The organism is Kribbella sp. NPDC056951, assembly GCF_042674205.1.
Taxonomy (GTDB): domain Bacteria; phylum Actinomycetota; class Actinomycetes; order Propionibacteriales; family Kribbellaceae; genus Kribbella; species Kribbella yunnanensis.
The window spans coordinates 501,988-948,387 of the sequence record NZ_JBHUQZ010000003.1 but is presented as its reverse complement, the minus strand read 5'-3'; the positions used below and the strand labels follow the sequence as shown (position 1 = coordinate 948,387).

Annotated in this window: 456 protein-coding genes, 4 tRNA genes and 1 riboswitch (2 of these 461 cut by a window edge); of the genes, 202 read left to right on the top strand and 258 right to left on the bottom strand. The window is 67.4% G+C overall.

Annotation, left to right across the window (positions count from 1 at the left end; all coding sequences use genetic code 11):
- The 6 genes in view from ACFTSF_RS17590 to ACFTSF_RS17565 are tightly spaced (at most 58 nt apart) and all read right to left on the bottom strand, a layout consistent with a single transcriptional unit that may run on beyond the window.
- A protein-coding gene (locus ACFTSF_RS17590; RefSeq protein WP_380154735.1) for a GH92 family glycosyl hydrolase crosses the window boundary here: on the bottom strand, window positions 1–73 show its beginning. Its footprint begins 2,993 nt before the window's first position; 73 of the gene's 3,066 nt are visible here — the first part of the coding sequence; its start codon is at window positions 71–73; the stop codon falls past the left edge of the window.
- Window positions 74–92: 19 nt separating this feature from the next.
- A complete protein-coding gene (locus tag ACFTSF_RS17585; protein ID WP_380154734.1) occupies window positions 93–962 on the bottom strand; it encodes an NAD-dependent dehydratase in 870 nt (289 codons plus the stop codon).
- Window positions 959–1,786 (bottom strand): phosphotransferase family protein, encoded by an 828-nt coding sequence (locus ACFTSF_RS17580; protein WP_380154733.1) that lies wholly within the window; start codon window positions 1,784–1,786, stop codon window positions 959–961. The genes ACFTSF_RS17585 and ACFTSF_RS17580 overlap by 4 nt, the downstream gene beginning before the upstream one ends.
- 33 nt (window positions 1,787–1,819) lie before the next feature.
- On the bottom strand, window positions 1,820–2,818 hold the full coding sequence (locus ACFTSF_RS17575) for a hypothetical protein (protein WP_380154732.1): 999 nt from the start codon (window positions 2,816–2,818) through the stop codon (window positions 1,820–1,822).
- A 58-nt stretch (window positions 2,819–2,876) separates the two neighbouring features.
- Window positions 2,877–3,899: a hypothetical protein gene (locus ACFTSF_RS17570; RefSeq protein ID WP_380154731.1), complete on the bottom strand. Its 1,023-nt coding sequence runs from the start codon at window positions 3,897–3,899 to the stop codon at window positions 2,877–2,879.
- Entirely contained in the window at window positions 3,899–4,924 is a 1,026-nt protein-coding gene (locus ACFTSF_RS17565) for a LacI family DNA-binding transcriptional regulator (RefSeq protein ID WP_380154730.1), read from the bottom strand. The genes ACFTSF_RS17570 and ACFTSF_RS17565 overlap by 1 nt, the downstream gene beginning before the upstream one ends.
- Before the next feature lie 264 nt (window positions 4,925–5,188).
- On the opposite strand from ACFTSF_RS17565, the gene dapD reads away from it, so the two are divergent.
- The 3 genes from dapD to ACFTSF_RS17550 all read left to right on the top strand — a co-directional run bounded on the left by dapD (window position 5,189) and on the right by ACFTSF_RS17550 (window position 7,781).
- Window positions 5,189–6,124 (top strand): 2,3,4,5-tetrahydropyridine-2,6-dicarboxylate N-succinyltransferase, encoded by a 936-nt coding sequence (gene dapD, locus ACFTSF_RS17560; protein WP_380154729.1) that lies wholly within the window; start codon window positions 5,189–5,191, stop codon window positions 6,122–6,124.
- Window positions 6,125–6,275: 151 nt separating this feature from the next.
- The gene (locus tag ACFTSF_RS17555) at window positions 6,276–7,247 is read left to right on the top strand and encodes a hypothetical protein (protein ID WP_380154728.1); all 972 of its coding nucleotides are present in this window, start codon (window positions 6,276–6,278) and stop codon (window positions 7,245–7,247) included.
- A gap of 39 nt (window positions 7,248–7,286) precedes the next feature.
- Window positions 7,287–7,781, top strand: a complete 495-nt coding sequence (locus ACFTSF_RS17550) for a hypothetical protein (protein WP_380154727.1) — start codon at window positions 7,287–7,289, stop codon at window positions 7,779–7,781.
- A 45-nt stretch (window positions 7,782–7,826) separates the two neighbouring features.
- On the opposite strand, the gene fdxA is transcribed toward ACFTSF_RS17550, so the two are convergent.
- On the bottom strand, window positions 7,827–8,153 hold the full coding sequence (gene fdxA, locus ACFTSF_RS17545) for a ferredoxin (RefSeq protein ID WP_171676019.1): 327 nt from the start codon (window positions 8,151–8,153) through the stop codon (window positions 7,827–7,829).
- A gap of 155 nt (window positions 8,154–8,308) precedes the next feature.
- Between fdxA and ACFTSF_RS17540 the strand changes: the two genes are divergently transcribed.
- On the top strand, window positions 8,309–9,205 hold the full coding sequence (locus tag ACFTSF_RS17540; RefSeq protein ID WP_380154726.1) for a GNAT family N-acetyltransferase: 897 nt from the start codon (window positions 8,309–8,311) through the stop codon (window positions 9,203–9,205).
- Between the two features lie 11 nt (window positions 9,206–9,216).
- The gene (locus tag ACFTSF_RS17535; RefSeq protein WP_380154725.1) at window positions 9,217–9,654 is read left to right on the top strand and encodes a type II toxin-antitoxin system PemK/MazF family toxin; all 438 of its coding nucleotides are present in this window, start codon (window positions 9,217–9,219) and stop codon (window positions 9,652–9,654) included.
- Here the strand turns inward: ACFTSF_RS17535 and ACFTSF_RS17530 are convergent, their stop codons facing one another.
- The 5 genes from ACFTSF_RS17530 to ACFTSF_RS17510 form a co-directional block, all read right to left on the bottom strand.
- A complete protein-coding gene (locus ACFTSF_RS17530; protein WP_380154724.1) occupies window positions 9,655–11,421 on the bottom strand; it encodes a VanW family protein in 1,767 nt (588 codons plus the stop codon). It lies immediately after the preceding gene.
- Window positions 11,422–11,568: 147 nt separating this feature from the next.
- Window positions 11,569–12,087: a flavin reductase family protein gene (locus ACFTSF_RS17525; protein ID WP_344151799.1), complete on the bottom strand. Its 519-nt coding sequence runs from the start codon at window positions 12,085–12,087 to the stop codon at window positions 11,569–11,571.
- 58 nt (window positions 12,088–12,145) lie between these two features.
- The gene (gene mshB, locus ACFTSF_RS17520; RefSeq protein ID WP_380154723.1) at window positions 12,146–13,075 is read right to left on the bottom strand and encodes an N-acetyl-1-D-myo-inositol-2-amino-2-deoxy-alpha-D-glucopyranoside deacetylase; all 930 of its coding nucleotides are present in this window, start codon (window positions 13,073–13,075) and stop codon (window positions 12,146–12,148) included.
- A gap of 52 nt (window positions 13,076–13,127) precedes the next feature.
- Entirely contained in the window at window positions 13,128–13,424 is a 297-nt protein-coding gene (locus ACFTSF_RS17515; RefSeq protein ID WP_344151793.1) for a LuxR C-terminal-related transcriptional regulator, read from the bottom strand.
- 166 nt (window positions 13,425–13,590) lie between these two features.
- Window positions 13,591–13,959: a (deoxy)nucleoside triphosphate pyrophosphohydrolase gene (locus ACFTSF_RS17510; protein WP_380154722.1), complete on the bottom strand. Its 369-nt coding sequence runs from the start codon at window positions 13,957–13,959 to the stop codon at window positions 13,591–13,593.
- 61 nt (window positions 13,960–14,020) lie between these two features.
- On the opposite strand from ACFTSF_RS17510, the gene ACFTSF_RS17505 reads away from it, so the two are divergent.
- The 9 genes from ACFTSF_RS17505 (at window position 14,021) to ACFTSF_RS17465 (ending at window position 24,409) form a co-directional block, all read left to right on the top strand.
- On the top strand, window positions 14,021–14,647 hold the full coding sequence (locus ACFTSF_RS17505) for a hypothetical protein (protein WP_380154721.1): 627 nt from the start codon (window positions 14,021–14,023) through the stop codon (window positions 14,645–14,647).
- Between the two features lie 107 nt (window positions 14,648–14,754).
- On the top strand, window positions 14,755–15,048 hold the full coding sequence (locus tag ACFTSF_RS17500; protein ID WP_380154720.1) for a hypothetical protein: 294 nt from the start codon (window positions 14,755–14,757) through the stop codon (window positions 15,046–15,048).
- A complete protein-coding gene (locus tag ACFTSF_RS17495) occupies window positions 15,048–15,848 on the top strand; it encodes a hypothetical protein (RefSeq protein ID WP_380154719.1) in 801 nt (266 codons plus the stop codon). Before ACFTSF_RS17500 ends, ACFTSF_RS17495 begins: the two co-directional genes overlap by 1 nt.
- A gap of 13 nt (window positions 15,849–15,861) precedes the next feature.
- A complete protein-coding gene (locus ACFTSF_RS17490) occupies window positions 15,862–17,745 on the top strand; it encodes a fumarate reductase/succinate dehydrogenase flavoprotein subunit (protein ID WP_380154718.1) in 1,884 nt (627 codons plus the stop codon).
- Window positions 17,746–17,814: 69 nt separating this feature from the next.
- On the top strand, window positions 17,815–18,564 hold the full coding sequence (locus ACFTSF_RS17485; protein ID WP_380154717.1) for a succinate dehydrogenase/fumarate reductase iron-sulfur subunit: 750 nt from the start codon (window positions 17,815–17,817) through the stop codon (window positions 18,562–18,564).
- A 1,276-nt stretch (window positions 18,565–19,840) separates the two neighbouring features.
- Window positions 19,841–21,817 (top strand): ABC1 kinase family protein, encoded by a 1,977-nt coding sequence (locus ACFTSF_RS17480; RefSeq protein WP_380154716.1) that lies wholly within the window; start codon window positions 19,841–19,843, stop codon window positions 21,815–21,817.
- A gap of 27 nt (window positions 21,818–21,844) precedes the next feature.
- Window positions 21,845–22,699 (top strand): alpha/beta hydrolase, encoded by an 855-nt coding sequence (locus ACFTSF_RS17475; RefSeq protein WP_380154715.1) that lies wholly within the window; start codon window positions 21,845–21,847, stop codon window positions 22,697–22,699.
- A 17-nt stretch (window positions 22,700–22,716) separates the two neighbouring features.
- Window positions 22,717–24,111, top strand: a complete 1,395-nt coding sequence (locus ACFTSF_RS17470; RefSeq protein WP_380154714.1) for an MFS transporter — start codon at window positions 22,717–22,719, stop codon at window positions 24,109–24,111.
- 10 nt (window positions 24,112–24,121) lie between these two features.
- Window positions 24,122–24,409 (top strand): 4a-hydroxytetrahydrobiopterin dehydratase, encoded by a 288-nt coding sequence (locus ACFTSF_RS17465; RefSeq protein WP_344151766.1) that lies wholly within the window; start codon window positions 24,122–24,124, stop codon window positions 24,407–24,409.
- A 5-nt stretch (window positions 24,410–24,414) separates the two neighbouring features.
- Here the strand turns inward: ACFTSF_RS17465 and ACFTSF_RS17460 are convergent, their stop codons facing one another.
- On the bottom strand, window positions 24,415–25,335 hold the full coding sequence (locus tag ACFTSF_RS17460) for a tachylectin-related carbohydrate-binding protein (RefSeq protein WP_380154713.1): 921 nt from the start codon (window positions 25,333–25,335) through the stop codon (window positions 24,415–24,417).
- A gap of 125 nt (window positions 25,336–25,460) precedes the next feature.
- Between ACFTSF_RS17460 and ACFTSF_RS17455 the strand changes: the two genes are divergently transcribed.
- Entirely contained in the window at window positions 25,461–26,285 is an 825-nt protein-coding gene (locus tag ACFTSF_RS17455; protein WP_380154712.1) for an acyltransferase domain-containing protein, read from the top strand.
- Here the strand turns inward: ACFTSF_RS17455 and ACFTSF_RS17450 are convergent.
- From ACFTSF_RS17450 to ACFTSF_RS17395, 12 genes are all read right to left on the bottom strand, one after another.
- A complete protein-coding gene (locus ACFTSF_RS17450) occupies window positions 26,282–27,424 on the bottom strand; it encodes a hypothetical protein (protein WP_380154711.1) in 1,143 nt (380 codons plus the stop codon). The two genes, ACFTSF_RS17455 and ACFTSF_RS17450, sit on opposite strands and share 4 nt — an antisense overlap.
- Before the next feature lie 90 nt (window positions 27,425–27,514).
- A complete protein-coding gene (locus tag ACFTSF_RS17445; protein WP_344151755.1) occupies window positions 27,515–28,144 on the bottom strand; it encodes a DedA family protein in 630 nt (209 codons plus the stop codon).
- A gap of 98 nt (window positions 28,145–28,242) precedes the next feature.
- Window positions 28,243–29,424 carry a cytochrome P450 gene (locus ACFTSF_RS17440; protein WP_380154710.1) on the bottom strand — a complete coding sequence of 394 codons (1,182 nt, stop codon included), beginning with the start codon at window positions 29,422–29,424 and terminating at the stop codon, window positions 28,243–28,245.
- Between the two features lie 321 nt (window positions 29,425–29,745).
- Window positions 29,746–30,537: an ABC transporter permease gene (locus ACFTSF_RS17435; protein ID WP_380154709.1), complete on the bottom strand. Its 792-nt coding sequence runs from the start codon at window positions 30,535–30,537 to the stop codon at window positions 29,746–29,748.
- Window positions 30,521–31,336: a 2-aminoethylphosphonate ABC transporter permease subunit gene (locus ACFTSF_RS17430; RefSeq protein ID WP_380154708.1), complete on the bottom strand. Its 816-nt coding sequence runs from the start codon at window positions 31,334–31,336 to the stop codon at window positions 30,521–30,523. Before ACFTSF_RS17430 ends, ACFTSF_RS17435 begins: the two co-directional genes overlap by 17 nt.
- Window positions 31,336–32,370, bottom strand: coding sequence for an ABC transporter ATP-binding protein (locus ACFTSF_RS17425; protein ID WP_380154707.1), 1,035 nt, complete (start codon window positions 32,368–32,370; stop codon window positions 31,336–31,338). Before ACFTSF_RS17425 ends, ACFTSF_RS17430 begins: the two co-directional genes overlap by 1 nt.
- The gene (locus ACFTSF_RS17420) at window positions 32,367–33,395 is read right to left on the bottom strand and encodes a 2-aminoethylphosphonate ABC transporter substrate-binding protein (RefSeq protein ID WP_380154706.1); all 1,029 of its coding nucleotides are present in this window, start codon (window positions 33,393–33,395) and stop codon (window positions 32,367–32,369) included. Before ACFTSF_RS17420 ends, ACFTSF_RS17425 begins: the two co-directional genes overlap by 4 nt.
- A 12-nt stretch (window positions 33,396–33,407) precedes the next feature.
- Entirely contained in the window at window positions 33,408–34,076 is a 669-nt protein-coding gene (locus ACFTSF_RS17415; RefSeq protein ID WP_380154705.1) for a phosphonatase-like hydrolase, read from the bottom strand.
- The gene (locus ACFTSF_RS17410) at window positions 34,073–35,167 is read right to left on the bottom strand and encodes a TIGR03364 family FAD-dependent oxidoreductase (RefSeq protein WP_380154704.1); all 1,095 of its coding nucleotides are present in this window, start codon (window positions 35,165–35,167) and stop codon (window positions 34,073–34,075) included. The genes ACFTSF_RS17415 and ACFTSF_RS17410 overlap by 4 nt, the downstream gene beginning before the upstream one ends.
- A gap of 96 nt (window positions 35,168–35,263) precedes the next feature.
- Window positions 35,264–35,965, bottom strand: a complete 702-nt coding sequence (locus ACFTSF_RS17405) for a GntR family transcriptional regulator (protein WP_344151725.1) — start codon at window positions 35,963–35,965, stop codon at window positions 35,264–35,266.
- A gap of 81 nt (window positions 35,966–36,046) precedes the next feature.
- Window positions 36,047–36,223 carry a DUF5302 domain-containing protein gene (locus tag ACFTSF_RS17400; protein WP_165952829.1) on the bottom strand — a complete coding sequence of 59 codons (177 nt, stop codon included), beginning with the start codon at window positions 36,221–36,223 and terminating at the stop codon, window positions 36,047–36,049.
- Window positions 36,224–36,299: 76 nt separating this feature from the next.
- Window positions 36,300–36,476, bottom strand: coding sequence for a hypothetical protein (locus ACFTSF_RS17395; protein ID WP_344151720.1), 177 nt, complete (start codon window positions 36,474–36,476; stop codon window positions 36,300–36,302).
- An 86-nt stretch (window positions 36,477–36,562) separates the two neighbouring features.
- Between ACFTSF_RS17395 and ACFTSF_RS17390 the strand changes: the two genes are divergently transcribed.
- Together ACFTSF_RS17390 and ACFTSF_RS17385 are read left to right on the top strand one after the other, a co-directional pair.
- A complete protein-coding gene (locus tag ACFTSF_RS17390) occupies window positions 36,563–37,213 on the top strand; it encodes a LysE family translocator (protein WP_380154703.1) in 651 nt (216 codons plus the stop codon).
- Window positions 37,213–38,100 (top strand): aminoglycoside phosphotransferase family protein, encoded by an 888-nt coding sequence (locus ACFTSF_RS17385; RefSeq protein WP_380154702.1) that lies wholly within the window; start codon window positions 37,213–37,215, stop codon window positions 38,098–38,100. Before ACFTSF_RS17390 ends, ACFTSF_RS17385 begins: the two co-directional genes overlap by 1 nt.
- Here ACFTSF_RS17385 and ACFTSF_RS17380 read toward each other — a convergent pair.
- The 4 genes from ACFTSF_RS17380 to ACFTSF_RS17365 are packed head-to-tail and all read right to left on the bottom strand — an operon-like array spanning window position 38,087 to window position 41,294.
- Window positions 38,087–38,812 (bottom strand): class I SAM-dependent methyltransferase, encoded by a 726-nt coding sequence (locus tag ACFTSF_RS17380; protein ID WP_380154701.1) that lies wholly within the window; start codon window positions 38,810–38,812, stop codon window positions 38,087–38,089. The two genes, ACFTSF_RS17385 and ACFTSF_RS17380, sit on opposite strands and share 14 nt — an antisense overlap.
- Before the next feature lie 24 nt (window positions 38,813–38,836).
- Window positions 38,837–39,622: an ABC transporter permease gene (locus tag ACFTSF_RS17375; RefSeq protein WP_380154700.1), complete on the bottom strand. Its 786-nt coding sequence runs from the start codon at window positions 39,620–39,622 to the stop codon at window positions 38,837–38,839.
- A complete protein-coding gene (locus ACFTSF_RS17370; RefSeq protein ID WP_380154699.1) occupies window positions 39,619–40,374 on the bottom strand; it encodes an ABC-2 family transporter protein in 756 nt (251 codons plus the stop codon). Before ACFTSF_RS17370 ends, ACFTSF_RS17375 begins: the two co-directional genes overlap by 4 nt.
- A complete protein-coding gene (locus tag ACFTSF_RS17365) occupies window positions 40,374–41,294 on the bottom strand; it encodes an ATP-binding cassette domain-containing protein (RefSeq protein WP_380154698.1) in 921 nt (306 codons plus the stop codon). Before ACFTSF_RS17365 ends, ACFTSF_RS17370 begins: the two co-directional genes overlap by 1 nt.
- Window positions 41,295–41,356: 62 nt before the next feature.
- Between ACFTSF_RS17365 and ACFTSF_RS17360 the strand changes: the two genes are divergently transcribed.
- On the top strand, window positions 41,357–42,301 hold the full coding sequence (locus ACFTSF_RS17360; RefSeq protein WP_380154697.1) for a helix-turn-helix transcriptional regulator: 945 nt from the start codon (window positions 41,357–41,359) through the stop codon (window positions 42,299–42,301).
- A 6-nt stretch (window positions 42,302–42,307) separates the two neighbouring features.
- Here ACFTSF_RS17360 and ACFTSF_RS17355 read toward each other — a convergent pair whose 3' ends face one another.
- From ACFTSF_RS17355 to ACFTSF_RS17345, 3 genes are all read right to left on the bottom strand, one after another.
- The gene (locus ACFTSF_RS17355; RefSeq protein WP_380154696.1) at window positions 42,308–42,820 is read right to left on the bottom strand and encodes a PASTA domain-containing protein; all 513 of its coding nucleotides are present in this window, start codon (window positions 42,818–42,820) and stop codon (window positions 42,308–42,310) included.
- Window positions 42,821–42,890: 70 nt separating this feature from the next.
- The gene (locus ACFTSF_RS17350; protein ID WP_380154695.1) at window positions 42,891–44,192 is read right to left on the bottom strand and encodes a replication-associated recombination protein A; all 1,302 of its coding nucleotides are present in this window, start codon (window positions 44,190–44,192) and stop codon (window positions 42,891–42,893) included.
- Window positions 44,192–44,563, bottom strand: a complete 372-nt coding sequence (locus ACFTSF_RS17345) for an MmcQ/YjbR family DNA-binding protein (protein ID WP_380154694.1) — start codon at window positions 44,561–44,563, stop codon at window positions 44,192–44,194. The genes ACFTSF_RS17350 and ACFTSF_RS17345 overlap by 1 nt, the downstream gene beginning before the upstream one ends.
- A 54-nt stretch (window positions 44,564–44,617) precedes the next feature.
- Here ACFTSF_RS17345 and ACFTSF_RS17340 point away from each other — a divergent pair, with 54 nt between their 5' ends.
- A complete protein-coding gene (locus ACFTSF_RS17340; protein ID WP_380154693.1) occupies window positions 44,618–45,493 on the top strand; it encodes a helix-turn-helix domain-containing protein in 876 nt (291 codons plus the stop codon).
- A 21-nt stretch (window positions 45,494–45,514) separates the two neighbouring features.
- Here the strand turns inward: ACFTSF_RS17340 and ACFTSF_RS17335 are convergent, their stop codons facing one another.
- The 6 genes from ACFTSF_RS17335 to ACFTSF_RS17310 all read right to left on the bottom strand — a co-directional run bounded on the left by ACFTSF_RS17335 (window position 45,515) and on the right by ACFTSF_RS17310 (window position 51,273).
- Window positions 45,515–46,495 carry a zinc-binding dehydrogenase gene (locus ACFTSF_RS17335; RefSeq protein ID WP_380154692.1) on the bottom strand — a complete coding sequence of 327 codons (981 nt, stop codon included), beginning with the start codon at window positions 46,493–46,495 and terminating at the stop codon, window positions 45,515–45,517.
- Window positions 46,496–46,599: 104 nt separating this feature from the next.
- A complete protein-coding gene (locus ACFTSF_RS17330; RefSeq protein ID WP_380154691.1) occupies window positions 46,600–47,307 on the bottom strand; it encodes a DUF5984 family protein in 708 nt (235 codons plus the stop codon).
- A gap of 23 nt (window positions 47,308–47,330) precedes the next feature.
- Window positions 47,331–48,569: a type II toxin-antitoxin system HipA family toxin gene (locus ACFTSF_RS17325; RefSeq protein WP_380154690.1), complete on the bottom strand. Its 1,239-nt coding sequence runs from the start codon at window positions 48,567–48,569 to the stop codon at window positions 47,331–47,333.
- Complete coding sequence (locus tag ACFTSF_RS17320) at window positions 48,566–48,868, bottom strand: helix-turn-helix domain-containing protein (protein WP_380154689.1); 303 nt, start codon at window positions 48,866–48,868, stop codon at window positions 48,566–48,568. Before ACFTSF_RS17320 ends, ACFTSF_RS17325 begins: the two co-directional genes overlap by 4 nt.
- Window positions 48,869–49,625: 757 nt before the next feature.
- On the bottom strand, window positions 49,626–50,702 hold the full coding sequence (gene ychF, locus ACFTSF_RS17315) for a redox-regulated ATPase YchF (RefSeq protein ID WP_380154688.1): 1,077 nt from the start codon (window positions 50,700–50,702) through the stop codon (window positions 49,626–49,628).
- Between the two features lie 40 nt (window positions 50,703–50,742).
- Entirely contained in the window at window positions 50,743–51,273 is a 531-nt protein-coding gene (locus ACFTSF_RS17310; RefSeq protein WP_380154687.1) for a GNAT family N-acetyltransferase, read from the bottom strand.
- 67 nt (window positions 51,274–51,340) lie between these two features.
- Between ACFTSF_RS17310 and ACFTSF_RS17305 the strand changes: the two genes are divergently transcribed.
- Both ACFTSF_RS17305 and ACFTSF_RS17300 read left to right on the top strand, forming a co-directional pair.
- Window positions 51,341–52,267 (top strand): DUF817 domain-containing protein, encoded by a 927-nt coding sequence (locus tag ACFTSF_RS17305; protein WP_380154686.1) that lies wholly within the window; start codon window positions 51,341–51,343, stop codon window positions 52,265–52,267.
- 71 nt (window positions 52,268–52,338) lie between these two features.
- A complete protein-coding gene (locus tag ACFTSF_RS17300) occupies window positions 52,339–53,142 on the top strand; it encodes a polysaccharide deacetylase family protein (protein ID WP_344151623.1) in 804 nt (267 codons plus the stop codon).
- A 54-nt stretch (window positions 53,143–53,196) separates the two neighbouring features.
- Here the strand turns inward: ACFTSF_RS17300 and ACFTSF_RS17295 are convergent, their stop codons facing one another.
- Window positions 53,197–54,405 carry a DNA recombination protein RmuC gene (locus ACFTSF_RS17295; RefSeq protein WP_380154685.1) on the bottom strand — a complete coding sequence of 403 codons (1,209 nt, stop codon included), beginning with the start codon at window positions 54,403–54,405 and terminating at the stop codon, window positions 53,197–53,199.
- Window positions 54,406–54,510: 105 nt separating this feature from the next.
- On the bottom strand, window positions 54,511–55,374 hold the full coding sequence (locus ACFTSF_RS17290) for a hypothetical protein (protein ID WP_344151617.1): 864 nt from the start codon (window positions 55,372–55,374) through the stop codon (window positions 54,511–54,513).
- 306 nt (window positions 55,375–55,680) lie between these two features.
- Between ACFTSF_RS17290 and ACFTSF_RS17285 the strand changes: the two genes are divergently transcribed.
- The 3 genes from ACFTSF_RS17285 to ACFTSF_RS17275 are packed head-to-tail and all read left to right on the top strand — an operon-like array spanning window position 55,681 to window position 58,324.
- Window positions 55,681–56,868: a glycoside hydrolase family 64 protein gene (locus tag ACFTSF_RS17285; RefSeq protein WP_380154684.1), complete on the top strand. Its 1,188-nt coding sequence runs from the start codon at window positions 55,681–55,683 to the stop codon at window positions 56,866–56,868.
- Window positions 56,869–56,886: 18 nt separating this feature from the next.
- The gene (locus tag ACFTSF_RS17280) at window positions 56,887–57,195 is read left to right on the top strand and encodes an SRPBCC domain-containing protein (protein WP_380154683.1); all 309 of its coding nucleotides are present in this window, start codon (window positions 56,887–56,889) and stop codon (window positions 57,193–57,195) included.
- A gap of 16 nt (window positions 57,196–57,211) precedes the next feature.
- Entirely contained in the window at window positions 57,212–58,324 is a 1,113-nt protein-coding gene (locus ACFTSF_RS17275) for an SRPBCC family protein (RefSeq protein ID WP_380154682.1), read from the top strand.
- On the opposite strand, the gene ACFTSF_RS17270 is transcribed toward ACFTSF_RS17275, so the two are convergent.
- A complete protein-coding gene (locus ACFTSF_RS17270; RefSeq protein ID WP_380154681.1) occupies window positions 58,318–58,932 on the bottom strand; it encodes an NAD(P)-dependent oxidoreductase in 615 nt (204 codons plus the stop codon). The genes ACFTSF_RS17275 and ACFTSF_RS17270 overlap by 7 nt on opposite strands.
- Window positions 58,933–59,018: 86 nt before the next feature.
- Between ACFTSF_RS17270 and ACFTSF_RS17265 the strand changes: the two genes are divergently transcribed.
- Together ACFTSF_RS17265 and ACFTSF_RS17260 are read left to right on the top strand one after the other, a co-directional pair.
- Window positions 59,019–59,396 (top strand): helix-turn-helix domain-containing protein, encoded by a 378-nt coding sequence (locus ACFTSF_RS17265; RefSeq protein WP_344151602.1) that lies wholly within the window; start codon window positions 59,019–59,021, stop codon window positions 59,394–59,396.
- A gap of 62 nt (window positions 59,397–59,458) precedes the next feature.
- Window positions 59,459–60,229 (top strand): class I SAM-dependent methyltransferase, encoded by a 771-nt coding sequence (locus tag ACFTSF_RS17260; protein WP_380154680.1) that lies wholly within the window; start codon window positions 59,459–59,461, stop codon window positions 60,227–60,229.
- Here the strand turns inward: ACFTSF_RS17260 and ACFTSF_RS17255 are convergent.
- The 6 genes from ACFTSF_RS17255 to ACFTSF_RS17230 all read right to left on the bottom strand — a co-directional run bounded on the left by ACFTSF_RS17255 (window position 60,226) and on the right by ACFTSF_RS17230 (window position 66,162).
- A complete protein-coding gene (locus ACFTSF_RS17255; RefSeq protein ID WP_380154679.1) occupies window positions 60,226–63,426 on the bottom strand; it encodes a BTAD domain-containing putative transcriptional regulator in 3,201 nt (1,066 codons plus the stop codon). The two genes, ACFTSF_RS17260 and ACFTSF_RS17255, sit on opposite strands and share 4 nt — an antisense overlap.
- Window positions 63,427–63,469: 43 nt before the next feature.
- Window positions 63,470–64,510 (bottom strand): 4-hydroxy-3-methylbut-2-enyl diphosphate reductase, encoded by a 1,041-nt coding sequence (locus tag ACFTSF_RS17250; protein WP_380154678.1) that lies wholly within the window; start codon window positions 64,508–64,510, stop codon window positions 63,470–63,472.
- 15 nt (window positions 64,511–64,525) lie between these two features.
- Complete coding sequence (locus ACFTSF_RS17245) at window positions 64,526–64,912, bottom strand: hypothetical protein (protein ID WP_380154677.1); 387 nt, start codon at window positions 64,910–64,912, stop codon at window positions 64,526–64,528.
- A 10-nt stretch (window positions 64,913–64,922) separates the two neighbouring features.
- Window positions 64,923–64,996: transfer RNA gene (locus ACFTSF_RS17240), tRNA-Met, on the bottom strand.
- Window positions 64,997–65,076: 80 nt separating this feature from the next.
- On the bottom strand, window positions 65,077–65,565 hold the full coding sequence (locus ACFTSF_RS17235) for an HAD domain-containing protein (RefSeq protein ID WP_380154836.1): 489 nt from the start codon (window positions 65,563–65,565) through the stop codon (window positions 65,077–65,079).
- Window positions 65,566–65,568: 3 nt separating this feature from the next.
- A complete protein-coding gene (locus tag ACFTSF_RS17230; RefSeq protein WP_380154676.1) occupies window positions 65,569–66,162 on the bottom strand; it encodes a dihydrofolate reductase family protein in 594 nt (197 codons plus the stop codon).
- Between the two features lie 40 nt (window positions 66,163–66,202).
- On the opposite strand from ACFTSF_RS17230, the gene ACFTSF_RS17225 reads away from it, so the two are divergent.
- From ACFTSF_RS17225 to ACFTSF_RS17215, 3 genes are read left to right on the top strand one after another with little or no spacing between them, the layout of a single operon-like run.
- Window positions 66,203–66,748: a TetR/AcrR family transcriptional regulator gene (locus ACFTSF_RS17225; RefSeq protein WP_380154675.1), complete on the top strand. Its 546-nt coding sequence runs from the start codon at window positions 66,203–66,205 to the stop codon at window positions 66,746–66,748.
- A gap of 44 nt (window positions 66,749–66,792) precedes the next feature.
- Entirely contained in the window at window positions 66,793–68,013 is a 1,221-nt protein-coding gene (gene xseA / locus ACFTSF_RS17220) for an exodeoxyribonuclease VII large subunit (RefSeq protein ID WP_380154674.1), read from the top strand.
- Window positions 68,010–68,225: an exodeoxyribonuclease VII small subunit gene (locus ACFTSF_RS17215; RefSeq protein WP_344151580.1), complete on the top strand. Its 216-nt coding sequence runs from the start codon at window positions 68,010–68,012 to the stop codon at window positions 68,223–68,225. The genes xseA and ACFTSF_RS17215 overlap by 4 nt, the downstream gene beginning before the upstream one ends.
- A 2-nt stretch (window positions 68,226–68,227) precedes the next feature.
- Here the strand turns inward: ACFTSF_RS17215 and ACFTSF_RS17210 are convergent, their stop codons facing one another.
- Window positions 68,228–68,854, bottom strand: coding sequence for a TetR/AcrR family transcriptional regulator (locus ACFTSF_RS17210; protein WP_380154673.1), 627 nt, complete (start codon window positions 68,852–68,854; stop codon window positions 68,228–68,230).
- A gap of 38 nt (window positions 68,855–68,892) precedes the next feature.
- Between ACFTSF_RS17210 and ACFTSF_RS17205 the strand changes: the two genes are divergently transcribed.
- Window positions 68,893–69,492 carry a flavodoxin family protein gene (locus ACFTSF_RS17205; RefSeq protein WP_380154672.1) on the top strand — a complete coding sequence of 200 codons (600 nt, stop codon included), beginning with the start codon at window positions 68,893–68,895 and terminating at the stop codon, window positions 69,490–69,492.
- Window positions 69,492–69,812, top strand: coding sequence for a DMT family transporter (locus tag ACFTSF_RS17200; RefSeq protein WP_380154671.1), 321 nt, complete (start codon window positions 69,492–69,494; stop codon window positions 69,810–69,812). Before ACFTSF_RS17205 ends, ACFTSF_RS17200 begins: the two co-directional genes overlap by 1 nt.
- Window positions 69,813–69,963: 151 nt before the next feature.
- On the opposite strand, the gene ACFTSF_RS17195 is transcribed toward ACFTSF_RS17200, so the two are convergent.
- Together ACFTSF_RS17195 and ACFTSF_RS17190 are read right to left on the bottom strand one after the other, a co-directional pair.
- Entirely contained in the window at window positions 69,964–70,602 is a 639-nt protein-coding gene (locus ACFTSF_RS17195) for an NTP transferase domain-containing protein (protein ID WP_380154670.1), read from the bottom strand.
- Window positions 70,603–70,735: 133 nt separating this feature from the next.
- The gene (locus ACFTSF_RS17190; RefSeq protein WP_380154669.1) at window positions 70,736–71,338 is read right to left on the bottom strand and encodes a DUF4245 domain-containing protein; all 603 of its coding nucleotides are present in this window, start codon (window positions 71,336–71,338) and stop codon (window positions 70,736–70,738) included.
- A 60-nt stretch (window positions 71,339–71,398) separates the two neighbouring features.
- Between ACFTSF_RS17190 and glpX the strand changes: the two genes are divergently transcribed.
- Genes glpX through ACFTSF_RS17175 form a run of 3 tightly spaced genes read left to right on the top strand, consistent with a single transcriptional unit; the run spans window position 71,399 to window position 73,847 of the window.
- Window positions 71,399–72,433, top strand: coding sequence for a class II fructose-bisphosphatase (gene glpX, locus ACFTSF_RS17185; protein WP_380154668.1), 1,035 nt, complete (start codon window positions 71,399–71,401; stop codon window positions 72,431–72,433).
- A complete protein-coding gene (locus tag ACFTSF_RS17180) occupies window positions 72,430–73,377 on the top strand; it encodes a carbohydrate kinase (protein ID WP_380154667.1) in 948 nt (315 codons plus the stop codon). Before glpX ends, ACFTSF_RS17180 begins: the two co-directional genes overlap by 4 nt.
- Entirely contained in the window at window positions 73,377–73,847 is a 471-nt protein-coding gene (locus ACFTSF_RS17175) for a hypothetical protein (RefSeq protein ID WP_380154666.1), read from the top strand. The genes ACFTSF_RS17180 and ACFTSF_RS17175 overlap by 1 nt, the downstream gene beginning before the upstream one ends.
- Here ACFTSF_RS17175 and ACFTSF_RS17170 read toward each other — a convergent pair.
- Entirely contained in the window at window positions 73,844–74,512 is a 669-nt protein-coding gene (locus ACFTSF_RS17170) for a FadR/GntR family transcriptional regulator (protein ID WP_380154665.1), read from the bottom strand. The genes ACFTSF_RS17175 and ACFTSF_RS17170 overlap by 4 nt on opposite strands.
- Before the next feature lie 84 nt (window positions 74,513–74,596).
- On the opposite strand from ACFTSF_RS17170, the gene ACFTSF_RS17165 reads away from it, so the two are divergent.
- The 5 genes from ACFTSF_RS17165 to ACFTSF_RS17145 are packed head-to-tail and all read left to right on the top strand — an operon-like array spanning window position 74,597 to window position 77,957.
- Window positions 74,597–75,928: a 2-isopropylmalate synthase gene (locus ACFTSF_RS17165; protein WP_380154835.1), complete on the top strand. Its 1,332-nt coding sequence runs from the start codon at window positions 74,597–74,599 to the stop codon at window positions 75,926–75,928.
- Window positions 75,929–75,988: 60 nt separating this feature from the next.
- Window positions 75,989–76,504, top strand: a complete 516-nt coding sequence (locus tag ACFTSF_RS17160; protein ID WP_380154664.1) for a hypothetical protein — start codon at window positions 75,989–75,991, stop codon at window positions 76,502–76,504.
- Window positions 76,488–77,003, top strand: a complete 516-nt coding sequence (locus tag ACFTSF_RS17155; RefSeq protein WP_380154663.1) for a hypothetical protein — start codon at window positions 76,488–76,490, stop codon at window positions 77,001–77,003. The genes ACFTSF_RS17160 and ACFTSF_RS17155 overlap by 17 nt, the downstream gene beginning before the upstream one ends.
- Window positions 76,987–77,472, top strand: a complete 486-nt coding sequence (locus tag ACFTSF_RS17150; protein WP_380154662.1) for a hypothetical protein — start codon at window positions 76,987–76,989, stop codon at window positions 77,470–77,472. The genes ACFTSF_RS17155 and ACFTSF_RS17150 overlap by 17 nt, the downstream gene beginning before the upstream one ends.
- Window positions 77,469–77,957, top strand: coding sequence for a hypothetical protein (locus tag ACFTSF_RS17145; protein WP_380154661.1), 489 nt, complete (start codon window positions 77,469–77,471; stop codon window positions 77,955–77,957). Before ACFTSF_RS17150 ends, ACFTSF_RS17145 begins: the two co-directional genes overlap by 4 nt.
- Window positions 77,958–78,041: 84 nt before the next feature.
- Here ACFTSF_RS17145 and ACFTSF_RS17140 read toward each other — a convergent pair whose 3' ends face one another.
- Entirely contained in the window at window positions 78,042–78,725 is a 684-nt protein-coding gene (locus ACFTSF_RS17140) for a DUF1707 domain-containing protein (protein ID WP_380154660.1), read from the bottom strand.
- A gap of 120 nt (window positions 78,726–78,845) precedes the next feature.
- On the opposite strand from ACFTSF_RS17140, the gene ACFTSF_RS17135 reads away from it, so the two are divergent.
- Window positions 78,846–80,507, top strand: coding sequence for a fumarate hydratase (locus ACFTSF_RS17135; protein ID WP_380154659.1), 1,662 nt, complete (start codon window positions 78,846–78,848; stop codon window positions 80,505–80,507).
- Between the two features lie 467 nt (window positions 80,508–80,974).
- Window positions 80,975–81,475, top strand: coding sequence for a VOC family protein (locus ACFTSF_RS17130; protein WP_380154658.1), 501 nt, complete (start codon window positions 80,975–80,977; stop codon window positions 81,473–81,475).
- On the opposite strand, the gene ACFTSF_RS17125 is transcribed toward ACFTSF_RS17130, so the two are convergent.
- Genes ACFTSF_RS17125 through ACFTSF_RS17115 form a run of 3 tightly spaced genes read right to left on the bottom strand, consistent with a single transcriptional unit; the run spans window position 81,472 to window position 84,054 of the window.
- Complete coding sequence (locus ACFTSF_RS17125; protein WP_380154657.1) at window positions 81,472–82,101, bottom strand: DUF402 domain-containing protein; 630 nt, start codon at window positions 82,099–82,101, stop codon at window positions 81,472–81,474. The two genes, ACFTSF_RS17130 and ACFTSF_RS17125, sit on opposite strands and share 4 nt — an antisense overlap.
- On the bottom strand, window positions 82,098–83,498 hold the full coding sequence (locus ACFTSF_RS17120) for a class II fumarate hydratase (protein ID WP_380154656.1): 1,401 nt from the start codon (window positions 83,496–83,498) through the stop codon (window positions 82,098–82,100). The genes ACFTSF_RS17125 and ACFTSF_RS17120 overlap by 4 nt, the downstream gene beginning before the upstream one ends.
- Window positions 83,499–83,508: 10 nt before the next feature.
- Window positions 83,509–84,054: a spermidine synthase gene (locus tag ACFTSF_RS17115; RefSeq protein ID WP_380154655.1), complete on the bottom strand. Its 546-nt coding sequence runs from the start codon at window positions 84,052–84,054 to the stop codon at window positions 83,509–83,511.
- 431 nt (window positions 84,055–84,485) lie between these two features.
- On the opposite strand from ACFTSF_RS17115, the gene ACFTSF_RS17110 reads away from it, so the two are divergent.
- The gene (locus ACFTSF_RS17110; protein WP_380154654.1) at window positions 84,486–85,325 is read left to right on the top strand and encodes a hypothetical protein; all 840 of its coding nucleotides are present in this window, start codon (window positions 84,486–84,488) and stop codon (window positions 85,323–85,325) included.
- A gap of 111 nt (window positions 85,326–85,436) precedes the next feature.
- Here ACFTSF_RS17110 and ACFTSF_RS17105 read toward each other — a convergent pair whose 3' ends face one another.
- Together ACFTSF_RS17105 and ACFTSF_RS17100 are read right to left on the bottom strand one after the other, a co-directional pair.
- Window positions 85,437–86,099, bottom strand: a complete 663-nt coding sequence (locus tag ACFTSF_RS17105; protein WP_380154653.1) for a response regulator — start codon at window positions 86,097–86,099, stop codon at window positions 85,437–85,439.
- Window positions 86,100–86,103: 4 nt separating this feature from the next.
- Window positions 86,104–87,285, bottom strand: a complete 1,182-nt coding sequence (locus tag ACFTSF_RS17100; protein ID WP_380154652.1) for a sensor histidine kinase — start codon at window positions 87,283–87,285, stop codon at window positions 86,104–86,106.
- 139 nt (window positions 87,286–87,424) lie between these two features.
- On the opposite strand from ACFTSF_RS17100, the gene ACFTSF_RS17095 reads away from it, so the two are divergent.
- Genes ACFTSF_RS17095 through ACFTSF_RS17085 form a run of 3 tightly spaced genes read left to right on the top strand, consistent with a single transcriptional unit; the run spans window position 87,425 to window position 91,429 of the window.
- Window positions 87,425–87,829 (top strand): hypothetical protein, encoded by a 405-nt coding sequence (locus ACFTSF_RS17095; RefSeq protein ID WP_380154651.1) that lies wholly within the window; start codon window positions 87,425–87,427, stop codon window positions 87,827–87,829.
- Window positions 87,826–90,132, top strand: coding sequence for a glycoside hydrolase family 3 C-terminal domain-containing protein (locus ACFTSF_RS17090; RefSeq protein WP_380154650.1), 2,307 nt, complete (start codon window positions 87,826–87,828; stop codon window positions 90,130–90,132). The genes ACFTSF_RS17095 and ACFTSF_RS17090 overlap by 4 nt, the downstream gene beginning before the upstream one ends.
- A 10-nt stretch (window positions 90,133–90,142) precedes the next feature.
- Window positions 90,143–91,429, top strand: coding sequence for an alpha-L-fucosidase (locus ACFTSF_RS17085; protein ID WP_380154649.1), 1,287 nt, complete (start codon window positions 90,143–90,145; stop codon window positions 91,427–91,429).
- Here ACFTSF_RS17085 and ACFTSF_RS17080 read toward each other — a convergent pair.
- Both ACFTSF_RS17080 and ACFTSF_RS17075 read right to left on the bottom strand, forming a co-directional pair.
- Window positions 91,426–92,112, bottom strand: a complete 687-nt coding sequence (locus ACFTSF_RS17080; protein ID WP_344151499.1) for a transglycosylase SLT domain-containing protein — start codon at window positions 92,110–92,112, stop codon at window positions 91,426–91,428. The two genes, ACFTSF_RS17085 and ACFTSF_RS17080, sit on opposite strands and share 4 nt — an antisense overlap.
- A gap of 160 nt (window positions 92,113–92,272) precedes the next feature.
- A complete protein-coding gene (locus ACFTSF_RS17075) occupies window positions 92,273–93,607 on the bottom strand; it encodes a PhoH family protein (protein ID WP_380154648.1) in 1,335 nt (444 codons plus the stop codon).
- 350 nt (window positions 93,608–93,957) lie between these two features.
- Here ACFTSF_RS17075 and ACFTSF_RS17070 point away from each other — a divergent pair, with 350 nt between their 5' ends.
- Complete coding sequence (locus tag ACFTSF_RS17070) at window positions 93,958–95,028, top strand: NYN domain-containing protein (protein ID WP_380154647.1); 1,071 nt, start codon at window positions 93,958–93,960, stop codon at window positions 95,026–95,028.
- Here ACFTSF_RS17070 and ACFTSF_RS17065 read toward each other — a convergent pair.
- Entirely contained in the window at window positions 94,988–95,767 is a 780-nt protein-coding gene (locus tag ACFTSF_RS17065) for an isoprenyl transferase (protein ID WP_344151490.1), read from the bottom strand. The genes ACFTSF_RS17070 and ACFTSF_RS17065 overlap by 41 nt on opposite strands.
- Window positions 95,768–95,986: 219 nt before the next feature.
- Here ACFTSF_RS17065 and ACFTSF_RS17060 point away from each other — a divergent pair, with 219 nt between their 5' ends.
- Window positions 95,987–96,679 carry a hemolysin III family protein gene (locus ACFTSF_RS17060; RefSeq protein ID WP_380154646.1) on the top strand — a complete coding sequence of 231 codons (693 nt, stop codon included), beginning with the start codon at window positions 95,987–95,989 and terminating at the stop codon, window positions 96,677–96,679.
- 44 nt (window positions 96,680–96,723) lie between these two features.
- Complete coding sequence (locus tag ACFTSF_RS17055; RefSeq protein ID WP_380154645.1) at window positions 96,724–97,863, top strand: phosphotransferase; 1,140 nt, start codon at window positions 96,724–96,726, stop codon at window positions 97,861–97,863.
- Window positions 97,864–98,370: 507 nt separating this feature from the next.
- Here ACFTSF_RS17055 and ACFTSF_RS17050 read toward each other — a convergent pair.
- From ACFTSF_RS17050 to ACFTSF_RS17035, 4 genes are all read right to left on the bottom strand, one after another.
- Window positions 98,371–98,799 carry an Imm1 family immunity protein gene (locus tag ACFTSF_RS17050; RefSeq protein WP_380154644.1) on the bottom strand — a complete coding sequence of 143 codons (429 nt, stop codon included), beginning with the start codon at window positions 98,797–98,799 and terminating at the stop codon, window positions 98,371–98,373.
- The gene (locus ACFTSF_RS17045; RefSeq protein ID WP_380154643.1) at window positions 98,796–99,515 is read right to left on the bottom strand and encodes a DddA-like double-stranded DNA deaminase toxin; all 720 of its coding nucleotides are present in this window, start codon (window positions 99,513–99,515) and stop codon (window positions 98,796–98,798) included. The genes ACFTSF_RS17050 and ACFTSF_RS17045 overlap by 4 nt, the downstream gene beginning before the upstream one ends.
- A gap of 15 nt (window positions 99,516–99,530) precedes the next feature.
- Window positions 99,531–99,791 (bottom strand): hypothetical protein, encoded by a 261-nt coding sequence (locus ACFTSF_RS17040; protein ID WP_380154642.1) that lies wholly within the window; start codon window positions 99,789–99,791, stop codon window positions 99,531–99,533.
- A gap of 363 nt (window positions 99,792–100,154) precedes the next feature.
- Window positions 100,155–100,430: a hypothetical protein gene (locus tag ACFTSF_RS17035; RefSeq protein ID WP_380154641.1), complete on the bottom strand. Its 276-nt coding sequence runs from the start codon at window positions 100,428–100,430 to the stop codon at window positions 100,155–100,157.
- Window positions 100,431–100,945: 515 nt separating this feature from the next.
- Between ACFTSF_RS17035 and ACFTSF_RS17030 the strand changes: the two genes are divergently transcribed.
- The 3 genes from ACFTSF_RS17030 (at window position 100,946) to ACFTSF_RS17020 (ending at window position 103,815) form a co-directional block, all read left to right on the top strand.
- Window positions 100,946–102,097 (top strand): hypothetical protein, encoded by a 1,152-nt coding sequence (locus tag ACFTSF_RS17030; protein ID WP_380154640.1) that lies wholly within the window; start codon window positions 100,946–100,948, stop codon window positions 102,095–102,097.
- A 22-nt stretch (window positions 102,098–102,119) separates the two neighbouring features.
- On the top strand, window positions 102,120–103,046 hold the full coding sequence (locus tag ACFTSF_RS17025) for an inositol monophosphatase family protein (RefSeq protein ID WP_380154639.1): 927 nt from the start codon (window positions 102,120–102,122) through the stop codon (window positions 103,044–103,046).
- Between the two features lie 424 nt (window positions 103,047–103,470).
- The gene (locus ACFTSF_RS17020; protein ID WP_380154638.1) at window positions 103,471–103,815 is read left to right on the top strand and encodes a hypothetical protein; all 345 of its coding nucleotides are present in this window, start codon (window positions 103,471–103,473) and stop codon (window positions 103,813–103,815) included.
- Here ACFTSF_RS17020 and ACFTSF_RS17015 read toward each other — a convergent pair.
- The 7 genes from ACFTSF_RS17015 to mca all read right to left on the bottom strand — a co-directional run bounded on the left by ACFTSF_RS17015 (window position 103,812) and on the right by mca (window position 113,692).
- A complete protein-coding gene (locus ACFTSF_RS17015) occupies window positions 103,812–105,239 on the bottom strand; it encodes a M28 family metallopeptidase (RefSeq protein ID WP_380154637.1) in 1,428 nt (475 codons plus the stop codon). The two genes, ACFTSF_RS17020 and ACFTSF_RS17015, sit on opposite strands and share 4 nt — an antisense overlap.
- Window positions 105,240–105,335: 96 nt before the next feature.
- Entirely contained in the window at window positions 105,336–106,919 is a 1,584-nt protein-coding gene (locus tag ACFTSF_RS17010) for a M4 family metallopeptidase (RefSeq protein WP_380154636.1), read from the bottom strand.
- Between the two features lie 132 nt (window positions 106,920–107,051).
- On the bottom strand, window positions 107,052–109,124 hold the full coding sequence (locus ACFTSF_RS17005) for a M4 family metallopeptidase (protein WP_380154635.1): 2,073 nt from the start codon (window positions 109,122–109,124) through the stop codon (window positions 107,052–107,054).
- A gap of 225 nt (window positions 109,125–109,349) precedes the next feature.
- Window positions 109,350–111,323, bottom strand: a complete 1,974-nt coding sequence (locus ACFTSF_RS17000; RefSeq protein ID WP_380154634.1) for a thioredoxin domain-containing protein — start codon at window positions 111,321–111,323, stop codon at window positions 109,350–109,352.
- Between the two features lie 10 nt (window positions 111,324–111,333).
- Window positions 111,334–112,368, bottom strand: a complete 1,035-nt coding sequence (locus tag ACFTSF_RS16995) for a CopD family protein (RefSeq protein WP_380154633.1) — start codon at window positions 112,366–112,368, stop codon at window positions 111,334–111,336.
- A 128-nt stretch (window positions 112,369–112,496) separates the two neighbouring features.
- Complete coding sequence (locus tag ACFTSF_RS16990) at window positions 112,497–112,766, bottom strand: hypothetical protein (protein WP_380154632.1); 270 nt, start codon at window positions 112,764–112,766, stop codon at window positions 112,497–112,499.
- A gap of 74 nt (window positions 112,767–112,840) precedes the next feature.
- A complete protein-coding gene (mca, locus tag ACFTSF_RS16985; protein ID WP_380154631.1) occupies window positions 112,841–113,692 on the bottom strand; it encodes a mycothiol conjugate amidase Mca in 852 nt (283 codons plus the stop codon).
- Between the two features lie 70 nt (window positions 113,693–113,762).
- Here mca and ACFTSF_RS16980 point away from each other — a divergent pair, with 70 nt between their 5' ends.
- From ACFTSF_RS16980 to ACFTSF_RS16970, 3 genes are all read left to right on the top strand, one after another.
- Window positions 113,763–114,179: a DUF4307 domain-containing protein gene (locus tag ACFTSF_RS16980; protein ID WP_344151459.1), complete on the top strand. Its 417-nt coding sequence runs from the start codon at window positions 113,763–113,765 to the stop codon at window positions 114,177–114,179.
- A 242-nt stretch (window positions 114,180–114,421) separates the two neighbouring features.
- Complete coding sequence (greA, locus tag ACFTSF_RS16975) at window positions 114,422–114,934, top strand: transcription elongation factor GreA (protein ID WP_344151456.1); 513 nt, start codon at window positions 114,422–114,424, stop codon at window positions 114,932–114,934.
- Window positions 114,935–115,042: 108 nt separating this feature from the next.
- Complete coding sequence (locus ACFTSF_RS16970) at window positions 115,043–115,801, top strand: class I SAM-dependent methyltransferase (protein WP_380154630.1); 759 nt, start codon at window positions 115,043–115,045, stop codon at window positions 115,799–115,801.
- On the opposite strand, the gene ACFTSF_RS16965 is transcribed toward ACFTSF_RS16970, so the two are convergent.
- The 4 genes from ACFTSF_RS16965 to ACFTSF_RS16950 form a co-directional block, all read right to left on the bottom strand.
- A complete protein-coding gene (locus ACFTSF_RS16965; protein ID WP_380154834.1) occupies window positions 115,778–116,395 on the bottom strand; it encodes an alpha/beta fold hydrolase in 618 nt (205 codons plus the stop codon). The genes ACFTSF_RS16970 and ACFTSF_RS16965 overlap by 24 nt on opposite strands.
- Before the next feature lie 668 nt (window positions 116,396–117,063).
- Complete coding sequence (locus ACFTSF_RS16960; protein WP_344151445.1) at window positions 117,064–117,918, bottom strand: ABC transporter permease; 855 nt, start codon at window positions 117,916–117,918, stop codon at window positions 117,064–117,066.
- On the bottom strand, window positions 117,915–118,892 hold the full coding sequence (locus ACFTSF_RS16955) for an ATP-binding cassette domain-containing protein (protein ID WP_380154629.1): 978 nt from the start codon (window positions 118,890–118,892) through the stop codon (window positions 117,915–117,917). The genes ACFTSF_RS16960 and ACFTSF_RS16955 overlap by 4 nt, the downstream gene beginning before the upstream one ends.
- A gap of 89 nt (window positions 118,893–118,981) precedes the next feature.
- Window positions 118,982–119,869, bottom strand: a complete 888-nt coding sequence (locus tag ACFTSF_RS16950; protein WP_380154628.1) for an acyl-CoA carboxylase subunit epsilon — start codon at window positions 119,867–119,869, stop codon at window positions 118,982–118,984.
- 298 nt (window positions 119,870–120,167) lie between these two features.
- On the opposite strand from ACFTSF_RS16950, the gene ACFTSF_RS16945 reads away from it, so the two are divergent.
- The 3 genes from ACFTSF_RS16945 to ACFTSF_RS16935 all read left to right on the top strand — a co-directional run bounded on the left by ACFTSF_RS16945 (window position 120,168) and on the right by ACFTSF_RS16935 (window position 122,269).
- Window positions 120,168–120,491 (top strand): hypothetical protein, encoded by a 324-nt coding sequence (locus ACFTSF_RS16945; protein WP_380154627.1) that lies wholly within the window; start codon window positions 120,168–120,170, stop codon window positions 120,489–120,491.
- Window positions 120,492–120,707: 216 nt separating this feature from the next.
- Window positions 120,708–121,259: a copper resistance protein CopC gene (locus ACFTSF_RS16940; RefSeq protein WP_380154626.1), complete on the top strand. Its 552-nt coding sequence runs from the start codon at window positions 120,708–120,710 to the stop codon at window positions 121,257–121,259.
- Between the two features lie 2 nt (window positions 121,260–121,261).
- The gene (locus tag ACFTSF_RS16935) at window positions 121,262–122,269 is read left to right on the top strand and encodes a copper resistance D family protein (protein ID WP_380154625.1); all 1,008 of its coding nucleotides are present in this window, start codon (window positions 121,262–121,264) and stop codon (window positions 122,267–122,269) included.
- Between the two features lie 56 nt (window positions 122,270–122,325).
- On the opposite strand, the gene ACFTSF_RS16930 is transcribed toward ACFTSF_RS16935, so the two are convergent.
- The gene (locus ACFTSF_RS16930; RefSeq protein ID WP_344151429.1) at window positions 122,326–123,825 is read right to left on the bottom strand and encodes an MFS transporter; all 1,500 of its coding nucleotides are present in this window, start codon (window positions 123,823–123,825) and stop codon (window positions 122,326–122,328) included.
- A gap of 88 nt (window positions 123,826–123,913) precedes the next feature.
- Here ACFTSF_RS16930 and ACFTSF_RS16925 point away from each other — a divergent pair, with 88 nt between their 5' ends.
- Entirely contained in the window at window positions 123,914–124,345 is a 432-nt protein-coding gene (locus ACFTSF_RS16925; protein WP_344151426.1) for a MarR family transcriptional regulator, read from the top strand.
- Here ACFTSF_RS16925 and ACFTSF_RS16920 read toward each other — a convergent pair whose 3' ends face one another.
- The 4 genes from ACFTSF_RS16920 to ilvA are packed head-to-tail and all read right to left on the bottom strand — an operon-like array spanning window position 124,346 to window position 128,533.
- A complete protein-coding gene (locus tag ACFTSF_RS16920; RefSeq protein ID WP_380154624.1) occupies window positions 124,346–125,152 on the bottom strand; it encodes a carbohydrate ABC transporter permease in 807 nt (268 codons plus the stop codon).
- Complete coding sequence (locus ACFTSF_RS16915) at window positions 125,149–126,009, bottom strand: carbohydrate ABC transporter permease (RefSeq protein ID WP_380154623.1); 861 nt, start codon at window positions 126,007–126,009, stop codon at window positions 125,149–125,151. The genes ACFTSF_RS16920 and ACFTSF_RS16915 overlap by 4 nt, the downstream gene beginning before the upstream one ends.
- Entirely contained in the window at window positions 126,006–127,319 is a 1,314-nt protein-coding gene (locus tag ACFTSF_RS16910; RefSeq protein WP_380154622.1) for an extracellular solute-binding protein, read from the bottom strand. The genes ACFTSF_RS16915 and ACFTSF_RS16910 overlap by 4 nt, the downstream gene beginning before the upstream one ends.
- Before the next feature lie 11 nt (window positions 127,320–127,330).
- Entirely contained in the window at window positions 127,331–128,533 is a 1,203-nt protein-coding gene (ilvA, locus tag ACFTSF_RS16905; protein ID WP_344151414.1) for a threonine ammonia-lyase, read from the bottom strand.
- Between the two features lie 61 nt (window positions 128,534–128,594).
- Between ilvA and ACFTSF_RS16900 the strand changes: the two genes are divergently transcribed.
- Window positions 128,595–129,746 carry a phosphotransferase gene (locus ACFTSF_RS16900; RefSeq protein ID WP_380154621.1) on the top strand — a complete coding sequence of 384 codons (1,152 nt, stop codon included), beginning with the start codon at window positions 128,595–128,597 and terminating at the stop codon, window positions 129,744–129,746.
- Here the strand turns inward: ACFTSF_RS16900 and ACFTSF_RS16895 are convergent.
- The 5 genes from ACFTSF_RS16895 to ACFTSF_RS16875 form a co-directional block, all read right to left on the bottom strand.
- Complete coding sequence (locus ACFTSF_RS16895) at window positions 129,727–130,365, bottom strand: hypothetical protein (protein ID WP_380154620.1); 639 nt, start codon at window positions 130,363–130,365, stop codon at window positions 129,727–129,729. The two genes, ACFTSF_RS16900 and ACFTSF_RS16895, sit on opposite strands and share 20 nt — an antisense overlap.
- Window positions 130,366–130,546: 181 nt before the next feature.
- Window positions 130,547–131,347, bottom strand: a complete 801-nt coding sequence (locus ACFTSF_RS16890; protein WP_344151405.1) for an ABC transporter permease — start codon at window positions 131,345–131,347, stop codon at window positions 130,547–130,549.
- Window positions 131,347–132,129 (bottom strand): ABC transporter permease, encoded by a 783-nt coding sequence (locus ACFTSF_RS16885; RefSeq protein ID WP_380154619.1) that lies wholly within the window; start codon window positions 132,127–132,129, stop codon window positions 131,347–131,349. The genes ACFTSF_RS16890 and ACFTSF_RS16885 overlap by 1 nt, the downstream gene beginning before the upstream one ends.
- A complete protein-coding gene (locus ACFTSF_RS16880) occupies window positions 132,129–133,076 on the bottom strand; it encodes an ABC transporter ATP-binding protein (protein ID WP_380154618.1) in 948 nt (315 codons plus the stop codon). The genes ACFTSF_RS16885 and ACFTSF_RS16880 overlap by 1 nt, the downstream gene beginning before the upstream one ends.
- A gap of 10 nt (window positions 133,077–133,086) precedes the next feature.
- Entirely contained in the window at window positions 133,087–133,881 is a 795-nt protein-coding gene (locus ACFTSF_RS16875) for a MerR family transcriptional regulator (RefSeq protein ID WP_380154617.1), read from the bottom strand.
- 56 nt (window positions 133,882–133,937) lie between these two features.
- On the opposite strand from ACFTSF_RS16875, the gene ACFTSF_RS16870 reads away from it, so the two are divergent.
- Window positions 133,938–135,506, top strand: coding sequence for an amidohydrolase family protein (locus ACFTSF_RS16870; RefSeq protein ID WP_380154616.1), 1,569 nt, complete (start codon window positions 133,938–133,940; stop codon window positions 135,504–135,506).
- Here the strand turns inward: ACFTSF_RS16870 and ACFTSF_RS16865 are convergent.
- Complete coding sequence (locus tag ACFTSF_RS16865; protein ID WP_380154615.1) at window positions 135,503–136,228, bottom strand: SDR family oxidoreductase; 726 nt, start codon at window positions 136,226–136,228, stop codon at window positions 135,503–135,505. The two genes, ACFTSF_RS16870 and ACFTSF_RS16865, sit on opposite strands and share 4 nt — an antisense overlap.
- Window positions 136,225–137,013 carry a CPBP family intramembrane glutamic endopeptidase gene (locus ACFTSF_RS16860; protein ID WP_380154614.1) on the bottom strand — a complete coding sequence of 263 codons (789 nt, stop codon included), beginning with the start codon at window positions 137,011–137,013 and terminating at the stop codon, window positions 136,225–136,227. The genes ACFTSF_RS16865 and ACFTSF_RS16860 overlap by 4 nt, the downstream gene beginning before the upstream one ends.
- A 184-nt stretch (window positions 137,014–137,197) precedes the next feature.
- Here ACFTSF_RS16860 and ACFTSF_RS16855 point away from each other — a divergent pair, with 184 nt between their 5' ends.
- On the top strand, window positions 137,198–137,779 hold the full coding sequence (locus ACFTSF_RS16855; protein WP_344151390.1) for a MarR family transcriptional regulator: 582 nt from the start codon (window positions 137,198–137,200) through the stop codon (window positions 137,777–137,779).
- On the top strand, window positions 137,776–139,392 hold the full coding sequence (locus ACFTSF_RS16850) for an MDR family MFS transporter (RefSeq protein ID WP_344151387.1): 1,617 nt from the start codon (window positions 137,776–137,778) through the stop codon (window positions 139,390–139,392). The genes ACFTSF_RS16855 and ACFTSF_RS16850 overlap by 4 nt, the downstream gene beginning before the upstream one ends.
- A 170-nt stretch (window positions 139,393–139,562) precedes the next feature.
- On the opposite strand, the gene ACFTSF_RS16845 is transcribed toward ACFTSF_RS16850, so the two are convergent.
- The 3 genes from ACFTSF_RS16845 to ACFTSF_RS16835 form a co-directional block, all read right to left on the bottom strand.
- Window positions 139,563–140,795 carry an AI-2E family transporter gene (locus tag ACFTSF_RS16845; protein ID WP_380154613.1) on the bottom strand — a complete coding sequence of 411 codons (1,233 nt, stop codon included), beginning with the start codon at window positions 140,793–140,795 and terminating at the stop codon, window positions 139,563–139,565.
- A 33-nt stretch (window positions 140,796–140,828) separates the two neighbouring features.
- Complete coding sequence (locus tag ACFTSF_RS16840; RefSeq protein ID WP_380154612.1) at window positions 140,829–142,193, bottom strand: glutamate mutase L; 1,365 nt, start codon at window positions 142,191–142,193, stop codon at window positions 140,829–140,831.
- 129 nt (window positions 142,194–142,322) lie between these two features.
- Window positions 142,323–143,477, bottom strand: coding sequence for a cystathionine gamma-synthase (locus tag ACFTSF_RS16835; protein WP_380154611.1), 1,155 nt, complete (start codon window positions 143,475–143,477; stop codon window positions 142,323–142,325).
- A 216-nt stretch (window positions 143,478–143,693) separates the two neighbouring features.
- On the opposite strand from ACFTSF_RS16835, the gene ACFTSF_RS16830 reads away from it, so the two are divergent.
- The 6 genes from ACFTSF_RS16830 to ACFTSF_RS16805 all read left to right on the top strand — a co-directional run bounded on the left by ACFTSF_RS16830 (window position 143,694) and on the right by ACFTSF_RS16805 (window position 148,440).
- On the top strand, window positions 143,694–144,275 hold the full coding sequence (locus ACFTSF_RS16830; protein ID WP_380154610.1) for a hypothetical protein: 582 nt from the start codon (window positions 143,694–143,696) through the stop codon (window positions 144,273–144,275).
- An 8-nt stretch (window positions 144,276–144,283) separates the two neighbouring features.
- Window positions 144,284–145,927, top strand: a complete 1,644-nt coding sequence (locus ACFTSF_RS16825) for a hypothetical protein (protein ID WP_380154609.1) — start codon at window positions 144,284–144,286, stop codon at window positions 145,925–145,927.
- A gap of 30 nt (window positions 145,928–145,957) precedes the next feature.
- Entirely contained in the window at window positions 145,958–146,539 is a 582-nt protein-coding gene (locus ACFTSF_RS16820; RefSeq protein ID WP_344151369.1) for a hypothetical protein, read from the top strand.
- A 10-nt stretch (window positions 146,540–146,549) separates the two neighbouring features.
- Window positions 146,550–147,605 (top strand): hypothetical protein, encoded by a 1,056-nt coding sequence (locus ACFTSF_RS16815; protein WP_380154608.1) that lies wholly within the window; start codon window positions 146,550–146,552, stop codon window positions 147,603–147,605.
- A 72-nt stretch (window positions 147,606–147,677) separates the two neighbouring features.
- Window positions 147,678–148,109: an SRPBCC domain-containing protein gene (locus ACFTSF_RS16810; protein WP_380154607.1), complete on the top strand. Its 432-nt coding sequence runs from the start codon at window positions 147,678–147,680 to the stop codon at window positions 148,107–148,109.
- On the top strand, window positions 148,099–148,440 hold the full coding sequence (locus ACFTSF_RS16805; protein WP_380154606.1) for an ArsR/SmtB family transcription factor: 342 nt from the start codon (window positions 148,099–148,101) through the stop codon (window positions 148,438–148,440). Before ACFTSF_RS16810 ends, ACFTSF_RS16805 begins: the two co-directional genes overlap by 11 nt.
- Here the strand turns inward: ACFTSF_RS16805 and ACFTSF_RS16800 are convergent.
- A complete protein-coding gene (locus ACFTSF_RS16800) occupies window positions 148,437–149,018 on the bottom strand; it encodes a helix-turn-helix domain-containing protein (RefSeq protein WP_344151357.1) in 582 nt (193 codons plus the stop codon). The two genes, ACFTSF_RS16805 and ACFTSF_RS16800, sit on opposite strands and share 4 nt — an antisense overlap.
- Window positions 149,019–149,098: 80 nt before the next feature.
- Between ACFTSF_RS16800 and ACFTSF_RS16795 the strand changes: the two genes are divergently transcribed.
- Entirely contained in the window at window positions 149,099–151,258 is a 2,160-nt protein-coding gene (locus ACFTSF_RS16795; RefSeq protein WP_380154605.1) for an MMPL family transporter, read from the top strand.
- 45 nt (window positions 151,259–151,303) lie between these two features.
- Here ACFTSF_RS16795 and ACFTSF_RS16790 read toward each other — a convergent pair whose 3' ends face one another.
- On the bottom strand, window positions 151,304–151,972 hold the full coding sequence (locus tag ACFTSF_RS16790) for a YitT family protein (protein WP_380154604.1): 669 nt from the start codon (window positions 151,970–151,972) through the stop codon (window positions 151,304–151,306).
- Between the two features lie 62 nt (window positions 151,973–152,034).
- Here ACFTSF_RS16790 and ACFTSF_RS16785 point away from each other — a divergent pair, with 62 nt between their 5' ends.
- Together ACFTSF_RS16785 and msrA are read left to right on the top strand one after the other, a co-directional pair.
- Window positions 152,035–153,477 (top strand): PLP-dependent aminotransferase family protein, encoded by a 1,443-nt coding sequence (locus ACFTSF_RS16785; RefSeq protein WP_380154603.1) that lies wholly within the window; start codon window positions 152,035–152,037, stop codon window positions 153,475–153,477.
- Window positions 153,478–153,564: 87 nt separating this feature from the next.
- Window positions 153,565–154,203, top strand: a complete 639-nt coding sequence (gene msrA / locus ACFTSF_RS16780) for a peptide-methionine (S)-S-oxide reductase MsrA (protein ID WP_380154602.1) — start codon at window positions 153,565–153,567, stop codon at window positions 154,201–154,203.
- A 3-nt stretch (window positions 154,204–154,206) separates the two neighbouring features.
- Here msrA and ACFTSF_RS16775 read toward each other — a convergent pair whose 3' ends face one another.
- Window positions 154,207–154,965, bottom strand: coding sequence for a class I SAM-dependent methyltransferase (locus tag ACFTSF_RS16775; RefSeq protein ID WP_380154601.1), 759 nt, complete (start codon window positions 154,963–154,965; stop codon window positions 154,207–154,209).
- 44 nt (window positions 154,966–155,009) lie between these two features.
- Window positions 155,010–155,573, bottom strand: coding sequence for a histidine phosphatase family protein (locus ACFTSF_RS16770; protein WP_380154833.1), 564 nt, complete (start codon window positions 155,571–155,573; stop codon window positions 155,010–155,012).
- A gap of 90 nt (window positions 155,574–155,663) precedes the next feature.
- Here ACFTSF_RS16770 and ACFTSF_RS16765 point away from each other — a divergent pair, with 90 nt between their 5' ends.
- Both ACFTSF_RS16765 and ACFTSF_RS16760 read left to right on the top strand, forming a co-directional pair.
- A complete protein-coding gene (locus tag ACFTSF_RS16765; RefSeq protein ID WP_380154600.1) occupies window positions 155,664–156,080 on the top strand; it encodes a hypothetical protein in 417 nt (138 codons plus the stop codon).
- A gap of 87 nt (window positions 156,081–156,167) precedes the next feature.
- On the top strand, window positions 156,168–157,187 hold the full coding sequence (locus ACFTSF_RS16760; protein ID WP_380154599.1) for a ferritin-like protein: 1,020 nt from the start codon (window positions 156,168–156,170) through the stop codon (window positions 157,185–157,187).
- 3 nt (window positions 157,188–157,190) lie between these two features.
- Here the strand turns inward: ACFTSF_RS16760 and ACFTSF_RS16755 are convergent, their stop codons facing one another.
- The gene (locus ACFTSF_RS16755) at window positions 157,191–157,697 is read right to left on the bottom strand and encodes a DinB family protein (RefSeq protein ID WP_344151333.1); all 507 of its coding nucleotides are present in this window, start codon (window positions 157,695–157,697) and stop codon (window positions 157,191–157,193) included.
- A gap of 95 nt (window positions 157,698–157,792) precedes the next feature.
- Here ACFTSF_RS16755 and ACFTSF_RS16750 point away from each other — a divergent pair, with 95 nt between their 5' ends.
- A complete protein-coding gene (locus tag ACFTSF_RS16750; protein WP_380154598.1) occupies window positions 157,793–158,299 on the top strand; it encodes a GNAT family N-acetyltransferase in 507 nt (168 codons plus the stop codon).
- 31 nt (window positions 158,300–158,330) lie between these two features.
- Window positions 158,331–159,065 (top strand): DinB family protein, encoded by a 735-nt coding sequence (locus ACFTSF_RS16745; protein WP_380154597.1) that lies wholly within the window; start codon window positions 158,331–158,333, stop codon window positions 159,063–159,065.
- Here ACFTSF_RS16745 and ACFTSF_RS16740 read toward each other — a convergent pair.
- A complete protein-coding gene (locus ACFTSF_RS16740; RefSeq protein ID WP_380154596.1) occupies window positions 159,051–159,875 on the bottom strand; it encodes an AAC(3) family N-acetyltransferase in 825 nt (274 codons plus the stop codon). The genes ACFTSF_RS16745 and ACFTSF_RS16740 overlap by 15 nt on opposite strands.
- A gap of 47 nt (window positions 159,876–159,922) precedes the next feature.
- Between ACFTSF_RS16740 and ACFTSF_RS16735 the strand changes: the two genes are divergently transcribed.
- Window positions 159,923–160,681 carry a GNAT family N-acetyltransferase gene (locus tag ACFTSF_RS16735; protein WP_380154595.1) on the top strand — a complete coding sequence of 253 codons (759 nt, stop codon included), beginning with the start codon at window positions 159,923–159,925 and terminating at the stop codon, window positions 160,679–160,681.
- Window positions 160,682–160,694: 13 nt separating this feature from the next.
- On the top strand, window positions 160,695–161,447 hold the full coding sequence (locus ACFTSF_RS16730; protein WP_380154594.1) for a hypothetical protein: 753 nt from the start codon (window positions 160,695–160,697) through the stop codon (window positions 161,445–161,447).
- Here the strand turns inward: ACFTSF_RS16730 and ACFTSF_RS16725 are convergent.
- Complete coding sequence (locus ACFTSF_RS16725) at window positions 161,404–162,126, bottom strand: SDR family oxidoreductase (protein WP_380154593.1); 723 nt, start codon at window positions 162,124–162,126, stop codon at window positions 161,404–161,406. The two genes, ACFTSF_RS16730 and ACFTSF_RS16725, sit on opposite strands and share 44 nt — an antisense overlap.
- Before the next feature lie 78 nt (window positions 162,127–162,204).
- Here ACFTSF_RS16725 and ACFTSF_RS16720 point away from each other — a divergent pair, with 78 nt between their 5' ends.
- Window positions 162,205–162,813, top strand: a complete 609-nt coding sequence (locus ACFTSF_RS16720) for a TetR/AcrR family transcriptional regulator (protein ID WP_380154592.1) — start codon at window positions 162,205–162,207, stop codon at window positions 162,811–162,813.
- Here ACFTSF_RS16720 and ACFTSF_RS16715 read toward each other — a convergent pair.
- A complete protein-coding gene (locus tag ACFTSF_RS16715) occupies window positions 162,810–164,180 on the bottom strand; it encodes an FAD-binding oxidoreductase (protein WP_380154591.1) in 1,371 nt (456 codons plus the stop codon). The genes ACFTSF_RS16720 and ACFTSF_RS16715 overlap by 4 nt on opposite strands.
- A 128-nt stretch (window positions 164,181–164,308) precedes the next feature.
- Here ACFTSF_RS16715 and ACFTSF_RS16710 point away from each other — a divergent pair, with 128 nt between their 5' ends.
- Window positions 164,309–165,526 carry a lactate racemase domain-containing protein gene (locus tag ACFTSF_RS16710; RefSeq protein ID WP_380154590.1) on the top strand — a complete coding sequence of 406 codons (1,218 nt, stop codon included), beginning with the start codon at window positions 164,309–164,311 and terminating at the stop codon, window positions 165,524–165,526.
- 41 nt (window positions 165,527–165,567) lie between these two features.
- Window positions 165,568–167,019 carry a flavin-containing monooxygenase gene (locus ACFTSF_RS16705; protein ID WP_380154589.1) on the top strand — a complete coding sequence of 484 codons (1,452 nt, stop codon included), beginning with the start codon at window positions 165,568–165,570 and terminating at the stop codon, window positions 167,017–167,019.
- Between the two features lie 233 nt (window positions 167,020–167,252).
- Here the strand turns inward: ACFTSF_RS16705 and ACFTSF_RS16700 are convergent, their stop codons facing one another.
- The gene (locus tag ACFTSF_RS16700; protein ID WP_344151300.1) at window positions 167,253–168,626 is read right to left on the bottom strand and encodes a cystathionine beta-synthase; all 1,374 of its coding nucleotides are present in this window, start codon (window positions 168,624–168,626) and stop codon (window positions 167,253–167,255) included.
- 77 nt (window positions 168,627–168,703) lie between these two features.
- On the opposite strand from ACFTSF_RS16700, the gene ACFTSF_RS16695 reads away from it, so the two are divergent.
- The 3 genes from ACFTSF_RS16695 (at window position 168,704) to ACFTSF_RS16685 (ending at window position 170,936) form a co-directional block, all read left to right on the top strand.
- A complete protein-coding gene (locus tag ACFTSF_RS16695; RefSeq protein WP_344151296.1) occupies window positions 168,704–169,735 on the top strand; it encodes an SGNH/GDSL hydrolase family protein in 1,032 nt (343 codons plus the stop codon).
- An 85-nt stretch (window positions 169,736–169,820) separates the two neighbouring features.
- Entirely contained in the window at window positions 169,821–170,585 is a 765-nt protein-coding gene (locus ACFTSF_RS16690; RefSeq protein ID WP_380154588.1) for a glycoside hydrolase family 16 protein, read from the top strand.
- A 120-nt stretch (window positions 170,586–170,705) separates the two neighbouring features.
- Window positions 170,706–170,936, top strand: a complete 231-nt coding sequence (locus ACFTSF_RS16685; protein ID WP_132404770.1) for a DUF4287 domain-containing protein — start codon at window positions 170,706–170,708, stop codon at window positions 170,934–170,936.
- 67 nt (window positions 170,937–171,003) lie between these two features.
- Here ACFTSF_RS16685 and ACFTSF_RS16680 read toward each other — a convergent pair whose 3' ends face one another.
- The 3 genes from ACFTSF_RS16680 to ACFTSF_RS16670 form a co-directional block, all read right to left on the bottom strand.
- The gene (locus ACFTSF_RS16680) at window positions 171,004–172,155 is read right to left on the bottom strand and encodes a VOC family protein (protein WP_380154587.1); all 1,152 of its coding nucleotides are present in this window, start codon (window positions 172,153–172,155) and stop codon (window positions 171,004–171,006) included.
- Window positions 172,156–172,262: 107 nt separating this feature from the next.
- Window positions 172,263–173,093, bottom strand: coding sequence for a Bax inhibitor-1/YccA family protein (locus tag ACFTSF_RS16675; protein ID WP_380154586.1), 831 nt, complete (start codon window positions 173,091–173,093; stop codon window positions 172,263–172,265).
- 217 nt (window positions 173,094–173,310) lie between these two features.
- Entirely contained in the window at window positions 173,311–174,039 is a 729-nt protein-coding gene (locus ACFTSF_RS16670; protein WP_380154585.1) for a DUF4118 domain-containing protein, read from the bottom strand.
- 107 nt (window positions 174,040–174,146) lie between these two features.
- Between ACFTSF_RS16670 and ACFTSF_RS16665 the strand changes: the two genes are divergently transcribed.
- Window positions 174,147–175,322, top strand: coding sequence for a GNAT family N-acetyltransferase (locus ACFTSF_RS16665; protein ID WP_380154584.1), 1,176 nt, complete (start codon window positions 174,147–174,149; stop codon window positions 175,320–175,322).
- Between the two features lie 106 nt (window positions 175,323–175,428).
- Here the strand turns inward: ACFTSF_RS16665 and ACFTSF_RS16660 are convergent, their stop codons facing one another.
- Window positions 175,429–175,572, bottom strand: coding sequence for a hypothetical protein (locus ACFTSF_RS16660; protein ID WP_380154583.1), 144 nt, complete (start codon window positions 175,570–175,572; stop codon window positions 175,429–175,431).
- 225 nt (window positions 175,573–175,797) lie between these two features.
- Here ACFTSF_RS16660 and ACFTSF_RS16655 point away from each other — a divergent pair, with 225 nt between their 5' ends.
- Window positions 175,798–177,105, top strand: a complete 1,308-nt coding sequence (locus ACFTSF_RS16655; RefSeq protein WP_380154582.1) for an NAD(P)/FAD-dependent oxidoreductase — start codon at window positions 175,798–175,800, stop codon at window positions 177,103–177,105.
- Between the two features lie 51 nt (window positions 177,106–177,156).
- On the opposite strand, the gene ACFTSF_RS16650 is transcribed toward ACFTSF_RS16655, so the two are convergent.
- The 4 genes from ACFTSF_RS16650 to ACFTSF_RS16635 form a co-directional block, all read right to left on the bottom strand.
- Entirely contained in the window at window positions 177,157–178,221 is a 1,065-nt protein-coding gene (locus tag ACFTSF_RS16650) for a hypothetical protein (RefSeq protein ID WP_380154581.1), read from the bottom strand.
- 78 nt (window positions 178,222–178,299) lie between these two features.
- Entirely contained in the window at window positions 178,300–180,642 is a 2,343-nt protein-coding gene (locus ACFTSF_RS16645) for a GH92 family glycosyl hydrolase (RefSeq protein ID WP_380154580.1), read from the bottom strand.
- Between the two features lie 65 nt (window positions 180,643–180,707).
- The gene (locus ACFTSF_RS16640) at window positions 180,708–181,364 is read right to left on the bottom strand and encodes a response regulator (RefSeq protein WP_380154579.1); all 657 of its coding nucleotides are present in this window, start codon (window positions 181,362–181,364) and stop codon (window positions 180,708–180,710) included.
- The gene (locus tag ACFTSF_RS16635) at window positions 181,361–182,467 is read right to left on the bottom strand and encodes a sensor histidine kinase (RefSeq protein WP_380154578.1); all 1,107 of its coding nucleotides are present in this window, start codon (window positions 182,465–182,467) and stop codon (window positions 181,361–181,363) included. The genes ACFTSF_RS16640 and ACFTSF_RS16635 overlap by 4 nt, the downstream gene beginning before the upstream one ends.
- A gap of 105 nt (window positions 182,468–182,572) precedes the next feature.
- Here ACFTSF_RS16635 and ACFTSF_RS16630 point away from each other — a divergent pair, with 105 nt between their 5' ends.
- The 4 genes from ACFTSF_RS16630 to ACFTSF_RS16615 all read left to right on the top strand — a co-directional run bounded on the left by ACFTSF_RS16630 (window position 182,573) and on the right by ACFTSF_RS16615 (window position 184,498).
- Window positions 182,573–183,079 carry a glycine cleavage system protein R gene (locus ACFTSF_RS16630; RefSeq protein ID WP_380154577.1) on the top strand — a complete coding sequence of 169 codons (507 nt, stop codon included), beginning with the start codon at window positions 182,573–182,575 and terminating at the stop codon, window positions 183,077–183,079.
- Window positions 183,076–183,642 (top strand): peptide deformylase, encoded by a 567-nt coding sequence (locus ACFTSF_RS16625; RefSeq protein ID WP_380154576.1) that lies wholly within the window; start codon window positions 183,076–183,078, stop codon window positions 183,640–183,642. Before ACFTSF_RS16630 ends, ACFTSF_RS16625 begins: the two co-directional genes overlap by 4 nt.
- A 17-nt stretch (window positions 183,643–183,659) precedes the next feature.
- A tRNA-Leu gene (locus ACFTSF_RS16620) sits at window positions 183,660–183,740 on the top strand.
- A 341-nt stretch (window positions 183,741–184,081) separates the two neighbouring features.
- A complete protein-coding gene (locus tag ACFTSF_RS16615; RefSeq protein WP_380154575.1) occupies window positions 184,082–184,498 on the top strand; it encodes a YybH family protein in 417 nt (138 codons plus the stop codon).
- 242 nt (window positions 184,499–184,740) lie between these two features.
- On the opposite strand, the gene ACFTSF_RS16610 is transcribed toward ACFTSF_RS16615, so the two are convergent.
- Window positions 184,741–186,576: a GTP-binding protein gene (locus ACFTSF_RS16610; protein WP_380154574.1), complete on the bottom strand. Its 1,836-nt coding sequence runs from the start codon at window positions 186,574–186,576 to the stop codon at window positions 184,741–184,743.
- Window positions 186,577–186,763: 187 nt separating this feature from the next.
- Between ACFTSF_RS16610 and ACFTSF_RS16605 the strand changes: the two genes are divergently transcribed.
- Window positions 186,764–187,825 (top strand): serine hydrolase domain-containing protein, encoded by a 1,062-nt coding sequence (locus ACFTSF_RS16605; RefSeq protein ID WP_380154573.1) that lies wholly within the window; start codon window positions 186,764–186,766, stop codon window positions 187,823–187,825.
- Here ACFTSF_RS16605 and ACFTSF_RS16600 read toward each other — a convergent pair.
- The 3 genes from ACFTSF_RS16600 to ACFTSF_RS16590 all read right to left on the bottom strand — a co-directional run bounded on the left by ACFTSF_RS16600 (window position 187,822) and on the right by ACFTSF_RS16590 (window position 191,372).
- A complete protein-coding gene (locus tag ACFTSF_RS16600; protein WP_380154572.1) occupies window positions 187,822–188,628 on the bottom strand; it encodes a uracil-DNA glycosylase in 807 nt (268 codons plus the stop codon). The genes ACFTSF_RS16605 and ACFTSF_RS16600 overlap by 4 nt on opposite strands.
- 67 nt (window positions 188,629–188,695) lie before the next feature.
- Window positions 188,696–189,862 carry an amidohydrolase family protein gene (locus tag ACFTSF_RS16595; RefSeq protein ID WP_380154571.1) on the bottom strand — a complete coding sequence of 389 codons (1,167 nt, stop codon included), beginning with the start codon at window positions 189,860–189,862 and terminating at the stop codon, window positions 188,696–188,698.
- Between the two features lie 121 nt (window positions 189,863–189,983).
- Complete coding sequence (locus ACFTSF_RS16590) at window positions 189,984–191,372, bottom strand: MFS transporter (protein ID WP_380154570.1); 1,389 nt, start codon at window positions 191,370–191,372, stop codon at window positions 189,984–189,986.
- 109 nt (window positions 191,373–191,481) lie between these two features.
- Here ACFTSF_RS16590 and ACFTSF_RS16585 point away from each other — a divergent pair, with 109 nt between their 5' ends.
- Window positions 191,482–192,057: a TetR/AcrR family transcriptional regulator gene (locus ACFTSF_RS16585; protein WP_380154569.1), complete on the top strand. Its 576-nt coding sequence runs from the start codon at window positions 191,482–191,484 to the stop codon at window positions 192,055–192,057.
- Here ACFTSF_RS16585 and ACFTSF_RS16580 read toward each other — a convergent pair.
- The 6 genes from ACFTSF_RS16580 to ACFTSF_RS16555 are packed head-to-tail and all read right to left on the bottom strand — an operon-like array spanning window position 192,054 to window position 196,795.
- Window positions 192,054–192,977 carry an exopolyphosphatase gene (locus ACFTSF_RS16580; protein WP_380154568.1) on the bottom strand — a complete coding sequence of 308 codons (924 nt, stop codon included), beginning with the start codon at window positions 192,975–192,977 and terminating at the stop codon, window positions 192,054–192,056. The two genes, ACFTSF_RS16585 and ACFTSF_RS16580, sit on opposite strands and share 4 nt — an antisense overlap.
- A 7-nt stretch (window positions 192,978–192,984) precedes the next feature.
- Window positions 192,985–193,467, bottom strand: a complete 483-nt coding sequence (locus ACFTSF_RS16575; protein WP_380154567.1) for a DUF501 domain-containing protein — start codon at window positions 193,465–193,467, stop codon at window positions 192,985–192,987.
- Between the two features lie 4 nt (window positions 193,468–193,471).
- Entirely contained in the window at window positions 193,472–194,077 is a 606-nt protein-coding gene (locus ACFTSF_RS16570) for a septum formation initiator family protein (protein ID WP_380154566.1), read from the bottom strand.
- 1 nt (window position 194,078) lies between these two features.
- Complete coding sequence (gene eno, locus ACFTSF_RS16565; protein ID WP_380154565.1) at window positions 194,079–195,359, bottom strand: phosphopyruvate hydratase; 1,281 nt, start codon at window positions 195,357–195,359, stop codon at window positions 194,079–194,081.
- A 39-nt stretch (window positions 195,360–195,398) separates the two neighbouring features.
- The gene (locus ACFTSF_RS16560; protein ID WP_380154564.1) at window positions 195,399–195,938 is read right to left on the bottom strand and encodes an RNA 2'-phosphotransferase; all 540 of its coding nucleotides are present in this window, start codon (window positions 195,936–195,938) and stop codon (window positions 195,399–195,401) included.
- Window positions 195,935–196,795 (bottom strand): LysR family transcriptional regulator, encoded by an 861-nt coding sequence (locus ACFTSF_RS16555; protein ID WP_380154563.1) that lies wholly within the window; start codon window positions 196,793–196,795, stop codon window positions 195,935–195,937. Before ACFTSF_RS16555 ends, ACFTSF_RS16560 begins: the two co-directional genes overlap by 4 nt.
- A 69-nt stretch (window positions 196,796–196,864) precedes the next feature.
- Here ACFTSF_RS16555 and ACFTSF_RS16550 point away from each other — a divergent pair, with 69 nt between their 5' ends.
- Window positions 196,865–197,383 (top strand): hypothetical protein, encoded by a 519-nt coding sequence (locus ACFTSF_RS16550; RefSeq protein WP_380154562.1) that lies wholly within the window; start codon window positions 196,865–196,867, stop codon window positions 197,381–197,383.
- A 106-nt stretch (window positions 197,384–197,489) separates the two neighbouring features.
- On the opposite strand, the gene ACFTSF_RS16545 is transcribed toward ACFTSF_RS16550, so the two are convergent.
- The 5 genes from ACFTSF_RS16545 to ACFTSF_RS16525 are packed head-to-tail and all read right to left on the bottom strand — an operon-like array spanning window position 197,490 to window position 204,083.
- Window positions 197,490–198,533, bottom strand: coding sequence for a MazG family protein (locus ACFTSF_RS16545; RefSeq protein WP_380154561.1), 1,044 nt, complete (start codon window positions 198,531–198,533; stop codon window positions 197,490–197,492).
- Between the two features lie 10 nt (window positions 198,534–198,543).
- Window positions 198,544–199,170 carry a hypothetical protein gene (locus ACFTSF_RS16540; protein WP_344145541.1) on the bottom strand — a complete coding sequence of 209 codons (627 nt, stop codon included), beginning with the start codon at window positions 199,168–199,170 and terminating at the stop codon, window positions 198,544–198,546.
- Window positions 199,171–199,198: 28 nt separating this feature from the next.
- The gene (gene mfd / locus ACFTSF_RS16535; RefSeq protein ID WP_380154560.1) at window positions 199,199–202,822 is read right to left on the bottom strand and encodes a transcription-repair coupling factor; all 3,624 of its coding nucleotides are present in this window, start codon (window positions 202,820–202,822) and stop codon (window positions 199,199–199,201) included.
- A 12-nt stretch (window positions 202,823–202,834) separates the two neighbouring features.
- The gene (gene pth, locus ACFTSF_RS16530) at window positions 202,835–203,410 is read right to left on the bottom strand and encodes an aminoacyl-tRNA hydrolase (RefSeq protein ID WP_344145537.1); all 576 of its coding nucleotides are present in this window, start codon (window positions 203,408–203,410) and stop codon (window positions 202,835–202,837) included.
- Between the two features lie 43 nt (window positions 203,411–203,453).
- Window positions 203,454–204,083 carry a 50S ribosomal protein L25/general stress protein Ctc gene (locus tag ACFTSF_RS16525; protein ID WP_380154559.1) on the bottom strand — a complete coding sequence of 210 codons (630 nt, stop codon included), beginning with the start codon at window positions 204,081–204,083 and terminating at the stop codon, window positions 203,454–203,456.
- A 305-nt stretch (window positions 204,084–204,388) separates the two neighbouring features.
- Between ACFTSF_RS16525 and ACFTSF_RS16520 the strand changes: the two genes are divergently transcribed.
- The 11 genes from ACFTSF_RS16520 (at window position 204,389) to ACFTSF_RS16470 (ending at window position 214,768) form a co-directional block, all read left to right on the top strand.
- A complete protein-coding gene (locus tag ACFTSF_RS16520) occupies window positions 204,389–206,971 on the top strand; it encodes a choice-of-anchor M domain-containing protein (protein ID WP_380154558.1) in 2,583 nt (860 codons plus the stop codon).
- Entirely contained in the window at window positions 206,968–208,491 is a 1,524-nt protein-coding gene (locus ACFTSF_RS16515; protein ID WP_380154557.1) for an anchored repeat ABC transporter, substrate-binding protein, read from the top strand. Before ACFTSF_RS16520 ends, ACFTSF_RS16515 begins: the two co-directional genes overlap by 4 nt.
- Window positions 208,488–209,261 carry a choice-of-anchor M domain-containing protein gene (locus tag ACFTSF_RS16510; RefSeq protein WP_380154556.1) on the top strand — a complete coding sequence of 258 codons (774 nt, stop codon included), beginning with the start codon at window positions 208,488–208,490 and terminating at the stop codon, window positions 209,259–209,261. Before ACFTSF_RS16515 ends, ACFTSF_RS16510 begins: the two co-directional genes overlap by 4 nt.
- Window positions 209,258–210,004: an anchored repeat-type ABC transporter ATP-binding subunit gene (locus ACFTSF_RS16505; protein ID WP_380154555.1), complete on the top strand. Its 747-nt coding sequence runs from the start codon at window positions 209,258–209,260 to the stop codon at window positions 210,002–210,004. Before ACFTSF_RS16510 ends, ACFTSF_RS16505 begins: the two co-directional genes overlap by 4 nt.
- Window positions 210,001–210,867 (top strand): anchored repeat-type ABC transporter permease subunit, encoded by an 867-nt coding sequence (locus ACFTSF_RS16500; RefSeq protein WP_380154554.1) that lies wholly within the window; start codon window positions 210,001–210,003, stop codon window positions 210,865–210,867. The genes ACFTSF_RS16505 and ACFTSF_RS16500 overlap by 4 nt, the downstream gene beginning before the upstream one ends.
- 10 nt (window positions 210,868–210,877) lie before the next feature.
- Window positions 210,878–211,516, top strand: coding sequence for a choice-of-anchor M domain-containing protein (locus tag ACFTSF_RS16495; RefSeq protein WP_380154553.1), 639 nt, complete (start codon window positions 210,878–210,880; stop codon window positions 211,514–211,516).
- Window positions 211,513–212,154: a choice-of-anchor M domain-containing protein gene (locus ACFTSF_RS16490; protein WP_380154552.1), complete on the top strand. Its 642-nt coding sequence runs from the start codon at window positions 211,513–211,515 to the stop codon at window positions 212,152–212,154. Before ACFTSF_RS16495 ends, ACFTSF_RS16490 begins: the two co-directional genes overlap by 4 nt.
- A 67-nt stretch (window positions 212,155–212,221) precedes the next feature.
- Window positions 212,222–212,878, top strand: a complete 657-nt coding sequence (locus ACFTSF_RS16485; RefSeq protein WP_380154551.1) for a hypothetical protein — start codon at window positions 212,222–212,224, stop codon at window positions 212,876–212,878.
- Window positions 212,875–213,525: a hypothetical protein gene (locus ACFTSF_RS16480; RefSeq protein WP_380154550.1), complete on the top strand. Its 651-nt coding sequence runs from the start codon at window positions 212,875–212,877 to the stop codon at window positions 213,523–213,525. The genes ACFTSF_RS16485 and ACFTSF_RS16480 overlap by 4 nt, the downstream gene beginning before the upstream one ends.
- Before the next feature lie 212 nt (window positions 213,526–213,737).
- Window positions 213,738–214,169, top strand: coding sequence for a DUF3137 domain-containing protein (locus tag ACFTSF_RS16475; protein WP_380154549.1), 432 nt, complete (start codon window positions 213,738–213,740; stop codon window positions 214,167–214,169).
- Window positions 214,166–214,768 carry a hypothetical protein gene (locus ACFTSF_RS16470; RefSeq protein ID WP_380154548.1) on the top strand — a complete coding sequence of 201 codons (603 nt, stop codon included), beginning with the start codon at window positions 214,166–214,168 and terminating at the stop codon, window positions 214,766–214,768. The genes ACFTSF_RS16475 and ACFTSF_RS16470 overlap by 4 nt, the downstream gene beginning before the upstream one ends.
- On the opposite strand, the gene ACFTSF_RS16465 is transcribed toward ACFTSF_RS16470, so the two are convergent.
- Window positions 214,761–215,522, bottom strand: a complete 762-nt coding sequence (locus ACFTSF_RS16465; RefSeq protein ID WP_380154547.1) for a DUF1932 domain-containing protein — start codon at window positions 215,520–215,522, stop codon at window positions 214,761–214,763. The two genes, ACFTSF_RS16470 and ACFTSF_RS16465, sit on opposite strands and share 8 nt — an antisense overlap.
- Before the next feature lie 149 nt (window positions 215,523–215,671).
- Here ACFTSF_RS16465 and ACFTSF_RS16460 point away from each other — a divergent pair, with 149 nt between their 5' ends.
- Window positions 215,672–215,896 (top strand): type IV toxin-antitoxin system AbiEi family antitoxin domain-containing protein, encoded by a 225-nt coding sequence (locus ACFTSF_RS16460; protein WP_380154546.1) that lies wholly within the window; start codon window positions 215,672–215,674, stop codon window positions 215,894–215,896.
- Complete coding sequence (locus tag ACFTSF_RS16455) at window positions 215,880–216,698, top strand: hypothetical protein (RefSeq protein WP_380154545.1); 819 nt, start codon at window positions 215,880–215,882, stop codon at window positions 216,696–216,698. Before ACFTSF_RS16460 ends, ACFTSF_RS16455 begins: the two co-directional genes overlap by 17 nt.
- Here the strand turns inward: ACFTSF_RS16455 and ACFTSF_RS16450 are convergent.
- Window positions 216,695–217,327 (bottom strand): response regulator, encoded by a 633-nt coding sequence (locus ACFTSF_RS16450; RefSeq protein WP_380154544.1) that lies wholly within the window; start codon window positions 217,325–217,327, stop codon window positions 216,695–216,697. The two genes, ACFTSF_RS16455 and ACFTSF_RS16450, sit on opposite strands and share 4 nt — an antisense overlap.
- Window positions 217,315–219,213 (bottom strand): sensor histidine kinase, encoded by a 1,899-nt coding sequence (locus ACFTSF_RS16445; RefSeq protein WP_380154543.1) that lies wholly within the window; start codon window positions 219,211–219,213, stop codon window positions 217,315–217,317. The genes ACFTSF_RS16450 and ACFTSF_RS16445 overlap by 13 nt, the downstream gene beginning before the upstream one ends.
- Window positions 219,214–219,353: 140 nt before the next feature.
- On the opposite strand from ACFTSF_RS16445, the gene ACFTSF_RS16440 reads away from it, so the two are divergent.
- Window positions 219,354–220,007 (top strand): hypothetical protein, encoded by a 654-nt coding sequence (locus ACFTSF_RS16440; RefSeq protein WP_380154542.1) that lies wholly within the window; start codon window positions 219,354–219,356, stop codon window positions 220,005–220,007.
- On the opposite strand, the gene ACFTSF_RS16435 is transcribed toward ACFTSF_RS16440, so the two are convergent.
- From ACFTSF_RS16435 to ACFTSF_RS16425, 3 genes are all read right to left on the bottom strand, one after another.
- Window positions 220,004–220,984, bottom strand: a complete 981-nt coding sequence (locus ACFTSF_RS16435; protein ID WP_380154541.1) for a ribose-phosphate diphosphokinase — start codon at window positions 220,982–220,984, stop codon at window positions 220,004–220,006. The two genes, ACFTSF_RS16440 and ACFTSF_RS16435, sit on opposite strands and share 4 nt — an antisense overlap.
- 179 nt (window positions 220,985–221,163) lie before the next feature.
- Window positions 221,164–222,615: a bifunctional UDP-N-acetylglucosamine diphosphorylase/glucosamine-1-phosphate N-acetyltransferase GlmU gene (glmU, locus tag ACFTSF_RS16430; protein WP_344145507.1), complete on the bottom strand. Its 1,452-nt coding sequence runs from the start codon at window positions 222,613–222,615 to the stop codon at window positions 221,164–221,166.
- A 115-nt stretch (window positions 222,616–222,730) separates the two neighbouring features.
- The gene (locus ACFTSF_RS16425) at window positions 222,731–223,951 is read right to left on the bottom strand and encodes a hypothetical protein (protein WP_380154540.1); all 1,221 of its coding nucleotides are present in this window, start codon (window positions 223,949–223,951) and stop codon (window positions 222,731–222,733) included.
- A gap of 154 nt (window positions 223,952–224,105) precedes the next feature.
- Here ACFTSF_RS16425 and ACFTSF_RS16420 point away from each other — a divergent pair, with 154 nt between their 5' ends.
- From ACFTSF_RS16420 to ACFTSF_RS16405, 4 genes are all read left to right on the top strand, one after another.
- Window positions 224,106–224,438, top strand: a complete 333-nt coding sequence (locus ACFTSF_RS16420; protein WP_380154539.1) for a VOC family protein — start codon at window positions 224,106–224,108, stop codon at window positions 224,436–224,438.
- A gap of 70 nt (window positions 224,439–224,508) precedes the next feature.
- Window positions 224,509–224,808, top strand: coding sequence for a hypothetical protein (locus ACFTSF_RS16415; protein WP_380154538.1), 300 nt, complete (start codon window positions 224,509–224,511; stop codon window positions 224,806–224,808).
- Between the two features lie 31 nt (window positions 224,809–224,839).
- Entirely contained in the window at window positions 224,840–225,640 is an 801-nt protein-coding gene (locus tag ACFTSF_RS16410; RefSeq protein WP_380154537.1) for an alpha/beta fold hydrolase, read from the top strand.
- A gap of 27 nt (window positions 225,641–225,667) precedes the next feature.
- Entirely contained in the window at window positions 225,668–226,054 is a 387-nt protein-coding gene (locus tag ACFTSF_RS16405; protein ID WP_380154536.1) for a VOC family protein, read from the top strand.
- A 7-nt stretch (window positions 226,055–226,061) separates the two neighbouring features.
- On the opposite strand, the gene ACFTSF_RS16400 is transcribed toward ACFTSF_RS16405, so the two are convergent.
- Window positions 226,062–227,483, bottom strand: a complete 1,422-nt coding sequence (locus ACFTSF_RS16400; protein ID WP_380154535.1) for a serine hydrolase domain-containing protein — start codon at window positions 227,481–227,483, stop codon at window positions 226,062–226,064.
- A 19-nt stretch (window positions 227,484–227,502) separates the two neighbouring features.
- Complete coding sequence (locus tag ACFTSF_RS16395; protein WP_380154534.1) at window positions 227,503–228,162, bottom strand: class I SAM-dependent methyltransferase; 660 nt, start codon at window positions 228,160–228,162, stop codon at window positions 227,503–227,505.
- A gap of 60 nt (window positions 228,163–228,222) precedes the next feature.
- On the opposite strand from ACFTSF_RS16395, the gene ACFTSF_RS16390 reads away from it, so the two are divergent.
- The 10 genes from ACFTSF_RS16390 (at window position 228,223) to ACFTSF_RS16345 (ending at window position 237,299) form a co-directional block, all read left to right on the top strand.
- Window positions 228,223–228,570 (top strand): VOC family protein, encoded by a 348-nt coding sequence (locus ACFTSF_RS16390; RefSeq protein ID WP_380154533.1) that lies wholly within the window; start codon window positions 228,223–228,225, stop codon window positions 228,568–228,570.
- Window positions 228,570–228,980: a GNAT family N-acetyltransferase gene (locus ACFTSF_RS16385; RefSeq protein WP_380154532.1), complete on the top strand. Its 411-nt coding sequence runs from the start codon at window positions 228,570–228,572 to the stop codon at window positions 228,978–228,980. Before ACFTSF_RS16390 ends, ACFTSF_RS16385 begins: the two co-directional genes overlap by 1 nt.
- 53 nt (window positions 228,981–229,033) lie before the next feature.
- On the top strand, window positions 229,034–229,546 hold the full coding sequence (locus ACFTSF_RS16380) for a GNAT family N-acetyltransferase (protein ID WP_380154531.1): 513 nt from the start codon (window positions 229,034–229,036) through the stop codon (window positions 229,544–229,546).
- A complete protein-coding gene (locus tag ACFTSF_RS16375; RefSeq protein ID WP_380154530.1) occupies window positions 229,533–229,994 on the top strand; it encodes an HIT family protein in 462 nt (153 codons plus the stop codon). Before ACFTSF_RS16380 ends, ACFTSF_RS16375 begins: the two co-directional genes overlap by 14 nt.
- Window positions 229,995–230,228: 234 nt before the next feature.
- On the top strand, window positions 230,229–231,230 hold the full coding sequence (locus ACFTSF_RS16370) for an acyl-CoA desaturase (protein ID WP_380154529.1): 1,002 nt from the start codon (window positions 230,229–230,231) through the stop codon (window positions 231,228–231,230).
- A 58-nt stretch (window positions 231,231–231,288) separates the two neighbouring features.
- A complete protein-coding gene (locus ACFTSF_RS16365; protein ID WP_344145460.1) occupies window positions 231,289–231,930 on the top strand; it encodes a TetR/AcrR family transcriptional regulator in 642 nt (213 codons plus the stop codon).
- A 172-nt stretch (window positions 231,931–232,102) separates the two neighbouring features.
- A complete protein-coding gene (locus ACFTSF_RS16360) occupies window positions 232,103–233,287 on the top strand; it encodes a sensor histidine kinase (protein ID WP_344145458.1) in 1,185 nt (394 codons plus the stop codon).
- Window positions 233,284–233,952: a response regulator transcription factor gene (locus ACFTSF_RS16355; protein WP_380154528.1), complete on the top strand. Its 669-nt coding sequence runs from the start codon at window positions 233,284–233,286 to the stop codon at window positions 233,950–233,952. The genes ACFTSF_RS16360 and ACFTSF_RS16355 overlap by 4 nt, the downstream gene beginning before the upstream one ends.
- A 160-nt stretch (window positions 233,953–234,112) precedes the next feature.
- Complete coding sequence (locus ACFTSF_RS16350; protein WP_380154832.1) at window positions 234,113–234,841, top strand: ABC transporter ATP-binding protein; 729 nt, start codon at window positions 234,113–234,115, stop codon at window positions 234,839–234,841.
- Window position 234,842: 1 nt separating this feature from the next.
- The gene (locus ACFTSF_RS16345) at window positions 234,843–237,299 is read left to right on the top strand and encodes an ABC transporter permease (RefSeq protein ID WP_380154527.1); all 2,457 of its coding nucleotides are present in this window, start codon (window positions 234,843–234,845) and stop codon (window positions 237,297–237,299) included.
- 49 nt (window positions 237,300–237,348) lie between these two features.
- Here the strand turns inward: ACFTSF_RS16345 and ACFTSF_RS16340 are convergent, their stop codons facing one another.
- Both ACFTSF_RS16340 and ACFTSF_RS16335 read right to left on the bottom strand, forming a co-directional pair.
- Window positions 237,349–237,696, bottom strand: coding sequence for a VOC family protein (locus tag ACFTSF_RS16340; protein WP_380154526.1), 348 nt, complete (start codon window positions 237,694–237,696; stop codon window positions 237,349–237,351).
- Entirely contained in the window at window positions 237,693–238,475 is a 783-nt protein-coding gene (locus ACFTSF_RS16335; RefSeq protein WP_380154525.1) for a methyltransferase domain-containing protein, read from the bottom strand. Before ACFTSF_RS16335 ends, ACFTSF_RS16340 begins: the two co-directional genes overlap by 4 nt.
- 98 nt (window positions 238,476–238,573) lie before the next feature.
- Between ACFTSF_RS16335 and ACFTSF_RS16330 the strand changes: the two genes are divergently transcribed.
- Window positions 238,574–239,071 (top strand): MarR family winged helix-turn-helix transcriptional regulator, encoded by a 498-nt coding sequence (locus ACFTSF_RS16330; RefSeq protein ID WP_380154524.1) that lies wholly within the window; start codon window positions 238,574–238,576, stop codon window positions 239,069–239,071.
- A gap of 361 nt (window positions 239,072–239,432) precedes the next feature.
- Here the strand turns inward: ACFTSF_RS16330 and ACFTSF_RS16325 are convergent, their stop codons facing one another.
- Together ACFTSF_RS16325 and ACFTSF_RS16320 are read right to left on the bottom strand one after the other, a co-directional pair.
- Window positions 239,433–241,226: an ABC-F family ATP-binding cassette domain-containing protein gene (locus ACFTSF_RS16325; protein WP_380154523.1), complete on the bottom strand. Its 1,794-nt coding sequence runs from the start codon at window positions 241,224–241,226 to the stop codon at window positions 239,433–239,435.
- Between the two features lie 179 nt (window positions 241,227–241,405).
- Window positions 241,406–241,681, bottom strand: a complete 276-nt coding sequence (locus tag ACFTSF_RS16320; protein WP_380154522.1) for a hypothetical protein — start codon at window positions 241,679–241,681, stop codon at window positions 241,406–241,408.
- A gap of 392 nt (window positions 241,682–242,073) precedes the next feature.
- Here ACFTSF_RS16320 and ACFTSF_RS16315 point away from each other — a divergent pair, with 392 nt between their 5' ends.
- Window positions 242,074–242,502, top strand: coding sequence for a hypothetical protein (locus ACFTSF_RS16315; RefSeq protein WP_380154521.1), 429 nt, complete (start codon window positions 242,074–242,076; stop codon window positions 242,500–242,502).
- A 46-nt stretch (window positions 242,503–242,548) separates the two neighbouring features.
- On the opposite strand, the gene ACFTSF_RS16310 is transcribed toward ACFTSF_RS16315, so the two are convergent.
- From ACFTSF_RS16310 to ACFTSF_RS16250, 13 genes are all read right to left on the bottom strand, one after another.
- Complete coding sequence (locus tag ACFTSF_RS16310) at window positions 242,549–243,031, bottom strand: DUF2199 domain-containing protein (RefSeq protein ID WP_380154520.1); 483 nt, start codon at window positions 243,029–243,031, stop codon at window positions 242,549–242,551.
- Between the two features lie 96 nt (window positions 243,032–243,127).
- On the bottom strand, window positions 243,128–243,994 hold the full coding sequence (locus ACFTSF_RS16305) for a hypothetical protein (protein ID WP_380154519.1): 867 nt from the start codon (window positions 243,992–243,994) through the stop codon (window positions 243,128–243,130).
- On the bottom strand, window positions 243,991–245,880 hold the full coding sequence (locus ACFTSF_RS16300; protein ID WP_380154518.1) for a GTP-binding protein: 1,890 nt from the start codon (window positions 245,878–245,880) through the stop codon (window positions 243,991–243,993). The genes ACFTSF_RS16305 and ACFTSF_RS16300 overlap by 4 nt, the downstream gene beginning before the upstream one ends.
- A gap of 145 nt (window positions 245,881–246,025) precedes the next feature.
- Window positions 246,026–246,409 carry a type II toxin-antitoxin system VapC family toxin gene (locus ACFTSF_RS16295; protein ID WP_380154517.1) on the bottom strand — a complete coding sequence of 128 codons (384 nt, stop codon included), beginning with the start codon at window positions 246,407–246,409 and terminating at the stop codon, window positions 246,026–246,028.
- Entirely contained in the window at window positions 246,406–246,660 is a 255-nt protein-coding gene (locus tag ACFTSF_RS16290) for a type II toxin-antitoxin system Phd/YefM family antitoxin (RefSeq protein ID WP_380154516.1), read from the bottom strand. The genes ACFTSF_RS16295 and ACFTSF_RS16290 overlap by 4 nt, the downstream gene beginning before the upstream one ends.
- A gap of 35 nt (window positions 246,661–246,695) precedes the next feature.
- The gene (locus ACFTSF_RS16285) at window positions 246,696–247,634 is read right to left on the bottom strand and encodes a 4-(cytidine 5'-diphospho)-2-C-methyl-D-erythritol kinase (RefSeq protein WP_380154515.1); all 939 of its coding nucleotides are present in this window, start codon (window positions 247,632–247,634) and stop codon (window positions 246,696–246,698) included.
- A gap of 11 nt (window positions 247,635–247,645) precedes the next feature.
- Window positions 247,646–248,479 (bottom strand): 16S rRNA (adenine(1518)-N(6)/adenine(1519)-N(6))-dimethyltransferase RsmA, encoded by an 834-nt coding sequence (gene rsmA / locus ACFTSF_RS16280; protein WP_380154514.1) that lies wholly within the window; start codon window positions 248,477–248,479, stop codon window positions 247,646–247,648.
- Window positions 248,480–248,553: 74 nt separating this feature from the next.
- Entirely contained in the window at window positions 248,554–249,663 is a 1,110-nt protein-coding gene (locus ACFTSF_RS16275; RefSeq protein ID WP_380154513.1) for a ubiquitin-like domain-containing protein, read from the bottom strand.
- Between the two features lie 216 nt (window positions 249,664–249,879).
- The gene (locus ACFTSF_RS16270; protein WP_344145430.1) at window positions 249,880–250,494 is read right to left on the bottom strand and encodes a nitroreductase family protein; all 615 of its coding nucleotides are present in this window, start codon (window positions 250,492–250,494) and stop codon (window positions 249,880–249,882) included.
- Window positions 250,495–251,409: a TatD family hydrolase gene (locus ACFTSF_RS16265; protein WP_380154512.1), complete on the bottom strand. Its 915-nt coding sequence runs from the start codon at window positions 251,407–251,409 to the stop codon at window positions 250,495–250,497.
- A gap of 5 nt (window positions 251,410–251,414) precedes the next feature.
- The gene (locus tag ACFTSF_RS16260) at window positions 251,415–251,834 is read right to left on the bottom strand and encodes an SRPBCC domain-containing protein (protein WP_380154511.1); all 420 of its coding nucleotides are present in this window, start codon (window positions 251,832–251,834) and stop codon (window positions 251,415–251,417) included.
- Window positions 251,835–251,858: 24 nt separating this feature from the next.
- Window positions 251,859–253,613: a methionine--tRNA ligase gene (gene metG / locus ACFTSF_RS16255; protein WP_380154510.1), complete on the bottom strand. Its 1,755-nt coding sequence runs from the start codon at window positions 253,611–253,613 to the stop codon at window positions 251,859–251,861.
- Between the two features lie 42 nt (window positions 253,614–253,655).
- On the bottom strand, window positions 253,656–254,567 hold the full coding sequence (locus ACFTSF_RS16250; protein WP_380154509.1) for an NADP-dependent oxidoreductase: 912 nt from the start codon (window positions 254,565–254,567) through the stop codon (window positions 253,656–253,658).
- A gap of 144 nt (window positions 254,568–254,711) precedes the next feature.
- Between ACFTSF_RS16250 and ACFTSF_RS16245 the strand changes: the two genes are divergently transcribed.
- The 3 genes from ACFTSF_RS16245 to ACFTSF_RS16235 all read left to right on the top strand — a co-directional run bounded on the left by ACFTSF_RS16245 (window position 254,712) and on the right by ACFTSF_RS16235 (window position 258,184).
- On the top strand, window positions 254,712–255,956 hold the full coding sequence (locus tag ACFTSF_RS16245; RefSeq protein WP_380154508.1) for a LuxR C-terminal-related transcriptional regulator: 1,245 nt from the start codon (window positions 254,712–254,714) through the stop codon (window positions 255,954–255,956).
- Window positions 255,957–255,977: 21 nt separating this feature from the next.
- The gene (locus ACFTSF_RS16240; protein ID WP_380154507.1) at window positions 255,978–256,922 is read left to right on the top strand and encodes an RNA polymerase sigma-70 factor; all 945 of its coding nucleotides are present in this window, start codon (window positions 255,978–255,980) and stop codon (window positions 256,920–256,922) included.
- Window positions 256,923–257,014: 92 nt separating this feature from the next.
- On the top strand, window positions 257,015–258,184 hold the full coding sequence (locus ACFTSF_RS16235; protein WP_380154506.1) for an NAD(P)/FAD-dependent oxidoreductase: 1,170 nt from the start codon (window positions 257,015–257,017) through the stop codon (window positions 258,182–258,184).
- 19 nt (window positions 258,185–258,203) lie between these two features.
- Here the strand turns inward: ACFTSF_RS16235 and metG (ACFTSF_RS16230) are convergent, their stop codons facing one another.
- The 4 genes from metG (ACFTSF_RS16230) to ACFTSF_RS16215 form a co-directional block, all read right to left on the bottom strand.
- Window positions 258,204–259,769: a methionine--tRNA ligase gene (metG, locus tag ACFTSF_RS16230; RefSeq protein ID WP_380154505.1), complete on the bottom strand. Its 1,566-nt coding sequence runs from the start codon at window positions 259,767–259,769 to the stop codon at window positions 258,204–258,206.
- 42 nt (window positions 259,770–259,811) lie between these two features.
- The gene (locus tag ACFTSF_RS16225; RefSeq protein WP_380154504.1) at window positions 259,812–260,054 is read right to left on the bottom strand and encodes a DUF5680 domain-containing protein; all 243 of its coding nucleotides are present in this window, start codon (window positions 260,052–260,054) and stop codon (window positions 259,812–259,814) included.
- A 29-nt stretch (window positions 260,055–260,083) separates the two neighbouring features.
- Window positions 260,084–260,926 (bottom strand): 16S rRNA (cytidine(1402)-2'-O)-methyltransferase, encoded by an 843-nt coding sequence (rsmI, locus tag ACFTSF_RS16220; protein ID WP_380154503.1) that lies wholly within the window; start codon window positions 260,924–260,926, stop codon window positions 260,084–260,086.
- Between the two features lie 105 nt (window positions 260,927–261,031).
- Complete coding sequence (locus ACFTSF_RS16215; protein WP_380154502.1) at window positions 261,032–261,304, bottom strand: hypothetical protein; 273 nt, start codon at window positions 261,302–261,304, stop codon at window positions 261,032–261,034.
- 226 nt (window positions 261,305–261,530) lie between these two features.
- Here ACFTSF_RS16215 and ACFTSF_RS16210 point away from each other — a divergent pair, with 226 nt between their 5' ends.
- A complete protein-coding gene (locus ACFTSF_RS16210; RefSeq protein ID WP_380154831.1) occupies window positions 261,531–263,078 on the top strand; it encodes a dolichyl-phosphate-mannose--protein mannosyltransferase in 1,548 nt (515 codons plus the stop codon).
- A 567-nt stretch (window positions 263,079–263,645) separates the two neighbouring features.
- Here the strand turns inward: ACFTSF_RS16210 and ACFTSF_RS16205 are convergent.
- From ACFTSF_RS16205 to ACFTSF_RS16125, 17 genes are all read right to left on the bottom strand, one after another.
- Window positions 263,646–264,338, bottom strand: coding sequence for a DUF1707 domain-containing protein (locus ACFTSF_RS16205; protein WP_344145407.1), 693 nt, complete (start codon window positions 264,336–264,338; stop codon window positions 263,646–263,648).
- Between the two features lie 20 nt (window positions 264,339–264,358).
- A complete protein-coding gene (locus ACFTSF_RS16200; protein WP_380154501.1) occupies window positions 264,359–265,681 on the bottom strand; it encodes an MFS transporter in 1,323 nt (440 codons plus the stop codon).
- Entirely contained in the window at window positions 265,678–266,508 is an 831-nt protein-coding gene (locus ACFTSF_RS16195) for a Rossmann-like domain-containing protein (RefSeq protein ID WP_380154500.1), read from the bottom strand. The genes ACFTSF_RS16200 and ACFTSF_RS16195 overlap by 4 nt, the downstream gene beginning before the upstream one ends.
- Window positions 266,505–267,260: a phytanoyl-CoA dioxygenase family protein gene (locus tag ACFTSF_RS16190; protein WP_380154499.1), complete on the bottom strand. Its 756-nt coding sequence runs from the start codon at window positions 267,258–267,260 to the stop codon at window positions 266,505–266,507. Before ACFTSF_RS16190 ends, ACFTSF_RS16195 begins: the two co-directional genes overlap by 4 nt.
- Window position 267,261: 1 nt before the next feature.
- Complete coding sequence (locus ACFTSF_RS16185; protein ID WP_380154498.1) at window positions 267,262–268,335, bottom strand: pyridoxal-phosphate dependent enzyme; 1,074 nt, start codon at window positions 268,333–268,335, stop codon at window positions 267,262–267,264.
- Window positions 268,332–269,828, bottom strand: a complete 1,497-nt coding sequence (locus tag ACFTSF_RS16180) for an ABC transporter ATP-binding protein (RefSeq protein WP_380154830.1) — start codon at window positions 269,826–269,828, stop codon at window positions 268,332–268,334. The genes ACFTSF_RS16185 and ACFTSF_RS16180 overlap by 4 nt, the downstream gene beginning before the upstream one ends.
- A 527-nt stretch (window positions 269,829–270,355) precedes the next feature.
- Window positions 270,356–271,153 carry an ABC transporter permease gene (locus ACFTSF_RS16175; protein WP_380154497.1) on the bottom strand — a complete coding sequence of 266 codons (798 nt, stop codon included), beginning with the start codon at window positions 271,151–271,153 and terminating at the stop codon, window positions 270,356–270,358.
- Complete coding sequence (locus ACFTSF_RS16170; RefSeq protein WP_380154496.1) at window positions 271,150–272,088, bottom strand: ABC transporter permease; 939 nt, start codon at window positions 272,086–272,088, stop codon at window positions 271,150–271,152. Before ACFTSF_RS16170 ends, ACFTSF_RS16175 begins: the two co-directional genes overlap by 4 nt.
- Entirely contained in the window at window positions 272,089–273,630 is a 1,542-nt protein-coding gene (locus ACFTSF_RS16165) for an ABC transporter substrate-binding protein (RefSeq protein WP_380154495.1), read from the bottom strand.
- A 489-nt stretch (window positions 273,631–274,119) separates the two neighbouring features.
- Entirely contained in the window at window positions 274,120–276,348 is a 2,229-nt protein-coding gene (locus tag ACFTSF_RS16160) for a discoidin domain-containing protein (RefSeq protein ID WP_380154494.1), read from the bottom strand.
- A gap of 126 nt (window positions 276,349–276,474) precedes the next feature.
- Entirely contained in the window at window positions 276,475–277,041 is a 567-nt protein-coding gene (locus ACFTSF_RS16155; RefSeq protein WP_380154493.1) for an NADPH-dependent FMN reductase, read from the bottom strand.
- A 114-nt stretch (window positions 277,042–277,155) separates the two neighbouring features.
- Window positions 277,156–277,662, bottom strand: coding sequence for a MarR family winged helix-turn-helix transcriptional regulator (locus tag ACFTSF_RS16150; RefSeq protein ID WP_380154492.1), 507 nt, complete (start codon window positions 277,660–277,662; stop codon window positions 277,156–277,158).
- Between the two features lie 48 nt (window positions 277,663–277,710).
- Window positions 277,711–278,553, bottom strand: coding sequence for a CopD family protein (locus tag ACFTSF_RS16145; RefSeq protein ID WP_380154491.1), 843 nt, complete (start codon window positions 278,551–278,553; stop codon window positions 277,711–277,713).
- 335 nt (window positions 278,554–278,888) lie between these two features.
- The gene (locus tag ACFTSF_RS16140) at window positions 278,889–279,398 is read right to left on the bottom strand and encodes a copper resistance protein CopC (RefSeq protein WP_380154490.1); all 510 of its coding nucleotides are present in this window, start codon (window positions 279,396–279,398) and stop codon (window positions 278,889–278,891) included.
- 2 nt (window positions 279,399–279,400) lie between these two features.
- Window positions 279,401–280,093, bottom strand: coding sequence for a YcnI family protein (locus ACFTSF_RS16135; protein WP_380154489.1), 693 nt, complete (start codon window positions 280,091–280,093; stop codon window positions 279,401–279,403).
- Between the two features lie 59 nt (window positions 280,094–280,152).
- Entirely contained in the window at window positions 280,153–280,683 is a 531-nt protein-coding gene (locus ACFTSF_RS16130) for a hypothetical protein (protein ID WP_380154488.1), read from the bottom strand.
- A 63-nt stretch (window positions 280,684–280,746) separates the two neighbouring features.
- A complete protein-coding gene (locus tag ACFTSF_RS16125) occupies window positions 280,747–281,580 on the bottom strand; it encodes an alpha/beta fold hydrolase (RefSeq protein ID WP_380154487.1) in 834 nt (277 codons plus the stop codon).
- A 77-nt stretch (window positions 281,581–281,657) separates the two neighbouring features.
- On the opposite strand from ACFTSF_RS16125, the gene ACFTSF_RS16120 reads away from it, so the two are divergent.
- From ACFTSF_RS16120 to proS, 10 genes are all read left to right on the top strand, one after another.
- Window positions 281,658–282,191 (top strand): SigE family RNA polymerase sigma factor, encoded by a 534-nt coding sequence (locus ACFTSF_RS16120; protein WP_344145376.1) that lies wholly within the window; start codon window positions 281,658–281,660, stop codon window positions 282,189–282,191.
- Window positions 282,188–282,919 (top strand): hypothetical protein, encoded by a 732-nt coding sequence (locus tag ACFTSF_RS16115; protein WP_380154486.1) that lies wholly within the window; start codon window positions 282,188–282,190, stop codon window positions 282,917–282,919. The genes ACFTSF_RS16120 and ACFTSF_RS16115 overlap by 4 nt, the downstream gene beginning before the upstream one ends.
- A 36-nt stretch (window positions 282,920–282,955) precedes the next feature.
- Entirely contained in the window at window positions 282,956–283,798 is an 843-nt protein-coding gene (locus ACFTSF_RS16110; RefSeq protein ID WP_380154485.1) for an ROK family protein, read from the top strand.
- Window positions 283,799–283,932: 134 nt separating this feature from the next.
- A complete protein-coding gene (locus tag ACFTSF_RS16105) occupies window positions 283,933–284,604 on the top strand; it encodes a pentapeptide repeat-containing protein (RefSeq protein ID WP_380154484.1) in 672 nt (223 codons plus the stop codon).
- A gap of 51 nt (window positions 284,605–284,655) precedes the next feature.
- Window positions 284,656–286,872: an NADP-dependent isocitrate dehydrogenase gene (locus tag ACFTSF_RS16100; RefSeq protein ID WP_380154483.1), complete on the top strand. Its 2,217-nt coding sequence runs from the start codon at window positions 284,656–284,658 to the stop codon at window positions 286,870–286,872.
- Between the two features lie 90 nt (window positions 286,873–286,962).
- The gene (locus tag ACFTSF_RS16095) at window positions 286,963–288,276 is read left to right on the top strand and encodes an MFS transporter (RefSeq protein ID WP_380154482.1); all 1,314 of its coding nucleotides are present in this window, start codon (window positions 286,963–286,965) and stop codon (window positions 288,274–288,276) included.
- Between the two features lie 4 nt (window positions 288,277–288,280).
- Entirely contained in the window at window positions 288,281–288,934 is a 654-nt protein-coding gene (locus ACFTSF_RS16090) for a response regulator transcription factor (RefSeq protein WP_344145364.1), read from the top strand.
- Complete coding sequence (locus ACFTSF_RS16085; protein ID WP_380154481.1) at window positions 288,931–290,289, top strand: sensor histidine kinase; 1,359 nt, start codon at window positions 288,931–288,933, stop codon at window positions 290,287–290,289. Before ACFTSF_RS16090 ends, ACFTSF_RS16085 begins: the two co-directional genes overlap by 4 nt.
- Window positions 290,286–291,185 (top strand): TAXI family TRAP transporter solute-binding subunit, encoded by a 900-nt coding sequence (locus tag ACFTSF_RS16080; RefSeq protein WP_380154480.1) that lies wholly within the window; start codon window positions 290,286–290,288, stop codon window positions 291,183–291,185. The genes ACFTSF_RS16085 and ACFTSF_RS16080 overlap by 4 nt, the downstream gene beginning before the upstream one ends.
- Window positions 291,186–291,333: 148 nt before the next feature.
- Window positions 291,334–292,746, top strand: coding sequence for a proline--tRNA ligase (proS, locus tag ACFTSF_RS16075; RefSeq protein WP_380154479.1), 1,413 nt, complete (start codon window positions 291,334–291,336; stop codon window positions 292,744–292,746).
- A gap of 183 nt (window positions 292,747–292,929) precedes the next feature.
- On the opposite strand, the gene ACFTSF_RS16070 is transcribed toward proS, so the two are convergent.
- The 7 genes from ACFTSF_RS16070 to ACFTSF_RS16040 all read right to left on the bottom strand — a co-directional run bounded on the left by ACFTSF_RS16070 (window position 292,930) and on the right by ACFTSF_RS16040 (window position 303,375).
- On the bottom strand, window positions 292,930–296,463 hold the full coding sequence (locus ACFTSF_RS16070) for a discoidin domain-containing protein (RefSeq protein WP_380154478.1): 3,534 nt from the start codon (window positions 296,461–296,463) through the stop codon (window positions 292,930–292,932).
- Window positions 296,464–296,538: 75 nt separating this feature from the next.
- The gene (locus tag ACFTSF_RS16065) at window positions 296,539–297,522 is read right to left on the bottom strand and encodes a LuxR family transcriptional regulator (RefSeq protein WP_380154477.1); all 984 of its coding nucleotides are present in this window, start codon (window positions 297,520–297,522) and stop codon (window positions 296,539–296,541) included.
- Window positions 297,523–297,557: 35 nt separating this feature from the next.
- Window positions 297,558–298,322, bottom strand: coding sequence for a hypothetical protein (locus tag ACFTSF_RS16060; RefSeq protein ID WP_380154476.1), 765 nt, complete (start codon window positions 298,320–298,322; stop codon window positions 297,558–297,560).
- Between the two features lie 302 nt (window positions 298,323–298,624).
- Window positions 298,625–300,061, bottom strand: a complete 1,437-nt coding sequence (locus tag ACFTSF_RS16055) for a GuaB1 family IMP dehydrogenase-related protein (RefSeq protein ID WP_380154475.1) — start codon at window positions 300,059–300,061, stop codon at window positions 298,625–298,627.
- A 132-nt stretch (window positions 300,062–300,193) separates the two neighbouring features.
- The gene (gene katG, locus ACFTSF_RS16050; RefSeq protein WP_380154474.1) at window positions 300,194–302,434 is read right to left on the bottom strand and encodes a catalase/peroxidase HPI; all 2,241 of its coding nucleotides are present in this window, start codon (window positions 302,432–302,434) and stop codon (window positions 300,194–300,196) included.
- Between the two features lie 39 nt (window positions 302,435–302,473).
- Window positions 302,474–302,881: a Fur family transcriptional regulator gene (locus tag ACFTSF_RS16045; protein WP_380154829.1), complete on the bottom strand. Its 408-nt coding sequence runs from the start codon at window positions 302,879–302,881 to the stop codon at window positions 302,474–302,476.
- 116 nt (window positions 302,882–302,997) lie between these two features.
- The gene (locus ACFTSF_RS16040) at window positions 302,998–303,375 is read right to left on the bottom strand and encodes a winged helix-turn-helix transcriptional regulator (protein ID WP_380154473.1); all 378 of its coding nucleotides are present in this window, start codon (window positions 303,373–303,375) and stop codon (window positions 302,998–303,000) included.
- A 61-nt stretch (window positions 303,376–303,436) separates the two neighbouring features.
- On the opposite strand from ACFTSF_RS16040, the gene ACFTSF_RS16035 reads away from it, so the two are divergent.
- Window positions 303,437–303,829, top strand: a complete 393-nt coding sequence (locus ACFTSF_RS16035; RefSeq protein WP_380154472.1) for a nuclear transport factor 2 family protein — start codon at window positions 303,437–303,439, stop codon at window positions 303,827–303,829.
- Window positions 303,830–303,875: 46 nt separating this feature from the next.
- Here ACFTSF_RS16035 and ACFTSF_RS16030 read toward each other — a convergent pair whose 3' ends face one another.
- From ACFTSF_RS16030 to ACFTSF_RS16020, 3 genes are all read right to left on the bottom strand, one after another.
- Complete coding sequence (locus tag ACFTSF_RS16030) at window positions 303,876–304,295, bottom strand: hypothetical protein (RefSeq protein ID WP_380154471.1); 420 nt, start codon at window positions 304,293–304,295, stop codon at window positions 303,876–303,878.
- Between the two features lie 82 nt (window positions 304,296–304,377).
- Window positions 304,378–305,229, bottom strand: a complete 852-nt coding sequence (locus tag ACFTSF_RS16025; protein WP_380154470.1) for a hypothetical protein — start codon at window positions 305,227–305,229, stop codon at window positions 304,378–304,380.
- Window positions 305,230–305,269: 40 nt separating this feature from the next.
- Window positions 305,270–306,052, bottom strand: a complete 783-nt coding sequence (locus ACFTSF_RS16020) for an alpha/beta hydrolase (RefSeq protein WP_380154469.1) — start codon at window positions 306,050–306,052, stop codon at window positions 305,270–305,272.
- A gap of 6 nt (window positions 306,053–306,058) precedes the next feature.
- Here ACFTSF_RS16020 and ACFTSF_RS16015 point away from each other — a divergent pair, with 6 nt between their 5' ends.
- From ACFTSF_RS16015 to ACFTSF_RS15995, 5 genes are all read left to right on the top strand, one after another.
- Window positions 306,059–306,706 (top strand): TetR/AcrR family transcriptional regulator, encoded by a 648-nt coding sequence (locus ACFTSF_RS16015; protein WP_380154468.1) that lies wholly within the window; start codon window positions 306,059–306,061, stop codon window positions 306,704–306,706.
- Between the two features lie 78 nt (window positions 306,707–306,784).
- Window positions 306,785–307,699: a LysR family transcriptional regulator gene (locus ACFTSF_RS16010; protein ID WP_380154467.1), complete on the top strand. Its 915-nt coding sequence runs from the start codon at window positions 306,785–306,787 to the stop codon at window positions 307,697–307,699.
- 164 nt (window positions 307,700–307,863) lie between these two features.
- Window positions 307,864–309,012, top strand: coding sequence for an NAD(P)/FAD-dependent oxidoreductase (locus ACFTSF_RS16005; RefSeq protein WP_380154466.1), 1,149 nt, complete (start codon window positions 307,864–307,866; stop codon window positions 309,010–309,012).
- Entirely contained in the window at window positions 309,009–309,836 is an 828-nt protein-coding gene (locus tag ACFTSF_RS16000) for an NAD(P)H-binding protein (protein ID WP_380154465.1), read from the top strand. The genes ACFTSF_RS16005 and ACFTSF_RS16000 overlap by 4 nt, the downstream gene beginning before the upstream one ends.
- Window positions 309,837–309,839: 3 nt before the next feature.
- Window positions 309,840–310,262 (top strand): YybH family protein, encoded by a 423-nt coding sequence (locus ACFTSF_RS15995; RefSeq protein ID WP_380154464.1) that lies wholly within the window; start codon window positions 309,840–309,842, stop codon window positions 310,260–310,262.
- Window positions 310,263–310,275: 13 nt separating this feature from the next.
- On the opposite strand, the gene ACFTSF_RS15990 is transcribed toward ACFTSF_RS15995, so the two are convergent.
- The 10 genes from ACFTSF_RS15990 to ACFTSF_RS15945 form a co-directional block, all read right to left on the bottom strand.
- Entirely contained in the window at window positions 310,276–311,340 is a 1,065-nt protein-coding gene (locus ACFTSF_RS15990; protein WP_380154463.1) for a hypothetical protein, read from the bottom strand.
- Window positions 311,341–311,343: 3 nt separating this feature from the next.
- Window positions 311,344–312,027, bottom strand: coding sequence for a hypothetical protein (locus ACFTSF_RS15985; RefSeq protein WP_380154462.1), 684 nt, complete (start codon window positions 312,025–312,027; stop codon window positions 311,344–311,346).
- Window positions 312,028–312,246: 219 nt separating this feature from the next.
- Window positions 312,247–312,319 (bottom strand) — tRNA-Ala (locus ACFTSF_RS15980).
- A gap of 75 nt (window positions 312,320–312,394) precedes the next feature.
- Window positions 312,395–313,195 carry a hypothetical protein gene (locus tag ACFTSF_RS15975; RefSeq protein WP_380154461.1) on the bottom strand — a complete coding sequence of 267 codons (801 nt, stop codon included), beginning with the start codon at window positions 313,193–313,195 and terminating at the stop codon, window positions 312,395–312,397.
- A gap of 97 nt (window positions 313,196–313,292) precedes the next feature.
- On the bottom strand, window positions 313,293–313,910 hold the full coding sequence (locus tag ACFTSF_RS15970) for a GNAT family protein (protein ID WP_344145320.1): 618 nt from the start codon (window positions 313,908–313,910) through the stop codon (window positions 313,293–313,295).
- Complete coding sequence (locus ACFTSF_RS15965) at window positions 313,910–314,398, bottom strand: molybdenum cofactor biosynthesis protein B (protein WP_380154460.1); 489 nt, start codon at window positions 314,396–314,398, stop codon at window positions 313,910–313,912. Before ACFTSF_RS15965 ends, ACFTSF_RS15970 begins: the two co-directional genes overlap by 1 nt.
- Complete coding sequence (moaC, locus tag ACFTSF_RS15960; protein WP_380154459.1) at window positions 314,395–314,874, bottom strand: cyclic pyranopterin monophosphate synthase MoaC; 480 nt, start codon at window positions 314,872–314,874, stop codon at window positions 314,395–314,397. The genes ACFTSF_RS15965 and moaC overlap by 4 nt, the downstream gene beginning before the upstream one ends.
- Window positions 314,871–316,097 carry a gephyrin-like molybdotransferase Glp gene (gene glp / locus ACFTSF_RS15955; protein ID WP_344145317.1) on the bottom strand — a complete coding sequence of 409 codons (1,227 nt, stop codon included), beginning with the start codon at window positions 316,095–316,097 and terminating at the stop codon, window positions 314,871–314,873. Before glp ends, moaC begins: the two co-directional genes overlap by 4 nt.
- A gap of 10 nt (window positions 316,098–316,107) precedes the next feature.
- Window positions 316,108–316,611 (bottom strand): GNAT family N-acetyltransferase, encoded by a 504-nt coding sequence (locus ACFTSF_RS15950; protein WP_380154458.1) that lies wholly within the window; start codon window positions 316,609–316,611, stop codon window positions 316,108–316,110.
- Window positions 316,608–317,999 (bottom strand): UTP--glucose-1-phosphate uridylyltransferase, encoded by a 1,392-nt coding sequence (locus tag ACFTSF_RS15945; protein ID WP_380154457.1) that lies wholly within the window; start codon window positions 317,997–317,999, stop codon window positions 316,608–316,610. Before ACFTSF_RS15945 ends, ACFTSF_RS15950 begins: the two co-directional genes overlap by 4 nt.
- 67 nt (window positions 318,000–318,066) lie before the next feature.
- Here ACFTSF_RS15945 and ACFTSF_RS15940 point away from each other — a divergent pair, with 67 nt between their 5' ends.
- On the top strand, window positions 318,067–318,615 hold the full coding sequence (locus tag ACFTSF_RS15940; protein WP_380154456.1) for a 5-formyltetrahydrofolate cyclo-ligase: 549 nt from the start codon (window positions 318,067–318,069) through the stop codon (window positions 318,613–318,615).
- Here the strand turns inward: ACFTSF_RS15940 and ACFTSF_RS15935 are convergent.
- Window positions 318,612–321,158, bottom strand: coding sequence for a penicillin acylase family protein (locus ACFTSF_RS15935; RefSeq protein WP_380154455.1), 2,547 nt, complete (start codon window positions 321,156–321,158; stop codon window positions 318,612–318,614). The two genes, ACFTSF_RS15940 and ACFTSF_RS15935, sit on opposite strands and share 4 nt — an antisense overlap.
- Before the next feature lie 181 nt (window positions 321,159–321,339).
- On the opposite strand from ACFTSF_RS15935, the gene ACFTSF_RS15930 reads away from it, so the two are divergent.
- From ACFTSF_RS15930 to mscL, 3 genes are all read left to right on the top strand, one after another.
- Complete coding sequence (locus ACFTSF_RS15930) at window positions 321,340–321,669, top strand: FmdB family zinc ribbon protein (protein ID WP_344145308.1); 330 nt, start codon at window positions 321,340–321,342, stop codon at window positions 321,667–321,669.
- Between the two features lie 54 nt (window positions 321,670–321,723).
- On the top strand, window positions 321,724–322,335 hold the full coding sequence (locus tag ACFTSF_RS15925) for a Flp pilus assembly protein CpaB (RefSeq protein ID WP_380154454.1): 612 nt from the start codon (window positions 321,724–321,726) through the stop codon (window positions 322,333–322,335).
- A gap of 84 nt (window positions 322,336–322,419) precedes the next feature.
- Window positions 322,420–322,812, top strand: a complete 393-nt coding sequence (gene mscL, locus ACFTSF_RS15920; protein ID WP_380154453.1) for a large conductance mechanosensitive channel protein MscL — start codon at window positions 322,420–322,422, stop codon at window positions 322,810–322,812.
- Here the strand turns inward: mscL and ACFTSF_RS15915 are convergent.
- From ACFTSF_RS15915 to ACFTSF_RS15905, 3 genes are read right to left on the bottom strand one after another with little or no spacing between them, the layout of a single operon-like run.
- Window positions 322,809–323,432, bottom strand: coding sequence for an alpha/beta fold hydrolase (locus tag ACFTSF_RS15915; RefSeq protein WP_380154452.1), 624 nt, complete (start codon window positions 323,430–323,432; stop codon window positions 322,809–322,811). The two genes, mscL and ACFTSF_RS15915, sit on opposite strands and share 4 nt — an antisense overlap.
- Window positions 323,429–323,569: a hypothetical protein gene (locus ACFTSF_RS15910; protein WP_344145300.1), complete on the bottom strand. Its 141-nt coding sequence runs from the start codon at window positions 323,567–323,569 to the stop codon at window positions 323,429–323,431. Before ACFTSF_RS15910 ends, ACFTSF_RS15915 begins: the two co-directional genes overlap by 4 nt.
- Complete coding sequence (locus tag ACFTSF_RS15905; RefSeq protein WP_344145298.1) at window positions 323,566–324,270, bottom strand: hypothetical protein; 705 nt, start codon at window positions 324,268–324,270, stop codon at window positions 323,566–323,568. The genes ACFTSF_RS15910 and ACFTSF_RS15905 overlap by 4 nt, the downstream gene beginning before the upstream one ends.
- A gap of 175 nt (window positions 324,271–324,445) precedes the next feature.
- On the opposite strand from ACFTSF_RS15905, the gene ACFTSF_RS15900 reads away from it, so the two are divergent.
- From ACFTSF_RS15900 to ACFTSF_RS15885, 4 genes are all read left to right on the top strand, one after another.
- Window positions 324,446–325,045 carry a hypothetical protein gene (locus tag ACFTSF_RS15900; protein ID WP_380154451.1) on the top strand — a complete coding sequence of 200 codons (600 nt, stop codon included), beginning with the start codon at window positions 324,446–324,448 and terminating at the stop codon, window positions 325,043–325,045.
- A gap of 220 nt (window positions 325,046–325,265) precedes the next feature.
- Entirely contained in the window at window positions 325,266–325,760 is a 495-nt protein-coding gene (locus tag ACFTSF_RS15895; protein WP_344145294.1) for a SigE family RNA polymerase sigma factor, read from the top strand.
- Window positions 325,757–326,368 carry an META domain-containing protein gene (locus ACFTSF_RS15890; RefSeq protein WP_380154450.1) on the top strand — a complete coding sequence of 204 codons (612 nt, stop codon included), beginning with the start codon at window positions 325,757–325,759 and terminating at the stop codon, window positions 326,366–326,368. Before ACFTSF_RS15895 ends, ACFTSF_RS15890 begins: the two co-directional genes overlap by 4 nt.
- A gap of 92 nt (window positions 326,369–326,460) precedes the next feature.
- Window positions 326,461–327,765, top strand: coding sequence for a S1 family peptidase (locus ACFTSF_RS15885; protein ID WP_380154449.1), 1,305 nt, complete (start codon window positions 326,461–326,463; stop codon window positions 327,763–327,765).
- Window positions 327,766–327,767: 2 nt separating this feature from the next.
- On the opposite strand, the gene ACFTSF_RS15880 is transcribed toward ACFTSF_RS15885, so the two are convergent.
- Window positions 327,768–328,190: a winged helix-turn-helix transcriptional regulator gene (locus ACFTSF_RS15880; RefSeq protein WP_380154448.1), complete on the bottom strand. Its 423-nt coding sequence runs from the start codon at window positions 328,188–328,190 to the stop codon at window positions 327,768–327,770.
- Between the two features lie 91 nt (window positions 328,191–328,281).
- Between ACFTSF_RS15880 and ACFTSF_RS15875 the strand changes: the two genes are divergently transcribed.
- Window positions 328,282–329,142, top strand: a complete 861-nt coding sequence (locus ACFTSF_RS15875; RefSeq protein ID WP_380154828.1) for an NAD(P)H-binding protein — start codon at window positions 328,282–328,284, stop codon at window positions 329,140–329,142.
- Window positions 329,105–329,177 (top strand) — tRNA-Arg (locus tag ACFTSF_RS15870). The genes ACFTSF_RS15875 and ACFTSF_RS15870 overlap by 38 nt, the downstream gene beginning before the upstream one ends.
- Before the next feature lie 52 nt (window positions 329,178–329,229).
- Here the strand turns inward: ACFTSF_RS15870 and ACFTSF_RS15865 are convergent.
- From ACFTSF_RS15865 to ACFTSF_RS15850, 4 genes are all read right to left on the bottom strand, one after another.
- A complete protein-coding gene (locus ACFTSF_RS15865) occupies window positions 329,230–329,676 on the bottom strand; it encodes a pyridoxamine 5'-phosphate oxidase family protein (protein ID WP_380154447.1) in 447 nt (148 codons plus the stop codon).
- Between the two features lie 17 nt (window positions 329,677–329,693).
- A complete protein-coding gene (locus tag ACFTSF_RS15860; protein WP_380154446.1) occupies window positions 329,694–329,975 on the bottom strand; it encodes a hypothetical protein in 282 nt (93 codons plus the stop codon).
- Window positions 329,976–330,058: 83 nt separating this feature from the next.
- Window positions 330,059–332,959, bottom strand: coding sequence for an ATP-binding protein (locus tag ACFTSF_RS15855; RefSeq protein WP_380154445.1), 2,901 nt, complete (start codon window positions 332,957–332,959; stop codon window positions 330,059–330,061).
- Window positions 332,960–333,276: 317 nt separating this feature from the next.
- On the bottom strand, window positions 333,277–333,849 hold the full coding sequence (locus ACFTSF_RS15850) for a hypothetical protein (protein WP_380154444.1): 573 nt from the start codon (window positions 333,847–333,849) through the stop codon (window positions 333,277–333,279).
- Window positions 333,850–334,020: 171 nt separating this feature from the next.
- Between ACFTSF_RS15850 and ACFTSF_RS15845 the strand changes: the two genes are divergently transcribed.
- On the top strand, window positions 334,021–335,136 hold the full coding sequence (locus ACFTSF_RS15845) for an alpha/beta hydrolase family protein (RefSeq protein WP_380154443.1): 1,116 nt from the start codon (window positions 334,021–334,023) through the stop codon (window positions 335,134–335,136).
- 34 nt (window positions 335,137–335,170) lie between these two features.
- Here the strand turns inward: ACFTSF_RS15845 and ACFTSF_RS15840 are convergent, their stop codons facing one another.
- Window positions 335,171–335,866: an SDR family NAD(P)-dependent oxidoreductase gene (locus ACFTSF_RS15840; protein WP_380154442.1), complete on the bottom strand. Its 696-nt coding sequence runs from the start codon at window positions 335,864–335,866 to the stop codon at window positions 335,171–335,173.
- 102 nt (window positions 335,867–335,968) lie between these two features.
- Between ACFTSF_RS15840 and ACFTSF_RS15835 the strand changes: the two genes are divergently transcribed.
- Window positions 335,969–336,847 (top strand): helix-turn-helix transcriptional regulator, encoded by an 879-nt coding sequence (locus tag ACFTSF_RS15835; protein ID WP_380154441.1) that lies wholly within the window; start codon window positions 335,969–335,971, stop codon window positions 336,845–336,847.
- A gap of 2 nt (window positions 336,848–336,849) precedes the next feature.
- On the opposite strand, the gene ACFTSF_RS15830 is transcribed toward ACFTSF_RS15835, so the two are convergent.
- Window positions 336,850–337,815 carry a hypothetical protein gene (locus ACFTSF_RS15830; protein ID WP_380154440.1) on the bottom strand — a complete coding sequence of 322 codons (966 nt, stop codon included), beginning with the start codon at window positions 337,813–337,815 and terminating at the stop codon, window positions 336,850–336,852.
- Window positions 337,816–337,873: 58 nt separating this feature from the next.
- The gene (locus ACFTSF_RS15825; protein WP_344145272.1) at window positions 337,874–338,200 is read right to left on the bottom strand and encodes a hypothetical protein; all 327 of its coding nucleotides are present in this window, start codon (window positions 338,198–338,200) and stop codon (window positions 337,874–337,876) included.
- A 90-nt stretch (window positions 338,201–338,290) separates the two neighbouring features.
- Here ACFTSF_RS15825 and smpB point away from each other — a divergent pair, with 90 nt between their 5' ends.
- Window positions 338,291–338,770 (top strand): SsrA-binding protein SmpB, encoded by a 480-nt coding sequence (smpB, locus tag ACFTSF_RS15820; protein WP_344145270.1) that lies wholly within the window; start codon window positions 338,291–338,293, stop codon window positions 338,768–338,770.
- A 16-nt stretch (window positions 338,771–338,786) separates the two neighbouring features.
- Window positions 338,787–339,233 (top strand): hypothetical protein, encoded by a 447-nt coding sequence (locus ACFTSF_RS15815; protein ID WP_380154439.1) that lies wholly within the window; start codon window positions 338,787–338,789, stop codon window positions 339,231–339,233.
- 3 nt (window positions 339,234–339,236) lie between these two features.
- Here ACFTSF_RS15815 and ACFTSF_RS15810 read toward each other — a convergent pair whose 3' ends face one another.
- A complete protein-coding gene (locus ACFTSF_RS15810; RefSeq protein WP_380154438.1) occupies window positions 339,237–342,224 on the bottom strand; it encodes a BTAD domain-containing putative transcriptional regulator in 2,988 nt (995 codons plus the stop codon).
- Window positions 342,225–342,604: 380 nt separating this feature from the next.
- Between ACFTSF_RS15810 and ACFTSF_RS15805 the strand changes: the two genes are divergently transcribed.
- A complete protein-coding gene (locus ACFTSF_RS15805; protein WP_380154437.1) occupies window positions 342,605–343,072 on the top strand; it encodes a DUF5994 family protein in 468 nt (155 codons plus the stop codon).
- Complete coding sequence (locus ACFTSF_RS15800) at window positions 343,065–343,337, top strand: hypothetical protein (protein ID WP_344145260.1); 273 nt, start codon at window positions 343,065–343,067, stop codon at window positions 343,335–343,337. The genes ACFTSF_RS15805 and ACFTSF_RS15800 overlap by 8 nt, the downstream gene beginning before the upstream one ends.
- Window position 343,338: 1 nt before the next feature.
- On the opposite strand, the gene ACFTSF_RS15795 is transcribed toward ACFTSF_RS15800, so the two are convergent.
- Both ACFTSF_RS15795 and ACFTSF_RS15790 read right to left on the bottom strand, forming a co-directional pair.
- Window positions 343,339–344,436, bottom strand: a complete 1,098-nt coding sequence (locus ACFTSF_RS15795; protein WP_380154436.1) for a S1 family peptidase — start codon at window positions 344,434–344,436, stop codon at window positions 343,339–343,341.
- Window positions 344,437–344,532: 96 nt separating this feature from the next.
- Window positions 344,533–345,561, bottom strand: coding sequence for a hypothetical protein (locus ACFTSF_RS15790; RefSeq protein WP_380154435.1), 1,029 nt, complete (start codon window positions 345,559–345,561; stop codon window positions 344,533–344,535).
- 43 nt (window positions 345,562–345,604) lie between these two features.
- Between ACFTSF_RS15790 and ACFTSF_RS15785 the strand changes: the two genes are divergently transcribed.
- The 5 genes from ACFTSF_RS15785 (at window position 345,605) to ACFTSF_RS15765 (ending at window position 349,329) form a co-directional block, all read left to right on the top strand.
- Entirely contained in the window at window positions 345,605–346,531 is a 927-nt protein-coding gene (locus tag ACFTSF_RS15785; protein WP_380154434.1) for an NAD-dependent epimerase/dehydratase family protein, read from the top strand.
- A 61-nt stretch (window positions 346,532–346,592) separates the two neighbouring features.
- On the top strand, window positions 346,593–347,312 hold the full coding sequence (locus tag ACFTSF_RS15780; RefSeq protein WP_380154433.1) for a DUF2993 domain-containing protein: 720 nt from the start codon (window positions 346,593–346,595) through the stop codon (window positions 347,310–347,312).
- A 134-nt stretch (window positions 347,313–347,446) separates the two neighbouring features.
- A complete protein-coding gene (locus tag ACFTSF_RS15775) occupies window positions 347,447–348,121 on the top strand; it encodes a PadR family transcriptional regulator (RefSeq protein ID WP_344145250.1) in 675 nt (224 codons plus the stop codon).
- Window positions 348,118–348,633, top strand: a complete 516-nt coding sequence (locus ACFTSF_RS15770) for a DUF1707 domain-containing protein (RefSeq protein ID WP_380154432.1) — start codon at window positions 348,118–348,120, stop codon at window positions 348,631–348,633. Before ACFTSF_RS15775 ends, ACFTSF_RS15770 begins: the two co-directional genes overlap by 4 nt.
- Window positions 348,634–348,699: 66 nt before the next feature.
- Entirely contained in the window at window positions 348,700–349,329 is a 630-nt protein-coding gene (locus tag ACFTSF_RS15765) for a dihydrofolate reductase family protein (RefSeq protein ID WP_380154431.1), read from the top strand.
- Between the two features lies 1 nt (window position 349,330).
- On the opposite strand, the gene ACFTSF_RS15760 is transcribed toward ACFTSF_RS15765, so the two are convergent.
- The 5 genes from ACFTSF_RS15760 to ACFTSF_RS15740 form a co-directional block, all read right to left on the bottom strand.
- Complete coding sequence (locus ACFTSF_RS15760) at window positions 349,331–350,386, bottom strand: biotin/lipoate A/B protein ligase family protein (protein ID WP_380154430.1); 1,056 nt, start codon at window positions 350,384–350,386, stop codon at window positions 349,331–349,333.
- A gap of 30 nt (window positions 350,387–350,416) precedes the next feature.
- Window positions 350,417–350,998, bottom strand: coding sequence for an adenylate kinase (locus ACFTSF_RS15755; protein WP_380154429.1), 582 nt, complete (start codon window positions 350,996–350,998; stop codon window positions 350,417–350,419).
- A 113-nt stretch (window positions 350,999–351,111) separates the two neighbouring features.
- Window positions 351,112–351,483, bottom strand: a complete 372-nt coding sequence (locus ACFTSF_RS15750; protein WP_380154428.1) for a YciI family protein — start codon at window positions 351,481–351,483, stop codon at window positions 351,112–351,114.
- Entirely contained in the window at window positions 351,480–352,367 is an 888-nt protein-coding gene (locus ACFTSF_RS15745; RefSeq protein WP_380154427.1) for a hypothetical protein, read from the bottom strand. The genes ACFTSF_RS15750 and ACFTSF_RS15745 overlap by 4 nt, the downstream gene beginning before the upstream one ends.
- A gap of 72 nt (window positions 352,368–352,439) precedes the next feature.
- On the bottom strand, window positions 352,440–353,267 hold the full coding sequence (locus tag ACFTSF_RS15740) for an SAM-dependent methyltransferase (protein ID WP_380154426.1): 828 nt from the start codon (window positions 353,265–353,267) through the stop codon (window positions 352,440–352,442).
- A 220-nt stretch (window positions 353,268–353,487) separates the two neighbouring features.
- Here ACFTSF_RS15740 and ACFTSF_RS15735 point away from each other — a divergent pair, with 220 nt between their 5' ends.
- Window positions 353,488–354,915 carry a chondroitinase-B domain-containing protein gene (locus ACFTSF_RS15735; protein ID WP_380154425.1) on the top strand — a complete coding sequence of 476 codons (1,428 nt, stop codon included), beginning with the start codon at window positions 353,488–353,490 and terminating at the stop codon, window positions 354,913–354,915.
- A 30-nt stretch (window positions 354,916–354,945) separates the two neighbouring features.
- Window positions 354,946–355,497 carry a dihydrofolate reductase family protein gene (locus ACFTSF_RS15730; RefSeq protein WP_344145233.1) on the top strand — a complete coding sequence of 184 codons (552 nt, stop codon included), beginning with the start codon at window positions 354,946–354,948 and terminating at the stop codon, window positions 355,495–355,497.
- On the opposite strand, the gene ACFTSF_RS15725 is transcribed toward ACFTSF_RS15730, so the two are convergent.
- Window positions 355,494–355,787 (bottom strand): YciI family protein, encoded by a 294-nt coding sequence (locus ACFTSF_RS15725; RefSeq protein ID WP_380154424.1) that lies wholly within the window; start codon window positions 355,785–355,787, stop codon window positions 355,494–355,496. The two genes, ACFTSF_RS15730 and ACFTSF_RS15725, sit on opposite strands and share 4 nt — an antisense overlap.
- 60 nt (window positions 355,788–355,847) lie before the next feature.
- Between ACFTSF_RS15725 and ACFTSF_RS15720 the strand changes: the two genes are divergently transcribed.
- Window positions 355,848–356,378 carry a GNAT family N-acetyltransferase gene (locus ACFTSF_RS15720; RefSeq protein WP_380154423.1) on the top strand — a complete coding sequence of 177 codons (531 nt, stop codon included), beginning with the start codon at window positions 355,848–355,850 and terminating at the stop codon, window positions 356,376–356,378.
- On the opposite strand, the gene ACFTSF_RS15715 is transcribed toward ACFTSF_RS15720, so the two are convergent.
- Window positions 356,363–357,124, bottom strand: coding sequence for a class I SAM-dependent methyltransferase (locus ACFTSF_RS15715; RefSeq protein ID WP_380154422.1), 762 nt, complete (start codon window positions 357,122–357,124; stop codon window positions 356,363–356,365). The two genes, ACFTSF_RS15720 and ACFTSF_RS15715, sit on opposite strands and share 16 nt — an antisense overlap.
- 91 nt (window positions 357,125–357,215) lie before the next feature.
- Between ACFTSF_RS15715 and ACFTSF_RS15710 the strand changes: the two genes are divergently transcribed.
- On the top strand, window positions 357,216–359,216 hold the full coding sequence (locus ACFTSF_RS15710) for a DUF4157 domain-containing protein (protein WP_380154421.1): 2,001 nt from the start codon (window positions 357,216–357,218) through the stop codon (window positions 359,214–359,216).
- Here the strand turns inward: ACFTSF_RS15710 and ACFTSF_RS15705 are convergent, their stop codons facing one another.
- Entirely contained in the window at window positions 359,217–360,146 is a 930-nt protein-coding gene (locus ACFTSF_RS15705; RefSeq protein WP_380154420.1) for an SDR family oxidoreductase, read from the bottom strand.
- 94 nt (window positions 360,147–360,240) lie between these two features.
- Between ACFTSF_RS15705 and ACFTSF_RS15700 the strand changes: the two genes are divergently transcribed.
- Window positions 360,241–360,906, top strand: coding sequence for a TetR family transcriptional regulator (locus ACFTSF_RS15700; protein ID WP_380154419.1), 666 nt, complete (start codon window positions 360,241–360,243; stop codon window positions 360,904–360,906).
- Window position 360,907: 1 nt separating this feature from the next.
- On the opposite strand, the gene ACFTSF_RS15695 is transcribed toward ACFTSF_RS15700, so the two are convergent.
- Window positions 360,908–361,264, bottom strand: a complete 357-nt coding sequence (locus ACFTSF_RS15695; RefSeq protein ID WP_380154418.1) for a nuclear transport factor 2 family protein — start codon at window positions 361,262–361,264, stop codon at window positions 360,908–360,910.
- A 118-nt stretch (window positions 361,265–361,382) separates the two neighbouring features.
- Between ACFTSF_RS15695 and ACFTSF_RS15690 the strand changes: the two genes are divergently transcribed.
- On the top strand, window positions 361,383–362,420 hold the full coding sequence (locus tag ACFTSF_RS15690; protein ID WP_344145217.1) for a helix-turn-helix transcriptional regulator: 1,038 nt from the start codon (window positions 361,383–361,385) through the stop codon (window positions 362,418–362,420).
- Here ACFTSF_RS15690 and ACFTSF_RS15685 read toward each other — a convergent pair.
- The 7 genes from ACFTSF_RS15685 to ACFTSF_RS15655 all read right to left on the bottom strand — a co-directional run bounded on the left by ACFTSF_RS15685 (window position 362,408) and on the right by ACFTSF_RS15655 (window position 372,730).
- Window positions 362,408–363,247, bottom strand: a complete 840-nt coding sequence (locus ACFTSF_RS15685) for an HAD family acid phosphatase (RefSeq protein ID WP_380154417.1) — start codon at window positions 363,245–363,247, stop codon at window positions 362,408–362,410. The two genes, ACFTSF_RS15690 and ACFTSF_RS15685, sit on opposite strands and share 13 nt — an antisense overlap.
- Window positions 363,248–363,308: 61 nt before the next feature.
- Window positions 363,309–363,797, bottom strand: a complete 489-nt coding sequence (locus ACFTSF_RS15680) for a GNAT family N-acetyltransferase (protein ID WP_380154416.1) — start codon at window positions 363,795–363,797, stop codon at window positions 363,309–363,311.
- Between the two features lie 87 nt (window positions 363,798–363,884).
- Window positions 363,885–367,523 (bottom strand): methionine synthase, encoded by a 3,639-nt coding sequence (metH, locus tag ACFTSF_RS15675; RefSeq protein WP_380154415.1) that lies wholly within the window; start codon window positions 367,521–367,523, stop codon window positions 363,885–363,887.
- Window positions 367,524–367,545: 22 nt separating this feature from the next.
- A riboswitch (S-adenosyl-L-homocysteine riboswitch) is annotated at window positions 367,546–367,637 on the bottom strand.
- Window positions 367,638–367,715: 78 nt separating this feature from the next.
- On the bottom strand, window positions 367,716–368,249 hold the full coding sequence (locus ACFTSF_RS15670) for a TetR family transcriptional regulator (RefSeq protein ID WP_380154414.1): 534 nt from the start codon (window positions 368,247–368,249) through the stop codon (window positions 367,716–367,718).
- Window positions 368,246–369,607 (bottom strand): MFS transporter, encoded by a 1,362-nt coding sequence (locus tag ACFTSF_RS15665; RefSeq protein WP_380154827.1) that lies wholly within the window; start codon window positions 369,605–369,607, stop codon window positions 368,246–368,248. The genes ACFTSF_RS15670 and ACFTSF_RS15665 overlap by 4 nt, the downstream gene beginning before the upstream one ends.
- Window positions 369,608–370,329: 722 nt before the next feature.
- A complete protein-coding gene (locus ACFTSF_RS15660) occupies window positions 370,330–372,090 on the bottom strand; it encodes a trypsin-like peptidase domain-containing protein (RefSeq protein WP_380154413.1) in 1,761 nt (586 codons plus the stop codon).
- An 82-nt stretch (window positions 372,091–372,172) separates the two neighbouring features.
- Window positions 372,173–372,730: a TetR family transcriptional regulator gene (locus ACFTSF_RS15655; protein WP_344145205.1), complete on the bottom strand. Its 558-nt coding sequence runs from the start codon at window positions 372,728–372,730 to the stop codon at window positions 372,173–372,175.
- A gap of 75 nt (window positions 372,731–372,805) precedes the next feature.
- On the opposite strand from ACFTSF_RS15655, the gene ACFTSF_RS15650 reads away from it, so the two are divergent.
- Both ACFTSF_RS15650 and ACFTSF_RS15645 read left to right on the top strand, forming a co-directional pair.
- Window positions 372,806–373,633: an oxidoreductase gene (locus ACFTSF_RS15650; RefSeq protein WP_380154412.1), complete on the top strand. Its 828-nt coding sequence runs from the start codon at window positions 372,806–372,808 to the stop codon at window positions 373,631–373,633.
- 109 nt (window positions 373,634–373,742) lie between these two features.
- Window positions 373,743–374,603: an SDR family NAD(P)-dependent oxidoreductase gene (locus ACFTSF_RS15645; RefSeq protein WP_380154411.1), complete on the top strand. Its 861-nt coding sequence runs from the start codon at window positions 373,743–373,745 to the stop codon at window positions 374,601–374,603.
- Here ACFTSF_RS15645 and ACFTSF_RS15640 read toward each other — a convergent pair.
- Window positions 374,587–375,723 carry an epoxide hydrolase family protein gene (locus ACFTSF_RS15640; protein ID WP_380154410.1) on the bottom strand — a complete coding sequence of 379 codons (1,137 nt, stop codon included), beginning with the start codon at window positions 375,721–375,723 and terminating at the stop codon, window positions 374,587–374,589. The genes ACFTSF_RS15645 and ACFTSF_RS15640 overlap by 17 nt on opposite strands.
- Window positions 375,724–375,786: 63 nt before the next feature.
- On the opposite strand from ACFTSF_RS15640, the gene ACFTSF_RS15635 reads away from it, so the two are divergent.
- Both ACFTSF_RS15635 and ACFTSF_RS15630 read left to right on the top strand, forming a co-directional pair.
- Window positions 375,787–376,716: a helix-turn-helix transcriptional regulator gene (locus ACFTSF_RS15635; RefSeq protein WP_380154409.1), complete on the top strand. Its 930-nt coding sequence runs from the start codon at window positions 375,787–375,789 to the stop codon at window positions 376,714–376,716.
- Window positions 376,717–376,732: 16 nt separating this feature from the next.
- Complete coding sequence (locus ACFTSF_RS15630) at window positions 376,733–377,557, top strand: alpha/beta fold hydrolase (protein WP_380154408.1); 825 nt, start codon at window positions 376,733–376,735, stop codon at window positions 377,555–377,557.
- Window positions 377,558–377,664: 107 nt separating this feature from the next.
- Here the strand turns inward: ACFTSF_RS15630 and ACFTSF_RS15625 are convergent, their stop codons facing one another.
- Entirely contained in the window at window positions 377,665–378,573 is a 909-nt protein-coding gene (locus tag ACFTSF_RS15625; RefSeq protein WP_380154407.1) for a ribonuclease Z, read from the bottom strand.
- Window positions 378,570–379,532: a pyridoxal-phosphate dependent enzyme gene (locus ACFTSF_RS15620; RefSeq protein ID WP_380154406.1), complete on the bottom strand. Its 963-nt coding sequence runs from the start codon at window positions 379,530–379,532 to the stop codon at window positions 378,570–378,572. Before ACFTSF_RS15620 ends, ACFTSF_RS15625 begins: the two co-directional genes overlap by 4 nt.
- Window positions 379,533–379,587: 55 nt before the next feature.
- Between ACFTSF_RS15620 and ACFTSF_RS15615 the strand changes: the two genes are divergently transcribed.
- Window positions 379,588–380,577 carry a GDSL-type esterase/lipase family protein gene (locus tag ACFTSF_RS15615; protein WP_380154405.1) on the top strand — a complete coding sequence of 330 codons (990 nt, stop codon included), beginning with the start codon at window positions 379,588–379,590 and terminating at the stop codon, window positions 380,575–380,577.
- Window positions 380,578–381,143: 566 nt separating this feature from the next.
- Here ACFTSF_RS15615 and ACFTSF_RS15610 read toward each other — a convergent pair.
- Window positions 381,144–384,152, bottom strand: a complete 3,009-nt coding sequence (locus ACFTSF_RS15610) for a glycine--tRNA ligase (RefSeq protein ID WP_380154404.1) — start codon at window positions 384,150–384,152, stop codon at window positions 381,144–381,146.
- A 184-nt stretch (window positions 384,153–384,336) separates the two neighbouring features.
- Between ACFTSF_RS15610 and ACFTSF_RS15605 the strand changes: the two genes are divergently transcribed.
- The 4 genes from ACFTSF_RS15605 to ACFTSF_RS15590 all read left to right on the top strand — a co-directional run bounded on the left by ACFTSF_RS15605 (window position 384,337) and on the right by ACFTSF_RS15590 (window position 388,934).
- Window positions 384,337–385,533, top strand: coding sequence for a methyltransferase (locus ACFTSF_RS15605; RefSeq protein WP_380154403.1), 1,197 nt, complete (start codon window positions 384,337–384,339; stop codon window positions 385,531–385,533).
- A gap of 81 nt (window positions 385,534–385,614) precedes the next feature.
- A complete protein-coding gene (locus ACFTSF_RS15600) occupies window positions 385,615–387,177 on the top strand; it encodes a discoidin domain-containing protein (RefSeq protein WP_380154402.1) in 1,563 nt (520 codons plus the stop codon).
- 37 nt (window positions 387,178–387,214) lie between these two features.
- Complete coding sequence (locus ACFTSF_RS15595) at window positions 387,215–388,009, top strand: alpha/beta fold hydrolase (protein ID WP_380154401.1); 795 nt, start codon at window positions 387,215–387,217, stop codon at window positions 388,007–388,009.
- Between the two features lie 325 nt (window positions 388,010–388,334).
- A complete protein-coding gene (locus ACFTSF_RS15590; protein WP_344145181.1) occupies window positions 388,335–388,934 on the top strand; it encodes a superoxide dismutase in 600 nt (199 codons plus the stop codon).
- A 33-nt stretch (window positions 388,935–388,967) separates the two neighbouring features.
- Here ACFTSF_RS15590 and ACFTSF_RS15585 read toward each other — a convergent pair whose 3' ends face one another.
- Window positions 388,968–389,774 carry an alpha/beta fold hydrolase gene (locus ACFTSF_RS15585; RefSeq protein WP_380154400.1) on the bottom strand — a complete coding sequence of 269 codons (807 nt, stop codon included), beginning with the start codon at window positions 389,772–389,774 and terminating at the stop codon, window positions 388,968–388,970.
- A gap of 286 nt (window positions 389,775–390,060) precedes the next feature.
- On the opposite strand from ACFTSF_RS15585, the gene ACFTSF_RS15580 reads away from it, so the two are divergent.
- A complete protein-coding gene (locus ACFTSF_RS15580) occupies window positions 390,061–392,367 on the top strand; it encodes a M4 family metallopeptidase (protein WP_380154399.1) in 2,307 nt (768 codons plus the stop codon).
- 57 nt (window positions 392,368–392,424) lie between these two features.
- Here ACFTSF_RS15580 and ACFTSF_RS15575 read toward each other — a convergent pair whose 3' ends face one another.
- The 3 genes from ACFTSF_RS15575 to ACFTSF_RS15565 all read right to left on the bottom strand — a co-directional run bounded on the left by ACFTSF_RS15575 (window position 392,425) and on the right by ACFTSF_RS15565 (window position 395,178).
- The gene (locus ACFTSF_RS15575; RefSeq protein WP_380154826.1) at window positions 392,425–393,141 is read right to left on the bottom strand and encodes a trypsin-like serine protease; all 717 of its coding nucleotides are present in this window, start codon (window positions 393,139–393,141) and stop codon (window positions 392,425–392,427) included.
- A 98-nt stretch (window positions 393,142–393,239) separates the two neighbouring features.
- Window positions 393,240–393,797, bottom strand: coding sequence for a hypothetical protein (locus ACFTSF_RS15570; RefSeq protein WP_380154398.1), 558 nt, complete (start codon window positions 393,795–393,797; stop codon window positions 393,240–393,242).
- Window positions 393,798–393,801: 4 nt separating this feature from the next.
- Window positions 393,802–395,178: a hypothetical protein gene (locus ACFTSF_RS15565; RefSeq protein ID WP_380154397.1), complete on the bottom strand. Its 1,377-nt coding sequence runs from the start codon at window positions 395,176–395,178 to the stop codon at window positions 393,802–393,804.
- A gap of 307 nt (window positions 395,179–395,485) precedes the next feature.
- Here ACFTSF_RS15565 and ACFTSF_RS15560 point away from each other — a divergent pair, with 307 nt between their 5' ends.
- A complete protein-coding gene (locus ACFTSF_RS15560) occupies window positions 395,486–399,586 on the top strand; it encodes a GH116 family glycosyl hydrolase (RefSeq protein WP_380154396.1) in 4,101 nt (1,366 codons plus the stop codon).
- On the opposite strand, the gene ACFTSF_RS15555 is transcribed toward ACFTSF_RS15560, so the two are convergent.
- Window positions 399,576–399,995, bottom strand: coding sequence for a DUF4440 domain-containing protein (locus tag ACFTSF_RS15555; protein WP_380154395.1), 420 nt, complete (start codon window positions 399,993–399,995; stop codon window positions 399,576–399,578). The two genes, ACFTSF_RS15560 and ACFTSF_RS15555, sit on opposite strands and share 11 nt — an antisense overlap.
- A 57-nt stretch (window positions 399,996–400,052) precedes the next feature.
- Between ACFTSF_RS15555 and ACFTSF_RS15550 the strand changes: the two genes are divergently transcribed.
- The 3 genes from ACFTSF_RS15550 to snpA all read left to right on the top strand — a co-directional run bounded on the left by ACFTSF_RS15550 (window position 400,053) and on the right by snpA (window position 401,720).
- Window positions 400,053–400,475, top strand: a complete 423-nt coding sequence (locus ACFTSF_RS15550) for a phage holin family protein (protein WP_380154394.1) — start codon at window positions 400,053–400,055, stop codon at window positions 400,473–400,475.
- Window positions 400,472–400,816 (top strand): DUF3618 domain-containing protein, encoded by a 345-nt coding sequence (locus ACFTSF_RS15545; protein WP_380154393.1) that lies wholly within the window; start codon window positions 400,472–400,474, stop codon window positions 400,814–400,816. The genes ACFTSF_RS15550 and ACFTSF_RS15545 overlap by 4 nt, the downstream gene beginning before the upstream one ends.
- Before the next feature lie 286 nt (window positions 400,817–401,102).
- Window positions 401,103–401,720, top strand: coding sequence for a snapalysin (snpA, locus tag ACFTSF_RS15540; RefSeq protein ID WP_380154392.1), 618 nt, complete (start codon window positions 401,103–401,105; stop codon window positions 401,718–401,720).
- 63 nt (window positions 401,721–401,783) lie between these two features.
- Here the strand turns inward: snpA and ACFTSF_RS15535 are convergent, their stop codons facing one another.
- The 3 genes from ACFTSF_RS15535 to ACFTSF_RS15525 all read right to left on the bottom strand — a co-directional run bounded on the left by ACFTSF_RS15535 (window position 401,784) and on the right by ACFTSF_RS15525 (window position 404,475).
- Window positions 401,784–403,043, bottom strand: a complete 1,260-nt coding sequence (locus ACFTSF_RS15535; RefSeq protein WP_380154391.1) for an RNA polymerase sigma factor — start codon at window positions 403,041–403,043, stop codon at window positions 401,784–401,786.
- 162 nt (window positions 403,044–403,205) lie between these two features.
- On the bottom strand, window positions 403,206–403,583 hold the full coding sequence (locus ACFTSF_RS15530; protein ID WP_380154390.1) for a YciI family protein: 378 nt from the start codon (window positions 403,581–403,583) through the stop codon (window positions 403,206–403,208).
- Between the two features lie 61 nt (window positions 403,584–403,644).
- Window positions 403,645–404,475, bottom strand: a complete 831-nt coding sequence (locus ACFTSF_RS15525; RefSeq protein ID WP_380154389.1) for an SDR family NAD(P)-dependent oxidoreductase — start codon at window positions 404,473–404,475, stop codon at window positions 403,645–403,647.
- An 87-nt stretch (window positions 404,476–404,562) separates the two neighbouring features.
- Here ACFTSF_RS15525 and ACFTSF_RS15520 point away from each other — a divergent pair, with 87 nt between their 5' ends.
- Window positions 404,563–405,150: a TetR/AcrR family transcriptional regulator gene (locus tag ACFTSF_RS15520; protein WP_380154388.1), complete on the top strand. Its 588-nt coding sequence runs from the start codon at window positions 404,563–404,565 to the stop codon at window positions 405,148–405,150.
- A 1-nt stretch (window position 405,151) separates the two neighbouring features.
- On the opposite strand, the gene ACFTSF_RS15515 is transcribed toward ACFTSF_RS15520, so the two are convergent.
- On the bottom strand, window positions 405,152–406,651 hold the full coding sequence (locus ACFTSF_RS15515) for an LCP family protein (protein WP_380154387.1): 1,500 nt from the start codon (window positions 406,649–406,651) through the stop codon (window positions 405,152–405,154).
- 86 nt (window positions 406,652–406,737) lie between these two features.
- On the bottom strand, window positions 406,738–407,415 hold the full coding sequence (locus ACFTSF_RS15510; protein WP_380154386.1) for an SDR family NAD(P)-dependent oxidoreductase: 678 nt from the start codon (window positions 407,413–407,415) through the stop codon (window positions 406,738–406,740).
- Between the two features lie 172 nt (window positions 407,416–407,587).
- On the opposite strand from ACFTSF_RS15510, the gene ACFTSF_RS15505 reads away from it, so the two are divergent.
- Entirely contained in the window at window positions 407,588–408,535 is a 948-nt protein-coding gene (locus ACFTSF_RS15505; RefSeq protein WP_380154385.1) for an NAD-dependent epimerase/dehydratase family protein, read from the top strand.
- Between the two features lie 53 nt (window positions 408,536–408,588).
- On the opposite strand, the gene ACFTSF_RS15500 is transcribed toward ACFTSF_RS15505, so the two are convergent.
- Genes ACFTSF_RS15500 through ACFTSF_RS15490 form a run of 3 tightly spaced genes read right to left on the bottom strand, consistent with a single transcriptional unit; the run spans window position 408,589 to window position 410,508 of the window.
- Window positions 408,589–409,491, bottom strand: coding sequence for a hypothetical protein (locus ACFTSF_RS15500; protein ID WP_380154384.1), 903 nt, complete (start codon window positions 409,489–409,491; stop codon window positions 408,589–408,591).
- A gap of 25 nt (window positions 409,492–409,516) precedes the next feature.
- Window positions 409,517–409,912, bottom strand: a complete 396-nt coding sequence (locus tag ACFTSF_RS15495) for a hypothetical protein (RefSeq protein ID WP_380154383.1) — start codon at window positions 409,910–409,912, stop codon at window positions 409,517–409,519.
- Window positions 409,909–410,508 (bottom strand): dihydrofolate reductase family protein, encoded by a 600-nt coding sequence (locus tag ACFTSF_RS15490; RefSeq protein ID WP_380154382.1) that lies wholly within the window; start codon window positions 410,506–410,508, stop codon window positions 409,909–409,911. Before ACFTSF_RS15490 ends, ACFTSF_RS15495 begins: the two co-directional genes overlap by 4 nt.
- A 104-nt stretch (window positions 410,509–410,612) precedes the next feature.
- Between ACFTSF_RS15490 and ACFTSF_RS15485 the strand changes: the two genes are divergently transcribed.
- The 5 genes from ACFTSF_RS15485 to ACFTSF_RS15465 all read left to right on the top strand — a co-directional run bounded on the left by ACFTSF_RS15485 (window position 410,613) and on the right by ACFTSF_RS15465 (window position 415,715).
- Window positions 410,613–411,428, top strand: coding sequence for an ABC transporter ATP-binding protein (locus tag ACFTSF_RS15485; RefSeq protein WP_380154381.1), 816 nt, complete (start codon window positions 410,613–410,615; stop codon window positions 411,426–411,428).
- A gap of 12 nt (window positions 411,429–411,440) precedes the next feature.
- Entirely contained in the window at window positions 411,441–412,418 is a 978-nt protein-coding gene (locus tag ACFTSF_RS15480) for an ABC transporter substrate-binding protein (protein ID WP_380154380.1), read from the top strand.
- Window positions 412,415–414,499 (top strand): iron ABC transporter permease, encoded by a 2,085-nt coding sequence (locus tag ACFTSF_RS15475; protein ID WP_380154379.1) that lies wholly within the window; start codon window positions 412,415–412,417, stop codon window positions 414,497–414,499. The genes ACFTSF_RS15480 and ACFTSF_RS15475 overlap by 4 nt, the downstream gene beginning before the upstream one ends.
- A gap of 63 nt (window positions 414,500–414,562) precedes the next feature.
- A complete protein-coding gene (locus tag ACFTSF_RS15470; RefSeq protein ID WP_380154378.1) occupies window positions 414,563–415,123 on the top strand; it encodes a hypothetical protein in 561 nt (186 codons plus the stop codon).
- A 4-nt stretch (window positions 415,124–415,127) separates the two neighbouring features.
- The gene (locus tag ACFTSF_RS15465) at window positions 415,128–415,715 is read left to right on the top strand and encodes an HhH-GPD-type base excision DNA repair protein (RefSeq protein WP_380154377.1); all 588 of its coding nucleotides are present in this window, start codon (window positions 415,128–415,130) and stop codon (window positions 415,713–415,715) included.
- On the opposite strand, the gene ACFTSF_RS15460 is transcribed toward ACFTSF_RS15465, so the two are convergent.
- Complete coding sequence (locus ACFTSF_RS15460) at window positions 415,705–416,733, bottom strand: GntR family transcriptional regulator (protein WP_380154376.1); 1,029 nt, start codon at window positions 416,731–416,733, stop codon at window positions 415,705–415,707. The two genes, ACFTSF_RS15465 and ACFTSF_RS15460, sit on opposite strands and share 11 nt — an antisense overlap.
- 117 nt (window positions 416,734–416,850) lie before the next feature.
- Between ACFTSF_RS15460 and ACFTSF_RS15455 the strand changes: the two genes are divergently transcribed.
- Complete coding sequence (locus ACFTSF_RS15455; RefSeq protein ID WP_344145137.1) at window positions 416,851–417,432, top strand: TIGR03086 family metal-binding protein; 582 nt, start codon at window positions 416,851–416,853, stop codon at window positions 417,430–417,432.
- Here the strand turns inward: ACFTSF_RS15455 and ACFTSF_RS15450 are convergent.
- The 3 genes from ACFTSF_RS15450 to ACFTSF_RS15440 all read right to left on the bottom strand — a co-directional run bounded on the left by ACFTSF_RS15450 (window position 417,391) and on the right by ACFTSF_RS15440 (window position 421,283).
- Entirely contained in the window at window positions 417,391–418,617 is a 1,227-nt protein-coding gene (locus tag ACFTSF_RS15450; RefSeq protein WP_380154375.1) for an FAD-dependent monooxygenase, read from the bottom strand. The genes ACFTSF_RS15455 and ACFTSF_RS15450 overlap by 42 nt on opposite strands.
- Window positions 418,618–418,725: 108 nt before the next feature.
- The gene (locus ACFTSF_RS15445; protein ID WP_380154374.1) at window positions 418,726–420,747 is read right to left on the bottom strand and encodes an FAD-dependent oxidoreductase; all 2,022 of its coding nucleotides are present in this window, start codon (window positions 420,745–420,747) and stop codon (window positions 418,726–418,728) included.
- Complete coding sequence (locus tag ACFTSF_RS15440) at window positions 420,744–421,283, bottom strand: PadR family transcriptional regulator (protein ID WP_380154373.1); 540 nt, start codon at window positions 421,281–421,283, stop codon at window positions 420,744–420,746. Before ACFTSF_RS15440 ends, ACFTSF_RS15445 begins: the two co-directional genes overlap by 4 nt.
- Before the next feature lie 131 nt (window positions 421,284–421,414).
- Here ACFTSF_RS15440 and ACFTSF_RS15435 point away from each other — a divergent pair, with 131 nt between their 5' ends.
- Window positions 421,415–421,900 (top strand): TrkA C-terminal domain-containing protein, encoded by a 486-nt coding sequence (locus ACFTSF_RS15435; protein ID WP_344145129.1) that lies wholly within the window; start codon window positions 421,415–421,417, stop codon window positions 421,898–421,900.
- A gap of 1 nt (window position 421,901) precedes the next feature.
- Window positions 421,902–423,116, top strand: a complete 1,215-nt coding sequence (locus ACFTSF_RS15430) for a cation:proton antiporter (RefSeq protein ID WP_380154372.1) — start codon at window positions 421,902–421,904, stop codon at window positions 423,114–423,116.
- Here the strand turns inward: ACFTSF_RS15430 and ACFTSF_RS15425 are convergent.
- From ACFTSF_RS15425 to ACFTSF_RS15415, 3 genes are read right to left on the bottom strand one after another with little or no spacing between them, the layout of a single operon-like run.
- Complete coding sequence (locus ACFTSF_RS15425) at window positions 423,113–423,598, bottom strand: methylated-DNA--[protein]-cysteine S-methyltransferase (protein WP_380154371.1); 486 nt, start codon at window positions 423,596–423,598, stop codon at window positions 423,113–423,115. The genes ACFTSF_RS15430 and ACFTSF_RS15425 overlap by 4 nt on opposite strands.
- Complete coding sequence (locus ACFTSF_RS15420) at window positions 423,595–424,137, bottom strand: GNAT family N-acetyltransferase (protein WP_380154370.1); 543 nt, start codon at window positions 424,135–424,137, stop codon at window positions 423,595–423,597. The genes ACFTSF_RS15425 and ACFTSF_RS15420 overlap by 4 nt, the downstream gene beginning before the upstream one ends.
- Entirely contained in the window at window positions 424,134–425,564 is a 1,431-nt protein-coding gene (locus ACFTSF_RS15415) for an AlkA N-terminal domain-containing protein (protein ID WP_380154369.1), read from the bottom strand. The genes ACFTSF_RS15420 and ACFTSF_RS15415 overlap by 4 nt, the downstream gene beginning before the upstream one ends.
- A gap of 166 nt (window positions 425,565–425,730) precedes the next feature.
- Between ACFTSF_RS15415 and ACFTSF_RS15410 the strand changes: the two genes are divergently transcribed.
- The 3 genes from ACFTSF_RS15410 (at window position 425,731) to ACFTSF_RS15400 (ending at window position 430,123) form a co-directional block, all read left to right on the top strand.
- A complete protein-coding gene (locus ACFTSF_RS15410; RefSeq protein ID WP_380154368.1) occupies window positions 425,731–426,471 on the top strand; it encodes an SDR family NAD(P)-dependent oxidoreductase in 741 nt (246 codons plus the stop codon).
- A 76-nt stretch (window positions 426,472–426,547) separates the two neighbouring features.
- Entirely contained in the window at window positions 426,548–427,549 is a 1,002-nt protein-coding gene (locus ACFTSF_RS15405) for a LacI family DNA-binding transcriptional regulator (protein ID WP_380154367.1), read from the top strand.
- Window positions 427,550–427,624: 75 nt separating this feature from the next.
- Entirely contained in the window at window positions 427,625–430,123 is a 2,499-nt protein-coding gene (locus tag ACFTSF_RS15400) for a glycogen debranching protein (RefSeq protein ID WP_380154366.1), read from the top strand.
- Window positions 430,124–430,484: 361 nt separating this feature from the next.
- Here ACFTSF_RS15400 and ACFTSF_RS15395 read toward each other — a convergent pair whose 3' ends face one another.
- From ACFTSF_RS15395 to ACFTSF_RS15385, 3 genes are read right to left on the bottom strand one after another with little or no spacing between them, the layout of a single operon-like run.
- Window positions 430,485–431,255: a hypothetical protein gene (locus tag ACFTSF_RS15395; protein WP_344145113.1), complete on the bottom strand. Its 771-nt coding sequence runs from the start codon at window positions 431,253–431,255 to the stop codon at window positions 430,485–430,487.
- Complete coding sequence (locus ACFTSF_RS15390; RefSeq protein ID WP_380154365.1) at window positions 431,252–432,166, bottom strand: ATP-binding cassette domain-containing protein; 915 nt, start codon at window positions 432,164–432,166, stop codon at window positions 431,252–431,254. Before ACFTSF_RS15390 ends, ACFTSF_RS15395 begins: the two co-directional genes overlap by 4 nt.
- Window positions 432,166–432,525, bottom strand: a complete 360-nt coding sequence (locus ACFTSF_RS15385; protein WP_380154364.1) for a GntR family transcriptional regulator — start codon at window positions 432,523–432,525, stop codon at window positions 432,166–432,168. The genes ACFTSF_RS15390 and ACFTSF_RS15385 overlap by 1 nt, the downstream gene beginning before the upstream one ends.
- Window positions 432,526–432,713: 188 nt before the next feature.
- On the opposite strand from ACFTSF_RS15385, the gene ACFTSF_RS15380 reads away from it, so the two are divergent.
- Window positions 432,714–432,887 carry a hypothetical protein gene (locus ACFTSF_RS15380; RefSeq protein ID WP_344145107.1) on the top strand — a complete coding sequence of 58 codons (174 nt, stop codon included), beginning with the start codon at window positions 432,714–432,716 and terminating at the stop codon, window positions 432,885–432,887.
- Here the strand turns inward: ACFTSF_RS15380 and ACFTSF_RS15375 are convergent.
- The 8 genes from ACFTSF_RS15375 to ACFTSF_RS15340 all read right to left on the bottom strand — a co-directional run bounded on the left by ACFTSF_RS15375 (window position 432,884) and on the right by ACFTSF_RS15340 (window position 439,282).
- Window positions 432,884–433,561 carry a GPP34 family phosphoprotein gene (locus ACFTSF_RS15375; RefSeq protein ID WP_380154363.1) on the bottom strand — a complete coding sequence of 226 codons (678 nt, stop codon included), beginning with the start codon at window positions 433,559–433,561 and terminating at the stop codon, window positions 432,884–432,886. The two genes, ACFTSF_RS15380 and ACFTSF_RS15375, sit on opposite strands and share 4 nt — an antisense overlap.
- Window positions 433,554–433,784, bottom strand: a complete 231-nt coding sequence (locus tag ACFTSF_RS15370) for a hypothetical protein (protein ID WP_344145103.1) — start codon at window positions 433,782–433,784, stop codon at window positions 433,554–433,556. The genes ACFTSF_RS15375 and ACFTSF_RS15370 overlap by 8 nt, the downstream gene beginning before the upstream one ends.
- 9 nt (window positions 433,785–433,793) lie before the next feature.
- Window positions 433,794–434,705: an SPFH domain-containing protein gene (locus ACFTSF_RS15365; protein ID WP_344145101.1), complete on the bottom strand. Its 912-nt coding sequence runs from the start codon at window positions 434,703–434,705 to the stop codon at window positions 433,794–433,796.
- A gap of 615 nt (window positions 434,706–435,320) precedes the next feature.
- Window positions 435,321–436,010 (bottom strand): aminotransferase class IV, encoded by a 690-nt coding sequence (locus ACFTSF_RS15360; RefSeq protein ID WP_380154362.1) that lies wholly within the window; start codon window positions 436,008–436,010, stop codon window positions 435,321–435,323.
- Between the two features lie 9 nt (window positions 436,011–436,019).
- Window positions 436,020–437,357: an aminodeoxychorismate synthase component I gene (pabB, locus tag ACFTSF_RS15355; protein WP_380154361.1), complete on the bottom strand. Its 1,338-nt coding sequence runs from the start codon at window positions 437,355–437,357 to the stop codon at window positions 436,020–436,022.
- Window positions 437,358–437,399: 42 nt separating this feature from the next.
- Window positions 437,400–438,176 carry a class I SAM-dependent methyltransferase gene (locus ACFTSF_RS15350; protein WP_344145095.1) on the bottom strand — a complete coding sequence of 259 codons (777 nt, stop codon included), beginning with the start codon at window positions 438,174–438,176 and terminating at the stop codon, window positions 437,400–437,402.
- Between the two features lie 72 nt (window positions 438,177–438,248).
- Window positions 438,249–438,953, bottom strand: a complete 705-nt coding sequence (locus ACFTSF_RS15345; protein WP_344145093.1) for a metal-dependent transcriptional regulator — start codon at window positions 438,951–438,953, stop codon at window positions 438,249–438,251.
- A gap of 44 nt (window positions 438,954–438,997) precedes the next feature.
- The gene (locus ACFTSF_RS15340) at window positions 438,998–439,282 is read right to left on the bottom strand and encodes a hypothetical protein (protein WP_380154360.1); all 285 of its coding nucleotides are present in this window, start codon (window positions 439,280–439,282) and stop codon (window positions 438,998–439,000) included.
- 65 nt (window positions 439,283–439,347) lie between these two features.
- Here ACFTSF_RS15340 and ACFTSF_RS15335 point away from each other — a divergent pair, with 65 nt between their 5' ends.
- The 4 genes from ACFTSF_RS15335 to ACFTSF_RS15320 are packed head-to-tail and all read left to right on the top strand — an operon-like array spanning window position 439,348 to window position 443,019.
- Window positions 439,348–440,661 (top strand): cryptochrome/photolyase family protein, encoded by a 1,314-nt coding sequence (locus tag ACFTSF_RS15335; RefSeq protein WP_380154359.1) that lies wholly within the window; start codon window positions 439,348–439,350, stop codon window positions 440,659–440,661.
- 56 nt (window positions 440,662–440,717) lie between these two features.
- Window positions 440,718–441,110 carry a GntR family transcriptional regulator gene (locus ACFTSF_RS15330; protein ID WP_165952665.1) on the top strand — a complete coding sequence of 131 codons (393 nt, stop codon included), beginning with the start codon at window positions 440,718–440,720 and terminating at the stop codon, window positions 441,108–441,110.
- Complete coding sequence (locus ACFTSF_RS15325) at window positions 441,107–441,985, top strand: ABC transporter ATP-binding protein (RefSeq protein ID WP_380154358.1); 879 nt, start codon at window positions 441,107–441,109, stop codon at window positions 441,983–441,985. The genes ACFTSF_RS15330 and ACFTSF_RS15325 overlap by 4 nt, the downstream gene beginning before the upstream one ends.
- Window positions 441,982–443,019 (top strand): ABC transporter permease, encoded by a 1,038-nt coding sequence (locus tag ACFTSF_RS15320; RefSeq protein WP_380154357.1) that lies wholly within the window; start codon window positions 441,982–441,984, stop codon window positions 443,017–443,019. Before ACFTSF_RS15325 ends, ACFTSF_RS15320 begins: the two co-directional genes overlap by 4 nt.
- On the opposite strand, the gene ACFTSF_RS15315 is transcribed toward ACFTSF_RS15320, so the two are convergent.
- From ACFTSF_RS15315 to ACFTSF_RS15305, 3 genes are all read right to left on the bottom strand, one after another.
- The gene (locus ACFTSF_RS15315) at window positions 442,985–444,283 is read right to left on the bottom strand and encodes an APC family permease (protein ID WP_380154356.1); all 1,299 of its coding nucleotides are present in this window, start codon (window positions 444,281–444,283) and stop codon (window positions 442,985–442,987) included. The two genes, ACFTSF_RS15320 and ACFTSF_RS15315, sit on opposite strands and share 35 nt — an antisense overlap.
- On the bottom strand, window positions 444,240–444,764 hold the full coding sequence (locus tag ACFTSF_RS15310; RefSeq protein WP_380154355.1) for a hypothetical protein: 525 nt from the start codon (window positions 444,762–444,764) through the stop codon (window positions 444,240–444,242). Before ACFTSF_RS15310 ends, ACFTSF_RS15315 begins: the two co-directional genes overlap by 44 nt.
- Before the next feature lie 72 nt (window positions 444,765–444,836).
- The gene (locus ACFTSF_RS15305) at window positions 444,837–445,394 is read right to left on the bottom strand and encodes a TetR/AcrR family transcriptional regulator (protein WP_380154354.1); all 558 of its coding nucleotides are present in this window, start codon (window positions 445,392–445,394) and stop codon (window positions 444,837–444,839) included.
- 84 nt (window positions 445,395–445,478) lie between these two features.
- On the opposite strand from ACFTSF_RS15305, the gene ACFTSF_RS15300 reads away from it, so the two are divergent.
- The gene (locus ACFTSF_RS15300; protein WP_380154353.1) at window positions 445,479–445,733 is read left to right on the top strand and encodes a hypothetical protein; all 255 of its coding nucleotides are present in this window, start codon (window positions 445,479–445,481) and stop codon (window positions 445,731–445,733) included.
- A 277-nt stretch (window positions 445,734–446,010) separates the two neighbouring features.
- Here ACFTSF_RS15300 and ACFTSF_RS15295 read toward each other — a convergent pair whose 3' ends face one another.
- Window positions 446,011–446,400, bottom strand: partial view of a ketose-bisphosphate aldolase gene (locus tag ACFTSF_RS15295; RefSeq protein ID WP_380154352.1) — the 3' portion only. The gene runs 444 nt beyond the window's last position; only the last 390 of its 834 coding nucleotides appear in the window; its start codon lies off the right edge, out of view; its stop codon occupies window positions 446,011–446,013.

Here is a 446,400-nt window from a genome sequence, read left to right as displayed (position 1 = left end):
CCGCGTCCACGCTGCTGAAGCCTGCCTGCGGGCTCGTCGGGCCGCCCGGCCCTCCACCTGTCTCAAGGATCACGGCGGCAATGTTAGAACAATTAATGCGGCGGGTCAGGAGGGATGTTCCCATCCTGGATCCAGGCGACGTAGTCCCGAGCGCTCTCCTCGTCCGCCCGCAGCCGCAACCCGGCCGCCAGCGCGCGGCTGTTGTCCAGCCGGAAGAGCCCTTCGTCGGCCAGGTGGAAGCGATCCACAGCGGGCGCCCAGTCCATCGGCGCCGGATCCGGTACGACGGAACGCCAGGCGGCGGCCAATTCGGCCATCGTGCGGCTCGGGCCGACCACGTTGAACGGACCCGACAACTCCAGCAGCAGGAAGTCCGCGAGATCACGGGCATCGACGTACTGGACGGGTTGCGAAGGCGGTGCCGCCGACTCCATTCGGTTGCCGGCGGCAAGCGCCGTACCCCAGTTGCCGAAGTCCGGGTTGTACGGACCGACCACGAAACCAGACCGTACGGCGGCGGTCCGGTCGCCGAAGGTGGCTGCGAGCAACGATTCGCACCGCACTTTCGACGGCCCGTAAAGATCCATCGTGAATTCGTTGTCCGGGGCATCTACCGGCCAAGGGAGTAGCTCGCCGAATTCGTCCTGCCCCGGTGTCTTCCGGTCCGCGTAAACCGCGATGGACGACATGTACGTGTAGCGGCCGACCCGGTCCCGCAAGAGCTCGGCGCTCAACCGCACGTCGCGCACGAGAAAGCCGGACATGTCGATCACGCAGTCCCACTCCCCCACTGCCAGTGCCGACGGATCGGCGCGATCCCCGGTCAGTCGGCGGACCTCCGGGAACAGCCCGGGGTTCGTCGTACCGCGATTGAAGAGCGTGACGTCGTGGCCGGATCTTAGAGCCGCCTCGACCACATGCCGGCCGAGGTTCTTCGTGCCACCGAGAACCAGCAGCTTCACGACAACTGCTCCACGAGATCCGCCAGTTCGGTCAGCAGCGGGTCGATCCAGTCCGCCGACTCGGGGATCGTCTGCAAGCCTTCGGCGACCACGAAGTCGAGTGCCCGCAAGCAGAAGCAGGCACCGCCGACCAGGATCTGCCGGTCGACGAGAAATGGGTCTGCACCGGCAGCCTCGACGTACTGGGCGACTATCGGTCCGCGATCGTGGCCGAGGGCAACTGCTTCGCGGATCAGCGTGTACAAGTCGCTGAGGTGGGGTGCGAGATGGGCGAGCGGCCAATCGACCGCGGTCCAGCGAACCCCGTCGGTGACCAGGTTCTTCGGCACGAAGTCGCCGTGCACCACCCGCGACGGCGTCTGGTCGTGCAGGGTCGCGAGGGCTTCGGTCAGTGGCGACACGTCGAAGGTGATTCGCCCGATCCGGGCCGCCAGCTCCTTCACCCGCTCGGGTGGAAACTCGCTCGCGCCATCGACCGGCGCCGAACGGATCTCGGCGAGCAGCCCGGCCGCGGCGACTAAGCCCTCAGCCGTCGGTTCTTGCTCCAGCGTCACCCGCCCGACGTCCTCGAGCACCAGGACTTCGCCCGCGCCGTACAAGATCTGCGGCGCGGGCAGTTCCAGTGGGACCACGAATCGCTCGTACGCCGCCGACTCACCCGACTGCGTGTCCGTCCCGCGCTTCACGATCACACTGCGCAGGCCGTACGACAACCGCCATACCTCGGACGACGCCCACTGCCGCAGCAGCTCACCGTGCAGCGCCTCGACCTCCGGTGCTTGCGTCGCCTCGAGAACCGCGGGAGGAAGCCAAGCTGGAAGCATCCGACGAGTAGATCACGTCTGACCGGTCTGATGTCAGCTCAGACCGCTGGGTCGGAAGGACTTGTAGAGGGCCGGCATCGCGTCGATCATCGCCTGTTCGTACTCGACCGGATCATCGCGAACGAAGACCGTCGTCTGCCCATCACCGCCGAGGTCGAACTCGTACAGACCGTCCGCGGTGGCGCGGACCGTGCACGGGACCTGCTCGTTGCGGATCACGGTCTGCCCGGCCGACACCTCGGCGGCCGGAATGATCGCGTGGCAACCGTCAGTACGCCGTACCAGGACTCGACCCGCTACCTGCATCCAGACGGCGGTCTCGCGGACCGAGTGGGTGCGATGGTAGATGTCGGCCATCACGTCCGCCGGCGCATCCTCCTCGAGTGCGCGCAGGAAGTCGGGGCGCGAGGAGCCGCCGAGCGCGTAGCCGAGGTAGCGCCGCAGCCACGGATGCATGTCCTCGATCCACTTCAGATCCGGCAGCGTCCAGTGCTTGTTGTGGCTGTCGTACATGTCGTCGGCGGAGTGCGGGTAGAGCGAGAGCGGCAGACCGGCGTCGACGACCCGGATGATCGCCTGCGGGTCAACCGTCGTACTGGCAGACAGGTGGATCCGGGCGACCTTCTCGCGGAAGACCTCAGGCGCCCGGTTGTAGGCGACCGCCAGCGGCCGGGCCGACCCGAAGGACAGGAGGTGTACCGGTTCCGGGCTGTCCGCCAAGGCGTGAATGAGCAGCTCGATCCCCCGCTGCTGGGAGGGCGGAGCGTCACACATCCTGTCGTTCGGGTCACGCATCCGGGCGAACGGGCACCAGGCGAACGGGATCTCCCGGCCGAAGATGGCGTTCAGCTGGGTGACCGCGACAACGCCGGGATCGCGCGGGCCGACGAGCCCTGGGACCGATGACCGCTTCTCACCCAGGATCACCGCGCGCAGATCGACCTCGGGCAGGCCGTAGGCCATGAGCAGGTCGATGCCCGGATCCTCCGGCGGATGGAACAGGTCAGTGATGCTGATGACGGGGACGGTCATCTCAGCCTCGCATTCGAGTGGTCTCCAGAACTAGACGCAATGAGCGGCTGGAAAGTTGCTAGCTCAACGGTGCTGTCGTCTGCCAGAGCGTGTAGGACCAGAGTGAGTCCGGGTCCAGGTTGGCTGAGGTATAGACCACAGTCAGTTCGGACTCGTTCGGGAGGGTGCCGTAGACCGTGCGGAGGAAACCCGGGTTGTGGGTCCGCGGCTTGCCGGTCCGGGCGCTGGTGATCGTGCTCTCGACTGTCCAGCCGACACCGGGAGTGCCCCAGAAGCCGGCGCCGGAGATGCTCGCGATCTCCACGTGGTCGGAGATGTAGTCCGGCTGCGAACCACTCGGGTACGGATGGCCTTCGCGAACCATGTAGAAGCGGTCGCGCGGTGGCGAATAGACGAGGTCGAAGTTGTTCAGGCCGGTGTCGGATCCGACCATCGGAAGCACGCGCTCGAACTGGACGACCGGCGTACCGGATCCGAAGCTCACCTGGGCGGCCTTGCCGACATTCCCACTCGGCAGGCCCTGGGTCCAGGCGAGGACGACGGTCCCCTGCACCGCGTCGATCGTCGTCGCGGTCGGCTGCCCCGCACCCCACTCGCTGGTGTTGCTGCCGGGGAACTGGATGACGGGGTTCGGCAGCTTCACCCACGGCCCGTCGAGATTGTGGGCGACCGCGACCCCGATCGCGTTGTGCGCCGAGGCGTCCACGTCGTTGCCGAGATAGAACATCGCGTAGCTGTAGGTCTGGCCGTTGAACGGCACATTGACCCGTACGACGCTCGGGTCGCAGTTGTGGAAGTGGTCCCAGCCGGCGCCGGTCCCGGTCAGCACGGAAGTCGACGTACCGCCGAGCTTGGTCAGGAAGATGTCGTCGCGAATCGTGTTCGCGGCCTTGCTGTGGCAGCTGTAGATGCGGGTCGGACTGCCCGCCACGACGCTCGGCGCGTACGCGTAACCGCGGCCTTGGACGTCACTGGCGGCGTACAGGCGGATGGGCGCGGACCAACCGCCGACGGCAGCGTGGGCGGCGGAGAGCGGGAGCAGGGTCAGGACGGTGAGTACGGCGGCGATTCGGCGGACCATCAGAGCCTCCGGGGTTCGAGCCAAGGGCGGGAACAACCACAGGACCGGCGGATCACCAGTCCCACCTCGAGTACGGCGTGCAGCGGCGGAGCGTCGTGCGCGGTCAACTGGCGGACCGCGAGGTCGGCCATCTGGGTGATCGGCTGCTGGACGGTGGTCAGCGAGGGGACGGCGTACGCCGAGGCGGCGGAACCGTCGAACGTGGCGATGGCGAGCTCATCAGGTACCGAGATTCCTTCGTCGGCGGCCGCGCGTAACAACCCGATGGCCTGCCGATCCGAGGCGGCGAAGATCGCCTGCGGTCGCGTGTCACCAGCGAGCAGTTGGAGTCCGCCGACGTACCCGCCATCGACCGTGAACGGCTGATGCACGAAGGCCCCCTCCTCCGCCGCGCCGAGCGAGGTGAGCGCATGCTGCCACCCGTCGCGCCGAGCATCAGCCACCTCGTCGAGGTCAGGACCGCCGATCATCGCGATCCGCTCATACCCATGCCCGACCAGATGCATGGTCGCGGCCACCGCACCACCGAAGTTGTCCACCCCGATCGATGAGTCATCCGGCGGGGCGGCCCCCAGGAACACCCGACGAGTCCCCGCCCGCTCCAGCATCCGAGCAGCCGTGATCGGCGCCTGCGAGATGATCACCACCCCATCGATCCGCCGCTCCAAAAACGTCTCCAGCAACGCCAACTCGGTCTGCGCATCCCCCTCCGAGTTGGCCAGCAACACAGTCCGCCCAGCCGCCCGAGCCGCATGCTCAACCGCTCTCGCCAGCTCGGCGAAGAACTCGTTCGCGATATCCGGAACGATCAGCCCCAACGTCATAGTCGACCCACCGACCAACGCCCGAGCCACCCCGTCCGGCCGATACCCCGTCTGCTCGATAGCCGCCAGCACCCGCTGCCGAGTCCCCTCCGCCACCGGCCGCGGCCCCCCGTTCACCACATAACTGACCACAGCCATGGACGTCCCCGCCGCCCGAGCCACATCAGCCTGCGTAACCCTCGCCACCCCACCACCCCTCATCTATACGTATAGATACCGCCCACCCCGCCCCCCACCAACCCCTTCGACCACCCCCGAAACCCCACCGAAAACCGGACACCGCCCCCGGCGGCTCCTCGTGCGGGCCCAGCCGATCCGCCGAGCGACAGGACGTATACGACTGCTACACCTCCCCGCCCGCCGGCGGTGGGTGTGGGGGCCGGTCCGGTGGGCTTATACGTCCTGTTCTTCGGAGGATGCGACCACCTCGTTCGGGGGTCACCGGGTGTCTGGCAGGCTGTGCTTATGACGAACGTGACCCACGCCTGGGGCTTTGGCCTTGCGACTGTTACTGCCGGCGGGACTGTGCTGGATGTCTGGTATCCGGCGCCGGAGCTGGGTGAGCGGCCGGAGGATGTGAAGGCGCCGGCGGAGTTGGTGGCGGCGGAGGGGAACGACGAGCTGCGTGAGGTACGGCGTGAGGTCGTGAGCACGCAGATCGTGCTGGAGGAGGCGCCGAGTGGGACTGCGGATGCCTACCTTCGGCTGCACCTGTTGTCGCATCGGTTGGTGCGGCCGCATGGGTTGAATCTGGACGGGATTTTCGGTGCGCTGCCGAACAACGCGTGGACGTCGGCCGGGCCGGTGCCGGTCGAGGAGATCGAGCATGTGCGGCTGCGGGCGCGGGCGGCTGGGCAGCACCTGAGCGTGACGAGTGTGGACAAGTTCCCGCGGATGACGGACTACGTCGTACCGAGTGGGGTTCGGATTGGGGACGCGGACCGGGTGCGGCTGGGTGCGCATCTGGCCGAGGGCACGACCGTCATGCACGAGGGGTTCGTGAACTTCAACGCGGGCACCCTCGGTACGTCGATGGTCGAGGGCCGGATCGTCGCAGGTGTCGTGGTTGACGACGGCAGTGACATCGGGGCCGGCGCGTCGATCATGGGCACGTTGTCGGGTGGCGGGAAGCAGGTCGTGTCGATCGGCAAGCGGTGCCTGCTCGGCGCCAACGGTGGTACCGGGATCTCGCTCGGCGACGACTGCGTGGTCGAGGCGGGGCTCTACGTGACGGCCGGGACCAAGGTCACGCTGCCGGACGGCACGGTGGTCAAGGCTCGCGACCTGTCCGGTCAGCCTGGGCTGCTGTTCCTGCGCAACTCGGTCACCGGCGCGGTCGAGGCTCGGCCGCGCAAGGGCGAGGGCATCACCCTCAACGAGGCCCTTCACGCGAACGCGTGATCATTGACCCTGCACGCTTTCGCGTGAGAATTAGGTACAGACGCCAACGCGTGAATCGCGCCAACCGCTGGGCGCGTTCAAGCGTCAACCACATCGTGATCTACTCCCCGGAACCAGGCCGCCGCTCCCGCACGTTGGGAGCGGTATGCCGATGAAACGAGGTGTGCTCGTCGCCTTGGGGTCCATTGGGGCGCTCAGCCTCGTCATCGGCGGAGCTGTGGCCTGGGTCGGCGGGAAGGACCTCGGTCCGCTGCTGCCTCCGCCGGAGCAGTGCGAGGCCACCGTCAACGGCGCCACCGTCCAGCTCGACATCGAGCAGGCGGAGTCGGCCGCGATCATCGCAGGCGTCGCCGTACGGCGTGGGCTGCCGGGACGCGCGGTCACGATCGCGCTCGCCACGGCGTACCAGGAGTCCGGCCTGCGCAACCTCAAGCACGGCGACCGGGATTCGCTGGGCCTGTTCCAGCAGCGGCCGTCGCAGGGTTGGGGTACGACGAAGCAGGTGCAGGATCCGCACTACGCATCCGGCAAGTTCTACGACGCCCTGGTGAAGATCAAGAACTACCAGAAGCTCCCGATCACCGTCGCGGCCGACCGCGTCCAGCGCAGCGCCTTCCCGAACGCGTATGCCGACCACGAGGGCGATGCCCGGGTCCTCGCCTCCGCGCTGACCGGCAACTCGAAGGCCGTCTTCAGCTGCACGGTCAACCCGGACGAGGTACCGGTCCAGACCGTGGGCAAGAACGGGCTGACGCCCCGCGCGGACGCCGTACGGCGGGATCTGCTGGCAACGTTCGGCCGGGTCTCCACCGGTGGTTATGCGCCGGGCGGGATCCAGTCCGGGCACATGGAGGGCTCAGCCCACTACGAGGGCCGCGCGGTCGACGTGTTCGTCCGGCCGATCACAGCCGCCAACACGACCAAGGGCTGGGCCATGGCGCAGTACCTGGTCGCTCGCGCCAAGGTGCTGAACATCCGGACGGTCATCTTCAGCGACAAGATCTGGACCGCCGGCGGCCGCTCGGACAGCGGCTGGCGCGACTACACCCCACCATCCCGCTCCGGCGACGAAAAGATCCTCCGGCACCTCGACCACGTCCACGTCGACGTCCTCGACAACTGACCTGAAGACTGTCTGAAGGTTCCCGCTCACCCTGTGTACATGGAACAACAGGGGGTAAGGCACCGGCCGAACATCGCGTTCAACCTGGCCGGACTCGTACTGATCGTGGCAGGCATCGGCCTGACCATCTACGGCCTCGTCGCGGCCGTCGGAGTCGTCCAGAGCTTCGACGCGTTCCGTGGCGACGGTCCGCCGGTGCACGTGGCCGACGGAATGGCGACGGCGTTCTGGGGAATCGTGGTCTTCACCATCGGGCGCTATCTATGGCGTGGCGCCCGGACGCGCGGCGCGGCCGATCGGTTTGGGCGGCTGCTGCTCGTGATCGCCTACGTGATGCTCGGCATCGGCCTGGATGGCGGCGTGCATGCCGCGACCGGGATCTGGACGCAATCGTCCGACTCGGCCGAGGAGGCGATGATCCGCACGCTCGTGACCGTTGCGGTGTGGGGCCTTCCGGCCTCCTTGATCGGCTGGTTCGGGACCAAGCTCGCGAACGAGAAGATCCTGGCCACGGCCGAGGTCAAGGTGGGCTGACGGGGGTGGGGTAGCTGGTACCCCACCCCCGTGCCTCAGTGCTTGTTACTCGTCGTGTTCCTGCGGGGGCAGGGCGGCGATGAAGGCGTGGTCCTTGTCGATCTTGCCCATCTTGGACGCGCCACCGGGCGAGCCCAGGTCGGTGAAGAAGTCGACGTTCGCGGTGTAGTAGTCCTTCCACTGCTCCGGAGTGTCGTCCTCGTAGTAGATGGCTTCGACCGGACAGACCGGCTCGCACGCTCCGCAGTCCACGCACTCGTCGGGGTGGATGTACAGCATCCGGTTGCCCTCGTAGATGCAGTCCACGGGGCACTCCTCGACACACGCGAGGTCCTTCAGGTCAACACACGGCTGCGCGATGACGTAGGTCACTGCTACTCCTCCTATGGCAGGCAAGCGCAGCGGTGGGGCTCCGGGTTGCTGCGATGCGGTGGTGCAAGAGTCTCTAGTATCACGGTAATACTCTGCCCACTCTGCCAGGAGTCCGGATCGTGTCAGGCCTTGGTACTCGTGATATCGGACACCGTGTGGTCGTCCGGCATCGAATTAAGGGTGGCCTAACCGACGTCATCGGCGTACTCGAGGACCGTCGGGAGGGTCAGCTGGTGGTCCGGCATGCCGACAGCAGCCGGCACGAGATCGAGCTCTCGGCGATCACGGCGGCCAAACCGATCCCGGAGATGCCGCTGCGCCCGGTCGACGTCGAGCAGCTCTTCCTGACGACCGCGCTGGGCCGGCCGGCGGCCGAAACGGTGTACCTGGGCGAGTGGTTGCTGCGGGCATCCTCCGGCTGGACGGGTCGCGGCAACTCGCTGCTCCCGGCCGGCAACCCCGGGATGCCGCTCACCGAGGCGCTCAAGCGCGCTGAGGCCTTCTACGTCGAGCGCGGCCTACCGCCCCAGGCCCACATCCGCCTCGGCAGCCAGGCCGCCACGGACATCCAGGAGCTCGGCTGGATCGACGCCCACCCCGACCGCTCCGACGTACTGGTCATGCACACCACGCTCGACCACGTGAACGCACTCCCGCCGTACGACGTCCAGCTCGCCGAGCACCCCGACAAGGCCTGGTACGGCGTCGCCTTCGACGGACCGGTTCCCGCCCCAGCGCCAGTTGTGCTCGAAGGTGCCCCCAAGGCCGTCTTCGCCACGATCGAGGTCGACGGCGAACCGGTGGCGGTCGGCCGGGGCGCGATGACCGGTCACTGGCTCGGAATCGACGCTCTCCGGGTCGAACCGGCTCACCGCGGGCAGGGGATGGCAGCAGCCGTCGTACAGGGCCTCGCGCGCTGGGCTGGGCCGCAGGGCGGTCGCCGGACCTATCTGGAGGTCCTGGAGAGCAATCTGCCCGCTGTGACCGCCTACCAGCGGCTCGGGTACGTCGAGGCGTATCGGTACCGCTATCTCAGGAGCCCAGCCCAGTAGGCTCTGCCGGTATGGCGGATCACGTGGTGGAGCGCCCTGAGTACCCGGGCGATTTCGAAGGCACCGTGCAGGTCGAGTACACGCCGCACCCGGATGACGGGGTGGCGGATCCGGGTGAGGTCGTCTGGACCTGGGTCCCGTTCGAGGAGGACCACCAGCGCGGGAAGGACCGGCCGGTCCTCGTGGTCGGTTCCGACGGGCAGTACCTGCTCGCGCTGATCCTGACCAGCAAGGACCACGACCGCGACGCCGCCGACGAGGCCCGCTGGGGCCGGGTCTGGATGGACGTCGGCAAGGGCGCCTGGGACCGTGAAGGCCGTGCCAGCGAGGTCCGGCTGGACCGGGTGCTACGCGTCGATCCGGCCCAAGTACGGCGAGAGGGTGCGGTGATCAGCGAGGACCTGTTCAACCAGGTCGCTGCCGAACTTCACACTCTCCATCGCAGCTGATCAGCTGGGCTTGCGCGGCGGCGTGGTCTGCGTGTTCTGCGGGCCACCCGGGGGCGGGGTCTCTGTCCCGGGCTTCGGTTCGCAGCGGATGTCGTCGGCCGCGTTGTAGTGCGTGGTGAACTGCTCGGTCTTCTGCCGTACGCCGTTCTTCGCGAAGTACCGGAAGATCGTGATGTCGAAACCGGCGGTCGGCGCCTGCGGCCGGCAGCCCGGCTCGGTGTTGTAGACCAGGCCGGGGGCGCGGTGGTTCGACTTGCCCGACGCGCCGGCGGTGATCTGCCAGACCTTGGTACCCCAGATCTTGACCGTGATCCGGCCCTGGCTGCCGGGCTTGGACGCGGTGAAGATGGTCTGGATGTAGATGCCGTTCCCGGAGTCGTTGAGGAACTTCAGGTCCACCGACGGCCACGCGACGGTCGCCTCGCGGCCGATCGGGTAGCGGGTGATGTAGACGCTGTGTGCCTTGTGCTCGACATCCTTGAGCCCGGCGAAGAAGGCCGCGTTGAAGGTCGTGGTCGCCGACTGGGAGACCCCGCCGCCGAGGTCCAGGACGAACTTGCCGCCGCTGATGATGTTGCCCTCGGTGAAGCCGTTCTCCTTGGTCCGCTCGCCGACGATCTTGTTCAGGCTGAACATCTCGTTCGGCTTCAGCAGCGTGCCGTTGATCTTGCGGGCCGCGGTGCCGATGTTCGTGTTGCGGTACGGCGCGTGCGGGAACTGGGTGGTGAACTCGCCCATCACCTCTTTGATGCCGAGCGCCTGCACCTGCTCGGTGGTCACCTTCGCCTTGGTGCTCGCCAGGCCGACCGCGGCCTTGCGCTCACCGGCCGGCTTCGACAGCACCGAGATGATCGCCGGGACCACCTTGGTGCGGTCGACGACCATGCCGTCGACGGCCGGTACGACGGTCGGCTTACCGCCCGCGATCTCGAAGGTCGCGTCCTTCGGCAGCGTCTCCAGGGCCTTGAACCGCTTCTGGAACAGCGGCTCCAGCTGCTTGCCGCTCAGCGTCGGAGTGACGACACCGTCCTTGACCGTGAAGGTCAGCGCCGGCGCGAACTCGGACGGGTTGAGCGAGACCGACTTGTCGCCGACGGTCAGCTTGATCGGCGCGGCCACGGCCGGCTCGGCGTAGTCCGTGATGGCCTTGCTGATCGCGTCGGACCCGGCCTGCGGCTTGGTCACCTGCACCGGCAGGTCCGCCGCGGTGGCGCCGTTCGGGTAGGCCGCGACGACGACGTCGGCGGCCTTCGCGGTGTCCAGCTCGAGCCCCTCGGCGGGCTTGTGCGAGACCGGCTTGAGGCCGTCGAAGGTGATCGAGCCCTCGGTCGCCGGGCGGTTGACCTGCTTGGCGAGCTTCTCGACCGCGGCCTGGAACTTCGCGTCGTCCTTGGTCACCACCGGCTCGACCGCGGAACCGCCGGTCAGGGCGCGCCAGATCCGGGCAGGCGCCAGGCTGCGCCCGGCTCCGGCCTGGGCAATGGTCGCCTCGTAGTCCAGGCCGAGCCCGGCCTCGGCCGGGTTCACCGTGTACGCCGTCGCGGAGTCGCCGGCCTTGAACTTGATCGGCTGGGTCAGGCGATCCTTCAGCCCGGCCTCGAGCTTGGTCTTGGCGTCGGACTGCGACAACCCGCCGAGCGGGATGCCGAGCACGGTGGTGTCACCGGGAATCTTGTCTCCGGCGAACGCGAAGGCGGCGCCGTACCCCACGACGAACACACCTAGTCCTGCCGCGGCAATGATCCCCGCGAGCTGCTTCTTCCCCACCGGACTAAGTCCTCCTGCTCAAGGCGTGGTCAGGCTGTGCCCGCTCGGAACACAAGGGCACATCTTACGGGACGGGGCAGGCCTTCCCGACCTTTGGGGCAGGCCCCACCTGCCTCAAAAGTCCCTCGCGGGGCACTATCGCCACGCTCAGCGTCCGGGCAGCTCCCGATAGTGACTGGCGTGGTGGATCAGCGCACCGCGCCCGTCGGTCTCGCCGAGGCCCAGACTGAGCACCTCGCCGACCACGATCGTGTGGTCACCGCCCTCGTAGGTCGCCCAGGTCCGGCACTCCAGCCACGACAGCGAACCCGTGATCACCGGGCAGCCGGACTTCGGGCCGGCCTCGGTGGCGACCCCGTCGAACTGGCTGTACAGATCCCGCCCCGACCGCGCGAACCGCGCGGCCAGCGGCTGCTGGTCCGCGGCCAGCACCGAGATGGCCCAATAGCCGCAGTCGAGGACGGCGTCGTGCATCCGGACGCCCTTGTCGACGCAGACCAGCACCAGCGGCGGGTCCAGCGACACCGAAGTGAACGCGTTCGCCGTCATCGCATGGGCCACGCCGTCCTGCAGCGTGCTCATGATCAGGATGCCGGCCGCGAACTGGCCCAGTGCCGCCCGGAACTCCTCGGGCGGCACGATCCCACTGGGCTCGGGCGTCGACACCTCAGCAGCCTATGCCCGGCTCATGAATAAGGTCTGAGGTACTCGCATGTGTGAACAGTCACTCCAGGCCGGCGAACAGGTCGTCCTCGACGCCCTTCGGACCAGGGGCGGCCGTGCCCTTGACCAGGCGGTAGCCCTCGTCACCGAAGATCGAGCTGCCGTTGTTGTTCGACAGGGCGAAGAACGGGCCGTCCACGGTGATCTGGGTGGCATGCGCCTTCATCGCGTTCATCTTGCGGTCCAGATACTGGCCCCCGTCGATGATCGCGTCGATGAACCGGTCCGGGGTGATCATCGGCGGCATCGGACCCTCCGGGTCCATCCCCTCGAACGTCGTGGTGTCTCCGGCCGCGCGGAGCTGCCGCAGGCTCTCCCGCATCGCCGACTCGACGATCGCGGTCCAGTAGATCTTCGGGATGTCCCAGGCCGGGCCGAGATCCTCCCGGTACGACGGGGCGCCGGCCAGCGCGGCGGCGTACATGGCGACGCGGTGTGCCTTGATGTGGTCCGGGTGGCCGTAGTTCCCGTACTCGTCGTAGGTGACGAGGACCTGCGGGCGGATCTCCCGGATCACCGGGATCAGTTCGTTCGCCGCGGCCAGCAGGTCGGCCTGCCAGAAGCTGTCCTCGCGGGTGTCCGGCGGGACGTCGGCATTGCCCTCTTCGTTGTAGATCATCCCGGTGTCGCGGTACTTGCCGGGGCCACCGAGGAAGCGGTGGTCGGTGACGCCGAGCTCGGCCATCGCGGCGTCCAGTTCGGTGATCCGGTGTGGTCCCAGCTGGTCGGTCTGGTCAGCGGCCAGATGGGACAGATCCGGAACGAGCACCTCCCCCTCTTCACCGAGGGTGCAGGTGATCAGCGTGACGTGGGCACCTTCGTCCACGTACCGCGCCATGGTTGCGCCGTTGTTGATGGTCTCGTCGTCCGGGTGGGCGTGCACCAGCAACAGCCGTCGCTGTGCTGTTTGCGTCGGGGGGAGCTCAGCCATGCTCAAACACTACGTCGCAGCCCCGACAGTTATTCCCGTCAGTTACTTCCGATCAGCCGAAGCGGCGAACCAGCAGGCACCCCGCCTGGAACCGGGACTTGGCGCCCAGTCCGACTACCAGTGCGCTGACCTCGGCCCGGACGGTCCGCAGGGACAGCCCGAGCTCCCGAGCGATCGCGGCGTCCTTCGTCCCGGTGGACAGCATCCGCCCGATCGCGATCTGACGGCTGGTCAGCTCCTTGACCGCCGCCGGCGTCTGCCGCCGGGACCCCAGTTCGTAGATCTCGCAGACATCCTCCGTGACGACGTCTTCCCTCCGGACGGAAGGGACGACCTGATACACCGACATTCCTCACTCCTCCCCAGTAGCTTGCAGAAGGATTCTCGCGGTCGGTGTAGACCACTCACCAGGTACAACCCATACAAACGACCCATACAGTTGCGGTCGGGGCCGTTTTCTCAGCGTGATCCGACGCCTCCGGAACGTCGTCTGCGGAACGATGTGACTTCCGCCACTACAGCTGGTCGCGCAGCGCCCTGACGAACGGTCGATCTGGTACCAGCCAGTCCGCCTCGACCAGTTCGGCGGCCGCGAACCACCGCAGTTCGGCGTGCTCCCGCCGTACCGGCTCGCCGGTCACGATGGTCGCTCGGTAGACGTGCAGCCGGTACTTGTCGGAGATGTCCACCGCCGGTCCGAGCGAGGCGCCGATCTCGACCTCGAGGTCCAACTCCTCCCGCAACTCCCGGACCCCGGCCTGCGCCTCGGTCTCCCCCGGCTCGACCTTGCCGCCCGGGAACTCCCAACCGCCCTCGGGACCCGGCCGGTACGCCGCCAGCACCTGCTCGCCGCGGACAACGGCCACTCCCACAACAATCTGCACAGGACAACTCTGTCAGACCTGTAACGAAAAACCGTCGGTGGCGTACGGCACGATGAGCCGTATGCCGTTGCAGAACAGGGTTCTTCCCACCCAGGAGATCGTGGCCGAGGACGGCCGCGGCCTGCTGATGGGCAACCGCGGCACCCTGCACAGCCCCGATCGCCGCCTCGGTACGACCCGCTGGCGCTCGAAGGCGTGGATCTGCTGCGTCCTTGACTGGAAGGGAGTTCAGCGCGATCCGATGCCGCCCGGACGCTGGACCGCCTTGTTCTTCTTCGACGAAGCCGTCGCGCTCGCAGCCGGTCATAGACCTTGTCATTACTGCCGACGCAGAGACTTCCTGCGGTACGCCGGGGCTTGGGCGCAGGGACACGCGCTCGACGAGCGCCCACGCGCGCCCGCGATGGACGCCGTACTGCACAGTCAACGCGTCGAGCCGCGCACGCGTCGGCAACGGACCGCCGTACAGGCGCTGGCCGACCTCCCGGACGGCGCAATGATCCGGTACGACGGCCGTCCGGCGCTGGTGCTGGGCGGGCAGGTGCTGCCATGGTCGTGGCAGGGCTACGAAAACGCGCGCCGACCGCCGGGTCTGATCGAGGTCGAGGTGTTGACCCCGGCGGCGAATCTCGTTGTGCTGAAGGCCGGATTCACTCCATTACTCCACTCGTCGGCCGTCGGCAACTGAGGCAACCCTAAGTAGAAACACGCCGTACCGAGAGGTCTTCCGTTGCATGCCCGGGCGCGGCAAAGTGTGCCCATACTGACAGCTACAACACCATCACTGGAGTCGGCATGGGTGAAGGCAACAGCGGCGTTGCCGCAGTCGTCCGCGCGCTCGAAGCACTACATGCGGCCGTCGGAAAGCTCAGTCAGGAATACGGAGACACCCTCGGCGTCCGCCGACTCGTGTCCGACGTGGCCCGGCTGAGCGACGATCTGGCTGAGCTCGGCCCTCCCGACCCGAAGCACAGACCCGGACCGGTTCCGGAGGACCTCGAGGAGATTCCCGACGTGGAGTATGACGCGTCCATGTGGACAGACGCGGAGCACGAAGGCTTCGGCGCACCTGATCGGCGTGCACCCTGATGGCACATGGAGTTGATTCTGCAGGGCGTGCACAGGTTGGACTGAAGACCGCGAGAACCGATCGCTGGTGGCTGGCGCCGCTGCGGATCGGGGTGATCCTGGGCTTCTTCATCGTCTACGCGACGATCCGGATCTTCATGAACAAGTGGTACTGGGTGGATGCGCACCACTACCTGACCCCGCTGTACTCGCCGTGTGTCACCGAGTCGTGTGTACCGGGGTCGAGTCACCTGGGCACCTGGTTCCCGAAGTTCCCGGTCTTCATCCCGTTCAGCATCATCACGTTCGCCGTACTGGCCGGCTTCCGGGGCACCTGCTACTACTACCGCAAGGCGGGTTACCGGTCGCTGTTCTTCGCGCCGGCCGCGTGCGCGGTGCCCGAGCCGCACAAGAAGTACACCGGTGAGAGCAAGTTCCCGCTGATCGCGCTGAACCTGCACCGCTACTTCTTCTACGGCGCGCTGGTCTTCGGCATCCTCAACGTCTACGACGGCGTCCTCGCCTTCCACGGCAAGGACGGCGGCTTCGGGATCGGCCTGGGCACGCTGATCATCTGGATCAACCTGGTGATGCTCTGGCTGTACACGCTGTCCTGCCACGCCTGCCGGCACATCGTCGGCGGCCGGCTGAAGAACTTCTCCAAGCACCCGCTGCGGTACCGGTACTGGACCTTCGTGTCCAAGCTGAACCCGAAGCACGGCACGTTCGCGATGGCGTCGCTGTTCACCGTGATCCTGACCGACTTCTACATCATGGCGCTGTCGGCCGGCTGGTTCTCCGACCTGCGCTTCTTGAACTGAGGATCTGCGAGATATGACTGAGCTGGAACGACACACCTACGACGTCGTCGTGATCGGGGCCGGCGGCGCCGGTCTGCGCGCGGCGATCGAGGCCCGCGAGCAGGGCAAGCGCACCGCGATCGTGTGCAAGTCGCTGTTCGGCAAGGCCCACACCGTGATGGCCGAGGGCGGCTGCGCGGCCGCGATGGGCAACGCGAACTCCAACGACAACTGGAAGACGCACTACGTCGACACCATGCGTGGCGGCAAGTTCCTGAACAACTGGCGGATGGCCGAACTGCACGCGCAGGAAGCCCCCGACCGGGTCTGGGAGCTGGAGACGTACGGCGCCCTGTTCGACCGGACCCCGGACGGCAAGATCAGCCAGCGCAACTTCGGCGGTCACACCTACCCGCGGCTCGCGCACGTCGGCGACCGGACCGGCCTGGAGCTGATCCGCACCCTGCAGCAGAAGATCGTCTCGCTGCAGCAGGAGGACTTCGAAGCCACCGGCGACTACGAGGCCAACCTCAAGGTGTACGCCGAGTGCACGGTCACCGAGTTGCTCAAGGACGGCGACGCGATCTCGGGTGCCTTCGGGTACTGGCGCGAATCCGGCCGCTTCATCCTGTTCGACGCCCCCGCGGTCATCCTGGCCACCGGCGGCGTAGGCAAGTCGTTCAAGGTCACCTCGAACTCGTGGGAGTACACCGGTGACGGTCACGCCCTCGCGATGCGGGCCGGCGCGACGCTGATCAACATGGAGTTCATCCAGTTCCACCCGACCGGCATGGTCTGGCCGCCGTCGGTGAAGGGGATCCTGGTCACCGAGTCGGTCCGCGGCGACGGCGGCGTACTGAAGAACTCCGAAGGCAAGCGGTTCATGTTCGACTACGTGCCGGACGTGTTCCGCGCGCAGTACGCAGAAACCGAAGAAGAGGCCGACCGCTGGTACAAGGACGCCGACAACAACCGGCGCCCACCGGAACTGCTCCCCCGCGACGAGGTCGCCCGCGCGATCAACTCCGAGGTCAAGGCCGGCCGCGGTACCCCGCACGGCGGTGTCTTCCTGGACGTCTCCTCGCGGCTGCCCGCCGAGGAGATCCAGCGCCGGCTGCCATCGATGTACCACCAGTTCAAGGAACTGGCCGACGTCGACATCACCGCGGAGCCGATGGAGGTCGGCCCGACCTGTCACTACGTGATGGGCGGCGTCGAGGTCGAGCCGGACACCGCGCAGTCCTCGGTCAAGGGCCTGTACGCCGCCGGCGAAGTAGCAGGCGGCATGCACGGTTCCAACCGCCTCGGCGGCAACTCCCTGTCCGACCTGCTCGTCTTCGGCCGCCGCGCCGGAGCCGGTGCGGCGATGTATGTCGAGTCGCTCGGCACGGACCGGCCGCAGATCGCCGAGGCCGATATCGACGCTGCCGCGGCCGAGGCACTGGCGCCGTTCGAGCTCGAGGGCGGGGAGAACCCGTACACGATCCACCAGGAACTCCAGCAGTCGATGAACGACCTGGTCGGCATCATCCGCAAGGCCGACGAGATCGAGCAGGCACTGGGCCGGCTGGCCGAGTTCCGCGGCCGGATCGCGAAGATGACGGTCGAGGGCCACCGGCAGTTCAACCCCGGCTGGCACCTCGCCCTGGACCTCCGCAACATGCTGACCGTGTCCGAGTGCGTCGCCAAGGCCGCCCTCCTGCGCGAGGAGTCCCGCGGCGGTCACACCCGCGACGACTTCCCCGGCATGAACGCCGAGTGGCGCAAGCTGCTCCTGGTCTGCTCACTGCAGAGCGACGGCGACGGGGTCACCGTGGTCAAGAAGGACCAGATCCCGATGCGCGACGACCTGCTGGAACTGTTCGAGCGCGACGAGTTGAAGAAGTACCTCACCGAAGAGGAGCTCCCTCGTGACTGAGCGAAGCGAAGGCACCAATATGCACAGCGAGTTCCACTCATTGGCGCCCGCAGCGAAGCGAGGACGACGATGAGTTACCAGGCCAAGTTCCGCGTCTGGCGTGGGGACGCCGACGGCGGTGAGCTGAAGGACTACGAGGTCGAGGTGAACGAGGGCGAGGTCGTCCTCGACGTCATCCACCGCCTGCAGGCCACCCAGACCCCCGACATGGCGGTCCGCTGGAACTGCAAGGCCGGCAAATGCGGCTCCTGCAGCGCCGAGATCAACGGCATGCCGAAGCTGATGTGCATGTGCCGGATGAACACCTTCGAGGAAGGGGAGACCGTCACGGTCACCCCGATGCGGACCTTCCCGGTGATCAAGGACCTCGTCACCGACGTCTCCTTCAACTACCAGAAGGCCCGCGAGATCCCCGCCTTCAAACCGCCCGCCGACGTCAAGCCCGGCGAGTACCGCATGCAGCAGGTAGACGTCGAACGCTCACAAGAGTTCCGCAAGTGCATCGAATGCTTCCTCTGCCAAGACACCTGTCACGTCATCCGTGACCACGAGGAGAACAAGGAAGCCTTCTCCGGCCCCCGCTTCCTGATGCGCATCGCCGAACTCGACATGCACCCCCTCGACGCCGCCGACCGCCAGCACGCCGCCCAAGAACAACACGGCCTCGGCTACTGCAACATCACCAAGTGCTGCACCGAAGTCTGCCCCGAACACATCAAGATCACCGACAACGCCCTCATCCCCATGAAGGAACGAGTAGCCGACCGCAAGTACGACCCCATCGTCTGGCTAGGCAACAAAATCCGCCGCCGAGTCTGACGCTTGATCTTTGAACTGCGCCCGATCGCTTCCCTGCGGTCGGGCGCAGTTCTTGTTGTTGTCCCCCCCGCTCCAGCCCGCTCCTACGTCGCGCGCAACGCGGCTAGCTGCAAGGCGGTTGTGGGGGGTGCGGGCGCGGCGGACATCGACCGGCCGGAGGTTGTCGCGTGGTCGGCCGTCGTTGCGGGCCGGCGGTTGTCGCGGGGTCTGCCGTCGGCAACGACACGTAGTAGTCGACTTCGAGGCCCTCCCGGTCGACCCGCCAAGCGTGACCTGCCCAGGCAGAAGCACACACTACGTGTCCTTACCGACGTTCCACCCACAAGTCCGCCTGCTCGCCTGCCGCCTGAATGTTGTCGGTCCACTCCCGCGCGGACGGCGGACCTGCAGCACTCCACAACTGCGCTTGTGGCCTGGGCTCAGGCGTGGAGACCGACACAGCAGGCAATTGTTGTGGCCCGTAGGTTCGCGTTCCTCCCGACAGTTCGGAGGCAGGCTGCGCCGAATTGGAAGTCGGACTCACAGAGCAGAACCCCGGCGGTTTGGCCTGCTCCGAGGAGCTACCAGGGACCGTTCCGGGGTCTTGGCTTGCAAGTCTAACAAGTACGCGGGATCGCCGGACTCTTCAAACCTGCTGCGAAGCGCGCCGCCAAACAGATCCGCCCGCAGGACAACTCTCCCGCCACCCCGTGCGCGCCGGAACGGGTCGACCGCGCGTTAACGCGCATGAGGTGTCGGCGGGGTGGGGTTTGGGTGGCGGGCGGACCGCTGCCACTCATCAAGTGTCTGGGAGGGGTGATTTCGGGTGGTGGGTGAGCGTGGGCGGATGAGGACGTGAGGGGTTAGTGAGTGGGGGCGGTCCGCCCTCAGCCGTGAGGAGGTGTCGCGACCGGACAACCGACGAGGGGCGCGGGCGCGGCGGCGAACACGTGAGCGACAAGCTGGCACGCATGGGCGACAAGCCCGCACGCATGGGCGATAACCCCAGCACGCGCGGCAGCGCGCAGAAACCTCACTCCCCATCACCACAGGCACGGCGCCCGATCCGCGCTCGCCCCGGAGCACTCGCCGCGCGATGAGCGCGCACGACGGGTGGGTGGGAGAGCGCGGGGAGGGAGCGGAGCGATCGAGCCGGAGGCGCGGGGACGCGGGCGATGAGCCCGCATACCGTGCGCGGCAGCGCACGAAGGCGCGGTGGTGCACAAGGGGCCGGCCCGGGATGGGGTCACCCGTGTGGGTGAATCGGGGTGCGGGGTGGACGGCCTAGGGTTCGGATATGGATGTTGCGATCGCTGGGTTGTTCAGCCTGGTTGTGTTCATGGTGATTTTCATTCCGGTGGCGCAGCGGTTGTTGGGGGTGCGGTTCGGGCTGGTGCGGTTGGGGTTGGCGGCGGCTTTGACGTTGTCGACGTTCAGTCCTCTTGCCAATGCGTTGGTGGGGCCGCCGCCGTTCAAAGGGTCTAGTGCGGCGGCTTTGGCGTTCGTGGGGTTGACGACGTTGTGTGCGACGTTGTGTGGGCTGGTGTTTCTGGTGCTGGCGGAGGCGTTGGTACCGACGGGGTCGTTGCCGCGGGCCCGGGATCTGCGGCGGGATGTGGCGGGGCGGATCGCGCGGACGCGCCGGTATCTGCAGATTTTGCGAATCGCGATCAAGCACGGACTGGGACCGTATCTGCGCGGCCGCCGACGCCCCAGCCGGGAGAACGCAGCAGGACAGGCGGAGTTGGCGCGGTCGCTAAGACTGGCGCTCGACGATGCCGGGGTTACGTTCGTGAAGCTCGGGCAGGTGTTGTCGACGCGGAGCGACATCATCCCGCTCTCGGTCGCCAACGAGTTGAGTCGCCTGCAGGATCAGGTGTCGCCGGCTCCGTGGGCGGAGATTGAGCAGGTGTTGACGGAGGAGCTCGGTGCGCCGCCGAACCAGGTGTACGACGACTTTGTCATCGAACCGCTCGCCGCGGCCAGCGTCGCCCAGGTCTATGCGGCAAGCCTGAATAGCGAGCGGGTCGTGGTGAAGGTCCAGCGCCCCGGTATCGCGAGTGTCGTCGACCGCGATCTCGATATCGTACGGCGGCTCGCGCGGCTGCTGGAGCGGAACACGGACTGGGGTCGCTCGATGGGCGTCCGGGCACTGGCGGACGGGTTCGCGGAGGCGATGCGGGAGGAGCTCGACTTCACCGTCGAAGCGAACAACATGGCGTCGGTCGCGGCAGGTCGATCAGTTGCTGCCAGCAACGACATCGTGGTGCCAACACTCCATCAGCGCCTGTCGACCCAGCGTGTCCTCACCATGCAACGGCTGGACGGGGTCGGTCTCGGCAACGCCGCACCGACGATCGCCGAACGCGGTCTGGACGCCGTTCAGCTCGGCCGCAGTCTGTTCGACTGTCTGCTCGGCCAGGTCGCGATCGACGGGGTCTTCCACGCCGACCCGCACCCCGGCAACTTCCTGTTGCTCGCGGACGGCCGCATCGGGATGCTCGACCTCGGTTCGGTCGGCCGGCTCGACCCGGCGACTCGCGAGGCGCTGCAGCGGTTCCTGCTCGCCATCGACCACGGGGACCCGGTCGGCGCCACCGACGCGCTGCTCGAGATCGTCGATCGCCCCGATGTCATCGACGAACGCGGTCTGGAGCGCGCAGTCGGGCAGTTCATGACGCGGCATCTGACCGGTGCGGTGTCGATCGGTCCGGCGATGTTCAACGACCTCTTCAAGATCATCACGTCACACGAACTCGGGGTTCCGCCTGAGGTCGCGGCGGTGTTCCGGGCGCTGGCCACGATCGAGGGCACGATCAGCCGGATCTCCCCCGGGTTCGATCTGGTCGGGGCCTCGCGACAGTTCGCCTCCGCACACGTCACCGACCGGCTGACCCCGGAGGCACTTCGCCGTACGGCGACCGAGGAGCTGGCCTCGATCCTGCCAATGCTGCGTCGTCTCCCACGACGCATCGACCGGATCGCCGCCGCGGCCGAGAGCGGCCGACTCGGCCTGAACGTCCGCCTGCTCGCCGACGAACGCGACCGCCAGCACCTGACCGGCCTGTTGCATCAGGTCCTGCTCGCCGTCCTCGGCGCAACCGCCGGCCTGATGGCCGTGCTCCTCCTCGGCATCGACGGCGGCCCGCGGGTCAGCGCAAGCATCACCCTCTACCAACTGTTCGCCTACAACCTCCTGGTGATCTGCGCGGTCCTGGTGCTCCGGGTCCTCGTCCTCATCTTCCGCATCCCCGAGAAAACAGGTGTGCGGTAAAAGTTCAGCTGTGCCAAAATAACCGCCATGGCTACCTACGTCCTCGTCCACGGTTCGGGCAGCAACTCGTTCCTCTGGACGTCGGTCCAGCGCGAACTCGCGCTCCGCGGACTCCCGTCGTACGCGGCCGATCTCCCCGGCCACGGCCTCGACGCGCAGTACCCGGCCGCCTACCAAGCCCCGCAGGACCTGGACGCCTGGGCGACCGAACCATCCACGCTCGCCACGGTCACCCTGCAGGACAACGTCGACAGCCTGCTCCCCGCGGTACGACGCTTGGCCACAAACGGACCGGTCATTCTGGTCGGCGCCAGCCTCGGCGGTGTCACGATCACCGCCTTGGCCAACCAGGCACCGGAGCTCGTCAGCCACCTCGTGTACATCTCCGCCTGGGCCCCGGTGTCGAAGCCGAACCCGATCGAGTACATGGGCGAACCGGAGTTCGCCGAGAGCCTCATCCCGACCGTGGCCGGCTTGTCGGTCGGCGATCCCGCCATAGTCGGCGCCGGCCGGGCCAACTACCGCACGGCCGATAAGGCGCTCCTCGAAGCGCTGAAGGCAGCCACCATGGCCGAGGCGACCGACGCGCAGTTCCTTGCCCTGCTCAACATTCTGCAGCCGGACGAGTCGCTGCAGGTGATGATGGGCGACGCTCGCGCCGAGGCTGCGACCTGGGGCACGGTCCCACGCACGTTCGTCCGGCTCACCGCGGATCGCTCGCTCCCGATCGCCCTGCAGGACCGGCTGATCCGCGAGGGCAACGAACTCACCCCGGACAACCAGTACGCCGTACAGTCGCTCGACGCGAGCCATGTCGGCTGGATCCACCAGCCGGACCGGATCGCGGACATCCTGGCCGGAGTTGACCTCAAGTCCGCTTGAACTCCCAGGATGACGGGATGACCGACGCCGCGACGACGACCCCCGCCCCGAAACTGCTGAGCGGCCCCCACCTGCCGCTCGCGCTCGGGGTGATCGGCCTGGTCACCCTGAGCGCCCTGGAAAACCGCGCAGTCGGTACGGCGTTGCCGACGATGGTGCGCGAATTCGACGCGCTCGGCAGTTTCGGCGTGGCCAACGCGGCTCCGAACGCGAGTTTCGTGTTCGCCCTCGCGGTCGCCGGGCTCTGGTCGGATCGGCACGGACCGACCCGGACACTGCGGCTCGGGGCGATCGTGTTCGGGCTGGCCCAGTTGCTGATCGGGTTCGCGGTGGCGATGCCGATGGTGATCGCCGGCCGGGTACTGAGCGGGATCGCGGAAGGTCTGCTCGATGTCTCGCTGCTCGTTCTGGTCGCCCGCACACTGCCCGCCGCACTGCGGCCGCGGATGATGTCGCTGATCTCGGCGATGTGGGTGCTGCCGTCGATCTTCGGGCCTCTGCTGACCGGAGTGATCACCGAGCAGTTCGGTTGGCGATGGGTGTTCCTGGGTGCCGTCGTCCTGCTGATCCCGACCTGGTTGCTACTGCAGCCCGCGATCCGGCAGTCGCAGAACAGCCCCGAGCCCGAGCGCACGGCCGAGCACGTCGCAGAACTGGCTGCCTGGCGTACGGCGTTGCCGTGGGCGGCCGCGATCTCGGTCGCGCTGTTCACGTTGACGCTGACCGGTGACCACCTCGGCGACCATCGCGTCATCGGCGGCACGGTGATCGCCGTCGCGCTCGTCGTACTGGCGGTTGCAGCTGTCCGGGTGATGCCGCGTGGGGCGTTCGTTGCCGAGCGTGGATTCCCGGCGGTGGTCGCGATGCGCGGGCTCGTCGGTGCCGGCTTCACCGGCGTCGGTGTCTACCTGCCGCTGCTGCTCACCCTGCAACACCACTTCAGCCCGGCGCGGGCCGGCGTGAGCTTGTCGGTCACCGGGGTGTTCTGGGCGCTGGGCTCGTGGCTGCAGGGACGCGAGCACAGCTTCCAACGCGTCACCGTACTGCGGACTGGTCTCGCGCTGATGACCGTCGGAATCGCGATCACTTCGTTGCTGGCCTGGACCGACGCGACCGTCTGGTTCGGACTGACCGGCTGGGCGATCGCGGGGATCGGTATGGGCCTCAGCTCGTCGAGTCTCTCGGTACTGATGCTCGACCTGTCCGACGCCGGGAACTCCGGCCGCAACGCGAGTGCCGCCCAGATGGCTTCGGTGATGAGCATCGCGACCGCAGTCTCCGTCACCGGCACCTTGCTGGCACTCAACGCCGCCGACCCACGACCCTGGGTCTTCGGCGTGATCACCAGCTCAGGCGCCGTACTGACTGCTCTCGCGCTCCTCTGTGCCGGGCGGGTGCGCAAGAAGGTCTAGAGTGACGGACATGGCTGAGCTGCTGACGGACGACCAGATCGATCTCGCGCTCCGCGACCTGATCCCGCTGTGGAAGGCCGTGGACAAGACGCTGGTGCGGACCGTCGAGCGGGACACCTTCCTGGACGGCATCCGCCTGGTCGCCACCGTCGCGCAACTGGCCGAGGCCACCGGACACCACCCGGACATCGACATCCGCTACAAGAAGATCACCTTCCGCGTCACCAGCCACGATGCCGGCGGTATCACCGAGGACGACCTCGTCCTCGCGCACCACATCGACACCGCGGCCGAATAGATCCGTCAGCGGGGCCAGGATTCAGCCGCGACGGCTCCCGAACGCGGATCCCAACTGCTGCCGCCCTCGAGCGGGTCGAGGTGCCGGAACCAGCGGAGTGTTGAGCCGGCGTCGAGTGTGCGGAGGGTCGCCCAGGGGCTGGTGAAGCCGGCGCGGAGCGATGTAGCGAGCTGCCATCCCCCGTCATCAATGACGCTGCCGGAGTTCGGGTGGAAGCTGCCTTGCCCGCTCCAGGTGTCGGTGTACTGGTACCAACGCAGCACGCCTGATGGGGCAGCCGCGTAGATGATTCCGCCGGCGGCGGCCAAGGCGTGCAGGTCGCTCCAGCCGTCGTCGATGATCCGGCCGGATCCGTCGGCCCACGATGCCGCGCCGCCGGACGGATCGGTGTGGCGGTACCACCGCAGATTCCCGGCGTCGTCGACCGCGAAGAAGATCCCGCTGCCTGCGTAGGCGACCTTGGTCATCGTCTGCCAGCCCGAGCCGATGACGGCTCCCGACCCTGCGGCCCATTGGCCGTCGCCGGTGCTTGGGGCGGAGTAGGAGTGCCAGCGCAGTGCGCCGGAGGCGTCGATCGTGTAGATCGCGATGTTGTCGGCGAAGAGGTGGACCAGGTCGGTCCAACCGGTGGCGATGACCTTGGGTGCCGACCACACGGTGCTGCCGTCGGCGCGCAGGATGTCGAACTTGTTCCAGGTCAGCTCACCGGTGTCGCGCAAGCCGTACAGAGCGCCGAAGCCGCTCAACCCGCCGCTGTCGCCAGCCGCCTCGAACGCGGTAGCGACCCTCGCGTCGGGCCCCGGTACGGCGGCGGTCGCGCCCCCTGCCGCGATTGCGGACGTGGCGTTGACGAGCCCAGCAGCGGTGAGCGCCGTACCGGCTGCCAGTGCTCCGAACTGCCGCCGGGAGATCGGTATCTTCGACATTTCGCCTCCAAATCTCGGATTTCGATCATCATCCGCCGAGTCCACGCCGCCCGGAACCCTTTCCACCGTGTCCAAAGGCTGTCCGGTAAGTCGGTGGCCAGTTGTGGATCGGATACCGTTGCCGAGTGACGACTGCTGACGAGTACCGGCTGCTGGGTTTCTCCGACGAGGACCGGCAGGACGCCGAGAAATTCGTCGCGGATCCGGCCGCGGTCGCGGACCTCGTCACCCAGTTGCGGGCCGGGGTCGGCCTGCAGGGGACGGAACCGCAGCTCCGGATGCCGGAGGACACGCGCAACACCGTCGCGGCGTTGCTGGAGACCATCCCGGAGATCCGGAAGTACCACGCCGAGCGCGGGATCCCGGACGACATCAGCTGGGCGACACTCGCTGATCTCGGTCAGCAACTGCAGGTCAGCCGGCGAACGCACGGTGAGTACGGCCTGGCCACGCACTGGTGGATGACGATCCACTGGGCCGGGCAGATCTACGCACTCGGCCGGTTGCAGTACATGCTCTACCAAGTCACCGAGGACAAGCCGGTACCCGGAACCGAGCCGGGCGACTGGGTCGTCGGCGTCCACATCCCTGAGTCCGGTCCGCTCCCGCCCGAGCTCGTCGACGCGAGTTTCGCGCAGGCCCGCGACTTCTTCCCGCGGTACTTCCCGGAGTACCCGATCAAGACCATGACTCTGCACTCGTGGCTGCTCGACCCTTACCTGCTCGACAACCTTCCACCTGAGTCGAATATGGTCCGCTTCGGCCGACGGTTCACGCCGTACGGAACTCCTGTCGACAGCCAGGACAGCGCGATCTTCTTCACGTTCCGCAGCCACGACCTCGGCCGCTTGGACGAGTTCCCGCAGGACACCAGCCTGCAGCGGCTCGTCGTCGGTCGGATCAAACAGGGCGGCACCTGGCAGAACGCGAGCGGCTACACCGAGTTCTAGCTACGGCGCCCGCTCGGCACACCGGCGTACTTGGCGAGCCAGCCGGCCAGCTCGATGTTGCTCACGCACCGTACGTCGGGCTGCTTGCAGGTCTCCTTGACGAACGCCGTCAGCGCGTCGGAGTAGACGCTGTTGTTCCAGCGGTTGAAGTGGTTACCGAGGAACAGCGGCGGGTTGCCCTTCGCCCGCGACCGCGCAAGCTGCTGCCGGTACGTCGCCAGTACCTGTGCGCGTAGTTGCGGCACCTGCGCAACCGGTGCCTTCTTGGCCTTGGTCTGCGCGTACCAGAGGTTGTAATCCATCGTCAGCGTGTTCTTGGTCGTCCCCGCGAGCCTGACGTCCTGCAGCGGGAAGTCCCACAGCCCGTCGACCTTCTTCGGCCACCGCAGATACCCGGTCGCAGAGGCGTCGTACACCATGCCGCGATAGCCCATCGCCCGCCGGTACGCCGCTCTGTTGCCCTCCAGGCACGGGGTTCGCATCCCCTTGACCGTAGCCGGGTCGAATGGCGGTGCGACTGTTTTGCCGGCCGCGAGTCCGGGGCCGGTGCGAACCATCTGGTCGAAGGCGTTCAGTTCGGCGGTCCACTGCGCGGTGGTCCACTCGCCGACACCCTTCAGACCACAGAAGTGACCGTTCACGTGGGTACCGATCTCGTGGCCTTCGGCGATCGCGTCGTGCAGGATCGTCGTCCGCGCCAGCACGCTGGCCGGCGTACTCCAGCCGATGTCGGAGGCACCGGGGCGTTTGAACGGCGGCTTGTAGTCGGTGCGGTGGTCGGCCGGGTACAGGTAGGGGCCCGACAGGAAGAACGTCATTCGGGCGTCGACCTGGTGGGCCACGGTCCGCCAGTGGTGCCAGAGCGCGAGATCACCGGCACCGTCGAACGAGATGACCACGAACAGCGGCGGCTTGCCGTTGGCGAGCCGGGCCGGGAAGTTCCGGGTCACCGGGGCCGCGGCCACTCCCTGCGGCCCGGTCGGCTTCGGGGTGCTGCTAGGCGTGGGGGTCGGGGTGGGCGTCGCGGTCGGCGTACTGGGCTCTACCGACGGTTGGCCGTTCGGCTGCGTGCCGGGCTCGATGTCGGCACATCCGACCAGCACCGCCGCGACAACCACCGCGGCGGCAAGGAGGTGCACCCCAGGCCTCACCACGCCTCTACTGACGCACGGAGTACGTCGGAGGTTGGCCCGGGACACGCAACTACACGGAAACCCGGCCGGGGATCGTTAGACCGCTGTGATCTTCGCCGCGCGGCGCCGGTTCGCGATCCGGCGCGAGGTCTCGATCACGAAGCCGATCACGAAGGCCATCCCGAGACTGAAGCCGAGCGCCTTGAGCGAGTCGTGCTCGAACGCGTCACCGCCGAGGTAGCCGATCAGAGCGACGTACGTGTAGGCGATCGTCACGCCCGCGAAGGTGAAGATGACGAACTTCTTGAACGAGTACCGGGTCGCGCCTGCGGTCAGCGTCGCGACCATCCGGGCGCCGGGGATGTAGCGCACCGTCACCAGGATCAGGCCGCCGCGCGAATGCAACGCTCGGGAGACCTTGTCGTACAGCCGTTGCCGTCGCTCCTGGCGCTTCATCCAGCGGTGCAGTCGAGGGCCGGAACCGCGGCCCATGAAGTAGCAGGCCGTCTCACCGATGACGGATCCGACCATCGCGACCACGATGACGAGCAGCAGGTTCTGGTGACCGGCGGCCGCGGCCATGCCCGCGGTGACGACCATGCCCTCACTCGGGATGATCGGGAAGACGGCGTCGACCGCAGCGGCCAGGAAGAGGACCAGCAGCAGCCAATGCGAGGCCATGGCCAAGCCCAACAACTCTCGGGCAAGGTCCAGGATCTCCGTCACCCGGCCCAGGATGCCAGGTCCGGCCAAGGGACTCACAATCCCACCGCTGTGATTCAGCGGTGGTTCATATGTTGTTCAACCCCGGACACTGTCGGTGGTCACAGCAGAACAGGCAGTGCGTGGATCCCGTTCAGCAGGAAGCCCGGCGGCCGGTCCGGCTCCACGTCCGGCTCGGCCAGGCGGAGATTCGGGAAGCGTTCGAACAGTACGTCGAACGCGACGCGGGCCTCGAGTCTGGCCAGCGGAGCGCCCAGGCAGTGGTGAATTCCGTGCGCGAAGGCCAGGTGACCGGTGTCCGGGCGAGTGATGTCCAGCTCCGCCGGGCGATCGACCTTGCGCGGATCGCGGTTGGCCGGCAGCAACGCGAACACGAGGACCTCGCCGGCCTCGATCCGCTCACCGGCGAGGTCGATCGGCGCCCGCGTCACGTAAGGGACGGTGACCTGGAGCGGACCGTCGTACCGCAGGAGCTCCTCGACGGCGGCCGGCAGCCGCTCAGGCTCGGCACGGAGTAGCGCGAGCTGGTCGGGGTGCTGGAGGAGCGCGTAGGTGCCGTTGCTGATCAGGTTCGAGGTCGTCTCGTGACCGGCCGACATCAGCAGGAAGATCATCGAGGTCAGCTCGTCCTCGCTCAGCCGGTCGCCGTCCTCCCGGACCGCGATCAACGCCGACAGGAGGTCGTCGGCCGGCTCTTTGCGCTTCACCTCGATCAGCTCCCGGATCAGGGCGACCGTCCGGACATTGACGTCGATGTACTCGTCCGGGCTGCGCAGATTCGCGTTCGCCGCGATCGTCGACCAACTGCGGAACGCTTCCCGGTGCTCGACCGGAATCCCCACCAGCTCGCAGATCACGGTGATCGGCAGCGGGTAGCTGAACATCTGCACGAGATCCGCACCGTCACCGGTGGCCGCGATCTCGTCGAGCAACTCAGCCGCGATCTCCCGGATCCGCGGCTCGAGCGCCTCGACCCGACGCCGGGTGAACGCGGAGGTGACGAGCTTGCGCAGCCGCGTGTGGTCCGGCGGGTTCGCCAGCAGCATGTGACTCTCGGTCGCACGCACCAGCTCCGCGGACACGAAGTCCCGGTGCGGACCCTCCATCGCCGACCGCACCACATCCGGATGCGCGAGCAGCGCCCGCGTCTCGGCGTACCCGGTCACGAGCACCACCGGTACGCCGGTGAACAGTGTCAGGCGAGTGATCGGCCCCTGATCGGCAAGCTCGGCGAACCCTTGCTGGCGGGCAGTTCCCTTGGGCAGAAGAAAAGGCTGCGTCACCCCAAAAGCCTACGTGTCACCCCAACCACCAATCCCCCACCGAGTGTCGCCTCACCTTGAGCACCCACCAACCACCCCCGCCCCACCCACATGGTCGAGCCGTGCTCAAAGCCCCCACGAACAACGACTTTGTGCACCCACCAACCATCCCCACCCCACCGATTTGGTCGAACCGTGCTCAAGGCGACCTTGGGCACGGATCGACCATCCCATCGGCGCCTCCGTGGTCGAGGCGTGCTCAAGGTGGGGGCGCGCGACGACCTTGGGCACGGGTTGACGGTTTCGGGGGCGCTCCGGTGGTTGATGCGTGCTCAAGGTGGGTTAGTGCTCTATTGCGCGACCCCGCAGGCGATCGAGGGTGAAGACGACCAGGACGGTGGCGGTCAGCAGCACGAGGGCTTCGGCGGCGGCGGTGAAGGTCTGGCCGCGGTCGGAGAGGGCGAAGATGCTGACGGGGACGGTTCGCCAGGAGGCTGGGTAGACCATGATCGTGGCGCCGACCTCGCCCATCGAGAGCGCTACCGAGAGACCGGCGGCCGAGGCGATGGCGGGGCGGAGCATGGGGAGTCGTACTTGCCAGAGGACTCGGGCCGGGGAGGCGCCGAGGGACGCGGCGACGTCGGCGTACGAGGGGTCCACGCGTTGGAGGGCGGCGGCGACAGTTCCGTAGCTGAAGGCGACCATCAGGACGAGGTGGGCGATCACCACGATCCACTTGGTGCCGTTGAGCAGGATCGGTGGCCGGGAGAAGGCGACGAGCAGGCCGAGGCCGACGACGACCGACGGTACGGCGATCGGCAGGTGATGCAGGGCATCCGCGACTCGCACCCAGCGGCTGCCGTGGGCCGCGAGCGCACCCCACGTGCCGACGACCACGGCGAGCAATCCGCCGAGGAAGGCGGTCTGCAGACTGACCGACAACGACGCGAGCTCGTCACCGGACAACGCCTCCTGCAGGTGCCCGGTGGTCGGGTTCGACGGCAGCACGCCGTTCCAAGAGCCGGCGAACGCGGCCGCGATCACCACCACGAACGGCGCCAGCACGAGTACGCCGAACACCACCGCGAACGCGATCCAGGTGACGGCCTTTCCAGGCCTAGTCCAGACGAGCACGACGACCTCCCAGAGCCTTCCGCAGCAACGCATACAGGCCGAGCGACAACACGATCTGTACGACGGCGATCGCGCACGCGGCCGGGTAGCCGAACATCACGATGCCCTTGGTGTGGACGAGCATCGGCAACGTGGTCGTGCCTTTCGCGCCGAGGAACAGCACGATGCCGAACTCGTTCAGCGTGAGCAGCAACGTGAGACTGCCGCCCGCGATCATCGCCGGGCGAACCTCGGGCAGCACGACCTGCCGCAGGACTCGCCACGGCCCGGCGCCAAGGCTCGCGGCGACATCCAGCTGGGCGCGCGGTAACCGGCTCATCGCGGCCAGCAGCGGCCGCATCACGAACGGCGTGTAGAAGGTGATCTCGGCCAGCACGACAGCCCAGGGCGTCGTGAGGAATCCACCGGTGCGCAGGATCCCCGCCGTACCGTAGATGAAGGTGAAGGACAGCGCGACCAGGAACGACGGCAGCGCGAGCATCGTGTCCACGAGACTGGCGACCACCCGCGCACCGGGGAACGGGACGAAGCTGATCACCACGGCGAGGAACGTCCCGACCAGCAGGCAACCGATCGTCGAACAGACCGCGACCTGCACGGTCCGGATCAACGCCTCGCGAAACTCGACCGACCCGAGCACGTCACCCCAGGCTGGCGCCGACTCGACCGCGACCAGTACCAACGGATAGACGACCAGCACCGCGATCAGCAGCAGCGGCGGGATCAGCCACCACGACCGACGCTCACTACGAGGTTGGTTGCTGACAGCAACCGCCGTACCGAGCACTCCGACGGCCATCAGCGGCGCTCCGCGGGAACCAGGCTGCAGGCCTCGGCCGGGAGCACCATCGACACCTGCGCGCCGAGCGCCGGTACCTGACGATCCGCCGGAAGATCGATCCGCACCGACACATCCGGGAGGCCGTCGACCGTGCACGTCAGCTGGTTGGACGCGCCACGCCACTGCGTCGCGATCACCCTCACCGGAACGCCGTCGGAGCCGAGCCGGATCGCATGCGGGCGGATGCAGAGCAGCTCCTTACCCGGCGTCGACCGCACGCCCGGCAACACATGACCGGCCACCTTGACGTCCTCGCCAACGCTCTCGACCGGCAGCAGATTCGCGCCGCCAAGGAACGAGGCCGTGAACGCCGACGGCGGAGTCGCATAGAGCTCGGCGGACGGGGCGATATCGACCAAACGCGCATCGCGCATCACCGCGATCCGATCCGCGAGCGCGAGCGCCTCGGACTGGTCATGCGTCACGTAGATGATCGCCACGTCCGGCACCTCGCGCCGGAGCTTCTGCAGTTCACCGAGCATGTCGGCGCGCAACTGCGCATCCAGCGCGGCCAGCGGTTCGTCGAGCAGCAGCACCTTCGGCTGGATCGCCAACGCCCGCGCGATCGCGACTCGCTGTTGCTGCCCACCGGACAGCTCGCGCGGGAACCTCTTCGCGTACGACGTCATGCCGACCATCGCGAGCATCTCGGCCACCCGCCGGGTCACCTCGGCCTTCGGCTTCCGCGCCGCCCGCAGCCCGAACGCGACGTTGTCCGCAACTCTTAAGTGTGGGAACAGCGCGTACTGCTGGACGACCACCCCGATCCCCCGCTTGGCCGGCGGGAGATCGGTGACGTCCTGACCGGCAAGCCGAATCCGCCCGCTGCTCGGCCGGACGAACCCGGCCACGGCCTTCAGCGCGGTCGACTTCCCCGAGCCCGACGGTCCGAGCAGCGCGACCGTCTCACCGGCCGCGACCGTCAGGCTCAGTCCCTCCAGCGCACACGTCCGGCCGAAGTGCACCGAGACGTCGTCGAGCTGGACAGTCATCCCTGGATCGCCTTGTTGTACGCGGCAACATCGGCATCGAGGTCAGCCAGTACGGCGCTCCAGTCCGGCGACCATGCCTCGACACCGGCCATCGACTTCTGCACAGCCTGGAAGTTCGCATCGGTCGGCTTCACATCGTCCCGGGCCGGCAGACCGAAGGCGTCACTCGCCAGTGTCTGCTGGGATTCCGTGGTCAGCAGGAAGTCCATCAGCTGCTTGCCACCGTCGGAGTTCGGCGCACCGGTCGCCAGGCCCATCACGTACGGCAGGGCGATCGTGACCTTCTTGCCGTCTGAGCCGGCGGGGAAGAAGATGCCGAAAGCAGATTTGTCGACAGAGATCGACGCCAGGTTCATCTGAACGTCGCCGTTGGCAACCAAGATCTCGCCCTTGCTCACCTTCGGCTGCAGCTTGCCGGTCGACGCCGACGGGCCGACGTTGTTCGCCTCCAGCTTGCGCAGGTAGTCCAGCGCGCCCTGCTTACCCATCAGATGCTGGAGCAGCAGCAGTACGGCGGTTCCGTCGCCCGCCTGACCCGGCGTCGAGTACTGCAGCTTCCCCTTGAACTTCGGATCCAGCAGCTCCTCGAACGACTTCGGCGTACCGGCCTGCTGGTTCGCGATGAAGCACAGGTAGTTGTTCGCGACGGCGACATAGTCATCCGCCTTCACACTCTTCACGTTCTCACTACCCGGTACGGCGTACTTCTGCAGCAGGCCGTCCTTGGACGCCTTCTGGATGAACGGCGGCAGGGTCACGACGACATCGGCCTGCGGATTCGACTTCTCCTTGGCCAGCCGGGACACCACTTCACCGGATCCGGCCTCGACGGTCTGGACCTTGATCCCGGTCTTTGCGGTGAACGCCTCGAAGCGGGTCCTGTACCAATCGGCCAGGCCGTCGGCGGTGTAGACGGTCACCGTCTTCTTCGCGTCGCTGCCGGTGGAGGCAGCGCCGGTGCCACCGCAACCGGCGATCACGGGGATGAGGAGTGCGGCGATGAGCAGGGGCTTGAGCTTCTTCACTGTTCCTGGCTTTCAGACGAGAAGGAGGTCCGGGAGGTCCCGGACCGACGAGAGAACGTGCGTCGCACCCGCGGCCTGGAGCTGATCCTTGCCATGGGCACCGGTGAGGACGCCGGCGACGATCCCGGCACCGGCCGCGATCCCCGTCGTCATGTCATAAGCGGTGTCGCCGGCCACGGCGACGTTCGCCACCGCGTCGGCCTTGAGGTCCAGCACGGCCCGCAGGACCATGTCGGGATACGGTCGGCCGCGACCGGCCTGAGCCGGGCACAGCGTGAGGTCGGCCAGCTCGCGCCAGCCGAGGGCGGACAGGATGCGCTGCTGCGTGGTCTGGGCGAACCCGGTGGTCAGACAGACCTTGATCCCCGCGTCCCGCAGTTGCCGGATCGCGTCTTCGGCACCGTCGATCGGGGCGCAATGACCTTCGTCGACCAGAGCGCCGTACGCGGTCTCGAAGGCTTTGTTCGCCTGCTGGGCGGCTTCCTCGTCGTTCAGCAGGGCACGGAAGACGGTGATCTTCGACTCGCCCATGGTGGCGCGGACATGGGCCAGCATCCGGTCGTAGTCCGGGCTCCCGAATTCGATGCCCTGGGCACCGATCGCGGCCGTGAACGCGCGCTCCACGAGCCCGTCGTCGGCGACCGTCGTACCGGCCATGTCGAGTACTGCCAGCTGAATCATCGGTCGATCTCCTCGAAGCTCATCTCGGCGATCGCCGGGGACATCGTCATGCCGCGACCGCCCGGTCCGGTGACGAGATGGACGCCGGACGCGACCTCACGCCGTACGACGATCTCGTCACTCGTCGCCTGCGAGTAGACGCCGGCCCAGCGCCGGGTGATCTTCGGCATCGGACGGCCGAGGATGTCCTCGACGGTCTGCGTCAGGTAGTCGTACGGGTCGGACTGGACATCGAAGCTGAACGGCTCCGCGTATTCGTGGGTGTCGCCGATGGTCAGCCCGCCGTGTGTGCGCTGAACCATCAGGAGCTGCATCGCGTGCTGCTGCGCGATAGTTGCCTGCGGCGCCAATGCGTCGACCGACGGTCCGCTGTACGCCGGGTAGTAGCGGAAGCTGTCCGCGTCCGCGACCGCGGTGGTCAGCGGTACGTCGAGGGGTTCGGTCTGCATCATCTGCAGCCGGACGCGCCGTACCGGCAGGTCGTCGGTGAGCTCGCGGATCAGGCCGCTGTGCCAGGCACCCGTGCAGAGGAACACCAGGTCGGCGGAGTGCGTCTCGTGGTGATCGTCGGTGATCTCGCCGCTGTCGACGGTCCGCACCTCTCTCCCACCGAGGAACTGGTAGCGCCCGGACTTCTCGAGCTCTAGGCGGAGTGCGGGCAGCACCTCACGGGGTTCGACGATCGCATCGCGCGCACACCACAACGCACCCTGCAACTCACCGCGCAACGCGGGGTTGCGCTCGCGCGTCTGCTCCGCGTCCAGCACCTGAAAGCCGCGCTGTACCGCGTCGGGGCGGGCCGCGGCCTCCTTCGCGACGGCCAGCTCCTCCTCGGTCCGGCAGACCGTGAGCGAACCGTGCGGCCGGAAGCTGATCCCGGGGACCTCCGCCCACAGGTCGCGGGCCCGTTGGGCGACGGCGATCTCCGGTCCGTCGGCCCGGCCGCTGACCCAGACGAGACCGAAGTTCCGCACACTCGCGCCGCGCGCGTCGGCTTCCCGCTCAATCTGGAGTACGTCGTGCCCTCGTCGTACCGCCTCGCGGGCGTGCATCGTCCCCAACACTCCGCCACCCACCACAACCACCCGCACCGGCATCTCCCATCACTCGACCTGACCCCAGATTGGTCCGGACCAATGAAGAGCCTGTGCGTCATCGGCAACCACCCGGTGAACCGCGAGCGAACGTTAAGGGCGCAGAGTGGCGCGGAAGCCGACGCGGTCGCCGCGGTAGAGGGAGCGGACGACCTCGATGGGCCGGCCGTCGGCGTCCCGGGTCTGGCGGTGCAGCAGCAGCATCGGCAACTGCTGGGTCGCCTTCAGCAGCTCGGCCTCGCGCGGTGAGGCGATCACGGTCTCGAGCAGCTCCTCGCCCTCGCCGAAGACCACACCGAGCTGATCGGTCAGACAGCGGTAGAGCGAAACCGTGGGGTCCAGGACCTCGCGCAGGGTCGGGAAACGCTTGACGGACAGGTACGTCGTCTCGAGCCCGATCGGCTGCTCATCCGCGAACAGCACCCGCTCCAACTCGAACACCGGATCCCCGGGCGCAATCCCCAACTGCCCGGCCAGTACGTCGTCCGCCGCAATCTCGTCGAACTTGACCACCTCACGCGCCGGCGTGTGCCCCTGCGCGCGCAACGCCTCGGTGTAACTCACCAGCGCCAGCGGCTGCACGATCTTCGGCGTCGCCACGAACGTCCCCTGGCCCTGCCGAGCCCGCAACCGCCCGTCCGCGATCAACTCCCGGATCGCCTGCCGCATCGTCCACCGCGACACCCCGAAGTCCTTCGCCAGCACCCGCTCAGGCGGCAGCCCGGCGCCTTCCCCCAGCTCCTCGACCAACTCGATCAGCCGAGTCTTGACCACGTAATGCAGCGGCACACTCACCAGCTGAGAATACCGGCGAAAAGAGTCGAGCCCCGGGTGGCAACCCGGGGCTCAGGCGGATGGATGGACAGTTGGCGGATCTCAGCTGCCGGACTTGCGCCGGAACTGGCGCTTCTGCTTGTCGTTGTGGGCTTCGCCGACGCCTTCCTTGCGGTTGCCCGAACCCGGGTGTGCCGCGTGGTTGGCGTTCTTCTTCTCCAGCGCTTCCCTGAACTTCTTCTGCAGATCGTCCGCCGGCTTGCTGGCCTTTTCGCTCATAACCGTCTCCTTCAAACCGTCAGGCGTACTGGCACACGCTATCCGAGTTCGAGCACTGTGAGCGACCGGATTACGGTCACACCCCCGCCGGACACCCCGGCTGCCCGCAATCGGTCCCCTCGGCGACCGCGCCGTACAGGTCGTGCTCGTACGCGAAGTGGAAGCAGTCCCAGTGCATGCGCTCGAACAGCTCGTAGTCCTCCCGGCTCCCCTCGACCGGTTTCCCGCACCGCATACACTCCTGCTCCTCCATTCCCGCAAGGTATCCCAGCCCGCGAAAATCCCCGGTGCCGCGGTCCTCGACGCTGTTAGGTTCTCGATGACTGGAGAGGAGCCGGTATGCCGGTGAGTGGTGAGGCGTTGATCGGAATCGCGCTGGTGGAACTCGGGCTGGTGGTGATGCCCGGACCGAACATGATCTACCTGATCTCGCGGTCGATCGCGCAGGGCCGCCGAGCCGGACTGACCTCGCTCGCCGGGGTCGGCGTCGGATTCCTGGTGTACTTGCTGGCGGCAAGCGCCGGTCTCGCGACGCTGTTCGCGCTGGTCCCGGAGATCTACGTGGTACTGAAGTTCGCCGGCGCCGCCTACCTCCTCTGGCTCGCCTGGAACGCCCTCCGCCCCGGCGGCAACTCGGTCTTCGCCACCCAGGAGCTCGAACCGGACAGCTCCCGCAAGTTGTTCGGCATGGGCCTGCTCACCTGCCTGCTGAACCCGAAGATCGCGATCCTCTATATCTCCCTGCTGCCGCAGTTCCTCGACCCGGATCGCGGTCACCTCGGCCTGCAGAGCCTGATCCTCGGCATGACCCAACTCGTGGTCGGCGTCGCGATGAACGCAGTCTTCATCATCACCGCCGGCTCGATCGCCGTCTTCCTCACCCGCCGCCCCACCTGGATGCGAATCCACCGCTACCTAACCGGTACGGCGCTCGCCGTCTTCGCCATCCGCCTAGTCACCGAACGCACCCGCCCCCTGGCCACCCCCTAATGCACGCCGGCCAGCTAGAAATCACCACCGCCCTCGTCGAGAACCTGATCCGAACCCAGTTCCCGTCGTGGACAGATTTCAAGGTCGTAGCAGTCCCATCCCACGGCACAGTGAATGCCCTGTTCCGGATCGGAGACTCCTTCGTCGCGCGGTTTCCGCTTCAGCCTGGTGATCCCGTGCGGGTTCGCCGGGAGCTTGTGGACGAGGTGGCGGCGGCTCGGCGGTTGCGGGCGATCTCGCCGTACCCGACTCCCGCGCCGATCGCCCTCGGGGAACCGGGCGACGGCTACCCACTCCCCTGGTCGGTCTACACGTGGCTCGACGGGACGACCGCGTACGACGCCGATGTCGCCGGTTCGGTCGGGTTCGCCGAGGACCTCGCGCGGTTCGTGCTCGCCCTCCGCGCCGAACCGACCGAGGGCCGCGTGTTCACGGGTTCCTGGCGCGGCGGCGTACTGACTTCACACGACGAGGACGTCGCCGACGGCCTCGAGCGCAGTCGCGGGATGATCGACGTCGACGCGCTGGCCAAGTTGTGGGCCACGCTCCGGGAGGCCCCGCGTACCGAGCCCGACGTGTGGACGCACCGCGACCTCATGCCCGGCAACCTGCTCGCCGCCGACGGCCGGCTGGCCGGGATCATCGACGTGGGCACCTTCACCGTGTCCGACCCGGCGATGGACCTCCAGCCCGCCTGGAACCTGCTCGACCCGGCACCGCGAGCAGCGTTCCGTACGGCGCTCGGCAGCGACGACGCGGAGTGGACGCGCGGCATGGGCTGGTCACTCGCCCAGGCCATCGGCTGTCTCTGGTACTACGTCGAGACCAACCCCGTCATGTCCCAAACCGCCCACCGCACCCTGACCGCCCTACTCACTGCCGCCTAGCCACAAACACGAACTCCCGCCCCGGCCGATCCGGCGCATCGCGCACTTCCTCGACCACGAATCCGTCCAGCGATACCTCATCCCGCTCCCGGAACCACAGCGTCGAATCCGAAGTGAGCACCGCACCATCCGAACTGAACACGTACGTCCCACGGAAGCTGACATACGGCAGCTCGACCCGAGTCAGCTCACCCCAGTTCCCCACCGTCTCGCCGCTGGGCAGCAGCACCTCCCGGTACGTCGTCTCGCGCGTCCACTCCGCCCACTGCTCCCAGGCCCGGTACGCCGGATCCCGCGTCTCGAAGACGAACCGCCCGCCCGGCTTCAACGCCGCTCGAACTCCGGCCACCGTCGCCGACCACTCCTCCTCGGTCAGAAAGACCTGCGCCACGTTCCCCGTCATCACGGCTAGGTCGACAGCCAACGGCGGCAGCGTCGTAGCGTCGCCATGCAACCAACGCACCCGATCCGCAAATTCCTTGCCTTTAGCAACCTCCAGCGACGCCGCCGCCGGATCCACTCCGATCACCTCGACGCCACGCCCAGCCAGCAAACACGCCAGCTCCCCGGTCCCACAGCCAACATCCAGAACCCGCTCAGCTCCGAACTCGACCACCATCGCCGCATACGGTTCCAGGTCGTCACGTGTCGCCGGCTCCAAAGCGTCGTACACCGGCGCCAGCCGCGGGTCCGCAAACAAGTTGTCAGCCATACCCACGCACGCTACCCACGGCGGCTACGACGTCGCACCCGTATATCGCCGCAACCCGGCCCGCCAAGCAACCCCCGCCAGCCCGCCCGCGACCACAGCGATAACCAACCAACCGGTTAGTTGTGCCACTCCCGCCCCGTTGAGCAGCGCCGACGAGGGCACCGCCGCGATCAACGCCAACGGAAAGACATAGGTCAGTGCGAACCGAATCGGCCGCGCGAACACATCCGTCGGATACCGCCCGAGCTGCCAAGCAGAGTGGTAGAACACGTCAAGCTGCAGCTTCGGCGCCCAGAACGCCAGGCAGGCCAGCAGCACACTCAACGCCCACGTCACCACGAGCGCGGCCCCCATCAACACCAGCCAGCTCAGTACACCTCCCGCACTCGGGTTCGTCGACGCAGAACTGATCCCCCACCCCAACACTGATGCGCCGAGCACACACTCGATCAACGCCAGCGGCGCAGACAACGACAGGCTCGCGAGGAACAGACTCGGCGCCGGCTGCAGCAGATAGCTGTCCAGCTTGCCGTTGCGAATCCCGTTGTCCGGGAACCACGAGAGATTCGGATCAATGAACGCCGACCGCAAACCGGTGATCAGTTCATACGTCCCGATCAACACCAGGAACTCCGCCTTCGACCACCCACCCACGGCATCGGTCCGCGTGAACACGATCAGTACGGCGGCGATCGTCGTACCGAGACCGGTGAACGCCAGGATCACGTCGAAGAGCAGGTTGATCCGGAACGCGACACTCCGACGCAACGACATCGAGAACCCAGCTCCGAACAGCCGCAGCAGTTTCACGATCCCACCGCCGTGTACCGCCGCACGCCGGCTCGCCACACCGCCGAGACCGCCACCACCAGAACCACCACCCAACCAAGTTGATATGCGAGCGAACCGTCGTACCGGCCGCCGGACGCGATCTCGGCCGGTAGCCCGTGCATGCCGTAGAAGGGCAGCGCCTCGGCGATCCGGGCCCAACCGTCGGGCAGCAGGCCGATCGGAGCCGCCGTACCGCCGAGCAGGAAGCCGAGCTGGCTGCCGAAGCCAACGACCGAGTGCACGCGATCGGTCCAGAACGCGGTCAGCGACAGCAGGAACGTGAAGAGAAAGATCAGTACGGCGGCCAGCGCGATCCCGGGAATCGCCAGCAACACGGATCGCCAGGCGAACGTGGTGTGCAGCGCGAACGCGGTCACCAGCACGATTGGTGCCCCGAGCAACGTCAGCCAGCCGCGGATCGCGAGGTTCTCCCCGAGGACGCCGAGCACGACCGGTTGCGGACGAAGCAGTTCGTGGCTGAGCGTTCCGTCGTACACGCGGTTGGAGAAGGTGTGCTGCTCGAACGACTCGGTCATCAGCGTGACCAGGATGATCGCTATGTAGTACTTCTTGATCGTTTGATCGTCCGGGTACACAGCTGACCAGATGAACAGACCGATCAGCGGCGCGATGACCGCTTGAACAACAAGTGTCAGCAGGAACCACCAAGCTCCCGACCACTCGAGCACCTGCTGCCGGATGCGGAAGGTGAGCAGGGTCAGCGTTCTCATCACACGCCTTCCCGGTAGGCCTGATCGATGACCTTCTCCAGCGGCGGTTCCTCGACGGCCAGATCGAGTACGTCGCCGCTCCGGAGCAGCTCGGCCGTCGTCTGCGCGACCTCGTCCCGCGGGACACGCAGGTCCTGTACGCCGTCCCGCGTCGTGATCCGGATCAGCTTGTACGGCGAGAGCCGGGCGGACAGTTCGGCGAGCGGACCGTCGTACCCGATCCGGCCCTGGTCGATCAGGATCAACCGCGGGCACAGCGATGCGACGTCGGCCATGTAGTGGCTGGTCAGCAGCACGGTGGCGCCGTTGGTCGCGACGTACTCGGCGACGAACTCGCGAATCTGACCGCCTGCGGTGACATCGAGCCCGATCGACGGCTCGTCGAGGAACAGCACCTCGGGCCGGTAGATCAACGCCATCGCGAGCCCGACCCGCATCCGCTCGCCGAGACTGAGCGCGCGGAGTTGCCGGTCCAGTTGCAGGTCGAGGAGTTGCTGGAGTTCGTCGAGAGTACGACGGAAGTCGGGGCGCGCGACGTCGTACAGGAGCCGTTGGTATTCGAGGCTGTCCATCACCGTCAGCTCCTGCGAACCGCCGACCGGCTGACTGCCGCGGACGAACGCGATCCGCTTCAGGAACGCCGACCGCCGCTGCCACGGGGTGTCGCCGAGCACGCTGACGCGACCGGCAGTCGGGTGCAGGATCCCCGACAGGATCTTCATCGTGGTCGTCTTGCCGGCACCATTCGGCCCGATGAAGCCGACGACCTCACCCGGTTCGATCGTGAACGACACCTGATCGAGCGCCTGCACCGTCTTGTACTCGCGGCGCACCAGCGACCCGAGAGCAGCCCGCAACCCACCCTTGCGCACGGGAGCTCGATAGGACATGGCGAGCTCATCCACTTCGACAACAGTCATCCAGCGACCGTAGAAACAAAACACCACACTTGATGTCTTATTTAGCTGGCATAGTTCGTCGCATGCGCGCCGAGCGGCTCCTGCGACTCCTCCTCCACCTGCAGACCCGCGGCCGCTCCACGGTCGCCGACCTGGCCGCCGTACTGGATGTCTCGCACCGAACCGTGCAGCGCGACCTCGACGCCCTCTCCCTCGCCGGCGTCCCCGTCTACTCCACCCGCGGCCGCGGCGGCGGCTGGTCCCTGCTCCCCGACTACCGCAGCCGCCTCACCGGCCTCACGCCGTCCGAAGTCATGTCCGTCTTCGTCGGCGCCACCGCCCACGTCCTAGCCGACCTAGGCCTGGACGTCTCCGCCGACCAGGCGGTCCTGAAGCTCATCGCCACCCTCCCCGACGCCTCCCGCCGCGACGCCGAGTACGCCCGCCAACGCCTCCTGATCGACCACGCCGGCTGGGACGACCGCGGCAGTGTCACCTCTTTTCGGCCCCGCTGGCTGGACCTCTGCCGCCAAGCCGTCTGGGAAGAACGCACCCTGGAAATCACCTACGCCGAAGGCACCACGCCCTTCCCCATCGCCCCGCTCGGCCTGGTAGCCAAAACCCGCACCTGGTACCTAGTCGCCGCCCGCCCCGCCGGCCACCTCCGCACCTACCGCCTAAGCCGCCTAACCGCAGCCACCCTTTTGAGCACGACCTTCACACGTCCCCCCGACTTCGACCTAGCCACCTACTGGCACCAGGCCCAGCAAGCCCTCAAAGCCTCCCGCCCCTCCTACCTCATAGTCCTCCGCGTCCACGAAGACTCCCTCCGCCGCTTCCGCCCCACCACCCCACCCATCCCCGCCGGCAACGGCTGGTGGATCATCCACGCCGACCTCGAAAACCCCGCCGAAGCCACCGCCACCGTCCTAGCCCAAGCCGGCACCGCCATAGCCCTATCCCCACCAGCCCTAGTAACCGCAGTCCGAGAAGCCGCGCAATCTCTCACCACCCTGCACCCCGACTAGCCGGTCCTACTCCAGGAGGAATTCGGTCTCGTCCGGGATGTCGGGCTCGGGCGGGAGGGTGCGGACCCAGATGTTGACGACTGTGGGTGGCAGGTTGAACGAACCGCCGGTCGGGCTCTGGTCGGTGACGGTGTTCTCCTCGGCGGGGCTCGTCCACTCCCAGACGGTCTTCACGCCATAGCCCTCGGCCCGGAGCGTGTTGAACGCGTCGACATGCGTCATGCCCACCACACCCGGTACCCCGAAGAACTGTTCATTCTTCGCAAACGCCCGCCGTACCACGAACCCCTCCGGCAACCCCAGATTCAACCGCGCCGCCGCCTCGTCCAGCACCTCGACCAGCCGGACCTGCAACGCCGAATCCGTCACCCGCCCGACAACCTCAGCCAGCCCACCCAGTTCCTTGAGCTGCCCCTTCAGAACGTCATCAACCTCAGGCTCCAACTCGGCGTACAAGTCATGACAGACCTCCTCGCCATCCGCCCCGAGATAACAAAACCGCCAGTACGACTCAGACATGACTCCCCCTGCCTTTGAAAGGACGATGCCTCGAGTCTTCGCGGCAAGCTTCAGCCAACCTTCAGAACGGTCATTCGGTGGTGCCGGCGCGCAAGGCCGCCCAATGGCGGAGGCGTTCGGTGATCTGGGATTCGTAGCCGTTGCGGGTGGGCTTGTAGTAGGCCTCGCGATCCATTCCCTCGGGGAAGTAGTCGGCTCCGGAGAAGCCGTCGGTGGTGTCGGGGTCGTACTGGTAGTCCTTGCCGTAGCCGAGGTCCTTCATCAGCCGGGTCGGTGCGTTGAGGATGTGGGCCGGCGGCATCAGGGAGCCAGTGCGCTTGGCGGACCGGTGTGCGGCGCTGAAGCCGCGGTAGACCGCGATCGACTTGGGGGCAGTGGCGAGATAGACGACAGCCTGCGCGATCGCCAGCTCGCCCTCGGGAGAGCCCAGCCGCTCGTAGACGTCCCACGCCGCGAGTGCCGGCTGAACTGCGTGCGGGTCAGCCATGCCGATGTCCTCATTGGCGAAGCGGACGAGACGACGCGCCACGAAGAGCGGGTCCTCGCCACCGTCGAGCATGCGGGCGAGCCAGTACAGGGCCGCGTCCGGATCCGAGCCGCGCATCGACTTGTGCAGCGCGGAAATCAGGTTGTAGTGGCCCTCCTGCGCCTTGTCGTACAGGGGTGCACGTTGCTGGACGAGCCGGGTGAGCGCGGTGGTGTCGAGTGGCTGCACGGTGGTGGCCAGGCCCTGGAGCTGTTCAACCATGTTGAGCAGGTAGCGGCCATCGCCGTCTGCCATGGCAGTCAAGGCATGACGTGCGGTCTCGTCGAGTGGCAGCGGGCGGCCGGTGAGCTCCTCGGCACGCTCGATGAGCGACTCCAGCGCGGCCTCGTCGAGGCGCCTGAGGACGAAGACCTGGGTGCGGGAGAGGAGAGCGCCATTGAGTTCGAAACTCGGGTTCTCCGTCGTGGCTCCGACCAGGACGATCGTGCCGTCCTCGACGTACGGCAGGAAGCTGTCCTGCTGGGCACGGTTGAACCGATGGATCTCGTCGACGAACAGCAGCGTGCCCTGTCCGACCGTGCGCCTCTGCTGGGCCGCGGCGAACACCTTCCGCAGATCGGCGACCCCCGCGAAAGTGGCCGAGACAGGCTCGAAATGGAGATCGCTGCGATCGGCGAGCAGCCGCGCAATCGTCGTCTTACCGACTCCGGGCGGTCCCCACAGAACCGCGGAGACCAGCCGTTGCTGGGCAACCATCCGACCGAGCGGAGCGTCGGGAGCGAGCAGATGTTCCTGCCCGACAACCTGGTCAAGCTCCGTCGGCCGCATCCGATCGGCCAGCGGCCGATGCGGTGCATCCTCGAACAGCGGCAGAGTCGGTTCCATCAGACGCCCTTGTGCGCCGGCAAGCCGCCGACCACCAACTCATAGGAGTGCTCCACCGCATCCACCACCATCTGCTCGGTGACTCCCACCCCCGGCCCCACCGAGATCCAGTGCCGCTTGTCGAGGTACCGGCCCGGCGTGATCGACGCATACCCGCGCTGCAGCACCTCGCCGTACTCAGGTTCGCACTTGACCGTGACGATCGGATTGTCCGGATCGTCCGTGACAATCAGAAACACCTTCCCGGCGACCTTGTAGACGTCGAGCGAATCGACGAAGGGCCGGCTCTCACTGATCCCCGGCAGAGCACTGGCCGCGCCCCGAGCCGCGCGCTGAAGCCGCTCCCCCGCCGTACCCATCGATTCCGCCATGGTTCCATCCTGAACCACACCACCGACAGTCGGTCTGTAGGCTGCGGACACGTGATGGTCGAGAAGCGACAGGTCCCGCTCTACGGTTTCCAGCCGCCGGTCGGTACGCCGTACGGCCTGGAGGTGACCACGCTCGAGGACTTTCACGCCCAGCACGCCGACTGGCCGTGGAACCCAGCGGTTCCGGGCCGCGCCACCTTCCACTACATGATCCTGGTCACCGAGGGTGAACTGCGGCACGACGTCGATCACGTCACGAGGGTCGTCGGCCCGGGCGAGTGGCTGTGGGTGCGGCCGGGACACGCCCAGTGCTGGCATCAGCCCGGCACCGCCCGCGGTCCTTTCATCCTGTTCGAACCAGACGTGCTGCGCTCCGACACGGCCGGCCTCATTTCCGCACTCACCGCGCACGACGCTCCCGCCGTACTGGCTCCGCATCCGGACGACCGCGCCTGGCTGCACCAGACGGCCCTTCAGTTGCTGGACGAACACCGCGCACTGGGACAGCGTCCGCTCGCCGTGCACCACGCGCTGCGGCGCAGCCTCCTGGAGGCGCTGCTGCTGCGCCTCGCCCGCTCCGCAGACGCCTCGCCCAATCCGGTACGCCGGGATACCCACGACCGCTTTCTCGACGCCTTGGAACTGCACTTTCGCGAACTCCACCGGGCCAAGGACTACGCCCTGTTGCTCGGCTGCTCGGTGCGCACCCTGAGCCGAGCCGTTCAGGACGCCACCGGCAAGGCGGTACGAGAGGTGATCAACGAGCGGCGCCTGCTGGAGGCACGCCGCCTCCTCGGCGACGCGCAATGGACCCCGCAGGCGACAGCCGCCCACCTCGGCTTCACCGACACCGCCAACTTCGGCCGCTTCTTCCGTCAGTACGCCGGTCTCACGCCCGGCGCCTATGCGGCTCGCAACGCGACGCCGTGACGCGGGAGCTCCTTCGGTCGATCAGTTGCCAACCACAACGACATGCTTGCCCGGCGTCGTACCGGCCTCGATGTCGGCGTGGGCATCGCGCACTTGTTCCAGGCCGTAGTAGACCTTGGCGACCGGGACCTGGAGCCGACCGTCGGCGATGGCTTGTAATTGCTGCTGGAACACCGAGGCGGGCAGGTCGGTGGCGTCGCCCGCATAGCTGGTCAGCCGCACCCCGCTCGGAATCAGGAAGGGGCTGAAGTCAGGCAGCGTCCAGGCGCCGGCGAGGGCTCCGGTGAAGCAGACCGTGCCGTACCCGCGCACGCATCCGAGCGTGTCAGGCAGGACCGAGCAACCCACGAGTTCCAGCGCGGCATCCACGCCGTCCGGGGCAATCTCCCGAACCTTCGCGGCGATCGTTCCGTCGTCCACGACGGGGTGGTCGACACCCATCGCCCGCAGTTCGCCGATCCGGCCGGCAGCACGCGTGGTGGCGATCACGGTGGCCCCGAGGTCCTTGGCCATCGTCGCCGCGCTCAGCCCCACTGTCGACGTACCGCCGCGAATCAGTAACGTCTGACCGGCCTCCAGCCGCAGACCCTTGACCAGCGATCCATACGCGGTCTGGAACATCTCCGGCAGCGCCCCGATCACATCCCACGGCAAGCCGGACTCGAACGGAATGACCTGCCCCACCGGCACCGCCACATACTCGGCATACGAACCGTCGAAGGACCGCCCCATCCCGCCCATCATCGTCGCCACCTGCTGCCCCGGCCGCAGCCCGCTACCCGCCGGCGCCTGCTCGACCACCCCCACACCCTCAATGCCGGGGATCCGCGGGTAAGTCACGTCCCTGTCCGACTCCCCCTTGCGCGTGGTGACTTCAGATTCGTTGACCCCGAACGCCATCACCTTGATCCGCACCCACCCGGCTCGCGGCTCAGGCATCGGCACGGAGGTCAGCCGAAGCGCCTCCAGCCCACCAGTCTCCGTGACAACAACAGCGCGCACAGGTCTTCCCTCACTGGGTCGGTTCGTCGGACATCTCCATCCTGATCCCGATTTCGACCCACCAGGCAGTTGCCCGCGGACACGTGATGGTCGCCAGGCGACAATCACTCCATCAGCTGTACGGCGCCTCGTCGTACGGCGATCCAATCCGTCTCCGGCACGCGTGAGCGGGCTCGGGTCAGCCAGCCGGCGCGGTCGCGGTGTTCGCTGCGGAGTTGCGTGAGATCCAGCGCTATGCCGGGTGGCGGGGACGCCTCGACCTCGGCGATCCGGGCTTCCATGGCATTCATCAGCGCAGCATCGAGATCCTCGATCGCGGCAACGAAATCAGCGACGGCGACCGTCGTCCTGAGAGCTCGCGGCTCGGCGAAGTTGGCCGGCGCATCCCAATCAACGGTGATCTGATCGCCACTTCGCCAGCATCGCAACGACGGCGACTCGCGAAGATACCCGAAGTACACAGACCGCGAAGCCCACCACTCCATCGCCGCATCGGCCGCCTCGGACTCGGTGTCGTTCCAGCCGCTGTCATCAGATTCGACAAACCCCACCAGATCAGCCGGCACCCGCTCAACCGCCGCCGGCAGCACCGCGAGCAGATCCTCCCAGAACCGCACCACGTAGTAGTCGACGTACGGGATCTCATAGTCAGCCGCAAACCTCAGCAGCCGAACGCCCCCGACCTCAACCCAATACCACCCCTCAGTCAACCCGAACCAATGCAGACTCGGCGTATCACCACCCCACGGCGCGACCTCCCCCACCGGGCGAAGCTCAAACCCGAACCGAACCAAGGAAACCCCAGACGTCACGGCTCGATTCACCGCCTTGGCGCTCACAGGGCAAGCTCGCTCAGGGGACTTCTAGCCGCTTCGAAAGCCTCCTGGAAACGACTCAGTTCCCGCTTCGGTACGCCGTTGCCGGTGGCAACGCGTTGCCAATCAGCGGTGGCGTCGAGCACCTCCCGGATGATCTGCCGAGCATCGGCGGGCGTGACCCGAAACGATTCTGCGTAGGTCATCAGGCCGTCGACCTCATCCTCGCGCCGATGCGCTCCGCCGATGCCGGTGACTCGTTGCGCGCCCCCATCCGGATTTGGGTTCACGTCGAAGATCGGTGACAGACGCCAACCTGCTGTGCCATCCCGCAAGAAGCCATGGTTGCGCAGGTGATCGTCGGTATTGTGAATCGCGATCGAGAAAGCGATCCGACGCCACAACTGGCGCAGGTCGGCACTGGTGCGAGAACTGAACTCTGTCAGGGTCTCGGCTACCTCTAGGTAGTCACCGGGACTGCCATCCCGTCCTTCGACCATCGTCATCGCGCTCATGTACCCGATGCGTCGACCATGGTCTCGGTCGAAGCGTTCCAGAAGGAGAACCGTTCTGTCATCGACCGAGATGGTCTCGCGACGCGGGGCATCGATTCCCGCACGCTCGGCCAGATCCAGTGCGGTCTTCTCCCACGCCATCACATCCCATTCATCGCTGTGATGCGGGAACTTGGCGATGAGCAGCCGGCCTTCGTCACGAACCGACGCCTTCGGACGGGCACCTCCCAGCGATCCGGATCCGGCATCGAGAAGATCCTTGATGGCCAACATGTCATCAGCGTCTTGAGCCACGTGATCGGCCGCTCGAAGCAGTCTCGGTAGCTCGATGAGTTTGGGGACGCTGAGATCAGGATGGACGAACTGACCTGCAGGCTCCTGACGGAAGCGCAAAGCGCCTTGACGTGTCAGATCGCTGACTCCCAACAGATAGTCGACGTCACCTGTAGAAGGAGGCGTTCGACCTTCGCGCAGCGCCTGGACTCGTATCGACTTCGAGATGAGGTTCTTCCCCCACCTGTCAGGCGAGCAATCAGCAAAGGCGCCAGGCAGCCCGGACGGCGCATAGTTGCCCTTCAGCAGCGGCATCGCGGGATCAATCGCGTAGGCGCCTGGCCGCGCCAGGTAGTCCTCGGAGTATCGGAACGAGGTCGAGACCATCCCTTGCCGACGGGTGAAGTAGGCGGTCCCGGCCTCGATTGTCTGGCCATCCAGCTCCACGCTCACGAAGACTGCGTCGCTCAAGGCCTGACTCTTTTCGGAAGGGTCGTGTCGGCACGAGCGCGGCCGATGTCGGTTTCATAGGGATCCAACGCGTCGACGACGCGGTCGAGAGTGCCGAGGACCCGCGCGACGTTGAGGAAGACCGCGAACCCCACCGTGGTCTCGCCCTTTTCCAGCCGACGCAGGGTGTCTCTCGAGATCCCCGCTCGATCTGCGACTTGCTCCGCCGTCAGGCTCTGCAGCTTGCGCCAGGTGGTCAGGTGCGCACCGATACGCTGAGCACTGAGCCGGGTCCTGGCAGGCACGGAACTTCTAGGCATGGCCACCTCATCACTTAATGACGACTCTGTGCGTCATTATATCCCTTAATGACGACTCTGTCGGCCCTTAATCGATGATGCGATCAGAACCGGCCGCTGTCCACGAACGAAGACAACGAGGATGTGTCTACGAACGAAGACACAGCAACGACCGACGAAGGCCGGGCTACTCCAGGAAGTCTTGGACTGCCTGCGCGACAGGCTCGTTCGCACCGTCGGCATCGCGGAACTCCGGGCAATCGACGCTGGCCTCGGCGACGATCGATTCGGGTCCGTCAGCTCGCTCATCGCGCCATGTGAAGGCACCAACCCGCGCACGGCGTTCCCCGTCGGCCAACGTGGGCCTGTGCGTGGTCGGCGAGTGTGGCGAGTGGGCGGTCGAGTGTGACCTCCGTGCCGTTGTCCATCGTTTACCGGCGGCATTCTCCCCACAGTCGAGGCGGTGCTGCTCGTGGTGGCGCGGCGAGCGAAGCCACTGTGCCGAAGGGGTGACCTGGGGTGAGGGCGGACCGCCGGCACTCACCAAGTCTGGGTGGGCTGCTGGGTTCACGCTCAGCGCGAGCGGCCAGGAGTGGTCAGGCGCGGGTTGGTGAGTGGCACAGGTCCGCCCCATCCCGACTACCGGCTCAACACCATGCGTCGTTCAGACATCGGTCCCGCGTGCGGCCTGTGGGCGCTCCGCCGGCGTTCAGCCCGGATCGCCTTGCGTGCTTGCGCCGCAGGCGCCAAGAGGCTGTCGCCGCCGGAGGCGGTGTCCTTAGACGTTGAAGCGGAATTCGACTACGTCGCCGTCTTGCATGGTGTAGTCCTTGCCTTCCATGCGGACTTTGCCGGCGGCGCGGGCGGCGGTCATGGTGCCGGCTGCTACGAGGTCTTCGAAGGAGACGATTTCGGCTTTGATGAAGCCGCGCTGGAAGTCGGTGTGGATGACGCCGGCGGCTTCGGGGGCGGTGGCGCCGCGCTTGATGGTCCAGGCTCGGGCTTCTTTGGGGCCGGCGGTGAGGTAGGTCTGGAGGCCCAGGGTGTCGAAGCCTACGCGGGCGAGGACGTCGAGGCCTGGTTCGTCGATGCCCATTTCGGACAGCATTTCGCGGGCTTCGTCCTCGTCGCCGAGTTCGACGAGTTCGGCTTCGAACTTGGCGTCGAGGAAGATGGCTTCGGCGGGGGCTACCAGGTCGCGCATCTGCTGCTTCAACGGTTCGTCGGCGAGTTCGTCGGCGTCGCAGTTGAAGACGAAGAGGTAGGGCTTGGCGGTCATCAGCATGAGTTCGCGGATGGCGTCGCGGTCGACGTCGGTGGCGATGATCGGCGTACCGGCCTCGAGGTGTTTCTGGGCGGCGCGGACGGCTTCGAGGGTGACCGCGGCCTCCTTCTTGAGGCGGGTCTCCTTCTCGAGGCGCGGGATCGCCTTCTCGACGGTCTGCAGGTCGGCGAGGATCAGCTCGGTCTGGATCGTCGAGATGTCGTCGACGGGTGAGACCTTGCCGTCGACGTGGGTGACGTCGTCGTCGCGGAAGACGCGGGTGACCTGGCAGATCGCGTCGGACTCGCGGATGTGGCTGAGGAACTTGTTGCCCAGGCCCTCACCCTCGGAGGCGCCGCGGACGATGCCGGCGATGTCGACGAACTGGACGGTGGCCGGGATCACCTTCGCGGAGTTGTAGAGCTCGGCGAGCTTGCCCAGGCGGGCGTCCGGTACGCCGACGACCCCGACGTTCGGCTCGATCGTCGCGAACGGGTAGTTCGCCGCGAGCACGTTGTTCTTGGTCAGCGCGTTGAAGAGCGTGGACTTGCCCGCGTTGGGGAGCCCGACGATTCCGATGGTGAGTGCCACGGGCGTCAAGAGTACGCGGGTGGAGGCGGTTGACCCCAATTCAGATCAGGAAGGACTCCAACTCGGCGCCGTACCAGCGTGAAGTACGGCCGAGTGAACGCATGCCGAGGCGGTGGCAGACGGCGAGCGACGCGGCGTTGTCGGGGCGGACGACCGCGTAGATCTGGGCCAGGCCGGCCTTGAATCCGTGGCCGATCGCGCCTCGGGCCGCCTCCGTGGCCAGGCCGCGGCCCCAGGCGTCGGGGTGGAAGTGCCAGCCGACCTCCACCTCGCCGCGCGCCGCGGTCCCGTCGGAGGGATCCGGCAGCGGGACCAGCAGCACGGTCCCCGCGACCGTGTCGGTCGCTCGCTCGTGCACGGCCCAGATCCCGTACGTCGGGTCCTGGTTCCGCTCGTTCCAGCGGTCGATCACGCGGTTCGCGGTATCGCGGTCGGCCATCACCTTCGGGTCGGCGCCGAGCCAGCGCGCGACCTCCCAGCGCCGGTAGATGTCGAACACCCGGTCACCATCGGCGGGCGCCCAGTCCCGCACGAGCAACCGGTCCGTTTCGTAGACCACCTTCGGTTCCATGGGCTCCTCCCCTTGCCGATCATTTATCCGGACCGAACCAGCCGGGGGCAAGCGACGTCTCCAGTCTGTGACCAGTTGGCGAAAGCTCGTCCCGGAACGCTCACGCTTCGTGTTCGGCTGCGTGCAGTTCCTGCGGTTCGGTCTGCTCGAACTGGTCTCGTGTCTCTTCCCGGCGTTCCTCTTCGCCGGTCTCGCGATCTCCAAGTACGTCGAGCTGCCGATCGCCCGGTACGACGCTCTGCTGATCTACTGCCTTGTCCTGACGCTGGGGTTCTGGGTCGTGCGACTGGAGACGTGGCGGGAGGTCGCCGTCATCTTCGGGTTCCACCTGGTCGGTCTCGCGCTGGAGATCTTCAAGGTCCGGATCGGGTCGTGGCAGTACCCGGGTGACGCGGTCACCAAGGTCGGCGGCGTACCGCTGTTCGCCGGATTCATGTACGCCGCGGTCGGCAGCTACATCTGTCAGGCCTGGCGGCGGTTCGATCTGCGGGTCAGTGGTTATCGCCCGGTCGCGACCACGATCCTCGCCGTACTGATCTATGCGAACTTCTTCACGCATCACTGGATCCCCGATCTGCGGATCCCGATCGCTGTCGCACTGCTGGTCGTGCTGCGCCGGACGTGGGTTTTCTTCACGGTTGGAGTACGGCGTTATCGGATGCCGCTGGCGTTGTCGTTCGGGCTGATCGGGTTCTTCTTGTGGATCGCGGAGAACTTCGGCACGTTCCTGGATGCGTGGAACTATCCGGACCAGGTGGATGTGTGGCGACTCGTTCATCCGGCGAAGTTCGGGGCGTGGGCGTTGCTGGTCAGCATGAGCTTCGTACTGGTCGCGAGTGTCAAGGCACTCGAGGGCAGGCTCTATCACCGCGGAGTGCCGGCAACGGTTGCGACGCCACGTGCGACCGGGGTCACACGACACGCGAATCCCGCTGATCGTGAAGGCGCTGAGACCTCACCGCAACACGAAGATGCCAACCCTGGAAGGGGTTGAGGCGTCTCTTGGATGTGAGGCTCCTGAGGGGGAGCAACTGGGGAACATCCGCCTGCTAGAGAGGGAGCATCATGTCCCGAAAGTTCGCCGCATTCATCGCGACCGGGGTGGCGCTGGTCGTCGTCGCCGGTGCGTTGCTGGTCCTGGCGCTGGGACACGAACGCCAGCCACATCCGGCCGCCGCGACCACACAGACGTCACCGCCGCCGCCGAACAACGCACCGGCGAGTGAGCCGTCGGGGCAGCCGACGCAAACGCCGAGCAGCCCGCCGCCGTCGACGCCGGGCAAGCCTGCTGATGACCCGACCGCGAATCTGGTGAAGGGTAAGAACAAGAAGGTGTTGTTCTTCAGCTTCGACGACGGGCCCGATCCGTACTGGACGCCGAAGGTCCTTGAGGTGCTGGCGAAACACAACGCCCACGCGACCTTCTTCCAGCTCGGCAACATGGAAGCCGCGCACCCGGGGCTGCGCGAGCAAGTGCTTGCCTCAGGCAACGCTATCGGCAGTCACTCGATCTCGCACCCGCAGCTGACCGCGATCTCGGCGGCCGAGCGGCACCGGCAGATCTTCGACGGACCGAAGTCGACGTGCTTCCGACCGCCGTACGGCGCGACGAACCCGAAGGTGCGCGCGGATATCAAGGCGGCCGGCATGGTCCAGGTGCTGTGGGATGTCGACCCGCGGGACTGGGCCCGGCCGGGTGTGAACGCGATCGTGCAGAACATCATGAACAACGCGCACAACCACAACATCATCCTGATGCACGACGGCGGTGGTGACCGCTCGCAGACGGTCGCCGCACTCGACAAAGCACTCACCCTGCTGGCGGCGAAGGGCTACTCCTTCCTGGCCATGGACTGCAAGCAGCCGTAAGCAAGATGCTCTCGACAACCGCCTGACCTCTGATGGGGTCAGGCGGTTCGCGTTTCAGCCGGCTTGGGGTGGGGCTAGGGGTGGGCGGTGTTCGGGGTCTGGGAGGGGCCAGCGGCGGATGGGTTCTTGGTCTTGGGCTACTAGGAATTCGGGGGCGGTGAGGGGGCGGACTGAGGCTTCTATGGATTCCATGGCGGTTAGTTCGGCTTCGGTGACGTGGAGGTCCCTCAGTTTGCGGGCGGTGATGAAGACTCGGCGTTCGAAGGAGCCGACTGTGCCGTTGTAGGCCTCGACGGCTGAGGTGAGGGAGCGGCCTACTCGGCCTAGGTGGTCGCCCATGACGGAGAGGCGGTCGTAGAGTTCGCGGCCTAGTTCGAAGACCTGTTGGGCGGACTCGGTGAGGGCCGACTGGTTCCAGGCGTAGGCGGCCGCACGCAGGGTGGCGATCAACGTGGTGGGGGTTGCGAGGATTACTCGGCGCTCGGCGGCGTACTCCAGGAGGGAAGGCTCGACGTCCAGGGCCGCGGACAGGAAGGACTCGCCCGGCACGAACAGGATCACGAACTCCGGTGACGGCGACAGTCGCGTCCAGTACGCCTTTGCGGACAGCTGATCGACGTGGATGCGCAGATGCCGGGCATGGGCGCGCAAGCGGTCCTCGCGGAAGTCCGGGTCGTCGGACTCGGCCGCCTCGAGGAAGGCTGCCAGCGGGACCTTGGAGTCGACGACCAGGTTCTTACCCTCGGCAAGCCGTACGACGAGGTCCGGGCGCAGCAGGCCTTCTTCACCAGAGCCGGAGGTGGTCGTCTGCTCGGTGAAGTCGCAGTGCGCGACCATGCCGGCCAGCTCGACCGTGCGCCGCAGGTGCATCTCGCCCCAGCGGCCGCGGACCTGGGGTTTTCGGAGCGCGGTCGACAAGGACGCAGTCTCGCGGCGCAAAGCCTCGCCGCTCATCCGGACCTCGTGGACCTGTTGGTGCAGTTGGCTCTGCCAAGCCGCCCGGCCTTGCTCCAACTGATTCAGCTGGGCGTGCAACCGGTCGAGCGCTTCCTTGACCACAGCCTGGCCGCCCATTTGCTGGCCGACCGCCGTCCGCTCCTGGGTCAGCTCGACGACCCGATCCTCGGCCGCATCCCGCTCGGCAGTGATCCGGGCGAGCGCGGCGCCATCGCGGCCGCGCGCCCAGAGCACTCCGCCTGCCGCTCCCAGCAGTAGACCCACCACCAGGAACAACAGCACCAGTAATACCGTCGCGCCACTCATGTCACAGATGGTGCCGGACACCACCGACAGTTTTCGTTCACCTCCCTTAATTCCTTCCCCGCCCCACCGCCCCGATCCCCGGTGTGGTCCGGCAATCTGTGGAAATCAGCCGTTCTTACGGGCGCGACGCTCGAGATCGGCATCGATCGGACGCATCACGGACGCCACCGCCGCGATCGCCTCGGCGAGCGTCTTGCCCGCCTCGATCGCGTCGTCGAACGCCTTGTCCGCGCGAGCACGCTCGTCCTCGGTCTGGACGCCGTACCGGAGGGACCAGATGGCCTGGCGGCGGACCTCCTGGCGGGTGGCGGCGCCTTCGTTCTTGATCTGCTGCATCAGGTTCTCGTACTGCCCCACGGTGAACAGCTCCTTCGGTGTCGTGCCGCCGGCGGCGAACAATGCGGACGTGCTGATGCCCCCTGGATCCCCGTGGTCGTTCCCGGGAATGTGGCTGTGGCCGTAATGACCGCCCCGGTTCAGCCAGATGGTCCGGCTGCGGGGCGACTCGGGCACATTGTGGGGCGGACTGGCGATGAACCGCGGGGGCGGTCCGGCGGGCCAGACCTCCTTGATTCCCCAGCTCCGGACCGCGGCCATGAAGGCCCGGAAGTTCTTGCCCGGCTTCCAGTAGCCGGTGAACGGCTTGGCGGCGCGGCCGATCACCTCGATCTGGATGCAGACCTGGCCGACCCGGTTCGTCATCGTCGAACCGTCGTTGCGCAAAGCGCGGCCGCCGACGTTCAGCGGCATGAACTGACCGAGCCGATCGGTCAGCGGGTCCCACAGAACCTGCGGTTCGGCGGACTTGTTCTTCAGTACCCGGATCATCGCCGACCAGACGGACGACGTACCGGGGTCAGCCTCGGTGGTGTGCCAGACCACGCGCGGCGGTGCGTTGGAGGTGATGTTGCCACCGGGCGCGGACGGCGTTATCCGTTCCGCTCCGGGGATCCAGATCGTGCCTGCCATTGCTTCCCTTTCCTCACTGAGTGATCTGGTCGACCCAAGGCCTGATGATCTCCCGCTGGAAGCGACATCGCATGTCGGAGAGCGGCGGATGGCGGAGACCCTGTGGGCGACGCAGCGTACTCGACGGATCACACACTGCTATTGCATCAAGTTGGCGGGGATCCGACAACAGTGAACTGTTGACAGCATGGGGTGAATTGACGGGAGGATGAGAGCGCTCTCAAACACCCACGGACGGCGCCCTCCCGTCCCTCGCCGCCCGTGTGCATCGCCTTCTCACCGTGGGACAGATCTGAGGAGGAACAAGTGCGCAAAAGACTTCATCTCCCGGCGATCGTCGCGGCTCTGGTGACCGCGGCCGGTCTGCTCACCGCCGGCAGCGGTACCCCGGCGGCGGCCGTGCCGGCCACCATTCCGCTGAAAATCAGCAACAACTCGGGCCGTGGTGACGCCCTCTACATCTACAACCTCGGTACAAACCTGGCCACCGGCCAGCAGGGCTGGGCCGACTCGGCCGGCAACTTCCACGCCTGGCCGGCCGGCGGCAACCCGCCAACTCCGGCACCCGACGCATCGATCCCCGGCCCGGCCAACGGCCAGTCCCTCACCATACGGATGCCCAAGTTCTCCGGGCGCGTCTATTTCTCTTACGGGCAGAAATTGGTGTTCAAACTGACCACGGGCGGTCTGGTGCAGCCCGCCGTACAGAACCCGTCGGACCCGAACCGCAACATCTTGTTCAGCTGGTCGGAGTACACGCTCAACGACTCCGGTCTGTGGATCAACAGCACGCAGGTCGACATGTTCTCGGTCCCGTACGCCGTCGGTGTGCAGCCCACCGGCGGTACCACCAAGACCACCGGCCACCTGAAACCCGGCGGCTACAACGCGTTCTTCAACTCGCTGCGCAGCCAACCCGGCTGGGCCGGCCTGATCCAGACCGCGCCGAACGGCGGCACCCTCCGCGCGCTATCTCCCTTGTACGGCGTGGAAACCGGCGGCCTGGCGGCGAACGTGATGGATGACTACGTGAACCGGGTGTGGTCGAAGTACAGCTCGCAGACGCTGACCGTGACCCCGTTCACCGACCAGCCGAACACCAAGTACTTCGGTCGCGTGTCCGGCAACACGATGAACTTCACCAACAGCTCGGGGCAGACGGTCACGTCGTTCCAGAAGCCTGACTCGGCCAGCATCTTCGGTTGCTTCAAGCTGCTCGACGCACCGAACGACCTGGTCCGCGGACCGATCTCACGCACCCTCTGCGCGGGCTACAACCGGTCGACGCTGCTGGTGAACCCGAACCAGCCGGACGCGAACAACGCCAACTTCTACCAGGACGGCGTCACCAACCAGTACTCGAAGAAGGTGCACCAGCAGATGGTGGACGGTAAGGCGTACGGCTTCGCCTTCGACGACGTCGGCGCGCACGAGGCCCTCGTCCACGACGGCAACCCGGCCCAGGCTTACCTGACGCTGGACCCCTTCAACTGAAGCTGATCCACTGAACACATGCTGAAGCGGACGGTGGATGTCCCGGTCGACCCCGAGCGGGCATCCATCGCCTTCACGGCGTTCCTGAACGCTGAGGGCGCTGTCGGTGCCCGCCTGCACGACTCCATCGGGGGATGGCGGGGAACGGTCTCGGACTGGGACCCCGCCAAGTCCCTCAGCTTCACCTGGCATCCCGGCCGGGACCCACAGCGCGCCGACCACGTCACCGTCACGTTCACTCCGGTGGACGGCGGTACTCGGCTCGACCTCACCTCCACCGGCGACGACTGGCAGGACATGCTCAACCTGTACGCCGAACAGTTCTAGCGCCGATAGTGGATGGATGGTGAACGCGCCCGTCGATCCCCGCGCACTGGAAGCCTCCCTGCGCCCGCACGGCGAATCCGTCATGCTGCCGCAGGCCGCCTACACCGATCCCGCCGTCCTCGCGTGGGAACGGCGACACTTCTTCGCCGGCAGTTGGACCTGTCTCGGCCGCGCCGCCGAGCTATCGGCCAACACGCACCAGGAGCTGACCATCGGCGACATCAGCGTCCTGCTGACGTTCGGCGATCGGCCGCGGGCGTTCGCGAACACCTGTCGGCATCGCGGTCACGAGCTCCTGCCACGAGGCGAATCAAGCGACCGCCGCGCAGTTGTCTGCCCGTACCACGGTTGGTCGTACGAACTCACCGGTGCCGTGAAGGCCGCGCCCCGAATGGGCGAGGCGTTCGACCCAGCGCCGTACGGGCTGGTTGAGCTGCCGGCCGAGGTCTGGCTGGGGTGGCTGTTCGTCAACGCGACCGGTACGGCGACGTCGTTCGCCGAGCACGTCGGCGGGCTCACCGACCTCGTCGCGCCCTATGCGCCGGAGAACCTGGTGCTCAAGGCCAGACACCAGTACGACGTCGCGTCGAACTGGAAGACGGTCGTGGAGAACTACCACGAGTGCTACCACTGTCCACTGATCCATCCCGAGCTGTGCAAGGTCTCGCCACCGACCTCCGGCGACAACTGGAACCTGCCCGGCGCCTGGGTCGGCGGTCTGATGGACCTGCGGCCGGAGGCCGAGACGATGTCACTCGACGGCCGCTCGTACGGCGTCCTGCTGCCCGGCGTGGATCCGCGCCGGGTGAACTACCTCGGGCTGTTCCCGAACCTGCTCATCTCGCTGCACCCGGACTACGTGATGACGCACCGGATGGAACCGCGTTCGCCGGGGCTGACCGCGATCGAGTGCTCCTGGTATTTCCCGGCCGAGGTGCAGGATCCGTCGTACGCGGTGGAGTTCTGGGATGTCACGAATCGCGAGGACTGGGCCGCCTGCGAGTCGGTGCAGCGCGGTGCCGAGTCACCGCACTTCCAGCCCGGCCCGCTGGCACCCGCGGAGGACGCCGTCTACCAATGGGTGACGATGATCGCCCGCGGGTACCTCGGCAAGCCACTGAGTCAGTAGCCGACGGTGAACCGCGCCCGGTTGTGCGCCGGCTTCTCGAACTCGTCGAGCACCGCGACCGCGAAGTCCTCGGCCGAGATCTCGTGACCGACCGGCTCGTCCTGACCGAGACGGAAGGTGCCGGTGCGCTCGCCCGGCTGGATCACGTACGCCGGGTGCAGCATCGTCCAGTTCACGCTCTCGTCGGTGGCGCGCAGCGTCTCGAGCGCCGTGGCAACAGTCAGCGACTCCGGCTTGTACTCGGCCGGGAAGTCCGGACCGTCGAGCACACGCTGCCCACCGAGGGTCAGTCCGCCGGTGCCACCCACGACCAGTAGCCGCGTCTCGGTACCGCGGGCGGCCGCGATCAGGTTGTCGACCGCGTCGAGGTAATCCTGGTGGCTGCCGCCGGTGCGGCTCGGGCCGAGCGCCACGGCGACCACGTCCGCGTCGCCGACGATCTCCTTGACCGACGCGATGTCGTTCGCGCTGGCCTGGACACCCTTCACCCCGGCCGGGAGCTCGGCGCCGGAGCGGGTCACGCCGGTGACCTCGTGCCCACGAGCCGCCGCCTCGGCGACGATCCGGCTACCGACCATGCCACTCGCGCCATAGACCGCGATCTTCATACTGTCTCCTCCAGAAGGATGAATTCTCAACTTGTTCCAATAGTATCGATTGGTAACTGGCTACTTCAACGTGCTATAAGTACCTTGTGGTAATCAATGGGCAGTACGAGCGCGGCGACCTCTTCAACCCGCAGTGCGGGACGCGAGTGGTTCTGGACCGCATCGGCGACAAGTGGACCGCTCTGGCGGTGCTTCTGCTGCAGCACGGCCCGCTGCGCTTCACCGAGCTCCGCGACGGCATCGGCAGCGTCGCGCCCAAGGTGCTCACCCAGACCCTGCGCCGGCTGGAGCGCGACGGCCTGGTCACCCGCGAGGTCTTCGCCGAGGTCCCGCCGCGCGTGGTCTACACGCTCACCCCGATGGGCAGCTCGCTGATCAAGCCGCTGACCGCTGTGAGCGAGTGGGCCGAAGAGCACATCGTCGCCATCAACCACGCCCAGGCCGAGTACGACGCCGCCGGCTGACACGGGGTTGAAAGGCCCGGCTCCTACCGTCAGCTGAGAGTTGCTGAGACGAAGGAGGAGCTGTGGAGTTCGACTGGGGTGTAGGCGAGTACGAGCGGATCGCGGTGGACCTGGTGCCGGCCGCGCAGGTTCTCGTGAAGGCGGCATGCGTCGGTGCGCTGCCTGAGCACGTGGTCGATGTCGGCTGCGGCACTGGCAACGTAGCTCTGCTGGCCGCCGAGCTGGGCGCTCGTGTCACCGGAATCGAGCCGGCCGCCCGCCTGCGCGAGCTGACGGCAGCAGCCGCTGCTGCGCAGGGCCTAGCGGTCTCAGTGCTCGACGGGACCGCGGCTGACATCCCGTTGCCCGATGGCTCCGCCGACGTGGTGCTGTCCAACTTCGCGGTGATCATGGCCCCGGACGCGCAGGCCGCCGCCGATGAGCTCGCCCGCGTGACCGCATCCGACGGCCGCATCCTGCTGACCGCCTGGACGCCGGGCGGCCCTTGGGACGAGCTGATGGGCATCCTGGGCAAGGCCGTCGCCAAAGCCACGGATGGTGCGTTCACTCCGCCTCCGAAGCCGATCTGGCACGACTCCGACGCAGTCACCGGGTTACTGGGCCCGCGCGGCTTCAAGGTGACCGCGACGCAACACCAACTGACCTTCCCGATCGGCTCACCGGCCGAGTTCTGGCAGACCCACCTCGAGCGGCACCCGATCGGCGTACACACCACTCCCCTGCTTCAAGAGGCCGGTCTGTACGACGGCGCCCGGGCGGACGTGATCGCGCAGCTCACCGAGTGGATGCCCGAGTTCGTCGTCGACTACGTGGTGATCGAGGCCCAGCGCTAAAGCGCATCCAACTTGGTGAGCAACGGCTGCATCCCGAGCCGTATGGCGGCGTCCCGGGCCGCCGCGATCAGCTCGGCTGACGGCTCCAACCGGGCCAGGTGATAGCGACTCCGCGCAGCGAACGGCTCGTACCCGGCCAGCTCGTTGGCGCGGACCGCTGCCCGCAGGTGTTCAGCCGCCCGGTCCGCGTCGGGTGCCGTCACGCCGAGGTAGTGCTGCACCGACCCGAGCACCAGCGCGATTCCAGCACCCGTAGTCACGTGCAGATCGGCATACGGCTCCAGCACGGCGTACGCGTGCCGGCAACCGTCGTCATCACCGAGCTCCGCAGCGACGCCACCGCGAACCGCCTCGAAGAGCAGTCGCAGGAAGATGGGCGGCCGCATCGTCTCAGGAGCGGCGAGTGCGCGATAGAGGCGTTCAGCCTCGGCCGGACGTCCCTGGGCGAGGTACCAGGGGGCCAGGTGGATAAACCAGGACGGGTTGCCGATCGGGTGGTCGTTGACTGCGGGCATCATCGCCTCGGCATCGAAGTCGTCGCCGGTCAACGTGCTGATCTGCACAGGATGCTGCAGCCACAGGCCGGTCCCGCCGAGCTCACCCATCGGCGTACTGGCTCGAACGCGCTTGCCCAGCTCACGGCCCTGGTCGAATCGGCCGGAGGCGATGGTGAGGGCAGCGCGGGAGCGAGTGACGTTCCAGTCGAAGCCCGCGTCGCCGAGCCGCGCCAGCACCCTGGCCAGCTCCTCCAGCTCCGACCAGGCGGCCTGTGTCTCGCCGAGTTGCACCATCGCGTCGAATCGCCAAAGGCGACCCCACGCTGTCCCGTCGAAGTCCGCACTGCGGCGGCCGAGGCGGACCATGCGTTCACCGAGGGTCATCCGCTCCCCCGCGCCCTCAGGTGCTGAGCGAGCGATCTGCCGAGCCCGCAACGCAAGGCGCAGCGCGTCGTCGTCGGCTACTCGCTCGGCCATGGCCAGCGCCTGTCCACTGAGCTCGAGCAGACGCGTTGCATCGGGGCTGTAGACCTCCGTCAGCGCCAGCTGTGCCAGCACCTCAGCCCGCAACGGGCTGTCGGCCGCGGAGAGCCCGGCCAGCGCGGACTCGCACCATGGCTGAACCAACGGCAGCCAGCGGATGTCCGGTGACTCCGGCAACGCCAGTGCGGCCCGGGCGAGCCGCTCCGCGTCGCCGGCCCGCTGTGCCAGCTCTGCAGCCTCGGCACAGCGTTCGATCGCCCGATCCCGCAGTCCACTCAAGAACCAGGCTCGACCGGCACCCAACAACAGCCGACCGCGATCGGCCGGCGCCGGTTCGGTCAGTGCGAGCGCTTGCTCGTACCAGGACGCCGCGTCCTCGGCTGCCAGGCTCTGTACGGCGGCCGTGGCCGCAGTCTCGGCGGCGGCCATCGCCACTGCCGGGTCGCCCAACGGCAGCGCGGCCAGCCGATGCCGCGCGATGTCGGACACCCGGTCCGGTGCGGTGGCCTCGCGGTACTGCGCGATCCGCAGGTGCAACGCGGCACGCTCAACGAGCGGCAGGTCGGTCGCCAGCACCTCATGGAGCAGGTCGTGCCGGAACTCGATCGACGCACCACGCCGTACCAGCACCTGCAGCCCGAGCGCAGCGTCCAGCTGGCTGAGTACGTCGACTGCCGAGCGACCTGTGAGCGCACTCGTGACCGGTACGTCGACCACCCGCCCCACCACGGCCGCGGCACTCAGCATCCGGCGGCAGTCCGCGCTGAGCGAATGCAGGTGCTGCCGGATCGCGTCCCGGATCACCTCCGGTACGCCGTCCGCCCCGCTGAGCTCCTCGACGAACAACGGGTTGCCACCGGTCCGTTCGGTGATCGCGGCAACGACCTCTGGAGCCACGCCGCGGCTGGCCAGCAGTTCCGCCACCGCGTCCGCGGACAACCCGGTCAGGGCGAGGTGGACGCCGTACCGGCTGATCAGGTGCTGGATCTCCGCAGCGCCCTCGCGTTCGGCGAACTCGGCCGCGCGTGCCGCGACCACGACCTTCACACTGTCGGTGCGCCGGCGGCGGACCAGGTGCAGCAGCAGTGCGAGCGAGACGCCGTCCATCCACTGCGCATCGTCGATCAGGATCGTCAGTCCGTCGAACGAACTGAAGTACTCCGCGAACCGGTCGAACACGGCGAACCGCTGTTCCGCGGACAACGACGTACCGGCGAGCAGGTCGGCCACCGAGCCGCCCAGCTGCTGCACCACCTCGCCCCAGGTCCAGAACGGCTCGGTGCAGTCGACAACGCGGACCGCGACAACCCGTTCACCTGAGACCTGCGCCAGCAGGGCGGACTTCCCGATGCCCGGTTCGCCGGTGACCAGCGCGAACCCTCCGGACCGCAGCATCAGCTGCTCCAGCTCAGCAGTCCGCCCGAAGAACCCGGCGGTCGAGGCGGCTGGCGGCCGGTACGCCGTCGGCGTTGGGAGCAGAGTCGGGTCCTGACTGAGCATGCGGCGTTCCAGGTCGCGCAGTACCGGTCCTGGGTCGATGCCGAGCTCATCGGCGAGTATTCCGCGCACTGTGCGCAGTTCGATGAGGGCGTCAGCCTGGCGACCGCTGCGGTAGAGAGCGAGAGCCAGTAGCTCCCAGCGGCGTTCCCGGTAAGGCGTAGCAGCGACGGCCTCCCGGAGCGCAGCTACTGCGGTAGCGGTCTCCCCTGCGGAGAGCTGAGCCGCTGCGAGCTCCTCAACGGCCACTGCGTGCAGCTCGTCCAACCGGGCCTGCGATCCGGCAATCGCCGGCGCCCCGTCCAGCTCGGACCACGGTCGGCCGCGCCAGAGCTCCAGCGCCGCCTGATACCGCCGTACGGCGTCTGTGGCCTGGCCGGCGCTCAGTGCAGCGGCTGCGTCGTTCACCGTGGCAACGAAGCGCCCGTGGTCGAAGGCATCGGTCGGCAGGGTCAGGTGGTAGCCGCGCTCAGTGCGGACGACCTGATCCCGCCCACCCTGGCCCAGCGACGTACGGAGCCGTGAGACGACCACTCGGAGCGCACCGGCGATGTCGCCAGGCGGTTCGGCGCCCCAGACCAGCTCGGCGAGCTCATCGTCCGGCAGTGGACGGTTGGTGGTGCTGAGTGCCGCCAGCAGCCGCCGCGGCACAGCGCCGCCGAGCTCGACAGGACGTCCATCGATCTCTACCTCAACCGGCCCCAGAACACGGCAGAACACCTGGCGATGGTAGCGAGTGTTGCGGTCTGCAAGTGAGGATCGGTTAGAGGGTCCAGGCGTGGTCGGACGTGCCGGTGGTCGGGCGTCCGGCCGCCTTCAGGTCTGCCCGCAGGTCGCGCGGCAGGGCGAAGGTGAGGCTCTCCTCGGCCGTGGTGATCTCCTGGACGTCGGCGTAACCACGCTCGGCGAGCCAGCGCAGTACGTCGCGGACCAGGATCTCCGGAACACTCGCGCCACTGCTCAGACCGACCGACTCGACCCCGTCGAGCCACTTCTCGTCGATCTCGGCGGCGTAGTCGACCAGGTGACCGGCCTTGGCGCCGTACTCGAGAGCGACCTCGACCAGGCGGACCGAGTTCGACGAGTTGCGGGAGCCGACGACCAGCATCAGGTCGACCTCGGGCGCCATCTTCTTGACCGCGACCTGACGGTTCTGGGTGGCGTAGCAGATGTCGTCACTCGGCGGGTCCTGCAGCAGCGGGAACTTCTCCCGCAACCGCCGCACCGTCTCCATCGTCTCGTCGACCGACAGCGTGGTCTGCGACAGCCAGACAACCTTCTCCGGGTCCCGCACGGTGACGTTCGGTACGTCGTCCGGCCCGTCCACGATCGTGGTGTGCTCCGGCGCCTCACCGCTGGTCCCGACGACCTCTTCGTGACCCTCGTGCCCGATCAGCAGGATGTCGAAGTCAGTCGCGGCGAACCGCTTCGCCTCGTGATGCACCTTCGTCACCAGCGGGCAGGTCGCGTCAATCGTCTTCAGTTGCCGCGCGGCGGCCTCCGCATGCACCACCGGGGAGACCCCGTGGGCGGAGAAGATCACGGTCTGCCCCTCGGGCACCTCGTCGGTCTCGTCGACGAAGATCGCACCGCGGTCGGTCAAGGTCTCCACGACATACTTGTTGTGGACGATCTCCTTCCGCACGTAGACCGGCGCGCCGTACAGGTCGAGCGCCTTCTCGACCGCCACGACCGCCCGGTCCACGCCGGCGCAGTACCCCCGAGGAGCGGCCAGCAGCACCCGCTTCGTCGCCACGGCGGTCGTCGTACCAGTGTCTTCAGGCTGGGCAGTCACGAACCCCATGGTACGGGGCGCGAATCATCGCCTCCGGAGCCGCACCAACTGCGAAACCGCGAGCAAACAGGTGCAAATCGCGACTGCGACGGCGGCATCCCCGAACGAAGTGAGCCCAGGACGCGGACTCTCGGTCCCCGGCCTTGTGAGCAGCATCACGGCGATCACCCCCGCCAGTACGGCGATCGCCGCCGGAACCGGCGCGGTCGTCGGCGGCCGGAAACTCGCGTACCCGAGCAGCAAGATCAGCCCACCCATCAGGAACGCCCCGAACCCCGCCGGGTTCCCCGACCCACGCCCGGCCATCTCCCACACCGTCCCGTACTCATCGGCCGGCAGGATCGGCTGGAACGACAACACCATCGCAACCACAGCCAGTGGCGCGTACAGCCGCGCATATCCCTCGTTCACAGCCTTGTTGTACCAGGGGCCGGGTTCGAACCGGCGACCTCACCCTTATGAGGGGTGCGCGCTGACCAACTGCGCCACCCTGGCTAGTTGCCCACAGCAACATCCAGTACGTCGAGGAGCCGTCCGCCCTGTCCGGACGGCTCCCCCGGGAGGTGTTCTTCCCCTCAAGAATGCGCCGAATCCCCTTTACCCGCAAAGGATTTACGGATCGCCGCGAAGTCGTCCGGGGTGAGACCGGTCTGACCGTCCACCGGCCACACCACCTGGTGATCCGCCGGGAAGTACGCCACATCCACCGCGCCCACCCCGTCATCAACCCAGACGAACGAGCGATCGCCCACCCACTCCGCGACGTACGGCGTCTTCCACGAGCCACGCAGTACCGGCGTACGGTCCGGCCAAAGGATGGTCGGCAACTGCGGTAGACCCAGGAGTGGCGACAGCAGTCGGTTGGCTCCGTGCTCCCAACTACTGGCCCACACCAGGTCGAAAGTCGCAGCCAACGCACGCAACTCCACCCCGTGCTGCGGATTGAGGTGCACAACCCAAGACTTCGCCCCCTCGGTGATCTCGTGCCGCACGTAGCCGGGTGGGGGCTCGGCGGCGTGCGGGTTCAGCGGGCCGTCGAAGTCGAGGAGTAGGTAGGGGCGGATGGCTCAGGCCTTCGTGTAGGTGAGGACGGCTATGCCGCTTTCGTAGACCTGGTGGGCTTGGAGGTTGAGGCGGCGTACGGCGAAGTTGTCGGTGGTGAACAGTTTGACGCCGGTGCCGATCAGGACGGGGTTGACCTTGATGACCAGGCGGTCGATCTCGGGCCAGAGGCTTTCGGCCAGGCCGCCGCCACCGCATAGCCAGAGGCAGAGTCCGTCTTCTCGTTTGAGGTCTTGGACTCGCTGGACCGGGTCGGTGGCGACGAACTCGACCGTTGGGTCGGGGCTTTCGGGGAGCGTTTGGGTGAAGACGATGTTTCGCAGGCGGGGGTAGCTGTTGGTGTGGCCGAGGTCGCGGCCGAGTTCCCAGGTCTTGCGGCCCATCAGGACGGTGTCGAACACCCGGTTCTCCGCGTCGATACCGAGGGCTTCACGGACTGCGCCGGGGAGGGTTTCGGGGTAGGCGGTCATCAGCGGTACCGAGTGGTCGCCCTGGGCCAGGAAGAAGCCGCCGGGGCTGAGGTCGGTCGGGTCGCCACCGCCGGGGTCGGCGACGAATCCGTCGAGGCTGGAAGCGATGAAGTAGGTCAGTTCGCGCATCAGACCACTATACTCATAGTGGTCTGAGAGGAGAACATCCATGCGCACCAATCCCGAGCGGCGGATCCAGCTCACCGATGCCGCGATCGAGGTGCTCGCGGCGGAGGGGGCGCGGGGGCTGACATTCCGGTCGGTCGACGTGGCGGCCGCCGTACCGGCCGGGACGGCGTCCAACTACTTCGCGAACCGTGATGAGCTCCTGCTGCAAGCCGGCCTGCGCGTGCACGACCGGCTCGGTCCGGACCCTCGCGACCTGGACGAACCTGCGTCGACGGAGTTCCTGACCGCGCTGGTCGAGCTGCTGCAGCGGCGGCTGGCCGCGGATCGGAGCGGGTACTTGGCCCTGCTGGAACTGCGGCTCGAGGCGACGCGGCGGCCCGCGCTGCAGACCGCGCTGTCCGAGCGGGTTCGCGCGAACCTCGACGAGAACATCCGGTTGCATCGCGAGCACGGGCTGCCGGGGGATCCGCTGCTGCTCTATCTGATGATCGGCGGGTTCATGCTCGAGCAGCTGACACTCCCTGGCGTACTCCCGGACGGGTTGCTGGCGAAGGTGATCGCGCAGGTTGTCTCCACGCCGGAGTGAGGTGCGTGCGGGGGTTTGTCGGTGCGGGGTCGTAGGGTCTGGGGGTGGCTTTGGAGACCTCCCCGGATGCGCCTGCAGCCGTTCGCACGATTGCGAACGGCATTGCGAGCTGGATCAATCAGCTCGGCGCGGTCTGGGTCGAGGGACAGCTGACGGACGTGTCGATCGGACGTGGTACGACGACTGTGTTCGGCACGCTGCGGGACACCGACGCGGACATCTCGTTGCGGTTCACCTGTAATCGACGGGTGTTCGAGGCGGTGGATCCGCCGGTGACGGACGGGTCGCGGGTGGTCGTCAACGCCAAGCCGAACTTCTTCGCCCGCCGTGGCACGCTCGCGCTCGCGGTGAGCGAGATCAGGCATGTCGGGATCGGTGAGCTACTCGCGCGGATCGAGCGACTCAAGCAGTTGCTGGCGGCCGAGGGTTTGTTCGCTGCACACCGCAAGAAGCGGCTGCCGTTCCTGCCGCACACGATTGGGCTGATCTGCGGGCGGGATTCGGCCGCGGAGCGCGACGTACTGGAGAACGCGAAGCGGCGCTGGCCGGCGGTCGCGTTCCGGATCGAGTACGCGTCGGTTCAGGGCCCGGCCGCGGCCGGTGAAGTCATGCAGGCGCTGCGGAAGCTGGACGGCGACGAGTCGGTCGAGGTGATCGTGATCGCCCGCGGCGGTGGTTCGCTGGAGGACCTGCTGCCGTTCTCCGACGAGGGCTTGATCCGCGCGGTCTCCCAGGCACGGACCCCGATCGTGAGCGCGATCGGCCACGAACCGGACTCCCCATTGCTCGACCTGGTCGCCGACCTCCGCGCGTCCACCCCGACGGATGCCGCGAAGCGAATCGTCCCCGACGTGCGTGAGGAGCTGGACGGCGTCCGCCTGCTCCGCGACCGCGGTCTACGCGCGATCACCAGTTGGCTGGACCGCGAGGCGCACGCCCTGGCCGCGATCCGCAGCCGCCCGGCCTTGGCCGCCCCGGTCTCCGGAATCCAGCGGCGCTCGGACGAAATCACCGCGCTGGTCGACCGCAGCCGCCGTACTCTCACCCACCGCCTCGACCGCGCCGCCGACGACATCGCCCACCGACTGGCGAGCGTCCGAGCCCTGTCCCCCAAGGCGACTTTGGAGCGCGGTTACTCCGTCCTCCAACTAGCCGACGGCACAGCAGTCCGAGAGCTGGCGCAGGTCGCGGCCGGCGACGTACTGCAAGCCCGAGTCACCGACGGCCGATTCGCCGTAGAAGTCCAGCCCGAGGAGAAGAAGTGACAGCCGAACGACCTGAGATTTCTTACGAGCAGGCGCGCGAGGAGCTCGTCGAGGTCGTCCGCAAACTCGAAGCCGGCGGCACCACCCTCGAGGAGTCCCTCGCCCTCTGGGAGCGCGGCGAATCCCTCGCCACCACCTGCCAGTCCTGGCTCGAAGGCGCCCGCGAACGCCTCACCAAGGCCCAAGAAGCCACCGAAGAAAAGACCAAGTGACGTCAGGTTGTCAGTAGGGCTCTAGCTATTGCTTCTGAGCCTGTTTTGAGGCGGTCAAGGGAGAAGCCGCGGGCGCGGAGGGATTGGTGGAGGTCGGCGGCCAGGGGGGCCAGGAGGACGTGGGCGGTGTGGTCGGCGTCGAGGTCGGGACTGGACTGTTCGACCAGGTGGGCCAGGTGGCGGTGCCAGAGGTTGTAGGAGCCGATGCGGTAGCGGGCGCCGTCTGAGGCGTTTTCGCTGTCCATGAAGAGCTCGACGTGACGGTCGAGGAGATCCAGGTACGCCGTCAGGAACGCGACCACGCGGTCGACCGCGGGAGCACCCGGGCCTAGTGGCGGTGGGCCGGTCAGGATCTTGGCCTGGAGTTCTTGTTCGCGTTCGTCCAGTAGGGCGACGGCCAGGCCGGCTCGGTCGCCGAAGCGGCGGAAGACGGTGCCTTTGCCGACGCCTGCTTCGGCGGCGATCGCGTCGAGTGACACGTTCTTCACGCCGTGCTCGGTGAACAGCCGTTCCGCCGCCTCCAGTACGCGGAGGCGGTTGCGCCGGGCATCCGCCCGTTCGGGGCGTGGGGTGCCGACGACCGGGAGCTCTCGTTGTGAAACGGACTGCGGTCCGCTACTGTCGTCCATGAGACGGACTGTAGTCCGCTAGAGCCCTTGGAGGAAAGATGAACCATCCCACCGCCCGGATCGCGATCGCTTACCACTCCGGGTACGGGCACACCGCGAAGCAGGCCGAGGCAGTTGCGGCGGGTGCGCTGTCGGTCCCTGGTACCACCGCGGAACTGGTCGCGCTCGACGAACTGACCGACGACGTCTGGGCCACGCTGGCTGCGGCTGATGCGATCGTGTTCGGCGCACCGACGTACATGGGGAGTCCGAGCGCGGTCTTCAAGGCGTTCGCCGAGGCGAGCGCGAAGGTCTGGGGCGCGGACCTCGGTTGGCGGGACAAGATCGCCGCCGGGTTCACCAACTCGAAGGCGATGTCGGGCGACAAGCTCAACAGCCTGGTCGACTTCGCGGTGTTCGCCGCACAGCACGGGATGATCTGGGTCGGCCTGGACATCTACCCCGGTTGGGCCGAGAGCACCGCCAGCATCGAGGACCTGAACCGCCTCGGCAGTTGGCTCGGCGCGATGGCCCAGTCCGACGCCGACCTGTCGGCCGAGAAGGCGCCGCCGGCCACCGACCTCCGTACCGCGCATGCCCTGGGCGCGCGCGTAGCCACCGTCACCCAGCGCCACCTGCGCGGAGCCCAGGCCGCCTGATGGCCTGGCTCATCCTGCTCGCAGCCGCCGCGTTCGAGATCGCGTTCGCCTTGAGCATGAAACCCAGCGAAGGTTTCACCCGCCTGTGGCCGACCCTCGGCGTCCTTATCTTCGGCATCACCTCGGTCTACCTTCTCGGCCGAACCCTCGACCGCCTCCCGATCGGCACCGCCTACGCGATCTGGACCGGCCTAGGTTCGGTCGGAGTCGTCACCCTCGGCATCGTCCTCTTCAACGAACAACTCACCCCCACCCGCCTGGCCTGCATCGCCCTCATCGTCGCCGGCGTCATCGGCCTCCGCCTCGCCAGCGCCGAGTAGCCCACTTTGAGCACCCATCAACCACACGTCGCCCGCCGGCACGGTCGAGCCGTGCTCAACGTGACGGGCGGGCGGCACTTTGAGTGCTCATCGACCACATTTCGCGCGCGGAGACGGTCGAGCGGTGCTCAACGTCGTACGGGCGGTGGGGTCAGTGGGTGGTTCGGCGGCGGCGGGGGCGGGCGGTCAGGGAGGTGTGCGGGGGGTCGTCGGGGGCGGGGTGGCCGAGGGTTCGGTGGTAGTCGGGCCAGGTGCGGATCCGGGGCGGGATGTTGCCTATGGCATCTACTTGGGTGACCGGGTGGTGGTCGGCGAGTTGCCAGAGGTCGTCGTCGGAGCGGAGTTGGCGGAGGCCGCCGAAAAGTTCGCGGGCGCACCAAACGGGGTAGCCGGGGCCGTCGTCGTAGTGGCTGATGCCGAGGGGTGTGGAGGGGCCGGCGACTTCGGCGACCAGGGACCAGACGGCGGCCGACGTGATGCCGGGCTGGTCGCCGAGCAGGACGACGATGCCGTCGGTACGGCGGTCGACCGCGTCGAGGGCGGGGACGATCGACGAGCTGCCGGTGTCGGCGTGCGGGGATACGACGACCCGGACGCCGTCGAAGTCGATCCGGTCGTGGATCTGCTCGGACGCCGTACCGAGGGTGACGATCAGCTGGTCGAAACCGCACTCGCGGGCGGTGTCGAGGGTGGATCCGAGCAGGGTCTCGCCGTTGTAGGCCAGCGACTGCCACGGTACGCCGAGATGCGGGGAACCCTCGGCGGCCAGCAGTAACCCCGTGACGAACATCGGCGGATCAACTCCGCAACCGGGACACGTCGGGACTCCTCAGCGCTGTCCCCGAGTGGCAAGCCGAAGTCTTGATGGAACCTCGGTCCCGGCAACCCTGTCAATCAGCGTCCGGAAACTGGTCAGTACACGATCAGCGCAGCGTTGCAGCAAACGTTTCGAGGGCCGGGTACCCGGCGTTCCCGGTGACGATCGTGGTGACGCCGGAACCGACCAGCACCAAGGCGTTCTCGTCCTTGCGATCCAGCAGCACCTTGCGCTGCCAGGTGACTCCGCCGACCGTCGCCGTACCGTCGTCGGCGGTCCGGCCGAGCTCGTCGGACTGGTACTTCGTCCCGGCCACGTTGGACTGCTCCAGTCCCACGTACTTCTTCGCGTCCGTGATGACACCGAGGTGCCACGTCATCGGCGCCTGCTCCGGCGCACGGAACTCGACACTCGTCGCCTGCCAGCCACCCGGCATCGGCGACGGACCGCGGACCCACGAAGCGGCCTTGCGGGCGTCTTCCAGCTGGGCGCTGTACTCGACCGCGCGAACCTTCTCCTCCTTCGGCCGCCAGGTGACGATCATCAGGAACGCGACCACGATGAAGCAGGCCAGCAGCGCCCAGACCATGTTCGGCAGCGTCCGCGCCTTCGCCCGGTCCTTCGCGTTCTGCTCGCGGTATGCGATTGCCTCCGCGCGCGCCCGGGCCTTCTCCCGCGCCTCTGCCTCACCCTGACCAGTCGAACTCATGACACGAGTGTCGCATCCTGGCTAAGAGGTCCGATCACCCAGTTGGCTACCATCCGTGGCATGAGCGACTCGACGACTCCGCCTGCCCATCTGGAGGTCGAGGCGCATGCGCCTGACCGCAACCTCGCGCTCGAGCTGGTCCGGGTCACCGAAGCGGCGGCGATGGCGGCCGGCCGGTGGGTCGGCCGCGGTGACAAGAACGGCGCCGACGGTGCGGCAGTCAATGCGATGCGCACCCTGATCGGCACGGTCGGGATGAACGGCACGGTGGTGATCGGCGAGGGCGAGAAGGACAACGCCCCGATGCTCTACAACGGAGAGCGTGTCGGCGCCGGCGACGGCCCGGAGTGTGACGTCGCGGTCGATCCGGTCGACGGTACGACGCTCGTCGCGAAGGGCATGAACAACGGCATCGCGGTGATGGCGGTGTCGGCGCGCAACTCGATGTACGACCCGTCCGCGGTGTTCTACATGGAGAAGCTGGTCGTCGGCCCGGAGGCGGCCGAGGTGGTCGACATCCGGCTCCCGGTCGCGGAGAACATCCGCCGGGTCGCGAAGGCCAAGGGGTCCACGGTCGACGACGTCACCGTCGTACTGCTGGACCGGCCGCGGCACGAGGAGCTGGCCACGCAGATCCGGGCGACCGGTGCGCGGATCAAGTTCATCAGCGACGGCGATGTGGCCGGTGCGCTCGAGGCGGCCCGGCCGGACACCGGTCTGGACATGCTGCTCGGCATCGGCGGTACGCCGGAGGGCATCATCGCGGCCTGCGCGATGAAGTGTCTGGGCGGCAAGATCCAGGGCCGGCTCTGGCCGACCGATGACGACGAACGCCAGAAGGCGATCGACGCCGGTCACGACCTCGACCGCGTCCTCGACACCGACGACCTGGTCAGCGGCGACGACTGCTTCTTCGTCGCCACCGGTATCACCGACGGTGAGCTGCTACGCGGTGTCCGTTACGGCCGCTCGACTGCACGCACACACTCCCTGGTGATGCGCTCCCGCAGCGGCACGATCCGCACCATCGAGAGCGTCCACCAACTGGCCAAGCTCCGCGCGTACTCCGCCATCGACTTCGAGCACGCAAGATGAGTGCACCTCTCCTCGTAATCGGCGAGGCATTGGTGGACATCGTCAGTTCTGGGCCGAAGACCACGCGGAACGGGAACGGGAAGCCGAAGGCGACGCCCGGTGGGTCCCCGGCGAATGTGGCGGTCGGTCTGGCGAGGCTCGGCGTACCGACTGAGCTGGTGACGCGGTTCGGGACCGACCCGTACGGCGATCAGCTCGGTGCGCACCTGTTCGGGAACGGCGTCCAGTTGTCGCCTGGCTCGGTCGAGCCCGGGTTCCGGACCAGTACGGCGACTGCGACGCTCGACGCGGCCGGAGTTGCGTCGTACCAGTTCGACATCACGTGGGAGCCGCCGGCGTTGTCGCTGTCGCGTGGTTGTCCCGCGGTGCACACCGGGTCGATCGCGACTGTGCTCGAGCCGGGTTCCTCGGCGATCCGCGATTTCCTGAAGACGCTCGAGGACCAGCCGGTCACGGTGACGCTCGACCCGAACGCGCGCCCGACGATCACTCCGGACCCGGTGTCCACGTGGGCCGCCGTACGGGAGCTGGCTGCGCTGTCGGACTTGGTGAAGCTGAGTGACGAGGACTGCGAGTTCCTGCGGCCCGGGCAGTCGCCCGAGTCGATCGCGGTCGAGCTGCTGAGCGCGCCGCGGACCCAGTGTGTCGTGATCACGCGGGGCGGCGAGGGTGCGCTCGGCATCAGCCGGGAGGGGCGGATCGACGTGACCGCGCCGAAGATCGATGTGGTCGACACGGTCGGTGCGGGTGACTCGTTCATGGCCGCCCTGATCGCCGGGCTGGCCAGCCACGACCTGCTCGGTGCGACTCGCTTGGCCGGGCTCACGTCGCAGAGCCTGCAGAGCGTGGTCGACTACGCCGTGAAGGCGGCCGCGATCACCTGCACCCGGCATGGCGCCGACCCGCCGACCGCGGCCGAGCACACGGCGACCTGGGGAGCCTGATGCCCGCAGATGTCTGGAACACCCAGCTGGACGAGGACGGCCGGGTGGTGTTCCCACCGCGCCGCGGCCGCCTCTACCTGCGACTGACCGCGTTCGGCCTGCTGATGCTCGCGTCCGCCGCGACGAACCTGGACCACCTGCGCACCGACGGCATCTCCGGAACCATCGGCGTACTGCGCCTGACCGCACTGGCCGCGTTCATCTACGGGACCGGCCTGACGCTCTGGCAGCTGATCGCGAACCGGCCGGTCGTCACGATCGATGCCGACGGCGTCACCCGCGGCCGCAGCCTCGCCTGGTCCGGGATCGCGCAGATCGACGAGCCCACCGGCTTCACCGGCGCCCGGACAATCCAGGTGCGCCCGGTCGACCGTCGTACCAGGCCGTTGCGTATCTCGCTCGACAACGTCGAGGAGCTCGACGCCTTCGCGCACTGGCTGCGCTCGGTCCAGACGCGCTACACGAACTAGACCACGCTGCTGCGGACCGCGGTCAGGTGTTCGCGGCAGCGCGCGGCGGAGAGCTCGGGATCGCGATCCCGTACGGCGTCCGCGATCGCGACGTGAGCGGCTTGGTCGTGGCGATGCCGGTGCTGGTCGTCGAGCTTCAGCATGTCGAGCATCGTGGTGCGGATCCGGGGCACGAACGCGTCGAACAGCTCGGCCAGCACGGTGTTGTGGGCCGCGGTGACCAGGGCCCGATGGAAGGCGAGATCGGCCTCGACGTACCAGTCATCAGGTGATTTCACCGACGCGTCGAGCCGGTCCTTCAGCGTGTAGCGGAAGCTCTTCAGATCGGCCGGGGTACGGCGTTCCGCGGCGAGCCGGGCGGCCTCGGTCTCGATTGCGATCCGCCCTTCCAGTACGTCGGTGATGTCGGCCCGGCGAAGCACCTGGTCCCAGTCCTCCGCGGCCTGGTGGCCGATCACGAACACGCCCGCACCCTGCCGGCTCTCCAACACCCGGCGGCCGGCCAGCTCGCGGACCGCCTCTCGAATCGTCGACCGGCCGACACCGAGCTGCGCGGCCAACGTCGTCTCACCCGGCAGCTTCGCGCCGAGCGCCCATTCGCCGCTGCCGATCCGGCGCAGCAGCTCTTCGGCGGCCTGCTCGGCCAAGGGGTGACGGCGAATCATGCGGCTCAGTCTAGGGGGTTCCGAACTGCTTCTCAGGTTATCAGCTTGTCTGAGGAGTTGAATCGGGTTAGCGTGATTCGGGTGATGCACTGGAACCGTCAGCTCCCCTCCCCGATGCCGAGCCACCGCTACCGCGACATCTACTCCCGAATCCCTGTCCTGCCGCCCGACCGCACCTGGCCGGACCAGCGGATCACCGCCGCTCCGCTGTGGGTCCCGGTCGACCTGCGGGACGGCAACCAGGCTTTGGCCGAACCGATGGACCCCGAGCGGAAACGCCGCTTCTTCGAGCTGATGGTTGCCATCGGCTACAAAGAGATCGAGGTCGGGTACCCGTCCGCCTCACAGACCGACTTCGACTTCGTCCGGCTTCTGGCGACGACCGATCTAGTCCCATCCGATGTCACGGTGGTCGTGTTCACACCGGCTCGACCGGACTTGATTGCGCGCACGATCGAGTCCATTCAGGGGATTCGCGGGCAGGTCGTCGTACACATGTATGCCGCGACTGCGCCGACCTGGCGGGACGTCGTACTGCGTCGATCGCGGGACGAGTTGGCGGCGATGATCCAGGCTGGCGCCGAGCAGGTGCTGCGGCTGGGTGGGGAATCGGTGCGGTTCCAGTTCTCGCCTGAGGTGTTCAACCTGACTGAGCCGGACTACATCCTGGAGCTCGCCGATCAGGTGACGAAGGTCTGGGACGCTTCTGCGGAGCGGCCGGTGATTCTCAACTTGCCGGCGACGGTCGAGGCGGCGACTCCGAATGTGTACGCCGACCAGATCGAGTACATGCACCAGAACCTCCCCCGGCGAGACGGGGTGATCCTCTCGGTCCACCCGCACAACGACCGCGGGACCGGGATCGCGTGCGCGGAACTCGCCGTACTGGCCGGCGCGCAGCGCGTCGAGGGCTGCATCTTCGGCAACGGCGAACGCACCGGCAACGTCGACATCGCAACCCTGGCCCTCAACCTGCACGCACAAGGCGTCGACCCGATGATCGACTTCTCCGACATCGACGGGATCCGCGAGACGGTCGAATTCTGCACCCGAATGCCGATCCACCCACGGCACCCGTACGTCGGCGAACTCGTCTACACGGCCTTCTCCGGGACCCACCAGGACGCGATCCGCAAGGGGTTCGCGGCCCAGGGCGACGGACTGTGGGAGGTGCCGTACCTGCCGATCGACCCGGCCGATGTCGGTCGCGGCTACGAGGCCGTCGTACGGGTGAACAGCCAGTCCGGCAAGGGCGGAATCGCGCACGTCCTCGAGACGTCGTACGGCGTCCAACTGTCGCCTTCACAGCAGGTGGATTTCGCCCGCCACGTCCAACGCCGTACCGATTCGACCGGTCGAGAAGCAACCGCGACGGAACTGAAGGCCTTGTACGACGAGGTCTACCGGTCGAACTGACCACCCGCCAGTGTCCCCTTCGTGCACTAGAGTTGCGCTTCCTGGGGAGGGGTGGGGGGAATGACGACGTTGGGTGAACTGCCGCCGGCGGACTGGACCGCGGTGTACGAACGGACTGGGCGGGTCGAGTTTCCTTTGCGGCGACTGGCTTTTGGCGTTCGGACGATGCCGCTGTTTCTGTTTCTGGTTCCGGTCGTCGTCTTGTCGGCGACGATGTTCGGGGACGCGGTCGTCTTTGCGAAGGTGTTGAGCGGGTTCGGCATCGTTGGGTTCCTGGTCGGATTCGGCGGTGTCAGCTGGCAGGTGGTCACGCGTAAACCGGCCCTGGTTGTCGATGCCGAGGGTGTTCGGCTGGGTCGTCGGTCGATCCCGTGGGCGGACTTCGCGATGGCGCGACTCCCGGCCGGTCCGCGCGGCTTCCGGTACGTCGCCCTCAAGCCGGTCGACGGTCCACTGAAGGAGATCCGCGTCTCGCACGCAACCATCCAAGACCTCGACGCCTTCACCCACTGGCTCAACGCACTCCGCGACAACCGCCGTACCGCCGAGGGAGACGCCCATGCCGACCATGGGTGAGCTGGGGCCGGCTGAGTGGACCGCGGAGTTTGAGCGGGGCGGGCGGGTGGAGTTCCCACTGCGGCGGCGACCTGCGGCGTTGCGTGCGGCTGTCCTGCTGCTGTTGCTCGCACCGGTGAATGTGAACGCGATCGTCGGGTTCGCGGACGAGTCCACGGTTGGGCGGATCTTCGAGGTCTGCGGCCTGGCTGGGTATGCGCTCATCCTCGGCGGCATCACCTGGCAATTGGTGACTCGGCGGCCGATCGTGGTCGTCGACACCGAAGGCATTCGCACTGGGCGCAAGCTCATGCCGTGGGACGCGGTCGGCACGGCCGGGATTCCCACCGGGCCGACGATCCTGCGCTCACTGCCGGTGCTTCCCGCGGATGTGTGGGCCAAGGAGATTCGCATCCTCCAGGACAACGTCCGCGACCTCACCGCCTTGTCCGCCTGGCTGAACGACCTCCGGCCTCACCGCCGTACGACCGAGGGAGACTCGCATGCCGAGCACGGGTGATCTGACGGTTGACGTCTGGGACGCGGAGTACCGCCGTACGGGCGAGGTTGTCTTTCCGGTACGGCGGTTTCCTGCGGTTCTGCGGGTGGTTCTCATTGGCGCGCTGACGCTGCTCCAGGCGGCCAGCATGGCGACCAGTGATCAGGATGTCGCTTGGTGGGTGGTCGACTGGCTGCTCCTCGCGTTGGCCACGACGGTCCTTGCCTACTGCCTTTGGCAGTTGGCTACCCGTCGCCCGACGTTGGTCGTCAATGCCGAAGGCATCCGCAAGGGCCGCAAGCTGCTCACCTGGTCGACCATCACCACACTCGACTTCTCCGCCTCGTCCAGCGGCCTGCGAGTCCGCTCCGACGTTCCCCGCAAACGTCTCTTCATCCCGCGCGACAACGTCCGCGACCTCGCCATGGCTCGCGCCTGGCTCCTCCACCTGCAGGAATCCCACCGCGGCTCCGGACCCTCGCCATGGTGACGGGAGACGCCGGCCCCGAACACTGGGACGCCGAATACCGCCGTACCGGCCGTGTGGTCTTCCCGCGCCGCCGCCGATCCCTCTTCACCCGCCAGGTGCTGCTCTCGTGGGTCGTCGTGATCGTCGCGGCGATCGGAATCACCGACGAATTCGACACCCGCGGCACCTGGTTCTACATCCGAGCATGCATCGTCGCGCTCCTGGTGAGTGGTGCCGTCTCCACCACAGCCCAGATCCTCCGCGGCACCCCCGTCCTGACCGTCGACACCACCGGCATCCGCCTCGGCGACGACTCCACCCCCTGGACCGCCATCACCACCATCGGCGCCCCGGTCACCTCCTTCTTCAGCAACCACCTCCCGATCCACTTCACCAACGAAGACGGCGACGACGACGACCTCGAGATCCCCCGCGACAACGTCGACGACCTCCCCTCCTTAGCCGCCTGGCTCAACCACCTCCACACCGAACGCCGCATCCCCTAGGCGGCCGAGTCCCCCACGTCGAACCGAACGACAAGCCGAGCCTCAAACGCCTGGGCAATCCGCTCGAGCAGCGCGAGGGAGCGGTCAGGTGAGGCCGAGGCGTTTGGTGAGGCGGGGGCCTCGTTTGATTTTGATGTCGCCGAGGATGGCGGTGCCGCGGATGTGGAAGGTTTTGGGGCGGTGGGGGGTGTTGGGGTCGGGGGCCGGCAACAGGGTGGCGGCTTGTTCGGAGACGGCGCCGAGGATGGGGTTGGAGTCGAGGTGGACGACGGCGTCGGCGGGGACGCGGATCTTGACATCGGCGAGGATGCAGCGGATGTCGACGTAGATCTCGTCGAAGGGGATCTGGGCCTCGGTGTAGTCGAGGGTGACGTCGCCCAGGACCGCGTGCACCTCTTGGCGCTGGGGGGCTACCCAGTTGCCGAGGCGTTTGGTGTCGGAGAGGAAGACGTTGATGGCTGGGCCATCCTGTACGACGGTTCCCGGGGAGTACTGGACTGGCTGCGGGGCCGCGGCGGGCTGGTGGAGGCCGTTCGGGAGGTCGGCGGTGAGGGGGACGAGTTCGCCGTACGTCTTGGAGGCGTAGAGCGTCTCGAGTCGCTCCTCGAGCTCGGAGTAGGACAGCCGGCCTTCGCCCGCGGCGTCGCGGAGGACGTCGGCGACCTGTTCGCGTTCGAGGTCGGACACCCGTCGGCGGAGCGCCGGATCCACCGGCGCCGGTACGGCGTCCTGCGGTCGATTGTCCTGGGGAACCTCATCCTGTGCCACGAGCAAAACCTTACGCGCGCGACGGGCCCTCCGCGCTCCGAAACCTCCCCTACCGGCCCCTGATCCCAGCCCTGAGATTAGGCTGGATCAGTCCAGTCCACTGTCCATGGAGGTCTGCCGGTGTCCGCCGACTTCACGTACTCCGATCTGCTCCCGTCAGGACCTGACGACACGGAGTACCGGCTGCTGAGCACCGAAGGTGTCAGCACGTTCACGGCGGGCGACCGCACGTTCCTTCAGATCGAGCCCGACGTACTGCGGATGCTGACCGCCGAGGCGATGCACGACATCTCGCACTACCTGCGGACCGCGCACCTGGCGCAGCTGCGGCGGATCATCGACGACCCGGAGGCCTCGGGGAACGACCGGTTCGTCGCGCTCGACCTGCTGAAGAACGCCAACATCTCGGCCGGCGGGGTGCTGCCAATGTGCCAGGACACCGGTACGGCGATCGTGATGGGCAAGAAGTCCGAGGGCGTCCTGACCGGTGTGGTCGACGAGGAGTGGATCAGCCGGGGCGTGTACGACGCCTACACGAAGCTGAACCTGCGGTATTCGCAGATGGCCCCGCTGACCATGTGGGACGAGAAGAACACCGGCTCCAACCTGCCCGCGCAGATCGAGCTGTACTCGACACCTGCCGGCGGCGATCCGGCGTACAAGTTCCTGTTCATGGCCAAGGGTGGCGGGTCGGCGAACAAGTCGTTCCTGTTCCAGGAGACGAAGGCCGTGCTGAACCCGGCCGGGATGATGAAGTTCCTGGACGAGAAGATCCGATCCCTCGGTACGGCGGCCTGTCCGCCCTACCACCTGGCAATCGTGGTCGGCGGGACCTCGGCCGAGTTCGCGTTGAAGACGGCGAAGTACGCGTCGGCGCATTACCTGGACGGGTTGCCGACGACCGGTTCGGCGGTGGGGCACGGGTTCCGCGATCTGGAGCTGGAGGAGGAGGTCTTCAAGCTCACCCAGGACTTCGGGATCGGCGCGCAGTTCGGCGGCAAGTACTTCTGCCACGACGTCCGCGTGATCCGCCTCCCCCGGCACGGCGCGTCCTGCCCGGTCGCGATCGCCGTCTCCTGCTCAGCCGACCGCCAGGCCCGCGCGAAGATCACCCCGGAAGGTGTGTTCCTCGAGCAGCTGGAACGCGACCCGGCCCGCTTCCTGCCGGACACGACTGATGAGCACCTGTCGGACGACAGCGACGTCGTACGGATCGATCTGAACCGGCCTATGTCGGAGATCCGCGAGGAGCTGTCGAAGCTCCCCGTGAAGACGCGCCTGTCGTTGTCCGGACCGCTCGTGGTCGCCCGCGACATCGCCCACGCCAAGATCAAGGAGCGCCTGGACGCCGGCGAGCCGATGCCGTCGTACCTTCGTGACCACGCGGTCTACTACGCAGGCCCCGCCAAAACCCCCGAGGGCTACGCCTCCGGCTCCTTCGGCCCAACCACCGCCGGCCGGATGGACGCGTACGTCGACCAGTTCCAGGCCGCCGGCGGATCCTACGTCATGCTTGCCAAGGGCAACCGTTCCGCCAAGGTCACCGAAGCCTGCAAGCAACACGGCGGCTTCTACCTAGGCTCCATCGGCGGCCCCGCCGCCCGCCTCGCCCAGGACTGCATCAAGTCCGTCGAGGTGATCGAGTACGCCGAACTCGGCATGGAAGCCATCTGGAAGATCCAGGTCGAAGACTTCCCCGCCTTCGTAGTAGTAGACGACAAAGGCAACGACTTCTTCACCGACACCCGCAAGCCGGTCCCCTTGACCACCCGCCCCCGCTAACCCCAGCCAAGCCGCTCAAGAACCCCGGCCGCCGTCGCAGCCGGGGTTCCGTCGTTCCGTACGGCGAAGTCCTCCACCGGCTCGTGCATCGCCGCATCGTCGAGTGCCGCCTGCAGATCCCACCCCGGCAATCGCGGTTGTCCGGCCTGAGGTGCTCAGTCGGCCGGCGATCGCCTGGGCGATGGTCGTTTTGCCGGCACCGCCACCACCGGTCAGCAACAGAGCATCCGGCCTCACGCAGCACCTCCGGTTGACGAGACCGAGCAGCTCGACCCTACCGGCCCCGGACCGCCACCACTCACTAACTTCTTCGGGCGCTCGGCTCGCACGCTCGGCGGGGTGGCTGGGTGGGCGGTTTCTGGGGGTTGATGAGTGGGGGCGGTCCGCCTTCACCCGCTGACCCCCGCCGCAGCGTCTGGTTCCAGTAGAGGACATTTATTGGCCTCTACTGGCGGGAGGATTGAGGCATGACGACGACACAGTTTCCTGGTGGTAAGGCGGCAGTTACTCCGTACGTGGTGGTTAAGGGGGCGGCTCGGTTTCTGGATTTTGTGGAGGAGACGTTCGAGGTCAAGCGATCCTTCGATGTGCCGAATGAGGACGGGACCATCGGGCATGCGGAGATCACCGTTGGCGGGTCGGTGGTGATGACGTTCGACGCGCAGCCGGATTGGCCGGACACGCCGGCGTTTCTGAGTGTTTACGTCGACGACGTGGATGCGGTGCTCGACAGGGCGCTAAAGGCAGGGGCAAGCCTGCTTACTCCGATGATGGAGTCGCGGATCAGCGGGGACCGGGGGTGCCGGATCACGGATCCGCTGGGGAACATCTGGTGGCTGCAGACTCCGGTACATGAGGTCGACCCGGCTGATCTCGCGGACGTGTTCAAGGACCCGGAGGAACTGGCCAAGATGAAGATCGCCGTCGACACATTCGTCGACGAAATGCGCAGCCGGGCCCGCGGTTAGCCGGCTCTGATCAGGTCCGGGGCCGGTGGGAGGGGCCAATGGGCCGGCGGGGTCCACGACTCCCATTCGTCGCAGAACGGGTGCGTCCAGGACTCGATGTCGGCGACGGCTTGGTGGGCCGTCGCGGTGATCTCGTCGGCTCGGGATTGGGTGAAGCGGCCAGCCTGTACGGCGCCTTCCAGTTCGTCCTCGTCTTTCCAGTGGATCTCGCGGTCCGGCGTGATCCAGAGGTCGAGGACGTGATCCTGGGTCGTCGTACGGCGGGCGTCGTAATCCCGCGTATGCGGGTCCTCGAGGTTCACGTACCAGCCGCGGAAACCGCCGTCGGAGCCCCAGAAGTACCAGACTGACCAGGGTTTCCCGGCGGGTGCGACCTTGAGGATGCCGGTGCCGTGCCAGATGTCGCGCTTCAGGACACGGGGCTCGGTGAACATCCCGACCGGACCGGCATGCCGGAGCTCACGGCCGTCGCGCAACACCGTCTTCAGCAGCGGGGTACCCGGCGCGAGCCACGCGACCAGTCCGTCCGCGTCGTCGCGGACGACCGTCATCGGACGCACGGTGGGCTTGTCGTGGTCGTTGGCGTAGATCCACTCGATCGTGGTGCCCGGGCTCCAGTAGGTCACGACTCGGCCGGGCGGGTCATGGACAGTACGTCGAGGGCCGCGTCCAACTGCTCTTCCGTCAGATCGCCCTGCGCGACATGCCCGTTCTCGATGACGACCTCGCGGATCGTCTTGCCCTGCTTCAAAGCACTCTTCGCGACCGCGGCCGCGTTCTCGTAGCCGATGTAGCGGTTCAGCGGCGTCACGATCGACGGCGACGACTCAGCGAGCGCTCGAGCATGCGACACGTTGGCGGTGATGCCGTCGACGCAGCGCTCGGCGAGCAGGCGGGAGGCGTTGCTGAGCAGGGTGATCGACTCGAGCAGGTTGCGCGCGATCACCGGCAGCATCACGTTCAGCTCGAAGTTGCCGCCGGCACCGGCCACGGTGATCGTGGTGTCGTTGCCGATCACCTGGGCGGCGACCATCAGCGTGGCCTCGCAGATCACCGGGTTCACCTTGCCCGGCATGATGCTCGATCCCGGCTGCAGGTCCGGCAGCGCGATCTCACCGAGCCCGGCACGCGGTCCGGAACCCATCCAGCGCAGGTCGTTGCAGATCTTGGTGAGGCTGACCGCGATCGTCTTCAGCTGCCCCGACAATTCCACGAGCCCGTCGCGAGCACCCTGCGCCTCGAAGTGATCCGCAGCCTCGGTCAACGACAGCCCGGTCCGCCGGTTCAACTCCACAATCACCGCAGCCGCGAACCCAGGTGGAGTGTTGATCCCGGTCCCCACCGCGGTCCCACCCAACGGGAGCTCAGCCACACGCGGCAGCGACGACCGCACTCGCTCGGCACCCCGCCGTACCTGCTGGGCGTATCCGTTGAACTCCTGCCCAAGCGTCACCGGCGTCGCGTCCATCAGGTGCGTGCGCCCCGACTTCACCACCTCGGCGAACTCAACACCCTTCCGCGACAGCGACTCCACCAGTACGTCGAGCGCCGGCAGCAGCTCGTGGACAACCCCGGCCGTCGCCGCCACGTGGATGGCAGACGGGAAGGTGTCGTTACTCGACTGCGACGCGTTGACGTGGTCGTTCGGGTGCACGTCGACACCGGCCTGGGTCGCCAGCGTCGCGAGAACCTCGTTCACGTTCATATTGGTCGACGTACCGGAGCCGGTCTGGAACACGTCGATCGGGAACTCCGCGTCGTACTCCCCCGAAGCCACCTGATCAGCCGCAGCCACGATCGCGGCCGCCCGCTCCGGATCCAGCACCCCGAGCTCGGCGTTCACGACGGCCGCCGACGCCTTGATCTGCGCGAGCGCGTGCACCAGCTCCGGGGCCAGCGGCCGGCCGGAGATCGGGAAGTTCTCCACCGCGCGCTGGGTCTGCGCCCGCCACAACGCGTCCTTGGGGACTTTGACCTCGCCCATGGTGTCGTGCTCGATCCGGTATTCCACGTTCTCACCCATACCAGTCAGCCTACGTCGCGCCCTGATAGACGTAGTAGAGCTCCTCCCGCCCCTGCAGCAACACCGGCACCGGCGTCACCTGGCACGCCCCGAAGACCACTTCCACCGCCTCCGCCAACGCCGGCGACTCCGACGACGACCACACCGTCAGCACTCCGCCGGCCCGCAACCGCTCCCGGCACACCCCCAGGAACGACGACTCGTAGATGGCCGAATTCTCGTTGTACACAAGGAAGTCCGGCCCATTGTCCACATCCAGCAGAATCGCGTCGTACGACGCCTGGGCCGCCCCCGCGATCACCGCCCGCACGTCCCCCACCTCGACCGACACCCGCGGATCGTCCAGCACCGACGGCACCAGACCACCCCGCATCCACCCCACCAGTTCCGGCTCGATCTCCGCCACCACCACCGCACCGAGACGAACATCACGCAACAACGCCCGCACCGTGTACCCGAGTCCCAGCCCACCCACCAGCACCCGCTCAGGCCGCCGTACCGCCGCCAACGCCACCGACGCCAGCAACTCCTCACTCGACGTCTCCACGTCATCCATCACAAACACCCCATTGACCCGCAACTCCAACGCCCGATCCCCCCGCCGCCGCAGTACCAACTCCCCACGCTCACTAACCGCCCGCGCAATCTCCACCCCCACATCATCCCCAACGTCCGAAAGACCGTCAGGCTTGGTCTCCGCATCGTCGGACGTTAGCCACGACTCCTCCGCAACGTCCGAAGGACCCGCAGGCCTGGTCTCCGCATCGTCGGACGTTATCGACAGGGGTTATCCACAGCGAGGAAGACGTGCACACGGCGAGGGCGGGTTCGCGGCATCTTCTTGCGGTGAGTGATGCAGCGAGATGCGTTGGCGCGGTGCGGTGTGGGCAGTGCGGGGAGTGTGCGCGGAGGTCGCGGCGCCGATGGTGGGCCCAGCCTCTAGGGCAGATCGCCTCGGCACAGGACGGTGTTGTTTCGCGCCTCCAGTTGGCTGCGATTGGAACGCCGCGGTGGGAGGTCACCGCCGAATTGCGCGCGGAGCGCTGGGCCCGGCACGGCTCGCAGACCATCGCGACCTACACCGGACCGCTGACTGCACCGGCAGTGTGGTGGTCGGCGATCTTCGAGGTCGGCGGCGGTGCTGCCCTGGATGGCTCGACGGCCTTGTGTGCGGAAGGCTTGCGCGGATTCACCGACGTACTGCATGTGTCGACACCGAAGTCCTGGCATCCTCGGCGGCCGCCCGGTGTGATCGTCCACGAGACCCGACGCCGTCAGCCGACCGACCTTGTCGGAACCGGGATACCGCGCACCCGTCCACCGGTCGCCGCCGTCAGGGCAGCATTGTGGGCACGCTCGGACCGGCAGGCTGCGACGCTACTGGCAATGACCGTCCAGCAACGGCTGACCACGGCCGAGGCCATCGCCGAAGCCTTCCAGACCGTACGGCGAGATCGCCGGCGCCGGCTCATCATGGCGGTCCTGGCCGATCTGTCGACCGGCGCACAATCGATCGGCGAGCTCGACTTCGCTCGTCTCTGCCGGGAGTTCGGCCTCCCGGAACCGGACCGGCAAACCCGGCGACGCGGGCCCGACGGCACCTGGTACCTCGACTCGGATTGGACCCGGTACGACGCAGTGGTCGAGATCGAGGGTGTTCATCACCTGGAGGCTGACCAGGCAATGTCCGATGCGAGCCGCCAGAACGAACTCACCATCGACCACTCGAGGGTGCTTCGCATCCCCGTCATCGGCCTCCGCGTCGCACCCGACCACTATCTCTCCCAGGTCGCGCGTCTCCTCCGCTCCGCCGGCTGGCCCGGCTGAGCACAACGTCCGAAAGACCCGCAGACTCGGTCTCCGCATCCTCGGACGTTAGCGACGGTTCCTCCGTAACGTCCGAAGGACCCGCAGGCCTGGTCTCCGCATCGTCGGACGTTAGGAAGGGAGGTTCGCGTCGTGGGCCAGCAAGGCGAGCTGCACCCGGTTGGTGAGGTGGAGCTTGGTGAGGGCGTTGGCGAGGTGGGTTTTCACGGTGGCTACGCCCAGGTGGAGGGTGGTGGCTATTTCCGCGTTGGTTTTGCCTTCGGCGACGGCTTGTACGACGTCTCGTTCGCGGTCGGTGAGGTGGGCCAGGGCGGCGCGGGCTTCGGTGCGGCGGGTGTGGGGGTCGGATTCGGCGGCGTGCGTCATGAGTTGGCGGGTGGATTGCGGGGAGAGGACGGATTCGCCGGCGGCGACCTTGAGAATGGCGGTCAGGATGTCGGTGGGGGCGGCATCCTTGAGGAGGTAGCCGGCGGCGCCGGCGCGGAGGGCCCGGACGAGGTGGTGGTCGGAGCCGAAGGTGGTGAGGATGATGATCTCGGGGGCCGGCGCCTCGCTGCGGATGGCGGTGGTGGCGGCGACGCCGTCGAGGACGGGCATGCCGATGTCCATCAGGACCACGTCGGGGGTGAGGTCGCGGACTGCGTCGACTGCTTCGCGGCCGTTGGTGGCTGCACCGACGAGCCGCACTGACGGCGTACCGCCGAGCATGCTGGCCAGGCCCGCGCGGACGAGCGGGTCGTCGTCCACCAGGAGCAGCCGGACGGGAGAACTCACGGCGTCATCGTAGGGTCCACGGCAACCAGGCCGCCAACCGGAACTCACCGTCGACGGTCGGCCCGTACTCGATCCGCCCACCGGCCAACGTGGCACGCTCGGTGAGCCCGATCAGCCCCACCCGCGACCCCGGCCCGCCGGCTCCGGGCTCCAGGCGGTTGGCCAGCTCGACCGTCAGCCCCGCTCCTGGTTGACCACTGATCGTCAGGCGGACGCGCTGGTGCGGGGCGTGCTTGCGGGCGTTGGTGAGGCCCTCCTGGACGATGCGGTAGGCGTGCCGGCCGATCGGGTCCGGTACGTCGGCCAGCTCGGCCCGGACGGTCAGATCGATCACCATCCCAGCCTGCTGCGATTCCGCCACCAGCTCGTCCAGCTGGGCGATCCCACGCCGGGGACCGTCCATGTCCTGGGACCGCAGTACGCCGACGATCTCGCGGAGGTCCTCGACGCAGTCGCGGGCGCTGGTCCGGATCACGCCGGCCGCCCGGGACAGCTCGTCGGTGGGCATGTCCGGCCGGAACTCCAGGGCACCGGCATGCACGCTCAGCAACGACAACCGATGCCCGAGCGCGTCATGCATCTCCCGGGCGATCCGTTCCCGCTCCTGCCGCTGGCCCTGCTCAACGCGCAACTGCTGTTCACTCTCGGCCCGAACCGCCCGCTCGGTCAGCGACGCCATCAGCTGCCGCCGGGTCCGTACGACGATGCCCCAGGCAACGAGTGCGAGACAGGCGAGCGCGGTCAGCGTGACCGCGATCAGGTAAGCATTCGGGGTGTCCGCGAGCGGGTACAGCCAGAACTGCACCAGGCAGGACGCCATCGCCGCAGCACCGAGCGAGAGGCTCACCGCGGGCCGCCGATGCACCGCGACGCTGAACAACGCGATCCCGGCCGAACCACCGACCGATGGAACCGTCGTCGACACCACGATCATCACCACGACCAGTCCCACCGGCCAGCGTCGCCGGAGCAGGAGCGCCAGCGCGCCGGCGATCGCCAGCCCGAGGCTCAGCCAGTACGGCACCGGCCCGAACCGCGGCGGCGGCTCGGCGGCACCGACCGACAGCAGACTGAGCAGGAACCCCACGACCACAGCGGCGACGTCCACGACCCGGTCCCGCGGGGTCAGCCGGTCGTAGCCGGGCGCGGCCGGCGACCCGGGTTCGATGAGCGCCGCGAGGATCACTCGACCGACGGTATCCCGTTCCCCGCGCAACCGCCGCACACTCGATACTTTCGGTGGAGGCCGCGGTCCACCGCTCGGCACTCGACAAGCGCCCGCCGACGGATCCGTCGTACCGGCTGGTCCCGGCAGAGTCGTCCTCATGATCCTTGCCGAAAGCACCTACCGCGGTACGACGGCCGCCGAGCTGGCCGGGCGGAGTCGCTGGGACTCGTTCAAAGCCGCGATCGACCAGCGGGCGGTCTTCCCGCGCGCGGGAACGATCCGCCTGCACCTGAACCGCCTCGAACTCACCGCCTGGGAGCACGGGCACGACATCACCGTGCACCCGAGCGACATCGCCGCGGTCGGCAACGACTTCACCGACCTGTACGGGCGGTTCCTCGGCGGCGGGTCGAAGACGCTCGGAGCGCCGTTGATCCTCGAGCTGCGCGGCGGTACGACGCTCTACCTGCTCACCAACCACCGCTGGTTCACCGAACGCACCGACAACGCCCAGTGGGCCGGCCGCCTCAACCAGTGGATCGCCACGGAGACCCGAGCATGATCAGCCGCAGGGGTTTCGTCGCCGGAGCGGGCGCCGGGGCCTTGGCTGCCGCGGGATGGGGTGAAGAGGGCCGCACGCGCCCCGGGTCCAGCGGGTCGGCGCGGGTGGAGAAGTTGCTGACGGCAATGTCCTTGGCGGACAAGATCGCGCAGCTGAACGTGCCGGTCGTGCTCCCGGGTGAGCCGGGCAGCTCAGCCGGGGCGACACCTGCGGATCAGGAGCGGTACGCGCGCGGCGGGTTCCAGCACCAGAACCTCGTACTCGGCCCGGGTGGCGGCTTCTTCGGGTTGGTGAACGAGTCGTTGTTCGGCAGTTTCGATCCTGAGCAGCCCAAGACGCCCAAGGAGCAGGCCGAGCGCCACAACGCCCTGCAGAAGCTTGCGCTGGCGTCCGAGCACCGGATCCCGCTGCTCCAGATCAGCGAAGGCACGCATGGCTCGATCGGCCCCGGCTCGACGATCTTCCCGGAGGGCCCCGGTCTCGGCGCGACGTGGTCGCCCGAGCTCGTCGGGCACGTGTACGGCGTCGTCGGCGCGGAGGCTCGCGCGGTCGGGATCCACGCGATCAGCACGATCACCGCCGAGCTCAACCGCGATCCGCGCTACGGCCGCGCCATCTGGTCGTTCAGCGAGGACCCGTACCTGACCACCCGGTACGTCGAGGCTCTCGTCCCTGCCGCCCAGGCCGACCTCCACACCGGCGCCGTCGTATCGCTCTGCACGTTCCCGGCCGAGTCCCCGAATGTCGGCGGCCTCGAGGGCTCCTCGATCGAACTCGGCGAACGCGAACTCCGCAACATCCACCTCCCACCGTGGCGAGCTGGTTCCGCCGCCGGCTCGCTGATGACCGAGGCCGGCGAACAGACCATCGACGGCATCCCGGTGCACGGATCGCCGAAGTACCTGACCGAGGTCCTCCGCGACGAGCTCGGCTTCCGCGGCGTCGTGATCGCCAACGGCTTCGAGAACCTGATCACCGACCGAGTCGCGAGCACGCCGGCCCACGCGGGCGCCCTTGCGCTCGGCGCCGGCATCGACATCGCACTCGCGTGGCACGACGCCTTCCTCACCGGGCTGGCCGAAGCCGTCCGCACCGGCGCGATCGACCAAACCCTCATCGACCGGGCCGTCCGCCGGATCCTCACTCTCAAGGAACGCCTCGGCCTCTTCGAGAACCCGTACGCCGACCCGGCCCGCGCCCAGGCGATCGTCAACCAGCCCGCGCACCGCAAGATCGCTCTGCAGGCGGCGCGGGAGTCGATGACCCTGCTCCGCAACGAAGGCGGCCTGCTGCCACTCCACCACCGCCGGATCGCCGTCATCGGTCCCAACGCCGACGATGCCCGGAACCTGCTCGGCGAATACTCCGCCTGGCCGACCTTCCACGCCGTACCGACGATCCTGGACAGGCTGAGGGCCACCGGCCGGCAGATCACCCATGCCAAGGGCTGCGCCACCACCGGCACCGACCGCTCCGGCATCGCAGCCGCGGTCAAGGCGGCCAAGAACGCCGACGTGGCGGTCGTCGTACTCGGTGAGGAGGTCAAGGGCGGGTACTTCGACCCCGGCCGCACGAACGGCGAGCTGGCCGACATCGCGTCGCTCGACCTCACCGGCGTACAGCAGGAGCTCCTGGAGGCCGTCCACCACACCGGTACGCCGGTGGTGCTGGTGCTCGTCAACGGCCGCCCGCTGTCGGTCACCTGGGCCGCCGAGCACATCCCGGCAATCCTCGAGGCCTGGTTGCCCGGCGAACAAGGCGCGCAGGCGGTGGCCGACGTACTGACCGGTGCCGTCGATCCGAGCGGTCGACTACCGATCACGGTGCCGCGCAGCGTCGGCCAACTGCCGATGTACTACAACGTCAAGGGCGCACGAGCCCGGGCCGGCACGTACGTCGATATCCCGTCGACCCCGCTGTATCCGTTCGGCCACGGCCTCAGCTACACATCGTTTGCCCTCAGCAACGTTCATCTCAGCGCGGACAGGATCACCGGGACCGGCCGCACCGAGATCCGGGCCGAGGTCCGCAACACCGGCCAACGCACCGGCACCGCGGTCGTCCAGCTGTACGTCACCGACGACGAGTCGAGTGTCGTCGTACCGGAGATCCAGCTGCGCGGCTTCGCCAAGGTCAGCCTGGCACCCGGTGCCCACGCCTCGATCAAGATCCCGTTGCGGGCCGATGACCTCGCCCTGATCGACGCCAGCCTCGACCGCGTCGTCGAGCCGGGCGCCTTCACCCTGCGCGTCGGCACCTCCGCCGCCGCGTTGCCGCATACCCTTCAACTCACCGTGATCTGAGGATTCGACCATGCGAAAACTGCTGCGATTCGTTGCCTTGGTCATCGTTCTGGTGCTGGCGTTCGTGATCTCGTCGAAGGTCTGGACCTGGCAGGACGACCGCAAGGCGACGATGACCACGACCGGTCCCTACACGGCCGATCTGGAGTCGCTGAACAAGCATCCGTTGCCGAAGTGGTTCCAGGACGCGACGTTCGGTGTGATGATCCACTGGGGGCTGTACTCGGTCCCGGGGTTCGCGCCGAAGGGGAAGACGTTCCCGCAACTGCTCGCCTCCGAGTACGGGCACGCGATGACGCACAACCCGTACGCCGAGGACTACGCGAACGCGGTGAAGGACCCGGACTCCCCCACCGGCACGTACCACCGCGAGCACTACGGCGATGCGCCGTACAGCGACTTCACCAAGCAGTTCGATGCCGGGCTGGCCAAGTGGGACCCGAACCGCTGGGCCGCACAGTTCAAGGCGGCCGGGGCGTCGTACATCGTGGTGACGGCCAAGTACGCCGATGGCTACTCGATGTGGCCGACCGAGGTGCGGAACCCGCACGCGCCGGACTTCCACGCCAAGCGCGACCTGATGGGTGAGCTGGCGACCGCGGTGCGCAAGCAGGGGCTCAAGTTCGGCGTCTACTACTCCGGCGGCGTGGACTGGACCTTCCAGAAGAAGACCGTCAAGACCCTCGGCGACTACTCCTTCCTGCACTACGGCGAGGACTACCGCCAGTACGCCGTCGCTCAGCTGCGCGAGCTGATCGCGAAGTACAAGCCGGACATCCTCTGGAACGACATCTCCTGGCCGACCGGCAGCAAGCGCCTGTACGCCGTCATGGCGGACTACTACAACACCGTGCCCGACGGCGTGGTCGACGATCGCTGGGGTACAGCGTCGTTCGGCCGGCAGTTCATGAGCCCGAAGCCGATGCGCTGGGGATTCGACCTGCTGATGCGCGGCCTGCTCAAGATCCCGGACGCCGCCGACAGCATCAGTACGCCGCGCGAGGTCCCGCACAGCGACTTCAGAACCCCCGAGTACGTCGGCTTCGACACGCCCCAGACCAAGTTCTGGCAGCAGGACCGTGGCATCGGCGGGTCTTTCGGCTACAACCGCGAGGAGACGGAAGCCGACTACGCCAAGTCATCCGACCTGATCACCGCCCTGGCCAAGGCCCGGGCCAACAACGGCGCCCTGCTACTGAACGTCGGCCCGAGCGGCGGCGAGGGCGAGATCGTCCCCGCCCAGCTGAGCCGGCTCAACGACATCGGCGCCTGGCTGAAAAAGAACCCAGGACGTTAGTACCAGCCCTTGGCCTGCGAGTGGCTCCAGGCCGAGCAGGGTGAGCCGTAGCGGTCCTCGATGTAGTCGAGGCCCCACTTGATCTGGGTGACCGGGTTGGTCCGCCAGTCCGAGCCGTAGGCGGCCATCCGGTTGCCCGGGAGGGCCTGGGCGATGCCGTACGCCGAGGAGGTCGGGTTGTCGGCGCGGGGGTTCCAGCGCGACTCCTTGTTCCACAGCTTCTCCAGGCAGCTGAACTGGCCCTGGCTCCAGCCGTGGTCGGGCAGCAGGTTCATCGCGATCTGCTTGGGGGTGCCCTCGTACTTCTTCCGCTCGGCATCCCGGCTGGCGCGCGCCTCGCGGGAGTTGCGGTCGGTCTTCTGCAGCGCCTGGTAGCGCGCGAGGGCGGCGTTCTTGGCGACGCGGCGCCGCCACGCGGCGTCCTGGGAGGCCTGCATCTCCTGCGCCTGGGCCTCGACCTGGTTGCGGATCCGGATCGCTTCCTCGGCCTGCTCCTGCTGCGTCAGGATCTTCTGGGTCGGCTGCTTGCCGGCCGACGCCTTCTCGCTGTTCACGACCGCGAGCTCGGCGCGTCCGGAGGCAGAGCTGCTACCGGCGGAGCTGAAGAGGTCGATACCCGTCACCACGGTGACGACGGCGATCCCTGTCACAGAGAGAGCCGCGACGGAGCGCTTCGCTTTCATCTTTCCTTCCGAGATCCCGACCCCCGTCGGCTGCAACAGAAACATACTTTGGCCTAAACCGACCGTGATCACAAGCAGGTCACGAGCGACGGCGCGGCCGCCGCAGGGGCGACCGCGCCGTGGCGGACGAAGTCTTACGCGTGCTTTACGTCAAACACCGTCAGATCTGCAGGTCATCCAGCATCTCGGTGACCAGCGCGGCGATCGGCGAACGCTCCGAGCGGGTCAGCGTGACGTGTGCGAACAACGGGTGGCCCTTGAGCTGCTCGACCACCGCGACCACACCGTCGTGCCGGCCGACCCGCAGGTTGTCGCGCTGGGCGACGTCGTGGGTCAGCACGACCCGCGAGTTCGCCCCGACGCGGGACAGCACGGTCAGGAGCACGTTGCGCTCCAGCGACTGCGCCTCGTCGACGATCACGAACGCGTCGTGCAGCGACCGGCCGCGGATGTGGGTCAACGGCAACACCTCGAGCATGCCGCGGTCCATCACCTCGTCGATCACGTCGGCGCCGGCCAGCGCGCCCAGCGTGTCGAAGACCGCCTGCGCCCACGGCTGCATCTTCTCCGACTCGCTGCCCGGCAGGTAGCCGAGCTCCTGGCCGCCGACCGCGAAGAGCGGCCGGAAGACGACCACCTTCTTGTGCTGGCGGCGCTCCATCACCGCCTCCAGACCGGCGCACAGCGCGAGTGCCGACTTGCCGGTACCGGCACGGCCGCCGAGCGAGATGATCCCGACGTCCGGGTCGAGCAGGAGGTCGAGTGCGACCCGCTGCTCGGCGGACCGGCCGCGGATCCCGAACGCCTCGCGGTCGCCGCGGACCAGCCGGACCCGCTTGTCCGGCATCACCCGGCCGAGCGCACTGCCCCGGTCCGACAGCAGCACCAGCCCGGTGTGCGTCGGGAACTCACCGGCCTGCTGGAGCTCCAGGATGCCGTCCTCGTACAGGTCGTCGACCACTGCGGTCTCGACCTCGAGCTCGGCCATCCCGGTCCAGCCGGACTCCAGGGTGAGCTCGGCCCGGTACTCCTCGGCCACCAGACCGCAGGCCGAAGCCTTCACGCGCATCGGCAGGTCCTTGGAGACCAGCGTGACGTCGCGGCCCTCGGCCTTGAAGTTGCAGGCGACCGCCAGGATCCGGCTGTCGTTGTCGCCGAGCCGGAAACCGGCCGGCAGGCTCTCAGGGTCCGTGTGATTCAACTCGACCCGGAGAGTTCCACCCTTCTCCCCCACTGGCAGGGGTGCGTCCAGACGTCCGTGCTGGATCCTGAGCTCGTCGAGCAGGCGTAGTGCGGTGCGCGCGAAGTAGCCGAGTTCAGGATGATGCCGTTTGGCCTCCAATTCGGTGACGACGACCACCGGGACGACCACCTCGTGCTCGTCGAACCGCAGCATCGCGTGCGGGTCCGACAGGAGCACCGAGGTGTCCAGCACAAAAGTGCGCTGGTCCGGTGTGGATGAGGTACTTGACGCCTTGGCGTGGGTGGCAGCCATGTCGCACGTCCTCTCGGGCCGCGACGTGCACACCACGCCCGGCCCACCAGTGTTAGGTGTTGGACCGGGAGTAGGAGATCAGCCGGACCGAGACAGACCGTCTCGGACACTCCGTTCTGCCCCTCATGGGGCAACCGGCTGGCGAACGATTCTCAAACTGATCGCACCTCCCGTAACAGCCGGCTTCCCCTCCGACCGTCATTGTCAGAGTAGGAGGGTCCGGCAAACCCCGCAGCCCGACACGCCCGCCCGCGGGGTTAACAGGGTGTTACACGTTCCCCCCACCCGAGGGAGCCGCTTCACCCCACCGGGTGATCCGGTACGACGGCGTCGCGGCGGACGCTCATGTCATGCGAAGAAACTGGCCGGTCCTGGTGGGCTGCGCAACCGCTCTGTGGTCGTTTGCCTACGGAATTGCAGGCCTCTACTGGTCCTCAGGAGGTTCCGGCTACCCGTTCGCGAAGGTGGAGGACGACCGGTCGACCGCCTCGGTCCTGGAAGGCGCTCCAGTGGCCGTTGTCGGGCCAGTCATGGCCATCGTGGGACTCGGCGGCGCCGTACTGGCCGTGGTGATGACTCGACGCCGGCCGCGCGGGTGGTTGCTGCAGACAATCGCCGCCGTACTCGCGGTAGTGCTGGCACTGGTGATTCCGGACTACACCCTGATCGCGATCCTTGCCCTGTCCCCCGCACTCGTGGTCTTCGCGTTCACCGGGATCCCGGGTGAGCAGGGTGGCGTCGGTGACGTCCTGTACTGGCACCGACTCAACCTGCTCATCCTGTTCGTCGGTGGCGTGCTGTGGGCGGCGACTGCGATCGCCTACCACCGCCGTACCCGCGACGCCTGCGTTTCCTGCGGCCGCAGCGACCGGCCCGCACCCGCGTGGACCACACCTTCGGAAGCGCTCCGCTGGGGACGGGTCGCGGTCGGCGTGTCCGTCGTGGCGAACCTGCCGTACGAGGCCACCCGGATCGCCTGGTACTTCGGCTGGCCGCTGGGCATCACCGACGACTTCCACCAGATGATGGTCGACACGCCGGGCATGCTGGAGATGGGCCTCGGCCTCGCCGTCCTGGCCATCGGCGGCAGCATCCTCACGCACGGCCTGGTCCAGCGCTGGGGTGAGGTCTATCCACGCTGGATCTGGTTCAAGGCCGGTCGCCGGATTCCCCCGCGGCTGGCGATCATCCCGGCCTCGATCGTGGCCGTCGTACTGATCCCTGCCGGTCTGATGAACGCCCAGCTCCCCCTGGACGGCGACAACTGGGCGCTCAACGCCCCAGGCATCCTCTGGATCCTCTGGGGCGCATCACTCGGCGCAGCGACCTACGCCTACTACCTCAGACGCCGTACGACGTGTGTGCGGTGCGGACGTGGAGTCACGTGCCGAAGCGACGCTCTCGCTGGGCGTAGCTCCTGACCGCCCGGAGGAAGTCGACGTGCCGGAAGTCCGGCCAGAGCGCCTCGCAGAAGTAGAACTCGCTCAGCGCGCTCTGCCAGAGCAGGAAGCCGCCCAGCCGCTGCTCACCCGACGTGCGGATGACCAGGTCCGGATCCGGCTGGCCCTTCGTGTAGAGATGCCGGGCGATGTGCTCCACGTCGACCCGCTCGGCCAGCTCCTCGATCGAGATGCCCTGCGCGGCCTCCTCGAGCAGCAGGGACCGCACGGCGTCGGCGAGCTCGCGGCGGCCGCCGTACCCAACTGCCACATTGACGAGCATGCCTTCGACGTCCTGGGTGGCGGTCTCGGCCCGCTTGAGTGTCTCGGCGGTCGCACTCGGCAGCAGGTCCAGCGCGCCGACCGGGTGGATCCGCCAGCGGCCGATCGCGGTCAGCTCGTCGACGGCCTGCTCGATGATCCGCAGCAGCGGCTCGAGCTCGTCGGCGGGCCGGGTCAGGTTGTCGGTGGACAGCATCCAGACGGTGACCACCTTGACGCCGACGTCGTCACACCAGTGCAGGAACTCGGTGATCTTGTTCGCCCCGGCCTCGTGGCCGTGCGACACCGGGTTGCCGGCCGAGCGCGCCCAGCGCCGGTTGCCGTCGATGATGACGCCGATGTGCCCCGGGATCCGGTCCGGAGCCAGCGAACGCCGCAGCCGGCGTTCGTAGATCAGCATCAGCGCGTCGCGCAGTTTCTGCTTGCCTGGTGTCTGCATGAGCAGGGGTTCGCCTCCAAGTTCCTCAGACGAGGCTAGCCCACATCGGCCTCCGAAAGAGAGGCCGAACTTTTCACTTGTTCGCAGCATCGTAGACACGGGAGAAGGTGCGTAGCAGGGGTGACTTCGCCTACATTTCATCCGGTGGGGGCTTGAACCTACGGTTCCGTAGGTTACGGTTGCGTAGGTAGACCTGTACGACCTCCCGAAAGGACGGCGATGACCGCTTCCAGCGCACAGCCCCAGGCAGTCGGTCACAAGCTGTCCGAACGGCTCGGCCCGCTCAAACCGAAGCTGCGCGGCTGGCTGCACGCCGGCACCTTCCCGCTGGCCACCGCGGGCGGCATCGTGCTGATCTGCCTGGCCCCGCATGCGAACGCGCGCTGGGCTGCCGCGGTCTACACCGTGGGCGCGATGCTGCTGTTCGGCATCTCCGCGCTCTACCACCGCTTCTACTGGGGTGCGACCGGCGAGGCGATCCTGCGCCGGCTCGACCACAGCAACATCTTCCTGCTGATCGCCGGCACCTACACCCCACTCGGGATGCTGCTGCTGAGCGGCAAGGACCGCCTGCTGATGCTAAGCCTGGTCTGGGGCGGCGCGACGCTGGGCATCCTGTTCCGGGTCTTCTGGGTCGGCGCTCCGCGCTGGCTCTACACACCGATCTACCTGGCCATGGGCTGGGTCGCGGTGTTCTGGATGGGCGACATCTACCACCAGGGCGGCGCTGCGGTCGTCACACTGATCGCGGTCGGCGGCCTGCTCTACTCGGTCGGCGCAGTCATCTACGGCACCAAGCGCCCGAACCCGTCGCCGCGCTGGTTCGGCTTCCACGAGATCTTCCACGCCCTGACGGTGGCCGCCTTCATCTGCCACTACATCGCCGTCAGCCTCGTGACCTACCAGTCCTGAGCGTTTCTGAAGGCTGGCTGAAGGGTTGTCCGCGACCCTGAAGTATGGGCGGACTTCTGGAACTGAGCGATGACGAGCTGACCGAGCTGGGGCGGTCAGTCGCCGGCGTGCCCACCGCACGCATCGCTGACGTGCGCATCGAAGACGTGGACTACCCCATCGGCACACCGAGCACCGCAGGCCTCTACCGCGTCTTCGGTACGGCGGATGGCGTCGGCTGGTCCTGTTTCGTCAAGCAACTGCAGTCGGCGCGGCACTGGCCACTCATCACGCTGGTGCCGGAGTCGTTCCGGGAGGACTTCATCCAGAAGCTCCCCTGGTCCCTGGAGCTCGCCGTCTACCGCAGCGACATCGCCCAGATCCTCCCCGAAGGCATGCGCCTGCCCAAGGCCTACCGCATCGACGTGCACGAAGACGACCGCGGCACCCTGTGGCTGGAGGACGTGATCCAGGAACCGGGCCCGTGGCCGATCAGCCGGTTCGAACGAGCGGCGTACCTGCTCGGCCGACTCTCAGCTCGCCGCCAACCACATCTGGTCGAGCCATTCCTCCCCCGCCCCGAGGTGACCACACCAGGCAGCGCACTGCGGTACTACACGGGCGGACGGGTGCTGGCGAGCGCCGTACCGGCTATTGCGAACCCAGAGACCTGGCGACACCCGATGCTCGCCGCTGCCGTCTGCAACCTCGGAGAGCACGCACTGCGCGACGATCTGCTGGAGCTGGGCGCACGGCTGCCCGCGATCCTCGATGCACTCGACACGTTGCCTCAGTGCTATCAGCACGGGGATGCGAGTCCGCAGAACCTCCTGGTGCCGCAGGACTCGCCCGATGACTTCGTGCTGATCGACTGGGGCTTCGACTGCCCGCACGCCATCGGTTTCGACCTGGGCCAACTCCTGGTCGGGCTAGCGCACGCCGGCGAACTCTCGCCGGACGCGCTCCCCGTCGTACACCGCGTGATCCTGAAAGCCTTCCTGACCGGCGTAGCCGAGGAAGGAATGCAGGTGACCGAAGACCAGGTCCTCTACGGCTACCTGGGTTCCCTGTGCGCAAGAGCAACCTTCACCGCACTCCCCCTGGAAGACCTAGGCAAACCCGTCGATGCATCCACCCTCGGCCTCTTCGAGCAGCGCGTTCACCTAACCCGCGCCCTCGTCGACCTCGTCTCCACGGTCGTGTGAAATGCGGTTGACCCCACCCGTGCACGCTTTTCCTGGCGCGCGTGGTCTTGCCCGCCCCAGCCCGGCGGTGGTGACCCGCCGCCGGCAACTACCCGTCGGCCGCCCCTCCAGTTGGCCGCGACGAGCATGACCACTCAGAGGTAAGACGTCCAGCTCAACCGCAGAATCAGCCGGGAATTCCTCGGCGTGACCCATGTACTGGCAATAAAGAGGGGTGCGGCCCGCAGGAGTACCTACTGCATAAAGAGTCTGATCGATTGTTGTGTACCGGATGCTGCCCAGTTCTGGTCCGCATCGACAGCCAGCCGTAATTCGTGATCTGGTGCGCCGTGGTGGGCCAGGGGTCGTTCGTCGACGTAGAGCGCGGAGACTGAGTTCTCGATCGGGCTCGGAAAGCATCGCGTCGATCAGTGCGCGCAGCTCACCAACAGTCGAGGCCTTCACGAGGTTCTCGTCGTGACCATGTTTGCAGCAGGCGCTCGCCGTGAACTCCATTTCAAGAGCGCTTCACCGAGTAGAGGACCAACTCACGTTGTCTGGTCGCTCCCCGGTGCGGAGCGTCTCCACAATCGCGTCTCTGACCACGTCAACATCAAGCAGGGAGTCGGGCGGGAAGCTCTCGTCGTGTCCCTGCATGAACAGCCTGACTTCCTCGTGCTCGCCGTGACGACCCTTGACGTACATGCTTCCCCGGAGATCGGTGAATCCCAGAGTCCACGCCGGAATACCGGGAACGACGCCAACCCGCATCTCATGGTCGGTCAGTCCATCCTCGTCCAACTCCCGCCCGTCGATATAGAGCCAGGCGCACGTGTTGTCGGGATCTTTCGCGGCACCATTCAGCACCCTGGAAAGGAAGGTTGTAACGTCGCCCTCGGTCGCGAGACTCGTGGCATTGTCATCGCCACCATATGACGCGCTAATTGTGTAGCTCACACCGCACCATCCTCTTCCTTGCCTATAAAGGTGTCGCGATATCCGTTGGGTCCGTATACTACAAGCTGAGCCCCGGGCGGCAGGAATCGCGGTAGCAGTTTGCGGCAGTTGAGTCCTCGCGTCATGCACGGTTCGTTATTCAGATAGACTGTCGCCCGCTTCATTCCATTCAGCCGCATATGCATAGCAAATTTGATTTCGGCGTGGCTCGTGCGGTCGAACGGTAGCCAGCCCTTCTCTGCGCACAGGTCCAAACCTTTCCGTTCGAGAAAGTCACCGCGACCGCTAACGAAGTCGTGCTGCCTTCCTTTCTCGTCGATGAATATTCCAGTGGTCGGGTCACTGTTGGCGGGGTTCCGCTTCGGCAGCCTGCACATGATCCTGGCGACGGAATCCTCATGGCTTGGCTCCGCTGCGCCGCTCAGCCGGTCCGACCTGGCAACGGTGCGCCAACCGCCGACCATCTGATCCGCCCACGAACGCGCGCGTTGCGGAACACGGCCGGCAAACTCCGCCGCTTCTTCGCAAGCCCGTGCGGCGGCATCCAGCTGGAGCGCCGTCTCCCGGGCCGCTGGATTCGTGGAGCCGAAGGCAATCAAGTAGGCGGCCTGTTCGCGGCAGTGCCGCGCGGTTCGGTGCAAATAGCCGACCATGTTGGGAATCTGGTCGATACACGAGAGCAGCTCTGCCGCGACCCGCTGCAACTCCGACGGCATCGAGGAACCTGCCGGTCAGATCTGGTCGGCATAGCTTTTGCAGCTCCGGGCGGCGATCTGCAGGGCTTCCGACGCCTGCTCCACAGCCCGGCCCGCCGCGTCGAGTAGCTCACTGATGTCTGCATCGGCCTTTGTGGCAGATCCCTGAATCAATGCGAGTACCTGAGCGCTGCTGCTGGCAAAGCGCTGCTTGAATCCACCGAGACTAGCGGCGCCCTGAGTTGCGTCCGTAGCGACCTGATGGAGCTGCATCTTCAGTTGCTGAACCTGCGACATGGAATCGGTTCCCTTCAAGCTTGAAAGGCGGAAGTTTCTTGCTGAGGGCGGGCTCCGCTCGGGAGCGCCGGCCAATTGGGTAGGCGAGCGCTTGGGGCAGCACGAGAGCCTCCGGACATCACTCCCGGGGGTCCTCGCGGCCTCCAACCGGGCCACCCCGCGCCTGCCCGGTACGACAGGGGACGCCCCCGATCGGGCGCGGCGGTGGACGGGACTAGCCACCCACCAGGCAGCCACCGGCTTGTTACTCCCAGGCCGCGGTAGTCCGGCGGAACGGACGCGGATAGATGCCACCGTCCATGAGGAGACGGCTGAGGAGAGATTTGGCCAGCGCGTCCGCCCCGCCTGCATGGTTGGGCCGTATCACTCGGACTTCGTGTCCTGGGCGATCAGTACCTCGATCCCTCTGCTCTGGAGATCGCGGCGAACCTCGAGCGGATTGTTGAACCCGGCGAAGTGCAGAAGGCTCGGGACGATCAGGTAGGACCGATCGGCTTCCAGGACGGCGTCGATGCAGGCGACCAGTTGGACTGAGTTGCGGTCAAGGTCTTCCTCGTAGATCGCATCGACCTCGATCCCTCTTGCCGCCGCACAGCTCGCTATCTGGCGACGGAGGAGTTCGACCTCGGCGGCTTCCATCAGGAACCCCTTTCTGATGTAGCCACACACTGCACGCGTACGCACAATTCCCCGTTCACAGGATGCGTCAGACCCGGGTAGGTCCCGTTGAAGTGATGTGTCCATCTGGGCGATCAGCTCAGCGGTTGCAGCGCTGCCGGATCCGGCAGCGCTGGGAATGGCTCATTGGTGATGGCCAAGCCCGAGAATCGGCGGCACATGGCGTCTTCGTAGGCGCCTGCCATCTCAGGGACCGCGATGTAGTCGGCAATCGCTGTGGTCCCGAACCACACTCGTACTCGGCGCCTTTCGGGCATCATCTCTGACATCAGTTCTGCTCCCCTTCCCTGGCCGACCGGGAACGGATTGATCGGTCAGCCACTCTGTGCAACCACCGTGACACCCAGTGGTGACCACTGACACCTGTGTGACGGAGCGATGTCGAACGACCTCATGGGCATGTGTCGACGCCGTTGCCCATTGCGATGGGTAGAGTTGACGAGTCGGTCCTCCAGAGGCTGAAAGGTCAGCTAGTTATGCGCAGGTCTGCGTCGCATGCATCAGCACAGAGCCCGCAGGCGCGCGGCCGCGAACTGGCCTCACAGGGAAAGAAGCTTTGGGCCGAGATCGGATCCGTCAAGGGCGCGGCAGCCGAGCTGATGGCGAGATATCCAGATGTGCCGAGCCTGCAGGCGTTTCGGTACGCCGCCGGGCTGTCTCAGGATCATGCCGCGACGCGCTACAACGAGGTCGCTGCGAATCGGACGAGCCTCGGCGGAACGTCGATCAATGCGTGGGAGACCTGGGCCCGCGTTCGGAGTGGTCACGGATCACCGCCGTCGATCTCCAGCCTATTGATTCTTTGCGCGGCATATGGCAGGGGCCCGATGGGATTGACAGAGGAGGAGATCACGCCGGCGGATCTCATCGCAGAATCGTACGAACGGTTACCCATCGAGGATCAGTTGGCACTCAAGGCCTACAAGCCGAACAGCGTTGAGCCGACGCCGGCAGAAGACCATGCGATAGAGGCCCTGCACCATGGACCCGGCGAGGGAACTGCGGGGCGGAACAGTCGCCCTGACCAAGTCGGCGGTGACTTCATCCTGTCCGCTCCGACCGTGGAGTACGGAAACTCCGACATCAGCGTCTTCACACTCCCCAACCCCAATCCCGGACGCCTGCTCGACCTGACCTGGAGCACCTTCGGCTTCGGCGTCGAGCGTCTGTCCCGCCAGATCAAGAATCTGGGAAAACGCCTGGATGTGGATGCCTGCTTCGGAGTGAATGAAGCGGGTCTCGTCATGGCAACGTTCCTCTCTTCGTCGCGGTTCTCCCGGTGCCCCATCGGATATCTGAGATGCAACAAGGTCCGCGATGGGGTCGAACTGGACAGCGCGTCGTACTATCCGCAGGCAAAGGAATCGCCCACGATCGTCATCTGCGATTTCGAGGTCAAGCATGCGGATGTGATCGGGTACATCACTCGTGAACTGCGTGCTCGCTATCCCAAGGCCGAGATCTACTTCGCCGTGTTCGGTGCCATGACCAAGGAAGCCGATCTTGAGGTGAGCAGCTTCGATGACCTGACGGGTGCACAAATCATGCGAGCGGCCGACTTCGAAGCAGTGTTTGTGGCCGCAACGATGAGCGCACCGGGTATCGAGCCACCCCTTGAACTCCGCTAGCCCAAGAGTTAGGTGAATACACGTGAGTCAGAGTCAAGTTCCGGAGTTGGCCCAGAGCGTCGTCGACATGGTCAGAGCCATGTTGGCTGACCTGCGCCCCAAGCTCTTGAATGCCGCTCTCACTGGACGCCGTGCGGAGAACGAGAACCTGCGGCACGAGGACAACTTCCTGTCCGACTACGACCTGCTGATGCACGACCTGTACAAAGAGCGTCTGGCCGAGTTCATCCCGTCGTTCATCTACGCGTCGGAAGAGTCCGATCCACAGGTGGTCGGCTCCGATGCCGAGCCAGAGCTCTGCGTCCTGGTTGACCCGCTGGATACGAGTGAACTCGCCGTCCGGGCAATTCAGGGATACACGCACATCATGGTCTACTCGCTGTCCCTGAAGCGCCCGGTCGTCTCGGTCATCGGAGACATCTTCCATCACGTCCAGCTGTACGTTGCGGCGCTCGGCGACGATGGGGTTGACCGCGCCTTCGCCGTCACCGCTGCGGATGAATGGCATGAGCTGGTGCACCGGCCGAGCGTGAATCTGTCCGAGGCGCTGGTGACCAACTATCTGATGCGTCCCGAGGAGCGATTCCTCCCGTTGGCGCGGCAGCAGAGCTTCCTGGAGGCTCTTGGGGCACCGGATGCGGCTGGCAAGCACAAGGGCCGGATCGGCGTGGGCCACGGCTCAGTCTGTCTCTGCCACGTCGCCGCCGGGTTCACCGATGCCACGATTGAGATTCAGAAAGGCTTCGCCACCTGGGACTTCTTGCCAGGGCACTACGTTCTGCATGCGGCGGGTGGCGTCGCTATCGGTTTGGACGGCGAGCGGATCGGCCTGGACTACGGCTTCAACAGCTTGTCCGAAATCAGGCACGCGATGGACGTCAAGCGAAAGTTCGTCGCCACGAGCAGCTTGAGCCTTGCTGAAGAGATTCGAAAGACTCTTCGCATCTAGCAAGTGGCACGTGTAGGGCTTTTTGCGGGCGTTGGGTGGTAGCTCGTGGGTCGTCAACCACCTGCACCACCACCAGAACCCAGCCGGCGGTGAGGCGACCGCGTAGGGCCACCACCCGCCGGGCCGGGTGGGCAAAACCTCTCGCACCACAGCGGAGCCGCACGGGTGGGCTCGACCACCTCAACCGGCTGCACCACAGTTTTGATTTCAGTCGTGTCTCAGGTGCAACGAAACGGGGGTGATCGGGTATCCATGGTGCGTGAAGAACCTCAGTAGGTACACAGCGCTCGCCGCCCTCGCTGGACTGGTTCTGAGCGGATGCGGTGACGAATCCGCGGGCACGCCACCTCCGTCGGCGCAGAGTACGCCGACGCCTACCGATCCGACGGTGACTGAGTCGACGCCGGTTGGAGTTGGGTTGCCGATGACGATTACGCGGACCGGTGGGTTTGCCGGGTTCGACGATCAGGTGCAGGTGGCTGCCGACGGCGTTGCCACGGTTAGTTCGCGGGGTAAGGAGACGGTTCGGTGCAAGCTCGATCCGACTCTGCTGACCCCACTGGTTTCGGCGGCTGAGCAGGTTGACTGGGCGAGCCTGACGATGGTCAAGCCGACGGTGCGGCACCCGGACGACATGATCATCGCGGTGTCGGCCAACGGTAAGGTCGCGCGGCTCGAGGATCCGAAGCTCAAGCCGCTGACGGCCCCGGTGAGCAAACTGCTCACCGAGGCCAAGATCCCACCGGGGAATCTCTGCAAGCCGCTCTAGGGGACGGTGACCGCGGTGTCGTCGACGACGAAGCTGGTCTGCAGCGACGAGTCTTCGGCACCGAGGAACTTCACGGTGACCGTCTTGCCCTTGTAGGCAAGGAGGTTGAAGGTCTTCTCCGTGTACGTCGTGTTCTTGTTCAGGTTCGAGTACGTCGCCAGCGTGGTCGTCGTACCGCCGTCGACCACCTGCACCTTGAGGGTGTCGTAGACCGTCGACGAGGTCGTCTCGGCGGTGTCGATCCGGATCCAGAACGACAGCGTCGCCGCCGTCGCCGCGGCCGGGATCGCTACCGACTGACCGGTGTTCTCGGTGCTGGTGTTGCCGTTGCCCTGCAGCCAGGCCTTCCAGGTGCCGGCGTGGGCCGGTTTCGACGAGCTGTTGGTGACGACACCCGACGTACCGGTCCAGTTCACCGCACCGGATTCGAAGCCCGGGTTGACGAGCAGGTTCGAGCCGCCCGGGGGCGGGCCGCTGCCGTAGTCCTTCTGGGCGTAGTTCCAGATCATGTGGCCGATGGCATCGATGTTGCGATCCAGGGCGGTCAGGTTGAGGTTGTTGATGTTGTCGCAGGACTGGTGGTAGCACCGGTCGTACGCCTGGCCCGCCGTACCGCCCCACTTCGCTGCCTGGGCTGAGGTTTTGGTGCCCTCGGCGCCGGTGAAGGTACCGGCCGTCGCGATCCCGAGCGAGCGGAACGCCGCGTGGTCAGAACGACCCTGTACGTCGATGTACTCGGTCTGGATGTTCTTGCTGGTGAAGTACGTCGTCAGGGCGTCGCGGGCCTCGTTACCGGCCGGGTTGTCGTTGTAGACGAAGTAGCCCGGGTTCGGCGAGCCGATCATGTCGAAGTTCAGGTAGAGCTCGATCTTGTCGCGCTCGGCGGCCGGCAGATTGTTCACGTAGTACTTGGAACCGAGGAGCCCGAGCTCTTCGGCACCCCAGAAACCGAAGCGCAGACGGTTCCTGGGAGTCTGGCCGCTGGCGGCATAGGCGAGTGCGACCTCCAGGTTGCCCGCGCTGCCCGTGCCGTTGTCGTTGATCCCCGGACCCGAGCTGACGCTGTCCAGGTGCGAGCCGGTCATCACGACATGGTTCGCGTCGCCGAAAGGCCATTCGGCGATCACGTTGTACGACGTACCGGCCGAGGTGGAGAACTGCTGCAACGTGGTCGTGTAACCGGCCGCGTCGAGTTTGGCCTTCACCCAGTCGGCGGAGGCCTTGTAGCCGGCGCGACCGGTGTAGCGGTTGCCGCCGTTGTTGGTGGCGATGGTCTGGAACTGGTCCAGGTGCGCCTTGGTGTTGGTCACCGAGATGTCGGGGTCGACGACCGCGGTGCTGGCGAAGGAGGACGAACCAGGGACGACAAGCGCTCCGGCGGCGAGGGCGACGCCGAGAGCAGCTGCAGACAAGGATCTACGCATGGGGGACTTTCTCCTTGCTTACAAGAGAAGGTCCGAGGGGCGAGCCTTGGGCAGGGCCCGCCCCCGGGACCTTCGAGTGTCAGTAACTACTTGCTACTAGCAAGCAGCGGTACCGGCCGGCGCGTTGATGCCGGCCATGGCGCGCTGCACCGCGAGGCACTGGGCCGAACCGGCGCCGTACAGCTCCTTGGCGGAGTTGATGACACCGTTGCGGGCAGCCGCGTAGTTGGAGCCGGAGCTGAGCTTGGTGGTCAGCGTCCGGTACCAGATCTTGCCGACCACGTCACGGCCGGCACCGACGAACGTCGTACCGTTGCAGGAGGTCGTGCTGTAGTTGACGCCGTTGATCGTCTTGGCGCCGGTGCCCTCGGAGGCCATGTAGAACCAGTGGTTCAGCGGGCCCGAGGAGTAGTGCGGGTCCAGGTTCTTGGTGCCGGTGGTCCAGCAGTCCTGGCTACCGCGACCGTCCTTCGACGGCTTGTCCATGTAGCGCAACGGAGTTCCGTTGCCGTTGATGTTGATCTTCTCGCCGATCAGGTAGTCACCCTTGTCGGTGGCGTTGTTCGCCGAGAACTCGACGAGCGTGCCGAAGATGTCCGAGGTGGCCTCGTTCAGGCCGCCCGCGTCACCCGAGTAGTTCAGGTCTGCGGTCGCCTCGGTGACGCCGTGGCTCATCTCGTGGCCAGCCACGTCGATCGACGTCAGCGGACGGGCGTTGCTCTGGCCGTCGCCGTACGTCATCTGGGTGCCGTCCCAGAACGCGTTCACGTACGCGTTGCCGTAGTGGACGCGGGAGCGAGCGCCCTGGCCGTTGTTGAAGATGCCGTTCCGGCCGTGGACGTTCTTGTAGTAGTCCCACGTCAGCTGCGAACCGTAGTGGGCGTCGACACCGGCGGTCTGGCGGCTGGACGTCGTACCGTTGCCCCAGACGTTGTCCGCATCGGTGAAGAGCGTGCCGGTGCCGGACGTGCCGCCGTTCAGGTCGGTGGTGTTGTTGCCACCGCGAGCGGTGTCGCGCAGCTGGTAGCTGCCCGACGTGCCGATCGAGACCTGGCCGGAGTACATCGAGTTTCCGGTACCGGTCTTGACCTCGTCGTCGGAGTCCAGCAGCGCACCGGTCTTCGCGTCGAAGAACGAGTGCAGCACCGACGGCGTCTGGTCGGCCTTGACCCCGCTGGTGACGACCTCGTAGGCCAGCACCGGCTTGGTCTCGCTGACATAGATGACGAGCGCGCCCTTGTTGGCGGTCGCCTTGAACCCGGCCGCCTTGGCGCCCTTGGCGAGGGCGGCGGCCTGGGACAGCGTCGGCTTGGTGGAGGTCAGCCCCACGGCCTTCGCGTTGCGGTTGTAGGTGATCTGGCTGACCGTACCCGCGGCGGACCGCTTGACGATCAGGTCACCGCCGACGACCTTGAGACCGTTGAAGGTCCGGTCGTAGCGGACGAACTCTGTGCCGTCGGCATCCTTGACGACGTCGCGGACCTTGAGGACCTCACCCTTGGCCAGCCCGAGCGCCTCGGCGGTCTTCGCCGCGACGGCCTGCTCGGCCTGCACGGCCGCGGGCTGGTTGAAGCCGCTCGCCGGCAGCGGGGCGGAGGCGAGGTTCGCGCCGGCCGGCGCGGCCGCGAGGGCAGCGGCGGCGAGGACGGCGATGGCCCCAACAGATGTGACTCGTTTCAAGACAGCTCTCCTCACGTGGTGGCCGCTGAATGGGCGCAGCGGCTCGGTGCGATTCGATGACGCGTCCTGCACAGGGGAAGAACCAGGGGGTCCGGGGGCCACGCAAGGCCCCCGGACCGGAGTGGGTAGCGGTCAGCTACCGGCGACGAGCGAGGTGTCGTCGACGACGAAGCTGGTCTGCAGCGAGGAGTCTTCCGCGCCGAGGAACTTCACCGTGACGGTCTTGCCCTTGTACGCCGCGACGTTGAACGTCTTCTGCGTGTACGTCGTGTTCTTGTTCAGGTTCGAGTACGTCGCCAGCGTGGTGGTCGTGCTGCCGTCGACGATCTGCACCTTGAGCGTGTCGTACACCGTCGAGCTGGTGGTCTCGGTGGTGTCGATGCGCAGCCAGAACGAGAGCGACGCGGAGGTCGCCGTGGCCGGGATGGCGACGGACTGGCCGATGTTCTCGGTGCTCGAACGGCCGTTACCCTGCAGCCACGCCTTCCAGGTGCCGGTGCGGGCCGGCTTCGACGTGCTGCTGGTGACAACACCCGACGTACCGGTCCAGTTGACCGCACCGGACTCGAAGCCCGGGTTCTTCAGCAGGTTGTCGCCGGTCGGCGGCTCGGTGGTACCACCGCAAGCGGCGGTGCCGGCCGGGACCGAGATGGCGCTGAACGCGGCCTGGATGCCCTTGCACTCGGCCGAGTCGTTGCCGTACAGCTCCTTGGCGGAGGTGATGGCGCCTTCCCGGGCGTCGGCGTAGGTGCTGCCCGAGCTGAGCTTGGTGCTCAGCGTGCGGTACCAGACCTTGCCGACCACGTCGCGGCCGACACCGGCGAAGGTGGAGCCGTCACACGAAGCGCTCGTGTAGGTGACGCCGTTGATGGTCTTGGTGCCGGGGCCCTCGGAGGCCAGGTAGAACCAGTGGTTCAGCGGGCCGGAGGAGTAGTGCGGGTCCGCACCGCCGACCGAGCTGCTCCAGCAGTCGTAGGAACGACCGTCCTTGTTCGGCTTGTCCATGTAGCGCAGCGGCGTGCCGTTGCCGTTGATGTTGATCTTCTCGCCGATGAGGTAGTCGCCGACGTCGCTGGAGTTGTTCGCGTAGAACTCGACCAGGGTGCCGAAGATGTCCGAGGTGGACTCGTTCAGACCACCCGCGTCACCGAAGTAGTTCAGGTTCGCGGTGGCCTCGGTGACACCGTGGCTCATCTCGTGGCCGGCCACGTCGATCGACGTCAGCGGACGGGCGTTGCCCGCACCGTCGCCGTACGTCATCTGGGTGCCGTCCCAGAACGCGTTCACGTACGCGTTGCCGTAGTGGACCCGCGAGCGCGCGCCCTGGCCGTTGTTGAAGATGCCGTTCCGGCCGTGGACGTTCTTGTAGTAGTCCCAGGTGAGCTGGGAGCCGAAGTGGGCGTCGACGCCGGCGGTCTGGCGGTTCGCCGTCGTGCCACTGCCCCAGGTGTCGTCCGGGTCGGTGAAGATCGTGCCGTTACCGGAGGTCGCGCCGTTCAGGTCCGTGGTGTTGTTGCCACCGCGGCTCGGGTCCGACATCGAGTAGCTGCCCGACGTGCCGATGCTGACGGTGCCGGAGTACATCGAGTTTCCGGTACCGGTCTTGATCTCGTCGGTCTGGGCGAGCACCGCGCCGGACTTGGCGTCGATGAACGAGTGCAGCACCGACGGGGTCTGGTCGGCCTTGACGCCGGTGGTGACGACCTCGTAGGCGAGCACGGGCTTGGACGGAGTCACGAAGACGACCAGCGTCCCCTTGTTGCCGGTGGCCTTGAACTTGGCTGCCTGGGCGCCCTTGGCGAGCGCGGCCGACTGGGACAGCGTCGGCTTGGTCGCGACACCGACGGCCTTGGCGCCGAGGTTGTACTTCACCTGACCGATGGACTCACCCTTGCGCTTCACGATGAGGTCACCGCCGACGACCTTGAGGCCGTTGAAGGTGCGGTCGTAGCGGACGAACTCGGTGCCGTCGGGGTCCTTGACGACGTCGCGCACCTGGAGCTGCTCGCCACCGGCGAGTCCGAGAGCTGCGGCCGTCTGCGCGGTCAGCGCCTTCTCGGCCTGAACAGCGGCCGGCTGGTCGAAGCCGGATGCCGGGAGCGGCGCCGTACGGTCAGCCGCACCGGCGGTGGTGCCGGTGAAGCCCGCAGCCAGTCCGGCTGCCGCGACGATGGCCACCGCCCCTGCTGATGTCAGTCGTTTCAAGACAACATCTCCTCACGGTGTGGTCGCTGTTTGGGCGCAGCGACCAAATTCAGTTGGGGACGCCGGATGTGCTGGCGCATCAGTGCCACTGCTCACTTGTGACACTGCGTGTCAGGACATGCGAATTCTGTTACATCCGACTGAGGGAGGACTCTCGTCTGCGGCGGGCCCGGAGTCAAGCGATAGTGCCGAAATGACAGGGAAAACCCGCATTGACCACGATGGTCAGCTCAGCTGCTCGCGAAGGGCTCCCGGTTCCGGAACCGGGAGCCGGCAGGTGAACTTCCGGCACACGTAGGCCGCCGGCCGGTCGGCGACCAGCGACCTGCCGTCCATCAGCGGTACGGCGAGACCGGGCGCACCCTGGACGATCGCCGTACCCCATGGCGCGGAGGTGAACGCGACCTGAAGGAGCTCCGGCGAACGGCCGGCGATCGCGATCTCAAGCGGTCCGGCGGCGAGCGTCTCGGCCACCGCCAGCGCCCGGCCGGCGAACCGTGGTGCCCGGTTCGCGATCGCCGCCGAGGCGCTCAGCGCCTGCTCGGCCGCGGTCTCATACCGGACTGATCCGGTCAGGCCCGCGAGCAGACTGAGGGCCTCGGCGGCCAGGCTCACACCGGACGGGCTCGCATTGTCGGTCGGGTCCTGCGGCCGCCATACCAGCTGCTCGGCGTCACCCGCCGTGTCGAAATAGTCGCCGTCGGCAACGAACTGCTCGAGCACCCGATCCAGCAACGCCTGTGCGGTCTCGAACCACTGAATGTTGCCGTTGACACCGAACAACGTGAGACATCCATGGGCAAAAGCCGCATAGTCCTCCAGTACGCCGTGAGCCGTACCAACCACGCCGTCTCGCGAGGTCCGGTGCAGCCTGGCGGTGGTGGGGTCGAGGTGCGTCGTCCGGATCAATTCGGCCGCGTCGATCGCAGCATCGACGTACTCGGGTTTGCCGAAGACGATGCCGGCTCGGACCAGCGCGGTGATGGCCAGACCGTTCCAGGCCGCGACCACCTTGTCGTCGCGACCGGGGTACGTGCGGGCCTTCCGCGCCTCGCGCAGAGTCGCTCGGACGCGCTGCCAACGGTCGGCGTCATCGGGGTCCTGACGGAGCTGCAGCACCGACGATCCCTGCTCGAAAGTACCGGTCACATCGCAGAGTTCGACGACCCAGGCCGCGTCATCCGCGGGCAGCGCTGCGTAGATTTCGGCCGCGGTCCAGACGTAGTACTTGCCTTCCTCGCCCTCGGTATCGGCATCGAGTGCCGACGCGAACCCGCCTTCCGGCGTCCGGAGTTCCGTCCGGAGGAACTCGGCCGTCTCCTCGGCGACCCGGCGCGCGAGCGGCTCCCCGGTGATTGCCCACCACTGGGTATAGACATCGAGCAGCAACGCGTTGTCGTACAACATCTTCTCGAAGTGCGGCACGATCCACTGGCCGTCGACGGAGTACCGCGCGAAGCCACCCGCGAGCTGGTCATACATCCCACCCCGCGCCATCCGCTCACAGGTGTGCACGACCATCCGGAGCGCGTCCTCCGACCCGGTACGCCGGTGATGCCGCAGCAGGAAGTCGAGCACCATCGACGGCGGAAACTTCGGCGCACCCCCGAACCCACCATCCACCGGATCAAAGTCCGTCGCCAGCAACTGCGCCGCCCGATCGAGGTCGACCTCCCCGCCAGCCGCCGAATGCCGAGCCCCCAACTGCTCGACCACCCGCCGCCCGACCCCGTCGATCTGCTCCCGCTTCCCCCGCCAAGCCTCAACCAACGACTCCAGCACCTGCCGGAACGACGCCATCCCGTGCCGAGCATCCTTCGGAAAGTACGTCCCACAGAAGAACGGCTCCGCCTCCGGCGTCAGAAACACCGACATCGGCCACCCGCCCTGCCCCGTCATCCCCACCGTCGCCGCCATGTAGATCGCATCCACATCCGGCCGCTCTTCACGATCCACCTTGATACACACGAAGTGCTCGTTCAGATACTCCGCCGTCGCCACATCCTCGAACGACTCATGAGCCATCACATGACACCAGTGACAAGCCGAATACCCCACCGACAGAAACACCGGTACGTCGCGCTCCCGCGCCTCCGCGAACGCCGCCTCCGACCACTCCCGCCACGCCACCGGGTTCCCCGCGTGCTGCAGCAGATAGGGACTGGTACTCCGACCGAGCTCGTTCACGGGGGTCGTCATGACCCCAACGTTAGGCGGTCTGCGACAACGCTACGGAGAGGCCCAGGGCGAGGGCCATGACGACTAGTTCGAAGCCGACGATCTGCCAGAAGGGGATGTTGCGGTCGAGGAGATCGCCAGTGGCGCGGGTGCGGCTGAGTTGGGCCGCGACGATCAGGGCGGCGAACGCGAGCACCTTGATGATGAGGAGGACGCCGTACCCGTCCGAAGTGAGGACGTCGAAGACGCCGTCCCAGCCGCCCGCCTTCGCGGCGAGGCGGCCGGCGGCGCTGACCAGGCCGCTGAGGACCAGGGCGATCGAGGAGATGTAGGCGACCTGGTTGTAACGCTCGAGGACGATCGGGAGGCCGCCGCGGCTGGCTCGGCCGTAGCGGACGAGGCCTGCGAGGCCGCCGATCCAGGTGGTGGCGGCGATCACGTGGATGACCAGGGCGGCGCCGGCTAGGACGACGTATGACTCGTTGCGGGGGAAGGCGGTCAGGGCGTTCGGGATCAGGGCGGCGATGGCGACCAGGACGCCGAGGCGGGCGGCTTGGGACGTTTGGACGCGGCGGATGCCGATGGCCAGGGCGACGACCAGGATGCCGGTGATCAGGAGCGCCTTGACCTCGGGTACGGCGAGGGCGTCGTCGAGGCGGAGGTAGAGGAGGTCGACCGGGGTGTCGAGGAGGACCGCGGCGGTGACCACTGCGCCGACGAAGGAGCAGGCGGCCCAGATGACTGCCGAGTTGCTGGCGTCGTGGACCGCGCGCCGGCCTTGGGTGCCGAGCAGGCCGCCTTCGATGCGGAGCAGGACGACGGCCGCGAGCAGGGCGCCGGCGCAGCCGACGGTGGCCAAGGTCGCGATCAGTTTGAGCAGCGGGAGGAGCCAGGCGACGAACAGGCTCGGGCCGCCGATACCGCCGGTGTCGTGCGGCTCACTGCCGGTGGCGAACAGGGCGATGACGAGGGCGATCGAGGCCACCAGAACCGCACTCAATCCGCCGACGACCAGGCGTCCGGGCATGCGGTGCCGGGCGGCGCGAGTGGCACGGGTCGTGCTCATCGCACGGACCCGCGCCCGGCAATGGTGGGCACGCGGCCACTATAGGGTCACGCGGAGGTGGGCAGCCCAGTCCGACACCATCTCGTGATCACGGCGACGCTGGACTGCCAGGAATCGTTCTGTGCGCGTTACTTGGGCTCACTCTGCGTCGGTGTCGTAGCCACCGTAGGGATCGGATCGGCAGCGTCCGGGTCCGCAGAACTGGCGGGACTCGCTGGGCCGGAAGACGGAGCTGGGGCGTCCGCGTCGGCGTCGTCGAAGTCGATCTTCTTCAGCTGCTTGCCCATGTTGCGCCACAGCAGCACCGTGACGGCAGCGAGTGCCAGCACGATCAGCAGCGCGACCCAGCCGGGACGCACCGAGTTCGGGTCGATCTCGACCGGCGCAAGGAAGGTCATCGCTATCACGCCACCATTCTCTCACTGTGCTCGATTCCTTCCCCACCCCACCGCCCCGATCGCGGGCCGCTCCGTCAACGCAGCCCCGCGAAGAGGTCGTTCTCCGGCAGTTCCGAGTCGACCAGACTCCGCGCGAGCTCGTAGTCCTCGGTCGGCCAGGCCGCCTGATGGACCTCCAGCGGTACGTCGAACCAGGCCCCGTCGGGGTCGATCTGGGTCGCGTGCGCGAGGAGCGCCTTGTCCCGGGTCTCGAAGTACTGCGCGCACTCGATCCGCGTGGTGATGCGGCGCTCGTTCTCCGGATCGGGCTTCCAGTCCTTCAGCCGGTCCTCGTACGGCGACTTGAGCCCGCGCGCGACCATCGCGTCGTGCAGCGCCTTCATCCGCTCGCGGTGGAACGTGTGGTGGTAGTACAGCTTCAGCGGCTGCCAGGGCTCACCGAGCTCCGGGTACGCGTCCGCGTCGCCGGCCGCCTCGAAGGCGGCCACGGTGATCTGGTGGCACATCACGTGGTCGGGATGCGGGTAGCCGCCGTTCTCGTCGTACGTGGTGACGACCTGCGGACGGAACTCGCGGATCAGCCTCACCAGCGGCGCAGCCGCGTCCTCCACCTTCAGGGCGGCGAAACAGCCCTCCGGCAGCGGGGGCAGCGGATCACCCTCCGGGTAGCCGGAGTCGACCCAGCCGAGCCACTCCTGCCGGATGCCGAGAATCTCGCGCGCCGTGTCCATCTCCTTGCGGCGGATCTCGCTGATGTTGGCCAGCACCTCGGGCCGGTCCATCTTCGGGTTCAGGATGGATCCGCGCTCGCCGCCGGTACACGTGGCGACCAGCACCTCGACACCTTCGGCCACGTACCGGGCCGTCGATGCGGCTCCCTTGCTCGACTCGTCATCCGGGTGGGCATGCACATGCAACAACCGCATTTCTCCACTCACAAGACACAATGGTCCTCCACCGGACCCCAAAAGCCACAACCAACCCCCTGGACCCCCGTTGACAGAGCACGCCAACAGCACCCTCGACTCCCGATATGGACGCACGTCACGGTCCCGTCGACCGCTGATCATCGGACTGGTCGCCGTACTGGCCGTGGCCGGCCTGGGGTGGCTGCTGTGGGCCGCGGTGGTCGGCTCGAACCCGCCGGTGACGTCGCGACTCCTGGCCTTCAAGGTGGTCTCGGACACTCAGGTGACCGCCACGGTCCAGGTCGACCGCAGCAAGTCGGTCGAAGCCACCTGCCGGGTGCAGGCCAAGGCCGCGGACTTCTCGATCGTGGGTGAGCTGACGCTGACCGTTCCGGCGGACTCCCCCCGGCATCAGTCGCTGCCGGCGACGCTGACCACCCAGCGAACCGCCACTTCGGTCGTCCTGATCGGCTGTACGACGGCCGATTCGCACCGCCCGCACTGACCTCAAACGTGCAGGTCAGGGCCGCTTTCTGGTTGACGCGGAACTTGAATCGGCAACCGATTGCCATCTGTGCGGCCGGGATTCGCAAAAAACCGTCAGGAAAGCGCTCTCCTGACGTGTGAGGGCCGTCAGAACGGTGGGGTTCTCGGGCAGAACTTGCTACGCTGAACGGATTGGTCGCCGTCGTCGACGGCGGCCAGCAGCATTTCCTGCCCACCTATCCAACCCCCAAGGAGCAGCCCATGACGCAGAGAATCGAAGAGGCGAGCGTTGTCTGGCTGACACAGGAGGGCTACGACCAGCTGAAGGCCGAGCTGGAGCAGCTGAAGGGTCCGGCCCGCGCCGAGATCACCCAGCGGATCAGCGACGCCCGCGACGAGGGCGACCTGAAGGAGAACGGCGGCTACCACGCCGCCAAGGACGAGCAGGGCAAGATCGAGGCCCGGATCCGGCAGCTCGAGGACATGCTCCGCCGCGCCCAGGTCGGCGAGACCCCGAAGAAGGGCGGCAAGGTCGAGCCCGGCATGAAGGTGTCCATCACCTTCGCCGGTGACGACGAGGTCGAGACCTTCCTGCTCGGCTCCCGCGAGCTGCTCGCCCTGGACGCCTCGGTGGACATCGACGTCTACTCGCCGCAGTCCCCCCTCGGCGCCGCGATCCTCGGCAAGAAGAAGGGTGACAAGGCCACCTACGAGGCCCCCAACGGCAAGCCGGTCACCGTCCAGATCGTCGCCGCCGAACCCTTCACCGGCTGACCCCACCACCTTCGCAGCGCCCCGGTGGGAAACCACCGGGGCGCTTCGCATTCCCCTTCAGGCAAAACCGCGTGCAGACCAGCGCCCGGTACGGCGAGACTTCCGGGGATGCGTGGGTACGACGAGGGCGAGGTCTTTCGCGGGCTGGCGGCTGAGCAGTGGGCCGCTAGTTCGGTCACGGACGCCCGGCTGGATGCGCCGTACTACCGGGACGTGATCCGGGAGCAGGGCGGGCGTGCATTGGAGTTGGGCTGCGGTTCCGGGCGACTGCTGCTCACGTTCCTGGCCGAGGGCCTGGAGGTCGAGGGGTGTGACATCTCGGCCGACATGCTGGCGATGTGCCGGCGCGAGGCCGCAGTCGCCGGATTGACGCCGACGCTGTACGAACAGGCGATGCAGGATCTCGACGTACCGGGGAAGTTCCGCACGATCTACATCCCATGCGGCAGCTTCGTCTGTGTGATGGATCGGCAGGAGGCGCTCGAAACCCTCCGGCGCTGCCGCGAACACCTCGAGCCCGGCGGCGTCCTGGTCTTCAACGTGTTCCCGGTCCCGATCAACTACACCGAACCGCCCGCCGACAACTTCCCCACGCCTTGGCAAGCAAGCACCAGCACCGATCTTCCCGACGGCCACCGCCTCGAAGTCGCCGCACGGTGGACCGCCTTGGATCGCGTCGAGCAGACCTGGCACCAAGAACGCCGCTACGACCTGTACGACGGCGCTGCGCTGATCCGCACCGAGATCCGCGCCGGCCAAGGCCGCTGGTACTTCCGCAACGAACTCCTCTGGATGTTCCAGCTAGCCGGTTTCGCCCCCGCCGACGTCACCACGACCGGCGACCTAACTCTCCGCGCCGTCCGCTAGAAACTCGGTCAGCAGCGCGACGAACGCCTCCGGCGCTTCCCGGTGCACGCCGTGTCCGACAGCCAATTCGTGGAAGCGACCACCGGGCACCTGCTCAGCCATCGCCCGCATCTGCTCCTGCGGAAACGGACTGGCCGGACCTCCCCCGATCACCAACGTCGGCACTCGCACACGCGCCAACTCCCCGAACCACCCCGGATCCGGCGCATTCACCTGCCCGATCAACTCCACCCGAGCCCGCCAGTCATACGCCAAGATTTCACTCGGCCGCTCCGGTATCGGTCGCGCCTGCGGAAACGGCGGCGGCGACTCAACCAACACCAACGCCCCCACCCGCTCCGGCCGCCGCGCCGCATGCAGGTAAGCCGCCACCGCCCCCATCGAATGCCCAACCACCACCGGCGCCACCAACTCGTGCTCGTCGAGAAACTCCCCCAGGTCAGCCGCGAGCAACTCGAACGAATACTCGTCCGCCGGCCCCGTCTCCCCATGCCCCCGCTGATCCGGCACCAACACCCGCCACCGCCGACCCAACTCCCCAGCAACCCCGTCGAACGACCCCCCATCCGACGTCAACCCATGCAACAACACCATCTCTGGTGCCCCCACCACCCCAACCGCCCGAAACGCCAACCGCACAACAACTCCTCCCTCAACCCGAACCCCAACCCCATCACAACCGCCCACCCCAACAACTCCCCCGCGGGCCCACGACCAATCCCCCCAATTGTGATGGCCCCCCGGTCCGCACCCCCGACATCACCCAACTGGGTTCCCCCAACGCCGCCTAGTCAGAGCTCCCACCACAAGCCGGTACGACGTTGCGCACGGCTCAACCATCCGCGCGCTCCGAAGGTGGTCGACGGGCGCTCAAGGCGAGCTCGCGCGCCGACCTTGAGCACAGCTCAACCATCCGCGCGCTCGGAACGTGGTCGACGGGCGCTCAAGGCGAGCTCGCGGGCCGACCTTGAGCACGGTTCGACCGTTTCGGTGGCCGGCGGATGGTTGGTGGGTGCTCAAGGTGATTGCCGGCTCGCGATCTCGGGTCCCCGGGGGTGACTGGCGCGTTGGTCGGAACGAAATCGGGGGCCACGGGGTGCGTCCACCCACGAAAATGGCCGGCTCTCGAACGGGGTGGGTTCACCCACAAGCTGGTGGGTCAACCCACCAGGTGGCGTCACGCAGAGGGCCGCCGCCGGGGTGGTCCTCGGCGGCGGCGGTTGTGCGGGTGGGCGGGTGGGGGGTGGTGCGGGTGGGGGTGGTTAGTGGCTGGTGGCGCTTCGGTATTTGCGGACTGCTAGGGGGGCGAAGACGAGGATGATGGCCAGGCACCAGAGGAGGGAGAGTAGTACTGGGTGCTGGGCGGGGAAGCCTTCGGGGCTGGCGAAGGGGGAGGGGTTGCCGAAGAGGTGGCGGCAGGCGGCGACGATGGCCGAGATGGGGTTCCATTCGGCTACTGGTTGGAGGCCGCTGGGGAGGTTGGGGGTGGGGACGAAGGCGTTGGAGAGGAAGGTCAGGGGGAAGAGCCAGATCAGGCCGGCGGAGGCGGCTACCTCGGGGCCGCCGACGGAGAGGCCGATCAGGGCGCCGACCCAGAGCATGGCGAAGGCGAACAGGAGGAGGATGGCGAACGCCGCGAGGGCGTTGCCGAAGCCGTTGTGCCAGCGCCAGCCGACGATGAAGCCGCAGAGGACCATCACGACCATCACGAAGGTGTTGAAGACGAGGTCGCCGACGACCCGGCCGGCGATCACCCCGGACCTTGCCATCGGCAACGAACGGAAGCGGTCGATGAGGCCCTTCGACATGTCGTCGGCCAGGCCGACGCTCGCGGAGGCGACGGCGAAGGCCATCGTCTGCGCGAAGATTCCGGACATCAGGAACTCGCGGTAGGCCCGGGCGCCGGGGAAGCCCGGGATCGGGATCGCGTTGCCGAAGACGTAGGCGAACAGCAGCACGAACATGATCGGCTGGATGGTCGCGTAGATCAGCATGTCCGGGGTTCGCGGGATGCGCTTGAGACTGCGCCAGGCCAGTACGCCGGCATCGGACAGCGCGCGATTGAGCGGATTCACCCGCGGCGGATTCACGTGCTCGGGGCCGGTCGTCGTACTCATGCCTGGTCCTTCTGCTCGGCCTCGTGCCCGGTCAGGGTGAGGAAGACGTCGTCCAGGGTCGGCCGCCGCAGGCCGATGTCGGCGATCCGGATCCCGGCGCCGTCGAGGGTGCGGATCACCTCGACCAGCGCGCTCGATCCGCCCGGGGCCGGCAAGGTCATCCGCCGGCTGTGCTGTTCGAGCGTGGTCGCCTCGGGATCGGTCACCTCGAGAGCCGCGGTCAGCAACTCGAGCGCCCGGTAGGTCTCGTCGGCGTCGTGTACGACGACCTCGATCCGCTCCCCACCGACCTTCGCCTTGAGCTCGTCGGCAGTACCGCGAGCGATCACCGAACCGTGGTCGACCACCACGATGCTGTCGGCCAGCTCGTCGGCCTCTTCCAGGTACTGCGTCGTCAGCAGAATCGTGACGCCTTCGCTGACCCGGTCGCGGATGATCTTCCACAGGTCGAGCCGCGACCGCGGGTCCAGCCCGGTCGTCGGCTCGTCCAGGAACAGCACCTTCGGGTGCGCGATCAGCGAACCGGCCAGGTCGAGCCGCCGCCGCATGCCGCCCGAGTACGTCTTCAGCGTCCGATCGGCGGCCTCGGTCAGGTCGAAGGTCTCGAGCAGCTCCTCGGCCCGCTGTTTCGCCTGCCGGCTGTCGAGCCGGTAGAGCCGGCCGAACATCCAAAGGTTCTCCCGGCCGGTGAGCAGCTCGTCGACCGCCGCATACTGCCCCGACAGCCCGACCAGCGAGCGCACCGTGTCCGCCTCTTTGACCACGTCGTGCCCGAGCACGCGGGCCGAGCCCGCATCCGGCTGCATCAGCGTGGTGAGCACGCGCACCGCGGTGGTCTTCCCCGCACCGTTGGGCCCGAGCAGCCCGAGGACAGTCCCCTCGGGCGCCTCGAGATCGATCCCGTCGAGCGCCTTCACGACGTTCTTCCGGGTCCGGAAAGTCTTCACGAGGCCGGTGGCCTCGATGGCTGGCATCCGCACGTCCCCCTTCTGGATGTGACGCAGGCCACCATCCTGGCGGAGACCGCCGACATTTTTCGACTGTTTAACGCCCAGCGGCGAAACTAGTCGGCGCTGATCTGGGCACTGCCGACCAGGACCTCGACGTCGAGGCCCGCGCGGCCGCGGCCGATCTCGACGTCCTTGGACTGGCCGGAGACGGCGCCGGTCCAGTTGACCCGGCCCAGCTGGGCCTCGGTGTGGACATGTACGTCGGAGCCGCGGCGGAGGTTGACCGTGGCCATGCCGGACTCGACGCGCACCCGGGACCGGCCCTTGGTGATCTGGCCGTCGACGGTGACCGAGCCGGCCTGGACGAGTACGTCGATCGGGCCTTCGACGTCGACCACCTTCGCCGTACCGGCGGTGACGCGGACCCGGCTGAGGCCGTAGACGCGTTCGGAGTTGACGCTGCCGCCGGTGACCTCGACCTCGACATCGAGGTTGGGGTTGACCCGGATCTGCAGCTCTTTGGCGAGGCCGTTGACGTGGGCCTTCAGGTCGGTGGGGTTGCGGAGCATGCTGAAGCCGTCGATGGAGACGCCCATGTCACCCTCGCTGTTGATCGCGAGGGTGTCGCCGTCCCGCTTGATCACGTGCGGGCCGTCGACCGCGACGCCGGTGACGGCGGGCTCGCCGATCAGCCGGACGCGGCGTCCGATCGCCCGGATCGTCACCCGCTGGACGCCGGACGGGATCGGCATCGTGCTGTGCTCGATCTCCTCCTCCACCTCCACCTTGGGCTCGTCGACCACGCTGGCCGGAGCCGGCGGCACCGGCGCGTCCACCGCGTCGGCCCACGCCGACGGGGACGGGGTCGCGTCAGCAACCGGAGCCTCGGTGGCCCGGAGTGCGGAGATCAGGGTCGTGGCCTCTTCCGGTGACAGGTGTCCCTTGGCCACCCGATCCAGGATGTCCTTGACCCGCCCGTCGTACCCGCTCTCATCGCTCATACCAACAGTCCAGCACCTCAAGAGGCCGAAACCAATCGGGGATCGCCCCCAACCACGGCCCGGCACACCCTGAACATCTCACCGACCCACCCGGAAATGCCCAATGGTGTGAGCTTGACGAAGCAGCATCCATATCATTCCGTGAGCAAAAAACTACGAATTGCTTGTCATTCGGGTACCGGACTCAATACATTCATTTCAAGCACCGATTCGACTGGCCATCGGCGGTGCTGAAACACCATTCACCGGTCAATGACGACCGCGTCCTGCCCTCCCAAACCCCCTAGGAGAATTCGTCATGCCCAACCTCAGGACCCGCTTGATCACCCTCCCGCTGGCGAGCGTCGCACTGGCCGTCGGCGCCGCTGCCGCAGCTGCCACCACCGCGTCGGCGCACGACCACCCGACGCCGATCGCGAACGTCGGCGCCGCGGCCGCCTACGCCACCAACCAGGTCCAGCTGCACGTGGACGACGAGGCGCTCGGCCTCTACCCGGCGCTCGCAAACCCCTTGGGCTACACGACAAGCCACGTGGTCCCGGTCGGTATCAACGTCGCGTCGCTCACCCTCACCGGTCACAAGTCCGTCGACGACGGCACCGGCCACGGGCACGACCACTGACCTAGCAGCACCCCGATCACCCGTGGCCGCGGACCCTCCTCCGCGACCACGGGTGATCCGCATCTGGCGCCGGTTCAACCTCACACCACGACGGTAACAATGAGAGGTTTCGACAGCATTTCTCCAGCCCTCGGAATTGTTACAGCACAATGACCGGTGCCCGCTTTCAGAATTCCGCAATTCACTCCCCGCTATTTCTCCGACAGGAGGATCCGGATGTCCTCGCCCATGACTTCCTGGCTGGCCGCCCTCGCCATCACCGTCACCCTGATCGCCGCGCCCACTCTCCCCGCGGCCGCGCACAGCAAGCTCACCGCCAGTACGCCGGCCAACGGCGCCCGGCTGTCCGCCACGCCTGGCTCGCTCAGCTTCACGTTCGACCAGAAGCTGCAGCCGGTCCCCAGCTGGGACGCCGTCCTCGTCACCGGGCCGGACGGCACCCGGCACCCGGCCCGATCGGTGCGGATCGAGGGCGACACCCTCTACGCGACCTGCGACCGCCTCGGCACGGCCGGCGCCTACGCGATCAGCTACCGGGTCATCTCCGGCGACGGCCATCCGATCGCCGGCCACATCACGATCAACCTCGCGCGCTCCGACACCGGTTCACCGGTCGCCGCCATGTCGCTGCCCACCGGCGGCGTCCCTGCCTGGATCTGGATCCTCGAGCTCGTGACGGCCCTCCTGCTGCTGCAGGGCTTCCGTCGCTGGCGGTCCGAGCAAGGCAGACCGATCACGCAGACCCGCCTCGAACCCACCAGGGACTAGCGATGGATCTCGCCATCCCGAACGTCAAGGCACGACGTCCGGCGGTCGTCGCGGCCATCACGATCGCCGGTGTGACCGCTCTGGTGTGCGCGATCATCGTGACCCGGCCTGCCCCCGAACCAGCCATGGCCACGGCCGGCCCCGGCATCCTCTACATGACCCCGCTCGCCCGCCTGGTCACGAACGGGTCGGCCATCCTCGCAGCAGGCGCCGTACTGCTGCTGTTGCTGCTCGGCACCCAAGGCAGAGATCGGTACGACGCCATCGCCGCCCGCGCCCGGGTCATCGGGATCGCGGCCGGCGTCGCCTGGATCACCGCGACCACGACGACGTGGTGGCTCCAGGCTGCCGCGATCTCGCAGTCCGGTTCGATGATGCCGTTCGCGGGGCTGGCGTCGTACCCGCTCGATGTCAGTTCGGGCGCGGCACTCGCCCTGACTGTGCTCGCTGCGATCGGCTACACGACAGCCATCGCAGCACGCCGCCCGGCGTTCGGTCTCGGCTGCGCGTTGGTCGGACTGGTCGCCGTACCGGTCACTGGGCATGCATCGCAGAGTCACGCGGCCTGGCTGACCACACCGGCTATCACTGCGCACATGTGCGCGGTCAGCCTGTGGGTCGGCGGACTCGCACTGGTGACGCTGCTGGTGGCAAACAACCGGTCCGCACTCGCACTGGTCCTGCCACGCTTCTCGACCGTGGCCGGCGGTGCGATCGCCACGGTCGCAGTCACCGGCGTACTGCTCGCAGGACCGCGTCTGACGGGTGACCTGACACCACACCCGTCTGTACTCATCCACGCCGTGCTCGAGACGCCAGCGGGCTGGCTGGTGCTCGGCAAGCTGGTAGGTCTGATGATCCTGGCCGCAACAGGTGGTGCGATCAGGCAGATTCTCCTACCGGCAGTCCAACGCCAGGAGACCGTCGCACTCGCCACACTGGCGACCGTCGAGCTCACAGTGATGGCTGTGACCATCGCACTGGCGACCGTCCTGGCGAGACCCCTGTAAACAAAGCCGTGCGGGCCCCGGGGAGTAGCCCAGGGCCCGCACGTTTCATATGTGACTCAGGCGGCCGGAGTCATCTCCTTGTCCGCCAGTTCTTTCTGTACGGCGGTCAGTTCGGCCGCCTCGGTCTCTTCGAGCGCCCGGCGACGGCTGAGGCCGCGCAGACCGGTCAGGGCGATGATCAGGCCGAGGACAGCCACACCGGTGACGACCGCGAGACCCGGCTTGTACGCCGAGAGCATCCCGGCCGGCGCGGTCACGCCGACCGACTGGCTGCTGATCACCGCAGTGACGCTGGCTAGGACCACTGCGCCACCGACCTGGGTCGACGTGTTGAACAGACCGGAGGCCAGCCCCTGCTCGTCGTCGGCCACGCCGGACACGGCCTGGATGTTCAGTGCCGGGAAGCCGATCGCGAAGCCGATGCCGATCAGCATGATGCTCGGGAAGATCGTCGAGAAGTACGCCGACTCCGGGCCGATCCGCAGGCTGAGTCCGTAGCCGATGACGAACAGGGCCATCGCGCCGATGATCATCTTGTCGGTACCGATCCGGTCGGCGATCTTGCCGGCGTTCGGGGACAGGCTGATGACCAGCAGGCCGGCCGGCAGGAACGCCAGCGCGGTCTCCAGAGACGACCAGCCGAGCAGGTTCTGCAGGTACAGGGTGCCGATGAACTGGAAGGCAACGTACGCACCGAAGACCGTGAGGCCGGCCAGGTTCGCCCGGCGCAATGAACCGCTCCGCAGGATGCCGAGGCGGACCAGCGGGTGCTTGGAGCGCTGCTCGATCACGACGAAGGCAGTCAGCAGGACGGCCGCCAGCACGAACATCCCGATGGTCTGGAACGAGACCCAACCAGCGTGCTCGGCGCCGACGACGGCGTACACGAGGGACAGCATTCCGGCGGTCACGGTCACCGCACCGGGGACGTCGTACCCGCCGGAGACCTCTTCACGCGGGCTGTTCGGGATCAGCTTGATCGCGAACAGGAGCACGATCAGGGCGACCGGGCCAGGCATCAGGAAGGTCCAGCGCCAGCCGATCTCGGTCAGCGCGCCACCGAGGATCAGGCCCATCGAGAAGCCGCTGGCGGCGCAGGTGGTGAAGATCGAGAGCGCGCGGTTACGGTCCGGGCCCTCGTGGAAGGTGGTGGTGATGATGGAGAGCGCGGCCGGCGCAGTGAAGGCGGCGGCAACTCCCTTCACGAACCGCGCGGCGATGAGCAGTTCGGGGTTCGTGGCCAGCGAGCTGAGCATCGAGACCACGGCGAAGACGGCCAGGGCGACCAGGAAGACCCGGCGCCGGCCCAGCAGGTCGGCGGTGCGGCCGCCGAGGAGCAGCAGGCCGCCGTACCCGAGCACGTAGCCGGTCACGACCCACTGGAGCGAGGAGAGGGAGACGCCCAGATCGGCGCCGATGGACGGCAGGGACATGCCGACCATGGAGACGTCCAGGCCGTCGAGGAAGATCACGCCGCAGACCACCAGGAGGGCGCCCCAGAGTCGGGCGTCCCAGGTCATCCGTGCAGGCGGTGTGGTGTGCGTTGTCTGTGTCACGAGAAGAGACTATTGCATGCACGTGCATCTAATGTCTAGGCATTAAATGCATTTGCATAGATTGCGCGTGCATGCTATGGTCACCGACATGACCGCTACGAAGGTCAGCGCTGAGACTGGTGAGATCAGCGCCGATGTCCGCGCCTGGCGCGAGCTGCTCGCTCGCCACGCCGATATCACCTGCGCACTCGACCGCGCCCTACAGGCCGGTCACTCGCTCGGCATGAGTGAGTACGAGGTGCTCGAGCGACTTGCCGAGCTGCCGAACCACTCCGCGAAGATCGCCGTCGTCGCGAAGTCCGTCCATCTGAGCCAGAGCGCGCTGTCCCGCGTGATCGCCCGGCTGGAGACCGACGGTCTGGTGACGCGCGACGTCTGCACCCAGGACCGACGCGCGGTCATCGTCTGCCTGACTGACGAAGGTCTCCTGCGTCAGCACGAGGCCCGCTCGACCCAGCGTGAGGTGCTCGCCGAGCGGCTGCACGCCCCGCTGGTCAAGAGCTGCGAACCCGCGGACTGATCACTCCCTGACGGCGCCTTCCAGCATGCCGGCGATGAAGTGGCGTTGGAGGAAGGCGTAGACGAGGACTACCGGCGTACCGACGATGACGGCGCCGGCCGCGAGCAGGGTGAAGCCGGAGGTGTACTGGCCGGAGAAGAAGGCCAGGCCGAGTGGCGCAGTTCGCAGAGACTCCGAAGTCACCATCACCAGCGGGATCAGGAACTCGTTCCAGGTCCACATGAAGACCAGCACGATCAGCGTCACCAGCGCCGGACGGGCCGGTGGGACGAGGATCAGCCAGAGCGTCCGCCAATGACCGGCGCCGTCGAGCCGGGCGGCCTCCACCAGCGAACGTGACGACGAGCGGAAGTACGCGCGCATCCAGAAGGTGCCGAAGGCAACGGATTGCGCGACCTGCGGCAGCACGACCGCCCAGAACGTGTCGGTCAGGCCGAGCGTGCGGAGATCGAAGTACAGCGGTACGACGATCGCCTCGGTCGGCATCATGATGCCGATCAGGAACAGGTAGAAGAGTACTGAAGACCCACGGAACCGCATCGTCCCGAAGGCGTAACCGGACAGGATCGAGAACAGCACGCTGACCACCACGACGGTCACCGACACCGCGACGCTCATCCGCAGGTAGGTGCCGAAGTGGCCGATCTCCCATGCCTCGCCGAAGTTACCGAACCCGCTCGATCCGCTGCCTGCATCGTCGGTGCCGAGCGCGGCACTGAGGATCGTCACGATCGGCCCGATCGCGAACAACCCGAAGACGATCAGCAGCGTGTAGTTGCCGATCCGCTCCCCCAGCGACGCCCTCATGCGGTGCCCCGATCCGCAATCCGGTTGACGCCCAGCGTGATCAGGAAGATCAACGCAGTCAGGCACACCCCGATTGCCGCAGCCGAACCGACCTGACCGAGCTCGAACGCCCGGTGATACACCTCGTACGACGGCACGGTGGTCGACGTACCGGGTCCTCCGCTCGTGGTCACGTACACCAGGTCGAAGGTCCGCAGTGCCGCGATCACGGTCAGCGTCACCGCAACCGCGATCTCGCCCCGCACCGCGGGCAGCACGACCGCAAAGAACTCGGCCACTGGCCCGGCCCCATCGAGTCGCGCGGCCTCGTACCGCTCAGCCGGGATCCGCGCCATGCCAGCCAGCAGCAACACCGTCACCAGCCCGGTCTCGAACCACGTCCCGATCACGCCGACCGCCGGCAACGCGAACGTGTAATCACCCAACCATCCTCGAGATCCACCCAGTACGTCGTTCAGTGGGCCATCAGGCGCGTAGATGTGGCGCCAGGCAACGGCCACCACGACCATCGCGACCACCTGCGGCAAGAACACGATCGTCCGGAAGAACCCGAGTCCACGAACCCTTGCCCGCTGCAACACCGTCGCCAGCGCCAGCCCGATCACCACCGGAAGCACTGCATAGAAGACGATCAGCACCAGCGCATGCCCGAAGGCCGCGCGCAGTCCGGCATCGCGGACCACATCCACATAGTTGCTCAGGCCAACGAACTTGCCGAGCGTGATCCCGTCCCACTGGAACAACGACAGGTGGACCGCGCGGGTCAACGGGTAGAGCAGGAACGCGCCGTACACGAGCAGCGCCGGAAGGAGATACAGGTACCCGATCCGGCGCGGCTCGCCTGGCGGTGAGCTCACTTACCCGCGAACTTGCTGTAGTCGGCTTCCAGCTTGTCGAGGAACTGCGCCGGGGTTGCCTTCTTCGCCAGCAGGTCCTGCAGCGCGGCGCCGATCGTGTCGTACATGGTCGGGGTCGCGTAGTCCAGGTACGGAACCAGCTCGTCGGAGGAGACCGCCGTACCGAAGCTCTTGAAGATGTCGCCGGCGAGCCCGGCGGGCGCCTGCTGCGTGGCGGTGTCGGCGATCGGCAGGTTGCCGGTCTCCGCCAGCACCTTCATCGCTTCCGGGCTGGTGATGTAGTTGATGTACGCCGCGGCCGCGTCCGGGTTCTTGGCCTTGTTCGTGATCGCGAACGGCAGGCCGGTGCCACCGGTGACGACCGGCTTGCCTGGCGGCAGCATGAAGCCGACCTTGTCGCCGAGCGCCTTCTGCAGATCGGCCTGCAGCCAGGTGCCGGCGATCAGGAACGTGCCCTTGCCCTTGCCGAAGTCCTGCCAGGCCGGGTCGTAGCCCTGCCCGTTGAAGCCGGTGTTGAAGTAGCCGGTGTTCACCCAGGACACCAAGGTCTCGGCGGCTTTCAGATTCTCCGGCGTCTTCCACGACGCTCCCGGCCGGCCGAACGCCAGCTTGGTGATCTGATCGGCCGGCACGAACTGGCCCTGGACGGTGCCGAAGACGTGGATCGCCGGCCACTTGTCCAGGTTGCCGAGCTGCAGCGGTACGTCGCCGCCCGCCCTGGCCTTCGTCATCGCGTTCTCGAAGTCCGTCCAATCCTTCGGCGGAACCGGGACCTTCGTCTTGTTGTAGTAGAGCCCGACCACCTCACCGACCTGCGGCAGCCCGTACAGGTTCCCCTCGCCGAACGTCTTGCCGTCCGCCGAGTACCGCGAGTACTGCTGCACCGAAGCCGGGTAGCGATCGCCCCACTTGTAGGCCTCGGCCCACTTGTCCAGCGGCACCAGCTGCCCGGCCTTGACGAACTCCCCCATGTCCGACCGGCCGTTGTTCGCCTGTACGACGTCCGGCGCGTCGTTGCCGGACAGCGCCAGCCGCAGCGTGGTCTTCAGGTCGTCGAACGACCGCGACACCCGCTTGATCTTGATATTCGGGTACTTCGCCTCGAAACCCTTGATCTGCGCGGCCATCTGAGCCGCCTGCCCGCCCCGGACCTCCTGGTCCCAGACCGTCAGCTCGACCTGGCCGAGGGCGGCCGCATCCGTCTGCACCGAGCTCGGCGCGCTCGCGCCACCACTCGGGCTGTCCGATCCCGGCGTACAGGCGGCCGCGGTGAGCGCCAGCGCAACGGCCGCGATGATCGTCTTCTTCACGTTCGGGCTCCTCAGTTCAGCATGTACGTGTAGCCGTTGCCGGTCAGTCCGGCCAATACCCGCTCGCGGTGGTCCTCACCCCGCAACTCGAGCTGCAGCGCGACCTCCACCTCGTCGAGGCTCAGCGACTCCGAGATCCGCTCGTGCACGACCTCGATGATGTTGGCGTCCAGGTGGGCGAGCTGGGTCAGCAGCGTGGCCAGGCCACCGGGGGTGTCCGGGATCCGCACCCGGAGCGACAGGTATCGACCGGCGGCCGCCATGCCGTTGCGGATCACCCGCATGAGCAGCAGCGGGTCGATGTTGCCTCCGGACAGCACCGCCACGACCGGCGGTTTGAAGGCCTTCGGATCGTCGAGTATGGCGGCCACTGCCGCGGCACCGGCTGGCTCGACTACCAGCTTGGCCCTTTCCAGGATCAGCAGGAGCGCCTTGGACAACGAACTCTCGGTCACCGTGCGGATGTCGCCGACGTACTGCTGGACCGCTTCGAACGGCACCTTGCCCGGCAGCCCGACCGCGATACCGTCGGCCATCGTGCTCATCCCGGCGAGCTGGACGGGTGCGCCCGCCTCAAGCGAGGCTGGGTACGCCGCCGCGCCGGCCGCCTGGACGCCGACGACCCCGATCGGCATACCATCGCGCTGCATCGCGGTCGCGATCCCGGCGACCAGACCACCGCCACCAGTCGGTACGACGACAGTCCGCACCTGCGGGCACTGTTCGACGATCTCGAGCCCGGCGGTCGCCTGGCCGGCGACGATGTCGGGGTGGTCGAACGGGTGGATGAGCACCGCCCCGGTCTCCGCCTCGAACTTCAGCGCCTCGCGCAGACAGTCGTCGATCGACGTCCCGACGAAGCGGATCTCCGCGCCGTACGCGCGGGTCGCCTTCTCCTTCGGGATCGGTGCCCCTTGGGGCATGAATACGGTCGCCTTGATGCCGAGCAGCTGCGCGGCCAACGCGACCCCTTGCGCGTGGTTCCCGGCGCTCGCCGCGACCACCCCACGGGACCGCTCGGCCTTGGACAGCCGCGCCATCCGCACGTAGGCGCCACGGAGCTTGAAGGAGCCGGTGCGCTGCAGGTTCTCGCACTTGAGGAACACGTCCCCACCGACCAGCTCACTGAGCCACCGCGAGTACTCCAGCGGCGTCGGCGCGACCACGTCGTGCAGCAGATCCGCGGCCCGCGCGATGTCCTTGGCATCGATCACGTCTTCACCCTACGCACGAAAAGCGCCTGCGCTGGGGAATTCGGCCAACTACTCTGCATCGATGAAGGTCACCGCGCTCGTCCAGCTCGAGATCGAGGTCCCAGGGGAGTTCTGGTTCCCGGACGTCGAACCGGTCCTGCAAGCCTTGCAGGACCAGCACGGGGTGTCGGCCTATGTGCTGAGCTGCCAGCAGACGGAGGCAGAGCACACCACCTACGTGATGCTGCCCGCCGACTCTGTGAGGCTGCCCGCCGATGCGCCGGCCGCCCTGACCGCGCCCGCGTGGACTCAGGCCGGCTGGTACGCCGATGCCCTGCCATGGATCGACGAACACGTCACACGGACAGGTCCGCCGGTGCAGGTGCGCGTCTGGGGTCTGTCGAACGTGCTGCGCATCCCCACGACCGAGGGGCTGGTGTACTTCAAGGCGCATGCGCACTCCAGCACCCTGCCGCCGGCTGAGCTGCCGCTGCTGTTCGCGCACGAGCCGCAACTGCTGACCGCGCTCGAAGGTGCGGTGCCGCGGCCACTCGCCGTCGATGAGAAGCGCGTCTGGATGCTTCTGCCCGATCTCGGTACCCCGCTGGCTGGTCAGGCGGACATCTCGGTCTGGATCGAGGCGGTCCGGAGTCATGCACGACTACAGCGCTCGTACGTCGGCCGCGCGGACCACCTGCTCGACATCAGCTGCGTCGACCGGCGACTCGCCGTACTGGACGCGGAACTGGATCAGTTGCTCGGGGACAACCCGGCGACCGCCCGCCTGGAGCCGCATGAGCGGGACGAGTTGGCGGCGCGTCGCCCGGAGTTGCGCTCGGCGATCGCCGAGCTGGCGGCGATCGGCGTACCGGAGACGTTGCTGCACGGCGATCTGCACCCGCGGAACATCGCGGTGCGCGACGGGCAGGTGCTCGCGTTCGACTGGACGGATGCGGCGCTCTCGCATCCGTTCCTGGACCTGGTGACGTTCGTCGAGAAGCGGTCACCGCTGTCGATGGACGACCGCGTGCGGGATGCCTACCTCGAGGAGTGGACCGAGTACGCGCCGATGGCCGACCTGCGTCGCGCGCTCGAGCTCGCCCATCAGCTCGGCGCGCTCCATCAGGTGATGACGTCTCTGCACCTGATGCACAACGTCACCGGGCCGGATCGGGAGTCCATGACGCGGGGTGCGTTCTGGTGGCTGCGACTCGTCAACGGCACAGTACGTTGAGGTGGTTGCGCATGACCCGGCGTACGGGTGGATCGAGGTGCCGGTCCCACGCCGGGTAGCGCTCATTGCGGAGGAACGCGTAGTACGCCAGCGCCTCGGCGAGTGCGGTCTCACGGAGGTAGCCGCGGGCGAGCGGTTGCTTGCCGCGGCCGTTCGGACGCGGGCGTCGCTCGTACGCCGCGTTGGCCGTGAAGATGCCGAGTCCGTAGAACACCGTGATCAGGTCGGTCAGCGATTCGTGGTCGGGGCGGTGTGCGAACGTGATCCGGCCGGTCCCGAGCAGCAGCTCATGCCCGACCTCATGCGCATAGATCGCGGTGAGCGCGACCGGGTCGGCGGCCAGACTCGGTGACAGATGAATCTCGTTCCCCGCGGCCGCCCGCACCCAGCGCCCGGTCGACTCACGAACCGTCCCGACCCGATGCCGCCGCACCCCATCAACCAGTCCAAAGCTCAACGCACACTGCCCCGGCTTGAGCCCCATCTGCTCCGCAACCCGCGCGCACACGTCCTCGGCTGCTGGTAGCGAACCGTCGTACCCGGCCGGTATGACATCGCTCGGCACCACGATCGGCCCCAACAGCACCTCCCGCCCGAACTCCCCTACGAGCCAGTCCATCGACGACCGAATCCACCGCCGTCGCCCACCGGCCAAGCGCTCCTGCGGCAATTTCAGCCGGGCCCGTAATTGCTGCTCCCGCCGCAACGCTCCGATCGGATTCCTCACTCGGCGCATCATGCCTGTACGACGTCGACCCAAACCTGTTCGTTCCGATCCGTAGCAATCCCCTTACATCCGGTTACTTCAGCAGGAGGGTGCCGAGGCGGCGGGAGGCGATGTACATACCGGTGGCGCCCATGGCGGTGAGGTAGGCGGCGTTGAGGAGGAGGGACCAGCCGACGGTGCCGGTGGTGAGGGCGCGTTCGAGGTGGACGCCCTGGTAGAGCGGGGTGATCTCGACGAGCCAGCGGATCGCGCCCGGGTAGGTCTCGATCGGGTAGAAGGTCGCGGAGAACAGGAACATCGGGATCGTCGCCAGCTGGACGAACTCGAAGTCCTGCCAGCTGCGCATGAACGTGGTCAGCGCCATCCCGGCCCCGGCGAACGCGAAGCCGATCAGCACCGAGGCCGGTAGTGCGACGAGCGCCCACCACGACTCCACCAGGCCGAGCGCGAGCATCACCAGCACGAACATGGCCGAGTAGCAGGCGCCGCGCAGCAATGCCCAGGTCACCTCGCCGGTGGCGATGTCCCACGGCCGCATCGGCGTGGCCAGCATCGAGTCGTACAGCTTCGCGTACTTCATCCGGAAGAAGATGTTGTACGTCGAATCGAAGATCGCACCGTTCATCGCGGAACTGGCGAGCATCGCCGGGGCCACGAAGGCGGCGTACCCGATCGTGGTGCCGTCGGCCAGCGTGAAGTCGCCGACCAGCTGGGCGACGCCGATGCCGATCGACAGCAGGTAGAAGACGGGTTCGGTGAAGCCGGACAGGAAGACGACCCAGGATCGCCGGTAGAGCAGGAAGTTGCGCTCGACGATGTGCCGGCCGCCGAGCCGGAGCGGGACCGGGACGACCCGGGCAGCGATGGTCGCCATCAGCCGATCAACTTCCTGGTGAAGCCGCGGATGGCGAGCCTGGTGCCGATGAGGAACCAGGCCAGCAGATACGCGAGATTGAGCAGCACGAGCCAGGGGTGGATCGTGCCGAGACTGAGGTCGCGCGACAGCTGGACGCCATGCCACAACGGACTCAGGTAGGCCAGCCATTCGATCCAGTTGGGGAGTTGCGAGACCGGGAAGAACGCGCCGGAGAACAGGAACGCCGGAACCACACCGAACCGGAACACCATCGCCAGACCGGCATCGTTCTCCAGCCCGCTCGCAAAGGCGACGACGGGCGCCGCGGCCGCCATACCGACCAGGACCACAACCGGCAACGCGACCACACCGAGGGGCGAATGCAACCCGCCGAACACAGCGATCACGCCGAGGAACACGATGCAGGTGCTCGCCGTCCGGAAGGCAATAAAGGCCAGCTGCCCGTAGACAACATCCGCCGGTCTCAGCGGCGTCGCGATCATCGAGTGGTAGAACTTCTGCCACTTCAGCCCGCTCAGGACCGGGTACGTCGACTCGCCGACGGCGATCTGCAGTGCGGTCGACGCGAGCAGACCGGGCGCAATGAACTGCAGGTAGCTCACGCCACCCAGCGCGGCCGTGCCCTTGGTGTCGACGAACGATCCGAGGCCGACCCCCATCGCGGCCAGGTAGAGCGCCGGCAGCACGAAGCTGCCGATCAGCGTGCCCTTCCAGGTCCGTTTGTAGACCGTCAGCCAGTAGTCGTACTGACGGCGGCCGTTCTCCAGTGCGACAGACATCAGTCCACCAACGTCCGGCCGGTGAGTCGCAGGAACACGTCCTCGAGCGTTGAGCGCCGTACCAGCACCGCAGCCGGGCTCAGGCCACGCTCGTGCACGGCGGCCACCGCCCGCTCGCCGTCATCCGTGTACAGCAGGAGCCGGTCCGGCAGCACCTCGATCCGCTGGGCCAGGTCGGAAACCTTGCCAGCCAGGGCGTCGTGATCCGACATCATCACCTCGGGCCCGAACCGCAGCTCGGTCACCTCACGGGTCGAATAGTCCCGGATCAGCTCGGCCGGCGACCCCTCGGCCGCGATCAGGCCGCCGTCCATCACGACCAGCCGGTCGCACAACTGCTCGGCCTCGTCCATGTAGTGCGTGGTGATGATGAGCGTGACACCGGCCTGTTTGAGCCGGAACAGCTTGTCCCACAACAGATGCCGGGCCTGCGGGTCGAGACCGGTCGTCGGCTCGTCGAGCAGCAACAGGTCAGGTTTGCTGACCAGCGACCGGGCGATCGTCAGTCGCCGCTTCATCCCGCCGGACAACTCGTCGACCTTGACCTTGGCCTTCTCGGTCAGCGAGACGAACTCGAGCAGCTCGTCGGCCCGCTCACGGCACTCGGGTCGACTGAGGCCGAAGTACCGGCCGTAGATAGTCAGGTTCTCCCGGACGGACAGCTCGGTATCGAGGGTGTCGTCCTGCGGGCAGACGCCGAGCCGCGCCCGGATCGCCGGCCCTTCGGTTGCCGGGTCCATCCCGAGGATCCGCAGCGTGCCCCCACTGGTCGGCGAGACCGCGCCGATCATCCGCATCGTCGACGACTTGCCGGCGCCGTTCGGCCCCAGGAAGCCGAAGGCCTCACCCCGCCACACGTCCAGGTCGATCCCGCGCACCGCCTCGAAGTCGCCGTACGACTTCTTCAGGCCGCGCACATGAACCAAGGACTCCCGCTGTTCATCCACACTGGTGACACTAAACCGAGTCACCGACAGTTTTCTTGTCGATTTGGTACCCAAGCCTGCGGACCGCATAAGCCTGTACGGCGGCGGACAGCCACGGCGGTAGTTCGGGGTCGACCGAGGCGATCATCGCCCGCTGATCGGCGTTGTCCAGCAGGACCGCACCCAGGTTGTAGTAGCCGGTCGCATCGGCAGGCCAAAGCTCCAGCACGCCCTGATAGTGCAACTCGGTCAGCTCGAGAGCCTCCGGCGAATCCGGTACGACGCCTCGCGCCCGCGCCGCGGCCATCCGCAGCAGCAACCGCCGTCCCTCGTCGGCCATCCGCTCGTAGTCCTCCCGATCCCACCCCTCAGTCGCCTGGACGGCACTTTCGAAGGCGGCACCCACGCCCGGGCCGAACCGCTCGGTCAGGTCCAGCTGCAGCTCCGACCGCTTGACCGACAACCCGGCGAAGAACTCCTCGTCGCTGACACTCTCGTCGCCCGACAACCCCTGCAGGGTCCGCTCCACCGAGCCGATCACGGCGTCGAGCCGCCGACGCTCCTGGACCAACTGCTCCCGGTGATCCCGCAACGCAGCGATCTCATCGTCCTGCTCAGCCAGGATCCGGCCGATCGCCGGCAGCGGTACGTCGAGCTCCCGCAACAGCAGGATGCGCTGCAACCGCAGCAACTCCGCGCGGCCGTAGTACCGGTAGCCGTTCGGCGCGACATACCCCGGCGGCAGCAGCCCGATCGCGTCGTAGTGCCGCAGCGTCCGAACCGAGACTCCGGCCAGCCGCGCGACCTCACTGACCGTGCGATCCATGGAACCGACTTTATCGATTTGAGGCTCACGTAACGTCAGCCTTTAGCTTCGGCCGCATGGCAATCACCTTCCTGCACACCCGCCTCATCGACCGCGGTACCCTGCTGGCCGCTGACTGCCTACGCGTGGCTGACGGTCGCATCACGGCAATCGGCGGCCCCGACCTCGCCCAACCAGGTGACGAGCTCGTCCACGGCGGCAGCCTGCTCCCGGGCCTCATCGACGCCCACGTCCACCTGGTCCCGGGAGCCACCCGCCTGGCTGCGATGTACGGCGTCACCACCCTCATCGACCAGTTCAGCCAGCCAGACCTGATCGCCGCCGAACGCGCCACCGGCGCCGACTTCCGAACCTCCTCCATCGGCGCCACCGCCCCAGGCGGCCACCCCACCCTCGCCTACGCGCCCTTCCCGTACGTCTCCAGTCCCGCCGACGCCAAACAATTCGTCGCCGACCGGATCGCCGAAGGCGCCGACCACCTCAAACTCATCTACGACGACGGCTCCGGCGCCGCCATGAACATCCCCACCCTCGACGACCCAACCATCCAAGCCCTCACCGAAGCCGCCCACACCCACAACCTGAAAGTGGTAGCCCACGTCTCAACCGCCGCAGGCGCGCTCAAGGTCGTCGAGTACGGCGCAGACGTCCTAGCCCACGCCCCCTCGGACCTGCTAACCCCCGCCCAGGTAGAAGCCATCGCGGCCGCACACGTCGCAGTGATAGCCACCCTCGACATCGTCGACGGCTTCACCCCATCTGGTGGTGAGGAACTGCCGTTGCTCGGTGAGGCTGAGTTGGTGGCTCGGATGCCTGCTCGGTGGCGTCGGGTGCTGGACAAGCAGTCGCGGCGCTGGATGCCACCTGAGGCACCTGACAACGCGATCGCTCGCGCGAACACGCTCGCGCTGCACCGGGCCGGCGTACCGGTGCTTGCTGGGACCGACGCACCGAACCCGGGGCTCGTGTTCGGCGCCTCGCTTCAACGCGAGCTGCGGCATCTCGTGCAGGCGGGGCTCATTCCGGCGGAGGCGATCGTCGCGGCGACGGCAGGGCCGGCTGAGGTGTTTGGGCTGGCGGATCGGGGCCGGTTGGTGGTTGGTGCACGGGCTGACCTGCTCCTGGTGGATGGCGATCCGCTGGCCGACATCACCGCCACCCAGCAGATCCGACGTACGTGGGTTGCGGGACAGGTCGCCGTACCGGCGAGTGACGAGATCGAGCTGGCCGGGATCCACTTCATAGGCGAAACCACCGACCGGATCATCACCGCGCTGAAGGACGTGTGGCCCGGCTTCCCCGCCCGGGAAGACGTGCACCGCGAAGACGGCGAGCTGCTCGGCCGCGTCGTACCGGTGACCTGCGGCTGGCTCCCGACAACCGTCTTCGGCGCCGCGCTCGGCCCGGTCACCGACCACGACACAGCTGTGGAAACCCTTGTGGACAAGGGCCTAGCGAGTCTCGGCGAGATCTGGTGGGCACGCACCGACGCCGACTGGCAAGAGGCAACCATCATCGAAGCGCAAACCGATCGCGTCCGGCTCCGCTGGAACGACCCCATGCGCGACCAACCACCCGCCGGCCAGTGGTACCCGCTGACCGACGTGGACCTCGAGCTCCGTTAACCCCGCCCGGCGTACGGCATCCCGGAAGCCATCACCATCAGATGCGGTACGGCGACCGACGTCGGCAACTGCGCGATCTGCACCACGAAGTCCGCCACGATCTTCGGATCGAACGTCGGCTCGACCGCGATCGACCCGTCCGGCTGGAGCGCACCCTGTTCCATCCGCTCGGTCATCGCGGTCGCGGCGTTGCCGATGTCGATCTGGCAGGCCGTGATCCCGTGCGGCCGACCGTCCAGTTCCAGCTGCTTGGTCAGCCCGGTGATCGCGTGTTTGCTGGCGGTGTAGGCGATGCTCTGCGGTCGCGGCACGTGCGCGGAGATCGAGCCGTTGTTGATGATCCGCCCACCCTTCGGGTCCTGCTCGAGCATCCGCGCGAACGCCGCCTGCGCACACAGGAACGAACCGGTCAGGTTGGTGTCGATCACCCGCCGCCAGTCCTCCTCCGACACATCCGGTACGGCGGCCGCCGGCGCCCCGGTCCCGGCGTTGTTCACCAGCACGTCGATCCGGTCCAGTTCACCGAAGAACCGTCGTACGGCGGGACCGTCGTTCACGTCGAGTACGCCGTACCCCTTGACCTTGCCGATCGCGACGGTGTCCCGCAGGCTCGCCTCGGTCCGACCGGTCACCAGCACGTCATACCCGGCCGCAGCCAGTGCCAGCGCCATCTCCCGCCCCAGCCCGGACCCACCACCCGTCACCACTGCCACCTGATTCATGCAGGCAAGGTACGCCGCCAGTACCAACCGGCGGCACCCGCCACGGCGGTCACCACAACCAGCTCCAGCCAGACCGCATTGCCCAGCGGCGGGATCAGCTCCGTCGACAGGTTCCACGCTGCATGCATGAGGATCGCCGCCGGCACCCCACCGCGAAGCCGCTCAGTCACGAACAGCATCAGGAAGGTCAGCGGGAACAGCTCCAGGAAGAACACCAGTGCCTCCTGCGTGAACAGCCCGTCCTCCTGCTGACCAGTACCGGTCAGGAAGTACAGCGGCACATGCCACAACCCCCACGCCGCCCCCAGTACGGCGGTGGTCGCCAACGGACCGAGGTACTGGCGCAGCCGCGGCTGCACGTACCCCCGCCAGCCGAACTCCTCCGCCACCGGACCAGCCAGGAACGTGTAGACAGCCGCCCCGATCAGTCCACCAGCCCCAGCGATTACCGACTCCGCATGTCCGGGCAACTCGGACAGGTTGCCGACCAGCGCAGTGGTGACCAGTGGCGCGGCCGCCCCCAGTACGACGGCCGCGACCGGCCAGCCCGGTGACCAGCGAACGCCAGGCCGCCGCTCCCGATGCCAGAGCCACATCACCAGGGCGGCCAGCGAGGGACCGGACGCGGCCAGCGCGAACACCAACTGCCCCGCCCCCTCGTCGGGCCGCATGCCCGACACCCCCATCAGCAGCCACGGCAACCAGCTCAGCGCCACGCAAATGACGCCGTACTCAGCCAGCCGTCGTCTGGTCATCGTCTTGTTTTCCACCGCGCTCGTCGACACCTGACCAGCGTGGCGGCCACGCTGCGTAGCGACCAGGGCGCTGAACCACCCTCCATGGTGGTGCCAGACCCACCCCGACTCCAGTCCGTGACTGGATCAGCACAATGGGTAAATGAGTGGCTCCTCACTCGTTGGTAACGGAAACTATTTGCGTGCGTAATACAACTATGTATATGCTTGCAGCATGCAAGTAAACGACGCGTACACCCCGCAGACCCCGATCGAGGGCGTCATGCACGCGTTCACCCGGATCGGCCGCCGGCTGAAGGCCAAGCAGCCCGGCGACACGATCGACCACAGCGCCCACATCGCGCTGTTCGCGCTGCGCTGCAGCGGCGCCCTGCGCCTGTCCGAGCTGGCCGCCCGGATGGAGCTGGACGCGTCGACCACGAGCCGGCACGTCCGCGCGCTGGAGCAACTCGGCCTGGTCCGCCGCTCCCCCGACCCCGCCGACGGCCGCGCCTTCCGCGTCGAGCTGACCGAGCAGGGCATCGCGCAGTGGGAGGACAACGCCCGCCGCCGGATGGAGCTCCTCAGCACCGCGCTGGAGGGCTGGTCCGAGGACGACATCGAGACCTTCGGACGGCTGATGACCCGGTTCGCCGACGCCGTCACCGCCCGCACCGAGCCCTCGCCGCAACTGGCCTGGGCCGACAAGGGCTGGGCCGCCATGCAGGCCGCCCGCCGTACCCAAGACTCCGCGCCCGGCGTCGACGACGACGCCGCCCGCGAGAACACCGAGAAGAACCTGGAGAGCACCACATGAGCACCACCGAGCCCGCCACTGCCGGCGGCGCACCCGCTTCAGGGCCGGGTGACAGCCCGCAGTACCTGTCCCACAAGCAGATCCTCGTCGTTCTCGGCGGCCTGATGGCCGGCATGTTCCTGGCCGCACTCGACCAGAGCATCGTCGGGACCGCGCTGCCGCAGATCGTCAGTGAGTTCAACAGCCTGGACAAACTGTCCTGGGTGGTCACGGCGTACCTGCTGACCTCGACCGCCTCCACCCCGCTGTGGGGCAAGATCTCCGACCTCTACGGCCGCCGCCCGCTGTTCATCGCGGCGATCGTCACCTTCCTCGGCGGTTCCGTGCTGGCCGCCCTGTCGCAGAACATCGAGATGCTGATCGGCTTCCGGGCCGTCCAGGGTCTCGGCGCCGGCGGCCTGATGTCGCTCGCGTTCGCCACCATCGGCGACGTGATCCCGCCGCGCGAACGCGGTAAGTACATGGGCTACTTCGGTGCCGTCTTCGGCCTGTCCTCGGTCGCCGGCCCACTGCTCGGCGGTCTGCTCACCGACGGTCCCGGCTGGCGCTGGATCTTCTGGATCAACCTGCCGATCGGCCTGGTCGCGCTGGGCATCGTCGCCGCCGTACTGCGGCTGCCGCACGTGAAGCGCTCGCACAAGATCGACTACGTCGGCGCCGCCGTCGTCACCGCGGCCGTCACCACCCTGCTGCTGGCCATCTCCTGGAGCGGCCCGACCAACGGCTGGGGTACGGCGACCACGATCGCCCTGCTCGTCGCCTCGGTCGTCCTCGCCGTCGCCTTCGTCTTCGTCGAACTGCGAGTCGCCGAACCGATCATCCCGATGGACCTGTTCAAGGGCCGGATCTTCTCCGGGTACGCCGGTTTCGCGTTCCTGCTCGGTGTCGCGATGTTCGGCGCGCTGATCTTCCTGCCGCTCTACCTGCAGGCCGTCAAGGACATGTCCCCGACCCGCTCGGGCCTGGCGCTGCTCCCGATGATCGTCGGTATCTTCTCCGCCTCGATCCCGAGCGGCCAACTGATGAGCAAGACCGGCCGCTACAAGATCTACCCGATCATCTCCGCGATCCTGGTCAGCACCGCGATGCTGCTGCTGTCCACGCTGAGCATGACCACGCCGTACTGGCACCTGGCCATCTACATGTTCATCATGGGCTCCGGCCTCGGCCTGTCGATGCAGATCACCGTCACCGCCGCACAAAACAGCGTCCCCCGCCAGCACATGGGAACCGCGACCTCGACGATGACCTTCTTCCGCTCGATGGGTGGCGCCATCGGTACCGCGGTCTTCGGCGCCGTCCTGACCAGCCGCCTCACCGACCACCTCACCACCCTGGTCCCGAACGCGGCCCCCGGCATGATCGAGAAGCTCACCCAAGCAGCCAACAGCGTCCCGATGCTGCACGCCCTGCAAGAGCCGATGAAGGGCTGGGCCCTGCACGGCCTGGTCGACGCCATGGGCGACGTCTTCCTCGTCTCCCTGCCGTTCCTCGCGATTGCCCTGGTCCTGGCGATCATCACCCCGGAACAGCGCCTCGCCGGCCGCACCGACGGCCCGAAGTCCGACGACGACGCTTCCCTCGAAGCCTCCGCCGCCGCCTCAATGCACTAACCCCACCACCCCGACGACCGGCCCCTTCACCTGGAGGCGGCCGGTCGTCGCACGTTGGCGGACTCCAGCCACTCACCAACTGCGTCCGGGGTGTCCGCTGCACGCTCAAGCGAGCATGCGTTGGGCCAGGTTTTGGAGGTTGGTGAGTGGGGGCGGTCCGCCGTTCGCGGTTAGGCCTCGATCGGTGGGGTTTCCGGGGTGGGTTTGGTGGGTCTTCGTCTGGGGAGGGGGCGGGGTGGTTCGGGGTCCACGTCGTTGCCGGCCAGGTGGTTGACGATGGTGTTGAGGACGGCGGCTGTTGGTACGGCGACCAGGGCGCCGACGATGCCGGCGATCACGACTCCGGTGGCGATGGCGAGGATGACGGCCAGCGGGTGGACGCTGACGGCGCGGCCGAGGAGGAACGGTTGCAGGACGTGCGCCTCGAGTTGCTGGACGCCGATCACGACCGCCAGCATGACGATCGCGACGATCGGGCCCTTGGCGACCAGCGCGACGAGGACCGCGACGATTCCGCTGATCAGTGCACCGACGACCGGGATGAAGGCACCGACGAAGACCAGGATGCCGATCGCGCTCACCAGCGGTAGACCGAGGATGGCTGCGCCGAGCGAGATACCAACCGCGTCCACGGCGGCGACGATGATCGTGGCGCGGACGAAGGCGGTCAGCGATACCCACGCCTTGCGGCCGGACGAGTCGGCCTTCTCGCGCGCTTGACGTGGGAAGAGGCGGACCAGCCAGGCCCAGATCCGGTCACCCTGGTAGAGGAAGAAGAACAAGCAGAACAAGGAAATGAACAGTCCGGCGACCACGTGGGTGGCCGTCGTACCGACCTCGGCTGCGCGTTGACCGAGTGCGCCGCCAGACGTGATCGCGTCCTGCAGTTGCTTGAAAGCATCGGTGATGTCTTTGTCAGTCAGCCCGAAGTTGAGGCGGGCGAGCTCGCGGAGCTTCTGCACACCTTCGCCGACCTGGGTCGACAGACTCTCGAACTGCCCGGCGATCTGCGTCCCGACCAGGGTCAGCAGCCCGGCGACCAGCACGATCGTCGCGATCACGGTCACCCCGGCCGCCGCGCCGCGCGGGAAGCGCAGCTTCTGCAGGCCGTTGGTGACCGGCACGAGCAAGGCGGTCAGCAGGATGCCGACAGTCACCGGTACGACGACCTCGGACAGGTACTGCATTCCGTACCCGATCACGGCCACCGCGGCCACGATCACCAGGAACCGCCACGCCCACGCACTCGCGATCTGCATCCCCGGCGTCACCCCGGTGTCGACCCGCCCGCGACTCGACGTCGCGACCACGTGATCGTCGGGTACCACCGTGTCGGCGGTCTCATCGACCACCTCGTTGTCGGCGACCGGACTTTCGTCCTTCGCCTTACCGTCCTCGCTCATCAGACCCCTCCGCCGCTGTGCTTCGTGATGAGACTAGTGCCCGGTGCGAACCGTTCCATGAATGTGGGCGGCGAGGCCCTCGGCTGCCTTCGGATCGGTGTCGGCGAGGAGACCGACACCGGCGAGCACGTAGTCCTTGTCGACGCAGACCTGAGCGCGCTCGGGAACCAGCCAGCCCTCCTCCTGAGCGTTGGCCCCGACCGACCCGAGGATCCGCGCGGCGACCTCCGGCCCGTTGTGCCGCAGTACGCCGCCCGACCCGACGAGCAGGTCGACCTCGCGCAGGTCCTTCCCGGACCGCTCGATCACCCGGCCGCCAGGACCGAACACGATCCGCTGCCGACCCGCGTGCCGACGCAACGCCACGGTCGCGGCCACGGTGGCCAGAACCTCGTCGTACCGCGACTCGGCCGGCGAATCAGGCAGGTACGCCGGATCGTCGTGCCGCCGGGCGGCCGCCGTACGGAGGGCTTCGTCGTCACCGACCAATCCGGCTTCGATGCCTGAGGCAACGACCGGTACGGCGCTCCAGCGCATCCCGAGGTCACCTTCGACCGTCCGGGTGACGGGGTGCGTGGCGACCACCTCGCGACCGAGATTCGCGTCCTCGGGGTCGAGCTCGATGACCGAATGCACGTCGGTGGTCGCGCCGCCGATGTCCACGACCGCGACGTCGCCGTGCAACCCGGCCAGCACTTCGACACCCCGCAGTACGACGTCCGGCGTGGCGGCGCGCACCATCCGGGCGAACGCGGGATCGCGGGACAGGTTCTTGCCGCCGATCACATGGGCGAGGAACATCTCGCGGATCGCGGCCCGCGCGCTGTCCGGCGCAAATACGCCGATCTCTGGAACGACGTTGTCCGCAAGAACATGTGGGACATCGGCGAGGATCTCGGCGATCTCGGCCTGCGCGTCGATGTTGCCGGCGACAACTACCGGCCGCCGCCATTTGTAGGTGGCCAGCGTCTTGGCGGCCTTCAGCAGTACGGCGGAGTTGCCACCATCGGTGCCGCCGGACAGCAGCACGACATCCGGCCGGTCCTTGCGCAGCTCTTTGAGTGATGTCGGCGTCAGCCCGCCGCTCACCACGGCCACCACGCGTCCACCACTGGACAACGCAACCCGCTTGCCCGCCTCCGCGGTCACCAGCTCTTCGTTGCCGACAACCCCGATCCGCAGCCCACCACCCGCACTGGAACAAGCCAGCACCTCGGCCCGCTCCACCCCCCGATCAACCGCCAGCAACCCAGCCCGACAAGCCAGCCACCCGTCCATCACATCGGTGTCGATCGTCGTCCGATGCTCAGCCCGAGCCACCAACGCCCCCGACCCCGCATCAACCGCAACCGCCTTGGTAAACGTCGACCCAAAGTCGACCGCCACCACCAACCCCACCGCACTCACCCCCGCTCGTCACACCCCCGGGCCTCGCCATTTGGTGGGTGAACCCACGCGATGGGAGGTTCCCCCACCGAATTACCGGGCGGGAACCTCCCGTTTGGTGGGTGAACCCACCAAACGCGGCTAGGACATGGCGCGGTCGAGGTCTTCGAGGAGGTCCTCGATGGTTTCGATGCCTACGCTGAGGCGGATTAGGTCGGCGGGGACCTCGAGGGGGGTGCCGGCTACTGAGGCGTGGGTCATTTTGCCGGGGTGTTCGATGAGGGACTCGACACCGCCTAGCGACTCGCCCAGGGTGAAGACCTCGGCCTTGTTGCAGATGTCGAGTGCCTGCGCCTCGCCACCGGTGACGCGGAACGACACGATGCCGCCGTACCGCTTCATCTGCTTGGCGGCGGTGTCGTGGCCGGGGTGGCCCTCGACGCCGGGGTAGAGGACCTTGCTGACGGACTTGTGCCGCTGCAGGAACTCGACGACCTTCTCGGCGTTGTCGCTGTGCCGGTCCATCCGTACGCCGAGGGTCTTGATACCGCGCAGCACCAGGAACGAGTCGAACGGGCCGGCGACCGCGCCGATCGCGTTCTGGTGGAAGGCGATCTTGTCGGCCAGCTCGGCGTCCCGCACAATCAGTGCGCCGCCGACGACGTCGGAGTGCCCGCCCATGTACTTGGTGGTCGAGTGCACGACCACATCCGCGCCCAGCTCCAACGGCTGCTGCAGGTACGGCGAGGCGAACGTGTTGTCGACGACCAGCAGTGCGCCCGCGTCATGGGCGATCTGGGCGACGATGGCGATGTCGGCGACGTTCAGCAGCGGGTTGGTCGGGGTCTCCAGCCAGACCACCTTGGTCTTGCCCGGGCGGATCGCAGCGCGGATCGCCTCCGGGTTGGTGACCGCGGCCGGGGTCATCTCGACACCCCACGCGCCCAGGACCTTCGAGAACAGCCGGAAGGTGCCGCCGTACGCGTCGTCGGGGAACACCACGTGGTCACCGGGCACGCACAGCGACCGGATCAGCGTGTCCTCGGCGGCCAGACCGCTCGCGAACGCGAATCCGCGGGTGCCCGCTTCGACCGCAGCCAGACACTCCTCGAGCGCGGTGCGGGTCGGGTTCGCGGAACGGGAGTACTCGTACCCGTTGCGCAGACCGCCGACGCCGTCCTGCTTGTAGGTGCTGGTCGCGTAGATTGGCGGGACGACTGCGCCGGTGGTCGGGTCGGGTTCGTTCCCGGCGTGGATGGCGAGCGTCTCGAAGCCGTAGCGGTGTTCGGAATTCACCGGACCAGCGTACGGCCTGGTCTGCCGTGGTCCGAACCGCCGTTCCGCCGCTGAGACATCCCCCGGATCACGAGGGGATCCAAGTTGTCCACAGATCCGTCGAACCCCCTGGCACCTGACCCGCGCCGCAGCCTACCGTTGCGGGCAGTAGTTGACGGGCCGCTGGACGGTCACCGGCCGCGATCGACGCCGTACGCAGAGAGATGGGATCTGGGGATGAAGACGCAGGACAGGCCACTCGACCAGGACGACCTGGCGCTGGCCGATCTCGCCGAGATCCAGGACTGGACCGTGCTGGCCGGCCCGGACGGCGACGAGTCCGGCCCCGAGGTCGTGCGGGCCCTCGTCCACCGGGTGATGGCGCGGACTCCCTGGCAGCCCTGGCCGCTGCAGGCCGGTGAGACGATCGGCGACGAGATGGTCTCCTGGGGGTTCGTCACACCCCGCCGTACGACGTTGATCGTGTTCGACGGCCTGGTCTTCGCGGACTGCCCGGACAGTGGCTGGTCGGCGTACGAGATCGGACCGGACGACATCGGCGCGGCCGAGGCCGGTCTGGACGCGCACTGGCCGGACCACCTCGCTCTGGTGAGCAAGTACTTCGGTCAGCCCGAATACATCAGTGACGACAGCAACCCCGACTTCGACGACGAGTGGGCGCCCGGCGCCGGTGCCGAGTACCGCCACCTGGCCGTCTGGATGCGCCCGGGCGCCGAGCTGCGGCTCTACAGCATCCGCCCGACCAAGGACCCGCTGACCACCGCAGTCGGCGTCGGCTACGCCGTGTACCTCGACTAGGAGAGCTGATGAGCCAGACGACCCCCGAGGGCGGGCGCCTCAGCAGGGCGGACCGCAAGGCCGCCAGGCGAGGCACCAAGGCTGTGAAGGCTGCCGCCACCCTGAAGAATCGCGACATCAAGCAGTTCGACCGAGGCCTGGTCGAAGACATCGGCCGGTCGAACCTGACCGCCGCCGACCTGAGCGCGATGATGCAGCGCGGTATCACCGGCACGCAGAACGAGCAGGCGCGCGCCGAGCTCAGCGCACTCGGCCAGGCCGCGCAAGGACGGATGACGGCGGCCCGCACCGAGAACCCGACGCTCGGCGGCATGCTGTCGAACGCCTACTCCCGCTGGAAGGACGTCCGGCGCGGCACCAAGCTCCTCAAGGCGGCCGGGGCGCTCACCGCCAAGGACGCGAAGACGATCAACCCGGCCATCCGCGCGCAGCTCGGCCACAGCACGATGACGCGCTCCGACCTCGCTCACCTGGCCCAACGCAACTTGATCCAGGCTTTCCGCTCCCCCGGCGACTTCGAGGTCCGACCCGGCGTCCAGGCGCCCGAGTCGGTGGAGCAGGCGCCGATGCAGAACGGCATGATCCAGTCCCGCGAGGCGGCTGCCCGCGGGCCGGTGCAGCAGTCCGACAGCCGGCTGGAAGCGCTACTCGCCGAGATGCAGCAGCTCAATGAACGCCTGGCCGTCCTGGAACAACAAGTAGCCGAAATCAGAGCCGCCCAACAGCCGGAGGCCGAGTCAGCCACAGCCCAGTCGGCCGAAGCCCAGACCGCTGAGGCCCAGTCGACCGAGGCTCAGACCCCTGAGGCGCAGACCGCTCAACCTCAGACCGCGGAGGGCCAGACGGCTCAGACCCAAAGCACTGAGGGGCAGACGGCCGAGGCTCAGACCGCTCAACCCCAGACCACCGAAGCGCAGTCGGCGGAGGCTCAGCGGGTGGCGACGGAGGAGCACGTCGGTCAGCACGAGGCGGTGCCGACCGACAGGTCGGAGGCTCAGCGTTGGGTGGGCGCCGCGGCAGGCGAACGCCAGCCGGAGGCAGCCGCACAGCAACCGGCCGCCCAGCAACCGACGACGGAAGCGGCCGCGCAGGAACCCGAGAACCAGCAGCCGGGCGAGCCCGCGCCGCAGCAACCGGCGGCCGAGTCCCAGCAGGCCGGCCAAGCCTCCGAGGCTCCGGCTGCTGGAACGCAGCAGGAGCGGATCACCGCGCTCATCGAACAGGCCTATGCGTCGTCAAACGAGCAGGCGGGCCAACAGCCGGGCGAGACCGGCACGCCGACGCAGTCCGCCGGACAGCAGGGTGGTGAGCAGCAGCCCGCCGTACGGGAGCCGGCTGCGCAGGCTAGTCCGCGCGGTACGGCGCGGCCTGTGTTCCAGGAGGCGGGTGGGCAGGCGACGACGCAGCCGGGGCAGCGTCCGCCGGTGCAGGCGCCGACGTTCCAGGCGGCCGGTCAGCAGCCGAACGAGGCAGCGCGTAAGGCTGAGGCGACTCGCGCGGCAGCTGCTGCCTTCGACGGGACTACCGGCGCCGGGGCGAGTACCGCGGAGCAAGCAGCCAGGACCGCGCAGTCCGACCCGAACAAGGCGACTCGCGGCACCGGGCAGTCCGCCGCGCAGAAGAACGATCCCAACGGCCGCGGCACCCGCTGACCGGCGTACAAAACACAGGAGGACGACCGGATGAAGACAGCGGACAGGCCGCTCGACGACGACGACCTGGCCATGGCCGACCTGGCCGAGATCGCCGACTGGACGCCCGTGGCCGGGCCGGACAGTGACGACGCCGGACCGGCGCTCGTCCGGGCGCTGGTGGAGCGCGTGTCCGCGGCGACCGGCTGGACGCCGGCTCCGCTCGCGCCGGGTGAGGAGATCGACGCCACGATGTCGTCGTGGGCGTTCACCACCAAGCGCGGTAGCACGCTGGTGGCGTACGACGGTCTCGTGTTCCCCGACACCCGGCACAGCGGCTGGGTCGGGTACGAGGTGAAGCCGGAGGACATGGCCGAGGCGGAAGCCGGGATCGATGCGGCCTGGCCGGACCATCTCGCTCTCGCCCGCAAGCACTGGGGTGAGCCGGACGAGCTCGGCGACTTCTCCGACCAGCGCTTCCTGCGAAGGCGGACACCCAACGGATTCGGACCCCGGCGGCACGTTGCCATCTGGCTGCGTCCCGGGGCGCAGATCCAGCTGTTCAGTGACCAACCGACGCCGGACCCGCTGACGCGCACGGTGAACGTCGGCTACGCAGTCTTCCTCGACTAGGAGCCTGACCATGACCACGCCACAGCAAGAAGCCACTGGGCAGAATTCGGCTCGGGAGTACTTCGAGAGCCTCAACGAGGCCGACCAGCTCGCGATGCGCCGCGCGATGAACGTCTTCCGGGCGCTGGCGCCGATCTACGACGCCGTCAACCGCACCGTCGAGTTCACCCGCCGGACCAGCCACAGGCTGAGCGAAGGTGCGCAGTCGCTGGTCTCACAGACCCAGCAGTACGGGCGGGAGGCCGCCGACTGGGCCAGCCGGACCGGGACGAATCTCGTGGACCGCGCCGCCGACCTTCGTGACCGCGCCGGTGTCGCCGCCGAAGTGGCCGCCACCCGGGTCGGCGAAGGCCTCGACAGCGCCGGCCAAGCCATCTCCAACCGCGCCACCGCCACCCGCGACGCGGTCGTCTCCGGCGCCGGGACCGCCCGAAACGCTGTTGCCGCAGGCGCCGGCACTGCCCGGGAGGCAGTCGGCACCGCCCGGAACGCCGTCGTCTCAGGTGCGGGCACCGCCCGAGAGGCAGTCGTTTCCGGTGCGGGCACCGCCCGGGAGGCAGTTGTCTCCGGTGCGAGCAGCGCGCGGGACGCGGTCGTGTCGGGTGCGGGCAACGTCCGGGACGCGGCAGTCGACGCGGGGCAACGCGCGGCCGCACTCGCCGGCCGGGCCTCACGCTGGTTCCAGGAGAAGGTCAGCAACACGGCCGCTCGCGCCGCCGCCGGCTACCACGCGGTCAAGGAGTTCAACGACCCCGGCCTGAACAACGAGGCGGCTCCGACCCCCGGCGGCCCCGAGGTGTCCGCACAGGCGATCACGGCTGTGTCCGCCCAGGTGCTCGCCTATGTGCAGGCGCAGTCGCAGGAGCAGCAGCAGTCGGCGCTCCAGCAGCTCGCCGAACTGAACGCCCGCGGCGAGACGATGAGCGCGACCGACCAAGCCATCTTCAACGCCGCTCTCTCCGGAAACGCGCCGGCCGCCGGGGCCGTCACCACCCCGCAGCAGCAGACGCCGGACGGTCGCGGTCCGCAGAACCAGCCCGAGAAGGGTCCCGACCTCGGTAAGTAGCCCCACTTGACGCAACCGATTAGTTGCAATACTTTTATTGCAACTAATCGGTTGCTATATCTGGAGGCGATGATGGGATTCCCGGATCGGATCGAGCGGACAGTGGAGCTCGGGCACCCGCCGGCGAAGGTGTGGGCGGCGCTCACCACGGCCGAGGGGCTCGGCACGTGGTTCGGACAGTCGGCGACAGTCGACCTGCAGACGGGTGGAAGCGCCGTACTGACCTGGGAGACCGGCGACAAGGCCGAGCTCCGGATCGAGCGGCTCGAGGAACCAGCAGTGTTCGGCTACACGTGGCACATCTACGGACTGCCTGCCGACGACCCACGCCGTACCTATGTCGAGTTCACTCTGGAGCCGACCGACAGCGGCACGCGGTTGACCGTGGTCGAGTCGGGGTTCGCGCAGCTTGCGGACGATGCCTACGCCAAGGCGTACGGCGGGAACACGGAGGGCTGGCAGCTCGAACTCGGCGAACTGGTCGAATACCTCAATGCAGCCTGACGAATCCATCGATCGCGAGGCGGTCGCCGAGCAGGTCTTCGTGGCGCTCGCGGATCCGAGCCGGCGGACGATTCTGGCCGAGCTGGCCGCGAGCGGACCGGCCACAGCGACCGATCTCGCCGATCGCCTGCCGATCACCCGGCAGGCCATCGCGAAGCACCTGGCCTTGCTCTCCCAGGCCGGTCTGCTGATCGCCGAGCCCGGCGAACGCCGTCGCGTCCGCTACCGCCTGCACTCGGCCCCCATCCAGCTGGCCCAGCAGTTCCTCGCGGCGCTCGCCAACAACTGGGACTCGAACCTCGACGCCCTCAAGTCCCACCTCGACGGTTAGGCGTTGCGTCGTCCCAGGAGGGCGGCGGCTGCGTCGAGGAGGGTGGCGTGGATCTCGGAGTCGATGAATTCACCGGGCGAGAGGTTCGCGGACAGCGCGGCACTCAGGGCCTCGATCGCGGCGGCCGCGCGGAGCCGGTCGGGGACCGTGGGGTTCGGCCCTGCGAGCCACAACTGGAATCCGCGGCTGGTCGCGATCAGGCCCTCGAGATCCTCGTCGATCGCCGCGAGTACGGCGCCGATGTCCCGCATCAGGGTCGGGCCGGTGGCTCGGTGCTTGATCAGTACGTCGAGGTAGGCGCCGAGCAGTTCGCGCTCGGCCTCGGGTGACCAGTCGAGCCCGTCGGTGCGCGCCATCACCTGGCGCAGGTCGTCGACGAACGTGCCGATGATCGCCCGCAGCAGGTCCTGCTTGGACGAGTAGTGGTAGTAGAGCGACGCCTTGGTGATGCCGACCTGCTCGGCGATCTCCCGCAGGCTCGTCTTCTCGTACCCCTGAGCCGAGAACAGGTCGAGCGCGGCCCGATGGATCGACGCCTTGGTGTCCCGGGAACCACTCGCGTGCTGCACGTCACCCACCCTCTCATCTTTGCCTACCTACCGTGCGGCAGGTAGTCTACCAACCGACCGGCAGGTAGGGATCTGGGAGGGGTACCAGGGTGTTCAACAAACTAGGACGATTCGTCGTCGGCAACCCATGGAAGGTGATCGCCGCGTGGGTGGTCGCGGCGGTGGCCGTGCTCGCGTTCGCGCCGACGCTCGCGGACGTCACCAGCAAGGACCAGACCAGCCTGCTGCCGGACAAGTACGAGTCGGTCCAGGCGCAGAAGCTGGCCACCGACGCCTTCGGGCAGACGAACGACGCGACCGCGAGCATCGTGGTCAAACGCGGCGGTGGCGGTGAGTTGACCGCGGCCGATCAGGCCAAGGTCGCCGACCTGGCCACCAAGCTGACGGCCGCGAAGATCGACCGGGTCGTCGCGGTGGTCACCGGCCCGCAGGCGGTCTCCCCGAACAAGCAGGTCCAGATCGTCAGCATCGGCCTCAAGGGATTGGCCGAGGATCAGGCCGTGCTGGACGCAGTGCAGAAGATCCGCGACACCACGAGTACGGCACTGACCGGCGCCGACCTCGAGTACGGCGTCACCGGCGACGCCGCGTTGATGCTCGACAACAAGGATGCGTTCGACAACGCGTTCGTGGTGGTCGGGATCGCGACGCTCGTGCTGATCGTCGGCCTGCTGCTGGTCATCTACCGAAGCCCGGTGGCCGCCTTCCTGCCGATCCTCACGGTCGGTCTGGTCGCGAGTATCGCGCCCGGCCTGATCGCCCTGGTCGCCAAGTGGTCCGGACTCCAGGTGACCCAGGACCTGCAGACCATCCTCACAGTCGTCCTGTACGGCGTCGGCACGGACTACATCCTGTTCTTGCTCTTCCGCTTCCGCGAGCGTCTCCGCGCCGGCGAGGAACCGAAGGCCGCGCTGGCGAACGCGACCGGCCGAGTCGCCGAGGTGATCGTCTCCGCCGCCGGTGCGATCGTCGTCGCCTTCAGCGCGCTACTGCTGGCCGTGTTCGGTGGATTCAAGAGCCTCGGCCCGGGTCTCGCGATTGCGGTCGGCGTGATGGCGTTCGCCTCGATCACCCTGGTCCCGGCCGTCGTGTCGCTGCTCGGTCCGAAGGTGTTCTGGCCGTCGAAGTCCTGGCAGACCACGCCGAAGGGTGCGACCTTCAAGCGCCTCGGCCGCTTCACCGCTCGCCGTCCCGCGCTGGTCGCCGTGGCTTCCGGTGCCGTGATGGTCGCATTGGCGCTCGGCACGCTCGGGATGAAGGTCGACTACGACGCGTTCAGCCAGCTCCCCAAAGGCACCGAGTCCGCTCGCGCCATGAAGGACCTGCAGTCCGGATTCCCGGCCGGCGCGCTCAGCCCCACCACGGTCTACGTGCGCAGCACCGACGGTACGGCGCTGGATCCCGCCGAACTCACGCAGTACGCCGGAAAACTCGCGAAGGTGGAGGGAGTCGGCGCGATTCTCCCGGCGGATGCGAAAGGCAACGTGGCGGTTCTCAACCCCGACAAGACCGTTGCCCAGATCAACGTCGTACTGAATGGAGCGCCATACGCGACCGCATCTCTGGATCTGGTCCACGGGAAGCTCAAAGACGTTGCACACAACGAAAGTCCGGCCGGGACGACCGCGCTGGTCGGTGGGGTGACGTCGAGCTACACCGACATCCGGGCCGCGAATACCCGCGACCTGTCGGTGATCTTCCCGGTGGCCGGCGGTCTGATCGCGATCATCCTTGCGCTGCTGCTGCGGTCGCTGATCGCGCCGGTCGTGCTGATGCTGGCCGTCGTACTGAGCTTCTTCAGCTCGATCGGGGCGACGGTGTTCGTCTTCCAGGGCGCGGCGGGCCACGCTGGGGTGACGTTCTCACTGCCGATCATGCTGTATCTGTTCGTCGTTGCCATCGGCACCGACTACAACATCCTGATGATCGCGCGGCTACGCGAGGAGGCCGAGCGGGGTACCGATCCGCGCGAAGCCGCCGACCTCGCGATCGAGCACGGCGGGCCGTCCGTGGCATCGGCCGGGCTGATCCTGGCGGGGACGTTCTCCTCGCTGATGCTGGCCGGGATGGCGTTGCTGACCGAGATGGGCTTCTCGGTGGCGGCCGGGATCGTGGTCTCGGCGTTCGTGATGTCGATCTTCCTGGTGCCGAGTGTGACCGCATTGCTCGGCAAGTGGGCTTGGTGGCCGCGCAAACTCAAGATCGCCAAGCCTGCTGCCTCGGAGCGTGAGCTGGAGCCGGTCGGGTAAAGCGAGGGGATCCCGGGCCCCCTGGTCCGGGATCCCGCCGCAGTCTTAGTCGGTCGGCTGAGGCTTCAGGCGGACCGTGAAGATCGGCAGCATCCAGTGCAGCAGCGGGCCGATCGACAGCGCGTACAGGACAGTGCCGATGCCGATCGCCCCGCCGAGCAGGAAGCCGATCGCGACGACCGCGATCTCGATCGTCGTCCGAACCAGGCGGATGCTCAGACCGGTACGGCGTACCAGTCCGGTCATCAGGCCGTCCCGCGGACCGGGGCCGAGCTGGGCGCCGATGTAGAGCGCGCCGGCCAGCGCGTTGACGACCACCCCGGCGAGCATGAAGAGGATCCGCACCCAGAGGGCGTCCGGCCGGTCGACCGTCGCCAGCGTCAGGTCCGTGGCCAGGCCGATCACGATCGCGTTGCTCACGGTGCCGAGCCCGGGCCATTGGCGCAGCGGGATCCAGGCCAGCAACACGACGAAGCTCATCACGATGACGACCGTCCCGAAGCTCCACGGGATGTGCTTGATGATGCCGGAGTGCAGCACGTCCCACGGGTCGAGGCCGAGGCTGCCCTGGATCATCAGGCCCATCGAGGAGCCGTAGAGGAACAGACCGACGTACAGCTGGACGAGGCGGCGGGGAAGGTGGCCTGCTTTGAGCTGCTGGATCGGGTTGAGCGCAGCGAGCTGACGGGGTGGGGCTGTCGAAGTGGCGGTCACTTGCCCAGTTTGCGGGTCAAGTGGCCTGGTGATCGATAGCCAATTGCGCAATAGTGGACTGCATGAATGGGCAACAGCTTCCGGCCAGCACGCTCAGTGGTCTGCTCGAAACGTGGTCCGCGGACGCAGGACCGGCGTACCGGGTCCTTGCGGAACGGCTCCGGCTGCTGATCGCGGACGGGCGGATCATGCCCGGCGCGCGGCTGCCGAGTGAGCGCGAACTGACCGACGCGCTCGGGGTCAGCCGGACGACGGTTGCGTCGGCGTACCGGGAGTTGCGGGACAGCGGGTATCTGGTGAGCCGGCGTGGATCCGGGAGTGTGACCGCGCTGCCGACCAGGGTCGGACCGGAGCTGGGGCGACACCATGCACCGGGCATCGACACCGACGGGTTGTACGACTTCACGTGCGCGGCGCCGGCCGCCGTACCGGGGATCAGTACGGCGGTTGCCGCGGCGGCCGCGGGGTTGCCGGAGCATCTGGCGACGCCTGGGTATCACCCGCAGGGGTTGCCGGAGTTGCGGGCCGAGATCGCGGCGACGTACGACGAACGCGGGCTGCCGACGTCGCCGGACCAGATCATCGTCACCGCCGGCGCGTTGGCCGCGACCTCGATCGCGATCCGGGCGTTCCTGCAGATCGGTGATCGGGTGCTGACCGAGAGTCCGACGCACCCGAACTCCGTGGACGCGATCCGGCGGAGCGGCTGCCGGGTCGTCGCCGCGCCGATGAGTCCGGGCGGCTGGGACCTGCCTTTGCTGGAGGCAACCATTCGCCAGACGGCACCGCGGGCGGCCTGGATGGTGGTCGACTTCCAGAATCCAACCGGTTGGTTACTTCCGGCGGCGGACCGGCAACGGCTGGCGATCGCGTTCGCTCGCAGCCGGACGACCGCGATCATCGACGAGACCCTCAGTGAACTCTGGCTGGACGGACAGGAGATGCCGCCGCCGTTCGCGTCGTACCACCCGGAGGGCGTGATCACGGTCGGTTCGGTCAGCAAGTCGTACTGGGGTGGTCTGCGGATCGGCTGGATGCGCGTCCCGTCGTCGCTGGTCGCCCGGGTGCTCGACGCGCGGGCGTCACTCGACCTGGGCGCACCTGTGCTCGATCAGCTCGTCGTAGCCCAGCTGCTGCGCGACCGCGCCACCCTGCTCCCAGAGCGCCGCGCCACGCTGGCACTACGCCGAGACGCCCTGGCGGAGGCTGTGTCCGCAGAGCTCCCCGACTGGCGTTTCGAGGTCCCCGGCGGCGGACTGTCGCTGTGGTGCGAGCTACCGGAGCCCGTCGGCTCCACTCTGGTCGGGGTGGCGCAACGAAACGGCGTACTGCTCGTGGCCGGCTCCCGCTTCTCCCCCGACGGCGGTCTCGAGTCCTTCATCCGCCTCCCCTACACGCTGGAACCAGATGCACTACGAGACGGCGTCCGCCAGCTGGCCGCGTCGTACCGGTCCCTCACCGGCTCCCGCAGCACCCCGGGCTTCACCCCAGCGATGATCGCGTGACGTCATCCTCCCGTAAGGGGCCGGGGGAAGGTTCGCCCCGGTGGTCGCGTTGAGAGACTATGAGAGTCAACTGCGAGAGGCGTGAGAATGTCGTTCTTCAAGCGGAACACAGCCCTGGTCGAGCCCGAGGCCGCACTGCCCGGCCGCCCCACCCCCGGTTACGCCGTACCGGCCGAGAACATCGTCCTGCACACACCGCAGACCGCACCGGCCCCTGAGGGGTTCGAGGAGGTCTGGTTCGGCACCGGCTGCTTCTGGGGCACCGAGGAGATCTTCTGGCAGCTCCCCGGCGTCTACACCACCGCAGTCGGGTACGCGGGCGGTTACTCCCCCAACCCGACGTACGAAGAGGTCTGCACCGGCGGCACCGGCCACACAGAAGCCGTCCGCATCGTCTACGACCCCACCAAGACCACCTTCACCGACCTCCTGAAGGTCTTCTGGGAAACCCACGACCCGACCCAGGGCATGCGCCAGGGCAACGACCTCGGCTCCCAGTACCGCTCCGCCATCTACTACACCACCGACGCCCAGCGCGCCGAGGCCGAACGCACCCGCGACCTCTACGCCCCCGTCATCAAGCCCCTCGGCTACGGCGACATCACCACCGAAATAGCCCCCCTCGGCGCCCACTACTACGCCGAGTCCTACCACCAGCAGTACCTGCACAAAAACCCCAACGGCTACCGCTGCCACAGCAAGACGGGCGCTCCGTTCCCCAGCTGAGGTTTAGCGGCGGCGGGCGAGGTGGGCGTGGATCTGGGCGTCTAGTTCTACGGTGTCCGGGAGGACGGCGAGGATTCGGCGGAAGACCTCGTCTCGTACGTCGGGTTCGAGCATCAGGTAGGCCGAAACCGTGGAGAGGTGTCCGATGTAGTCCTGGGCGCTGATCGTCAGTCGGTGCTCGACCACCGACTGACGGACGTCGGTGAACCACTCGGATTGCTGGAGCTCGGTGCCCGGCCACTGCATCGGGAGCTCCGCGGGTGTGCCGTCAGGCGACGGCACACCGTCGTCCTCCAGGTACGGCGCACGTGCGGCGCGCGCGGCCTCTTTGAGGTCTGGGTCGGCCAACTGGATCGGCGCGCCGAAGGACGCGAACACGCCGCCGGGCTCGACGAGCGCGGACATGCGCTCCCAGCGGCCGACCGGGCTGGTCCAGTGGAGCGCGGCGGCCGAATACACCAGCCCGTACGACGAATCCAGCGGCAGGTCCTCGAAGGTGGACTGCACAGTCGTCACGGTCGCCGGCAGGTGTTTACGCAACTCCGCAAGCATGGCGGCGTCGGGCTCAGTCGCGGTGACCGCGATCCCGCCCTGCGCGAACAGCCGTGTTGCCTTGCCGGTCCCGGCGCCGATTTCAAGCGCAGTCCGAATCGGCCCACCGGCGTACTCCGTCACCACCTCGAACAGTTCCACGGGATACCCCGGCCGGAACCGCTCGTATGTCTCGGCAACCGACCCGAAGCTCAACGCACGCTCAACCATGCCCCGCATCCTGGCACCCATCCGCCACCTCGCGCCTGCCATTTTCAGCTGCCGGGAAGGTGGCAGGTGTCGTTGTAGGTCAGGAGGGCTGCGGGGCGGTTGGGGGTGTAGCGGATGACGGTGAGGGCTGCGTTGGCGTGGTTGAGGGTTAGCCAGCGCCAGGGTGGGGCGCCTAGGGCGTCGCGGACCAGCCAGGCGATGAGGAAGTTGTGGGTGATCAGGAGCTCGTGCCCGGTGGTGGCGCAGCCGGTGAACTGGGCAAGGGCCTCACGAGCGAGGCGAGGGCCGGTGCTGAGCTCTTCCGGCGTGAATTGCTGGAGGAAGTCGAGGTAGTAGTCGGCTGAGTCCGGTGGGAGGTCATCGCGGTGCGGGACGTGCGGGATGTAGTCGCCGGCCGGTTCGGACGGGTGTAGTGGGGCGTCGTGGTTGAGCAGGTGGGCGGTTTGGGCGGCTCGTGGGAGTGGGCTGTGGTGGATCGTGGTGAAGGGGATGTCGCGCAGGCGTTCGCCGAGGACGACTGCTTGCCGGCGGCCGCGGTCGGTGAGGCCGGTTTCGTCGGGGGTGGCCTCGGCATGTCTGGCTAGGTAGAGGTAGCGGGAGTTGTCCACCTTCAAGGTGACGCCTGCCGCGGGGCCGGGGTTCGCGGCGTGATTGAATCTTGCAGGACGGGGGGCAGTACACGAAGTGAGGAGCTCTGCGTGAGCAGGCTGGTACGTGCGTTGTTCGGGATTCCGGCAGCGGTGGTGTTGATTTCCGTGGGTACGACGGCTGTGGCCTCGGCCGCCACTGGGAAGCCGAGCGGTGCGCCGCCCGAGGGCAGCATCGGGGTCTGGTGCGTTTCGACGACTGGAGCGAAGGCGTGCTTCGGTCAGTACGGCGACAAGGTGTGGGTGAAGGACACCAAGGCGAACGGCGATTCCGCCGCGGGCACGATCTACAACACCGACTCCGGGTCGGACTGGTACCGCGAGTGCTTCAACACCCGCGGCGCTGACGGCGGCTGGGTGATGTGCGACTTCGACGTCCCCGAGAACCGCCAAGGCCTCCTCTGGGCCGCCAACAAGCCCTTCGTCGGCAACGAGAACAGCACCAAGATCTGGACCACCGTCATCTGACGCGCCGCACGAAACACCCCCGCTGTCACAGATGGCGGGGGTGTTCTGTCTTTGCTCTTGTTCACAGGCGGACAGAGCGAGGAGAGCATGGGTACTGGGCGGATCGGGAGTTTGGCGAGTCTGCGGGAGCATCTGCAGTGGGCGGTCGAGTTGGAGCATGCGACGTTGCCGCCGTACCTGTGTGCGTTGTACTCGCTGGATCCTGGGGTGAACGAGGATGCGGTCGAGGTAATCAGCAGTGTGTTCGTGGAGGAGATGATTCATCTCTCGCTGGCTGCGAACCTGCTGAACGCGGTGGGTGGCGAACCGCGGCTGGATACGCCGGAGATGATGCCGCCGTACCCGCGGTTGTTGCCGCATGGCGAGGTGGAGTTGCGGCTGCTGCCGTTCGGGCCGGAGGCGTTAGAGATGTTCCTCAGGCTCGAGAAGCCCGAGGCTCCGGGGGCGCCGGCGGAAGGCGATCACTACGAGACGATCGGCCAGTTCTACGACGCGATCGAGGCCGGGCTGCTGTCCCTCTGCGACGAACTCGGTGAGGACAAGGTGTTCACGGGTGATCCGGCGCGGCAGGTGACTGCGGGCCCGTTCCATCACACGGACGGGAAGCTGGGCGAGGTCACGGATCTCAAGTCGGCGTTGGCCGCGTTGGAGGAGATCGTCGAGCAGGGCGAGGGTACGTCGAGTGGCGGGATCTGGGACGGGGATCGCGACTTCTTCCACCCGGATCGCGACGAGGTCGCGCACTACTACCGCTTCGAGGAGCTGAAACTCGGCCGGCGATACCAGCGCGGCGACACCCCGCAAACCGGTCCCACCGGCGACCCGGTCGTGGTCAATCCCGGCGGCGTGATCCCAATGCAGCCGAACCCCCAGCGCTCGGCGGATCCGGAGATCCGCGCGGCACAGGAGGCGTTCGACAACACGTACTGCGTGGTGCTCTACCTGCTGGAGCAGGCCTTCAACGGCGAGCCCGCGCTGATCCGCGATGCGACCCGCACGATGTTCGCCCTGAAGGCCGAGATGCTCCAACTCCTTGCCCTGAAGGAAGAAGACGGTACGACGCCCGGTCCGACGTTCACCTACATCGCCCCGGACGACCGGACCTGATCGTCAGCCCATGGACTTCTTGCCGTCGATGGCCTCGCGGATGATGTCCGCGTGGCCGGCGTGCTGCGCCGTTTCCGCGGTGATGTGCAGGAAGACCCGGCGTACCGACCAGAAGACGCCCGGCGGCTGCCACGGGGCAGCGGGGAGTTCGTAGCTGGCGTTGAGGTCGAGGGTGCGGACGAGGTCGTCAGTGGCAGCGGCGATCTTCTCGTACGACGCCAGTACGTCGGCCAGCGTCTCGCCGTCGACCAGCCGGAACTGGTCGGCCCACGCCGCGAGCACCTCTTCGGTGTACTCGGTCGGCGTGTCCTCCCTGGTACCCGTCCGAGCGAAGTCGGCCCAGTGCTGCTCGACCGTGCTCACGTGCTTGATCAGTCCGCCGATGGTCAATTCGCTGACCGTGCTGCGGGTGCTCGCCTGCTCGTCGGTGAGGCCCTCGGCGGCGCTCCGCAGGAAGTACCGGTGCTTGTTCAGGAAGTCGATGATGTCGTCGCGCTCGTTCGTGGTCATGGTTCGACTCTAGAAGGGGTAGCGGCCAGGTTGTGTCCGCTACTCCCGCGAAAACCAGAAGACTTTGCGAGAGCCCGAAACCTAGGCTGCGGGCCATGGACCTGGCCATTCGCGCACTGCAGCCCGAGGACCCACCGGTGATCGCCGCCGCCTTCGAGGAGCTCGGCTGGCCCAAGCCGGTCACGCAATACGAGAAGTACCTGGTCGAGCAGGGCGAGGGTACGCGCGACGTCCTCGTGGCCTGGGTCGACGGCGAGTACGCCGGCTATGTCACGGTCCGCTGGGAGTCGCCGTACGAGCCGTTCGAAGGCATCCCGGAGATCCAGGACTTCAACGTTCTCCCCAAGCTCCGCCGCCAAGGCATCGGCTCCGCCCTGATGGACGCCGCCGAAGCCCGCGTCGCCACCCGCTCCGACACCGTCGGCATCGGCGTCGGCCTCTACCCCGACTACGGCAACGCCCAGCGCCTGTACGTCCGCCGCGGCTACCTCCCCGACGGCCGAGGCCTCATCTACGACGGCCGCCAGGTCCCCCCGATGGAAACCGTCCGCAACGACGACTCCCTCACGCTGATGTTCACCAAGGTCCTGAATCGGAAGTAGAACGTCCGGAACGCCCACTAGCGTGCGTTCTATGGCTGAGAACTTGGTGGGCAAAGACCTGCGCGGCGGGTTGGTGCGGGAGGTGGACTTCGGCGGCGCGCGGTTCGAGCGAGTGGGGTTCACCGGCGCCGTGATGCGCGGGGTGGAGTTCGCGGGTGCCGAGATCGCTGGGGATATCGAGGGCCTGGTGATCAACGGGGTCGAGGTGGCACCGCTGGTGGAGGCCGAGCTGGATCGGCGGGATCCGGAGCGGGTCAAGATGCGGCCGGCGAACGCCGACGGGGTCCGCGAGGGATGGGATGTCGTCGAGCGGTTGTGGGCAGAGACGGTGCAGCGGGCCCGGCAGTTGCCGGAGGAGAAGCTGCATGTGCGAGTAGACGGCGAATGGTCGTTCATCCAAACGCTCAGGCATCTCGTGTACGCGACCGACGTCTGGCTGTTCCGCGTGATCCAGGGCGAGCCTGAGCCGTGGGATCGGCTGAGCCTGCCCTTCGACGGAGCGACGCCCGATCCGCGCCTGCCGTGGGATCTCGAGATCGAGCCGAGTCTCGACGAGGTTCTCGTCCTGCGTCACGATCGGATGGGCCGCGTACGCCGGTACGTCGACCAGCTGACCGACGACGAATTGAACTCGCAAACCACCCCTGTCGACGGCCCGAGCTGGCCACCCGCAGACGCGTACGACGTCAAGATGTGCCTCGGGATCATGCTCAACGAGGAGTGGCAGCACCGCCTGTACGCCGAGCGCGACCTACAACTGCTGTAGCCGTTGCTCGATGGCGGCGGCGCAGCGGGTGTCGTGGTCTTCGGTGCACAGCAGTGCGGCCGGGTCGTCGAGGACCAGTTGGCGGGTGGCTTCGAGGACGGCGGCGATCGGGATCCGGCGGGCGCGGCAGGAACCGATCATCACCTCGGTGGTTGCCGGGCGCAACAGTGGCTCGATCAGGTCGAAGTGTTCGCTCGAGCCGGAGATGTTCGGGAGTTCTGCCCACGACCCCTCGCCGACCTTCGCGTACCGGTAGAACCTGGACCGTCCGAGGTGCTGCTCGGCCACGTGGATCGTCGTGTTCGTTGTGTGCCCGACACCCAGCTGCAGTACGTCGCCGCCGAGCGCCTCGATCGGTCCGAGCGGCCAGTCGTGCCGCTGTGCCGCCAGCACCTCCGCCGCCCGCTCCCCCACGGCCAGGAACGCCATCAGCGGATGCGAACTCCGCAGCGGCGAAAAAGACGTCCGCAGTACGTCGGGGATCCGCCCCAGCCACCGATCAACCGGCAGATCGGCCCGGTACGCCGTCGCCTTCGCAACACTCTCGTCGAAGGTCGCCCAATCCTCCGCCGGCGGATACGCGTTATGCGGCCGCTCCAGCCCCGGCGGCACCGCCACCCCAGTCAGATCGAACGTCCAGCCCGGCATCAACACCGTCCCGCACGTGTCGACCAGCGCCTGACACACCGCCTCCGCCCCACCATCGACGTACCCGAAGGAACTCAGCGAGGAGTGCACAAGCACATCGGAGGATCGGTCCAGCCCCAACTGACGCAAGCCGGCGGCGATCTCGGCATAGGTGGTGGTCATCGCAAAAGCATGTCAGCTCAAACCCCGTCCCGCCTTAGGATTTCGGTATGCGTGAACGAGTGCTGAAGGCGGCGGCGGACTGGGTGTGGGTGCCACCGGACGCCGTGGACATCGTCACCGACGACTACCGAGCGGTCGTGTACGGCGGCCGCGGGCCTTCCGTGCAGTGGTCGTCGACGACGCGGCCGCTGGACGAGGTGATCGCCGAGGTCCGCCGGAAGACGCCCGACGGGATGAAGCTGAACTGGTGGGTCGACGACCGGACCCAGCCGACGGACACCGCCGAAATCCTGCTCAGCAAGGGATTCGAGCTGTCGGAGGTCCTCGAGATCCTGGCTCGGCCGCTGACCGGCGACCTGACCCAAGAGCTCGAGGTCCCCGCCGATGTCACCGTCCGCCCAGCTCTGGATGCCGAGTCCATCCTGCGTGCCGCCGCGATCGACTCCGAGGTGTTCGACTGGCCGCCGCCGAGCCAGAACGAGCTCGATCACGAGGTCGCCGCCATCGAGCGCGGTGAACTCTCCCCGCGCCGGTTCGTGGCGGAGGTCGACGGCGAGCTGGTCGGTTCAGCCGGCTACACGCTGATGGGCGATGTGGTCGGTCTGTGGGGCGCCGGCGTACTCGAGAAGGCGCGTGGCCGCGGCGTCTACCGCGCCCTGATCGCCGCCCGCTGCCAGGCCGCGATCGCGGACGGCGCCACGCTCGCCCTGGTCAGCGCGCGGACCGCGACCAGCGCACCCACCCTGCGCCGGGTCGGTTTCGTTGCCTACGGCACCAAGCGCTGCTACCAACTTTGCCCCGAATGAGAGGGTTGGTTGCGTGGCGGCGTTGAAGCGGTGGATGCTGGCGGCTGGACTCGGTCTCGGACTGATCTGGACCGTGGTCGTATCGGCCTCGATGCCGAGCGGGTGGGACCCGAGCAAGTCCTGCTTCGACAAACTCGGTCCGACGTACGGCCCGGACGCTATCGCCGACACCAGCTGGTTCCCGCCGTCCGCCACCTGCGATTTCGGCGACGGCAACGTCCGTGACTACATGACGACGACGCAGTCCGTGATCCTGTCCGTCACCGGAATCCTGATGCTGGCCCTGGTGGTGGCCGGCATCGTCGTCACCCTCCGAACCCTCAGCGGCGAGCCCGGCCCGGCGCGGTCGGCCGACGACGTCAACCTGCGCCGCCGGCACCGCAATCACCTCCTGTACGGCGCTCTCGACGTACTGATGCTCGTCGCTGTCGCGTCCGCCCTCAACGTGGCCGCGATCATCTTCGGCGGCATCATCGGCGGCATCCTGTTCCTCATCACCACGATCGCCGGCCTCGGCGCGCTCGCGAACGTCCTCGACCGGCACACCGGCCCACTCCCCAGTACGGCGCTCGACGGCCGCCGCCGGGGCGCAGCGACCGGCGGCATCGTCTTCGGCGTGATCTTCGCGGCGACCGCCCTCACCGGGCAACTCCCGTTCTTCCGACTCTGGGCCGCCCCACTCGCGGCGATCACCTACGCCGTCGCCGTACACGCCCAGTGGACTAAAGCTGCGACCCGCCAGTCGCATCCAGCGTCTGCCCTGTGACCCACCGCGCGTCCCCCGACGCCACGAACGCGACCACATCGGCAACGTCGGCCGGCTGACCCACCGCGTCGAACACCGAGTACGCCGCGGCCGCGCGCGCCGCCTCCGGATCGGCGAGCCAACCGTTCATGTCGGTCTCGATGATCCCGGGAGCGACCGTGTTCACCGTGATCCCGCGCGGCCCGAGCTCCTTGGCCATCGCCAGCGTCAGGGTGTTCAGCGCGCCTTTGGTCATCGAGTACGCCGTGTCCTGCGGAAACGCGATCCGGGTCGCGCCGGACCCGATGTTGATGATCCGCCCACCGTCTCGCAGTCGCGGAATCGCCTGCTGTACCAGGAAGAACGGCGCCTTGGCGTTGACGGCGAACAACCGGTCGAACCACTCCTCCGTAACGTCCGCGATCGGCTGCTGCAGCCCGATTCCGGCGTTGTTCACCAGCACGTCCAGCCCGTCGGCCGCCGCATCGAAGGCGGCCCACAGGCCGTCCAACGACCCACCCAGATCGGCCTTCACCCCGAACGCCTGCCCACCGGCGGTCTCGATCTCCTTCACGGTCCACTCCGCCGCCGCGTCGTCGCTGCCGTAATGCACTCCGACCCGGAACCCGTCCCGGCCCAGCCGCAGCGCGATCGCCCGCCCGATCCCCCGGCTGCCGCCGGTCACCAGTGCTGTCCTCATCCCCAGGTCCTTTTCTCTAGTGATCGTTACAGAAAGGACCGTAACACATTCTCTAGCGACCGCTATAGAATGATTTCCATGACCGAGACCCGCCGCGGACGCCCGCGCTCCTTCGACCGCGACGCCGCGCTCGAGCAGGCGCTGCTGACGTTCTGGGAGCGCGGGTACGACGCCACCTCGGTCAGCGATCTGACCGCGGCCCTCGGCATCGGCGCCCCGAGCCTGTACGCAGCCTTCGGGGACAAGCGGAGTCTGTTCAACGAGGTGATCACGCGCTACCAGGCGACCCACGGCGCGTTCACCACCCGCGCCCTCGAGGAGGAACCGACCGCTCGCGCCGCGATCACCCGCATCCTCCGCGAGGCGGCCGCCGAGTACACGGCGACCGACCACGCCCCCGGTTGCCTGATCATCAGCGCGACCCAGAACACGATCCCCGCCTCGGCCGAAGTGGCCGAGCAGCTCCGCGCGATCCGCGCGAGCAACGTCGCCGTACTCCGCGACCACATCCAGGCCGACATCGACTCCGGCGTACTGGCCGCGGGGACGGACGCGCAGGCCCTCGCCACCTACTTCGCGGCCACGATTCAAGGCATGTCGCAGCAGGCCCGCGACGGCGCGTCCCGCGCCCAGCTCCAGCAGGTCGCCGAGCTCGCGAACACTGTCTGGGACGCCGCGGCTGCTTAGCCAGGCTCGATGTTCTGGTTGAGGTGGAAGACGTTCCCGGGGTCGTACTCGCCCTTGACCCGAGACAACCGGCGATAGTTGTCCTCGCCGAAACCGGCGAGCACGCGGTTGCGCCCCTCGTTGCCGATGAAGTTCAGGTAGACGTAGCCGGTCGCCCATTCCTCGAGGTCCGCGCACAAACCGCGGGCCCAGCGAATCCCTCGCTCGTCGTCGGCCGGATCCGACCACAGACCGAACGGGTGCACCACCCAGTCCGCCTGCCGATGCGGCTGCGGCCAGCGCTCGGCAGCACGCCGTACGGCGCCTCCCCACGGCAGCACCGCCTGTTGCGACGGGGACGGAGCCGGCATCTCCGCGGACCGGCCGGCGAAGCGCCGGATCGCCTCATCGGGGAACGACGCCAGGTGTTCGGCCGACCAGTAGTTGCGGAACCCCGGCGGGTCGTCCAGCGCGGACTGGATGTCGGCGTACGGCATCTCGGCGACCATGACGCCCTCCGGCGACATCGCGAACAGCGGCCCGAGCGCCGCTCGCAACTCCGCCTCGGTGCCCGCATAGACCGCACCGACAGCGACGACCAGCTGACCGTGCAGGTGCTCGGGGACGAAGTCCTCCGGCGGCCCGGTCAGGTAGATCACGCCACCGCCGAGTTCCTCGGGCGCACCCTTCTCGAACAGATCCCGATACCCACGCAGTACGTCGGGTCCCGCCGACGCCGGCCAGAGCAGGAGCGCCAGCGTCGCGGCGGGTAGCTGATGGAGGCGGAAGGTCAGCGCGGTCGCGACACCGAAGTTGCCACCGCCACCGTGCAGAGCCCAGAACAACTCGCTGTTCTTCGTCTCGTCCGCAATCACCAACTGCCCGTCCGCGGTGACGAGCTCGGCCGAGATCAGCGAGTCGGAGGCGAGCCCGAACTTCCGTTCCAGCCAGCCCGATCCACCACCGAGCGTCAGCCCGGCGACTCCGGTCGTCGACACCCGGCCGCCGGTCGTGGCCAGCAGGTATTTCTGCGTGGCACGGTCAAAGTCCCCCCAGGTCGCGCCGCCACCGACTCGCGCGATCCGGGCGTCGGGATCGACCTGCACGCTGTTCATGCGGCGCAGGTCGACGACCAGTCCCCCTTCGGTGAGGGCCATACCGGCCACCCCGTGTCCGCCGCCCCGGACGGCGAGCTCCAGGCCGCGCTCAACGCCGTACCGGACCGCCGCCTCGACATCGGCGGCCGATTCGCACTGTGCGATCATCCCCGGCCGCTTGTCGATCATGCTGTTGAAGATCGCCCGGGCCTCGTCGTACTGCGAGTCACCGTCGCGCAGGAGCACCCCGCCGAACCCCTGCGGTCTCCACCCCTCGATTGTCTCGGACATGCTGCATCTCCCCTTTGCGCACTCCCCCAGGTGATCATTCGATCGTGCGTCGCCGAACCGGCGCGGTCAACGACTCCGCGCTTACCTGCCGATGACGCGATCACGCCTGCATAGGTAGGGTTGCCGACGTGATCATCGGTGGCCCAGGTCAGGTTCTCAGCGAGGACGAGGTGACGGCCTTCGTCGGTGACGCCTTGTCCGGCGCCGGTCTGGAAGGTCGCAGCGTCTGTGTGATCGTGCCGGACGCGACCCGCAGTTGCCCACTCCCGCTGCTGATCCGTGCGGTTCACCAGGCCCTGCACGGAAAAGTCAGCAAGCTCACCATCTTGATTGCCCTCGGCACCCATGCCGAGATGACGCCCGACGAGCTCCGCAAACACCTGGGCGGCAAGTACGACGGCGTCCTCAACCACGAGTGGTGGAAGCCGGAGACCTTCGTCGACCTCGGCTCCATCAGTGCCGACCGCGTTCGCGAGATCTCCGGCGGCCTGCTGAACGACGAGGTCCCGGTTCGGCTCAACAAGGCGGTCGTCGAGCACGACGTGGCTCTGGTCGTCGGCCCGGTCTTCCCGCACGAGGTGGTCGGCTTCTCCGGCGGCAACAAGTACTTCTTCCCCGGTGTCGCCGGCCAGGAGGTCATCGACGTCTCACACTGGCTCGGCGCCCTGATCACCAGCGCGAGCATCATCGGCACGCTCGGCGTCACCCCGGTCCGCGCCCTCATCAACGAGGCGGCCGCGCTGATCCCGGCGGAGAAGCTGGCGCTCGCCGTGGTCGCTCAGTCCGGCACGAACGCCCTGCACGCCATAGCCTTCGGCAACACCGTCGAGGCCTGGCAAACAGCCGCCGAGGTGTCCGCCCAGACCCACGTCACCTACCTCGACCACCCAGTACGACGGGTCGTGTCGGTGATGCCCGCGAAGTACGCCGACATCTGGACCGCGGCCAAGGGCTTCTACAAACTCGAGCCCGTCGTCGCCGACGGCGGCGAGGTCATCCTCTACGCGCCACACGTCACCCAGATCGCCGCCATGCACCCCGAAATCGAGGAGATCGGCTACCACTGCCGCGACTACTTCGTCGGCCAGTGGGAGAAGTTCCGCGATATCCACTGGGGCGTCCTCGCACACTCGACCCACCTCCGCGGCGCCGGCACCTGGGACCCCATCACCGGCGAACACCTGCGCGTCAAAGTAACCCTCGCAACCGGCATCCCCGAGGACGTCGTCCGCCGCGCCAACCTCAACTACCTGGACCCGGCCACCGTCGACCTGGCCGAATACAACGCCGACCCCGACACCCTCGTCGTACCGAACGCCGGCGAAGTCCTCCACCGCCTGAAATAGACGGTTCCCAGAGCGGTGACTCACCGGTAACCTCGGGGCCTATGACAGAGGTCGTGATCATCGGGTCCGGGTTCGCCGGTTTGTGCATGGGGATCAAGCTGCGTCAGGCCGGGTGCGAGGACTTCGTCATCCTCGAGAAGGCCGATCGCCTCGGCGGCACCTGGCGGGACAACACGTATCCCGGGTGCGCGTGCGACATCCCGTCGTACCTCTACTCGTACTCCTTCGAGCAGAACCCGCGCTGGACCAGGATGTTCGCGCCCTGGCACGAGATCCTCGAGTACCTCGAGTTCTGCGCCGACAAGTACGGCGTCGCGGACAAGATCCGGTACGGCGCCGAGGTCACCGAAGCGGCGTTCGACGAGACCACCGGCCGTTGGACCGTCACGGTCAACGGCGACGAGACGATCGAGACCCAGGCCCTGGTGACCGGGGTCGGCGGACTGCACGAACCGAAGATGCCCGACCTCCCGGGACTCGACTCCTTCACCGGTACGTCGTTCCACACGGCGCACTGGGATCACAGCCACGACCTCGCCGGTCGTCGCGTGGCCGCGATCGGCACTGGCGCTTCGGCGGTTCAGTACGTGCCGCAGATCGCTCCGCAGGTCGAGCAGCTGGATGTGTACCAGCGGACCGCCGCATGGATCACGCCGAAACCGGACCGCGAGATCGGACCGCGGGAGCGGCGGCTGCACGCCGCCTTCCCGGCCGGGCAGCGACTCATCCGGAACACGATCTACTGGGCCTTGGAAGCTCGCGGCGCCGGCTTCGCGGCCAACCCGAAGTTGATGAAAGTCCTTGAGATGCAGGCGAAACAGCATCTGCGCAAGCAGGTGCCGGACCCTGATCTGCGCGCCCGGCTGACCCCGGACTACCAGATCGGCTGCAAGCGGATGATGGTCTCGAACGACTACTACCCGGCCTTCAACCGGTCCAACGTCGACCTCGTCACCACCCCGATCACGCGCATCACGCCGACCGGTATCGTCACCGCCGACGGGATCGAGCGGCCCTGCGACACGATCGTGTTCGGCACCGGGTTCTCGGTGATGGGGAACCTGACCCGGATGCCGATCCTCGGCAAGGACGGCACCGACCTCGGCGAGCACTGGAAGCGCGAGGGCATCGGCGCCCATCTCGGCATCACCGTCGCCGGCTACCCGAACCTGTTCCTGCTGATCGGGCCGAACACCAATACCGGCCACTCCTCCGCGGTCTTCATGATCGAGGCGCAGGTCCGCTACGTCATGCAGGCGCTCGACCTGCTCCGGCGCCGCAAAGCGACGTACGTCGAGGTCCGCGAGGAGGCCCAGCAGAAGTTCGTCGACGGGCTGCAGGACGACCTCAAGGGCACGGTCTGGGACGCGGGCTGCAACAGCTGGTACCTGGACGCGACCGGGCGGAACTCGGGCATCTGGCCGGACTTCACGGTGTCCTACTGGCGCCGTACCCGGAAGCTCGATCCAGCGGACTTCGTGCTGGTCAAATAAGGGTTACCCGGACTCCGGAAGGATGACTACCCAGGGTCGCGTGTACGACCTTGGGATGAAGCCAAGACCGGTCTAGGGACCGATGTCTGAAAGGGCACTCTGAAGGATTCTTGAGATATGGAAATCCTTCAGATCGCGGGAGCAGCAGCCGTCGTCATCGGCATCGTCGTCATGGCCCTGCTCGCCATCGTGCCTACGGTTGTAGACCGTTAAGTCTTTCCCTCACGGGGAAGTCAGTCGGCGGACAAGTGGACCAGCAGGTCCTGCCGGGTCAGAACGCCCACCGGCTTGCCGTCGTCCAGCACCATCAGGGCGTCCCGACCCTCGAGCAGCTCGACCGCCTTCGTGACGGCCTCGCCGGCCCCCAGGGACGGCAACGCCGGGTCCATGTGCAGCTCGACCATGTCGGCCAGCCGCGCCTTGCCGGAGTACAACGCGTCCATCAGCGTCCGCTCCGACACCGCGCCGGCGACCTCGGCAGCCATCACCGGTGGTTCCGCGCGGACCACCGGCATCTGGGAGACGCCGTACTCGCGCAGGATCGCGACCGCTTCGGCGATCGTCTCGTGCGGGTGGGTGTGCACGAGCGGCGGCAGGCTGCCGTCCTTGCCGGCCAGCACGTCACCGAGCGTGGTGCCCTGCCGGGCCCCCGCGAGGAACCCGTACTGTGCGAGCCAGTCGTCGTTGAAGACCTTCGTCAGGTAGCCGCGACCGCCGTCTGGCAGCAGTACGACGATGACCGCCTCGGGGTCGTTGAGTTCGTGCGCGAGCCGGATCGCCGCGGCGGCCGCCATACCGGCTGAGCCGCCGACCAGCATCGCCTCTTCGCGGGCCAGCCGCCGGGTCAGCGCGAACGAGTCCGCGTCCGAGACCTCGATGATCCGGTCGCAGATGTCCCGGTCGTACGTCTCGGGCCAGAAGTCCTCGCCGACACCCTCGACCAGGTACGGCCGGCCGGTTCCCCCGGAGTACACCGAGCCCTCGGGGTCGGCGCCGATGATCTGGACGCGACCGTTCGAGACCTCCTTGAGGTAGCGGCCGGTGCCGGTGATCGTGCCGCCGGTGCCGACACCCGCCACGAAGTGGGTGATCTTCCCCTCGGTCTGCTCCCAGAGCTCGGGACCGGTCGTCTCGTAGTGCGAACGCGGGTTGTTCTGGTTGGCGTACTGGTTCGGCTTCCAGGCGCCCTCGATCTCACGGACCAGGCGGTCGGAGACGTTGTAGTACGAGTCCGGGTGCTCCGGCGCGACCGCGGTCGGGCAGACCACGACCTCGGCGCCGTACGCCTTGAGTACGTTGCGCTTGTCCTCGCTCACCTTGTCCGGGCAGACGAAGACGCACTTGTAGCCCTTCTGCTGGGCAACCATCGCGAGCCCGACACCGGTGTTACCGGAGGTCGGCTCGACGATCGTGCCGCCCGGCTTGAGCTCGCCGGAGGCCTCCGCCGCCTCGATCATCCGGACCGCGATCCGGTCCTTCACCGAGCCGCCCGGGTTGAAGTACTCGACCTTGGCCAGGACCAGCGGTGTGGCCCCGTCCGTGGTCTTGCCCAGCTTCACGAGCGGGGTGTTGCCGACGAGGTCCAGGAGAGATTCTGCGTAGCGCACCCTCTCACTGTAGTGATTGTCGTGTCGTTTCCCCTATTTCACTTGCTTGTGCGTGACAGCGTGTAATCCTTGTACCTATGAGTAAAGGCAAAGCCAGGGCGGCCAAGAGGCTCGCCCAGGCCGCAGCCTTCGGGGGCGGGGGACTCGGACTCATCGGTGCCACGTTGTACGGCGTACTGACCGCAGAGGCCGAGTACGTGAAGCGCGTGATCGGACCGATGCGCTACTACCCCACTCCGGGGAGCGGTCTGTACGGCAGATACCCAGGATTACCGATCACGTTCGCCATGCTCGGCGACTCCAGCGCAGCCGGTTACGGCACTGACACCCCGGACGAGACGCCCGGGGTGATCCTTGCTTCCGGCCTGACCGACCTGGCCGAGCGCCCGGTCCGGCTGGTCGACGTCTCCAAGACCGGCGCCAAGTCGACCGACCTGGCCCAGCAGGTCGATGCCGCGCTGCAGGCCGGCCCACACGTCGCGGTCATCCTGATCGGGGTGAACGACGTGAAGGCGCAGATGTCGCCGTCGGTCTCGGTCCGCTTGCTCACCGCTGCGGTACGGCGGTTGCGCGCGGCGAACTGTGAGGTCATCGTCGGCACCTGTCCGGATCTCGGCGTGGTGCGCCCACTCGTGCCGCCGCTGCGGCAGTTCGCCCGCGCCTGGAGTCTCCGGCTCGCCGCGGCCCAGACCATCGCCGTGGTCGAGGCCGGCGGGCGGACGGTCTCGCTGGGCTCACTGCTCGGACCGGCCTTCAAGTCCGACCCGACGATGTGGGGCCGGGACAACTTCCACCCGTCCGCCATCGGGTACGCCGCTGCCTCGGCCGCGCTACTGCCTTCCGTGGCGGCCGCGATGGGGGTCGGCCCAGAGTCGTTCGTGCACCCCGAGTCGTTCCGTGGCGAGGCGATCCTGCCGATCGCGGAGGCCGCCGTACAGGCTGCTCGCACGGCCGGCACCGAGGTCGCCGCGACCGAGGTGGCTGGGCGCGAGCGCGGACCGCGCGGCCGTTGGGCCGAGCTGCGGCACCGTCGTCGGCACCCGAAGGCCGAGGTCGACCGGGTCGAGCCGGAGACCGCGGCTGAATCCGAGTCTTTGATCAACATCTGAATCAAGTTCCGGAACCGGCAGCCGGTTGACTGGGAGCGCTTCCAAACACACGATCGGAGCCCGCCCCACCGCTCCGGAGGTCACCATGACCAGGTTCCGCCCCGCCCTGCTCGCCCTGGCTGCGCTCACCTTGGTCGGTGGCGTCCTGACGCCGACCGGCAGTCAGGCCGCCACCACCGCGATCGGCGGCAGTTTCGTCGACAACTTCGACGGGTTCGACACCGGCCGCTGGCACAAGGCCGACGGCTGGAGCAACGGCTCGATGTTCAACGTCGGCTGGCGTGCCGACCATGTCTGGTTCAGCGGTGGGGTGATGGGCCTCAACCTGGACAACGCGTCCTGCCCGGGCGGCTGTTCGGGGAAGCCCTATGCGTCCGGCGAGTACCGCACCAACGACCTCTTCTCGTACGGCCGGTTCGAGACCCGTCTCAAAGCGGTCAAAGCGTCCGGCACGGTGACGTCGTTCTTCACCTACACGGGGCCGAGCGACAACCAGCCCTGGGATGAGATCGACGTCGAGATCCTCGGCAAGAACACGACCCAACTGCAGACCAACTACTTCACCAACGGTGTCGGCGGGCACGAAAAGATCATCAACCTGGGCTTCGATGCCGCAGCCGGCTATCACGATTATGCGATCGAATGGTGGAACCAGGGCACGATCAACTGGTTCGTCGACGGTCGTCTGGTGCACCAGGAGAACGGGTCCCGCGGCGCGCTACCGACCCGGCCGATGCGGGTGATGCTGAACCTCTGGCCGGGCATCGGTGTCGATGGCTGGCTGGGTCCGTTCAACTACACAGGCCAACTGACCGCGACGTACGACTCGGTCCGCTACACGAAGTACTGAAACGGGGGTCTCCTGAAACCGGCCACTGAAATGGGACAGACATGAAGAACCTCTTGCCTGTAGGCGTCCTCGTGGTGCACAGTCGATAGCAACGCGGTACCCCGATAACGGGAGGCAACGATGGGCTTGAACCACTCCGAGGAAACGCACCAGCGTTTGGTGGAGAAGGTGCCCAGATGCACCGGACGCGGAATGACCGAGTGGTTCCAGCTGATGAACGACGGACCGTCGTTCCTGCGCTTCGACGACAGAGTGCGATGGCTCTCCAGCGAGTACGAACTCGCGCACGGGCACGCAACCGCCATCGTCCATGAGTACGACCTCGTCAAAGCACACCGGCGAATGGGCTGACAGCCGAACAGGAGAAGAGATTTCGGAGGGCCTGCCCCTACAGGTGGAGGGGCGGGCCCTTCCTGTTCTACAAGGGTTTTCGGGCTATTAGATCGAGTTCGTTGCCTTCGGGATCGGTGAGTGAGCAACGATCCGGTAGTTCGTTGCGGATCGTCCCACCGGCCTGGACCGCTTGCTCGATGCGCTGTGGCAACTGGTCGGGCGCGATGTCGAGTTCAAGCCGGATGCGGTTGCGCTGCTCCCGCCTTTCGGACTCGGTTGGGTCCAAATGCTGGAAGATGAAGCCCGGGTTGAGACCTAGCGGATCGTAGCTGTCGCCGACCTCGAACCGCGGATCACGCGTGTAGCCGAGAGCCGTTGTCCAGAACGCCTGAACCGCCGGTACGTCGACCGCGTCGAGCCCTAGTTGCACGAACCGCAACTCGTCGGTGTTCGCGGCCAGGCCGAGGTCGCGAGCGGCACCCTGGATGCGCGTCGCCAGGTCGACGAACGCTTCTCCGGCTTCTTCCCACTTGTCCTTGCCGTGGTCGATGATCACGCCGCCGGCCCGGATGTCCAGCATCAACGGAATCCCAGCCGCATCAGCAAGCTGGGCGACCGCCGTCACCAACTGAACCGCCTGCGCTGCTGAGCTCGTTCGGTAGAAAGTCATTGCTGCAAACAACGTCTGCCAGTCGGTGGCGGTTGGCGCGAGCGCGTCGCCCGGCACGAGATCCACCTCGTTGCCTTCACTATCGGCCAGCATCACACCCCACGGTCCCGCCGGCTCACGATCTCCCCGCACCGCCTCAACCACCGCGCTCGGCCGTACGACGTCCACGTGGAACCGATTCCGCAGCGGTCGCACCTCGTCGGTCGGCAGCACGATCACGTCCGGACCCCGGTGCAACGGATCCACCAGCCGCCCACCACCGGTCACGCGGTAACCAAACGCCGTACCCCAAAACTCTTGTACGGCGGCGGTGTCCACGGCGTCGAACACAATCCGCAACTCCTGCAGCGCAGCGGGGTCAGAGCCCGGCCGACTGACGGCCTGGTCGCCGCCGATCCGGTCGCCGGATGCCCTGTCGCCGCGGGGTTGTCGCACCCGGAGGCCGCTCGGGCGCAGGTCGATGTCCGGCAGGCTGCCGGCCTCCGCCAGCCGGCCCACCAGCGCGGCTCCGGCGCTCAACGACGGCGCGTCGATCCACGTCCCCAGCCCTGTCAGTTTGGCGTCCATGTCCGCACCCTAGAACTCATTCCGGACATTCCCCGTCCGGTGGCCAGAAACGGCCGAAGGGCCGGCTCCTCGCGGAACCGGCCCTTCGGGTTGTCGTGCGGGTGTGACTAGTCGCCGCCACGCAGGATGGCGAGGATGCGCAGCATGTTCCAGTACAGCCAGACCAGCGTGACGGTCAGGCCGAAGGCAGCGCGCCAGGCCTCGTTCTGCGGGGCGCCGGCGCGGACGCCCTGCTCCACCATGTCGAAGTCGAGGATCAGGTTGAAGACCGCCAGGCCGACACCGAGTGCGGCGAACAGCAGCCCCAACGGGCCCATCCCGCTGATCCCGGTGGTGATCCCGAAGAGCCCGAGCACGAGGTTGACCAGCAGCACGCCGGCGAAGCCCATCGTCGCGAGGATGACCATCTTCTGGAACCGCGGTGTCACCTTGATCGCGAAGTACTTGTACGCCGCCAGCGTCAGACCCGCCGTCACCAGCGTGGCCAGGATCGCCTGCGCGACGATACTCGCGTCGCCCCGGGCGAACACGTTGACGATGACCTTGCTACCGACACCGAGGAAGACACCCTCGAGAGCCGCGTAGACCATCACCAGCGCCGGGTTGATCCGGCGCGAGAACGACAGCACCATCGCCACCGCGAAGGCCAGCAACGCGCCACCGAGGAAGGCCGGCAACACCAAACGGTCCGGGACCGCGATCCAGGCGGCGGCGCCGGTCGCGGCGACAACACCCAGCGTGATCGCCGTCTTGACGATGACATCGTCCAGCGTCATGGGGCGGCTGCCGGCCGGTGCACCCTGGTACTGCTGGGGCGGCACACCCGGTCCGCCGTACTGACCGGGCTGCTGACCGTACGGAGCGGCCCCCGGATAAGCCTGGCCATGGCCAGGCGCAAACGCACTCGACCGGTTCAGGACCGGGTTACTGCTCTGCATGACATTCCTCCTGGTGACCCACATCCGGGGCCGTATCGAAATACTACGGTCCCACCCTTAACAACATCTGAGAATCCACCCCTCGTTCCCCAACCGAAACCCAACCCCACCAACGATTTCAATCAGCCACCGATGGAAACGGCGTGGCGTCGTACCTGTATGGGCAGGTACGACGCTTGCCGGCGGCCACCCGGGACGTGGTGCTCCCGCAGGCCGGTCAGTGGGGTTGGGTGGTGAGGGCGGCGGCTACCTGGTCGGCGAGGGCTACGGCTACTCGGCGTTGGTCCAGGTCGGGGCGGGCGATGTGGGTGGCGGCGGTGAGGAGGAAGCGGCCTCGGATGCGGCCGGCGTGCTGGACGGGGAGTTCGATCTCGGCGTTCGTGGGGAGGCCGTCGCGTTCTACCTTGAGGATGTGGCCGCCGCGGGTGACTGTGCCGTCGGGGTTCAGCTGCGGTGCCGAGGTTCGGTTGTTTCCGGCAACGAACTTCACGCCGTCGATCCCCAGTACGACGGTCAGTTCCGCGCGGACGTGATCGATCAGGTCTTGCGTCGAACCACCTGTGGCGACGGCCTGGGAGGTCGTGATCACGCCGTCCAGGTAGCCGCGGTGGCGGGAGGCGCGGGCTTGTTGCCGACGGCCCCAGATGGCGATTTCGCTGACGGCGACACCGATGACCACCAGCAGAATCGTGGTTTCGATGTCGTCGCGGCTGTCGATGGTGAAGCGGTTGTACGGAACGGTCAGGAAGAAGTCGAACCACACCGCACTCGACACAGCCGCGAGCACCCCGGCCGACCGGTGCCCGAACGCGGCGACGCCGACGATCACCACGGCCAGCACCAAGGCGGCGTTCGCGTTGTCGAAGCTGTCGCGCAGCAACGCGAGCAGAGCACACACCGCCGGCGGGACCACCAGCCCGATTGCGAGCACACGGTTGCGATTCACAATCCCATTGACCCTCGCGACCCCACCCGCGATCAACCCTTCTCACAAACGTCTATCAGCCGTAATCCAGTGGCCGCCAGAGCCTCCGCGTCCTACCGTGCTGAGCTATGCACACCCTGCGCCCGGCCACCCTCGACGACGTCGACTTCTTGCTGGATGTCTCCATCGAGGCATCTCGCGATCAGGGCCGCCTACCGGCCGCAGCCGACGAACCAGGCTGGCGCGAGGGCTACCTCGACCTGGCCCGCCGGCAGATCTCCGACGGCCCGTCGACCACCAGCGTCATCGAGCTCGACGGCCGCCCGGTCGGCCGTCTTCGCGTCACTCGGGAGGCGGCCCGGATCGAACTGAACGGCATCCAGCTGGATCCGTCGGTCCAGGGCCGCGGCATCGGTACGGCGATCATCCGGCAACTGCAGCAGGAAGCGGCCGACCGCGGCGTACCGCTCGATCTCGGCGTCGAACGCGACAACCCGAACGCCCGCCGCCTCTACGACCGCCTCGGCTTCCTGCAGTACGCCGAAGACGACCGCGAGGACAAACTCCGCTGGCGCCACGACATCTGGACAACCGAGCTCGCCACGACCTACGACACCCCCGGCGTCGGCATGTTCGCCGACGACGTCCTCGGCCCGACCACCGCCCGCCTGGCCGAACTAGCCGCCGGCGGCCGGGCCCTGGAACTAGCGATCGGGACCGGCCGAGTCGCCGTACCGCTGGCTGCCCGTGGCGTCCCGGTCAGCGGTATCGAGCTCTCCCCGCCGATGATCGAGCAGCTCCGCACCAAGGCCGACGAGGCCACCATCCCGGTCACCATCGGCGACATGTCCGCCGTACGCGTGCCGGGCGAGTTCTCCCTTGTCTACCTGGTCTTCAACACGATCTCGAACCTGCTCACCCAGGAAGAACAGGTCGCCTGCTTCCGCAACGCCGCCCGCCACCTCACCCCCGGCGGCCGCTTCGTCATCGAACTCTGGGTCCCCGAACTCCGCCGCCTCCCACCCGGCATCCCCGCCACGGTAGGCATCGCCGACCCGAACTACATCCTCCTGGACACGTACGACGTACTGAACCAGCACGTCGTCTCGCACCACTTCCGCTTCGCCGACGACGGCTACGAGGCCACCCTCTCCCGCACCCCCCACCGCTACATCTGGCCCGCCGAACTGGACCTGATGGCCCAACTAGCCGGCTTCACCCTCGAATCCCGCCACGCCGACTGGTCCGGCACCGAGTTCACCGCCGACTCCCCCTCGCACGTCTCGGTCTACCGCCTCACCTGATTGCCGGACCGCCCCCACTCACCAACCTCCGTTTCACCCACTTCCGAAGCGCACGCCACGCTCAGCGGACGGCCCCACGACAGGTTGGTGAGTGTCTGGGGTCCGCCTACCAGGGCCAGTGCTCGGCCAGCACCCTCGGATCGTCGCCCGGGGACACGACGACCACCGCCTCGAGGCCGTCGTCGAACACGACCAGCGGGCCGTCCGCGGCCACGAGATGCAGTGGCGACACCATCAGAGTCCAGCTCATGCCGATCATCGTGCCATCGGGCCCGGGCATCTTGCGGTTGCGTGACGGGTGGGTGGATAGCTCGGCGGTGGGTGGGAACCGGGTGACGATAGGCCCATGGGTGGTCACTCGCACGAGGGATTCCGGTGGGTGAGATCACTCCCCAGAGGGTTTGTGAAAGTTTTCACGAACGGATAACCTGAAGTAGACATGAAGTCGTAGAGCCACTCAGGGAGAGTGAACCGCATGACAGCCCAGGTGCCGCACATCCTCGTCGTCGGAGGCGGTTACGTCGGGATGTACACCGCGTACGGACTGCGTCGCGCGGCCAGGAAAGGCAAGATCCGGGTGACCGTGGTGGACCCGCGGTCGGTGATGACTTACCAGCCGTTCCTGCCGGAGGCGGCGGCTGGTTCGGTGGAGCCGCGGCACGTGGTGGTGCCGTTGCGTAAGACACTCAAGGGTTGCCGGGTGGTGACCGGTCGGGTGACCGGGATCGACCACGCGCACAAGGTCGCGAAGGTGATGCCCGAGGAGGGCCCGGAGTACGAGTTGGCCTACGACCAGGTCGTGGTCGCGCTCGGCTCGATCGCCCGCACGCTGCCGATCCCGGGGCTGGCCGAGGAGGCGACCGGGTTCAAGAACGTCGAAGAGGCGATCGCGCTGCGCAACAAGGTGCTGGACCGCCTGGACGTGGCGAGCTCGCAGCCCGACCCCACGCTGCGCAAGTCGGCGCTGACCTTCGTCTTCGTCGGTGGTGGGTACGCCGGTGTCGAGGCGTTCGCGGAGCTCGAGGACATGGCCCGGTACGCGACCCGGTACTACGACAACATCAAGCCCGAGGACATGCGCTGGGTGCTCGTCGAGGCGACCAACCGGATCCTGCCCGAGGTGGGCCCTGACCTCGGCAAGTACACGGTCGACCAGCTGCGCAAGCGGAACATGGACATCAAGCTGGAGACCCGGCTGGAGTCCTGCGAGAAGGGCCGCGTGGTCCTCAGCGACGGCGAGGAGTTCGACGCCGACACGATCGTCTGGACCGCCGGTGTGAAGGCGAACCCGGCGCTGGCCGCCACGGACTTCCCGCTCGACGAGAAGGGCCGGGTCAAGTGCCTCGCCAACCTGCGGATCGAGGGTGTCACCGACGCCTGGTCCGCGGGCGACAACGCCGCCGTACCGGATCTGACGTCGGACAGCGGCGCGTACTGCGCACCCAACGCCCAGCACGCGGTTCGGCAGGCCAACCGGCTCGCCGCGAACATCCTCCGCACCGTCGACGGCAAGCCGCCGCAGGACTACGAGCACAAGTACGTCGGCTCGGTCGCCAGCCTCGGCCTGCACAAGGGTGTGGCGCAGTTGTTCGGCATCAAGGTGAAGGGCTGGCCGGCCTGGTTCGTGCACCGCACGTACCACGTCTCCCGCGTCCCCACCTTCAACCGCAAGGCCCGCGTCATCCTCGACTGGACCCTGGCCCTGTTCTTCCGCCGCGAGGTCACCTCGCTCGGAACCCTCCAGGCCCCCCGCGAAGAGTTCCGCCGCGCAACGCAGTCCTAGCGAACCGCGGAGCAACCGGCCGGTCGCCCGGCCGGTTGCTACTGCAGTGGCTCAGAGCTTGATGACGGCGATGCCGTCGATGGCGGCGGGCGCTGTGCCGACTGCGACGAGCTTGACGTCGCCGGTGCGCTGCACACCGGCGGGCAGGTAGGTGATCTTCCGGTACTCCGTGGCTGGGGCGGCCAAGGACACCCGGCCGAGCTTCACCCCCGCGTGGTAGACGTCCACGGTGCCCTGGCCGGGGCCGTGCGTGGCGACGAGGGCGATCTGCTTGCCGGTCTGAGCGGTCTTGACGAGGGCGGCGCCGTTCGACTTCAGCGTGCTAACGGTGCCGCGGTAGCCCATCGGCTCGAGCACCCTGCTGACGGTTCCGGTCGAGGTGAACGAGCGGTCGTCCCACGGCGCGAGAACGCAGGTCTCGGGCGTCCAGCCCGACACGTTGCCGGCCCAGTCCCGGCCGCGCGCTGACACGCACCGGTCCACGCCAGGCACGGAGTCCCAGAAGAAGTCGCTCTTGCGCTGGTCGTGCCAGTAGTCCGGGTACACCCACGGGCCGCGAGGCTTCCCGGGGACCAGATCCCGGTAGGCGACGTCCACAGTGTCCTCGTGGGCACTGTCGTCGTCGAACCAGACCCGCCAGAACGCATCGATCGACACCCGGCCGCTCGTGTAGCCGCCGATGTACACCGGCGGGGTCCCGTCCCAGACAGAGCAGGTCGAGTACTCACTCCACGCGCTCTCGTTGCCAGTCACATCTCGGGCTCGCACCTGGAAGCAGGTCTCGGTACCACGCTCGGCGGTGTGGGTGACGGTGGTGGCGGTCGTCTTCTGCCACTCCGCGGGGAGGACCCATTCGCCGTACTCCTGCTGGCCGAGCTTCTTCTCCTGGTAGCGCACGTCGTAGTCGGCGAGCCCGCTGCCCGGCTCTTCCTCCGTCCCCGGGTCCTTGAACGCGTACTTCAGCGTCACACTGGCCGCATTCCGGAAGAACGCGCCGGCATCGGCGCTGACCTGCACCGGAGCGGTGACATCGTCCGCTGCGCTTGCTGTTGGTGCGGCCAAGGTCAGTACGGCGCACGTGCCGGCGGCCATGACTGCCGCGATTCGTGACTTCATCGGGCCCTCCCCTTCTCCGGGCCGCAGCCTAGGTCCGGGGAAGGCGACTTGCCCGACCTTTGCGCCGACGCGCAAAGGTCAGCGGTCGATCGGGGCCGTGCCCCAGGTGGTCGGGGTGTCGACCAGCTGTACGGCGATGCGGCCGCCGCGCGTGACGAACGATTCCGGCAACCAGGACTCGGTTCGCGGATGTCCGTTCAGGGCCAGCGATTCGACGTACTGGTTGGAGTCTGAGGTGGCTGGTGCCTCCACAGTGATCCGTACGCCGTTGCTGCGGCGGAGCTCGACTTTCGGGAAGAGCGGGCTGCCGACGAGGAGTTCGGCGCGGCCGGGGGTCTGCGGGAAGAGGCCGATGGCGGCGAAGATGTACCAGGCCGAGAGCGTGCCGAGGTCGTCGTTGCCGGGCAGCCCGGCCGGGCCGGTGCCGTAGACGGTGTCGACGATCTCGCGGGTGGTGGCTTGGGTCTTCCAGGCGACGCCGAGGCCGTTGTAGAGCCAAGGCGTGTGCAGACCGGGCTCGTTGGTCGGGTCGTAGCGGAGCGCGCTGCCGCCCTTGACCGCCCAGTTGCCCTGCTCGTCGTGGAAGAAGGCGTCGAGCCGCTCGACAGCCTTGCCGTCCATCTGCGCGGCCAGACCGGAGACGTCTTGCGGGACCATCCAGGTGTACGTCGCGCTGGAGCCCTGCGCGAAGCCGGTCTGGGTCGACGGGGTGAAGTTGGGCTCCCAGGTGCCATCCGCGCGGCGTGCTCGCTGGTAGCCGACTGCGGGGTCGAAGGTGTTCTTCCACCAGCTACCGCGGGCTTTCAGATCCGGTGCGCTGGTTCCGAGCCGCTGTGCCCACTGGGCGAGGGAGTAGTCGGCGAGGGAGTTTTCGAGGGTTTCGGCGGCGCCGCCCCAGCAGTGGCAGGCGTCCTGGGGCGCGTACTGGTGTGCCAGGTAGGTGTTGAGGGCCGGGCGTTGGCCGGTGCATTGCCCTGGGCAACCACCATCTAGCTCGGCTTCGGCGTTCTGGACGCGCGCCTGCTGAGCCAGCGACGCAAAGGCACCTTGTACGTCGAAGTTGCGCACGCCCATCGCGGCGAACGTGGCCAGCGTGGGCGCGGCCGGGTCGCCGGTCATCACATGGGTCGGGCCGTTGTTGTGCAGCCAGCGATCCCAGATACCCTTGTTTTGCTGGGTAAACTGATACATCGACTGGGCGAAGTCGCCCGCCACGTCGGGTTTGAGGAGGGCGAGCAACTGAATCTGCGCCCGGTACTGATCCCACCCGGAGAACGTTCCGTACTGCGCCTTCTGACCGCGCGCGAGCCGGTGGATCTTCAGGTCGGATCCGAGGTAGCGTCCGTCGACGTCGTTGAAGACGTTCGGCTGCAGCAGCACGTGATAGAGCGCGGTGTAGAACGTGGTCCGCTGTGCATCGGTCCCGCCGGTCACCTTGATCGCCTGCAGTTCGCGCCGCCAGTCGTCGTACCCGTCGGCTGCCAACTGAGCGACGGTCGCGTTGCGCCGCACCTCGGTCCGGAGGTTCTGCTCGGCACCCGCGAGGCTCACGTACGAGATCCCCAACTGCATCCGTACCTTGGCGCCCGGGGCAAACGTCACGTACCCGCCCGAACCACGCCCGGCCCGGTCCGCACCGGTCGCGTACCCCTCGCCGCCGGTGGTGTGCGTGCTGCCCGCGGCCAGGTCTCCGTTCTTCCAGGTGCCGTTGGCAACGATCGGCTGGTCGAACGAGGCGGTGAAGTACAGCCGGTAGTAGGTCTTGCGGTTGTTCACTCCCCCGTTGGCCCGGCGGCCGCAGAACGCGCCGGTCAGCACGGATCCGGTCACCTTGCGACCACTCGGGTCGATGGTGATCTCCGCATCCTCGCTGCCGTTCAGAGAGTTCGACGTACGGAAGAGCAGGTTCGCGGTCTGGTCGGCCGGGAAGGTGAACTCGCCGACGCCGGCTCGCGTGGTCACGGCCAGGTCGGTCTTGACGCCGGAATCCAGCGTGACCGTGTAGCGGCCCGGTACGGCCTTCTCGTTCGCGTGGCTGAAGTTCGTGGCGTACTTCGCGTCCTTCGTGTCGGCCGTCGGCGACGAGTCGACCGCCCCGACGTACGGGAGGATCGGGATGTCACCGGCCGCACCGGGATTACAGCCGGCGCCGCTCAGATGGGTCAGACTGAACCCGCGGACGCGCGTGACGTCGTACTGGTAGCCGTTCGCCGCGCCGGTGCTGGTCTGGTCGCCGCGCGTACTCGTCGGGCTCCACGAGATCATCCCGAACGGCCGGACCGCACCCGGCCACGTCGTACCGTCACGCAGCGAGCCGATCAGCGGATCGACGTACGCGGCCGGGTCGTACGGCGCCTTCGCCGAAGCGGGTACGGCGGGGACCAGTAGAGCGAGTGCGAGACCAGCTGCGACCAAGCGCATGGAGGAGCCTCCCGTTGGCGGACGGACGTTCCAACGATAGAAGGCGCAGGTGGCCGGTAGGTGTCCTACTCGTGGAGCAGGCCCGCATCGTGGACCAGGAGGGCGATCTGCACGCGGTTGTTCAGATCGAGTTTGGTGAGAATCCGCGAGACGTGGGTTTTGACCGTCGGCACGCTCAGATAGAGGGTCGCGCTGATCTCCGCGTTCGACTTCCCCTCGCCGACCGCGACGGCGATCTCACGCTCCCGCTCGTTCAATCCGGCCAGCCTGCTGACGGCTTTCGTCTTGCGTTGATCCTGACCGGACGCTGCGACTCGGGTGATCAGTCGCTTGGTGACGGCCGGCGACAACACCGGCTGCCCGCCGGCAACCCGCCGTACCGACTCGACGATCTCGGCCGGTGGGGTGTCCTTCAGCACGAATCCGGCGGCCCCGGCTCTGAGCGCTCGCAGGACGTGCTCGTCGGCGTCGAACGTGGTGAGGATGATGATCTCCGGTGCGCCCGGCCTCCGGCGTACCGTCTCGGTCGCGGTCAGGCCGTCGGTGTTCGGCATCCGGATGTCCATCAGTACGACGTCCGGCGCGAGCCGCTCGATCAGCCCGGTGACGCCGGTCCCGTCGCCGGCCTCGCCGACCACGCGAATGTCCGGCGCACCGCCCAGCATCAGCTTCAGGCCGGCGCGCAGCAGCGGGTCGTCGTCGACGATGAGTACCCGGATCATGACGGCCACGGTAGCCAGGCGGACAGCCGGAACTCGCCGTCGGGGGTGCGGCCGTGTTCGAGCCGGCCCTCCACCAGGGCCGCGCGCTCGGCCAGCCCGAGGAGCCCTTGACCGTCGCCACGCCGCCGGTCCGGCGCCGGGTTGCGGACCTCGACCGTCAAGCCGTTGCCCGGGGCACCGTTCATCGCGATCGTGACCCGCTCCCCCGGTGCGTGTTTCATCGCGTTGGTGAGACCTTCCTGGACGATCCGGTACGCCGTACGTCCGATGTGATCGGGGAGCGCGCCGGCGACGTCCTGCTGGAACTCGACCGGCACCCCGGCCGCCTGGGAGGCCTCGACCAGCGCCGGGAGGTCCGCGAAGCTGGGCTGAGGCAGCTCGCCGACCGGGGCCCGCAGTACGCCGATCACCTCCCGCAGATCCTGCAGCGCCTGATGGGCACTCGCGCGGATCACCTCGGCGGCGTCGGCGACCTCCGCGGTGGACGCATCTGGCCGATAGGCGAGGGCTCCGGCATGCACGCTCAGCAACGACAACCGATGCCCGAGTACGTCGTGCATCTCGCGCGCAATCTCCTCGCGGGCCCGGAGCTGGCCCTGTTCCGCCTGCAGCCGGGCCACCATCTCGGCCCGGTCGGCGCGGTCGCGCAGCGTCTGCAGAAGCTGCCGCCGGGACCGGATGTAGAGGCCCCAGCCCGCGGTCGCGATGTAGATCGCGATCGCCGCGACCGCGACCGCCGGCCCGTCAGCCTGCTGTTTGACCTGCAGGTATGCCGCCAGCGACAGCGCGTTCACCGCGAAGACCAGCAGGGTGGTCCGCAGCCTGCGGTAGACCGCCACGGACAGGATCAGGATCAGGGTCGGCCCGCTGGCCACCTCGGAGAACACCGACACCGCCGAGGCGAGCAAGGCCAGCTGCACGGGCCATCGCCGGCGGAACCACAGCGTCAGGCTCAGCGCCAGGCCCAGGCACACGTCCAGGACGCGCATGCCCTCGGACGCTTTGGCACTGTCGTCGAAGATGATCAGGCCGAGGACGATCGCGAACACGAACACGACGCTGTCCACGATCCAGTCGCGTGGGCTGCGCCGAGGCTGTTCCATGGACCTGACGGTACCGCCGGGAAACCGCTCGCTGGCGCGTTCCGGGCTGTCCGGATACCGAAGTCGGTGTGATCTCCTCCTTTGGTTGACGGTAGGTTCCCGGGCATGAGCCAGCTCGCAGTCACCGTCATCGGCCCGGACCGCCCGGGCATCATCGCGGACGTCACCGAGGCCCTCGCCGGTACCGGCGTCAACCTCGAGGACTCCACGATGACGCTTCTGCGCGGTCATTTCGCGATGATGATCGTCTGCTCCGGCTCCCTCGACGAGGTCGTCGCCGCCGTGGAACCACTCCGCGGTGAGCTCGTCATCACCGTCCGCGCCATGGGCCCGGAACACGAGCACGCCGCGATCGGACCGTCGTACCTGCTCAGCGTCCACGGCGCCGACCGCCCCGGCATCGTCGCCGCGGTCACCCGGATGGTCGCAGCGGTCGGCGGCACCATCACCGACCTGGCCACCCGGCTGAGCGGCGACCTGTACGTCCTGACCGCCGAGGTCGAACTCCCGGTCGCCGCCGACCTCGAGACGCTGGAACGCGCCCTTGAGATCACCGCCGAAGAGCTCGGAGTCGGCGTCACCCTGAGCCCGGCGGAGAGCGACGACCTGTGAGCGTCGCGCACCTCAACCAGACCCTCGCCAGTTGGAGCCCTGCCCAGCTAGGCCTAGTCGGCGACATCCTGGAAGTAGTCCGTGCCCCGCACCCGGTCCTCGCCACCCCCGGCGCAGCGGTCGACCCCCTAGACCCGGTCATGATCGCCCTGGCCGCCGACCTCGTCGCCACCATGCGCGTCTCCCCCGGCTGCGTCGGCCTCGCCGCCCCTCAAGTCGGCATCTCCGCCCAGATGTTCGCCCTGGACGTCACCGGCCACCCCAAAACCCGCACCTGCCACGGCGTCTTCGTCCTCTGCAACGCAGTAGTCACCGAAGCCTCTCGCCAGGAAAAAGCCCGCGAAGGCTGCATGTCCGTCCCCGACTTCACCGGCGACGTCAAACGCGCCACCCGCCTCGCAGTCACCGGCGTCCTCCCCGGAACCACCGACCAGGTCACCATCACCACCGATGCCTTCGAAGCCCGAGCCCTCCAGCACGAAATCGACCACTGCAACGGCAAACTCTTCCTCGACCGAGTAGCCGGAGCGCACGCCGTACACCCCCGCAAGGTCTACAAATAACGTACTCTCGACCCCGCGCCCGGGTGGCGGAACGGCAGACGCAGCGAGCTTAAACCTCGCAGCCGAAAGGCGTACGGGTTCGAATCCCGTCCCGGGCACCTGTACGACGATCAGCCCCGCGTGCTCCGCAGCCGCTACCTTCGTCGCTCCGCTCCTCAACGCGTCCGCTCCACACGCACCCCACCCACCCCCGTCTATTCGCCGTCCTCTACTTGCGGGCTGCCGCCCGCCCACGCGCTACCGCGCGACCGACCCCGCTGTGGCGGGCCGGTGCGCACAGGCTGAGCTCTGACGCGGATTCTGACGAACAGGCAACCTCGACCCATTCTGCGGAGGGTTGCCAGGCGTATGTGCGCGGGGAAACATGGGATGCCCACCGCTGTGCCGAGACAACGCCCCGGCCCCAATCTCTGGGCAAGTCCGAGCCTTGGAGGCGCGCATGAGTGACCTCGACGACTTTCTGACGCCGACGTTGGCCCGTCAACTGGAGGCGGAGCGGGCGCTGATCAACGGCGACGCGAGTCTGCGCGTGGAGCTGACTGCGAGGCAGGACCCGGTGACCGTGTTCGGGGCGAAAGTGCCGGTTAGACAGGGATGGAAGGACATCAGCGAGGTCCTGACCTGGCTGGCGGGGCGGTGGTCCGACTCCACGGCGTACCGGTTCGAGGTTGTTGCGGCGGACGTTAGTGGGGACCTGGCGTACATCGTCGGGTTCGAGCACATCGCCAACTCGGTCGTCGGGGTGCCGGTTGAGCCGTATACCTTGCGCGTCACGCACATCTTTCGCCGCGAGGACGGCGAGTGGAGGATCGCCCACCGGCACCGACTACGTCCCGATCGATCAGACCCTCCCTGATGAAAGCCAGCACAAGTGAGTGTGAGGAGTGTGTTGTCGAGTGCGACCTCCGTGCCGTTGTACATCGTTTACCGGCGGCACTCTTCGCACAGTCGAGGTGGGTTGTGGTTATGGCGCGTCGAGCGAAGCCACCGTGGGGCGGACCGCCATCACCGTCTATGTCCGCGCGGCCTCCCTGGTTCACGCTCAGCACGCCGGCCCGGCCGACTCGGGAACGGTTTGGACGGTGCTGCAGGTCCGGCTCAGCGCAGTGGGGCGTAGTGGTGTAGGTGGGCGTCTATTACGGCTAGGCCGTGGGCGGCGCCTACCAGTTCGTGGCGGAGGGCGTCTACGGAGCCGGTTCGGAGGTGGGCCTCTACTACGGCGGTGTCGTCGGTTGTGGTGGTGGTTTCGGGGATTGCGCCGTGGCGGGCTAGGACTTTGAGTACTTCGGAGATGGTGTCGGCGGGGAACTCGACGCGGATGTGGTCGATGGGTTCGCAGATGGTGGTGCCGGCAGCGCGGACGGCTTCGGTCACAACCAGGGCTGTGGTGGCTCGGACTTCGGCTGGGCGGGGGGAGGCTGGTGGGTAACCGGATTCGGTGAGGGTGATGTGGACGTCGGTGACGGGCCAGCCGTGGGGACCTACGGTGAGCGGGTCGTTCAGGTAGCCGCGGACGGCTTCCCGGAAGGCTTCGGTGGTGTTGTAGACGTGGAGTGGGAGGGAACCGTGCTCGGCGGTGATCTTCAGGGTGATGCCGCTGCCTGGTGGGGCGGGCTCGATGGTGAGCCCCATGGTTACTGGGTATTGGTGCTCGCCGTAGCGGAGGACGGCGTGTGCCCGGCCTGCAGGGCGTTCGATGCAGATGACAGAAGGTTGGCCGAGAGAGACGTCGATGCCGTACTCGGTAGCGAGGGTTTCGGCGATGACCTCTTGCTGGACCTTGCCGTAGAGGCTGACGTGGAGTTCGTCGTGCTGGACTCGCAAGGTGATCAGCGGGTCGATGTCGGCTAGCTCGGCGAGGGCTTGGTAGAGGTCGTTCTGGCGAGCGGGGTCTTTGGCAGTGATGGTGGATTGCAGCGCGGGTGGGCGGAAGTTCGGCGTGGGTACGCCGGTTGGCCGGGTACCGATCCAGTCGCCGATGCGAGCCTGGTCGAGGCCTTCTACCTGGATGATCTGGCCGGCGGTGGCCCGAGCGGCCGGTACGGCGCCGCCGGGCTGATGCAGTTGCAGAGCAGTGACGGTGCCTTGGGCAACATGATCCCGTACGGCGAGGGAACCAGCGCGCAGGCGGATCGAGCAGAGGCGTGCCCGTTTGGCCGTCCGCTCGATCTTGAAAACCTGCCCGGCCGTCGGCCCGTCGAGGTCACGGTCGGAGGAGGTGGGAAACAACCGCAGAATCGCGTCGGTCAACTCCGAGACACCGGCCAGAGTGCGTGCAGATCCGGAAAGGACCGGTGAGACAACACACCCGGAAGTGAGCGAGCGGAGACTGCGCCACAGCCGGTCCGGCGACGGCAGTCCGCCGTCGATCCACTCCTGCAGCAGCAGATCGTCGTACCCGGCGAGGTCTGCGCACAGCCGCTCAGCTGAAGAGCCCAACACCACAACGGATTCGGTGAGGTACCGCTGGATCTTCCCGATCGTCCGGTCGACGTCCGCGCCCATCCGGTCGACCTTGTTGACGAAGAAGATCGTCGGCACGTTGAGGCGCTGGAGAGCGCGATGCAGGACGATCGTCTGCGCCTGGATGCCCTCGACGGCAGAGACGACCAGTACGGCGCCGTCGAGCACGGCCAGGGATCTGTCCACCTCGGCGATGAAGTCAGGGTGGCCCGGGGTGTCGACGATGTTGACCCCGACATCCGCGGCATAGAAGGTCGCTACCGCAGCGCGGATCGTGATTCCGCGGCGGCGCTCCATCGCCAGACTGTCTGTCTGCGTCGTACCGTCGTCGACCCGGCCGCGCTCGGCGACAGCGCCGCCTAGTTGTAGCAGCGCCTCGGTGAGGCTGGTCTTGCCGGCGTCGACGTGGGCCAGGACGCCCAGGTTCAGCCAGCGGCGCGGGACAGCGGTAGCAAGGGGTGTTCGATCCATGAAAGTCCTCGTGAGCAGTTGGAGTGGGGCAGCGTGCTCACGAGTTGGCGCATGGGTCGATTCACCTTTCCTGGTTGGTGGGAAAAGGCCACCATGTTCGACCGCTGCCGGAGGTGTCAACCGATTAAGGGAGAGCTCCGGGCGTTCCCGGGTACCCGCGGCCGCCCGGCCCGGTCAGGGTGGAGGGATGAAGACACTGGTAGGGATCGCCGCCCTCGCGCTGCTCGCCGCACCGCTGCAAGCTGAGGCAGCACCGCACAAGCTGCAACGCGGCCTGGACGAAGTCGTCCGTACGGCGGGCGTCGGCGCGCAGGTGGAAGTCCGCGACCGGAACTCGGTCTGGCGCGGTCGCAGCGGCGTCGCCGAAGTCGGTACGACGAAGCCGGTGCCGCTGGATGGGCACTTCCGGATCGGGAGTATCACCAAGACGTTCCTGGCGACCGTGGTCCTGCAGTTGGTGGCGGAGAAGCGGTTGCGGCTGGATGATCCGGTCTCCAACTGGTTCCCGGAGATCGATGGCGTCACCGTGCGGCAGTTGCTGAACCACACGAGCGGCCTGTACGACGTCCTGTACACCCTGCCCCGACCACCGCAGCCGGAGTTCTACGCGAACCGGTGGCGGACCTGGACGGCCGACGAGTTGATCCAGCGAGCGCTCGCGAATCCGCCGACAGGTGAGCCCGGCGAGAAGTACAAGTACTCCAACACCAACTACCTACTGCTCGGCGAGATCGTCGAGAAGGTGACCGGTCGTTCGTATGCCCGGCAGATCGAGCGACGCATCATCCGGCGGCTCAACCTCGAGCACACCAGCCTTCCGGGCACCACACCGCAGCTCCCGGAACCGCACGCGCACGGGTATGTTCCGAACCCGGATCGGACGCTACTCGACTACACCGAGATGAACCCGTCGCTGTTCGGTGCGGCCGGCGAGATGATCTCGACAACTCATGATCTCGACCGATTCATGACCGCTCTGCTCAGCGGGCGGCTGCTCCCGCCGTACCTGCTCAAACAGATGAAGACTCCGGGCACCAAGGACGGTCACTACGGCCTCGGACTGGCCTGGCGGGACACGACATGCGGAATGCGTGCCTACGGCAATGATGGTGACGCACTGGCCTACCAAAGCTGGTCATTCACCACGGCAGACCTCCGGCACCGCGTCTCCCTGGTCCTCACCCCGAACTTCACCAGCGACTCCGACGACGTCGTAGATCCCTTCCTGGACAAGGCTTTCTGCGGCTAGACGTCAGCCAGGACACGAGCTCGATTCAGTACGGCGTCGGTCATGGCCTCGGTGAGTTTGCCGGTGAAGGTGTTCTGCTGGCTGGGGTGGAAGCAGCCGAGGACGGTCACCTGGCCGACCGGCACCTCGACGCCGTGACCGAACTTCGGGCGCGGTTTGGGGACGGCCGGCCCAAGCGCGGTGAGCAGGGCGTCGTACCCGAACTTGCCGAGGCAGATGATGACGCGGGTGGTCGGCAGCACCAGTTCGAGTTCGCGGCGGAACCATGGGGCGCAGGCGTCGCGCTCGACCGGCGTGGGTTTGTTGGCGGGTGGGGCGCAGCGGACGGCGGCGATCATGCGGGTGGCATGCAGTGCGAGGCCATCGCCCGCATGCGTCGAGGTCGGCTGATTGGCGAGCCCGACCCGATGCAGAGCGGCGAACAGCCAGTCGCCGGACCGGTCGCCGGTGAAGACGCGGCCGGTCCGGTTACCGCCGTTCGCGGCCGGCGCCAGCCCGGCGATCAGGATCCGCGGCTCGGCGGCACCCCAGCCGGGGATCGGTCGGCCCCAGTACGGCTGGTCCGCGAACGACGCACGCTTGCTATGGGCAACCTCTTCGCGCCACTCCACCAGTCGATCGCAGGCCCGGCAGACCGAGACCCGCGCCTCCAGCTCCGCAAGCCCACCGACCGCCAGTTCGCGGACCTCATCCGCCGACCGAGCAACCGCCGTACCGGGCGAAGCCGGATCCTCCGGCCATCCGGTCCCAGGCGGGACCGGACTCTCGAACAGCTTCCCGGTCAACGGATGCGGCAACTCCACCCCTGCAGACTAAACCGCGACCAGCGCCGTACGGCGGGCGGTCGGCACCCGCGATGAGCCCGATCCGTCAGACCTTGATGCCGAACAGCTTCTCGGCGTTGCGGAACGCGATCTTTTCCTTGTCCGCCCGCGGAAGATCGACTGCCCGGAACCAGTCGGTCCCTTCTTTGATGCTGTCGATGAAGGGATAGTCGGTGGCGAACATCACCCGATCCACACTGATGTACTTGAGCAGGAGCTGGAGCAGTTCGTCCTGGAAGAATGCGCTGGTGGTGAACCAGAAGTTGTCCTGGAAGTACTGCTCGAAGGGCTTCTCGAGCGAGTTCTCGGTCGGCTCGCCCATGTCGTTGGCGATCCGCTCGTAGTAGAACGGAAGGCCTTCCCCCATATGGCCGACGATGATCTTCAGTTTGGGGAATCTGTCGAAAACCCCGTACGCGATCATGCGGACGCATTGGATCAGCACCTCTTGGTGCCAGCCAAGTCCGGACCCACTGAAGATGTAGTCCTGGAACTCCTTGGTGTATTCCGATCGGGTCGTGCGGTAGTAGATGTCGTAGATCTCGTCGGCTGGATACCCGGGATGCAGGTAGATCGGCACATCGAGAGCTTCGGCACGTGCCAGCACAGGCTCGAAATCCGGATGATCGAGGTACTTCTTGGAGATGTGACCGTTGGTCAGTGCACCCAGGAAGCCGTCTTCGCGAACCGATCGTTCCAGTTCGTCCGCCGCCGCCTCCGGGCTCTGCAAGGGCAAGGTGGCGAATGCCTGGAAGCGGCCCGGGTGACTGGCCATCGGCCCCTCGACCAGCAGCCGATTGAGGCGATAGGCAAAGTCGATCCCCTTCTTCCCAGGGACATTTTGTACGGACGGCGTATGCGCGGAGAGGATTTGAACATTGAGTCCCCCCTGGTCCATGTCGCGGATGCGGCGTGCGTCCAGATCCGCCAGACCGATTTCCGTGAGGAACGCGATGTGATCCTTGTTGAGGGAGTTCAGCTTCATCAGCTCGGAAGTCGAGAAGGTCTCTTCCGTGCCGATGAACTTCAGATCCTGGTCACGAAGTGCGATCTCTTCTTTGGTGCGCGAGATTTGCGGGTCCTTTGTGTCGCCGTCGCGGGTCGCGAGTGCCGTTGCGGACATTCCGACGCCGGCACCGAGTACGGCCGCGCCGGCGACAAACCCGCGGCGCCCAAGCAACCGTCGCGGTGGGTCTTGCTTGGTCGGTTCCATTCCGTCTGTGCTCCTTCGCTGGGATTGTGCAGATCACGCTCCCAGCTCGGCCCGCCCGACTCATCCGCCCACGGATGACACTTCCCCGTACTCCGCACGGAGTACCGAGGGCCAAACTCGTTCAGACCAAAGCGTGAGCGGTACGGCGGGCGGTGGGGATCGCCAGCGCGAGTACGACGGCCGCCGCGGAGAAGGCGGACAGCAGGATGAACGTGTCGATGAACCCCGACTCCGCCGGAAGACCACCGGGCTGGAGATGACCGGTGATGATCGAGCCGGCCAGCGCCGTACCGATCGAACCGCCGATCGTGCGGATGTTGGCGTTCATGCCGGTGGCGGCGCCGGTGTGTTCGCGCGGCACGTTCTGCACGATCAGGCTGGTCATCGAGGCGTAGGCGAGGCCCAGTCCGATCCCGAAGATCGCGGTCGAGACAGCGACCTGCCAAGGCTGATCGTGGAACTCGGCGAAGGCCAGCGAGGCGACCAGACTCAGCGCCGAACCGCTGATGACCTGCAGTTTCACCGGGAAGTACGGCGCCACGTGGCCGCTGAGTGAGCCGGTCACGGCCATCGTCACGAGCATCGGGAGCATGAGCAGCCCGGCCTCCGACACAGTCGAGCCGAACCCGAAGCCGGCCGCCGTCGGGATCTGCAGGAACTGCGGGACGAACGCATAGACCGCGAACATCGCCGCACCGAACAGCAGCGCGACCAGGTTGGTCGTCCACACGGCCGGGATCCGCATCACCCGCATGTCGATCAGCGGGTTCTTCGACCGCAGTTCGACGGTGACCCAAGCAGTCGCGAGTACGGCGGCCGCCGCGAACAGACCGATGGTGCGGAACGAACCCCAGCCCCACGACCGTCCGCTGCTCAACGGGAGCAGTAGCGCGATCAACCAGCTCGACAGCAGGACGGCGGCCAGCCAGTCGATCCGGCCGGGTGCGCGACTGGGTGATGCCGGGATGAAACGCCGTACCAGCACGATGGCGACGGTGATGACGGCCAGCGGGAGCCAGAACAGCCAGCGCCAGCCGAGGTTCGCCACGATCGGCCCGGCGAGCACGATCCCGAGCCCACCACCGGCGGCGATGATCGCGGACATCACGCCGACGGTCGCGGGGACCCGTTCGGTCGGGAACTCGTCGCGGATGATTCCGAACGCGAGCGGGAAGACCACACCGCCGATGCCCTGGATGACTCGGGCGGCGATCAGTACGCCGATCGTCGGGGCGAGGGCGGCGGCCAGACAGCCGACGGCCAGCGCGACCAGCCCGATCAGGAGCGTGCGGTCCTTGCCGTACATGTCGCCGACCCGGCCGAGCAGGGGCGTGGAGACCGAAACCGACAGCAGCAGAGCGGTGAACACCCAGGTCACGGTGCTCGAGGTGGTGTGCAGATCATGCTGGATCACCGGCAGCGCGGGGCTGACCAGTGACTGCAGCATGGAGAACGCGGCGACCACGGTGGCGAGCACCGCGAGCGTGCGCCGCGAGGAGTTTCCAGGCATGCCAAAGTCCTTCGAACGAAGTGTGGAGTTTCTCGGCCTGGTAAAGTCGAGGTATGCCTCCACTATAGCGGAGGGTTGCCTCCGGTATCAAGAATGAGAAGGTGCGGCCATGGCGACCGAGACCACCAGACCCGCGCTCCGGGTCGACATCAAGCGGCCGCAGCGCGCCGACGCGCGGCGGAACTTCGACGCCCTGCTCGCCGCCGCCCGAGCGGCATTCGCCGAGCGCGGCGTCGACGCCTCGCTCGAGGACATCGCCCGCCGGGCCGGCGTCGGCATCGGCACCCTGTACCGGAACTTCCCCGCTCGCCAGGACCTGCTGAACGCGGTCTACTTCGGCGAGATCGAGGAGCTGTGCATCGCCGCCGAGGAGGTCGCCGACCTCCCGCCGTGGGAGGCGCTGACCACCTGGCTGCAGCGATTCGTCGCGTACGTCGCGACAAAGCGCGCGCTCTGGGAGTCGCTGAACCGCGAGACAGCCAACTTCCAAGAGGCCCGCGAAGCGATGTACGCCGCCGGAACCCCGCTGTTCGAGCACGCCCAGGCCGCCGGCGAAGCCCGGACCGACGTCTCCTTCGACGACCTGCTTCGCATGGTCAGCGGCCTCACCGGCGCCGGCTTCGTCGACAACGCCCAGCGCGACCGAGTCCTCCAGATCGCCCTGGACGGAGTCCGCGCCCGCTAGCGCAGCAGGGAGAGTGCGACCCCGTCCAGGATGTCGTGCTCGGACACGATCACTTCGCCGACGGCCATCCGGTCGTACAGGCGTTGCAGGATCAGCGCGCCGACGCCGATCACGTCCACCCGGCCCGGGTGGATCGCCGGGTTCGTGACGCGCTCGGCCTTGGTGGACCGCGTCAGCCAGTACGTCGTCTCGCGCAGTTGCGGCCCCGAGATCCGGGCGTGGTGGATCCGGGCCGAGTCATACTCGACCAGCTTCCCCACGACTGCAGCCACCGTGGTCACCGTCCCGGCAACCCCGATCAGCGCTCGCGCCGAGGTGATCGGCACGGAGGTCGAGTCCAGCAGCGCGTCGATGTCCTTGCCCGCAGCCGCCAACTCCGCAGCCGTCGATGGGTCCGCCTTGATGTGTCGCTCGGTCATCCGCACCGACCCGACGTTCAGCGACTCCGCCGCGATCACCCCGGACGCGTCCCCGAGGATCAACTCGGTCGACCCACCACCGATATCCGCAACCAGATAAGGACCCGGTACGGCGAGTGCCGCCAGCCCACCGGTCGCTCCACGGAAACTCAACGAAGCCTCTTCCGCCCCGGTGATGATCTCCGGCTGCACCCCGAATCGCGCCGCGATCCCGGCGAAGAACTCGTCGCGGTTACTCACGTCCCGCGCCGCCGACGTCGCCACGAACCGGGTCCGCGACACCCCGGCCGCGCGGATCAGTTCGGCGTACTCGTCAGACGCCTTGAAGACCCGCTCGAGCGCCTCGGGGGCGAATCGTCCGGTCGCGTCCACGCCCTGTCCGAGCCGCACGATCTGCATCCGCCGGTCGAGCTGCACGAGACCACCGTCCGCGCCCGCCTCCGCGATCAGCAGGCGGATCGAATTCGTGCCGCAGTCGATTGCGGCCACCCGCTCAGACACGACGTGCTCAAACACAAGGCCCCCGGCGACCCCAGTCCTGCAAAGCGTCCAGCGCCTCGTCGCCCAGCGGGTTCACACCGCGCCCAGCGGCCAGCGAGTGGCCGGCCAGGACGTGCAGGCACTTCACCCGGGTCGGCATTCCGCCCGCGCTGATCCCGTCGATCTCGTCGACGTGCTCGATCGACTCCCGATGCGCGAGATACGACTCATGCGCAGCCCGATAGGCCTCGGCCAATGACGGATCCGAACCCAGCCGGTCGGTCATGTCCTTCATGACACCCTCGGCCTCGAGCGTGCCGATCGCCGACGCGAGTCGCGGGCACGTCACGTAGTACGTCGTCGGGAACGGCGTCCCGTCCGGCAACCGGGGCTCGGTCTCGACCACGTCCGGCAGGCCGCAGCTGCAGCGGTGTGCGATGGACCGGATACCACGCGCGGTCCGGCCGAGCTGCTTGCCGACGGCCTCGATGTCGTCGGGGCTGACGCTCAACGGTTCACCTTTCGGGCGAGGGGGTCAGGATCGGTTTCGGCGTCGGCTTGGCCGGCCGTTTCGTCGGTGCGGCCGGCGGCTTCCCGGCGCCCTCGACACTCCCCCACAACTTCGTGTACCAAACCGGCTTCGGCGCCTCGTCACCCGGTTCGACCGGCGTCCCGGGCTCCGGCGGGGCTCCCACCGGCTTGCCGTCGGCACCGATCACGCGGTACCCGACCTCACCCGGCATCACCCAGCCGAGCCGCTGCCGCGCCTGCGCCTTCACGAACGCGTCGTCGTCCCAGCGGGAGATCTCGTCGTTCAGCTCCTTGACCCGCTTCTCGCGGTCGTGGATCTCCTGCTGCAACGCGGTGATCTGCTGATGCTGGTCGAACCACACCCGCAGGCTCTGCGCGTACGAAACGATCAGCGCACCGAGCACGAGCAGTACGACGGCCGCCCGGCCGGTGAGGTTACGCGAACCCCGGGTCCGGACCGGGCCGGAGCCGGATGAAACCGCCGGACGGCGTTTCGGCTGGTCGCCCCGGCGGGCCGGTGGACGCGTCTGGGTACGGCTGGACGGCCGTGAACCTGGACGCGAGCCGGAATCCCGCCGGGACGTCGACATGTCAGCCCTGGTACCGCGGGAAGGCCGAACGACCGGCGTACGTCGCCGCGTCGTCGAGCTCCTCCTCGATCCGGAGCAGCTGGTTGTACTTGGCGGTACGGTCGGACCGGGCCGGCGCACCGGACTTGATCTGGCCGCAGTTCGTCGCGACCGCGAGGTCGGCGATCGTGGTGTCCTCGGTCTCGCCGGAACGGTGGCTCATCATGCAGGTGAAACCGTTGCGGTGGGCCAGGTCGACCGCGTCCAGGGTCTCGGTCAGCGAACCGATCTGGTTCACCTTGACCAGCAGGCTGTTCGCCGACTTCTCGTTGATGCCGCGCTGCAGCCGCTCGACGTTGGTGACGAACAGGTCGTCGCCGACGATCTGGATCTTGTCACCGAGCCGGGCGCTGAGGTTCTTCCAGCCCTCCCAGTCCTCCTCGTTCAGCGGGTCCTCGATCGACACGATCGGGTACGACGCCACCAGGTCGGCGTAGTAGGCGATCATCTCGTCGCCCGACTTCTTGCCGCCCTCGAAGGCGTAGACGCCGTCGGTGTGGAACTCGCTGGCCGCCACGTCCATCGCCAGGGCGATGTCGGTGCCGAGCTTCAGGCCAGTCTTCTCGACCGCGACCGCGATCAGGTCGAGCGCCTCGCGGTTGCTGGCCAGGTTCGGCGCGAAACCGCCCTCGTCGCCGAGGCCGGTGGACAGGCCGCGCTCCTTCAGGACCGCCTTGAGCGCGTGGTAGACGCTCGCACCCTGCATCAGGGCGTCGCTGTACGTCGCGGCGCCGATCGGCGCGATCATGAACTCCTGCACGTCGACATTGCTGTCCGCGTGCGAGCCACCGTTCAGGATGTTCATCATCGGCACCGGCAGGACGTGCGCGTTCGGGCCGCCGACGTAGCGGAACAGGGGCAGGCCGGAGCTCTCCGCGGCCGCCTTCGCCACCGCCAGGCTGACGCCGAGGATGGCGTTCGCGCCCAGCTTGGCCTTGTTCGGGGTGCCGTCCAGGTCGAGCAGCGCGTAATCGATCAGCCGCTGCTCGTGGACGTCGTACCCGACGATCTCCTTGTCGATGTCCTCGAGGATGGCCGTGACGGCCTTCAGGACACCCTTCCCGCCGTACCGGGCCTTGTCGCCGTCGCGGAGCTCGACGGCCTCGAACTGGCCGGTGGACGCACCCGACGGCACTGCGGCCCGGGCAACGGTGTCGTCGTCGAGGAGAACCTCGACCTCGACAGTGGGGTTGCCGCGCGAGTCGAGAATCTCGCGGGCGCCGACGGCCTCGATGGTGGCCACAATTGACTCCCAGGTTTCGATGACGAATCGGCTCCGAGCCTAGCGGTGAGACCACCGAGCAGGGTGGACCGCGTCCACGATCGCATCCGCCGGGACCTCCCGAACCAGCAACACCCCGTTGGGCGCCCGATACACGGCCAAATTCACAGGATCCACGGTCAAGAGCACGTCCACCTTGGTTCGCCGCCCCACCAGGCTGTCCTGAGCGGGGGCCAGGTGCACATGCGTCCGCCGCCCGGGCTTCAGCCCTTCACTCCGGATCACCGCGATCACACGTTCCGTAGTTCCATGCCACAACAGATGATCCGGGTACACCCGCTCCCAACTGTTCTCCAAAGCTTCACGGGTGACCGGCATCCCGGCGAGCGAATGCCCCTGACAAGCCCGGATCCGCTCCCCGTCCACCTGCAATCGCTGCTTGTCGTTCACCTCGACCGCGCGGTCGAGGGCCGCGCGCTCCAACCCGAGGACCTTCAGTACGTCGGCGATCGCGGCCCACCCGTCCGCGGTCATCGCGAGCCCGCGCTCCCCCGCGGTGTGCCGGAGGAGTCGCGACAGAGCCCGGCTGTCCGCGCTCATACCGGCTTCCCCGGCGGTCGTCGGCTCGCGAGCAGCTCCTTCAGCTCCGCACCGCGATCGCCGCGCGACACCACGTAGTACCGGATCGGTGGGAGGTCCTTGACCGGGACCTTCCGCACGGCACCCGACGTACGGACCGAGCCGTTGACGACCGCCGGGCCGATCCCGAGGCGAACGAAGTGGACCAGCAACTCCCACCCCTCCGCCTCGACCGCCACCGACCACCGCACCCCCTGGTCAAGCAGGGCACGCTCCAACTGCTCCCGATGCGGCCGACCCTTCGGCGGTACGACGAGGGCTTCGTCCTGCAGGTCCTTCAGCCGAACCGAACGCCGTTCCGCCAACCGGTGATCGGCCCGCGTGATCAACGTCTGCGGGAACTGTCCGAGCAACTCACAGTCGAGGTCAGTCGGCGGAACGCCGAGCGCGGTCACGCCGACATCCGCCGTACCGTCGCGCACCGCCTCCAACGTGCGTGACGCATCGCCGGTGAGCAGCCGCAGCTCACGACCCTTCGCAACGTAGCGCCGGATCGGCTCGCCCAACAGGTAGAGGTAAGCGCCCGAGCCGGCCATCAGCACAGTCGGTCGCGGCGACTCGATCCCCAGTGTGCGTAGGAAGTCCGTCGCCCGATCAGCCTCATCGTTGGCGAACAACGCGAGTCGCTCACCGGCATCCGTGAGCAGCAACGACCGCCCGCGCTTCACATACAGCTCATGCCCCAGCCGCTCCTGCAGCTTCCGGATCCGCGTGTGCAACGCCGGCTGACTCACGTGCAACTCGACCGCAGCCCGCGTGAAGTTCCGGTGTCGCGCGAACACCGCGAACACCCGCAGATCCTCAGCCACCAGAGTCATCGCCAGAAACTATAGCTCTGTCGACAAATACTAGTTCTGCTGAAGAGCCCGAATCGGCACGCTGAATCCATGAACAGATTGGGTATCGACATCGGCCGAGTCATCATCAACGGCACCAGCGGTCCCGGTGACACGTCGTTCTTCGCCGGCGACACCGCGGCCATGCTCCGAACTCCCGCCGTACCGGGCGCTTTCGATGCGATCGCTCGGCTGGTACCACGCTTCGCCGACACCTGGCTGGTGTCCAAGTGCGGTCCGCGTGTGCAGCAGCGTTCGCTGGAATGGCTGCATCACCATGACTTCTTCCACCACACCGGCATCCCCGCCGACCACATCCGCTTCTGCCTGCGCCGACCGCAGAAGGCCGACCACTGCGCCGAGCTGTCCATCACCCACTTCGTCGACGACAAGCCCGACGTGATCGCCGCCATCACGCCCGTGGTACCGAACCGCTACCTCTTCAAGACATGGCCCACCACCGAAGCCGCCATCCTCGAGTCGCTCGTCGCGACCTCCGACCTCGACGATCTGACCGCGTTGGCCGGCGACGAGAAGAGGATCGCCGTCGTTCGCGCCGATCAGCTCTGAGCGGACCGCCGGCACTCACCAACGTGCCGATTGGGGCTCTGGAAGGGGTGGGCTGAGCGTGGTGCAGGGGCAGTGGCAGAGGTTGGTGAGTGGGGGCGGTCCGGGGTCAGCTGGATTCGGCTGCGCGGATCTCGGTGGCGAGGTGCTGGAGAGTGGTGCGGAGGGCCTGTTCGGCGTCTACGCCGAGGGCGCGGGACTCTTGGACCAACGCGAGGAGTTGGGCGCCGATGCGGTCCTGGTCGGAGGTCGGGGCGGGGAGCTCGGTGGTGAGCTTGGACGCGCGGCCGAGGATCTTGTCGGCTAGCGCGAGCGCTGGGAGGGCGGTGGGGATGCCTTCCAGGACTGAGCTGCGTTGTTTCTCGGCGGCCTTGATGGATTCCCAGTTGGCCTCGACGGCGGCCGCGTCGGCGGCGTGGACCGTGCCGAACACGTGCGGGTGGCGGCGGACGAGCTTCTCGACGATGCCGCCGGCCACGTCGTCGATGGTGAAGGCGTCGTCGTCCTCGGCGATGCGGGAGTGGAAGGCAACCTGGAGCAACAGGTCGCCGAGCTCTTCGCGGAGGTGGTCGCGGTCGCCTGTGTCGATGGCTTCGAGGGTCTCGTAGGTCTCCTCGAGCAGGTACTTCGCCAGGCTCTCGTGGGTCTGCTCCTGGTCCCAGGGGCAGTTGCGGCGGAGGCGGTCCATCACGCGCACGAGGTCGATCAGGCGGGCGCCCGGGACGTCGTACGAGCCGTGCAGGATCTCGACCTCGTACGGCGGGCGCGGCTCGGCGCTCAGGTGTTCCGCGACGAGGCGGAGCAGGCCGGGTTCGCCGTCCTCACCGATCAACCAGGCAACGCGTTGACCGGAAGCGGCGGCGTCCGACAGCCACGCCCAGTGGTCGCGGACCCCGCCGACGACCGCGGTCACGACGAAGCCGGAGCCCACGATCGCCTGCACGTCAGCGCGAGTCGGCCCGGCGGCGGCCTCGACCGCGTCGGCGCGGGACGGCACGGCGGCAGCCTCGGCATCGGCGCGAGTCGGGCCTGCGTCGGCGCCGATGAGGTCGGCGGACGACAGGGCCGTCCAGGCGACTCGGGTGAGGAGGCCCGGGGCTACCCGGGGGCTGGTCAGGACGACCGTGATCGACCCACCGGGTGCACCTGACATCGACAGAACCTCAGCCCTGCGGCTGCTGCTGTTGCTGCTGCTGAGCCTCGGCAGCCTCGCGCTTGGCCTTGGCCTGCGCGGACTCCTCGGACAGCGAGCCGGAGATCGCGCCGTCGATGGCGCCGTCGGTCCACTTGCCGAAGCGCGGGGCGACGTTGACCTCGATGTTCTTCGAGGCGTCCTTGACCACGGTCAGGCCGGCCTTCTGGGCCTGCTGGACCTGCGGGTCGGTGACGCCGGTACCGCCGCCGAGCTTGATCGTCGCCACCGCGGTCGCGGCGACCTGGGCCAGGAAGTCCTTCGCCACCGGGTCGGACTCGAACTTCTGGTACGCCGCCGGGTCGCGGACCACGAGCTTCATCGCGGCCGCGGTCTCGGCGTCGCTGACGGTCACCGAGCGCTGGTCGCGGACCTGCCGGACGAGAGCGTTGTTGACCAGCTCGCTGAGCGTCACCTTGGTCTCGAACGGCTGTCCGAGCGCGCCGGACACCGCGCGCGAGACCTTGTCGACGTCGCCGACGCTGATCTCGGTGTCGCCGACCACGGCCGCCGCGCCCGGGTGGGTCCCGGCCGCACAGCCGCTCGCCAGCAGCACCGTGGCCGCAACCACACCGAGAGCCTTAAGCGCTCTGCTCACCGAAATCTCCTCGCATCTCCAGTCGAAGTCACGCCGGTACCACGATCGGTTCGGCGATCACGTCGTCGATCAACCGGGTACACCATTGCAGCAGCTCCTGGTCGCGGAGCGGCTGGCCGCCGATCTGCCGGGTGGCAGGTCTCGGCACCAGGATCGTACGCAGTTGCGGCTTGACCAGACTCTTCGGGTACAGCCTGTTCAGCCGCAGCACCTTCGAGTCCGGCAGGTCCACCGGCCCGAACCGGATCAGATTGCCCTGCAGGGTGACGTCCTGCAACCCCGCCTGCCGGGCGTGGTTGCGGAACTTCGCCACCTCGATCAGGTTCAGCACCGCGGCCGGGATCTCGCCGTACCGGTCGTGCAGCTCCTCGACCAGCTCCGCGATCCCGGCTGCATCCCGTACGGCGGCCAGTCGCTGGTACATCTCGAGTCGCAGCCGCTGCGACGGCACGTAGTCGTGCGGGAGATGTGCGTCGATCGGCAGCTCGATCTTGACCTCGGGCTCCTCGGCCGGGGTGTCACCCTTGTACTCGGCCACCGCCTCGCCGACCAGCCGCACGTACAGATCGAAGCCGACATCCGCGATGTGCCCGGACTGCTCACCGCCGAGCAGGTTGCCGGCGCCGCGGATCTCCAGGTCCTTCATCGCGACCGCCATACCGCCACCCAGATCGGCGTGCTGGGCGATCGTCGCCAGCCGGTCGTGCGCGGTCTCGGTCAGCGGCTTCTCCGGCGGGAAGAAGAAGTACGCGTACGCCCGCTCACGGCCACGACCGACACGACCGCGCAACTGGTGTAGCTGCGACAGCCCGAGCAGGTCGGACCGCTCGACGATCATCGTGTTCGCGTTCGAGATGTCGATCCCGGACTCGACGATCGTCGTACAGACGATGACGTCGGACTGCTTCTCCCAGAAGCCCTGGATGACCTGCTCGAGGGTGTGCTCGTTCATCTGGCCGTGGGCCACCGACACCCGCGCCTCGGGCACGAGCTGCCGGATCCGCGCGGCCGCCTTCTCGATCGTGTTGACCCGGTTGTGCACCACGAAGACCTGGCCCTCACGCAGCAGCTCGCGCCGGATCGCCGCGGTCACCTGGCCCTCCTCGTACGCGCCGACGAAGGTGAGCACCGGGTGCCGCTCCTCGGGCGGGGTCGCGATCGTCGACATCTCGCGGATACCGGTGATCGACATCTCCAGCGTGCGCGGGATCGGCGTCGCGGACATCGTCAGCACGTCGACGGCCGTCCGCAACCGCTTGAGCTGCTCCTTGGCCTCGACGCCGAACCGCTGCTCCTCGTCGACGATGACGAGGCCCAGATCCTTGAACGCCACCTCGCCCGACAGCAGCCGGTGCGTACCGATCACCACATCGATCGACCCGTCGGCCAGCCCGTCGAGCGTGCCCTTGGCCTCCTTGTCGGTCTGGAACCGCGACAGCGGCGCCACGTTGACCGGGAAGGCGGCGTACCGCTCGGCGAAGGTCGCGTAGTGCTGCTGCACGAGCAGCGTGGTCGGCACCAGTACGGCGACCTGCTTGCCGTCCTGAACCGCCTTGAACGCAGCCCGTACGGCGATCTCCGTCTTGCCGTAACCGACGTCACCACACACGATCCGGTCCATCGGCATGACGCGCTCCATGTCGCGCTTCACGTCGTCGATCGTGGCCAGCTGGTCCGGCGTCTCCACGAACGGGAACGCGTCCTCGAGCTCACGCTGCCACGGGGTGTCCTTGGCGAACGCGTGTCCCTTGGTCGCTTGGCGCGCGGCGTACAGCTTGATCAGCTCACCGGCGATCTGCTTGACCGCCTTGCGCGCGCGGCCCTTGCGCTTGGCCCAGTCGCCGCCGCCCATCTTGTCCAGGCTCGGCTGCTCACCGCCGACATACCGCGTGACCTGGTCGAGCTGGTCGGTCGGCACGTACAGCCGGTCGCCCGGTTGACCGCGCTTACTCGGGGCGAACTCGATCACGACGTACTCGCGGGTGGCCTTTTGGGTACCCGTCCCGACGGTACGCTGCATCATCTCGACGTACCGGCCGACGCCGTGCTGCTCGTGGACGACGAAGTCGCCGGGCTGCAGCTCCAGCGGGTCGACCGCCTTCTTCCGCCGGCTCGGCATCCGTTGCTGGGAACGGCGTTCGGCCGCGGACCGCTGCCCGGCCAGGTCGTTCTCGGTCAGTACGGCGAACTTGATGCCCTCGGCAATGAACCCGTGATCGAGCTGTCCCTGCGAGATCAGTACGACGCCGGGCTCGGGGACCGTGTCGATCCCTTCGACCGCCCGGGCCGCGACCTCGGCCTCGGACAGCAGCTCGGCCAATCGCTGTGCGGGGCCGTGTCCTTCGGTCACGCAGACAACGCGCCAGCCGTCGCGCAACCAGCCGCGGATGTCCTCAACCGCAGCCGCCGTCTCACCGCGGTACGGATCGACCTCGTGCGCGGCGACCACCCGGCTGGACACCGCACCGGAGTCAGTGTCGATGTCGAGCGAGACGCGCGCACCCATCGAGTCGCGCAGCTCCGGCTCGTCGGTCGGCGCCGCGGAGAACGGCGACAGGCTCCACCACGCCAGGCCCTTGCCCAGCGCGTGCGACCGGACGTCACCGAGCGAGACATACGCCGCTGCGCCCAGATCGATCGGCGCCTCACCACCACCGGCCGCAGCCGCCCAGGACGCCTCCAGGAACTCCTGACTGGTCGCCACCAGGTCGTGCGCCCGCGCCCGCACCCGCTCCGGATCGCTCACCACGACATGCGTCCCGGCCGGCATCAGGTCGACCAACAACTCCATGTGGTCGACCAGAACCGGAGCCAGCGACTCCATGCCCTCGACCGCGTGCCCCTCGGCGAGCTTCTCGAACAGCTCAGCCAGCTCCGGGTGCTCCTTGGCCAGTACGGCGGCGCGCGCCCGCACCTCGTCGGTCAGCAGCAGCTCGCGGCACGGAGGAGCCCACAGACCGTGCTGAGCGATCTCCAGGGACCGCTGGTCGGCCACTGCGAAGTACCGGATCTCTTCCACGTCGTCACCGAAGAAGTCGACCCGCAGCGGGTGCTCCTCGGTCGGCGGGAACACGTCGATGATGCCGCCGCGGACCGCGAACTCACCACGCCGCTCGACCAGGTCAACCCGGTTGTACGCCGCTCCGGCCAGCCGCTCGGTGACATCGGCCAGCTCGACCGTGTCGCCGACATGCAGCTGCACCGGCTTGAGGTCGGCCAGCCCCGCGACCTGCGGTTGCAACACCGACCGCACCGGCGCGACCAGGATCTTGATCGGCCCGGTCGTCTCGTCCGACGGATCCGGGTGCGCCAGACGCCGCAGTACGGCGAGGCGTCGGCCGACCGTGTCCGACCGCGGCGACAGGCGCTCGTGCGGCAGCGTCTCCCAGGCGGGGTAGTAGGCGACCGAACCGGGCTCGACCAGGCACTGCAGCGCCTCGGTCAGCTCCTCGGCCTCACGGAACGTCGCCGTGACCGCGAGCACCGGGCGATCCGCACCGCGCTCGGCGGCGAGAGCCGCCAGCAGGACCGGCCGGATCGGGCCGGGAGCCGCCAGGTCGAGGGCCGTGACCACCTCGCCGCGGGCATCACGAACGGCCTCGGCCACCACCGGATCGGTGACCAGGGTGTCGACCAGACCGCTGAGTTTCACGAGGAGCCCATTTCAGGAGTTGTACAAGCCTTGGGTTGTTTCGAGGCCCGCCGTCATCAGTGATTCCACGGCGTCCGCGGTCCGGTCCACGGCGAACGGAAGATCCTTGCGCTCGGTCGAGGAGAACTCGTTGAGGACGAAGTCGGCGGGACTCTGCCGGCCCGGTGGACGACCCACACCGAACCGCACTCGATAGTACTCACCGGTGCCAAGCGATTTCCGCAGCGATTTGAGCCCGTTGTGCCCGTTGTCGCCGCCACCGAACTTGCAGCGCAGCACCCCGAAGTCGATGTCGAGCTCGTCGTGCACGGCGATCAGGTTGGCCGGGTCCACCTTGAAGAACTTCAGCAGGCCGGACACCGGTCCGCCGGACTCGTTCATGTACGACCGGGGCTTGGCCAGGATCGTGCGGAGCCCGCTGATCCGGGTCTCGATCACCTCGGCCTTGACCTGCTTGTGCTGCTTGAACGTACTGCCCGTCCGGGCCGCCAGCTCGTCGGCCACCAGGTGCCCGATGTTGTGCCGGGTCCGGGCATAGGAAGGGCCGGGATTCCCCAGTCCGACGACCAACCACACGTCGTCCGCCACGGATCCCGGCCCTCCTGAAACTGTTGCTGCTGTCGGCCGCAGACTACTCGGCGGCGGCAGCCACCGGCTCGGCGGCAGCCTCGGTGGCCTCGGCGCCCGGCGCGGCGGCCAGGTCGGCCTCCAGCTCCTCGGCCGTGGTACCGGTGGTGATGTTCACGATCAGGGTCTCCGGGTCCACGGCCAGCGTCGTCCCGGCCGGGAGCTTCAGGTCGGAGGCGTGGATCGCCGTACCGGCGTCGAGGCCCTCGATGGAGACGGTCACGCCGTCCGGGATGTGGGTCGCCTCGGCCTCGACCAGGACGGTCGCGTTCTCGAGCACGACCAGGGTGCCGGAGACGGCCTCGCCCTCGACGTGCACGGCGATCTCGACCTCGACCTTCTCACCGCGCTTCACGATGACCAGGTCGACGTGCTCGATGGTGCCCTTCAGCGGGTCGCGCTGAACCTGCTTCGGCAGCGCCAGCAGGCTCTCGCTACCGGTCACCTCGATCAGCAGCAGGGCGTTGGCGGTCTTCAGCGCCAGCATGGTGTCGTGACCAGGCAGCGTGATGTGGACCGGGTCCGTGCCGTGGCCGTAGAGAACGGCGGGCACCTTGTTGTCCCGGCGGATTCGGCGGGCAGCACCCTTGCCGAACTCCGTGCGCGATTCGGCTTGGATCTTGACCTCGGCCACGAGATGAACTCCTCAGATGCGTTGCGGTGATCTGTTGACTGGCTGAAACTCGGCTGCGGCCTCAGCGGGCGCCTGCTGACACCGAGAAGGCATCAAGCAACGAACCACCGCGTCGATCACGGAGCCGCGCCCATCAGTTCTCGGGGGGCGTCCCTCGCCGAGGCAACCTCAACAGTCTACCCACGCAGGCGCTCAGACAGGAAATCCGGGTCCCCGGCCGCGGAGCACGACTTTTGACCGCCATCCAGGCGGGAAACGATCGACTCTAATGAAAATGATTGTCGATTCAGATAAAGTCCGCAGCTGTGACCGCCACTCACTCCCGTCCCGCGCTGCTGTCTGCCCTCCTGAGCCTCACCCTCGGCCTCCTCTGCCTTCTGGTCCCTTGGACTGCAGCCGCCACCCCCGCCCCCGAGGTGCTGCGCGCCGTCCACACCGACGTCCTCCACACGACGTACGACGGGGGTGCACTGAAGCTGGCCACCCGGATAGGCACCGGCACCTACCGGGAGGCCGATCCGGCCGACCTGATCTTCAACCTGGAGGACCGCGGCTCGGCCCGGGTCGAACTCCCCGACCTCCCGGCCTTTTCCTTCCTAGGCACGCCAGGCAGCACAGTCTGGATGGCCCCCGAATCCCAGGACCCCGACCTCATCTGGCCCGGCTGGGACACCGAAACGATCCCCACGGGCGCACTACGTGACGACACCGTCGACCTGACCCTCCTGGGTGTTGACGGCCCAGGCGCCGTCGAGGTCTTCGCCAACTACGACGAGTTCACCGGCACGGTCCCCCGCATCTTCAGCTCGGTGGACCCGACGTACAAAACCCTCCACCAGCCCGTAGGCCGCCACGTCCACGCCAACTGGTCCTTCGCCGCCCAAGGCACCTACCACCTAACCTTCGAAGCCACCGCCGTAACCCCAACCGGCACCCCCGTCACCTCAGGCCCCATCACCTACACCTGGGCAGTAGGCCCCTACGAGCCGACCACCCCACCGGGAACCCCGGGCACGCCGCCCACCACCCCACCGGGCACTCCGGGCACTCCGGGCACTCCGGGGACGCCGCCTACCTCCCCCACACCCCCGGCCGGCACCCCGACAACCACGCCGACCACCACGCCGGGGAACCCTGGCCCGACGACCACCCCCTGCGTCACCACGGTGCTGTCGGTCGGGCACGTGGATGTCGCCGCTCGTACTGTCGGCGACCGGCTGCGGTTCCAGGTGAAGGACGGCACCCGCGGCACCCCGGTATGGCGCGACCCGGCAACCGTCGCCTTCCAGGTGAAACCCGAGGGCGCCGAGACCGTCCCCGCCGACCCGAGATACCGCTTCCTGGGCACCCCCGGCGCAACCATCTGGCAGATCCCCCAAACCCAGTCCGACAACCTCCTCTGGGCCGGCTGGAACACCGAGTCCGTCGACTACACCACCCTCAACGGCCCAGTCCGCTGGTCCCTCGACAAGGTCCAAGGCCCCGGCAAACTAGCCATCTTCCAATTCGACCAATTCGGCGCCCCACTCATCTCTTTCGACAGCAGCAAGCACCTCCCCCAGTCGATCGCCCTAGCCGCCCCCACCCACGCCCACGGCAACTGGGCCTTCACCCACCAAGGCCTCTACCGCCTCACCTTCACCTACGCAGCCACCACCAAAACTGGCAAACACCTAACCGACACCGCCACCCTCCCAGTAGTAGTGGGCAAGGACCTCAACCCCCTCTGCCCCACCAACCCACCCACCACCACTCCGCTGCCCCCAACCACCCCGCCCTCGTGCCCCACCTCCCGCCCGAGCACGCCCTGCACCACCACGCCACCCCCACCCACGTCCTGCCCCGCCCCGCGCCCGGGCACGCCCTGCACCACCCCCTCCGGCGCACCGACCGCACCCCGCACCTCCCCGGCCGGGCAGTCCGGAATCGCACCCACCACCACGCCGGGGTCCAGCACCCCGAAGCCGTGCATCACCACCCCCGCCCCCACCACCCCGTCGCCAACGTCCGCAACCGCACCGACCGCGCCGACCACCCCGCCCGCAACCACCACGACACTCTCGAGCGGTCATGCGGACTACGCCGTACGACTGGTTGCCGGTGCACTGCAGTCGCGCATCAAGGACGGCACCAAGTCCGGTACGCCGGTCTGGCGTGACCCGGCCGCGGTCACCATCCGCCTCACCTCAGCAGCCGGTACCACCTCCCCCGGCGGCGCCTTCAGCTTCCTAGGCCCCAAAGGCACCCCCGTCTGGCAAATCCCCCAGACCCAGAAAGAAGGCGTCATCTGGCTCGGCTGGAACACCGAAGAACTCAAACCCGGCCAGATCCCAGGCAACGCAGTCACCTGGCGCCTGGACAAGGTCACCGGCCCAGGCCGCGTCTCCGTCTTCGAGTTCAACTCCTTCGGCCAGCCCCAAATCATCTTCAACTCCGCCGACGGCCTCCCCGACACCTACAACATTCCCATCGGCACCCACGCCCACGGCAACTGGTCCTTCACCAAACCAGGCACCTACAACCTCACCTTCACCCACTCCACCCCCACCTCCCACACCACCTCAACCCTGAAGGTCGAGGTAGCCCCCACCGGCGGAGCCCGCTCCCTCCACCTTGAGCACGGCTCGACTATTCACGCCGCCGACAAGTGGTTGACGGGTGCTCAAAGCGCCCGCGCCCTCGACCTTGAGCACGGTTCGGCCGTTCGTGCGGCCGGCGAGTGGTTGGTGGGTGCTCAAGGTGGGTTGGTGGGTGCACAAGGTGCGGGGTCGGGGTGCAGGCTGGCGGCTACCGGGGCTGACGTATCGGTTGGGTGGTTTGTGGCGGCTGGGTTGTTCATCCTGCTCGGCACCGGCCTGCTGGTTGTGTCGAAGCGAGGCACGAAGTGAAGCGGGCTGTTGCGGCAGCGACGGCATTGGCGTTGCTCACCGGGTGCAGCACCACGGCAGCAGGTAGCGACGGGAAGCTGAACGTCGTCACCACGACCGAGATCTTGGCTGACCTTGTGCAGCAGGTCGGCGGCGACCGGGTGGCGGCGACGAGTCTGGTTCCGCCGGGCGGGGACCCGCATTCCTACGAACCGACGCCGGCCGACGCCAAGCGCGTGGCCAAAGCCGACGTCACGTTCACGAATCACCTGCTGCTCGAACCGCAGAGCCTCATCAAGACCATCGACGCGAACGCCGCCAACGACGCGCCCAACGTCTCCCTCGCCGAAGCGGCCGAGTCGTACGGCGCGCATGTCATCCCGCTCGTGGAGAACATCGGGCTCGACGTCCTCTGGCTAGGACTCCGGGTCCGCGGTACCGGCAAACAACGCGGTGCCACCAGAACGTCATCCGTCCAGCTAGCAGCCACCAAACTCGACGGTCCCGGTCAACTGGTTGCCTACTTGACCGAATCACTCGGCCAGCCGGACCGCTACTTCGACTCCACCGACGGCCTCGACAAGGCCGACAGTACGACGCTCCCTCCCGCGGCGCACACGCACCTCAACTGGGCGTTCACCAAGCCGGGCATCTACCACCTCACCCTCAAAGGGGCCCTCGACAACAACGACGGCAAACTCCAGCCCCTCGGCCAAGGCACGTTCACCTTCGCCGTCGGCGTAGACCCGCACTCGGTGAAGGGCAAGACGACAGTCCTCGACGACGGCCACACCGACCTCACCGTCGACCTCGACTCCGGCCAGGTCTACGCCTACTCAGACGCCAAGAAGCCCGGCGCGCAGACCCAAGTCCCCGCCGCCAACGTAGTCATCGACGTACCGAACAAAGCCCTCGTCCCCATCCCCGACGACCCGAGATTCGCCTTCCTCGGCAAACCGGGCACGCAGATCCACCAACTCCCCCAAGCCGTCCTCGGCAAGCACGTCCACGGCGAGATCGACCCCCACCTCTGGGAGGACGTCGCCAATGCGAAGGCCTACGTGCAACTGATGCGCGACACCCTCATCTCCAAGGACCCGGCCGGCAAGCAGACCTACGAGGCCAACACCACCGCCTACCTACGCAAACTCGACGAGCTCGACGAGTACCTCCGTACGACGCTCGCCACCATCCCGCCGGATCGTCGCCAACTCATCACCACGCACGACGCATTCGGATACCTAGCCTCGGCGTATCAGATGACCGTCGCCGGCTTCGTCGTACCGAACCCAGCACAGGAACCAAGTGTCGAGCAGGTCCGCAAACTCTCCGACACGATCCGCAACCTGAAGGTCCCAGCCGTCTTCACCGAACCGAACCTCGCCCAGCGCGCATCCGTCCTGATCCAGGTCGCCCGCGACCAGGGCGTCCAGGTCTGCTCGCTGTACGGCGACGCGTTCGACGACCACGCAAGGAACTATGTCGACATGATGCGCCACAACGCCGACGAGCTGAAGCGCTGCCTGGGAGACCACCGATGAAACTCCTCGCCGCTCTCCTCCTCGCAGTTGCCCCACTGGCCCCCACAGCCGATCCAGTTGTCATAGGCAACGGTCACGTCGACCTCGGTCCGAAGTTCGTCGACGGTCGGTGGACGGTTCAGCTCCGCGACGACACCACCGACCCCGCGACCTGGCGTGACCTGGACACGGTCGTCCTCCAAGCGACCAGCAAGGCGAAGATCGCCGTACCGGCCGATCCGGCGTACCAGTTCCTCGGCAAGCCGGGCCAGTCGATCTGGGTGATCCCGCAAGTCCAGCAAGAAGGAATCGTCTGGCCGGGCTGGAACACGCAGGACACCGAAGTCGCCACCAGGGTCGACCGCGAGGTGACCTGGTCGCTCGAAGGTGTGCGCGGTCCGGGCGCGTTCACGCTGTTCCTCAACTCGGACTTCGGCAAACCGCAGCCCGTCTTCGACAGCCGCAAACCCTTCCCGCAACAAACCGGGATCGACGTCAATACCCATGTCCACGGCAACTGGACTTTCGATGCCCAAGGCACCTACCTGCTCGACGTAGCGATGACCGCCAAGCTCACCGACGGCAGCTCCGTCACCGACCGCCGCACCCTCCGCATCTACGCCGGCGAGGGAGACCCCCGTACGGCGCTCGCCACGCCGACGCCGATACCGGCCGCCAACGCGACACCCCAGGAGGGCCAACCGATCGAACTGTGGTGGTTCATCGCGGGCGCCGTCGTACTCGTCCTCACCACGACCGGCTTCGTCGTGATCAGGAGGAGGGCTTCATGACCGTCCTCACCATCACCGGAGTCGCCGTCGAACTCGGCGGCCGCGAGGTCCTCAACGACGTCTCGCTCGCCATCGCAGCCCGCGAACACGTGGGACTGATCGGCCCGAACGGCGCCGGCAAGACGACCCTCCTGCGCTCCCTGCTCGGCCTCCTCCCCATCACCGCCGGAACCATCACCATCGACGGCAAGACACCGACCGACGCTCGCGGTTCGATCGGCTACGTCCCGCAGCGCCACGAGTTCGTCTGGGACTACCCCGTCCAGGTCCGGACCGCGGTGATGACCGGTCGCACGCACCGCATCGGTTGGCTGCGCAGACCGGGTCAGGCCGACCGCGACGCCGTACAAGAAGCTCTCGAGCGCGTCGACCTGACAGCGCTCGCCAATCGGCCGATCGGCGAGCTATCTGGTGGCCAACGGCAACGAGTTCTCGTCGCGCGCGCACTCGCGCTCAAACCGAACCTGCTGTTGCTCGACGAGCCGTTCACCGGTCTCGACGTACCGACGCAAGAGATTCTCACGCGGTTGTTCAAGGACCTCACCGCCGAGGACACCGCGATCCTGATGACCACACACGACCTTCCGGCCGCGGCCGACACCTGCCATCGGCTCTGCCTGCTCAACGGCACGGTCGTTGCCGACGGCACCCCGGACGAGCTGCGGGATCCGGCGATCTGGCTGCGGGCCTTCGGGGTCGCGCGGTCCGAGCAGCTCTTGCACAGCTTGGGAGTGACCCGATGATCGAGTTCTTCACCGAGCCGTGGACGCACGTGTTCATGCAGCGCGCGTTCCTCGTCGTGCTGATGTCCGGCATCGTCTGCGGCGTCATCGGCACCCACGTCGCCCTGCGCGGGATGGCGTTCATCGGGGACGCGGTCGCGCACTCGGTCTTCCCCGGGATCGCGATCGCGTTCGTGCTGAAGACCAGCCTGGTTCTCGGCGGCATCGTCGCCGGTCTCATCACCGCGCTGTCGGTGGCCGTGTTCTCGCAGAACCGGCGACTCAAGGAGGACACCGTGATCGGCGTCTTCTTCGCGGCCGCGTTCGGTCTCGGCATCGTCGTGATGAGTACGGCGCCCGGGTACGGCGGTTCGCTCGAATCGTTCCTGTTCGGTTCGGTGCTCGGGATCGGCAACGCGGACGTGATCACGGTCGCGATCGCGGGCGCCGTACTGCTGCTGATCACCGGGGCGCTGCACAAGGAGTTCGTCACGGTCGGTCTGGATCGCGAGACCGCGCGGTCGGTCGGGCTGCCGATCTTCTGGCTGGACCTGGCCATGTACGCGATGGTGACGGTCGCGATCGTCATCTCGATCCAGGCCGTCGGCAACATTCTCGTGCTGGCGCTGCTGATCACCCCGGCCGCCTGCGCCCGCCTGCTCACCGACCGGATCGGCGTGATGATGGTGATCGCGCCGGTGATCGGCGCCGTCTCCGGCCTGACCGGTCTCTACCTGTCCTACGCCTTCAACCTCGCCGCCGGCGGGTTGATCGTCCTCACCGCCACCGCGGTGTTCATCGCGTGCTGGGTGTTCGCACCCCGGCACGGTCTGCTCTCCCGCCGTACCTCACGTACGGCGGCAGTGGTTTCCGCCAACCCCTGAAAGGAACACGATGCGTAAGTCTCATCGCGTTGTGCTGTCCGCTGCGACAGTCCTCGCACTCACTGGAGTCGCTGTCCCGGCGTCGGCTTCGGTAACCCTCGACCAGGGACATGTCGACGTCGTCGGCATCGCCTGGGAGGACAACGCCTTCAACGTGCACGTGCACGACGAGGAGACCGACACCGAGTACGCGCCGTCCGCGGTGCAGCTCGTCGCCAAGCCCGGCGCGAAGATCGCCGTACCGGATGACGCTGCGTACAGCTTCCTCGGTACGCCGGGCAGCGCCGCCTGGGTGCTGCCCCAGGTCCAGGACCCCGAGCTGCTCTGGCCCGGGATCGGCGCCGAGGAGATCGCCAGTGGCGTCTTCACCAACGACGCACTGAAGGTCACCCTGGTCGGTGTCAGTGGACCGGCCGACTTCAGCATCTTCACCACGGATGCGTTCGGTACGCCGACGCGGCTCGCGGACAGCGGCAACGGTCTGCCGGACACCATCAGCACGACGGCCGGCGGTCACCTGCACGCCAACTGGGCGTTCGAGGCGGCCGGTACGTACAAGCTGAAGTTCAAGGTCAGCGGCACGCTCGCTGCGACCGGTCAGAAGGTCACGTCGGCCATCGCGACCTACACCTTCAAGGTGCAGGCGTGAAGGCCCGTGGGGTGGCCGGCGCCCTGATCGCCGGTTTCGCTGCCACTGTCCTGTCGGTCGGCCCGGCGTTCGCCGCCACCACGATCTCGTCGGGTCACGTCGACGCCATCGACGTCGACTGGACGGGGTCCGCGCTGACACTCGACCTCCGCGACAGCACGGTGACCCCTGCGGTCGACCGCGCCCCGGCGGACGTCGTACTGAACGCAGTGTCGGCCAGCAAGACCACAGTCCCGTCGAGCTCGGCGTACTCGTTCCTGGGCGCGCCGGGCGACCCGGTCTGGATCCTGCCGCAGACGCAGGCCAGCAACATCGTGTGGCCCGGCTTCAGCACGGAGGGCGTCCCCAGCGGCGTCCTGTCCGGTAACACCGTGTCCGTGAAGCTGGTCTCGGTCAGCGGACCGGACGACGTCTCCGTCTACACCACCAACGCCCTCGGTACGCCGACAGTGTGGTTCGACAGCGGCAACGGCCTGCCGGACACCCGTTCCATCGCCATCAACACCCACGCCCACGCCAACTGGGCTTTCGAAGCCGCCGGCACCTACACGGCAGTCTTCGAAGTAACCGCCACCACCACTGGCGGCACTGCCATCACCACCGGACAGAAGACCTACACCTTCACCGTCCAGCCGTAACAGCACCGACACAGGCAGGGGGCTCGGCGCCGAGCCCCCTGCACCTCGCGAACGCTAAATTGCCGTGGTGACCGCGTTCATGATCGTGCTGCTGCTGGGCGGTACTGCGGTGATCGTGGCCGTGGTGCTGGTGATCATCGAGTACACCAAACGCCGCCGGGCCGCGCTGCAAGAGCGAGCGCACGCCATGGCGCAGTACGGCTGGCACCTGGCACCCGCCAACCCGTGGCTGGCCGACGTGGCCGCCGGACTGTACACCCGTGGTCGACCGGGCGAGATGTTCGCTGGCGACTACCGCGGTCGCGGCATGTGCGCGCTGGACTACTTCTACACAACCAGCAACGGCAAGTCGTCCCAGACCCACAACGTGCACCTAGTAGCCCTCAACCTCCCCAGCGCACTCCCACCACTGACGGTGTCCAAGGACTCCGCCCTGAGACGTGCCTTCGGCAACGACATCGAGCTGGAGAGCCAAGCGTTCAACGACGCCTTCCGCATCGACTGCGCCGACCGGCGCTACGCCTCAGCCGTCCTACACCCCCAACTGATGGAGTGGACGCTAGCCAACCCCGGCCTCGAATGGCAGCTAGCCGGCAACGCCCTGGTCTCCTGGGGCTACGGCCCCTTCACCGCCCCCGAGGTACAAGCCCGCCTAGAAGCCATGACCGGCGTCATCGACCGCATCCCACCCTTCGTCCTCCGCGACTACGGCGCTCCCCTGTGAGCGACGAGTTCGGGTACGCGGCCGTCAAAGTGATCCTGCTGATCACCGCGGTGGTCGTGGTGGTGGTGTTCATCGTCTATGACCGGAGACGGCGGGTGGCGCTCGCGTATCGGGCTGCCATCGTGGCGAGACTCGGGTGGTCCCTGGCTCCCCCGGATCCTTGGCTGGTCACCGTCGCCACCCGGCTGGGCGTCCCCGGCCAGCCGGCGCGAATGTTCACCGGCGACTTCGACGGGCGGCGGCTGTTCGTGATCGACTTCGAGCTCACCCCGACCGACGGCGAAGGTCTGGCGCATCTGATCGGGCTCACGCTGCCCGGCAAGCTCCCGCCGCTCACCGTGTCGCCGGACGTGCGGCTGGAGCGCCTCCTCGGCCAGGACATCGAACTGGAGAGCCAGGCGTTCAACGACACGTTCCGCGTCCAGGGTTACTCGGGACGGTTCGCTTCCGCGGTGCTGCAGCCACGGCTGATGGAGTGGATGCTGCACAACTCCAGACTGCGCTGGCACATCGCCGGGAACATCCTCGTGACCTGGGAGCTCTTCGAACTCACGATGCCCGAGGTCATGGCGCGGCTGGAGACGATGGCCGGCGTGATCGACCGCATCCCGCGGTTCGTCTTCCGCGACGACTGGACCGTCGCATGAACGTCTGGTGGATTCCCGTGGGGACGGGGGCGTTGGGGGTGCTGATTCTGGTGGGTGGGGTGGCGATACTCCTCGTACGGCGGCGGAGGCGGGGTGCTGCGCTGAGGCGGCGGGCTGCGGTGATGGGGGCGCAGCGGTGGTTGGTGGCTCCGGCGGAGTCTTGGCTGGTGGAGCTTGCTGGGCGGCTGACTATTAAGGGGCGGGCTACGCAGATGTTCACCGGGGACTTCGGTGGGCGGGGGGTGCGGGTGCTCGACTATGAGTTCACTGCGCGGCGCGGGCCGGCGCCGGTGCATTTGATCGCGCTCAGCTTGCCGGTCGGGTTGCCGCGGTTGACGGTGTCGCGGGACTCGACGTTGACGCGGGTTCTGGGGAATGACATCGAGTTGGAGAGTCAGGCGTTCAACGACCGGTTCCGTGTGCAGGCTGATGACCAGCGCTTCGCTTCCGCCGTACTGCAGCCGCGGCTGATGGAGTGGATGTTGCAGAACCCTGATCTGCAGTGGCACCTGGCCGGCAACGCACTGGTGTCCTGGGGGTACGGCGAGGTTCCGGTGGCCGAGGTCCTGGCCCGGCTGGAGGCGATGGCTGGAGTGATCGACCGGATCCCGCCGTTCGTGCTCACGGACTACGCGGTCGCATGATCATCACAGTCGTAGTGATCGCCGTACTGGCCGCAGGGCTCGGTGCGCTCTACCTGCGGATGCAGCAGCGGCAGCGGGCGTTCTTTGCGGACAGGGTGGCTGCGGTGGGGCTCACACCGGCACCTGTCGAGCCATGGCTTGCTGATGCGGCCAGCCGCGCGTTCGGCGTACCAGGCAACGCGGAGCGGATGGTTCGCGACCAGCGGTTGTGGGCCTGCGATTTCACCTACCAGGCATCCCGTACGGCGACCGCCGCCAAGTGTCACGTGGTTGCGATGAGTCTGCCGACCGCACTGCCTCCACTGGCAGTGTTCCCGAAGAACCCGATGCTCCCGGACAACCTGGAGTTCGAGAGCGCTGAGTTCAACCGGACGTTCTCGGTCGAGTGTTCGGACCGCCGCTTTGCCAGTGCGCTCCTCACACCGCGGGTGCTGGAATGGCTGCTCCGCTACCCGAAGCTGCAGTGGCGAATCGACGGTGGCGTGCTGATCGCGTGGAACGTCGGCTACTGGACGGCAGACACCGTCCAGCACACCACTGAGGCTTTCGACGGTCTACTCGAACGCATCGACCCGTACGTGTTCAAAGACTTCAGCTGAGCTTGGTCCACACCTGACGCAGCGCCCGGGCCGCATCGCCCTCCAGCCCGGCGTCGTCCAGCGTCGCGGCCAGCTCGTCGAACTCCGGTCCCCAGCGCCACGCCACGGACCGCAACTGCTCAGGCAACTCCGGGTCGCGGAGTGAACCCGCATCCGCGCGCACCTGCTGCGCGACCAGCGCGTCCGTCACCCCGTGCTTCTCAGCGAGCTGAAACGCCAGCACTGCAAGGGCCGCCTTCCCCTTGTTGTACAACGCGTACGCCGACTTCGCCGCGCTCGCCGCCCCCGGATCCGCGCCAACCACGCGCGGAGTGACCGTCGTACCGGCCCATAGCGCAGCAGCATCGCCCGCAGCGCCTCCGGACAGCATCAGATGCGTCGGACTGGCCCCACCACTCGGCGGCGGCCCGATCACCCCAGCGTCCACGAACGTCGCCCCCGGTACGGCGGACTGGGCCTCCCGCAGCGACACCGGCGACAGCGGGTTCGCCTCGACGTACAGGCCCGTGAACCCAGCACCCCCGACCTGCCGAGCAATGTCCACCGCCCCCTGCGGTGCACACGAACACAACACCACCTCAGCCCCCGCAACAGCCTCAGCGAACGACTGCCCGACCAGCCCAGCGGCCTCAGCCCGCTCAACTGAGGCCTGACTGCGCCCCTCCGGGATCCAACTGACGGTGTGACCAGCGCTGACGAGTTCTCCGGCGAGCCGTGAACCCATCGCACCCGGGTGAAAGACGGTGATCCGCATGGCTCGAGCAGATCAGCTCTGACCGAGATATGCCAACGCCGGGGAGCCTCACCACCCGAAAACAGCGGTTAAGCCTCCCCAGCTCTGGTTATCCACAGGGGACGGGAGGAGGGGGTGAGGAGGGGCGGGATGGGTGCATCTTCTGGGGTGTGAATGGATTTCTGGGGAAACAGTTCGGGGAGTTGCTGCAGAAGCAGCTGGGCGCATTCAGCTGGCGCCAGGCGCGGCTGGAGGGAGTGTCGGACAAGATGATCACGGCGCGGCTGCGGTCGGGGCGAATCCAGCGGGTTTATCGCGGTGCGTACGTCAATTTCACCGGAGCGGTTCCGTGGGAAACGCGGATCTGGGGCGGCGTGGTTGGCCTACGGACCTGATGCAGCGCTGGGTGGTGAGACCGCGCTGCGCCGGTACGGGCTGGACGGCGACTGGGCGGCCGAGCCGGTGTGGCTGGACCTCCCACACCACCGGCGGGTACGTCGGCAACCGGGCATCGTGATTCGGCGCTGCCGCGATCTGGACGGCCGCTTGCTGGGTAGCCGTGAGCCACCGATCGTGCGGCTGGAGGTTGCCCTTCTGACGGTCGCGAGCCGGCGACCGACCACCGATGCCGCCTTGGCCCTGATTCTGGATGCTTGCCGTCAGCGCCGGACCACCCCGCGGCGCCTGCTGGAGGAACTGGACCGGCTGCGGAATCTCCCGCGCCGCAGAGCCATCACTCAGGTGCTACGTGACGCCAACGCCGGGGTCGAGTCATGGCTGGAGCTCGTCTACCTCGAGAGAGTGGAGCGTGCTCACGGACTACCGACGGCCAGCCGCCAGATCGTTGCGTCCGTGGGCGGTGCAACGGTTCGGCGGGACTGCCTGTACGACCCGTACGGCGTGATCGTCGAGCTCGACGGACGCACCGGGCACGCGGATGTCGCGTCGCAGTGGCGGGACATGGCGAGAGACAACGCCGCGGCAGTTGACGCCATGGTGACCCTTCGCTTCGGGTATCAGCTGGCCGGCGATCCCTGCGCTGCGGCAGCCCAAGTCGCCGCCGTACTCACCCACCGCGGCTGGCCCGGCCACCCAACCCCCTGCAGTCCCACCTGCACTGTCCGCGCTGAAGGGCTGGGGAGCCCTACCGCCCGAAAACGACGGATAGCACTCCCCAGCAGCTCGAGAGCAGATTAGGTGTGACCGAGATATGTGAGTACTGCGAGTACGCGCCGGTGGTCCTCGGCGTTCGAGACCAGTCCGAGCTTGGACATGATGCTGCCGACATGCGTCTCGACTGTGCGCTCGTTGAGCCACAGCCTGCGGCTGATGCCCACGTTCGTGCACCCTTCCGCCATCAGCGCCAGCACCTCCGACTCCCGGGGTGTCAGCGCGCCGAGTCGCTCCGGCCGGCCGAGCAGCCGACCCACGACCTCCGGATCCAGCGCGGAACCACCCGCGGCCACTCTGGTCAACGCATCCAGGAACTGCTCCACATCCAGCACCCGGTCCTTCAGCAGGTAGCCGAAACCACCTGAGCTGACCAGCTCGACCGAGTGCCGGGTCTCGATGTGCTGGGAGAGCAGGACGATCCCCATGCCCGGATGGCTCTCCTTGAGCAGCCGTGCGGCCCGAGCACCGTCGTCGGTGTGGTCCGGCGGCATCCGGATGTCGATGACCGCGAGGTCCGGCAACGTCTCTGCCACCACCGTCAGCAGGCTGACCGCGTCGGCCGCCCGGCCAACCACCTCGTGCCCGGCGTCATCGAGCAACCGCGCCAGTCCTTCGCGGAACAGCGCCGAGTCCTCGCCGATCACAATCCGCACGGCAGCACCACCTCGATCGTCGTACCGCGCCCAGCCGGGCTGTTCATCGACAACGAGCCACCGATGGCCGCCACGCGATCCACCAGACCACTCAGCCCCGAACCAGGTCGCGGTGCCGCACCACCACAGCCGTCATCCTCAACCCGGATCCGCACGTCGTCGACCGACCGCTCCACCCGTACGGCGATCGCGCTCGCCCGCGAGTACTTCGCGGCGTTCGTGACCGCCTCGGCCGTCACGAAGTACGCCGTGGTCGCCAGCTCATCAGGGAGCTCCCCCGGACCGATGTCCAACCGCACCGGGATCGGCAACGTGCGGGTGATCGCGGTGAGCGCCGCATGCAGTCCGTCGTCCAGACTGGTCGGGCGGAGGCCGTGAGCGATCTGCCGAAGCTCTGCGATCGCAGTCGACAGCTCAGCCACCCCCTGGTCCAGCAGGCCGTTCACATCGACACTGCCGTCGTGCAGATGCCGTTGCGCCAATCGCATAGCCATGCCGAGCGACACGAGGCGCTGCTGAGCACCATCGTGCAGATCCCGCTCCAGCCGCCGCCGTTCCTGATCGCCCGCCTGGACGAGCCGCGTCCGACTAGCCTCGACATCCCGCAGCGCCTGGGCCAGCTCGGCCCGCAGCCTGCTCACCTCGACCAGACTCGCCGCACCGGTCGCCACAGCCTTCAGAACCGCCGGACCGCTCGCCCCAGCCAGTAAACCGATCTGTACGCCGCCGAGCATCACCGCTACGCCGCCTTCGACACCAACCGGCCGACCAGCGGCGTCGATGAACCCAGACGCCCCCGGTACCAGCAGTCCGACCCGCAGCGTCGGATCGCGGAGTGCTGTCTGCAGGGACTTCTCCAGCTCCTCCGGTTGCGCCTGTTCGGTGTGGATGCGCCGCTGCAGGTCCTCGATCGCGGCCAACGCCGCTCGCCGCGGCGGATAGAGCCTTCTGTCGACCAGCCGTTGCAACCGCGTGCGTAGTGGACTCAGTACGAGCGCACAGGCCGCAGTAGCGACAGCTGCGGCCGGAGCGGATCCCTTGCCGAGGAACAGTCCGAGCGTCAGCACAGTCACGCCGTACGTGCCAAGCAGCGCGACCGCGACGATGGCGTAGGTGACCGTGTCCGCGATGACCCGGTCCACGTCGTACAGGTCGTGGCGGAGCATCGCCACGGCCACCGAGGTGGGCAGGGCGATCAAAGTGCCGATGCCGAACGCTGTTGAGACCGCACCGGTCTGGCCGGCGATCAGAATCTCGGTCAGGCAGACGAACGGGTAGACGGCGACCGCCAGCCCGGCCAGCGACAACCACTTCAGCTGTGCACGCACCCGACCGGTCGACCGTCGGAACCGGACCACTAGGGACAGGGCCGCAGCCAGCGACAGCACTAGCGTCAGCACGAAGACGGTCTCGCTGAGTACCCGCCAGAACAGCGACAGGTTGGCAAAGGCACCGAAGGCCTGCTGCCCGACACCGCCGACCAGAAGCAGCACGGCAGGTACTCGCCAGCGCGGACTCGGCAGCCGACCGTCCGGGAAGTGCAGCAGGAGCAGCGCAACGGCGACGAACAGCCACCAGCCGCTCTCGTTGAAGAACGCGACCACCCGGCTGTCCTCGACCACCGCGGCGTAGTACACGTCGCGGGCCGCCAGGAACATCGTGATCGCCCCGACCCAGACCAGCAGTGGGCCGACCAGGTTCCCCGGGACCTTCCGGCCGATCACCAGGCCTAGTACAGCGATCGCCGTACCGGCTGCTCCGAGTGCCACGAAGTTGCGCACAGTAGCTGGACTGGTGGGCTCTGTGAGCAGCAGCCAGCCACTGCCCACGGCCATCGCCGGTACGAGCAGGAAAACGCCGAGGGTCGCCCATCGCGGCCACCACATACCGTCAGGTTAAGACCGAGTCTTCAGCCAGGCCTCCGAGTCAGCACGGAGATCCATCTCCGCGCTCGCTCCGATGTGCCGGCCCGGTCCGGAGCGGTTCGCTGAAGGGGTCAGATCGACCCGTTCAGGAGGTACCCGTCATGTCCACCGAAACCCTCGTCCGCACCAGCCCGACCACCCGGCGGCGCGTCGGGTTCGTCGCCCTCGCGCTGGCCGTCACCGCCCTGATCGCGCTCCCCGGCGGGCTGCTGTGGCCGGAGCCGTCCGGCGGCGGCGAGACCTACACGTACGGCGACATTCAGCCGCAGCGTGACCTGTGGTGGGGACTGCTCGTCGTACTGGCCGCGAACCTGGTCATCAACGTGCCCGCCCAGGCCCTGCTCACCGTCCGGCTCGTCCGCACCCGCGGCGCCGCCTGGGCCACCGTCGGCGGCGTGATGATGTGGATCGGCACCGCCCTGTACGCCGTCGGTGGCGCCGGCTGGGCAGCCGCCTACTACTTCGCCACCGCCCCAGGCGTCGACCCGTCCGTGATGGACCGCATCAACGCCGACTCGGCGCACGTCTTCGGCGTGATGATCCCGGGCGCGCTACTCGTCGCCCTCGGGACCGTCGTACAGGCCGTCGGGCTGTTCCGTTCCAAGGCGGTACCGCGCTGGATCCCGATCCTGTGGCTGACCATCATCGCCACCTTCATCGTCCCGGGGAACGGCGTCGCCGGACTCGTCACGGCCGTCCCGATGACTGCGGCAAGCCTCGGGACGGCGTACTACGCGTGGCGACGTACTGCTTAGGCGCGACCCTCGAACAGGCTGGTGACCGAGCCGTCCTCGAAGACCTCGCGGATGGCCCGGCTGATCAGCGGGGCGATCGAGAGCTCGGTCAGCTTGTCGAAGCGGCGGTCCGCCGCGATCGGCAGCGTGTTGGTGACGATGACCTCGCTGGCCTGGCAGTTCTTCAGGCGGTCGACCGCGGGGCCGGACAGGATGGCGTGGGTGGCGGCGATGACCACGCCGGCGGCGCCTTCGGCGATCAGGGCGTCGGCGGCCTTGGTGATGGTGCCGCCGGTGTCGATCATGTCGTCGACCAGGATGCAGACGCGGTTCTTGACCTCACCGACGACGCGGTTCGCGACCGTCTCGTTCGGCCGGTCGATGTCGCGGGTCTTGTGGATGAAGGCCAGCGGGGCGTTGTTCAGGCGGGCGGACCACTGCTCGGCCACCTTGATCCGGCCGGCGTCCGGCGAGACCACGGCCAGCTGCTGGTCGCCGTACTTGTCGCGGACGTAGTCGCTCAGGATCGGCAGCGCCATCAGGTGGTCGACCGGTCCGTCGAAGAAGCCCTGGATCTGCGAGGTGTGCAGGTCGACGCAGATCAGCCGGTTCGCGCCGGCGGTCTTGAACAGGTCGGCCATCAGCCGGGCCGAGATCGGCTCCCGGCCGCGGTGCTTCTTGTCCTGCCGCGCGTAGCCGTAGAACGGGAGCACGACGGTGATCCGCTTGGCCGAGGCGCGCTTGAGCGCGTCGACCATGATCAGCTGCTCCATGATCCACTCGTTGATCGGCGAGGTGTGACTCTGGATCACGAAGGCGTCGCTCCCGCGCACCGACTCCTCGAACCGGACATAGATCTCGCCGTTGGCGAAGTCGTACGCCGAGGTCGGCACCAGGCCGGATCCCAGCTGCTCGGCGACCTCCTCGGCCAGCCCGGGATGGGCTCTGCCGGAGAACACCATCAGGTTCTTCTCGGTGGTTCGCTTCATCCCGCTCATGGCCGGCCTCCCGTGTGAGTGTGTCTGGGGACTTCTCGCCGTAGCGAGCAAGTGCTCGGTGCGGTAGCTCGGCGTGCTGGGGCGGAGGCCTCGATGTTTGTCCATCGTGGCCTTTGCACCAGTGCGGCGAGGTGCCGTACCGAGTGCTGCGCAGTAGGCGTGAAGTCCCTAGACACGCTCTACTTCTTGTCGCCAGTATCGGCCGCGGCTTCTGCTTCCGCAGCAGCTTGCGCCGTCTTCGTCCCGGCCCGCTTGCGCGCGACCCAGCCCTTGATGTTGCGCTGCCGGCCCCGGGCGACGGCGATCTCGCCCGGACCGACGTCCTCGGTCAGCGCGGTGCCGGCGGCCAGGTAGGCGCCGTCCGCGACCGTCCGCGGGGCGACGATCACCGAGTTGCTCCCGATGAACGAGTGCTTGCCGATGAACGTCGGGTACTTCTTCTGGCCGTCGTAGTTCGCGAAGATCGTGCCGGCGCCGATGTTCGCGCCCTCGCCGATCGTCGCGTCCCCGGCGTACGTCAGGTGCGGCACCTTGGCGCCGTCACCGATGCTGGTGTTCTTGGTCTCGACGAACGTGCCGATCTTGCCCTTCACGCCGACCTTGGTACCGGGGCGCAGGTAGGCGAACGGGCCGACACTCGCGCCGTCGCCGAGCACCGAGCTCGAGCCGTGCGCGCGAATGATCGTCGCGTTCGCACCGATCTGTACGTCGGTCAGGGTCGTATCCGGACCGATCGTCGTACCGCTGCCGGCCGTGGTGGCGCCGTGCAGCTGCGTGTTCGGCAGCAGGGTGACGTCCTGCGCGAGCTCGACGGTGCTGTCCACCCAGGTGGTGTTCGGGTCGACGATCGTGACACCGCCGCGCATCAGCTTGTCGAGCGTCCGGCGGTTCAGCTCGGCGCGGAGCGTGGCCAGCTGGACGCGGTCGTTCACGCCCTCGGTCTGCATCGCGTCCTCGGTGACATACGCCCCGACGCGCTTGCCGTCGGTCCGGGCGATCGACAGAACGTCGGTCAGGTACAGCTCACCCTGCGCGTTGTCGGTGGTCAGCCGGCTCAGCCCGTCGCGCAGCGTGGCCGCGTCGAAGACGTAGATCCCGGCGTTGATCTCGTCGATCTGGCGCTGCTCGGCAGTCGCGTCCTTGTGCTCGACGATCGCGGCGACCGTGCCGTCGGCGCCCGGGACGATCCGCCCGTACCCCGTCGGGTCGGCGACCCGCGCGGTCAGCACGGTGACGGCGTTGCCCTGCTTGTCGTGCTCGGCGACCAGCTCGTGCAGCGTCTCGGCCTGCAGCAGCGGCACGTCACCCGACGTGACGATCACCGAGCCCTCGAAAGCAGCCGGTACGGCGGTCAGTCCGGAGCGCACGGCGTCTCCGGTCCCGAGCTGCTGCTCCTGGACGGCGGTCTTCACGTCCGGGTCCAGCGCGGTCAGGTGGGCCTCGACCAGCTCCCGGCCGTTGCCGACCACGACCACGAGGTGCTCCGGGGCGAGCGCACGCGCGGTGACCACCGCGTGACCGACCAGGCTGCGCCCGCCGATCTCGTGCAGCACCTTCGGGGTCGACGATTTCATCCGGGTTCCGAGCCCGGCGGCCATGATCACGACCGCCGCGGGGCGATGGGAAGTCACGCGGTCTTCTCCTCGAGTTCCCTGCGAGTTTCTGGAACAAGTATCTGCACAGGCACTCGAATCGGTGCCCGCGCAAGCCTACTTGCTCTTCGCCGGGGTTTCCGCATCCGGCTGCTCAGGCAGCCGGTCCCCGCAGGTTCACCACCAGGTCGCCGGCCGTGATCCCGGCGTACTCCTGCATCATCCGCGCCCGCGCGAACTCGCTGTATCCCCGCCTGGCGACCTGCAGGTAGAACCGCGTGACCGATCCCACACCCACCGCCCGCACCATCAGCTCCACCGCCAGCCAGCTGACCCGGTAACTCTCCGTAGTTCCGAACTCGTCATCCCGAGGCAACCGCTCCACCCGCCCCCGCACAGCCTTCGCCACCGCCGCCCGCTCCCGAGCCACCGCGTCCGCCGGCCGAACCAAGTTCGCCACATAAGCCGCAAACCCCTCAGCCAGCCACCGAGGCGCCTCATCCCCCATCTTCACCGCAGCCAGGTGAGTAAGCCCATGCACCACCTCAGCCAGACTCGGCACGCTGTCGGACGGCTCAACCACTACCCATCCCCCGACAGGGCGACCGTCCGGCCTCGCGCTGTGCATCGGTTGGATTCGGATCGGCTCCTGCCCCGAGAGCGTGGCCGGCAGGTTGGTGGGGACGGTGGGGTTCTTCAGGGCAACTACCAGTGGGATCTTCTGGAGCGGTCCGGGCCACAGGCGGTCCACCACCTCCGCCGCCTGCGCGGTCACCGCCGCGATCCGCACACCCCGCGCGCGCTGGCCCCGATCCACGAGCACGACGACACCAGGCCGCCGTACAACCTCCAGCTCAGCCACATCCCACGGCTGCCGGTTGCTCTTCAGTACCGCGTCCAGCCGGTTCACATCCACCAGTCGCGCCACCCCGCCCCGCACCACATACGTGTACCCGAGATCCGCCACCGCCGGCGGCAGCCCCGTCACGGCGTACCGCAGGCTCACTCGGAACGTCACCGCGCCCGCCCCATACCGCCGTACCGCCCCCGGATCCACCCAGGCCTCCCGCCGCCGGAAGCCCACCTCAGCCTCCAGCGCCCGCAGTCCCCGGAAGACCCGCGCCTGCCGCCCCGCAGCCCCCGGCGCCACCTCAGCCAGGAACCCGGCCGCATCCCCCCGCCGCAAGGCCACCGCCTGCCGAGCCAACGCAACATCCACCGCGGAACCCACCACCGGCTCCACCCGGCCGTCACCCGCCGACGGCAACCCCAGCTCAGCGGCAACCGGCAGTACGCCCACCCGTGGACCACCAGGCGCCACCACCAGCCCAGCACCCAGCAGCCCACCGACGACCAACCACCCGACCCGCTTCATGCCCACCCCAACGACCCACCCACCCAGTAAGTCATCCGGATGGATGGGTCGTTGCCCGCAGCAAGCACTTCTCCGACTGGACTTCTGCTTTCTGTCGGTGCCCTGCGAGACCATTGCCTCCAGGCGAAAACCTCACCCCGAACCGGGAGAAATCATGGGTCTCACCCTCGGCGCCATCGTCCTCAACGTCCCCGACACCACCCCCGCCTCCACCTTCTGGAGCCAGGCCCTCGACTACACCCCACAACCCAGCAACCCCGACTTCCTCATCCCACCCAACCGCGCCGCCACCCGCCTCCACCTCGACTCCACCGACCGAACCCACCTAGACCTCTGGCTCACCCCCGACACCACCCTCGCCGCCGAGATCACCCGCCTGGAAACTCTCGGCGCCCACCTCGTCGAGGACTGGACCTACCCCGAGGACGCAGACTTCACCGTCCTCCAAGCCCCCGACGGCACCCTCTTCTGCCTCATCCACCCCTGACGGAGCTGTCGATTTCCGCCTGCGCCGTCCGTCAACCTCAGGACAACCGCACTCGTCGAGGAGGTTCTCCATGCCCAAGTTCCTGATCCTGATGTCCAGGCCCGACCACTACGCGCAGTGGGACGCAGCAGACCAGGCCACGCGCGACCAGTACCTGACAGATCTCGCCGCCTTCGCCACCGCCGTCCGCACCCACGGCACCTTGCACGCCGTCCTCCCGCTTCTTCCCACCACACCGCCGACCGACCTGCACGGCGCGTACCTCGTCGACCTCCCCGACCAGACCACCACCCGCAACCTCACCGACCTCCTGCCCTCCCCGTGCGAGATCCGCGAGGTCCAGGATGTTGGCATCCCCATCAGCACCTAGAACTGTCCGTGGCGGATGGCAGGGTGCGGGGATGGAGCGTGTGGTGGATGTGGGTGAGGTGGAGCTGTTCGTTCGCGAGTTGGGGCAGCGCGGGGATGAGCCTTCGCTGGTGGTGATGCACGGTGGGCCGGATGTGGGGCATGGGTATCTCGTGCCCGGGTTCGCAGACGTGCGGCGACATGTCGTGCTGTTCGACTTCCGAGGGTGCGGGCGAAGCACTCGCGGGCTTCCTGCCGATCGGTTGCAACCGGAGTACGTCGTGGAGGACACCCGGCGGCTGATCGAGGAGCTCGGGCTCGGGCAGGTCGACCTACTGGGGTTCTCGACCGGCGGGCGCGCAGCGATGCAGTTCGTGGACAAACACCCCGAGCTGGTACGGCGGTTGGTGCTGGCGTCGACTTCGGCGTACGACGCTCGTGCGGCCGAGGAGTATCTGGCCGGCTGGGACGAGTACCAGCGACGAGAGCGGTTGGCGCAACCCGAGCAACGCAACTCGACCATCTTCGTCTGGGACCTCGCCAAGGCCCCGTCGTACCTCGAACTGCTGGAGAGCCTCGGGACCGACGAGGGCGACTGGAGCTACGAACGCGCACTCGCCGGTCTCTACCACCCCTGGTGCCCAGGTGATCCCGAGACGATCCTCCGCGACTTCGGCCGACCGATCCTGATCCTGCACGGCGAGAAGGACATGGGCTTCCCGCTTCAACTCGCCGAGCGCCTGCACACCGCCGTACCGAACAGCCAACTAGCCGTCATCCCCGACACCGCCCACATGTGCCACTTCGAGCGCCCCGACGTGTGGGCCCAACACCTCAACGAGTTTCTCGCCTGAACTGCCCCGTCATTGGAGACTCACCCCATGGACATCAAGCACCGCATGATCGTCTTCGACGCCGCCGACCTGGACGCCGAAAGCACGTTCTGGGCCGGCTTCCTCGACGGCACCGTCGACAAGTGGAACGACCGCTGGCACGCCATCTGGGTCGACGGAGGCTGGGCCCTCGGCGTACAGCACGCTCCCGACCACCAACCACCCACCTGGCCCGACGACGCCCAACCCCAACAAATCCACCTGGACCTCTACTTCGAAGGCCAACCCGCCCACGCCGAAGCCCACGACAAAGCCCTCTCCCTAGGCGCCCGCCTCCTCAAACCAGCCGAAAACCCCACCGCACCCCGCGGCGTATCCACCTACGCCGACCCCGCCGGCCACCCCTTCTGCCTCTGCTGGCTCCCCACCGACTAGGCCTCGGTCAGGAGACGTCTGGGCGGGTCATCAGGGGTGCGCGCAGGAGGCGCTCGAGGTTGGGGCCGGTTAGCGGTACGCCGTTCCAGGTGGCGACTGCGGTTGCTGTTGTGGTGTCGAGTTCCAGGCGGACTCGGTGTGGGCTGGTGATGATCTGGAGCTCGGCGACGAACGTGTCGTCGTGCCAGGCGGCGGTTGCGACGACTGGGCGGCCGAGGGGTGAGCTTTCCCGCCAATTGCCGTGGCCAGCCCCGACACTCGGCCAGGAGCCGAACCGCAGCAGCCATCCGCCGTCCACGGGTTCGACGACGACCGTCGTACCGTCAGGCAGTGCTGAGTTCTCGGCGGATGCATCGAGTGTCGCCTTGGCGGAATGCCCCGGCGCGGCCTCGCCCGGGACCGGCGTGAGGGAGAGCTGCCGCAGACGCTCGGCGAGGAGCTCGTCGTCCTCGGCGCTCGCCGGTTCGTCGAGAGCGGGCAGCAGATAGTCCCAGAAGATGCCGGGGATCGGCTGCCGCTCATCGAGCGCGGACGTCACGGCGATGACGAGCTCATGCTCCGGGACGACCACACACTGCTGACCGAAAGCGCCGTTCCCGAAGAAGCCGTGCCGCGACCGCCAGAACTGGTAGCCGTACCCACACAAGAAGTCCTCGGCGGCCCATGCATCCTCGACCTGCAACGTCTCGATCTGCCGACTCGTCGCGAGCTCCACCCATTCACGCGGTACCAGCTGACGATCACCCCATCGCCCGCCGCGCAACAGCAGCTCCCCGAAAGCAGCAATCGCCTCGGTCCGCAGATACAGCCCGTGAAACCCGAACGCGAGCCCGCTCGCCACGCGATCCCATTCAGCGTGGTCGATCCCCATCGGCTTGAACAACCGCTCATCCAGCAACTCCGGAAGACCGCGGCCAGTCACGCGCTCCACCATCCGCGCGAGGATGAACGTGGTCGCGTTGTCGTAGGTGTGCTTCGTCCCCTCGGGATCGGTGAACGGCACCCGCAAGAAGCCCTTCACCAGATCATCCGGTTCCAGCTCCCACGCCTCACCAAGACTGTCGATCGGATGCCCAACCGTCATCGACAACAAGTGATGCACGGTGATCCGACGCCCCTGCTCCGAAACATCATCCGGAACCTGCTCAGGCAACACGTCCACCAGGCGATCATCCAGCGACAACAACCCGTCCGCGATCACCAGCCCGACCGCGATCGACGTGAACGATTTCGTCAACGAGTACAGGAGATGCGGCCGATCCGCCGAGTACGGCGTCCACCAGCCTTCCGCGACGACGTGACCCCGGCGTACCACCATGATCGAGTGGAGCTCGACGGAATCCGCCGCGATCCGATCCAGCAGCGCGATGATCGAACGCGACGACATCCCCATTGCTGCAGGCGTCGACCGTGGCAACAAGGCGGTCATCCGTGCACGGTATCCGCGACTACCCCCGCGCGCACACCAAATTATTTCCGTTGAACGACAACACCTCGAACCCCGCCGCCACCAACTCAGCCCGCAACGCGGCCGGCCTCAGATGCCGCCGATACGGCAGCTCACCGCGGTAGCAGATCCCGGTGACCGCGTCGTACCGGAACTCCTCGCCGTACCCGCGATCCTCGTCGTACAAGGCCGTCGAGATCAAATAACGCCCGCCCGGCAACAACCGATCCCGCACCCCACGAAACACCGCGGACCGATCCTCGTCCAGCACGATGTTCTGCAAACAGAAGCTGTCGAGCACCACGTCGTACCGCGTCTCCACCTCAACAGGCCAACGACAAACATCCTGTACGCCGAAGTTGACCCGAACCCCCAACTCCTCCGCAAACCCCTCAGCCAACGCGATCGCCTCCGGAATCAAGTCGACCGCATCAACCCGAAACCCCAACCCCGCCAAGAAACAAGCCGCCGGCCCAGTCCCACACCCATACTCCAAAACCCGCCCACCCACCGCAAGCTCATCCACCACCCCCTCCAAGAACCCCCGATTAGGAAAGTCCGCAAACCCACCCCCACCCTCAAAAACCTCGTTCCACTGCGTCCACCCCTCCCGCACCACCCGCCCGTAAACAGCCCGCGCCTCAACCTCGTAATAACGCATCCCCCCACCGTAGAGAGAAAATTTGTGCTGGTCTGCAGAGTTCTGTGGCAGGCTGCGGTGATGAGTGGGACACGCCTCGAACACGTCCGTGCGAATGTCACCGATCTCAATGCTGCCGTTCATTGGTACACGACGGTCCTGGGCTTCGAGGTGGAGGCGTATTGGCCGCCGGAGTCGCCGAACTACGCCCACTTCCGCACGCAGTCCGGCGCGACCTTCGCCGTCATGGAGGCGGAGGGCCGAGGCGCACGCTTCAACTTCTCCGTTGACGATCCGGACGCCCTCTGGGCCAAACTCAAAGACCTAGCCGTCGTCATCGAGCCCCTCTTCGACACCCCCTACGGCACCCGGAAGTTCACCATCGCCGACCCCGACGGCAACGAACTCGGCTTCGTCCGCAACCCCTGATGAGCATCCAGATCCAGGCCGCGACCCCCGACCTGCTCGAGGCCGCCGTACACAAATTCATGGGCGCCGAACCCGCTGCCACCTACCTCGACTCACCAGCCACCCTCGCCTTCGTAGCCGCCGACCCCGAAGTCCTCGGCTGGTGCTGGGGCTATCACCTCCCCCGCCCCGACGGCACCTCCATGCTCTACCTTCACCAACTAGCAGTAGCCGAACCCCACCGCCGCCGCGGCATCGGCCGAGCCCTCCTCCAAGCCTTCATAACCGCCGGCACCCAAGCGGGCGCCACCAAGATGTTCCTCACCACCGGCGCCGACAACCACCCCGCCCGCTCCCTGTACGACGCTTTCGGCGGCGGCCTCGCCGACCAAGGCCCCACCGTCAACTACTGGTTCCTCCTCGACCGGTGAGCGTGTGCGGTTGGTAGGTTCGCGGGATGCTTGGGAGTGTTGCTTGGCCGCCTGTGGCGATTCGGACTGAGCGGCTGGTACTGCGTGAGTCCGAGGGGCGGGATCGCGCGGCCATCGTCGAGTTGCTGGCTTCGGCGGAGGTCGGGGCGTACGTCGGTGGTGCGCAGGACCGTGGTGAGCTGGAGCGGGCGCTTCCCGAGGTGCCTGGTCAGCGGCCGGGGTTCTTCGTTGTCGAACTCGACGGTTCGGCGATCGGCACGGTCACGCTCAGCGGGCGCAACGTGGAGAGCCCGGACTACCTCCACCCGGAAGCGGGCGACGTCGAGCTCGGCTACCTGTTCCTCCCCCACACCTGGGGCCGCGGTTACGCCGCCGAGGCCTGTGCCGCAGCGCTCACCTGGTTCGCCACCGCACACCCCGGCGAGGCAGTAGTCCTCACCACCCAAACAGCCAATGAACGCTCCCTGCGCCTAGCCACCAAGCTGGGCTTCACCGAGCTAACCCGCTACCACGCCTACGGCACCGAACAATGCCTAGCCACCTGGTCCGGCCATGTTCAACCATGAGCCCGCGGGCTACGAATGCCCGCTCTGCCTGGTCGTTCGTGGCGGCGAAGACGACCTGACCAGCCAGCAGGACGTCGTACTGCGAACAGACCGCGCCACGGCCTTCGTCGCCTCCCGCTGGTGGCCGAACAACCTCGGCCACGTGCTCGTCGTGCCGAACACCCACCACGAGAACCTGTACGACCTACCCGCGCCAGACGGTCACGCGGTCCACGACGCCGTCCGCGCGATCGCCATCGCCATCCGCTCCACCTACGGCTGCGCGGGCGTCTCCACCCGCCAGCACAACGAACCAGCCGGCTACCAGGACGCCTGGCACCACCACGTGCACGTCTTCCCGCGCTACCCCGGCGACAACCTCTACAACACCCGCCACCCACCAACCCCCGCCACCCGCGCCGACCGCGAGCCCTACGCCCACAAACTCCGCGCGCACCTCGAGCGATAGCAAAACCCCGGCTCAGGAGACCCGAGCCGGGGTTCGGTTGCTCCCCCGCCTGGTTTCGATCCAGGTCTTCGAGATTCAAAGTCTCGCGGGCTGCCGATTACCCCACGGGGGATCGTGGTTGCCGAGACAGTGTGCCATGAGTGGGGTCGGTGACAAGCTGAGGGGTTCCTTACCTACGGGTCCGTAGGTTACGGTTGCGTAGGTAAGGTGTCCGCCGACCGAGGGAAGACAGCGATGACTCCACCCGCCGTTGCCGCGCCGGAGGCTCCGGACCGCGTTGCGCAGGACGACGTGCTCGACGTCGATACGGGGACGCTCGGGGGTGAGCAGAAGCAGGTGTGGGAGCAGGTCGCGCTGGCGTTGTTCATCGGGATTCCGTTCCTGGCTGTGCTGGCTGCGGTGCCGATTGCCTGGGGCGGGTTCCTGGGGTGGCGGGACATCGTGCTCGCGGTGGTGTTCTACACGGTGTCGGGGCACGGGATCTCGATCGGTTTCCACCGGTTGTTCACGCACAAGTCGTTCAAGCCGAATCGGCCAATGAAGTATGCGCTGGCGATCGCTGGTTCGCTGGCGATCGAGGGGCCGGTGGTTCGGTGGGTGGCTGATCACCGTAAGCACCATAAGTTCTCCGACCGTGACGGCGATCCGCACAGCCCGTGGAAGTACGGGAACACGTTGGGGGCGCTGACGAAGGGGTTCTTCCACGCGCATGTGGGCTGGTTGTTCGACACCGAGCAGACTCCGCAGCGGCAGTACGCGCCGGATCTGCTGAAGGACAAGGACATCGTCCGGGTGTCGCGGATGTTCCCGGTGCTGGTGACGGTTTCGTTGCTGCTGCCGGCTGTGATCGGCGGGTTGTGGTCGTGGTCGTGGGAGGGCGCGTTCACCGCGTTCTTCTGGGCCAGCCTGGTCCGGATCGCACTGCTGCACCACGTGACGTGGTCGATCAACTCGATCTGTCACACGATCGGCGACCGGCCGTTCAAGAGCCGGGACAAGTCGGGCAACGTGTGGTGGCTGGCGATCCTGAGCCAGGGCGAGTCGTGGCACAACCTGCACCACTCGGACCCGACCTGTGCGCGGCACGGCGTGCTGAAGGGTCAGCTCGACACCTCCGCCCGGACCATCTGGTTCTTCGAGAAGATGGGCTGGGTGAGCGACGTCCGCTGGCCGGTCAAGGAACGGCTGGAAGCCCGGCGCGTGGACGACGCCCGCCGTACTCTGAAGGCGGCCTGACCGTAAAACTCCCACCGGCAACACCCGAAATGCGGCATGATGCTGACGTGATCTCGACGTGACGGAACCCAAACCGCGCCGCTCCGGGCGGATCCGGATGACCAGTGCCGAGCGTCGCGAGCAACTGATCACGGTCGCCCGCGGCCTGTTCGCGCAGCGCGGCTACGACGCCACCTCGGTGGAGGAGATCGCGGCCCGGTCCGAGGTCTCCAAGCCGGTCGTGTACGAGCACTTCGGCGGCAAGGAAGGCCTGTACGCCGTGATCGTGGACCGCGAGGTTCGCGCGCTGCTCGACGGTGTCACCCAGTCGCTGACCGCGGGCCGGGCGCACGAACTGGTCGAGCAGGCGGCGCTCGCGCTGCTGGACTACATCGAGAACAACTCCGACGGCTTCCGGATCCTGGTCCGGGACTCGCCGGTCGGCTCGTCGACGGGGTCGTTCATCTCGATCCTGAGCGATGTCGGTACCCGGGTCGAGCACATCCTGGCCGAGAACTTCAAGCGCCGCGGCCTGGACCCGAAGAACGCCCCGATGTACGCCCAGATGCTGGTCGGCATGGTCGCGCTCACCGGCCAGTGGTGGCTCGACGCCCGCCGCCCGCGCAAGCAGGACGTCGCCGCCCACCTCGTCAACCTCGCCTGGAACGGGCTGTCCGGTCTGGAGCCCAAACCGGTGTTGTCGACGCGACCGCACAAATAAATCCTCCGAAGGACAGGTCGTATACGTCCACTGACGGCCGATCCGCGCCGGACCCAGGCGTGTGGAGCGGTATGCGTAGATGCCTACGTCCTGTCGTTAGGGCGCTGGTCGTACGGCGACATCCGACCGTGGCATGACTCGCGGCCAGGGCGCTCACCCGTACCCTGGCCGGATGACGGGGTTACTGACCGCGCGGCCGCTGCCTGCGCGCAGCAAGGCGTTCGATCTGCTGTTCGCGGGCGCCCTCGTCGTGTCGGCCGGCTTCCTCGGGCTCGCGCAGGCGCGGTGGGGCGGGCTCCTCGGTCTCGCCATGCTCGGTCCGCTGATCTGGCGCCGCACCCACCCCGAACTGGTCTTCTTCGCGGTCTCGTCAGTGGCTGTCCTGCAGTGGCTCGGCGGTGTCGACCTGCAGCCCGGCAATGTCGGCCTGATCGTCGCCCTCTACGCGATCTCCGTGTACGGCGACGTCCGCCTCAGCCGGATCGCGCTCGGCGTCGGCGGTCTCGGCGTACTGATGGCGACCTCCCGCTACTGGTCGAATTCCGACTGGCGCCAGCAGGTGACCATGATGGTCGCCCTCGGCGCGCTCGTCTTCGGCGTCTGGGCGTTCGGCGAACGCCGTCGCACCAGAGCCCTGTACGTCGTCCAACTCGAGGAGCGCGCTGTTCAGGCCGAGCGTGATCGCGATCGAGAGTCGAAGCTCGCGGTCTCGGCCGAGCGGACCCGGATCGCGCGCGAGATCCACGACGTGGTCGCGCACGGTCTGTCGATCATGATCGTCCAAGCCGACGGCGGTCTCTACGCCGCCGACCAGTCGCCCGAGGCGGCGAAGAAGGCGCTGGCCACGATCGGGGACACCGGCCGCGCCAGCCTGACCGAGATGCGCAAGATGCTCGGCCTGCTCAAACAGGAGGAGCAGCGGGAGCTCGATCCGAACCAGCCTCGCCCCCAGCCGGGCGTCTCCAGCCTCCCCGAGCTGATCGACAACGTCCGGGACGCCGGCCTCTCGGTCGACTACCAGGTCACCGGCGCCCCGCGGGATCTGCCCGCGCTGCTCGGACTGACGGCGTACCGGATCGTGCAGGAGGGTTTGACCAACACGCTCAAACACGCCGGGCCGGGAGCGCACACGTCCGTCACCTTGGACTTCGGGCGCGAGATGCTGACCGTGGTGGTCACCGATGACGGCCGCGGCGGTGGCGTTGCCCCGAGCACCGAACCAGGTCACGGCCTGGTGGGGATGCATCAACGCGCATCGGTCTCGGGCGGTACGGTGAACGCCGGACCGAAGGCGGGCGGCGGTTACGAGGTGATCGCCAAGCTGCCGTATCACCTGCCCAACGGAGGCCAGCAGTGAATGAGGACGTAATCCGGGTTTTCCTGGTGGACGACCAGGAGCTGGTCCGGGCCGGCTTCACGATGCTCGTGGACTCCCAGCCGGACATGCGGGTGGTCGGGCAGGCCGGCGACGGCGGTGAGGCGGTCGAGAAGATCTCCGTGACCGCGTGCGACGTCGTACTGATGGATGTTCGGATGCCGCGGCTCGACGGGGTGGAGGCCACGAACCGGCTGCAGTCGTTGCCACAGGCCCCCAAGGTGATCGTGCTGACCACCTTCGACCTGGACGAGTACGCGTTCGCCGCGATCAAGGCCGGTGCGGCCGGGTTCCTGCTCAAGAACACCCCGCCGGCCGACCTGCTGTCCGCGATCCGCCAGGTGCACTCCGGTGACGCCGTCGTCTCCCCCAGTACGACGAAGCGCCTGCTCGAGCATTTCGCCGGAGCCCTCCCCGATTCGGGGGTCGAGCGACCGGACCTGGCCGATCTGACCGCACGGGAGCGCGAGGTACTGGTCGAGGTGGCGCGCGGTCTGTCGAACACCGAGATCGCCAAGCTGTTCACGTTGTCCGAGGCAACGGTGAAGACGCATATCGGCCGCATCCTGGCCAAGACCGGACTGCGGGACCGGGTCGCGCTCGTCGTTCTCGGGTACGAGACCGGGCTGGTCCGGCCGACCAAGTAATACCCAGGTACTACACGGATTACGTTCCGTGGGACGACGTACCGGGGAGCGCATTTCACTAACTTGAGTGTCATGACAGGGCGGGCCTGTCGTGGAACCAGGGAGTGACATGAGTTTGCAGACCGGTGAGCTTGCGGCGGGGCGGCTGCCGCAGGACGGGATGCCGCGTACGGCGATCCGCGCGCACGAGCTGCGCAAGGTGTACGGACAGGGTGACACTGCCGTGGCCGCGCTGGACGGCGTCTCGGTCGACTTCGCGGTCGGCAACTTCACCGCGATCATGGGCCCGTCCGGGTCCGGCAAGTCGACGCTGATGCACTGCCTGGCCGGTCTGGACACGCCGACCAGCGGCCAGGTCCTGCTCGGTGAGACCGAGCTGACCCAGCTCCCGGACGCCGCGCTGACCAAGATCCGCCGGGACCGGATCGGCTTCGTCTTCCAGTCCTTCAACCTGCTGCCGATGCTGTCCGCCAAGGACAACATCCTGCTCCCGCTCGAGCTCGGCAGCCGCAAGCCCGACCAGCAGTGGCTGGCCACGCTGGTCGACGTACTGGGTCTGGAGGACCGCCTCACGCACCGCCCGTCGGAGCTGTCCGGCGGCCAGCAGCAGCGCGTCGCCGTGGCGCGTGCGCTGGTCGGACGGCCGGAGGTCGTCTTCGCCGACGAGCCGACCGGCAACCTGGACTCGCGCTCCGGCGCTGAGGTCCTCGGCTTCCTGCGCCGCAGTGTCCGTGAGTTCGGGCAGACCGTGGTGATGGTGACCCACGACCCGCTGGCGGCGTCGTACGCCGACCGCGTGGTGATGCTCGCCGACGGCAAGCTGGCCGGCGAGCTGTACGACCCGAAGCCGGAGACCGTTCTCGACGCGCTGCGCCAGCTGGGGGCCTGACGTGCGACGTTCGCTCCTTTCTTCGTTGCGCGCCCACATGGGCCGCTTGGTCGCCGCCTGTCTGGCGATCGTGCTGGGGGTCGGCTTCGGCACCCTGGCGTTGACCGCGCACAGCTCCGCATCACACGGCATCGACGAGACGATCGGCGCGCAGTACAAGGGTGTCGACGCGTACGTGTACCCCGAGCGGGAGTCGATCACCCCGGCCACCGTCGCCAAGGTGAAGGCGCTGCCGCAGGTCGCGGAGGTGGTCCCGATCGCGACCGCCTACATGGAGGCCAGCTTCCCGGGCCTGGTCCGGCCGGTCTCACTGCCGATCGACGCGCTGCAGCCCACCACCCAGATCTCCTCCCCCGGTACGTCGTCCGGGAAGTTGCCGACCGCAACGAATGAGATCGCGCTGCCGAACAAGCTCGCGGCCAAGCACAACCTGACACTGGGCCAGTCGCTGCGAATCACGTCGTACAACAACAAGTCCTGGACCGTGAAGATCGTCGGCCTCATCGACGACAAGAGCGCCTTCGGTCAGGGGGCCGTCGCCACGCCGGCCATGGTCAAGATCTTCGAGCCGGACGGCTACATCCAGGGCGTCAAGATCGCCGGTAAGCCCGGTACTGATCCGCAGGCGCTGGCCGACTCCGTGCAGGCCGTGCTGCCGAACGGCGTCCAGGCCTTCACCGGCAAGGGCTGGATCGAGCACGAGGTCAAGAACTACACCAACGGCATCGACGTCCTGGGTGGGGTGTTCGGCATGTTCGCCGTGATCGCGCTCTTCGTTGCCTGCCTGGTGATCGGCAACACCTTCACCATCGTGATCGCCCAGCGGACCCGCGAGATGGCGCTGCTGCGCTGTGTCGGCGCGTCCCGCCGCCAGGTGTTCTCCTCGGTACTCGCCGAGGCGACCGTAGTCGGCGTGATCGCCTCCGCGATCGGTGTGGTCTTCGGGGTCGCACTGTCCGCACTGGCGCTGGCGCTGTCCCGCGAGTTCGACTGGGGGATGCCGCCGGTCTCGCTGCATCTCGACCTGCTGTCGATCTTCCTGCCGCTGCTGCTCGGCACGGTCGCCACGATCGCGGCAGCCGTCGTACCGGCTCGTCGGGCCACCAAGGTTGCACCGCTGGCTGCGCTGCGGCCTGACGTCGCACCGGCGGCTGCTTCGAAGCGTGGCGTCTTCCGGCTGGTCCTGGGCTTCTTGCTGCTCGCCGGTGGCGGCGCGCTGCTGGGGCTGGCGGCAACCGAGCACCAGGTGATCGTCGGCGTCGCCGGTGGCGTGATCTCGTTCCTCGGGGTGCTGGCGATCGGCACGCTCCTGGTGCCGGCGCTGATCAAGGTGCTCGGCGCCCTGCCGGCACGGGCCGGCGTTCCGTCCCGCATCGCGGTCGCGAACGCAGTACGGAACCCGAAGCGTACGGCGGCCACCACCGCGGCGCTCCTCATCGGCGTGACGCTGATCAGCCTGACCTGTGTCGGGATCGCCTCGGTCCGCAAGACGTTCGACGTGTCGATGGACGGGCAGTACCCGGTCGACCTGACGGTGATGACCTACAACGAGAAGATGCCGGCCAGTGCCGCCGAGCAGTTGAAGGCGATCAAGGGCATCACCCAGGTCGTCCCGGTCCACAAGATGGTCGTGAAGTCCAAGGGCGAGGAGTACTCGGTCACGGGCATCGACCAGACCACAGCCGGCACGGTCATCCACAACCCCGCGCTCGTCGACAAGCTCAAGTCCGGTACGGCGTTGGTCGACTACAGCACGCTTCATCGGCTGCAGCTGAAGGAGGGCTCGAAGGTCACGATCGTCTCCGGCAAGAACAAGCTGACGGTGACACTGCAGCTCGGACTCGGCCTGGATCCGTTCAACGTGACCTCGACGGATCTCGCCAAGCTGGCGCCGACCGCGCCGATCGCCGGGTACTGGCTGGCCTCGGATCCGAAGGCCGATGGCTCGAAGGTCATCGAGGAAGTGAGCCAGTCACTGCCGTCGGTGAAGGAGCTCGATGTCAGCGGTGGCCTGGCCAAGCGGACGGAGTACACGAAGATCTTCGATGTCCTGCTTGCCGTCGGCATCGGTCTGCTCGGGGTCTCGGTCCTGATCGCACTGGTTGGCGTGGGCAACACACTCAGCCTGTCAGTACTGGAGCGGACCCGGGAGAATGCGTTGCTGCGGGCAATGGGTCTGACCCGACGTCAGCTGCGCAGCATGCTCGCGATCGAATCGTTGCTGATGGCATTGGTTGCCGCCGGCCTCGGAATCGCACTCGGGTTGGCCTACGGCTGGACCGGGACGAGTGCGCTGATGGGCGGTCAGACGATCGACGGCAAGGTCCAGTACGCCGTACCGGTCGGACTGCTGGTCGCGATTGCGGCGATCGCCGCGGTGGCCGGTCTGCTCGCCTCGGTACTGCCCGCCCGCCGGGCCGCCAAGGTCGCACCGGCCGGAGCGCTCGCGACGGAGTGATGAGCTAGCGGCTCGCCCGGCTTGAGGGGGCTGGGCGAGCCGCTGTATGTCAGACGATCTCGATCCGGTTCCCGTGGCCGTCGGCGGTGTGAAAACGCCTGCGGCCCGGGATCGTTTCGTTGTCCCAGGCAACTGGATACCCGCTTGTTTCTAGCTTGGTCGCGAGCGCGTCGAGGTCATCGGTTGCGAGGGCCGGATGAGCCTTCCTGGCTGGGCGGAAGTCCTGTTCGACACCGACGTGGATCTCGGCATCGCCGGCGCGGAACCAGCAGCCGCCGCGCGGTTTGAGCAGTTCGGGCTTCTCGAGCTCGGTCATCCCGAGGGCGTCGCGGTAGAAGGCGCGGGCGACGTCCTCGCCGCCGGGCGGGCAGGAGACCTGCACGTGGTCGAGCCTCATCGCTTCTGCCCTACTGCGAAAATCCGGCGGAAGGGAAGCAGCGTGCCGTAGTCGCGCTGCGGATAGGCCTCAGCCAGGCGAGCGCCGTACTCGGCCTCGAACTCCTGCCGCAATCCATCCGGAAGCGACTGCAGCACCGGCCGCGCGCCGGTCCCCTTCACCCACTCGAGTACGGCGTTATCACCTTGGAGAAGGTGGAAATACGTCGTCTCCCACGCGTCCACGACACAGCCCTCGGCACTCAGTACGTCGACATAGTCGCCCGGACCGGGGACGTCGGGGCGCAGCGACCGGTCGCGCGCGAATTCGGCGTACGGGTCCTTGGCGGCGAGTTCGCGGAGGATCGCGTGCGAGGGCGCGTTGCCGTTGCCGGGGATCTGGATCGCGAGCCAGCCGCCGGGGCGGAGCGCCTTGACGAAACCGGGCAGCAGGTCGAGCTGATCGGGGATCCACTGCAGGGTCGCGTTGGTGACGATCACGTCGAGGCTGCCTTCGGGCGCCGACCAGTCATGTACGTCGCCGAGCTCGAAACTCAGGTGGTCATCGGCGAACTCCTGCGCGGCCGCGATCATCGGCGGCGAACTGTCGACACCGACGATCGTTGCCTCGGGCCAGGATTCGCGCAGGGTCGCGGTCAATCCACCGGGACCGCAGCCGAGGTCGACGACGGTGCGGACGTCGTCGGCCCGGATCCGGCGGACCAGGTCGGCGAACGGGCGGCCGCGCTCGTCGGCGTACGTGCCGTACTGCTCGGGGCTCCAGACGGGTGACGTGCGCATGCTGCACCTCTTACTTCGATATTTATCTTGATGTCGAGATATATTAGGCACTGGAGATCTCTTGATGTCAAGAGTCTTGATGGCGTACGCTCGCGAGTATGGAAGACGAGGTCGACCGGCTGCTCGAGGCCTGGCGCCGGGAGCGGCCGGACCTCGACGTGACCCCGATGGAGGTACTGTCGCGGGTCAGCCGGCTCGCGCGGCACCTGGACCGGGCCCGCAGCCAGGCCTTCGACTCTCACGGGCTCGAGTCGTGGGAGTTCGACGTACTGGCGGCCTTGCGGCGGGCGGGATCGCCGTACCAACTGTCTCCCGGGAAGCTGCTGAAGGAAACCCTGGTGACCTCGGGGACGATGACGAACCGGGTTGATCGACTGACCGCACGCGGTTTGGTCGAGCGGCTTCCGGATCCGGGCGACCGGCGCGGCGTACTGGTTCAACTGACCGACGCCGGGCGTGATGCGGTAGATGCGGCCATGGCCGATTTGCTGGCGCACGAGCGGACGTTGCTCGGGTCGATCAGTGCGCGGGACCAGACCCGGATCGCGCAGGTATTGCGCGAACTCGTGCGGCCGTTCGACCTGGAAAAGCACTGACTTTTTGTATACACATTCCGCAGAATGATGCCGCCATTCTGCAAAACCACACCCCGTCACTTCGCATCTCCCGAATCGTTGCTAGTTGCAACGAGATCGAGAGACTGCTGTAGCGGAGGTCTATCGACACAGAGTGATCGAGGCCACTAGGGTCCTCACTGTCGGTGGTTATTTGACTACAGCAAGTTAGAACAAACGGTGACTTCGGCGGCTAGAGGTGGTTCGCCGAAAGCGGTCGCTGGTGTCCGGGGCTCGGGGCCCGGACAACGACGATCGGCACGGGGCCCGCTCACCCAAGCTGTCGCGCCCTCCGAATCACAGGGGATCGGAGGGCGCGACAGCTATTTTCATTTGCTGGTGTTTATTCGGCCCGTTCGGCGGCTTCGAACCAGAGCGTTTCGAGCTCGGAACGCTCGTCGCCGAGTTTGCGCAGCTCGGTGTCGAGTTCGGCGAGACGCTCGTAGTTGCTCGCGTTCGCGGCGATCTGATCGTGCAGCTTCGCCTCGGACTCGGTGATCTTCGCGATCTGCCGCTCGATCCGGTTCAGCTCCTTCTTCGCCGCCCGCACCACGGCCGCATCCACCGGCGGCTGCGGCTGTGCGGTCTTGGGAGTGTCCACGGTCTCGACCGGTTTGGCATCGGTACGGCGGGTGACGCCGGCGTCGAGGTCCTCGATGTACTGGTCGACCCCGCGCGGCAGATGCCGAACCCGGCCGTCGCCCATGATCGCGTAGACCATGTCGCTGACCCGCTCGAGGAAATACCGGTCGTGGGTGACGGTGACGACGACACCCGGCCAGCTGTCGAGGAAGTCCTCCAGCACGGTGAGTGTCTCGACGTCCAGATCGTTGGTCGGCTCGTCGAGGATCAGCACGTTCGGCTCATCCAGCAGGATCCGCAGCAACTGCAGTCGCCGCCGCTCACCACCCGACAGATCCGAGATCCGCGTCGTCAGCCGATCACCCGTGAACCCGAACCGCTCGAGCAACTGCGAGCTCGTCATCTCACCGCCGCCGCCCGCGAGCGCCGCCGTACGTTTGATGGCAGTGATGTGGTCGAGGACGGTCACCGTCCCGTCGACCTCCTCCAGATGCTGCGACAGGTTGGCGACGCGAACCGTCTTCCCCTGCTTCACCTTGCCGTGGTCCGGCGGCAGCAGCCCGGTCAGCACCTTCAGGAACGTCGTCTTGCCGGCCCCGTTCGGCCCCAGCAACCCGATCCGGTCCGCCGGGCCCAGCCGGAACGTCACGTGATCGAGCATCACCCGATCACCGAACTTCAGACTCACGTCCTCCGCGTCGAACACGTCCTTGCCGAGCCGCGCCGTCGCCAGCTTCGACAAGGCCAGCTTGTCCCGCGGCTCCGGCTCGTTCTCGATCAGCGCGTTCGCCGCATCGATCCGGAACTTCGGCTTACTAGTCCGCGCCGGCGCACCCCGCCGCAACCACGCCAGCTCCTTCTTCAGCAGGTTCTGCCGCTTGACCTCACTGACCTGGGCGCTCCTCGAGCGTTCCGCCTTCGCGAGGACATAGGCGGCGTACCCACCGTCGTACGACGAGATGTTGCCGCCCTGCACCTCCCACGTGTTGGTACACACCGCGTCGAGGAACCACCGGTCGTGCGTCACCACGATCAACGCCCCGGCCCGATCCACCACATGCTGAGCCAGCCAGTTGACCGCCTCGATATCCAGGTGGTTCGTCGGCTCATCCAGCACCAACAGGTCGACCTCAGTCATCAGCAACTTGGCCAACGAAGCCCGCCGCCGCTCCCCACCACTGAGCGTGCCCACCTTCGCCTCAAGGTCAACTTCACCCAGCAAGTGCTCCATCACCGACCGTGCCCGCGGATCCGCGGCCCACGTATAAGTCTCCACATCCCCCAGCACCGCATGCAGCACGGTCTCCTCCGGGTTCAGCTCATCCGTCTGCCCCAGATACCCCAGCCGCAGATCCCGCATATGCGTGATCCGCCCGCTATCAGGCTCCTCACGCCGCGCCAGCACCGACAACAACGTCGACTTCCCGTCCCCGTTGCGCCCAACCACCCCAACCCGGTCCCCCCGCCCCACCCCCAGACTCACGGAGTCCAGCAACACACGAGTCCCGAAGCCCTTAGACACAGCTTCCAAGTTGACCAAATTAGCGGCAGCCATAACCGCCCCACCCTATCCGACGTACCAACACAGCCAGCCGCCCTGGCCCACCTAGGCCCCGAACGGCCCGGCATCACTCCACACGACCAGCGCTCCAGTTCTCGCACAGATCGCGTTGACCTCCGCAGCAATCGCCCGCAGCGATCCTGATCGTCCTAGCTCAACTTGACCGAGTCACGTCACGCAAGCGAGTAGTAGCCCGGCGCGGCCACGAGCACCGACTCGAACCACGGCGGTAGGTCAGGCCCGGCGAACTGTGGTCCTCCCGACCTGTCGAAGCCGATGGTCACGTCCGGGCAGAAGGGACTCCGAGGATCTGACACATCGACGTCTGCCCCAGACTCACGAAGTCTCTGCAGCACCACGTCTGGAGCGGTCTGGAACACGTCGACACCGTTCCACACAACCGAAGCGGCTCCGGGCCCGAGCGGTCTCCAGAGCTCTACCGCGGTCACGGACACTCCGTCCTCGAAGTGCGCGAAAACGTCAAAGGCGAGCTAAGCATCTCGCACCCGAAGCGCCGGCGTCAGTCCACCCGGTACTTCCTCCGGTGAACCCCAGCACCCCATGGCCTCCCTGGCCTCAGCCAGGCTCATGCCGACTTCGAGAGGCGGTACACCGCGTGGCGGGTCGAGTTCGAATCGCATCAGGCACCCATCATCCGTCGTACAAGCATCCGAGTCACCCTCCGGGCATCCCTTTCAGGCACATGGCAACTCCTGTTGCCCAAGGCATCCACCAGTATGACTTCGTGATCCGGCTGTGATCCAACCAAATGGTGTGTGGCTGCGTCTCTATGGGCGGCGGGCTCACTGGGAGCCCTTGCACACGAGGGGAAATCACTATCATGCGCGTTCGTTCTCAGTTGGTTCGCCGGGTTACCGCCACCGCTGCCGGGCTTGGGCTTGCGGCCGGTGCGATCGCCGGGATCGTCGGCGCCACGTCCGCCAGCGCGGAGACCAAGAGCACCACGGTGGCCGCCTCCACCGCCGCCGTCAAGAAGAGCGTCACCATCGACGCCAGCGACTGGATCGTCCCGGCCGGCTCCAAGGTCCGCTACTTCGGCAAGACCACCGGCATCGCCAAGAACACCACCGTCCAGGTCCAGCGCCTCGAGGGCAAGAAGTGGGTCATCTTCCCCGCGACCACCAAGGTCACCTCGAAGGGCACCTACTCGGTCTACGTGAAGTCCTCGCGCGTCGGCAAGAACTACTTCCGCGTCGCCGTCGCCGGCCTCGTCACCAAGCAGCAGTACCTCGAGATCACCAAGAAGTGACCTCCCCCGCAGCGCCCGAAGTCCCCCACAGACTTCGGGCGCTGTCTCATTGCGGCACAACCTCGTCGTGGACCCAGGTCTCCGTCAGCACCCTCGCCAGCAACGGATCCGGAGATCCAGTCAGGTACGGCGTCTCCTCCGGATCGCGAACCGTGGCAGTCACCGGCGTGTAGAGCAGTCCCCACGGGTGGATCGCGTTCGCCAGCAGCCCGTCGAGCCGCAGGTCGGCGTACTCAGGTTCCCACCACACCGCGAACGTCCGCTGCAGATCATCAGGACTGACCGCCAACCACACGCCGTACGTCAGCGTGTGCCCACGATCGAGCTGAATCGGCAACAGCACTCGAACAAACGGCCCGGCCCCCGGCACCTGCATCATCACAGACTCCCGAGCCGTGCCGTGGCTCATCCAAGTCCCCGGCGTCCCCTCCCGCTCCGGCAACTCCAGCACCGGATCCGGCAGCACGAACCGCACATTCGGGTTCGCCCCGTCAACCGCCCGCCCACAACTACAAGTCTTCCCAGCCATCCCCACACTCTCCCTCAAACTCCTCCGAACCAAATCCTCGGGCTGGAGAGCGAACCTCAGGGCCATCACAACTGACCTGAACCGGCGCGCTCAGGCTCACGAATCCCGGTCATCTTCATTTGTGATGGCCCTGGAGTCCGCAGGCGTGAAGTTGATCGTCTTGGCACGTGTGGCGGCCAGGTTGCGGGCTCGTTTGGTGCGGGCCTCGGCTGCCAGTTTGATCAGGGTTTGCTTGCTGGTGCTGGAGGCGGCGACTCGGCGGAGGAGCCAGTCGGACCAGGTGGAGATATCGACGGGTGGTGGACCGGAGTGATGGGCTTCGGCTACGAGCATCTCGTCGGAACGGCGGGTTGGGAACGCGCGTGCACGTCGAGGGAGAGCGTTGATCCAGGAGGCGCGATCGGGCGGAGCGACATGGTCGAAGAGAGCCACGACGACGGCCGTTGCCAGAGTCTTGTCCGGCTCGTCGGTGACCGCGATGCGCAGGGCGCGGTGGGCCTCCGGGATGCTCATCGCGCGTTGGTAGATCGACCAGCGAATGTGTCCATCAGAGGTGTCTGCGTCAGAGATGCCGATAAGTTCTTGGAGCGTTTCCAACGGGTCAGCGGAATCCTCGTCGTTGCACTGGACGAGGAAGAGGTCGTATGAGCCCTCCTCCACAAGGTCTCTGACGGCGGCGACGATCGAATCAACCCCGGGCTCGCGGACGATGATGTTGTCCACTCCTGCGAAGTAGGCGCCGTTGGCGTTCTCGCCGGTGGTGCGCCAGCGGTCCATGAGGCGACGTACCTCGTCGAGGGAGAAGACGGTGGCGGCCCATGTGCCTTTGCCGGGGATGTCGAGGAAGGCGTCGACGTTGCAGACCTGGTCGAGGGGCTCGCCGGGGTCCAGGAGTAGACGGAGGACGAAGGCAGGGTCGGTGAAGACTTGGTACGGCGGGTCTTCGGTCCAGCCGGTGGTCATCGGGGTCCGTTCAGGTGGGATTGGTATTCGTGGGGGTTGAGGGGGTTGCCGTCGGTTCGGGGGTGGGTGGGGTAGGGCGGCGGGGTGGGGTGGTGGGTGGTGGAGGTGGTGGTGAGGAGGGCTTCGCCGTGGGTGTGGGTGGGGAGATGGGACTCGAAGGTGTGGGTGGTGGCGGCGGGGAGGGTGCCGGTGAGGTGGGCGGTGGTGGGGGTGAGGGTGGTTGAGTCGAGGGTGCCGTGGTTTTCGGCTAGGAGGGCGAGGACTCGGGAGAGGGAATCGGCTGGAATGTCCAGGTCGAAGTGGTTGATGGGTTCTAGGACTGTGGTGCCGGCGGCGGCGATTGCTTGGAGTAGTAGGGGTGGGGTCAGGCGGCGGAAGTCGGCGGCTGTGGTGACGGGGCTGAAGTAGGCGGTGTGGGTGAGGTCTACGCGGATGTTGGGGATTTCCCAGCCGTAGAGGCCTTGGTGGAGGGTTTGGCGGACTGTTTCCTCGATGGCGGTGTGGAACGCTCTCGGGAGGCCGCCTAGTTCTACGTCCAGGTGGTAGTGGATGCCTTCGTCGTTCGGGGAGACGCGGAAGCCGAGGCCGGCGGCCCAGAGGTTCCCGGGGGCGGCGATGTCGCGGTGGGCGGTACCGGTGCCGTTGAGACGCTCGATGTAGATGGGGCTGGTCTGGCTGAACGTCACGTCGAGGCCGTAGTCCGACTCCAGGAGGGACGCGATGACCTCCTTCTGCACCTCGCCGTACAGGCGGACGGTGATGTCCGCGGTTTGGCGGACCTGGATGAGCGGGTCCTGTTCTGCCAGCTGCGTGAGGGCCTGGAAGAGTTTGACGCGGTCGCGGGCGGTGACGACGGTCTCCAGGGTGGGGCGGGCGAAGAGTTGCCCGGTGACGGCGGCCGGTACGCCGAGTTGGTCGCCGATCCGGATGTCCTTGAGACCGCGCAGTGCGACGATCTGCCCCGCTTCGGCGGAAGCCACGGTACGGCGGCCGCCGTCGTCGTACCGGTCGATTGCAGTTGGACGGACCTGGTACGGCGTTCCGTCGGCGGGGTGGACGTCGATGGGTGTGCGCGCGGTGAGGGTTCCGGCGAAGATGCGCGCCGAGGCGAGTTTCTGGCCGGCGGGACCGCGTTCGACCTTGAACACCTTTGCCTGCAAGGGATTACCTGGATCACCAGTTGCTCGCGGCAACCAGGAACGGATGCCGGAGATGAGTTCCGGTACGCCGATCCCGGTCATCGCGGAACCGAAGTGCACGGGGTGAGCGTGGCCGGCGGTGACCTGGCGGCGCAGCTCGTCCTCGTAGTCGGCCGGACGCAGATCGTCTTCCAGGTAACGCTGCAGGAAGAGGTCGTTGCGCTCAGCAAGGAACTCCCCAAAGTCAGAGAGTGGGGAGATCGTGGCTGTGCGGGTGCCCAGGTTCTCGACCGTTGTCATGGGTAGGGCGTGTGGGGTGAGTAGGCGGTTGATGTCGGCTAGTAGGGAGGTGTCGCGGGCGCCTACGCGGTCGATCTTGTTGATGAACAGGAGGGTGGGGATGCGCAGGCGGGTCAGCGTTCGCATCAGGAGGCGGGTTTGGGCTTGGACGCCCTCGACTGCGGACAGCACCAGCACGGCACCGTCCAGGACGGAGAGGGCGCGCTCGACTTCGGCGATGAAGTCGGAGTGGCCGGGGGTGTCGATCAGGTTGACCGGGAGGTCGCCCAGGGTGAACGAGACCACGGCGGAGCGGATGGTGATGCCGCGGCGGCGTTCCAGGTCCATGGAGTCGGTCTGGGTGTTGCCGTCGTCGACCCGGCCGACGTGGTCGATGATGCCGGCGGCATGCAGGAGCCGCTCGGTCAGGCTGGTCTTACCGGCGTCGACATGCGCCACGATACCCATCGTCAAAGAGTTCAACGGTCCTCGCGAATGCTTCGAAGTGAACTGTCCTGGTCAGGCAGGTCACTGAGCACCGCATGCCGTCCTCCTTCGCCGATCGATGGATCACCCGCAACGTAACACCACCCGATTCCAGCCGGCGACCGAATTACGCCTTGAGGATCGGTACGTCGTACTGCTGAATGAAACCGTCGCGTGTCACCAGCACCATCCGCTCGGTCAACGCCTGCGCGATCAGCATCCGGTCGAACGGATCGCGGTGGATCACCGGTAGCCGACCGGCGAGCTCCGCATGCCGCATGCTGATCGGCAGATCGCTCAAGCCGCCCCGCGCGATCCAGTCATGAAGATCGTCGGGCAGGGTCAGCTTGCCGGAGGCCGATTTGATCGAAAGCTCCCACATCGTCGCCGCACTGACGTAGACCTCGAGCTCGGTGTCGATGCGGTTCATCAGCTCGTCAGACAGTTCGGGGCTGTCCTCGAGCCACCACAGCAGGACATGGGTGTCCAACAGGAGTCTTGTCTGGTTCACGACGGCATACCGAAGTCGTCGGCGATCTCGTCGTTCGTCTCCGGCGAGTCCCAGTCGACGGACCGAGTCAGTCGGCCGGCCAGCGATCCGCGCCCCGAACGCCGCTGCACCTTCGGAAGGGGAACCACCTGGGCTACTGGATGACCTGCGCGGCTGATGATGACGGTCTCACCGTGCTCGACTCTGTCGATGATGCGCGAGAGCTGAGTCTTCGCTTCATGGATGTTGAACTGCGTCGCGGGTTCGCTCATCCCAGGGCACTCCTTAGCTAGGTTAGCTAAGTCTACTACCTGGCCACCGAGGCGGGGAGGATTCGGGCGCCGGGGACGGGGGCTTCGGCTTGGCGGACCATGCGGCAGAGGCCGGATTCGGCGAGTTCTACGGCCAGGTCCACGGCGGAGCGGGAGTCGGCGGCGAGGAAGAGGCAGGTGGGGCCGGAGCCGGAGATCATGGCGGCGAGGGCGCCTTGGTCGAGGCCGAACTGGAGGGTTTCGCCCAGTTCGGGGCGCAACGACAAAGCAGCGGCTTGGAGGTCGTTGCTGAGGGCAATGGCCAGGGCTTCGGGGCGGCCGGAGAGGAGGGCGGACATGAGTTCGGGGCGGACCTGGGGTGGTTCGACGCGGCGGATGGGGCGGAGGCGGTCGAGCTCGGCGTAGACGGCGGGGGTGGAGAGGCCGCCGTCGGCGATTGCGAAGACCCAGTGGAAGACGCCGCGGGACATGACTTCGGTGACCTGTTCGCCGCGGCCGCGGCCGAGGGCGGTGTGGCCGACTAGGCAGAACGGTACGTCGCTGCCCAGCTCGGCCGCGAGTCCTTGCAGTTCGGTTTGCGACAGCTGCAGGCCCCACAGGCGGTTGCAGGCGACCAGGGTTGCCGCGGCGTCGGTTGAGCCGCCGGCCATTCCGCCGGCGACCGGGATGGTCTTGCGGATGGTCAGTTCGACGCCTTCTTCGACGTCGTACTCCGCCTGCAGCAGGCGGGCTGCGCGGACCGCGAGGTTGGTGTCGTCGGTCGGTACCTCGTCGGCGAAGTCGCCGCTGATCTCGACCGAGATCGCCGGGTCGTCCTCCCGCAGTACGGCGGTCACGTCGTCGTACAGCGCCACGGCCTGGTAGACCGTGGCCACCGGGTGGAAGCCGTCCGGCAACGGCGGACCGACCGACAGACCCAGGTTGATCTTGGCCGGTGCCCGCACCGTGACCTCAGCAGAAGGTGGCACGGGCACAGGCTAGGGCATCAACCGGACGACAACGACTGTCCTGCGCCTGCCAGTGCGGCGAACTCGGCGATTCCGAGCATCTCGCCGCGCAGTCCCGGGTCGATGCCTGTGATCCGGAACACCTCGTCGAGCTGAGCGCGGTCGGGCATCCAGCGGGCCAGCGCGGAGCGGATCGTCTTGCGGCGCTGCGAGAAGGCTCCCTCGATCACCGCGAACACCTCTTCCCGCGACGCTGCGGTGACAGGTGGCTCACGGCGCGAGAAGGCAACCAGACCGGAATCGACATTCGGGGCCGGCCAGAACACGTTCCGCCCGACCGGACCGGCGCGCCGCACGTCGGCGTACCAGGCGGCCTTGGCGGACGGTACGCCGTACGTCCGCGAACCGGGACCGGCCGCCAGCCGGTCGGCAACCTCGGACTGGACCATCACCAGCCCGTGCCGCAGCGACGGCGAGACCTGCAGGAGGTGCAGGAGGACCGGTACGGCGACGTTGTACGGCAGGTTCGCCACGCACGCCGTCGGCGAACCGATCTCGTCCGGCGTGACCGTCATCGCGTCCGCCTCGACGACCGTGAAGGCAGCGGCTTGACCGGGCGCGTACGTCGCGATGGTCGACGGCAACGCGGTTGCGAGCACCGGGTCGATCTCGACCGCCGTCACCCGGTGGCCTTCGGCAAGTAACGCCAGGGTCAGCGAACCGAGCCCCGGCCCGACCTCCAGCACGGTCTCGCCGTCCGCGGACAGGTCCGCGGCCCGAACGATCCGGCGGACGGTGTTCGGGTCGATGACGAAGTTCTGGCCGCGCTGCTTGGTCGGGCGGACGCCGAGCGCGGCGGCCAGTGAACGCACTTCCGCCGGACCGAGGAGTCTCGGTCCGGCGGAAGTGGATGAATCAGACGAGGTCACCTCGCCACTATTACAGGTCAGGCCTTCTTGCCGCAGACCGGCCAGTCGCCGTAGCTGCCGCGCGCGGCGCGGACCTTCTCGGCGATCGCGATCTGCTGGGCCTTGCTCGCCAGGTGGGCGTTGGGCGCGTACGCCCGGCCACCGTAGGCGGCCCAGGTGCCGCTGCTGAACTGCAGACCACCGTAGTACCCGTTACCGGTGTTGGACTGCCAGTTACCACCGGACTCGCACTGCGCGATCCGGTCCCAGGCGCCGGCGTTACCGCTGGCCGGCGGCTCCGGAGCCTCGGGCTTCGGCTTGGTACCGACCGTGACCTTCTCGTCGACGGCCTCGGTGAGCACCTTGGTGGTCACGACCTTGGTGGCGCTGAGCTTGCCGTCCAGGTACGTGTACAGGTAGGTGACGGTCTTCGAACCGGTCTTACCCGGCGCGGTGACCTTCTTGGTGCCTTCGACCAGCGTGGCGGACTCGGTCTTGTCGCTGCCATAGGCGATCTGCTCGGTCTTGGTGACCCGCTTGAGGTCGACCTTGACGAAACCGATCGTGTTCACACCCGACTTGAGCACCGTGGTCGGCGCGGGGGTGATCTTGTCGTCCTTGTCCCACGCGATCTTCGCGGCGGTCAGCGCCTCACCGACGGTCGAAGCCATCAGCTTCGCGGTCGAGGCCTTGCCCTGCCGGACGATCGAGACGGTCTTCGGGGTCTTGACGACCAGGTCCAGTCCTTCGCGCCCGATCGGCGCGCTCCGGCTGGTGGAGAAGAACGCCGAGCTGTCGTAGCGCAGACCCAGATCGGCGAGTGCCTCGGTGACGGTGTCGGCCGTGGTCCAGAAGGCCTTCTTGACGCCGTCGGCGTTGACAGTCAGCTGGCGGCCGTACTGCACCGCGATCTCCTGGCCGTCCTGCAGCTTCGAGTCCATGGCCGGGGCAACCACGTCGTGGTCACCGACCTGAACTTTCTCGGCCTTGAGGGCGTCGGAGACGGTGGAGCCGAAGGTGTGGACCTTCTGCACCTGGCCGTCGATGGAGAGAGTGACCGTCTTGCTCTTCGCGGCGTAGGCCACGGAGCCACCGATGACGGCGAACGCGGCGGTCGCGCCGACAGCCGCGATGATGGACTTACGCACTAATGCTCCCAGGTAGGGCTACCCGGGCACGAGGTGGGACAGCACAGGCACCGGCCACAATCTCCGGACTGGTGGTCCGGCTACCACGGTCGACGCCGAGGGGCGTGCTGTCCGGCATCTTCCCCGATCCCGGCCAACATCACGGGACAGTAACGAAGATGTCGCGCTAAAGCCAATCCTCTAGTCGGCGAGTCGCAAAAAGGTGTAATGGGCCCACTACACCGCGTGATTCCCCCACTGCCCCCGATGCACGACTTCGGCCGTCGTACGGCGTCCTCTCTTGAGGGATGGCGAACGTTTGTCAGGCGCCCGGTAGCCGACCGACATCAGCCCGATCAGGTCGAACCCGGACGGCACGCCGAACTCGGCCAGCAAGGCCGGCACGGTTTCCGCCGGAGGCCCGAAAAAGCAGGCTCCCAAGCCTTCGTCGACCACTGTCTGCAGCATCAGCAACGACGCCATCGCGGTGTCGACGATCCAGTACGGCGCCGTCCAGCGGGCCTCGTCGCGGTCGGTCCAGCCCTTGTCGGATTCGGTGTACCGATCGAGGTACGCGTCCTTGTGCGCGAAGGCCAGAATCAGCAGCGGCGCCCGGCGCAGGCCTGTGATCCATTCCACATACTTCTCATCGGGGTTCGCGGCCGCGATCTTCCAGTACCGCTCGCGGTCGTCACCCTCCAGCGTCAGGAACGCCCAGCCCTGCGTGAACCCGCCGGAAGGGCCCCGGAGACCGTTCTCCAGGATCCGCTCGCGGATTTCGTCGGGGATCGGCCGGTCGGCGTCGTAGTTCCGCACCATCCGGCGCCGCCGGACCACCTCACTGAACTCCATCTACCAGGTCCCTCCGAACGCCCGATCGGCGTTCTTGTTGAGCGCCTCGCACAACTCGGCGACCGAGATGTTCAGCGTGCCGGCCATCTTCCGGACCGTGTGCGGGATCAGGTACGACGCGTTCGGCTGCCCGCGGTGCGGAGACGGCGTCAGGTACGGCGCATCGGTCTCGACCAGCACCCGGTCGAGCGGCGTCACGGCGAGCGCGTTGCGCAGCGAGTTGGCGTTCTTGAAGGTCACCACCCCGGCGAAACTCAGGAACGCACCGCGGTTGACGCACTCGCGCGCGAACTCGGTATCACCCGAAAAACAGTGCATGACAAGGCGATCCGGGACACCTTCGCGATCCAGGATCTTCAGGATGTCGTCGTGCGCGTCGCGGTCGTGGATCATCAACGTCTTGTCGAGCCGCTTGGCCAACTCGATGTGCGCGGCAAACGATTCGTGCTGCGCGTCGCGACCGTCCTCGCCGGTCCGGAAGTAGTCGAGACCGGTCTCGCCGATCACCCGGACCTTCGGTGAACTCTGCGCCAGCCGCTCGATCTCGGCGAGCGCGCTGTCGAGCTCACCGGCCGCCTTCAACTTCGGCGCCTCATTCGGGTGCAGGGAGACCCCGGCGATCAGATTCTTGTACTGCGTCGCCGCCTCGACCGCCCACGCCGACCCCGGCAGGTCGCAACCGACCTGCACGATCCGCGTGACACCCACCGACGCAGCAAGCTTGATCGCCTCGGCCGGACTCAGCCAGGCCCCGTCCTCGCCGTCGGCGATGTCCAGATGGCAGTGTGCGTCGACCACACTCATCGGCAACGGATCCGGCACCGCCGGCCTGCTCCGATCCCGCGATCGCCCGTCCTCACTGACCGCCGCCCGCTCCCGCGTCGGCCGTTCGACCTCCACACCATCTGAACCCATGCGGCCTAGATTACTTCGGCGGCGCTCTTCACCTTGCCCAGCAGTTGTGACCACATGCCGTTCGCATGCTCAACCTCTTCGGGGCTTGCGTTGTTGTCCTGGGTCAGCGTCAGGTGCGTCGATCCGTCCAGCGTCCAGGTCAGCGTGTGGTAGTTCTCCGGTACGTCGTCCTGCCCGGTCAGCGGGCTGTAGTGGGTGAACCGCAGCAGCCGCCCGGGGTCGACCTCGAGGATCTCGCCCTTGTCCTGGAACGGCTTGCCTTCCCACTCGCCGGTCCAGGTGATCGGGCTGCCGACCACCCAGTCCGTCTCCACGTCCGATCCGAACCACAGCTCCTTCAGCTGCTCCGGATCGGTCAGTACCGCCCAGACCTGCTCCGGAGTCGCTTCGATGTCGATCTCAGCTCGTGCCAGATAGTCAGTCATACCTCGACCGTACGACTGATTCCGTCAGTCGCGCTTGTACAAACGCGCCAATTCCTCCTCGACGACCTCCGGACCGAGTTTGCCGAAGATCGGGGTGGGCTTGGCGACCGGCGTACCGGGGACGATCGGGACCGAGGCCCAGCGGGGCTGGCCGGTGTAGTCGCCGGTGATGATCGGGTACGACGGTCCGCCGTCCAAGTCGTCGACCTCGCGGATCTCGGGGCTCGGTGCGAAGTCGCCGGTCCCGCCGAGTGCGGTGTGCACTTGCTGGGTCGAGTGCGGGAGGAAGGGCGCGAGGAGGCGGTTCGTGTCGGCCACCACCTGCGCGGCGACGTGCAGAATCGTGCCGCGGCGATCCAGGTCCGATTCCTTCCACGGTGCCTGCTGCGAGAGGTACTGATTCGCGTCGGCGGCGTTGCCCATCGCCGTACCCAAGGCCTGCTTGATTCGATGCTGCCGTAGCAACTCGCCGACCGCGCCGAAGGCTTGGTTGCTCTTGGCAAGCAAATCCTGGTCGGCGTCCGTCAACGACCCCGCGGCCGGGATCGCGCCGAAGTTGCGGTTGATCATCGAGGCGGTCCGGTTCACCAGGTTGCCCCAGGTACCGACCAGCTCGTCGTTGTTGCGGCGGACGAACTCGGACCAAGTGAAATCCGTGTCCTGAGTCTCGGGCCCGGCGACCGACAGGAAGTAGCGCAACGGGTCCGGCCCGTACCGCGCCAGCACGTCGCGGACGTAGATCACCACCGAACGCGACGACGAGAACTTCCGCCCCTCCTGCGTGAGGAACTCGCTGCTGACCACCTCGGTCGGCAGATTCAGTACGCCGTACGGGCCCGGGGCCGCGTTGTGAGCGAGCAGCTCGGCCGGCCAGATCTGGGCGTGGAAGGTGATGTTGTCCTTGCCCATGAAGTAGTACGACTCGGCCGAGGGATCGCACCACCAGCGCCGCCACGCGTCCGGGTCCCCGGTACGGCGGGCCCACTCGATACTGGCCGACAGATACCCGATGACCGCGTCGAACCAGACATACAGCCGCTTCCCGTCCCAGCCCGGGAGCGGCACCGGGATCCCCCAGTCGATATCGCGGGTCATCGCGCGCGGCTTCACGTCGTCCAGCAGGTTGAGGGCGAACTTGAGCACGTTCGGCCGCCAACCGGACCGAGTCTGCAGCCAACCGCCGAGTTGGTCGGCGAGTGCGGGCAGATCGAGGAAGAGGTGCTCGGTCTCGACGAACAGCGGGGTCTCGCCGTTGATCCGGCTGCGCGGGTTGCGGAGGTCGATGGCGTCCAGCTGGTTACCGCAGTTGTCACACTGATCACCGCGGGCGCCGTCGTACCCGCAGATCGGGCAGGTGCCCTCGATATAGCGGTCCGGCAGAGTGCGTCCGGTGGACGGCGAGATGGCGCCCTGCGTGGTCCGCGGGACGAGATATCCGTTGCGGTGAACGACTTTGAAGAGTTCCTGGGCAACGGCGTAGTGGTTCCGGGTGGTCGTCCGGGTGAACAGGTCGTACGACAACCCCAGTCCCTGCAGGTCCTCGACGATCACTCGGTTGTATCGATCCGCGAGCTCGCGCGGGCTCACGCCTTCCTGCTCGGCCTGGACCAGGATCGGCGTACCGTGCTCGTCGGTTCCGGACACCATCAGTACGTCGTGACCGGCCATCCGCGAGTACCGGCTGAACACGTCGGAGGGCACACCGAACCCGGAGACATGGCCGATATGCCGGGGGCCGTTGGCATACGGCCAGGCAACAGCAGACAGAACATTGGTCATGCGGCTGACTGTAGGGACACAGTCAGCCGCGAGACCACGGAATTACGGCTGGACGACCAGCTTGCCCTGGGCGTGACCGCCCTCGCTGACCTCCTGGGCCTTCCCAGCGTCGGCCAAGGCGAAGGTCTCGGCGACGCGCACCGTGAGCTTGCCTGCGGCAGCCAGGGCGAGCTGCGAGTCGAGACCGGCACGCACCTCTTCCGGGGTGGCCGTGCCGCTGGCCGAGGCGTGGATGCCGAGCTCACCGGCGCTGAAGTCGGCGATCGTGACGATGCGCTCGGGACCGCCGAGCAACTCGATCGACTCCTTCAGACCGCCCAGACCGGCGGTGTCGAACGCCGAGTCGATCCCCTGCGGCGCCGCCGCGCGAACGCGGTCGACCAGACCGTCGCCGTACTCGATCGGCGTCGCGCCGAGCGTGCGAAGGAAGTCGTGGTTGCGCACCGACGCCGTACCGACGACCTTCAGGCCGGCGGCGACGGCGAGCTGTACGGCGATCGAGCCGACGGCACCCGCGGCGCCATGGATCAGGATGGTCTCGCCGGACTTCACGCCGAGCAGGTCGAGCACGCGCTGCGCGGTCTCACCGGCCACCGGCAGGCCGACCGCCTGTTCCCAGCTCACGCCTTCGGGCTTGAGCGTCACATTGCCGGCGATCGCGAACTCGGCGTACGCACCGGTGGCCGCCCAGCCGACGACCTCGTCGCCGACCGCGAAGGCAGCGCCTTCACCGGCCTCGTCGACCACACCGGCGACCTCGAGACCCGGCGTCGCCGGGAAGGTCACGTCGAACATCCCCTGCATATAGCCCCGGCGGACCTTGTAGTCCATCGGGTTCACACCGGCCGCCTGGACCTTGATCCGGACCTGGCCGGCGCCTGCGTGCGGCTCCGGTACGTCGCGCACCGTCAGTACCTCGGGACCGCCGAACTCCTCGAATACCACCGCTTGCATGATTGATGCCTCCAGAGAATTTGCTTGATGCTTCAATTGAATGCTCTACCAGCCGGGGATATTCCCGACTGGCCGAACGGACAGTTGTGCACTGGCCGAAGGACGGGCTCGGGTGGATACGTCAACCGACGTACGCTGAAGGACATGCACGACGTACTCACGGTGGCGGCGCAGATCCTCGACGGGCCGCCAGAAGAGATGCTGCACCGACTGTCGGCCTCGCTCGCGGACGTGATCCCGCACCGGGCGATCGCGCAGCTGGCCAGTCAGTGCGCGACCACGCCGGTCTACACGTACGGCGAACCGTCGCTCGCCCGGGCGATCACGGGCGCCGAGCTGGCCGGCCTCCTCGGGACGGTGACCGCGGGCCGCCCATGGCACGGCGTACTGACCATCGCCGGCGAGGAGCACCATGCCCTGGCCGTGGCCAGCGACCGCGCACCCCGCGGCTCGATCCTGCTGCTCTTGCGCCGGTACGACGATGCTGTGCCCGAGGTGGACGCGTACATCCAGCCGCTGTGGGACCTCGTCACGATCCACATGTATCGGCTGACTCTGAATGGCGAGCCCAGCGCGACAGCGCAGTCCAGAGCGGTCGCCGGGGCGCGGTTCGAGGTCGCCGCGGAACTGGGTGAGGCGCACGCAGCCACGCTCGCCACCCTCCTCGGCGTACTGCGGAACCAGCGGATCGACGACGCAGCCGCCCGCACGAACGCGGTCGAGCTCGCGCTCAACGCGCTGGCCGAGCTGCGGACGGACACCCGGCAGGATCAGCGGTACCACGGTGAGGAACCGGCTGCGCGCGCGTTTGACCGGCTCGCGGACTCGCTGCGGGGGCTGCTCCGGCACACCACGGTCGAGCTCGAACTCGACGCTCCCGGAAACGACAAGCTCGTCCCGGGCGACCTCGCGCACTCCGCGCGGGTGGCGGTCCGCTCGGTGGTGCTGGCGATGCTCACCCAGGACGCCGTACGGCGGATCCGCGTCGGCTGGCAGTGGAACGGCACCGACCTGCACGCCACCGTGCGCGACGACGGTCCGGGCGAGCTGAACGGCGTACTGGTCCTGGGTCAGCTGTCCGAACGACTCCGGTTCGGCGATGGCCAACTGGAGCTGGAAGCAGTACCCGGTTGGGGTCTGACTGCCCGGATCACTCTCAAACCCGGCGCGACACCGCATCCCCTCGAAGACCCGCTGGCTGCCCTGGGGACTCGCGAGCTAGAGGTCCTCGAACGCATCGCCGAGGGTTCGCGCAACCGCTCGATCGCGGACGAACTCCACATCAGTGAGTCCACGGTGAAGTTCCATGTCGCCAACATCCTGACCAAACTCGACGTCACCAGTCGCACCCAGGCCGCGGCGCTCTACCACGCGACCGCCGGGGTCTGACTCGGCATTAGTGTTGTCCAGGTGTCCCTGACCATCAGCGATGTCGACCGCTTCGAGGCATCCAGGCCGCGCCTGGGCGCCATCGCCTACCGCATGCTCGGTTCGGCCGCCGAGGCGGAGGACGCCGTACAGGAGGTGTTCCTGCGCTGGCAGGCCGTCGACCGGGACCGGATCGAGGTCCCCGAGGCGTGGCTGACCAAGGCGCTCACCAACCTGTGCCTCAACCAGCTCACCTCGGCCAGGGCCCGGCGCGAGACGTACGTCGGCCAATGGCTGCCGGAACCGCTCCTCTCCGGCGACCCGATGCTCGGCCCGCTCGAGACCGCCGAACAGCGTGATTCCGTCTCGATCGCGGTCCTCGTGCTGATGGAACGTCTGACGCCGAACGAGCGCGCGGTCTACGTCCTGCGAGAGGCTTTCGGCTACTCACATCGCGAGATCGCCACCATCCTCGACAGCACCGAAGCCGCTTGCCAGCAGACCTTCCACCGCGCCAAACAGCACGTCGCCGACGGCAAGGCCCGAACCGAGGTCGACCAGGCCACCGCCCGCCGGATCGTCGAAGAGTTCCTCGCCGCGGCCACCAGCGGCCGGACCGAACCGCTGGTGAAATTGCTGACCGGTGACGCGATCGCGGTCGGCGACGGCGGCGGCAAGGTCCCCGCCCGCGCCAGCGCCTTCGTCGGCGTGAAGGCCGTGGCGACGTTCATCCGCGGCCTGTTCAAACCCGCCGAGATCAAGCGCTCCTACATCGGCGGCAGCCCCGACGCGTACGCCGACATCGCCAACGGCGAACCGTCGATCGTCATCGTGGTCGACAACCGCGTCGTCGGCATCATGAACCTCGAGGTCACCGCCGACGGCATCACCGCGATCCACTCAGCCGTCAACCCCGACAAACTCGAACGCGCCACCGCCCGCTGGAACACCACCAACCACGGCGACCCCCTAATCCGCGCCTGGTGAATGGCGTGTGAGCTGCTTCACATCTGAAGTGTGTCAGGAATGCGTGGGCCATCTGGTTCAGGAGGCATAACCACGCAGACAGGAGCACGCTTATGAAGCACCGCATTGTTGTTCTCGGCGCCGGCTACACCGGAGCTGTCGCGGCTGGCCGGCTGGCTCGGCGGCTGCACGGCGACGACGTCCGGATCACCGTCGTCAATGCCGAGCCCGACTTCGTCGAGCGGGTCCGGATGCACGAACTGGCCTCCGGGCGGGAGCTCAAGCCGCGCCCGCTCGACGAGGTGTTCAAGGGCACCGGAATCGTGCTGCGGCTCGCCAAGGTGACCGGCGTGAACGTCTCCGCCAAGACCGTGGCCCTGGACGATGGCGAGGAGCTCGGCTACGACACGCTCGTCTACGCACTGGGCAGCCGCGTGAACGACCACGGCATCCCGGGGGTGGCCGAGTACGCCGAGCAGATCGCCAGCCGGCCGGGTGCGCTGAAGCTGCGGGAGCGGCTGGCCGGTCTCACGGCCGGGCAGACGGTCACCGTGGTCGGCGGCGGGCTGACCGGGATCGAGGGTGTCACCGAGATCGCGGAGGCGCGGCCGGACCTGAAGGTTGCGTTGGTCGCGGCCGGTGGTCTGGGCGACTGGGTCTCGACGAAGGGACAGGCGCACCTGCGGAAGGTCTTCGCTGGCCTCGGCATCACCGTCCACGAACACACCAAGGTCGCCCGGGTTGAGGCTGACGCGATCGTCACCGCGGACGGTACGGCGATTCCGTCGGATGTCACCGTGTGGACCACCGGGTTCGCGGTGCACCCGATTGCGGCGGCGACGTCCCTCGAGACGCTGCCGAACGGTCAGATCGTGGTCGACGACATGATGGCGTCGGTCTCGCACCCGGACGTGTACGCGGTCGGTGACGCGGCTCAGGCCAAGGGCTCCGACGGTCAGTTGCTGCGGATGTCGTGCGCTTCGGGGACATTCACGGCGTACCAGGCGGCGGATGCGCTCGCCGCGCGGCTGACCGGCGGGAAGCTGCCGAACACCACGATCCGCTACTTCCAGCAGTGCATCAGCCTGGGACGCAAGGAAGGGCTGATCCAGTTCGTCACCGCGGATGACCGGACCAAGCAGTCCGCACTGCGCGGGCGGATCGCGGCGACGTACAAGGAGATCATCTGCTGGGGCGCGTACGTCGGCGTCGCCAACCCGATGCTCGGCATGCCGACCCGCAAGCGGCACATCACCCAGCAGCCGGTCGCCACCATCCACTGATGGTGGCGCCGGCCGCGGCTCAGGCTTCTTCGAGCCGGGGGAAGAGCGGGTCGCCCTTGGTGAGGACGGAGCCGGCGGGGAGCTGGCCCCAGGTGCCGGCGTCCTGGACACGCTGGTCAGCCAGCGAGCCGAGCTTGGCCTCGGCGCCGAGGAGGGTCCACAGCTTCTCCGACGTCTTCGGCATCGTCGGGTTGTGCAGTACGGCGACCGCCCGCAGCACCTCGGCGGACGTGTACAGGATGGTGGCGAGGCGGTCCCGCTGGGACTCGTCCTTCGCCACCTTCCACGGCTCCTGCTCGGAGACATACCCGTTGACCGCGCCGACCAGGTCGTTGATCGCGGCCAGCGCGTCATGGAACGCGAGGGTCTCGATCGCCTGCTCGGCCGCGGCAACCGCCTGAGCGAGCTTGTCGGCCAGCGCCTGCTCGGCCGGTCCGTGGTCAGTCGCCTCGGGCAGCGCACCATCGAAGTACTTGCCGACCATGGCGGCAATCCGGCTGGCCAGGTTCCCCAGGCCGTTGGCGAGCTCGGAGGTGTAGACCGCGCTCAGGTGCTCCCACGAGAACGACCCGTCCGAGCCGAACTGAATCGTCCGCAGGAAGTAGTACCGGAAGGCGTCCGAACCGAAGTGGTCGGTGATCTCGTGCGGGGCGATCGCCGTCAGCTTCGACTTACTCATCTTCTCGCCGCCGACCAGCAGCCAGCCGTGCGCGAACACCTGCTTCGGAACCGGCAGGCCGGCGGCAATCAGCATCGCCGGCCAGATCACCGCGTGGAAGCGGAGGATGTCCTTGCCGACCAGGTGCACGTTCGCCGGCCAGAGCTTCTCGAAGCGCTCCGGGTCAGCGCCGTACCCGGCGGCCGTGACGTAGTTGAGCAGCGCGTCGACCCAGACATACAGGACGTGCTTCTCGTCCCACGGGACCGGAATGCCCCAGTCGAAGGTCGAGCGGGTGATCGACAGGTCCTGCAGGCCCTGCTTGACGAATGCGATGACCTCGTTGCGCGCGCTGGTCGGGGCCACGAAGTCCGGCTGCGATTCGTACAGCGCGAGCAGCCGATCGGCGTACGCCGAAAGCTTGAAGAAGTAGTTCGTCTCCGAGAGCGTCTCCACCTCGGTGCCGTGGATCAGGCACAGCTGGGTGCCGTCCTCGGCGGTCTTGATGTCGGCCGGGAGCTTGAACTCCTCGCAGCCGACGCAGTACAGGCCTTCGTACTGACCCTTGTAGACGTCGCCCTGGTCGTACAGCTTCTGGACGAACTCACGAACCCGCTCGGTGTGCCGGGGCTCGGTGGTCCGGATGAAGTCGTCGTACTGAACGTCGATGTCGACCCAGGCCGGCTTCCAGGCCTCCTCGACGAGCTTGTCCGTCCACTCCTGCGGCGACACCCCCTGCGCCTCGGCGCTGCGCAGCACCTTCTCGCCGTGCTCGTCAGTACCCGTCAGGTACCACTTCCGCTCACCCCGCTGCGCGTGCCAACGACTCAGAACATCCCCAGCCACCGTCGTGTAAGCACTACCGATATGCGGCGGCGCCGTGACGTAGTAGATCGGGGTCGTGACGTAATAGGCCTTCTCGGACATACCTCAAGGGTAGTGCCGCGCGTCAGTCCGCTTGACCACGGCTCAAACGATCCGGCCGCCGTGGTACTGCAGCCGGTAGTACGGCGTCCCGTCCGCGCCGCTGATGTGCTCGACGCCTTCGAACCGCCCGACCTCGCCGGTGTTCTCGTCGACATAGGTGAGCTGGCCGTCGCCGTACGTGAACCCGCCGAGGAAGCGACCCTCGGCGTACAGGTCGCCGTCACCGGCGTACGTCGCCGCTTTGGCGCGCACGACGAGCGCCTGCAGGTCGCTGTCGCTGATCACACCCAACGACTATCAGGCGGGTCCGACAGTTATTTGCGGTTGGCCAGTACGGCGTCGTACACGGTGCGTTTGGGGACGTTGAAGCGTTTGGCGACGTCGGAGATGGCTTGTTTGCGGGGCGTGCCGGCTTCTTCGTCGACGGCGACCTCGCGGGCCAGGTCCTCCGGAGTCATGACCTTGTTCGGGTCCGCGCCGGAGACGACGACCGTGATTTCGCCGCGTACGCCGTCCTTCGACCAGGCGACCAGGTCCGCGACCGGGCCGCGTTTGACCTCTTCATACGTCTTCGTCAGCTCGCGACAGACCGCCGTACGGCGATCGTCGCCGAACGCCTCGGCCATTGCCTCCAGCGACTGCGTCAGCCGGTGCGGCGCCTCGAAGAACACCATCGTCCGGGGCTCGTCAGCCAGCTCGGTCAGCCGTCGCAACCGCTCCCCCGGCTTCCGCGGCAAGAACCCCTCAAACGTAAACCGATCCACCGGCAACCCACTCAACGCCAGCGCCGTCAACACCGCCGACGGCCCCGGTACGGCGGTCACCTCGATCTCAGCCTCGATAGCCGCCGCCACCAGCCGGTACCCAGGATCCGAAACACTCGGCATCCCCGCGTCCGTCACCACAACCACGGTCTGCCCCGCCACCAGCGCCTCCAGCAGCTCCGGCGTCCGCTCCCGCTCATTCCCCTCGAAGTAGCTGACCACCCGCCCACTCAGGCTGATCCCCAGATCCCCCGTCAACCGCCGCAGCCGCCGCGTATCCTCCGCCGCCACCACATCCGCCGTACCCAACACCCGCCCCAACCGCGGCGACGCATCCGAAACGTCCCCAATAGGCGTCCCCGCCAACACCAATCGCCCGGTCACAGGACCCATCATCGCAGGGCACTGCAGAAGAACAGGAGGTAGTCGTCTACGTATACCCGCCCGCACACCTGAACCAATCCCCCTCGCCCCCGATCCAGCCCGACACCACTGTCCTTAGTGCAAGTCAGACAAGCCGCTACCGCCCGGGGCGCAGGAGCGTTGGCCAAGCTCCTCGCGCAGGATCTCCTCACTCCGGGACGCGACGTCCGAACTACTGCCGCTGACAGAGCCAAACCACGCCGGCGGCCAAGGGCGTGCGGCGGGGCGGCGTTCCTCTCGCGCCTCCCACCGAAGGTGGAGCCGCTGGAGCTCAGGAAGCAGGTCAGCCGCGACCTCGTCCGAGAGCGAATCGATCAACGCGTGCATCTCGTCCTTGGGCGCACTCATGTGGCCGAAGTGTAGGAGGCCGGCGCCTGAATCTTGGTTATCCACGGCCTGTTCGTTCGAGGGGAGGAGGCGGTGGTACTGCGGGCTCCGTACGATGGCGGGCGTGACTGCCTTGATCGAGGACGGAACTGCACGGCGGGGGGACACTGCCGAGGAGCGCGAGGCGCTGGGCAGGGATGTGCTGGGAAGGCGGTTGCCGTCGTTGCGGGAGCGGTTGTATCCGGCGATGCCGCGGGACTTCGAGGGCGGGTGGATCGCGACGCTGGTGATCACGGCGCTGGCGGGGTTCCTGCGGTTCTGGAACCTGAGCAACCCGGTGAAGTTCGTCTTCGACGAGACGTACTACGCCAAGGACGCGTACAGCCTGCTCAAGTTCGGGTATGCGCGGCAGTTCATCGACCAGCCCGAGGGGGCCGCCGACAAGGCGATCCTGGCCGGGAACCTGGACGTCTTCAAGGGCACCCCGAGCCTGACCGTGCACCCTGAGGTCGGCAAGTGGATGATCGCGGCGGGTGAACAACTCTTCGGTATGACGCCCTTCGGGTGGCGGTTCATGCCGGCGCTGTTCGGCACGCTGACTGTTCTACTCGTAGTTCGGACAGTCCGGCGGATGACCCGGTCGACGCTGATCGGCGCGGTCGCCGGGCTGCTGCTGGCGGTCGACGGGCTGCATTTCGTGATGTCGCGGGTGGCGTTGCTCGACGTGTTCCTCGCGTATTGGCTGGTTGCGGCGGTGTCCTGCCTGGTCTGTGACCGGGACTGGACCCGTCGCCGGCACGCGGATTCGCTGGCCAAACAAGATGACTTCGCGCCGCGGAAGTTCGGCCGCTGGCTGCTGATCCGGCCGTGGCGGATCCTGGCGGGCGTCTGTTTCGGGCTCGCGCTCGGTACCAAGTGGTCGGCGGTCTGGGTGCTGGCCGCGTTCGGCATCCTGGTCTTCGCGTGGGACTTCGGGGCCCGGCGGGCGCTCGGGTCGCGGTTCACGTTCGTGAAATCGGTGCTGGTGGACGGCATCCCGGCGTTCGTCAGCATCGTCCTGGTCGCCGGGATCACGTACACCGCGACCTGGACCGGCTGGCTGCTGCACGACAACGCCTACGACCACGACTACGCGTCCAAGAACCCGGCCACCGGGATCATGAAGGTGGTCCCGGACGACTTCCGGTCGCTGATTCACTATCACCAGGAGGTCTACGACTTCCACACCGGCGACTACATCAAGAAGGCCACCCACCCGTACGCCTCGAACCCGGCCGGCTGGCCGATCATCGCCCGCCCGATCGGCTTCGACGCCGTCAACGACATCAAACCCGGCTCCCCCGGCTGCAACCCGCCGGCCGGCTCGAACTGCCTGTCGGTGATCTCCGCCGTCGGTACGCCGATCCTGTGGTGGGCCGGCGCTCTCGCGCTACTCGCCTCGGTCGTGCTCTGGATAGGCCAGCGCGACTGGCGATTCGGCATCCCGGTGATCGGTTTCGTCACCTGCTGGGTGCCCTGGTTCGCCTACGACGACAGACCGATCTTCTTCTTCTACGCCGTCACGATGATCCCGTTCACCGTGATGGCAGTAGCCCTCGTCCTAGGCAAGATCCTCGGCCCGGCCAAAACCCTCGAAGGCACCGCGGCACCCCGCCGCCTGATCGGCAGCGCGATCGTCGGAGCCTTCGTCGTACTGGTCGTCCTGAACTTCGCCTACATCTGGCCGATCCTCACCGACAAGGTCCTCCCCCACCCCGACTGGCTCAGCCGAATGTGGTTCAAAACCTGGATCTGACCAAGGACGCCACCTGCGGCGGCGACAGCTCCTTTGGCGCCTTCGGCGCAGGTCGTCCGAGGTGTCACCCTCACCTGGTTGCGGCCAGTGTGCACGCGATTGGTGGGAGGAGGTCGCGCGCTGGGGACACCTGGTGAGGCTGAGCTGAGCTGAGGTGAAGTGGTGAGCCTGGCTGCTGAGCCTGAGGGCCTGTCTTGCACTCCTGCGGGGGCCTCGCGAACCAGCCGTTGCTCACCCGCGCCAACCGCGAGCACGACCGGGCCGCTCGACACCATTCACCCAACTTCACAGCCCCAGCACCAACACCAACGCCTGCCGCCGCGTTCCTCCACCATCATCACGCGCATCTCTTGCCGAATGAGGTGAGTGCCCGACCACCTCCGCCCGCGCCGAAGGTTCCAAAGAACCGCCGCCGCCGAAGGCGGTGTCCTCCACGCCCCCAGCACCAACGCCCTCGCCGCTGCACTCCCCTCATCACCACATGCATCTCTCGCCGCATGGCGTGAGGGCCTAAGCGCCTCCGTCCTGCACCGGCAGAACTGTCGCCGCCGGAGGCGGTGTCCTTGGCTAGTGGCCTAGCTGGCCGTGGCCATGGCCGTGGCCGTCGCGGAAGCGCTTCTTGTGGCGCTTGGCGGCGGACTGCCCGCCGACGCCGCCGAAGAGGGCGAGGCCCTTGACGACGACAACCGGGGCGTCGGGGTGCGGGTTGTCGCTGCCGTGGGCCGCGAAACCGCCGAAGATACCGACGCCCTCGTTGCGGACGGTGACACCTTCCGGAACGGTGACGTCGATTCCGCCGAAGACCGCGAACGCCCAGACGGTCACCTCGCGCCCCTCGAAGACGGCATCCGTCATGTCCAAGTCCTGCCCGCCGAACACCGCGAAGGCGTTCGTACGCCGCTTCACCCGCCACAGGCCCTTGCGCTCGACGCCACCGAAGATCGCGACCAAGGTGGAGAAGCTGTCGTCGGGGTTAGCGGGTTCCTCGATCGGGACCGGGCTGTTCGACACCGCCCGGACCGGCGCGACGGACGGGAGCGGCGGCTGGTGACCGTCGGGCACGAGCAGGTCACTGGTGATCGGCTCGAGCTCGCCCAGAGTGCGCGCCTGCAGGGTCTGCTCGAGCCGCTCCGCATGCTCGTCCTGGGTCAGCCGGCCCGACATCAGCGCGTCCCGCAGGACGTCGACGACCTGGTCGCGGTCGATGTCGGACGCGCGCAGGTGCGCGTGCGGGTTCGGGCGGTCGGGCAGATTCTCCATAAGACGGAACGATATATCGCTCAGCGGCGCACGCGCAGCGCGCAAACGACCGCAATCAGGGTGATCGAGGCGAAGATCAGGGCCGTCCCGGGGTATCCACCGAGACCGAGCCCGACACCACCGAGCGCAGCGCCGAGGAACGTCCCGAGGCTCATCCCGGCCGCGTTCACGCTCAGCGCCGATCCGCGCAGGTCGCCACTTCGCCGTACCAGCAGGGTGGTGACGCAGGCGGCGACGGTCGCGTGGCTGGCACCCATCAGCGCGGTGAGCAGCAAGGTCAGCGGGATGGTCGGCGAAAAGTAGAACGCCGAGACGCTCACCAGCGCGGCTCCGAGGCCGAGCAGCAGCATCCGCTCCGGCCCGATCCACGGCCGGTCGAGCGCGAGGTAGCGGCCGGACAGCAGGTTGCCGAGGAAGAACGACGCGCCACTCAGCGACCAAACAAGCGCGAACCAGCCAGGCGCCAGATCGAACTTCTCGTCGTAGAACGCGGCCAGGTAGGCGAGGTACCCCATGAAGGCCGCGGTCCGCAGCATCGCGATCACCAGCAGCGGTACGGCGCCTGGGATCCGCCCGAGCTCGCGGTACGTCGCGAGGTAGCTCATCCGCGGCGCACCATCAGCACGCAACGGCGCCTTCCGCCCGCGACCACGCCAGAAGAACGCGGCCGACAGGGTCAGCGAGATCACCGCCGCCGCGATCAGATTGCCGCGCCAACCCCACCAGATCCCCGGTACGGCGAGCACCGGCGCAGCGAGCATCGCCATCGCCGAGGTGGTCGCGGACACCAGTGTCGCCGCGCGGCCTGCCGCGGCCGGCGTCCGGAACCGGTCCGCCGCGGCGGCGCCGATCGACGGCGCGAGCACCGAGGTGGAGGCGCCGATCAGCAGACAGAACGCGGCCAGTGCCCAAACGTTGCCAATGGCACCTAATAGCGCGGAGAGGCCGAGGAGCGCCAACCCGCCGGCCGCGACCAGCTCACGCGCCAACCGGTCGATCAACGGTGCCAGCGCGAACCCGACGACCAATGCGGCCAGACCACCGAGCCCCCGCAGCCCGCCGATCTCTGCCACGTTTCCGTTTGCAGCCGCCGCGATCGGCACCAGGTACATGCCGAAGACCGTGAACGGGATCAGACTGACGGTCGACGCCAGCAGGAACGGCCAGAGCCGCCGAGCCATCCGCCAGTCGCTCGGCACCTCCTCCGCGGGGGCGCCGCCGCCCGGACGTGGGGCCGGGCGGGGGCCGCCGTTCAGGGCGGGGGTATTGGGGGCCGGGAGGGCGCCGCCTCCTGGAGACAGGACGGGGGCTGCGGGCAACGAACCTGGGGGTGGGGTGTTCATTCGTCGATCCTGTAGCGGTAGAGGGACGTGGGGCGGGCGGAGAACTGCGAGAAGGGGAAGGGTTCGGCGGAGAGGGCGGTGACGCCGGAACCGAGGAAAGCGCGGGCGACGGCGCTTCCGGTCTGAGCATAGATGGCGAGCGGCTTCGCTTGCTCACGGCAACGACTCAGGAGGATGTCGAACGAACCGTTGGACAACGTCATTCCGGTCGCGACGACGGCATCGGCCGCGTCGATCACCTCGAGCATGTCGCGCGATACCGGTAATCCGGACGCGGTTTCGCGCAGGTTGAAGTCGCAGGGTAGACAGGTTCCGCCGCGTTCGGTGATCGCGTCGACCAAGGGATTGACCACACCGATCAACGCAACTTTGGTGCCTGCGGCAACATCGAGCAGCCCAGCGACGGCGGCATCCCGTGCACGGGCGCGGACATCCGGCGTACCGGCCGGGAGGACGATCTCGTGAGCGTCTGCGGTGTGATGCGGCTCGACCGCAGCCAGGTAGGCGTCGAGTGCAGCGATGCGAATCGGCAGTGGGTCGTCAGAACGCAGTACGTCGGCGACTGTGCGGCCGGACGTGTCTGCGCAGTACGACGGGTCGACCTCGTCGGATTCGAACGCGCACGCACCGAAGACCTCGCCGACGCGCAGCAGCACGTAGTAGTTGCGGTAGGTGACGTCAGCCCCAGGAAGTCGCGTCGTGTTGTGCAACCAGAACGCGCTCGTGACGGAGAGGCCGGCGGGGTCAGGTCCGTGGTTGCCGGACAGAACCGCGGAGGTGAGCTCCGCAACCGTGGTCGGGGCGGGAGGCAGCTTGGGGTTGGTCATGGCAGGCGGGCCAGCCTTTCGGGGTCGTAGGTGAGGGCGGACAACTCGGGACGACCAGCGGGCTGGAAGCAGTACAGGAGGGAACGGCGATCCGTGGCGGTGCGGTTGGGAGCTGAGCGGTGGACCATCAGCCCCGGGAACATGAGGACCGAACCCGCGGGTGCTTCGACTGTCATCGCACGAGACATGTCGACGACGGCGGGGTCCACGAGGAGGCCGGTGGGTTCGTCGGCGTCGCGGCGGACTGGGCCGTCGGCGGGACTTCCCTCGATGAGCGTCATGGCGCCGTTCGCGATGGTGTTGTCGTCGAGCATGACGATTGCGGTGGCGATGTCGTAGGCGGCGTCGCCGGCGCAGCAGTACCAGTACGGGAAGTCCTGGTGCCAGGCGAACTCCGAGCCGACTCCGGCCCGCTTGAAGTTCAGCTTGGCGACGAAGCGGCCGGCCGTTGCCCCGATCAACGTGCTCATCGGATCGACCAGCCGGGGCTCGTCCCACAAGGCATCCAACGCAGGGTGCAACTGCGAGACCGGCGACAGGCTGCGGACAGCCTTGCCGACGGCATCCGGTTCCCAGTGGATCGTCGTACCGCGGACCTTCTCCAGCCGGTGCCCGTCCGGCCAGACGGTCACGTCGGTCTCACCGGCCTCGGCCGCGGAGACGACCTCGGCGTGGACCTGCTCGGCGACGCCGCGCAGGCGCTCGACCTCGGTGGCCGTGAACAACGATTCCAGCAGTACATACCCCGTCACCTCACCTACGGTAATGCGACGGGGTCGCGGATGGAAACTCTGCACGACGGCTCACGGCCGGTTCCCGGCGGTCCCAGGACATCGCCGACCACGGCACCGCGAGCTCATCCAGCGAGTCGATCTCGCGCGGTCGCATCGACGCCATCGGCAAAGCCTCGGCATGACGGGAAAAAGCAGACTCGACGTACCGGGTGCCGGTGTCGGCCGCCAAGAACACATGCGTCCGCGCGCTGTCGCAGGTGTGTTCCCACAATGCGGTCAGGTACGCCGCGCCGGCCGACAGCCCGGCGAAGACCCCGGAGGTTCGCAGCAGGTCGACCGCCGCCGACATCGCGTAGTCGAACGACACCCAGTGCAACCGGTCGTACAACTCGTGGCGGACATTGCGGAACTCGATCGAGCTGCCGATCCCGGCGATGATCATCTCCGGATCCTTCGTGTGACCGGCCCCGAACGTGATGCTCCCGAACGGCTGGACGCCGACCAGGTTCACGTCCCGCCCGCGATTGCGCAGGTACTCCGCGATCGCCCCGGTCGACGCCCCGGTCCCGACCCCGCCGACGAGGCACAACGGCCCGTCCGGCACGAGATCCGCGACCAGGTCCGCCACAGCGCCGTACCCGAGGTAGTGGATGTCGTCGTGATACTGCTGCATCCAGTGGTACGACGGGTTGTCGCGCAGGATCTCGCTGATCCGGCGGACGCGCAGGTTCTGGTCCAGGTGCAGGTTGTTCGACGACGGGACCTGTTCGACGGTCGCGCCGAGGATCTCCAGCTGGATCTTGAGCGTCCGGTCGACCGTGGTCGAACCGACTATGTGACAGCGCATCCCGTACCGGTGGCAGGCCAGGGCGAGTGCGTGCGCATAGATGCCGCTGGAGCTGTCGATGAGTGTGTCGCCGGGTCGGACTACGCCGGTCTCCAGCAGATGCCGGACGGCGCCGAGCGCGGAGTACACCTTCATGGTCTCGAACCGCAGGCAGATCAGGTCGTCCCCTGATTCGGCGCTGACCCGGATCGGGTCCGGGTCCTTGATCGCCTCCGCCAGGTGGTCGTGCAGTCGCGCAGACTTCATCGCCGCGGTTCGCTCCTCGTGTCGGCAGTGGGCAACGTTGGCGGAAGTTCGGTCCGACCCAGGCGGGCTGCGCTCACCAGCCGCTGGGTCAGTTCGTGCTGTGGTTCGGTCATGACGGTTGCAGGTGGGCCTTGTTCGACGATGCGGCCGTCGTCGATCACCAGCACGTGATCGGTGACCGCCGCGACCAGGCCGAGGTCGTGCCCGATCCAGACCAGCGCAATACCGCGGTTCTTTAGTTCAGTAAGGAGGTCGACCACCAGCGCCGTACCGTCGTCATCGAGCGCGGTGGTGATCTCGTCACAGATCAGTACGTCGGGTTCGGCGAGCACCGCTCTTGCAAGCGCGGCGCGCTGGAGTTCGCCACCGGAGAGGCGGCTCGGCGGACGAGCCGCGGTCATCGCGGAGACGCCGAGTCTCGCAAGGGTGGACACGGCTTCGGCTTGCGCCTGGTCCGGGGGTAGGCCGCGGAGGCGTTGCGCTGTGCGGGCGACTTGCTGGTCGACCGGACGACGTTCGTCGAAGGAGCCTCGAACTTCTTGCCAGACGTACTGGACGCGGCGGTTCTGTTCGCGGGTTCGCTTGCGCAGGACCGGGAGTGGTTCGCCGTCGAGGAGGAGTTTGCCGGTGCTGCGTTCGTGCAGGCCGGCGAGGCAGCGGGCGAGCGTGGTTTTGCCGCTGCCGGAGCGACCGACGACGCCGATGCTGCTGCCTGACTCGACTGTGAGGTCGACGTTGTGCAGGACCGGGATGCGACCGCGGGGGCGGATCGACGCGGACAGGTTCATTGCTTGGAGCAACGGTTTGCCCGGGGTGGTGGTTCCCGTCGGCTGCGGTTCCCAGCTTTGCGGGAGGACGTCGGTGCCGCCGGCGGCGATCACCTGGCCGGCGTTCAGTACGACGACATGGGTCGCGAGCTCGCGGACCAGACCGAGATCGTGACTCAGCAGCAGGATGCCGAGTCCTCCTTGGGCAAGCTGTCTTAGTTCACCAGCCAACTGCAACCGAGTGATCGAGTCCAGCCCGGTACTCGGCTCATCCAGCACCAACACCTTCGGCCGACAAGTCAAAGCCTGAGCCAACGCCACCCGCTGCCGCTGCCCACCCGAGAACTGATGCGGAAACCGCCTCAGTGTCTCCCGATCCCCCGGCAGTTGAGCACCCCGCAACGCGTCCTGCACCACGTGCTGACCGGGATGATGCAACCGCTCCAACTCCCGCAACGTCGCCCCCACGCGGCGGGCGGGGTTGAGCGCACTCCCAGGATGCTGAGGCATATAAGCCACCACCCGACCCCTCAGCCGCTCGGCCGCCTCCGTAGGCCCGTTGCCATCAACAACAGTCTCCCCGTCGACAACCACCTGCCCTACAAGCTGCACTCCATTCCCGCTCTCCCCCAACAACGCCAGCGCCGAAGTCGTCTTCCCTGAACCCGATGCCCCGACAAGCGCAGTAACCTCCCCCGCAAACACCTCAAACCCCACCCCATCCACCAACACCACAGACCCGGCAGACGCCCCCAACCCCCACACCCGAGCAACCACCGCGGATTCACCCTCACGTGATGAGGATGGCAAGCGCGTGGTGTCGCGGGAGGAGTCACCCGCAGGCAACGCCTCCGTGGTTGAGGTGGACTCGGCTGAGGTAGTCGCCGCGGGCGACGTGATGGTGGTTGGGGTGGGCTGGGCCGTGGACTCACCCCCACGTGATGGGGAGAGCCGACGCGTGGTGTCGCGGGAGGAGTCACTCGCCGGCAGCGCCTCCGTGGCTACGACCGGCTGGGTTGAGGTGGAGGCCCCAAGTGACGCGCCTGTGGCGTCCTCGTGCGGCGCCGTGGACTCAGCCTCACGTGCGGAGGAGGGCGGGCGCGTGTCGGCGGTGGAGTCGGTCGCGGGCGGCGCGCCTGTGGTCGAGGTGTCGTGGGCTGAGTCGGTCGCCGCAGGTGACGCGTTCGTGGGTGGGGTGGGCTGGGTTGAGGTGGGCGCGCCTTCGCTCGGTTGCGAAACACCTTCCTGCGCGCTCATGTGGGGCTCGCCGGTTGGCGGTGGGTTTGGTGGACTAGGCGGTCGGCTAGGAGGTTGAAGCCTAGGGTGAAGGAGACTAGGAGGAGGGCGGGGGCTAGGACTGACCACGGCTGCAGTAGGAGTCCTTCGCGGTTGCGGGAGACGCTTACGGCCCAGTCCGAGGCTGTTGGGCTTAGGCCTAGGCCTAGGAAGTTGACTGAGGCTACTAGGAAGACAGCTAGCGTGATTCGGGTGCCGAGGTCGGCTGCTACTGGGCCTATGACTGCGCGGCCTACGTAGCCGAGTTGGATGGTTGTCCAGGACTCGCGTTGCATGCGGAGTGCTTCTACTACTGGTGAGCTTGCGGCGTCGAGGGCGGCGGCTCGGACGAGGCGGGCGACGGTTGGGACGTTGACCATGGCAACGGCCAGGGTGATTGCGGGTGCGGAGGCCTGCCAGCCGACGGCTACCACGCTGATGACCAGCAACGACGGTAGTGGGAGTAGTACGTCGAGGGGGCGAATCAGCACCTCGTCGAGCCAGCGGTGTCGGGTTGACGCTGCGACCAAGCCGATCAGACCGCCGACGACGTACGCGATCAGGACGGCACCGAACGCCATACCGAGAGCTGTTCGACCACCGACCAGCAATAGCCCGAGAACATCTCGGCCCAGTCCGTCCGTTCCTAGTACGCCGTCCGCGGAGTACGGCAGCCCCGGCTTAACATCCATGGAGATGAGGGGGCCGGCGAGAGCGATGAGCAGTGGCACGACCACGAGTACGGCCGAGAGGGCCAAAGGGATGCGGGCCCTCATCGGAGGAGTTCCGTTCGGGGGACCAAGCGGTTGCAGACGAGGTCCGCGGCGAGGTTGATCAACAAGGCGGCGATGGCCAGGACGAGCGTGAGGCCTTGGACTGTTGGGATGTCGCGGGTCTCCACCCCGTCCACCAACGCTGTCGCGAAACCGGGGATGGCGAAGATTGCCTCCACCACCAGGACTCCACCGAGGAGCGTGTCACCGGTTCGCGCCAGCTCCTGCACACCCGGTACGGCGGCGTTCGGCAGCACGTGGCGGAGTAGTAGCCGACGTCGCGGCACACCGAGTCGGCGCGCCTGGACGACGTAGTCCGCGTTCAGCGCGGTGATGGTGCCGGCGCGGACCTGACGCGATAGCAGGCAGACCGTGCGCCCAAGCAAGACAGTCACCGGCAGCACCAGCAAAACCGGGGATGTGAGCAACGAACCACCGATCCAGGTAGCCGGCAACCAGCCGAGCTTCAACGAGAACACCGCAACCAGCACGACCGCGATCACGAAGTCCGGGATCGCGCTCAACGCCAGCGTCACCGACGTAATCGCCCGATCGAGCCGACCGTTCTCCCGAGCCCCCATCAAGATGCCCAGGGCAACAGCCAACGGGATCACGACAGCGAGCGTCGCCAACGTCAGCACCAACGTCGCCCCGACCGAATCCCGCACGATCGAGCTCACCGGACCACCGCTGATCAGCGACGTACCGAGATCGCCCGTCAGCACCTGGCCGAACCAGTGCAGGAACCGTTCCAGCGCAGGCTGATCCAGCCCGAGCTGTTCACGCAAGCGCGCGACCTGTTCCGGCGACAGCGTTTCGGTGAACCGCAGGTCCGCCGCATCCCCCGGCAACAGCGAGGTGAGCACGAAGACCAGTACGGACAGCACCGCGAGCTGGACGACGGCGAGTGCGGCCCGCCCAGCGGCGTACGACCGCATTCAGGCCAGCCACACCTTGTCGAACCGGCCGAAGTCCACGGTGTTCGGCGGCACCGCCTCCACCCCCTGAACCTTCGGCGAGACCGCGACCAGGTAATCGGGCAGACCCCAAGCCAGTATCCCGCCATCGTCGTACAAGGTCCGCTGCAGCTCACCGTACGACGCCGCGCGAGCCGTCTCGTCGGTCTGCACCTGCGCCGCCGCAAAGGCCGCATCGAACGCCGGCTTCCGCCAATGCGTCACATTGAACGGCGACTTCGACAACAACCGATCCGTCACGTACTGCGGGATCGGCATCGCCCCCGACCGATGGTTGCCGATGGCACCCTTCGTCAGCAGGTCCTTCGCATAGGTCTGCGGACTCCCCGTAGTCACCTTCAGCTTCACCCCGGCCTCGGCGGCCTGCTCGGAGAACAACGTTGCCGCCTCGACGAACCCGGCCGACGCATCGGCGGTGAAGATCTCGATCTCCTTGTTCACCAGCCCGGCCTTCTTCAGCAGCGCCTTGGCCTCGTCGACATCCCGCTCGCGCTGCGGCAACTGGTCCGGGTAGTACTGGAACCCCTTGCCGAACAGGTCGTTCCCCACCGTCCCCCGCCCAGCCAGTACGACGTCGACCAGCCGCTGCCGATCCGCCAGCAGCTTGAACGCCAGCCGCACATCAGGATTGTCGAACGGCGCTTGATCCACCTTCATCACGAACGCCTGCATCGTGCTCGCCTTCGCGGCCACGATCCGCACCGACTTCCCGGCTTCGGCAGTCCGCGCAAACGTTGCGGTCATGTCATTCGCGTACTCAGCCTGACCACCCTGTACGGCGTTCGCCCGCGCCTCGGCGTCGGCCGACAACACCTGCAGTTCCTCGATCTTCGCCGTACCGTCCCAGTAGTCGTCGTACCGGCTCGCGACCATCGATCGTCCGGCCTCGAACGAGACGAACTTGAACGCACCGGTCCCGACCGGCTTGGTCGGATCTTTGAACCCGTCCCGCACGATCTGCGTCCCGATCCCGGCCAGCAACGCGGGGAACTCCGCATTCGGCGCAGCCAGCACGAGCTCAACCGTCCGCGGGTCGACCGCCTTACATCGACGCAGGTCGAGCGTCGCGAGCGAGGATTGCGCGACCCGATCCGGTACGGCGGGATCCGCGATCCGGGCCAAGCTGTAGAGCACGTCCTCCGCGGTCAGCTTGCTACCGTCGTGGAAGGTTGCGTCGCGCAGCGAGAACCGCCAGGTGAGCGCCTTGCCGTCGTGTTCCCACTTCTCCGCGAGCCGCGGGACCGGCTTCAGATCCGGCCCGAGCTCGACGAGCTTCTCGAACATCGCCTTGTGCCGGGCGATGTCCACGAACAGGCTCTGCACGTGCGGGTCGAGCACCTCCTTCGCCCCGCCGCCGGCGTACACAGCCCGCAGGCGACCGCCGGCCTTCGGTTGCGACGACGCAGAACTACCGCCACCGCAACCACTCAGCGCCGCCACTCCCAGCGCACCGGCCAGCCCCAGAAATCCACGTCGGTTCAGCGCATTGGACACGCGCACCATCCTCACGTTAGTGAAAACGATTGTCAATTCAGCGCGCATCTGAACGGGACGCCCTCATTCTTTCCGCCGCACCCCACCGACTGCTCTCCGTAACGGCGTGTCTGAGACATCCCACCGCCAAACACTCCCCGTCACCAGTCCGCAGTAGGCGACCGCGGTACGCCGGATGTCCGATCACGACGGCGCGTCGCTCAAAGCAGGGTGGCGGGCCGGTGGTCGCCGTACCCGAACCCAGACGCCATCACAATCACCGAGCTACCGCCACCACGAGCCTCAACTCGCCCCACCGAACCCACTTGTGATGGCCTCCAGGTCCGCCCCCACCACTGAGCCCGCCGTGCGCCGCACACTGAAACGCGCCCACCGGGGCCCACTGGGCGAGCGCACGCTGGTGCCAGTGGGTGCCGAGTTTCCTCCCCAAAGCGATTTGGGGAGGATGTGCACGAGGACGTCGCGGTGGCTTCGCCCAACGGAGTCGGGGTGGATCGGTTACTGCACCGAGAGGACCGTGAAGCCGAAGGCTGGGAGGCGGACCTGGTACGTCGAACCGCTGATCGGCGGGCCGGGTTTCGACTCGACGAGATCTGTCGGGGTCTGCGAGGTCGCGATGCCGGTGCCGGTCAGGTCGACCGAGACGGTCTGCGCGGTGTTGCGGAAGTTGAGCAGCACCAGCGCCTTCGCCGTACCGTCCTTGTTGAGGCGTTTGTAGGCGTAGTACTTGTGGTCGTCGTTGGTCGGGATGCGGACACGGAGACCCAGCGGCGCGAGTGCCGGCGAGGCGTTCTGGGCGCGCATCAGCTTGTCGAGCATCGCGCGTTGTTCCGGCGTCCAGTCGGGGATCTCCTGCTCGTCCGGCAGGATCGTGTAGTAGTCGTTGTGCAGGTAGAACAGCGTGCCCATCGTGGTCAGCATCGCGATCTCCAGCAGCCGGCCGTCGACCGGGTAGTTCACGCGGCCCCAGTTCGGCGCGGTCTGGGTGATGCCGCCGGCATTCACCATCAGGTCGCGGTACTCCTTCAGCGTGTCCTCGAGACCGCTCGGATCACCGGAGTCGATCGCCTTCAGGACTGCGCTGCTGCCCTGGCCCGGCGGGATACCCCATTGCGTGATCTGGTAGTCCTGCAAGCTGTTGTAGTGCCAGTCGTAGATGTACGTCGGCTCGCGGACGCCTTCGCCGTTCATGAACGTGTCGTAGTTCCGCAGGACGTCGGTGATCGCGTAGTTGTTCTTCTCGACAGTCGACGTGTGGTAGACGTTCGGCGCATCGAGAGCGATCCCGTCGATACCCTTGTCCATCCAGAACCGTAGGTAGTGCCGAGCTTTGTCGAGCCAGGCCTGACTCGAGTAGTTGAATGACGGTGCCTTCTTGTCCCACGTCCCCCAGTAGTAGCCCTGCGCACGCTCGCTGTAGTGCCACTTCTCCGGGTATTCCCCCGGCTGCTTGCGGATGTCGAACCACGATCGCTCCGGACTCTGCACGCCGTTGCGGAAGTCGTCCTCGGCCTTCCGGAAGTACGGCGAGTTGATCGACGCGTAACCGGGGTTCGTGAAGATGATGACCTTCAGGCTGCGGGCATGCGCAGCGGCGAGCAGTTCCTCGAAGTCCTGCATGGTGCCGATATCGGGATCGATCGTGTAGAGATCCATCACCGGCAGACCGGCCCAGAGATCACGGTCGCCGTCATTGACCGGCGAGAGCTCGATCGCGCGGAAGCCGCGAGCCTTCAGGGTGTCGAGCTGGGCGGTGATCGCATCCAGTCGAAGCTGCTGCCAGATCGGGTAGAACCGCATCACACCCGAGCGGTCCTCCCACCACTTGGTGGTGACCGGCTCACCGGAGCCGAAGACCTTCAGCTCCTGACTGCACGCCCAATGACCGGCACCACTACTGAGCACGGTGAGTTTGATGTAGCGATAGGTGCCAGCGAGGTCCTGCCCGAAGACGCGGCCGGTTTCGTCCTTGTCCATAAGGGTTTGCCAGCTGGTCTTGTCGCGCGAACCCTCGACCCGGAACTTCCAGCGATCGTTGTCCACGAACGACTGCTCGATCCGACTGACCGCAATATCGTTGCCCAGGTCAAGCATCAACCACTGCGGCATGTCCGGCTTCTCCGCACCCCAGTACGTCGTGGGGTCGCCGTCGACCGCCTTGAACGGTTCGTAACCGGGGCCGAGCGACGAGGACGTGGCCGAGACACCACGAGCGAGATTGTGCGGCTCGTCGTCGTACCCGTTGATGGCGAACTCGGTACTGCCGGCCCAGCGATTGCCAGCCGAACCGGTGACCGTCAACCGCACATAGCGATATGAGCCGGTGACCGCCTGCGTGAACACGTGACCGCGAGTCCCTGCGCGCCGATCCAGCAACGCGGTCCAGCCGTTGCCGTCGACGCTCGCCTCGATCAGGAACGAGTGCGTGTCCACATCCTTGAAGCTCTGCTCGACCGAAGTCAGCTGACGGACGCGACCGAGGTCGACCCGCAACCACTTCGGCATCGAGCCGTTCGAGGCGGCCCAGTACGTCGAGCTGTTGCCGTCGATCGCCTTTGCAGGCTCGAACTTGGTGAGGCTGTCACTCGCGGTTGCGGTGGCACCGACCGCGAGATTTCGTACCGTCTGATTCGGCACAGCACCTCCGACCGAGACACCTTCCGCGGGGACGACCAGAGCCGACGTACCGATGACACCTGCCAGAACCAGGGCGGCGATTCTCCGCATGAGCACTCCCTCCGTGCCCGGCAACCGTCGCACGGGCCGTTGCCCATCGCACCCTCTTCAACCGACGTCAAAATCTTCCCCCGGATGGGGGATCCCCTCCCTTCCCCCATCCGGGTGAAGTACCGATCAGGCGGCTGCGGTGCGCACTGTGGCGAGGGCGTTGGACCAGCTGATGACCTGGTCGAGAGTGGCGTCGAGGGCCGGCTCCTGGTGCGGGAGCGGGGTGAACTTCGAGTAGTTCTCGAAGTCGGTGGCCAGCGGCAGGGTGACCTGCGCACGGACCGTCGCGACCTTCAGTTCGGCCATCACCAGGCGCAGGTGCTCGACCGCGCGGGCGCCGCCGACCGAGCCGTAGCTGACGAAGCCGGCCGCCTTGTCGTTCCACTCCGCGAAGAGGAAGTCGATCGCGTTCTTCAGCGCGGCGGAGGTGGAGTGGTTGTACTCCGGGGTGACGAAGACGAAGCCGTCGAACGACGCGATCTTCTCGGCCCAGGCCAACGTGTGCGGCTGGCTGTACTGGCCCATCGCGGGCGGGTAGGCCTCGTCGAGGTGCGGCAGCTGGTACTCCGCGATGTCGACCAGCTCGAACTCGGCATCACTGCGCTGCTTCGCGCGGTCGAGAACCCAGTGGGCGACGGCTTCGCCGTTCCGGCCCGGACGGGTGCTGCCGAGGATGATCGCGATCTTGGGCATGAGATTCCTTCACGGGAGAAAGTTTTGATGATGCGTCACCAAAATACTCAGTTGGGGTGACGTGTCAACTCCTCTGTGATGGAGGTCTCTTCCGGGATCGGCGGCGGGCCGGGGTTATTCGGTGCAGTCGGCGGGCGGGTCGTCGCACTCCGCGGCCGGGCAGGCCGGGGTGGGGATCCCGTGCAGAACGCGCTCGAACAGCGTCGTGAGCTGCTGCTGCTCGTCGGCGGTCAGGTGGTCGAAGAAGTAGGTCCGGACAGCCTCGACGTGGTCCGGCGCGGCGGCCTCGACGGCCTTCCGGCCGAGGTCGGTGAGGCGGACCATCGAGCCCCGGGCGTCCGAGGTGCACTCCTCGCGGCAGACGAGACCGCGCTTCTCCATCCGGCTGACCTGGTGGGAGAGCCGGCTCCGCTCCCAGCCGACTGAGCGGCCGAGATCGCGGGTTCGGAGGACGCCGTCCTCGGCTGTGGAGAGGGGGTGCAGGAGGGCGTAGTCGGCTCCGGACAGACCGGAGTTGCTGATCAGCCGGCCTTCCAGGACCCGCGTCAGCTCCCGCTGCGTGTCACGGTACGCCTGCCACAGCTGCGCCTCGCGCGCGTCCAGCCAGCGTGGTTCCGTCATTGAGCCAGTGTACGGACATCTGTTGACATATCACCGAGTGCTCGCGCGTCAGGGGGTTCGGGAGAGGGCGACGGCTAGGCCGACTGTTGCTGCCATCAGGAGGAGTTCGCCGATGGCGAGTCGGCGGAAGGCGGCTGGGTTGCCGGTGGCGAGGCTCGGCAGGGTGGACTGGCGGTGCCGCCAGCCGACGTAGACGAGCGCTGCGAATGCGACGGTCTTGGCGAAGACGAGAGCGCCGTACCCGGTGGTCACCCATTGGGTGATGAGGGCCCAGCCGTCTGCGCGGCCGCCTAGGTGGATCTCGGCGGTTAGGAGGCCGGTTAGGCCGATCGCGATGGCGCAGGTGAGGGCGAGGGTGCTGAAGCGTTCTACGGCGGCACGGGTGCGGGCATAGCGCAGTACGCCGGCCAGTCCGCCGATCCAGGCTGTTGCGGCGAACACGTGGATGACGAGGGAGGTCGTTGCGGTCACCGACCAGATCGTTGTTCGCTCGATGGCGCCGTGGCCGGTTAGGAGGGGTGGGATGAGGGCCAGGGCGGTCAGGGCTAGGGCGATGCGGGCGCCGCGGGTGGTTCGGACGCCGCTGAGGACTACGGCTAGGACTGCGGTCAGTACGACGGAGATGGCGAGTGCTCGGACTTGGGTCAGCTCGCCGGCGATCGACGCGTGCTCGGCGAGGTGTGAGAGCGGGATGCCGAGGATCACGGCTGCTGATGCGATCAGGCCGCCGATACTCGCCACTGCCCAGATGCCGGCCGCGATTGCCGCGTCCTGACAGGCCCGGACGACATCATTTGCCGGAAGCAACAAACCGGCGGTCAGCACACCACTCGCAACCCAGATCGCGGCTCCGTCGGCCAGCAGGCGGAACGCGGGAACCGACCAAGACAAAGGCAATCCAGCCCCCAACAACCCCTCAGGAGCCCGCTGAGGTGCACCACCAGCAACCACCAAAGCAATCACCAGTACGACGACCGCCGCCGCAATCCCTCCGGCAACCACCCTCAGGCCAGCGCCACGCGGTTGCACCCCCATCGTTTCCGGATCTGAAGGGGCAGTCGCGGGAGGGGGCGTGGCGAGGGCCTCGGCCGTGGGCTGGGGTGAGGTGGCTGGCTGAGGTGAGGCGCCCCGCTGCGGCTCCGCGCCAGGCGGTTGCACCCCCACCGCCTTCGGATCTGATGGTGGTGGGGAGGGCGGGGGTGACGCGGTTGGCTCTTGGTTGTTGTTCATCGGGCTGGGCGGCGGCGGACTATGACTATGGCTAGGGCTACTACGACCAGCATGACCAGGCACATTGCCACGACGGTGACGGTGTTGGAGTTGTTGGGGGGTTGGGCGGTGGGGTCGACCGGGGGTGCGTCGGGGGCGTGGCCGGCGTGGGTGATGGTGAAGGAGGCGCTGACGGTGATGGGGTGGCCGTCGGCGGAGACTACTCGGGCTTCTACTTGGTAGCGGCCGGCTTCGATCATGGCGCCTACGGGCTGGGTGACGGTGCTGTCCAGGACTTGGGGGGCGCCGGTGGCTACGTTGACGCCGGCTGGGGATTTGACCTGGATCTGGGTGCCGTTGCTGCCTACGGGTTCGTTGAAGGTGAGGACGACCTTGGTGGGCGGGGCGGGCATTGAGGAGCCGTCGGCGGGGGTCATCGACTCTAGTTTGGCGTGCGCCGCGGCCGGCCCGGTGGTGATCACCAGGGCCAGCAGCGACGCCATCAGAACAGCGGTGAGACGACGCACGATTACGACTGCACCTTCGCCTCGACCGCCTTGCGGGGGCGTAGGCCTAGGCCGAGACCGATCAGGCCGAGCAGCAGGCCGGCGCCACCGAGACCGCGGGCCAGCGGGTCGGACGAGCTCTTCTCGGTGTCGGTGGCCGCAGCGACCGGGGTGATGGCAGCGGCCAGCTTCAAGACGGGGGCGGGGTGCTCGGGAGCCTCGGCGCCCTCGGTGCGAGGGGCGTCCCACTTGACGACCTCGCCGTCGCTGTAGGTCTGAACCGCCGGGAAGCTCAGCGAGTCCACCTTCTCGGGCAACCGCCCGACCGACAACGCGAACTCGTCGAAGTCGTTCGCCGGGATCCCACCCTTCAGCGCGGTCCAGGTCACCGTGGTGATCGCCTCGGACAGCGTCACGTCACCGACCTTGACCGGCGAAGCCAGTTTCTCGGTGGTCTTCTCGACCTTCCAACCGTCCTTCACCTGCGCACCGACATGCGCGAACGGCGTGTCCTTGGGCAGCGAAACGACCAGCTTCGTGGTGGAGGTGTTGTCGGACTCGGTCGGTACCCGGAAGACGAGTTTCGCGTACCCACCGGGCTTGGCGTCGGGCGACGACACGGTGACGTGCGCCGACGCGGAACCGGACGCACCGGCCAGCACGAGCATGGACGCGGCGGCGATCGCTCCGGCACGCAGGAAAATCTTCTTGGACATGGCAGTAAGAACCTTTCGTGATCACATGGGGCGGACCCGACCACGAAAGACGCGGCCGGTCAGAGCAGAACTGGATCCACTCCGACCAAAGGCGGTCCGCGCCGCGACACGTTCGAACCGACCCACCGCCGTACGATCCGCGGCGTCGACGAGACAACCACCTGTACGGCGCTCACCGGCCGCACCACCGTGACAACCGGAACCACCGGCCACAGCCGCGCGAGGATCCCGGCCACCCGCCGGCCCCACTCGTGAGCCCGCCCAACCGCCAGCACCCCGGCGCTCAGCGCGGCCAGGTGCGTGAACGTCATCAGCACACTGCCGCCCATCCCGGACGACATCGGCATCGGGTGGTGGACCGAATCCAGCGTCACGTGCACGAACAGCTGAACTCCGGCCAGTACGACGGCCACCAGCACCGGCTCGTCCGCCAGGTACTCACCCAGCAGCCAGCAGACACCCGTCAACGCCAGCAACGGGGCAACCACGGCGAGCGGAATCGGACCGCCGCCCGCAAGCACGTGACCGACCGCCGCGACCACGACGCTGAGCGCCGCGATCACGGACGTCGTACCGGCTTGGGCGCGCACGTGTCCTCATTCCCTCTGGCCTAATGAAACAACTCTACGTTTTAGCCAGGGGCTCCGGATCCCTCAGTGCGTGGCGACGAATTTCAGCACGATATCGCGGAAGATCTCGGGCTCCTCGACGTGCCCGAAGTGCCCGCTCTCCTGCAGCACGACCAGCTCCGCGCCCGGGATCCCGTCGGCCAGCTCCTCGGCCGAGTTCACCGGGCAGATGAAGTCGGCGACGCCGACGATCACCAGCGTCGGTACGGCGATCTCACCGAGCCGCGGGCGAATGTCCCACTGGTCGTCCTGGCGGGCCGGATCGACCGTCATGTCGAGCAGCGTCTTCCACTCGGTGAGCTGCGGATCGATCGCCTCGAAGTCCTTGAAGTAGACCGGGAGCAGCCGCGCGAGGACGTCGACCTGCTTGTCGTGCCCCTCCGGCGAGGCGTTCCAGGCGTCCAGCACCTGAGTCGCGAGGGCATCACCCTCCGGCCGGGAGGCGACGTACTTCTCGACGTTGGCGAACGCCTGGGCGCCGAGCTCCGGCCCGTTGTACGCCATCGAGTCGTAGACGATCACGCCGTTCAGCAGCTCCGGGAAGTCCAGCGCGGTCTGCAGCGCGACGAAACCGCCGTGCGAGTGCCCGAGCAGGAAGACCTTGGACTCCCCGAGGTGCTCCGCCAGTTTGGCGACGTACGACGCGTAGACCTCCATCGAGTAGTCGCCGCCCGGCAGGAGATCGGAGTGCCCGGTCCCGACCGGCTCGATGTAGACCATCGTCAGCCGGTCCTCGAGGTACGGCATCCGCAGGTACGGCCAATGCACGCCGGGCCCGCCCGAGTGGGCAATACAGACCGGTCCGGTCCCGTGAACGTGATAGGTGACCCGCACGCCGTCGACCATGAATTCAGGCACGAAAGAAAGTGTGCCGCATCGTGCAACCGGAGGCGGGGGTGAGCACGTTTGTGCTGCATGGGTGGGGAGGGCGGGGTATGAAAAGTGCTGACGAACAGGACTATGTGGACTTCGTGCGCCATCAGGCCAACGCTCTGTGCCGAACCGCCTACCTGCTGTGCGGAGATTGGCGGCGGGCCGAGGACGCGACCCAGGAGGCATTGATCCGGCTGTACCGGATCTGGGGCCGCATCCAGCGCAAGGGCAGCGTCAGCGCCTACGCCCGCAAGGTGGTCGTCTCGACCACGATGGACGCACTCCGCCGCAAATCCAGTCAGGAGGTGGTCGGCGGTGACACCTATTTCACGGGTGAGCAGGACAACTCCGACCCCCTCGGCGTACTGGAGAACCGGCTCGTGATCACCCAGGCCCTCGCCTCCTTACCACCCCGTCAGCGCGCGTGCGTCGTACTGCGGTACTTCGACGAACTGTCCGTCGAAGAGACCGCCCTGGCCCTCGACTGTCGTCCCGGAACAGTCAAGAGCCAGACCCTGCGTGCGCTGGAGAAGCTGCGCGAAAATCCCGCACTGGCTCATTTCTCCGAACTCGCCGGGGTTGGGAGGCTGACATGACCCGAGAACTCAAGGCCCTGATGGAGCGGGAGAGTGACCGCTCCGACCACTACTTCGCCCCGGACCCGGCCGCGATCCTGGCCGCCGGCCGGCGCCGGAACCGGGTCCGCAACCTCCGGGTCGCGGCCACCGTGCTGACGGTACTCGTCGTGCTGACCGCCGGGACCAGCCTGGTCCTGCAGGAGGACGAGGCCCCGGTCGCCGGTCTGCCTGGGCGCGTGGAGGATTCCTACAAACAGTGCGACACCTCGAGCGGCCGCCGGTTGGGCAAGGATTCCTGGGGCTGGCCGGAGATCACGACGATCGTCGACGGCTACGGCTCCGCCTCCTTGCGGCGCGATCCCAATGACCCGGACCGCGTCGCCTACTGCTTCACCCAGCCCGAGGCCCCGACCACGGTCGTTCCGCTCGCCCAGCGCAAGGGCATCGTCGTCCGGGTGACTCCGATCAACCCCCGGAACAGGGTGGTCACGGTGATGGGCCGGGTCTACGTCCGCGACGGCGGGAAGGTTCTGGTCGCCGTCGGCAACTCCGGCGACAAGCTCCTCCCCTCGTTCATCAAGCAGACCACGTTCGCCACGGTCGTTCCGTTCGGTGAGGCCGAGATCGCCGGCACGTACTACGTCTACCGAGCCGTCCAGCAAGCCCCATGGCCCGGCCCACAGCCCTTGGTGAGCGTGGCGTCGTACCAGCCGGACGGGTACATGATCAGCCGCGGGACCTGGTGATCGCGTCAGACGTCCTATGTCATGGATGATGGCCGCATGTATGTGCCGGTTCTGGAGGTCGGGGGAAGTCACGTCACCGCGGCGGTGGTAGCGCCGGACGGGTGGCGGGTCGAGGTGGTGGAGCGGATCGATCTGGCTTCACAGCAGGCGGCCGAGGCGGTGGTCGGGCAGCTGGCGGCAGCCGCCCGCAAGCTGCCGACGCTCGAAGGGCTGGCGATCGCGATCCCCGGCCCGTTCGACTTCACGACCGGCGTGGGGTGGTACCAGGGTCAGACGAAGTTCGACGCGCTCTACGGTTTCCCGCTCGGCGACGCGCTGCGCTCCGAGCTCGACCTGGACCGGCTGGTGTTCGTGAACGACGCCGAGGCCTTCGCCGTCGGCGAGTGGACGGCCGGCCTCACCCGCGGCGTCGAGCGCTGCGCCGGCGTCACCGTCGGCACCGGCATCGGTACGGCGTTCCTCGCGGACGGTCACGTGGTTCGCGAGGGCGGCAACGTCCCGCCCGGCGGTGAGCTCTACCGCACCGACTACGACGGCCACCCCCTGGAGGACTCGATCTCCGGCCGAGCCCTCCTGCAGCGCTACTTCGCCCGCACCGGCTCCGACGAACCCGGTATCGGCGTCAAGGAGATCGCCGACCGAGCCCGCGCCGGCGAACCAGCCGCCGCCGAATCCCTCCGCGCCGGCTTCGCCGTACTGGCCGAAGCCCTCACCCCCTGGATCGACCGCTTCCGCGTCACCCGCACCGTCCTCGGCGGCTCCATCTCCGGCGCCTTCGACCTCGTCCACGACGTCTTCCCCTTCGACGTGGTCGCCACCCCCGACACCGAACACGCCGCCCTCATCGGCACCGCCGCCCACTCCCTCCGCACCCCCTGACGAATCCCATTTGGTGGGTGCACCCACCGCCTTGGGGGTTCCCACCCCGGAATTCGGTGGGGGAACCTCCAACCTGGGTGGTTCACCCACCAAACGCGGATCGGGCTGTCGGTGGGCGGGGCTAGGGTCCGGGGATGGGTTCTCGGAAGATTGCGGTGCCTCGGGTGCGGGGGCAGTTGGATTCGGTGCTGCCGGAGGTGATCGAGGATGAGACTCGGTTGCTGGATCTGGGGCTGGAGGATGTGGATCTGAGTGATCTGGAGGCTGAGCACCTGGAGATCGGCGGGTGCCGGCTGACTCGGGGCAAGCTGGCCGGGTCGGATCTGGAGAAGCTGATTCTGGTGGACAGCGAGCTGCTGCACTGTGATGTGGCGAATGCTCGGTGGTCGGATGCGGCGGTGACGCGGGTGGCGATCGTGTCCTCGCGGATGACCGGGTTCGCGGGGCCGGGGACGAGCCTGCAGCACACGACCGTGCGGGACAGTCTGCTCGACTACGCGTCGTTCCGGTTCGCGAAGTTCCAGCGCGTCGAGCTCTCCGACTGCCGGTTGCAGAATGCGGACTTCGTGTCGGCGGACCTGACCGGGGCGGTCTTCCGGCAGTGTGATCTGAGCGGGGCGGAGTTCTCCCAGGTCAAGGCCGCCGGCGCGGTGTTCGTCGACTGCACCTGGGACGGCGCCAAGGGCTTGTCGTCGCTGGCCGGCGCCACCGTGGCAGCCTCCTCCCCCATCGACACCCTCACTTTCGCCACCGCGGTCACCCAAGCCGCCGGAATCACGCTCACCCACCCGGACGAGGTGGAGTGAGCCTGCCCACGTGCGGGCAGGCCGGGACCAGGGGCCCATTAAGGTGGGCTTGTGACTGACTCGACGATCATCTATACCCACACCGACGAGGCCCCCGCGCTGGCGACGTACTCGTTCCTTCCCGTGATCCAGGCGTACGCCGGGCAGGCCGGTGTCGGGGTCGAGACCCGCGACATCTCGCTGGCGGGCCGGATCATCGCCCTCTTCGGCGAGTACCTGACCGAGGACCAGCGGATCGCGGACGCGCTGGCCGAGCTCGGTGAACTGGCCAAGACGCCGGAAGCCAACATCATCAAGCTGCCGAACGTCTCCGCCTCGATCCCGCAGCTGAAGGCCGCGATCACCGAGCTGCAGGCCCAGGGCTACGCGCTGCCGGACTACCCGGACGAGCCGAAGACCGACGAGGAGCGCGAGATCCAGGCGCGCTACGACAAGGTCAAGGGTTCCGCGGTCAACCCGGTACTGCGCGAGGGCAACTCGGACCGCCGCGCCCCTGCCTCGGTCAAGAACTACGCCAAGACCCACCCGCACCGGATGGGTGCGTGGAGCTCGGACTCGAAGACCAACGTCGCCACCATGGGCGAGAACGACTTCCGGTCCACCGAGAAGTCGACCGTGATCGCGGCCGACGGTTCGCTGCGGATCGAGCACGTCGCCGCCGACGGTACGACGACGGTGCTGCGCGAGTCGGTCCCGGTGCTCGCCGGTGAGGTCGTCGACTCGTCCGTCATGCACGTGGCCGCGCTGCGCGAGTTCCTGACCGCCAAGGTCGCCCAGGCGAAGGCGGACGACGTCCTGTTCTCGCTGCACCTGAAGGCGACGATGATGAAGGTCTCCGACCCGATCGTCTTCGGCCACGCGGTCCGCGCTTTCTTCCCGAAGACCTTCGCCCAGTACGGCGAGACGCTGGCCAAGGCCGGTCTGTCCCCGAACGACGGTCTCGGCGGCATCCTCAACGGGCTGGCCAACCTGCCCGAGGGCGACGCGATCAAGGCCTCCTTCGACGCCGAGCTCGCCGACGGCCCGAAGCTGGCGATGGTCGACTCGGACAAGGGCATCACCAACCTGCACGTACCGTCCGACGTGATCGTGGACGCGTCGATGCCGGCCATGATCCGCAGCTCGGGCCACATGTGGGGCCCGGACGGCGCCGAGGCCGACACCCTCGCCGTACTGCCGGACAGCAGCTACGCGGGCATCTACCAGGTCGTCCTGGACGACTGCCGTGAGCACGGCGCCTTCGACCCGGCCACCATGGGCTCGGTGCCGAACGTCGGTCTGATGGCTCAGAAGGCCGAGGAGTACGGCTCGCACGACAAGACGTTCGAGCTCGCGGCCGCTGGTGTCGTCCGCCTCGTCGACGGCGACGGAAACGTCGTACTGGAGCAGGATGTCGAGCAGGGCGACATCTTCCGCGCCTGCCAGACCAAGGACGACCCGATCCGCGACTGGGTCAAGCTGGCCGTCACCCGGGCCCGCGCGACCGGCGACCCGGCGGTGTTCTGGCTGGACGAGACCCGCGCCCACGACGCTCAGATCATCACCAAGGTCACCAAGTACCTGACCGAGCACGACACCGAGGGCCTGGACCTGAAGATCCTGGCGCCGGTGGAGGCGATCAAGATCTCGCTGGACCGGATCCGCCGCGGTGAGAACACCATCTCGGTGACCGGCAACGTGCTGCGTGACTACCTGACCGACCTGTTCCCGATCCTCGAGCTGGGCACCAGCGCGAAGATGCTGTCGGTCGTCCCGCTGATGGCCGGTGGCGGTCTGTTCGAGACCGGCGCGGGCGGTTCGGCGCCGAAGCACGTGCAGCAGCTGGTCAAGGAGAACTACCTGCGCTGGGACAGCCTGGGTGAGTTCTTCGCTCTGGCCGCGAGCTTCGAGCACCTGGCCCAGGCGACCGGCAACGCGAAGGCGCAGGTCCTCGCCGACACCCTCGACCGGGCCACCGCGACCTTCCTGAACGAGGACAAGTCGCCGACCCGCCGCGTCGGCGGTATCGACAACCGCGGCAGCCACTTCTTCCTGTCCCTGTACTGGGCCCAGGAGCTGGCCAAGCAGACCGACGACACCGACCTCGCCGCCCAGTTCACCTCGCTCGCCGAGACGCTGGCCGCCAACGAGCAGGCGATCGTCGACGAACTGATCGCCGTACAGGGCTCGCCGGTCGACCTCGGCGGCTACTACCAGCCCGACCCGGCCCTGGCCGCCGCCGTGATGCGCCCGTCGAAGACCTGGAACGACGCGCTGGCTGCTTTGTAAATTAAGGCGCGTTAAGGATGCCTTGAGCGCTGTTGCCGCCACTTTCCGTAGCCCGGAGAGTGGCGGCAACTCACGTTCCGAGGAGGCATCGTGGATTCACGACGAGTCGTCAGCAATATCTTCAAAGGCTCCATGGGCAATCTGGTCGAGTGGTACGACTGGTACGTCTACACGGCGTTCGCGTTGTACTTCGCCCCGGTCTTCTTTCCGAAGGGCGACCCGACCAGCCAGCTGCTGAACACCGCGGGAGTGTTCGCGGTCGGCTTCCTGATGCGGCCGGTCGGCAGTTTCCTGCTCGGCCGGTACGCCGATCGGCACGGCAGGCGGGCTGCTCTGACGTTGTCGGTCACGCTGATGGCAACCGGCTCGCTGGTGATCGCCTGTACGCCGGGGTTCGCGACCATCGGGCTTGCCGCACCGGTGCTGCTGGTGACAGCACGGTTGCTGCAGGGTCTGTCCGTCGGTGGAGAGTACGGGACATCGGCGACGTACATGTCCGAGGTCGCGACCGACAGCCGGCGCGGGTTCTTCTCCAGCTTCCAGTACGTGACGCTGGCGTCGGGTCAGTTGGTGGCGCTGGCGGTCCAGATCGGGCTGCAGCAGACGCTGTCGAAGGAGGATCTGGCGACCTGGGGCTGGCGGATCCCGTTCGTGATCGGGGCCGTGGCTGCGGTGATCGTGTTCTGGCTGCGGCGGTCGATGGACGAGTCGGCGGAGTTCGAGGCGCAGCCGGTCAACCGTCGTTTCAAGCAGGGTTCACTCCGGGAGCTGGCCAAGCACCCGCGTGCGGTGCTGACCGTCGTCGGGCTCACGCTCGGTGGGACCGTCGCGTTCTACACGTTCACGACGTACCTGCAGAAGTTCATGGTGAACACGACCGGCCTGGAGAAGTCGCAGGTCACCTGGATCAACTTCCTTGCCCTGCTGATCTTCGTCGCGCTCCAGCCGCTCGGCGGAATGCTCTCGGACAAGATCGGACGCCGGCCGCTGCTGATCTTCTTCGGCCTCGGCGCCACGCTGCTCACCGTGCCCATCCTCACCGCCCTCGAGGATGCGACACCGGTGACGGCGTTCCTGCTGATGCTCGCCGGACTCGTCGTCGTCAGCGGGTACACGTCGATCAACGCGATCGTGAAGGCCGAGCTGTTCCCGACCGCGATCCGCGCGCTCGGCGTCGGCATGCCGTACGGCGTCACGGTCGCGATCTTCGGCGGTACGGCGGAGTACGTCGCGCTGTGGCTCAAGGACGCCGGTCACGAGTCGTCGTTCTACTACTACGTGAGCGGTTGCGCGCTGATCAGCCTGATCGTCTACCTGACGATGTCGGAGACGCGCGGTCGCATGAAGGCTCAGCACGCTGCGGAGCGCCCGGTAGGCCGACCGCGGACGCCAACGGCACAATGACCCAATGCGCACACTCATCGCCGAGGACGACGAGACACTAGGTCGTTCGCTCCGGGATGTGCTGAGCGCCAACGGTCACGACGTCACGCTGGTCGGTCGGGGCGAAGACGTTCTGCTCCGGCACGCGGAGGCCCAGGTCATCCTGCTCGACCTGGGCCTGCCGGATATCGACGGCCTCGAGGTACTGCGCAAACTCCGCCGGGTCGACGACGTGGTGGTGATCGTGCTGACCGCCCGCGATGACGAACGCTCCGTCGTACTGGCCCTCCGGCTCGGCGCGGACGACTACCTGACGAAGCCGGTCCGGCTGGCCGAGTTGCTGGCGCGGATCGAGGCTTCGGCTCGGCGATACAAACGGTCGGCTCCGGACGGGACGACGTACGAGGCAGGTGGGCTGCGGATCGACTTCGGGGTGCGGTCGGTGACGCTGGATGAGGTGGCGATCCACTTGACGCCGACCGAATTCGACATCCTGGCCGTCCTGGCTCGGCGGGCTGGGACAGCGGTCAGCCGGGAGGTGATCCAGGACGAGGTCTGGGGCGACGCGTTCGTCACGAAGTCGAAGGCTCTGGATGTCCACCTGCACGAGATCCGCGGCAAGCTCGGTCGACCGGTGATCACCACGATCAGGCGCTTCGGGTATCGGCTCGAACCATGAGGGCCCGGTTGATGGGCGTGCTCGCGGTCGTCTCGTTCATCCTGCTGGCGGCTCTCGTCATCCCCTTCCTGGACTCGGTTTCCGACACCCGCACGCAGGCTCTGCAGCTCGCTCGGAGTGCCGCGCTCGACCGGTTCGCCGGGTTGGCCGGGCGGGCTGCGGCCGATGGTGACTACAGCGGGGTCCGGCTGGAGGCCGAGCGCCATCAGGACCTGTACGCCGAATCTGTCCTGATCACCGATGCTTCCGGGCGCGTGGTGGTGTCGACGGGCGGGATGGCTCTCGCGTCGCCCGGGGTGGGTGCGGTTGCGGAGCTGGCGGCTCGGGACCTGCCCCAGCTCACCATCGACACGCTGCGACCGTGGAGCTCGTCCCATCCGTTGATTGCGGCGCCGGTCGGTTCGCCGCAGGAGCCGGCCGGTGCGGTTGTGCTGGCGGTGGCTGCTCGCCCGGCTCTTGACGACGTCACGCGGTCGTGGGCTGTGATCTGCGCGGCCGCGGTGGCTGCTCAGTTGTTGTTGCTGTTCATGGCGTCGAAAGCCGCGCAGTGGGTGATCCGTCCTGTTGGTCGGTTGGAGGATGCGGTCGTCGAGCTGGGGCGGTCGGGTGGATGGAACCAGCCGCTGCAGGCGAGTGGACCGCCTGAGTTACGGCGGTTGGCGCGATCGGTCGAGGTGATGGGGGCGACGGTTCAGCGGTCGATCGACGTACAGCGGCAGATGGTTGCCGACTCCTCCCATCAGCTGCGGAATCCGTTGGCGTCCTTGCGTTTGCGGGTCGATTCGCTCGATCCGGGGATTGATGGGCTTGCGCATGTGCAGCACGATCTGGAGCGGCTGGAGAACGTGCTGGCCGGGTTGCTGAAGCTGGCCGCGATCGAGAGCCGCATCACCGACGGCCGCGCCGAACCCACCACCGCCACCTGCCTGGTCGAGGCCGTCCTCGAAGAAGAAATCGACACCTGGCAACCGACGGCGGCCGACATCACTCTGGAACTGCACGCCGCTCCCGGACTGGTTGCCGCCGTCAACGACCACGACCTCGGCCAGCTGGTCGGAGTCCTCCTCGACAACGCCATCAAGTACGCCGGCCCCGGCACCACCGTCATCGTCACCTCAACGCGAGCCCCCGACGGCCTCGTCGTACAGATCTCCGACAACGGCCCCGGCATCCCGGTCCCGGACCTCTCGCTGGCGACCCAACGCTTCTGGCGAGGCACCTCGACGGCCGTGGGCACCGGCCTGGGCCTAGCCATAGCCGCCCAAACCGCCATAGCCATCGGCGCCACCCTGGAGCTGTCGCCAACGGACCCGCACGGCCTCACCGCCACCATCAAGTTGCCGGAGGCCCCGTGAAGCGTCGAACAGTGCTGTTAGGTGCCACCGGCCTTGCACTTACTGCATGTGCTCGTGGGCCCGCGGTTGAGCGGGTGACGATCGCGGCTGGGGAGGCTGGTGGGTTCTATCTCGAGTTCGCGCAGTTGCTGGCGATTCAGTTGCGGGTGGCGGGGGTTGCCCGGGAGGTCGTGGTTCGGGAAACCGGCGGGAGCACGGACAACCTGCGGCTGCTCGCCGCCCGGGAAACGGATCTGGCTTTGAGCCTCGCGGACGCCATCACCTCCGGACCGTCCATCCGCGCGCTCGGCCGCGTCTACGAGAACTACCTGCAGTGTGTGGTGCGCGCGGACAGCCCGCACAAGGTGTTGACCGACCTCGCCGGTACGACGATCTCCGCGGGTGCGGCCGGATCCGGGGCAGCTGTCACCGCGGCTCGGTTGCTCGCCGCGGCTGGTGTCGACTGCACCCAGAACCACCTCCCGCTCGAAAAGGCCGCTACCGCGCTCGCCGACAACCAGATTGCCGCGATGTTCTGGTCCGGCGGCGTCCCGACCACCACGCTCGACAAGCTCAGCCGCCGTACGCCGATCCGCCTGCTGCCACTCGGCGACTGGCTCGCCCCACTCCGCCGTACCTTCGGATCCGTCTATCAGGATGTGCTCGTCCCGGCCGGTGTCTACAAAGCGCCTAGCGCGGTGGCCGTCCTCGGCATCCCCAACCTCCTGCTCTGCCGGCCCGATCTGCCCAACGCGGTCGCCCGCGAGGTCACCAACACCTTGGTCCGGCAGGCCCGGTTGCTGGTTCCGCCATCCGCGGTCGGAGCGCAATACCTCAATCTCCAGTCGCTAGTCGTCACCACCCCGATCCCGTTGCATTCCGGCGCAGCCGCGCAGTACCAGCACCTCTACGGCTAGCCTCCGAACAACAGGATGTATCCGTCTACGTAGACCCCGGCGCCCCGCCTGGAGTCACCGCGCGAGCGCCGTCGCACACGTATACGTCCTGTCGTTCGGGTGACAAATGCGTGGCCGCATGCGGGATTGCGTTCCTACACTGGCGGGCATGACAGCGACCCGATCCGTGCTTGCCGCGCAGGCGACGGACTTTCCCCGGTGGTACCAGGATGTGCTTGCCAAAGCCGAGCTCGCCGACAACGGGCCGGTGCGGGGGACCATGGTCATCCGACCGTATGCCTACGGGATCTGGGAGCTGTTGCAGGCGGCAATGGACCGGCGGATCAAGGAGGCAGGCGCTGAGAACGCGTACTTCCCGCTGCTGATTCCCGAGAGCTACCTGCAGCGGGAGGCTGAGCACGTCGAGGGTTTCAGCCCCGAGCTCGCGGTCGTCACGCACGCCGGCGGCAAGCAGCTCGAGGAACCCGCCGTGATCCGGCCGACCTCGGAGACCATCATCGGTGAGTCGATGGCGAAGTGGATCCAGAGCTACCGCGATCTGCCCCTGCTCCTGAACCAATGGGCCAACGTGGTTCGCTGGGAGCTGCGGCCCCGGACCTTCCTGCGGACGACCGAATTCCTTTGGCAGGAAGGGCATACGGCTCATGCGTCCGCGGCGGAAGCTCGTGCGTATGCGACCCGGATCGCGGTGGAGGTCTACCGCGATGTCGTAGTGAACGTCCTCGGGATTCCGGTCGTGGTCGGGTGCAAGACGCGGCGCGAGCGGTTCGCGGGTGCGGTCAACACGATCGCGCTCGAGGCGATGATGGGTGACGGCAAGGCGTTGCAGATGGGCACGTCGCACGAGCTCGGGCAGAACTTCGCCCGCGCGTTCGACATCGGCTACCTGTCCAGCGAAGGCCAACGCGAGCTGGCGTGGACCACGTCCTGGGGCAGTTCGACCCGGATGCTCGGCGGCCTGATCATGGTCCACGGCGACGACGCCGGCCTCCGCATCCCGCCCCTGGCCGCGCCCACCCAGGTCGTCGTACTGGCCGTCAAAGACGAGACTCTGGTTGCGGCGGGTCAGATCGCCGACGAACTGCGCGCTGCCGGTGTCCGCGTGCACCTCGACAAACGCACCGACCAGCCCTTCGGCCGCCGAGCCGTCAACTGGGAGCTCAAGGGCGTCCCGATCCGCGTCGAGATCGGTCCCCGCGACCAGGCGGCGGGCGTGGCAACCGTCGTACGACGTCTGCGCGCGTCGGCGAAGTCGGCCGTCGGACTGGGCGATGTCGTGACAACCGTGGTGGACGCGTTGGCAGCCGACCAGACCTGGATCCACGACGAAGCCCTCGCCCGCCAAACCGCTCGCACTACCGCGGTCTCCACCGTCGACGAAGCCATGGAAGCCGCCGCCACCGGCTGGGCCACCCTCCCGTACGACGCCATCGGCGAATCAGGCGAGGACCGTCTAGCCACCGCCGCCCTCACCGTCCGCTGCCTCCAGCGGGCCGATGGTTCGCTGCCGGTGGAAGACGACGAACGCGGTCTGACTGCCTTCGTCGCCCGTTCCTACTAACCACCACCTCCGCAGCGGCGATGCGGCCGGGCAGACCCTGCCCCTCCCTCGCCGCTGCGGCCGACTACCTCGGAATGTTCCTCCCCACCAGACCGCGGTTGCGGGGCTGGAGTGGTGGCAGAGGGTGTGGCTCCAGCCCGGGGGCGGTGGCTGGTGTCTTCTGTTGGCTCGGGTGGTGGGTGGTTAGTTGTTGTAGGGGGTGGCTTCTAGCTTTAGGCCGGTGGTGGTTGTGGGGGTGGTGACCGTGACCGTGCGGGTTTCGCCTGGGAGGAGCCAGATGTAGTTGTCGGTGTAGGTGGCGGGGAGGACTCGGTTGCCGGTGCGGTCGCGCAACGACAAGCGGGTTAGGGCTGCGACTGTCTTGCCCGTGTTGCGGATGGTGGCGGTTAGTTTGCCTCGGGATGTGGTCGACCGTACGTCGAGTTTTGCGGGCGCCAGTGAGTTGAGGCGCTGGAGGTCGGTGGGTTTGCGGTAGCGCCAGTAGGTGTTTTCGGAGAGGACTTTGCCAGCGGCGTCGGTCAGTTTGAGGCGGAGCAGGTGCAGGGCCGGGAGGTCGGCACCGAAGGCAACTTTGAAACCTTCAGTCTTGTTGCTGGCAGCAACGGTGATCGACTGGTTCTGCGAACCTAGGCGTACGCCGTTCAGGTCGTAGAGGTCGGCTGTTACCGAAGCGGTCAGCGGGGACGTGGTGTGGTTGAGGACGACTGTGGTCCAGTCGGGTTGGTTGGCTTGGACGTGGATCGCCTCGCAGCCCTTGCGGGCGCCGTAGTACGAACCGTTCACATCGAGGTCGTAGTCGTATGTCTGCCAGACCGTCGAATGCCACGCAGGATGCGACATCCACAGCAGTAGCGCCGACGCGTCGGTCCACAGATTCGCGTTCCAGGCCTCGAACATCGCCCGCATGTTCTCGTAGTTCACGAACTGCGCCTTGCGGGTGAACTCCTCCAGCCCGCTCGACGCTCCCAGCCGCTCGTCGATCGCGCCGAGATAGGTCTCCGGGTGCTGGTTGCCGTGCGTCGACCAGTCGTGGTGGTACCACGGCGTACCGATCGGCCACCCCGGATCGTCAGCGCCGACCAGGTTGCGCATCGACTCGACGACCGGGATCGTCGGCATCCCGATTTCGGTGTGGAAGCCGAAGTTGAAGGTGTCGTAGGTGTTCGCGTCGAAGTACTTGGCCGGGTCCACCCAGTAGTACGGTCCGTGTCCCGACACGAACCCGGCCGCCGAATCCGGCAGGTAGAGGATCTCGTCGTCCTCCTCGCGGATCGCGGCCTGGATCCCCTCGTGGATCGCGGGCGGCGGGTGCTGCTCATTGGCCGCGCACCACACCACGATGCACGGGTGCGTCCGGTACCGAACGATCGTGTCGCGCGCGATATCGACATACCCGGGCAGGTTGTCGGTGAACGGACCGGCCTCCCAGAAGTCGTTCCAGACCAGGATGCCGTTCTCATCGCACGCCTGGTAGAACTCCTCCCGCGTACTCGACCCGATCCAGTTGCGGATCATGGTGAAGTTCATGTCGCGGTGCATGCCGATCACCGCGCGCATCTTCTCCTCGGGCATCCGGCGCAGCAGTTCGTCCCAACCCCAGTTGCCACCGCGGCAGAAGATCCGCACACCGTTCACGCTGATCTTCAACGGCACCGGCGCGTTGTTGACCTCCTGCACCTTGCGCCACGCGTTGCCGTCATCCGACACCTGGATCTCGAACAGCGACGCGTACGCCGTCTCCCACAGCAACTCGATCCGGTCAAAACTGCGAGCGCTGCCGAGATCCACCTGGATCCACTGATCATCGCTGTACGCCGACGACCAGCGACTGCGATCATCACCGTCGATCGCGTTCTGTGCGGGACTCCCGTCATCATCCGAAGCGCTCGCCGTACCGGACCGGGCCAGGTCGACCGAGGGGTCGGCACTGTCCTTGATCGCCAGTGTCCACAGCGAATACCCCCACCCAGTGGCCCGGCGGCGGCCCTGGATCCGCAGGTACCGCGCAGTCTGCCGAGCGATGTTGACGGTCTGCAACGCACTGTTCGTCGCCGGATCGATCTTGATCGGGATCTCGTAGTCGTACCCGAACTCGCGGATGCCGAAGGTGGTCTTGCGGCTGTCGCTGACGGCACCACCGACAGTTGCCGTGACGGTGAGCGTGTGCAGCGCAGGATCGCCGTACCCGTTGGGCCACCAGAGCTTGGGGTTGTCGATGGCAACGATGTCGAAGGCAACCTTCGCACTAGCTCCACCTTGTAGCGTCACGGTCTTGCTGCCCGCCCAGCCGTCGAAGGCCGCCTTGACTGTGACAGTGCGCGGTGCCGTTGATGCGTTCCGGACCGGCACGGTGATCGCGACCGTGGCGTGATCCGCGCGAGGCACCTTCGTCACCACGCGGGCATCGCCCAGTACGGCGTCGCCCGTGAACCGCAGGCGGACATGGTTCCAGATCCCGGCCGCCCGGTCGCGAACCGCCGGCATCCAGTCCCAGCCGGACGCGGCGAGCAGGGTCGGCGAATCGAGGTACAGCGTGGCCGCCTGGACGAACGCCTGCCCCGCATCCCCCTTATCCCCAGCAGATCCCGGGTGCGGCATCGGCGTGATCTTCACCGCGAGCGCGTTCTTCGCCTTCAGCGCGGCCGTCACATCCAGGGCGACCCGCGCGAACGGATGCTTCACCGTGCCGACCGAGACGCCGTTCAGCCAGACATCCGCCTGATGGTTGATTCCGTCGAACTCGAGCCAGGCCCGCGTCCCCGAGGCCGTCGGGCGATCGAACTTCCGGTGGTACCACCACACGTGCCGGCTGAGCGCCTCCGGGATCTCGAGGTTGTTCATCCCCTCCACCGGGTCGGGGAAATGCCCTTCCTCCACGAGCGATCCGAGCACTGTTCCAGGGACAACCGCCGGCAACCACGTCGACGTGTCCAGACCGGACTGCGCTAGTACGGCGCCATCCGCCGTACCGGCGCCATCCATACCGGTGAAGGCGTCCATCGTCAGCGTCCAGCCGGACTCGATCGGGAAGGTTCCGTCGGCCGCCTTGGTCAGCGCCGGCGGGCGATCGGCGTGCTTACCCCAGTCGGTCCACCCAGTCGCGGCGGGACGCGCGGCCGTCGTACTGCCGTAGACCTGGAAGCCGTTGAGGCCTAGGGCGTTCGTGTTCGCCTGGCGGCTGGCGGTCAGCCGCACGTACTGCGCCGTGACCGGGCTGTCCAGCATGACGTCGACAGTGCCACCAGCACTGTCGCTCGCCTGGTGGACCGTCCGCCACGAAGATCCGTCGGTCGAGATGTCGACGCGGAAGTCCAGCGGCGAACTCGAGAGCAGCTCCTGACCGGTCGTGTTCCCGTACGGATTACCGCCGGAGAAGTCGAAGGCCGGGTCCTTCGAGGTCGCCTCGAACGTGAGCCGCACGGACTCCACCCGGCACTTCGCCTGCAGGTCGACCACCAGCCATTGCGGGTCGTTGCCCGCCGCCCGCCAGCCAGATCCCCGCACGCCCGGCACCGCGAGCCCGTCGACCGCGAACTCGGGCGGCGTCGCGGCGTACGCGCTCGACGACGCCCGCACCGGCCGATACCGCGCCAGATCAGTCTTCGGCGGAGCGGCGGCCGGCTGGGGCGCGGCCTCGGCGCCGGCCACGGGCAGCGTGACGCTCGCCAGCAACCCACCACTCGCGGCCAGGAACGTACGGCGGGACAACGGATCCACGGGAGCCTCCAGGGCGGACTGGATATTTCCTAATAAACGAGCCACCCGGAAGTTACTTCAACCGCTCAAGTATGTCTACGGTGCGAGGTACTTCCGCACGTCGTCCGCCACCTGCGCCCGGTGCGCCATCCCGTATTTGCGCAAAATCGCGCTCAGATGGGTCTTCACGGTGTTGAGACTGATCCCCAGCTCAGCCGCCAGCTGATCGTTGTCCAACCCGTCCACCAACAAGACTGCGATCCCCTGCTGAGCCTTCGTCAGCCCCGCAAACCGCCGTTCCGGCCCCTCGTCAGCCTCCATCAGCATCTCGATCAGCTCGGACTGGATGTGCTCGGTCGTCTCGACGATCCGGGTCAGGTGCCCATGCACCTCAGTCGGTACGTCGTCCGCCGTCATCGCCTCCGCCGCGATCTCCCGGATCGACGCGATCCGATGCGTCAGGTACTCCGCCACATGATCCGACGTGAGCATCCCCGGCCCGACATCCCCCGCCGGCAACCGCCGCAACGCCTCCCGATCCTCCCCCTCCCGCGTCAGCACCCGCTCAACCACACCGGCGATCCACTCAAACGCTCGTACGGCGTTGGCGTCGTACGAATGCGCCTCGTAGCTCTGCATCGACAACATGCCGAACAGCTGATCCGCCCCATCCTTCACCGACCGGAAGATCGGCACCGTCACCGCATCCGCCGACCGCCGCCCTACTTCCCCGATCGGTACGCCGGCATGCAACGCGGCGCCGTTGTCGTACGCGAACCGATAAGTCTGCCGATGCTTCAGCAACCACGCGGTCTGCCCCTGAGGCCCGAACCGATGCGTGTCCGGATCGACGTACTGCCCGTCGTCGTACCCATACGGATACCGCACCCGCGTAGCCCCGTGCAGGAACCCCACATAGAACGTGTCCACCCGCGCAACCTTCGCCACCACGACCCGCACATAGTCGTACAGCCCGTAGTGATCGGCGCGGAACAGCGCCTCGATCTTGTGATAGGCCTCGCGCAGGATGATCGCGGTCTCGGCGTCAACCCTGAGCGGGGCCGGTCCGTCCTCCGGCACGACCCACCCCTGCTCTATCGATCAACAACCCCTGACTATGCCGAAGCCACGGCCGAAAGCCAAGGAGTAATCCACAGCGACTGCGGATCGACGTACGGCGCGAGGGCCGCGGTCACCTCCGGGTCGCCTGCACCATTCAGGTACCCGGACGCAATCCGGTAGGTGATGCCGGCCAGGAAGTCGGCGATCTGCACGCGGTGGTCGACGAAGGAGTCCAGTTGGTCGATGGCGGCGATGGCCGGGCTTGCTTGGCGGAGGGCAGTGATTCGGGCTGGGGAGAGGGTGGTCTGGCGGTCGTGCGCGATGTGGACCGGAGTGCCGTCGCTCCAGTATTCGGCGGCTCGGATGATTGCGGGGAGTAACGGATCGAGTCGCGGGAGTACGGCGGTCTCGTGGGCCCGGAGGTAGTCGTTGGCCGCGTCCAGGAATGCGCGGGCTTCCCCGGTACGGCGGTAGGCGTCGTACAGGAAGGGGATGGTCGCCGGGCGCGCGCCGAGGTAGTCGACCAGGGCGGTGATCAGGAAGTGGGTCTTGTCGATCACGAAGACGCTGGCGTTGCCGGGGAGCGGGCCGTTGGGGCCCAGGAACCAGAGCAGGGTGGCGCGGTGTTTGGCGCGGAGGAGGTGGTTGGCCTTGTACATGGTGGCCGGTGATTTGATGCGGTCGCGGAGTTCGGCGACGCAGGCTGCTGCGGTTTCCTCGTCCAGGCGGATGCTTGCGTGCGCGAAGACATCCGTGACGCCGCCGACCAGCTTCTCACCCTCGTATCCGGATTCGTCACAGACGATGGTGGTCGGCACATGTCGACTCTCTCACCGGGTGCAAACACTTTTCCACCCTGAACGGCAGTCGCGGGTGGGGAGGAATCCCCGAGTCGCCCTCCCAAGCCTCGGCCGAATCCCAGTCCACCACCCGCGACCACGTCCAGAACGCCGTACATCCCGCACTGCTCGATCTCACTCCCCCAGCGAGATCGAACACCACCTGCAGTGTGTTTGGCGTTCTCTCCCCCCTGCTGACTACAGCGTGCCACCGCCGACAGGGCGTGCCAATCGCTCTCCGTATGAGGTTGTTGTGTTCTCAACCTCACCCCGGGAGTGAGTCACCAACTGGTGTCCATCGGCTTGCCTTCGGCGTAACCGGCCGCGGTCTGCAGGCCGACAACCGCCTTCTCGTGGAACTCGGCGAGGTTCGCAGCGCCGACGTACGTGCAGGAACTGCGCACTCCGGAGACGATCGAGTCGAGCAGATCCTCGACACTCGGGCTCTCCGGGTCGAGGTACATCCGCGCCGACGAGATGCCCTCCTCGAAGATCGCCTTCCGGGCCCGCTGGAACGGGGTGTCCTCGGCGGTCCGCAACCGCACCGCGCGGGCGGACGCCATACCGAAGCTCTCCTTGTACATCCGCCCGTCGCTGTCGCGATGCGCATCCCCGGGCGACTCGTACGTCCCGGCGAACCACGAGCCGATCATCACGCTCGAGGCGCCGGCGGCCAGTGCCAGCGCGACATCCCGCGGATGCCGTACGCCGCCGTCCGCCCACACGTGCTTGCCCAGCTCACGCGCTCGCGTCGCACACTCCAGCACCGCCGAGAACTGCGGTCGACCAACGGCCGTCTGCATCCGCGTCGTACACATCGCGCCCGGTCCGACACCGACCTTGATGATGTCGGCGCCGGCCTCGACCAGATCGCTCACACCCTCCGCAGTCACCACATTGCCCGCAACGATCGGGACCTCGGGACTGAGGCTCTTCACCGTCCGCAGTACCTCGAGCATCCGCGCCTGGTGACCGTGCGCGGTGTCGATGACCAGTACGTCGATTCCCGTGTCCAGCAAGGCCTTTGCGCGCTGCTCGACGTCCCCGTTGATCCCGATCGCGGCCGCGACCCGCAGACGCCCTTGAGCATCGAGCGCCGGCTCGTACAGCGTCGCCCGGAGCGCCCGCTGCCTCGTGAGAATGCCCACGATCGTCCCAGCCTCGTCCACCACCGGCGCCAGCCGATGCCGCCCGTCATGCAACTGGTTGAACGCGGCCTGCGGATCGATCCCCGCCGGCACCGTCAGCAACTCCCGCGACATCACCGCATCCAGCTGCGTGAACCGATCCACCCCAGCACAGTCCGCCTCGGTGACAACCCCCACCGGCCGCCCTCGATCAACCACCACTACTGCCCCATGCCCCCGCTTCGGCAGCAGATTCAGCGCCTCCCCCACCGTCCCCGAAGGCGGCAACACCAAAGCCGTGTCATGCACCGGATCCCGTTCCTTGACCCAGGCAACAACATCCCCCACCACATCCACCGGAATATCCTGCGGAATCACCGCCAACCCACCACACCGAGCCAACGTCTCCGCCATCCGCCGCCCCGACACCGCAGTCATATTCGCCGCGACAACCGGAATCGACCCCCCACTCCCGTCCCCCGTCGAAAGATCCACATCCAGCCGCGACCCCACCCGAGACCGCCCAGGCACCAAAAACACATCACTGAACGTCAGGTCCCCCGCGGGTTCCCGGTCGTGGTGAAACCGCATAGCAGGCTCCTTAAGGTGGCGAAACCTCGCCAGCCTGCCACGCCACTCCACCCCTCACAAGCATTTCCCGCGCCCACAGCAACGAAAACCGGCCCGCACCAGATGGTGCGGGCCGGTCCGTTCAGTACGTGATCAGCGGTGCAGGTCGAAGCGGTCGAGTTCCATGACCTTGTGCCAGGCGGCGACGAAGTCGGTGACGAACTTGGACTTGGCGTCGTCGGAGGCGTAGACCTCGGCGACGGCGCGGAGTTCGGAGTTCGAGCCGAAGACCAGGTCGGCGCGGGTGCCGGTCCACTTGACCTTGCCCGAGGAATCCTTGGCCTCGAAGAACTCCTGGCTGCTGTCGGTCGACTTCCACTCGGTGCCCAGGTCGAGCAGGTTCGCGAAGAAGTCGTTGGTGAGCGTGCCGGGGTTGTCCGTGAGGACGCCGTACGTCGAGCCGTCGTAGTTGGTGCCGAGGACTCGGAGGCCGCCGACCAGGACGGTGAGCTCGGGGGCGCTCAGGGTGAGCAGGTTCGCCTTGTCGAGGAGGAGGTACTCCGCGGGGAGGCGGTTGCCCTTGCCGTAGTAGTTGCGGAAGCCGTCGGCGGCGGGCTCGAGGGCCTCGAAGGACTCGATGTCCGTCTGCTCCAGGGTCGCGTCCGTGCGGCCGGGAGTGAACGGTACGACGAGGTCGACGCCGGCGTTCTTGGCCGCGACCTCGACGCCGACGCCGCCGGCGAGCACGATCAGGTCGGCCAGCGAGACCGGCTTGGGGAACGACTGCTGGATGCCCTCGAGGGTGCGCAGTACCTGGGCGAGCTGGTCGGGGTTGTTGACCTCCCAGCCGGCCTGCGGCTGCAGGCGGATGCGGGCGCCGTTCGCGCCACCGCGCTTGTCGCTGCCCCGGAAGCTCGACGCCGACGCCCACGCGGTGGACACCAGCTGCGAGACCGACAGGCCGGAGGCCGCGATCTGCGCCTTCAGCGCGTCGATGTCGTCGGCGCCGATCAGCTCGTGGTCGACGGCCGGGAGCGGGTCCTGCCAGATCAGCGTCTCGGCGGGAACCTCGGAACCGAGGTAGCGCACGATCGGGCCCATGTCGCGGTGCGTCAGCTTGAACCAGGCGCGGGCGAACGCGTCCGCGAACTGCTCCGGGTTGTCCTTGAACCGGCGTGAGATCGGCTCGTAGATCGGGTCGAAGCGCAGCGCCAGGTCGGTGGTGAGCATCGTCGGCTTCTTCTTCGGACCGTCGTACGCGTCCGGGATGATCGCCTCGGCGTCCTTCGCGACCCACTGGTTCGCGCCGGAGGGGGACTTGGTGAGCTCCCACTCGTAGCCGAACAGGATCTCGAAGAAGTCGTTGCCCCACTTGGCCGGCGTGGTGGTCCAGGTGACCTCGAGGCCGCTGGTGATCGCGTCCTTGCCCTTGCCGGAGTTGAAGGTGCTCTTCCAACCGAGGCCCTGGTGCTCGAGGTCCGCGCCCTCGGGCTCGACCCCGACGTGCTCCTCGGCGTTACCGGCGCCGTGCGTCTTGCCGAAGGTGTGACCGCCGGCGATCAGCGCCACGGTCTCCTCGTCGTTCATCGCCATCCGGCCGAAGGTCTCGCGGATGTCGCGCGCCGAGGCGATCGGGTCCGGGTTGCCGTTCGGGCCTTCCGGGTTCACGTAGATGAGACCCATCTGTACGGCGCCCAGTGGCTTCTGCAGCTCGCGGTCACCGCTGTACCGCTCGTCGTCCAGCCAGCCCGTCTCCGGGCCCCAGTAGACATCGGTCTCCGGCTCCCAGACGTCGGCCCGGCCACCGGCGTACCCGAAGGTCTTGAAGCCCATCGTCTCGAGCGCGACGTTGCCGGTCAGGATCATCAGGTCGGCCCAAGAGATCTTCTGGCCGTACTTCTTCTTCACCGGCCAGAGCAGCCGCCGCGCCTTGTCCAGGTTGGCGTTGTCCGGCCAGCTGTTCAGCGGCGCGAACCGCTGCTGCCCCGCACCCGCGCCACCGCGGCCGTCGCTGATCCGGTACGTCCCGGCGCTGTGCCACGCCATCCGGATCATCAGCGGGCCGTAGTTCCCGAAGTCGGCCGGCCACCAGTCCTGCGAGGTCGTCAGTACGTCGGCGATGTCGGCCTTGACCGCGGCCAGGTCCAGCGTCTGGAACTCGGCGGCGTAGTCGAACTCCTCGCCGAGCGGGTTCGACACGGCCGGGTTCTTGGCCAGGATCTTCAGGTTCAGCTGGTTCGGCCACCAGGCCCGGTTCGCGTCGCCCGAGGTCGGTTGCACACCCTGACCGTGGGCCACCGGGCAGCCGCCGGTCGCCTGGGCGTTCTCTTCGCCGCGGCTCTCTTCGCTGCCTTCACCGGGCAGCGGCTCGTGCCGCTCGTCGTTCTCGGACATCTGAATCCTTCCAGGACTGGACGTGTTTTTCACAGAAGGTCAAGCACAGTCGGAGCAAAGCCCCCAGTAGATGACCTCGGCCTCGTCGATCACGAACCCGTGGTCGTCCGACGCATGCAGGCAGGGCGCATGCCCCACCGCACAGTCGACATCGGCAATGGCGCCGCAGTTCCGGCACACGACATGGTGGTGGTTGTCGCCCACCCGCGACTCGTACCGCGCAACCGACCCGAGCGGCTGAATCCGCCGTACCAGCCCCGCCGCCGTCAACGTGTGCAACGAGTCGTACACCGCCTGGTGCGAAACCTCCGGCAGATCGTTGCGCACGGCCCCGATCAACGAGTCCGTATCGGCATGCGGGTGCGCATACACCGCCTGCAACACCGCAACCCGCGGCCGCGTCACACGCAGCTCACTCCCCCGCAGCAACTGCTGGAGCTCTTCCACGGTCGGCACCCCTGCAGTCTTCCCCCTTTTCTGGAATGAGTCAAGATTACCTGCCGCAACACCAACCGACCGTCTCCCAACGAGACTGTGAACATCCTCCTGCGCCGCGCGCGGGGCTAGCCGAGGATTCGGTTGTCGGCGGCGTCGTCGTACCGGTTTTGGGCTGCTTGTACGTCGTCTACGTAGGACTCGGCCCAGACTTGGAGTGCCTGGAGTGGTTCGTGGAGGGTTCGGCCGAGGGGGGTGAGTTGGTAGTAGGCGTGGTCCTGGTGGATGTGTTCGACCATGCCGTCTCGCTCGAGTGCTCGCAGCGTGTCGACGAGGACCTTCTTGGTGATGCCCTCCACCTGACGGTGTAGTTCGCCGAAGCGCAGCGGTTGCTCGTGGAGCAGGATCACGATCATCGCGGTCCACTTGTTCGCGATCCGCGCCAGCGATGCTCGCGACGGGCATTGGGCGGAGAACACCGTCCACTCGCGGTTCGATCCGGTCACGTTGAAGTAACCACCCTCTCCTCCGGCACGCTGGGATCCCAGCTAACCATGGAGGATGGACATGTCAGCCATAGATGTCGTAGGCAAGTACGGCGCCGCCGTCGCGGCCGGTGATCTGCAAGCTCTCGCCGCCACCCTGCACGCGGATGCCGTCTGGCACCAGCCGGGCGCGAACCCGCTGTCCGGCGACCACGTGGGCCCCGACGCCATCGTCGCCCACCTCGGCCGCTTCTTCGCCCTCAGCAACGGCACCTTCACCCTGGAAACCGAGTCCGCCACCGAAAGCGGCAACCTCGTCTCCACCACGGTCCGCTTCACCGCGAAGCGCGAAGGACTCCCCGACCTTGACCAGCACGGCGTCGACGTCTTCCGCGTCGACGGCGACAAGATCGCCGAGATCTGGCTCATCGGCGAGGACCAGGCCGTAGAAGACGCCTTCTGGAGCGCCGCTTAGACGCGACGAGCGATCAGCCGCCAGATCAAGCGCTACCTGAGTTCGGTCATCCCTTGTACAAGCAGAAGGAATAGATGACGCGCCCCGTTGTCGAACTGTCGCCGCGCGGCTCGAACCACAGCGTTCCGTCGCCGCGGGGCTGGTAGTTCAGGCTGACGGTCTTCGTGACCTTGCGCCCCCGCGTGCCGAGCAACGTGGTGGAGGTACTGGATCCGTTCTGCGCCTTCCGCACGCGGATCATCTTCACGGTGCCCGTGATCGAGTACGTGACCCGCACCTTCGCATCCCCACCCGGCCAATTCCGGTAGCCGTAGCCAATCCCACCCAGAACGCTGTCCGGCTCATTCGAGGACCGCACACAAGTCACCGCCTCAGCCTCGCCGGCCCCCGGCACCACCACCCCGGTCGCCATCAGCAACCCGACCAAAGGCGCCGCCACAAACACCCGTCGCAAAGAAAAAGTCACAATCACTCCTAGCTCGTCAGGACGACGTCAGGCTAGAAGCGCGCACCTTCATCCCGCTGCCCGTACACCACCCGTACTGCGATCAGCGTGTGGTTGTGGTGAGTTCGCCGGAGAGGAGGTCGATCGCGTAGGCGCGCGCAACCTCCGGACGGGAGATGTGGAGGACTTTCCCCTTCACGGCAACGGTCCAGCCGCGAGCGACCTCTGCCGGAAGATCGACGCACAAAGCCGTCGCGTCGGCCGCGAACAACAGGTGTACGAACGGCCCGTGGGGGCGCCCGAGCCCTTCGTGTCCGTCGCCGTGCGAGCCGCTGGGATGGGGGACATAGAGCGTCGCCACACTCCGTCCGTCGCGGGTTGACGCGCGCGCGATCGGCAGCCCGGCCATCTCCTCGCCCGAGGTCCGCTTGTCAGCCACCGCGTCAGGACGCAGAGCAGCAGATGCCCGGTCATACGCACGTACGACGTACTTGCCGGAATCGGCCGGCGGTCGGTGCTCGATGAAGTAGATGACGGCCCCGTCGGGCGACCAGGCGTCGTAGGTGAAGTCACCGGGCAACTCCACCAGCTTCGACGCCATCGCCTTCAGGTCAAGGACCATGAACCGACTCACGCCTCCCCGAGAGCCGGCGGCTTCGGCCAGTACGGCCCGGCTGCCATCCGGTGTCGCGCCGTCCGCCGGACCGTCCGCCACGACCCGCGGCAGCACCCAGCGCCCGTCAACCTCCAATGGCCGACCGGCACCGCCCGCCACAGACACCGACGTACGAGTCTCGGCGGACTGAACCCGGATGCCGACCGACCCAGCGCGCAGCTCTGCAGTAGTGGTGGCGGCCGGCTGCTCGGCGACACTGATGACGCGGTCCGGCTCCGAACTGCAACCGGCGATCACCAAAGCGCCGGCGATCAGCACTGTGCTCCTGGAGAGATGCATGCGGACTCCCGACGTGGGCTGAGGCAGTTGGACAACTCACCTACACCGCTGCGGCGCGCCAGGTTCCGCTCGGCCTCAGGTGCCTGGTGAGGAAGGCGATCTGGTCCGCGACGACCTGCTCGACGACCGGCGGGTGATAGACGGTGAAGTGGTCGGCGTCGTAGTGCTTGAGTTCGGCACGGGGTGCCTCGGCGACCACCTTCTCGGCGATCTCCGGCGCGATGAGGTTCTCCCGGTCGCACGCCGCGACCAGGAGCGGGCACCGTACGTCGGATGCCTGTGCCGCGGCGTTGTAGAACAGCATGCCCAGTCCCGAAGCGGCGGTGATGCGGTTGTCGAACTCGCTGCCCGGCGGGGTGACCGACTGCCAGCCCTCGAGCGCGCCGGGTTGGTTCACAAAGGCCTTCTCGCCTGGCCGACCCACCAGCGGCACGTATCGCCGCGGCAGTCGCAGCATGGCACGGAACAGATCGGCGACGATTGGCCCTGTCATCCGGGCGAGGTGACGGGCTCCGGCGCGCAGCACAACAGCGCGCCCGCTCAGCACCGGGCATTGCACGACCGCCGCAGCGAGGTCGGGGTGGCGGGCAGCGGCCGCGAGCGCATGACTGGCGCCGAACGACGTCCCCCACACCGCCAACCGGGCCGGATCGACCTCGGGCCGCGATCGGGCGAATTCGATCGCGGCGTCGACATCGACGGCGTACCGGCGCTGGCTGACCAACTGCCGCGGCTCACCGCCGGATTCGCCGAGATTCCGGAAGTCGAAGGCCACCACGGCGATCCCGGCTTCCGAGAACCACCGCTCGTACTGGCCGAGCATCATCTCGTGGGTAGCGCCGCCGCCGTGCACGAGTACGACGGCCGGGTGCGGCCCATGCCCGCACCGAAGAAGTTCACCCGCGCCCAGCTGCAGACCGTCGCCCTGACCCTGGTCGACGAACAGGGCCTGGCCGCCCTGACCATGCGCAATCTCGCATCGGCGCTGGGCACCGGCCCGATGACCATCTACAACTACGTAGACAGACGCGAGGGGCTGGAGCAGCTAGTCACCGAAGCCGTCATGGCCGAGGCCCACTGGGACACCACCCCAACCGACGACTGGACCGACGCAGTAGCCGCAGTAGCCGAAGGCATGTGGCGAGCCGTCCGCGCCCACCCGAACGCCGTACCCCTGATCCTCACCCGGCGCATCCTGGACGCGGCAACACTCACCCCAGCCGAGGCACTACTAGAAGCGCTGGCCCGCAGCGGCAGATCGGGAACCGGCCTACTGGTCGCCTTCCGCCTGGTCTCCGCATTCATCACCGGCTTCGCCCAAGCCGAGTTCGCACCAACCGACCAAGCCGCCGCCCTACCCGCCGACCAGTTCCCCCACCTGGTCGCCATGGCCCACACCGCCACCGCCAGCAACCCAGAAGCCGAGTTCCACTCCGCCCTGAGCATCATCCTCAAAGGCCTTCGGCTCGACGGGTGATCCGGTGATCGCTCATACTCGGTGTTCAGGTTGGCTGAACAATTGTTCGCCGTGGTTGAACACCCGATGTGAGGTGCTGTGGAACGTCAGGAGATCGAGACGTTCCTTGTGCTGTGCGAAGAGTTGCACTTCGGCCGGACCGCCAAGCGCCTCCGGGTCTCGCCGGCGCGCGTCACCCAACTCGTCCAGAAGATCGAGCGCCGGATCGGTGCCGCCCTGTTCGAGCGCAACACGCGCGGTGTAACCCTCACCGACCTCGGCCGGCAGTTCCAGCGCGACCTCGCGCCCGCACACGAGGCCGTGGAGCAGGTCGTCCAGCGGACCATCCAAGCAGCCAAGGGGATCGACGGCGAGCTCCGGCTGGGCTTCCTCGGTACGGCGAATGGTCGGCACCTGGTCGAACTCGCCCGCAGCTTCGAATCGCGTCAGCCCGGATCCACCGTGCGTCTCGTGCTGGAGGCAGAGGTCGGCGACCACCTGCGGCCGCTGCGGCAGGACCGGGTCGACATCCTCGCCGTACCGCTGCCTGTCCGCGAGGACGGCATGATCGTCGGACCGGTGGTCCTGCGCGAGACCCTGCTGATGGCCGCACCCGAGGGCCACCCGATCGTACGGCGGGGTTACGCCACGATGGAGGATCTCGCCGACCACCCGGTCGTCGTCGCAGCAGGTGATCCGGAGGCGTACTGGATCGACTACTTCGTGCCGAGCCAAACGCCGTCGGGGCGGCCGATCGAGCGCGCATTCCTGGTCGAGAGCCTGCAGGCCGGTGTCGCGCTGGTCATGGCGGGCAAGGGCATCGGCCCGATCCTGGCGCAGTTCGCGCAGTACAACCAGCATCCCGGGATCGCCTACACGCCGATCGAGAACGGTCCGCCCGTCGCGTCGGCACTGATCTGGCGGGCCGACCGCGAAACCGAACTCGTCCGGGCGTTCGCCCGGCTCGCCGAGGATCACGGTCCGGTGATCCTCGACTGGCCCCCGGCTCAGTAGTGCGGACCTGCGAAACAATCCTTGAACGACGCTGAACGACGGCGAGGCATTCACGCGGGTCTTCAACCGTGCTGAACAGCCGTTGAGCACATCGCCGTTGCCGCCGGTTCTTCCTGAGCCCGACAGTGGATCAGCACCGATCCCCTGAACTCCGGTAGGAACCCATGGACCCGAAGCACCGCATCGTCATCCTCGGCGCCGGCTACACCGGCATGATGGCCGCCCACGGCATCGCGCGCCGTACCAGGAACGCCGACGTCACCCTCGTCAACCCGACCGACGTCTTCAACGAACGCCTCCGCCAGCACCAGGCCGCGGTCGGTCAGCAGCTCGCCGTCCACCGCATCCCCGATCTCGTCGCGCCGGCGGGCGTCACCTTCGTTCAGGGCCGGGCGGCCCGGATCGATGCCGCCAACCACAGCGTGGTCCTTGCTGACGGCAACGACCTCACGTACGACTACCTCGTCTACGCGATCGGTAGCGCCACCCCGCGCTCTGAGCACGCCTTCGCCATCGACGATCCGCAGTTCGCACAGGCCCTGCGGGACAACGCTGAGGGCGTCCTCACCGTCTGCGGCGCCGGTCTGACCGGCATCGAAGCGGCCGCCGAAGCCGCCGAGGCGTACCCGAAGATGCGAGTGATCCTGCTCAGCCGCGGCGAGCCGGGCTCGATGATGGGTTCGAAGGCACGCACCTATCTGATGAACACGCTCGACCGTCTCGGCGTCGAGATCCGCACCGGCGTCACGGTCACCCGGATCCACCCGCACGCAGTCGAACTAGCCGACGGCGAACGCATCCCGACCGACATCACCTTGTGTACGACGGGCGTCGTACATGCTCGTCTTGCCGCAGAAGCCGGCATCGCGGTCGACGACGCCGGCCGGGTCACCGTCGACTCCGCCCTGCGTTCGGTCTCGCACCCCGAGGTCTTCGCGATCGGTGACGCGGCCGCGATCCGCCAGGCCTACGGCACCATCCACGGCACCTGCCAGAGCGCCATCCCCGCCGGCGCCCACACGGCCGAGTCGATCACCCGGATCCTGCGCGGCAAAGACCCGCGCCCATTCCGCTTCGGCTACATCCACCAGCCCGTGTCGCTGGGTCGCAAGGACGCCGTCATCCAATTCACCAACCCCGACGACACCCCCAGCCGCTGGTACCTCAAGGGCCGAGCCGCCATCGCCTACAAGGAAGCCGTCAGCTCGAGCCCGCTCAAGTTCTACCGCTCCAAATCCCCCATCCCCTCAGCCCTCACCAAACGAACCGGCGGCCGCCACAACCCCACCCTGAGCAAAGGAAGCTCCCGATGATCCTCCTCACCGGCGCCAACGGCGTCGTCGGCCGCGCTGTAGCCCGCCAACTCGTCGACAAGGGCATCCCCCTCACCGCAGTCACCCGCGGCGCATCCCCCGTCCCCAACACCGTCCAAGGTGACCTCTTCAACCCAGGTTGGCTGGAACCAACCCTCGAAGGCGTAGAAGCCATCCAGATCAGCCCCCGCGCCACCGGCCCCGGGCTGGGTGAGCTGTTGCAACTGGCATCCAAACAAGGCGTCAGCCGCGCAGTGTTGCTATCGGCAACTACCGTGGAGCACCCCGCTGGCGAGCCGCGCTTCGCAGCTCAGTTCAAAGCCGCCGAAGAGCTAGTCAAGGACTCCGGCCTCGACTGGACAATCCTCCGCCTGGCCGACTTCGCCGCCAACGCCCTCGCCTGGGCCCCGCAAATCAAGGCCGGCGACGTAGTCCGCGGCGCCTACGCCACCGCCACCACCTCACCAGTCCACGAGGCCGACATCGCCGCGGTCGCCGTACAGGCTCTCGCAGACAAGGCCCACGCCGGTTCAACCCTGACGCTGACCGGCCCCCAGCCACTCGACCAGTCCGCGAAGGTGCGGATCATCGGCGCCGCGATTGGCCGACCGCTGGCGTTCCAGGAACTGCCCGCCGACCAGGTCCGCCAAGCCATGCTCGCCCAATGCCTACCCGACGAGGTCCCAGCCCGCCTCCTTGGTTCCCTAGCTGACTACGCAACCCACCCAGGCCCCACCACCGAAACCGTGGCAGCACTCCTGGGCCGCCCCGCCCTCACCTTCACCGACTGGGCCCGCGACAACGCCCCCGCCTTCGGAGCCTGACACGTGACCGAATCCGCAATCACCGGACAGATCGACAAGATCATCGAGGCCCTCCGCGCCAAGGACCTGGACGCCCTGGCCCGGATCTACACCCCCGACGTCGTCTCCTTCGACATCGACCCACCCCTGCAACACGTCGGCCTCGCCGCGAAGCTGAAGAACTGGGAGCGAGTGTTCGCCGTCTTCCAGAAGGTGAGCTACGAAATCCGCGACCTGGCGGTCACCGTCGGCGAAGACATCGCGTTCGCCCACGGCTTCGGCCGCCTCAGCGGCACCCTGCCGACCGGAACCCGAACCCCCGGCATGTGGGTCCGAGCCACCTTCTGCTTCCGCAAACTCAACGACACCTGGCTGATCGCCCACGACCAGATCTCAGTCCCTTACGACATCACCACCGGCAAAGGCGTCGCCGACCTGGAACCGTAGTGAGATTACTTGTTCAGGAGGCAGGCGGTGCCAACTCGGTCGCGACCGACGCGTCGCCCGCTTCCGGTTCCTCGGGGGCGGTCCGGTAGGCGTCCAGGGTGGTGAGCCCCGGATGGAACCCGGTGCGGACGAAGTCGTCGACGAGAAGCCACATGGAGCGCTCGTCATCGATCCCCTGCGGGAGGGTGAGGCCGAGCGCCGCGGCCAAGGGGTGTCGGCCGAGGTTGACCATGGCTCGAACCGCACCGGCCCATTCGTCGGTGGACACGACGGCGAGGCGGTACCAGAGGAGAGTCAGCGGCAGCAGGACGGCAATCGTCGCGACGACGAGCCAGGGACGTACAACGGTGCCGGTGGCGAGGCCGACGACTGCGGCAACGATGACGATCAGGTGGCCGAAGAGCAGGCTGACGAAGAAGTCGACGCTCATCCGGGCGTCATCGGTCTGCTTGCGTGCGGGTTCGCCGACTGCTGCGTTGAGTTCGTGCCAGAGCACCTGCGTGTCGAGACGATAGCGGCTGTACCCGTACTCCTCGAACCGCCGGATCGCGTTGCCGAGTTGAGTCGGGGCGACCTGTCGATCATCGACCGGGTAGCGGTGCAGGCGCTCCTCCAGCAGCGCGAGCCAGACCGCACCCTTGTGGAGGTCGACTTCGAGGTAGCGGCCGATGACCCCGTGGGCGCGGAAGGCGGCCAGGACCGGCCGGTCGGCGACTGCCAGGGAGCCAGTTCGGTCCTGCAGTGCCAGGGCTGCTGCGTCGACTCGATTACGCAGCAGATGTTTGCGTGCCAGGTGGCGCCGGCGGCGCGCGTGGGCCAGCCACTTGGGCCAGCAGAGATAGCCTTCGAGAACACGGTAGAGCGGGGTTTGCAGCGCGGCCAGGACCAGACCGACCATTGCAGTGACGACCAGGCCGAATATCGCCCCGCGGGCAGCCTCGGCATCGAGCGCGTCGAAACTGCTGATCTTCGGTGTCACAACGACCCCGAAGATCAGCACGTTGATCAGGCTGGGCAGGATCCAGCCGACCAGCAACGCGCGTCCACCGGTCAGAGCGCTCTGAAATATCCCGGTCATCGGCTACTCGGATCGACGGCCGCGGCGCAGCACCCGGCGAAGCCATGGCTCGCGCACATCGGCAAAGGGCCCGGGGACTCCGGCGGGTTCCGTAGCACCAGCCATCTCCGCTCCGACCGCCTCGGCGAAAGGCAACGCCTGCTCGTACAACGCTTCGCGCAACACCTCGCGTGGCTTCTTGGCACCGTCCTCGGAGAACCGCGGCCCAGCCGAAGGACGCGCTCCAATCCACTGACCAGGACCGCTGTCCTCGACAGGGTCAGGGTCAGGTCGGTCGAGGTCAGCAACGCAGCGATCGAGTGCCTCCTTGGCCAAGGACAGTCGCACCTTGACTGCCTGGGGCGTTTGCGAGGCCCCGAAGGCATGGTCTGTCTGAGTGGAAGAGTCAGCGGCGAGCCTCGACGCCTCGACATATGCACCGAACGCGACCCGCAACTGGTAAGGCGCGATGCGCGGATGCGCTCTGTCGTCGAGGAGAACCAACTGAGCAAACGCACCCAGCACCGGTCGCACACCGGCATCAAGTTCGTCCATCGCCCTCAGCAACGCCGCCCTGGCATCGTCAACCCGCATGCCCCCCGCGCCCCGGGACCCCACCAACTGAAAACCCGGATCATCCCGCAGCCGAGTCAGCGCACGATCAATCTCCCCGCACACCGCCCGAATGACCCTCTCAGCCTCTTCCATGACAACCGACCGTACTCGCGCAAGCACCACCAGGCTCCCCCACCAAGTGTGTCGGCAACCAAGCAGCGTGCCCCCGCCGAAGCCGCCGATGCGAAGCGAGGCGCAGGGGGTGCGGGTGGCGAAGCCCCCGCCCGCGGCAAGCGAAGCGCAGACGCACAACACGACGAAGGCGAGGCGGCGAGCGCTGTCAAGCGCCGCACACCTCGCCTATCGACTTCGTGGAGCTGAGGGGATTCGAACCCCTGGCCTCTTCGTTGCGAACGAAGCGCGCTACCAACTGCGCCACAGCCCCAAATCGGGCCGCCATGGTTTCCCTGGCGACCGCGAAACTCTAACACGTTCAGGCCCGGACTCTAAAACCGGTTAGTCAGTCGCCGACGGCTCGCCTGACCTCGGGTTCTTCGGCGGCGGGGGGTGGGGTTTCGGCGACCAGGGGCTTCTCGGCGGGGTCCGTCGTACGGGCGCTGGAGAAGACCTCGTCGTCGGTGAGGGAGATGGTGCGGACGGTGCGGTCCGGGGCCTTCTCCTTCATCACGTACATGGGGAGGGTGACAGGGACGGGGTCCCAGAGGCCTTCGGTGGAGGCGGCGGGCTTCTCGACGACGGGGGCGGGGTCGGCGGGGAGCTTGACCTCGATGGTGAGCTCGTCGTCGGGGGACGGGGCGGGCTTACCGGCGGGGCCGCGGTCGTGGTGGGCCTGCATCCGGGTACGGCGATCTGCCGCGAGGCGGGCGCGGTCGCGGGCCTGGCGGCGGAGCTGGACGCGGGTGAGGATGACGAAGCCGACGATGAGGCCGGCCGGGATGGCGACGGTCCACCACAGGAGCATGCCTAGTCCGGCCAGTGCGGTCACCGACAACAGCGAAAGGGTCAGGATCGACAGGACCCGCCGGCGGCGCATAGCGGCCACCCGGCGGGCTCGGTTGGGGACGTAGCGCTTCGGTGGCGACAGGTCGTCAGCGGCCTCGACGTCCGGGACCTCGACAGAGCCCGGTGGACGGACGACGTACCGGGTGGTGGACGGGTCGCGCGACAGGACGCGTGCGTCGGCCGTCGACGGTACCGCCGAGCGGCGCCTGGCCTCGTCGTTCCGCTTCAGCATCATCGGGACGAGGTAGGCAGCCCACGCGGCGACGATCGCCACATAGATCAGTCCTGTCGTCCCCATGCGACGACGCTAAGACCCAGCGCGGGTCAGATGGGGTACGTGGCACGGTGTGTCGCAAGAAGACTCGTGTGACTGATGTGAACAGTACGGAGCGTAGTCACTCCAATCGGGAGACGAGACCCGGCCCGACTTCCTCACTGTTGAGCGCGAAGATGCGGTGGTCGCGCCAGTCGCCGTCGATATGCAGGAACCGCGGCCGTTCGCCTTCGTACCGGAAGCCGAGCTTGTCCACCACACGCAGACTGGCTTTGTTCTCGGGCCGGATGGCCACCTCGATGCGGTGCAGTCCGAGGGTGAACCAGCAGTGGTCGGCGGCCAGTGCTACTGCGGTCGGCACGATGCCGCGACCGGCGTACTGCTCGTCGACCCAGTAGCCGAGGTTGGCCCAGCGGGCTGAGCCGTAGGTGATTCCGGAAACAGTGAGCTGGCCGACCAGCGGCCACTTCGCCCGGGCACCTGCGCCGGCCGCACCGCCGTACGTGATGACGAAGGGGAGCATCCGGCCGTACCGCGCCTGCCGGTTCCAGTCGCGTGCCATAGCGCGGAACGTGCGTGCACCGTCGTCCGCACCGGGTGGTTGCGTCGCGTCCCACGGCCGCAGCCAGCTGACGTTGCGCTGCCGGGCTGCTGCCCATTCGGCACCGTCGCCGGCGCGCAGCGGCCTCAGTGCGACCTGTCCGTGTTGGAGCTCGACAGGCCAGTGGACGATCGCCATCAGTCAGTGTCCGTCCGCACGTGGTCCCCACCGCGCACCTGCTCGACCGCATGCCGCAGCAACGGCCCCAGTACGGCGAGGCCGTCCTTCACGCCACCACGCGACCCCGGGAGGTTCACGATGACCGTCGTACCGGCGACTCCGGCGAGCCCACGCGACAGTGCAGCAGTCGGTACGCCGTTCGCGACGCCGTACGCGCGGATCGCCTCAGCAACCCCCGGGACCACCTTGTCGACGACAGCCGCCGTCTCTTCGGGCGTGCAGTCCGTCGGTGAGATCCCCGTGCCACCAGTCGTCAGTACGACGTCGTACGCCGCCGCGACCGCAGCACGCAGCGCCTCACCGACAGGTGCACCATCTGGCACCACCTGCGGCCCGGACACCTCGAAACCCCACTCGCTCAACCGCTCGGCGATCAGCGGACCAGTGGTGTCGGTGTAGATCCCAGCAGCGGCCCGGTTGGAGATGCTGATCACCAGCGCCTTCACGAGCGCTCCCAAAGACCGGTCTTGCCACCCTCTTTGCGCTCGACCTGTACGTCGGACAGCACGGCAGCCGGGTCCAGTGCCTTCACCATGTCGATGACGGCGAGCCCGGCCACAGCCACTGCGGTCAGCGCCTCCATCTCGACACCGGTCCGATCAGTGGTCTTCACAACAGCAGTGATCAGTACGGCGTCGTCCGCCACCTCGAGCTCGACCTTGGCACCGGTGATCGCGATCGGATGGCACAGCGGGATCAGGTCGGGTGTCCGTTTCGCACCCATGATCCCGGCGATCCGTGCGACGCCGAGGGCATCACCCTTCGGGACGCCGTCACCGCGCAGCGCCGCGACCACCTCGGCCGAGACCAGAACCTTGCCAGAGGCAACAGCCCGCCGGGTGGTGGCGTCCTTGGCGGACACGTCCACCATCCGTGCCGCCCCCGTCTCGTCGACGTGGGTCAGCCCCCGGTCCTGCGTCATCCGGTCTCCTCGTCCAGCAGCAAGAGCTCCACCTGCTCACCGGCCCGGACCGACGTCACGTCCTCCGGGACCACGATCAGGGCGTTCGCCCGGCTCAGCCCGCCGAGCAGGTGCGAGCCGTGCCCGCCGACTGTACTGGCCATCCAGCCCTCGTCGCCGGACCTGGCCGCTGCGCGGACGAACTGTCGCCTCCCGGACGGGGAGTTGAAGCCGTCCAGGCACACTCCGCGGGTGAGACTCCGCCGGTACGGCATCTGGCCCATCAGCTTGCGCAGAGCCGGCCGCACGAACACCTCGAAGGAGACGTACGCCGACACCGGGTTCCCGGGCAGCGTGAAGATCGGTACCTCGTCGGCGCCGAGCACTCCGAAGCCCTGCGGTTTCCCAGGCTGCATAGCGACCTCTGGGAAGTCCACGGTGCCCGTCTTGGTCAGCACCTCTTTCACCACGTCGTACGCGCCCTTGCTGACGCCACCGGTGGTGATGACCAGGTCCGCACGGGACAGCTGGTCGTTCAGCGTGTCCATGATCTTCTTCGGATCATCGTCGACCACTCCGACGCGGTACACCTCAGCTCCGGCGTCCCGAGCACACGCCGCCATGGTGTAGCTGTTCGAGTCATAGATCTGTCCATCACCCAGAGCGGTACCCAGCTCGCGCAGCTCCGATCCGGTGGACACCACGACAACCCGCGGTCGCGGCCGCGCCTTGACCCGGGCCCGGCCAACAGCAGCCAGTACGGCGATCTGCCGCGGCCCGAGCAACGTGTCCCGCTCGAGCACCTGCTGACCCGCCTGCACGTCCTCACCGAACCGCCGTACCGATCCACCGAGTGGCGGCTGCTGGTCGATCCGCACGTTGACGGTCCCACCGTCCGTCCACTCCACCGGTACGACACTGTCCGCGCCGCGCGGCATCGGTGCGCCGGTCATGATCCGCATACACGTGCCCGGCGTGACGATGGTCCGCACCATCTGCCCCGCGCGCTGCTCACCGATCACCGGCAACGTGATCGGCGCCGCGCCGCTCGCACCGGCCAGGTCCTCGGCGCGGACGGCGTAACCGTCCATCGCCGAGTTGTCGAACCCGGGCAGGTTCACTCCCGAGACGATGTCCTCGGCGAGTACCAGACCCAGCGCCTCCATCAGCGGTTGGTCGAAGGCCGGCAGTGCGGTCACCCGCCCGAGTACGGCCTCCAGATGCTCCTCAACACTGCGCTTCACGTGCCCGACCCTAGTCGGTGACCGCCTCCGGGTGCTTACCCCACACCATCCGGACATCCGGTGCGCGCTCTTCGTTGGCCGCGCCATCGGTACGGCGTACTTCGGTGAAGCCGTGGGAGCGGTAGAAGGCTTGTGCGCTCAGATTGGTCTGGAAGGTCCACAGGGCGAGTCCGCCGGGCCGCAGGTCCTTGGCCAGATCGACCAGTGTCGATCCGATGCCACGGCCGGCCACCTCCGGGTCGACGTACAGCTGGTCGAGGTCGTCACCGTCCAGCGTCAGTACGGCGACGATCCGGCCGTCGTCGAGTCCCACCCAGGTCTGTGCGTCCGGGAGCAGTACCTCGGCGAACCAGGTCGCCACCTGCTCAGCAGTGTGGATCGCCGGCGGCAGCTGACCGCCTGGAGCGTGCCGTGAGCGCCACCAGACCTGCGCAGCCTCGTCGGTGTCGTACGGCTCCAGCGGCCGGATCAGGAGGTCGTCGACCGGGACGGTGGGGCGGGGAAGGTATTTCATGAGCCTTCGAGAACCGTCCCGTCCGGGACCAGCCGCCGCTCACCCGCAGCGGCCTCGATCTCGACCTCACCGACCACCGTGACGTCCTTGCCGAACACCACGTCGCCACGCACCTCGAGCCGGTCGGCCCGGACCAGCGACGGCGGTCCGGCCGCGAAGTGCGCGTCGAAGTCGGCCAGGATCTTGAAGTGCTCCGGGTCGAGGTCGACGTACGGCTCGTCACCCTCGTGCGTCGTGCTGAGGTCACCGGCGTCGTCGAGCTCGTAGACGTCCGAGCGCAGCACGAGCAGGTCGTTCGTGGTCTTGACCGGCTTGAACCGGCTGCGGTCCACGAGCACCGCCTGGGAGCCCTCGAACGTCTCGATCGCGGTCCCCATCCCGGTCTCCAGCTGGATCACCTTCGGCGAGCTGGGGTCGGCCGGGTCGACGGTCTTGCGGTTCACCATGATCGGCAGGCCCAGGATGCCGTCGTGACCGGCCATCAGGTCGGCCAGCCGGTCCAGGTCGATCCACAGGTTGTTCGTGTTGAACGTGCGGTGCCGGGTGATGTCCTGGAAGTACTTGCTGTCCTCCTCAGCGACCTGCGCGCTGTCCCGCAGGATCAGCCGGCCGTCCGACTTACGCACCGCCACGTGCCCGCCCTTGCGGTCGGACCGGGTCCGCCGGCAGACCTCCATCCCGAACGGCACGTCGTGCTCAGCCATCCAGGCGGCGATCCGCGGGTCCGCGGTCGCACCGAGGTTGTCGGCGTTCGAAATGAACGCATGCCGGAAGCCGTGCTCGCGGAGCGCGTCCAGCGTGCCGGAGGCCACCAGAGCGGTGAAGAGGTCACCATGGCCGGGCGGACACCACGCCAGCTCCGGATCCGGCTCCCACTCGGCCGGAGTGAGGTCGTCGGCCAACAACTTGGGTTCCATGTTCTGCAGGAAGTCCAGCGGCAGACCGTCGACCCGCAGGCCGTCGTACTCACTCAGGACCTGCAGGGACTCCTCCTTGGTGCGGAAGGAGTTCATCAGCACCAGCGGCAGCGGTACGTCGTACTTGCGCCGCGTGCTCAGGATCTGCCGGGCGATGATGTCCAGGAAGCTCAGCCCGTCCTTGACCGGCAGTGCGGACTTCGGTCCGGTGACGCCCATCGACGTACCGAGGCCGCCGTTGAGCTTGATCACCACGGTCTCGGCCAGCGCGGCCCGCATCGCCTCGGGGTCGGTGTCCAGGTGGTCCAGATGCGGCAGATCACCCACCGGCTCGATGTCGTCCTCGCGGATCGTCCCCTGCTGACCGGACTCCAGGAGCCGGTAGTAGTGGGTGAACACGCGGATGGCGACCTCTGCCGCCCCAGCCGCCCGCATCTTGTCCTGAGCTTGCTTCAACCCCACCGCACTCATGTCACAACCCTAGGGGACACGGGGTAATCGCAGTGTTAACCGCGTCACGCCCGCCTACGATCAGAGCGTGTTCGCGTCGAAGGCCGTAGCGCGGCAGCACTTCCTCACCGCCCGCACCGCGAGGCCCGCCGAGGACCTGCTGCCCGCTGCCCGCTCCCTACCGCTCCTGCTGAGTGCACAGCGGATCGCCCTGTACGTCTCGATGGGCGCGGAACCGCAGACCGGCGCACTGATCGACTGGCTGCTGGCCAGCGGCCGCGAGGTGCTCCTGCCGATCCTGTACGCCGACAACGACCTCGGCTGGGGTGTTGCGCCCGGTGCGGCCGACCTGGTCCCGGGGCGGCTCGGTCTGTCCGAGCCACGGACCGATCTGGGCCCGGCCGCGATCAGCACCGCCGAACTGGTCCTCTGCCCGGCCGTGGCGGTCGCACGGGACGGCGTACGGCTCGGGCGCGGCGGTGGCTCCTACGACCGGGCGCTCACGCGCGTCACACCCGGTACGCCGATCTGGGCGGCCGTCTACGACTCCGAGGTCGTCGACTCGCTACCGTCCGATCCGCACGACCACCTCGTCCACGCGGCGCTCACACCGCGCGGACTGGTACCTGTCGGTTAGCGCTCAGGCTTACCGGTGAACGTGAGCGTGTGCTCGCGCTTGGCCTCGACGGCACCACGCGTGAACGCCCAGGGCAGCGTCTCGCCCTTGGCCCACAGCTTCGTCTGGTCGATGTAGTTCTTCGAGAACGCGTGCCCCGACGTACCGGTCAGGTTGATCCAGCGGGACTTGTCGAAGTCGGACAGGTCGACCACCATCCGCATCGACGGCACCGAGGTCACGCCGTACCCGACCGAGGCGTCCCAGGAGGTCGCGTCCACGATCGAGCTACCGCCACCGAGCTCGTACGGACCGCGGTTGAACAGCTTCTCGACCGCACCGATGCCCGACGTACCCAGTGTCTGGTTCTCCAGCGTCAGCTTGTGCAGCTGACCCCACTTCCAGTTCGACGGCTCGCGAGCCATCTTCTTGGTGATCTCCGCGCGGGCGTCGACCAGCGCCTGCCGCAGGATGTCGTCGCGGCTCTCCCGCTGTGGCGTCCGCAGGTCGTCCCACCAGCTGTTGCTGGGCTGCCCGAGCAGCGTGTGCACGACCTCGACCCACCGGGAGCCGCCATCCGGCCAGGCCGCCTTCGGCAGCTGGTCGTGGAAGGTCAGCGACAGCAGATTGCGCCACACGACGTTGAAGTACGCCGCCGGTGCCGAATCGGCCGGCTGGGTGAAGTCCCAGCCCTTGAGGGTGTCCTGTCCTTGCCGGTCGAACGCGTCGTTGATCCCGATCTTGAGCAGCGACGGCACCAGCATCTCGGCGGCCCGGTTCTTGGTGTCCAACTGGATCGACGCCATCTTGCTCGCGTCGAGCGTGCCGGCCGCCTTGATCCGGTCCAGGATCTGCTGCGACCGGTAGCCGTAGTCCCAGCTGTCGCTCAGGAAGTACGGATACGACTTCGGTACGACGGCCTGGTTCGCGGTGACGATGATCCCGTCGGCCGGGTCGAGCTCGGTCGGCATCGCGTCGAACGGGATGTACTTGGTCCAGTCGTTCCTCGGGTCCCAGCCGGCCACCGGCCACTTCCCGCTGGCGACCTTGCGGATCGGGACCAGACCGGGCGCCTGGTAGCCGATGTGCCCCTCGGTGTCGGCGTAGATCAGGTTCTGCGAAGGGACCTCGAACTGCCGGGCCGCGTCGCGGAACTGCGTCCAGTTCTGCGCGCGGTTGATCGCGAACAGAGCGTCGGCGGTCTTCCCTGGCCGGAGCGCAGTCCACTGCAAAGCCACGCCGTACGCCGTCGCTGCCTTGTCGCGCCGCGCGGCCAGCTCACCGGTCTCGCGCTCCTCGGCGCCGACGTCGGAGATGATCGGGCCGTGCCGGGACTCCCGCACAGTGATCTTCACCGGGTCGTCCTGGCCTGCGACCTTGAAGGTCTCCTCGCGCTTGGACAGCGGCTTCCAGCGGTTGTTGTAGAGGACGTTGTCGCCCTCGATCTTCTCCAGGTACAGGTCCTGGACATCGGGGTCGAGGTTGGTGAATCCCCAGGAGATCGCGTTGTTGTGGCCGATCACCACGCCGGGCAGTCCGGAGAAGCTGAAGCCGGAGACGTCGTACGGGCAGGTGCGGCTCTGCTTGGTGCAGTGCAGACCGACCTGCGACCAGATGCCCGGCATGGTGGCGCCGAGGTGCGGGTCGTTGGCCAGCAGCGGCTTCCCGCTGTCGGTGTGGTCGCCGGACACGACCCACGAGTTCGAACCGATGCCGTCGCCCTGGCCGAGCAGCTGCGGCAGACCCTTGGCGACCTTGTCCACCGAGTCGAGTGACTTCAGCAGATCGGTCGTCAGCATGCCGCGGCGCAGCTCGTTGGTGGCCGGCGGAGTCGCACTGAACTTGCCGTCCTTGCCGACTGAGGCAGTCGGGACGATCGGCTCGTTCCGGTCGTACGGGTACGCCGGGTAAAGGGAGTCGACGCTCTTGGATGGGATGGTGGCCAGCAGCTTGGTGCGGTTGATCTCCTCACCCATGTTGCCGCCGAGGTCCCAGGCCATCGCCTTCAGCCAGGCCATTGAGTCGGCCGCGGTCCACGGCTCCGGGCGATAGTCCCGGCGACCATTGGGGTCCAGACCCAGTACGGCGTACTCCAGGCTGAGGCCGGAACCGCTGTGCTTGTCCAGATAGGCGTTCACACCGCGGGCGTAGTCGTCCAGGTACTGCCGGGTGGACGGGCTGACCAGCCCGAGCTCCTTCTCGGCAACCCGGCGCCAGCCCAGCGTGCGGACGAACTTGTCCGTCTCCAGCGCGTCCTTGCCGAACAGCTCACTCAGCCGGCCCGCTGTGACGTGCCGGCGGAAGTCCATCTCGAAGAACCGGTCCTGCGCGTGCACATAGCCCTGTGCGGCGAACAGGTCGGCCGGGTTCGAGGCATAGATCTGCGGGATCCCGTTGCTGTCCCGGACCACCTCGACATCGGCGTCCAGACCCGCCAGCTCGACCGTCCCGTCGTACGTCGGGAAGGAGTGGCGGACGACGAAGACGGCAGTACCGGCGATCACCACGAGGACCGTGGCGAGCGCGATACCGCAGATGATGACGGCTCGAAGCAGGCGACGCACGGACCCAACCGTAGAGAATGCAGCCCGTGGCCCCAAATGGGGTCCGGTGAACTTTGCGTTGCTCTGCGTCCGGAGGGGGCTGCGGGGCGCAGTTGAGACGGGAGTTTGGAATACTTCGGGCCGCTGACGCATTATTAGCAGTCGAGTAGTAGGAGTGCCAGCGGCCTGAAGGGAACCAACCGTGCCCACGTACCAGTACCAGTGCACCGATTGCGGTGAGGCGCTCGAGGTGCGGCAGAGCTTCACCGACGACGCATTGACCGTCTGCCCCGCGTGCCAGGGCACGCTGCGTAAGGTCTTCAACGCGGTGGGTGTTGTCTTCAAGGGCTCCGGTTTCTACCGCACCGACAGCCGCTCGTCCGGTAAGAGCTCGCTCCCGGCCAAGTCGGAGTCGTCGTCGACCTCCTCGTCGGACTCCAAGCCGGCCGCGAAGTCCTCGGACTCGTCGAGCAAGAGCAGCTCCACGACGTCCAGCTCGGGCGGCTCGTCCAGCTCCACCAGCGCTGCCTGATCTGGCCTGTGGATAACTGAAAGGAGTGCCGGAGAAACTCGTACTTTCTCTGGCATGAAAAGCCTTTCGTTCCTTCGCGATCTGTCCCGAGCCGCCCGCTGGCACCGCCGCCTCCTGGCCGGTGTCGCCGCCGCGGCCGCCGTCTACTTCGGCCTCACCTCCCTCGCTCCCGCCGCCCCACCCACGGTCACGGTCCTGGCCGCAGCCCGTGACCTACCGGGCGGAATCACGCCCACCGCGGACGACCTACGCACGCTCGCCCTCCCTGCCGACTCCGTACCTTCGGCAGCCCTCAGACCCGGCGCCGACCTCGCCCGTCGCGTCTTGACCGGACCGGTCAGAGCCGGCGAACCACTCACCGATGCCCGTTTCCTAGGCCCAGGCCTGGTCCCTTCCGGGTCGGTCGCATATCCGTTCCGCATCGACGACGCCGAGGTCGGCGCTTTGCTCCGGGTCGGCGATCGCATCGACCTCTACGCCGGCACCAGTACGACGTCCGCTGCGGCCGGCCTCGTGGCGCACGCCGTCCGGGTGATCGCCTTGCCGAGTTCACGATCGACCGGCGCACTGATCGTCACAGCCGTCTCCCCCGCCGTCGCCGCCAGACTGGCCCAGGCCACGACGAATTCCAGAATCAGTGTCGCGCTGACCCCGGATACGAGTTGATCACTGCGGCGCGTGCCCTCGCGTGACCTGCGGTGCGGTCCTACGTTGACCGGAGTACAACATCCGCTTCGTGGAGGCACTCCAATGCTCAAGGGCTTCAAAGAATTCATCATGCGCGGCAACGTCGTCGACCTCGCCGTCGCGGTCGTCATCGGCGCAGCATTCGGCAAGATCGTGACTGCGATCGTCGAGAATCTGATCACCCCGCTCGTCGGCGCGATCTTCGGCGCCGCGGACGTCAGCAAACTGTGGGTCGCTCATCTGAACGACTCCACCTTCCACTTCGGTGTCATCCTGCAGGAGATCCTGAACTTCCTGTTCGTCGCAGCGGCCGTGTACTTCCTCATCGTGTACCCGCTAAACAAGCTGGCCGAGCGTCGCAAGCGCGGCGAGGAGCCGGCTCCGGACGACGAGGCGCTGACCACCGACCAGCAGTTGCTGACCGAGATCCGCGACTCCCTGCGCCAGCGTTCCTAACTCACGAACTCCACGATCGTCCGCACGAACTGATCCAGGTACGGCGGGAAGTCGGGGCGCGGTGGTTCCGGGCAACCGGACAGCTCCCGGCTTCCCGCGATCAGCCCCAGCAGGGCGTCGACCGTCTGACGTTGGTGTGTCGGATTCTCGAGCAGCGACGGCAGAACACCGACCGGGATCCGAGCCAGGTCGATCAGATCGACGTCCGTCGTACCTCGAAGGGTGTCGCCGGCCAACAGCTTGCCGGCATCATCGGCGGCGCAACCGCGGCCGAGAAGACCGGCCAGCACGAGCGTGTCGACTCCGGAGTCACCCGCGGTCGCCGGCCAAGCCAGAACGAGTCGCTCGACCAGATCGGGGTAGACCAATGTAAGCAAAGCAGCAACCGTGCATCCGTTGGATGCGCCGACGATGGTGAGCGGTTCGGCGTGATTCGCCAGCAGTTCACCGAGGGCTTCGAGCTCGACGTCCCAACCGCTCGGATCCTTCGGACGGTCGGGGGCAAGCACGGTCAGGCCGGCGGAAGTGAGTCCGGCGGTGATACCCGGCGTACCCCAGAATCTCTCGGCGTCCATGGGTTCCCAGAGACCGCCATGGACGAGCAGAACCGTTGGGCTCATCCGTGGTGCGGTGGGACCTCGCGCAGGATGCGCTCGTCGTCGTCGCTGGTGGAGTCACCTTCGCCCCAGCTCCGCGGGTCGTCGTCGCGGGTCTGGTCGGGCAGCACCGGCTCGTCGTCCTCGTACGGAGTTGTCATGGTTCCAGGTTACCGAGTCCGCGGGGCTCGCCGGTGCCGAGCTCACGTGGCTGGTCGGCGACCACCTCGCCCTGGACGGCGTTCGGGTCGATCTGGGGAGCGACGGCGGCTTGGAGCAGCGGCTGGATGCCCGGTTCGCCGTGCCAGCGGTCACTGCCGAGCACGCACCACGCGGTCAGGATCGACAAGGTCGGCATCGCGAGTCCGCCGAGCTGGAGCGGTTCGGCGTTCTGGAATCCGAAGGTGATCTGCCAGTTGGCCGGATCGGGATAGAACTCCTGCACTGCGTTGTAGTAGAAGCTCAACCAGCCGCGGCCGGGCAGCTGGCAGAGGATCCGATAGTTCGTCGCAACCGTGGGAACCTCTTGCAGGTCTCGCCACATCAGCTCGGTGTTGCGCTTCGCTGCAGCCTTGCGGCTCGCGTTCACGGCAGCGTTGGCAGCCATCGCTCCGACCACGAGTGCGGGGTGACCGATGATGAAGCCGCCGCTCTGCGTGTAGCGGCCACTCCCCCGGTACAGGCGGGCGTAGTGCGCGGGTGTGTTGACGTACGCGACCTCACCCGGTTCGAGGACGAGACCGTAGATGGTCAACGGCTGCGGATGGTTTCCGCCCAGCAGCCAGCGCGCCCAGTCGATGCCGAGCTGCCACTCGTCGCGTTCACGCTGTGCCGTACCGGCTCTGTTGTCGTTGCGGCCCACGGGACACCATCGTAGTGCGCAACGGCGTACAGCGCGTGCGCGTTACAGGTCGGGTTCGGTTGCCGCACGATCGGCCCGTGTGACCGGAACGACGCGCCGCCGTGATGGTTTGGCGCTCGCGGTGAGACTCCTGTCGACCATCATGGGGGACCTTGCCAACCGGAAGGACCCAGTCGTGAGCGCATTACGGACACGGGGCCTGATCGGTGCGACGTTTGTCGTGGCGCTTCTCGGGATGACCGCCGCCTGCGGTACCGAGAACGCCTCGTCCCCGCCCGCCGCCCAGCCCACCAGTACCCCGACCACCAGCACGCCGACTCCGAGCACACCCAGCAGCACGCCGAGCATGGACTGCCCAGACACCATCGCGGCGGTCAAGACCGCCACCGACAAGGTGACCTGGGGAACCGGCACGGCCAAGTCCCTGTTCCAGCCCGTCTCCGTGACGATCTGCCAGTACGACGAAGGCGCGACCGGACAGACCTACGCCAACGTGACCACCAAGCGCACCGCAGCGCAGGCGACCCAGCTGTTCGGGCTCGTCAACGCAGCGCCGCCGGTCGCGAAGAAGCCGGGCTTCTGCACCAAGGAGCTCGGTCCGACCTGGGTCCTGCGGTTCACCGACAACGACCGCGGCGTCCTGTCCGTCACCGTGGAGTCCTTCGGCTGCCGCCGCCTGGTCGCGACCTCGCTGGAGGGCCAGGGCAAGCCCGGCGCACTGCCGGCGCCGCGTCAGGCGACCCCCGAGCTGATCAAGTCGCTCGGCCTGCGCTGACCCTGCGCCGGACGCGCCCCCCGAAGCCGTCCGGACCGGGTCACACCCGCGGTCCAGACCGGTTCACCCCGGTCTGGACCGCCCGGTGACACTCAGCACCTGAAAGCAGCACGGTGAGATCAGACTGTGCGGCAACCAATGCAGCACCTGTGCAGCACTCTGAGCATCTCGATGCATCTAATAGATGTGAGGTGTTGTACGCCCAGCCGGGGAGTGGCGAGTGGAGTTCGAGGAGTACGTGTCCGCGCGCGGACAGGAACTGGTGCGGCTCGGTTTCACCGTCTCCGGCGACTATCAGCGGGCCGAGGACCTGGCGCAGATCGCGCTGATGCAGGCGTTCCGGTCCTGGCGCAAGGTGCGCAAGGCCGACGACCCGCATCACTACGTGCGGCGGATCCTGGTCAACGAGTACCTGTCGATGACGCGCCGGCGCTCGTTCACCGAGGCGCCGACGGCCGACGTCGACCCGCACAGCACGGTGCCCGATCCCGCCACCGGCATCGTGGATTCCGACGACCTCTGGCATGCCCTGCAGGAGTTGTCGGCCCGGGAGAGGGTCGTTCTGGTGCTGCGCTACTACCAGGACCTGGACGACCGCACGATCGCCGAGTTGCTCGGCATCAAACCGTCCTCCGTCCGGGCGACGGCCAGCCGCGGGCTGGCCACGCTCCGGCAGAGCAGGCAGTCCAACCGTGTTGATGAGAGGTTGTCGTGAGCAACACCGATCTCGAGGATGAGCTGCGCGGGACACTCGACCGCGCCGCGGCCTCCGTACCGCCGGCGGCAGGTCTGTCCGACCGCGCCGCGACCGGAGTCCGCCAAGCCCGCCGCCGTACCTGGATGGTTTCCGGTGCGGCAGCGGTCGCAGTCGCCGCGGTCGCCGTCACCGGCTTTGCTCTCACCGGCGGCAACACATCGGAGCAGCCACCGGTTGCCGCCGGCGGAGCCCCCCAGAGCACAGCCCCGACGACGACTGCGGTCCAGCCGTTCTCGGCCAAGACCATCGCCGGCCGCTGGCACGCTGTCCAGATCACCGGCACGAAGTCCCTGAAGATGCCCCGGCCGGACGATCCGGTCCTGCTCTTCAAGGCGGACGGCACCTGGTCCGGTTCGGATGGCTGCAACGCCCTCCAGGGCACGTTCACGATCGGTCAGCGCGGTGAGTTCGCCGCGAAGATCGGTCCGCAGCACCTGATCGGCTGCGAGAACGTTCCGCACACCGGCGTCCTGCAGTCCGCCAAGCGGATCGCAGTCACCGGGGACACGCTCACGTTCGCTGCCGCGGACGGACACGAGCTTGCGAAGTACGCTCGCGCAGGGTAGTCAAATTTGCTTGCGGACGGTGATCACCTATTGACTGAGCGGAGTCTCTGCGCGGACGATTGACCGAGGTCGTCCACCGATGAAGGAGCCCTGTGCGACTCTCAGCCACCGTCGGTTTGCTGGCCCTTGGCTCAGTCTCACTCCTCGCAGTCGGTCTCACCCCCACTGCAGCCGGGCGGCCACAGGCTGCTGCCGGTACCACCGCAGCAGCCTGTTCGCACGGCGGCCCGAGTGTGAGCGCCGCCGCGGCGAAGCGGTTGTCCCAACCGACGTCGACCAAGGATCCGCGCCCACTCGGCGAGACCATGGGCGAAGGCATCGGGATCGCCGTCCGCTCGCTGGAGCCGCTCGACGCGACCGGCCGCCCGAAGTCCGGGCTGCCGTTCGGGCTGAGCCAGGGCGTGATCGGCGTGATCGGTACGGCGACGACCGGCTACAAGGTCGTGGTCGACACCAGGGTCCTGAACGAGAAGAAGTACCGCGCCGCCCTCGCCAAGAACATGCCGGCCGCCGGCAAGCAGATGGTCGGCCTGGAGCGCAGCTGCCGCTCGGCCAAGTCCATCGCCGACGCGTGGAACACGGTCGGCGCCCGCGCCTGGTCCGACGACGCGAAGCGCACCACGTTCGGGGCCGACCTCGACCCGGTCAGCGAGAACATCCAGGTCGAGTACGACGAGGCCAGCACCTCGCCCGAGTCCATCGCGGGCCTGCGCGGACTGACCGGCGTACAGGCGATTGCTGGCGGTCTCGAGCGCACGTCCCGGCTCAGTGACACCCCGAAGGGCGGCCACTGGGGTGGCGCCCGCATCTCGTCCACCGCGAAGAACTGCTCAGCCGGCTTCTCCGTCGTCCGTCGTTCCGACGGCAAGCGCGGCTCGGTGACCGCCGGCCACTGCGGCGGCGTCGGCACCACCTGGAAGTCCGGCCCGAACTTCTACGGCACCACCTCGGTCCGCACCAACTACCCCGACTACGACCAGTCGCTGCTCACCGGCAGCACCTACGGCCCCCGGATCTGGACGGACGGCCCCGGCGACTCCGCCTCCAAGCGCACCGTCACCGGCGGCGCCGACCCCGGCGTAGGCACCGTCGTCTGCCAGTCCGGCAGCTTCAGTACGTCGCTCTGCGGCCTCACCGTCCGCTCGACCTCAGCCAAGTACTGCGATGTCGACGGCTGCACCACCTTCGTCATCCGCGCCACCCGCGGTGGCCAGATCGCCATCATCGGCGGCGACTCCGGCGGCCCTGTCTACAGCCGCTCCGGCTCCAGCGCCGCCACCATCCGCGGCATCACCTTCGCCGGCGCCGGCTGCGCGTCCTCCCGCTGCACCACCCTGTACGCCGAGCGCTACGCCTCGATCTCCGGCCACCTCGGAGTCCGCGTCCTCACCGGCTGACCTCAGCGGATGTCGTTGTCGGGGTGCTCGGTGTCGTAGCTGTGGCGAGCCTCGGCGATAGTCGCCCGGTGGTCGAGAGACCAATCGGCCAACGCCTTCACGAGATGCGTGAGGCTCGCGCCGGTTTCAGTCAGCCGGTAGTCGACCTGCGCCGGAACCGTCGGATAGACGGTCCGCACCACCAGCCCGTCCCGCTCCAGCCTGCGAACCGTCAACGTCAGCATCCGCTGCGAGATCCCGTCAACGGCCCGCTGCAACTCCCGAAACCGCCGGACCCCGCTCGCGAGCTCAACGATGACCAGGACCGACCACTTGTCGCCAACCCGGTCCAGAACCTCGCGGATCCCGCAATCAGGGTGATCCACCTTGCCGCACGGGTCGAGATCAGCAGCCCCGACGGTTACTTCGGTGTGCCTCGCTGACACGGAACTGCCTCCTTGTGGGACGAGCAAGCCGACACTGAGGATCTTCACAGTAGTTACTGATGAGAACCAACCTGTGAGGACAACAACTTCAATGATCATGGTCACCGGAGCCAATGGACAGCTCGCATCCCCCACCTTGGCCCACCTGGCCGAGCGAGGAATCCCAGCCATCGGAGGCACCCGCACCCCGGCAGAGGGCCAGCGCCGACTCGACTTCGACGACCCCACGACCCTCGACCTGACCGGCATCTCAACCCTGGTCCTAGTCTCCGCCGGGTACGCAGAGGACGACCTAGTCATCGCACGCCACCAGGCCGCCCTCGACGCCGCAGTCCGAGACGGCGTTGACCACGTCATCTACACCAGCCTCACCACCGCCGGCGACCACCTCGGCTTCGCCCTAGCCCACCGAGCCACCGAGCAGCTCATCAAGGCCAGCGGCCTCGCCTGGACCATCCTCCGCAACGGCCTGTACGCCGAACTGTTCGGCGCCCTGATCGCCTGGACCCCCAACGGCCTGGAGTCCCCCTTCGGCTCAGGCCGCCTAGCCGCAGTAGCCCGAACAGACCTAGCCGCCGCAACAGCCACCATCGCCGCCACCCCCGAGTCCCACCTCAACCAGACCTACGACCTAGTCGGCACCCCCATCAGCGCCAACGACGTAGCCGCCCACCTCGGAGTCCCCCACCGCACACTCGATCTAGCCGACTACCGCTCCCGTCTACTCGCCGACCCAACCCTCTTACCGTTCCAACCCGCCATGCTGGCCTCCATCGCCACCACCATCCGCCACGGCTTCCTAGCCACCACCACCCCCGACCTGACCACCCTCCTGAACCGCCCACCCACAGACCCAACCACCATCGCCGCCAACACCACCAGCGCCCTCTCCGCTAAGCTGTCCCCCGCAGTGCGCCCCCATAGCTCAGGGGATAGAGCGTCGGTTTCCTAAACCGTGCGTCGCAGGTTCGAATCCTGCTGGGGGCACAACGAAGCGCACCAGCGCATGACCACCGTTCCGAGGGTGCGCGCCGAGCTGCTAGCCCGGGATCTTTGCGAAGTCCCAGGTCACGGCCTTGGTGGGGTGAAAGCGAATGAACGCGCGTTCGCCGATCCCCAGGCCGACGAGGAACTCGTAGGACTCCACCGCCTGCTCGTGGTCACCGATGTAGCGCTGGAACCAGTCGCCGTACTGCTCGGCTGTTATGCCGTCATCGAGTACGCGTGCATGCCCGTTGTAGTGCACGCCGGCGTACGGCTGGTCGGCCTTGTCGATGAGCACCGAGGCCGTGCCGTCACGACGCGTGTTGCGGACGGCATCGCTGTTCTTCCAGGTACTGAAGATGATGTCGCCCTCGTCCACGGCGTACGTTAGGGGCGTGATCCTGATGGTGCCGTCCTTGTTGCTGGTCGCCAACTTTGCCACCCAGAGCCCCTCCTCCAGGAATGGCTTCAGTTCCTGATCGGTCAGCGGCGGAAGCTTCATCTTCGTTCCTCGTTTCCTCAGCGACCGTTGATCCTGCTGTGCAGCGGTGAGATCTTGAGGTCCGGTGCGGCACCACCGACCGCCTCGATCAACGGAACCAGGACTTGCGCGAACTGCTCGAGATCCTCGGCGGACTCCCAGACATCCACGACGAAGTAGCTGCCGTTGTCCTTGAGTGCAGCCATGTGCGAGAGCCGCCCCTGCGGGTTACCGTGCCCCGCCTCATCGAGCTGCTTGATGATCTGGTCGTACTGCTCGACGGTGTCCGTGCCTGCGTCTGAAATCATCACGATGGCCATGACTGCACTCCCTTTCCCGGATGCTGCGACACTTTCGGATGCTGCGACGGTAAGGAGCCGTCGGTGCGAAAGCGTCCGCCGAATTACTCAGTCGGGCTACTCATCTCCTGGTGTGCCACCCACGACGCGATCTGGCTGCGGTTCGACAGACCGAGCTTGGTGAGGACGTGCTGGACGTGGTTCTGCGCAGTTCGCTCGGAGAGGTACAGCTCCTGGGCGATCTCCCGGTTCGTCTTTCCGGCAGCGACGAGCCCTGCCACCTGCCATTCGCGGCGGGTCAGCGGACCAGCTGCCGAGAGCTCTTCGACGAGTGCGTCCACTTTGGCCGCGATCACACCCATGCCGAGGGCCGAGGTGTGGCGCAAGCCGGCCGCCAACAGATACCGGGCCCACGCGATGTCGCCGGACCGACGCCGCCGTGCCAGCGCGGACGCCAGCTCGTACTGCGCTTCGGCGAGATAACCCACCGCTCCGTTGGCCGCACAGATATCTGCCGCCGCCTCGAGATCCGCGACGGCTTCATCGAGCCGACCCAGACGAGCCAGGCAGTGACCGGTCCATAGCTCGACGGGACCGAAGTAGGCCACCTGCCCAGCTCCACTGCACACATGGTGACCGCGGTACGCGCCGAGCCTGGTGACGAGCGTGGCCACATCTTCGTCCGCGCCCAGCTCGACGGCGAGGTTGGCGCCGAACGCCAGGGCGGGAAGGATGGCGTGTGGTGACGGCTGCCATTCGGCGGGCGGGCCAAGCGAGCGATACACCGCGCCGGCTTCGTCGAGACGTCCTACCGACGCGAGCAGATGCGCGTTGGCGACTGCGATGATGATCCCGGCCGTAGGGAGCTGTCGCTCGAACACAGTGACGCCGGCGTAGCCGCTGGCCTCTAGCGCCCCAGTGGCTTCAGGTCCGATCTGAAGGCTCATCTGGTTCAGCAGCCCGGCGCGCTCGTGGAAGCCGATGTCGTCACCGGTTGCCGCCAGCTGCGCGAACGCCTCATCGGCCAGCATCATGGCATCGGCGAAGCGAGCCTGCGCCTGGGCCAGCACGGCCCGGCACTTGAGCAGCTCGTACCGCGCGTGCGGCCCGCGGACCTGCTCGACGCACCACGACAACATTTCGAGCTCGCCGGCGACGCGGACCAGGTCGCCGCGTTCGAACGCGGCGTCCACATGCCACAGATGTGCCCACATCTGGGTGTGCGGGTCGGCGGCCTCGCGGCCGAGCTCAAGCATGCGGTCGGCGAGCACAGCGCGCTCCTCCAGACCTTCTGGTCCCGAGCGGGCCAGCCGCCTCGCTCGCAGCGCCGCCTCCAGTGCCGCGCGGTCGCCGGCCTCCTCAGCCAGAGTGAGGGCCTCCTCACTGGCGCGCCCGGCGACGTCGTACTCCTCGTAGCCGTGGGAGGTGCCCCACGCGTCGTAGATCGATGCTTCTGCCAGCCGAGCCAGGAGCCGCGCCCGCAGGGCGATGTCGGCCCTGTCGACCACCGCCAGAGCTTGCTCGCACAGTCGTCGCGTCGTCGCCTCCAACGGCGTTGGGGCGTTGGCCTCGCGCACCAGTGCGGCCTCGGCGAGCAGGCTCGGCCGGGCCATAGCGCCTGCGGCCGCCGCCGCTCGTACGCTCGCGTCGACGCTTCCCGCGATGTCGGTCGAGGCATTCAGCGCGCTCGACAGGCCGAGATACAACCGGCAACGCATCTCATCGTCGAGCTCATCTTCACCGAGGCTGAGCGCAAGACGGTACAGCCGAGCGCCCTCCTCGTAAGCCAGCGCCTCCATGGCCTCGTCGGCGGCAAGCGTGATCCAGTGCACGGCGCGACTGAGGTCGCCGTCAACCGCTGCGACCGCCCAGTGACGAGCCAGGTCCGACAGGTATCGCTCCGTCCTTCCTGCGTGGACCGACTCGACCGTCTCGGCGGCTGCACGATGCAGTTGCACACGTTCGGCCGTCGACAGACCTGCCTCGACGGCATCGCGAACCAGCGCATGCGTGAACCTGTGGTTGCCGGGGATCGTTCCCGCCTCGACCAGGCCGGCGGCCGTGGCCTCGTCGAGGGACGAGAGGCAGCTCATCGACGTGGCGCCGACCATCGGCGCGACGACAGTGGCCGAGAATTCGCGACCCACGATCGATGCGGCGTGGATCAGGGTCACGGCGTCCGGCGACAAACGGCTCAAGCGGCTACGGATGGCTTCGCGCACGTTGGCGGTGACTGGGGCGAGACCTCCAGCTACCTTGCCTGCTGGGAGCACGCGCCCCACCTCGCCGACGAAGAACGGGTTACCCCCGGTGAGAACATGCACCCGACGCGCGTCGCCGAGAGTGACATCGTGTCCCAGCACCGACGCGAGGTGCATCGCCACGGCCTGCTCGGTCAAGCCGGTGAGGTCGATCTGTCGTGTGATCGGCTCTCGGACGAGGTCGGCGAAGTACCCGGCGTGCTCGTGCTCGGTGTCGCGGTGATTCACCATCATGAGCAGCCGTTCGTCGCGCATCGTTCGCGCGAGGTGCCGCAGCAACAGGACCGAGGGACGATCGGCCCAGTGCGCGTCGTCGAGGATCAGGACGAGCGGGCTGTTGGCGGTGATCTCGCGGAACAGCCGCGCGACGGCTTCGAACTGGCGAAAGCGGTCTTCAGCCGACGCGAGGGCGTCCGGTGTCGACGCCGGCCCGCCGAACACCTCGGGCACCAGGCGTCCGAGGTCCGCGTCGACTCCCGCGATGCCCACGAGCTCGACCGCTCCGCGGAGGAGCTGACGCCACGGCCAGTACGGCGGCGCCCCCTCGGACTCGACTGCGACCCCCCACAGGGCCGGCATGCCACGATCGCCGGCCAGCCCTGCCAGCTCTTCGGCAAGCCTCGTCTTGCCTATCCCCGGCTCCCCGCGGCACAGCACGATGCTCGGACGCCCCCGCCGCGCGTCATCCAGGTAACCGGCGAGCGCAGCCAGCTCCCGGCCGCGTCCGACAAGGACACCCCGCATCCCCCAACCATACGAAACCACGGCCGATCCGACACAAGGATTCGTGGTCGCCAGGCCGCAAGCGGGGCAGCGGGGCGTAGCCGAACAGCCGATGATCAGGCGTCGACCAGATTCGGGGACCCAGAGCGTTACCGAGCCCGGTACGACCTTGTGCACGGGTCAGCCATGTGCGCGATCGGAAGGTGGTTGAGGCGTGCTCAAGGAGCGGTGGTCGAGCGACCTTGAACACCGCTCGACCGTTTCGGCGAGAAGATGGATGGTGGGTGCAGGCGACCCTCACCCAACCAGCCTTGGGGGGCACTCGCAGTCGGAAAACGTCACTTTTCGCTGACGGTGATGTCTTGCTGGGCAGCTTCGGCGCAACCTTTGGGTAGGTCCGTCATTTGGTACTTGTCTTGTCGCACCCGCTTGCGCAATTCACTGGTGCAAACACCGTTGGCTCTCACGACAACTACTGTCATGTGGTAGGGCACCGCTTGGCTGGGATCACCTAGCGGATAGCTTTCTGCAATCCAGGTCTCGTTGGATATGCGCGCCGATTGGGCGATGGAATAGTCGGTGTCGTCGCGGTCCATCAGCCAGATGGAATAGCCGGGTGGCAGATTCTTGACTGTGCCCTTGGCTGCCAGGCCCTCCTTGGACGAGATGCTCTTGTGGGCGCCGCGTGGAAGCACGCTGTCAAGCGTCACGGCAAAGGGAGCCGGGGCAGGGCTCTTGGTGGTCGGGGGCGGAGTGGGCTTTGGGGCGGCCTGTGTAGGCGTGGAAGTAATGTCACCTCCGGGTTTGACTTCATTTGGTCGATTGATTAAAGCGACCGCAACGGCTGTTATTACCCCGCCGACTGCGGTGATCGCTGCTACCCAGATGGCTGCCTTGGCAGCACTGTTCATGATCGGTCCCCCCTGGACTGTCAGATGCTTATTGGGTACATCGGGCGAGGGGAGCGATTGTTACTGTCAGTTATCGCCTGCGACTTGGTTGGGCAGGTCAAATACTGTCGGCCCGAAGGATTGCCTTTTCGGTCGTGTCGGTGGGAGTGGGTGGCTACTTAGATAAGGTTTATGCATAAGTTTCGAGCTTTACGGACGAGCATCGCTGTGCTGGGCGCACTGCTGGTCGCGGTGCCCGCTGCTGCCGCTCCCCCGGCCCCGCTGACCATCCCGGCTCCTACCGGCAAGCTGTATGTCGGTACGAAGACGTTCCACCTGGTTGACCAGGCCCGCGTTGACCCGTGGGTGCCGGAGTCCGGGGCGCGCCAGTTGATGGTGACGATGTTCTATCCCGCGTGGCGCGCACTTGGTGCGCCGCATCCGTACATGACCGCTGGTGAAGCCAGGCTGTTCCTCGACTGGCTCGGCGCTTCCGAAGTCCCGGCCGAGCAGGTTGCTCAGACCAAGAGCCGGGCGTGGGTCAACGCGCCGGCCGCAGGCGGATCGTTCCCGTTGATCGTGCTGTCGCCGGGCTTCAGCTATACCCGCTCGACCTTGACCGGTCTGGCCGAGGAGCTGGCGAGCCGCGGCTACGTGATCGCGCTCATCGGTCACAACTACGAGTCGTACGGCACCGAGTTCCCCGACGGCCACGTGACCACCTGTGTTGCCTGCGGTACGGCGAACAGTGTGCAGATCACCACCGTACGGACAGCCGATGTCGGCTTCGTCATCAACCGGCTGATCGGCCCTGATCCGGTTTGGCCACAGGGTCTCAACATCATCGACACGAAGCGCATCGGCATGGCCGGGCACTCCATCGGCGGCAACTCCGCATCGCAGGTGATGCTGAATGATCGTCGAGTGCTGGCCGGGATCAACATGGACGGTACGTTCTTCGCGCCGATTCCGGCGACCGGGTTCACCAAGCCGTTCCTGCTGCTGGGCAATGGCGACGGACATGTGCCCGGCGGTCATGAGCCGTCCTGGGATCGGGACTACCCACGGCTAGCCGGGTGGAAGCGATGGATCACCTTCAAGAAGTCGGACCACGCCAGCTTCACCGATCTCACGGTCCTGACCGACCAGCTAGGTCTGTCCGAACCGGGCGGCCTTGAGGGAGCTCGTGGGCTGGCCCTGACTCGCACCTATGTGCGTGCGTTCTTCGACCAGCATCTGCTCGGTCAACCACGACCGGTGCTCAACGGCCCCACGCCGGAGAACCCGGAAGCCGACTTCTGGTTCTAGTCTGCGCTGATCGCTGCGGAATCGGCGTTCATGGTCACCAGGCCAGGTCGCCGTGGCGGTCGCGGAAGGTTCCGGTTGGGCCGTCTGGGCCGATGGCGGCGAGTTCGACGATTGCGTCGGTGCCTTCGGTCACGGTTTGCGGGCCGCTGTGCGCGTTGAAGTCGGTCGCGGTGTAGCCGGGGTCGGCCGCGTTGACTTTCACGTCCGGCCAGGACTTCGCGTACTGCGTGGTCAGCATGGTGACCGCGGACTTCGATGCCGTGTAGAGCGGTGCGAGGTTTCGCGACTCGACGCGGTCGGCGTCGTGGGTGGCCGCGAACGAGCCCATGCCGCTTGACACGTTGACGATCACTGGGTGCGCGGACTTGCGCAGCAGCGGCAGGAAGGCGTGTGTGACGCGGACGATCCCTACGACATTGACTTCGAACACCTCGCTGGCATCAGCGGCGGTGATCTGGTCGGCGGGGCTGTGCGTCCCGTAAATACCTGCATTGTTGATCAGTACGTCGATGCTGCCCTCGCGAGCCGCGATCTGGGCGGCGGCAGCGGCCACCGACTCGTCGTCGGTCACGTCGATCTGGACGAAACGGGCTCCGAGTGCGTCGGCGGCCGCCTGGCCGCGCTCCGGATCACGAGCGCCGATCAGGACGGTGTGGCCGGCCTCGATCAAGCGGCGGGCGGTCTCGTACCCGAGGGACTTGTTTGCTCCGGTGATGAATGTGGTGGTCATGCGTCCACTCTCGGTCCGGGCCGAGCGGCCAGCCAGTGCTCTGCGTGACGGTAGGACAGCCAGTACCAGGCACGACGACGTACCGGCGGACACAATGGGTGAGTGGACGAGACCTTGGGCACGGCACTGCACCGCTGGCGCGACCGCCTTTCGCCCGCCGATGTCGGACTGACCTCACGGCCCGGACGTCGTGCGGTCGGGCTGCGCCGCGAGGAACTGGCCGAACTCGCCGGACTGTCGGTCGACTATGTGGTCCGCCTCGAACAGGGACGCGCCAAAAGCCCTTCGGCACAGGTCGTCGCGAGCCTGACCAGGGCACTGCAACTGCAGTCCATGGAGCGCGATCACGCCTACCGGCTGGCCGGGCTGCTGCCTCCCCAGGAGGGGACGATCTCGACGCATATTCCGGCCGGGGTCCAGCGGATGCTGGCCCGCCTCGGGGAGTTCCCGGTGGGCGTGTTCAGCGCCGACTGGAACTTGCTGACCTGGACTCCCGGATGGGCAGTCCTGATGGGCGACCCCAGCGCATCGGCACACAACGAGCGCAACCTGGCCCGGGCGGTCTTCGCGACAGGGTCCAGCGGGCTCACGTCCTGGCCCGTGCTCCAGGATGGCGACGCCCTCAAGCCCGCCCTGGTCGCCGACCTGCGCACGGCTCTCGTCAACTATCCCCGCGACCGCGGCCTGAGCAGCCTCGTCGAGGAACTGCGGTCGGCCAGCCCGGAGTTCGCCCGCCGGTGGGACGAGGGCACCGTCGGACCACACGTCTCGGCCCGCAAGACCGTCGTACACCCTCAGGTGGGTGAGGTGGTCTGCGACTGCGACGTGCTGACCGTCCCGGGCTGCGACATCCGGCTCGTCGTCTACACAGTGGCCGCGGGTTCCACCGACGCCGAGAAGCTGGAGTTCCTCCGGGTCACCAACGGCGTCCGCGCCGACGGCCCCACGCCTCCGGGGCTCGGCCTGTTCTCCACGCCGTAGGGTCACTTCGCGGCCATCGCGCCGTACCGGCGGGCTACCTCGTTGAACGCCTGCTTGGGTGTTTGTACGCCGTCCTCGGTGACCGCGATGAGTCCGAAGCCGGCCTTGTCGAGGTCGAGGTGGGGGTTGTCGCGGTGGGGGAAATCGGGCATGGCGTAGGTGAAGACGAAACAGCCGTGTACGCCGTCCGCGTCGTACAGGTCGATGAGTTCGCCTAGGTAGCGGGCCTGGACGGATTCGTCGCGCGGATGGTCGCCTCGGATGCGTGGGGGGTCGGCGAACCAGTTGACGATCTGGAAGGAACCGGCGCCGCGGAGTTCGGCTCCGGTGAAGGCGCCGCAGCCGAACTCGGTGATCACTACGGGCTGGGAGTTGTCGCGGACCAGGCTGCGGACGCGGTCCGGGTAGGTGGCGTGGTTGCGGCGGCCTCGGTAGAGGCTGACGCCGACGACGTCGAACGGGGACCAGTCGACGTGCTCCCAGCCGGCCGCAGAGTAGGTGATGGGGCCGTGGAAACGGTGGCGTGCGGTCGTTGCGGCGACGGTGAGCAGCTTGTGGAGGCGTCGATTGAGCCTGCGCCGTAGGAGGCGATGGAATCGCAGGATGACCTTCAGCCGCAGGAAGGATTTAGGTCCGGGGACGATGCCGGGGACCGTGTGGGAGAACTCGCTGCCCACGAAGAGCGTTACCTGGTCGGGATGGGCCTGGCGAAGTTCCTCGGCTGCCACGGCGACGGTGTCCAGGTGTGCCAGGAGTTGTGGCTCGGGTAGTTCCGGAACGTTGGGGCGGAGATAGACCCCCAGACCGATCTCGAGGGCGGTGCGGGCGGCGTCGATCAGCTGGTGCGCGTCCGCGCCGATCAGCATCACGGTGGTGCAGTGGAGATCACGCGCGATGATCTCGAGATCTCGTCGTACGACGGCGCTGTCTTCGCCGATCAGGTACGAGATGCCGCGGACCTTCAGCATTGAGTCGGCTCCAACCGATCGGCTCCCGCTGGAGAGCGGGAGCCGATGGAAAGGACGGTCAGCGGCCGGTGGCTTCGCCGAACTTGTCGGTGGCCTGGTCGGTGAGGCCTTCGGTGGGCAGGTCGATGCCGGTGGCTTCGGTGACCTGGTCGCCGAAGGCGTTTGCCTGGTCCTGAGCCGCTTCCGCGTGGCCCTGGGCCTGGTCGGCCAGGCCTTCGGTGGCTTGGGTGGCCTGGTCGGCGACGCCGCCGACGTCGACGCCGGTGGTCTCGGCGAGCTTGTCGGTCGCGCCGGACAGGTCGATACCGGTGGCCTCGGTGACCTTGTCGGTGGCGCCGGACAAGAGCTCGGTGGCCTTGTCCTTGAGGGAGTCGAAGATGCCCATGGGGGTAAACCCTTCAGTCATGGTTGGCTAGGAGGGAATCACCCAGAGTAACAACACGCTCCAAAACGTCGGGCGAGGCAGAATCGTGGTGTGAAGAAGCCGGAAACCGATCCCGTGATCGCCCGCAACCGCAAGGCCGCCCACGAGTACGAACTGGGTGAGTCGTGGGAGGCGGGGATCGTGCTGCAGGGTATGGAGGTCAAGGGCCTGCGCGCCGGCCGGGCCTCACTCGTCGGCGGCTTCGCGCAGATCGAGGACCGCGAGATCTGGCTGCACGGCGTACACATCCCGCAGTACTCGCAGGCGCGCTGGTTCGAGGGTGGTTCCCGCCGCAAGCGCAAGCTGCTCCTGCACCGCGCGCAGATCGACAAGATCGAGCGCAAGGTGAACGAGAGCGGCCTGACCATCGTCCCGGTGAAGTTGTACTTCAAGGACGGTCGCGCGAAGGTCGAGATCGCCCTGGCCCGCGGCAAGAAGACCTGGGACAAGCGGCACGCCCTCGCCGAACGCGAAGCCACCCGCGAAACCGAACGCGCCCTCAACCGCCGCCTGAAGGGCCGCCCGGACTGATCGTAGGGTTGCGGACATGGCAGACACTGCGCTGGTTCCCGATGACTTCGAGGTGCCGACCGAGTACGTCGATCCGCGGTTCCGGCTCGAGCCGCTGGGTCCACAGCACAACGTCGCCGATCACGCGGCGTGGAGCGGGAGTATCGAGCACATCCGCGCGACTGCGCAGATGGGTCAGTGGCCACCGCTGGACGGCATGTCACTGGAGGCGAACCTCGGTGACCTGCAACGCCATGCCGACGACTTCACCAGCCGCCGCGGCTTCACCTACACGGTGCTCGACCCTGGCACCGGCGACGTGATCGGCTGCGTCTACCTCTACCCGTCCAAGAAGCCCGAGTACGACGCCGTCCTCCGCACCTGGGTCCGCGCCGACCGAGCCGACCTCGACACCGGTCTCCACAGCACGCTCGTCGACTGGCTGGAATCCACCTGGCCACTGGGCAAACTCGACCACCGCTGAGGGTTACATGGTGCGTAGGAGGGTTTCGGCTGTGGCTTGATGGTGGGCGAAGCCGGAGGCTTGGGCGGCTTGGCGGGCTTCGGTGGCTAGGGCTCGGGCGGTGGTGGGGCGGGCGGTGGCTTGGTGGGTGGCGGCTAGGCCTAGGAGAGCTTCCAGTTCGGTGTAGGTGATGCGGTTGGTGCGGGCGGACTCGAGGCCGAGGGTGAAGTAGTGCTCGGCTTGGGTGTGGTCGCCTTGGTGGAGGTGGACGGCGGCGAGCATGGTGAGGGTCGCTGTCTCGGCGCGGGGGTTGGCGATGGCTTGGGCGATGGCCAGGGCGTCCTTGGCGAAGGTGAAGGCTTCGGTGGGGTGGTCGCGGTCCAGGTGGATCGCGGCCAGGGTTTCCAGGGCGCTGGCTTCGCCGGCGCGGTTGCCGGTCTCGCGATGCAGGGCGAGGGCATCCATGGCGCAGGACTGCGCCTCGTCGAGGTGACCCAGGTGGCGGTGAGCGGTCGCGAGGGAGTTGAGGCTGAACGCTCGTTCGGGTGCGGAGGCTTGGCCGCCGTCGACGACGCGCGTGTGCTCCTGTACGGCGTCCTCCATCCGCCCCATCTCCACGTGCAGCGCACCGAGGTTGGCGCGGATCGTGGTCTCGGCGAACTCGTTGCGTTGGGCAACATCCAGCGCTTCTCGGAGGCGGTCGTGCGCCTGATTGAGATGACCGAGCTCGCGATGGACGGCGCCCAGATTGATCAGTACGCCGACCTGTCGCCGCGCCAGACCGGCCTCCGCGCAAGCGGCGACAACCTGCACGTATTGGCGGATCGCCGGCTCGTAATCGCCAAGGCTCCAGAAGTGATCACCCAGGCAGTGTCTGGCAGCCGCAGCGGCCTCGAGATCGTCGCCGGCCGCAGTCACCGCCGCCTCCGCGACAGTCAGCCACTCGGGATGACAGCGACGAGCCCAGAAGTAGCCGCGCAGCTGATCGCACAGCCGCCACGCGACACCATGCGGCCCGTGCTCGGCGGCGTACAGCGCGGCAGCGACCAGGCTCTCCCGCTGCGCATCGAGCCAGGCGAGAGCCTCGCCACTCCCCTGAAACTCCAGCGCAGGAAGGATCTCCGCGAGCGGCTGGGTGATCCGAGCCATCCCCGAACCCATCGTGACAACAGCCGTCTCGGTGTCCTGCAGGTAGCTGCCGAACAACCGGCCCAGCGCGGCCGCACGATCCTCAGTGGTCTCAGCTGCGACCCTCTCGGTGGCATACCGGCAGAGCAGGTCATGCATGACGAACTGCCCAGCGGCCCGGCGCTCGATCATGCTCGCGGACACCAGTACGTCGAGCACCGCGTCTGCCTTGTCCGGATGCACGTCGAGCAGCGCGGCCGCCGTACGGCGGGTGAATCCGCCGCCAGGGACTAGTCCGAGCAGCCGGAACAGCCTTTGCGCCAACGGGTTCAGCGGCTCATAGGACGAGTCGAAGACCGCTCTGACCGCGCTCGGCTCGTCGTCGACGGCGAGCATGTCGAGGGTCTGCACACTGGTGAGGTCGGCGACACAGTCCTCGATCGAGCCGTCCATACCGGCGACCCGAGCCGCGGCCAGCCGCAGCGCCAGCGGAAGGTGGGCGCACACCTCGCCGAGCTTCGCGACTGCAGCTGGTTCGGCGTTGGCCCGATCCGCGCCCAGGAGCCGCGTCAGCAGCTCATGAGCGTCGTCCGGCGTGAGTCCCCCGACCACGTGCGCGCGAGCGCCATCCAGAGCGACCAGTCCGGTCATGCGTCGGCGACTAGTGACGATGGTGAGACAACCAGGCTCCCCCGGCAGCAACGGACGGACCTGCTCAGCAGAGCCTGCGTTGTCCAGGATGACCAGCACCCGTCGACCGGCCAGCTTCGAGCGATAGCTCGCCGTCGCCGTCTCAACGTCGGTAGGGATCCGCTCACTCGGTACGCCGAGCGCACGGAGGAACGACGTCAGCACCTCGATCGGAGTCGACGGATCCTGCGTGCCATGGCCGTGCAGATCGACGTACAGCTGCCCGTCGGGGAACCGGTCCGCCACCCGATGTGCCCAGTGCACTGCCAGCGCGGTCTTGCCCATCCCGGCGGTGCCGACCAGCGCCATCACGGTCATCGTCTCCGCAGCACCCTGCGACTCAAGCCACGCCAGCTCGTCGGCACGACCGGTGAACGCCCAGACAGTCGGCGGCAGTTGCCGCGGTGGCGTCCACGAGCTGACGACCACGGGCTCGGCAACGACGGCGTACTCGAGTTTCGGATCCGAGCGCAGTACCTGCTGATGCAGTGCACGCAGCGCAGCACCCGGTTCGATCCCCAGGTGCTCGTCCAGCAGCCGATGCACCTCCTGGTACGCCGCCAGTGCCTCCGACTGCCGACCGGACCGGTACAGCGCGAGGATGCGCTGTCCCCAGAGCCGCTCGCGGAACTCGTGCCGCGAAGTCAGCACGGCCAGCTCGTCAGCGAGCGTGCCGTGCTGCCCGAGCTCGAGCCGGCCATCGATGCATTCCTCCAGTGCGGTCAGTCGCAGATCCTCCAGCCGGGCGATCTCCGGCCGTACGGCGTCCGGTACCGGCAGCCCGTCCATTACCGGTCCGCGCCAGAACCCGGCGGCCTGTGTCAGCCGCTCGACCGCGAGCGCGTGCTGCCCGTCGGCCCGAGCCTGGCGCCCCTGCTCGACCAGTCGCTCGAACGACAGCAGGTCGATCGCATCGGCATCAGCTGTCAGCTGATACCCACCAGGAAGCGTTTCGAGGACGAGCCCGGGCTGCATGATGCGCCGCAGGTTCGACACGTACGACGTCACGTTGGCCGGCGCGGACCGGGGCGGCCGACCCTCCCACAGCCCAGCCAGCAGGGCGTCTCGAGACACCAGCGTGTTGACGCGCAGCGCCAGCATGCCGAGCAGCACTCGCTCCTTGACCCGCCCCAGCACCTGCGGCCGGTCGTCCAGGTCCCGAACCTCCAGCGGTCCGAGCACTCGCAGTCGCATCTGGCCCCCAGCCGTCGCCACCCCGGGTCGGTTTCTGCGAGCAGGTGTAGCACAGATGGCAGCAAGGCCGGGAGTGGTTGCCAGAAACAACCACTCCCGTAAGTAACCAGAGTTCGGACAGCGCAGGGACTACCAGGTAGCGGCCGGCATGGTCAGTCATCTCCCCAGGTCTCGACGGACTGCGGTTGTTTCCAACCTGCCGGGTGCCGCCATACCCGCCCTACACAAACCCGTGTAGCCACGCGGGCCGGGGATGCGCGTCTACGAGAGGGCGTAAGGTGAGGACATCCGGAGTCGACGACATCCACCTTGAGGTGCCGGTCACGCCGGCCACCCTAGGGATGCGCCATGAAGGTTCGGTTCGAGTCCAGGTCCGCGTCGTGAACAAGTTTCAGTCGGTGTCACGAGTGGCGGGTTTCGAGCAGGAACCGACGACTCCGCGGCTGCGCCTGCGGGAGGCGGCGAACCGCGATCTGCCGCTGCACGGCGCCTGGTGGCCGCGGTCGGACGACCCGGTGACGGAGCTACCCGGTCTGATCATGGCACTGGACGAGCTGGGCGACGGGATCGTCACCCGGTTACTGCTGCACCGGCCGTCGTGGAGTGCGCACCCGGCGCGGCTGGCGGTGAACGGGCGCGTGGTGACGATGGGCTACTTCACGACGCAGCCGCTCAACCTGCTGATCGCCATGCGTGACTCCTACGGCTGGCGGCTCGATCTACTCACCATCCCGCCCGGTACGCCGGAGGATGTCGCCGAGCAGGCGATGGTCCAGGCCAGTGCGGACGACAACGAGGTGCCCGCGCAGTTCGTCCTCTCCGGGATCGAGGCAGCGAGCAGTGAGTGACCTGCGCGGTCCTGAGCTGGGCGATGTCTGCCGTCGGTCGAACGCCGACCACGACCTCTCCCACCTGTACGCCGCTGTGGTGTCGGCGCGAGTGGCCGAGCGGTTGGGCCGTGCCGCGCGACCGCCGGGTGGCGGCGGCCTCCGCAGCAACGGGGATCGGCTCATGTCGGCGCTGGCCGCCTACGAGGAGGCCCTGGAGCGGTACGGGCTGCCGGTGCCCCCTGCGATTCGTGACGAGCTCCGGCTGCGCCGCGCACTGCCGTAGTTCAGCCGACGGCCACCGGCTTCGGGAGGTACTCGGTATGACCGCCTGCGTTCTCGGCGGTGATCATGCAGCCGACGTCCTCACCTGACTGAGCCTTGGTCAGCGTGAAGCTGGCTGCCTTCGCACCCTCGATTTCGAAGTACCAGTCGTCGCTACCGGTCTTGCGATGCACCCAGCGGTACTCGACCGCCTTGCTCGGCTTGGGGTTACGCCAACCGGGCAGCGAACAGGTCAGCGTCTGACCGACCGCAGGCATGCCGGTGATCTTCGCCGTACCAGCCAGCCGCGGCGCCCACACCGGATGCGTCTGACTGGCGAAAGCACGCAGCGCAGGGATGTTCGTGAACTCGTTGATCGCACCCTGGACGCACTCCTTGCCGACGATCTCACCGCCGGAGCTGACCAGACCGGCGAGGACAGGTCGGCCGTACTCTCGCGCCACGACCGGACCGCCACTGTCCCCCGGACACACGTTCATACCGGGCGCCTGTGCACACAGCACCGACGGATCGGCGGCAGCACCGGACTTGTCCTGGGCGGCACACACCGACGACGGCTGCGCATGCAACGAAGCCTTCAGCAAAATCGAGCTGTACGTCGTTCCTGGCTGCGGCGGGGCAGTGATCCCGTGCCCGTAGACGGTCAGCGTGGTCCCAGGCCGCAACGCGGTCTGCGCAAGCGGCAACGGCCGCACCCCTCGTACCGGCCGGGCCAACTCGACAATGGTCAGGTCGTTGACTGCAACCTGTGCCTGCGGGTTGTCCGGGTCGACCGTCGAATCAAGCATCCGGTAGCCGGGATGGGTCGAGAACGCCTTGGCCCGCAAGACCTTGTCGCCGATGTGGAACTCGACATCACCGGGAGCGGCGTAGTCCAGGCAGTGTCCGGCGGTCAGCACCCGCGTTGGCGAGATCAGTACAGCGCCGCAGCGGTACCGCTGCAGGTAAGTCTCACCCGGTTTGTCAGACACATTGGCGATCCCCACCATCCACGGCGCCTCCGCGCTGCGGGCCGGCGTACCGCCTGTCATCGCGTAGGCCGGACTCGTCAACCCTGCTGCCAGCAGGCACACTGCGGCAGCGACAACCATCCGCTTCATCGTTCTCCTTCAGTTGATCGGAACACCAATCAACCTAGGAACTCGGACCTGCCGCACACATCGGGCTGAAGCCTCAAATGCTCTAGCACCAAAGGCTTAGCTAGCGCGGGGTTTCGGTCCACTGGAGCGCAGTGACCCAAGGCGAGACAACGCGTCGAACCAGAAGCGCGCACCAGGCAGCGTGGCGAGAGCCATCAGCAGCCAGCCCAGCAGTGTGAGCAGTACGGCGCCTGCGTCGCCCAGACCGTGGCGTTCGAACCAGTTGCACGAGGCGTCCGGCAACGAGCAGGTGGCGGTGACACCCCACCCGATCGGCAGACCGGACGCACGGGCGTCACGGATCTGTTGGCGTAGGTCATCCAGGCACTCCGCCGGTGTGCCGGCGCAGTTGGAGCTGACCGCGGCCTGAGCGACGACAGCGCCGCGCAGTGCCTCGTCGGTGTAGAGCGAGCGGGTCAGCTCGACCACGTTGACGTTGAAAGCGACGACAACGATCGATGCGAGCGCCAGCGAGATCCACCGCACGTGCCGCTTGTACCAGCCGGACACGCGCGCCATGTGGTCGTCGTACCACTCCTCGATGCCCGCGCGGAACTTCGCCACGTCCTCCCCCGCTTCAGCGAGCAGACCGAGCAACGGCTGCTTCAACGGGTTCGAGGCCTCGAGCGCAACGACCTTCGCCCGCACCTCAGTGATCGTCGTGGCACCAGTGGCGTCCGGGACGAGCACCCCGACCAACGCGCGCGCGAACGACCGGCCCGAGACGTACGACGGGAGACTCCGCCTGTCCTTGACGCTCAGCTTGGCGTTCCCCGCGTTCGGCGGCGCCTCGCCCTTGGCGGCCGAGCGCGAGACCATCGGCTGCTCGACGATCCGCGTCACCATCGGCTCCGCCGGCTCACCTGGTTTGGGCTCGGGCGCTTGCGACGTACGGCGAACCAGATCCGGCAGCCGCATCGTGAAATCGCTCTTGCCGTCGACCAGCGACCGGATACCGCGCAGCAGGTACTCACCGCGCAGCCCGATGTAGCGCGCGACGACCTCGGTCAGCACGGACACCAGGACCGAGAAGGCCGCGAAGGCGAAGACGAGTCCGATGACGGTCTGCAGAATCAAGCTGTCCATGACGATCCTCACAGCAGGCGGAGGTCCATTGTAAGTTGGAGCAATGGCATTGCAGGTGGTTGTCGGGCGTGGTCCGGTCGGTACGGCGGTTGCACGGTTGCTGGTGGAGCGCGGGGACCGCGTGAAGCTCATCAGTAGGCGAGGCGGTGCTCCGGAAGGCGTCGAAGGAGTGGCAGCCGACGCAACGAACGGCGACGAACTGGCGCGGATCGCCGAGGGCGCAACGACGATCTACTCGTGCGCGGGACCGGCGTACCACCAGTGGGCCACTGACTGGCCGCCACTGGGTGCAGGGCTGGTGCGAGCGGCTGAGCTGAGTAAGGCACTGCTGGTGACGACCGGGAACCTCTATGGGTACGGCGAAGTGGACGGACCGATCCGCGAGGACCTGCCGTTGCGGCCGAACTCGGTCAAGGGCCAAGTCCGAACGCAGGTGTGGACCGAGGCACTCAAAGCACACGAGGCCGGGCGGATCCGCACCGCCGAAGTGCGCGGCTCGGACTACCTCGGCGCGGGCGCGACGTCGCCGTACAGCGTGCTTGTCCTGCCGAAACTCCTGGCAGGCAAGGCGGCTTCGATCCCCGCCGACCTCGATGCACCGCACAGCTGGACGTACGTCGGTGATGTCGCGCGGACCCTGGTCGCCGTGGCCGGCGACGAGGCAGCGTGGGGTCGCGCCTGGCACGTGCCAAGCCCGGAACCGATGTCGGTGCGCGCACTGGCGACCCTCACCGCAGAGCTCGCCGGTACGGCGCCGGCCCGGATCTCGGCGATGCCGTCGTTGCTGCTGCGGCTGGCCGGGCTGTTCGCCCCGACCGCCCGCGCATCGGTCGAGACGCAGTACCAATGGCGCCGTCCGTTCACCCTGGACAGCACCGCCGCAATTGTTGCCTTCGGCATCAAACCGGTCCCGGTGGCGGACGCCGTACGGGAGATGATCGAACTGAATCGGTCCACCGGGCGTCAGTAGTTGGAGGCACACCCTAAGCTGTGCGGGTTCGACGGGGACACCGAAGCCGGGAAGGGCTGGGATGAGTTCGAGGAATCCACGTCGCTGGGTGCGGCGGCTGGTCGTCACGCTGATCGTGCTCGGAGTGCTGCTGGTAGCGGCCGACCGGGCCGCTGCGTGGGCCGCCGAGAACCGGCTGGCCTCGATGGCCGAGCAGCAGGCGGCGCGCTACGACCTGACCGCTCAGGACACCTCCGTCCAGATCGGCGGATTCGGGTTCCTGCCACAGGTGGCGAAGGAGGAGTTCTCGTCGGTCACGATGACGATGACGAAACCGACCTTCTCCGACGTGCCGGGCGAGAACCTCGAGGTGAAGATGACCGGCGTCCACGTCCCGCGGGCTGTGGTCACCGGCGGCGACGCGGCGGTCACTGTGGACAGCACCGACATCCGGCTGGCGCTCTCGCCGGCCGAGGTCGCGAAGCTGGCCGCCCGCGGCACCGGGCTGGGCGGGCTGAAGATGGAGGCTGTCGGCGACAAACTGCGAGCCAAGCTGACGCTGGGTACGTTCGACTTCGACGTCGCCGTCACCCCGACCGCGAAGAACGGCCGGGTCGCGCTGACGGTCGACGAGATCTCCAGCGACGTACCGGCGGCCGCCCGTGACCTGCTGAAGGCCCGGCTCGCCCGCGGCATCTCGCTGCCGAAGCTCCCGTACGACGCCACCCTCAAGGAGGTCGCGGTCGAGAACGGCAACGTCGTCCTGATCGCGACGGCGGCGAACCTCAAGCTGAACACCTGAAGCGCCTGCCCTTGCCGAGCACCCATCGGACCCTTAGGGGTTCGGTGGGTGTTTTTCATCCCTCAGAGGGGTTGGGTACCGATCGTTCGCGATATATCGTCGAACTATCGGAGCCTGAAGGATGGTGGATCGGAATGACGGGATCGGCGTACGCGGCCGGCTGGCCCTGGGCCCGCGCGGAGCGCAACTGTGACGACTTCTTCGAGAATCTCAAACGCGACCTGCACACCGCGATGGGCGGCCGGCGCGGGCACCGCGGGCATCAGGGGTTCGGCCCCGGCCCGGGGTGGATGTTCGGCGGCGGGCAGCACTTCGGGCCGCCACCCTGGGGACCGCGCGGACCGAAGGCGCGGCGGGGCGACGTCCGGGCGGCGATCCTCGCCGTACTGGCCGAGCAGGCGATGAACGGCTACCAGATCATCCAGGAGATCGCCGAGCGCAGCGGCGGCGCGTGGAAGCCGAGCCCCGGCTCGATCTACCCGACGCTGCAGCAGCTCGAGGACGAGGGCCTGGTGACGGCCGACGCCGAGACCGGGCGGCGGACGTTCACCCTGACCGACGAGGGCCGGGCGTACGTCGCCGAGCACGCCGACGAGGTCGCGGCGCCCTGGGAGGCGATGAGCGCGCCCACGGAGGCCGACGACAACGGATTGAAGCCGATGCTCGGTCAGGTCGCCGCGGCGATGTGGCAGATCATCTCGACCGGAACCCCGGAGCAGCAGGCTGCGGCGAAGGACGCGGTCGCTGACCTGCGGCGGAAGCTTTACGGCATCCTCGCTGACGATCGACCGGCGGACGAAGAGCGATGAGTACACCCCAATGGCAAGGCCCTGAGTGGTACGAGCAGGACCGGCCGTTGCGATCGGTGCGGTCGGGTCGGCAGGACCGGGACGACCGAGGTGCGCGGGCTGCCCGCCGGGCAGTGCGGATCGGGGACTCGGAGCGGGACCGGGCGGTGGAGTTGCTCGGTGAGCACTTCGTGGCCGGTCGGCTGACGCAGGACGAGTTCGAGGAGCGCAGCGAGACTGCTACTCGAGCCCGGTACGTCGACGACCTGGAACCGCTCTTCGAGGACCTGCCGCAGCCGGGCGAGCTGCAGATCGCGCAGCGACCGGGCCGACCGCAGCAGTTCACGATGCCACCGCCGTTCCTGATGCTGGTGCCGTTCCTGATGGTCGGCCTGGTCATCACCGCGGTCACACTGACCGCCCCCTGGCTGTTGTGGGGCGTGTTCTGGGTCGCGATCTTCAGCAGCATGCACCGCCGCCGGCATCACCACCGCGGCCATTTCAGGGGGCCCGGCAGAAACTTCTCCACCTGATGTCAAAGTGCTCGTGACGGCTCCGACCGAGGGGTGTAAGCAAGAAACCCTCGGAAGGAGCAGGTCATGGGCAAGGTACGAGTAGCCAACTTCACGGTCAGCATCGACGGATTCTCGTCCGGGCTGAACCAGCGGATGGACGAGCCGTTCGGCGACAACACCGAAGGACTGCATGCCTGGTACGAATCCGCGATGGTGGAGCGGGACAGCGGCCGCGGCGGCCCCGAGGCCGACCAGCTGCAGCGGTTCCACGAGCAGGCCGGCGCCACCATCATGGGCCGGAACATGTTCAGTCCGCACCGCGGTCCGTGGGCGGACGAGTCGTGGACAGGCTGGTGGGGCGACAACCCGCCGTACCACCACGACACCTTCATCCTCACGCACCACGAGCGTCCGTCGGTGACGATGGAGGGCGGTACGACGTTCCACTTCACCAGCGCGCCGATCGACGTCGTACTCGATCGGGCGAAGGAGTCAGCCGGCGATCAGGACGTCATCATCGGCGGTGGCGCGTCGACCGTTCGCCAGTACCTGCTGGCCGGTCTCATCGATGAGCTCGACCTCGGCGTCTCACCGATCCTGATCGGCGAAGGCGAGCGTCTGCTGACCGACGACGTCGCGGCCGCGCTGCGCGACTTCCAGGTGGTCAAGACCTACCCGATCGGGAACGCGACCTTCTACAACCTCAGTCGCTGAGCTAGGGCACGCGGTTGAGCCAGTCGTCGGTGCCGAACTTCGTTGCTACCAAGGCTTCTGCGCGGGCAACAGTGTCGGCATCGATCGTGCCGTCGGTCAGACCGTAGCGAGTGTTGAACGACGCGGCCATCCGGTCGATCACCTCGCGACGGTCGAGACCGGTCTGGCTGCGCAGCGGATCGACCCGCTTGTTGGCACTGGTCGTGCCCTTGTCGGACAGCTTCTCGCGACCGATCCGCAGTACCTGCAGCATCTTCGTCGCATCCATGTCATAGGCCATCGTCACGTGATGCAGTACGGCGCCACCCGCGAACCGCTTCTGCGCAGCACCCGCGATCTTCCCGGCCGGCGACGTGATGTCGTTGATCGGCTGGTACGTCGCCGCGATACCGAGGTCGTTGAGCGCGCCGATGACCCAGTCGTCGAGGAACGCGTACGACTCGACGAACGAGAGCCCGGACACCAGGGATTCGGGGACATAGAGCGAGTAAGTGATCGTGTTCCCTGGTTCGACGAACATGGCGCCGCCGCCGGAGATCCGCCGTACCACTGTCACGTCGTTCTGCACCGCGCCGTCGAGGTCGACCTCGTTCCGCAGCGACTGGAAGCTTCCGATGATGACCGCATTGCGATCCCACTCCCACACCCGCAACGTCGGCGGCCGCTCCCCCGACCCGACCTGCTCGGTCAGCACCTCGTCCAGCGCCATCTGCAACGCGGGCTCCCGCGGAACGTCATGCACGAACTGCCACTTGTGATCGTGCCAACCGGTCGCGCCGGTCAAAGCCCGCCGTACCGCAACCGCGACCGCCTCCGGCGAGAACCCCAGCATCTCGACGCCGTCCCCGAGCACGCCACGCACCCGAGCCGCCACCTGCGCAGCCGGCGTCACCACCGGCAATCCCGCCAGAGCCCCGTTGATCCGCTCGAGCGCATCATCGGGCTCCAGGAAGAAGTCCCCACTGATCTGCGCACTCCGAACGTGGTCCCCCACCACATCCAGATCGGCTACGACCAGCTTCCCACCCGGCACCTTGTACTCACCATGCATACCCATCACAACCCACCTGCCGGATGGGATGTTCCGTCAACTGGCGGGGGTGAAGGTGTAGGTGACCTGCAGGATGCGCTCGCGGACCGCGTCGATGTCGCCGTTGCCGTCGATCTCGTGCACGAGGCCGCGGCCGCCGTACAAGGTGATGAGCGGGAGCGTCTGCTCGGTGTACACCTCGAGGCGGCGGCGGATGACGTCCTCGGAGTCGTCGGACCGCCCTTGGATCAGCGCCCGTCGCAACAGCCGCTGCACGAGCGATTCGCGGTCGACGCGGAGCACGATGACTGCAGTCAGGTCGCGACCCTGTGCAGCGAGTAAGTCGTCCAGTACGGCGGCCTGGTCGAGAGTGCGCGGGTATCCGTCCAGCAGGAAGCCGGAGCGGGCGTCCTCCTCGGCGAGCCGCTCGCGGACCATCGCGTTCGTCACCTCGTCCGGCACATACGCTCCGGAGTCGACGTACTGCTGCGCGGTTCGGCCGAGCGCGCTCCCGGCGGCAACGTGTGCCCGGAAGATGTCGCCGGTCGAGATCGCCGGCACGGCGACTTCGCCGGCCAGTGTCCCGGCGTGAGTGCCCTTGCCGGCACCGGGTGGGCCCATCAGGACGACAGTCGTCACTGCGTCGCCTCCTGACTCTCGGTAAGTTCGACCACTTTAGGTGAGTCAGGCGCGTTGCGGTACGGCGTACGTCACGTCCGGCCCGGTGCCGGATTGGGAATTAAATTACCGCGTCACATTGTTGCGCGGAGCTCGATGGTGTCGCCGGGCCCAGCGAACCGCTGGGCGATGGCGTCGGCGCGCTCCTCGGAGTCCACGTCGATCAGGAAGAACCCGGCCAGGTGCTCCTTCGCCTCCGCGTACGGACCGTCGGTGGTGACCCGGCCGTTGAGACCGGTCCGGTACAGCTTCGCGCCGGCGGCCGGGCCGAGCGCCTGCCCGGAGACCAGCTCACCGGACTCCGACAGCTCGGTCAGCATCTCCTCGAACTCCTTGCCCATCGCGGCCCGCTCGTCGGCCGGGATCGCCCGGCCGACCTCGGTGAAGTCGATGGTCGGGTGGCCCCACGGCTGCGGGTTGGAGTGGATCAGGATCACGTACTTCACGACATCCTCCTTGGTTGGATACCCGCGACGTCGGCGCCGGTGATCAGCCCTCGACATTCTGCGCCAAGAACTTCTGCCAGCCCCGGGACCTCGGCCGCGCGCCGCGCCACCCCGGCCAACAGATCGGCCACCTGCACCCGCGGATCCAGCCGCGAATCAACCTGCCGCACCCCGGCCAACGGCGGCGGAGCCGGTACGACGGCCGTGGCGAGGTACCCGGCCAGTCGAGCGACTCGATGCGGGGTCAGCGCACTCTGCTCGTCGTGCACCACTTTGATCGACCGCTCCCCGGCGCTCCAGAACAGCGCGGTCTCCGCCAACGCCGGGACCATCGGTTCCAGCGGCGGCGGAATCGCCGGATCATCCTCGATCAACCGCAGCAACGTCTCCTCGACCCGGCTTCGCGACAACCCACGCAGTTCCTCCGGAAGGAACCCGAAGAACCGGTCGATCGCGCCATGATCGAGCAGCCGCAACCGCTTGGTCCGAGCCAGCACCAGAAACGAGTCGAGGAACTCGGTCCGCGACCGCAGTACGCCGACATCCAGATCCCGGCCGAGTCGCGTCCCATCGCCGTACGACGGCTCGCCCGTGAACAACTCGAGCACCCGAGTCGCGACGTACGACGTCTTGTCGATCACATGCACGTGCGCCCGCCCACTGAGTGCGCTGAGAAACCGCTTGAGCACAGGCCGTTGGTCAGGGCGCAACAGACGGTTCGACTTGTACTCCTTGCTGGTCCGCACCCGGACGCCACCAAGAAGCTCAGCCGCCTCGGCCACCGTCAGATCAACGGACGCATGAGTGATGACCGGCGCAACCGGGTCGAGCAGATTGGATCCGGAGAACCCGGATTCATCACATGCGATCTCAAGGTCAGGCATCGGCGCCAAGCGATCAGTCAGCGGACAGGCATGTGCCCATCATCGATCGCGGACACCGGCCGCACCACCGAATTACGGCTTGCGGGCGAGGGCGCCGAGGATTAGGCGGGCGGCGCCGGTGGGGCTGAGGTTTTGCTGGCCGGTGGGCCACCAGTGGGCCAGGTCGACGATGCCGGGGTCGAGGATGTCGAGATCGGTCAGGGCCTCGGTGAGTTCTTCGCGGGTGCGGAAGCGTAGGCGCGGGAAGTACTCGCGGAACTTGGCTTCGATCGAGGTCGCGAAGTCGGCCAGGCGGCTGCCGTCGTTGGGGTTCATCGGGTGGGTGATGGCGACGAAGGAGCCCGAAGGGAACGGCGACAGGTAGTCGTCGAGGAGCTGCCGGAGTTGGTCGGTGCCGGGGAGAGTGTGCAGGGTGAGGCCGAAGATGAGGCCGACCGGGCGGTCGCGGTCGAGCGCGTCGACCACGGTTGGGTGCTCGAGGACCATCGCCGGATCGAGGAGATCGGCGGCGGCGAAGAAGGTACTGCGGTAGTCCGCGAGCAGGGCCTGGCCGTGCGCGATCGCGGTCACGTCATTGTCGACGTACACGGTCCGCGCGGCGGGATCGGCGGCGAGCACCTCGTCGTGCAGGTTGCGTTCGGCCGGGAGGCCGGAGCCGAGGTCGAGGAACTGGCGGACGCCGGCCGCGGCCATCCGGTTGATCGCGGCCGCGATCCAGCGGCGGTTCTCGGTGGCGAGCTGCGGGATCTCCGGGGCGACCTTGAGCAGCTCCGCGAAGACCTGTCGGTCGATCTCGAAGTTGTTCTTACCGCCCAGCATCAGGTCGTAGATGCGGGCGTCGGACGGGCGGTTCAGGTCGAGCTCAGGCCCGACCCGGCGCGTGACGTCACCCTCCGGCATCGTCCCGACCACCTCGCTCCACAATCCGAAAAGACCACGTGGCCGGAAGGCTACCGCGCACCCAGCGCGGGCTTCCCAAGGGGGCGCGTTGCGGAACTCCGGCCCCGAATCTTCCACCCCGCGGGAGATTCCGGCGACCCCGACGGTAAGCGCTTGCCATCCACCACGAACCGACCACACACTGGCCGCCCCTCCACCGCCCCGAACCCCGGAGACCCCGATGCCACCACTCGGCCGCCGTACCTTCCTGTCCGCCGCCCTCGCAACCGCCGCCATCGGCGGGACCAGCTCCGCGCGAGCCAGTACCCGGGCCACCCAGGTCCGGACCGTCGACGAACTCCGGCGCGCGATCGCCGCCGCCCAGCCCGGAGCCGAGATCGTGCTCGCCGACGGGACCTACAACGTCACCGGCAGTCAAGGCATCCCGGTCCAGGGCCGCCGCGGTACGGCGGCCGCCCCGATCACCGTGCGAGCCGCATCGACCGGCGGCGCCACGCTCACCGGTGACCGCGGTTTCGTGCTGACCGATTCGGCGTACGTCGTATTGAGTGGTTTCAAGCTGCGGCAGCGGACCACCGTGGACATCCCGACCACCTGCAAGAACATTCGGATCAGCCGCAACGACATTCAGCTCGCGGATGTCGAGGGAATGCACTGGCTGATGGTTCGCGGCGACAACGCGGTCGTCGAGCGCAACCACTTCCACGGCAAGTCGACGCTCGGTGTCTTCCTCGGCGTCGAAGGCCCCGGCTCGGCCGGGATGGCCCGTGGTGTCCGCATCGTCCGGAACTACTTCTCCGACCACACCTTCGCGGGTGACAACGGCGGTGAGCCGATCCGGCTCGGTCTCAGTGGCCGCTCGCTCAGCGATGCCGGCGCGATCGTCGAGGAGAACCTGTTCGAACGCGCGAACGGCGACCCGGAAGCGATCTCGGTCAAATCCTCGGCGAACTTCATTCGCTACAACACGGTTCGCAACAGCCTCGGCGGCATCGTGCTCCGGCACGGCAACAAGACCCGGGTCGAAGGCAACTTTATTATTGCCGGTAGCAACGGAATCCGGATCTACGGCAACGATCACCTGATCGTGAACAACTACGTCGAGCGCGTCGGCGGCTCCGGCATCGTGCTGGGCAGCGGCAGCGTCCGCGATCACAAACCGGAAGATGACGCGGAGAGCCGCCGCGGCAACGACGCACCGGACCGGGTGACGATCGCCCTCAACACCGTGCTCTCCTCCGGTACGGCGATCAGCGGCGAATCGCAGCGCACCCTGCCACCCCTTGGCTGCACGATCGCCGACAACCTGCTCGTCGGCGACTCCGGTTCGTTGGTGTCGATGCCGTACCAGCAGGGCATCACCTGGTCGGGCAACATCCTCTGGGGCACGGCCGCCAACGGGAACATCCCGGCCTCCGGCTTCACCCGCAAGGACCCCAAGCTGGTCGCGGGCAATGACGGCGTACGGCGTCTCGGTGCGGGGAGCCCGGCGATCGATGCCGCGAGCCGCACGTACCCGTCGGTGACCCAGGACGCCGACGGCCAGGCTCGTTCCGGTCGTGCGGACGTCGGTGCCGACGAATACAGCACCGCAACCCCGGTACGACGTCCGCTGACGCCGGCCGATGTCGGTCCCGCCTCGCGATGACTTTTCGCCTGCTCGCTCGTCTCAACGACTATGGACAAACGAGCGAGCAGGGCCAAGCTGCTGTATTCGGTGACGATGTCGGCCGACGGCTTCATCACCGGACCGGACGGGGACATGCAGTGGATGCGCCCCTATCTCGGCCCGAACCCCGAGGTCACCGAGCTGATCCCGCGGATCGGGTCGATCCTGGTCGGCCGCCGTTCGCACGACGGCGACGACCCGCACAAGGGTGAGCCCGGTGAAGGCGAGGCGTTCGGCGGCGGTTGGGACGGACCGCTCTTCGTGGTCACCCACCGCCTGCCGAGTACGCCGGAACCGGGTGTCACGTACGTCGATCAGTTGCCTGAGGCAATCGCCATGGCGAAGGCGGCGGCCGGGGACAAGTATGTCAACGTCATCGGCGCCGATATCGCCCGGCAGTGCATCGCGGCCGGCGAACTCGACGAGGTGCTGCTGATCATCGCGCCGGTGTTCCTCGGCGCCGGGACCCGAGTGTTCGACGAACCGGGCGGTCGCACGGTCCGCCTCCAACCACGATCCACGACCGCGGGGACGAATCTGTGGTTCGACGTACTGCGTTAGAGCTCCCCGGCCGGCCGCATGATCGCGCGAATCTCGACGTACCGGCCCTCGAGGCAGGCATCGGGTAGCAGCCGGGCCAGCTCGACTGCGCGCGCTGGGCTCTCGACGTCGATCACGTAGTACGCGTCGATGTCCTCGGGTCCGGCCCGATCGGGCACAGTCACGGTGAGCTGCTGGTGCGCCAGCAGCTCACCGCCGACCAGTTCACCGGCCTCGCGGGCGGCCTGCTCGAAGACGGATCTGCGCAGGTCAGCACGAGTTTCCCCGTGCACGATCAACAGGAATCTCATCGGCATACTCCTCTCAATAATCAGACGGAGCCGGCGGCCGTGGTTTGACATGATGGCGACATGTTCGTGCAGACCGAGCGGCTGACGCTGCGCCGCTTCACTCCCGGCGACGCGGCCGCGTTCGCGGCGTACCGATCGGATCCCGAGGTCGCCCGCTTCCAGTCCTGGGAGGCGCCGGTCCGGGAGCCGGAGGCGCTCACCACGGTCACCGGCTTCGGCAACGGCGATCCGGATGCGCCCGGCTGGTTCCAGTACGCCGTCGACCTGGACGGCGTACTGATCGGGGATCTCGGATTGCACCTGGACGAGAACCTGATGCAGGCCGAGCTCGGGTTCACGCTCGCACCGGCGTACCAGGGCAAGGGGTATGCGACCGAGGCCGTGCGCGGGCTGCTCGATCACCTGTTCACGGCGAAGAACCTGCATCGCGTCTCGGCCGAATGCGATGCCCGCAACACGTCGTCCGCGCGGCTGCTGGAGCGCGTCGGCTTCCAACGCGAGGGACTGCGCCGGTCGCACACCTGGATCAAGGGTGAGTGGACCGACGACCTGCTCTTCGGTCTGCTGCGGAGTGACTACCTGGACGCTTGAGCCGCCCAGGCTCGTGCGGTCAGCCGGATCGACCCGTCGGCCTCGATCGGCAACCGAGCTCTGATGTCCTCCCGCAACGCATCGCGATCCGCCTCGTCCAGCGTGCGCACGTACGCCGGTCCGACGCCCTGCCCGCCGAGGAACGGCTGCCAGTAGTCGTCGAAGGACGCAAACTCAGTCGGTACGACGATCGCCCGGGTCTCGGTCGCGTCGAACCCGGCCTCGGTGAACAGGCCGGTCAGGCCTTCCGCCGTACAGAACGGGAAGCGCGGAGCCTCGTCGTACTCGCGATCCTGCGGGCGGAGGGCGACCACCGCGTCCCAGAAGTACCGCATCAGCTGCATGCCCTCGGCGTAGTCCCAGACGTAGACGGCGACGGTCGTGCTGATTTCGCGCATCCGCCGGAGTGCTTCGACGCGCTCAGGGATGAAGTTCAGGACCAGGCCCGCCACCGCCACGTCGTACGGGCCGTCCGGGAGGTTGTCGGCCGCGCGGACCTCGAAGGTCGCGTCCGGGATGGTTTGGCGCGCGTACCCGACGAAGCCGGCCGAGGGGTCGACACCGAGGACCGAGGCCGGACTCGCCGTCCGCAGGATCGTGCTCGTCAACGCGCCCGTCCCGCACCCGACGTCCAGCCAGCGCAAACCCGCGGGCTGGTCGAGCCAGCCGACGAACTCCTCGGCAACCACCCGGCTCCAGCGGCCCACATACGACTCGTAGATCTCGCCAAACGACCACTCGCTCATCACCCCAGGGTGCAGGTTGCGATGCCCGTTTGTCTCTTACGACGTACGTCGGCGCCCCGCTACCGTCGGTAGTCCGGGCGGAGGGGGTGCGATGCGGAAGTCGGCGGAGAAGGACGACGAGCTCGACAGCAACTCAGTCGGCCACACCCACGAGACCGAAACGCTGACCCCGGAACAGTCCCGCATCCAAGACCTCGGCCGCCTGGCCGGCAACGCAGCGGTCGCCGGCGCGATGATGAGCGCGCCCGAGTCGACCGTCCGCAGCCAGGTCGAAGGCGTCACCGGGTTCGACCTCTCCCCCACCACCATCCACCGCGACAGCACCCGCGCCGCGTCGGCCGGCGTACACGGCCTCACCGAAGGCCACGACGTCCACCTGGCGCCGGGAATCTCCCCCGGCACACCCCACGGCGACCACGTCCTCGCCCACGAACTAGGTCACGTAGTCCAGCAAAGCACCGGCACACCCGGAGGCCACGACTCCCTGGAAGCCGGCGCCGAATCCATCGCCCACTCCCGCACAACCACCTCAGGCTCATTGGCCACTCTCCCCGCCCCGAAACAGCTGGCCGTCCAGCACTTCGACCCCCGCTACCACCGCACCTCGGTCGTCAACGGCCTCGAAGGCTCCGGCTTCACGCCGGACGAGATCGGCCTGATCTACGCCGCCAACTGGGAACGCGACCTCTCCCAGGCCCACCCGGTCCTGGGCAACGCGATCCTCGAATGGAAGGCAGTCAAGGTCGCCGCCAAGGATGGTCGGCTCACCAACACCGAGATCACCGCATTCCACAACGCCTGCCAGGCGATCGTCGACGCGGGCGTCGCCGATCCCGCCGGCCTGTTCGCCGGATCGGCGTACGGCGGTTACAAGTTCTACGAGCACATGGACAACCCGGCCGCGACCGCGGCCAACGACAAGATCGCCGAGCTGGGCACCTTGGACACTGGTGGGTTGCCGCCCCACATGTACATCTCCCGCGAGTACATCAAGGAAACGCTGTTCAACGCGGCACGCCTCACCCACCCCGAGCTGGCTCGCGGCCGGACCGCGGCCGCCGCGGACCACTCCAAAGCGATGCGCGCAGTCCTCGACAAGGACGCGCCGAAGGCCATGATCGGCGGGCTGCCATCCGGTGCGATCGCCGACGAAACCGCGGCCGAGGTACGACGTACCGCCGGGGCCGGCGCTGGATCCGGCGCGGTGATCGATCCGGAGGCCCTGGACCTCATCGGGCGCGCATCCCATGCCCTGGAGGACTTCTGGTCACACTCGAACTTCGTCGAGATCGCGATCGACGAGGTGGAGTACAAGCTCAGCGGGCTGACCACCGCGACCTTCGGCCCGGACGACAGCATGCATGCGCTGTCGCACAAGATCCGTGGTGCGGCCGACGAGATCGACGCCGAAATGCCCTTGGTGGACAAACTCGCCGGCCGCAGCAAGGCCGCCCCGCAGCCGGACCAGGTCCAGCTCGGCGACGAGTCCCCGGTGCAGCACGACAGCTTCCTCGACGACTTCAAGGGCGCGATCGACCAGGCCGGCGACGTCGTCAAGCGACTGCCCGGGGCGATGTACGACGGCGGCAAGCGCGGATTCGATCGCGGTCTCGGCCAGCCCGACATGTGGGCACCGTTCACCGGCGCAGCCAAGGGCGCCCTGGTGGGCGGTCTGGGCAGCGCGCTCGGCAGCCGCGCCGGCGTACTGGCGTTGCGGACCGCAGCTGAGAAGCTCGACGAGGAGATCGAGAAGAAGCAGGTCGAGTTCGGCGACCGGCAGGCGCACGGACTGCTCGCGAAGGACCAGCCCGGTCACGAGCACGACGGCTTCGGCGAGCTGAAGACGGTCAAGTTCGAGTTCGCGCATGCGCTGTCGGTGGCCGCCGACCGCTCGATCACCGGCAAGATGAAGGCCGTGATCACCGCGCCGGACGCGGCGGTCGCCGACGAGCGCCTGAAAGAGATCTACGACACCCTCGACAAGCTGATCGCCAATCCCTCGCAGGAGCATCCGCTCGCCGATGTCATCACGGCCTATCGCGAGCGAGCCGTCGCCGCGCTCAAGGCCTATCGGGCCGGTCCACAGAAGTAGTCAGCCCACTCTCGCCGGGAGGGCCACGCCGGTTAGGGACTCGGCGAGTGACCAGAGGCGGGCGTTGTCGGACTCGTTGCGGGAGCGCTTCGGGGCCTTGGCGAGTTCGGCCGGGCCGACGAGGTGGAACCTTCCGGACGGGCCGTAGTACGCGCCTTGCTGGGCCTCGGGGCTGGTGGCTGCGAACAACAGCGGTTCGGTGCCCTGGGCAACTTCCTGGGAAGGCAGGAGTGGGCCGAGGATGCGGTTGATGAAGGGTTCGCTCGAACGGTTGCTACCGAGCGAAGCGCCCGCGGTCTGGAGGTTGGTGCGGGTGTAACCGGGGTGAGCAGCGACGCTGAGCAGGTTCCAGTTGCGGTCGGTCGCGAGTTTGGCGAGGTGGTTGCTCAGCATCAGGTCGGCGAGTTTCGACTGCGCGTAGGCCAGGAACGGGTTGTAGCGCTGCTGCCAGTTCGGGTCGTCCCAGCGGATCCGGCCGTAGTTCGCCGTACCGCTGCTCATCGTGACGACGCGCGGCGCGGGCGCGGCGAGCACCAGCGGTAGCAGGCGGACGGTGAGCGCGAACGGGCCGAGGAAGTTCGAGCCGAACTGGAGCTCGAAGCCGTCGGTGGTGCCGAAGCGCTTCGGCGGGTGCATCACGCCGGCGTTGTTGACCAGCAGGTCGAGGTGCGACTCGTCGGCGATCAGGCCGTCGGCGAACTCTTGCACCGAGGCCAGGTCGGCCAGGTCGACGCGGCGGACCTCGAGCTGGGCGCCGGGGACCTCGGCGAGGATCTCGGCGCGGGCGGCCTCGCCCTTGGCGACGGTCCGGACCGCCATCACGACCCGGGCGCCGGCCGCGGCCAGGCGCTTGGTGGCTTCCTTGCCGGTACCGCTGTTCGCACCGGTGACGACGGCGAGCTTGCCGGTCTGGTCGGGGACGACGTACATCGGATCCTCCATAAGAGACTGATGGTCTGTTATGGAAGACGTTATCAGACCGCTGGTTCGATAACAACAGACCGTTGGTCTGTAGGATGTGACGGTGACGACTTTCCAGCGCGCCCGCAGCGAGGAGCAGCGCGCGGTCCGGCGCCAGGCGATCCTGGCCACCGCCGCGGAGATGCTGACCGAGATGCCGGTCAACGACGTCAGCCTGAACGAGCTGAGCCGCCGCGTCGGCCTGGCCAAGTCGAACGTGCTCAAGTACTTCGAGTCCCGCGAAGCCGTGCTGCTGGAGCTGTCGGCGACCGAGCTGACGTCCTGGGTGGACGACCTGGCCGCCGGGATCGCGGCGATGCCGTCGTCCGCACCGCTCGCCGAGCGTGCCGACCTGCTGGTCGAGGTGGTCGTCAGCACCATCAGCGCGCGCCCGGTGCTCTGCGACCTGATCAGCAGTCAGGCGTCGGTCCTGGAGCGCAACATCTCGACCGAGACGGCGCTGGCCTTCAAACGATCGGCCGCCGTGGGCTACGACCGGATGATCGAGCTGGTCACGATCGCGCTGCCCGAGATCGGGCGCGAGGGCGCGATGCGGTTCATCCCACCGGCAAGCATGCTGGCCGGGGCGGTCTGGACCCACGCCCATCCCACCCCGGCCCTGCTCGCCGCATTCTGCGCCGATCCCTCCCTAGCCCCCCTCCGCATGGAGTTCGAGCCGACCTTGCGTGAGCAGCTCACCACGCTGCTGACCGGCGTACTCCCGCGGTGAATCAGGGGGCGAAGACCGGGGTGAGGTCGGCGAAGACCTGGTAGCTGGTGATCAGGCCGGCCTCGTCGACGTCCCAGGTGCTGAGCGCGGGGAGGGTGACCTCCTTGCCGTCGAGGCGGGTGTAGGTCACGTCGGTCTCGGCGAGGGTGGTCGGGCCGACCGTCCAGACCCGGTTGATGTGGTGCTCGGTCCGTTGGACCGCCGTGAAGAACGCCGCGTTCCCGGCCAGGATCGCCTCGATCCCGACGAACGGCTCCTGGTTGCCGAACACGAACGTCGACTCGTCGGCGAGCATCGCGGCGAAGGCGTCGAAGTCCTGCGTGTCGACGGCGGTGAACACGGTGGTTGCTTCAGGCATTGGTTCCCCCAAGGAAGACGAAGTACGAACGCGGTTACGCTAACCAGCCGCCGGGCCCGGCGGCCATGCCACATTTAAGGGATATCGCCACCGGCTGAGCGTGTGTGACCATCGAGAGGTGAACCACGCTGCCCACTTCCGCGCCTACGACCAGGTGGTCTCGCTGGCCGCCGCGAAGCTGCCGCTGGCCGACCTCTTCGACGAGGCCCAGCAGGTCCTGCGCCGCGCACTGCCGCGGGACAGCAGCTGCTGGCACGCGATGGATCCGAGCACGCTGATCGAGACCCGGTACTCGGCCGAGAAGATGCCGGCACCGACCGCGGAAATCGCCGAAATCGCTTACCTGTATGACGATTACAACTCGTTCGCCTCGTTGTTCAAGGCACCCCGGCACGCCGGGATCCTGAGCGAGGCGACCGGTGGCGAACTGCGCAAAAGCAGCCGGTACGTCGCTCTGCTCGAACCAGTCGGGATGACCGGCGAACTGCGGACGGCGTTCGTCGTGGACGGCATTCCGTGGGGCTGTGCCTCGTTCTTCCGCCAAGGCGATTTCACCCCGGAGGAACGCGATTTCGCCAACGTGATCGCGCCCCTGCTGGGTTTGTCCTTTCGGGCAGCAGGTGTGCACGCACGGGCCGCGGGACCAGGTGCGGATCTGTGGCCCGGCGTACTGGTGTTCGACAGCGACCGCCGGGTCGAGTCACATACGCCGTCGACCGCGCGCTGGCTCGAGGAGTTCGGCTTCGAGGGATCGGTGACCGCCGACCGGCTGCCGTACGAGGTGGTTTCCGTCGTCGAGCGGGTCCGCCTCACCGGCCAGGAGGCGACCGCGCGGATGCTGGGCGAATCCGGTCAGTGGATCCAGGTTCACGCGGCTCCGGCGACGGCGGAGACCGCCTGGGACCAGCGCGTGGCAGTGGTCCTGCAGGCGGCCGCCGTACCGTCGATCGCACCTCTCATCTCGGCCGCCTACGGGCTCACCCCGCGCGAGCGGGAGCTGACCGAGCTGATCCTGCAGGGCAACGACACCCGCGAGATCGCCGGGCGGCTGCATCTGTCACCGCACACCGTGCAGAGTCACCTGAAGTCGATCTTCACGAAGGTCGGTGTCCGCAGCCGCCGCGAACTGGTCGGCCGGATTGCTCAGGGCAGGTAGTAGTTCGGGTTCGGCAGCTTGAACGTGCGGTCGGCGTACCCACCCTTGAGGTCGGAGTACTGGTCGCCGAAGTTCGCGACGATGTCGTAGCCCAGCGACTCGATGTGCGCGCGGGTGGCCGACTTGTAGTGGATCGTCGTACAGGCGCCGTTCGGGTCTGCGGCACAGGCCGTCTTCAGGTACGCCGGGTAGTCCGCCAGCGCGGGCTTCGTGAACAGACCGTCCTCACCGTTCGGCAGAGTGGTCGGCTTCGGGTAGCCGGCGTCGATCCCGACGCCGTCCGCGGTCAGGTTGCCCAGCGTCGCCTGCTCCTGCGCGGCACCACGGCCGGTGAGGAAGAAGACCGCATATCCCTCTCGCTCAGCGGTCTTCACCAGGTCCACCATGCCCGGTACGGCGGGGAACTTCTGCCCCAGCACGTAATCAGCATTGGTCGTCGGGTTGTACGCCCAGTTGCTCGCGATCTCGTAGTTCCACGTGGCGAGCGAGGTGTCGTCGACGTCGAGCAGGATCGCCTTGGTCTTCTTGGTGTGGTGCTGCGCCGAGATCCACCGCTGTCCCGCCTTGGCCACCGAGCCGGCCTCGCGCGCATAGTTGCTGTCGGCACCGAATGTCCCGGATCCGAGCGGATCGCCGTAGTAGTTCCGCAGTTGCTGCCGCAGTACGTCGATATTCGTGACATTGCGTTCACTGTGCGGTGTCGACGTCTGAATGGCCGGCTGCTTGGTCGCGACTCCCGCCGAGTACGCGACCCCACCGACCACCGACGTCAGCGCGACTGCCGCCGTACCGACGGCAACCATCCGCCGCGAGATGCGGATACCCATGATGACCTCTCCCAGAACGAGTTGGCTTGCTTCTGCAACCTAAACCCGTCCGGGGTGCGACTCAGCTGACAGATGTCACGGCTTTGACGTAGCGATGGCACGGGATCGGGAGGGTGCCGCGCTCGACTGACGCTGGGTAGTCGAAGGGACCACCGTCGGTCCATCCGCAGCGCTCGTAGAACCGGCGGGCACGGGCGTTGCCGGTCGCGACCGCCAGCCAGGCTTCCTTGTGTCCGTTGGCCGCGACCTGCCGCTCGGACTCGGTGAGCAGGATGCCGGCCACACCCGAACCGCGGTGGTCTCGCGAGACGTAGACCTGCTCGACCTCGTCGTCGACGACCATCACGAACCCGGCGATGTCGTCACCCACGACCGCGACCGTAGCGTCGCCGATCCGGTCCGCGGCACGAGTCCAGAACGACTCCTTGGTGCGGATCGCGACCAGCTCGTCTGGCACGTGCCCGTGATGACCGTCGGCCCAGCCGAGATGCCAGATGGACGCAATAGCGTCGGAGTCAGCAGCAACAGCTGGGCGCACAATCACGGTCATGTCGCTCAGGCTAGTTCCGGACCAGGCCAGTCGGAAGGAGCCGGCCGGTCGGGAAGGAGCTGGCCGGCCCAGGTCGGACCGAGCCAGTTAGTCGGGGTCGTAGGCGAGGTTCGGGCGGAGCCAGCGCTCGATTTCCTCGACGGTTTCCCCGCGGCGCCGCGCGTAGTCCTCGATCTGGTCTTTGCCCAGCCGGCCGACGCTGAAGTACCGCGCAGCCGGGTTCTGGAAGATCAGACCGGAGACCGCCGCCGCCGGGGTCATCGCGAAGGACTCGGTGAGCGCCAGCCCCAGCTTGTCGGCCTCGAGCAGCTCGAACAGCTCGCGCTTCTCGCTGTGATCCGGGCTCGCCGGGTACCCGAGCGCCGGCCGGATCCCGCGGAACCGCTCCGCGTGCAGGTCCTCCAGCAGCGGCTCGGCATCCGGCTCGAACCACGCCTTCCGCGCCTCCAGGTGGATCCACTCGGCGAACGCTTCGGCGAGCCTGTCGGCCAGCGCCTTCACCATGATCGCGCGGTAGTCGTCGTTCTTCGCCTCGTACGTCGCCGCCAGCGCCTCGGCCCCGTGGATCGCCACCCCGAAACCACCGAGGTAGTCATCCGCCGGTGCCACATAGTCGGCCAGGCACCGGTTGTGCCGACCGGCCGGCTTCTCGGTCTGCTGCCGCAGCATCGGGAACGAGACACCCAGACCGTCCAGCAGGATGTCGTCACCCTCGCTGTGCGCCGGCCAGAAACCGTACGCGCCCTCAGCCGTGAAGGAGCCGTTGGCAACGATCTCGTCGAGCAACGTGTTCGCGTCGTCGAAGAGATCGCGCGCTACCGGCTGGTCCAGGATCGCCGGGTACTTACCCTTCAATTCCCAAGCCAGGAAGAGGAACTGCCAGTCGACCATCGCCCGCAGCGTCTCGATGCTCGGCGACACCCGGCGCAATCCCGTGAATGTCGGCACCGGCGGCGTACCGTGCTCGACCGGCTCGAAGTTCGCGCGAGCCTGCTCGACGGTCAGCAGCGGTGCGCGCTGCTTGTTGGCGTGCTGCTCACGCAGCCGCTCCTGGTCCGCAGCGTTGCTGATGGCAAGCGCTTCGGCCCGGTCGTCGTCCAGCAGATCCGACACCACGCCGACCACCCGAGACGCGTCCAGCACGTGCACGGTCGTCTTTTCGTACGCCGGAGCGATGCGAACCGCAGTGTGTTGTTTCGACGTGGTCGCGCCACCGATCAGCAGCGGCAGCTTGAGTCCGCGGCGCTGCATCTCACTGGCCACCGCAACCATCTCGTCCAGCGACGGCGTGATCAGGCCGGACAGCCCAACCGCATCGGCGCCTTCGGCAATAGCCGTGTCGAGAATCTTTGCCGCAGGCACCATTACACCGAGATCGATGACCTCGTAGTTGTTGCAGCCCAGCACCACACCGACGATGTTTTTGCCGATGTCGTGGACATCGCCCTTGACGGTTGCCAGCACGACCTTGCCCTGACCGCGGACGGCCTCGGCGCGACCCTCCAGCCGGGCCTGCTCCTTCTCCGCCTCCATGTATGGCTCGAGATACGCGACCGAACGCTTCATCACCCGCGCACTCTTCACCACCTGCGGCAGGAACATCTTGCCGGCGCCGAACAGATCGCCGACCACCTTCATCCCGTCCATCAGCGGGCCCTCGATCACTTCGAGCGGCCGCGGCAGCTTCTGCCGGGCCTCCTCGGTGTCGGCCTCGATGAAGTCGACGATCCCGTGCACGAGCGCGTGCGACAGCCGCGACTCGACTGTCCCCTCGCGCCAGCTCAGGTCGACCTCGCGCTTGGTGCCTTTGCCCTTCACGTTCTCGGCGAACGAAACCAACCGGTCGGTCGCATCGTCACGGCGATCGAAGATGACGTCCTCGACCAGCTCCAGCAGGTCCTTCGGGATGTCCTCGTAGACCGCCAGCTGACCGGCGTTCACGATTCCCATGTCCAGGCCGACCTTGCCGGCGTGGTACAGGAACGACGAGTGCATCGCCTCGCGGACGATGTCGTTGCCACGGAACGAGAACGACAGGTTCGAGATACCGCCGCTGATGTGCACACCCGGACAGCGTTCCTTGATCAACGGCAGCGCGTCGATGAAGTTCTTCGCGTAGCCGTTGTGCTCGGACATACCGGTCGCGACGGCCAGCACGTTCGGGTCGAAGATGATGTCCTCGGCCGGGAAACCGATCCCGGTCAGCAAGTCGTACGCACGGCCGCAGATCGCCACCTTGCGCTCAACCGTGTCTGCCTGCCCCTGCTCGTCGAACGCCATCACGACCGCACCCGCGCCGTACGACATGATCCGCCGGGCGCGGTCGAGGAACTCCTCCTCGCCCTCCTTCAGGCTGATCGAGTTGACGACGCCCTTGCCCTGCACGCATTTCAGGCCGGCCTCGAGCACGGACCACTTCGAGCTGTCGATCATGATCGGGATCCGGGCCACCTCGGGCTCGGTCGCGATCAGGTTCAGGAACGTGGTCATCGCCTGCTCGGAATCCAGCAGGTCGGCGTCCATGTTGACGTCCAGCAGGTTCGCGCCACCGCGGACCTGCTCCAGCGCCACGTCGACCGCGGCCTGGTGGTTGTCCCCCTCGATCAGCCGGCGGAACCGCGCCGACCCGGTCACGTTGGTCCGCTCACCGATCATCACGAAGCCGGTGTCGGCGCTGATCTTGAACGGCTCCAGGCCGGAGAACCGCGTGGTGTGATCAGTCGGTACGACGGGCCGCGGCGGCAGGCCCTTGACCGCGGTCGCGATCTGGGCGATGTGCGCCGGTGTCGTCCCACAACAACCGCCGACGATGTTGACCAGGCCCGATTCGGCGAACTCGTGCAACAAACCAGCCGTCTGGTCCGGAGTCTCGTCGTACCCACCGAAGGCGTTCGGCAGGCCCGCATTCGGGTGCGCCGCGACGAACGTGTCGGAGAAGCGGGACAGGTCGGCGACATGCGGACGCGCCTCGGCCGCGCCGAGCGCGCAGTTGACGCCGACGACGAGCGGGTCGGCGTGCTCGATCGAACTCCAGAACGCCTCGACGGTCTGCCCGGACAGCGTGCGGCCGGACAGGTCGACGATCGTTACCGAGATCCACAACGGCAGGTGCGGCGCAACCTCCTGGGCAGCGGCGATCGCGGCCTTGCAGTTCAGGGTGTCGAAGATGGTCTCGATCAGCAGCAGATCGACGCCGCCCTCGGCCAGTGCCGCGATCTGCTCGGCGTACGTCGCCTTGACCTGCTCGAAGGTGACTGCCCGGTACGACGGGTCGTCGACCTTGGGGGACAACGACAGCGTCACGTTCAGCGGGCCGATCGATCCGGCGACGAACCGGTCACCGAACTCGTCAGCCGCCTGCCGGGCGAGCTGCGCGCCGCGCACGTTCATCTCGTGGACGTACGCCTCCAGGCCGTAGTCGGCCTGCGCGATGCTCGTCGCGGTGAAGGTGTTCGTGGTGGTGATGTCGGCACCGGCCGCGAGGTACTGCCGGTGGACGTCGAGAATCAGGTCCGGACGGGTCAGAATCAGCAGGTCGGGGTCGCCGGTGACGTCATGCGTGTGATCGCGAAAACGGTCACCTTGATAGTCCTCGGTGGTCAGCTTGGCGCCCTGCAACATCGTGCCCCAGGCACCGTCGAGCACCGCCACCCGCTCGGACAACAACTCCCGAAGTCTCGCTGTGCTTGCTGCTTGCCCCACCCCGCCGCCCCGGTCAATTCTCATCCGTCGCGTCACCTCCAGATTCGCTCCGGAGGCGCCCTTGCAACGTGCCTCCCCAACGAGGCCCCACCCGAGCGTGGCGGATCGCGAAGATCCGTTGCAGCGCCTCTCGAGCCGGTCGCACCATGTTAGCGGCGTCACAGCAGGATGACTGCCTCAATGTCCAGCGTACGAGACAGCCGTTCATATTTCGAGCTAGTGGATCAGCGCCTGAATCGCCGGGGCGTAGAGGTCGACGATCTGCTCGGCCTCCGCGGTGGCGGCCGAGCCGGTCTTCTCGATCGCCATCGCGGCACTGAGACCGAGCAACTGAGCGGTGATCAGCTCGGCCCGGAGGTCGACATCCGGGCCGGTCAGGCGGTTCGCGAACGCGCGGGTCACCTGGTCGCGGAAGTGTTCGCGAATCAGGGCGCGCTCGTCACCGCCGCCGGCCGCGAAGATCACCCGGACCAGCAGATCCAGGCCGTTGTCCCGGCGATAGGTGACCAGCGTCCGGACAGCATGCGCACCCAACTCGGCATCCGGCGCGGCCAGCAGCAACTCCGCGGCCTCACTGAAATCCGCGACCCGTTCGAAGAGCGCTTCCTTGCTGCCGAAATGCTTCACAATCAGTGCCGCGCTCACGTTGGCGTCTGCGGCAATCCCGCGCAACGTCACCGCGGCGTACGGCTGCAGGGCGAACGCACGCCGAGCGGCGCGAAGGATCGCCGTACGGCCTGGGTCGATCACGACGCACTCGCCGGCTTGCGGCCCGGGATCAACGCGACCAGCCCGGCAGCGACCGCCGCGGCCAGACCGGCGATCGCGAACACGATCAGGTACGCCGACAGTGTCGGGGCGACGCGGTCGCCGTTCGACACGGTCACAGTGGTCAGCACGGTGGCCACGATCGCACTGCAGATCGCGGTCCCGACCGTGCGCATCAGGGTGTTGAGGCCGTTGGCAGCCGCCGTCTCGGTCACCGGCACAGCATGCATGATCAGAGCCGGGAGTGCCGAATACGCAATCGCCGTACCGGCCGACACCACGGTCGCACCGAGCACGATCCCGGCGATCGAATGGCTAGTGAAGAACCGAACGACGTACCCGGCAGCCATCAGCACCGACGCGATCGCCAGGCTGAACCGCGGACCGCGCGCGGTCGAGATCCGCGCCGAAACCGGCGACAACAACACCATCGCGACCCCGCCTGGCAACAGACACAAACCGCTCACCACGATCGATGCCCCAAGCCCGTATCCCGTCCAGGTCGGCTCCTGCACAAGCTGCGCGGTCGCTAACGAGTTGGCGTAGAACGCGAATCCGATCAGCAACGCACAGGTGTTCGTGAACAGGACAGCCGGACGGGACGAGACTCGCAGATCGACCAGCGGGCTGACTGTTCTGAGTTCGAACCAAACCCAGACCGGTACGACGGCGATTGCGCCGAGCGCGAGCGCAATCGTCGGACCGGCACCCCACGCGCTGCCCTTCGAGACCGCAAGCAGCAGACAGACGAGGAACGCCGCGAGCCCGAGTGCACCCGGTACGTCGAACCGTCCGCTGGTCCTGACTGTGGACTCGGGGACAAGCAGCAGCACCAAGAGGATGTCGAGCACGCCGAGACCGACGCAGATCCAGAACATCGTGTGCCAGTTCCAGTACTCGACCACCAACGTCGCAGCCGGAATCCCGAACGCCGCCCCGACCCCAAGCGTCGAACTCATCAACGCGATCGCCGGAATCACCCGCCGCGGCGGCAACTCATCCCTGAGGATGCTGATCCCCAGCGGCACCACCGCAATCGCGGCCCCCTGGAACGCCCGCCCCACAATCAGCAGCGGCAGCTCAGAACTCGTCGCACAGAACAGCGACCCAACCACCATCGAGCTCAACGCAACCAACAACACCCGCCGCTTGCCGTACATGTCCCCAGCCCGCCCAAGCAACGGCGTAAACACCGCCCCAGTCAGCAGCGTCACCGTCAACAACCAACTGACATCAGCCGCCGACCTCCCCGTAATCCCAGGAAACTCCGGCAACAACGGCACCACAATCGTCTGACTGACCGAAACCAGTACCCCACAAGACCCCAAAACCCCCAGCACCGCCCGAGCCCTCACCCCACCACAGTAAACACCCGTTCACCCACCCCGCCCCTCCATTCCACCAGCCGGACCGAGTTCCACCTCACACCCCAAGCCACGCCGACCGCTCGTCGTGCACAAACCCCACCTTGAGCACCCGCCAACCACCTCGGCCCGGCAACGGTCGATCCATGCACAAAGTCACCTTGAGCACCCACCAACCACCGCAGCGCCACGCACATGGTCGAACCGTGCCCAACGTCGCGCGAGCAACCCACCTTGAGCACCCACCAACCACCTTGGCACCCCAGCAATGGTCGAACCGTGCACAAAGTCACCTTGGGCACCCATCAACCACCTCGGCACCCCAGCAATGGTCGAACCGCGCACAAAGTCACCTTGGGCACCCATCAACCACGCCAGCGCCACGCACATGGTCGAACCGTGCTCAACGTCGCGGGAGAAGCCCGCCTTGAGCACCCACCAACCGGTTCGGGGCGACGCAAGTGGTTGAACCGTGCTCATGGTGGCGGCAGACGTGAAAGCGGGCCCGGGCGCCTCGGGGAGGGGGAGACGCGCCGGGCCCGGTGCGGGTCGCCGAGCAAGGGGGTGGTGCTGGCGACCCGGATTGGGGGGTGGTGCCGGCTGGGCCGGCGGGGGTGGTTAGCCGGGGTGGGCCGGCGGGGTGGTTGCTGCCGGGTGGGCCAGCGGGGTGAATTGCTGCCGGCGACCCAGCGAGTGGGTTAGCGGACTGGGCCGGTGACTAGTTCGATGGTGGCTTTGTGGGATTGGCCTTGCTGGTCGGTCCAGGCGACCTCGACCTTGTCGCCGGGGTGGTGCTGGTCGAGCAGCTCGGACAGGGTCTCGGGCGAGGTGACGGGCTTGCCGTCGAAGGAGGTGATGACGTCACCGGCGGTGATGCCGGCCTCGTCCGCCTTGCCTTGCGGGATCACGTCCTGGATCGCAGCGCCCTGGACACCGGCATTCGGGACGATCGAGACACCGAGCAGCGGGTCGGCGCCGATGTGGATGTCCGCGGACTCCTGGCCCGACTGGATCTTCTTGGCGATGTCCATCGCTTGGTTGATCGGGATCGCGTACCCCTGGGCGCCGGTACCGCTACCGCCCTGGCCGCCGTTCCCTTGCCCGCCGTTACCCTGACCGCCATAACCCTGGCTGCCGTCGCCCTGACCGCCGTAGCCCTGGTCACCCTGACCCTGGCCGCCGAACCCCTGGCCGCCATCGCCCTGGCCGCCATCGCCCTGGCTGCCATTGCCCTGGCTGCCGTTCCACTGGCCGCCGGTGCCGGGGTCGCCGTATGGGTTCTGGGGGAAGCCGTCGCCGTCGGCGGCTAGGTGGGGGTTGGAGTTGGTGGCGCTGCCGGCGGAGGTTTGGCCGGGGTTGCCCTGGCCACCGTTGCCGCCGTTGTTTCCCGCCGTGTCGACGCCGATCACCTCGCCGTTGGCGTTGGCGAGCGGGCCGCCGGACTGACCGGCCTGGATGTTCGCATCGGTCTGCAGGAGGTTCTTCAGGTTCTCGGGGTCCTGGCCGTTCTGGTCGGTCGCGGTGATCGCCTGGTTCAGCGCGGTGATCTTGCCGGCCGCGTACGTCGGCGTACCGCCCTTGCCACCCGCGTTCCCGATCCCGACCACCTGGTCGCCGACCTTGACGTTGTCGGAGTTCCCGAGCTTCGCGGTCTGCAGACCCGAGGCGTCCTTCAGCTTCAGTACGGCGATGTCGTGGTCCTCGTCGTACCCGACCACAGTCGCGACATACGTCTTCCCGTTGCCCACATCCGTAACCGTGATCGACGTCGCACCCTCGATGACATGGTGATTCGTCAGGATCACACCATCCGAAGTCAGCACGATGCCGGTGCCAGCAGCCTTCGCGTTCTCCAGCCCAAGCACAGTTTTGATGTTCACCAACCCAGGCGACACCTTCGACGCGACAGCGGCCGGGTCGAACTGCGTCTGCGACAACTGCGAACCGTGCGAACCGCCAACCTGCTGATCGATGCCCCAGGCGACCGATCCCGCGACCAGCAACGCCGCGATGCTCATCGCACCAGCAGCGAGCAACCGGCGCTTCTTCTTCCGCGGCGGCTTGGCCGGACCGGAACCGATGACCTGACCAGGAACCGGCGGATAACCGCCGCCACCGTGCCAACCGCCGTACGGAGCCGGCACCTGTGCCTGCTGCGGATGCTGCACCGGCTGCGGGTACTGCGCCCCCTGAACCGGTGCCCCCGGCAACTGCCATCCCGGGTTCTGCCAGCCCTGGTTCTGACCAGGCTGATTCGGCACCGACTGGTTCGGCGCCGACTGGTTCGGTGCCGTCTGATTCGGAGTGGACTGCTGGTACTGCGGTCCGGGCGGAAGCGGGATCGCCCGCCGCGGAGTCTCTTCCTCCGCCCGCGGAGCATTCCACTCGGGTCGCGGACCCTGATCGGGCCGCGGCCCTTGTGCCTGCTGGTCGTCCTGCTGTCCCGCACCGTCGCTCATTGCCGTTGCCCTCCTCAGCCCAGTTCCTTCTGGTACGAGTAGAGCTCGCGGATCTGAGAACAGACTCGGGTCAACCAATGAATCAGCTGAGAATCTTTTCCACCGCCGCGATCACGACCTTCCGCCGCGAAGCCCGGCTCGGCGTGGCAGCGCCGTACTCAGGTGTCATCGACGACCAGCTCGTCGCGATCGCCTGGATCAACGGAAGCAGGCTGACCGACGAGAACTGCTTCGACACAGTACGGCGGCGCTGCGCGCGATCGAGCTCGTCGAGTCGGTGCTGGTTCACCGCGATGATCGCCTCGAGCGGTTCACCGTCCGGCCGCTCGAGCCGGTACCAGCTGGTCAGCCGGAGCCGCGCGGGGTTGTCCTCGAAGTAGTCGAACAGTCGCCCGGCGTAAGCCGGAAGATCCTCGGTGTCGAAGCCGACCACCTCCAGGTACTCGTCGACGGAGGCGCTGAAGACGGCGTCGAAAAGCCCATCCTTGTTGCCGAAGTACGCGTAGAGCATGGCCTTGTTGCACCCGGCCACCTCCGCGATCCGTTGCACCCGGGCGCCGGCGATCCCGCGCTCGGCGAACTCCTCGGTGGCCGCGGCCAGGATCTTGTTTCGGGTCCGGTCTGCGTTCCGCTGCTGCATGCTGGAATCATATAACCAACCGGTTGGTTATATGCTCATGAAGGTATCCAACCGTTTGGTTAGTTAGGACTGACAATGAGCAAGGTGTGGTTGATCACCGGTAGTTCCCGTGGCCTCGGGCGTGCACTGGCCGAGGCGGTACTAGCCGCCGGCGACCGGGTCGTCGCGACAGCACGGACCCCCGAGCAGCTCGCCGACCTGGTTACGAAGTACGGCGATCAGGTGCGGGCGGTCGCGCTGGACGTGACGGACCCGGCGGCCGCGCGAGCCGCCGTACAGACTGCTGTTGACGAGTTCGGCGGCCTCGACGTGGTCGCGAACAACGCGGGGTACGCGAACAGCGCCGCGATCGAAGAGACCCCGGACGATGACTTCCGCGCCCAGGTGGAGACGAACCTGTTCGGCGTGGTGAACGTGACGAAGGCCGCGCTACCGGTGTTCCGGGAGCAGAAGAGCGGGCACTTCCTGCAGTTCTCGTCGATCGGCGGCCGGGTCGGCGGGACGCCCGGGATGGGTGCGTACCAGACCGCGAAGTTCGCCGTCGAGGGGTTCTCCGAGGTGCTGAACAACGAGGTGAAGCCGTTCGGTGTGAAGGTGACGATCATCGAGCCGGGCGCCTTCCGGACCGATTGGGGCGGCTCGTCGATGACGATCGCCGCGACCCACCCCGACTACGACGAGACCGTCGGTGCGATGAACCGCTATCGCGTCGAGGCCGACGGCAAGCAGGCCGGCGACCCCGCGAAGGCCGCCCAGGCCATCCTGCAGGTAGTCGATGCCGACCAGCCGCCGGTCCGCCTCCTCCTCGGCACCGACGCCTTCACCCGCGCGCAGCAAGGCGCCCAGGAGCGGGCCGACGAGACCGCAGCCTGGGCGCACCTCTCCACCTCGACCGACTACTGACGGAGGATCCATTGCGGACGCGGTGTGGCTCGGGTCACTCGTCGTAGCTGTCACAGGAAGTGAGCGGGCGGCGTCTTGTGGGCGAATCCAACGAGAGAAGGAAGAGCCTATGAGCAAGGTCTGGTTCGTCACCGGGTCGTCGCGAGGTCTGGGTCGCGAGTTCGTCGAGGCCGCTCTGTCGCGCGGCGACAAGGTCGCGGCGACCGCGCGGACAACGGAGAGCTTCGCAGAGCTGGTGACGGAGTACGGCGACGCACTGCTCCCGCTGAAGATGGACGTGACCGACAAGGCCGCTGTCGTCGAGAGCGTGCAGCGGGCCCACGAGCACTTCGGCCGGCTGGACGTGATCGTCAACAACGCCGGTTACGCCCAGGTCGGCGCGATCGAGGAACTGAGCGAGCGGGAACTGCGGGACCAGCTGGAGACCAACCTGTTCGGTGCGGTGTGGGTCGTCCAGGCAGCATTGCCGTACCTGCGGGAGCAGGGCTCGGGCAACATCATCCAGCTGTCCTCGGCGGCCGGGCTCATCGCGATGCCGCTCGGCGGCGCGTATCACGCCTCCAAGTGGGCCCTCGAAGGCCTGAACGAAGCTCTCGCGCACGAGGTCGCCGAGTTCGGTATCAAGGTGACCATCATCGAGCCCGGCGGCTTCGCCACCAGGAAGGGCAAGAACCCGGATCCGCTGGCCAATGGCCACATGGCCCAGCGGAGTCCGGCGTACGACGACCTGCGCAAGCGACTCGGTGCGATGGCGGGAAAGCAGCCCGCAGGCGACCCGGCCGCCGCGGCCCAGACCCTCCTCAAGATCGTCGACTCGGCCAACCCGCCGCTCCGGATCCTCTTCGGCCAGGGTTTCTACCCGATGATCCAGCAGGCCTACGCCGACCGTCTGAAGACCTGGTCCGACTGGCAGGACCTCTCCCTGGAGGCCCAGGGCAATCTTCAGGCGACTTCTAGCGAAGGTCGCTGAAGAAGTCGCGGACGTCGGCGACCAGCAGGTCGGGCTCTTCGAGGGCTGCGAAGTGGCCGCCGTGGTCGATGTCGTTCCAGCGGGTGACCGTGTTCTCCTGCTCGACGTACTTGCGGACCGGCACGTCGTGGGCGAAGGCCAGTACGGCAGTGGGGACGCCGGAGTTCTCCTTGCCGGCTCCCCAGGCCTGCGCCTGCGCGTAACCGACGTACGCCGCCGAGTTCGCCGTACCGGTCAGCCAGTAGAGCATCGCGTTGGTGAGCAGGCGGTCCGGGCTGATGACGTTCTTGGGGTCGGTCCATGCGTGGAACTTGTCCATGATCCAGGCCAGCTGTCCGACTGGCGAGTCGACCAGGCCGTAGCCGAGCGTCTGCGGGCGGGTCGCCTGGATCGCGATGTAGCCGAACTCCTCCTGCATGAACTTCCCTATCCGCGCGACGCGATCCTGCTCCAGCGCACTCAGGCTCTGCAGTTCGTCATCAGCCAGCGGGAGCGGCGGCATCGGGCCGGGCCCGCCGTTCGTGTGGACGCCGACTACGTGCTCGCGCGCCGCCCGCGCCACCTCGGGTGACACGGCACCGCCGATGTCACCGCCCTGTACGCCGTACTTGTCGTATCCCAGGCGGTTCATCAGCTCGGCCCAGACCCGGCCGATCCGGTCGGCCGTCCAACCGCCCTCGGAGACCGGCCCGGAGAAGCCGAAGCCGGGGAGGGACGGGATGACGACGTGGAACGCGTCCGCCGCGTCGCCGCCATGGGCGACTGGGTTCGTTAGTGGACCGATGAGGTCGAGGAACTCGACCACCGAGCCCGGCCACCCGTGCGTCAGCAGCAGCGGCAGTGCGTTCGGCTCGGCCGAGGTGACGTGCAGGAAGTGGATCTGCTGGCCTTCGATCTCGGTCGTGTACTGCGGGAACGCGTTCAGCTCGGCCTCGGCGGCCCGCCAGTCGTACTTGGTCCGCCAGTAGTCGACCAGCTCGGTCAGGTACGCAACCGGTACGCCGGTGGTCCAGTCGTCACCGGGCAGCGGGGTGGGGAGCCGGGCAGCGGCCAGTTTCGTGGCCAGCTCGTCGAGTGCGCTCTGCGGGATGTCGATGCGGAAGGGCTTGATCGTCGTCATGTCTTGTAGTCTTCCAGCCAGTTAGGTCAACTCCTGTCCTAGGCGACCGGAAGAATTCTGCGCATGCTGGAAACCTCCGCACGACTCCTCAAATTGCTGTCGCTGCTCCAATCCCCCAGGGACTGGAGCGGTACCGCCCTGGCCGCCGAACTCGGCGTCGGTCCGCGAACCGTCCGGCGTGACGTGGAGAAGCTGCGCAACCTCGGTTACCCGGTCGACGCCGTACCGGGCGTGGCTGGGTATCGGTTGGGCGCCGGGGCGTCATTGCCGCCGCTGCTTCTCGACGACGAAGAGGCGGTCGCCGTGGCGGTCGGTCTTCGGGCGGCCGCCGGTGGGACGGTCGCCGGGATCGAGGAGTCGTCGGTTCGCGCGCTGACCAAACTCGAGCAGGTCCTGCCTTCGCGCTTGCGGCATCGGGTCACGCTCCTCCAGGGCGTCGCGGTCACACCGTCCGGGGCGGCCGCGGTTCAACCCGACGTACTGCTGGCGGTCGCCGAGGCGTGCCGCGATCACCAGCGCCTGCGGTTCGACTATCGCAACCACGACGGCACGGAAGCCCGCCGTACGACGGAGCCGCATCGCCTGGTGAATACCGGTCGCCGCTGGTACCTGATCGCCTGGGACCTCGACCGCACCGACTGGCGCACTTTCCGCCTCGACCGCGTGCAGCCGGTGATCCCGACCGGCCCGCGCTTCACGCCACGCGAGGTCCCCGAGACCAAGACCGCGTCGGCCGGCTACCGCTACCAGGCCGTCTTCCGCATTCAGGCCCCCGCCGAGGTCGTCGCCGACCAGCTCGGCCCCAACGTCGCCACCGTGACCGCGATCGACTCCACCACTACCAGAGTCGAGGCCGGCTCCAACTCGCTCGACGAACTCGCCCTGTACGTCGGCCTTCTCGGCCACCCCTTCGACATCGAGTCCCCGCCTGAGCTCATCGCCCACGTCCGCGACCTCGCGCAGCGGCTGACTCTCGCCGTACCGAGTATCTGAGCGGTAGCGTGCGGTCATGTCGTTGACCGGGGTCGAGGATCGGTACGTCGAGACGGTGCTGGGGAAGATCCGCGTGCGGGTGCGGGGATCCGGGGAAGCGATGCTGTTCTGGCCGAGTCTGCTGATGGACGGGACGTTGTGGGCCGGGCAGGTGGAACATTTCGCCGACCGCTATCAGGTGGTGCTGGTGGATCCGCCGGGACACGGTGGGAGCTCGGATCTCGCGGGGCCGTTCAGTTTTGAGCAGTGCGCGGACGTCATCGTGGCCATCATCGACGAGCTGGGTGTCGAGAAGGTGCATGTCATCGGCAACAGTTGGGGCGGGATGATCGGGGGCACATTCGCCGCTCTGCATCCGGACCGGATCGGCGTTGCTGTGTTGATGAATGCGACCGCCTCGCCGTCGAACCCGCGCCAGAAATTCGAGTACGGATTCCTCACGTTGGCGGCCCGATTGCTAGGCGGGATCCGCGGTCCGCTCGTCGGTCCCGTGGTCGACGCGTTCCTCGGACCGACGGCGAAACGCGAGAAGCCCGAAGTCGTTGCCGCAGTCAAGCAACTCGCCCAGCAGGTGAACGTGAAGTCCGGCCTGCACGCCGTCACCAGCGTCGTCCCGCATCGCCCCGACCAGCACACCCTCTTCAGCCAGATCCGCACCCCCGTCCTCGTCGTCGCCGGCGCCGAGGACGCGACGTTCCCGGTCGCCGAAACCGAGCTGATGGCCGACTCCATCCCCGGCGCCCGCTTCGTCGTACTCGAGCAGTCCGCCCACCTAGCCGCTCTCGAATCCCCGGCCGAGGTGAACGCACTCATCGACGACTTCCTGGCAGACAACCGCTGATGGCGGACCTGTGCCACTCACCAACCCCCTAATCGGGTCATCGGAGAGGTCGTGCTGAGCGTGAAGCCCGCCCGCGGCGGGAGGTTGGTGAGTGGGGGCGGTCCGGGTCAACGCCGAGCGGGGACAGGCGTGCGGGAGAGGTCGGAGGCGACGACGATTTCGCCGGAGAATTCGGCGGCGGCTTCTTCGTGGAAGCGGGCGGGTTCCAGGTAGCGCTGGGAGAAGTGGGTGAGGACGAGTTTGCGGACGCCGCATTCCTGGGCGACTCGGGCGGCCTGGCGGGCGGTGAGGTGGCCGAAGCGGCGGGCGAGGTCGGCTTCGGCGGAGAGGTAGGTGGACTCGATCACGAGGAGGTCGGCCTGGTCGGCGAGGGCCAGGACGTTCTCGCAGAGGCGGGTGTCCATGATGAAGGCGAAGCGCTGGCCGCGGCGGGGTTCGCTGACCTGATCGATGTGGACCGTGCGGCCGTCAACCGTGATGGAGCCGGCGCGCTGCAGGCGGGAGACATCCGGGCCGGCGACGCCGTGAGCCTTCAGCTGGTCGGGGAGCATCCGGCGACCGTCGGGTTCGATCAACTGGTAGCCGAACGATTCGATTGAATGCTCCAGCCGCCGCGCCCACAACTGACCGAACGAACCGACGGCCAGCAGACCGTCCTCCTCGACCGGCTCCTCCAGCAACTCCGCGCGCTCGTAGAACGCAGCGGCGTACCGGAGGCGGTTGAAGTACTCCTGCCCGGACGCCGGATAGTGCGCCCGAACAGCATGCGGTACGTCGTCCAGTGACAGCCTCTGCACGATTCCCGGTACGCCGAGACAGTGGTCGCCGTGGAAGTGCGTGATGCAGAGCCGCGTGATCGCGCCGGCCGCGACCCCGGCGTACAGCATCTGTCGTTGGGTCCCCTCCCCCGGATCGAACAGGAACCCGTCCTCGTCCCAGCGCAGGAAGTACCCGTTCTGGGTGCGTTCGCGAGACGGCACCTGGCTTCCGGTGCCGAGGACGACCAGCTCTCTCAAGCCAGTACCTCGGCCAGCGTCTTCGAGGAGATGTTGGCGCCACACGACACCACGGCCACGCGGCCGGTCGTCAGCGTCCGGGCGGCCGCGAACGCCATCGCGGCGGAACCCTCGATCAGGTGGTGTTCGGTGTCGATGACCGCCCGCAACGCGTCGCGGATCGCGGGTTCGTCGACGAGGATCCATTCGTCGACGAGTTCACGGCACAGGTCGAAGGTGATCGCGCCTGGTTCGACACTGCCCGCCGTACCGTCGGAAAGCGTTGGCGCTGCGTCGACCGTGATGATTTGGCCCGCGCGCACCGACTCCGCCATCGCGGCATCGGCTGACGGCGAGGCGCCGTACACCTTGATTCCGGGGAGCTGTTGCTTGAGGACTGCCGCGATCCCGCTGATCAGGCCGCCGCCTCCGACGGCTACGACTACAGCGTCGAGTGGTTCGCCCTTCAGCTGTTTGATTAGCTCGACGGCGATGGTTCCTTGGCCGGCGATCACGTCTGCGTCGTTGTACGGCGAGACGTAGGTCAGCCCGTGTTCGTCCGCGTAGGCCCGTGCCTTCAGCTCCTGGGCGCCAGTGTCGTTGCCCTCGGCCCGGAGTTCCGCGCCGAGTCGTTGGAGCGCGGCGACCTTGCTCGTCGATGCGTTCTCGGGGAGGTAGACGATCGCGCGGCCACCGAGGAGGGCCAGTGCGTTGGCGACGCCGAGGCCATGGTTGCCGGAGGAGGCGGTGACGACGCCGGCCTGCCGCTCGGCGTCGGTCAGGCTGAGGATCTTCGCGAGCGCTCCGCGCGCCTTGAATGAGCCTGTGCGCTGGAGGTGTTCACACTTGGCCAGCACCTCGATCCCGAGGTCCGCGCCGAAACCGTGGAACGGCAGCAACGGCGTCGGCGGCAGGTACTCGTGCAGAGACGGCGCGATCCCCCGCGAGCGAGCAGCGATCTCGGCAGCGGTCACCGGCATTGGTCCTCCTCATAAGCTGTGCGTCTCGACTGCAGGCTATCCGGAGGGTGGACGGATGACGGAAGCATTATGGACCGGCTACCAGTACGCGGAAACCGACGGCGACGGCTGGACGACGTACTGGCGCCTCGACCCCCGCGGCCAAGACCTCACCCTGACGGAGTGGACCGGCGACCCTGACCGCCCCGGCCAACGCCTGTGGGAACGCGCCGGAACACCCGCCGGCGTCTGCAGCCGCTGGAGTACGACGGCTTTGGCGGTCCGCGTCGAGTTACGGGCGACGCGCGGTATCGCCAAGCGGGTCGCGCCGCTGGATATCCTGGTCGACGGCGAACTCCACCGCCGCTGCGAAGTCGGCGAAGGCGAGCAGGAACTGACCATCGACCTCCCACCCGGCGGTCCCCGGTCGGTCGAGATCTGGCTGCCTCAGCTCGGCCGAGTCGCCGTACGCGGCCTTAGCTTTGACGGTCCTACCGAACCGCTCCCGGCAACCGGCCCCCGCTGGACCACCTACGGCAGCTCCATCACCCAAGCCGGCGGCGCCGCCGGTCCTTCCGAAACCTGGCCGGCGTTGGTAGCCCGGCACCACGGCTACCACCTCACGTGCTTAGGGCTGTCCGGCGAGTGCCACCTGGACCCGGTCGCCGCCCGCACCATCCGCGACACGCCCGCCCAGCTCATCTCGTTGTGCCTGGGCGTCAACATCTACGGCGGCGCAACCTACAGCGGCCGAACCCTCCCCAGCCAAGTCGAGTCCTTCGTACGAACAGTCCGCGACGGGCATCCGCAGACGCCCATCGTCGTCATCACGCCCTTGGTGGTCCCCGACCGCGAAACCACCCCCAACGCGGTAGGCCTCACCCTCGAAGACGTCCGAACCTGCGTAGAACGCGGAGCCCGAGTAGACCCAGCCGTCCGCGTCATCGACGGCCGCACCATCCTCACCAGCGCCGAAGCCGAAGCCCTCTACACCGACGGTGTCCATCCCGGCCCCGAGGGCTACCGAGTCATCGCCGAACGCCTCATCCCGCTGCTCGGTGGGTGACGGGGTGGATTAGCCCCACCCCTGCACGTGTGTCGTGGCGCGGTGGTGTTCCCCACCCGTGAACGGGGTGTTCGCGGGGGCTCGTACGAGGCGCTCGCGCCACGGCGACCGGGGGTGCCGGGGGGATTAGCCCCACCCCCTGCACGTGTGTCGTGACGGGGTGCTCGTGACGGGTACTCGTACCAGGGCGCTCGTGCCGCGTTGGCGGGGCGGATCGGCCGACTCGTGCACGTATGTCGTGGCGGGGGTGCCCACTCGTGAATGGGGTGTTCGCGAGAGGGGCTCGCACGCGCCACCCCGGAACACGATCGGCGGCAAGGACGGTGATCCGCGGGTGCCATCGGGCAGGTGAGCGCGCATCGTCCAACGGCAGGAGCAGGTCGTGGACTGCGCGCCGCGGCAGCAACTGGGCAGGCCGATCCACACCACACCGGCACCCGGCGATCACCCAGCCCGCGCCGCCGCAAACGAGCACGGGTGGGGCACACCGCCCGCGCCACGATCCACGTGCACGGGCGGGGTCAACCACCCGCGCCCGGTCTAGCGGGCACGGGTGGGTGGAACCACTACTCCGACGGGGTGAGCGACGTGCCTAGGGCTTGCCAGTCGAGGACTGGGGCGGCTAGGGCGCCGATGGTGGCTAGGAGGCCTAGGCGGGCGGCCTTGACCTCGGGGTCTTCGGCCATGACCAGGATTTCTTCGAAGAAGGTGGTGATGGGTTCGACCAGGATGGTGGCGGCGGTGACGAAGTCGGCCAGGGCGGTCGGGGCTTGGCCTACCTTTTGGACGGCTTCGTGGAGGACTACCTCGGCGGGCTCGGTGAGTTTGCCTGCGTCGTACGACGCTTCCGTGCCCTCGGGGACGATTCGGCGGACGCGCTGGAGGCCGGCGACCAACTGGGCGAAGTCGGCGCTGCCGACGAGCTTCTGGAGGCTGGTCAGGGTCTCGTCGGCGACTGCCGGAGCCGTTGCCAGCGGCAACACTGCGGCCACCTGCAGGTGGTCGTCGCCCCGGTCGATCAGCTGCTGCTCGTAGCGGCGGATGGTGAACTCGGCCACCTCGTCCAACGACTCAGCCGGTACGTCGATCCCCTGCGCACCGATCTCCGCAGCAGCCGCCTGCAGGCCGGCCGGCAAGGTGATCGCCCGCAACGCCGGGTGTTCGCGCAGGATCGCGACCACACCACCGGCAGCGCGACGCAACGCGAACGGGTCAGAGCTACCTGTCGGCTTAGCGCCGATACCGAAGAGCCCGGCCAGCAGGTCGAACCGATCCGCGAGCGCCAGCAAAGCACCCGGAGTCGTCGACGGAACGGGGTCGCCCGCCGACCGCGGCAGCTCCATGTCGAACAAAGCCTGCGCGACCGCTTCGGTCTCACCGGCGCGGCGCGCGTACTCACGCGCCATCGTCCCGGCCAGCGACGTCAGCTCGACCACCATTTGCGAACCGAGGTCGAACTTCGCCAGCTCAGCAGCCCGCGTCAGCGTCGCCAGGTCGTCGTCCGAGACCTCGGCAACCGCGGCTAGTGCCAGCGCGATCCGGCCGATCCGACCGGCGCGGTCGGCCATCGAACCGAGCTTCTCCTCGAAGGCGAGTTTGTCCAGCTCGGCCTTCATGTCCGCCAGCGGGGTCTCGAGGTCGGCGCGCCAGAAGAAGGCGGCGTCCTCGTACCGCGCGCGCAGCACGCCTTCGTTGCCGTTGCGCACGGTCGCCTCGTTGACCGAGCCGTTGGCGACGGCGACGAAGTGCGGCAGCAGTTTGCCGTCCGCGTCGCGCACCGGCAGGTAGCGCTGGTGCTTGCGCATCACCGTGGTGAGGATCTCCGGCGGCAGGTCCAGGTAGTCGGCCGAGAAGTTGCCGAGGATCGGCGTCGGCTCCTCGACGAGGTTGACGATCTGGTCGAGCAGCGCGGACTCGGCCGCGAAGTCGATACTCCCGGTGACCTCGGCGGCGAGCCGCTCGGAGGTCTCGATGATCAGCTGGCGGCGACGTGCCGGGTCGGCCTCGATGCCGTGGATGCGGAGCAGGTCCAGGTAGCCCTCGGCGGACGCGATCTCCACCTTCGGCTGGGCGGCGGTCCGGTGCACGCGCGTCGTCCGGCCCGCGGCCAGCGACGATACCGAGACCGGCACGATCTCGTCACCGAGCAGTGCCACCAGCCAGCGGACCGGCCGGGTGAAGGACAGCTTGGCGTCGTTCCATCGCATGTTCTTGTCCGAGCGCAGTCCGGCGACGATCTCGCTCAGGACGCCGCTCAGCACCTCGGCCGCGCCGCGACCCGGGTCCGGCTTGGTGACGGCGACGTACTCGACGCCGTCGACGTCCAGGGTGTGCAGCTCGCTGACCTCGACACCCTGACCGCGGGCGAACCCGGCGGCGGCCTTGGTCACGTTGCCGTCGGCGTCGTACGCCGCGACCTTCTTCGGACCGCGGTTGACGCGCTCGGCATCCGGCTCGCCGGCCTGTACCTCGGCGACGAAGGCGACCACGCGGCGCGGGGTCGCGTAGACGGTGACGGCGCCGTGACCGAGCCGGGTCGCGCCCAGCTTCTCGGTCAGCGCGGCCTTCACGGCGGCGGCGGTCTTGGTGACCTCCGACGGCGGCATCTCCTCGGTACCGATCTCGAACGTCAGCTGCCGCGTCCCGGTCGCGACCGGGAACGTGGTCGGCACCTCCGCAGCGGGTGGCAGCTCGGCGGTGCCCAGCGGGTGCTCCAGCTCGGTACGGCGCTCTGCCCACAGCTGAGCGACCTCGCGGGCCAGCGTGCGCATCCGCGAGAAGGCCTTCGCGCGCTCCGTCGTACTGACCGCACCACGGGCGTCGAGGACGTTGAAGGTGTGTGAGCAGCGCAGCACCTGGATGTGCGCGGGCACCGGGAGGCGGAGGTCGAGCAGGCGGCGGGCCTCGTTCGCGTACTCCTCGAAGAGGCGCTTCTGCGACTCCACGTCGGCGTCGTCCAGGTAGTACCGGCTCATCTCGTACTCGGCCTGGCCGAACGCCTCGCCGTACGAGATGCCGGGCGCGTAGGCGATGTCCTTGAAGTGCGAGACACCTTGCAGCGCCATCATGATCCGCTCGATGCCGTAGGTGATCTCCACCGACACCGGGTCCAGCGTCATCCCACCGGCCTGCTGGAAGTAGGTGAACTGGGTGATCTCCAGCCCGTCCAGCCACACCTCCCAGCCGAGCCCCCAGGAGCCGGTGGCCGGGTTCGCCCAGTTGTCCTCGACGAACCGGACGTCGTGCGCGTGGATGTCGACCCCGAGCGCGGTCAGGCTGTCCAGGAACAGCTCCTGCGGGTTCCCCGGATCCGGCTTGAGCACCACCTGGAACTGGGTGTGCGTCTGCAGCCGGTTCGGGTTCTCGCCGTACCGGGCGTCGTCGGGCCGGACACTTGGCTCGACGTAAGCCACCCGCCACGGCTCGGGACCGAGCACGCGCAGGATCGTCGCCGGGTTCAGCGTCCCGGCACCGACCTCGGTGTTGAACGGCTGCACGATCATGCAGCCCCGGTCGGTCCAGTACTTCGTCAGCGCGATCAGCGCGTCCTGCATGGTGAGCACAGCAAACCTCAAGCCGTCTTCTGGGGATTCCTGGGCGCGATTCTATTCGGTTTCGACGCCGTAGACTTACCGGGTGACCGCACCTGCCTTTGCGGCGGTAGTCCGCTAGTTCCGTCGTCCGCTCCCCGGCGCCGATCAGGCCTCCGGGTGAGCCGTGCTGCCCACCTTCTTCTGTTCGATGGCAGGGACGACTCTCTTGAATCTCATCACCGTGGACGACACCATGTCCGCGGATCGGGCGCTGCGCCTGATCCGCCGAGGCCACACCCTCCGCTGGGAGGGCGATTTCCAGAATGCGAGACAACTGCTCGCGGCGCTGGGGCGCCGGACGCGAAAACCTGAGTTGTTGAATTCGTTGCTGATAGCAACAAAGGACTATGAGATCCGGTTGCGGCGGGCGCCGGAGGTTTATCACGCTTGTTTGGAGGCGTACGGCGCACCGGACGGCGAGCGGCTCATTCCGTTGCGCGAGTTGTTGGGGGTGGTCGGCGCACATCAGTTGCGGAAGCGCGGGATCTACCTGCCTGCGTTGGGTGGGCGGATCCATCCGCACTACGGGGTTTTCGCGCCGACAAGATCCGAGTACGTCGATCTGGTCGCCGCCGAGCCGTTGCCATCGGCGGAGGTGGCGTTCGACATAGGCACTGGAACCGGAGTACTGGCGGCGGTGCTGTTGCGCCGAGGCATCCCGAAGGTAGTTGCCACAGACAACAATCCGCGGGCGGTCGCGTGTGCACAAGAGAATTTGGCCGCCCTGGTGGTGAGCGATCGAAAGGTGGTGAGGACGGAGAGGACGCAGGTCATAGGCGGCTCGACAGGGGCGGGCCGGGCCGATGCGGTCGGCGACACGATGTGCGCCGACGACGCGGTTGGCGATCCGAGGGTGGTGAGGACGGAGAGGACGGGCGTCACAGGTGGCAGGACGAGGGCGGGCCGGGCCGATGCCGGAGGTGGAAGGGCACGGACAGGCGAGCCAGCGCCCGACGCCGCGGGCGCGCGGTTTGAGGTGGTTGAGGCTGATCTCTTTCCGGTGGGGCGGGCGGACTTGGTGGTGTGTAATCCGCCTTGGGTTCCGGGGCGCGCCAGGACTGTGCTTGATACGGCTGTTTACGACGAGGACAGCCGGATGCTGCGGGGCTTTCTGCACGGGGTTCGGGAGCACTTGAATCCGGGGGGCGAGGCGTGGTTGGTGTTGTCGGATGTGGCCGAGTTGCTCGGGCTTCGGTCGCGGGATCAACTGCTGACCGCCTTCCGGGAGGCCGGACTCCGCGTGGTTGGGCGGTCGAGCGTCGTACCGACTCATCGGCGGGCTCGGGTGGGTGAGACGACCTCTTTGTGGCGGTTGCGTCCATCGGGCGACACCGTTCGCCGAAGCGTTGACAGCGGTGCATGAGAGCGCTTTCATGGAATTGCCAACAAGGTTGCACTATCACCTCTCTCCCGCCCCGCTCCGACCTCGTCGAGGAGGTCCGTCATGCCCGCCCCACCTCGTCCCCGAACCACCCTGCTCAGAACCGCACTCGTCCTCGCGACCGCCGCCCTCGTGGGCCTGACCGCCGTCAGCGTGCGCGTCGCCCGGTCGCAGGCGGTGGTGCCACCACCGCCGACCGGGTGGACCCAGGTCTGGGCGGACGACTTCAACGGCCCGGCGAACAGCTTGCCGAGTGGCGGTAACTGGATCTTCGACATCGGCCACTCCTACCCCGGCGGACCGGGGAACTGGGGTACCGGTGAGATCGCCGCCCACACGAACAATCCCGCCAACGTCAGCCTCGACGGCGGCGGAAACCTCCGCATCACCCCACTCCGCGACGGTGCCGGCAACTGGACCTCCGCCCGGATCGAGACCCACAAGGCCGACTTCAAGGCACCGGACAACGGCCTGCTCCGGATCGAGGCCCGGATCCAGATGCCCAACGTGACCGGCGCCGGAGCGCTCGGCTACTGGCCCGCGTTCTGGGCCCTCGGTTCGCCGTACCGGGGTAACTACTGGAACTGGCCGAGCGTCGGTGAGTTCGACATCATGGAGAACGTCAACGGCATCAACAGCGTCTGGGGCGTGCTGCACTGCGGCGTCAACCCGGGCGGCCCCTGCAACGAGACCACCGGCATCGTCGCCAACCGCGCCTGTCCCGGCTCGAGCTGCCAATCGGCCTTCCATACCTACACGTTCGAGTGGGACCGCTCCAGCACCCCCAACGCATTCCGCTGGTACGTCGACGGTCAGCAGTTCCACCAGGTCACCCAGAACCAGGTCGACGCCGGCACCTGGAACGCCATCACCGGCCACGCCGGGTACTTCATCATCCTGAACGTCGCCATCGGCGGCGCCTTCCCGAACAACCAGTCGGGGATCGGCACCCCCACCGGCGCAACGATTCCGGGTCGCCCGATGGTCGTCGACTATGTCGCGGCCTTCACCCGTGGCGCGGGCCCACCACCCACGCCGCCGCCGACCTGCGGACCACTGCTGTCCAGGAACAAGCCGGTGACCGCGTCGAGCATCGAGAGCGCCAACCAGGCTGCGGCGTACGCCGTCGACGGCAACACCGGCACCCGCTGGTCGAGCGCTCACAACGAACCGAACTGGCTCCGCGTCGACCTGGGCTCGGTCCAGGCACTGTCGAGAGTCCGGCTCAACTGGGAAGTCGCCTACGGCCGGGCGTACCAGATCCAGCTGTCCAGCAACGGCACTACCTGGACAGACGCCTATTCGACGAGTTTCGGCTCGGGTGGGATCGAGGATCTCGCCATCACCGGCACCGCCAGATACGTCCGCATGTACGGCACCAGCCGCGCAACGGTCTACGGCTTCTCACTCTGGGAGTTCGAAATCTTCGGCGCCTGCACCGGAACACCGTCCCCGTCCCAACCCCCGACCGGCCCGCCCGGTACGACGACCTGGGCGCCGAACACGCCGTACGCCGTCGGTGCGCAAGTCACCTACAGCGGCATCGGCTACAAGTGTCTGCAGGCACACACCTCGATCACGACCTGGGAACCGCCCAACGCCCCCTCACTGTGGCAACGCCTCTGATGTGTCCATCCGGCGTACCCCCGTTCGTAGAGGGGGTATGAACAACACACTGGTGGTACCTGAGGCGGAGTTGTACTACGAAGTGCGCGGGAGCGGGCCGTTGGTTGTGCTCGTCGGCGCACCGATGGGTGCGGATGCGTTCGCACCCATCGCCGATCTGCTCGCGGACAGCTACAGCGTGCTGACGACAGATCCGCGCGGCGTCAACCGCAGCAAACTGACTGGTACGTCGACGCCCGAGCAGCGCGCCGACGACCTGGCGCGGCTGATCCGGTACGTCGATCGCGGGCCGGCGGTGGCATTCGGGTCGAGCGGTGGGGCGGTGAGCGTGCTGGCGCTTGCGCAGAACCATCCGGACACCGTGCGGGCGGTGATCGCGCATGAACCGCCGCTGGATCGACTGGTTCCGGATGGCGCGGAGCTGCTCGCGAAGTCGGAGGCGATGATGGCCGACTACCTGAACGGCGATGTCGTCGGCGCCTGGGAGCAGTTCTTCGCGCTGGCGAACATCGACCTGCCGCCGGGGATAGCACAGGCGATGTTCGGTGGTGAGCGGGATCCGCAGGTGGTGGCCGATGAGCGGTTCTGGTTCGAACACGAGATGCGTGAGTCGATCAGCTGGCAACCGGACATCGCGCGACTGAGCGCCGTACAGGTGGTCGTCGGTATCGGCACCGACTCGACCGGCCAGTTGTGCGACCGGACGTCGACTGCGCTGGCCGGGTTGCTCGACATCAAGCCGACGCATTTCCCCGGCGGGCACATCGGGTTCGCCGACGATCCGAAGGGGTTCGAACCAGCGCTACGCCGTCAGCTGGTCGAGCTGTTGTAGCTAAGGACACGTAGTAGGGGCCAACAACGCCCGGTCCGCTCACTCGTTGAGCGTGCCGGGCGGTCCACGTAGAGGACTACTACATGTCGTTACCGACAAGGACCGAGACCCGGGGCCGGGGCTGTGGGGGCGTATGTGAAGCTGGTGGGGTCCGATGGGTGCGCCTGCGGTTGGTGGCGGTCGCATCGGGCACCGGTCGGAGGTGCCGCCGGGATCCGTCCCTCCGCGTGGCGTCTTGACCTCAACCGTGGTTGAAGTTTCAAGCTGGTGGTGACACCAGGACAGCGGCGATACCGGCCCCAGGGGCCCCGACGAAGGAGCAGAGTTGACCACGTATTCGCTTCCCGATCTTTCCTACGACTACGGCGCCCTCGCACCGAGCATCGCCGGCGAGATCATGGAGCTGCACCACTCCAAGCACCACGCGACCTACGTGAAGGGCCTGAACGACACCCTCGACAAGCTGGCCGAGGCCCGCGACAAGGGTGACTTCGGCGCGATCGTCGGCCTCGAGAAGACGCTCGCCTTCAACCTCGGCGGGCACGTCAACCACTCGATCTTCTGGCAGAACCTGTCGCCGGACGGTGGCGACAAGCCGGATGGCGAGCTGGGCGCGGCGATCGACGAGTCGTTCGGCTCGTTCGACGGCTTCCAGGCGCACTTCACCGCGGCCGCGACCACGATCCAGGGTTCCGGCTGGGCGATCCTCGGCTGGGACACCCTCGGCGGCCAGCTGCTGGTGCACCAGCTGTACGACCAGCAGGGCAACCTGCCGGCCGGGCAGATCCCGATCGCGATGCTGGACATGTGGGAGCACGCCTTCTACCTGCAGTACAAGAACGTCAAGCCGGACTACGTCAAGGCCTGGTGGAACGTGGTGAACTGGGCCGACGCCCAGGCCCGTTTCGACGCGGCCCGCGCCTGACCTACTTCCCGGCCCCGGTGATCCGTTCGCGGATCACCGGGGCCGCGTGCTGAAGTCGGTGATCACCGGAGCGATCGCCTTGGCCGCCATCATGTGCGTCTGACCAGGCACTTCATGCAGCTCCGCACCCGGTACGGCGTCCGCCACCGAGCTCACCGAGTTCTTCATCCAGGCCGGGCTCTTCCCGCCGAAGACCATCAGCACCGGTACGTCGACCGCCGCCCACTGCGTTGTGTCGAGCGGCCGACCAACCCCGTTGTGAGCGACGAACCGAGCGTCGTACGGGAGGGTGTGCGCGACCGCCGTCATCTGCTTCCAGGCCGGCATCAGCCGCATCATCGTCACGAGCGGGCCGGGCAGACCCACGCCCTTGGTCATGAAGTACTTGACCGCGTCGGCCGGCTTACGCGCCTCGAGGTCCGCAATGAAGGTCGCGGGCATCGGCTTGCGGGTGTCGTCGACGACGAACGGCGGCTCGAACGCGATCAGCTTCTCGATCGGCAGTCCGGCGTTCGCGGCCTGCAACGCGAGCGCCGCGCCTGACGAGGTGCCATAGACGTACGCCGATCCGCCCGCGACCTCGATCATCGCGGCCAGATCCTCGATCTCGCGCTCGACGGCATACTCCCCCGCGTCACCGGAGTCCCCGCGACCGCGGCGGTCGTAGTTGTAGACGGTGAAGCGATCCGCGAGCAGTTCGGCGAGCTCGGGCATCGGACCCTGGGCGCGGCTGCACAGTGCCCCGTCGACCAGGACCAGCGCCGGGCCCCCTGCCGATAGTGAACAGCCGCGCCGGTCGTAGGCGATCGTCGTACCGTCCTTGGAAACCGTCGTTTGCATGGCACTGCTCCTTCACTAGGTGGTCTTGGCAGTGCGTCGAACATTCTCGCGCCAGATCGACACGGCCTGCGGAAATTACCCGGGGCGAGGAGGAAAACCCGTGTAGTACGGAGACCAATGTGACATGGATCACAGCTGGTCGCGATCCGGAGTCGGCGGATGACAGGGTGCGGTCAACAAGCGTCCGCCCCGCTTGTGATCTCCGGTTGGGGCTGGACGTTCCGGCCAGGAACGAGCTTGGGGGCTCGTCGCGTTCCTGGCGCCAGACGGAACTGGGAGGAATTCTGTGAAAGCCCGTACCTGGCTCGCCGGCCTTGCCGCCGGCGCAGTCGCTCTGACTTTGGCTGCACCCAATGCCGCCGTCGGTGCGCCGACGGCAGACCCGGCCCCGAAGCCGGCCGTTCGCCAGCTCGACACCCCGACCGGTGGTGGCGCCGGGATCGTCGCCAAGCGCGATGCCCTCGGCCGCGCCCACTCGGTCCGCCCGACCACCCCGCTGAAGGCACCGAAGTCGGTGGCTTCCCGCGCGGCCAAGGCCGCCACCAGCCGTCCCGACTCGGCAGCCGTCGCGAAGGCCCAGGTCGACGCGGTCGCGCCGTACTTCGGCGCCCGCCCGGCCGACCTGGTCGCGACCGGCACCTCGATGTCGGAGTACGGCTCGCAGACGCGTTTCCAGCAGACCATCGACGGTGTCGAGGTGTTCGGCGGCGAGATCGTCACCAACCTGGACAAGGCCGGCTCGCTGGAGTCCGCCAACGGCGAGGTCGCACTGGCGACGTACGGCGCCTTCCCGGCCGCCGACAAGGTCGACGCCGCCAAGGCCAAGGCGCAAGAAGCGGCCCTGGCCGCGGTCGCCAAGCAGGGCAAGCTCGACGTCTCGAAGCTGAAGGCCGAGCTGACCGGCCCGCGCTGGTTCGACATGGGCCTGATGACGCGCCAGCCCGGCTCGGTCGCCATCCCGGTCTACCTGTACGAGGTCACCGGCGCCGGCGATGTTCGCTGGCAGGCCATGGTGCACGCGACCGGCCAGGCACTGCTCGCCTGGGACATGAGCGAGAAGATCAACCGCATCGTCTGCGACGCGAACCGCGCGATCATCCAGACCGGCGGCGAGGACGTGCGCTGCGGCACCGGCAAGGCCTTCGAGCCGACACGGGTCGAGGGCGGTCCGGCCTCCGACGTACCGGACGTCAACCAGGTCTTCGAGTTCTTCGGTGACACCTCCGACACCTACCAGTCGCTGGGCACCGACCTGACCCAGCTGATCGGCGTCGACTACGGCGACGGCAAGGGCAAGGCGATCCGCGGTACCGTCCGGATCTGCGTCGACGGCGGCTGCCCGTTCGCCAACGCGTTCTGGAACGGCGAGCAGATGGCCTTCGGTGAAGGAGTCAGCACCGACGACATCACCGGTCACGAGCTGACCCACGGCGTCACCCAGAACACCTCCGGCCTGGCCTACCTGTGGGAGGCCGGCGCCATCAACGAGTCGCTGTCCGACATCATGGGCGAGTTCGTCGACCTGACCAACGGCTCCGCGGACGACACCCCCGAGAACCGCTGGCTGATGGGTGAGGGTTCGAGCCTCGGCGCGATCCGCAGCATGTCCGACCCGACCAAGTTCAACGACCCGGACAAGATGACGAGTCCGAACTGGTTCGTCGACGACTTCTTCCAGGACAACGGCGGCGTGCACCTGAACTCGGGTGTCGGCAACAAGACGGCGTACCTGATCGCCGACGGCGGCGGCTTCAACGGCCAGAAGATGATCGGTATCGGCCTGGCCCGCTCCGAGGTGCTGTGGCACGAGACCCAGAAGGTGCTCACCACGGGTGCCGACTACGGCGACCTCGCCGAGGGCCTGCGCGCGACCTGCGACAAGCTGGCCAAGAAAAAGAAGTCCGGTATGACCAAGAAGGACTGCGCCCAGGTCGAGCTGGCCATCAAGGCCACCGAGCTCGACAAGGAGCCGGCCGTCGGTCTGCCGGCCCAGGCCCCGGTCTGCGACACCGCCGGCGCCAAGGTCAAGAACCTGCTGAAGACCAGCTTCAAGGAATACCCGGACGGCAAGGTCGTCCGCGACCAGGGCTGGGTGCTCGGCAAGGCCGAAGGCGTCGACGGTTCCCAGGTCGACACGTCGTACAGCAAGGACGGTGACGACTCCATGTTCGGCATGGTGACCGCACCGGATCAGGCGATCGGCATCCAGACCGCCAACGGCACCAAGATCAAGGCCCAGAAGACGTACCTGCGCTTCCAGCACGCGTACAACTTCTACAACGTCTTCATCATCTACCCCATCCGGACCGGCGTAGCCACCTTGGAGTATTCCGACAACGGCGGCGCCACATGGAAGGACACCTCCACCTTGTCCGGCTGGACCAACGGCCCGTCCGTCGATTCGAACTTCGAGGACGAGCCGGCCACCTGGCATGGCAACTCCGGAGGCTGGGAGACCAGCCGCCTGGACCTGACCCAGTTCCAGGGCAAGCAGGTCAAGTTCCGCTGGACGTTGCATGGCAAGGACAACGTCGACCTCGTCCCGGCCAACTGGTGGCTGGACAACGCGAGCATCTACACCTGCTCGAAGTAGGCAGCACCCGAAGGCCCCGGCGAATCCGTCCGCCGGGGCCTTCGGCCTAACCTCGGCCTAGGAAGCGCCTTCGCCGCTAGGCCCGACGTGCCCGGCCTGCGCAGGTGAGTAGAAGCCAGGCTTATCCGCGGCACACCCGGTGCCCCAGTTGACCACCGCGATCAGGCTCAGCCTGCCGTCGGCTATCTGGTACATCGGACCGCCGGAGTCCCCAATGCACGTGTTGCGACTACTGCCGGGAGTCGCAGATGCACAGAGTTGGCTGGGGTGCCAGCGGGAGGGGTTGTTTCTCGCGGCAGATCGGCAGGCTTCAGGATCAGCCGCGGTCAGAGGAACAGCCTGCTTCGTACAGGGTGACGGGCCGCTCCGATTGGATCGGCCCCACCCCTCGGCGAAGTACCGCGCATTGCCACCGAACTGACTACGTGCAGAAATAGGAATGGGTCTGGTTCGTGCCGCGCTGGACGTGGTCAGAGTCGCCAGATCCAGCCTCGAATCCGGGTTGATTCGTACAGCAATGATCCGAAGGCGCTCCCCAGCGATCACGCTTGTTTTGCACAGATTGTCGGCACCTATGACGACATCGAGACTGCCCGGACGCCGCCCGAGCACGCAATGGGCTGCGGTGAGTAAGGTTCTCGCAGCAACGAGGGTGGCGCCGCACCACTGAGCTCCGAAGAGGTCATTGGCCGGCGCGGAGTGATTGACGATGGCGGCTGTAGCATCGGCCACAGCCGCTATCGGCGAAGGTTCTGGTTCGGTCGGTGAAGTCATCCGACGATCCGATGTGCAGCCGCTGGCGAGCAAGCCCGCCAGCGCCATACACGCTGCCGCGCGGACGGTCATCCCCGACACGAGCTGACGCGCAGACATCAGGAACATTTAGGCTTCAAAGCAAGGCTGGTATTGGTCTCGATCCAGTAGCTCTGATCGCCTACGGTGTAGTCGATCCTTAGGGCCCGCATCGTCGCTTCGCTGACGCTCGGATCCCTGACGACATGCGCCACCAAGTTTTCGCTTGCCTGTTTCCCAGGCTTTATTTGGTGGCCGACAACCGGCCGACGTCCACTCCAGCGAGCAGCACCTGGACTCTGATCTGCCGATCGTGGCGGCCACCGCGACCATGCGCCAAACAGATCGTCCTTCTCTGCGATGCTAACGATCACGGCCTCGCTGACGCGCAGCCCCTGCGGATCGATAGGTGAAACACCGGTCAAAGTCAGGACTTCGGACCCGGTATTTGCCAGGACCTCGACACCCCAAGCAGCGTCGCTCTGTCCCGCCGCAAGCGGAAGGCACACCTTCATACTCTCGTCGCTGTTCGACAGCGGGCCGCCTTCGCGGGCTTTGGCCGGTCCGCTGCAGGCGGCCGTAGTGACGATCAGGACCAACGCACAGAGTTGTCTCGCTGCTCGAGGAGTATGGATCATGGCCTCAGAACTTAGTCGTCAAGGTCTGTGGCTGCTCGCCCGGTAGCCCATGTGAGCCGCAGAGTTTGCGTGCGCGATTGAAGCCCCACTTGAGTTTCGAATTCGTGGTGTACCCAGTCCGGGCAGAAAGGTCGATGCCGACGTCGCCGCCGACCTGGGCTCCGTTGGACCACGTGACAGCACGACTGCGATCGAGCTCGACGTTGCTGCCCTGCTCGTACGGCGCACAGTGGCCGGACCCGATTCCCGCCGACGGAACGGCCGATTTCGAACCGCCGGCCCAGGTCGTCACCCTCGCTTCGTAGTACGGAACTGGAATGCCCCCGGGGCGCGTGCAAGCGACCCTGTACTTACCGTACTTGAACTGCGAGTAGCGGTACCTGCTCTGGTAATCGCCGACCGCCGGGTAGTCGATCGTCATGCTGGTTGACTTCGCCAACGATCCCGACAACTTGAAGGATCCGTACTTACCCGAAGCCGAGAAACCGACGCCTAGTTCGCTGACCGCACCACGCCCATATACGAAGTCCGTGAAGACCTGTGTGGCTTCGTTGTAGTGCTGGCCGACGATCACCCAACTCGGCCCGTAGTCCTGGAGGAGCTGGGCGGTGCAGGCTTTCGAGAACCCGGTCTCAACCGGTTCATCGGTGGCGTCCGGAGCCACAACCGGCGCGGCGCCGGGATTAGTCTCGACGATCCCGCCCGTGGTCAGGTCGATCTTTAGCAGCGGTGGCGGTGCAGGCTGGCCTGGATTCCGGGGTTCTGACACCGCATCGACCAGCGTTGTGCCGGTCGGAGACTTGCGGACCTTGCGCGCGAATGCGAACGGGACCGCAGACTCCCCCTCACCTGCAACCACCTCGAAGTTGACGATCTGATCCGTCCCCGTCACCGGCACAAGCGCCTCAAGGTCGTTCAAGCGCAACTGGAAAGACCCGTCGGCGCCTGCTGCCGTCTCCGACAACTGTTGCAGCTTCACCTCGTCACCGACGACCAACTTGTCGGTGACATCGTTACCTGGCCACGCATACAACACCACCGGAATGCCGGCGGCCATCTTTCCGGCGCCTCGGCTGACCTTGCCCTCGGCAAGCACGGACGGATCGAGACTGCGAGCTTGGGCAGCCGTCTCCTCCGATGCATTGGCAGCATATGGAGTCAGCATCGCGGCCATCAGGCCAGCGATCGCTGAGCCTGTGATGACTGTACGCCTCACTATTCCCCCTACGGTTCCTGGATCGACGGGCGGTCGATCGCGGAGCAGTAAGTAATCACGCGCGGAGCGTGACAGGCAAGGAAGTTGCAGCTTCTGACATGGCTTGAAGTCGCAGCATGTGGCCACAAGGGCACAGAGTGACATCAACCCGGCGAGTTGAACCACACGCCGAGACGATAAACCATATAATGTTTTATTTTCCTGCCTGCGCCTTACTGAGGTCTGCCCCGCCTGGCGACTCCGGTGGACCGAACACGGCAAGGACTTCGCCGACCTGATCCCGGCCAACTGGTGGCTGGACAACGCGAGCATCTACACCTGCTCGAAGTAGTACAACGGGGTAGTACCCGAGGGCCCGGTGGATTCGTCCGCCGGGCCCTCGGCCTTTTAGCCACGGGGAAATCGATTGCTCAGAGGCGCCGGACGGGCTAGTGTGCTGGGCCAGGAGTTCCCACCGCCCCGGGAGACCGCAATGGACAACCAGCCCGATCTGGCCGCTTGTGACAACCCTGCGTGCGGAGGTTCGTGCCCGCGCGCGGGTGTCGCCCGACGTACGTTCCTCTCCATCAGCGCGGCCGGGCTCGGCGTGCTTGCTGCGCCTGACGCTCTGCGCGCAGCCGCCGCGCCTCTCGCGCCACGTGCTCCGCTGACGGCCGCCGAGGTCGCTGCGCTCGCGGATCGGGGTGAGCCGACGGTTTACTCCGGTACGGCGCTCGCCAAGATCGGCATGCCGATTGGTGGTGGCTGTGCGGGCCAGGTCTATCTGTCTGGCGACGGGCGGATGTGGGGCTGGGATGTGGCCAACGCCTTGAGCTATCCGCTCGGTGGCGCCGACTTCGCTGGTACGCACTACGTCACGCCGCTGTCCGCCGACGCACCCGGTGCCACCCGCTTCCGGCAGGGCTTCGCGCTGCGCACTGGCACAACCGCGCGGTACGTCGATGCCAAGGGTTTCAGCGACGTGCGCTTCACCGGGCAGTATCCGATCGGCCGAGTGTCTTACAAGAGCATCGCGAGCCCGGTCGAGGTCACGCTCGATGCGTTCTCGCCGTTCACCCCGTTGGAGACGCTCGACTCGACACTGCCGGCGACCGTCTTCGCGTTCACACTGCGGAACACGTCGGCCGAGGCTGTCGATGCGACGCTGCTCGGGTACTCCGAGAATCCGGTCTGCCTCGACAGTCGGCGCAGCCAGCCGACCACGCAGCGCGCGACCGCCTTCGGGTCCGGGATCGAGTGGTCGGCGGCCGATCCGGTGGCTTCGCCGCGGGCCGACATCCTCTTCGAGGACTGGGAACGCGACACGTACGACGGCTGGACCGCCACCGGCACCGCGTTCGGGGCCGGCCCGGTCGCGGTGGCGGCAATTCCGGAGTACATGAAGCGGTTCGGCGATCTGCGAGCCCACGGGACGCGGTTCGTCACCTCGCACAACTACCGCGCCAACCCGAACGACATCGGCGGTGCGGACGCCCATGTCGGCACGCTGACCAGCGCGCCGTTCGTCGTGAATCGTCGGTACGTAACAGCGCATATCGGTGGTGGAGCCAGCATCGCCACGGCTCTCCAGGTGGTTGTCGACGGCAACATCGTGGCCACCGCGAGTGGCGCGGACACCGAGCCGATGCAGACCCGGGTGCTCGACGTCTCGTCGTACCAGGGCCGGACCGCACAGCTCCACCTGGTCGACAACGCAACCGGCGCGTGGGCACATCTGAACGTGGATCGAATCGTCTTCAGCGATCGGGCCGATGTCGTCTTCGAGACCTGGAGCAGCGACACGTACGGCGGCTGGACGACCACCGGGGATGCCTTCGGCACCGGACCGGTGAAGCCGGAGCAGACCCCAGCCCTGATGCAGCGGTACGGCGATCTGAACGTCCAGGGATCGCGGTTCGTCACGTCGTACAACTTCAGGCTGAGTGGTGATCCGGATGGCCGGACCGGCACGCTGACCAGCCCGCCGTTCGAGATCTCCCGCCGGTACGTCGCCGTCGCGATCGGCGGCGGTAATCGGGGCAGCGTGAATGTGGTTGTCGACGGCAACGTCGTGGCCACGGCCACCGGTACCAACAGCGAACCTCTGGTCGGCCAACTGCTTGATGTCGGCAACTACGAAGGCAAGACCGCGCGGATCCAGGTGGTCGACAACGTCACCGGCGGTTGGGCGCACATCAACATCGGCAGCATCACGTTCACCGACCGCGCCGACATCCTCTTCGAGGACTGGGAGCGCGCCAACTACGACGGCTGGACAGTCACCGGTACGGCGTTCGGCGCGGGGCCGGTCACGGTCGCCGAGACGCCGGCCGACTTCCGGCGACCGTTCGGCAACCGCAGCGAGCTCAATGTTTCGGGCAGCCGGTTCGTGACGTCGTACAACTTCCGGGACGGCTCACTCGACGGCTCGCGGGGGACGTTGACCAGCCGGGTCTTCACCATCGACCGGCGCTACATCACTGTGTGGACAGGCGGTGGCAGTAACCCGGCGACGACCGCGGTCAACCTGCTGGTCGACGGTGCTGTGGTCGCAACCGCCACCGGCGCCGATATCGAACCGCTGGACGCGATCTGCTGGTCAGTCGGTCACTGGGCCGGGAAGTCCGCGCAGATCCAGATCATCGACAAGTCCACCGGCGGCTGGGGTCATGTCAATGTCGACCGGATCATCTTCAGCGACCGGCCGATCCGCCAGCAACCCGTTGCCGACCGCACCGATGCGGGCAGTTTCGCCTTGTCCACAGTCGAATCGCAAGCCGTCGTACGACGGTCGATCGCGGCCTGGTCGACGCCGACCGAACTCTTCAACGCGGCCGATGGTCCGGCCGAGGTGGACGGCTCGGACACCCAGGTCGGCACAGTCGAGGTCAGCGTCCGCCTCGCGCCTGGTGAATCGCGAACCCTGCGATTCGTGCAGAGCTGGTTCTACCCGACGCCGGAGCGGCGGCACTTCGGGCATCTGACCAACGGTTCGACGTTCCTCCGGCACTACGCCACCCGCTTCAACTCTGCCCGCCAGGTGACCGAGCACATCGCGGCGAATCTCGAGCGGCTGGAGTCGGGCACGCGCGAATGGGTGCGGACCTGGTACGACGATTCCACCTTGCCACACTGGTTTCTCGAGCGGACCTTCGCCAACACCTCGACCATCGCGACCGGCACGTGTCATCGCTGGAGCGACGGCCGCTTCTACGCGTGGGAAGGCGTCTACTGCTGCCACGGCACTTGCCAGCACGTGTGGAGTTACGCGCAGGCGATCGGCCGACTGTTCCCCGATCTCGAACGTGACACTCGCGAGCGCGTCGACCTCGGGATCGCCTACAAACCCAGCGGCGAGATCGCGAACCGCGGTGAGTCAGGTGATGCGGCATCCTCGTTCGCGGACGGGCACTGTGGCACGATCCTGCGGATCTATCGCGAACACCAGATGGCGCCGGACACGGCGTTCCTGACCCGAGTCTGGGCGAAGGTGAAGACCTCGGTCGAGTACGTGATCTCGGCGCGCGACGGCTCCGATCAGGACGGCATCTTCCGCGGTGGCCAGTGGAACACCTTGGACACCGAGTGGTTCGGCGAGATCCCCTGGCTGAGCGGCCTGTACGTCGCCGCACTGCGGGCCGCGTCCGCGATGGCGACCGAGATGGGCGACCCCACGGCGGCCACGCGGTACACCACGATCGCCGACCGCGGATCGTCGTACCTGAACGGATCCTTGTGGAACGGGACCTACGGCTACTACGTACAGAAGGTCGACCCGGCGCACCCGGCGGCGAACACGAACCGCGGGGTATTCGTGGATCAGATGTACGGGCAGACGTACGCCGCTCAGCTCGGACTCCCGCGGGTTTTCGCGGCGGACAAGGCGCGCACGGCGTTGACGAGTCTGTACCGCAACAACTTCCAGCCGAACCCATCGGCGTACCGGCCGCCTGGTCTCCCCGCCGGCCGCGTGTACACGACGGCCAACGAGCCGGGCACCATCATGGTGACCTGGCCGAACGGCGGATCCACCGAGGCCGGTGGGCATCCGTACTTCAACGAGGTGTGGACCGGGCAGGAGTGGCAGTTCGCCGCGCAGCTGTTCGCGGAGGGTCTGACCGCTGAGGGACTTGCGGTGTCGCGGGCGATCTACGATCGGCATCGCGGCGAGAAACGCAATCCCTACAACGAGATCGAGGCCAGCGACCACTACGCGCGGGCGATGATGAGCTTCGGGACCTACCTGGCTGCCTGCGGATACGAGTACCACGGGCCGCGCGGTCATCTGGGGTTCGCGCCGCGACTGACACCGGAGGAGTTCGCCTGCGCCTTCACGGCCGCCGAGGGCTGGGGCCGCTACCACCAGACCCGTACGGCGACCTCGCAGACGGCGACCGTCGAAGTCCGGCACGGCCGCCTCCGCCTGAAGACGCTCTCCTTCGAAACCGCCCGCCCGGCCACCGCGGTCACCGTGACACAGGCCGGTACGACGTTGCCCGCCACGCTGACGGTATCGGGGAACCGTGCAGTCGTGACGCTCAACTCAACTGTCGTCATCGTTGATCAACTGTTGACCATCATGCTCACGACATGACGACACCTGGACGCTCGTCATCCCAGGCGGCAGCGCTGATCCGCCACCCGGCCGCGGTCCGGACGAACTGGATCGTCTTCATCCCGCGGCCGGTGAACGCGACACCGTCCTGACGGCCTTCCTTGGCATAGGCGCCGTACCAGTGCGCGATGTCGCCGAAGACGTCGAGGCGGCCGTCCAGCGCCCACTCACGGAAGCCGGTGAGCGTGCCGCCGGTGAGGAGCACGCGGCGGGGCGCGATGAACTCGTCGACGGTGTAGGCCAGCGGCTCGCTGCCGCAGGTCCGGACGATCACGGCCTGCGGGATGAAGAGCTCCGGCAACGCGTCCAGCCGCTCCTCGCAGTCGGGGCCGGAGACGAAGGCGTCGAAGAACCGGCGGATGAGCTCGTTCAGGGCGGTCTGATCCATGTTCACAACCTAACCAGTTGGGTACTGGGCGTCAGAGCCGATCACGGGAGGCCGAGGATGAGTACGCGTTCAGGCGTCGTACGGGACGAGCATGTCGGCGCGCTGGTGAGTGACCTGACCAGCGACATGAGCCGGCTCGTTCGCGACGAGTTACAGCTGGCCAAGGCCGAGCTGAAGGACAAAGGCAAGGAGGCCGGTGTCGGTATCGGCCTGTTCGGTGGGGCCGGCACGTTCGCGCTCTACGGTCTCGGTGCGCTGATCGCCGCGGCCATCTGCGGGCTCGCCGTCGTACTACCCGCGTGGCTGTCGGCGCTGATCGTCGCCGTCGCGCTGTTCGCCGTCGCCGCAGTCGCGGCGGTGCTGGGCAAACGTCATGTCAGTCACGCCACTCCGCCCATTCCGCAACGTGCCGTCGAGGGTGTCCACGAGGACATCGAAGCCCTCAGAGGCCATCACCCGGAAGGGACTCTCACCTCATGAAACACCGCGACGACATCTCCGAGACCGAGGCCTTGCGCCTCGAACTCGAGCAGACTCGCCAGCACCTGGCCGACACCGTCCAGGAGCTCACTCACCAGCTCAACGTCCCGAAGCGGCTGAAGGAGTCAGCCGCCGAGGCAGGCAGCCGGGTGAAGGCGAACGCCGGCGTCGCCGGTCAGCGGATCCGCGCCAACGCCGGCTACGCCGGTCTCCGCGTGAAGGACACCGCAACCCAGGTCCCCGCCCTCACAAAGCAGCACCCCAAAACCACAGCCGCCGTAGGTGGCGCCGTACTGCTAGGTGCCGGCGCAGCCGCCTGGCTCGCCACCCGCTCCAAGTAACCCCCGCACACACCAACGGATATCCCTCGGCGTTGCCCCTTCTCCCCCCTTCACAAGGGGTCAGAAGGGGCAAGCGCGCGGGTTATCCGTTGGTGTTATCCCCTTGCCGGCGATGGTCGGTACGGCGGGTTTTTGGCGGGTGGACGGTGAATTGTGAGGGTTATCCCCTGTGTTGGGGACGAGGGGATGCATACACCAGACAGGTTTGGCATTCTCCGGAGAAGTAGCGACAGGTAGTCCCCCGGTCGCTATTCGTATCCGCCGCCCAACGGAGTGAGGCCCGCCCATGTCGTACCGTCATGCCCTGACAACCCTCGCCGTACTCGCCACTGCCGTCGCCGTACCGGCCACCACCGCCAGCGCAGCACCGGCCCCGCAAGCCGCGCCGACCACGGTGTCGTCGTACACCGGTTCACCGGAGGACCAGGCCGCCAACAAGGCGTTCTACGACGCGGTGATGAAGTCCGCGCTCGCCAAGCACGCCGCCGCGGCGAAGGCCGGCCAGAAGCTGGCCGCGGTCACCGTCACCTACCGGGTGAACGCGCCGACCTTCCGCACCCAGATCAACCGCAGCACCCAGATCTGGAACGGCTCCGTCACCGACGTCCGCCTGGCCGAGGTCAGCAGCGGCGGCGACTTCTACTACCGCGAGGGCAACAGCTCGCGCGGTTCGTACGCCTCGACTGACGGCCGCGGTCACGGCTACATCTTCATCGACTACCGCCAGGCCCAGCAGTACGACTCGACCCGGATCACCGCGCACGAGACAGGCCACGTGCTTGGCCTTCCGGACCACTACTCTGGCCCGTGCTCGGAGTTGATGTCGGGTGGTGGCCCTGGCCCGTCCTGCACCAACGCGTACCCGAACTCCGCCGAGCGCAGCCGGGTCAACCAGATCTGGTGATCGACCAGTAGACCCCTCCCAGTCCGGGAGCCTCCGCTGCAAGGGGCTCCCGGACTGTGTTTTTCAGCAGGCGGCGGCGCGCTCGAGCAGGAGGGTGCGTTCGCGTTCGTTGCGAGTGAGGCCGGCGGCCTTCTCGAACTCCTTGCGCGCCTCGTCGAGGCGGCCGAGTTTGAAGAGCAGGTCCCCGCGAACGCTCGGCAGCAGGTGATAGTCCTTCAGCGACGGCTCGTCGGCGAGAGCGTCGACCGCCTCCAGCCCTTGCTCAGGCCCGAACGCCATTGAGATCGCGACCGCACGATTCAGCTCGACGACCGGTGACGGGACGAGCTGCGCCAGTACGGCGTACAGGCCGGCGATTCGCTCCCAGTCGGTGTCGTCGGGGTCGGCGGCTCGGGCGTGGCAGGCGGCGATCGCAGCCTGCAGGAGGTAAGCGCCGGGCGGTTTTTCGAGGGCCCACGCACGGTCGAGACCGGCCAGGCCGCGGTTGATCAGCAGGCGGTCCCAGCGCCGCCGGTCCTGATCGAGGAGGAGAACCGGCTCGCCATCGGGGCCGACGCGGGCGTTCGCACGGGAGGACTGCAGTTCCATCAGGGCAAGCAGTCCGAGGACCTCGGGCTCATCCGGCATCAGCTCGACCAGCAACCGCCCGAGCCGCATCGCCTCGTTACACAGCGCCGGCCGCATCCAGTCGTCACCGGCGGTCGCGGAGTAACCCTCGTTGTAGATCAGGTAGACGACCTCGAGCACACTGCCCAACCGATCAAGCAACTCCGGCCCAGCCGGCACCTCGAACCCAACCCCGGCCTTCGCCAGGTTCCGCTTCGCCCGCACGATCCGCTGCGCAATCGTCGCCTCCGGCGCCAGGAACGCCCGCGCGATCTCGTCGGTCTTCAACCCACCCAGCAACTTCAGCGTCAACGTCACCCGCGCATCCATCGTCAACACCGGATGGCACGCAGTGAACACCAGCCGCAACAGGTCGTCCTCGATGTGATCCTCGAGAATCGCCTCCACGTCGTCCTCGACGCTCTCCCCGTCGATCTCCAGCTCATGCCCCATCTCGGCAAGCTTCCGCTGGTACGTCTCCTTGCGCCGAATCAAGTCGATCGCCCGCCGCTTGGCGATCGCCATCAACCAAGCACCCGGATTATTCGGTACGCCGGACTCCGGCCACTGCTCGAGCGCCGCCACCAACGCGTCCCCCGCCAGCTCCTCCGCCAAGCCCACATCCCGCACGATCCGAGCCACCCCGGCCACAATCCGCGCCGACTCGATCCGCCACACCGCATCAACAGCCGCCGCTGCTGCCCCGTCAACCGTCACCCGCCGAGTGAACAACACCCCCGCCCCAACAGCAACCCACCCTCCCGCGCCATTTGACTGGCTGGCCAGCCATATCGGGGGTTCAGCACCCTGGTTATGGGTGTAGAACCCCCAAGCTCGGTGGCTAGCCAGCGAAATGGGGACAGGACGGAGGTTGGGGGGTTACGGGGTGTAGAGGTCTGAGGTGGGGGCGAAGTCGGCTTCTTCTACTACTCGGCGGACTTCTACCTCGTTGCCGAGGGCTTCGGCGAGGCGGGCGGCCCATTCGACTGCTTCGTCGCGGGAGCGGACCTCGACGACCATGACGCCACCGATCAACTCCTTGGTCTCGGCGAAGGGGCCGTCGGTGACGGTACGGCGGCCGTCGGCGACGCTGACGCGGGCTCCGAGGGAGCTGCGGTGGACTCCTTCGGCGAACAGGAGGACGCCGGCCTTCGAGAGGTCCTCGACGACCTTGCCGACGCCTTCCATCACGGATGGGGCCGGGAACTTACCGGCTTCGCTGTCTGCGTCGGCCTTGTTGATGATCATGTAGCGCATGGGTGTCCCTTTCGGTCGGTCTCTTACTCTCACGTCGAGCGACCGAACGCCAGATCGACACTCACCCGCGCAAGGATTCGGCGATCAGCGGTGCCGTCAATTCGTACAGGCGACGTGCGTTGGCCGGGTCGAAGGTCGGCAGGTCCGGATCGACCGGCATACCGACTGCTCGCAGGATCAGCCGCTCGCCTGGCTGGGCGTCCATCACCGCGAGTGTGTCGCGCACACTCTCGGCCGGTGACTTGGCGAGCACTGCGCCGAGTGCACGAGTGATCGTCCGGAACGGCTGTGGGAGGTGGTTGGTCCCCGACCGCGTGAATGGCGGCTGGACGCCGAAGTACTTGGTCCGGCCGTCCGGGTGGTTCTGCAGGTAGTGGATCGGCAGGAGGTCGTTCGCCCGGCCGCCCGACAGGATGGTCTTGAGGACGCTGTATTTCCGCGTGCTCTGCAGGTCGTCCCACTGCACCGCGCCCTTGGTGATCCCGGTCGCGCCGATGTTCGTGATGATCGGCGTCTCGCCGCGTTCCAGCAGGTCGGTCAGGCCGTAGCTCAGCAGGAAACGGCTCAGGTAGTAGAGGACGAAGGTCGCCTCCAACCCGTCCACCGTCTCCCGTCGCTTCAGGAACGGCAGCATCGCGGTCAGAACCAACGCATCGAGCGCCTCGTGCCGACTCTCAACCTCGGCGATCACCCGCCGGTTCTCCGCGATCGACATCAGATCCGCGGCCACGAACCCCGCCTCCCCGGGCAGCCCCTCGGCGTCGGTCAGAAACGCCCGCCCGCGTTCCGGCGTACTGCCGATCACCGTCACCCGCGCCCCTTGCCGCAGGTAGTGCAACGCGATCTCGCGCCCCATCCCCGTCGTACCGCCGGCTACCACCACGTTCCGCATCGCCCAGCTCCTCAAGTCATCGATCGGTGACTTAGAGGCTAGTCAGCCGCCGAGTACGATGTCAACACTCGATGACTTGGAGGCCGGATGACCGAGCACCCTGGGCGGAAGCGGGACCGGGAGGCGACCCGGGCCCGGCTGCTGGAGTGCGCGCGGCTGCGCTTCGCCCGCGATGGGTACGACGGGACGTCCGTCCGCGACGTGGCCGGAGACGTCGGGGTGGACGCGGCCCTCGTGTTCCGGTACTTCGGTTCCAAGTCGGGTCTGTTCGGCGAGGCGATGGCCACCTCACAGGAGGCCGTCGTACTGCCGGACGGCCCGGTCGAGGAGTTGCCGGCCAAGCTCCTGCACCAACTGGTCTTCGAGGACTGGGCGGAGTACGCAGGGGAGCACCCGCTGATCGCGATGCTTCGCTCGGCCAGTCACGAGGACATGCGCGACCGCGTCCGCCAACAGGTCTGCGAGGGCTATCTCGGCGTTCTGTCAGAGCTTGCCGAGGGCAACGATGACAAGGACCTCCGGACCGAACTCTTCGGCGCCTGGCTGCTCGGCATCGGCATCCTCCGCACCGCCGTCGGTACGCCGAGTCTGACCAAGGCCACCGAGGCCGACCTCACCCCGCACCTCGCCGCCGTCGCGAAGGCTCTCTTCGGCCGCGAGGTGCCAGTCGGGTAACTCAGCTCGGCTGGTCGCCCTCGGGCTGGTAGGCGCAGGCGTCGACGAGGTTCTGGGTCGGCGGCGGCGTGGTCTTGGTGTCCGACGGAGGCTTCGTGGTCTTCGGCGGGGTCTTGCCCGGCGGCGTCGCGGGCGGCGCCGGCTGCTCGAGCGCCTTCTCGATCGCCTCGCGCATCCCCTCGTAGTCGGGGTGCAGGTACTTCATCTTCAGCTTCGACACGTCGAGGTTGATATTCGCGACCGTGCCCGACTTGACCTTGAGCGCGAGCTGGACAAGCGCCGGCAGCAACTCCTGCGGGATGTCGGTCCGGAGCAGGTGCTGACCGGCCTTCGCGATCGCCTGGTACTTCGTGACCAGCGTCGCCGGGTCGGCCGCGTCGACCATCGCCTTGATCGTGCAGCGCTGGCGGATCTGCCGCTGGTCGTCGTCGGCGTTGTACCGGCCGCGGGCGAACCAGAGCGCGTGCCGCCCGTCCAGGTGCTGCTTCGGGCCGGGCTCGATCCACTCCTTCGGCGGGATGTGCGCACTGCTGACCCCGCCCATCGCCACCCGCTCGTTGACGTTGACTGTGATCCCGCCGAGCGCGTTCACGAGCTCGGGGAAACCGGTCAGGTTCACCTGCAGGTAGTAGTCGATCTTCAGCCCGGTCGCCTCACCGACCGACTGCTTCAGTACGTCGGCGCCCTCGTTGTCGGAGGGACCGAGGATGCCGGGGTGCGCGTCCGGGATGTTCTGGTACATCGCGGTCAGCATCCACTCCAGCCGGCCTTCCAGGCTGAGGCCTTCCTTGCCGAAACCGTTCGGGTACTTCTTGTACAGCGGCGAGTCCTTCGGGAACGGCATGAAGGTCAGCTGCCGCGGCATCGAGATCAGCGAGGTGTTGCCGGTCCGGGTGTCGATACTCGCCACGATCACCGTGTCGGTGCGGACGCCCTCGCGGCTCGGGGCGTCGTCACCGCCGAGCAGCAGCAGGTTGAGCCGCGGCTTGTCCTCCCACGGGTCCTTGACGTTCACCGTCTTCGGCCGGGTGGCGCTCTTGCTCTCCCCCTGCGCGACGAACACGTCCTGCACGAGCGTCCGCTGCGCGAGCACGGTCTGTACGGCGAACGCCGTCGGAGCCGCGATGGCGAAACAGAGCACGCCGACGAACGTCGCGCCGATCGCCCGGCCACCGGCCCGGCCCGTTGCCGGACGCAACGATCGGTGCGAGGCGACGATCACGATGATCCAGAGCAGCGCGATCGCCGCGATCGAGACCGAGGTGGTCAACAGCCAGCTCGGATCGACGGCAGCCGTCAGAACCTCCTCGCGACGGGTCAGACCGACGTACGCGCCAAGACCGGCCAGACCGAGGGTGATGGTGAGGACGAACGCACCGATCTTCCGGCGACCGCCGACGATCAGTCCGATTCCGGGCAACAACGCACCCAGCAGGGTCAGGCCCAGCACCTTCGGTACCGAGCGTGGCCTTGTGACCGCCGTGTGCGAGTGTCTCCCCATCGACTCCCCTGTCGCCGTCCCCAGTCAGTGTGCATCGTTGGACCACACCTCTACATCTCCAGACGTGTTACAGGGTGATTCGGTTGTCATACGGGGTGATGGCCGCCGGCAAACCCCTCGGTTTCGACCAGGGCCCGGATGACGCCGGCGATCCGTTCCGGCGGGGACCAGCCGCTCGTGTCGGCGTTCGGCATGGCGCTGCGATTGGCCGCGGTGTCGATGGTTCCGGGCAGGACCGTGTTCACCCGGATGCCGTCCTTGGCGTACTCCACGTGGAGGGCATCGGCGAAGGCGAGCAGCGCGGCCTTGGACGAGATGTACCCCGCCGCACCGGAGAACGGCTTGATCGCCGCCCGACTCGACGTACAAACGATTGTTCCACCGCCGCCCGCGATCAGGTGCGGGAGGACGGCCTGGGTGATCAGGTACGTCGGTCGCAGGTTGAGCCGGAATTGGTCCTCGAACTGTTCGATCGGCGTCTCGTGCACCCGCGCCCCCTGGGCGAACCCTCCGATCAGGTTCACCAAGGCCCGCACCGGCGCGCCGACCTCCGAGGTCGCCAGCGCAACCACATCAGCCACCCCGGCCGGATCGAACGGGTCAGCCACGATCGGCGTCAACGCCGGATCCGCCCCGAGCCGCTCCAGCGACTCCTCCGACCGCCCCGGCACCACCACCCGCCACCCACTCGCGAGAAACCCCTCCACAACCGCCCGCCCCAACCCACCGGTGCCACCGGCAACAACCACAGTCCGCTCCATCATGGGTGGAGCCTAGAGGCCGCCACCCTCCGAACGACAGGACGTATACGCCCACTGGACCACCTCCGCACGCGGTCGTGAGCGCGGCCGTGCGGGCTGGCGCGGGTATACGTCCTGTCGGTGTGCAGATGAGTATTCGGTCGCGGTGGGGTGGCGGCCGGGCTAGCGTCGCGGGATGCGGATTCTGACGTTGGGCGGGAACGGGTTTGTCGGGCGCGCGGTGGTGGAGGATGCGCTGGCGCATGGGGCGGAGGTGACGTCGTTCAGTCGGGGGTTGAGCGGGACCGCGCTGCCGGGTGAGGTGGTGCAGCTGGTCGGTGATCGAGAGGCTGGGGACTACGAAGCGTTGAGGTCCGGCGAGTGGGATGCGGTTGTCGATCTCAGCGGGTATCAGACCAAGCAGGTGGACGAGGCGATGGACGTGCTCGGGGATCGCGTCGGGCGGTACGTGTTCGTGTCGAGTCATGCGGTCTACGTGCGGGATCTGCCGGCTGGGACGACCGAGGACGCCCCTCGGCAGGCTCCGTTGCGCGCGTCCGACGTTCTGACGAATGAGACGTACGGGCGGTGCAAGGTCGCCTGCGAAGATGACGTACTGGAGCGGTACGGCGACCGCGCGACCCTCGTGCGGCCGGGGCGCGTGACCGGTCCGGGCGACTCGTCCGTGACCGCTCTTTATTGGGTACGGCGTGGCGCGCGGGGCGGGCGTGTCGCCGTACCAACCTCGCCCGAGCAGCCGCTGCAATTCATCGACAGCCGCGATCTCGCGCGGCTCGTGGTGCAGCTGATCACCGATGATCGGCCGGGTGCGTTCAATGCGATCGGTCCGGAGAGCACCATCGCCGAACTGATCACCACGGCAGCCGAGCTCGCCGGCACCTCGGTCGAACTCGTGCAGGTTCCGGCGGACGCCGTACCGGAGCGCTTCCCGCTTGTCGAGCCCGAGGAGGTGTGGCTCGCCCGCCGCCGCGACCCGTCCAAGGCCCGCGCCGCCGGCATGCCGGTCACCCCGCTGAAGCAAACCCTCGCCGACCTCCGAGCCTGGGACCACGACCGCGGTGAACCCCCACTGGACATTGGCCTGTCGCCCGAGGCGGAGGCCGAACTCCTGCAGGGTCGGTAGGTCGGCTCTCGGGGAGCGCCAAGATGCGGCCGGCGTCCTGCAGGGGCGGTCGGTCAGCTCTCGGGGAGGGCTAGGGTGCGGCCGGCATCGCGGGCGGCGTTGATGGAGCGGGTGAACGTGTCTCGGAGGGCGCTGGCCTCGTCGGCGAAGCCTTGGACGACGGTCGTGTCGCCGACGGGTTCGGTGCGGGCGAGGAGTTCGATGTAGCGGTCGCCGTCGGCGAGGGCGGCTTCGGCGCGGAGGGCGGCGTCGGCGGAGCGGACGCGGTGGGCGTAGCGCTCGAGCAGGTCGACCTTGCGTTCGATGGCGGCGACCGACAACGCGAGTGCGCGGCGTTGCGGGCCGAGGACGGTGTCGAGCTCGGCGGTCGCCATCCCGCGAGCGACGTCGCGCTGCCGGGCGCGGAGGACCGTCTGCTCGCGGAGCACCTGCGCGATGTCCCACAGCTGCTCGGGCAGGACCAGCTCGTTCTGCATGTCGTCGAGCAGGCCGCGCCGGGTAACTGTTGCCTCAAGCACCGTTTTCACCGACCGCTGCGCCCGCCCCAGCAACCGGGCCGCCGGGTCGTCGAAATCCCCCGGCAGCAGGTACGACCCGTGCTGCACCCGGACCGCCTTGTGTCCCCGGTCTTCAACCATCGACTTGACCAGCACTCCGCCGGTCGCGAGTACGGCGATCCCCGCCAACGCGACCGAGATCCACACCGCGACCTCAGCCGGCAACGTGCCCGCCATGATGATCACCGCCAGCAGCCACCCGCCCACCCACACCGCGACCCACACCAGCAACTGCCCCAGTGTGTTCGCCGGCGCCACCGACCACCACGTCTGCCGCTTCGGCCGCGGCCCGTCCGCAGCCACGAACAACTCCGGCCGATGCCCGTACAACCGCCGTACCGCTTCCGGCACACCAGGTGCGAACACCGGCTCCATCGCCACCTCCGCTGAGCTCGTCACCACTCAGCGTAGCGGTCTGAAGCCATCAGCCGACGTCGTTGGCGGTCCAGGCGCAGTAGAAGCCGTCGTTGTAGAGGGAGGCACAGGCCTGAAGCTCGTTCTCGTTCCCCCAGTACATCCGGGTGTAGGCGTAGCCCTGGAAGTCCGTCGCGTCCCAGTCGATGTAGCCGTCCCGGCCGCGATAGCGGATCATCACCGTCTCGTCCTGGGACCCGTTTTTCAGTTCGGCGTACCACTTGATCCGCCCGTACGAGTCCGGCATGTTCGCGCACCGGATCAGCCGGATGATGCGATTGAGCTTCACGCGGGTGTTGTGAGCGGTGCAGCTTTCCTGGGTGGTTGCGTGCGCCGGGACAGCGACGAGGCCGGCGGAGGTGGCGACGACCGCGGTCATCAGCGCGAGGGTGCGACGGAGCTTCATGCTGTTTCTCCCTTGACGGTTGGGATGCGTTGGTAGGTGTGGAGGGCTACGCCGGTGGCGTAGGTGGTGGTTTCGGTGAGGTGGAGGGGGAGGTGAGGGGTGGAGTCGAAGAGGCGTTTGCCGGGGCCTAGGAGGAGGGGGTGGACGAGGAGGACGAATTCGTCGACCAGGTCGGCGTGCAGGAGTTGGGGGACGACGGTGGTGCTGCCCCAGAGGCCTATTTCGGAGTGGCGGGTTTTGAGGTCGGTGACGACCGCCGCGAGGTTGCCTTCTACTCGGGTGGAGTTGTTCCAGCGGAGGTGGGTCAGGGTGGAGGAGGCGACGTACTTGGGTTGCTCGTTCAGTCGGGCGGTTCGTGGGTCGGCTGGGTCGGCGGTTGGCCAGTAGTTGGCGAAGAGTTCATAGGTACGGCGGCCTAGCAGCAGCGCGTCGGCGGCCAGGACCGAGCGGGTGATGAGCCGGGTGAGCGCGGGATCGGCGTACGGCGTGGTCCAACCACCGAAGGTGAAGCCGCCGTCGGGGTCCTCGTCGGGCAGGCCTGGGGCCTGGACCACCCCGTCGACACTCATGAACGCGGTCACCACGAGCCTGCCCATTGGCTCACGAGACCATCGGGGGTGCGGCGCGGACAACCGCACCGGTACGTAGAGCAGTACGTAGCCGGGTAGCTGACAAATTAGGTAAGGCTATGCTTTGCTCCATGCGCGAAGCGGTGGGGCTGGCCGGTGACGAACTGTGCTTGGGGTATCACGGACAGCGCGTGGTCGACGGGGCGTCGCTGCGGATCGAGGCGGCCAGTGTGACCGCGCTGGTCGGGCCCAACGGCAGCGGTAAGTCGACCTTGCTCCGGGCGCTCGCCCGGCTGCATCAGCCGGAGTCCGGCAGCATCACGTTCCCCGACGGCGGGGACGCGCTCGCCTTGTCCGCCAAGGAGTTCGCCCGCAAGGTGACCCTGTTGTCGCAGTCGCGTCCGACGCCGAACGGCGTGAGTGTCCGCGACGTCGTCGGGTACGGGCGCCATCCGCACCGAGGCCGCTGGCGCGGTGACGATCCGGACGGGCATCGGGCGATCGAGCACGCGATGGAGGTCACCGGGGTCACCCGGATGGCTGATCGCGCGGTCGACGAGCTGTCCGGTGGCGAACTGCAACGCGTGTGGCTCGCGACCTGTCTGGCCCAGGACACCGGTGTCCTGCTGCTCGACGAACCGACCACTTTTCTCGATCTGCGCTACCAGATCGAGATCCTCGACCTGATGCGTGACCTGGCCGACGACCACGGGGTCGCGGTGGGCGTCGTACTGCACGACCTCAATCAGGCCGCAGCGGTCGCGGACCGGATCGCGCTACTCGATCAGGGGCGAGTACGGGCGACCGGAACCCCGGCCGAGGTCTTGGACGCCGACGCGCTGTCCGAGACCTACGGCATCGCGATCGAGGTGGGGACCGACCCGGCCACCGGCCTGGTCAGCACTCGCCCGATCGGCAAGCACCTCAGCCGTATCCCGACCAACTGAAAGTTCTCCGTCATGAAGCGAACCACCTTCTTCGTCGCCGCGGCGCTGCTCGCCCTGACCGCGTGCGGGACCAGCGAGCCCGCCGCCTCGGCCGGCGACGACCCGACCACCAGCGCGGCCGGCCCGGTCTCGATCACCGATTCGCGCGGTAAGAAGATCGATCTCAAGGGTCCCGCCACCAAGGTGGTCGGCCTCGAGTGGGGCGTGGTCGAGAACCTGATCTCCGTCGGTGTGATGCCGGTCGGTGTCGCCGACGTCAAGGGCTACAACGCGTGGGTCACCGCCGCCAAGCTCGACTCGACGGTGAAGGACGTCGGCACCCGCGGCGAGTCCAGCGTGGACGCGATCGTTGCCCTGAACCCCGACCTGGTGATCACCACCAGCGACGAGTCCGCGAGCGCGATCGCCGGAATGGAGAAGGCCGTCCCGGTCCTCGTCGTCCACGCGGCGGACGCGAAGAACGCGATCCCGCAGATGAAGACCAACCTCGAACTGACGGCGAGCGCGGTCGGCAAGACCGTGAAGGCCCAGCAGATCAACGCCGACTTCGACAAGGCCCTTGCCGCCGGCAAGCAGAAGATCACCGACGCGGGCAAGGCCGGTACGTCGTTCACCATGGTCGATGGGTACAAGGAAGGCAGCACGCTGTCGATCCGGATGTACACCTCCGGCTCGCTGCTCGGTGCCGTCGGCAACGAACTCGGCCTGAAGAACGCCTGGCCGGCTGGTGGCGACAAGGACTACGGCCTGGCGCAGACCGATCTCGAAGGCCTGACCAAGCTGAAGGACGGCGAGTTCCTCTACATCGCCAACGACGCCGACGGCGGTGACGTGTTCGGCAAGGACCTGGCCGGGAACGCGATCTGGAAGAACCTGCCGTTCGTGAAGAGCGGCAACGTGCACCGACTGCCGGACGGCATCTGGATGTTCGGCGGCCCGAAGTCGACCGAGCAGTTCATCGACGCAGCGGTCAAGGCTGTCACCTCTTGACCCAGGTCATCACCGCACTGGAGACAGTGCACCAGCCGGTACGGCGGATCCGCGTCGCCGGCGTGTTCGTCATCGCGCTGGCCGCGATCGTCGTACTGGCTGGGATCCACCTCACCCAGGGCACCTCGACAGTCGGCGCCGGGGATCTGATCAAGCTGGTGTTCGGCCAGGGCACCGACAACGCGGCGAACGTTCTCGTCGCGTCCCGGCTGCCCCGGCTGCTGGCCGGCGTCCTGGTGGGCCTCGCCCTCGGGGTCGCCGGTGCCGGTCTGCAGTCGCTGGCCCGCAACCCACTCGCCTCGCCCGACACGTTGGGGGTCAATGCTGGGGCGTACCTGACGGTTGTAGTGGTGGCGGCACTCGGCATCCACCTGCCGGTTCTTCCGGCCGGTGGTGTCGCGTTCGCCGGCGGGCTGGCGGCTGCCGTTCTGGTTCTCGCATTGTCCTCGGGCGGTGCTTCCGGGCATACCCGCCTCATCCTGGCCGGGTCCGCGGTCGCGATGGCACTGGGTGGCATCACCACGTTGCTGATGCTGCTCTATCGCGAGGAGACGGTCGGGACCTACACCTGGAGTGCGGGCACGCTGGTCCAGACCGATCTGAACGCCTTCAACCAGATGGCACCGGTCGTTGTTGTCGGCATCATCGGTTCGTTGCTACTGGCCACCAAGCTGGACATCCTTGCCCTCGGCGACGACACCGCCGCCGTACTGGGAGTGCATGTACGGCGGGTGCGTGTCCTCACCACCCTGATCACCGTGCTGCTGTCCGCGGCCGCCGTGACGGTGACCGGACCGGTCGGTTTCGTGGGTCTGGTCGCACCGGTTCTCGTGCGACTGATGGCACCGGCCGTCCCGGGTCTGCTCCGGCACCGGGTCCTGCTGCCGTTGTCCGGACTGGCCGGCGTACTGGTTGTGTTGTTGTCGGATGTCAGTCTGCGGGCGGCGTTCGGCGGACAGGCGGGGGTCGAGATCCCGACCGGCATCATGACGATGATGGTCGGCGCGATTGTGCTGGTGTGGCTCGCTCGCAGGTACCGCGACTCCGGCGCGAGCCGGACGCCCGGCGGCGCGAGCTCCGGGGTTCGCAGCCGGCGGCGCTTTCTGCTGGCCACCGTTGCATTGCTCGTGCTTGTCGTGGCCGCTGCAATCTTCGCGATGCTCGCCGGGGATGCGTTCCTGCGGACCGGGGATATCGCCAACTGGATCAACGGTCGGTCTGGCCGGGCCATCACCTATGTTCTCGATCAGCGGTTCCCGCGTGTGCTCGCCGCGTTGCTCTGCGGTGCCGCGCTTGCGATCGCGGGCACGGCCGTCCAGGCGGTCTGCCGGAATCCGCTCGCCGAGCCGGGCATTCTCGGCATCACCGGCGGTGCTGGAGTCGGTGCGGTCGCGACGCTGATTATCTTGCCGTCGGCAAGCATCTGGCTGCTCTCCGGTGTCGCCGCAATCGCCGCGCTGGCGACGTTCGCGCTGGTCTATCTGGTGTCGTGGCGCGGCGGGCTGAGCTCGGACCGGCTGGTGCTGATCGGCGTCGGGGTCTCGTCGGCGGCGACTGCGGTCATCACACTGATGATCGTCGCCACCGATCCGTGGAACATCAGCCTCGCGATGACCTGGCTCTCCGGGAGCACCTACGGCCGGACACTCCCCCAGGTGATCCCGGTCGCGCTCGGCCTGCTCGTGCTCACGCCGCTGATCGCACATCACCGCCGCGAACTCGACCTGCTTGTGCTGAACGACGACGTACCGCGCATCCTCGGTGTTCGGCTGGAGCGGACCCGGTTGCTGATGCTGCTTTGCGCGGCCGTGATGACCGCGGCCGCGGTCTCGGCGATCGGCGTGGTTGGCTTCGTCGGACTGGTCGCGCCGCATGCGGCCCGCGCGCTGGTCGGCGGGAACCACAGCCGGATCCTCCCGGTGTCCGCACTGCTTGGCGCGGTTCTGGTGAGCGTCTCCGACAGTCTCGGCCGCACGCTCCTCGCGCCGGCTCAGATCCCGGCCGGGCTGCTCACCGCGCTGATTGGAGCGCCGTACTTCGTCTATCTCTTGTGGCGCACGCGGGTTCCGGTCGCGCGATAGCTCCGGACTAGACCCCTACAGCGATACTGTGCAGCCCCAGCACTAATCGTCCAGGGGGAACCGATGTCGCGTACCAAAGCCGGGTTGGCCACCACAGCAATCGTGCTGTCAGGAGCCTTGGCCGCGTGCGGCGGTGAGTCGGGCAGCGCGGGTGGTACGCCGTCGAGTGCGCCGACGACCGGCAGCACCGCGACCGTGCCGACCACCGCACCAACCCCGTCGGCACCGCCCAGTACGCCTGCTGCGAAGCCGAAGGATGCGGCGACGATCGCGAAGGCGCTCGGCCTGGGGAAGGTCCATGTGTGGACCGCCGAGACCGACCCGAACAAGCTGCTCGGTCGGCCGGGCAGCTACACCTCGGCCGCGACCGTCATCGACAAGAGCGTCGACTGCTCGGACCCCGCGCGACCAGACACGGCCTGCGGCGCTCGGGTCGAGGTGTTCGAGACTCCGGCGGTCGCGAAGAAGCGATCGACGTACATCCAGGGGATCCTCGAAGGCGGCGGGGCGCTCGGCACGGAGTACCACACCATTGTCGGCAGCACGCTGCTTCGGGTGACCGGGGAGCTCACGCCGAAGCAGGCGGGCGTCTATGCCGCCAAGTTCAAGTCCGTGTCAGGATGAGTCCATGCTGCGCGAACTGCACCTGACCGGGGATCCGGCCGCGGACAAGCTGCTCAACGACGACCCGTTCGCCCTGCTGGTCGGGATGCTGCTGGACCAGCAGTACCCGATGGAGCACGCGTTCGCGGGACCGCGGAAGATCGCGGACCGGATGGACGGGTTCGACCTGCACAAGATCGCCGCCTCGGACATCGAGGAGTTCGTCGAACTGTGCGTGACCCCGCCGGCCATCCACCGGTACGGCGGCTCGATGGGCCGCCGCGTGCACGCGCTCGCGCAGCACATCATCGAGAACTACGACGGGAACACCGCGAACCTGTGGACCGCCGGTCGCCCGAAGCCGGACGGCGCTGAGGTGCTGAAGCGGTTGAAGGCGCTGCCCGGGTTCGGTGAGCAGAAGGCGAAGATCTTCCTCGCGATGCTCGGCAAGCAGCGCGGTGTCGAGCCGAAGGGCTGGCGCGAGGCGGCCGGCTCGTACGGCGACCGCGGTTCGCGGCGTTCGATCGCTGATGTGGTCGACGCCAAGTCGCTCGGCGAGGTCCGTGCCTTCAAGAAGGAAGCGAAGGCGGCGGCCAAGGCGGCTACAGCCTGACTGCCAGTCCGTCCAGCATGAGTTCGAGCCCGAACGCGAACAGCTGGTCCAGGTCGTAGTCGAAGTCCCAGTCGTCCGACAGGAGATCGCGGAACGCGGTCAGGTTGCCGGCCGCGATCAGGGTCGCCATCTGCTCGGACTGCCGCTCGGCCCAGTCGTCGGCGGTCATCCCAGTGTCCTGCTCGGCCTGCGCCTCGGTCTCCATCGCCTGCGCTAGGCCGCGGACATAGCCGAAGACGCTGATCACGGCGTACATGGCGGTTGTCTTGTCCAACGGCTTGAACGCGGCCAGCAGCGCGTCGGTGTGCGGCAGTATCTGCGGCAGGACTTGCGGTCGGCCGACACTGACCGCACCGGCCAGCCAGAGGTGAGCCCGGTACGCCGCCCACTGGGTCTGCGCGACCGCGGTCACGCGGGCGCGCCAATCGCCGTACAGGGCTGGGAGCGGGAACTCGCCGAAGGCGGTGTCGACCATTTGCAGGACGAGGGTTTCCTTGCCGCCGACATGCCGGTACAGGGCCATCGTGGAAACGCCGAGCTCGGCCGCGATCCGGCGCATCGACACGGCAGGTAGTCCCTCCGCATCCGCGATCGCAATCCCCATCCGGACCACCTGCCCACGATCCAACGCAAGGCCGGATCCGGAGTCGGAGCCAGGCTCGTTGCGTGGCGCGGACGCCTGGGCGGTCGGTGGCGCGGGCGCCTGGGCGGTCGGTGGCGCGGGCGCCTGGGCGGTCCGTGGCGATGGGCCGACGCCAGGGCCGTTGCGTGCCGCGGGGCCCGGACGTGTCCGGCTTGTGCGTGGCGGTGGGCCGACGATGGTGCCGACGCCGGGGCTGGCGTGCACTAGGCGCTCGTCCTGTAGCGCCCGTAGCGCCTTGGTGGCGGTCGCCATGGCGACGCCGAAGTCGCGTACGAGACTGCGGGTCGACGGGACCCGCTCCCCCGGCTGCAGCTCGCCGGTCTCGATCCGCCGCCGAAGCTCGGCGGCGATCACCTGGTACGGCGACTCGCTCATCCGGCCTCCATGATCACAGTGTGCCTGACATGCGGGTTGTCCCTTGTGCTCGGTGCAATTGCCTGCCCAAACCCGGTACGGCGGCCTATGCTCGCTGGGGGAATGGGAGGTACGCGGATGGACGTCCGGGACCTGGATCGCCGCGCCGGCGCAGCACTGGGGGAAATCATCATGCAGGTGCGGCCTGAGCACCTCAGCCTGCCGACGCCCTGCCCCGACTGGACCGTGCGCGGATTGCTCCGGCACATCGTCAGCGAGAACGAGGGCTTCGCCGCCGCGGCCATCAACGGCTCGGCGCCGGTGCAGACCTGGAACGGCGGCCGCCTGGGCGACAACCCGGCCGGCGCGTACCGGCGGTCCAACGTCGCCGTGGCGGATGCGTTCGCCGACGGCGGCGCGCTGGACCGGCTGATGGAGGTTCGCGAATACGGCTCGTTCCCGCGCCGCATCGCGCTGACCTTCCACCACCTCGACTGCGTCGTGCACGCCTGGGACCTCGCCCGCGCGATCGGCATTCCATACAGCCCACCGCGCGACCTGGTCGAGGCCGCGCTCGACCTGGCCCGCCGGATCCCCGACACCGACTCGGCCCGCGGCCCAGGCGCCGCCTTCGAGCGCAGCGTCAAAGTCTCCGGTACGGCGTCCGAGTTCGACCAGCTACTCGGCCTGCTCGGCCGCAATCCGGAGTGGACCGTCTGAGTAGCTCGGCAGGTCGATCGCATCCGGCTTCCCGACTGTCAGCTTGCCCATGACCTTGGAGAGCGGGCGCGACGTCATCAGCCGGATCATCGCGTCGCGGTAGCCGATACCGAACCCGGTCATCGGCATCGCCATCTTGATTCCACCCGGCGGCAGTTCCATCCGCTGATCGACGTACGCCTGCATCTTGCGCTGGTATTCCGGGAACGCTCTTTGGTGATCGCCGTCTGCCTGCGCTAGTTCACCAGCGAGGACATAGGCGCCGACCAGGGCGAGCGCCGTACCGTGGCCGGCGAGCGGTGAGCCGCAGTACCCGGCGTCGCCGACCAGCGCGACGCGGCCCTGCGACCACTCCGGTACGGCGACGCGGCTGGTGCTGTCGAAGTAGAAGTCCTCCGCGGTGGGCAGCTGGGCCAGCAGGTGTTCCGTGTGCCAGCCGAGTCCCTTGAACCGCTCTTGCAGCAAGGCCTTCTGCGCGGCGACATCGCGGTAGTCGTAGTCGATGACCGGCGACCGGAAGCTCAGCAGCGCCTTCGCGAACCGCGGATCGTGATCGGGCCGCAGCCCGACCCAGCGCCCGCGGGGTGCGGTGTAGACCTTCATCCAGTGCTTCAGATCCTCGGGAGCCTGGACCGTGAAGTACGACGTGTAACCGCCGAGGTGCTGCACGAACTTCGCATGCGGCCCGAACGCGAGCCGCCGTACCCGCGAGTGCACACCATCAGCCCCGATAACCAGGTCGAACCGTCGCCGCGACCCACTCGCGAACGTGACGTCGACCCCGTTCGCATCCTGGTCGAGCTGCGTGACCGAGTCGCCGTACAGGTACTCGACCTCTTGGGTTGCCTCGGCCAGAACCTCGGCGAGATCACCCCGGAGGATCTCAATCTCCGCAACCGGCCCGGCCCCGTCGAACAGTTCGGCCGGCATCGCCACGCTCCGCCGCCCATCGGCCCGCACATACTCGAACCCGCGCTCATGCAGCTGCCGCCCCTTGATCGCCGGAAGCAACCCCATCCGCTCCGCCACTTCCTTGGAGACGCCCCGCAGGTCAACCGTCTGCCCACCCGGCCGAGGCCCCGCCGCCACCTCCACCACCGTCGGCGCGAACCCCGCCCGCCGCAACCAGAACGCAAGCGCCGGCCCCGCAATCCCACCACCGCTGATCAACACACTCTTCGTCATCACAACCACCCCTCATCAACTAGTGCGCGTACGCCGTACATTGCACTAGCCGACCGCGACACCACCACCGCGCACTAGAACACCAGCCCGCAGCGCACTAGTACGGAGTCAGAGAGTGAGCGCTAGGCGGGTGGCTTGGTCGATGGCTCGTTTGGCGTCTAGTTCGGCGGCCAGGGCGGCGCCGCCGATGATGTGGACGGGGCGGCCGGCGGTGGTGAGGGTGTCGGCGAGGTCGCGGACGGATTCTTGGCCGGCGCAGATGACGATGGTGTCGACAGGGAGGATTCGGGGCTTCTCGTGTTGGGGGCCGAAGGTGAGGTGCAGGCCTTCGTCGTCGATGCGTTCGTAGTTGACGCCGCGGAGTTGCTCGACCTGCTTGTTCTTGAGGGCGGCGCGGTGCACCCAACCGGTGGTTTTGCCGAGGCCGGCGCCGATGCGGCCGGGCTTGCGCTGCAGGAGGTAGACCTGCCGCGGTGACGCTTCCGGCTGCGGTACGGCGAGGGCTCCACGGGCGACCGTGGGATCGGCGACACCCCACTCGGCCTTCCAGGCATCGAGATCGAGGGTGGGCGAATCGACGGTGGTGAGGAACTCGCTGACATCCACGCCGATTCCGCCGGCCCCGATCACCGCCACCGAGCCGCCGACCGGCTTCCCTTCGCGGACAACCTCGACGTACGAGAGCACCTTGGGGTGATCGATACCGGGGATCGAGGGCACCCGCGGTACGACGCCCGTCGCGAGCACGATCTCGTCGAATCCGGCCAGGTCGTCGGCGCTCGCCCGGCGCCCCAGGTGGACCTTGACACCGGTGAGCTCGAGGCGACGGTGGTAGTACCGGATCGTCTCGGCGAACTCCTCCTTGCCCGGGATCCGACGCGCGATCCCGAACTGGCCGCCGATCTCCTGGTCAGCCTCGAACAGTTCGACGTCGTGACCGCGTTCGGCCGCAGTGACGGCCGCGGCCAGCCCAGCCGGACCGGCGCCGACGACCGCGATGTGCTTGGCCTTGCGAGTCGGCAGCAACTGAAGCTCGGTCTCGCGAGCCGCACGCGGGTTGACCATGCAGCTCGCCTTCTTCTTGGCGAACACGTGATCCAGACAGGCTTGATTACAAGCGATGCAGACGTTGATCTCGTCAGCCCGATCGGTCGTTGCCTTGCGCACCCAATCCGGGTCGGCCAGGAACGGACGGGCCATGCTGATCAGATCGGCGTCACCGCGGGCGAGCACCTCTTCCGCGACCTGCGGGAGGTTGATCCGGTTCGACGTGACAACCGGGATGCTCACATGCGGTTTGAACGCGGCCGTCACGCTGGTGAACGCGGCCCGCGGCACAGAGGTGACGATGGTCGGCACCCGCGCCTCGTGCCAGCCGATCCCGGTGTTGATGATCGACGCCCCGGCCGCCTCGATCTCCTTGCCCAGTGCAACGACCTCATCCCAGGTCTGACCGCCCTCGACCAAGTCGGCCATCGAGAGCCGGTAGATGATCAGGAAGTTCGGTCCGACCCGTTCGCGGGTCCGGCGGACGATTTCGACCGCGATCCGGCGGCGGTTCTCCGCGCTACCACCCCACCGGTCGGTGCGCTTGTTCGTGCGCTCGGCGAGGAACTGGTTGATGAAGTACCCCTCCGACCCCATGATCTCGACACCGTCGTACCCGGCCTCTTGCGCCAGCGCGGCACAGTCGACGTACGCCGTGATCTGCTTGCGGACGCCGCGGTCGGACAACGCGCGCGGCTTGAACGGGTTGATCGGCGCCTTGAGTGCGGACGCGGAAACGCTGAACGGGTGGTACGAATACCGCCCGGCATGCAGGATCTGCAGCGCGATCTTGCCGCCCTCGGCATGTACGGCGTCAGTCAGCAGCCGATGCTTGCGCGCCTGCCGGCGAGTGCTGAGCGTGGACCCGAACGGCGTCAGCCAGCCGGTGCGGTTCGGCGCATAACCGCCGGTCACCATCAGGCCGACACCACCGCGCGCCCGCTCAGCGAAGTACGCCGCAAGCTTCGGCAGATCGCTCAACCGATCCTCGAGACCGGTGTGCATCGACCCCATGATGACGCGGTTCGGCAGCACCACATGACCGAGATCGAGCGGCTCCAGCAGGTTCGGATATGCGGTCATGATTCCTCCTGGAGGGCTTCGGTCACTTCGTCGCACCAGGCCACGAACGACTCCTCGGCGCGGATGCCACCGCGCAGTACGAGGTATTGATGAAGTTCACGGCCGTTCAGCGTGGTCGGCTTCGGGAAGTCCTTGGCCTGGATCCCGCGGTACACCTCGAGCCGGGTGGCGTGCTCGGCCCGGTGCCGTGCCACCTCACGCAGTACGGCGTCGATCCCGCCGATCGAGGCGGCGCGCAGCTTGACCCCGAGGGCATCGCGCAGGATCGCGACCTCGCCCGGCTCGGCGATCCATCGGGCGAGCTCGGCGCGGCCGCCGTCGGAGATCCGGTAGACCTTCTTGTCCGGCCGACCCTCCTGGGCGACCTCGGTGTGGGTGACCCAGCCGGCCTCGTCCATCCGGCGCAGTACCCGGTAGATCTGCTGATGGGTGGCCGGCCAGAAGTAGCCGATGGACCGGTCGAACCGCCGGGCCAGCTCGTACCCGGAGCCGGTCCGCTCGGTCAGCGACACGAGGATCGCGTGTTCCAGTGCCATGTGGTGAGCGTACCTATGCAACGAGGTGCAGTGCACCTGGTTGCAGCGCAGATCACAGCCCGACTCCCGGACAGGCTTGTCAGGATCTGAGACAATAGTTGCAGACGCCATCTATCTTGATTGGGATCATCATGGACCAGCAGGCCCACCCGACGAAGACGACGTTGCCTGGGATCGGCACCCGGTACGACCTGATCACCCTCGGCGGGAAACACGTCTCGGTGGTGGTCCGCAACGACGGCCGGCGCTACCTCGGCTTCCACGATCCCGAGGACGACGACGCCTGCACGAACTCGGTCCCGCTCGATCCCGGCGAAGCGGCCGCGCTCGCGAACCTGCTGATCCCCGACCAACTCGACCCGGTCCGGAACGAGATCGAGATCGACCTGGTCACCGAACACATCCCGATCACCGCCAAATCGCCGTACGGCGGCCGCACACTCGGCGACACCCAGGCCCGCAGCCGGACCGGGGCGTCGATCGTCGCGGTCCTCCGCCGTACCGGCGCGACCCCGTCACCGGCGCCCGACTTCCGGTTCGCGACCGGCGACACCCTGGTCGTCGTCGGGACCCGTGAAGGCGTGGACGCCGTGGCCGACCTGATCGCGGGAGGGTGAGATGCACGAAGACATCACCATGCTGCTGATCGAGCTCGGCGCGGTCATCCTTGCCCTCGGCATCCTCGGCCGGATCGCGAGCCGATTCGGGTTCTCGCCGATTCCTCTTTATCTGTTGGCCGGATTGGCTTTCGGGCACGGCGGATTGTTGCCGTTGGCAGCCAGTGAGGAATTCGTTGCCACCGGCGCCGAGATCGGCGTCATCCTGCTTCTGCTGCTACTCGGTCTCGAGTACACGGCATCGGATCTGGTCGGCACACTCAAGACGCAGTACTTGTCGGGCATCGTCGACTTCATCCTGAACGCCTTGCCCGGCGCGGCCGTCGCGCTACTCCTGGGCTGGGGCCCGGTAGCGGCAGTCGCATTGGCCGGTGTCACCTGGATCTCATCGTCCGGCGTCATCGCAAAGGTGGTCGGCGACCTCGGTCGGCTCGGTAACCGCGAAACGCCTGTGGTGCTGGGGATTCTGGTCCTCGAAGACCTGTCAATGGCGGTCTACCTACCGATCCTGACCGCACTGCTCGCCGGCGTCGGCCTGGCCGGCGGCAGCATCACGCTACTGATCTCGCTCGGCACGGTCAGCATCGTCCTGTTCATCGCCCTCCGCTACGGCCGCGTGATCAGCCGCGCGGTGTCATCCGACAACCCCGAGATGCTGCTCCTCGTCGTACTCGGCCTGACCCTCCTGGTTGCAGGCATCGCGCAGCAACTGCAGGTGTCGGCGGCTGTCGGCGCCTTCCTGGTCGGAATCGCCCTGTCAGGCGAGGTTGCCCACGGCGCCCGAAACCTCCTGAGCCCCCTCCGCGACCTCTTCGCCGCAGTCTTCTTCGTTTTCTTCGGCCTGAGCACCGACCCCGCCGCGATCCCACCAGTCTTTGCCATCGCCCTCGGCCTGGCAGTCCTGACCGCCCTCACCAAGATCGCCACCGGCTGGTACGCCGCCCGCCGCGCCGGCGTAGGAACCGCAGGCCGCTGGCGAGCCGGCGGAACCCTGGTCGCCCGAGGCGAATTCTCCATCGTCATAGCCGGCCTGGCGGTCGGCGTCGAACCCCGCCTAGGCCCCCTAGCCACCGCCTACGTCCTCATCCTCGTAATCCTCGGCCCCCTAGCCGCCCGCTACACCGAACCCATCGTCCGCCGCTTCACCAACCGCAAACCCCTTGAAGCCCCGGCAATCGAACGCCTCGACGACACCGCCAACAGCACGACCAGTTAGAACAACGCGTCGCCGCGTTCGTGGTCCAGGAGGGCTTGTTTGCGGTGCAGGCCGCCGCCGTACCCGGTGAGGTTGCCGGTTGAGCCGACTACGCGGTGGCAGGGGACGATGATGCTGACTGGGTTCTTTCCGTTCGCCAGGCCGACGGCGCGGGCAGCGCCCGGGACCATCCCGAGGTCGCGGGCGAGCTCGCCGTACGTCGTGAGCTCGCCGTACGGGATGTCCTGAAGGGCGGTCCAGACGCGTTGCTGGAAAGGCGTTCCGGTCAGCTTGAGTGGTACGTCGAAGGTCGTGCGGCCGTGCTCGAAGTACTCGATGAGTTGTTCGGCGACGGCGGGTAACACGGAGTCGTCACGCGAACCGAAGGTCTCGATCGCGGGCAGATGGCGCTGCTGATCCATGTAGAGCCCGGCCAGCTCACCGGTGTCGGCCGCGACCAAGGTGAGCGGGCCGATCGGGCTGTCCATGACGGCGTACGTCATTTGCTGATCCGGTAGAGGACGTGCCGCTTCAGGCGGTGGCCATCCGGGATGTTGGGATGGTCGAAGTCCTCGTCGTGGGTCATGCCGATCTTCTGCATGACGCGCTGGGACGGGAGGTTGGTGGTCGCGGTGAACGAGATGATCTCGGTGAGACCGGCCGAGCCGAAGCCGAAGGCGAGGGCGGCGCGGGCCGCCTCGGGCGCGTAACCGTTGCCCCAGGCACTCTTCGCCAATCGCCAGCCGATCTCCACCCCCGGCAGGAACGCCGCCTCGAACCGCGGCACCGCCATCCCGGTGAACCCGATGAACTCCCCAGTCGACCGCACCTCCACTGCCCACAACCCCCACCCCTGGTCGGCGATCGACGCAGACGCGCGGTCGATCAGGGCGTCGCTTTCCTCGCGAGTCACCAACCGAGGGAAGTGTTCCATCACCGCCGGGTCCGCGTTCAGCCCGGCGAACGGTTCGCGATCGGAGTCGCGCCACTGTCGCAGCAGGAGGCGGTCGGTGGTCAGGTCGGGCATGCTCACTCCAGTCATTCCGGGATCTTGTTGATGGCGTGGTCGCCGGTCGCCCACAGGTACTGGACGGCGTAGGCGCGCCACGGCCGCCAGGCTCGTGCATGTTCGGTCAACGGTTTAGGTGCCTCGGGCAACCCAAGGTCACGCGCGGCATACCGGATGCCGAGATCACTGGCCACGAACGCATCCGGATCACCCAGCGCACGCATCGCGATCGACTCGACCGTCCACGGCCCGATTCCCGGCAGCGCGGTGAGTTGTTCGCGGGCGCGATCCCAGTCGGCGCCGGCACCGAGGTCGATCTCGCCGGCCGCGAGGGTTGCGATCAGCGTGGTGAGCGTCGTACGCCGGGACTTCGGGAACGCCAGCGTCTCCGGGTCCAAACCAGCGAGCGCCTGCATGGTCGGGAAGAGATGCGTGAGCCCACCAGCCGGGTCCTCGATCGGCTCACCGTGCTGCAGAACCAGCCTATGCGCATGCGTCCGCGCAGCCGCGGTCGACACCTGCTGCCCAAGCACAGCCCGTACGGCGAACTCTTCGCCATCCACCGTATGTGGAACCCGCCGCCCCGGCGCCTTCGCAATCAGCGGCGCGAGCACCGGATCGGTGGCGAGCAGTTCGTCGACAGCGATCGGATCGGCGTCCAGGTCGAGCATCCGGCGGCACCGGCTGATCGCGATCGCGAGATCACGCTGATCGGTGAGCGACAGTTGGCAGGCGATGTGGTCGGGCATCGGCTTGAGCGCGACGACACCATGACCGTGCGGGAGTCGCAGTGTGCGGCGGTAGTGGCCATCGCGCCACTCCTCCACACCCGGTACGCCGGTTGCGATCAGATGGCCGAAGAGGTTGTCCGGGGTCAGCGGTGCGCGGAACGGGAGTCGCAGCGAGATCGTGCCGGGTGCGACTGCCGTCGTACCGCGTCGTCCTCGAAGCTCGGTCGGAGATAGCGCGAAGACCTCTTGGACGGTTTCGTTGAAGGTCCGCACACTCGAGAAGCCCGCTGCGAACGCGACGTCGGCCATCTGTAGATCGCTCGTCTCGATCAACAGCCGCGCGGTCTGTGCGCGTTGGGCGCGGGCCAACGCGAGTGGTCCGGCACCAAGCTCGGCCAGCAGTTGTCGCTGGACCTGCCGGACGCTGTAGCCGAGCTGCGTCGCCAACCCCGGTACGCCGTCGCGGTCGACGACGCCGTCCGCGATCAACCGCATCGCGCGGGCGACGAGGTCGGCCCGGTCGTTCCACTCCGGGGATCCCGGGCTCGCGTCCGGGCGGCACCGCTTGCAGGCGCGGAACCCGGCCTGCTGCGCGGCGGCAGCGCTCGGGTAGAACTCCATGTTCTTGACCTTGGGCGGCACCACCGGGCAACTCGGCCGGCAGTAGATCCGGGTCGTCAGCACCGCGGTGAAGAACCACCCGTCGAACCGTGCGTCTTTCGACTGCACAGCCCGGACGCATCGCTCCCTGCATTCATACACATCCCCAGCATCCCCGGTGGCACCGACAGTCTCTAGCGATTTTGCGACATCGAGGTGTAGCGAGAATGCGACGTGAGTTCCTGGCGTCGCATTCCCGCCGGAACGCCGTCCGCCGATCGCCTGAACTGGAGACATGAACGCACTGAGCAACAAGAACGCACTCGTCACCGGCGGCAGCCGCGGCATCGGCGCTGCCACCGTACTCGCCCTCGCCGAGGCCGGGGCCGATGTCGCCTTCACGTACAACAGCTCCCCGGATGCCGCAGCGACCATCGTGAAGGAGATCGAGCGACTCGGCCGCCGGGGATTCGCCATCCAGGCCGATGCGACTGACGCCGCGGTGGTCGCCAACGCGGTCCGCGAAGCGCATGGGTCGCTTGGCGGGCTGGACATCCTGGTGAACAACGCCGGGATGGGCGCGATCGGCCCGATCGACGGGTTCGCGTCCGCCGATATCGATCGCGCGTTGGCGATCAATGTTCGAGCCGTGTACGCCGCATGCCAGGCGGCGGCTCCGTTGCTGGCTGACGGTGGACGGCTGATCCACCTCGGCAGCTGCGCCGCCGCTCGGGTCACCGGGCCGGGCATGACGCTGTACGCGATGACCAAGGCCGCGCTGGTCGGGTTGAGCAAGGCGCTGGCCCGCGAGTTCGGCGTACGGAACATCACGTCGAATGTCGTTCAGCCCGGCCCGATCGACACCGACATGAACCCGGCCGACGGCCCGTACGCCGACCCGCAGATCGCCCACCTGGCGCTCGCTCGCTTCGGCTCGACCGCCGAGGTCGCCGCCGCCATCACCTACCTCGCCGGCCCAGGTGGCGCCTACATCACGGGCACCGAGCTCACCATTGACGGCGGCCACGCGGCCTGAACGCTCGACATTGACAGGAGGTGCTAGCAGAGGGAGACTGCGGTTTTAACGTTCAAAACGTCCGCGGGAGGTTGCTGTGGCCACGCTCAAGCAGGTCGCTGCACATGCGGAGGTCTCGGTGCAGACCGTGTCGAACGCCTTGAACGCACCACATCGGCTGCGGCCGGACACGCTCGAGCGGGTCAATCGGTCGATCGAACTGCTCAACTACCGGCCTAATCGTAACGCCCGCAGCCTGCGGACGAGCGCGGTCGAGCTGATCGGGTACTGCGTTCCAGGTTGGCCGAACCGCACTCATCTGGTGATGGACCAGTTTCTGCACGCATTGTGTGCCGCCGCGGAAAGCACCGGGCGGCACATTTTGCTGTTCACCGCACCGCCCGGGGTCGACGGCATGCCGGTGTACGACGACCTGCATGCCCGGCGGCTCGTCGACGGGTTCGTGCTGTCGCAGACCGAGACGCGGGATCCGCGGCACGGGTGGTTGAAGGAGAAGAAGATCCCGTTCGTCTCGTTCGGCCGGGTCTGGAAGGAAACCACTCAGCCGGGGCCGTGGGTCGATGTCGACGGCGCGGCCGGTACGGCGCTCGCCGTTCGGCATCTGCATGAGACCGGGCGGCGCCGGATCGCCTTCATCGGCTGGCCGACGACCTCCGGCCTGGCCGAGGACCGCCTGGACGGCTGGCGAACCGCATGCCAGGCCCTCGACCTACCGACCACCGGCCTGACCGTGCACTGCCCCGAAGACACGCTCGACGCGGGCGCGCAGGCCGCCGCCGAACTGCTCGACAGTCCGCAGCCGCCCGACGGAATCGTTGCCCTGAGCGACATTCTCGCCCTCGGCGCTCTCCGCGAACTCACCCGTCGCGGACACACTCCCGGCGTCGACATCGGCGTCACCGGCTTCGACGACTCGCCGCTGGCCGACGTCGGCTCCCCCGGCCTCACCAGCCTGCGCCAGCCGATGGACGACATCGCCGCCGAGCTGATCACCATCCTCACCGACCCGCCCACAGGCTCCACCGAACGTCTGCTGCTCCCCGAACTAGTAGTCAGAGGCAGCTCAGCCCCTGGCTGACCCCGGTGTCCGACAGCGCCGGGAGAAGGAGGAACCGCCATGACTCCACGACTACCTGGGTTAGTAGTGCTTGTGGTGACGGCTTTGATGGCCGGCACCGTCAGCGCAACTGCGAGTTCACCACCACAACCCAACGAACTGTCCGAGACGACTCGGTTGGCTGATCGGCGATCGTTGGTGGTTGGGGACCGCGCCTACGCGATGGGCGACGAGTCCGGGCTTTATCCAGCGACCGGTTGGCACATCCGTGGGGAAATGGGTGGCTTCTGGACTCAGCCGATCAAGCTCCTGGACGGTCTGTGGTTCGGGCTGGACGGGAAGTGGCTCGGCAAGGACGTGACTGCCGCGAAGTACACGAGTGGCCACGGGTACAGCCGGATCGACTACTCCGGTGCCGTGCAGGTACGACGTACCGACTTCGTGCCGGATGGTTTGCGGGCAACGCTCGTCGGACTGACATTGACCTCGACGACGGCGAAGACGGTCAGCCTCGATGTCGACGCGCACTCCGAACTGATGTCGTCGTACCCCTGGGGTTGGACGAAGCCGAGCGCGGCCGACGCCAACCTGCCCGACACCGGCGCGTACACCAACGGCTCGCTCAACTTCCGTGATCGCGACTACGCGGCGTACGTCGGATCGTCCCTGCGTCCGACGAACCACACGCTCGGCCCGAACCACCGTGGTCCACAAGACCCCGCCGTCATCTGCCCAGCCGACGGTACGACGCCTGCTCGGTGCGACGACTCGTTGGTCGGCAAGGGCACTGGCGGGCGACTCACGTACGACGTCGCGCTGAAGCCTGGTCGCGAACAGACCATTTGGTTCGCGGTCGCCGGATCGGATGACGGCGCGGCCGCGGCTCAGCGCGAGTACAACCGCGCCCTCGCCAACCCCGGCAAGCTGCTGCAGGCCAAGGCCGCCGCGCGCCAGCAGATCGATCAGAAGACTGCAGTGGACCTGCCTGGTGACCGGCTACTGCAGCAGAGTGTCGAGTGGAGTAAGCAGAACCTCGCCGACTCCGTGCAGGAGGCCCGCAATCTGCGGATCCGCGATGTCAACGAGGGCAAGGACTATCCGGCCCCGGTGGGCACGATCGACACCGCGCGCTGGTTCGGCGCCGGCTTCCCGGACTATCCGTGGATCTTCGCAACTGACGGCGAGTACACGTCGTACGCCGCCGTTGCGGCCGGGCAGTTCGACACGGTCAAGGCTCATCTCAAGGCGTTGCGGGATATCAGCGACCTGCTGAACGCGCGCAGCGGCAAGGTGGCGCACGAGATCGTCCCGACTGGCGACGTCTACTTCGGCTCCAACCAGAGCGCTGGCAACACCGACGAGACGGTGAAGTTCCCGAGCATCGTGGCGCTGCTGTGGCGCTGGACCGGCGACGACCGCGTCCGCGACGACTTCTACGACTTCAGCGTCCGCAACCTGCAATACGTCTATCGCGAACTCGACAAGGACAACGACGGCTGGCTCGAGGGTCTCGCGAATGTCGAACGCTCCGGCATGGGCGCGGAGAAACTCGACAGCACCGTCTACCTCGCCCGCGGTCTGCGCGATCTCGCCGACCTGGCCGCGTCCAAGCACGATCGCAAGATCCAGCAGTGGGCGACGGCTCGCGCCACCGATCTCGAGTCCCGCTTCGAAGCGCAGTGGTGGGTACCGCAGGCCCTCGGGTACGCCGATTCTGTCGACGACCCCGCGAATCCGGCCAACGACAACACCCCGATCTTCCAGCGGCATTGGACCGGCGTCACCCCGATGGAGGCCGAGCTTGTCCGGCCGGGTCAACCGACCTCACCTCTCGCGTCATCCGAGCACGCCGCAACTGCTCTCACGCAACGCGAGAAGCCTTGCTACACAGGCGAATTCGGCCTGTTCCACACCGGCACCGGACCGACGTCCGATCCAGGCGGCAACCCCGGCGCATCGTGTGATCCGGTCGTCTCCCAGGTGAAGAGTGAGCGCAGCATCTTCTCGCTCAACACCTCGATCATGGCCGTTGCGGAAGGCAACTACGGTCGCCTTGGCAAGGATCAGCAGCAGGTGTACACCACCGGCAACGCGCGGATCCAGCTCGACCCGAAGGTCTGGGAGACTCCGGGCGCGATGCCGGAGATCGCACCCTCACCGGACTCCCCGGCGAACATCGGCCGACCGTTCTACGACCGCTCGATGAGCCTGCAGGCGTGGGGCACGTACGGCGTCCTGTGGCCGGTCGTGCACCAGCAGCTCGGCGTCGATCCCGATCTCGGTCGGAACCGGATCGCCGTCGTGCCGCAATTGCCGGCCGGACAGACGAAGGTGGCCGGAAGCAACATCCGGCTGGGTCGCGGCTCGATCGATGTCGCGGCACGCCTTGCAGGTAAGGAGTTGCGGACCGATCTGACGGTTCACAACCTCAAGGCGGACTTCACCGTCGGCGCGGTGATCCCGGTCGGCGCGAAGCTCAACAATGTAACGCTCAACGGTCGCGCGACGCCGTACCAGATCGTCACGACCACGCGCGGTACCGAGGTGCATGTGACAGCTCGTGGTTCGGCGGCGCTGCGGATCACGCTTACCTGACTTATCGAGACCGGAGGGGTCCCATAAAAGTGGGGCCCCTCCGAGTATGAGTCGGAGGGGCCCCGAATAGCTGAAGGAAGGTGACGTCTCCAGCCTCCCGAGCCAGATCCGTGGGACCGGCAGACCCCGTCACCGGTCTACCTCGGTGGGGATCCCCACCGCTTGGGTCCTCGGTTTCCGTTCGACCCGCCGCTCCTCGAGAGAACAGCGTGTCGACATTTGTACCGCCGCTGACCCGGGTCGCACAACCCTTTCCAGACAACAGTTCTCGCGATCTCGCGACTGTCCGCGTGTCGTCCACAGTGAGCACGCAACCATCCACAGAACGCACCCGACTTATGCACAGGGCATGTGTATAAGTTCAGCCCTTCGCAGGCTTAAGCGGCATCGGTTGCAGGATGCGATGACCGGCGTACAGACCGAGTGCGGTCACGACGGTGACCACCGGTACGGCGACGGCGAGTGGCGGGCGGTGATAGCCGAGCTCCGCCAAAGGTCCGCCCAACCACTGGGCGACGAGCAGGAACTCGGTCGCCGCGGCGGGGATCAGTGACAGCGGGACCATGGCGAGTCCGCGCCAGAACCCGAGCCGGTAGAAGGTGACCCCGAGCAACCAGCCCGTCGCCTCGTGCGAGACGACCAGGAGTGCGAACTCGGCGAAGATCAGCCCGACCTGCGACGTACTGGTGAAAAGGTGTCGGTTCTCCATCGCCTGCGACCACCCCTGCCAGTCGTAGACGACACGCTCGATCTGATAGCCGACGACCCAGAGCACCGCGGTCGCCAGCGCGGCCGCCGTCAGGAAGATGCCCGCGGCAACGGAGAACATCCGCCGGGTGACACCTTGCGCGACCATCGCGTTCACGTACGCCGGCGCGAGGCTGATGCCGACTGCCATCGAGAAGTACTTCGGCGACTGGGTGCCGTAGTCCCAGATGCTGTTGCCGGTGCCTTCGGTGAGGAACTGGATGATCAGACCGCCGGCCATGAACGCGATCAGCATCACGCCCCAGTAGACGAGCATCATCGGCCGCGAACCGACCTGCATCGCGGTCAGGACCCTTTGCAGGCGTTGACCATTAGTGACGCCGGGCGGGAGCGCGGCGGTCGGTTCCGCGAGTGCAGAGCTCATGAGCGGGCTCCCTTCGGTGCCGGGGCGGTGAGGTGGACGAAGAGGTCCTGCAGGCCGACCGGTCCGATCTCCAGACCGGCTGACGCGGCCTCCGCCATCAGCGCCGGACCGAGATCGCCGAGGACCGTGGCGGACTTGGTACCGCCAAGCCGCTCCTCGGCGAGGACGGTGAACTCCGCGGTGAACTCGTCGACCGCCTTGGCCGGGCCGACGATCGATGCGCCACGGCCGCGGAGCGTATCCACCGGCGACTGCGTGACGAGCCGGCCGTTGTCGAGGATGAGCACGTCCTCCAGCAGCGTGCTCACCTCGCTGACCAGGTGCGTCGACAGCACGATCGTCCGCGGCACTTCGGCGTAGTCGGTGATCAACGCGTCGTAGAACGCGGCACGCGACGGCACATCCATGCCGAGGTAGGTCTCGTCGAAGATCGTCAGCGGGGCCCGGCTGGCGAGGCCGAGGACGGCGCCCAGCGCGGACTTTTTACCGCGGGAGAGCTTCTGCATCCGCTTGTTGGTCGGCACCTCGAAGCGATCCAGCAGCTCACCGGCCAGGTCGGCGTTCCAGTACGGACGCAGGCTCGCGGCCAGGCTCAGCGCGTGCCGGACCTGCAGGCTGTCGGGCACGTCACCAGATTCGCGGATCAGGCAGATCCGGCTGGTGACGACCGCGTTCTCGTACGGCGCGAGCGGCGTACCGAGGCCTGCGCCTTCGATGCGGACCTGTCCCTCATCGGGTTGCCGGAATCCGGCCAGGACCGCGGCGAGCGTGCTCTTGCCGGAACCGTTGCGGCCGAGCAGTCCATGGATCTTGCCCGGCGCGAGTCGCAGGTCCAGCCGGTCGAGCGCCGGCGTGCCGGCGAACCGGACCGACAGATTCTCGGTGTGCACCGAGAGGGCGTGCTCTGTCATCACGAGTCTCCGTACTTGCGGATGTAGTGAATGACGTCCCGCAGCGAGACGCCGAGTGCCTGGGCCTCCCGGATCACCGGATCCACCACATCGGTGAAGAACACTTCCTTGCGGTCGGAGCGCAGCAACTGACGCGCGTTCGGGCTGACGAACATCCCGATCCCGCGCTTCTTGTACAGCACTCCTTCGTCGACCAATTGTGCGAACCCTTTAGCCGCTGTGGCCGGATTGATCCGGTAGAACGCGGCATACTGGTTCGTGGACATCACCTGCTCGTCCTCGGCGAGGGTGCCGGTGACGATGTCGTTCTTGATCTGCTCCGCGATCTGCAGGTAGATCGGGCTGCGTTCGTCGAACATGCACGGCCTCCCTTCGGCGAGGTTGCTGCGGTCGAGCTTCTTCGGGGTCCAGGTTCTGCGGGGTCGAGGTTCTAAGGAGTCGAGGTTCATGGGTTCATTACTTGAGTAACGAACCATAGCACCACAGGTGGTTCTCAGGTCAATTGCGATTCCCGCACGGTGACCCGCGGGCGGTTAGCGTCGCTCCCATGAACGCTCACGAGAACGACCTGCAGGCCGCCAAGCACTTCGCCGAGCAGGCCGCCACAACCGCCGCCAAGCTGAAGGCCGGCACCTACGACTCGGTCGCCGCGTTGGCGCTGACCTCGATCGCGCACAGTCTCAGCGTGCTGGCGGCCCGCTCGGCGGCACCCCAGGACTAGCCGGCACCGCTGGACGAATGGCTGGCCTGGATCGACTTCTTCAGCGCCGGCGGGACCGGTCCGACCCGGATCGTCAACTGGGCAAGGCGATCCTTGTGCCGATTGCGGACATCCTTCGGGATCACCACGCGCAGATCAGCGGTCGACGCCAGTACGGCGAGGGCCGCGTCGCGCAGGTCGATCCGGCTGACGAGTCGCGCCGGGCGCAGTACGTCGGTGGTGCGTTGGAGCAATTGACGTCGTACCAGCGGTTGGCGCAACGTGATGCGGTTGGTCGGGATCAGACCGAGGAACCGGTACGGCTCGACCTTGATCAGCTGGGCGTGGGCGAGCTCATCGCGGATGTCGCGAATCATCGCGACATTCCGGCGGTCGATCCAGGTCCGCCATTTGCGCGGGTTGGACGAACGGATCTCGGTGAGGAGGCCTGCCAGGATCTCGTCGTTGGGTGCCGCGGCCCTGGTCGGTATGGCGCGACCGTTGTCGTCGGCAAGGTTCCCGCGAAGCTGAAGATCGATCAGCGCGGCCGCTCGCAGCACCTTGCCGAGGGTCGAGCGACCGGTCAGGCGACCTTTCGCGGGATCGTAAGCCAGTAAGAAGGTTCGCGCCGCCAAGGACTCCGGCGGTGCGGCCGGTCCGACTCGTGCTGGGCGCTTCGGTAACGTCCTACTCATTGTCATCTGCCCTCCCATCATGCTCAGTCTCCTTGGCGGGGCGGCCGGGCCGCCGGATCTTGCCGACACCGGACGGGAGCCGGCCGGCCTCGGCCAGCGCCCGCCGGAGCAGAAACTCGATCTGGGCATTGGTGCTCCGCAGGTCGTCGGCAGCCCAACGAGCCAGCGCGTCGTGCACCCCGGGATCCAGCCGGAGCAGGATCTTCTTACGCTCGGCAGCCATGACGGCCGCTCACTGGTAGAGCGAACCGGTGTTGACCACAGGCTGCGCATCCCGGTCACCGCACAGCACCACGAGCAGGTTGCTGACCATGGTCGCCTTCCGCTCCTCGTCGAGCTCGACCACGTTGTGCTCCGACAGCCGATCCAGCGCCAGCTCCACCATGCCGACCGCACCCTCCACGATCCGCTGCCGCGCCGCGACAACCGCCCCGGCCTGCTGCCGACGCAACATCGCCTGCGCGATCTCCGGCGCATAGGCAAGGTGCGTGATCCGCGACTCGATGACATGCACCCCAGCCGACTGCACCCGCGCCCCGATCTCCGTCGACAAGGTCTCGGTGATCTCGTCGGTACTGTCGCGCAACGACAGTCCACCTTCGTCGGTGTGCACGTCGTACGGGTAGCTGTTGGCGATGTGCCGCACCGCGGTCTCGGTCTGGATCGCAACGAACTCGACGAAGTCGTCCACCTCGAACATCGCCTGCGCCGTGTCCTCCACCTGCCAGACCACCACGGCCGCGATCTCGATCGGGTTCCCGTCCGCATCGTTGACCTTGGCAACGGCCGTCTCGTGGTTGCGGATCCGCGTCGAGACCTCGCGCCGGGTGGCGATCGGGTTCACCCACCGCAGTCCGTCGGTCCGCAGCGTCCCCGCATACCGCCCGAGGATCTGCAACACCCGAGCCTTGCCCGGCTGCACCGGCGTCAACCCCACGGCCAACACCGCCCCGACCAAGAACGCAACCACTCCGAGCAAGACAACCCCACCGGCGCCGTTGGCCGAGCCGACACTGAGCACCAGAGCCCCGCCAACCACAAGCACGAACGCGGCGCCTGCCATCGGCCACCCATTCACCTCAGCAGCCACCCGCTCGACCACCTTCGGCTTCGGCATCTCCACAACACCCTCGACCTCAACCATCATCCACTCCTCTCGTCTATCTCGAAGGTAGCAAAGTGATATCACATTTACAACCCGAGATCTCCGGGCGGACGCGCCCCACTCACCAACTCTCTTTTGCGCCGGTTCGCGGGGGTCGGCTGAGCGTGAACCGCGTCGCGTCCCGAGAGTTGGTGAGTGGGGGCGGTCCGCCCCTCGGCTTCACTCGGATGCGGCCGGGGCGGTGCGGCGGTGGTTGCTCGCCGCTGCGGCCGGCTTACAGAGGAGGTGTGGCGGGGCGGGTCTGTGGCTGGGCCGGTTGGCGAGGTCGGTGACCGAGGTGCACGTTGCCTGGGGCTGACGGGCTTGGGTTGCGGTTGACGACGAGGTTGCGATTCAGGTGACTGGCGAGCTTGGGTTGCGGTTGAAGCGGAGGTTGCCAACTAGGTGCCCGTCGTGGGTGGCTCGGCCACTGCGGGGAGGGTAATGGGCCTCACCGGCCCAAGATGCACCCCACACTTTCATCTCCCCGCGGATCCACGGAAGCTCACTGCCACGGAGCGAACATCAACCCAAGCCCGTCAGACCCAGGCGACGGGCACGCGGTCGCCTACCTCGCCAAGCAGCCCAGCCACAGGCCGCCCCCGCCGTACGGGGTTAGACGGGGCGGGCCAAGGCGGCGAGGTGGGATTGCCAGGTTTCGGCGGATGAGTTGGGGAGGGGGTCTATTGGGGAGTCGTTCCAGGCTTGGATGGGGCGGATGCCGTGGAGGGCGTTGATCAGCCAGGTTTCGGTGGATTGGAGGTCGGCGGGGGTTCGGGGGTGGTGGGCTACCTCGACGCCTTGGGTGGTGGCGACCTGGCGGAGGAGGGTGGCGGTTACTGATGGGAGGAGGGGGCGGTCGGCGGGTGGGAAGCAGAGGGTTTCGTCTTCCCACCAGGCGATGGCGGAGTACGCCGCTTCCAGGACGGTGCCGTCGGTGTCGAGGAGGATGATTTCGTCGGCTCGGTGAGGGGCGGCGTCTTTGAGCTTGCCCAACAGCTCCAGGTCGGGACCCTTCACCCGGGGCTGGGTTCGGGGGTCAGGGCCTTCGTGGATGGCTACTCGGACTCGGCCGCCGGTGGTGGGGGCGGGGCGGCGTTGGACGGTGAGTTCGCCAGTGTCGTGGAGTTCGAAGCGGGGGAACCAGCGGCCGAAGCCGGGGAGGCGTCGTACTTGCTGGTCCCAGAAGGGGGCCACGTCGACGCCGGCTGCCGCGCAGGAGCCGACGAAGCGGTCGCGGTGCAGGTCGAGCCCGCGTACCGCGCCGTCGGTCACCAGGAACGAGTCCGCTACCTGTAGTCCCATCTCCACCCCTTACCTGGCCCCGACCGTGGCCGTTGCCTTGAGCACCATTTCGTCGTATTCGGCGACCGGCTCGGAGTCGAGCACGATCGCACCCCCGGCACCGATCACCGTCTCGTCCGGTGTCAGCACCGCCGTCCTGATCACTACGCTGAGGTCCGCCCGGCCGTCGACCGTGAGGTAGCCGAGGGCACCGGAGTAGACGCCGCGAGCACTGGGTTCGAGCTCGTCGAGCAGTTCCATCGTGCGGATCTTCGGCGCCCCGGTCATCGAACCAGGCGGAAAACAAGCCCGTACGGCGTCGACCGCGCTCACGTCGGGTCGCAGCTGACCGCGCACCGTGGTGACCAGTTGGTGCACGGTGCGGTAGCTCTCAACCTGCATCAACTGCGGAACCTGCACCGACCCTGGCCGACTGACTCGACCGAGATCGTTGCGGATCAGGTCGACGATCATCAGGTTCTCGGCGCGCGTCTTCTCGTCCTCGGCCAGCGCCTTCGCCGCCACCTGGTCCTGGAACGGATCCAGGTCGCGCGGCGCGGTCCCCTTGATCGGGCGGCACTCGGCCCACCCGTCCGCATCCACGGTCAGGAAGCGTTCCGGCGACGAGCTCGCGACGGCCAGGTCGCCGTACCGGAGGAAGGCCGCGTACGGCGCTGGGTTCGTGGCGCGCTGCCAGCAGAAGAAACCGAACGGGTCGGGTACGGCGGGCAGCCGGACCCGGTTCGTCAGGCAGACCTCGTACGTTTCACCGGCCTCGAGCGCGGTCATGCAGCGTTTGATCGCGGCCAGGTACGACGGTCGGTCCAGTTCCAGATGTGCTTCGAGATCGAGGTCGGCGATCGCGGGTCGGACCACGCCGGTCGTCGACCAGTCGGCGGCTGCCCGAACGGCGCGATCCAGCCACTCGTCGCTCGAAGCCGGGCCGACGGCGACCAACAGCGTCAGGTCGCGATCGTGGTCGATCACGATGAAGCGGTCGGCCCAGATCCACAGCGCATCCGGAGTCGGAGCGACATGCGCCGCCGTACCGCCGGTGAGGGACTTCAGTTCGTAGCCGAAGTAGCCGACGTACCCACCGCTGAAGTAGCCGTCGAGCTCCGCCGGTGGTTCACCGGCATGGTCGGCGAGGAGGGACGTCAGCTCGGCGAAGACATCGCCGTCGGCGGCGTCGCGGACCAGGACTTCGGAGCCGGTCCCGAGCACGGAGATTCGTCGGGCGGCGCGATCGGTCAGGCTGCCGTCGAGCCAGAACGCGACCGGTTCGGCCGCCAGCAGCTCGCGGTAGACCGTTTCACCGTCGAGAGCCCGGTCCACGGTCCGCACGGACCAGCTCAGCGCAGCACCCACAGGCACACGCTACTTCCCCGCCGGGCGATGCCGGTGGTCAGCTCAGCCGGTGAGCGCGACCTTCCCACGCATGGCGGTGATCCGGCGGATCGGGATCGCGACCTCGAGCCCGTCCTTCGACTCGGCCCTGTCCGCGAGCCACTCACTCGCGGTGTTCCGGCGGACGTCCGGCGTACCGGGGAGGTAGAGCGCGTTCACCAGCCGGCGCGCGTCGTCCGCACCGCGGATCGTGTACACGTACCGCTCGCGCTGGCTCTCCATCACGTCGAACCCGGCGTGCCGGAGCTTGTCCTTCAGCTCGGTGATCTCGCCACCAGCCGGGAACTGCGGCGTCGACCGCAGGCGGGTGGTCAGCCCGCTCAGCGTGCGGATGTCGCCGCGCCGCAGCGGGCGCACGGCGGGGACGATCGCGGCCAGTACGCCACCGCGGCGGAGCACTCGCGCGGCCTCGGCCAGTACGTCGGGGAGCGGCTGGAGCACCATCAGCCCCATGGAGCAGGTGACGACGTCGAAGACCTCGTTCGCGAACGGCAGGTGCAGGGCGTCGGCCTGGACCTTCGGACCGGGAGCCCCGGCGAGCTGGGCCGCGTTGTTGTCGACCCCCACCACCCAGCGCCCGTACAGCTCGCGGGCTACGGGACCGTTACCGCAGGCGAGGTCGAGGACGCGCCGGGCTTCGCCGGACACAGCGCGGACCAGCCATCGGTACGGCGTGTGGTCGCCGGCGGTGGCGCGGGACAGGAGGGCTTCGGTGCTGCCCGGGGCCGCGGTGTGGAACTCCCGCAGGTACTCCGGCCAGTCGATGACGTTTTCGGACATTTCAGCGAGACGGTACCCGCTGAGCACTCGTCGTACCGCATCGAGTGCTCAGCGTTAACGTTCCCTTGACTCTCAGACCAGGCTGACGAAGATGTGGCCGGCGGTCTCGTCGCTGATCACACCGCCCGCTTCGCGGCTACCGACCAGCACGCCCTCGGCGTCGAGGGCCGACTCGACCTCGCGCCCCGGGAGGGCACCGGCCTTGCGCAGCACCGCCATCGCGCTGTCGTCGGTCTGCACCGGCTCGGCGATCCGCCGCACCAGCACCCGCACGCTCTGCCCGGTCGCCTGGTCGAGCACCTTGTCCAGCGGCTCGACACCGATCCGGAAGTCCTCGATCCCGCTGGCCTGGCCGTCGGTGAGCAGCTCCTCCAGGCCCGGAATCGGGTTCCCGTACGGCGACTCGGTCGGGTTGTCGAGGATCTTCAGCAGCCGCAACTCGACCGCGTCACTCATCACGTGCTCCCAGCGGCAGGCCTCGGCGTGCACGTCCTCCCACTCGAGCCCGATCACGTCGACCAGCAGCCGCTCGGCCAGCCGGTGCTTCCGCATCACCCGGATGGCCTGCTTACGACCCACCGTGGTGAGCTCGAGGTGCCGGTCACCCTCAACCGTCACCAGACCGTCGCGCTCCATCCGCGCCACCGTCTGACTGACCGTCGGCCCCGACTGGTGCAACCGCTCGGCAATCCGCGCCCGCAGCGGCAGGATGCCTTCTTCCTCGAGTTCGTAGACGGTCCGCAGGTACATCTCCGTGGTATCGATCAGCTCGCTCACGACACCCATTGTCGCCTATAGAGGCAACCCTTACCCAATTGCCACTAGTTGCTGCCGTACCAGAAGTACCAGCCGGGGCGGGAGCTGTAGGTGCCCCAGTGGCAGGACTGGACGCCGTAGCCTTTGCGGACCATGTCGTTGCGCATCATGTTGCATTGGGTCTTGTAGCGGTGCGGGCCCTTGAGGCAGACGTGCTTCCAGGGGTTGCCGCTTGGTTCGACGTGGCAATTGCCTGCGGCGGAGGCGGTCGGGGCCTCGGTGACGAGCGTGAGTCCGGTGGCGGCCAGGGTTGCGGCAGCGAGGGCTCCGAGGAACTTTTTCTTGGTCATGGCAACTATCAAACAAGCGCTCCCTTTCAGTTTGCTTTCGCTCGCGCAGGCAACAGGATGAAGCGATGAACACAGCGGTGATGTGGTTTCGGCGTGACCTGCGGCTGAGCGATAATCCGGCGCTGCTGGACGCGGTGAGCGCGGGGGACGGCCGGGTGGTCGGCGTTTTCGTCCTCGATCCCCTGCTGTGGAAGCGATCCGGCGATCCGCGGCGTGACCACCTCGCGAGCTCGTTGCGCGCATTGTCCAAGGCGATGGGCGGGCGGCTCGTCATCCGGTCAGGCGATCCGACCATCGAGATCCCGAAACTGGCGGATGAGGTCGGTGCCGCGAGTGTGCACATCAGTGCGGATCATGCGCCGTACGGACTAACACGCGACAAAGAAGTTGAAGCCTCATTGAAGTGTCCGCTGGTGGCGACCGGCTCGCCGTACGCGATCGCTCCCGGGCGGATCTTCAATCAGCAGGATCGGCCGTATCAGGTGTTCACGCCGTACTTCCGCGCTTGGCTTGAGCATGGTTGGCGGCAGCCGGTTGAGGCACCGCAGGACGTGCGGTGGGTGAAGGCTGAGAGCGAGGAGTTGCCGGCAGGCGAGGTCGAGGGGGCCGGTGAGGACGCGGCTCGGCGCCATTGGCAGGAGTATCTCGAGGACGTTGGCGAGTACGACGACGTACGGGATCGGCCCGATCTCGACGCCACCTCGCGGATGTCGATTCCGTTGAAGTACGGCGAGATCCACCCGCGGACGATGCTGGCGGATCTCGCTCGCAAGCGCAGCGACGGCGCGGAGTCGTACCGTCGGGAGCTTGCCTGGCGCGAGTTCTGCGCCGACCTGCTTGCCCGCAACCCGCACGCAGCCTGGAAGCCGCTGCGTAGCGAGTTCGAGAAGATGGCGTACGACGAACCTGGCGATCAACTCGCAGCCTGGCAGCAAGGGCGGACCGGGTTCCCGGTCGTGGACGCCGGGATGCGGCAACTCGCGGCCGAAGGGTTCATGCACAACCGGGTCCGGATGATCGTCGCATCGTTCCTCGTCAAAGACCTTCATGTGCACTGGAAGTACGGCGCTCGCTGGTTCATGCAGTCACTGCGGGACGGCGATCTCGCGTCGAACTCGCTCAACTGGCAGTGGGTGGCCGGCTGTGGTGCGGACGCGTCGCCGTACTTCCGGATCTTCAACCCGGTCGGCCAGGGACTGAAGTTCGATCCGGACGGCGAGTACGTCCGCCGCTGGATCCCCGAACTGCACAACCTCGCCGGCAAGACCGCCCACGAACCGTGGAAGTACGGCGGCGCCGACGGCTACCCGGAGCCGATCGTCGACCACGCCGAGGCTCGCCGGGAGGCCCTCAGAAGGTACGACGCGATCAAGGCTTGACGGTCGCTTGAACCACACCCCTATAGTACTAGGTAACTAGATGAATGGGGTTGGAGATGATCGAGTTCCATCTGGACGGGCGGTCGGGGGTGTCGCCGTACCAGCAGATCGTTCAGCAGGTGCGCAATGCGCTCCGGCTCGGCCTGCTGCGGGAGGGGGACCAGCTGCCGACCGTGAAGGATGTGGTCGCAGCACTGGCGATCAACCCGAACACGGTGCTCAAGGCGTACCGCGAGCTTGAGCACGAGGGCCTCGTGCAGGCCAAGCCCGGTCGCGGCACCTTCGTGACGCGCACGTTGACCGACAACACGCTCGCCGCGCACGGTCCCCTCCGTCAGGACCTGCGGCGCTGGCTCACCAAGGCCCGCAAGGCCGGCCTGGACGACGAGAGCATCGAGGCGTTGTTCCTCACCACGTTTCGGTCCGCCTCTCAGGAGGGGGTAGCGTGAACGCGGCTCTGCAAGCACACGGACTGGGGAAGAAGTACGGCCGCCGGTGGGCGCTGACTGACTGCGACCTCGAGGTCCCATCGGGACATGTCGTCGGACTGGTCGGACCAAACGGCGCCGGCAAGACAACCTTGCTCAACCTGTCGGTCGGAATGCTCACCCCGACAATCGGCTCGGTCGAGGTACTCGGACAACCGGCTGGAACCCAGCAGGCGAAGGTCGGCTACGTCGCTCAGGACACACCGACGTACGCGCGGTTGAGCGTCGCCGACCACCTGAGGCTCGGCGCGCACCTCAACCCGACCTGGGACGATTCCCTAGCCCAGCAACGGATCCAGCGGCTCAGGCTGGATCCGAAGCAGCGAGCGGGCAAGCTCTCCGGTGGTCAGCGGGCACAGCTCGCATTGACACTCGGCCTGGCCAAGCGGCCCGAGCTGCTGATCCTCGACGAGCCCGTCGCTCCGCTGGATCCCTTGGCACGCAGGGAATTCCTGCAGGACCTGATGGAAGCAGTGGCCGAGCAGGAGCTCAGTGTCGTGCTGTCTTCGCACCTCGTCTCCGATGTCGAGCGGTCCTGCGACTACCTGGTCGTGCTGGTCGATTCGCGAGTGCAGGTCAGCGGCGAGATCGACACCTTGCTGGCGACACACCACCGGCTCACCGGCCCCCGCCGTACGGCGAAGGAACTGCCGAGCGACCAGACCGTCGTGAGCGAGAGCCACACGGATCGGCAGTCGACGTTCCTGGTTCGTACCGACCGGCCGATTCTCGACCCGTCGTGGTCGGTCACTCAGCTCACGCTCGAGGATCTCGTGCTGGCCTATATGGCTCCCGAGGTTCACTCGGAGCGTCCCGTTCTGGAGGTGCAGCGATGATCTGGCTGACCTGGCGGCAGTTCCGCGTCCAGTTCCTGGTGGTCGCAGCCGCGGTCCTCGCGGTCGGGATCGTCCTCGCGGCGACCGGGCCGGGCCTCGCCGACGACTACCGGCAGCTGGCGGATCGCTTCATCGACAGCCTGAAGTTCCAGCGCCTCAATCCGGTGCTCTACCAAGTTGGTCAACTACTCCTGTACGCAACCCCACCAGTGATCGGCGCTTTCTGGGGCGCACCCCTGATCGCCCGCGAACTGGAGACCGGCACGCATCGACTGGTGTGGGGCCAAAGCATCTCGCGCTGGCGCTGGCTCGCCACCAAGGTCGGGCTCGGCGGGCTGGCCGCGATCGTCGTCACCGGTGCACTCAGCCTGGCCGTGACGTGGTGGTCCAGCCCGATCGACCAGGCGCTCAACGCCGGCCAAGAGGCCAGTAACTACATGCCGCGGATGTTCCCGCCGATCTTCTCCGCGCGCGGTCTGGTCCCGGTCGGGTACGCCGCCTTCGCGTTCGCGCTGGGAGTCGCGGTCGGACTCGTCGTACGGCGTACTCTCGTCGCCCTCGCGGTCACGCTCGCCGTGGTCATCCTCGTGCAGGTGCTCACCCCGTCGCTGATCCGCCCGAACCTGATGGCGCCGACCGACCGGCTGATCGTCGCCACCGGGGAGAACCTGCGAGGCTTCATGCTCAGCGGCCCAGGTCCATCGCCGCAGGTGGTGAAGATGGAGGTCGGGATCGATGCCGTCGGCGGCTGGAAGCTGTCCGACGAGACCGTCGACAAGACCGGCAAGGCGGTCAGCACCCTGCCCCAGTGGATGGTCGACTGCGAGCCGGCCGGACCGAGGCAAGGCGAGACCTCGCCCAAAGCCGCAGCGTGCTTCCAGCGGCTCGCCGACGAGGGCTATCGGAACCACGTCCGCTACTTCACTGCGGACAAGTTCTGGGCCTTGCAGTGGCGCGAGTTCGGTTTGTTCCTGCTCCTGGCGTTCGCGCTGACCGGCTTCAGCTTCTGGCGGATCCGGCGCGACCTCTCCTGAGCTTCCGGACGAGCAGAGCCAAGCCCAGCAGTACGGCGGCCGCGACGGCTGAGCGCCAGGGCAAGGTGACCGCGAGTCCGAGGCAACCCAGCAGGCCGATCACGTTGATGGCTCGTGGCCAACGACGTTGGTCGGCCGGTTGGGTGAACGCGGACGCGTTGGCGATTGCGTAGTACAGGAGAACCCCGAACGAGGAGAAGCCGATCACGCCGCGAAGGTCGGTGGTGAGGACCAGGGCTCCGACGACAACGGCGAGCACGACCTCGGCCCGATGCGGCACCTGATACCGCGGATGGACGGCAGCCAGCCACCCCGGTAGGTCGCGGTTGCGGGCCATCGCCAACGTCGTCCGGCCGATCCCCGTGATGAGGGCCAGCAGCGCACCCAGGCTGGCCAGCGCCGCACCGATCCGGACCACGGGCACCGCCCAGGCGGATCCGGCGGCGTCGACTCCGGCAGCCAGCGGTGCGGCACTGGTCGCGGGGTCGACGACTCGTAAGAGCATCAGGCCGACGAGCAGGTAGATGACGATGGCGATTGCCAGGGCGATGGTGATCGCGCGCGGGATGGTGCGCTCGGGTTCGCGTACCTCCTCTCCCATCGTCGCGATCCGCGCGTAGCCGGCGAAGGCGAAGAACAACAGCCCGGCCGCTTGCAGTACGCCGTGCACCGAGGTGTCCGTGATCGCAGGCAGGTCGCGGGATCCGCCGCCGGTGCCGAGCAGCACCACGACGAGCGTCAACACCAGGAGACTGCAGGTGACGAGGATCTTGGTCAGCCGGGCCGTCCTGGTCACCCCGCGATAGTTGACGGCCGCCAACGCGGCCACCGCCAGCGACGCGACGAGTCTTCGAGCCCAGCCGTCGAGAGGTACGGCGTACGTGGCGAAGGTGAGCGCCATTGCGGCGCACGACGCGGTCTTGCCGATGACGAAGCACCAGCCGGCCGCGAATCCCCACCACTCCCCCAGCCGCTCCCGGCCGTAGACATAGGTGCCTCCGGCAACCGGATAGACCGCCGCGAGCTGGGCCGACGAGACTGCGTTGCAGTAGGCAACTACTGCGGCGATCACCAGCCCGATCAGCAGGCCGGAGCCGGCCGCTTGCGCAGCCGGCTGCCAGACCGCGAACACACCCGCGCCGACCATCGAGCCGACGCCGATCGCGACCGCATCGGTCAGGCCGAGTCTGCGCGCGAGCCCAGGCTGGGTTGCGGGCACGTCAGTCGCCCGCCGCCATCGCCGCGGCGATCTTCCGCTCGGCATCGACCACGTCCTCCTCGGGAGCCGCGGGCATCAGGTCGGCCCACAACGGAAGCATCTCGCGACGCGCCTCCAGCATGCCCAGCGGCCTCGGGTAGAACCACACGTGGAAGTGCGAGGAGCCGTCGCCCCAGCGGTAGACGTGTACTCGGGCGATGTCGCCGAGCGAGAGGATCGCGCGCTCGACCCTCGCGACCACCGGGCCGTAGCTCATGGCGAGCCGGTCCGGCAGGTCGGCGAACGAGTCGTGGTGAGCGCGGGTGGTCAGCCAGACGATGCCGGGGATGGTGACGTCGGTGGACCGGATCAGCGCCCAGTCGTCGTTCACCCACAGCGGCGGTCGGTGCTCGGACTGCTCGTAGTTCGCCAGCCAGTCGCACAGGCCGCACGGATCGCCACCGGGTTCTCCGACGCGCGGTGGTTCGGGTATTACCCGGGACTGCGGTTCGCGGCGAATCAGCGGTTCGGCGTACGGAAGAGTCATGGCGGAGCCTCCAGACGGTGGTTTCCACCAGTGAAACATGACCGTTGCAGCAAATGCAACGATCATGTTGCATCAGAGCTGGACGAGGCCGCGCAGCACCAGGTCGAGGGTCAGCCGGCTGACTCGGGTCCGGGACCAGTGGTGGCGGCCGCGCATATGCACGTAGGTGAAGGTCGCCGAGACCATCAACACCTCGGCGACGTCACTGATCCGGCCGTGCGGATGCAGTGTCCCGTCCGCCTCGCCTTCGCGGAGGTACCGCTCGAAGGGGGCGATGAACGACACCGGGCCGTTGCGCGCCTGCTCCTGATGGAAGACCAGATCCGACGAGAGCATCAACGGCAGATGCCGGTCGATCACGTCGAACAAGGCTTCCAGCGTCCGGATCAGCCCTTCGCGCCCGCTCCCGAAACCGGCCAGCACCGGCCACATCGTGTCCCGGTAGTCCTCGGCCAAGGCGTCCAGCAGCGAGTTCAGCAACAGCTCGACGGTGAGCCCTTGGCGCCAGAGCGTGACGCGCGACCGGCCCACCTTCTCGGCGACCCGCTCCAGCGTGACCCCGGACCAACCATGCTCGGCCAGTACGTCGATGGTCGCCGTACGCAGCGTCTCGTCCACCATCACGGTCATCCCGGCCGGCTCCTCGACTGCGACTGTTGTGCAACACCACCGTTGCACGGCACGATGACTGTACCAAGCCGACGAGGAGTCGCCGTGACCACCAGAACCGACCTCACGCTCCAGCTCACCGACCAGGAGCGAACCGGCCTGACCGCGCTAACAGCCGGCCTCCGCGCTGTCGCCGAATCCGACCTCACCGAGGAAGACGCGATGGTGGCGGCACTTGAGCTGGCCCTCACCCGCCTGATCGAAGACTTCGAGGTCCCCGACCCGACCGCCCGCCAGCAGGTCCAGTCCGCCCGCGACAACCTCCGAGCCCACTGGATCCGCGGCAGCGCGACGCTCTAACCCACCCCACGCTCCCAGCCCCCCAGTTCCTCCCCAAACCGGCTCGGGCCGGAACCACCGCCCCAACCCGAAATCTGAGCGGGCAACCCCCCATCGCGGTGGGCAACCCCCGTCCCCGCCAGGCAACCCCCCATCTCGGTGGATATCCCCGGAGTCGGGGGGTTGCCCATCGGAAATCTCAAGGGGCAACCCCTCGGCTCAGTGGGCATCCCCTGGGTTGGGGGGTTGCCACTCGAGTTGGGGGGTTGCCACTCGAGATGGGGGGTGGGGGCGGTGGTTAGGCCTTGAGGAGGGTTAGGAGGCGGGCTACCTCGGTGGCTACTGCGGTTCGGGCGGGGCCTAGGTATTTGCGGGTGTCTACGAGGGTTGGGTTGTCGGTGAGGGTTTGGCGGACTGCGGCGGTGAAGACGTTGTTGAGGTGGGTGGCGATGTTGACCTTGGTCATGCCGGCTTCGACGGCGCGGGTGAGGTCGGGGTCGGCCACGCCGGAGGAGCCGTGCAGGACGAGGGGTACGGCGACGGCTGCGTGCAGCTCGCTGATCAGGGCGAAGTCGAGGGTGGCGGTGCGCTCGGTCATGGCGTGTGAGGAGCCGACGGCGACGGCGAGGGCGTCGACGCCGGTCGCTTCGGCGAAGGCGACTGCCTCGTCGGGGCGGGTGCGGGCGCC

Coding starts and splice junctions, on each gene's coding strand:
- ACFTSF_RS17580 (WP_380154733.1), bottom strand. CDS start 1,786: ATGCTTCCAGCTTGGCTTCCTCCCGCGGTTCTCGAGGCGACGCAAGCA.
- ACFTSF_RS17575 (WP_380154732.1), bottom strand. CDS start 2,818: ATGACCGTCCCCGTCATCAGCATCACTGACCTGTTCCATCCGCCGGAG.
- ACFTSF_RS17570 (WP_380154731.1), bottom strand. CDS start 3,899: ATGGTCCGCCGAATCGCCGCCGTACTCACCGTCCTGACCCTGCTCCCG.
- ACFTSF_RS17565 (WP_380154730.1), bottom strand. CDS start 4,924: ATGAGGGGTGGTGGGGTGGCGAGGGTTACGCAGGCTGATGTGGCTCGG.
- dapD (WP_380154729.1), top strand. CDS start 5,189: ATGACGAACGTGACCCACGCCTGGGGCTTTGGCCTTGCGACTGTTACT.
- ACFTSF_RS17555 (WP_380154728.1), top strand. CDS start 6,276: ATGAAACGAGGTGTGCTCGTCGCCTTGGGGTCCATTGGGGCGCTCAGC.
- ACFTSF_RS17550 (WP_380154727.1), top strand. CDS start 7,287: ATGGAACAACAGGGGGTAAGGCACCGGCCGAACATCGCGTTCAACCTG.
- ACFTSF_RS17535 (WP_380154725.1), top strand. CDS start 9,217: ATGGCGGATCACGTGGTGGAGCGCCCTGAGTACCCGGGCGATTTCGAA.
- mshB (WP_380154723.1), bottom strand. CDS start 13,075: ATGGCTGAGCTCCCCCCGACGCAAACAGCACAGCGACGGCTGTTGCTG.
- ACFTSF_RS17515 (WP_344151793.1), bottom strand. CDS start 13,424: ATGTCGGTGTATCAGGTCGTCCCTTCCGTCCGGAGGGAAGACGTCGTC.
- ACFTSF_RS17505 (WP_380154721.1), top strand. CDS start 14,021: ATGCCGTTGCAGAACAGGGTTCTTCCCACCCAGGAGATCGTGGCCGAG.
- ACFTSF_RS17500 (WP_380154720.1), top strand. CDS start 14,755: ATGGGTGAAGGCAACAGCGGCGTTGCCGCAGTCGTCCGCGCGCTCGAA.
- ACFTSF_RS17495 (WP_380154719.1), top strand. CDS start 15,048: ATGGCACATGGAGTTGATTCTGCAGGGCGTGCACAGGTTGGACTGAAG.
- ACFTSF_RS17490 (WP_380154718.1), top strand. CDS start 15,862: ATGACTGAGCTGGAACGACACACCTACGACGTCGTCGTGATCGGGGCC.
- ACFTSF_RS17485 (WP_380154717.1), top strand. CDS start 17,815: ATGAGTTACCAGGCCAAGTTCCGCGTCTGGCGTGGGGACGCCGACGGC.
- ACFTSF_RS17480 (WP_380154716.1), top strand. CDS start 19,841: ATGGATGTTGCGATCGCTGGGTTGTTCAGCCTGGTTGTGTTCATGGTG.
- ACFTSF_RS17475 (WP_380154715.1), top strand. CDS start 21,845: ATGGCTACCTACGTCCTCGTCCACGGTTCGGGCAGCAACTCGTTCCTC.
- ACFTSF_RS17470 (WP_380154714.1), top strand. CDS start 22,717: ATGACCGACGCCGCGACGACGACCCCCGCCCCGAAACTGCTGAGCGGC.
- ACFTSF_RS17465 (WP_344151766.1), top strand. CDS start 24,122: ATGGCTGAGCTGCTGACGGACGACCAGATCGATCTCGCGCTCCGCGAC.
- ACFTSF_RS17460 (WP_380154713.1), bottom strand. CDS start 25,335: ATGTCGAAGATACCGATCTCCCGGCGGCAGTTCGGAGCACTGGCAGCC.
- ACFTSF_RS17430 (WP_380154708.1), bottom strand. CDS start 31,336: ATGGCCGTCGGAGTGCTCGGTACGGCGGTTGCTGTCAGCAACCAACCT.
- ACFTSF_RS17425 (WP_380154707.1), bottom strand. CDS start 32,370: ATGACTGTCCAGCTCGACGACGTCTCGGTGCACTTCGGCCGGACGTGT.
- ACFTSF_RS17415 (WP_380154705.1), bottom strand. CDS start 34,076: ATGATTCAGCTGGCAGTACTCGACATGGCCGGTACGACGGTCGCCGAC.
- ACFTSF_RS17400 (WP_165952829.1), bottom strand. CDS start 36,223: ATGAGCGAAAAGGCCAGCAAGCCGGCGGACGATCTGCAGAAGAAGTTC.
- ACFTSF_RS17395 (WP_344151720.1), bottom strand. CDS start 36,476: ATGGAGGAGCAGGAGTGTATGCGGTGCGGGAAACCGGTCGAGGGGAGC.
- ACFTSF_RS17390 (WP_380154703.1), top strand. CDS start 36,563: ATGCCGGTGAGTGGTGAGGCGTTGATCGGAATCGCGCTGGTGGAACTC.
- ACFTSF_RS17385 (WP_380154702.1), top strand. CDS start 37,213: ATGCACGCCGGCCAGCTAGAAATCACCACCGCCCTCGTCGAGAACCTG.
- ACFTSF_RS17380 (WP_380154701.1), bottom strand. CDS start 38,812: ATGGCTGACAACTTGTTTGCGGACCCGCGGCTGGCGCCGGTGTACGAC.
- ACFTSF_RS17370 (WP_380154699.1), bottom strand. CDS start 40,374: ATGAGAACGCTGACCCTGCTCACCTTCCGCATCCGGCAGCAGGTGCTC.
- ACFTSF_RS17365 (WP_380154698.1), bottom strand. CDS start 41,294: ATGACTGTTGTCGAAGTGGATGAGCTCGCCATGTCCTATCGAGCTCCC.
- ACFTSF_RS17360 (WP_380154697.1), top strand. CDS start 41,357: ATGCGCGCCGAGCGGCTCCTGCGACTCCTCCTCCACCTGCAGACCCGC.
- ACFTSF_RS17355 (WP_380154696.1), bottom strand. CDS start 42,820: ATGTCTGAGTCGTACTGGCGGTTTTGTTATCTCGGGGCGGATGGCGAG.
- ACFTSF_RS17350 (WP_380154695.1), bottom strand. CDS start 44,192: ATGGAACCGACTCTGCCGCTGTTCGAGGATGCACCGCATCGGCCGCTG.
- ACFTSF_RS17345 (WP_380154694.1), bottom strand. CDS start 44,563: ATGGCGGAATCGATGGGTACGGCGGGGGAGCGGCTTCAGCGCGCGGCT.
- ACFTSF_RS17340 (WP_380154693.1), top strand. CDS start 44,618: ATGGTCGAGAAGCGACAGGTCCCGCTCTACGGTTTCCAGCCGCCGGTC.
- ACFTSF_RS17320 (WP_380154689.1), bottom strand. CDS start 48,868: ATGCCTAGAAGTTCCGTGCCTGCCAGGACCCGGCTCAGTGCTCAGCGT.
- ACFTSF_RS17310 (WP_380154687.1), bottom strand. CDS start 51,273: ATGGAACCGAAGGTGGTCTACGAAACGGACCGGTTGCTCGTGCGGGAC.
- ACFTSF_RS17300 (WP_344151623.1), top strand. CDS start 52,339: ATGTCCCGAAAGTTCGCCGCATTCATCGCGACCGGGGTGGCGCTGGTC.
- ACFTSF_RS17295 (WP_380154685.1), bottom strand. CDS start 54,405: ATGAGTGGCGCGACGGTATTACTGGTGCTGTTGTTCCTGGTGGTGGGT.
- ACFTSF_RS17290 (WP_344151617.1), bottom strand. CDS start 55,374: ATGGCAGGCACGATCTGGATCCCCGGAGCGGAACGGATAACGCCGTCC.
- ACFTSF_RS17280 (WP_380154683.1), top strand. CDS start 56,887: ATGCTGAAGCGGACGGTGGATGTCCCGGTCGACCCCGAGCGGGCATCC.
- ACFTSF_RS17275 (WP_380154682.1), top strand. CDS start 57,212: ATGGTGAACGCGCCCGTCGATCCCCGCGCACTGGAAGCCTCCCTGCGC.
- ACFTSF_RS17270 (WP_380154681.1), bottom strand. CDS start 58,932: ATGAAGATCGCGGTCTATGGCGCGAGTGGCATGGTCGGTAGCCGGATC.
- ACFTSF_RS17250 (WP_380154678.1), bottom strand. CDS start 64,510: ATGGGGTTCGTGACTGCCCAGCCTGAAGACACTGGTACGACGACCGCC.
- ACFTSF_RS17230 (WP_380154676.1), bottom strand. CDS start 66,162: ATGCGCGAACTGACCTACTTCATCGCTTCCAGCCTCGACGGATTCGTC.
- ACFTSF_RS17225 (WP_380154675.1), top strand. CDS start 66,203: ATGCGCACCAATCCCGAGCGGCGGATCCAGCTCACCGATGCCGCGATC.
- ACFTSF_RS17210 (WP_380154673.1), bottom strand. CDS start 68,854: ATGGACGACAGTAGCGGACCGCAGTCCGTTTCACAACGAGAGCTCCCG.
- ACFTSF_RS17205 (WP_380154672.1), top strand. CDS start 68,893: ATGAACCATCCCACCGCCCGGATCGCGATCGCTTACCACTCCGGGTAC.
- ACFTSF_RS17200 (WP_380154671.1), top strand. CDS start 69,492: ATGGCCTGGCTCATCCTGCTCGCAGCCGCCGCGTTCGAGATCGCGTTC.
- ACFTSF_RS17195 (WP_380154670.1), bottom strand. CDS start 70,602: ATGTTCGTCACGGGGTTACTGCTGGCCGCCGAGGGTTCCCCGCATCTC.
- ACFTSF_RS17190 (WP_380154669.1), bottom strand. CDS start 71,338: ATGAGTTCGACTGGTCAGGGTGAGGCAGAGGCGCGGGAGAAGGCCCGG.
- glpX (WP_380154668.1), top strand. CDS start 71,399: ATGAGCGACTCGACGACTCCGCCTGCCCATCTGGAGGTCGAGGCGCAT.
- ACFTSF_RS17180 (WP_380154667.1), top strand. CDS start 72,430: ATGAGTGCACCTCTCCTCGTAATCGGCGAGGCATTGGTGGACATCGTC.
- ACFTSF_RS17175 (WP_380154666.1), top strand. CDS start 73,377: ATGCCCGCAGATGTCTGGAACACCCAGCTGGACGAGGACGGCCGGGTG.
- ACFTSF_RS17170 (WP_380154665.1), bottom strand. CDS start 74,512: ATGATTCGCCGTCACCCCTTGGCCGAGCAGGCCGCCGAAGAGCTGCTG.
- ACFTSF_RS17165 (WP_380154835.1), top strand. CDS start 74,597: ATGCACTGGAACCGTCAGCTCCCCTCCCCGATGCCGAGCCACCGCTAC.
- ACFTSF_RS17160 (WP_380154664.1), top strand. CDS start 75,989: ATGACGACGTTGGGTGAACTGCCGCCGGCGGACTGGACCGCGGTGTAC.
- ACFTSF_RS17155 (WP_380154663.1), top strand. CDS start 76,488: ATGCCGACCATGGGTGAGCTGGGGCCGGCTGAGTGGACCGCGGAGTTT.
- ACFTSF_RS17150 (WP_380154662.1), top strand. CDS start 76,987: ATGCCGAGCACGGGTGATCTGACGGTTGACGTCTGGGACGCGGAGTAC.
- ACFTSF_RS17130 (WP_380154658.1), top strand. CDS start 80,975: ATGACGACGACACAGTTTCCTGGTGGTAAGGCGGCAGTTACTCCGTAC.
- ACFTSF_RS17120 (WP_380154656.1), bottom strand. CDS start 83,498: ATGGGTGAGAACGTGGAATACCGGATCGAGCACGACACCATGGGCGAG.
- ACFTSF_RS17115 (WP_380154655.1), bottom strand. CDS start 84,054: ATGGATGACGTGGAGACGTCGAGTGAGGAGTTGCTGGCGTCGGTGGCG.
- ACFTSF_RS17095 (WP_380154651.1), top strand. CDS start 87,425: ATGATCCTTGCCGAAAGCACCTACCGCGGTACGACGGCCGCCGAGCTG.
- ACFTSF_RS17090 (WP_380154650.1), top strand. CDS start 87,826: ATGATCAGCCGCAGGGGTTTCGTCGCCGGAGCGGGCGCCGGGGCCTTG.
- ACFTSF_RS17085 (WP_380154649.1), top strand. CDS start 90,143: ATGCGAAAACTGCTGCGATTCGTTGCCTTGGTCATCGTTCTGGTGCTG.
- ACFTSF_RS17080 (WP_344151499.1), bottom strand. CDS start 92,112: ATGAAAGCGAAGCGCTCCGTCGCGGCTCTCTCTGTGACAGGGATCGCC.
- ACFTSF_RS17075 (WP_380154648.1), bottom strand. CDS start 93,607: ATGGCTGCCACCCACGCCAAGGCGTCAAGTACCTCATCCACACCGGAC.
- ACFTSF_RS17070 (WP_380154647.1), top strand. CDS start 93,958: ATGCGAAGAAACTGGCCGGTCCTGGTGGGCTGCGCAACCGCTCTGTGG.
- ACFTSF_RS17065 (WP_344151490.1), bottom strand. CDS start 95,767: ATGCAGACACCAGGCAAGCAGAAACTGCGCGACGCGCTGATGCTGATC.
- ACFTSF_RS17060 (WP_380154646.1), top strand. CDS start 95,987: ATGACCGCTTCCAGCGCACAGCCCCAGGCAGTCGGTCACAAGCTGTCC.
- ACFTSF_RS17055 (WP_380154645.1), top strand. CDS start 96,724: ATGGGCGGACTTCTGGAACTGAGCGATGACGAGCTGACCGAGCTGGGG.
- ACFTSF_RS17045 (WP_380154643.1), bottom strand. CDS start 99,515: ATGCCGTCGGAGTTGCAGCGGGTCGCGGCAGAGCTGCTCTCGTGTATC.
- ACFTSF_RS17040 (WP_380154642.1), bottom strand. CDS start 99,791: ATGTCGCAGGTTCAGCAACTGAAGATGCAGCTCCATCAGGTCGCTACG.
- ACFTSF_RS17035 (WP_380154641.1), bottom strand. CDS start 100,430: ATGGAAGCCGCCGAGGTCGAACTCCTCCGTCGCCAGATAGCGAGCTGT.
- ACFTSF_RS17030 (WP_380154640.1), top strand. CDS start 100,946: ATGCGCAGGTCTGCGTCGCATGCATCAGCACAGAGCCCGCAGGCGCGC.
- ACFTSF_RS17020 (WP_380154638.1), top strand. CDS start 103,471: ATGACGATTACGCGGACCGGTGGGTTTGCCGGGTTCGACGATCAGGTG.
- ACFTSF_RS17015 (WP_380154637.1), bottom strand. CDS start 105,239: ATGCGTAGATCCTTGTCTGCAGCTGCTCTCGGCGTCGCCCTCGCCGCC.
- ACFTSF_RS17000 (WP_380154634.1), bottom strand. CDS start 111,323: ATGACGACCCCCGTGAACGAGCTCGGTCGGAGTACCAGTCCCTATCTG.
- ACFTSF_RS16995 (WP_380154633.1), bottom strand. CDS start 112,368: ATGAGCACGACCCGTGCCACTCGCGCCGCCCGGCACCGCATGCCCGGA.
- ACFTSF_RS16990 (WP_380154632.1), bottom strand. CDS start 112,766: ATGACCTTCCTTGCGCCGGTCGAGATCGACCCGAACTCGGTGCGTCCC.
- mca (WP_380154631.1), bottom strand. CDS start 113,692: ATGCGGTTGTTGCATGTGCATGCCCACCCGGATGACGAGTCGAGCAAG.
- greA (WP_344151456.1), top strand. CDS start 114,422: ATGACGCAGAGAATCGAAGAGGCGAGCGTTGTCTGGCTGACACAGGAG.
- ACFTSF_RS16970 (WP_380154630.1), top strand. CDS start 115,043: ATGCGTGGGTACGACGAGGGCGAGGTCTTTCGCGGGCTGGCGGCTGAG.
- ACFTSF_RS16965 (WP_380154834.1), bottom strand. CDS start 116,395: ATGGTGTTGTTGCATGGGTTGACGTCGGATGGGGGGTCGTTCGACGGG.
- ACFTSF_RS16960 (WP_344151445.1), bottom strand. CDS start 117,918: ATGAGTACGACGACCGGCCCCGAGCACGTGAATCCGCCGCGGGTGAAT.
- ACFTSF_RS16955 (WP_380154629.1), bottom strand. CDS start 118,892: ATGCCAGCCATCGAGGCCACCGGCCTCGTGAAGACTTTCCGGACCCGG.
- ACFTSF_RS16950 (WP_380154628.1), bottom strand. CDS start 119,869: ATGAGCGATGAGAGCGGGTACGACGGGCGGGTCAAGGACATCCTGGAT.
- ACFTSF_RS16945 (WP_380154627.1), top strand. CDS start 120,168: ATGCCCAACCTCAGGACCCGCTTGATCACCCTCCCGCTGGCGAGCGTC.
- ACFTSF_RS16940 (WP_380154626.1), top strand. CDS start 120,708: ATGTCCTCGCCCATGACTTCCTGGCTGGCCGCCCTCGCCATCACCGTC.
- ACFTSF_RS16935 (WP_380154625.1), top strand. CDS start 121,262: ATGGATCTCGCCATCCCGAACGTCAAGGCACGACGTCCGGCGGTCGTC.
- ACFTSF_RS16925 (WP_344151426.1), top strand. CDS start 123,914: ATGACCGCTACGAAGGTCAGCGCTGAGACTGGTGAGATCAGCGCCGAT.
- ACFTSF_RS16920 (WP_380154624.1), bottom strand. CDS start 125,152: ATGAGGGCGTCGCTGGGGGAGCGGATCGGCAACTACACGCTGCTGATC.
- ACFTSF_RS16900 (WP_380154621.1), top strand. CDS start 128,595: ATGAAGGTCACCGCGCTCGTCCAGCTCGAGATCGAGGTCCCAGGGGAG.
- ACFTSF_RS16895 (WP_380154620.1), bottom strand. CDS start 130,365: ATGGACTGGCTCGTAGGGGAGTTCGGGCGGGAGGTGCTGTTGGGGCCG.
- ACFTSF_RS16890 (WP_344151405.1), bottom strand. CDS start 131,347: ATGGCGACCATCGCTGCCCGGGTCGTCCCGGTCCCGCTCCGGCTCGGC.
- ACFTSF_RS16885 (WP_380154619.1), bottom strand. CDS start 132,129: ATGTCTGTCGCACTGGAGAACGGCCGCCGTCAGTACGACTACTGGCTG.
- ACFTSF_RS16875 (WP_380154617.1), bottom strand. CDS start 133,881: ATGGATCGCACGGTCAGTGAGGTCGCGCGGCTGGCCGGAGTCTCGGTT.
- ACFTSF_RS16870 (WP_380154616.1), top strand. CDS start 133,938: ATGGCAATCACCTTCCTGCACACCCGCCTCATCGACCGCGGTACCCTG.
- ACFTSF_RS16865 (WP_380154615.1), bottom strand. CDS start 136,228: ATGAATCAGGTGGCAGTGGTGACGGGTGGTGGGTCCGGGCTGGGGCGG.
- ACFTSF_RS16855 (WP_344151390.1), top strand. CDS start 137,198: ATGCAAGTAAACGACGCGTACACCCCGCAGACCCCGATCGAGGGCGTC.
- ACFTSF_RS16850 (WP_344151387.1), top strand. CDS start 137,776: ATGAGCACCACCGAGCCCGCCACTGCCGGCGGCGCACCCGCTTCAGGG.
- ACFTSF_RS16845 (WP_380154613.1), bottom strand. CDS start 140,795: ATGAGCGAGGACGGTAAGGCGAAGGACGAAAGTCCGGTCGCCGACAAC.
- ACFTSF_RS16830 (WP_380154610.1), top strand. CDS start 143,694: ATGAAGACGCAGGACAGGCCACTCGACCAGGACGACCTGGCGCTGGCC.
- ACFTSF_RS16825 (WP_380154609.1), top strand. CDS start 144,284: ATGAGCCAGACGACCCCCGAGGGCGGGCGCCTCAGCAGGGCGGACCGC.
- ACFTSF_RS16820 (WP_344151369.1), top strand. CDS start 145,958: ATGAAGACAGCGGACAGGCCGCTCGACGACGACGACCTGGCCATGGCC.
- ACFTSF_RS16815 (WP_380154608.1), top strand. CDS start 146,550: ATGACCACGCCACAGCAAGAAGCCACTGGGCAGAATTCGGCTCGGGAG.
- ACFTSF_RS16810 (WP_380154607.1), top strand. CDS start 147,678: ATGGGATTCCCGGATCGGATCGAGCGGACAGTGGAGCTCGGGCACCCG.
- ACFTSF_RS16805 (WP_380154606.1), top strand. CDS start 148,099: ATGCAGCCTGACGAATCCATCGATCGCGAGGCGGTCGCCGAGCAGGTC.
- ACFTSF_RS16785 (WP_380154603.1), top strand. CDS start 152,035: ATGAATGGGCAACAGCTTCCGGCCAGCACGCTCAGTGGTCTGCTCGAA.
- msrA (WP_380154602.1), top strand. CDS start 153,565: ATGTCGTTCTTCAAGCGGAACACAGCCCTGGTCGAGCCCGAGGCCGCA.
- ACFTSF_RS16775 (WP_380154601.1), bottom strand. CDS start 154,965: ATGGTTGAGCGTGCGTTGAGCTTCGGGTCGGTTGCCGAGACATACGAG.
- ACFTSF_RS16760 (WP_380154599.1), top strand. CDS start 156,168: ATGGGTACTGGGCGGATCGGGAGTTTGGCGAGTCTGCGGGAGCATCTG.
- ACFTSF_RS16755 (WP_344151333.1), bottom strand. CDS start 157,697: ATGACCACGAACGAGCGCGACGACATCATCGACTTCCTGAACAAGCAC.
- ACFTSF_RS16750 (WP_380154598.1), top strand. CDS start 157,793: ATGGACCTGGCCATTCGCGCACTGCAGCCCGAGGACCCACCGGTGATC.
- ACFTSF_RS16745 (WP_380154597.1), top strand. CDS start 158,331: ATGGCTGAGAACTTGGTGGGCAAAGACCTGCGCGGCGGGTTGGTGCGG.
- ACFTSF_RS16740 (WP_380154596.1), bottom strand. CDS start 159,875: ATGACCACCACCTATGCCGAGATCGCCGCCGGCTTGCGTCAGTTGGGG.
- ACFTSF_RS16735 (WP_380154595.1), top strand. CDS start 159,923: ATGCGTGAACGAGTGCTGAAGGCGGCGGCGGACTGGGTGTGGGTGCCA.
- ACFTSF_RS16725 (WP_380154593.1), bottom strand. CDS start 162,126: ATGAGGACAGCACTGGTGACCGGCGGCAGCCGGGGGATCGGGCGGGCG.
- ACFTSF_RS16720 (WP_380154592.1), top strand. CDS start 162,205: ATGACCGAGACCCGCCGCGGACGCCCGCGCTCCTTCGACCGCGACGCC.
- ACFTSF_RS16715 (WP_380154591.1), bottom strand. CDS start 164,180: ATGTCCGAGACAATCGAGGGGTGGAGACCGCAGGGGTTCGGCGGGGTG.
- ACFTSF_RS16705 (WP_380154589.1), top strand. CDS start 165,568: ATGACAGAGGTCGTGATCATCGGGTCCGGGTTCGCCGGTTTGTGCATG.
- ACFTSF_RS16695 (WP_344151296.1), top strand. CDS start 168,704: ATGAGTAAAGGCAAAGCCAGGGCGGCCAAGAGGCTCGCCCAGGCCGCA.
- ACFTSF_RS16690 (WP_380154588.1), top strand. CDS start 169,821: ATGACCAGGTTCCGCCCCGCCCTGCTCGCCCTGGCTGCGCTCACCTTG.
- ACFTSF_RS16685 (WP_132404770.1), top strand. CDS start 170,706: ATGGGCTTGAACCACTCCGAGGAAACGCACCAGCGTTTGGTGGAGAAG.
- ACFTSF_RS16680 (WP_380154587.1), bottom strand. CDS start 172,155: ATGGACGCCAAACTGACAGGGCTGGGGACGTGGATCGACGCGCCGTCG.
- ACFTSF_RS16675 (WP_380154586.1), bottom strand. CDS start 173,093: ATGCAGAGCAGTAACCCGGTCCTGAACCGGTCGAGTGCGTTTGCGCCT.
- ACFTSF_RS16665 (WP_380154584.1), top strand. CDS start 174,147: ATGCACACCCTGCGCCCGGCCACCCTCGACGACGTCGACTTCTTGCTG.
- ACFTSF_RS16660 (WP_380154583.1), bottom strand. CDS start 175,572: ATGAGCTGGACTCTGATGGTGTCGCCACTGCATCTCGTGGCCGCGGAC.
- ACFTSF_RS16655 (WP_380154582.1), top strand. CDS start 175,798: ATGACAGCCCAGGTGCCGCACATCCTCGTCGTCGGAGGCGGTTACGTC.
- ACFTSF_RS16650 (WP_380154581.1), bottom strand. CDS start 178,221: ATGAAGTCACGAATCGCGGCAGTCATGGCCGCCGGCACGTGCGCCGTA.
- ACFTSF_RS16645 (WP_380154580.1), bottom strand. CDS start 180,642: ATGCGCTTGGTCGCAGCTGGTCTCGCACTCGCTCTACTGGTCCCCGCC.
- ACFTSF_RS16640 (WP_380154579.1), bottom strand. CDS start 181,364: ATGATCCGGGTACTCATCGTCGACGACGACCCGCTGCTGCGCGCCGGC.
- ACFTSF_RS16635 (WP_380154578.1), bottom strand. CDS start 182,467: ATGGAACAGCCTCGGCGCAGCCCACGCGACTGGATCGTGGACAGCGTC.
- ACFTSF_RS16630 (WP_380154577.1), top strand. CDS start 182,573: ATGAGCCAGCTCGCAGTCACCGTCATCGGCCCGGACCGCCCGGGCATC.
- ACFTSF_RS16615 (WP_380154575.1), top strand. CDS start 184,082: ATGAGTGACCTCGACGACTTTCTGACGCCGACGTTGGCCCGTCAACTG.
- ACFTSF_RS16610 (WP_380154574.1), bottom strand. CDS start 186,576: ATGGATCGAACACCCCTTGCTACCGCTGTCCCGCGCCGCTGGCTGAAC.
- ACFTSF_RS16605 (WP_380154573.1), top strand. CDS start 186,764: ATGAAGACACTGGTAGGGATCGCCGCCCTCGCGCTGCTCGCCGCACCG.
- ACFTSF_RS16595 (WP_380154571.1), bottom strand. CDS start 189,862: ATGGAACCGACCAAGCAAGACCCACCGCGACGGTTGCTTGGGCGCCGC.
- ACFTSF_RS16590 (WP_380154570.1), bottom strand. CDS start 191,372: ATGCCTGGAAACTCCTCGCGGCGCACGCTCGCGGTGCTCGCCACCGTG.
- ACFTSF_RS16585 (WP_380154569.1), top strand. CDS start 191,482: ATGGCGACCGAGACCACCAGACCCGCGCTCCGGGTCGACATCAAGCGG.
- ACFTSF_RS16570 (WP_380154566.1), bottom strand. CDS start 194,077: ATGTCGACGTCCCGGCGGGATTCCGGCTCGCGTCCAGGTTCACGGCCG.
- ACFTSF_RS16560 (WP_380154564.1), bottom strand. CDS start 195,938: ATGAGCGCGGACAGCCGGGCTCTGTCGCGACTCCTCCGGCACACCGCG.
- ACFTSF_RS16555 (WP_380154563.1), bottom strand. CDS start 196,795: ATGACTCTGGTGGCTGAGGATCTGCGGGTGTTCGCGGTGTTCGCGCGA.
- ACFTSF_RS16550 (WP_380154562.1), top strand. CDS start 196,865: ATGAACAGATTGGGTATCGACATCGGCCGAGTCATCATCAACGGCACC.
- ACFTSF_RS16545 (WP_380154561.1), bottom strand. CDS start 198,533: ATGTCAGGTGCACCCGGTGGGTCGATCACGGTCGTCCTGACCAGCCCC.
- ACFTSF_RS16510 (WP_380154556.1), top strand. CDS start 208,488: ATGAAACTCCTCGCCGCTCTCCTCCTCGCAGTTGCCCCACTGGCCCCC.
- ACFTSF_RS16505 (WP_380154555.1), top strand. CDS start 209,258: ATGACCGTCCTCACCATCACCGGAGTCGCCGTCGAACTCGGCGGCCGC.
- ACFTSF_RS16500 (WP_380154554.1), top strand. CDS start 210,001: ATGATCGAGTTCTTCACCGAGCCGTGGACGCACGTGTTCATGCAGCGC.
- ACFTSF_RS16495 (WP_380154553.1), top strand. CDS start 210,878: ATGCGTAAGTCTCATCGCGTTGTGCTGTCCGCTGCGACAGTCCTCGCA.
- ACFTSF_RS16475 (WP_380154549.1), top strand. CDS start 213,738: ATGTTCACCGGGGACTTCGGTGGGCGGGGGGTGCGGGTGCTCGACTAT.
- ACFTSF_RS16470 (WP_380154548.1), top strand. CDS start 214,166: ATGATCATCACAGTCGTAGTGATCGCCGTACTGGCCGCAGGGCTCGGT.
- ACFTSF_RS16465 (WP_380154547.1), bottom strand. CDS start 215,522: ATGCGGATCACCGTCTTTCACCCGGGTGCGATGGGTTCACGGCTCGCC.
- ACFTSF_RS16445 (WP_380154543.1), bottom strand. CDS start 219,213: ATGTGGTGGCCGCGATGGGCGACCCTCGGCGTTTTCCTGCTCGTACCG.
- ACFTSF_RS16440 (WP_380154542.1), top strand. CDS start 219,354: ATGTCCACCGAAACCCTCGTCCGCACCAGCCCGACCACCCGGCGGCGC.
- ACFTSF_RS16435 (WP_380154541.1), bottom strand. CDS start 220,984: ATGAGCGGGATGAAGCGAACCACCGAGAAGAACCTGATGGTGTTCTCC.
- ACFTSF_RS16425 (WP_380154540.1), bottom strand. CDS start 223,951: ATGAAGCGGGTCGGGTGGTTGGTCGTCGGTGGGCTGCTGGGTGCTGGG.
- ACFTSF_RS16420 (WP_380154539.1), top strand. CDS start 224,106: ATGGGTCTCACCCTCGGCGCCATCGTCCTCAACGTCCCCGACACCACC.
- ACFTSF_RS16415 (WP_380154538.1), top strand. CDS start 224,509: ATGCCCAAGTTCCTGATCCTGATGTCCAGGCCCGACCACTACGCGCAG.
- ACFTSF_RS16410 (WP_380154537.1), top strand. CDS start 224,840: ATGGAGCGTGTGGTGGATGTGGGTGAGGTGGAGCTGTTCGTTCGCGAG.
- ACFTSF_RS16405 (WP_380154536.1), top strand. CDS start 225,668: ATGGACATCAAGCACCGCATGATCGTCTTCGACGCCGCCGACCTGGAC.
- ACFTSF_RS16400 (WP_380154535.1), bottom strand. CDS start 227,483: ATGACCGCCTTGTTGCCACGGTCGACGCCTGCAGCAATGGGGATGTCG.
- ACFTSF_RS16395 (WP_380154534.1), bottom strand. CDS start 228,162: ATGCGTTATTACGAGGTTGAGGCGCGGGCTGTTTACGGGCGGGTGGTG.
- ACFTSF_RS16390 (WP_380154533.1), top strand. CDS start 228,223: ATGAGTGGGACACGCCTCGAACACGTCCGTGCGAATGTCACCGATCTC.
- ACFTSF_RS16385 (WP_380154532.1), top strand. CDS start 228,570: ATGAGCATCCAGATCCAGGCCGCGACCCCCGACCTGCTCGAGGCCGCC.
- ACFTSF_RS16375 (WP_380154530.1), top strand. CDS start 229,533: ATGTTCAACCATGAGCCCGCGGGCTACGAATGCCCGCTCTGCCTGGTC.
- ACFTSF_RS16370 (WP_380154529.1), top strand. CDS start 230,229: ATGACTCCACCCGCCGTTGCCGCGCCGGAGGCTCCGGACCGCGTTGCG.
- ACFTSF_RS16360 (WP_344145458.1), top strand. CDS start 232,103: ATGACGGGGTTACTGACCGCGCGGCCGCTGCCTGCGCGCAGCAAGGCG.
- ACFTSF_RS16350 (WP_380154832.1), top strand. CDS start 234,113: ATGCCGCGTACGGCGATCCGCGCGCACGAGCTGCGCAAGGTGTACGGA.
- ACFTSF_RS16340 (WP_380154526.1), bottom strand. CDS start 237,696: ATGAGGCTCGACCACGTGCAGGTCTCCTGCCCGCCCGGCGGCGAGGAC.
- ACFTSF_RS16335 (WP_380154525.1), bottom strand. CDS start 238,475: ATGCGCACGTCACCCGTCTGGAGCCCCGAGCAGTACGGCACGTACGCC.
- ACFTSF_RS16330 (WP_380154524.1), top strand. CDS start 238,574: ATGGAAGACGAGGTCGACCGGCTGCTCGAGGCCTGGCGCCGGGAGCGG.
- ACFTSF_RS16325 (WP_380154523.1), bottom strand. CDS start 241,226: ATGGCTGCCGCTAATTTGGTCAACTTGGAAGCTGTGTCTAAGGGCTTC.
- ACFTSF_RS16315 (WP_380154521.1), top strand. CDS start 242,074: ATGCGCGTTCGTTCTCAGTTGGTTCGCCGGGTTACCGCCACCGCTGCC.
- ACFTSF_RS16310 (WP_380154520.1), bottom strand. CDS start 243,031: ATGGCTGGGAAGACTTGTAGTTGTGGGCGGGCGGTTGACGGGGCGAAC.
- ACFTSF_RS16305 (WP_380154519.1), bottom strand. CDS start 243,994: ATGACCACCGGCTGGACCGAAGACCCGCCGTACCAAGTCTTCACCGAC.
- ACFTSF_RS16300 (WP_380154518.1), bottom strand. CDS start 245,880: ATGGGTATCGTGGCGCATGTCGACGCCGGTAAGACCAGCCTGACCGAG.
- ACFTSF_RS16290 (WP_380154516.1), bottom strand. CDS start 246,660: ATGAGCGAACCCGCGACGCAGTTCAACATCCATGAAGCGAAGACTCAG.
- ACFTSF_RS16270 (WP_344145430.1), bottom strand. CDS start 250,494: ATGGAGTTCAGTGAGGTGGTCCGGCGGCGCCGGATGGTGCGGAACTAC.
- ACFTSF_RS16265 (WP_380154512.1), bottom strand. CDS start 251,409: ATGGGTTCAGATGGTGTGGAGGTCGAACGGCCGACGCGGGAGCGGGCG.
- ACFTSF_RS16260 (WP_380154511.1), bottom strand. CDS start 251,834: ATGACTGACTATCTGGCACGAGCTGAGATCGACATCGAAGCGACTCCG.
- metG (WP_380154510.1), bottom strand. CDS start 253,613: ATGACCAATGTTCTGTCTGCTGTTGCCTGGCCGTATGCCAACGGCCCC.
- ACFTSF_RS16250 (WP_380154509.1), bottom strand. CDS start 254,567: ATGCAAGCGGTGGTATTCGAGGAGTTCGGCGGTCCCGAGGTACTGACG.
- ACFTSF_RS16245 (WP_380154508.1), top strand. CDS start 254,712: ATGCACGACGTACTCACGGTGGCGGCGCAGATCCTCGACGGGCCGCCA.
- ACFTSF_RS16235 (WP_380154506.1), top strand. CDS start 257,015: ATGAAGCACCGCATTGTTGTTCTCGGCGCCGGCTACACCGGAGCTGTC.
- metG (WP_380154505.1), bottom strand. CDS start 259,769: ATGTCCGAGAAGGCCTATTACGTCACGACCCCGATCTACTACGTCACG.
- rsmI (WP_380154503.1), bottom strand. CDS start 260,926: ATGGGTCCTGTGACCGGGCGATTGGTGTTGGCGGGGACGCCTATTGGG.
- ACFTSF_RS16215 (WP_380154502.1), bottom strand. CDS start 261,304: ATGAGTGCGCCCAAGGACGAGATGCACGCGTTGATCGATTCGCTCTCG.
- ACFTSF_RS16210 (WP_380154831.1), top strand. CDS start 261,531: ATGCCGCGGGACTTCGAGGGCGGGTGGATCGCGACGCTGGTGATCACG.
- ACFTSF_RS16205 (WP_344145407.1), bottom strand. CDS start 264,338: ATGGAGAATCTGCCCGACCGCCCGAACCCGCACGCGCACCTGCGCGCG.
- ACFTSF_RS16200 (WP_380154501.1), bottom strand. CDS start 265,681: ATGAACACCCCACCCCCAGGTTCGTTGCCCGCAGCCCCCGTCCTGTCT.
- ACFTSF_RS16195 (WP_380154500.1), bottom strand. CDS start 266,508: ATGACCAACCCCAAGCTGCCTCCCGCCCCGACCACGGTTGCGGAGCTC.
- ACFTSF_RS16185 (WP_380154498.1), bottom strand. CDS start 268,335: ATGAAGTCTGCGCGACTGCACGACCACCTGGCGGAGGCGATCAAGGAC.
- ACFTSF_RS16175 (WP_380154497.1), bottom strand. CDS start 271,153: ATGAGGGCCCGCATCCCTTTGGCCCTCTCGGCCGTACTCGTGGTCGTG.
- ACFTSF_RS16170 (WP_380154496.1), bottom strand. CDS start 272,088: ATGCGGTCGTACGCCGCTGGGCGGGCCGCACTCGCCGTCGTCCAGCTC.
- ACFTSF_RS16165 (WP_380154495.1), bottom strand. CDS start 273,630: ATGGTGCGCGTGTCCAATGCGCTGAACCGACGTGGATTTCTGGGGCTG.
- ACFTSF_RS16160 (WP_380154494.1), bottom strand. CDS start 276,348: ATGCGGAGAATCGCCGCCCTGGTTCTGGCAGGTGTCATCGGTACGTCG.
- ACFTSF_RS16155 (WP_380154493.1), bottom strand. CDS start 277,041: ATGCCCAAGATCGCGATCATCCTCGGCAGCACCCGTCCGGGCCGGAAC.
- ACFTSF_RS16150 (WP_380154492.1), bottom strand. CDS start 277,662: ATGACGGAACCACGCTGGCTGGACGCGCGCGAGGCGCAGCTGTGGCAG.
- ACFTSF_RS16135 (WP_380154489.1), bottom strand. CDS start 280,093: ATGTCCAAGAAGATTTTCCTGCGTGCCGGAGCGATCGCCGCCGCGTCC.
- ACFTSF_RS16120 (WP_344145376.1), top strand. CDS start 281,658: ATGAAAAGTGCTGACGAACAGGACTATGTGGACTTCGTGCGCCATCAG.
- ACFTSF_RS16115 (WP_380154486.1), top strand. CDS start 282,188: ATGACCCGAGAACTCAAGGCCCTGATGGAGCGGGAGAGTGACCGCTCC.
- ACFTSF_RS16110 (WP_380154485.1), top strand. CDS start 282,956: ATGTATGTGCCGGTTCTGGAGGTCGGGGGAAGTCACGTCACCGCGGCG.
- ACFTSF_RS16105 (WP_380154484.1), top strand. CDS start 283,933: ATGGGTTCTCGGAAGATTGCGGTGCCTCGGGTGCGGGGGCAGTTGGAT.
- ACFTSF_RS16090 (WP_344145364.1), top strand. CDS start 288,281: ATGCGCACACTCATCGCCGAGGACGACGAGACACTAGGTCGTTCGCTC.
- ACFTSF_RS16085 (WP_380154481.1), top strand. CDS start 288,931: ATGAGGGCCCGGTTGATGGGCGTGCTCGCGGTCGTCTCGTTCATCCTG.
- proS (WP_380154479.1), top strand. CDS start 291,334: ATGACAGCGACCCGATCCGTGCTTGCCGCGCAGGCGACGGACTTTCCC.
- ACFTSF_RS16055 (WP_380154475.1), bottom strand. CDS start 300,061: ATGCGGTTTCACCACGACCGGGAACCCGCGGGGGACCTGACGTTCAGT.
- katG (WP_380154474.1), bottom strand. CDS start 302,434: ATGTCCGAGAACGACGAGCGGCACGAGCCGCTGCCCGGTGAAGGCAGC.
- ACFTSF_RS16035 (WP_380154472.1), top strand. CDS start 303,437: ATGTCAGCCATAGATGTCGTAGGCAAGTACGGCGCCGCCGTCGCGGCC.
- ACFTSF_RS16025 (WP_380154470.1), bottom strand. CDS start 305,229: ATGCATCTCTCCAGGAGCACAGTGCTGATCGCCGGCGCTTTGGTGATC.
- ACFTSF_RS16020 (WP_380154469.1), bottom strand. CDS start 306,052: ATGCTCGGCCAGTACGAGCGGTGGTTCTCGGAAGCCGGGATCGCCGTG.
- ACFTSF_RS16005 (WP_380154466.1), top strand. CDS start 307,864: ATGGACCCGAAGCACCGCATCGTCATCCTCGGCGCCGGCTACACCGGC.
- ACFTSF_RS16000 (WP_380154465.1), top strand. CDS start 309,009: ATGATCCTCCTCACCGGCGCCAACGGCGTCGTCGGCCGCGCTGTAGCC.
- ACFTSF_RS15990 (WP_380154463.1), bottom strand. CDS start 311,340: ATGACCGGGATATTTCAGAGCGCTCTGACCGGTGGACGCGCGTTGCTG.
- ACFTSF_RS15985 (WP_380154462.1), bottom strand. CDS start 312,027: ATGGAAGAGGCTGAGAGGGTCATTCGGGCGGTGTGCGGGGAGATTGAT.
- ACFTSF_RS15975 (WP_380154461.1), bottom strand. CDS start 313,195: ATGGGGACGACAGGACTGATCTATGTGGCGATCGTCGCCGCGTGGGCT.
- ACFTSF_RS15970 (WP_344145320.1), bottom strand. CDS start 313,910: ATGGCGATCGTCCACTGGCCTGTCGAGCTCCAACACGGACAGGTCGCA.
- moaC (WP_380154459.1), bottom strand. CDS start 314,874: ATGACGCAGGACCGGGGGCTGACCCACGTCGACGAGACGGGGGCGGCA.
- ACFTSF_RS15950 (WP_380154458.1), bottom strand. CDS start 316,611: ATGAAATACCTTCCCCGCCCCACCGTCCCGGTCGACGACCTCCTGATC.
- ACFTSF_RS15945 (WP_380154457.1), bottom strand. CDS start 317,999: ATGAGTGCGGTGGGGTTGAAGCAAGCTCAGGACAAGATGCGGGCGGCT.
- ACFTSF_RS15925 (WP_380154454.1), top strand. CDS start 321,724: ATGAAAAGCCTTTCGTTCCTTCGCGATCTGTCCCGAGCCGCCCGCTGG.
- mscL (WP_380154453.1), top strand. CDS start 322,420: ATGCTCAAGGGCTTCAAAGAATTCATCATGCGCGGCAACGTCGTCGAC.
- ACFTSF_RS15915 (WP_380154452.1), bottom strand. CDS start 323,432: ATGAGCCCAACGGTTCTGCTCGTCCATGGCGGTCTCTGGGAACCCATG.
- ACFTSF_RS15910 (WP_344145300.1), bottom strand. CDS start 323,569: ATGACAACTCCGTACGAGGACGACGAGCCGGTGCTGCCCGACCAGACC.
- ACFTSF_RS15875 (WP_380154828.1), top strand. CDS start 328,282: ATGATCATGGTCACCGGAGCCAATGGACAGCTCGCATCCCCCACCTTG.
- ACFTSF_RS15865 (WP_380154447.1), bottom strand. CDS start 329,676: ATGAAGCTTCCGCCGCTGACCGATCAGGAACTGAAGCCATTCCTGGAG.
- ACFTSF_RS15860 (WP_380154446.1), bottom strand. CDS start 329,975: ATGGCCATCGTGATGATTTCAGACGCAGGCACGGACACCGTCGAGCAG.
- ACFTSF_RS15855 (WP_380154445.1), bottom strand. CDS start 332,959: ATGCGGGGTGTCCTTGTCGGACGCGGCCGGGAGCTGGCTGCGCTCGCC.
- ACFTSF_RS15850 (WP_380154444.1), bottom strand. CDS start 333,849: ATGAACAGTGCTGCCAAGGCAGCCATCTGGGTAGCAGCGATCACCGCA.
- ACFTSF_RS15845 (WP_380154443.1), top strand. CDS start 334,021: ATGCATAAGTTTCGAGCTTTACGGACGAGCATCGCTGTGCTGGGCGCA.
- ACFTSF_RS15840 (WP_380154442.1), bottom strand. CDS start 335,866: ATGACCACCACATTCATCACCGGAGCAAACAAGTCCCTCGGGTACGAG.
- ACFTSF_RS15830 (WP_380154440.1), bottom strand. CDS start 337,815: ATGCTGAAGGTCCGCGGCATCTCGTACCTGATCGGCGAAGACAGCGCC.
- ACFTSF_RS15825 (WP_344145272.1), bottom strand. CDS start 338,200: ATGGGCATCTTCGACTCCCTCAAGGACAAGGCCACCGAGCTCTTGTCC.
- ACFTSF_RS15815 (WP_380154439.1), top strand. CDS start 338,787: ATGGCAGACACTGCGCTGGTTCCCGATGACTTCGAGGTGCCGACCGAG.
- ACFTSF_RS15810 (WP_380154438.1), bottom strand. CDS start 342,224: ATGCGACTGCGAGTGCTCGGACCGCTGGAGGTTCGGGACCTGGACGAC.
- ACFTSF_RS15795 (WP_380154436.1), bottom strand. CDS start 344,436: ATGAAGCGGATGGTTGTCGCTGCCGCAGTGTGCCTGCTGGCAGCAGGG.
- ACFTSF_RS15790 (WP_380154435.1), bottom strand. CDS start 345,561: ATGGACAGCTTGATTCTGCAGACCGTCATCGGACTCGTCTTCGCCTTC.
- ACFTSF_RS15785 (WP_380154434.1), top strand. CDS start 345,605: ATGGCATTGCAGGTGGTTGTCGGGCGTGGTCCGGTCGGTACGGCGGTT.
- ACFTSF_RS15780 (WP_380154433.1), top strand. CDS start 346,593: ATGAGTTCGAGGAATCCACGTCGCTGGGTGCGGCGGCTGGTCGTCACG.
- ACFTSF_RS15775 (WP_344145250.1), top strand. CDS start 347,447: ATGACGGGATCGGCGTACGCGGCCGGCTGGCCCTGGGCCCGCGCGGAG.
- ACFTSF_RS15770 (WP_380154432.1), top strand. CDS start 348,118: ATGAGTACACCCCAATGGCAAGGCCCTGAGTGGTACGAGCAGGACCGG.
- ACFTSF_RS15765 (WP_380154431.1), top strand. CDS start 348,700: ATGGGCAAGGTACGAGTAGCCAACTTCACGGTCAGCATCGACGGATTC.
- ACFTSF_RS15760 (WP_380154430.1), bottom strand. CDS start 350,386: ATGGGTATGCATGGTGAGTACAAGGTGCCGGGTGGGAAGCTGGTCGTA.
- ACFTSF_RS15745 (WP_380154427.1), bottom strand. CDS start 352,367: ATGCCTGACCTTGAGATCGCATGTGATGAATCCGGGTTCTCCGGATCC.
- ACFTSF_RS15740 (WP_380154426.1), bottom strand. CDS start 353,267: ATGCCGGAGGGTGACGTCACGCGCCGGGTCGGGCCTGAGCTCGACCTG.
- ACFTSF_RS15735 (WP_380154425.1), top strand. CDS start 353,488: ATGCCACCACTCGGCCGCCGTACCTTCCTGTCCGCCGCCCTCGCAACC.
- ACFTSF_RS15730 (WP_344145233.1), top strand. CDS start 354,946: ATGGACAAACGAGCGAGCAGGGCCAAGCTGCTGTATTCGGTGACGATG.
- ACFTSF_RS15725 (WP_380154424.1), bottom strand. CDS start 355,787: ATGAGATTCCTGTTGATCGTGCACGGGGAAACTCGTGCTGACCTGCGC.
- ACFTSF_RS15720 (WP_380154423.1), top strand. CDS start 355,848: ATGTTCGTGCAGACCGAGCGGCTGACGCTGCGCCGCTTCACTCCCGGC.
- ACFTSF_RS15715 (WP_380154422.1), bottom strand. CDS start 357,124: ATGAGCGAGTGGTCGTTTGGCGAGATCTACGAGTCGTATGTGGGCCGC.
- ACFTSF_RS15710 (WP_380154421.1), top strand. CDS start 357,216: ATGCGGAAGTCGGCGGAGAAGGACGACGAGCTCGACAGCAACTCAGTC.
- ACFTSF_RS15705 (WP_380154420.1), bottom strand. CDS start 360,146: ATGTACGTCGTCCCCGACCAGACCGGCAAGCTCGCCGTCGTCACCGGT.
- ACFTSF_RS15695 (WP_380154418.1), bottom strand. CDS start 361,264: ATGCCTGAAGCAACCACCGTGTTCACCGCCGTCGACACGCAGGACTTC.
- ACFTSF_RS15685 (WP_380154417.1), bottom strand. CDS start 363,247: ATGGGTATCCGCATCTCGCGGCGGATGGTTGCCGTCGGTACGGCGGCA.
- ACFTSF_RS15680 (WP_380154416.1), bottom strand. CDS start 363,797: ATGACCGTGATTGTGCGCCCAGCTGTTGCTGCTGACTCCGACGCTATT.
- metH (WP_380154415.1), bottom strand. CDS start 367,523: ATGAGAATTGACCGGGGCGGCGGGGTGGGGCAAGCAGCAAGCACAGCG.
- ACFTSF_RS15660 (WP_380154413.1), bottom strand. CDS start 372,090: ATGAGCGACGGTGCGGGACAGCAGGACGACCAGCAGGCACAAGGGCCG.
- ACFTSF_RS15655 (WP_344145205.1), bottom strand. CDS start 372,730: ATGCAGCAGCGGAACGCAGACCGGACCCGAAACAAGATCCTGGCCGCG.
- ACFTSF_RS15650 (WP_380154412.1), top strand. CDS start 372,806: ATGAGCAAGGTGTGGTTGATCACCGGTAGTTCCCGTGGCCTCGGGCGT.
- ACFTSF_RS15645 (WP_380154411.1), top strand. CDS start 373,743: ATGAGCAAGGTCTGGTTCGTCACCGGGTCGTCGCGAGGTCTGGGTCGC.
- ACFTSF_RS15640 (WP_380154410.1), bottom strand. CDS start 375,723: ATGACGACGATCAAGCCCTTCCGCATCGACATCCCGCAGAGCGCACTC.
- ACFTSF_RS15635 (WP_380154409.1), top strand. CDS start 375,787: ATGCTGGAAACCTCCGCACGACTCCTCAAATTGCTGTCGCTGCTCCAA.
- ACFTSF_RS15630 (WP_380154408.1), top strand. CDS start 376,733: ATGTCGTTGACCGGGGTCGAGGATCGGTACGTCGAGACGGTGCTGGGG.
- ACFTSF_RS15620 (WP_380154406.1), bottom strand. CDS start 379,532: ATGCCGGTGACCGCTGCCGAGATCGCTGCTCGCTCGCGGGGGATCGCG.
- ACFTSF_RS15615 (WP_380154405.1), top strand. CDS start 379,588: ATGACGGAAGCATTATGGACCGGCTACCAGTACGCGGAAACCGACGGC.
- ACFTSF_RS15600 (WP_380154402.1), top strand. CDS start 385,615: ATGCCCGCCCCACCTCGTCCCCGAACCACCCTGCTCAGAACCGCACTC.
- ACFTSF_RS15595 (WP_380154401.1), top strand. CDS start 387,215: ATGAACAACACACTGGTGGTACCTGAGGCGGAGTTGTACTACGAAGTG.
- ACFTSF_RS15585 (WP_380154400.1), bottom strand. CDS start 389,774: ATGCAAACGACGGTTTCCAAGGACGGTACGACGATCGCCTACGACCGG.
- ACFTSF_RS15575 (WP_380154826.1), bottom strand. CDS start 393,141: ATGACTTCACCGACCGAACCAGAACCTTCGCCGATAGCGGCTGTGGCC.
- ACFTSF_RS15570 (WP_380154398.1), bottom strand. CDS start 393,797: ATGATCCATACTCCTCGAGCAGCGAGACAACTCTGTGCGTTGGTCCTG.
- ACFTSF_RS15560 (WP_380154396.1), top strand. CDS start 395,486: ATGGACAACCAGCCCGATCTGGCCGCTTGTGACAACCCTGCGTGCGGA.
- ACFTSF_RS15555 (WP_380154395.1), bottom strand. CDS start 399,995: ATGGATCAGACCGCCCTGAACGAGCTCATCCGCCGGTTCTTCGACGCC.
- ACFTSF_RS15550 (WP_380154394.1), top strand. CDS start 400,053: ATGAGTACGCGTTCAGGCGTCGTACGGGACGAGCATGTCGGCGCGCTG.
- ACFTSF_RS15545 (WP_380154393.1), top strand. CDS start 400,472: ATGAAACACCGCGACGACATCTCCGAGACCGAGGCCTTGCGCCTCGAA.
- snpA (WP_380154392.1), top strand. CDS start 401,103: ATGTCGTACCGTCATGCCCTGACAACCCTCGCCGTACTCGCCACTGCC.
- ACFTSF_RS15530 (WP_380154390.1), bottom strand. CDS start 403,583: ATGCGCTACATGATCATCAACAAGGCCGACGCAGACAGCGAAGCCGGT.
- ACFTSF_RS15525 (WP_380154389.1), bottom strand. CDS start 404,475: ATGCGGAACGTGGTGGTAGCCGGCGGTACGACGGGGATGGGGCGCGAG.
- ACFTSF_RS15520 (WP_380154388.1), top strand. CDS start 404,563: ATGACCGAGCACCCTGGGCGGAAGCGGGACCGGGAGGCGACCCGGGCC.
- ACFTSF_RS15515 (WP_380154387.1), bottom strand. CDS start 406,651: ATGGGGAGACACTCGCACACGGCGGTCACAAGGCCACGCTCGGTACCG.
- ACFTSF_RS15510 (WP_380154386.1), bottom strand. CDS start 407,415: ATGATGGAGCGGACTGTGGTTGTTGCCGGTGGCACCGGTGGGTTGGGG.
- ACFTSF_RS15505 (WP_380154385.1), top strand. CDS start 407,588: ATGCGGATTCTGACGTTGGGCGGGAACGGGTTTGTCGGGCGCGCGGTG.
- ACFTSF_RS15495 (WP_380154383.1), bottom strand. CDS start 409,912: ATGAAGCTCCGTCGCACCCTCGCGCTGATGACCGCGGTCGTCGCCACC.
- ACFTSF_RS15490 (WP_380154382.1), bottom strand. CDS start 410,508: ATGGGCAGGCTCGTGGTGACCGCGTTCATGAGTGTCGACGGGGTGGTC.
- ACFTSF_RS15485 (WP_380154381.1), top strand. CDS start 410,613: ATGCGCGAAGCGGTGGGGCTGGCCGGTGACGAACTGTGCTTGGGGTAT.
- ACFTSF_RS15480 (WP_380154380.1), top strand. CDS start 411,441: ATGAAGCGAACCACCTTCTTCGTCGCCGCGGCGCTGCTCGCCCTGACC.
- ACFTSF_RS15470 (WP_380154378.1), top strand. CDS start 414,563: ATGTCGCGTACCAAAGCCGGGTTGGCCACCACAGCAATCGTGCTGTCA.
- ACFTSF_RS15465 (WP_380154377.1), top strand. CDS start 415,128: ATGCTGCGCGAACTGCACCTGACCGGGGATCCGGCCGCGGACAAGCTG.
- ACFTSF_RS15460 (WP_380154376.1), bottom strand. CDS start 416,733: ATGAGCGAGTCGCCGTACCAGGTGATCGCCGCCGAGCTTCGGCGGCGG.
- ACFTSF_RS15455 (WP_344145137.1), top strand. CDS start 416,851: ATGGACGTCCGGGACCTGGATCGCCGCGCCGGCGCAGCACTGGGGGAA.
- ACFTSF_RS15450 (WP_380154375.1), bottom strand. CDS start 418,617: ATGACGAAGAGTGTGTTGATCAGCGGTGGTGGGATTGCGGGGCCGGCG.
- ACFTSF_RS15445 (WP_380154374.1), bottom strand. CDS start 420,747: ATGACCGCATATCCGAACCTGCTGGAGCCGCTCGATCTCGGTCATGTG.
- ACFTSF_RS15440 (WP_380154373.1), bottom strand. CDS start 421,283: ATGGCACTGGAACACGCGATCCTCGTGTCGCTGACCGAGCGGACCGGC.
- ACFTSF_RS15435 (WP_344145129.1), top strand. CDS start 421,415: ATGGACCAGCAGGCCCACCCGACGAAGACGACGTTGCCTGGGATCGGC.
- ACFTSF_RS15430 (WP_380154372.1), top strand. CDS start 421,902: ATGCACGAAGACATCACCATGCTGCTGATCGAGCTCGGCGCGGTCATC.
- ACFTSF_RS15425 (WP_380154371.1), bottom strand. CDS start 423,598: ATGACGTACGCCGTCATGGACAGCCCGATCGGCCCGCTCACCTTGGTC.
- ACFTSF_RS15420 (WP_380154370.1), bottom strand. CDS start 424,137: ATGACTGGAGTGAGCATGCCCGACCTGACCACCGACCGCCTCCTGCTG.
- ACFTSF_RS15410 (WP_380154368.1), top strand. CDS start 425,731: ATGAACGCACTGAGCAACAAGAACGCACTCGTCACCGGCGGCAGCCGC.
- ACFTSF_RS15395 (WP_344145113.1), bottom strand. CDS start 431,255: ATGAGCTCTGCACTCGCGGAACCGACCGCCGCGCTCCCGCCCGGCGTC.
- ACFTSF_RS15390 (WP_380154365.1), bottom strand. CDS start 432,166: ATGACAGAGCACGCCCTCTCGGTGCACACCGAGAATCTGTCGGTCCGG.
- ACFTSF_RS15385 (WP_380154364.1), bottom strand. CDS start 432,525: ATGTTCGACGAACGCAGCCCGATCTACCTGCAGATCGCGGAGCAGATC.
- ACFTSF_RS15380 (WP_344145107.1), top strand. CDS start 432,714: ATGAACGCTCACGAGAACGACCTGCAGGCCGCCAAGCACTTCGCCGAG.
- ACFTSF_RS15375 (WP_380154363.1), bottom strand. CDS start 433,561: ATGAGTAGGACGTTACCGAAGCGCCCAGCACGAGTCGGACCGGCCGCA.
- ACFTSF_RS15370 (WP_344145103.1), bottom strand. CDS start 433,784: ATGGCTGCCGAGCGTAAGAAGATCCTGCTCCGGCTGGATCCCGGGGTG.
- ACFTSF_RS15365 (WP_344145101.1), bottom strand. CDS start 434,705: ATGGTTGAGGTCGAGGGTGTTGTGGAGATGCCGAAGCCGAAGGTGGTC.
- ACFTSF_RS15360 (WP_380154362.1), bottom strand. CDS start 436,010: ATGGGACTACAGGTAGCGGACTCGTTCCTGGTGACCGACGGCGCGGTA.
- ACFTSF_RS15350 (WP_344145095.1), bottom strand. CDS start 438,176: ATGTCCGAAAACGTCATCGACTGGCCGGAGTACCTGCGGGAGTTCCAC.
- ACFTSF_RS15340 (WP_380154360.1), bottom strand. CDS start 439,282: ATGACCAAGAAAAAGTTCCTCGGAGCCCTCGCTGCCGCAACCCTGGCC.
- ACFTSF_RS15335 (WP_380154359.1), top strand. CDS start 439,348: ATGAACACAGCGGTGATGTGGTTTCGGCGTGACCTGCGGCTGAGCGAT.
- ACFTSF_RS15330 (WP_165952665.1), top strand. CDS start 440,718: ATGATCGAGTTCCATCTGGACGGGCGGTCGGGGGTGTCGCCGTACCAG.
- ACFTSF_RS15320 (WP_380154357.1), top strand. CDS start 441,982: ATGATCTGGCTGACCTGGCGGCAGTTCCGCGTCCAGTTCCTGGTGGTC.
- ACFTSF_RS15315 (WP_380154356.1), bottom strand. CDS start 444,283: ATGCCGAGCGGAAGATCGCCGCGGCGATGGCGGCGGGCGACTGACGTG.
- ACFTSF_RS15310 (WP_380154355.1), bottom strand. CDS start 444,764: ATGACTCTTCCGTACGCCGAACCGCTGATTCGCCGCGAACCGCAGTCC.
- ACFTSF_RS15305 (WP_380154354.1), bottom strand. CDS start 445,394: ATGACCGTGATGGTGGACGAGACGCTGCGTACGGCGACCATCGACGTA.